Annotated in this window: 333 protein-coding genes, 2 tRNA genes and 1 other RNA gene; 104 read left to right on the top strand and 232 right to left on the bottom strand. The window is 66.0% G+C overall.

Annotated elements, in window-relative coordinates:
• Positions 1-30 precede the first annotated feature (30 nt).
• The 7 genes from QNN98_RS06520 to QNN98_RS06490 all read right to left on the bottom strand — a co-directional run bounded on the left by QNN98_RS06520 (position 31) and on the right by QNN98_RS06490 (position 8,706).
• Positions 31-1,824, bottom strand: a complete 1,794-nt coding sequence (locus QNN98_RS06520; RefSeq protein ID WP_283996565.1) for a DEAD/DEAH box helicase — start codon at positions 1,822-1,824, stop codon at positions 31-33.
• 184 nt (positions 1,825-2,008) lie between these two features.
• Positions 2,009-2,317, bottom strand: coding sequence for a DUF3039 domain-containing protein (locus tag QNN98_RS06515; protein WP_227918249.1), 309 nt, complete (start codon positions 2,315-2,317; stop codon positions 2,009-2,011).
• 24 nt (positions 2,318-2,341) lie between these two features.
• On the bottom strand, positions 2,342-3,919 hold the full coding sequence (locus QNN98_RS06510; RefSeq protein WP_283996564.1) for a transporter: 1,578 nt from the start codon (positions 3,917-3,919) through the stop codon (positions 2,342-2,344).
• Positions 3,901-4,674, bottom strand: coding sequence for an ABC transporter ATP-binding protein (locus QNN98_RS06505; protein WP_227913862.1), 774 nt, complete (start codon positions 4,672-4,674; stop codon positions 3,901-3,903). Before QNN98_RS06505 ends, QNN98_RS06510 begins: the two co-directional genes overlap by 19 nt.
• A 136-nt stretch (positions 4,675-4,810) precedes the next feature.
• Entirely contained in the window at positions 4,811-5,932 is a 1,122-nt protein-coding gene (locus tag QNN98_RS06500; RefSeq protein WP_283996563.1) for an NADH:flavin oxidoreductase/NADH oxidase, read from the bottom strand.
• A 16-nt stretch (positions 5,933-5,948) separates the two neighbouring features.
• Entirely contained in the window at positions 5,949-6,923 is a 975-nt protein-coding gene (locus tag QNN98_RS06495; RefSeq protein WP_283996562.1) for a co-chaperone YbbN, read from the bottom strand.
• Between the two features lie 106 nt (positions 6,924-7,029).
• On the bottom strand, positions 7,030-8,706 hold the full coding sequence (locus QNN98_RS06490; RefSeq protein ID WP_283996561.1) for a DUF8094 domain-containing protein: 1,677 nt from the start codon (positions 8,704-8,706) through the stop codon (positions 7,030-7,032).
• 299 nt (positions 8,707-9,005) lie between these two features.
• Here QNN98_RS06490 and QNN98_RS06485 point away from each other — a divergent pair, with 299 nt between their 5' ends.
• On the top strand, positions 9,006-10,364 hold the full coding sequence (locus QNN98_RS06485; RefSeq protein ID WP_502864610.1) for an AI-2E family transporter: 1,359 nt from the start codon (positions 9,006-9,008) through the stop codon (positions 10,362-10,364).
• Here the strand turns inward: QNN98_RS06485 and QNN98_RS06480 are convergent.
• Positions 10,361-10,705: an Rv1322 family protein gene (locus QNN98_RS06480; RefSeq protein WP_227913858.1), complete on the bottom strand. Its 345-nt coding sequence runs from the start codon at positions 10,703-10,705 to the stop codon at positions 10,361-10,363. The two genes, QNN98_RS06485 and QNN98_RS06480, sit on opposite strands and share 4 nt — an antisense overlap.
• Positions 10,706-10,745: 40 nt before the next feature.
• Here QNN98_RS06480 and nucS point away from each other — a divergent pair, with 40 nt between their 5' ends.
• The 3 genes from nucS to QNN98_RS06465 all read left to right on the top strand — a co-directional run bounded on the left by nucS (position 10,746) and on the right by QNN98_RS06465 (position 13,157).
• A complete protein-coding gene (gene nucS, locus QNN98_RS06475; protein ID WP_227924897.1) occupies positions 10,746-11,441 on the top strand; it encodes an endonuclease NucS in 696 nt (231 codons plus the stop codon).
• A 53-nt stretch (positions 11,442-11,494) separates the two neighbouring features.
• Positions 11,495-12,745, top strand: coding sequence for an N-acetylglucosamine-6-phosphate deacetylase (locus QNN98_RS06470; RefSeq protein ID WP_283996560.1), 1,251 nt, complete (start codon positions 11,495-11,497; stop codon positions 12,743-12,745).
• 208 nt (positions 12,746-12,953) lie between these two features.
• Positions 12,954-13,157: a cold-shock protein gene (locus QNN98_RS06465; RefSeq protein ID WP_146361532.1), complete on the top strand. Its 204-nt coding sequence runs from the start codon at positions 12,954-12,956 to the stop codon at positions 13,155-13,157.
• Positions 13,158-13,249: 92 nt separating this feature from the next.
• On the opposite strand, the gene murA is transcribed toward QNN98_RS06465, so the two are convergent.
• The 14 genes from murA to QNN98_RS06395 all read right to left on the bottom strand — a co-directional run bounded on the left by murA (position 13,250) and on the right by QNN98_RS06395 (position 26,065).
• Positions 13,250-14,515, bottom strand: coding sequence for a UDP-N-acetylglucosamine 1-carboxyvinyltransferase (murA, locus tag QNN98_RS06460; protein WP_227913855.1), 1,266 nt, complete (start codon positions 14,513-14,515; stop codon positions 13,250-13,252).
• A 115-nt stretch (positions 14,516-14,630) separates the two neighbouring features.
• Positions 14,631-15,059: a DUF2550 domain-containing protein gene (locus QNN98_RS06455; RefSeq protein ID WP_227913854.1), complete on the bottom strand. Its 429-nt coding sequence runs from the start codon at positions 15,057-15,059 to the stop codon at positions 14,631-14,633.
• A gap of 9 nt (positions 15,060-15,068) precedes the next feature.
• Positions 15,069-15,362, bottom strand: a complete 294-nt coding sequence (locus QNN98_RS06450; RefSeq protein ID WP_227913853.1) for a F0F1 ATP synthase subunit epsilon — start codon at positions 15,360-15,362, stop codon at positions 15,069-15,071.
• A 5-nt stretch (positions 15,363-15,367) separates the two neighbouring features.
• Positions 15,368-16,831 (bottom strand): F0F1 ATP synthase subunit beta, encoded by a 1,464-nt coding sequence (atpD, locus tag QNN98_RS06445; RefSeq protein WP_227913852.1) that lies wholly within the window; start codon positions 16,829-16,831, stop codon positions 15,368-15,370.
• Between the two features lie 80 nt (positions 16,832-16,911).
• Entirely contained in the window at positions 16,912-17,805 is an 894-nt protein-coding gene (locus QNN98_RS06440; protein WP_227913851.1) for a F0F1 ATP synthase subunit gamma, read from the bottom strand.
• Between the two features lie 98 nt (positions 17,806-17,903).
• Positions 17,904-19,541: a F0F1 ATP synthase subunit alpha gene (atpA, locus tag QNN98_RS06435; protein ID WP_227913850.1), complete on the bottom strand. Its 1,638-nt coding sequence runs from the start codon at positions 19,539-19,541 to the stop codon at positions 17,904-17,906.
• 99 nt (positions 19,542-19,640) lie between these two features.
• Entirely contained in the window at positions 19,641-20,456 is an 816-nt protein-coding gene (locus QNN98_RS06430; RefSeq protein WP_227913849.1) for a F0F1 ATP synthase subunit delta, read from the bottom strand.
• Complete coding sequence (locus tag QNN98_RS06425) at positions 20,456-21,004, bottom strand: F0F1 ATP synthase subunit B (protein ID WP_227913848.1); 549 nt, start codon at positions 21,002-21,004, stop codon at positions 20,456-20,458. The genes QNN98_RS06430 and QNN98_RS06425 overlap by 1 nt, the downstream gene beginning before the upstream one ends.
• A 44-nt stretch (positions 21,005-21,048) precedes the next feature.
• Positions 21,049-21,267 (bottom strand): ATP synthase F0 subunit C, encoded by a 219-nt coding sequence (atpE, locus tag QNN98_RS06420; RefSeq protein WP_227913847.1) that lies wholly within the window; start codon positions 21,265-21,267, stop codon positions 21,049-21,051.
• Positions 21,268-21,340: 73 nt separating this feature from the next.
• A complete protein-coding gene (gene atpB / locus QNN98_RS06415) occupies positions 21,341-22,144 on the bottom strand; it encodes a F0F1 ATP synthase subunit A (RefSeq protein WP_227913846.1) in 804 nt (267 codons plus the stop codon).
• An 85-nt stretch (positions 22,145-22,229) separates the two neighbouring features.
• The gene (locus tag QNN98_RS06410; RefSeq protein ID WP_227913845.1) at positions 22,230-22,505 is read right to left on the bottom strand and encodes an AtpZ/AtpI family protein; all 276 of its coding nucleotides are present in this window, start codon (positions 22,503-22,505) and stop codon (positions 22,230-22,232) included.
• Positions 22,498-22,980: a hypothetical protein gene (locus QNN98_RS06405; protein WP_227924900.1), complete on the bottom strand. Its 483-nt coding sequence runs from the start codon at positions 22,978-22,980 to the stop codon at positions 22,498-22,500. The genes QNN98_RS06410 and QNN98_RS06405 overlap by 8 nt, the downstream gene beginning before the upstream one ends.
• Positions 22,981-23,129: 149 nt before the next feature.
• On the bottom strand, positions 23,130-24,125 hold the full coding sequence (locus QNN98_RS06400) for an MraY family glycosyltransferase (protein ID WP_227924901.1): 996 nt from the start codon (positions 24,123-24,125) through the stop codon (positions 23,130-23,132).
• Positions 24,125-26,065: a polysaccharide biosynthesis protein gene (locus QNN98_RS06395; RefSeq protein ID WP_227924902.1), complete on the bottom strand. Its 1,941-nt coding sequence runs from the start codon at positions 26,063-26,065 to the stop codon at positions 24,125-24,127. The genes QNN98_RS06400 and QNN98_RS06395 overlap by 1 nt, the downstream gene beginning before the upstream one ends.
• Positions 26,066-26,236: 171 nt before the next feature.
• Between QNN98_RS06395 and QNN98_RS06390 the strand changes: the two genes are divergently transcribed.
• The 4 genes from QNN98_RS06390 (at position 26,237) to map (QNN98_RS06375) (ending at position 29,934) form a co-directional block, all read left to right on the top strand.
• The gene (locus QNN98_RS06390) at positions 26,237-27,136 is read left to right on the top strand and encodes a glycosyltransferase (protein WP_227913841.1); all 900 of its coding nucleotides are present in this window, start codon (positions 26,237-26,239) and stop codon (positions 27,134-27,136) included.
• Positions 27,137-27,138: 2 nt separating this feature from the next.
• Positions 27,139-28,110, top strand: a complete 972-nt coding sequence (locus QNN98_RS06385) for a glycosyltransferase (RefSeq protein ID WP_227924903.1) — start codon at positions 27,139-27,141, stop codon at positions 28,108-28,110.
• Positions 28,107-29,081, top strand: a complete 975-nt coding sequence (locus tag QNN98_RS06380) for an NAD-dependent epimerase/dehydratase family protein (RefSeq protein ID WP_283996559.1) — start codon at positions 28,107-28,109, stop codon at positions 29,079-29,081. Before QNN98_RS06385 ends, QNN98_RS06380 begins: the two co-directional genes overlap by 4 nt.
• 70 nt (positions 29,082-29,151) lie before the next feature.
• Positions 29,152-29,934 carry a type I methionyl aminopeptidase gene (map, locus tag QNN98_RS06375; RefSeq protein ID WP_283996582.1) on the top strand — a complete coding sequence of 261 codons (783 nt, stop codon included), beginning with the start codon at positions 29,152-29,154 and terminating at the stop codon, positions 29,932-29,934.
• Here the strand turns inward: map (QNN98_RS06375) and QNN98_RS06370 are convergent.
• The 9 genes from QNN98_RS06370 to argS all read right to left on the bottom strand — a co-directional run bounded on the left by QNN98_RS06370 (position 29,931) and on the right by argS (position 41,969).
• A complete protein-coding gene (locus QNN98_RS06370) occupies positions 29,931-30,644 on the bottom strand; it encodes an L-threonylcarbamoyladenylate synthase (RefSeq protein ID WP_227924905.1) in 714 nt (237 codons plus the stop codon). The two genes, map (QNN98_RS06375) and QNN98_RS06370, sit on opposite strands and share 4 nt — an antisense overlap.
• On the bottom strand, positions 30,641-31,555 hold the full coding sequence (prmC, locus tag QNN98_RS06365; RefSeq protein ID WP_283996558.1) for a peptide chain release factor N(5)-glutamine methyltransferase: 915 nt from the start codon (positions 31,553-31,555) through the stop codon (positions 30,641-30,643). The genes QNN98_RS06370 and prmC overlap by 4 nt, the downstream gene beginning before the upstream one ends.
• Before the next feature lie 13 nt (positions 31,556-31,568).
• On the bottom strand, positions 31,569-32,648 hold the full coding sequence (gene prfA, locus QNN98_RS06360; protein WP_227913836.1) for a peptide chain release factor 1: 1,080 nt from the start codon (positions 32,646-32,648) through the stop codon (positions 31,569-31,571).
• A gap of 157 nt (positions 32,649-32,805) precedes the next feature.
• Positions 32,806-35,007, bottom strand: coding sequence for a transcription termination factor Rho (rho, locus tag QNN98_RS06355; RefSeq protein WP_283996557.1), 2,202 nt, complete (start codon positions 35,005-35,007; stop codon positions 32,806-32,808).
• A 429-nt stretch (positions 35,008-35,436) separates the two neighbouring features.
• Positions 35,437-36,432, bottom strand: a complete 996-nt coding sequence (gene thrB, locus QNN98_RS06350) for a homoserine kinase (RefSeq protein ID WP_502864608.1) — start codon at positions 36,430-36,432, stop codon at positions 35,437-35,439.
• Positions 36,433-36,440: 8 nt separating this feature from the next.
• A complete protein-coding gene (thrC, locus tag QNN98_RS06345) occupies positions 36,441-37,568 on the bottom strand; it encodes a threonine synthase (RefSeq protein ID WP_227924908.1) in 1,128 nt (375 codons plus the stop codon).
• Between the two features lie 3 nt (positions 37,569-37,571).
• Positions 37,572-38,867, bottom strand: coding sequence for a homoserine dehydrogenase (locus QNN98_RS06340; RefSeq protein WP_227924909.1), 1,296 nt, complete (start codon positions 38,865-38,867; stop codon positions 37,572-37,574).
• A gap of 24 nt (positions 38,868-38,891) precedes the next feature.
• Positions 38,892-40,316: a diaminopimelate decarboxylase gene (gene lysA / locus QNN98_RS06335; RefSeq protein ID WP_283996556.1), complete on the bottom strand. Its 1,425-nt coding sequence runs from the start codon at positions 40,314-40,316 to the stop codon at positions 38,892-38,894.
• 3 nt (positions 40,317-40,319) lie between these two features.
• Complete coding sequence (gene argS / locus QNN98_RS06330; RefSeq protein WP_227913831.1) at positions 40,320-41,969, bottom strand: arginine--tRNA ligase; 1,650 nt, start codon at positions 41,967-41,969, stop codon at positions 40,320-40,322.
• A gap of 228 nt (positions 41,970-42,197) precedes the next feature.
• Here argS and QNN98_RS06325 point away from each other — a divergent pair, with 228 nt between their 5' ends.
• The 3 genes from QNN98_RS06325 to QNN98_RS06315 are packed head-to-tail and all read left to right on the top strand — an operon-like array spanning position 42,198 to position 45,157.
• On the top strand, positions 42,198-42,704 hold the full coding sequence (locus QNN98_RS06325; protein ID WP_283996555.1) for an FMN-binding protein: 507 nt from the start codon (positions 42,198-42,200) through the stop codon (positions 42,702-42,704).
• A gap of 9 nt (positions 42,705-42,713) precedes the next feature.
• Positions 42,714-43,610 carry an FAD:protein FMN transferase gene (locus QNN98_RS06320; protein ID WP_283996554.1) on the top strand — a complete coding sequence of 299 codons (897 nt, stop codon included), beginning with the start codon at positions 42,714-42,716 and terminating at the stop codon, positions 43,608-43,610.
• A complete protein-coding gene (locus QNN98_RS06315; RefSeq protein WP_283996553.1) occupies positions 43,607-45,157 on the top strand; it encodes an FAD-dependent oxidoreductase in 1,551 nt (516 codons plus the stop codon). The genes QNN98_RS06320 and QNN98_RS06315 overlap by 4 nt, the downstream gene beginning before the upstream one ends.
• A gap of 32 nt (positions 45,158-45,189) precedes the next feature.
• Here QNN98_RS06315 and QNN98_RS06310 read toward each other — a convergent pair whose 3' ends face one another.
• The gene (locus tag QNN98_RS06310) at positions 45,190-46,413 is read right to left on the bottom strand and encodes an HNH endonuclease signature motif containing protein (RefSeq protein ID WP_283996552.1); all 1,224 of its coding nucleotides are present in this window, start codon (positions 46,411-46,413) and stop codon (positions 45,190-45,192) included.
• A gap of 547 nt (positions 46,414-46,960) precedes the next feature.
• Here QNN98_RS06310 and QNN98_RS06305 point away from each other — a divergent pair.
• Positions 46,961-47,033 (top strand) — tRNA-Arg (locus QNN98_RS06305).
• A 97-nt stretch (positions 47,034-47,130) separates the two neighbouring features.
• On the opposite strand, the gene QNN98_RS06300 is transcribed toward QNN98_RS06305, so the two are convergent.
• Complete coding sequence (locus QNN98_RS06300; RefSeq protein ID WP_283996551.1) at positions 47,131-47,607, bottom strand: DUF6176 family protein; 477 nt, start codon at positions 47,605-47,607, stop codon at positions 47,131-47,133.
• A 200-nt stretch (positions 47,608-47,807) separates the two neighbouring features.
• Here QNN98_RS06300 and QNN98_RS06295 point away from each other — a divergent pair, with 200 nt between their 5' ends.
• The 6 genes from QNN98_RS06295 (at position 47,808) to QNN98_RS06270 (ending at position 53,296) form a co-directional block, all read left to right on the top strand.
• The gene (locus QNN98_RS06295) at positions 47,808-48,377 is read left to right on the top strand and encodes a TetR/AcrR family transcriptional regulator (RefSeq protein ID WP_227924916.1); all 570 of its coding nucleotides are present in this window, start codon (positions 47,808-47,810) and stop codon (positions 48,375-48,377) included.
• Positions 48,378-48,518: 141 nt separating this feature from the next.
• Positions 48,519-49,304 carry an ABC transporter ATP-binding protein gene (locus tag QNN98_RS06290; RefSeq protein WP_229957423.1) on the top strand — a complete coding sequence of 262 codons (786 nt, stop codon included), beginning with the start codon at positions 48,519-48,521 and terminating at the stop codon, positions 49,302-49,304.
• Positions 49,301-50,017, top strand: coding sequence for an ABC transporter ATP-binding protein (locus tag QNN98_RS06285; protein WP_227913823.1), 717 nt, complete (start codon positions 49,301-49,303; stop codon positions 50,015-50,017). The genes QNN98_RS06290 and QNN98_RS06285 overlap by 4 nt, the downstream gene beginning before the upstream one ends.
• Positions 50,017-50,895 (top strand): branched-chain amino acid ABC transporter permease, encoded by an 879-nt coding sequence (locus tag QNN98_RS06280; protein ID WP_283996550.1) that lies wholly within the window; start codon positions 50,017-50,019, stop codon positions 50,893-50,895. The genes QNN98_RS06285 and QNN98_RS06280 overlap by 1 nt, the downstream gene beginning before the upstream one ends.
• Positions 50,892-52,019 carry a branched-chain amino acid ABC transporter permease gene (locus QNN98_RS06275; RefSeq protein ID WP_283996549.1) on the top strand — a complete coding sequence of 376 codons (1,128 nt, stop codon included), beginning with the start codon at positions 50,892-50,894 and terminating at the stop codon, positions 52,017-52,019. Before QNN98_RS06280 ends, QNN98_RS06275 begins: the two co-directional genes overlap by 4 nt.
• On the top strand, positions 52,019-53,296 hold the full coding sequence (locus tag QNN98_RS06270; protein WP_229957429.1) for an ABC transporter substrate-binding protein: 1,278 nt from the start codon (positions 52,019-52,021) through the stop codon (positions 53,294-53,296). The genes QNN98_RS06275 and QNN98_RS06270 overlap by 1 nt, the downstream gene beginning before the upstream one ends.
• A 105-nt stretch (positions 53,297-53,401) precedes the next feature.
• On the opposite strand, the gene QNN98_RS06265 is transcribed toward QNN98_RS06270, so the two are convergent.
• The 3 genes from QNN98_RS06265 to QNN98_RS06255 all read right to left on the bottom strand — a co-directional run bounded on the left by QNN98_RS06265 (position 53,402) and on the right by QNN98_RS06255 (position 55,801).
• The gene (locus tag QNN98_RS06265; protein ID WP_227924920.1) at positions 53,402-53,854 is read right to left on the bottom strand and encodes a MaoC family dehydratase; all 453 of its coding nucleotides are present in this window, start codon (positions 53,852-53,854) and stop codon (positions 53,402-53,404) included.
• A gap of 2 nt (positions 53,855-53,856) precedes the next feature.
• Positions 53,857-54,630: a 3-oxoacyl-ACP reductase FabG gene (fabG, locus tag QNN98_RS06260; protein WP_283996548.1), complete on the bottom strand. Its 774-nt coding sequence runs from the start codon at positions 54,628-54,630 to the stop codon at positions 53,857-53,859.
• Between the two features lie 196 nt (positions 54,631-54,826).
• Positions 54,827-55,801 (bottom strand): GlxA family transcriptional regulator, encoded by a 975-nt coding sequence (locus QNN98_RS06255; protein WP_283996547.1) that lies wholly within the window; start codon positions 55,799-55,801, stop codon positions 54,827-54,829.
• An 81-nt stretch (positions 55,802-55,882) separates the two neighbouring features.
• On the opposite strand from QNN98_RS06255, the gene QNN98_RS06250 reads away from it, so the two are divergent.
• Positions 55,883-56,086 carry a hypothetical protein gene (locus QNN98_RS06250; RefSeq protein WP_283996546.1) on the top strand — a complete coding sequence of 68 codons (204 nt, stop codon included), beginning with the start codon at positions 55,883-55,885 and terminating at the stop codon, positions 56,084-56,086.
• A 69-nt stretch (positions 56,087-56,155) separates the two neighbouring features.
• Here the strand turns inward: QNN98_RS06250 and QNN98_RS06245 are convergent, their stop codons facing one another.
• A complete protein-coding gene (locus QNN98_RS06245) occupies positions 56,156-56,752 on the bottom strand; it encodes a DinB family protein (RefSeq protein ID WP_283996545.1) in 597 nt (198 codons plus the stop codon).
• 113 nt (positions 56,753-56,865) lie between these two features.
• On the opposite strand from QNN98_RS06245, the gene QNN98_RS06240 reads away from it, so the two are divergent.
• Positions 56,866-57,843, top strand: a complete 978-nt coding sequence (locus QNN98_RS06240; protein WP_227924924.1) for a helix-turn-helix transcriptional regulator — start codon at positions 56,866-56,868, stop codon at positions 57,841-57,843.
• A 34-nt stretch (positions 57,844-57,877) separates the two neighbouring features.
• The gene (gene hrpA / locus QNN98_RS06235; protein ID WP_283996544.1) at positions 57,878-61,816 is read left to right on the top strand and encodes an ATP-dependent RNA helicase HrpA; all 3,939 of its coding nucleotides are present in this window, start codon (positions 57,878-57,880) and stop codon (positions 61,814-61,816) included.
• Between the two features lie 1,706 nt (positions 61,817-63,522).
• On the opposite strand, the gene QNN98_RS06230 is transcribed toward hrpA, so the two are convergent.
• The 3 genes from QNN98_RS06230 to QNN98_RS06220 form a co-directional block, all read right to left on the bottom strand.
• On the bottom strand, positions 63,523-63,951 hold the full coding sequence (locus QNN98_RS06230) for an HIT family protein (protein ID WP_283996580.1): 429 nt from the start codon (positions 63,949-63,951) through the stop codon (positions 63,523-63,525).
• A 93-nt stretch (positions 63,952-64,044) separates the two neighbouring features.
• Positions 64,045-64,911: a sulfurtransferase gene (locus tag QNN98_RS06225; RefSeq protein ID WP_283996543.1), complete on the bottom strand. Its 867-nt coding sequence runs from the start codon at positions 64,909-64,911 to the stop codon at positions 64,045-64,047.
• Complete coding sequence (locus tag QNN98_RS06220; RefSeq protein WP_227913811.1) at positions 64,911-65,567, bottom strand: MBL fold metallo-hydrolase; 657 nt, start codon at positions 65,565-65,567, stop codon at positions 64,911-64,913. The genes QNN98_RS06225 and QNN98_RS06220 overlap by 1 nt, the downstream gene beginning before the upstream one ends.
• A gap of 101 nt (positions 65,568-65,668) precedes the next feature.
• Between QNN98_RS06220 and QNN98_RS06215 the strand changes: the two genes are divergently transcribed.
• Positions 65,669-66,112, top strand: a complete 444-nt coding sequence (locus QNN98_RS06215; protein WP_283996542.1) for a Fur family transcriptional regulator — start codon at positions 65,669-65,671, stop codon at positions 66,110-66,112.
• 33 nt (positions 66,113-66,145) lie between these two features.
• On the opposite strand, the gene QNN98_RS06210 is transcribed toward QNN98_RS06215, so the two are convergent.
• From QNN98_RS06210 to QNN98_RS06190, 5 genes are all read right to left on the bottom strand, one after another.
• Positions 66,146-67,030 carry a metal ABC transporter permease gene (locus QNN98_RS06210; RefSeq protein WP_283996541.1) on the bottom strand — a complete coding sequence of 295 codons (885 nt, stop codon included), beginning with the start codon at positions 67,028-67,030 and terminating at the stop codon, positions 66,146-66,148.
• The gene (locus QNN98_RS06205; protein ID WP_442860295.1) at positions 67,017-67,883 is read right to left on the bottom strand and encodes a metal ABC transporter ATP-binding protein; all 867 of its coding nucleotides are present in this window, start codon (positions 67,881-67,883) and stop codon (positions 67,017-67,019) included. Before QNN98_RS06205 ends, QNN98_RS06210 begins: the two co-directional genes overlap by 14 nt.
• Entirely contained in the window at positions 67,838-68,797 is a 960-nt protein-coding gene (locus tag QNN98_RS06200) for a metal ABC transporter solute-binding protein, Zn/Mn family (protein ID WP_283996540.1), read from the bottom strand. The genes QNN98_RS06205 and QNN98_RS06200 overlap by 46 nt, the downstream gene beginning before the upstream one ends.
• Before the next feature lie 121 nt (positions 68,798-68,918).
• On the bottom strand, positions 68,919-69,983 hold the full coding sequence (locus tag QNN98_RS06195; protein WP_227913806.1) for a hemolysin family protein: 1,065 nt from the start codon (positions 69,981-69,983) through the stop codon (positions 68,919-68,921).
• The gene (locus tag QNN98_RS06190; RefSeq protein ID WP_227913805.1) at positions 69,980-71,353 is read right to left on the bottom strand and encodes a hemolysin family protein; all 1,374 of its coding nucleotides are present in this window, start codon (positions 71,351-71,353) and stop codon (positions 69,980-69,982) included. The genes QNN98_RS06195 and QNN98_RS06190 overlap by 4 nt, the downstream gene beginning before the upstream one ends.
• 461 nt (positions 71,354-71,814) lie before the next feature.
• Between QNN98_RS06190 and QNN98_RS06185 the strand changes: the two genes are divergently transcribed.
• The 6 genes from QNN98_RS06185 to QNN98_RS06160 all read left to right on the top strand — a co-directional run bounded on the left by QNN98_RS06185 (position 71,815) and on the right by QNN98_RS06160 (position 82,790).
• Complete coding sequence (locus QNN98_RS06185) at positions 71,815-75,618, top strand: multifunctional oxoglutarate decarboxylase/oxoglutarate dehydrogenase thiamine pyrophosphate-binding subunit/dihydrolipoyllysine-residue succinyltransferase subunit (RefSeq protein WP_283996539.1); 3,804 nt, start codon at positions 71,815-71,817, stop codon at positions 75,616-75,618.
• Between the two features lie 62 nt (positions 75,619-75,680).
• The gene (locus QNN98_RS06180; RefSeq protein ID WP_227913803.1) at positions 75,681-76,280 is read left to right on the top strand and encodes a GDSL-type esterase/lipase family protein; all 600 of its coding nucleotides are present in this window, start codon (positions 75,681-75,683) and stop codon (positions 76,278-76,280) included.
• Positions 76,281-76,553: 273 nt separating this feature from the next.
• On the top strand, positions 76,554-78,311 hold the full coding sequence (locus QNN98_RS06175) for an ABC transporter family substrate-binding protein (protein ID WP_227924929.1): 1,758 nt from the start codon (positions 76,554-76,556) through the stop codon (positions 78,309-78,311).
• A gap of 110 nt (positions 78,312-78,421) precedes the next feature.
• Positions 78,422-79,954: an ABC transporter permease subunit gene (locus tag QNN98_RS06170; RefSeq protein ID WP_283996538.1), complete on the top strand. Its 1,533-nt coding sequence runs from the start codon at positions 78,422-78,424 to the stop codon at positions 79,952-79,954.
• 11 nt (positions 79,955-79,965) lie between these two features.
• On the top strand, positions 79,966-81,009 hold the full coding sequence (locus QNN98_RS06165; RefSeq protein ID WP_227913800.1) for an ABC transporter permease: 1,044 nt from the start codon (positions 79,966-79,968) through the stop codon (positions 81,007-81,009).
• A complete protein-coding gene (locus QNN98_RS06160; RefSeq protein WP_283996537.1) occupies positions 81,006-82,790 on the top strand; it encodes an ABC transporter ATP-binding protein in 1,785 nt (594 codons plus the stop codon). The genes QNN98_RS06165 and QNN98_RS06160 overlap by 4 nt, the downstream gene beginning before the upstream one ends.
• 66 nt (positions 82,791-82,856) lie before the next feature.
• Here the strand turns inward: QNN98_RS06160 and QNN98_RS06155 are convergent, their stop codons facing one another.
• Positions 82,857-83,822 (bottom strand): zinc-binding dehydrogenase, encoded by a 966-nt coding sequence (locus tag QNN98_RS06155; RefSeq protein WP_283996536.1) that lies wholly within the window; start codon positions 83,820-83,822, stop codon positions 82,857-82,859.
• A 140-nt stretch (positions 83,823-83,962) separates the two neighbouring features.
• Here QNN98_RS06155 and QNN98_RS16510 point away from each other — a divergent pair, with 140 nt between their 5' ends.
• Positions 83,963-84,037 (top strand): 50S ribosomal protein bL37, encoded by a 75-nt coding sequence (locus QNN98_RS16510; RefSeq protein WP_369299106.1) that lies wholly within the window; start codon positions 83,963-83,965, stop codon positions 84,035-84,037.
• Positions 84,038-84,130: 93 nt separating this feature from the next.
• On the opposite strand, the gene rsrA is transcribed toward QNN98_RS16510, so the two are convergent.
• Positions 84,131-84,391, bottom strand: a complete 261-nt coding sequence (gene rsrA / locus QNN98_RS06150; RefSeq protein WP_227913797.1) for a mycothiol system anti-sigma-R factor — start codon at positions 84,389-84,391, stop codon at positions 84,131-84,133.
• Positions 84,388-85,068 (bottom strand): sigma-70 family RNA polymerase sigma factor, encoded by a 681-nt coding sequence (locus QNN98_RS06145; RefSeq protein ID WP_227913796.1) that lies wholly within the window; start codon positions 85,066-85,068, stop codon positions 84,388-84,390. Before QNN98_RS06145 ends, rsrA begins: the two co-directional genes overlap by 4 nt.
• A gap of 267 nt (positions 85,069-85,335) precedes the next feature.
• On the opposite strand from QNN98_RS06145, the gene QNN98_RS06140 reads away from it, so the two are divergent.
• The 6 genes from QNN98_RS06140 to QNN98_RS06115 all read left to right on the top strand — a co-directional run bounded on the left by QNN98_RS06140 (position 85,336) and on the right by QNN98_RS06115 (position 91,258).
• Positions 85,336-85,884, top strand: coding sequence for a DoxX family protein (locus tag QNN98_RS06140; protein ID WP_227913795.1), 549 nt, complete (start codon positions 85,336-85,338; stop codon positions 85,882-85,884).
• A gap of 5 nt (positions 85,885-85,889) precedes the next feature.
• Positions 85,890-87,215, top strand: a complete 1,326-nt coding sequence (gene aroA, locus QNN98_RS06135) for a 3-phosphoshikimate 1-carboxyvinyltransferase (RefSeq protein ID WP_283996535.1) — start codon at positions 85,890-85,892, stop codon at positions 87,213-87,215.
• A 2-nt stretch (positions 87,216-87,217) separates the two neighbouring features.
• Positions 87,218-88,333 (top strand): ribosome small subunit-dependent GTPase A, encoded by a 1,116-nt coding sequence (rsgA, locus tag QNN98_RS06130; RefSeq protein ID WP_283996534.1) that lies wholly within the window; start codon positions 87,218-87,220, stop codon positions 88,331-88,333.
• 81 nt (positions 88,334-88,414) lie between these two features.
• The gene (hisN, locus tag QNN98_RS06125; RefSeq protein ID WP_227913792.1) at positions 88,415-89,224 is read left to right on the top strand and encodes a histidinol-phosphatase; all 810 of its coding nucleotides are present in this window, start codon (positions 88,415-88,417) and stop codon (positions 89,222-89,224) included.
• Positions 89,225-89,226: 2 nt separating this feature from the next.
• On the top strand, positions 89,227-90,000 hold the full coding sequence (locus QNN98_RS06120; RefSeq protein WP_283996533.1) for a class I SAM-dependent methyltransferase: 774 nt from the start codon (positions 89,227-89,229) through the stop codon (positions 89,998-90,000).
• Positions 90,001-90,166: 166 nt separating this feature from the next.
• The gene (locus QNN98_RS06115; RefSeq protein WP_283996532.1) at positions 90,167-91,258 is read left to right on the top strand and encodes a carboxylate-amine ligase; all 1,092 of its coding nucleotides are present in this window, start codon (positions 90,167-90,169) and stop codon (positions 91,256-91,258) included.
• A gap of 7 nt (positions 91,259-91,265) precedes the next feature.
• Here QNN98_RS06115 and QNN98_RS06110 read toward each other — a convergent pair whose 3' ends face one another.
• The gene (locus tag QNN98_RS06110; RefSeq protein WP_227913789.1) at positions 91,266-92,978 is read right to left on the bottom strand and encodes an alpha,alpha-phosphotrehalase; all 1,713 of its coding nucleotides are present in this window, start codon (positions 92,976-92,978) and stop codon (positions 91,266-91,268) included.
• A gap of 199 nt (positions 92,979-93,177) precedes the next feature.
• Here QNN98_RS06110 and QNN98_RS06105 point away from each other — a divergent pair, with 199 nt between their 5' ends.
• Positions 93,178-93,678, top strand: coding sequence for a DUF1269 domain-containing protein (locus tag QNN98_RS06105; RefSeq protein WP_227913788.1), 501 nt, complete (start codon positions 93,178-93,180; stop codon positions 93,676-93,678).
• Positions 93,679-93,750: 72 nt separating this feature from the next.
• Here QNN98_RS06105 and QNN98_RS06100 read toward each other — a convergent pair whose 3' ends face one another.
• Positions 93,751-94,200, bottom strand: coding sequence for a MarR family winged helix-turn-helix transcriptional regulator (locus QNN98_RS06100; RefSeq protein WP_227924938.1), 450 nt, complete (start codon positions 94,198-94,200; stop codon positions 93,751-93,753).
• Positions 94,201-94,342: 142 nt separating this feature from the next.
• Here QNN98_RS06100 and QNN98_RS06095 point away from each other — a divergent pair, with 142 nt between their 5' ends.
• Both QNN98_RS06095 and QNN98_RS06090 read left to right on the top strand, forming a co-directional pair.
• Entirely contained in the window at positions 94,343-95,551 is a 1,209-nt protein-coding gene (locus QNN98_RS06095; protein ID WP_227924939.1) for an ABC transporter permease, read from the top strand.
• A 90-nt stretch (positions 95,552-95,641) separates the two neighbouring features.
• Entirely contained in the window at positions 95,642-96,028 is a 387-nt protein-coding gene (locus QNN98_RS06090; RefSeq protein WP_227913785.1) for a hypothetical protein, read from the top strand.
• Here QNN98_RS06090 and QNN98_RS06085 read toward each other — a convergent pair.
• The 8 genes from QNN98_RS06085 to prfB all read right to left on the bottom strand — a co-directional run bounded on the left by QNN98_RS06085 (position 96,025) and on the right by prfB (position 102,635).
• The gene (locus QNN98_RS06085) at positions 96,025-96,657 is read right to left on the bottom strand and encodes a uracil-DNA glycosylase family protein (RefSeq protein ID WP_227913776.1); all 633 of its coding nucleotides are present in this window, start codon (positions 96,655-96,657) and stop codon (positions 96,025-96,027) included. The two genes, QNN98_RS06090 and QNN98_RS06085, sit on opposite strands and share 4 nt — an antisense overlap.
• Positions 96,658-96,925: 268 nt before the next feature.
• Positions 96,926-97,297, bottom strand: a transfer-messenger RNA (tmRNA) gene (gene ssrA / locus QNN98_RS06080).
• A gap of 65 nt (positions 97,298-97,362) precedes the next feature.
• A complete protein-coding gene (locus QNN98_RS06075) occupies positions 97,363-97,722 on the bottom strand; it encodes a hypothetical protein (protein WP_283996530.1) in 360 nt (119 codons plus the stop codon).
• Positions 97,719-98,192 carry an SsrA-binding protein SmpB gene (smpB, locus tag QNN98_RS06070; protein ID WP_227913773.1) on the bottom strand — a complete coding sequence of 158 codons (474 nt, stop codon included), beginning with the start codon at positions 98,190-98,192 and terminating at the stop codon, positions 97,719-97,721. The genes QNN98_RS06075 and smpB overlap by 4 nt, the downstream gene beginning before the upstream one ends.
• 44 nt (positions 98,193-98,236) lie before the next feature.
• Positions 98,237-99,637 (bottom strand): M23 family metallopeptidase, encoded by a 1,401-nt coding sequence (locus QNN98_RS06065; protein ID WP_227924942.1) that lies wholly within the window; start codon positions 99,635-99,637, stop codon positions 98,237-98,239.
• A 73-nt stretch (positions 99,638-99,710) separates the two neighbouring features.
• The gene (gene ftsX, locus QNN98_RS06060) at positions 99,711-100,613 is read right to left on the bottom strand and encodes a permease-like cell division protein FtsX (RefSeq protein ID WP_283996529.1); all 903 of its coding nucleotides are present in this window, start codon (positions 100,611-100,613) and stop codon (positions 99,711-99,713) included.
• On the bottom strand, positions 100,610-101,359 hold the full coding sequence (gene ftsE, locus QNN98_RS06055; protein ID WP_227913768.1) for a cell division ATP-binding protein FtsE: 750 nt from the start codon (positions 101,357-101,359) through the stop codon (positions 100,610-100,612). The genes ftsX and ftsE overlap by 4 nt, the downstream gene beginning before the upstream one ends.
• Before the next feature lie 157 nt (positions 101,360-101,516).
• A complete protein-coding gene (prfB, locus tag QNN98_RS06050; protein WP_283996528.1) occupies positions 101,517-102,635 on the bottom strand; it encodes a peptide chain release factor 2 in 1,119 nt (372 codons plus the stop codon).
• Between the two features lie 159 nt (positions 102,636-102,794).
• On the opposite strand from prfB, the gene QNN98_RS06045 reads away from it, so the two are divergent.
• The gene (locus QNN98_RS06045; RefSeq protein ID WP_283996527.1) at positions 102,795-103,100 is read left to right on the top strand and encodes a hypothetical protein; all 306 of its coding nucleotides are present in this window, start codon (positions 102,795-102,797) and stop codon (positions 103,098-103,100) included.
• Positions 103,101-103,130: 30 nt separating this feature from the next.
• Here the strand turns inward: QNN98_RS06045 and QNN98_RS06040 are convergent, their stop codons facing one another.
• The 8 genes from QNN98_RS06040 to QNN98_RS06005 form a co-directional block, all read right to left on the bottom strand.
• Entirely contained in the window at positions 103,131-103,586 is a 456-nt protein-coding gene (locus QNN98_RS06040) for a hypothetical protein (protein ID WP_283996526.1), read from the bottom strand.
• Positions 103,583-104,032, bottom strand: a complete 450-nt coding sequence (locus QNN98_RS06035; RefSeq protein ID WP_283996525.1) for a hypothetical protein — start codon at positions 104,030-104,032, stop codon at positions 103,583-103,585. The genes QNN98_RS06040 and QNN98_RS06035 overlap by 4 nt, the downstream gene beginning before the upstream one ends.
• Entirely contained in the window at positions 104,016-104,360 is a 345-nt protein-coding gene (locus QNN98_RS06030; RefSeq protein ID WP_227924946.1) for a TadE family protein, read from the bottom strand. Before QNN98_RS06030 ends, QNN98_RS06035 begins: the two co-directional genes overlap by 17 nt.
• A gap of 53 nt (positions 104,361-104,413) precedes the next feature.
• Entirely contained in the window at positions 104,414-104,683 is a 270-nt protein-coding gene (locus tag QNN98_RS06025) for a hypothetical protein (protein ID WP_227913758.1), read from the bottom strand.
• 53 nt (positions 104,684-104,736) lie between these two features.
• Positions 104,737-105,672 (bottom strand): type II secretion system F family protein, encoded by a 936-nt coding sequence (locus QNN98_RS06020; RefSeq protein ID WP_502864600.1) that lies wholly within the window; start codon positions 105,670-105,672, stop codon positions 104,737-104,739.
• On the bottom strand, positions 105,669-106,520 hold the full coding sequence (locus tag QNN98_RS06015) for a type II secretion system F family protein (protein WP_283996523.1): 852 nt from the start codon (positions 106,518-106,520) through the stop codon (positions 105,669-105,671). The genes QNN98_RS06020 and QNN98_RS06015 overlap by 4 nt, the downstream gene beginning before the upstream one ends.
• Positions 106,517-107,746: a TadA family conjugal transfer-associated ATPase gene (locus tag QNN98_RS06010; protein ID WP_283996522.1), complete on the bottom strand. Its 1,230-nt coding sequence runs from the start codon at positions 107,744-107,746 to the stop codon at positions 106,517-106,519. Before QNN98_RS06010 ends, QNN98_RS06015 begins: the two co-directional genes overlap by 4 nt.
• A gap of 512 nt (positions 107,747-108,258) precedes the next feature.
• Positions 108,259-109,059, bottom strand: a complete 801-nt coding sequence (locus QNN98_RS06005; protein ID WP_283996521.1) for a hypothetical protein — start codon at positions 109,057-109,059, stop codon at positions 108,259-108,261.
• A gap of 622 nt (positions 109,060-109,681) precedes the next feature.
• Here QNN98_RS06005 and QNN98_RS06000 point away from each other — a divergent pair.
• A complete protein-coding gene (locus tag QNN98_RS06000; protein WP_283996520.1) occupies positions 109,682-110,566 on the top strand; it encodes a glycosyltransferase family 2 protein in 885 nt (294 codons plus the stop codon).
• 6 nt (positions 110,567-110,572) lie between these two features.
• On the opposite strand, the gene QNN98_RS05995 is transcribed toward QNN98_RS06000, so the two are convergent.
• Positions 110,573-111,544 carry a D-alanyl-D-alanine carboxypeptidase family protein gene (locus tag QNN98_RS05995; RefSeq protein WP_283996519.1) on the bottom strand — a complete coding sequence of 324 codons (972 nt, stop codon included), beginning with the start codon at positions 111,542-111,544 and terminating at the stop codon, positions 110,573-110,575.
• 248 nt (positions 111,545-111,792) lie between these two features.
• Between QNN98_RS05995 and QNN98_RS05990 the strand changes: the two genes are divergently transcribed.
• Positions 111,793-113,700, top strand: coding sequence for a GH25 family lysozyme (locus QNN98_RS05990; protein ID WP_283996518.1), 1,908 nt, complete (start codon positions 111,793-111,795; stop codon positions 113,698-113,700).
• 71 nt (positions 113,701-113,771) lie between these two features.
• On the opposite strand, the gene QNN98_RS05985 is transcribed toward QNN98_RS05990, so the two are convergent.
• The 7 genes from QNN98_RS05985 to QNN98_RS05955 form a co-directional block, all read right to left on the bottom strand.
• Entirely contained in the window at positions 113,772-114,233 is a 462-nt protein-coding gene (locus QNN98_RS05985; RefSeq protein WP_283996517.1) for a DUF2304 domain-containing protein, read from the bottom strand.
• Complete coding sequence (locus QNN98_RS05980) at positions 114,230-114,937, bottom strand: glycosyltransferase family 2 protein (protein WP_502864615.1); 708 nt, start codon at positions 114,935-114,937, stop codon at positions 114,230-114,232. The genes QNN98_RS05985 and QNN98_RS05980 overlap by 4 nt, the downstream gene beginning before the upstream one ends.
• A gap of 309 nt (positions 114,938-115,246) precedes the next feature.
• Positions 115,247-116,149: a glycosyltransferase family 2 protein gene (locus QNN98_RS05975; RefSeq protein ID WP_283996515.1), complete on the bottom strand. Its 903-nt coding sequence runs from the start codon at positions 116,147-116,149 to the stop codon at positions 115,247-115,249.
• Complete coding sequence (locus tag QNN98_RS05970; RefSeq protein ID WP_283996514.1) at positions 116,136-117,560, bottom strand: sugar nucleotide-binding protein; 1,425 nt, start codon at positions 117,558-117,560, stop codon at positions 116,136-116,138. Before QNN98_RS05970 ends, QNN98_RS05975 begins: the two co-directional genes overlap by 14 nt.
• A gap of 2 nt (positions 117,561-117,562) precedes the next feature.
• On the bottom strand, positions 117,563-118,561 hold the full coding sequence (gene rfbB, locus QNN98_RS05965) for a dTDP-glucose 4,6-dehydratase (protein ID WP_283996513.1): 999 nt from the start codon (positions 118,559-118,561) through the stop codon (positions 117,563-117,565).
• Between the two features lie 52 nt (positions 118,562-118,613).
• Positions 118,614-119,345 carry a glycosyltransferase gene (locus QNN98_RS05960; protein WP_502864599.1) on the bottom strand — a complete coding sequence of 244 codons (732 nt, stop codon included), beginning with the start codon at positions 119,343-119,345 and terminating at the stop codon, positions 118,614-118,616.
• A 35-nt stretch (positions 119,346-119,380) separates the two neighbouring features.
• Entirely contained in the window at positions 119,381-120,673 is a 1,293-nt protein-coding gene (locus QNN98_RS05955; RefSeq protein WP_283996511.1) for a polysaccharide biosynthesis protein, read from the bottom strand.
• A gap of 201 nt (positions 120,674-120,874) precedes the next feature.
• On the opposite strand from QNN98_RS05955, the gene rfbA reads away from it, so the two are divergent.
• Together rfbA and QNN98_RS05945 are read left to right on the top strand one after the other, a co-directional pair.
• Positions 120,875-121,744 (top strand): glucose-1-phosphate thymidylyltransferase RfbA, encoded by an 870-nt coding sequence (gene rfbA, locus QNN98_RS05950; protein WP_283996510.1) that lies wholly within the window; start codon positions 120,875-120,877, stop codon positions 121,742-121,744.
• A gap of 156 nt (positions 121,745-121,900) precedes the next feature.
• Entirely contained in the window at positions 121,901-123,835 is a 1,935-nt protein-coding gene (locus QNN98_RS05945; protein ID WP_349643213.1) for a DUF6541 family protein, read from the top strand.
• A gap of 285 nt (positions 123,836-124,120) precedes the next feature.
• Here QNN98_RS05945 and QNN98_RS05940 read toward each other — a convergent pair whose 3' ends face one another.
• From QNN98_RS05940 to QNN98_RS05920, 5 genes are all read right to left on the bottom strand, one after another.
• Positions 124,121-124,849, bottom strand: coding sequence for an ABC transporter ATP-binding protein (locus QNN98_RS05940; protein WP_283996508.1), 729 nt, complete (start codon positions 124,847-124,849; stop codon positions 124,121-124,123).
• 3 nt (positions 124,850-124,852) lie between these two features.
• Positions 124,853-125,722 (bottom strand): ABC transporter permease, encoded by an 870-nt coding sequence (locus QNN98_RS05935; RefSeq protein ID WP_227924966.1) that lies wholly within the window; start codon positions 125,720-125,722, stop codon positions 124,853-124,855.
• A gap of 22 nt (positions 125,723-125,744) precedes the next feature.
• On the bottom strand, positions 125,745-127,748 hold the full coding sequence (locus QNN98_RS05930; RefSeq protein WP_502864598.1) for a glycosyltransferase: 2,004 nt from the start codon (positions 127,746-127,748) through the stop codon (positions 125,745-125,747).
• Positions 127,745-128,932 (bottom strand): UDP-galactopyranose mutase, encoded by a 1,188-nt coding sequence (glf, locus tag QNN98_RS05925; RefSeq protein WP_283996507.1) that lies wholly within the window; start codon positions 128,930-128,932, stop codon positions 127,745-127,747. Before glf ends, QNN98_RS05930 begins: the two co-directional genes overlap by 4 nt.
• Positions 128,933-129,030: 98 nt before the next feature.
• Positions 129,031-131,091: an acyltransferase family protein gene (locus QNN98_RS05920; protein ID WP_283996506.1), complete on the bottom strand. Its 2,061-nt coding sequence runs from the start codon at positions 131,089-131,091 to the stop codon at positions 129,031-129,033.
• Between the two features lie 454 nt (positions 131,092-131,545).
• Between QNN98_RS05920 and QNN98_RS05915 the strand changes: the two genes are divergently transcribed.
• Complete coding sequence (locus tag QNN98_RS05915; RefSeq protein WP_283996577.1) at positions 131,546-135,406, top strand: FtsK/SpoIIIE domain-containing protein; 3,861 nt, start codon at positions 131,546-131,548, stop codon at positions 135,404-135,406.
• A gap of 15 nt (positions 135,407-135,421) precedes the next feature.
• Here QNN98_RS05915 and QNN98_RS05910 read toward each other — a convergent pair whose 3' ends face one another.
• Positions 135,422-135,838, bottom strand: coding sequence for a hypothetical protein (locus QNN98_RS05910; protein WP_283996505.1), 417 nt, complete (start codon positions 135,836-135,838; stop codon positions 135,422-135,424).
• 330 nt (positions 135,839-136,168) lie between these two features.
• On the opposite strand from QNN98_RS05910, the gene QNN98_RS05905 reads away from it, so the two are divergent.
• Positions 136,169-136,417, top strand: coding sequence for a WhiB family transcriptional regulator (locus tag QNN98_RS05905; RefSeq protein WP_055239553.1), 249 nt, complete (start codon positions 136,169-136,171; stop codon positions 136,415-136,417).
• 102 nt (positions 136,418-136,519) lie between these two features.
• On the opposite strand, the gene QNN98_RS05900 is transcribed toward QNN98_RS05905, so the two are convergent.
• The 4 genes from QNN98_RS05900 to QNN98_RS05885 all read right to left on the bottom strand — a co-directional run bounded on the left by QNN98_RS05900 (position 136,520) and on the right by QNN98_RS05885 (position 144,971).
• Positions 136,520-138,001, bottom strand: coding sequence for a sensor histidine kinase (locus QNN98_RS05900; protein ID WP_227913712.1), 1,482 nt, complete (start codon positions 137,999-138,001; stop codon positions 136,520-136,522).
• 12 nt (positions 138,002-138,013) lie between these two features.
• A complete protein-coding gene (locus tag QNN98_RS05895; RefSeq protein ID WP_283996504.1) occupies positions 138,014-142,855 on the bottom strand; it encodes an NAD-glutamate dehydrogenase in 4,842 nt (1,613 codons plus the stop codon).
• 83 nt (positions 142,856-142,938) lie between these two features.
• The gene (locus QNN98_RS05890; RefSeq protein WP_283996503.1) at positions 142,939-144,249 is read right to left on the bottom strand and encodes a CpaE/TadZ family protein; all 1,311 of its coding nucleotides are present in this window, start codon (positions 144,247-144,249) and stop codon (positions 142,939-142,941) included.
• On the bottom strand, positions 144,246-144,971 hold the full coding sequence (locus QNN98_RS05885) for a hypothetical protein (protein WP_283996502.1): 726 nt from the start codon (positions 144,969-144,971) through the stop codon (positions 144,246-144,248). The genes QNN98_RS05890 and QNN98_RS05885 overlap by 4 nt, the downstream gene beginning before the upstream one ends.
• A 217-nt stretch (positions 144,972-145,188) precedes the next feature.
• Between QNN98_RS05885 and QNN98_RS05880 the strand changes: the two genes are divergently transcribed.
• Positions 145,189-145,428, top strand: coding sequence for a helix-turn-helix domain-containing protein (locus QNN98_RS05880; RefSeq protein WP_227924975.1), 240 nt, complete (start codon positions 145,189-145,191; stop codon positions 145,426-145,428).
• Between the two features lie 87 nt (positions 145,429-145,515).
• Here QNN98_RS05880 and QNN98_RS05875 read toward each other — a convergent pair whose 3' ends face one another.
• Entirely contained in the window at positions 145,516-146,082 is a 567-nt protein-coding gene (locus tag QNN98_RS05875; RefSeq protein ID WP_283996501.1) for a hypothetical protein, read from the bottom strand.
• A gap of 282 nt (positions 146,083-146,364) precedes the next feature.
• Between QNN98_RS05875 and QNN98_RS05870 the strand changes: the two genes are divergently transcribed.
• Positions 146,365-147,144, top strand: a complete 780-nt coding sequence (locus tag QNN98_RS05870) for a LysM peptidoglycan-binding domain-containing protein (RefSeq protein ID WP_283996500.1) — start codon at positions 146,365-146,367, stop codon at positions 147,142-147,144.
• 70 nt (positions 147,145-147,214) lie between these two features.
• Positions 147,215-147,835, top strand: a complete 621-nt coding sequence (locus QNN98_RS05865; protein ID WP_283996499.1) for an Rv3235 family protein — start codon at positions 147,215-147,217, stop codon at positions 147,833-147,835.
• 32 nt (positions 147,836-147,867) lie between these two features.
• Here QNN98_RS05865 and secA read toward each other — a convergent pair whose 3' ends face one another.
• From secA to mtrA, 7 genes are all read right to left on the bottom strand, one after another.
• The gene (secA, locus tag QNN98_RS05860; RefSeq protein ID WP_283996498.1) at positions 147,868-150,645 is read right to left on the bottom strand and encodes a preprotein translocase subunit SecA; all 2,778 of its coding nucleotides are present in this window, start codon (positions 150,643-150,645) and stop codon (positions 147,868-147,870) included.
• Between the two features lie 89 nt (positions 150,646-150,734).
• Entirely contained in the window at positions 150,735-151,949 is a 1,215-nt protein-coding gene (locus tag QNN98_RS05855; RefSeq protein WP_283996497.1) for a winged helix-turn-helix domain-containing protein, read from the bottom strand.
• Between the two features lie 26 nt (positions 151,950-151,975).
• Positions 151,976-152,707: a ribosome hibernation-promoting factor, HPF/YfiA family gene (hpf, locus tag QNN98_RS05850; protein ID WP_283996496.1), complete on the bottom strand. Its 732-nt coding sequence runs from the start codon at positions 152,705-152,707 to the stop codon at positions 151,976-151,978.
• Positions 152,708-152,832: 125 nt separating this feature from the next.
• Entirely contained in the window at positions 152,833-153,501 is a 669-nt protein-coding gene (locus tag QNN98_RS05845) for a ComF family protein (protein WP_283996495.1), read from the bottom strand.
• Positions 153,502-153,944: 443 nt separating this feature from the next.
• Positions 153,945-155,720, bottom strand: a complete 1,776-nt coding sequence (locus QNN98_RS05840; RefSeq protein ID WP_227924983.1) for an LpqB family beta-propeller domain-containing protein — start codon at positions 155,718-155,720, stop codon at positions 153,945-153,947.
• On the bottom strand, positions 155,710-157,422 hold the full coding sequence (gene mtrB / locus QNN98_RS05835; protein WP_229957505.1) for an MtrAB system histidine kinase MtrB: 1,713 nt from the start codon (positions 157,420-157,422) through the stop codon (positions 155,710-155,712). The genes QNN98_RS05840 and mtrB overlap by 11 nt, the downstream gene beginning before the upstream one ends.
• 1 nt (position 157,423) lies before the next feature.
• Entirely contained in the window at positions 157,424-158,101 is a 678-nt protein-coding gene (gene mtrA, locus QNN98_RS05830) for an MtrAB system response regulator MtrA (protein ID WP_227913687.1), read from the bottom strand.
• Positions 158,102-158,587: 486 nt separating this feature from the next.
• On the opposite strand from mtrA, the gene QNN98_RS05825 reads away from it, so the two are divergent.
• The 6 genes from QNN98_RS05825 to QNN98_RS05800 are packed head-to-tail and all read left to right on the top strand — an operon-like array spanning position 158,588 to position 164,584.
• Entirely contained in the window at positions 158,588-159,625 is a 1,038-nt protein-coding gene (locus QNN98_RS05825) for a hypothetical protein (RefSeq protein ID WP_283996494.1), read from the top strand.
• Positions 159,622-160,284 carry a DUF4129 domain-containing protein gene (locus QNN98_RS05820; protein WP_283996493.1) on the top strand — a complete coding sequence of 221 codons (663 nt, stop codon included), beginning with the start codon at positions 159,622-159,624 and terminating at the stop codon, positions 160,282-160,284. Before QNN98_RS05825 ends, QNN98_RS05820 begins: the two co-directional genes overlap by 4 nt.
• Positions 160,281-161,558, top strand: coding sequence for a DUF4350 domain-containing protein (locus tag QNN98_RS05815; protein WP_283996492.1), 1,278 nt, complete (start codon positions 160,281-160,283; stop codon positions 161,556-161,558). The genes QNN98_RS05820 and QNN98_RS05815 overlap by 4 nt, the downstream gene beginning before the upstream one ends.
• The gene (locus QNN98_RS05810) at positions 161,555-162,595 is read left to right on the top strand and encodes an AAA family ATPase (RefSeq protein ID WP_229957513.1); all 1,041 of its coding nucleotides are present in this window, start codon (positions 161,555-161,557) and stop codon (positions 162,593-162,595) included. The genes QNN98_RS05815 and QNN98_RS05810 overlap by 4 nt, the downstream gene beginning before the upstream one ends.
• Before the next feature lie 12 nt (positions 162,596-162,607).
• Positions 162,608-163,900, top strand: coding sequence for a DUF58 domain-containing protein (locus tag QNN98_RS05805; RefSeq protein ID WP_227924989.1), 1,293 nt, complete (start codon positions 162,608-162,610; stop codon positions 163,898-163,900).
• Positions 163,901-163,909: 9 nt separating this feature from the next.
• Complete coding sequence (locus tag QNN98_RS05800; protein WP_229957518.1) at positions 163,910-164,584, top strand: DUF4166 domain-containing protein; 675 nt, start codon at positions 163,910-163,912, stop codon at positions 164,582-164,584.
• A gap of 22 nt (positions 164,585-164,606) precedes the next feature.
• Here the strand turns inward: QNN98_RS05800 and QNN98_RS05795 are convergent, their stop codons facing one another.
• The 4 genes from QNN98_RS05795 to QNN98_RS05780 are packed head-to-tail and all read right to left on the bottom strand — an operon-like array spanning position 164,607 to position 168,570.
• Entirely contained in the window at positions 164,607-165,719 is a 1,113-nt protein-coding gene (locus QNN98_RS05795; RefSeq protein ID WP_229957520.1) for a uroporphyrinogen decarboxylase/cobalamine-independent methonine synthase family protein, read from the bottom strand.
• Positions 165,712-166,143 carry a chorismate mutase gene (locus QNN98_RS05790; protein WP_227913676.1) on the bottom strand — a complete coding sequence of 144 codons (432 nt, stop codon included), beginning with the start codon at positions 166,141-166,143 and terminating at the stop codon, positions 165,712-165,714. Before QNN98_RS05790 ends, QNN98_RS05795 begins: the two co-directional genes overlap by 8 nt.
• Positions 166,144-166,198: 55 nt before the next feature.
• Positions 166,199-167,350, bottom strand: a complete 1,152-nt coding sequence (gene mnmA, locus QNN98_RS05785) for a tRNA 2-thiouridine(34) synthase MnmA (RefSeq protein ID WP_227924992.1) — start codon at positions 167,348-167,350, stop codon at positions 166,199-166,201.
• Positions 167,347-168,570 (bottom strand): cysteine desulfurase family protein, encoded by a 1,224-nt coding sequence (locus tag QNN98_RS05780; protein WP_227924993.1) that lies wholly within the window; start codon positions 168,568-168,570, stop codon positions 167,347-167,349. Before QNN98_RS05780 ends, mnmA begins: the two co-directional genes overlap by 4 nt.
• A 113-nt stretch (positions 168,571-168,683) precedes the next feature.
• Between QNN98_RS05780 and QNN98_RS05775 the strand changes: the two genes are divergently transcribed.
• Genes QNN98_RS05775 through QNN98_RS05760 form a run of 4 tightly spaced genes read left to right on the top strand, consistent with a single transcriptional unit; the run spans position 168,684 to position 171,804 of the window.
• Positions 168,684-169,538, top strand: a complete 855-nt coding sequence (locus QNN98_RS05775; RefSeq protein WP_283996491.1) for a nucleoside/nucleotide kinase family protein — start codon at positions 168,684-168,686, stop codon at positions 169,536-169,538.
• A complete protein-coding gene (locus QNN98_RS05770; RefSeq protein WP_227913670.1) occupies positions 169,510-170,478 on the top strand; it encodes a J domain-containing protein in 969 nt (322 codons plus the stop codon). The genes QNN98_RS05775 and QNN98_RS05770 overlap by 29 nt, the downstream gene beginning before the upstream one ends.
• 42 nt (positions 170,479-170,520) lie before the next feature.
• Positions 170,521-170,988 (top strand): tRNA (cytidine(34)-2'-O)-methyltransferase, encoded by a 468-nt coding sequence (locus tag QNN98_RS05765; protein ID WP_227913669.1) that lies wholly within the window; start codon positions 170,521-170,523, stop codon positions 170,986-170,988.
• A gap of 15 nt (positions 170,989-171,003) precedes the next feature.
• The gene (locus QNN98_RS05760) at positions 171,004-171,804 is read left to right on the top strand and encodes a class I SAM-dependent methyltransferase (protein WP_227913667.1); all 801 of its coding nucleotides are present in this window, start codon (positions 171,004-171,006) and stop codon (positions 171,802-171,804) included.
• A 46-nt stretch (positions 171,805-171,850) separates the two neighbouring features.
• Here QNN98_RS05760 and QNN98_RS05755 read toward each other — a convergent pair whose 3' ends face one another.
• From QNN98_RS05755 to QNN98_RS05740, 4 genes are all read right to left on the bottom strand, one after another.
• A complete protein-coding gene (locus QNN98_RS05755) occupies positions 171,851-172,594 on the bottom strand; it encodes a PIG-L deacetylase family protein (protein ID WP_283996490.1) in 744 nt (247 codons plus the stop codon).
• 1 nt (position 172,595) lies between these two features.
• Positions 172,596-173,540, bottom strand: coding sequence for an electron transfer flavoprotein subunit alpha/FixB family protein (locus QNN98_RS05750; protein WP_283996489.1), 945 nt, complete (start codon positions 173,538-173,540; stop codon positions 172,596-172,598).
• A gap of 64 nt (positions 173,541-173,604) precedes the next feature.
• Positions 173,605-174,444, bottom strand: coding sequence for an electron transfer flavoprotein subunit beta/FixA family protein (locus tag QNN98_RS05745; protein ID WP_227913662.1), 840 nt, complete (start codon positions 174,442-174,444; stop codon positions 173,605-173,607).
• Positions 174,445-174,653: 209 nt separating this feature from the next.
• The gene (locus tag QNN98_RS05740; RefSeq protein ID WP_283996488.1) at positions 174,654-176,147 is read right to left on the bottom strand and encodes a S1C family serine protease; all 1,494 of its coding nucleotides are present in this window, start codon (positions 176,145-176,147) and stop codon (positions 174,654-174,656) included.
• Positions 176,148-176,544: 397 nt separating this feature from the next.
• On the opposite strand from QNN98_RS05740, the gene QNN98_RS05735 reads away from it, so the two are divergent.
• Together QNN98_RS05735 and QNN98_RS05730 are read left to right on the top strand one after the other, a co-directional pair.
• Positions 176,545-178,647 (top strand): TPM domain-containing protein, encoded by a 2,103-nt coding sequence (locus tag QNN98_RS05735; RefSeq protein ID WP_283996487.1) that lies wholly within the window; start codon positions 176,545-176,547, stop codon positions 178,645-178,647.
• A gap of 103 nt (positions 178,648-178,750) precedes the next feature.
• On the top strand, positions 178,751-179,491 hold the full coding sequence (locus QNN98_RS05730; protein ID WP_283996486.1) for a PspA/IM30 family protein: 741 nt from the start codon (positions 178,751-178,753) through the stop codon (positions 179,489-179,491).
• A 47-nt stretch (positions 179,492-179,538) separates the two neighbouring features.
• Here QNN98_RS05730 and QNN98_RS05725 read toward each other — a convergent pair whose 3' ends face one another.
• The 4 genes from QNN98_RS05725 to QNN98_RS05710 form a co-directional block, all read right to left on the bottom strand.
• Positions 179,539-180,054 (bottom strand): DUF6328 family protein, encoded by a 516-nt coding sequence (locus tag QNN98_RS05725; protein ID WP_229957533.1) that lies wholly within the window; start codon positions 180,052-180,054, stop codon positions 179,539-179,541.
• Positions 180,055-180,137: 83 nt separating this feature from the next.
• Positions 180,138-180,214, bottom strand: a tRNA-Met gene (locus tag QNN98_RS05720).
• 65 nt (positions 180,215-180,279) lie between these two features.
• Positions 180,280-183,282, bottom strand: coding sequence for a UPF0182 family membrane protein (locus QNN98_RS05715; RefSeq protein WP_283996485.1), 3,003 nt, complete (start codon positions 183,280-183,282; stop codon positions 180,280-180,282).
• Positions 183,283-183,503: 221 nt separating this feature from the next.
• Entirely contained in the window at positions 183,504-184,718 is a 1,215-nt protein-coding gene (locus QNN98_RS05710; RefSeq protein WP_283996484.1) for a YlbL family protein, read from the bottom strand.
• 281 nt (positions 184,719-184,999) lie between these two features.
• Here QNN98_RS05710 and QNN98_RS05705 point away from each other — a divergent pair, with 281 nt between their 5' ends.
• Positions 185,000-186,484, top strand: a complete 1,485-nt coding sequence (locus QNN98_RS05705; RefSeq protein WP_227925001.1) for a zinc-dependent metalloprotease — start codon at positions 185,000-185,002, stop codon at positions 186,482-186,484.
• Positions 186,485-186,571: 87 nt separating this feature from the next.
• Here the strand turns inward: QNN98_RS05705 and QNN98_RS05700 are convergent, their stop codons facing one another.
• A complete protein-coding gene (locus QNN98_RS05700) occupies positions 186,572-187,150 on the bottom strand; it encodes a M48 family metallopeptidase (protein WP_283996483.1) in 579 nt (192 codons plus the stop codon).
• 152 nt (positions 187,151-187,302) lie between these two features.
• Here QNN98_RS05700 and QNN98_RS05695 point away from each other — a divergent pair, with 152 nt between their 5' ends.
• Positions 187,303-188,397, top strand: coding sequence for a ThiF family adenylyltransferase (locus QNN98_RS05695; RefSeq protein WP_283996482.1), 1,095 nt, complete (start codon positions 187,303-187,305; stop codon positions 188,395-188,397).
• A gap of 30 nt (positions 188,398-188,427) precedes the next feature.
• Here the strand turns inward: QNN98_RS05695 and QNN98_RS05690 are convergent, their stop codons facing one another.
• Together QNN98_RS05690 and nudC are read right to left on the bottom strand one after the other, a co-directional pair.
• The gene (locus QNN98_RS05690; RefSeq protein WP_283996481.1) at positions 188,428-190,554 is read right to left on the bottom strand and encodes an ATP-dependent DNA helicase UvrD2; all 2,127 of its coding nucleotides are present in this window, start codon (positions 190,552-190,554) and stop codon (positions 188,428-188,430) included.
• Positions 190,551-191,513, bottom strand: coding sequence for an NAD(+) diphosphatase (gene nudC / locus QNN98_RS05685; protein WP_283996480.1), 963 nt, complete (start codon positions 191,511-191,513; stop codon positions 190,551-190,553). Before nudC ends, QNN98_RS05690 begins: the two co-directional genes overlap by 4 nt.
• A gap of 157 nt (positions 191,514-191,670) precedes the next feature.
• Here nudC and QNN98_RS16455 point away from each other — a divergent pair, with 157 nt between their 5' ends.
• Positions 191,671-193,167, top strand: a complete 1,497-nt coding sequence (locus tag QNN98_RS16455; protein WP_349643212.1) for a phosphotransferase — start codon at positions 191,671-191,673, stop codon at positions 193,165-193,167.
• A 58-nt stretch (positions 193,168-193,225) separates the two neighbouring features.
• On the opposite strand, the gene QNN98_RS05675 is transcribed toward QNN98_RS16455, so the two are convergent.
• The 3 genes from QNN98_RS05675 to QNN98_RS05665 form a co-directional block, all read right to left on the bottom strand.
• Complete coding sequence (locus QNN98_RS05675; protein ID WP_502864613.1) at positions 193,226-196,600, bottom strand: ATP-dependent helicase; 3,375 nt, start codon at positions 196,598-196,600, stop codon at positions 193,226-193,228.
• 92 nt (positions 196,601-196,692) lie between these two features.
• A complete protein-coding gene (locus QNN98_RS05670; RefSeq protein WP_283996478.1) occupies positions 196,693-200,013 on the bottom strand; it encodes an ATP-dependent helicase in 3,321 nt (1,106 codons plus the stop codon).
• A complete protein-coding gene (locus QNN98_RS05665) occupies positions 200,010-200,453 on the bottom strand; it encodes an MGMT family protein (protein WP_227913646.1) in 444 nt (147 codons plus the stop codon). Before QNN98_RS05665 ends, QNN98_RS05670 begins: the two co-directional genes overlap by 4 nt.
• 74 nt (positions 200,454-200,527) lie before the next feature.
• Here QNN98_RS05665 and QNN98_RS05660 point away from each other — a divergent pair, with 74 nt between their 5' ends.
• The 4 genes from QNN98_RS05660 (at position 200,528) to QNN98_RS05645 (ending at position 204,227) form a co-directional block, all read left to right on the top strand.
• Positions 200,528-201,250 (top strand): 3'-5' exonuclease, encoded by a 723-nt coding sequence (locus QNN98_RS05660; RefSeq protein WP_227913645.1) that lies wholly within the window; start codon positions 200,528-200,530, stop codon positions 201,248-201,250.
• A gap of 247 nt (positions 201,251-201,497) precedes the next feature.
• Positions 201,498-202,478 (top strand): methionine ABC transporter ATP-binding protein, encoded by a 981-nt coding sequence (locus QNN98_RS05655; protein WP_227925005.1) that lies wholly within the window; start codon positions 201,498-201,500, stop codon positions 202,476-202,478.
• Entirely contained in the window at positions 202,475-203,257 is a 783-nt protein-coding gene (locus tag QNN98_RS05650) for a methionine ABC transporter permease (RefSeq protein ID WP_283996477.1), read from the top strand. Before QNN98_RS05655 ends, QNN98_RS05650 begins: the two co-directional genes overlap by 4 nt.
• Before the next feature lie 130 nt (positions 203,258-203,387).
• Positions 203,388-204,227: a MetQ/NlpA family ABC transporter substrate-binding protein gene (locus QNN98_RS05645; protein ID WP_283996476.1), complete on the top strand. Its 840-nt coding sequence runs from the start codon at positions 203,388-203,390 to the stop codon at positions 204,225-204,227.
• Between the two features lie 78 nt (positions 204,228-204,305).
• Here QNN98_RS05645 and hemL read toward each other — a convergent pair whose 3' ends face one another.
• The 8 genes from hemL to hemE form a co-directional block, all read right to left on the bottom strand.
• Positions 204,306-205,646, bottom strand: coding sequence for a glutamate-1-semialdehyde 2,1-aminomutase (gene hemL / locus QNN98_RS05640; protein ID WP_283996475.1), 1,341 nt, complete (start codon positions 205,644-205,646; stop codon positions 204,306-204,308).
• Complete coding sequence (hemB, locus tag QNN98_RS05635) at positions 205,646-206,629, bottom strand: porphobilinogen synthase (RefSeq protein WP_283996474.1); 984 nt, start codon at positions 206,627-206,629, stop codon at positions 205,646-205,648. The genes hemL and hemB overlap by 1 nt, the downstream gene beginning before the upstream one ends.
• A 33-nt stretch (positions 206,630-206,662) precedes the next feature.
• Complete coding sequence (locus tag QNN98_RS05630; RefSeq protein WP_283996473.1) at positions 206,663-207,526, bottom strand: uroporphyrinogen-III synthase; 864 nt, start codon at positions 207,524-207,526, stop codon at positions 206,663-206,665.
• A 24-nt stretch (positions 207,527-207,550) separates the two neighbouring features.
• A complete protein-coding gene (gene hemC, locus QNN98_RS05625) occupies positions 207,551-208,507 on the bottom strand; it encodes a hydroxymethylbilane synthase (RefSeq protein WP_229957547.1) in 957 nt (318 codons plus the stop codon).
• Positions 208,507-209,703, bottom strand: a complete 1,197-nt coding sequence (locus QNN98_RS05620; protein ID WP_442860696.1) for a ferrochelatase — start codon at positions 209,701-209,703, stop codon at positions 208,507-208,509. The genes hemC and QNN98_RS05620 overlap by 1 nt, the downstream gene beginning before the upstream one ends.
• Positions 209,700-210,407, bottom strand: a complete 708-nt coding sequence (gene hemQ / locus QNN98_RS05615; protein ID WP_283996472.1) for a hydrogen peroxide-dependent heme synthase — start codon at positions 210,405-210,407, stop codon at positions 209,700-209,702. The genes QNN98_RS05620 and hemQ overlap by 4 nt, the downstream gene beginning before the upstream one ends.
• Before the next feature lie 74 nt (positions 210,408-210,481).
• Complete coding sequence (hemG, locus tag QNN98_RS05610) at positions 210,482-211,990, bottom strand: protoporphyrinogen oxidase (protein ID WP_283996471.1); 1,509 nt, start codon at positions 211,988-211,990, stop codon at positions 210,482-210,484.
• A gap of 2 nt (positions 211,991-211,992) precedes the next feature.
• Complete coding sequence (gene hemE / locus QNN98_RS05605; RefSeq protein ID WP_227913631.1) at positions 211,993-213,054, bottom strand: uroporphyrinogen decarboxylase; 1,062 nt, start codon at positions 213,052-213,054, stop codon at positions 211,993-211,995.
• 143 nt (positions 213,055-213,197) lie between these two features.
• Between hemE and QNN98_RS05600 the strand changes: the two genes are divergently transcribed.
• Positions 213,198-214,538, top strand: coding sequence for a glutamyl-tRNA reductase (locus QNN98_RS05600; protein WP_283996470.1), 1,341 nt, complete (start codon positions 213,198-213,200; stop codon positions 214,536-214,538).
• 28 nt (positions 214,539-214,566) lie between these two features.
• Here the strand turns inward: QNN98_RS05600 and moeB are convergent, their stop codons facing one another.
• On the bottom strand, positions 214,567-215,757 hold the full coding sequence (gene moeB / locus QNN98_RS05595) for a molybdopterin-synthase adenylyltransferase MoeB (protein WP_283996469.1): 1,191 nt from the start codon (positions 215,755-215,757) through the stop codon (positions 214,567-214,569).
• A gap of 119 nt (positions 215,758-215,876) precedes the next feature.
• Between moeB and QNN98_RS05590 the strand changes: the two genes are divergently transcribed.
• Genes QNN98_RS05590 through QNN98_RS05580 form a run of 3 tightly spaced genes read left to right on the top strand, consistent with a single transcriptional unit; the run spans position 215,877 to position 217,072 of the window.
• On the top strand, positions 215,877-216,491 hold the full coding sequence (locus QNN98_RS05590) for a TetR/AcrR family transcriptional regulator (protein ID WP_227913629.1): 615 nt from the start codon (positions 215,877-215,879) through the stop codon (positions 216,489-216,491).
• 45 nt (positions 216,492-216,536) lie between these two features.
• On the top strand, positions 216,537-216,761 hold the full coding sequence (locus QNN98_RS05585; protein WP_227903616.1) for a DUF3107 domain-containing protein: 225 nt from the start codon (positions 216,537-216,539) through the stop codon (positions 216,759-216,761).
• Positions 216,762-216,772: 11 nt separating this feature from the next.
• Positions 216,773-217,072 carry a hypothetical protein gene (locus QNN98_RS05580; protein WP_227913628.1) on the top strand — a complete coding sequence of 100 codons (300 nt, stop codon included), beginning with the start codon at positions 216,773-216,775 and terminating at the stop codon, positions 217,070-217,072.
• A gap of 93 nt (positions 217,073-217,165) precedes the next feature.
• Here the strand turns inward: QNN98_RS05580 and QNN98_RS05575 are convergent, their stop codons facing one another.
• Positions 217,166-217,876: a ferritin-like fold-containing protein gene (locus QNN98_RS05575; RefSeq protein ID WP_283996468.1), complete on the bottom strand. Its 711-nt coding sequence runs from the start codon at positions 217,874-217,876 to the stop codon at positions 217,166-217,168.
• Positions 217,877-218,215: 339 nt separating this feature from the next.
• On the opposite strand from QNN98_RS05575, the gene QNN98_RS05570 reads away from it, so the two are divergent.
• Both QNN98_RS05570 and QNN98_RS05565 read left to right on the top strand, forming a co-directional pair.
• The gene (locus QNN98_RS05570; RefSeq protein WP_283996467.1) at positions 218,216-219,949 is read left to right on the top strand and encodes a DEAD/DEAH box helicase; all 1,734 of its coding nucleotides are present in this window, start codon (positions 218,216-218,218) and stop codon (positions 219,947-219,949) included.
• 18 nt (positions 219,950-219,967) lie between these two features.
• Positions 219,968-220,864 (top strand): DNA-methyltransferase, encoded by an 897-nt coding sequence (locus QNN98_RS05565; RefSeq protein ID WP_227913625.1) that lies wholly within the window; start codon positions 219,968-219,970, stop codon positions 220,862-220,864.
• A gap of 17 nt (positions 220,865-220,881) precedes the next feature.
• Here QNN98_RS05565 and QNN98_RS05560 read toward each other — a convergent pair whose 3' ends face one another.
• Positions 220,882-221,739 carry a PHP domain-containing protein gene (locus tag QNN98_RS05560; protein ID WP_283996466.1) on the bottom strand — a complete coding sequence of 286 codons (858 nt, stop codon included), beginning with the start codon at positions 221,737-221,739 and terminating at the stop codon, positions 220,882-220,884.
• Between the two features lie 138 nt (positions 221,740-221,877).
• Between QNN98_RS05560 and QNN98_RS05555 the strand changes: the two genes are divergently transcribed.
• Positions 221,878-223,446, top strand: a complete 1,569-nt coding sequence (locus tag QNN98_RS05555; protein ID WP_283996576.1) for an aminopeptidase P family protein — start codon at positions 221,878-221,880, stop codon at positions 223,444-223,446.
• Between the two features lie 76 nt (positions 223,447-223,522).
• Here the strand turns inward: QNN98_RS05555 and QNN98_RS05550 are convergent, their stop codons facing one another.
• Positions 223,523-224,440, bottom strand: coding sequence for a general stress protein (locus QNN98_RS05550; protein ID WP_283996465.1), 918 nt, complete (start codon positions 224,438-224,440; stop codon positions 223,523-223,525).
• A gap of 118 nt (positions 224,441-224,558) precedes the next feature.
• On the opposite strand from QNN98_RS05550, the gene QNN98_RS05545 reads away from it, so the two are divergent.
• Genes QNN98_RS05545 through QNN98_RS05535 form a run of 3 tightly spaced genes read left to right on the top strand, consistent with a single transcriptional unit; the run spans position 224,559 to position 227,613 of the window.
• Positions 224,559-225,845 carry a magnesium transporter MgtE N-terminal domain-containing protein gene (locus QNN98_RS05545; RefSeq protein WP_227925018.1) on the top strand — a complete coding sequence of 429 codons (1,287 nt, stop codon included), beginning with the start codon at positions 224,559-224,561 and terminating at the stop codon, positions 225,843-225,845.
• Positions 225,838-226,425, top strand: coding sequence for a DUF1003 domain-containing protein (locus QNN98_RS05540; RefSeq protein ID WP_227925019.1), 588 nt, complete (start codon positions 225,838-225,840; stop codon positions 226,423-226,425). The genes QNN98_RS05545 and QNN98_RS05540 overlap by 8 nt, the downstream gene beginning before the upstream one ends.
• Before the next feature lie 3 nt (positions 226,426-226,428).
• Positions 226,429-227,613, top strand: coding sequence for an Mrp/NBP35 family ATP-binding protein (locus QNN98_RS05535; protein ID WP_283996464.1), 1,185 nt, complete (start codon positions 226,429-226,431; stop codon positions 227,611-227,613).
• An 18-nt stretch (positions 227,614-227,631) separates the two neighbouring features.
• On the opposite strand, the gene QNN98_RS05530 is transcribed toward QNN98_RS05535, so the two are convergent.
• From QNN98_RS05530 to sigE, 3 genes are read right to left on the bottom strand one after another with little or no spacing between them, the layout of a single operon-like run.
• Positions 227,632-228,087, bottom strand: a complete 456-nt coding sequence (locus tag QNN98_RS05530) for a twin-arginine translocase TatA/TatE family subunit (protein ID WP_227925021.1) — start codon at positions 228,085-228,087, stop codon at positions 227,632-227,634.
• Between the two features lie 48 nt (positions 228,088-228,135).
• Complete coding sequence (locus QNN98_RS05525; RefSeq protein WP_283996463.1) at positions 228,136-229,113, bottom strand: zf-HC2 domain-containing protein; 978 nt, start codon at positions 229,111-229,113, stop codon at positions 228,136-228,138.
• A 3-nt stretch (positions 229,114-229,116) separates the two neighbouring features.
• The gene (sigE, locus tag QNN98_RS05520; protein ID WP_227913617.1) at positions 229,117-229,725 is read right to left on the bottom strand and encodes an RNA polymerase sigma factor SigE; all 609 of its coding nucleotides are present in this window, start codon (positions 229,723-229,725) and stop codon (positions 229,117-229,119) included.
• Between the two features lie 281 nt (positions 229,726-230,006).
• On the opposite strand from sigE, the gene QNN98_RS05515 reads away from it, so the two are divergent.
• Positions 230,007-230,642: an O-methyltransferase gene (locus QNN98_RS05515; protein WP_227913616.1), complete on the top strand. Its 636-nt coding sequence runs from the start codon at positions 230,007-230,009 to the stop codon at positions 230,640-230,642.
• On the opposite strand, the gene QNN98_RS05510 is transcribed toward QNN98_RS05515, so the two are convergent.
• From QNN98_RS05510 to QNN98_RS05485, 6 genes are all read right to left on the bottom strand, one after another.
• Positions 230,639-232,285 carry a leucyl aminopeptidase family protein gene (locus QNN98_RS05510; protein ID WP_283996462.1) on the bottom strand — a complete coding sequence of 549 codons (1,647 nt, stop codon included), beginning with the start codon at positions 232,283-232,285 and terminating at the stop codon, positions 230,639-230,641. The genes QNN98_RS05515 and QNN98_RS05510 overlap by 4 nt on opposite strands.
• A 9-nt stretch (positions 232,286-232,294) precedes the next feature.
• Entirely contained in the window at positions 232,295-232,462 is a 168-nt protein-coding gene (locus QNN98_RS05505) for a DUF3117 domain-containing protein (RefSeq protein ID WP_227913614.1), read from the bottom strand.
• A gap of 147 nt (positions 232,463-232,609) precedes the next feature.
• Positions 232,610-233,887: a hypothetical protein gene (locus tag QNN98_RS05500; protein ID WP_283996461.1), complete on the bottom strand. Its 1,278-nt coding sequence runs from the start codon at positions 233,885-233,887 to the stop codon at positions 232,610-232,612.
• Positions 233,880-234,455, bottom strand: coding sequence for a DNA-3-methyladenine glycosylase I (locus QNN98_RS05495; protein ID WP_227913612.1), 576 nt, complete (start codon positions 234,453-234,455; stop codon positions 233,880-233,882). The genes QNN98_RS05500 and QNN98_RS05495 overlap by 8 nt, the downstream gene beginning before the upstream one ends.
• Positions 234,452-234,814 carry a DivIVA domain-containing protein gene (locus tag QNN98_RS05490; RefSeq protein WP_283996460.1) on the bottom strand — a complete coding sequence of 121 codons (363 nt, stop codon included), beginning with the start codon at positions 234,812-234,814 and terminating at the stop codon, positions 234,452-234,454. The genes QNN98_RS05495 and QNN98_RS05490 overlap by 4 nt, the downstream gene beginning before the upstream one ends.
• Before the next feature lie 31 nt (positions 234,815-234,845).
• On the bottom strand, positions 234,846-235,616 hold the full coding sequence (locus QNN98_RS05485; protein WP_227913610.1) for an LOG family protein: 771 nt from the start codon (positions 235,614-235,616) through the stop codon (positions 234,846-234,848).
• Between the two features lie 172 nt (positions 235,617-235,788).
• Here QNN98_RS05485 and QNN98_RS05480 point away from each other — a divergent pair, with 172 nt between their 5' ends.
• The 4 genes from QNN98_RS05480 to QNN98_RS05465 all read left to right on the top strand — a co-directional run bounded on the left by QNN98_RS05480 (position 235,789) and on the right by QNN98_RS05465 (position 239,165).
• Entirely contained in the window at positions 235,789-236,544 is a 756-nt protein-coding gene (locus QNN98_RS05480) for an amino acid ABC transporter ATP-binding protein (protein WP_227913875.1), read from the top strand.
• 113 nt (positions 236,545-236,657) lie between these two features.
• The gene (locus QNN98_RS05475; RefSeq protein ID WP_283996459.1) at positions 236,658-237,509 is read left to right on the top strand and encodes a glutamate ABC transporter substrate-binding protein; all 852 of its coding nucleotides are present in this window, start codon (positions 236,658-236,660) and stop codon (positions 237,507-237,509) included.
• Positions 237,510-237,609: 100 nt separating this feature from the next.
• Positions 237,610-238,287, top strand: a complete 678-nt coding sequence (locus QNN98_RS05470) for an amino acid ABC transporter permease (RefSeq protein WP_227913608.1) — start codon at positions 237,610-237,612, stop codon at positions 238,285-238,287.
• Positions 238,284-239,165, top strand: a complete 882-nt coding sequence (locus tag QNN98_RS05465; RefSeq protein ID WP_227913607.1) for an amino acid ABC transporter permease — start codon at positions 238,284-238,286, stop codon at positions 239,163-239,165. Before QNN98_RS05470 ends, QNN98_RS05465 begins: the two co-directional genes overlap by 4 nt.
• A 129-nt stretch (positions 239,166-239,294) precedes the next feature.
• Here the strand turns inward: QNN98_RS05465 and dapE are convergent, their stop codons facing one another.
• Positions 239,295-240,386, bottom strand: a complete 1,092-nt coding sequence (dapE, locus tag QNN98_RS05460) for a succinyl-diaminopimelate desuccinylase (protein ID WP_283996458.1) — start codon at positions 240,384-240,386, stop codon at positions 239,295-239,297.
• Positions 240,387-240,419: 33 nt separating this feature from the next.
• On the opposite strand from dapE, the gene dapD reads away from it, so the two are divergent.
• From dapD to galE, 3 genes are read left to right on the top strand one after another with little or no spacing between them, the layout of a single operon-like run.
• Complete coding sequence (gene dapD, locus QNN98_RS05455; protein ID WP_283996457.1) at positions 240,420-241,400, top strand: 2,3,4,5-tetrahydropyridine-2,6-dicarboxylate N-succinyltransferase; 981 nt, start codon at positions 240,420-240,422, stop codon at positions 241,398-241,400.
• Positions 241,401-241,411: 11 nt separating this feature from the next.
• Positions 241,412-242,281 carry a transglycosylase SLT domain-containing protein gene (locus QNN98_RS05450; RefSeq protein ID WP_229957578.1) on the top strand — a complete coding sequence of 290 codons (870 nt, stop codon included), beginning with the start codon at positions 241,412-241,414 and terminating at the stop codon, positions 242,279-242,281.
• Between the two features lie 55 nt (positions 242,282-242,336).
• Entirely contained in the window at positions 242,337-243,353 is a 1,017-nt protein-coding gene (gene galE, locus QNN98_RS05445; RefSeq protein ID WP_283996456.1) for a UDP-glucose 4-epimerase GalE, read from the top strand.
• A 99-nt stretch (positions 243,354-243,452) separates the two neighbouring features.
• On the opposite strand, the gene QNN98_RS05440 is transcribed toward galE, so the two are convergent.
• From QNN98_RS05440 to fdxA, 3 genes are all read right to left on the bottom strand, one after another.
• Positions 243,453-244,745, bottom strand: a complete 1,293-nt coding sequence (locus QNN98_RS05440; RefSeq protein WP_227913602.1) for a citrate synthase — start codon at positions 244,743-244,745, stop codon at positions 243,453-243,455.
• A 184-nt stretch (positions 244,746-244,929) separates the two neighbouring features.
• On the bottom strand, positions 244,930-246,111 hold the full coding sequence (dapC, locus tag QNN98_RS05435; RefSeq protein ID WP_227925032.1) for a succinyldiaminopimelate transaminase: 1,182 nt from the start codon (positions 246,109-246,111) through the stop codon (positions 244,930-244,932).
• On the bottom strand, positions 246,108-246,431 hold the full coding sequence (gene fdxA / locus QNN98_RS05430) for a ferredoxin (protein ID WP_283996455.1): 324 nt from the start codon (positions 246,429-246,431) through the stop codon (positions 246,108-246,110). Before fdxA ends, dapC begins: the two co-directional genes overlap by 4 nt.
• 156 nt (positions 246,432-246,587) lie before the next feature.
• Here fdxA and QNN98_RS05425 point away from each other — a divergent pair, with 156 nt between their 5' ends.
• A complete protein-coding gene (locus QNN98_RS05425; RefSeq protein WP_283996454.1) occupies positions 246,588-246,824 on the top strand; it encodes a putative acetyltransferase in 237 nt (78 codons plus the stop codon).
• A 73-nt stretch (positions 246,825-246,897) separates the two neighbouring features.
• Here QNN98_RS05425 and QNN98_RS05420 read toward each other — a convergent pair whose 3' ends face one another.
• From QNN98_RS05420 to QNN98_RS05395, 6 genes are all read right to left on the bottom strand, one after another.
• Complete coding sequence (locus QNN98_RS05420; protein ID WP_227913599.1) at positions 246,898-247,281, bottom strand: hypothetical protein; 384 nt, start codon at positions 247,279-247,281, stop codon at positions 246,898-246,900.
• 62 nt (positions 247,282-247,343) lie between these two features.
• Complete coding sequence (typA, locus tag QNN98_RS05415) at positions 247,344-249,266, bottom strand: translational GTPase TypA (RefSeq protein ID WP_227925033.1); 1,923 nt, start codon at positions 249,264-249,266, stop codon at positions 247,344-247,346.
• Positions 249,267-249,603: 337 nt separating this feature from the next.
• Positions 249,604-251,298 carry an ABC transporter ATP-binding protein gene (locus QNN98_RS05410; RefSeq protein WP_283996453.1) on the bottom strand — a complete coding sequence of 565 codons (1,695 nt, stop codon included), beginning with the start codon at positions 251,296-251,298 and terminating at the stop codon, positions 249,604-249,606.
• Entirely contained in the window at positions 251,295-252,248 is a 954-nt protein-coding gene (locus QNN98_RS05405) for an ABC transporter permease (RefSeq protein WP_227925034.1), read from the bottom strand. The genes QNN98_RS05410 and QNN98_RS05405 overlap by 4 nt, the downstream gene beginning before the upstream one ends.
• Positions 252,241-253,167, bottom strand: a complete 927-nt coding sequence (locus tag QNN98_RS05400) for an ABC transporter permease (RefSeq protein ID WP_227925035.1) — start codon at positions 253,165-253,167, stop codon at positions 252,241-252,243. Before QNN98_RS05400 ends, QNN98_RS05405 begins: the two co-directional genes overlap by 8 nt.
• A 136-nt stretch (positions 253,168-253,303) precedes the next feature.
• Entirely contained in the window at positions 253,304-254,953 is a 1,650-nt protein-coding gene (locus tag QNN98_RS05395; RefSeq protein ID WP_227925036.1) for a peptide ABC transporter substrate-binding protein, read from the bottom strand.
• Between the two features lie 348 nt (positions 254,954-255,301).
• On the opposite strand from QNN98_RS05395, the gene QNN98_RS16505 reads away from it, so the two are divergent.
• Positions 255,302-255,652, top strand: a complete 351-nt coding sequence (locus tag QNN98_RS16505; protein ID WP_502864587.1) for an NAD(P)H-binding protein — start codon at positions 255,302-255,304, stop codon at positions 255,650-255,652.
• Positions 255,553-255,912 (top strand): SDR family oxidoreductase, encoded by a 360-nt coding sequence (locus tag QNN98_RS05390; protein ID WP_283996575.1) that lies wholly within the window; start codon positions 255,553-255,555, stop codon positions 255,910-255,912. Before QNN98_RS16505 ends, QNN98_RS05390 begins: the two co-directional genes overlap by 100 nt.
• An 84-nt stretch (positions 255,913-255,996) precedes the next feature.
• Here QNN98_RS05390 and QNN98_RS05385 read toward each other — a convergent pair whose 3' ends face one another.
• Together QNN98_RS05385 and QNN98_RS05380 are read right to left on the bottom strand one after the other, a co-directional pair.
• The gene (locus tag QNN98_RS05385; protein ID WP_283996452.1) at positions 255,997-256,251 is read right to left on the bottom strand and encodes a type II toxin-antitoxin system Phd/YefM family antitoxin; all 255 of its coding nucleotides are present in this window, start codon (positions 256,249-256,251) and stop codon (positions 255,997-255,999) included.
• Positions 256,252-256,308: 57 nt separating this feature from the next.
• Positions 256,309-256,692, bottom strand: a complete 384-nt coding sequence (locus QNN98_RS05380; protein WP_283996451.1) for a VOC family protein — start codon at positions 256,690-256,692, stop codon at positions 256,309-256,311.
• 260 nt (positions 256,693-256,952) lie between these two features.
• Between QNN98_RS05380 and QNN98_RS05375 the strand changes: the two genes are divergently transcribed.
• Positions 256,953-257,510 carry a hypothetical protein gene (locus tag QNN98_RS05375; RefSeq protein WP_283996450.1) on the top strand — a complete coding sequence of 186 codons (558 nt, stop codon included), beginning with the start codon at positions 256,953-256,955 and terminating at the stop codon, positions 257,508-257,510.
• A 448-nt stretch (positions 257,511-257,958) separates the two neighbouring features.
• Here the strand turns inward: QNN98_RS05375 and QNN98_RS05370 are convergent, their stop codons facing one another.
• From QNN98_RS05370 to QNN98_RS05355, 4 genes are all read right to left on the bottom strand, one after another.
• On the bottom strand, positions 257,959-258,798 hold the full coding sequence (locus QNN98_RS05370) for a hypothetical protein (protein ID WP_283996449.1): 840 nt from the start codon (positions 258,796-258,798) through the stop codon (positions 257,959-257,961).
• A complete protein-coding gene (locus tag QNN98_RS05365) occupies positions 258,780-259,187 on the bottom strand; it encodes a hypothetical protein (RefSeq protein WP_227925041.1) in 408 nt (135 codons plus the stop codon). The genes QNN98_RS05370 and QNN98_RS05365 overlap by 19 nt, the downstream gene beginning before the upstream one ends.
• 402 nt (positions 259,188-259,589) lie before the next feature.
• Positions 259,590-260,594: a hypothetical protein gene (locus QNN98_RS05360; RefSeq protein WP_227925042.1), complete on the bottom strand. Its 1,005-nt coding sequence runs from the start codon at positions 260,592-260,594 to the stop codon at positions 259,590-259,592.
• Positions 260,591-261,034 carry a DUF6507 family protein gene (locus QNN98_RS05355; RefSeq protein WP_227925043.1) on the bottom strand — a complete coding sequence of 148 codons (444 nt, stop codon included), beginning with the start codon at positions 261,032-261,034 and terminating at the stop codon, positions 260,591-260,593. The genes QNN98_RS05360 and QNN98_RS05355 overlap by 4 nt, the downstream gene beginning before the upstream one ends.
• A 644-nt stretch (positions 261,035-261,678) precedes the next feature.
• Between QNN98_RS05355 and QNN98_RS05350 the strand changes: the two genes are divergently transcribed.
• Entirely contained in the window at positions 261,679-261,882 is a 204-nt protein-coding gene (locus tag QNN98_RS05350; RefSeq protein ID WP_227925044.1) for a hypothetical protein, read from the top strand.
• Between the two features lie 258 nt (positions 261,883-262,140).
• Here the strand turns inward: QNN98_RS05350 and QNN98_RS05345 are convergent, their stop codons facing one another.
• The 8 genes from QNN98_RS05345 to QNN98_RS05310 form a co-directional block, all read right to left on the bottom strand.
• Entirely contained in the window at positions 262,141-262,917 is a 777-nt protein-coding gene (locus QNN98_RS05345; RefSeq protein ID WP_227925045.1) for a hypothetical protein, read from the bottom strand.
• Positions 262,914-263,162, bottom strand: a complete 249-nt coding sequence (locus QNN98_RS05340; protein ID WP_283996448.1) for a hypothetical protein — start codon at positions 263,160-263,162, stop codon at positions 262,914-262,916. The genes QNN98_RS05345 and QNN98_RS05340 overlap by 4 nt, the downstream gene beginning before the upstream one ends.
• An 84-nt stretch (positions 263,163-263,246) precedes the next feature.
• On the bottom strand, positions 263,247-263,477 hold the full coding sequence (locus tag QNN98_RS05335; RefSeq protein ID WP_283996447.1) for a hypothetical protein: 231 nt from the start codon (positions 263,475-263,477) through the stop codon (positions 263,247-263,249).
• 59 nt (positions 263,478-263,536) lie between these two features.
• Positions 263,537-263,701 carry a hypothetical protein gene (locus tag QNN98_RS05330; RefSeq protein WP_227925048.1) on the bottom strand — a complete coding sequence of 55 codons (165 nt, stop codon included), beginning with the start codon at positions 263,699-263,701 and terminating at the stop codon, positions 263,537-263,539.
• 329 nt (positions 263,702-264,030) lie between these two features.
• Entirely contained in the window at positions 264,031-265,116 is a 1,086-nt protein-coding gene (gene ychF / locus QNN98_RS05325) for a redox-regulated ATPase YchF (RefSeq protein WP_227925049.1), read from the bottom strand.
• Position 265,117: 1 nt separating this feature from the next.
• Positions 265,118-266,572, bottom strand: a complete 1,455-nt coding sequence (locus QNN98_RS05320; protein WP_283996446.1) for an HNH endonuclease — start codon at positions 266,570-266,572, stop codon at positions 265,118-265,120.
• Between the two features lie 526 nt (positions 266,573-267,098).
• Positions 267,099-268,190 (bottom strand): 4-hydroxy-3-methylbut-2-enyl diphosphate reductase, encoded by a 1,092-nt coding sequence (locus tag QNN98_RS05315; protein ID WP_227925051.1) that lies wholly within the window; start codon positions 268,188-268,190, stop codon positions 267,099-267,101.
• A 68-nt stretch (positions 268,191-268,258) separates the two neighbouring features.
• Complete coding sequence (locus QNN98_RS05310) at positions 268,259-269,089, bottom strand: hypothetical protein (RefSeq protein WP_229957588.1); 831 nt, start codon at positions 269,087-269,089, stop codon at positions 268,259-268,261.
• 145 nt (positions 269,090-269,234) lie between these two features.
• On the opposite strand from QNN98_RS05310, the gene xseA reads away from it, so the two are divergent.
• Both xseA and QNN98_RS05300 read left to right on the top strand, forming a co-directional pair.
• Positions 269,235-270,503 carry an exodeoxyribonuclease VII large subunit gene (xseA, locus tag QNN98_RS05305; RefSeq protein ID WP_283996445.1) on the top strand — a complete coding sequence of 423 codons (1,269 nt, stop codon included), beginning with the start codon at positions 269,235-269,237 and terminating at the stop codon, positions 270,501-270,503.
• Positions 270,504-270,574: 71 nt separating this feature from the next.
• Positions 270,575-270,802: an exodeoxyribonuclease VII small subunit gene (locus tag QNN98_RS05300; protein ID WP_227912905.1), complete on the top strand. Its 228-nt coding sequence runs from the start codon at positions 270,575-270,577 to the stop codon at positions 270,800-270,802.
• A 3-nt stretch (positions 270,803-270,805) separates the two neighbouring features.
• Here the strand turns inward: QNN98_RS05300 and QNN98_RS05295 are convergent, their stop codons facing one another.
• From QNN98_RS05295 to QNN98_RS05260, 8 genes are all read right to left on the bottom strand, one after another.
• Positions 270,806-272,023, bottom strand: coding sequence for a pyridoxal phosphate-dependent aminotransferase (locus QNN98_RS05295; protein WP_227912903.1), 1,218 nt, complete (start codon positions 272,021-272,023; stop codon positions 270,806-270,808).
• A gap of 85 nt (positions 272,024-272,108) precedes the next feature.
• On the bottom strand, positions 272,109-273,062 hold the full coding sequence (locus QNN98_RS05290; protein WP_283996444.1) for an ABC transporter substrate-binding protein: 954 nt from the start codon (positions 273,060-273,062) through the stop codon (positions 272,109-272,111).
• On the bottom strand, positions 273,059-273,817 hold the full coding sequence (locus QNN98_RS05285) for an ABC transporter permease (RefSeq protein WP_283996574.1): 759 nt from the start codon (positions 273,815-273,817) through the stop codon (positions 273,059-273,061). The genes QNN98_RS05290 and QNN98_RS05285 overlap by 4 nt, the downstream gene beginning before the upstream one ends.
• A gap of 2 nt (positions 273,818-273,819) precedes the next feature.
• A complete protein-coding gene (locus tag QNN98_RS05280) occupies positions 273,820-274,566 on the bottom strand; it encodes an ABC transporter permease (RefSeq protein ID WP_283996443.1) in 747 nt (248 codons plus the stop codon).
• 1 nt (position 274,567) lies between these two features.
• A complete protein-coding gene (locus QNN98_RS05275; RefSeq protein WP_283996573.1) occupies positions 274,568-275,668 on the bottom strand; it encodes an ABC transporter ATP-binding protein in 1,101 nt (366 codons plus the stop codon).
• A gap of 210 nt (positions 275,669-275,878) precedes the next feature.
• The gene (locus QNN98_RS05270; protein WP_349643211.1) at positions 275,879-276,154 is read right to left on the bottom strand and encodes a hypothetical protein; all 276 of its coding nucleotides are present in this window, start codon (positions 276,152-276,154) and stop codon (positions 275,879-275,881) included.
• A gap of 1 nt (position 276,155) precedes the next feature.
• Complete coding sequence (locus QNN98_RS05265) at positions 276,156-277,085, bottom strand: N-acetylglucosamine kinase (protein ID WP_227925055.1); 930 nt, start codon at positions 277,083-277,085, stop codon at positions 276,156-276,158.
• A 47-nt stretch (positions 277,086-277,132) separates the two neighbouring features.
• Entirely contained in the window at positions 277,133-278,377 is a 1,245-nt protein-coding gene (locus QNN98_RS05260) for an MFS transporter (protein WP_227912894.1), read from the bottom strand.
• 133 nt (positions 278,378-278,510) lie between these two features.
• On the opposite strand from QNN98_RS05260, the gene QNN98_RS05255 reads away from it, so the two are divergent.
• Positions 278,511-278,987 carry an Lrp/AsnC family transcriptional regulator gene (locus QNN98_RS05255; protein WP_227912892.1) on the top strand — a complete coding sequence of 159 codons (477 nt, stop codon included), beginning with the start codon at positions 278,511-278,513 and terminating at the stop codon, positions 278,985-278,987.
• A 35-nt stretch (positions 278,988-279,022) separates the two neighbouring features.
• On the opposite strand, the gene QNN98_RS05250 is transcribed toward QNN98_RS05255, so the two are convergent.
• The 4 genes from QNN98_RS05250 to galU all read right to left on the bottom strand — a co-directional run bounded on the left by QNN98_RS05250 (position 279,023) and on the right by galU (position 282,943).
• Positions 279,023-280,282: a phosphotransferase gene (locus tag QNN98_RS05250; protein ID WP_283996442.1), complete on the bottom strand. Its 1,260-nt coding sequence runs from the start codon at positions 280,280-280,282 to the stop codon at positions 279,023-279,025.
• Between the two features lie 19 nt (positions 280,283-280,301).
• Positions 280,302-281,330 (bottom strand): hypothetical protein, encoded by a 1,029-nt coding sequence (locus QNN98_RS05245; RefSeq protein ID WP_283996441.1) that lies wholly within the window; start codon positions 281,328-281,330, stop codon positions 280,302-280,304.
• A gap of 81 nt (positions 281,331-281,411) precedes the next feature.
• On the bottom strand, positions 281,412-282,029 hold the full coding sequence (locus tag QNN98_RS05240; protein WP_283996440.1) for a GNAT family N-acetyltransferase: 618 nt from the start codon (positions 282,027-282,029) through the stop codon (positions 281,412-281,414).
• A gap of 8 nt (positions 282,030-282,037) precedes the next feature.
• Positions 282,038-282,943, bottom strand: a complete 906-nt coding sequence (gene galU / locus QNN98_RS05235) for a UTP--glucose-1-phosphate uridylyltransferase GalU (protein WP_227912886.1) — start codon at positions 282,941-282,943, stop codon at positions 282,038-282,040.
• A gap of 67 nt (positions 282,944-283,010) precedes the next feature.
• Between galU and QNN98_RS05230 the strand changes: the two genes are divergently transcribed.
• The 3 genes from QNN98_RS05230 to QNN98_RS05220 all read left to right on the top strand — a co-directional run bounded on the left by QNN98_RS05230 (position 283,011) and on the right by QNN98_RS05220 (position 284,845).
• On the top strand, positions 283,011-283,613 hold the full coding sequence (locus QNN98_RS05230; protein ID WP_227925060.1) for a 5-formyltetrahydrofolate cyclo-ligase: 603 nt from the start codon (positions 283,011-283,013) through the stop codon (positions 283,611-283,613).
• A gap of 51 nt (positions 283,614-283,664) precedes the next feature.
• Positions 283,665-283,952 (top strand): FmdB family zinc ribbon protein, encoded by a 288-nt coding sequence (locus tag QNN98_RS05225; RefSeq protein ID WP_227912884.1) that lies wholly within the window; start codon positions 283,665-283,667, stop codon positions 283,950-283,952.
• A gap of 107 nt (positions 283,953-284,059) precedes the next feature.
• Complete coding sequence (locus QNN98_RS05220; protein ID WP_283996439.1) at positions 284,060-284,845, top strand: SAF domain-containing protein; 786 nt, start codon at positions 284,060-284,062, stop codon at positions 284,843-284,845.
• Positions 284,846-284,866: 21 nt separating this feature from the next.
• On the opposite strand, the gene QNN98_RS05215 is transcribed toward QNN98_RS05220, so the two are convergent.
• The 12 genes from QNN98_RS05215 to groES all read right to left on the bottom strand — a co-directional run bounded on the left by QNN98_RS05215 (position 284,867) and on the right by groES (position 301,406).
• Positions 284,867-285,088 carry a hypothetical protein gene (locus QNN98_RS05215; RefSeq protein ID WP_283996438.1) on the bottom strand — a complete coding sequence of 74 codons (222 nt, stop codon included), beginning with the start codon at positions 285,086-285,088 and terminating at the stop codon, positions 284,867-284,869.
• A gap of 4 nt (positions 285,089-285,092) precedes the next feature.
• The gene (locus QNN98_RS05210) at positions 285,093-288,938 is read right to left on the bottom strand and encodes an AAA family ATPase (RefSeq protein WP_502864584.1); all 3,846 of its coding nucleotides are present in this window, start codon (positions 288,936-288,938) and stop codon (positions 285,093-285,095) included.
• 192 nt (positions 288,939-289,130) lie between these two features.
• The gene (guaA, locus tag QNN98_RS05205) at positions 289,131-290,720 is read right to left on the bottom strand and encodes a glutamine-hydrolyzing GMP synthase (protein ID WP_227912878.1); all 1,590 of its coding nucleotides are present in this window, start codon (positions 290,718-290,720) and stop codon (positions 289,131-289,133) included.
• Between the two features lie 82 nt (positions 290,721-290,802).
• Entirely contained in the window at positions 290,803-291,222 is a 420-nt protein-coding gene (locus QNN98_RS05200) for a DUF3817 domain-containing protein (RefSeq protein ID WP_227912877.1), read from the bottom strand.
• Entirely contained in the window at positions 291,219-292,028 is an 810-nt protein-coding gene (locus QNN98_RS05195; RefSeq protein ID WP_227912874.1) for an SURF1 family protein, read from the bottom strand. The genes QNN98_RS05200 and QNN98_RS05195 overlap by 4 nt, the downstream gene beginning before the upstream one ends.
• Before the next feature lie 54 nt (positions 292,029-292,082).
• On the bottom strand, positions 292,083-292,577 hold the full coding sequence (locus QNN98_RS05190; protein WP_227912873.1) for a PTS sugar transporter subunit IIA: 495 nt from the start codon (positions 292,575-292,577) through the stop codon (positions 292,083-292,085).
• 15 nt (positions 292,578-292,592) lie between these two features.
• Positions 292,593-294,317, bottom strand: a complete 1,725-nt coding sequence (locus tag QNN98_RS05185) for a glycerol-3-phosphate dehydrogenase/oxidase (RefSeq protein ID WP_283996436.1) — start codon at positions 294,315-294,317, stop codon at positions 292,593-292,595.
• 64 nt (positions 294,318-294,381) lie between these two features.
• The gene (locus QNN98_RS05180; protein WP_227912872.1) at positions 294,382-295,521 is read right to left on the bottom strand and encodes a GuaB3 family IMP dehydrogenase-related protein; all 1,140 of its coding nucleotides are present in this window, start codon (positions 295,519-295,521) and stop codon (positions 294,382-294,384) included.
• 93 nt (positions 295,522-295,614) lie between these two features.
• Positions 295,615-297,135 carry an IMP dehydrogenase gene (gene guaB, locus QNN98_RS05175; protein WP_227912871.1) on the bottom strand — a complete coding sequence of 507 codons (1,521 nt, stop codon included), beginning with the start codon at positions 297,133-297,135 and terminating at the stop codon, positions 295,615-295,617.
• Between the two features lie 83 nt (positions 297,136-297,218).
• Entirely contained in the window at positions 297,219-299,273 is a 2,055-nt protein-coding gene (locus tag QNN98_RS05170) for an acyltransferase family protein (RefSeq protein WP_283996435.1), read from the bottom strand.
• A gap of 143 nt (positions 299,274-299,416) precedes the next feature.
• Positions 299,417-301,027: a chaperonin GroEL gene (gene groL / locus QNN98_RS05165; RefSeq protein ID WP_227925068.1), complete on the bottom strand. Its 1,611-nt coding sequence runs from the start codon at positions 301,025-301,027 to the stop codon at positions 299,417-299,419.
• 82 nt (positions 301,028-301,109) lie between these two features.
• Positions 301,110-301,406, bottom strand: coding sequence for a co-chaperone GroES (gene groES / locus QNN98_RS05160; protein ID WP_146361179.1), 297 nt, complete (start codon positions 301,404-301,406; stop codon positions 301,110-301,112).
• Between the two features lie 334 nt (positions 301,407-301,740).
• Here groES and QNN98_RS05155 point away from each other — a divergent pair, with 334 nt between their 5' ends.
• The 4 genes from QNN98_RS05155 (at position 301,741) to QNN98_RS05140 (ending at position 305,576) form a co-directional block, all read left to right on the top strand.
• Positions 301,741-302,682, top strand: coding sequence for a siderophore ABC transporter substrate-binding protein (locus QNN98_RS05155; protein WP_283996434.1), 942 nt, complete (start codon positions 301,741-301,743; stop codon positions 302,680-302,682).
• A 63-nt stretch (positions 302,683-302,745) separates the two neighbouring features.
• The gene (locus tag QNN98_RS05150; RefSeq protein ID WP_283996433.1) at positions 302,746-303,771 is read left to right on the top strand and encodes an ABC transporter permease; all 1,026 of its coding nucleotides are present in this window, start codon (positions 302,746-302,748) and stop codon (positions 303,769-303,771) included.
• Positions 303,764-304,780 (top strand): iron chelate uptake ABC transporter family permease subunit, encoded by a 1,017-nt coding sequence (locus tag QNN98_RS05145; RefSeq protein ID WP_227912862.1) that lies wholly within the window; start codon positions 303,764-303,766, stop codon positions 304,778-304,780. The genes QNN98_RS05150 and QNN98_RS05145 overlap by 8 nt, the downstream gene beginning before the upstream one ends.
• A gap of 37 nt (positions 304,781-304,817) precedes the next feature.
• Positions 304,818-305,576, top strand: coding sequence for an iron ABC transporter ATP-binding protein (locus QNN98_RS05140; protein ID WP_283996432.1), 759 nt, complete (start codon positions 304,818-304,820; stop codon positions 305,574-305,576).
• 10 nt (positions 305,577-305,586) lie between these two features.
• On the opposite strand, the gene QNN98_RS05135 is transcribed toward QNN98_RS05140, so the two are convergent.
• Complete coding sequence (locus QNN98_RS05135) at positions 305,587-306,381, bottom strand: hypothetical protein (RefSeq protein ID WP_283996431.1); 795 nt, start codon at positions 306,379-306,381, stop codon at positions 305,587-305,589.
• 372 nt (positions 306,382-306,753) lie between these two features.
• Between QNN98_RS05135 and QNN98_RS05130 the strand changes: the two genes are divergently transcribed.
• Positions 306,754-307,056 carry a hypothetical protein gene (locus tag QNN98_RS05130; protein WP_227912854.1) on the top strand — a complete coding sequence of 101 codons (303 nt, stop codon included), beginning with the start codon at positions 306,754-306,756 and terminating at the stop codon, positions 307,054-307,056.
• A 32-nt stretch (positions 307,057-307,088) separates the two neighbouring features.
• On the opposite strand, the gene QNN98_RS05125 is transcribed toward QNN98_RS05130, so the two are convergent.
• From QNN98_RS05125 to QNN98_RS05105, 5 genes are all read right to left on the bottom strand, one after another.
• A complete protein-coding gene (locus QNN98_RS05125) occupies positions 307,089-308,459 on the bottom strand; it encodes a hypothetical protein (protein ID WP_283996430.1) in 1,371 nt (456 codons plus the stop codon).
• 101 nt (positions 308,460-308,560) lie between these two features.
• Entirely contained in the window at positions 308,561-308,965 is a 405-nt protein-coding gene (locus QNN98_RS05120; protein WP_283996429.1) for a hypothetical protein, read from the bottom strand.
• An 82-nt stretch (positions 308,966-309,047) separates the two neighbouring features.
• Complete coding sequence (locus QNN98_RS05115) at positions 309,048-310,268, bottom strand: hypothetical protein (protein WP_283996428.1); 1,221 nt, start codon at positions 310,266-310,268, stop codon at positions 309,048-309,050.
• A 1-nt stretch (position 310,269) separates the two neighbouring features.
• Positions 310,270-310,638, bottom strand: a complete 369-nt coding sequence (locus tag QNN98_RS05110) for a DUF6507 family protein (protein ID WP_283996427.1) — start codon at positions 310,636-310,638, stop codon at positions 310,270-310,272.
• A 135-nt stretch (positions 310,639-310,773) separates the two neighbouring features.
• Positions 310,774-311,928 (bottom strand): MalY/PatB family protein, encoded by a 1,155-nt coding sequence (locus QNN98_RS05105; protein WP_227925076.1) that lies wholly within the window; start codon positions 311,926-311,928, stop codon positions 310,774-310,776.
• A 54-nt stretch (positions 311,929-311,982) separates the two neighbouring features.
• Between QNN98_RS05105 and QNN98_RS05100 the strand changes: the two genes are divergently transcribed.
• A complete protein-coding gene (locus QNN98_RS05100) occupies positions 311,983-313,212 on the top strand; it encodes a class I SAM-dependent methyltransferase (protein WP_227925077.1) in 1,230 nt (409 codons plus the stop codon).
• Positions 313,213-313,254: 42 nt separating this feature from the next.
• Here QNN98_RS05100 and QNN98_RS05095 read toward each other — a convergent pair whose 3' ends face one another.
• Entirely contained in the window at positions 313,255-314,067 is an 813-nt protein-coding gene (locus tag QNN98_RS05095) for a shikimate 5-dehydrogenase (protein WP_227925078.1), read from the bottom strand.
• Positions 314,068-314,242: 175 nt separating this feature from the next.
• Between QNN98_RS05095 and QNN98_RS05090 the strand changes: the two genes are divergently transcribed.
• The gene (locus tag QNN98_RS05090) at positions 314,243-315,388 is read left to right on the top strand and encodes a glutamate--cysteine ligase (RefSeq protein ID WP_227912843.1); all 1,146 of its coding nucleotides are present in this window, start codon (positions 314,243-314,245) and stop codon (positions 315,386-315,388) included.
• Here the strand turns inward: QNN98_RS05090 and tsaD are convergent.
• The 13 genes from tsaD to glmS all read right to left on the bottom strand — a co-directional run bounded on the left by tsaD (position 315,385) and on the right by glmS (position 331,279).
• A complete protein-coding gene (gene tsaD / locus QNN98_RS05085) occupies positions 315,385-316,464 on the bottom strand; it encodes a tRNA (adenosine(37)-N6)-threonylcarbamoyltransferase complex transferase subunit TsaD (protein WP_227912842.1) in 1,080 nt (359 codons plus the stop codon). The genes QNN98_RS05090 and tsaD overlap by 4 nt on opposite strands.
• Entirely contained in the window at positions 316,461-316,925 is a 465-nt protein-coding gene (gene rimI / locus QNN98_RS05080; protein ID WP_227912960.1) for a ribosomal protein S18-alanine N-acetyltransferase, read from the bottom strand. Before rimI ends, tsaD begins: the two co-directional genes overlap by 4 nt.
• Before the next feature lie 26 nt (positions 316,926-316,951).
• Entirely contained in the window at positions 316,952-317,620 is a 669-nt protein-coding gene (gene tsaB, locus QNN98_RS05075) for a tRNA (adenosine(37)-N6)-threonylcarbamoyltransferase complex dimerization subunit type 1 TsaB (protein WP_229957646.1), read from the bottom strand.
• A gap of 36 nt (positions 317,621-317,656) precedes the next feature.
• Positions 317,657-318,190 carry a tRNA (adenosine(37)-N6)-threonylcarbamoyltransferase complex ATPase subunit type 1 TsaE gene (gene tsaE, locus QNN98_RS05070; RefSeq protein ID WP_283996426.1) on the bottom strand — a complete coding sequence of 178 codons (534 nt, stop codon included), beginning with the start codon at positions 318,188-318,190 and terminating at the stop codon, positions 317,657-317,659.
• Complete coding sequence (alr, locus tag QNN98_RS05065) at positions 318,187-319,437, bottom strand: alanine racemase (protein WP_283996425.1); 1,251 nt, start codon at positions 319,435-319,437, stop codon at positions 318,187-318,189. The genes tsaE and alr overlap by 4 nt, the downstream gene beginning before the upstream one ends.
• A gap of 4 nt (positions 319,438-319,441) precedes the next feature.
• A complete protein-coding gene (locus QNN98_RS05060) occupies positions 319,442-319,975 on the bottom strand; it encodes a GNAT family N-acetyltransferase (RefSeq protein WP_227925082.1) in 534 nt (177 codons plus the stop codon).
• Positions 319,976-321,022: an L-glyceraldehyde 3-phosphate reductase gene (gene mgrA, locus QNN98_RS05055; RefSeq protein ID WP_227925419.1), complete on the bottom strand. Its 1,047-nt coding sequence runs from the start codon at positions 321,020-321,022 to the stop codon at positions 319,976-319,978.
• Between the two features lie 143 nt (positions 321,023-321,165).
• Complete coding sequence (treZ, locus tag QNN98_RS05050) at positions 321,166-322,905, bottom strand: malto-oligosyltrehalose trehalohydrolase (RefSeq protein WP_227925083.1); 1,740 nt, start codon at positions 322,903-322,905, stop codon at positions 321,166-321,168.
• Positions 322,902-325,232, bottom strand: a complete 2,331-nt coding sequence (treY, locus tag QNN98_RS05045; protein WP_283996424.1) for a malto-oligosyltrehalose synthase — start codon at positions 325,230-325,232, stop codon at positions 322,902-322,904. The genes treZ and treY overlap by 4 nt, the downstream gene beginning before the upstream one ends.
• Entirely contained in the window at positions 325,229-327,418 is a 2,190-nt protein-coding gene (glgX, locus tag QNN98_RS05040) for a glycogen debranching protein GlgX (RefSeq protein WP_227912828.1), read from the bottom strand. The genes treY and glgX overlap by 4 nt, the downstream gene beginning before the upstream one ends.
• A gap of 75 nt (positions 327,419-327,493) precedes the next feature.
• Positions 327,494-329,020 (bottom strand): NAD(P)H-hydrate epimerase, encoded by a 1,527-nt coding sequence (locus tag QNN98_RS05035; protein WP_283996423.1) that lies wholly within the window; start codon positions 329,018-329,020, stop codon positions 327,494-327,496.
• Between the two features lie 10 nt (positions 329,021-329,030).
• Positions 329,031-329,381 carry a holo-ACP synthase gene (locus tag QNN98_RS05030; RefSeq protein ID WP_227912822.1) on the bottom strand — a complete coding sequence of 117 codons (351 nt, stop codon included), beginning with the start codon at positions 329,379-329,381 and terminating at the stop codon, positions 329,031-329,033.
• Positions 329,382-329,392: 11 nt separating this feature from the next.
• Positions 329,393-331,279 carry a glutamine--fructose-6-phosphate transaminase (isomerizing) gene (glmS, locus tag QNN98_RS05025; RefSeq protein WP_227925086.1) on the bottom strand — a complete coding sequence of 629 codons (1,887 nt, stop codon included), beginning with the start codon at positions 331,277-331,279 and terminating at the stop codon, positions 329,393-329,395.
• A 124-nt stretch (positions 331,280-331,403) separates the two neighbouring features.
• Here glmS and coaA point away from each other — a divergent pair, with 124 nt between their 5' ends.
• On the top strand, positions 331,404-332,384 hold the full coding sequence (gene coaA, locus QNN98_RS05020) for a type I pantothenate kinase (protein WP_502864578.1): 981 nt from the start codon (positions 331,404-331,406) through the stop codon (positions 332,382-332,384).
• An 18-nt stretch (positions 332,385-332,402) separates the two neighbouring features.
• Here coaA and glmM read toward each other — a convergent pair whose 3' ends face one another.
• From glmM to rpsJ, 33 genes are all read right to left on the bottom strand, one after another.
• Positions 332,403-333,767: a phosphoglucosamine mutase gene (gene glmM / locus QNN98_RS05015; RefSeq protein ID WP_227925088.1), complete on the bottom strand. Its 1,365-nt coding sequence runs from the start codon at positions 333,765-333,767 to the stop codon at positions 332,403-332,405.
• A 339-nt stretch (positions 333,768-334,106) separates the two neighbouring features.
• Positions 334,107-334,604, bottom strand: a complete 498-nt coding sequence (gene rpsI, locus QNN98_RS05010) for a 30S ribosomal protein S9 (protein ID WP_227912818.1) — start codon at positions 334,602-334,604, stop codon at positions 334,107-334,109.
• 39 nt (positions 334,605-334,643) lie between these two features.
• Entirely contained in the window at positions 334,644-335,087 is a 444-nt protein-coding gene (gene rplM, locus QNN98_RS05005) for a 50S ribosomal protein L13 (protein WP_146361130.1), read from the bottom strand.
• A 306-nt stretch (positions 335,088-335,393) separates the two neighbouring features.
• A complete protein-coding gene (locus tag QNN98_RS05000; protein WP_227912817.1) occupies positions 335,394-336,323 on the bottom strand; it encodes a tRNA pseudouridine synthase A in 930 nt (309 codons plus the stop codon).
• Between the two features lie 38 nt (positions 336,324-336,361).
• A complete protein-coding gene (gene rplQ, locus QNN98_RS04995; protein WP_283996421.1) occupies positions 336,362-336,919 on the bottom strand; it encodes a 50S ribosomal protein L17 in 558 nt (185 codons plus the stop codon).
• Between the two features lie 65 nt (positions 336,920-336,984).
• Positions 336,985-337,995 carry a DNA-directed RNA polymerase subunit alpha gene (locus QNN98_RS04990; RefSeq protein WP_227912815.1) on the bottom strand — a complete coding sequence of 337 codons (1,011 nt, stop codon included), beginning with the start codon at positions 337,993-337,995 and terminating at the stop codon, positions 336,985-336,987.
• A gap of 181 nt (positions 337,996-338,176) precedes the next feature.
• Positions 338,177-338,578: a 30S ribosomal protein S11 gene (gene rpsK / locus QNN98_RS04985; RefSeq protein ID WP_049829160.1), complete on the bottom strand. Its 402-nt coding sequence runs from the start codon at positions 338,576-338,578 to the stop codon at positions 338,177-338,179.
• Positions 338,579-338,643: 65 nt separating this feature from the next.
• Positions 338,644-339,021, bottom strand: a complete 378-nt coding sequence (gene rpsM / locus QNN98_RS04980; protein ID WP_146361124.1) for a 30S ribosomal protein S13 — start codon at positions 339,019-339,021, stop codon at positions 338,644-338,646.
• 200 nt (positions 339,022-339,221) lie between these two features.
• Complete coding sequence (gene rpmJ / locus QNN98_RS04975) at positions 339,222-339,335, bottom strand: 50S ribosomal protein L36 (RefSeq protein WP_012397712.1); 114 nt, start codon at positions 339,333-339,335, stop codon at positions 339,222-339,224.
• Positions 339,336-339,419: 84 nt separating this feature from the next.
• On the bottom strand, positions 339,420-339,641 hold the full coding sequence (infA, locus tag QNN98_RS04970) for a translation initiation factor IF-1 (RefSeq protein ID WP_055239372.1): 222 nt from the start codon (positions 339,639-339,641) through the stop codon (positions 339,420-339,422).
• Positions 339,642-339,924: 283 nt separating this feature from the next.
• Complete coding sequence (gene map, locus QNN98_RS04965) at positions 339,925-340,749, bottom strand: type I methionyl aminopeptidase (RefSeq protein ID WP_227912814.1); 825 nt, start codon at positions 340,747-340,749, stop codon at positions 339,925-339,927.
• 66 nt (positions 340,750-340,815) lie between these two features.
• Positions 340,816-341,388, bottom strand: coding sequence for an adenylate kinase (locus tag QNN98_RS04960; RefSeq protein WP_227912813.1), 573 nt, complete (start codon positions 341,386-341,388; stop codon positions 340,816-340,818).
• Positions 341,385-342,695: a preprotein translocase subunit SecY gene (secY, locus tag QNN98_RS04955; RefSeq protein WP_227925090.1), complete on the bottom strand. Its 1,311-nt coding sequence runs from the start codon at positions 342,693-342,695 to the stop codon at positions 341,385-341,387. Before secY ends, QNN98_RS04960 begins: the two co-directional genes overlap by 4 nt.
• A gap of 247 nt (positions 342,696-342,942) precedes the next feature.
• Positions 342,943-343,398: a 50S ribosomal protein L15 gene (gene rplO / locus QNN98_RS04950; RefSeq protein ID WP_227912811.1), complete on the bottom strand. Its 456-nt coding sequence runs from the start codon at positions 343,396-343,398 to the stop codon at positions 342,943-342,945.
• Position 343,399: 1 nt separating this feature from the next.
• Positions 343,400-343,612, bottom strand: coding sequence for a 50S ribosomal protein L30 (rpmD, locus tag QNN98_RS04945; RefSeq protein ID WP_227912959.1), 213 nt, complete (start codon positions 343,610-343,612; stop codon positions 343,400-343,402).
• Between the two features lie 2 nt (positions 343,613-343,614).
• Complete coding sequence (gene rpsE / locus QNN98_RS04940) at positions 343,615-344,298, bottom strand: 30S ribosomal protein S5 (protein ID WP_227912810.1); 684 nt, start codon at positions 344,296-344,298, stop codon at positions 343,615-343,617.
• A 29-nt stretch (positions 344,299-344,327) separates the two neighbouring features.
• A complete protein-coding gene (rplR, locus tag QNN98_RS04935) occupies positions 344,328-344,711 on the bottom strand; it encodes a 50S ribosomal protein L18 (RefSeq protein ID WP_227912809.1) in 384 nt (127 codons plus the stop codon).
• 2 nt (positions 344,712-344,713) lie between these two features.
• Positions 344,714-345,250, bottom strand: a complete 537-nt coding sequence (rplF, locus tag QNN98_RS04930) for a 50S ribosomal protein L6 (protein ID WP_227912808.1) — start codon at positions 345,248-345,250, stop codon at positions 344,714-344,716.
• Between the two features lie 18 nt (positions 345,251-345,268).
• On the bottom strand, positions 345,269-345,667 hold the full coding sequence (gene rpsH / locus QNN98_RS04925) for a 30S ribosomal protein S8 (RefSeq protein WP_146361106.1): 399 nt from the start codon (positions 345,665-345,667) through the stop codon (positions 345,269-345,271).
• A gap of 90 nt (positions 345,668-345,757) precedes the next feature.
• A complete protein-coding gene (gene rplE, locus QNN98_RS04920) occupies positions 345,758-346,327 on the bottom strand; it encodes a 50S ribosomal protein L5 (RefSeq protein ID WP_227912807.1) in 570 nt (189 codons plus the stop codon).
• The gene (gene rplX / locus QNN98_RS04915) at positions 346,327-346,686 is read right to left on the bottom strand and encodes a 50S ribosomal protein L24 (RefSeq protein ID WP_227912806.1); all 360 of its coding nucleotides are present in this window, start codon (positions 346,684-346,686) and stop codon (positions 346,327-346,329) included. Before rplX ends, rplE begins: the two co-directional genes overlap by 1 nt.
• 3 nt (positions 346,687-346,689) lie before the next feature.
• The gene (rplN, locus tag QNN98_RS04910) at positions 346,690-347,058 is read right to left on the bottom strand and encodes a 50S ribosomal protein L14 (RefSeq protein ID WP_055239356.1); all 369 of its coding nucleotides are present in this window, start codon (positions 347,056-347,058) and stop codon (positions 346,690-346,692) included.
• A gap of 390 nt (positions 347,059-347,448) precedes the next feature.
• On the bottom strand, positions 347,449-347,754 hold the full coding sequence (gene rpsQ / locus QNN98_RS04905; protein WP_146361100.1) for a 30S ribosomal protein S17: 306 nt from the start codon (positions 347,752-347,754) through the stop codon (positions 347,449-347,451).
• Positions 347,751-348,080 carry a 50S ribosomal protein L29 gene (rpmC, locus tag QNN98_RS04900; protein WP_283996419.1) on the bottom strand — a complete coding sequence of 110 codons (330 nt, stop codon included), beginning with the start codon at positions 348,078-348,080 and terminating at the stop codon, positions 347,751-347,753. The genes rpsQ and rpmC overlap by 4 nt, the downstream gene beginning before the upstream one ends.
• 2 nt (positions 348,081-348,082) lie before the next feature.
• A complete protein-coding gene (gene rplP, locus QNN98_RS04895) occupies positions 348,083-348,499 on the bottom strand; it encodes a 50S ribosomal protein L16 (RefSeq protein WP_146361096.1) in 417 nt (138 codons plus the stop codon).
• The gene (gene rpsC / locus QNN98_RS04890; RefSeq protein WP_227912805.1) at positions 348,500-349,342 is read right to left on the bottom strand and encodes a 30S ribosomal protein S3; all 843 of its coding nucleotides are present in this window, start codon (positions 349,340-349,342) and stop codon (positions 348,500-348,502) included.
• Positions 349,343-349,708, bottom strand: coding sequence for a 50S ribosomal protein L22 (rplV, locus tag QNN98_RS04885; RefSeq protein WP_227912804.1), 366 nt, complete (start codon positions 349,706-349,708; stop codon positions 349,343-349,345).
• Positions 349,709-349,746: 38 nt separating this feature from the next.
• Entirely contained in the window at positions 349,747-350,028 is a 282-nt protein-coding gene (gene rpsS / locus QNN98_RS04880) for a 30S ribosomal protein S19 (protein ID WP_104052734.1), read from the bottom strand.
• A gap of 12 nt (positions 350,029-350,040) precedes the next feature.
• Positions 350,041-350,880, bottom strand: coding sequence for a 50S ribosomal protein L2 (gene rplB / locus QNN98_RS04875; protein ID WP_146361090.1), 840 nt, complete (start codon positions 350,878-350,880; stop codon positions 350,041-350,043).
• Between the two features lie 30 nt (positions 350,881-350,910).
• Positions 350,911-351,216: a 50S ribosomal protein L23 gene (gene rplW / locus QNN98_RS04870; RefSeq protein WP_066295939.1), complete on the bottom strand. Its 306-nt coding sequence runs from the start codon at positions 351,214-351,216 to the stop codon at positions 350,911-350,913.
• Positions 351,213-351,827 carry a 50S ribosomal protein L4 gene (gene rplD / locus QNN98_RS04865; protein WP_227912803.1) on the bottom strand — a complete coding sequence of 205 codons (615 nt, stop codon included), beginning with the start codon at positions 351,825-351,827 and terminating at the stop codon, positions 351,213-351,215. Before rplD ends, rplW begins: the two co-directional genes overlap by 4 nt.
• Before the next feature lie 4 nt (positions 351,828-351,831).
• Positions 351,832-352,488, bottom strand: coding sequence for a 50S ribosomal protein L3 (rplC, locus tag QNN98_RS04860; protein WP_227912802.1), 657 nt, complete (start codon positions 352,486-352,488; stop codon positions 351,832-351,834).
• Positions 352,489-352,504: 16 nt separating this feature from the next.
• A complete protein-coding gene (gene rpsJ / locus QNN98_RS04855) occupies positions 352,505-352,813 on the bottom strand; it encodes a 30S ribosomal protein S10 (protein WP_146361073.1) in 309 nt (102 codons plus the stop codon).
• Positions 352,814-353,239 lie beyond the last annotated feature (426 nt).

The following is a 353,239-nucleotide window of genomic DNA, read 5'->3' as shown; positions in this document are numbered from 1 at the left end:
GGCGCCCGGCCCTTCCACGCGTACACGGCGCTACTTGCGCCCGATGAACCAGTCCTGCAGCTTCTTCAACCGCTTGTTCAGCTGCTCCTCGTTGGCCTGGGCCACGGACGGTCCGCCGCAGATCCGGCGCAGCTCGCTGTGCACCACCCCGTGGGGCATGCCGGAACGGGCGGACCAGGCGGAAACGTTCTTGGCCAGTTCTCCCCGCAGTTCGGTGAGCCGGCGGTGGTCCACCACCTCCGGGGCTTCCGCCGGCGGCGCCTCAGCCACCCCGGAACGGCGGCCCCTGCGCGAGAGCTGCTCATGCTGGCGCTGGCGCAGCAGCGTGCTCATCTGGTCTGCATCCAGCAATCCGGGAATCCCGAGGAAGTCCTGTTCCTCCTCACTGCCCAGCGCCCCGCCGGTGCCGAACTCGCCGCCGTCGAAAAGCACCCGGTCAAACGACGCCTGGGACTCCAGCGCCTCGAACTTCTGCTTGGTCAGCTCACCGGACGCCTTCTCCTCCCGGTTCGCGGCCTCCATCAGGCTGTCCTCCAGCCCGAAGCCTTCCTCTTCCAGATGGTTGTCCGGCCGGTCCAGGGCGTGGTCGCGTTCCACTTCCATCTGGTTGGCCAGCGCCATCAGGTTCGGCACCGAGGGCAGGAACACCGAGGCAGTCTCCCCGCGCTTGCGGGCACGCACAAAGCGGCCCACGGCCTGCGCAAAGAACAGCGGGGTGGCCGTGGAGGTGGCATACACCCCGACGGCGAGGCGCGGCACGTCCACGCCTTCGGACACCATCCGCACCGCCACCATCCACCGCTGCGTACCGGCGGAGAACTCTTCGATCTTCTCCGAGGCCTTGGCATCGTCGGAGAGGATGACCGTGGGAGACTCCCCCATGATCTTCTTCAACCAGCCGGCGTAGGCCCGCGCGTCGTCGTGGTCCGTGGCAATCACCAGGCCGCCGGCGTCGGGCACGGACCGGCGGACCTCGGTGAGGCGCCGGTCAGCCGCGGCGAGCACGGCCGGAATCCATTCTCCGGTGGGGTTCAGTGCCGTGCGCCAGGCCTGGGCCGTAATGTCCTTGGTGACGGCAGCCTCGCCCAGCGACGCCGCCATCTCGTCTCCGGCGCTGGTGCGCCAGCGCATCTGGCCGGAGTACGCCATGAACATCACCGGCCGGACCACATGGTCCTTGAGCGCCTGGCCGTAGCCGTAGGTGTAGTCCGCCTTGGACCGGCGGATCCCGTCCCGGTCTTCGACGTACTCCACGAACGGGATGGCGGCAGTGTCCGAACGGAACGGCGTACCGGTGAGGGACAGCCGCTTGGCTGCCGGTTCGAAGGCCTCGCGGATGCCGTCGCCCCAGGACAGTGCGTCGCCGCCGTGGTGGACCTCATCCAGGATCACCAGGGTGCGGGCCGCTTCCGTCTTGGCGCGGTGCAGCATGGGCTTGGACGCCACCTGGGCGTAGGTGACGGCCACACCGATGAACCCGTGGCCGTGCCGGCCGTCGGCGTTCTTGAAGTTCGGGTCGATGGCCAGGCCAACCTTGGCGGCGGCGTCGGCCCACTGCCGCTTCAGGTGATCGGTGGGCGCGACGACGGTAATCCGGTTAACGATGCCGCGTTCCACAAGTTCGTTGGCCACCCGCAGCGCGAAGGTGGTTTTACCGGCGCCGGGGGTGGCCACGGCCAGGAAATCGCTGGCATTGGAAGCAAAGTACTTCTCCAGCGCTTCGGCCTGCCACTGGCGCAGCTTCGGGGCGGTACCCCAGGCGGCACGTTCAGGATAGGCGGGCGGCAGGGAGGCGCCGGCGCCGAAAAGCGTTTCGGAACTCACGCTGGGAACGCAACCTTTCCAGTTTCTCGATTGGTTGTTGCCGTACGGGCGCCGGACGGGGACAGCTCAAAGCACCTGCCGGCAGGGGCAGGCGTCAACACATAGGTCATGCAGGCATCAGGACTAACTGCCTTCAGCAGAAGAAGGCTGGGAAACGGGCGGTCAAGACGGCCGGACGGACGTATTACTTTTTGCCCTTGGGGTTGTCGCCCTCGGGGCGCAGGCCCTCATAGATTTCCTTGCAGGTGGGGCACACCGGGAACTTCTGCGGATCCCGGCCCGGGGTCCAGACCTTGCCGCACAGGGCAATAACCGGCTCGCCGGACAGCGCGGACTCCATGATTTTTTCCTTGCGCACGTAGTGGGCAAAGCGTTCGCTGTCACCGGGCTCCAGCTCTTCACGCAGTTCTTCGCGCTCGATGGTGGCCGTGGAGGTCCCGTTGTCATCCAGGCGGCGGGGATCGTTCTCGAAAGGATCTGGGGGCAGGCTCATGGACACCATCTTAGTACCCGGCACCTACTTGTTGACGGAGACCTGCTGCAGCAGTTCCGGACCCCGCGCGTCCAGCCAGCGGCCACCTACACGGATCCCGGCAACCAGCAGCCCGCCGCCCAGCACCAGCCCTGCGGCCAGTGTCACAACACCCCAGAGCGTACTGCCGGTAACCACCGCGGCAACCGCTGGTGCCAGCACCGGCAGCAGCAGGGCGAACAGGACCATGCTGAAGACGCCCTGGACCAGCAGGGACCGGCCGGTGGACCCCGGCGGTGTCTTGAAGGCGTTTTCACCCGGCAGCGGCACGTTGTAGGTGTACCGCGCAGAAACGACGCTGGACACGCCCAAGCCCGCCAGCAGCGCGCCCAGCCCCACGCCCAGGGACGGCAGCACCATCTCCGGCCAGCCGGTCAGGAACCCGGGCAGCACCGCCGCCAGGAGAACCGCCGGCACGGCAAACACGGCGCAGGCAAGGGCGCGGCCTGCCCGGTCCGCCCGGCCGCTCACGCCGGTGGACAGGTGCAGGGCAAAGGCGGTGTTGTCGTACGCGACGTCGGCGTGGAGCGAAAAGCCCAGCAGGAACCCGATCAGCGGAGCAAGCAGCAAGGTCACCAGCCAGGTGCCGTTGCCCTCGTAGCTGTTGGATCCGAAGACCAGGACCACGGCGAGCAGCGGCACAACCAGCAGCGAGGCGCTGTACCGCGGGTCGCGCAGCCAGTAGATCATGGCCCGGGCGGCAACAGCGCCGGACGGCGTGCCCGGGAACCGCGCGAACAATCCCAGCCCGCCGGCTTTGCCCCGGGCCGCTGCGGCCTGCGGCGGGTTGACCAGGGCGCGCTGCAGCAGCAGCTTCCAGGCCACTACCAGCGCCGCCAGGAAGGCTATACCGATGAGGGCCTTGGCGGCCGCGGCGCCGTAGTTGCCCAGGGCCACGTCGCCGGGCACGGACCACACGGCTCCGAGCGGTGTCCAGGACAGGCCGGACGCCAGCCGGATAAGGAAGTCCCCGCTGGAGGCAATGCCCTCCCCTACGGCGGAAATGATGGGGCCCAGCAGGACCAGCGGGATGATCAGGAGCATCGTGCTCGCTTCGCGGAACCGACGCGAACCGGTCAGGGACACCGCTGCAGAAACCGTGACGCGCGCTGCAACCAGGCAGGTGAACAACGCCGCCGCGGCCATCACCAGTGCTGCGGCCAGGGCGGCCGGTGAACGGTACCAGCCCAATGCCTGGGCCAGTACGGCCAACGCCGTGGCGGCGCCGGGGATGCCGATGAGCCCGCCCACGGCCAGCCCCGCCAACAGCTGCCGCATGGGAATGGCGTACGTGGTAAAGCGGGCCGGATCCAGGGTCAGATCCAGCCCGGAAAAAACGACCGGAATGAGCGCCCAGCCAAGGATGGCGGCGGAACCGGCGAGCACGACGGCGGTGCGCGCCAGTGCCGGGTCCGCGCCGACCACGAACAGTGCGGCCAGCAGGAAGGCCAGCAGCCCCAGGGCGTAAAGGGCGCCGAGGATGATCCCCACCAGCTGCCACGGGCTGCGGCGCAGCGAGTTGCGCAGCAGCAGCAGCTTCAGCCTCAGAAGGTGCGCAACCATTCCAGCCCCTCCGAGTGTGTACGGCCTCCCACGAGGGAAACAAAACGTTCTTCCAGGCTGGTGCCGCCGCGTACTTCATCCACGGTGCCCGCCGCCAGCAGGTTTCCGTTGGCTACCACCGCAACGTGGTCGCACATCCGCTGGACCAGGTCCATCACATGGCTGGACACAATTACGGTTCCGCCGGAGGAAACGTAACCGGACAGGATGTCGCGGATGTTGGCGGCGGAGACCGGATCCACCGCCTCGAAAGGCTCGTCCAGGACCAACAGCCGCGGTGCGTGGATAAGCGCGGAAGCAAGCGCCACCTTTTTGGTCATGCCCGCGGAGTAGTCCACCACCAGCTTGCCTGCATCCGCGGTGAGGTCCATCGCGGCCAGCAGGTCCTTGGTGCGCGAAGCCACCGTGTCCCGGTCCATGCCGCGCAGCAGGCCGGCGTAGGCCACCAGCTGCTCGCCGGTCAGCCGGTCAAAGAGCCGCACGCCGTCCGGCAGGATGCCCATCAGCCGCTTGGCTTCCAGGGGGTGGGCCCATACATCGGTGCCGTGCACCGCCGCAGTGCCCTGGTCCGGGCGGAGGAGCCCGGTGGCCAGGGACAGCATGGTGGTTTTGCCGGCGCCGTTGGGGCCCACCAGTCCGTAGAACGAACCGGCGGGCACGTCCAGGCTGATCCCGTTCACGGCCACCTTGCCGCCGAATCTTTTCGCGAGGCCGCGCACCGCCAGGGCGGGGGCCGGTCCTGGTGTTTGGGTCATGGGACCAGATTAACGCCGGGACGGGCCGGAGTGCTCCGCACAAAGGACCAGATTCACGCCCGTGTCCCCGGGGGAGGCTCCCTCCCGGGGACTACCTGCGCCGGCTGATCTGGATGCACCGGGCGGGCGGCGTGCCCTAGAAGCCGGCGGGCCGGGCGGCCCGCTCATACTGGGGCACCCAGGGCAGCTTCGCGTCCAGCTCGGCCGCGGCTCGCATCCACCAATGCGGGTCGCGCAGGGCGGCCCGGGCAATCAGGACGGCATCCGCCGAGCCTGCCTGCAGCACCTGCTCGGCCTGCGCGCCGGTGTCAATAAGCCCGACGGCGGCCGTGGGAACGGACGCTCCGCGGCGGACAGCCTCCGCGTATTCCACCTGGTAGTTCGGTCCTACGGGAATAACGGCACCCGGAACCGCTCCGCCGGTGGACACGTCGATGAGGTCCACTCCGTGTTCCCGGGCCTGCCGGGACAGGACCACCGAAGATTCAGAGTCCACTCCCCCGGGCATCCAGTCCGTGGCAGAGATTCGCAGCAGCAGGGGCATGGACTCGGGGATGACCGCCCGCACCGCGTCAATGACCGCCAGGGTCAGCCGGTTGCGTCCGTCTTCACTGCCGCCCCATGCATCGGTGCGTGTGTTGACCAGCGGGCTGAGGAACTGGTGCAGGAGGTAGCCGTGTGCACCGTGGATTTCGATGGTGTCGAAGCCGGCGTCCACCGCGCGTACCGCTGCGTCGGCGAAATCGGAGATGACGCGGCGGATGCCGGCCTCGTCCAGTTCGACGGGCGCGGCGTAGGTGCCGAACGGGTCCGCTGTGGGACCCACCGCCTGCCAGCCGCCGTCCCCGAGGGGAACGCTGCCGTGCCCGGCCGCAAAGGGAGCATAGGTGGAGGCCTTCCGGCCGGCGTGGGCCAGTTGGATGCCGATGCGTGCGTCCACGGCACCGTGCCGGTGCACGAAGTCGGTGATGCGGCGCCAGCCTGCAGCCTGCTCGTCATTCCATATACCGGCATCCTGCGGACTGATCCGGCCCTCCGGACTGACGGCAGCAGCTTCGGTAATAATCAGGGCTGCACCGCCGGCGGCAAAGGAACCCAGGTGCATCAGGTGCCAGTCATTGGGCACACCCGGCGCGTTGGCGGGGTCCGCGGGATTCACGGCGTCAGCTGAGTACTGGCACATGGCGGCGACCCAGCCGCGGTGGGCCAGCTCCAAACCGCGCAGGGTGATCGGGTCAAAAAGCGATGGTGTATCCACGGAAAAAGCGCCCTTCCTAGAACAGTGCCCGGGCGAGGGCGGAACGGGCCTTAGTGACCCGCGGATCGGATACACCCACTACTTCGAAGAGGTCCAGCAGCCGCAGCCGGGCTGTCTCCCGGTCCTCGCCGCGCACCCGCCCGATTAGGCCGGTGATGCGCCGGAAGGCGTCCTCAACGTGCCCGCCGGCAATGTCCACGTCCGCCACGGCCAGCTGGGCCTGCACATTGTCGGGCTCCTCTGCACCTGCACGGCGGATCCCGTCGGCGTCGACCCCGCGCAGGCGGGCCATCAGCTCCACTTGTGCCAGGCCGGCCTTGGCTTCTGCGTCGGCAGGCTGCTCTGCCAGCGCCTTGCGGTAGGCGGCCGCGGCGGCGTCATAGTCCTCGGCATTGATGGCATCGAAGGCTTCCTGGTGCAGCGGAGGCAGCGGGGCCTCTTCGGCCGGCGTTTCAGGGGCAGCCCCGTCCAGGGCGCCGTTGACGCCGTTGGTAGCGGCAACCTGCATCAGTTCGGCAACGACGGCGCGGATCTGTTCTTCGGGCAGGGCCCGGTCGAACAGGGGCACCGGCTGGCCCTTGAGCACGGCTGCGACGGTGGGAACCGCAATAGCCTGGAAGGCCTGGGCAATCTGCGGATAGGCGTCAACGTCAACGCGGGCAAGCAGCATCCTGCCGTTCTGCTCGACGGCGACGGCGGCCAGGACCGCTGAAACATTCTGCGACTCGGCGCTGGTATGCGAATACAGGTCGATGACCACCGGCACATCAGCGGAAAGCTGCACCACCTGCGGGAAGGTCTGCTCCGAAACCTCCACAACAAAGGGTGAGGAAGCGGGCGCGGCTCCAGCTGCCGGGCCGGAGGCAGGGGCGGCGGCTGCCGCAGCGGGCGGGGCGGCGGAACGGGCCTTGAGGGCGGAGAGGTCGACTGCACCCCGCAGGTTCACAGGTGAGGGGGCCGCCGACGACGGGCGGTGGTTCGGTGTGCTCATTTCTTCACCTTATTACGCCGCGCCCCGTCACCGGCAAGCCCGTGCCCGCATCCCTGCCGGCGGCGCGGGGCTTGCCCCGGATCCTTGCGCTCCGCCGCCTTCGCAGCTACTTCAGGGTTGCGCCCAACAGCTGCTGGGCGGCACCCACCACCTGCGCCTGGCTGTTGCTCCCGGCGGCAGGAACGTAGACCATCACCGCTTCACCGTGGCGCACGTCAATGCCTGCACCGGTGTTGGCCTCGCCGGTGAGCGACTGGTACACGGTCCCTTCCAAGTTGATCGAGTCGCCGGCTTCCTTGGGGGTGCTGGAGAACGTGTTGGCGAGGTAGCCGAAAACGATGGCCCCGCCGTCGGCCGTGCGCAGCGCGTGCGTAGCCGAGGGCTCGGCAGTGTGCGTAAACGTGTTCGTGGCGAACTCGTTCTTGGGGTCGGTCTTGACCTGTTCCTGGAACTTCACCACGTCCTCGGTGAACCGGTTTCCGGCGAATGTTGCCTTGTTGTCGCCCTGGGGGTTGGTCAGCGAATCGGCGAGGGCGGCCACGGCCTGCTGCGGGCTCATCAGGAGACCGTTGGCGGAATCGGCCGGAATCTGGTCAGCGCCGGTTCCGGCGGCAGGGGGCTGCGGGAACGTGCTCGCCGGAAGCATCTGGACGGCTGATACAAGCTTGTAGTTCTCGCGTGCCGAGGCCTGGACCAGCAGGAGCGCCTGCGGCACAGGGTTGGCCTCGCCCTGGGTGACGGCGACGATGGTCCGGGGCCAGCTGTCGGTGGCGGCAACTGACTGGGTCCGCAGAGTCTGCGCAGCCACCGGAACCGGAGCTTCGTGATCGGCGGCCTTCGCAGCCACCGCATAGTTCGCCTCGCGCAGGGCATAGGCGGAGCCGCCGACGCGGGGTGCCAGTGCGTTCGCGTCCTTCGCCGCATCGCCGGCCTCAACGGTGCCGGCGACGTCGGCAAGGATGCGCTCCAGCTGCGAATCCAGCACAACCGGGCGGGAGCCTGCTGAACCCTCTTCCGCCAACGCGGGGGCGGGGGTGGCCACAAGTACCAGCGCCGCGGCGGCAGCTGCCGCCATGGCCGGACGACGGCGTGCGGGGGCATGGGCGGTGAAAGCAGAGGTGGAGCTGGGTGACTTTTCGGCGGGAACAGAACGGTTGTCCGGGCCGGCGCTGCGGCGGCCGCCGCGGCGCGGGGTGTCACCGCTGCGCAGGAAGCCCAGGGCAAGGCCGAGGACCGCCAGCAGTGCACCGAGCACAATCAGCGGAACGGCAAGCGGCCGGCTGGCGTCACTGTCCCAGGTCAGCGTCACGTCGCCGGGAGCAGCAGCGGTGCCGTCGGTGGCCAGCAGGATCTCCCAGTCGCCCTCAGTCGGCGCCTTCCAGTCATAGGACAGCTCGCCCTCCCCTGCTTCCTCTACTACCCAGAGGTCGGAACCGGCAGGATTCGGGGTCTTCGCCTCGCCCTGTTCGGAGGCTGCGGCCAGCTCGTCGCCGTCTGCGGCTTCCAGCCGATTGGCGGCGGCTTCGCCTACCCACGCTTCGACGTCGTTGGCCCGGCCAACCGCCAAGGTGAAGGGGGCATCCTGGCGGACCGTGATTTCCACGCCGTCCGGATAGCCGGCCAGCAGTTCCGCGTCGAGGACGGTCACCGGTGCTTTGGCGTCGCTGACGGCAGCGGACGCCGATTCGGTCTCCGGGGGCGCCCAAATGGTGCGCTGCCCAATGCCTACCAGCATCAGCAACACCCCAAGGACGATCAGCGGAACTGCAAATTTGTTTCGCACAACTTACCTATCTTCAGTCAACGACATCTCTGGGCGGCCGCATCCCTGCCCCGGGCAGGCGGGAGCGGGGCCTCATATGCGGCGGCCCCGGCGCGGCGGTTTATTAGTTGTCCTGGCACTTTATAACCCAATGGTAACGAAATCCCGTTCCACCTCCCATTCGCGCCGCCGGCGCCCGCTGCTGTCCGGGTGCGGGGATGCCGCCGAGGATGCGGGAGGAACGGACCGCAAAGGGCCACGGCTGATAGGGTTTCGCAACGTACCAAGAGGCAAAAACAGCAGAGGGAGAGCGTACGCAAATGAGCGAGAACGAGGACGTGCCTGTCCACGCACCGCTCCCCGGACCGGCTGCGAAGGGACCCCGCACGGCAAAGCCCGATTCAGCGGAGACCGGCGGTACCCGCGGGGCAGCGGGGCGGACGCGGATGCCCGGGTTCCTCTCCACGGCATCGGACCGGGTGCGGTACAGCCTGCGCCACGGAGTGCCGGGCGCCCGGCCCCGGCGGCGCTTCGAGTTTCCGCCGGAGGAAACGCCCGAAGTCGTAGTGGATCCAGAGGTCCGGCTGCCGGATGAACGCCTGAGCATCAGCGGTGCCGAGCATGCCGAACCCGACGTCCACAGCCTGCGTACCCATCCCATTTACTTCGGCTTTATGCTCACCGTGGGCGTGGGGCTGGCCCTGCTGCTGTACTTCGTCATCACCAACGTGGGCGAGTTGCTGGTGTGGATCGGGGCCGCGCTCTTCATTGCCCTGGGGCTGGACCCGGTGGTCCGCTGGCTCGCGGCCCGGCGCATCCCCCGTCCCGCAGGCATCGCCATCACGGTGCTGGTGCTGGCCGGCGTCGTCGCCGCCTTCTTCGCAACACTGATTCCCACAATCGTCAGCCAGACCTCGGAAATTATTTCCAAGGCGCCGGGCTACGTCGATAACTTCCTGGCCTCGGACTTCTTCATTAACATTGACCGGCAGTTCAAGGTACGTGACCGGATCGACGAGGAGGTCACGAAGTTCTTCTCGAACGGTGATGCCGTGGGCGGGGTGTTCGGCGGGGTCCTCAGCGTTGGCACCGTGATTGCCAACGGCCTGTTCGGCGCGTTGATCATCCTGGTCCTGACCCTGTATTTCCTGGCCTCCCTGCCCTCCATGAAGAAGTGGGCCTACCGGCTCGCCCCGCGCAGCCGCCGCCGGCGGGTGGAAGCCCTGTCCGAGGAAATCACCGGCAGCGTGGGCAACTACGTGATCGGCCAGGGATTCGTAGCCCTCCTCGACGCCACCTACGCGTTCATTGTGATGACGATTACCGGGGTGCCATTCTCGGTGCTGCTCGCGTTCCTGGTGGCGCTGTTGGCCTTCATCCCGCTGGTGGGTCCGCCCATCGCGCTGGTCCTGGTGTCACTGGTGGCACTGACCGTGGGGTGGCAGACGGCAGTCGTGTTCGCCATCCTGTACATGGCCTACCTGCAGTTCGAAGCGTATTTTGTTTCGCCGCGGGTGATGCAGCGCGCCGTGGCGGTGCCCGGGGCGGTGGCCGTCATCGCGGTGATCGCCGGCGGCACCCTGCTGGGCGTCCTCGGCGCACTCATCGCCATTCCCACTGCGGCGGCGATCCTGCTGCTGCTCAAGGAAGTCTTTATCGCCCGCCAGGACCACCACTAGTATCGGCGGCGGATCCGCCAGCAGTGGCTGTGCCAGTGCCGGCGGCCCTCCACTGCCGCCTGCCGGCCCAGCAGCGAGTCCTCCTGCCAGACCACCAGGTGCGGAGTTCCGGGCGGAATGACCTGCCCGCAGCCGGGGCACCGGTAGTCCTTGGCAGCGTTCTTGGCGGTGATCTGCCGCACGGACCATTCTCCGTCGGGGCCGCTCTCATGGTGCGGAATTCCGGCGCGGGTACGCTCCAGATCCATGTCCGGGGCCGCAGCGGCCCACTTGCGCCGGGCATTCCTTCCGGCGGGGCTGCCGGCGGCGGGCGCGCGGCGGGGACGGTTGGAACGGGGCATGTAAGTCATTTTGCCGCAGATGAGCCGGTAAAGTGCAACTGTGCGTTTAGTAATAGCCCGCTGCTCCGTTGACTACGTCGGCCGCCTCCGTGCCCATTTGCCCCTGGCCGTAAGGCTCCTGATGGTCAAGGCCGACGGTTCCGTCCTGATCCATTCCGACGGCGGCTCCTACAAGCCGCTGAACTGGATGAGCCCTCCGGCCACCATGCGCAGCGTGGAACCGGACGCTACGGATGCCGAAGCCGGTGTCACGGAAGTATGGAACGTCCAGAGCGCCAAGACCGACGACCGCCTGGTGATCAGCATCCATGAGCGGTTCTCCGACGTTTCCCATGACCTGGGCGTTGACCCCGGACTCATCAAGGACGGCGTGGAAGCGGACCTGCAGCGGCTGCTGGCCGAACAGATCAACCGCCTGGGCGAGGGCTACACCCTCATCCGCCGCGAGTACATGACGGCCATCGGTCCCGTGGACATCCTGGCCCGCGATTCCTCCGGTGCCACGGTGGCCGTGGAGCTCAAGCGCCGCGGCGACATCGACGGCGTCGAGCAGCTGACCCGCTACCTTGAACTGCTCAACCGGGATCCGCTGCTGGCTCCGGTCAAGGGGATCTTCGCCGCCCAGCAGATCAAGCCGCAGGCCCGGGTGCTGGCCGAAGACCGGGGCATCTCCTGCCTGACCCTGGACTACGATGCCATGCGCGGAGTGGATGACCGGGACTCCCGTCTTTTCTGAGCCTGCAGTTGCGCTGCTGCCCCGCCGGCTCAGGGCATGCCTAGAATCGGTGCATGACTCCTACTGCGCCTTCCGCAACCCGCGGCTATCTCCGGGGCACCGTCCTCACTCCCGACGAGCCGGTTTCCGACGGCGTGCTGGCCTTCGAGGGCGACCGGATTGTGTATGCCGGACCCGCGTCCGGATTTGATGACGCCGGGTGGCCGGACCCGGTGGCGGTCCCCCCTGGTGCGCTGATCATTCCCGGCCTGGTGGACCTGCACTGCCACGGCGCCCTGGGCTCCGACTTCGCCACCGCCGGCCCCGACGGGATCCGGCAGGCGGTATCCTTCCTGCACGCCTCGGGGACCACTTCCCTGCTGGCCAGCATGGTCACCGGATCCCGCCAGTCCCTCCTGGCGGCCGCGGAGCGGCTGGGCGCCCTGGCCCGCGAGGGGCTCATTGCGGGCATCCACGCCGAGGGGCCCTTCCTCTCGCCGGTGCGCCGGGGTGCGCAGGACCCCGAGTACCTGCTCGCTCCCGATCCGGATTTCGTGGATGCGCTGGTAGAGGCTTCCGACAGTGAGCTGGTGACCATGACCTACGCTCCGGAGCTTCCAGGGGCCGAGGACCTGGTGGACAGGCTCATCCTGCGGGGCGTCACCCCCTCCCTGGGCCACACCGACGCCGACGACGCCACCGCCGCGGCGTCGCTTGCGTGGGCCCGTGACGAGATGGACGAGGCCGGGTTTGACGGCTACGCACCCCGCCCCACCGTGACGCACCTGTTCAACGGAATGCCGCCGCTCCACCACCGCTCCCCCGGGCCTGCCGCTGCCTGCCTGCGGGCCGCACGGAAGGGCGACGCCGTGGTCGAGGTAATTGCCGACGGCGTGCACATGGACCCGGCCATGGTGCGGACCGTCTTCGAGCTGGCAGGCGCCGGCAACATAGCCCTGGTCAGTGATGCCATTGCAGCTACCGGTCTGCAGGACGGCAGCTACCGGCTGGGCAACCTGGCCGTGGAAGTCCGTGCCGGTACCGCCCGCCTGGCCGGGGGTGGATCAATTGCCGGCGGCACGGCCACCCTGCTGCAGTGCCTGCAGCGGACCGTGGCTGCGGGCGTGCCGCTGCACGACGCCGTGCGCGCCGCAGCCGAGGTGCCTGCCGACGTGCTCCGGCTGGCGGACGAAGTTGGCGCACTTCGCCGGGGACTGCGCGCCGACGCACTGGTGCTTACACCCGATCTTCAGCTGCACGCGGTGCTGCGGCTCGGCTCGTGGCTGGACGCCCCGGAAACTCTGAAAACTGGGAAAAATAGTTGAAAATATTTCGTTTCCGGCATTGACCCCGGAAATCGGTTATGCCACTCTATTACCAAGTCTTTGTGTAGGTGTATTTCATGCTCGCAAGACCGTTGCGAGCGAGAAGCTCCTCAAGGAACTGCTGAACGGCAAGAACTTGGGCTTTCTTGCTTCAGTAACATAACCCGGCACGAAGCGTGCAGGTAAGTTCCATTTATGAGGAGAAATAATGGCTCAGGGTACCGTCAAATGGTTTAACGCCGAAAAGGGCTTCGGCTTCATCACCCCGGACGACTCCGACGGCGACGTCTTCGTCCACTACTCCGAAATCCAGACCAACGGATTCAAGACCCTCGACGAGAACCAGCGCGTTTCCTTTGAAATCGGCCAGGGCGCCAAGGGCCCCCAGGCCACCGGCGTCACCGCCCTCTAAGGACCGCGTTCCCTTCGGGACAACAGTTTTACAGCAAACGTAAAAGCCCCCGGCAGCTGCCGGGGGCTTTTACGTTTTCGAGGGTTCGTCCTTTATCCGCGGCGGCGCACCACATTGGCGCCCAGGCCGCGAAGGTTTTCCATAAAGTTCTCATAGCCGCGGTCGATATGCTCCACACCGCGCACCTCGGTAGTTCCGTCTGCCGCAAGACCGGCAATAACCAGCGCAGCTCCGGCACGAATGTCATTGGCGACAACCGGCGCAGCGGAAAGCATCGGCACGCCTTGGATAAGGGCGTGGTGGCCGTCCAGCCGGACCACTGCCCCCAACCGGGCCAATTCCGACGTAAAGCCCCAGCGCGCTTCAAACACATTCTCCGTCACCATTCCCGAACCGGCTGACACCGCGTTCAGGGCCACCACAAACGGTTGCAGATCGGTGGGGAAACCCGGATAAGGCAGGGTCGATACATTGATCGGTTCCGGCGTGGCCGGACCCTTCACGGAGAACCAGTCCTCCCCCGTGCTGACCTCGCAGCCGGCCTGGACCAGTTTGTCCAGCACCACGGCCAGAGCCGATGCATCTGCGGACCGTACTTCGATTTCGCCCCCGGTGATCGCCGCCGCAAACGCCCACGTTCCGGCAACAATCCGGTCCGGCACGGTGCGGTGGACCACAGGATGCAGTGCGTCGACGCCCTCGATGACCAGCGTGTTGGTACCCACGCCGGTGATCCGGGCACCCATCGCATTGAGCATCTGCGCTATGTCACTGATCTCCGGTTCGCGTGCAGCGTTGTCGATCACCGTGCGTCCGCGGGCCAGGGTGGCTGCCATCATCAGGTTTTCCGTGGCACCCACGCTGGGGAAGTCCAGGATGTGAGCCGCGCCGTGCAGGCCTTCCGGCACCGACGCCACCAGGTAGCCGTGGTCTATCCCGATCGAGGCGCCCATCAGCTCCAGGCCGGAACGGTGCATGTCCAGTCCGCGGGAACCGATGGCGTCGCCGCCGGGCAACGCCACCTCGGCGCGCCGGCACCGGGCCACCAGCGGGCCAAGTACGGAAATGGAGGCCCGCATGGCACGGACCAGGTCATAGTCGGCCTGGTGGCCCAGCTCCCGGGGCACATCCACCGCCACGGACGCGGCGTCGACGTCGTAGTCCACTGTGCAGCCCAGCCGGCGCAGCAATTCGGCCATGATCCAGACGTCCTGGATGTTGGGCACGTTGGTGATGACCGACCGCCCCTGCGCGAGCAGGGTTGCGGCCATCAATTTCAGGACGCTGTTCTTCGCGCCGGGAACAGTGACGGCGCCGCGCAGGGTGGACGGACCGGTAACAACAATGACGTCTTCCATTACTCCATTCTAGGTGGAGCCGGCGCACCGTCCGGGCCGCCAACAGTGCCCGGACAGCACAAAAGGCACAGGGGAATCCCTGTGCCTTTGATGCTTGGGCTTTGGCCGGCCGGTGCTACCGCCAGGTGCCGATGCCAACTACGGGGCCGGCTTCGATCCAGGACGACAGTCCGGTGTAGGCCTCATAGTTCATGGCCACCAGGACAGCGCTGCCCTCGTAATTCAGCCGTACCACTACGGCGCCCGGCTGGATGCGTGCGCGCTCGGCCTCGGTGGGTTCGCGCCAGCCGCCCATTTCCAGCGAACTGCGCAGGAAACGGTAGGGCGGGCGCGGACTCAGTGATACGAGCCGCAGCCACTCCAAGTGGGTGTCCGTATAACGGCAAACCCCCATCCGCCACCCGCCGGGCGGGAAGCAGATGGAGGCATCAAGAGTCCCCAGGGTGCGCCGCAGCTGACTGCGGCGCACCCAGAAAAGCAGTACTGCGAGGACAAGCAGCCCGAACAGGGCAGCCAGCGCAATGAACACGTAAGAACCGTCCATTGGTGGGGGTCAGCGGATCCCGGCGGTTGCTTCGTTGGTCACCTTCGCATTGTCGGCCACAATGACCACGCGGTTGTTGTCCACGGAGAAGAAACCACCGTCGACGCTCACCTCAATGCGGGAGCCGGAAACCGGCTCAATGGCCAGTCCACCCTCAGCAAGGATGGCCAGCACCGGCGAGTGGCCGGGAAGGATCCCGATCTCGCCGTCGCTGGTGCGGGCCTTGACCATCTTCGCCGCACCGGACCACACGAAGTGGTCGGCTGCGACAATCTCAACCTGGAGTTCAGCAGTGTCCGCCATGGGGCTCACTTCCCGGTCTGCTCTTGGATCTTCGCCCACTGACGCTCGACATCATCCATGCCGCCGACGTTGAAGAAGGCCTGCTCGGCGATGTGGTCCACGTCGCCGTCGCAGATGGCCTTGAAGCCCTCGATGGTGTCCTTGACGGAAACCGTGGAGCCTTCGACGCCGGTGAACTGCTTGGCGGTGTAGGTGTTCTGCGAGAGGAACTGCTGGATACGGCGTGCACGCGACACGACGATCTTGTCCTCTTCGGAGAGTTCGTCGACACCGAGGATGGCGATGATGTCCTGCAGTTCCTTGTTCTTCTGGAGGATCTGCTTGACGCGGATAGCCGTGTCGTAGTGCGCCTGGCCGACGTACTGCGGGTCGAGGATGCGCGACGTCGAGGTCAGCGGATCCACGGCCGGGTACAGGCCGCGGGATGCGATTTCACGGGAAAGTTCCGTGGTCGCGTCCAGGTGGGCGAACGTGGTGGCCGGGGCCGGGTCGGTGTAGTCGTCAGCAGGGACATAAATGGCCTGCATGGACGTGATCGAGTGACCCTTGGTGGACGTGATGCGCTCCTGCAGCAGACCCATCTCGTCAGCCAGGTTCGGCTGGTAGCCCACGGCGGAAGGCATGCGGCCGAGAAGAGTGGAAACCTCGGAACCTGCCTGCGTGAAGCGGAAGATGTTGTCGATGAAGAGCAGCACGTCCTGGTTCTGCACATCGCGGAAGTATTCCGCCATGGTCAGGCCGGAGAGGGCCACGCGAAGGCGCGTTCCCGGCGGCTCATCCATCTGGCCGAATACAAGGGCCGTGTCCTTCAGGACGCCTGCCTCTTCCATTTCAACCCAGAGGTCGTTGCCTTCACGGGTACGCTCGCCAACACCGGCGAATACCGAGGTACCGCCGAAGTTGCGGGCAACACGGGTGATCATTTCCTGGATCAGAACGGTCTTGCCGACGCCGGCGCCGCCGAACAGGCCGATCTTGCCGCCCTTGATGTACGGGGTCAGGAGGTCGATCACCTTGATGCCGGTTTCCAGCATCTCGGTGGAGCCCTCGAGGTCCGCGAAGTTCGGTGCCTTGCGGTGGATCGGCCAGCGCTCGGAGATTTCAAGCTTGTCAGCCGGAACGTCCAGGGGCTCGCCCAGCACGTTGAAGATGTGGCCCTTGACGCCGTCGCCTACGGGCACGGAGATGGGGGCACCGGTGTCGACCACGGCTGCGCCGCGGACCAGGCCGTCAGTGGCCTGCAGGGAGATTGCACGGATGAGGTTGTCGCCCAGGTGCTGGGAGGTCTCAAAGGTGATGGTGCGGGTTTCGCCGTTGACCGTCAGTTCGGTGGTCAGGGCGTTGTAGATGGTGGGGATTGCGTCAGCCGGGAATTCGACGTCGACAACCGGGCCAATGACACGGGCGATACGGCCTGTGGCGCCCGGTGCTACGGAGGTTGCTCCGTGCTCGGCAGTTTGGGCAGTCATCTCTCTCACTTCACTCAGTTAGATGGCGTGTGGACTAAGTTTTGTTTTGCGTTGGAGCTTCTTGCGGCGGTTGCTGCTGGTTAGGACGCGCTGAGCGCGTCTGCTCCGGCGACAATCTCCGAAAGCTCCTGGGTGATTTCAGCCTGACGGGCGTTGTTGCGAAGTCGCGTGTACTTCTTGATCAGGTCCGTGGCGTTATCCCCTGCGGCCTTCATGGCGCGCTGGCGGGCGGCAAGCTCGGAAGCTGCGGCCTGGAGCATGGCTGCGAAGATGCGCGACTCGATGTAGCGCGGCAGCAGTGCGTCCAGGACCTTTTCCGGCTCGGGCTCGTATTCGTAGAGAGGCAGGAACTCAGCGGTTGACTGGGCTTCTTCCTCTACTACCTCCAGCGGCAGCAGTCGGATGACCGCAGGTTCCTGAATAACCATGGACTTGAAGCGCGTGTACACGATGTGGATTTCGTCCACGCCGCCGTCTTCGTAGGCCGTATTGAAGTCATCGAGGAGTGCCTTGCCGATTTCTCGGGCTGTTTCGAACTCGGGTGCGTCGGTACCGCCGGTCCAAACCCGTTCCACTGAACGGTTGCGGAAGTCGTAGTACGCCTGCGCCTTGCGTCCGACAAGGTAGGTCTTAACTTCCTTGCCCTCTTCACGGAGCAATTCATTAAGTGCTTCGCCCTGCTTGAGGACACCGGCGGAGTATGATCCGGCAAGACCGCGGTCGGAGGTCATGATGACCACGGCTGCGCGCCGGATCTGCTCCGGTTCGGTGGTCAGCGGATGATCGATCTCCGACTGGGATGCCACAGCAGAAACGGCACGGGTGATCGCATTGGAGTAAGGCAGTGACGCAGCCACACGGGTGCGCGCCTTTCCAATGCGAGAGGCAGCAATCAGCTCCATCGCCTTGAAGATCTTCTGCATCGACGTGGTCGACGCGATCTTCTGGCGGTAGACCCGAATTTGGGCTCCCATACTTTTCCTTTCAGTTCCTAGCGTTCGAACTAGGGGCTAAGGCAAGGGCCAAGGGTCCGCTGCCGGGCGGTGTGCCCGGCAGCGGAGGTCCAAAGCCGTTAGCGCTTCTGCTTGACGATCTTTTCCTGGTCTACGGCTTCCCCGTCCAAGGCGGAGGTTTCTTCGTGGCCGGCGGCAACCATGCGGTTGTCACCTTCGCCGAAGAAGCCCTGCTTGAAGTTGGTGATGAGGGTCTTCATCTCATCAACCGTGGAGTCCTCGAGCTTGTTCGTCTCGGCCAGGACGGTCATGACGGACGAGGAGTGGCGTACGTGCTCCAGGAACTCGGCCTCGAAGCGGCGGACGTCCTCAACGGGAACGTCGTCCAGGTAGCCGTTGGTGCCCATCCAGATCGATACGACCTGGTCTTCCACCGGGTACGGGGCGTACTGGCCCTGCTTGAGCAGTTCCATCAGGCGTGCGCCGCGGGTCAGCTGCTGGCGGGAAGCCGCATCCAGGTCCGAAGCGAACATGGCGAATGCCTGCATGTCGCGGTACTGGGCCAGTTCCAGCTTCAACGTACCGGAGACCTTCTTCATGGCCTTCTGCTGTGCGGCGCCACCAACACGCGACACGGAGATACCGACGTCGACGGCGGGGCGCTGGTTGGCGTTGAAGAGATCCGACTGGAGGAAGATCTGGCCGTCAGTGATGGAGATGACGTTGGTCGGGATGTAGGCCGAGACGTCATTTGCCTTGGTCTCGATGATCGGCAGGCCGGTCATCGAGCCTGCACCGAGCTCGTCGGAGAGCTTGGCACAACGCTCCAGCAGGCGGGAGTGCAAGTAGAAGACGTCGCCCGGGTAGGCTTCGCGTCCCGGCGGGCGGCGCAGCAGCAGCGACACGGCGCGGTAGGCTTCGGCCTGCTTGGAGAGATCATCAAAGATGATCAGGACGTGCTTGCCGCCGTACATCCAGTGCTGGCCGATGGCCGAACCGGCGTACGGTGCCAGGTACTTGAAGCCGGCCGGGTCGGATGCCGGGGAGGCCACAATGGTGGTGTACTCCATGGCGCCCTTGTCTTCCAGCGTGCGCTTGATTTCAGCGACGGTGGAAGCCTTCTGACCGATGGCGACGTAGATGCAGCGAACCTGCTTCTGCACGTCGCCGGAGTCCCAGTTGGCCTTCTGGTTCAGGATGGTGTCCACGGCAATGGCGGTCTTACCCGTCTTGCGGTCACCAATGATCAGCTGGCGCTGTCCGCGGCCGATCGGGATCATGGCGTCGATTGCCTTGAGGCCGGTCTGGAGCGGCTCATGGACCGACTTGCGCTGGGTAACGCCCGGTGCCTGGAGTTCCAGGGCACGGCGTGCCTCGGCCTGGATCGGGCCCAGGTCATCCATGGGCTCGCCCAGCGGGTCGACAACGCGGCCCAGGAAGGCATCGCCTACGGGTACGGACAGGACTTCACCGGTGCGGTGAACTTCCTGGCCTTCTTCGATACCGGCAAAGTCGCCAAGTACAACGACACCGATTTCACGGGTGTCAAGGTTCTGGGCCAGGCCCAGCGTGCCGTCCTCGAACCGAAGCAGCTCATTCGCCATAACGGAGGGCAGGCCCTCCACACGGGCAATGCCGTCGCTGGCGGTGGTTACGCGGCCAACTTCAACGCGCTCTGCGTTTCCGGGTTCGTAGGACGCCGCGAATTCATTCAACGCATTACGGACGTCGTCGGCGTTGATGGTCAATTCGGCCATCTGCAGTCCCTGCTCTCCTATGTTGTGATCATCGCTTGAAAGCCGATGACCGTGATTGGTACTCAATTGTTTCTCCGGCCGTTTCCGGCCGTGACGTGACTAGACAGCGAGCTTTCGGCGAAGTTCCGTCAGGCGTGTTGCAACGGTGGAATCAACTACTTCATCCCCCACTGTGACACGGATGCCGCCCAGAATCGCCGGGTCCACGTTGACGTTGATCTTCAGCTCGCGGCCATACAGTCCGTTGAGAGAGGACTGCAGACGCTTCTGCTGTTCCTGCGTCAGCGGACGGCTGGACTGCACTTCGGCAATCCACCGCTGCTGCCGGGCAGCTACCAGTTCCATGAAGCGGGTGACCAGTGCCGAGGGCCGCAGGCCGCGCGGGGCGGTCACTGCCTGCCTGATCAGCACCTTTGCTTCAGCGCCCGCGCCCGGTACCAGCTTCAGCGCCAGTTCGGAACGCGCTGCGGCCGAAGCCTGCGGTTCCTGCAGGGCACGCTGCACCTCATGGTTGGCTGCAACGGCCTGGTTGAAGCGGAACAGTTCGCTTTCCAGGGCCTCGAGCCCGGCCAGGCCGGGACCCTTGTTTTCCGCTACAGCGGAAACAACCGTTGCACCCAGGGTTTCCAGGGCATCGCCGAGGTCACGCGCAGTGCGCCACCGCGACTCCACCAGAGAAGCAACAAGCTGCTCGGCGCTGGTCGAAACCTTGCCGCCTACCAGCTTCGAGACCAGGGCTGCCTTGGCGGAGGCTTCACGAGCCGGATCCGTCAGTGCGCGGACCAGACCGGCGTCGCTGTCCAGCAGGCCAAGAATTCCAAAGAGTTCCTCGGCCAGGGACGCAGTGGCGCCGGGAAGCATGCCTTCCAGCTTCGTCTGTGCCGCGGCCAGGGACTCGCTCGATATACCTGCCATTACTGGACCGCACCTGCGTTCTGGGATTCCAGGTCGTCAAGGAAGCGGTCAACTACACGGGCAGCACGGGCATCGTCGGCGAGGGACTCGCCTACGATCTTGCCTGCCAGCTCCGTGGCGAGGGTGCCCACTTCGCTGCGGAGCGAAACGACAGCTGCCTGGCGCTCCGCCTCAATGGCGACGTGGGACTGTTCCATGATGCGGGCGGATTCGGCGCCTGCCTTGGCCTTGAGGTCAGCGAGGATCTGGGCGCCTTCGGCGCGTGCTTCCTCGCGGATCCGGTTGGCCTCGGTGCGGGCATCGATCAGCTGCTGCTTGTATTCATCCAGGGCCGCGCTGGCCTCGGCCTGTGCGGCTTCGGCCTTCTTGAGTCCGCCTTCGATGGCCTCGGTACGCTCTGCGTACGTCTTCTCGAACATCGGGACGACGAACTTGACCACGATGAACATCAGCACAGCGAAGCCAAGCAGTGTTACGAGGATCTCCCAGATGTTTGGGATCAGAGGATTCGCGCCTTCTTCAGCGGCGAGGATTAGTGCCTCGTTCATTTCAATCCGTCCTATCTACTTGGTTAGGAAAATACGCGCTGAAGTTAGCTGAGGACGAACGCGAAAACCAGACCAAGGATAGCCAGTGCTTCAGTCAGTGCCAGGCCCAGGAAGGCGATGGGCTGCAGGACGCGCTGGGCTTCCGGCTGACGGGCTACACCGTTGATGTAGGCAGCGAAGACCAGACCCACGCCGATGGCGCCGCCGATGGCGGACAGACCGTAGCCGACGAGGTTGATGTTGCCGTTGATTTCACCAATCATTTGGCTTGTTCCTTTCAAGATGCCCCGGAGGGCAGGTTGTGTGGTTCAGGGGTTTCCCCCGGAGAGGGGAGGTTTAGTGTTCCTCGGCGATTGAGCCTTGGATGTAGATCGCGGTCAGCAGGGTAAAGACGTAGGCCTGCAGGACCTGGATCAAGACTTCGAACAGGAACATAGCGACGCCGCCGATCAGGGTGAGAGCACCCAGCGGCTTCAGCAGTCCCTCAGCCTCGAGCAGCAGGAACGAGGTTCCGGCACCCGCCAGCATGATGATGAGGTGGCCCGACAGCATGGTTGCGAAGAGTCGCAGGCTGTGCGTGATCGGACGGACCAGGAAGGTGGAGATGATTTCGATCAGCACCACGAGGGGCAGGATGGCAATCGGCACGCCGGACGGAACCGTGGCGTACTTGAAGTAGGCAATGCCGTGCTTCTTGATGCCGAGGATGATCCAGGTGAAGTACACGATGCCGGCCAGGGCGTAAGCCGTGCCCACGTGGGACGTGGTCGGCAGCTGCGCCAGCGGGATGCTGCCCCAGAGGTTGTTGATCAGGATGAAGAAGAAGAGCGAGAACAGCAGCGGGGTGAAGGCCTTGAAGTCCTTTTCACCGATGATGTCCCGGCCGATCGAGTTGCGAACGAAGTTGTAGCTCCACTCGCCCAGGAACTGCAGCCGGCCCGGGACCATCTGGCCCTTTCGGGCAGCGGCTACGAAGAACCATCCGAGAATGAGGACGGAAAGGAGGATAAGCAGCATCTGCTTACCAAATCCTTCTCCACTTTCGGCGCCCCAGGGAAGGATCTCAGGGAGGTGCATGTCTTCGAGGGTGGGTGGAACGAATCCCTCGTCATTGGAGGCGGGAAGCGCAAGCGCGATCAACGCGTTTCCTCTCTGCTGTGTCCATCGTTGGGCATATCATTGGCGGGCACGCGCGAGGTGCGCCCTCTAAACAGGTTTTGTGAAATCAATTCGATTTATCCGTATCCGGCTGTTTTCCACCCTTGGCGGGTCGGTCCGCATCCGTGGCCTGCCTGTGCGCGGCGGCCACATAGTAGCCACTGACCGCGCCCAGAACGATACCGGCCGGTAAAATCCAGCGAGTTCCCAGGAGACTATCCAGGCTCCACCCTATCAAACCCAAGGCGATGATTCCCGCCAGCACATACTGCAGTGCTGCGCGGCGCCTGGACGCGGGAGCTTGGAAGGCTGCGGGGGTAACTGCGGGCTTTTTCTCAGGCATTCGAAGCTCCTTCGCTGGAAGGTTCCGCTGCTTCGGTAAAGATCAGGTGCCGGGTTGCTGCAAAGGCACGGATCTCCGTTGCCTGCCACAGAACCACGGCGCCGACAGCACTCAACGCAAACCATTCACGGTGCAGCCATTCCGGCGTACCCAATCCGAAAAGAATGACGGCGAAACCCACAACTTTTATGGCATAGGTAACTACGAACATTCCAATTGCGCCCGAAGGATTCCTCCGGCCGACAAAATGCCCAACCAAGAGGCTGATGCCGAAGAAGGCCGCAATGAGGAACCATCCGAGCACAGAACTTGCCGCAGCGTATCCGTCCGCAAACACTGCCGCCGAGGCCGCAGCCAGCACGGCTGCGCCCCCGGTGACGGCAAGGGCCCGACCGAGGATCCCCAGCCAGGGGGCCTTCGTTGGCCCGGAGGGGGTCAGGAACCCGCTGGTGCGGGAACCGTCTGTGGATCTCATGTGTGGGCAGTCTTCCTTGCCTGGATGGTTCGCCTGGATACTTCTGGAAAAGGCGCGGGGCTACCGCGACCCTTGAATTCTACAGTACATAGAAGAAGCCCCCGGCCCGGCCGCGGCGCAGGCAGCTCCCTACCGGACCGCCTGCGCGGCTACTGGGCGTAGCGCCGCGCGAAGAGTGCAGGCGAAGCGAGGTAGAACACCACCACGGCGACGGCGAAGAGGACTCCGGCCAACGTGGTGCCGGCCCCCGCGCCCGCTGTGAACAGGCCTGCCAGGCCCACCACCAGGGTGCAACCGGTCACCAGCAGGGACACCTGGACATGGCTCAGTCCGGCGTCGGTCAGCCGCTGGTACACATGCTGGCGGTGCGCCGTGTACCACCGCTCTCCCCTGCGCACCCGGCGCAGGAGCGTTGAAAACGTGTCCGCCAGGTACACCAGGAGCGGGAACAGCAGGTACTCCACATAAACGCCGGCAAGAAAAGCAGCCACAGCGGTACCCGCAACGGAAGCGCCCAGCAGATAGCTTCCGACGTCCCCCAGGAACACCTGTCCCCTGCCGAGGTTCCACGGCAGGAAAGCGGCAAACGCAGCGGCCGTGACGGCACCGGCAACAGTCAGCCAGACATGGTCCGACAGCACGCCGCTGATGGAATAAAGCACTCCCACCACCAGTCCGTGCAGGCCGGAAATGCCGTTGATGCCGTCCATGAAGTTGGCCACGTTGATGTAGGCCGCAATGGCCACTCCGCCCACCGGCACCCACCACCAGCTCTGCTCCATGGTCCAGGCCAATGCAGCCGTGCCTGCCAGCCCGATAACCAGCTGGCTGCCGGCACGCGTCCGGACGGATACACCGCGCCAGTCTTCAATCCAGCCAAGCAGCGAGGCCAGGCCGATGACCGCAATGAGGATGGCGATAATGGACCGGTCAACAGAGACGAGTCCGGTAGCCAGGGACAGTACCAGCCCCGCCAGGACACCGGCAGCGACCGTCAGGCCCACACCGCGGATCACCACGGTGGTGTGGGAGGACCGCTCGTTTGGAACATCCAAAACGCCCAGCCGGCGCAGCAGCGGGATAAAAACAAAGGGCAGCAGCAGGCTTATCAGGAACGCCGCCGCCGCGCATACGGCCAGCAGCATCACCCGGTCCGCCGTTCACGGTAGGCGTCGCCGCCGTTCAGTTCGCCGCCGTCCAGTTCGCGGCCGTCCACGGGGGAATCCGTTCCCTCGGGGCTGGCCCCGGAAAGCCGTACTACCCCGGCCCCACCCTCAACAGCGGGCGCGCCGGCAATCCCGCAGCGCCGCAGCCAGTCGGCCAGATCCAGGTCCTCGGGATTGAGGACTGCCACGGACGCGTGGGAGATCTTGGGGTGGAACGGCCGTGAATCCTCTTCACCGGACCCCACCAGGATTTCGTGCATTTTTTCACCCTGGCGCAGGCCGGTGAACACAATATCGATGTCCTTGCCGGACATGGCGATCATGCGGCGGGCAACGTCGAGGATCTTCACCGGTTCGCCCATGTCCAGGATCATGACCTCACCGCCGCGGCCGATTGCCCCGGCTTGGATCACCAACTGGCAAGCCTCGGGAATGGTCATAAAGAAGCGGGTGACCTCGGGGTCCGTAACGGTCAACGGACCGCCTTGGCGGATCTGCTCGCTGAAGAGGGGAAGCATGGACCCCCGGCTGCCAATGACGTTGCCGAACCGCACCGACACGTACTGCTCGCCGGTGGCCTGCGCCATCCAAGCGGTTAGCTTCTCGGCTACCCGCTTGGAATGCCCCAGTACGGTGGTGGGGTTGGCTGCCTTGTCAGTGGAGATGTTCACGAAGTGGCGCACGCCCGCCTTGCGGGCAGCGGCCAGCACGTTTGAGGTGCCCAGCACATTGGTTTTCCATGCTTCCTGCGGGTACTGCTCCAGCAGCGAAACGTGCTTGAGGGCGGCGGCATGGAAAACGACGTCGGGACGGCGCTCGGCAAAGATGCGCTCCAGTGCCTGCGGATCCCGGATATCGGCCAAAACCGTGTCCCTGCCGTCCAGCAGCCCGCGTCCGGTGATGGAAAGCTGGGTGAGCTGCAGCCCGGTCTCATCCCGGTCCACCATGATCAGCTCCCCCGGATTGAACGCGGTGATCTGGCGGCACAGTTCGGAGCCGATGGACCCGCCGGCACCGGTGACCAGCACCTTCTTGCCGGACAGGTAGCCGGCCACCTCCTCAACGCGGATGTCCACGGGCCGGCGGCCAATCAGGTCCTCCACCGCGACGTCGCGGAATTCCGTGAGACCGGCGCCCTCGCCTTTGGACAGCATGTCCTTGAGCGGAGGCAGGACAAGTACGCGCAGGTCCAGGCCCTCTGCACGGTCCGAAATCTCGCGCACCTGTTTGGCTTCGACGTCGGCAATGGCAACAATCAGCACGGTGGCGCGGGTGCGGTGCACCACCTCGGCAAGGTCGGTGAGTTTGCCCAGGACCGGGACAGTCGCCAGCCGCAGGTGCTTCTTGGCGGGGTCGTCGTCAATCAGGCCCACCGGGTAATACGGGGATCCGGGATCCTTCATCATCCGGGACACGAGGGAACCGCCCAGGAACCCGGCACCGTAGATCAGCGTGCGCTGGGCCTCTTCGCCCGGACGTGCCCGGCTCTCCACGTACATCCGCTTCACGTAGCGGATGGCCGCCATGAACAGGCAGGCGAACGGGAAGGCGATCATTCCGGTGCTTCGCGGGATGTCGATCACCAGGCCGAACAGGGCACTGGCAAGGACCAGGATGGCGGAGACTATGAGCGTCACCACGGCCAGCAGGCGCATCTCGTGGAAGCTGCCGAAGCTGTAGCGCCCGCGGTAGAGGGCGAAGGAATACCCGACGATCAGCTGGGTCAGGACTGCCACGCCGCAGAACACGGCCAGTCCCCCCGGATTGATCTGCTCAACCGTCAGCTCGTACCGCAGCACAAGCGCCAGGACGATGGATACGATCCAGGCCAGGGAATCCAGCATGTACTGCGACCACAGCCACAGGACAGGTTTTTCCTCCCTTGGAAGGCTGGCGGTCTCCGTAGGTTTTTGCCTCATGGTCCTCAACGGGTAGGTACCCGGCTCTCTTCTCGGTGGTGCGAAGAACAGGTGGAAGAATCCGGTGTAATAGACTGGAATCTATTCAGCATACTAACTGCACACCCTGTTCTGTTCCGGCCCTGCTGTTTAGACGGGGCCGTTCCTGCGGGTGGCTGCGAAAGGATCATCTTGCCGGACTCCGTTGCCGTAGCAGCAGTCACCTTCGACCGTCCCGATGACGTCAAGACACTCCTCGGTGCACTCGCTGCCCAGACTGCCAACATCACATCCGTGGCCCTGGTGGACTCCGGCAAGAGCCCGGTTGCCGAGATTGCCGAAAGCTCTGCGGCACCTGTGAACTACATCCGTTCGAACACCAACCTGGGCGGGGCCGGGGGCTTCTCCCTGGCCATTCTTTCAGCCATGGCCTCCGGTGCCGAGTGGATCTGGATCATGGACGACGACGCCCATCCCGAGGACCCTCAGTGCCTCGCCGTGCTCCTCGCCGCCGCACAGGAACGCGGGCTCGACGTCGTCCTGCCGCTGGTGGTGGCTCCCGGCGCCCCGGACACCCTCTCCTTCCACTTCCGACTGGACGGGAAACTGACCCACGACCGCGCCGCAGTCGCCGCCCGGGGGTTCCTGCCCAACGTGGGCCACTTCTTCAACGGCGCGCTGATCCGGGCCGATGTGTTCTACCGGGTGGGCCTGCCGGACCTGCGCCTGTTCATCCGCGGCGACGAGACGGACTTCATGATCAGGCTGCGCCGCGCCGGCGTCGCTTTCGGCACCGTCACCACAGCAGCCCTGACGCATCCCGCCGCATGGTCGGAGGTGCAGCCCGTGCTGGGAGACCGGATGCATGTCCTGGTCCCGGATACGCCGTTCAAACAGTTCTACTTCTACCGCAACCGGGGCCACCTCACCCGGCGTTACGGCCGGGTCAAGTCCTTCGTGGCCGACGCCGCCGGTTACCCGATCCACTTCGCCCGCACGAAAGACCCCAAGGGCTTCGTCCGCTGGCTGCGCGCCTACGCCGCCGGGATGAGCGGGCGCCGCTTCGGACCGCCGTCGGACTTCGGGTTCTAGCAATGGCGAAGCCTGCCGGTGAAGCCGAGCTGACAATTGTCATCACCACCTTCAACCGCGCCGGTTACCTTTCCGGGCTGTTGGAAAGCATCAAGGCGCTTGATCCCGCTCCGGCCGCCGTGGTGGTGGTGGACAATGCCAGCACCGACAATACGCCCGAGGTCCTCGAAGCGGCCCGCAGGGGCTTCCCGGTTCCGCTGACCGTCCTCCGGCTGGAGACCAACACCGGCGGCGCCGGCGGATTCGCGGCCGGAACGGAAGCCGCGCTGGCCGACGGCGCAGGCTGGCTGTGGCTGATGGACGACGACGTTGAGGTACTGCCCGGCGCCGTGGCTGCGCTGCGCAAATGGACCGGCAGCTACGACTGCATCCACGGCCGGCGGCTTGACGGCTCCGGTGCTCCGTTCTTCTGGCAGCACCGCTTTGTGCCCTTCCTCGGCGTGCATGTCCCCGTACGGGGCAACGTTTTCCGCGACTCGCCCGTGTTCGAAACCAATCTGGGCTGCTTCGAGGGAATGCTCATCAGCGCTGAGCAGGTGCGCCGCATCGGCCTGCCGGACGCCCGCTACTTCATCAACGGCGATGACCTGATCTACGGCTGGCTGGCCTCCCTCGACCGGCCGGTGGCGTACGTCAACGATTTCGTGATCCGCAAGGTGCGCGCCCAGAAGCAGATTGATCTGGGCATCCGGCACCTCAACGATTCCAGCGACCTGGGCCGGTTCACGTCCATGCGCAACCGAGGCCACACGGCCCGCTACCTGCAGGTCCACGGACGGTACAACCGTGCCGGCTTTGCCCTGGGCACCGTCCTGACCGCAGGCAAGGAAATACTGCGGCTGGTCGCCGTGGAGCGCACACTGCACGGCGCCGGCCGCCTATGGGCTGGCTGGCGCGAAGCCCGGCGCATCCTGCAGGACCGTTCCTGGTCCCCCATGCCTCCCCTGCCCGCCACCCGAAAGCAACAGGTTTGAGCTCCGCATCCACATCATCAGTTCCCGCACCGCACTCCCCCGTCTGGGCCGTTGTCGGCGCCACCGGATTCATCGGTTCAGCCATCCGCTCCGAGCTGGCCGCCCGTGGTATTGAGGCCCGCACTGTCCGGGCACCTCGACTGCACGCCGACGGCACGGACCTGCAGGCACTGAAGGACCGGTCTGCCGGCCTGGACACCGAACGGGCTTCGCTCACCGCCGGGCTGGCCGGCGCCGACGTCGTTATCAACGCTGCCGGGCTGGCGACTCCAGGTGCCGGGGATTCCCCCGAGCTGCGCGGCGCCAATGCGCTGCTGCCGCTGCTGATCGCCGACGCGGCCGACGCCGCCGGGGTCCGGCGGTTTGTGCACCTGAGCAGCGCCGCTGTGCAGGGTCACCGCCCGTTCCTGGATGAAAGCAGCCACGTCGAACCGTTCTCGGCCTATTCCCGGTCCAAGGCCCTGGGTGAACAGGCCCTCTCGGCGCGTACCGCCGGCAGTTGCAGCGTAACCACCGTCCGCGCCACTTCGGTGCAGGGCCCCGGCCGCGCCACCACCGCCAAGCTGGCCCGGCTGGCCGCCTCGCCGCTGGCCTCAGTGGCCTCACCGGGCACGGCTCCGAGTCCGGTGAGCTCCGTGGATTCCCTCGTCGACTTCGTCCTGAGGGTGGCCGGACACCGCGGACCCGTGCCGGCGGTAGTACTGCAGCCGTGGGAGCAGGCTTCCGTATCTTCGGTCCTGGAGGCGGCAGGCGGACGCCGGCCGGCCCGCCTGCCGGCCTGGTTCTGCCGGACTGTGCTGCGCCTGGGCTACTGGCTGTCCTCGCTGGCCGGTGAACGCCTGCACGGCCCGCTGCGCCGCGTGGAGATGATGTGGTTCGGGCAGCGGCAGGAGCCGGGCTGGGCCGAAGAAACCAACAACGTTCCCCGCCCCCGGGTGCAGGACGTGCTGCAGGAGGCATCCCGCGGGTGAATCGGCGGCCAAGCGCCCGGAACCGGCCCTAAGCCGGATAGGGTGGGTGGATGCTGATGAAAGCCACCCCATGATCGAGATCCTGAACCCGGACGAACTGGCCCGCGCCAGGGTCACCGGACGCCTGGTTGCGGACATCCTGCAGGCCCTGAAGGCGCGGACGAAAGTCGGCACGAACCTGCTGGACATTGACCGCTGGGCAGCGGAAATGATCGCCGCCGCGGGAGCACGCTCCTGCTATGTCGACTACGCGCCGTCATTCGGCCGCGGCCCGTTCGGCCACTACATCTGCACCGGGGTCAACGACGCAGTGCTGCACGGCCTCCCCTATGACTATTCGCTCGCCGACGGCGACCTGCTGAAACTGGACTTCGCCATCACCAAGGACGGGATGGCAGCCGACTCGGCCATCAGCTTCATCGTGGGCGAAACCCGCCCGCCCGAAAGCGTCGCACTGATCCGCGCCACGGAACAGGCACTGGACGCAGCCATTGCCGCTGCCGTGCCCGGTGCCCGGATCGGCGACATCTCCGCCGCCATCGCGTCGGTGCTTGGCGCCGCCGGGTATCCGGTCAATACCGAATTCGGTGGCCATGGCATCGGCACCACCATGCACCAGGACCCGCACGTTCCCAATGCCGGGCGTGCGGGCCGCGGGTACAAGCTGCGGCCGGGCCTGATGCTGGCCCTGGAACCGTGGGTCATGGCGGACACGGCGCAACTGGTGACCGACGCTGACGGATGGACGCTGCGCAGCGCCACCGGCTGCCGGACCGCGCACAGCGAGCACACTGTAGCCATTACCGACGGCGGCGCAGAGATCCTCACTCTGCCGTCAAGCGGGCCGGCTTAGCCCTGCTTGGCGGCCGCATCTTCGGCAGCAGCTTCTTCAGCAGGCGGCTCTTCGCCCAGACCCAGAATCCCGGGAACCACTTCCCGCAGGGCTTCCAGGCTGACGGCGCCCTGCCGCACAACACGCATGGGCTCGCTGGTGGCGTCCACAATGGTCGAGGGCACGCCGTCGCTCCCGGCAACCGGGCGGTGCCCCGCTTCCAGGTAGACCTCCACCGATTCAGCCAGCATTGCCTGCGCCTCGGCAGCGTTCTGCGCGGCGGGCGAGCCGGTCCGGTTAGCCGAGGACACAGCCAGGGGGCCGGTAACTCCCAGCAGCTCCAGGGCGATGCGGTCATCGGGCATCCGCAGGGCGACCGTGCCCATGGTGTCGCCCAGGTCCCAGGACAGGGAAGGCTGGGCGTGGCAGATCAAGGTCAACCCGCCGGGCCAGAAGGTACGCGCCAGGTTGCGGGCGTCTTCGGGGATGTCCGTGGCCAGTCCGTCCATGGTCTGCATCCGGGGAATCAGCACGGGCGGCGGCATGCTGCGGCCGCGGCCCTTGGCTGCAAGCAGCGTGGCTACGGCCTGGGGCGAGAACGCGTCGGCGCCGATCCCGTAGACCGTATCGGTGGGAAGGACCACGCAGGCCTTGGCAGCGATCGCCCGCTGCGCGGCAGCCAGGCCCTCGCTGAGTTCCTCTGGATTGGTGCAGTCATAACTGGTGCTCACGGCAACATTCTTTCGGTAGGGGATGCCATAGGTTCTGGTTCGGCGGCCGCACGCCGGATGGCCGACGTCGCCCGCGGGCGTCCATTGAGGTCGAGGTGGGAACGCACGTCCGTCCACGCGGGATCGGCCGCAAGCCGGCGGGCAATGTCCTGGGCCTGCACTTCGGCATGCTCCATGACGAAATAGCCGCCGGGAACGAGCAGCCGCGCCGCAGTACGGGCGGCCGCCATGGGCAGTTCCATCCCGTCCGCTCCCCCGCCGTACAGGGCCATGGCCGGATCATGCTCGGCGGCTTCCGGCTCGTTGGGTACGGCGTCGGCGGGAATGTACGGCGGGTTGGATACCACCACGTCAAAGGAGCCGTTGTGGCCCGGCAGCGCATCGCGCAGGTCGCCCTGGACCAGCCGAACACCCAGCGGTGCCAGGTTCCGCTCGGCCCAGGCAAACGCCAGCGGGCTGAGCTCGACGGCGTGGACCTCGGCGCCGGGCACCTCGGAGGCCACCGCCGCGGCGATGGCACCGGAGCCCGTGCCCAGGTCCACCACCTTGGCACCAGCGGCGCGGCGGGCGGCATCGATGGCCAACTGCGCCACGGTCTCCGTCTCGGGGCGGGGCACAAAGACCCCGGGCCCCACGGCCAGTTCCAGATAGCGGAAGTGGGCCTTTCCGGTGATGTGCTGCAATGGCACCCGTGCGGCACGCTCAGCCACGAGGTCGGCGTAGCCGGCCGGTGTGGGAGCATCCGTAAAGGCCAGGGCACGCACACGGCCGGCGGTCTCGCCCAGCAGGTGCGCGGCAAGCAGTTCAGCATCCACCCGGGGCGACGGGACCCCCGCGGCTGCCAGCACCGCCGCGGCGGCCCGCAGGGCTTCGGCCAGTAGGGGTTCGGCGCCGTCCCGGGTGTCCGGCACGGGCTGAGGCTGGTTAGCTTTCGTCACCGATGGCGTCCAGACGGGCCTGTTCATCCATTTCGATGGCGGCCTGCACCACGGCCTCCAGCTCACCGTTCAGCACGGTGTCCAGGTTGTAGGCCTTGTAGCCGGTGCGGTGATCCACAATCCGGTTTTCCGGATAGTTGTAGGTGCGGATGCGCTCGGAGCGGTCCATGGTGCGGATCTGCGACTTCCGGATGTCCGAGTTGGCGGCGTCGATCTTCTCCTGCTCGTGCGCCAGGATGCGGGAGCGGAGCACGCGCATGGCTGCTTCACGGTTCTGCAGCTGCGACTTCTCGTTCTGCATGGCCACCACAATGCCGGTGGGCAGGTGGGTGATGCGCACGGCGGAGTCGGTGGTGTTCACCGACTGGCCGCCCGGGCCGGAGGAGCGGTAGACGTCGATCTTCAGGTCGTTCTGGTTGATCTCGACCTCTTCGGGCTCATCCACTTCCGGCAGCACCAGCACGCCGGCGGCCGAGGTGTGGATCCGGCCCTGCGACTCGGTGACGGGAACGCGCTGGACGCGGTGGACACCGCCTTCATACTTCAGGCGGGCGTAGACACCCTCGGCCGGGTCGTTGGAGTTCCCCTTGATGGCCATGGATACATCCTTGTAGCCGCCGAGGTCCGACTCGGTGGCGGAGATGATCTCGGTGCGCCAGCCGCGGTGCTCGGCGTAGCGGGTGTACATGCGCAGCAGGTCGCCGGCGAAGAGAGCAGCTTCGTCGCCGCCCTCACCGCCCTTGACCTCGATGATGACGTCGCGGCCGTCATTGGGGTCACGCGGAATCAGCAGGCGGCGCAGCTTTTCCTGGGCATCGGCCAGCTGGTCCTTCAGGACGGGAACCTCGGCGGCGAACTCCGGATCCTCATCCGCCATCTCGGATGCTGCGGCGAGATCGTCCTCGAGTCCGTGCCACCGGTTGTAGGCATCCACGATCCGGCTCAGCTCGGCGTAGCGGCGGCCCAGCCGGCGGGCCAGGCCCTGGTCCGCGTGCACTGCCGGATCGGAGAGGCGCAGCTGGAGTTCTGCGTGCTCATCCAACAGACCCTGAATGGACTCAAACATGTTTTCGGTTCCTCTTTCGACTGTGTTTCCCACAGGCAGTTTATCGGCCTGCAGGGGATCCCGTGCTCCGGTGGCTGCACCGGGTTAACGGACAAGCCGCCCAGGCCCAGGCCCCGGCTGGTGCCGGGACCCGAGCATGAGCGGCTCGATAAGGCAGCTAGTCGTCCTTGCTGCCCAGGGTGGTTTTCTGGATCTGCATCAGGAATTCCACGTTGGACTGCGTTTCCTTGATCTTGCCGGTCAGCAGTTCCAGCGCCTGCTGGGTATCCAGGCCGGAGAGGACGCGGCGCAGCTTCCACATGATCTTGACTTCATCAGGAGACAGCAGGTTCTCTTCGCGGCGGGTACCCGAGGCGTTGACATCAACGGCCGGGAAGATGCGCTTGTCCGCAAGGTTGCGGGACAGACGCAGTTCCATATTGCCGGTTCCCTTGAACTCTTCGAAGATGACCTCGTCCATCTTGGAGCCGGTCTCCACCAGGGCCGTGGCCAGGATGGTCAATGACCCGCCGTTTTCGATGTTGCGGGCAGCACCGAAGAAACGCTTGGGCGGGTACAGGGCGGAGGAGTCCACGCCGCCGGAGAGGATACGGCCCGACGCCGGAGCGGCCAGGTTGTAGGCACGGCCCAGGCGGGTCATGGAGTCCAGCAGCACAACAACGTCGTTGCCCATTTCCACCAGGCGCTTGGCGCGCTCAATGGCGAGCTCTGCCACCGTGGTGTGGTCATCGGCGGGACGGTCGAAGGTGGAGGCGATGACCTCACCCTTCACCGTGCGCTGCATATCGGTGACTTCTTCGGGACGTTCGTCAACCAGGACCATCATCAGGTGGACTTCAGGGTTGTTGATGGTGATCGCGTTGGCGATGGACTGCAGGATGAGCGTCTTGCCGGCCTTCGGCGGCGAGACGATCAGGCCGCGCTGGCCCTTGCCGATCGGTGCCACGAGGTCGATGACGCGCGGGCCGATCACCTTGGCGGAAGTCTCGAGGCGCAGGCGCTCGGAGGGGTACAGCGGAACCAGCTTGGAGAAGTCCACGCGGTCCTTGTTGTCCTCGGCGGGCTTGCCGTTGACCGAGGTCAGGCGCACCAGTGCGTTGAACTTCTGACGCTGGTTGCCGCCCTGGTTTTCACCTTCGCGGGGAGCGCGGATGGCGCCAACCACGGCGTCGCCCTTGCGCAGGTTGTACTTCTTGACCTGGGCCAGGGAAACGTACACGTCGTTCGGGCCCGGGAGGTAGCCGGAGGTACGCACGAAGGCGTAGTTTTCCAGCACATCCAGGATGCCGGCGACGGGCAGCAGCACGTCGTCCTCAGTGACCTCGACGTCGTCAACCTCGGGGTTCTGGTTGCGGTTGCGGCGGCGTTCGTTGCGGTCGCGGAAACGGTCGTTGCGGTCGCCGCGGTCGTTGCGGTCATTCCGGTTGCGGTTGCGGCGGTTGCGGCCGCGTCCGTTCTCTTCGTTGTCATCGCGGTTGTTGTCGCGGTCGCGGTTGTTCTCGCGGTTGCCGTTGTTGTCACGGCTGCCGTTCTCGCGGTTGCCGTTCTCACGGTTGTTGTCGCGGTCCCGGCCGTTCTCGCGGTTGCCGTTCTCGCGGTTCTCGCGGTTGCCGTTTTCGCGGTTGTTGTCGCGGTCGCGGGTGCGGCGTTCGCGGCGCTCTCCGCGCTCGTCGTCGGAGCGGGTCTCAGCGTTATTGGAAGATCCGTTGCTGGAAGCTCCGTTGCCCTCGGCCCGCTTCTCGCCTGCATCCGGTGCCTCGGCACCGTTGGAGGAAGCACCGTTGGAGGAAGCACCGTTGGAGGAAGCACCGTTAGAGGAGGCGTTGGTCTCGCCGCTGTCGCTGCGGCGGTTGCGGGTGCGGCGGTTGCCGCGCTCACGCTGGTTCTCGTCGCGGGCCGGACGGCCGTTGTCGGCTGCTTCGGTGGTTTCAGCCTGCTGGGGTGCCTGCTGAGCCGGTGCCTCTGCCGGAGCTTCGGCCGGTACGGAGGTGACTACACCGTCACTGGCGGCACGCCGGTTGCGGTTCCGGGTACGTGCCGGACGCTCAGCGGCCTGCTCCTGTGCAGCGGGAGCCGAAGCTTCCGGTGCGGTCACGGCACCCTTGGCAGCGTCATCGCCGGCCCGGGATTCGCGCACGGGGCGGTCGGCCACTGCACCGCCGCGCTGGTGGTTGGAAATGGCCGTAACCAAGTCCCCCTTGCGCATCCGGGAGCCGCCGGTGATGCCGAGCTGGCCGGCAAGTGCCTGGAGCTGTGCGAGCTTAAGGCCTGCAAGGCCTGCACTCTTTGAAGTGTTCTCGCCGGCGGAGCCGGCGGATACGGATTCCACGCCTGCAGTCAGGCTGGTGGTGTCTGTCACGAAGGATCCTTCCCCCTCGTCGGGCGGTCCGGCGCATTGCCGGCCGCGGTGATTGGCCCTGGGCCCATGGTCAGACATTGGGCCAGGGTTCGCCTGCTTCCGGCAAGGGCCGGAGAAGGGCGAATCTGCTGGGTGCCTTTTAAGAAGAATCCACGCGGAGTTTGGCCAGCGTTGCTGCCTAACACGCGGCATTCAGTGGGACGCGCCGCTTCTTGGCGGTTCCGGATGAAGGCTACACCGAAGACTGTGCCTCCGCTGGTCAGGCAATTGAATCGACAACCAGCCGGTACGGGTGCAACTGCACCTGACGGCGGCAAGGTGTTTTCAACGAAAGCCCGGGGCGGCCCAACAAATCTGTTACCCAGGTCATATTTGAAACCCAGATCACAATCCAGATGGACGGCCGTGCCGGCGGGAGCACTAGAACGGTTAGTACCGCTGGTGCACTTCCACTCTAGCACCATCTCGCTGAACGCCAAGACTGAGAACACGCCACTTTTCGCGGCTTCCTGCGGCAAGCAGATGTTCCGTGATGAGTCCCTCCGCTTCGCGCGCCTCCGCAACCCCGGCGGCCAGGCACACCACCGTGGGGCCGGCCCCGGAGATCACAGCTGCGAAGCCAGCTGCGCGCAGGGACGCCATCAATTCCGCGCTGGGGAGCATGGCCGGGGCCCGGAACGACTGGTGCAGTTCGTCGCGGGTTCCCTCCAGCAGCAGCGACGGGTCATGGGTCAGGGCGTGGACCAGCAGGGCAGCCCGCCCTGAGTTTGCTGCAGCTGTGCGGTGCGGAACGCTGGCGGGCAGCAGCCCGCGGGCGCTTGCGGTGGACAGTTCAGTGGCCGGAATGGCTGCCACCGGCACAACGCCCGGGTGCACCGACGCACGGGCGGAACGGAAGCGTCCGCCCGTTTCCCAGGAGATCGCGAGGTCGCCGGCCAGGGCCGGCGCCACATTGTCCGGATGGCCTTCCAGCGCCGAGCAGGCGTGCAGCAGGCCCGCGGCATCCAACCGCGCCTCCGCGGGAAGCAGGGTGTTGGCAGCCAGCACGCCGGACACGATCGCCGACGCCGAGGAGCCCAGGCCGCGTCCGTGCGGAATGGCGTTAGCTGCGCTCAGGTGCAGCCCCGGAGCCGTGTATCCGGCGGCGGCCAGGGTGGTGAGCAGGGCCCGGACCACCAAGTGGGAGGAATCCAGCGGCACGTTTCCTGCGCCCTCCCCCGCCACTTCGACGAGGATGCCCTCCTCCTCGACCGTGCGGACCCGTACGGTGTCGTGGAGGTCCAGGGCCAGGCCCAGGGAGTCGAACCCCGGACCGAGGTTGGCGCTGGTCGCCGGCACCCTGACGCTGATGTCCTGGCCCGGAGTCACCGGCCGGGACGGCGTCCGGGCACCGGCGAGACCGGCACCGGGCAGCTCCACCTGCACGCGCGTACCTACTTTCCGGAGGCTGCCGGGGCAGCCGCTTCCAGGCCCAGCGCGGCGGCCACGCTGACGACGTCGAAATCCACCTTGGTGGGCTCGACGTCGGAACCGTCTGCGGTGCGCAGGGCCCACTGCGGGTCCTTCAGGCCGTGCCCGGTAACCGTAATGACGATGGTTTTGCCGGCGGGAACTTCGCCAGCGGCGTGCTTCTTGAGCAGCCCTGCCACACCCGCAGCAGAGGCCGGTTCCACAAACACGCCTTCGCGTGCGGAAAGCCAGCGGTGCGCTTCCAGGATTTCGGTGTCGGTGACGGCCTCGATTAGCCCGCCGGATTCATCGCGTGCGGCAATGGCTGCATCCCAGGACGCCGGGTTGCCGATCCGGATGGCGGTGGCAATGGTGTCGGGATCGCTGACCGGGTGCCCCTTCACCAGGGGCGAAGCGCCCTCGGCCTGGAATCCCCACATGTGCGGCGTCTTGCTGGCCACCGGCGCGAGTTCCTCGCCGGCAACGTTCGTGTAAGGCGCGGCGTACTCGGAGTAACCCTTCCAATACGCGGTGATGTTCCCGGCGTTGCCCACCGGCAGCAGATGGTAGTCCGGGGCGTCCCCAAGCGCGTCCACCACTTCGAAGGACGCGGTTTTCTGGCCTTCGATGCGTGCCGGGTTTACCGAGTTCACCAGGAACACCGGGTAGGCCTCGGCGAGCTTGCGCGCCACTTCCAAGCAGTTGTCGAAGTTGCCGCGCACCTGCAGCAGCTGCGCGCCGTGGGCAATGGCCTGGCTGAGCTTGCCCATGGAAATCTTGCCGTCCGGGACCAGCACGGCACAGGTGATGCCGGCCTGCGTGGCGTAGGCGGCGGCCGAGGCGCTGGTGTTGCCCGTGGAGGCGCACACCACGGCCTTGGCACCGGATTCAACGGCGGCGGTCATGGCCATGGTCATCCCGCGGTCCTTGAACGAGCCGGTGGGATTCATCCCTTCAACCTTGAGGTAGACCGTGGATCCGGTCAGCTCCGAGAGGGCCTTGGCATGAACCAGCGGCGTGCCGCCTTCACCCAGGGTGATGACTTCGGTGCTGTCGGTGACCGGCAGCCGGTCGGCGTATTCGCGGATAACGCCGCTCCATTGGTGAGCCACGGCTCAAACTCCTTCTACCCGCAGGACGGATTTAACGTTCGTGATGACGTCAAGGTCCTTGATGGCCTCAACGGTGGCCGCCAGGGCGGCCTCGGAAGCACGGTGCGTGACGAAGCGCAGTTCGGCGCTGGCCCCTTCACCGTGGATGGTCTGGCGCATGGTCTCAATGGAGACGCCGTGTTCGGAGAAAACCCGGGCGACGGCGGCCAGCACGCCCGGCTGGTCCGCCACCTCCAGGCCAATGGAGTAGCTGGTGGTGACTTTCTGGAGCGGCAGTGCCGGCAGGTGTCCGGAAGGCCGGCCGGCGGGAACCGGTCCGCCCAGGACCAGCCGCCGTGCCGCCGTCACCACATCGCCCATCACGGCCGATGCAGTGGGTGCGCCGCCGGCGCCCTGGCCGTAGAACATCAGTTCCCCGGCGTTCTCGGCCTCGACGAACACGGCGTTGAAGGCTCCGTGCACGGCGGCCAGCGGATGACGGCGCGGCAGCAGGGTGGGATGCACCCGTACGCTCACGCCCTCGGTGCCGTCGTCGTCGGCGAACCTTTCGGCGATGGCCAGCAGCTTGATGACGAACCCGGCGTCCTGCGCCGCACTGATGTCTTCGGCGGTCACGGAGCTGATGCCCTCGCAGGACACGGCGGAAAGGTCAAAGCCGGTGTGGAAGGCCAGGGAGGCGAGGATGGCGCCCTTGGCGGCGGCGTCATGCCCCTCCACATCGGCGGTGGGATCCGCCTCCGCGTACCCGAGCCGCTGGGCGTCGGCCAGCGCGTCGGCGAACTGCGCGCCGGTGGAATCCATGGCGTCCAGGATGTAGTTGGTGGTGCCGTTGACAATTCCCATCACCTTGGTGATCCGGTCCCCGGCCAAGCTGTCCCGGATGGGGCGCAGGATCGGGATGGCTCCGGCCACTGCCGCTTCATAGGAGAGCTGGACGCCGGCGGCGTCGGCCTTCTCGTACAGCGCAGCACCGTCCGCGGCGAGCAGGGCCTTGTTGCCGGTGACCACGGCGGCGCCGTTGCCCAGGGCGTGCATAATCAGGGTGCGGGCCGGCTCGATCCCGCCCATCAACTCGATCACGATGTCCGCGCCAGCCACCAGTGCCTCGGCGTCGGTGGTGAACAGGTCCGCGGGCAGCTCCACGTCGCGGGGCGCGTCCGGGTTGCGGACGGCAATGCCGGCCAGCTCCAGCCGTGCGCCGAGGCGGGCGGTGAGGTCGGCGGCGTCATCGATGAGGATCCGGGCGACCTGCGATCCCACGTTTCCGCATCCCAGCAGGGCCACTTTCAGGGTCTTCATGGTGCGTGCCAACTCCTCTAACGGTTAGGAAACGTCGCGTGCCAACAGGTCGTCCTCGGTTTCGCCGCGGACAATCAGGCGGGCGGTGCCGTTCCGCACGGCGACTACGGGCGGACGGGCAATGTAGTTGTAGTTGCTCGAAAGCACCCAGCAGTAGGCGCCGGTGCCGGGAACGGCCAGCAGGTCCCCTGCCGTGACGTCCCCGGGCAGGTAGGCATCCCGCACCACTATGTCCCCGCTCTCGCAGTGTTTACCAACCACGCGCGACATAACCGCGTCATCTTCGGAGGCCCGCGAGGCCAGCACGGCGGAGTAGTCGGCGCCGTACAGCACCGGGCGGGCGTTGTCGCTCATCCCGCCGTCCACGCTGACATAGCGACGCGGCGAGGTGCCGCCGTCGTTCGTGTCCACCCGGACGGTCTTGGTGGTGCCGGTGCGGTACAACGTGAACGTGCTCGGACCCACGATGGCGCGGCCGGGCTCAATCGAGATCCGCGGCACGGCCAGGCCCAGTTCGGCGCAGGTACTGCCGACGACGGCGGCCATGGCGTTGGCGATCTCGGCCGGCGGCCGCGGGGCGTCGGCCTCGGTGTAGGCGATGCCGTAGCCGCCGCCCAGGTCCAGCTCCGCCAGTTCGACGCCGTACCCCTCCTTCACCTCGGCCAGGAAGCCGAGCAGCCGGCGGGCAGCCAGCTCGAAGCCGGCGGATTCGAAGATCTGCGAGCCAATGTGGCAGTGCACGCCCACCAGGTTCACGCCGTCGTGCTTCAGCGCGTTTTCCACGGCGGCCATAGCCGGGGAGCGCCCGTCCAAGTCCGGATCCGCGACCATCGACAGGCCGAACTTCTGGTCCTCGTGGGCGGTGGCAATGAACTCGTGGGTGGACGCGTGCACTCCCGGGGTCAGGCGCAGCATCACGTTGGCGCGCTCGCCCCGGGAGGCTGCGAGGTTCCCCAGCAGCTCCAGTTCGCCCAGGCTGTCCACCACGATGCGTCCCAGCTCCATGTCCAGGGCGCGGGTCATTTCAGCCACGGACTTGTTGTTGCCGTGCAGGCCCAGCTGGCTGCCGTACAGTCCGGCGCGGCGGGCCACCGCCAGCTCGCCGCCGGAGCAGGTGTCCAGGCGCAGGCCTTCCGAGGAGACCCAGCGGGCCACCTCGGTGCACAGGAAGGACTTGCCAGCGTAGTAGACGTCCACTCCCCCGCACAGGCCGGCGAACGCGGCGTCGAAGGAGTCCTTGAAGTCCCGGGCGCGCGCACGGAAGTCATCCTCGGACATCACGAACACCGGGGTGCCGAACTCCCCGGCGATCCGACTGACCGGGATTCCGGAAATTTCCAGCTCGCCGCTATCCCCCCGGACGACGTCGCGTGCCCACATCTGCGGACGCAGGGCATTAGGGTCCTCCGGGTGGCTGAGCCAGGCGGGGGCCAGGGGTGAAGCAGTCATGAGTTACATCCGTTCGGGTGCGGATACTCCCAGCAGGCCCAGGCCGTTGGCCAGGACCTGGCGTGCGGCGAGGTTCAGCCACAGGCGGGTGCGGTTGGTATCGGTGATTTCCTCGTCGCCCTGCGGCGCAATGCGGCAGGCGTCGTACCAGCGGTGGTACGTGCCGGCGATGACCTCGAGGTGGCGGGCCACGCGGTGCGGCTCGCGGAAGGCGCTGGCCTGGGCGACGACGCCGGGGTACTGGCCCAGCGCGGCGAGCAGGGCGCTTTCGGTGGGGTGGTTCAGCAGCGAGGCGTCGAAAGCGGAATCGTCGACGCCGGCGGCCTCGGCGTTGCGGGCCAGGGCATGTGTGCGGGCGTGGGCGTACTGGACGTAGAACACGGGGTTCTCGTTGCTGCGCTTGGTCAGCAGGTCCAGGTCCACGTCAATGTTGGAGTCGGCGGAGAAGCGGGCCAGGGTGTAGCGGGCAGCGTCCACGCCCACGGCCTCCACCAGGTCCTCGAGCGTGACTACCGTGCCTGCGCGCTTGGACATGCGCACCGGCTTTCCGTCCTTGACCAGGTTCACCATCTGGCCGATCAGGACCTCCACGCACTCCGGGTCGTGGCCCAGGGCTGCGGCAGCGGCCTTCAGGCGTGCCACGTAGCCGTGGTGGTCCGCGCCGAGCATGTAGACGTTCAGGTCGAAGCCGCGCTCGCGCTTGTTGTGGATGTAGGCGATGTCGCCGGCAATGTAGGCGGCGTTGCCGTCCGACTTGATGACCACGCGGTCCTTGTCATCACCGAACTCGCTGGAGTTCAGCCACCAGGCGCCGTCCTTTTCGTACAGGTTTCCCGAGCCCTTCAGCTGTTCCAGAAGCTTGTCCACCTGTCCGTTTTCGTGCAGGGAATCCTCGTGGAAGTAGACGTCGAAGTCGACGCCGAAGTTGTGCAGTGACTCCTTGATGTCACCGAACATGAAGTCCACGCCCACTGCACGGAAACGCTCCTGCGCCTCGGCGTCGGGCAGTTCCATGATGCCGGGCTCGGCGGCGAGCACGCGGTTGGCGATGTCCTCGATGTAGGCGCCGGCGTACCCGTCTTCGGGGGCCGGTTCACCCTTGGCGGAAGCCAGCAGGGACCGGGCGAAGCGGTCAATCTGTGCGCCGTGGTCATTGAAGTAGTACTCGCGGGTCACGTCTGCGCCCTGGGATTCGAAGACCCGGGCCAGGGCGTCGCCCACGGCGGCCCAGCGGGTGCCGCCCAGGTGGATGGGGCCCGTGGGGTTGGCGGAGACGAACTCGAGGTTGATCCGCGTGCCCTTGAGGATTTCGGACGTGCCGTAGGCGGGGCCGGCGTCGACAATGGCCTTGGCCAGTTCACCGGCGGCGCCGGCGTCGAGGGTGATGTTCAGGAAGCCGGGGCCGGCAATGTCCACCTTGGCCACGCCGGTGATCTTCTCCAGCCGGCCCTTCAGGATTTCCGCGAACTGACGGGGATTCATGCCGGCCTGCTTGGACAGCTGCAGGGCAATGTTGGTGGCCCAGTCACCGTGGTCCCGGTTCTTCGGGCGCTCCACCCGGACCTCCCCGGGCAGCTCGACGCTGAAGTCACCGGCATCGATGGCGTCTTGGAGGCAGGCAGTTACGGCGGAGGAAAGTTCTTCAGGAGTCACCGGTTAAGCATAGCCGGGTGCGGCACTGGCCTCGTTGTGTATGACAGGCCTTACCCAGCGAACGCCCAGCCCCGGGGGTAATGATGCGGTGTAATAAAGGGGAAAGTGGATGCGATGTAATGAAGGGGAAGGCGTTTGCCGGCTCCTTGTGCAGCCGTGGCCTGGCAGTCTTCCCCTAATCCCCGGAACCCCAATCTGATCCCCGGAACCCCAAAAACGAGGAGAACCGTGAACCGAGCGAGCAAGTCCCTGTTGTGCGCCGCCGCCGGCCTGTCCCTGCTCTCTGCCGCCGGATGCGCAGCGGGCGAAGACAGTGAAAGCGCGGACGCTGCCGAAGCACCGGCCAGCCCGTCCGCCAGCCAGTCCGCTGGCCAGTCCGCTGGCCAGTCCCCCGCCCCGTCGCCCGCCGCCACGGCGGATGCGCCCGCTTCCGGCGCTTACGCGGACGGCGAGTATTCCGGCACCGGAAGCTACATCCCGCCGTCGGGCACCTCCGAAGACGTGGATGTGACGCTGCGGCTGGAAAACAATGTGGTGACCGAACTGGAAGTGAAGACTTCACAGAAGAATCCCACCTCCAAGCAGTACCAGCGCGAATTCACCTCCAACGTACAGGAGCAGGTGGTGGGTAAGAACATTGATGAGCTCGACGTGCACAAGGTGGCCGGATCCTCGCTGACCAGTGAAGGCTTCAACCGCGCACTGGATGCGATCCGCTCCGTGGCGGGATCCTAGGTACCGCCGATGCATACCGTGGGCTTCCAGGCGATCGGCACGGCGTGGACGCTGTCCACGCCGGACCCCCTGGAAGCCTCCGTGCAGGCTGCCGTTGCGGAGCTGGTCCAGGACTATGACCGGACCTGGTCCCGCTTCCGCAGCGACTCCACGGTGGCGCGGATGGCCGACGGTGCCGGCAGTTTTGAGCTGCCCGGGTCCGCTGCCGGGCTGCTGCGTCTTTTCGACGCCCTGAACCGGCTCACCGACGGCGCAGTGAATCCCCTCGTCGGGCGTTCCCTGGAGGTTTTGGGGTACGACGCCGCGTACAGCTTCCGTGTCTGGGGACCGTCCCTGCCGGCAGCGGCGTGGGCGGAAACCGTGTCCTGGACCGAGGCTCCTGGCGGTTCCGGGGCGGGCGGTTCCGGGGCGGGCGTGACGGTGCGCACTTCCGCTCCGGTGACATTCGATATTGGTGCCGCCGGAAAGGGGCAGCTGGTGGACCTGGTCTGCGGCGTACTGGAGTCCGCCGGCGTCCGCCGTTATGTGGTGGACGCAGGCTCGGACCTGCGCCATGCCGGTGCCGAGCCCCTGCGGGTGGCCCTGGAACATCCGTATGACCCGGCGCGGGCCATCGGCGTGCTGACCCTGGCCGACCGGGCGCTGTGCGCATCCGCAGTCAACCGCCGCCGATGGGGCGAAGGCCTGCACCATGTCCTGGACGCGAGGACCGGCGCTCCCGTGGACGCAGTGGCAGCCACCTGGGCCTTAGCCGCAGACGCCATGACCGCCGACGGGCTGGCCACGGCCCTGTTTTTCGCCGATCCGCAGACCCTCGCGGCCGGGTTCGACTTTGACTATGTCCGGATGTTTACCGACGGCCGGGCCGACTATTCCCCTGCAATGGCTGGAGTCCTGTTCCCATGAGCGTCAACGCACCTGCTGCCCCGCGCACCCTGAACACCTTTCTGGGCCGCTGGACCATGTACCGGCTCACCGTTTGGTTGCTGCTGGCCTGTGTTGCCTGGTCTTTTGTGCTCTCCTTTGCCGGGGTGCTCTTTTATACTCCGGCTGAGCTGGGGGCCACGCTGCTGACCGCCGTAGCGTCCACCCTGGTCACCAGCAGGGTGGCCGGGCTGCTGTTGCGCACCCGTCCGCTGACGGATTCCTCGCTGATCACCGGACTGCTGCTGTACTTCCTGTTCTGGCCGGGCACCGGGGGCGCGGAGTTGGGCACAGTGGCCCTTGCCGGTGCTGCAGCGACTGCGTCCAAATACGTGCTGGCCGTCCGGCGCCGGCACATCTTCAACCCGGCAGCGGCCGGCGCGTTTGTGGTTGCCCTGACCGGATTGGGAGGTGCGGCCTGGTGGGTGGCCACCCCGTGGATGCTGGTAGCCGTGCTGCCTGCCTCCCTGCTGGTCCTGTACCGGAACCGTCTGCTGCCGATGGCCGGAGTGTTTGCGCTGACCGCCGTGGTGGTCCTTGTGTTCCGGCTTATGGCAAACGGAGAATCTGCCGCCGATGCCCTGGTCACGGTCGCCGGCTCTTATCCGCTGGTCTTCCTGGCCGGTTTTATGCTTACCGAACCGCTGACCCTGCCCCCGCTGCGCGCTCAGCGGCTGGCGGAGGGCGTCGTCGTCGGCGTCCTTTTTGCCGTGCCGCTGTCCTTGGGCCCCGTCGCCATGTCCCCCGAACTGGCCCTGCTGGTGGGCAACGCGCTCGCCTTTGTGCTGGGACAGCGCGGCGCCGTGCGGCTGCGCCTGCAGGCCACGCGGGAGCTGACCCCGACCGCCCGTGAAGTCGTGTTCGTCCCGTCCCGTCCGGTCCGGTTCCGTGCCGGCCAATACCTGGAGCTCGCGGTCCCGCACTTCGAGCCCGATTCCCGCGGGTCGCGGCGGATCTTCAGCATCACCACGGCACCGGACGAACCAGGCACGGTGGCTGTGGGGCTGCGGGTGGCGGCAGAGGCCGGCAGCAGCTTCAAGACTGCGCTGATGAAAATGCGTCCCGGCGCAGAAGTGACGGCGACAGCCGTGGCCGGAGACTTCCTGCTGCCCCGGGATCCGGCCAAGCCCGTACTGATGATTGCTTTCGGTATCGGCATTACGCCGTTTATCAGCCAGTTGCGCGCGGTACGCGGCGAAGGACATGGCGGAACGGCACGGGCGCAGACGGCAAGGGACATTGTCCTGGTTTATGCCGCGTCCGATGCTGCCGAGCTGGCCTACGCTGACGAGCTGCGGGAATTCGGGATCCGGGTGCTGGTGTGCACCCCGGCTGATCCCGAAATCCCGGAGTGGACATGGCTTGGTGCCGGCCTTCCGGACGCCGCAGTGCTGCGGCAGGAAGTTCCCGATATCGCCTCCCGGGCGGTGTACGTTTCGGGTTCGCCCCGGGCCGTGGCGGCCGCCCGCAAGGCGGTCCGCAGCGCGGGAGGGCGGCGGATCCGGACCGATCCGTTCCTGGGGTACTAGTCCCGGGCGTTCCCCCGGTGGCCATTCCCTGGTTAAAAAGGTGGCGGTGTCACCAGGGTGGACGCCTGTCCCGGCTCGGGTCGGACACGAGCCAGTTCCAGGAAGGGTTCGGTTCGGTAGACCCGTCCCGTGGGTGAGGTCCATTCCATCACTCCCGGTTCCGGTTGCCGGGCCTTCCAGAATCCCAGGGTTTTGAACCGGTGATGCCGCCGGCATAAATGGGCGAGGTTGCCGTGGTCCGTAGGGCCTCCGTCCGCCCAGTCGGTGGTGTGGTCGATTTCCGTGACCGCGGTGCTGACCCGGCAGCCGGGGAACCGGCAGGTTCCGTCCCTGGCACGTAGCCATCGGGCCAGTCCGGCGGGGACTTTCCGGCGCCTGCCCACGCCGAGGATTTCCCCGGTGTCCGGGTCCTGGACGAGTCCGGTCCAGCGGGTGGCGTGGCGGGACAGCCTGCGGGCTGCTTCGGCGCTGATCGGGCCGTAGCCATGCAGCTCGGCCGGGTCTTCATTGGCTTCACACAGTGTTTCGGCGTTGATCAGGACCATGATTTCCGCCCGGGGGAGGATGCCAAAAGACTCGGCGTCATAGTCATCAGAGTCGGCACCTTCAGGTGCACTGCCAGCCCCGCGAGATTCACGGCTCGGGCCAATGTCGGCGGCTTTCCCACCGCCGCCCGCACGGTCAGACCGCACTGGGGTGCGCTCTGGGGCAGCACCAGTACGCGGTGAACCGGGGCCACCCATAAGCAGCTGGGCCAGGATGTCGGCACGAAGTTGGTCCGCGGTCCGTGTATCCCCATCACTCTGCTCACCCCGGGCTGCAGTGCTCAGCGCGGTGTAGATCTGCTGCGCTTCCGCCGCACGAAGATACGCCGACAGGCAGGACATCCCGTCTTCTTCCCGATCCAGGGAGACCCGGCGCTTCTCGAACGCAGTGAGGTGCCGGACCTCAATGGTTTGCGGGTACTTCGTCTCGCGCAGCCGGCGGGCCTTGGCGGAGAACTGGGACCGGGTCTGACCTTCTGCGGCCTTCAGCAGAGCAGCTTCGAACTCTGGCAACTCGGCGGCAGGAACGCTTTCGCACTGGTCCAGCACCACCTGGGCATGCCCGTAGCTGAGGCTCCCGTCCTGCAGTGCCTCCAGCGTGGCCGTATGGGCGCCAGATAGGAGGCCGGCTTCGAACATCAGCCGCTGCGCGGTGCCGTGCGGTATCTGCAGGAGGGCGGCACACTCGGCTGCCGCCAGTGTGAACGCCATCCCGGGTTCCACCCGGTGGCTTGGTCGTCAAAGGATTCGAGGTTCTGCAGAGCCAGGGTTCCGCTGAAACCATCCGGAAAATCAGTGCCGGTTCCGCAGGAACGCCCACCCGCGCCGCCGTCGTCAGTGCCGGCGCCCGAGGCCGCTCGAAACACCGCTAGTGAGCACTTCTGACCGGGACCGTCCCCGGTATCAGCCCCGTCTTCAGCGGCCCGGTGTCCAGTTCCTGTTTGTTCAGTTTTCTGTCCGGTTACCGGCCCGGCATTCCCGATCTGGTCCATGCTTAAGGCTTTCATCCGGCACTGACATTTCCGGGCAAAAACCGGCCGAAACGGACACCTTGAAGCACTTCAAATACCCGTCTTTACAGCGCCACTACGTACGTCCGGGAAACCGCCGATATGCATCTGCGCTCCCAACCAACAGCGTCCAATTCCCGAGCATGGGATCCCGCGAATCCGTGCGGATCCGGCAGGGTTTTCCAGCACCGGCCGAAACCTGCTAAGCTTCTTGAGTCCCACAGGACGTCCGGTTTACCGGTGTCCTTGCCCTCGTAGCTCAGGGGATAGAGCGGTTGCCTCCGGAGCAACAGGCCGTAGGTTCGAATCCTATCGAGGGCACTTTGAGACACACGGAAGAACCCCGCAGCTCCATGCTGCGGGGTTCTTTTGCTTTGCACCCCTCTTGCGCCACGTCCCGATCGCACGCCCCGATGCGCTAATCGATGCTTTCTCCCGGCTGCGCATCGGACAGCGGGGTACCCGCCTGCTCGACGGCGGCCCGCACCGCAGGCGGAGCCAGGAAAAAACGCGGCTGCAGCTCTTCCCAGCCCTGATGCTTGGTTTTCTTCCCGAACTCGAGATGCGCCTGGTCCAGTGGGTTGTCTGGAACAAGTCCGGGGCTTGCCTCCCCCATCATTTGGAAGTGGTACATCCACCACGACCCGTCAGCCTCCTGGTTGAGGAACGTCGCCTCAACAGCCATGAGTTCCCGGTCCAAGGTGGCGAGACACTCCTCGTACCGCTCGTGGAGCATGGCCATCCAGTCATCGAAGGACGATTCCCGTCCGTCCAGCAGTTTCGCGCGGCTCAGTTCCATCCGCATTCCCGGCGGGACCGACGCCGGCACGGGCCAACCCGGAAAGTCCGGACCGGCAGGCTGAAACGGGATAGGAGCGTAGTTCTGTTCCTGCATGCCGCCACTCTAAGGCCGGCACCAGCGTTTTCCCGAAACCGGAATCATGCGGGCCGCGCAAAACAATTCCGCCAAAAACCTTGCGCTCTGCAGACCTTCCCGGGTTATGGTGTTCGCACATACCAACCGGTCGGTTCTGAGCTCTCCGCCGCCGGACCCCGAATACCCGCGAGAAACCCGGACCTGCCGCAATGAAAACCATGAACATCAAAGAAGAGTTGGCACGGACCTCCGTGGAGCTCTTCGCGCGGCAGGGCTACGCCAAAACCAGCGTCCAGCAGATTGTGGACGCTGCAGGAGTAACCAAGGGGGCGCTGTATCACTACTTCAATTCCAAAGATGACCTGCTCTTCGACATTTACGACCGCATCCTGACCCTGCAGCACGAGCACCTGACCGAGATCATCGGGCGGGGGTTGCCCGCCGCGGAAACCCTGCGGCTGGTGTGCGAGGACCTGATTCGGACCTCCATTGACTGGATCCGGGAGGGGACAGTCTTCTTCCGTTCGCAGCACATGCTGAGCGAAGACCGATTGGAAGAGGTGCAGCGGCGGCGGCGCGAGTTCAACAAGGCCTTCACCCGCATCCTGGTCCGAGGCCAGGAGGATGGAGTGTTCCGCACCGACATCCCCATTCCGGTACTCGCAGCAAACTTTTTCTCAGATCCGCACTACCTCTCCTACTGGTACTCCCCCGGCGGGGCCATCAGCCGCGAAACGGTAGCAGCCCAACTGACCGACCTTTACCTGGCGGGCCTGCAGGCAAAGTAGCCGAAGCCAGCACCACTGCACCACCAGCACCACTGCACCTCCAGCACCTCCAGCACCTCCAGCACCACCGCACCTCCCTCCCTACCGCAACACACGCGCCACCACAGCACGCAAGGTAAGAGCAGAGACGATGGAGTACTCATGCAGGAGCAACATACCGACCGGTCGGAACCGCCGCGTCTGCAGCTCAACGGGATCACCGTCCGGTTCGGCGGCCTGTCCGCCCTGGACTCGGTGTCCCTGGATATTCCGGCCGGCGCGGTCGTGGGGGTGATGGGACCCAACGGTGCCGGCAAAACCACCCTCTTCAATGTCATCTGCGGAGTTTTCCCGCCAACCGGGGGCAGCCTGGCTCTGGACGGCCGGGATTTCCACCCCCGTCCGCACCGGCTTACCCGCCACGGCGTGGCACGCACCCTGCAGGGTTTGGGCCTGTTCCCGGGGCTGACCGTGCTGCAGAACGTGATGGCGGGACTCGCTGCTGAATCCCGCCGCGGAGCGGACCTGCTGGCCCTGCCCGGCGCCGTCCGGCAGGAGGATCAATTCAGGGACCGTGCGCTGGCCGCGCTCGCTGCCCTCGACGTCGCCGGCTATTCCGCAGCACTGCCGGACACCCTGCCCTACGGCATCCGGAAGAAGGTGGCCCTGGCCCGGGCACTGGTGAGCGAACCGCGGCTGCTGCTGCTGGATGAACCCGCCGGCGGGCTGGCCCACGAAGACATCGAGGAACTCGCGTCGCTGATCCGCACCATGCCCGGCAACGGCTGCTCGGTGGTGCTCGTGGAACACCACGTTGACCTGGTGATGGACGTCTGCGACCGGATCGCGGTGCTGGACTTCGGCAGGCTGATCGCAGAAGGAACGCCGGCAGAAATCGGTGCGGACCCTGCTGTCGCCGATGCCTATCTGGGGGTCGACGTCGCATGAGCGGCGGACTGGTCCTGGAGGGCGTGAATGCCGGCTACGGCGCCGTCCGGGTCCTGCACGACGTCGGGCTCACGGTGGAAGAGGGTTCCATCACCGCGGTGGTGGGAGCCAATGGCGCAGGAAAAACCACGCTGCTGCGGACCGTCACCGGCCAGCTGCGGCCGTGGGCCGGCAGCATCCGGCTGGGCGGCAAAGACCTCACCCGCGTCCCGGTGGAGGCCATGGTGCGGCAGGGAGTAGCGCTCGTTCCCGAAGGCCGCGGCGTAATTACCGAACTCACGGTGGATGAGAACCTGCGCCTGGGCGGGCTGTGGCGGCGCGACCGCAAGGCGGCAGCCGCTGTCCTGGCGGAGATGTACACACTGTTCGAGCCCCTGGCCCGCCGCCGGAAAGCCCCCGGGCACCAGCTCTCCGGCGGCGAGCGCCAGATGCTTGCCCTCGGCCGGGCACTGATGGCCGCACCATCGCTGCTGCTGCTGGATGAACCGTCCCTCGGGTTGGCGCCGAAGGTAACCGCCCAGATCCTGGGCATGCTCCGCAGCCTCCGGGACGACACCGGGCTGACCGTACTCCTGATTGAACAGAACGTCCGCAGCGCCCTGGCCGTCGCGGACCACGGCATCATCCTCAACCTGGGCCGAATCGTCGCAGCACGGCCCGCAGCCGAGCTGGCCGCCGACACCGGCCTCCGCCACACCTATCTGGGGTTCTAATGGACAGATTCCTTTTCCTCACCTTCGACGGACTGGCACGGGGTGCTGTCCTGGCGGCCTTTGCCCTCTCCCTGGTCCTCATCTGGCGAGCGGCGCGGATCGTGAACTTTGCCCAGGGCGCCATGGCAGTGGCCGCCACATACATCGCCTTCACCGTCACCGCGCTGACCGGCAACTACTGGGCCGGCCTGGCGGCGGCGCTCGCTGCCGGTTTCCTCATCGGAGCCCTGGTGGAACGCGGCGTCATGCGCTTCGTGGGTAACTACTCGCCCTTGAACCCGGTCATCGCCGGGCTGGGACTGCTGCTGGTGATCCAAGCGGTCCTGGGCATGGTCTTCGGCAACAGCTACCGGACCATGACAACGCCGTTCAGTTCCAACCCCGTGGAAATCTTCGGCATCACCGCGGTCTCCTCCTACGACCTGTTCGTGTTCGCCTGCATTGCCCTGCTGGTGGGAGCCCTGGTGCTGCTCTTCACCAAAACACCTCTGGGGCTGCGGCTGCGTGCTTCAGCCTTTGCGCCGGACCTCGCCCGGCTGCTGGGGGTGCGGACATCCCGGATGCTCACCCTCGGGTGGGCTCTGTCCTCGGCCCTGGGTGCGCTCGCCGCACTGCTGGTAATCCCGACCGAACTGGGATTGAACCCGCACGCGGCCGACACGGTTTTTGTGTACGCCTTCACCGTGGCCGTCATCGGCGGACTGGATTCGCCCGCCGGCGCCGTCATCGGCGGACTGGCCGTGGGTGTCCTGCTCAGCTGGGTAAGCGGCTACCTGGGCGCCACCCTGGCCCCCGTCGCCGTCCTGGTCCTGCTGCTGGCCGTACTGCTTGTCCGGCCCGGCGGCATTTTCGCAATGACCAAGGAGCGAACCGTATGAGCGTCCTTCTGCGTTACTTCGTTGCCGCCGCCGCGGCCGTCTTCCTGATCGGCCTGACGTTCATCATCCCGTCCTTCACCTCCTACCAGCTGGCGACGGCGTGCGCCTACCTGTGCGGGATCGCCGGGCTGACCCTGCTGACCGGAGCCGGCGGGCAGCTCTCCCTCGGCCAGGCGGCCCTGATGGCCGCCGGTGCCTACACTTACGCGCTGACCGCCAATGCGCTGGACGACGCCGGGGTGGAGGGTCCGCTGCTGCTCGTCGTGCCGCTGGTCGCGGCCGTGGCCGGTGCAGGTGTCCTGGGCCTGGTGATCGGCTTGGCCGCCGGGCGGCTGCACGGGCCCTATCTGGCCGGTTTCACCATGGCCCTGGTGGTCGCGCTGCCCGCAGTAACCAGCACGTTTTCCTCCGTGCTGGGCGGAGACCAGGGACTGTGGGTCACGGTTCAGAAGCGTCCGGCGGCCCTGCGCGGGACCGTGTCCACGGAGGCCTGGCAGGCCTGGCTCGCCGTCGTCTGCGCCGTGGCGGTCATGGCGGTGCTGGCCAACCTGCTCCGCGGGCGCTTCGGCCGTGAACTGCGTGCCGTGCGGGACAACCCCGTGGCAGCTGCGCTGGCCGGGATCAACCCGGCCCGCACCAAGGTGGCTGCCTTTGTGATCAGCTCGGCTGCGGCGGGCATGGGCGGCGGCCTGCTGGCCTACACCACGCAAAGCGCCAGCCCCGGAGCCTACTCGCTGGTGTTCTCACTGTTCCTGTTGATGGCCGCCGTGGTCGGCGGCATCGGCTCGCTCACCGGAGCGGTCTGGGGTGCGGTGCTCCTGGTGGCCCTGCCCCACCTGATCGGCACGGCCACCTCCCGGTTGGCACTGCCCACGGACCTGGCGCAGCGCCTGGACGGCAATCTCTCCGTAGCCATCTTCGGGCTCGTCCTGGTCCTGGTGGTGCTGCTCGCTCCGCAGGGCATCCAGGGCCTGCTTGTGAAGCTTTGGCACCGGACCGGTTTCAAACGTTCCGCATCCCCCGCCCGGTCCGCGGCGCCTGCGTCCGCCCCGCGTCCGGCCTCCCCGACTCTTCCGATCCGGCACCAGCCGGCGGAGCAACCCGCAACCCAGAAAGGTCAATGATGACTCGTTCCCCGCTCCGCATAGGTGCCGCCGTCCTGGCAGCAGCAGCCCTTGGTCTATCCTCATGCGCTTCGCCTGAGGAAGGCTCCGACCCGGCTGCCGAAGACGTTCCCGGCATCACGGACACCACCGTCACGGTGGGCACCCATCAGCCGCTGACCGGCCCCGCGGCTGCCGGCTATTCCACCATCTCCCCGGCCACCCAGGCCTACTTCGACTATGTGAACGACAACGGCGGCGTCAACGGCCGGACCATCGAATACATCGTGAAAGATGACGGCTACAACCCGGCCAACACGCAGTCCGCGGTGCGGGAAATGGTGCTCCAGGACGAGGTGTTTGCCCTGGTGGGCGGACTGGGCACGCCGCCGCACAGCGCCGTCCTGGACTTCGTCAACGACAACGAGGTGCCGGACCTCTTTGTCGCTTCCGGTTCCCCCACCTGGGACCAGCCCGACGAGTACCCCTACACCTACGGCTTCATGGTGGACTACCCCACCGAGTCCCGGATCCTGGCCACCTATGCCCAGGAGGAGTTCCCGGACAAGACCTATTGCTTCTTCGGCCAGGACGATGACTTCGGCGACGAGTTCAAAGCCGGCCTGGAAGCGGTGCTGGGTTCCGACGGGCTGGCCGATGCCCAGGTCTATTCCACGGCCAATACCGACATTGCCGCCCAGATCAGCGCCATGAAGGAAGCAGGCTGCGAGGTGAATTTCATGGCCACGATCAACGGCTTCAGCGCCCAGGCCGTGGGAACTGCTGCCAAGCTGGGCTACTTCCCGCAGTGGATGGCCTCCTCTGCCGGAGGAGACTACAACACCCTGTCCGGCTATCTGGGTGAAAACACGAACAAGCTGCTGCAGGGGTTCGTCAGCGCCAACTACCTTCCCGCCTATTCGGAAACCGAGGATGACTGGATCAAGAAGTTCCGGGAAATCAACGAGGAGTACAACGCCGGCGCCGCCTTCGACGGGAACACCGTCTTCGGAATGTCCATCGGTTACCTGTTCGTGGAAGCCCTGAAGGAGGCCGGAGAGAATCCCACCCGCGAATCCCTGCTTGAGGCACTGGAATCCGGCAATGTCACCGGCAACGGCCTGGTGCCCCTGGGCTTCAGCGGAGACAGCCACCGCGGCTACACCGGAGCCATGCTGACCCGGGTGGATAACGGGGTGCAGTCCTACTTCGGCACCGCGTACACGGTCGACGGCGACGACGTCCAGGAATACACCGGGGAACGCAGCGCTATGCCCGCCAACGGGCTGCCGGACTAGGCCCGCCGGGCATCCCGCCTAAACCCGAAACAAAGGAGGGCCCGTTCGCAAACGGGCCCTCCTTTGTGGTTACTCCAGCACGCTTTCTTACTCCAGCACGCTTTCTTACTCGAGCACGTAGAGCGAGATCGACTCGGCCACTGCGGCCGGCTTGTCCACGCCCTCAATCTCCACGGTCACCAGCAGTTTCACCCGCACGCCACGGTCCACCTGCTCCACCGAGGCAATTTCGGAGCGTGCCCGCACCCGGCTGCCCACCGGCACCGGATGCGGGAAACGGACCCTGTCCAGGCCGTAGTTCACGCCCATCACCATGCCGTCCACCCGGAACCGGCCGGAGGCGAGCGCCGGCAGCAGGGCCAGGCTGAGGTAGCCGTGGGCAATGGTGCTGCCGAAGGGGCCATCGGCGGCTCGCTCGGGATCCACATGGATCCACTGGTGGTCATCCGTGGCATCGGCAAACATATTGATGCGTTCCTGGTCGATGGTGATCCAGTCGCTGGTTTCCACGTGTCCCTCTGCAGCGGACAGCTCCGCAACGGATCCGAAGTGTGCCACCGCTAGTCCTTGGGTCCGCCGGCGACGTACAGCACCTGGCCGGAGACGAAGGATGCTTCCGCACGGGCGAAGAACGACGCGGCAGCAGCTATGTCCTCCGGGGTACCTGCCCGGCCCACCGGTATCTCCTTGGCGGCGTGCGCCATGAAGTCCTCGAACGGCACCCCCACGCGCTCCGCCGTCGCCCTGGTCATGTCGGTTTCGATGAATCCGGGGGCAATTGCGTTCACGGTGACGCCGTAGCGGCCGAGCTCGATGGCCAGCGTCTTGGTGAAGCCCTGGATGCCGGCTTTGGCGGCGGCATAGTTGGCCTGGCCCCGGTTGCCGAGGGCGGAGGTGGAGGAGAGGTTGATGATCCGTCCCCACTCCTCCGTCACCTGGTGGGCCTGCACCGCCCGGCTCATCAGGAATGCGCCGCGCAGGTGCACCCCCATAACGGCGTCCCAGTCCGTCTCGCTCATCTTGAACAGCAGGTTGTCGCGCAGGATGCCGGCGTTGTTCACCAGGATGGTGGGAGGGCCCAGTTCCGCGGCGATCCGGGCCACGGCCTGTTCGACGGCGGCGGCATCGGACACGTCCGCGCCGATGCCGAGGGCTTCTCCCCCGGCGTGGCGGATGGCTTCGACGGTCCGCGCGGTGTCTTCCTCCCGGAGGTCGATGACCGCTACGGCATGGCCGTCCGCGGCCAGCCGGGCGGCAACGGCTGCGCCGATTCCCCGGCCGGCACCGGTAACTACGGCTACACGTCGGGTGGAGCTTACTGGTGTTTCAGACATGGCTCTCCTTGGTTGCCGTCCGTGCCTCAGTGCGCGGACCGGCGTGGCGGGTATGGCAATGTGCGGGTGTGGCAATGTGCGGGTGTGGCAATGTGGGGCCGACAATACCGACCAGCCGGTATGCAACGCAATGGTGGTCCGCAGCCTGGCGGCGCCGCGCCGCGGCGGATAGAGCTGCGCTGCGCAATGGCAGGCCTTACCCGGCCGCCGCAGCACTCCGGCCCCGGAAGGTCCGGCGGTAGGCTGCGGGGCTGACGCCCAGTCCGCGGCGGAAATGGTGGCGCAGCAGCTCGGCCTGTCCAAAACCGGTGGCCCTGGCCACTTCATCAATGCCCAGGTCTGTATCCTCCAGCAGTTCCTGGGCCCGCAGCACCCGCTGGCGGGTGAGCCAGGCGGCCGGCGTGGAACCGGTCTCGGCCTTGAACCGGCGTGCGAAAGTCCGCTCGGACATGCTGGCCCGGGCTGCCAGGTCCTTCACTGTGTGCTCCTGGCCCAGGTTTTCTCCCATCCAGACCAGCATCTCTTCGAGTGTCTCGCAGGCCGAGGCCGGAACCTGCCGGGCGATGAACTGGACCTGGCCGCCGTCGCGGTGCGGCGGGACCACCATGTCACGCGCGATGGCGGCGGCGACACCTGCCCCCAGCTCTCCCCGCACCAGGTGCAGGGCGGCGTCGATGGCCGCCGCGGTCCCGGCACTGGTGAGGATGTTTCCGTCCTGGACGTAGAGCACGTCCTCATCCACCTCACACTGCGGAAACCGTTCCGCGAGTTCACGCGAGTACATCCAGTGCGTGGTGGCCCTGCGGCCGTCCAGGAGCCCGGCTTCGGCCAGCACGAAGGCGGCGGAGCAAACGCTCATCACCCATGCACCGCGCTCATGGGCAGCCCGGAGCGCCGCCGTCACGGATTCCGGCACACGGTTTCCGGTCCCCTCGGAGGGTGCCATCACCACCAGGTCCGCCCGGTCCGCGGCGTCCAAGCCGTGCTCAACGTTCATGCTGAATCCGGCCTTGGTGCGGACCGGTCCCGGCACCGGCGTGCACACGCTGAAGTCAAAGGCGGGCACACCTCCGGGCCGCTCCGTCCGGTCGATGCCGAAGACCTCGGCCAGCACCCCGAGCTCGAACACCGCCAGTCCGTCCAGCACGATCACCGCCACCGTTTTCAGCATGCGGCCAGTATGGCAGTTTCTTCACGCTAATGGTCCTTTCTGCCACTTATTTTTCCGGGAGGACCGCCGCAGGCTGGGGGTATGGAATTTTTGTCAGCATTGGTCCTTGTGTTCTTCCTGGCGGCGGGGTTTGCCGCGCTCCTCACTGCGACAGTCCGTGCCGTGCGCACCGACGGAACCGGGCACCTTCCCCCATTCACCACGGAGGGCAGCGATGATGTGCCGCCGGCGTCCGGCTTCGATGCCGTGCGCGGCTACCAGCAGCTGTACGGTCATCGGCACTAGGGTGCCGCAGCAGCGGCGCCGGGTAGCCGCCGTCGCCGCGGCATGTCCGGGAGCAGCCGATTCGGTTGGTCAGCGCAGGCCGTTGGCGTACAGGTCCCGCAGCAGCGCAATTTCGGCCAGGTGGTGGATCATCTCCCGGTTGATGTGCAGCACCAGCGCGGACATTGGCTGCTGCGCCCAGCGGCCCTCCGCCTCACCGGCCGGAGCGGCCAGCTCCCCGGGGCTGAGCGCCGACACCGCGGTAATCCAGGCGGCGTAGTACCCGTCCAGCAGTTCGAGGGCCTCCTGAGCGGTACCGGGATAGTCGAAGTCCTCATAGCTCACCGGCCGGCCGCCGAAATGGGCGGCGTTCCGCATGCCCAGGACAGCGACGAGCAGATGCGCCACCCGCCAGGCGATCGTGGTGACCGGCGCCGGCTCCGGCTCGGGAAAGGCAAAGTCGATGGTGAAGTCTCCGCTCCCGCCCTGCACCGGAGCCATGCTGGTACCGCGCGGGCGCACGTTCCAGCATCCGGGCACCGGTTCCCAGAAGTACTCGGCGTCAGTGAGGCCGGCAAGCCGGGGGCGGGCCTGGTTCTCCCAGTGCCACGCGAGCTGCTCGGCCAGCTCGGCCGCCGGCACGCGTTGCTGTTCCACTCGGTTCTCCTGCTGCTGGTCCTGCGTCATGGCTGCGCCTTTCCTTGAGGATTCGTGTGATTGGGGAATTCGTACGGAAGTTTTCCCAGCCTAGAAACAGATCAGGACAGCTTTTGACCTGAATCCGGCGTAGCTTGATGTCCATGTTGGAAACCTCAGCACGGCTGCTGCAACTGCTGTCCCTGCTGCAGCTGCGCCGCGAATGGACCGGGTCCGCCCTGGCGGAGAGGCTGTCCATCACCGAACGCACCGTGCGCAGGGACATCGGCAAGCTGCGCACGCTGGGCTATCCCATTTCGGCATCCCCGGGTATCGCCGGCGGCTACCAGTTGGGAGCCGGCGCGCAGCTGCCCCCGCTGCTGCTCGACGACGACGAAGCGCTCGCCGTCGCCCTCGGGCTGACGGCGGTGGCCACCGGACCCGTGACCGGCATCGGCGAAGCCTCCGTTCGGGCACTGGCGAAGCTGGAGCACGTGCTGCCCGGCCGCCTGCGGCCCAAGTTCTCCGCGCTGCGCCAATCGGTCTCCACCCTGTCCGGGCCGCCCGGCGGGGTGGACCCCGGCATCCTTACCGCTTTTTCCGCCGGGATCACCGAGCACCGGGTTGTTTCCTTCCGGTACACCGGCGCCGACGGCGGATCCGCCCGCCGCATGGTGGAGCCCTACCGGCTGGTCAGCACCGGGCGGCGCTGGTATGCCGTGGCCTGGGACCTGGAGCGCTGCGACTGGCGGACCTTCCGGGTGGACCGCTGCGACAGCACGCCGGCCCAGCGGGAACGCTTTACGCCCCGTCCACTGCCGGCCCGGGACCTTGCCGCCTACGTGCAGGAATCCATTACCCGCAACCCGTACCGCTACACCGTGGTGGTGCGCCTTGCCGCACCGCTGGCCATGGTCGCCGAACGCGTGCCGCCGGATGTCGCCAACCTCAGCGCGGACGGGCCGGGGCACACCATCCTGCGCGGCGGCTGGGATTCGCTGGACCTGCCGTTGATTAACCTCACGGCCTGGGGTGTGCCTTTCGAGATCCTCGAGCCGCCCGAGATGCGCGAGCGTGCCCGCCGCGCCGTCACCCTGCTGCAGCACGCCGTCGAAATCCCGCCCACGGCGGAATCTCCCTAAGCGGCCCGAGCCAAGCCACTAGACTGGTGGCAACATGGCACTGACAATTTCCTATCCCGCCCAGCTGCCCGTTTCGGAGCGCCGCGAAGACATCATGGCTGCCATTGCGGCCAACCAAGTCACCGTTATTGCCGGTGAAACCGGGTCCGGTAAAACCACCCAGATCCCCAAGATGTGCCTGGAACTGGGGCTGGCGGAAAAGGGCCTGATCGGCCACACCCAGCCGCGCCGCCTTGCCGCGCGAACCGTGGCCGAGCGCATCGCGTCCGAGCTCGACGTCGAAATCGGCGACGAAGTGGGCTTCCAGGTCCGGTTTACCGGCGAGACCAGCCGCAAGACCAAGGTCAAGCTGATGACCGACGGTATCCTGCTGGCCGAAATCCAGCACGATCCGAAGCTGAAGAAGTACAGCACCATCATCATTGACGAGGCGCACGAGCGCAGCCTCAACATCGACTTCATCCTCGGCTACCTGCGCCGGCTGCTGCCCGAACGCCCGGACCTGAAGCTGATCATCACCTCGGCCACCATTGATCCGCAGCGCTTCGCGGAGCACTTCGCCCTGGACGGCAAGCCGGCGCCCATCATCGAAGTGTCGGGCCGCACCTTCCCGGTGGAAATCCGCTACCGTCCGCTGAACCAGCCCGCGGACGGCGGCAGCGACGACGACGGCCCCGAAGACGAACTCGAAGAGGACCGCGACCCGGTGGACGCCGTGTGCGACGCAGTGGACGAACTTTCCCGCGAAGCGCCCGGCGACGTCCTCGTATTCTTCTCCGGCGAGCGCGAAATCCGCGACGCCGCCGACGCCCTGCGTTCCTCGGTGGCACGCAACCCCCGGCTGGCGAACACCGAGATCCTGCCGCTGTACGCCCGCCTCTCCCTGGCCGAGCAGCACAAGGTCTTCTCCCCCGGCCGCAACCGCCGGATCGTGCTGGCCACCAACGTCGCCGAGACGTCCCTGACCGTGCCGGGCATCAAATACGTGGTGGACACCGGCACCGCCCGCATTTCGCGCTACTCGCACCGCACCAAGGTCCAGCGGCTGCCCATCGAACGCATCTCCCAGGCCTCGGCGAACCAGCGCTCCGGGCGCTGCGGCCGTGTTTCGGACGGCATCGCCATCCGCCTGTACTCGCAGGAGGACTTCGAGTCCCGGCCCGAGTTCACCGACCCGGAAATCCTGCGCACCAACCTCGCCGCCGTCATCCTGCAGATGGCCGCCATGGGCGTGGCCAAGGGCCCCAAGGATGTATCCGACTTCCCGTTCGTCCAGCCGCCGGATTCCAAGGCGGTCAACGACGGCGCGGTGCTGCTGCGCGAACTCGGTGCCCTGCATCCCAAGGGCGGCATCACCCCGGTGGGCCGCAAGCTCTCCCAGCTGCCGGTGGATCCGCGGCTGGGCCGGATGATCGTTGAAGCGGGCCAGCGCGGCTGCGCCAAGGAACTCATGGTCCTGACCGCCGCCCTGACCATCCAGGATCCGCGCGAGCGGCCCTCCAAGGACGATCCGGCCCGCGCCCAGAAGGCCGCGGAAATGCACAAGCGGTTCGTAGACGAGAAATCGGACTTCACCGGCTACCTGAACCTGTGGCGCTACGTCCAGGAAAAGCAGAAGGAGCTGTCCTCCTCCGCCTTCCGGCGGCTGTGCAAGAACGAGTTCCTGAACTTCCTGCGCATCCGCGAATGGCAGGACCTGTTTGCGCAGTTGCGCCAGCTGGCCAAGCCGCTGGGCATCACCCTGTCCCCGGACCCGGTGGACCCGGTGGGCCGGCATAAGGAAATCCATATGTCGCTGCTGGCCGGGCTGCTCAGCCACATCGGCCTCTATGACCAGCGCAAGCGCGAATACGCCGGCGCCCGGGGTACCCGCTTTGCGGTGTTCCCCGGTTCGGCCCTGTTCAAGAAGTCCCCGGACTGGGTGATGGCGGCCGAACTGGTGGAGACCTCCCGGCTGTGGGCGCGGGTGGCGGCGTCGTTTGATCCGCTCTGGGCCGAGGAAGTGGCGCCGCACCTGGTCAAGCGCACCTACAGCGAGCCGCACTGGTCCAAGAGCCGCGGCGCGGTAATGGCCTATGAGAAGGTCACCCTGTACGGCGTTCCCGTGGTGCCCCAGCGAAGCATCAACTACGGCCGGATCGATCCGGTGCTCTCCCGCGAGATGTTCATCCGCCACGCCCTGGTGGAGGGCGACTGGCGCACGCACCACAAGTTCTTCCACCGCAACCAGGCCTTGCTGGCCGAAGTGGAGGAACTGGAGAACCGGGTCCGCCGCCGCGGCCTGCGCGTGGATGACGAGACCCTCTTCGAGTTCTACGACGAGCGCGTGGGCGCCGACGTCGTCTCCGAGCGGCACTTCGACAAGTGGTGGAAGTCCGCCCGGCACGAGAACCCCGCCCTGCTGGACTTTGACCCGGACGCCCTGCGCACCGACAACGCCGAGGGGCTGGACGAGAACGACTTCCCCAAGTCCTTCTTCTACGGTTCCTTCGAGCTGCCGCTGACCTACGAGTTCACGCCCGGCGTGCCCGGCGCCAACGACGGTGTCACGGTGGAAGTGCCGGTCCTGTTCCTGAACCAGCTCACGCCCGGACCCTTCGCGTGGCAGATCCCGGGGCTGCGCGCCGAACTCATTACCGCCCTGATCAAGTCCCTGCCCAAGGCGGTGCGGAAGAACTTCGTTCCGGCGCCCGACGTCGCCCGCTCGGCTGCCGCTGCGCTGGCCGCGGACTTCGACCCTGCCTCCGATGAGCTGGAGCCGTCCCTGGAACTGGTGCTGCGCCGGCTCAAGGGCTCCATCATTCCGCCCGGTTCCTGGAACTGGGACGCGGTGCCGGCGCATCTGCGGATGACCTTCACCGTGGTGGATTCCGCCGGTCGGGTGCTGGACGAAGGCAAGGACCTTGCGGCACTGCAGGAGGCCCTGGCCCCGGCCACCCGGCGCGCCATTGCCGAGTCACTGGGCGCCACGCCGTCGACCGTTCAGCCGCGCGGACCCAAGGGCGCCAAGGGTTCCAAGGGTTCCAACGGGTCCAACGGGTCCAACGGGTCCAACGGCAAGGCCCCAGCTACTGCGAACGGCAGCGGTTCCTCCTCCTCCGTGGCGGAGCGGACCGGACTGACCGAGTGGAGCATCGGCACCCTGGAGAAGCAGGTCCAGCGGCTGGTGGCCGGCCACACCGTGACCGGTTATCCGGCGCTGGTGGATGAAGGCAGCACGGCCGGCGTGCGGATCTTCCAGAGCCCGGGTGAACAGCGCACAGCAATGCGCGCCGGAGTCATCCGGCTGCTGGTGCTGCGGGTACCCAGCCCGGCTAAATACGTACTGGAGCACCTGAGCAACACCGAGAAGCTGACCTTCAGCCAAAATCCGCACGGCAGTGTGGCTGCGCTGATCGAGGACTGCACGCTGGCCGCAGTGGACAAGCTCACCCCGGAGGTGCTGCCCTGGACCCGCGCAGAATTCGATGCACTTTATGAAACCGTTCGGGCTGAACTGATCGACACCGTCTTTACCGTCACCGCCATTGTGGAGAAGATCCTCGCCAGCACCAGGCGGATCACGAAGGCGCTCAAGGGCACCACTTCGCTGTCCCTGATCAGCGCCCTGAACGACATCCGGGCACAGCTGGACGCCCTGGTGTATCCGGGGTTCGTGGCCCGAACGGGCTACGCCCAGCTGATGCACCTGCCCCGCTACCTGGCCGGCATTGAGCGGCGCCTGGAGAAGCTGCCCGGCAACGTGCAGCGCGACGGGCTGTCCATGGCAGTGGTCCAGCGTCTGGAGGATGAGTACGACGACGCCGTGGCGGCGCTGGCGCCCGGCCGCGGCACTCCCCCGGAACTTGCCGAGGTGCGCTGGATGATCGAGGAACTGCGGATCAGCTTCTTTGCCCAGGAACTGGGCACGGCCCGGACCGTTTCGGAGAAACGGATCCGGACCGCACTGAACTCGGCGCTGGCTCCGGCCTGAGGCACCCGCCCGGCCGATTCACCGGCCGGGTGCCCCAACGGAGCCAGTTGCGTCGTGCTAGCTCTCCCTGCGTCGTGCTGACAGCAGCAACACCGACCCGGCGGCTAGGACGAGTAACGCGGTTCCCGTGACCCACATGCCTTCTGCACCGGTAGAGGCAAGTCCGGATTCAGGAACGCGCTGGGCAGGATTTGCCTGGATACGCACCCCTGAACCGGGAGTCGCAGCACCCCGGCCTGTGGTGGTGGGCGTGACTCTTGGCGGTATGCCATTGCCGGCGCCGGCGGGCGGAGCCGGAGGTGCAGTGACCGGCAACTCCGGCAGCGTGGTGTTGCCAGGCAGACCGGGTGTACCCGCTGACGGGCTACCGGAAGGCTGATCCGATGCCGGACCCGACGGGGCATCCGACGGAGTGCCGGTCGGCGAGGCCGACGGAGTGCCGGTCGGCGAGGCCGTCGGAGTGCCGGTCGGCGAGGCCGTCGGATGGGCCGTGGGAGTACCCGTCGGCGAGGCCGTCGGGTGCGACGTGGGAGTACCCGTCGGCGAGGCCGTCGGGTGCGACGTGGGAGTACCCGTCGGCGAGGCCGTCGGTTCATCCGGGGTATCTGACGGCGGCAGCGCCGGGCAAACCTGGGGCGGGTCTGTGGGCTCTCCCGTAGGCGGATCAGTAGGACTGTCCGTCGGCGGAACCGTCGGCTCATCGGTAGGCGGCCCAGTCGGACCATCCGTCGGCGGAACCGTCGGACCATCCGTCGGCGGAACCGTCGGACCATCCGTCGGCGGCCCAGTCGGACCATCCGTCGGCGGCCCAGTCGGACCATCCGTCGGCGGCCCAGTCGGACCATCCGTCGGCGGCCCAGTCGGCTCATCCGTCGGCGGAACCGTCGGACCATCCGTCGGCGGAACCGTCGGTTCAACCGTAGGCGGAACCGTCGGACCATCCGTCGGCGGAACCGTCGGTTCAACCGTAGGCTCACAGTCCGGGATTACCCATATGTTATTGAGGCTTTCGTTCCAGACATCCAGGAGGTCAACGGCCGGGAAATTCGGGTAAGTGATTGTCTGCGGCCAGGTAAAGGGGGCGACATGCTGAATGTTGTACTCCGCAAGCGCCCAATCCTGCCCGCAGATCCCAGGGGGCAGTAAGTCCCATACGCCCGAAAACGTCCCATAGCCCGGTTGCGAGTCCAAGAGGGTTTGCGGGCCTGAATTACCCCAGTCCGCAACACCGTCCGGATCGACTTTCCGATAGATGTAAAGCCCGCGCTCAATAGTCTGGTCATAATCTGGGTCAACCAGCTGTAGTTCAGGGACCACCACGGTTTCGCCGGGGTCTGCGACGGCCGGTCCACCCATCGCAACAAACCAGCCGGCCATGACGGCAATACCGGTCACCAAGGCTGTTCTGTATCCCCGGCGCCGCTTGTTGCGCATTCCGTTCGTTGTCCTGAGTTCTTCGTTTTCGAGGTTCCGCATTGTCCTTCTCACTCATCCGATAAACGCCAGCAGGCGCCATCTTTGATGAGTGATTACAGACTGACCACAGTAATTAAATACCTGAATTCAATACCTGTTCCGGTAAAACAGTGATTCCGTTAATTGTGATACAGGGACCGGATTTAGGAGTCTGAAACCGAAAAAGGTCCGGTTCGTTTCGGGGAAACGAACCGGACCGTGCCGGATGCTGCATTTGAACCGGTGCCCGGTTAGGCCTCGGGAACGAACTCCCCGTAGCCTGCGTCCCGGAGTCCCTGGCGCAGCTTCTGGGCGTTGGCCTCCATTCGCTCCGGATCCGGGTTGGACTCGGCCCGGCTGAAGTCAAAGTCCTCCATCGAGTTGGCTGGCCAGACGTGCAGGTGCAGGTGGTCCACCTCGAACCCGGCAACGGTCAGGCCGGCCCGCTCCGAACCGAACACCTCCACCTGCGCAGCGCCGATGGCCCGGGCCACGGTGATGAGCTTCTGCATCAGCTCCGCCGGTGCGTCCGTCCACTTATTGATCTCCTGCCGCGGAACCACCAGCACGTGGCCGTCGCTGAGCGGACCGATGCTCAGGAACGCCACCACCTCGTCGTCCTTCCAGACGAAACGGCCGGGAATCTCCCCATTGATGATTCGCGTGAACAGGGTGGGCATGGGTTCTCCTTCAGGGTGCTCCGTGCGGTCGACGGCGGGCAGGGGTGCCCGGAACGGCGGCGGGACGGGTCGGCCGGTAAACATGATTCGACGCTACCCCTTTTCGTGCGGCTCTTCAGCACGGTCGGGTTCGGATCCGGTAGCCACCGGCGCGCCGGGAGTGTTGGACCACTGCGACCAGGATCCGGGATACAGCGCCGCGGGGATCCCTGCCTGTGCCAGGGCGGCGACTTCGTGGGAGGCGAAGATGCCGGAGCCGCAGTAAGCCGTCACCGGCGCCTCGGGACGTACGCCCAGTGCCTCGAACGCGCTGCGCAGTTCAACCGGGCTGCGGAAGGTGCCGTCCGGTGCCAGGTTGTCGGTGGAAGGACGGTTCACAGCGCCGGGAATGTGCCCGGCGCGGGGATCCACCGGTTCGGTATCGCCCCGGTAGCGTTCCGGCGCCCGCGCATCGATCAGGGTCCCGGCCGCGGCCAGGCCTTCCACGTCCTCCAGGCCGGCCACGGGCATGTTCCCCCAGGACAACTCCGCAGTTCCCTTCTGCACGGTGACCGGACCGGTCTCCAGCGGCAGGCCGGCGGCCCGCCAGGCCCCCAGCCCGCCGTCGAGCAGGCGTACGTCCTCCCACCCCGCGTGCCGCAGCAGCCACCAGGCGCGGGCGGCCGCCGTGCCGGCGGCGTCGTCATAGGCCACCACCGTGTCGCCGGGATTCAGACCCCAGCTGCGCGCGGCGTCGGCGAACGACGCCGCATCCGGCAGCGGGTGCCGGCCCTCTGCAGGGACCGCGGGTGCGGACAGTTCGGTATCCATGTCCACATAGACCGCTCCCGGCAGGTGTTCCTGCAGGTACTTTTCCCGCCCGTCGCTGGCGCCCAGCACCCACCGCACGTCCAGCAGCACCGGCGGGCGGTCCGATTCCAGTGCCTGTGCCAGATCCGGTACGGAAATCAGGACATCCACTACAGCTCCACGCTTTCACCGGCGGACAGGTGCCGGTACTCGGTCCCGTAGGTCTTGCCGAACCGGGTGACGTGGCCTTCAACCATGCCCAGGCCGGTCTCATTCAGCAGTGCGTCGTGAATGGGATACGCCCGCTCGGCACCGGTGGCGATGACGAAATCGAGTACCTCACCCAGCTTGGACCAGGGCGCGTGGACGGGCACCAGCACGGTGCGGGGGCGCAGGCCGTTCGGGACCACTAAGGAGTCTCCGGGGTGGTAGACCCTGCCTTCGACGAGGTAGCCGATGTTGGCCACCATGGGGATCAGCGGATGGATCAGGGCATGCTGGCCGCCAAAGGTCTGGATGCCGAAACCGGCAATGGTGAACGCCGTGTTGGGCTGCACCTCATGGATCCGGGCGGCGAGGTCAGGTGCGTCGGCACGCAGCAGGTCGGCCAGGGACTGGGGGGCGAAAAGCTCCAAGCCGGGCTGCTGCTGCATTTGCGCGAACACCCGAGTGCGGTCCAGATGGTCCGCGTGCTCATGGGTAACCAGGATGGCGTGGGCGCCGTCCAGCGCCTCGTCAACCTCGGAAAACGTGCCGGGGTCCAGCACCAGGACGTTGCCGCCTTGTTCGAAACGGACACAGGAGTGCGTGTACTTCGTCATTTTCATAGCGCCACCCTACTCCGGCGGGATGCGGGCGGGCAGGACGCTGCCGCAGGCCGGCTGATAATCTAGGGGTTCGCCCGACCAATACGCCTGGAGGAACCGCCGTGTCACCAGAGACATCCCGGACGTCCAAGCGGGCACCGGAAACGCGTGTGACCCGCCAGCGCCTGGCAGTGGGCCGCACCTTGGACGAACTGGACGACTTTGTCAGCACCCAGGAACTTTTCCGGTTGCTGCAGGACCGGGGCGAACGGATTTCGCTGGCCACCGCCTACCGGATCCTGCAGTCCATGGCTGACGAGAACCTGGTGGATGTCCTGCGCACGGGCGACGGCGAGGCGCTGTACCGGCGCTGCGCCGTCGGACACCATCATCACCATTTGGTTTGCCGCGAGTGCGGCAAGGCGGTGGAGGTGGAAGCACCGGCCGTCGAAAGCTGGGCGGCAGGGCTGGGCGCCAGGCACGGGTTCACCGAGGTGGCCCACACCGTTGAAGTCTTCGGGCTGTGCCCCGAATGCAGCGCCGCCAAGGCAACCCCGTCACCCTAGGTTCCGGCAGCCGGCCCAGGTTCGGGGTAACCCTTAGGCCCCGGCGGTGGCCGTGTTCCGGCTCAGTTCGCGCCGGGAACCGCTGCGGACGCGCCGGATAATCCGGCACAACAGGTAGATCACGAAGGACACCGTGGTGACGTACGGGCTGATCGGAATCCGGCCGCCCAGGGCCAGCAGGATGCCGCCCACAGACGAGACCAGCGCAAAGGCCACGCTGAGGAACACCACCAGCCGCGGCGAGGAAGTCACCAGCAGTGCCGCAGCCGCAGGGGTGATCAGCAGCGAAAGCACCAGCAGCGCCCCCACCACCTGGATGGACAGGGCTACGGCCAGGCCCAGCAGGAACATAAAGACAATCGACAGCACCCGGACCGGCACGCCGCGTGCCTCAGCCAGGTCCGGATCGGCGCTGGCGAAGGTCAACGGCCGCCAGATGAAGAGCAGGGCTGCCACCACCACGGCAGCCACGCCGGCCAGCAGGTTCAGCTGGACGGCGTCCACCGCGACTATCTGCCCGGTCAGCAGACCGAACTTGTTGGCGGAGCGCCCTTCATAAAGGCCCAGGAATAGGATGCCCAGGCCCAGTCCGAAAGGCATGATCACCCCGATGATCGAATTCCGGTCCCGGGCCCGCAAGCCCATCACGGCAAGCAGGACGGCGGCGGCAACGGACCCGGCCAGGGAGCCGACCACCACATTGGCCCCGATCAGCAGGGCGAAGGACGCGCCGGCGAAGGAGAGTTCGGCAATGCCGTGCACCGCAAAGGCGAGGTCGCGCATCAGCACGAAGGTGCCGATCAATCCGCCGACCAGCCCCAGAATGGCTGCGGCCCAGATGGAGTTCTGCACCAAGGGCAACAGCTCGCCGTAGTCGCTGAAGTCAAAAACGGCGTCGAAGAAGCTACGCAGGTCCAAGGTCCCCCTCGCTTTCTCCGTGGTGGTGGGTGGTGGCGTCCGGAATGCCCAGGACCACAATGCGGCCATGGCTGCGCAGCACTTCAACCCGGCTGCCGTACATTTCGGACAGGACGTCGCTGCGCAGCACCTCGGCAGGCGTGCCGGTGCGGAACTGGCCGCCCGCGAGGTACAGCACCCGGTCCACGTATTCGATCACCGGGTTGATCTCATGGGTCACAAACACAACGGCGGAACCGTCGTCGTGGCAGCGCTGCTCAATCAGCGAGCTGATCGCCTGCTGGTGATGCAGGTCCAGGGACAGCAGCGGCTCGTCGCAGAGCAGCAGGTCCGGGTTGGTAGCCAGCGCCTGGGCGGCACGCAGCCGCTGCAGCTCACCCCCGGACAGCTGTCCCACGGGTTCATCGGCGTAGGAGGTGGCCCCCACCTGCTCGAGCAGCCGGTCCACCCGGCGCCGCACCGGTGCCCGGCGCAGGCGCAGGCCCCAGCGGTCGCCGTCGACGCCGAGCCCCACCAGGTCCCGGCCGCGCAGCGGCGTGCCGGGGCTGAAGGACTTCTGCTGCGGTATGTAGCCGATGTCCTTGCTGCCGCGGTGCACGTTGCGGCCGTTGATGGTCACGGTGCCGCCGGTGAGGGGCTGCAGCCCCAGCAGGACCTTCAGGAAACTGGTCTTTCCGGAGCCGTTGGGCCCCAGCACGGCCAGGAACTCCCCCGCGTTGATGTCCAGGTCCAGGTTCTTCCACAACGTGCGGCCGCCGAAGGAGAGGCCGGCATCGCGCAGCCTGACCACCGGCTCTGCGGGAGGCTTCACTGCAGCACCCTTTCCATGGCGGCCGTGTTGGCGGTCATCCATTGCAGGTAGTCCTGCCCTTCGGGCAGGGTTTCAGTGAAGTCCAGCACCGGCACGTCCGCATCCTGCGCGGCTTCACGGACCGCTTCGGTCTGGGATGTGGAGGTCTGTTCGTTGTAGCCCAGGAAAGCGATTCCGCCGCCGGTTACCAGATCCTGCATTTGACTCAGTATCCGCGGCGGTACATCGGAGCCTTCCTCGACGGCTTCGGTGAAGTCCGACGGCGTCACGTTGTGCAATCCGGCTTCCTCCACCAGATAGTCCGGCACCGGCTCGGTCAAGGCGACGTCGCGTCCCCCGGCGGTTTCCCGAAGGGCAGCCAGGGAGGCGTTGATCTTCTCGATGCCAGCATTGAAGTCCGCGGCGTTGCTGCGGAAGGTTTCGGCGGCACCGGCGTCCAGGCCGGCCAGGCGTTCCGCGGCGGCCTCGGCCAGCAGGCCCATGGCTTCGGGGCTGTACCAGACGTGCTCGTTGAACGAACCGTGGTTGTGCCCGGCGTGGTCTTCGGCGTGATCTTCCCCGGCATGTCCATCCCCACCGGAGTCCTCAAGGCCGGAGATTTCCACAGCGTTGAGGATGTCCTCCGCGGGGATTCCCTCATCCTCCGCGAGTTTTTCCATAAAGCTGTCATAGCCGCCGCCGTTCAGCACCACCAGATCGGCCTTGGACACGGCCAGGCGGTCCCGTGCAGTGGCTTCGTAGGAATGCGGGTCCTGGCTCGGCCGGTCAATCAGCGCTGTCACTTCCACGTTTTCGCCGCCCACCAGGCTCAGGATGTTGCCGTATACGTCCGTGGACGCCACCACGTTCACTACGTCGTCGTTAGCATCTTCCGGTTCCCCGCTGCCGGAGCAGCCGGCCAACGCCAGAGCGCCGGCCATGAGGGTTGCGGCCAGACGGGCGGGGATGCGGGGCATAAGGGGGTGTGCTCCTGATAGGCGGTGGGTAAGGAAGCGCGCCCGGCCGGCGCCGGAGCCTTCCCAGCATAACCTAAACGCGAATCGTTCGCATCTAGCTCATGCCGGCCGGAACATTCAGTTACAGGCTTTCACCCGTCCGCCGGAACCCCTGCGCCTGGGTGGCATCCCGGATCTCTCCGATGAGCTGTTCGATGATGTCCTCCAGGAACAGCACGCCCCGGGTGGTTCCCTCCCGGTCCAGCACGCGGGCCAGGTGGGAGCCGGTGCGCTGCATCACGGCCAGCGCATCTTCGATTTCGTCATCCAGGCGCAGGTTGGCCAGGGTGCGGACCTTGTTCTCCGTGATCGGCCGTTCATAGGCTTCCAAAGGAATCGACATGATGTCCTTCAAGTGCATGTAGCCGGTCAGGTTTCCCGCTTCGTCCACCAGGACAAAGCGCGAGAACCCGGTCCGGCCCACCGCCCGCTCGAATTCGGCAGGAGTGGAATCGGTCCGCAGCGTCACCAGTTCCTCCAGCGGCACCATGACCGTGCCGGCGGTCTGCCCGGAGAATTCCAGTGCCCCGGAAATGATGCCGGAATTATCGGCAACCGTCCCCAGTTTGGTGGACTCTTCGACGATGGACTGCATTTCCTCCAGCGTGAACGCCGAGGCCACTTCGTCCTTGGGCGTGATGCCCATCAGCCGCAGGGCATGGTTGGCCAGCCAGTTCAGCGTGCCGATGACGGGCCGCACCAGCTTCGAGATGAACACCAGCGGCGGTGCCAGCAGGAGCACGGCCCGGTCCGCCACGGACACCGAGATGTTCTTGGGGACCATCTCACCGATGGTTACGTGCAGGAAGGTGACCGCCAGCAGCGCCACCAGGAAACCTGCGCCGTCGGCCGCCTCTACCGGCAGTCCCACCGCTTCCAGCGGCACGGACAGCAGGTGGTGGATGGCCGGCTCGGCCACGGACAGGATCAGCAGCGAGCAGACGGTGATGCCAAGCTGGGCGCAGGCAAGCATCAGCGAGACGTGCTCCATGGCCCACAGCGTGGTTTTGGCCCGCTTGCTGCCAGCCTCGGCATACGGCTCGATCTGGCTGCGGCGCGCGGACATCACGGCAAACTCGCCGCCAACAAAGAAGGCGTTGCCCAGCAGCAGGACCACGAGCCAGAAAATTCCTGCCAGGTCACTCATCGGATGCCTTCCCTGCGTGCCGGCCGTTCTGCAGCGGCAGCGTCCTCGTCCTCCACATGGGATTCATCCTGTTCTTCGTCCTGCGGAATGAAGCTCACCCGGTCAATGCGCCGGCCGTCCATCCGTTCCACTTCCAACAGGCCGCCGGGTACCGGAACGCGGTCCCCGGCCCGGGCAATGCGGCCCAGTTCAGCCATGATGTAGCCGCCCACAGTTTCATAGCCGGCTTCGTCGGGCATCCGCAGCAGCGGCACCAGTGCCGATACTTCGTCGGGACGCATGATTCCGGGGAAGTACCAGGCGCCGGAAGCGCTCTGCAGTACGCCGGGCTTGGCCTTGTCATGCTCGTCGGACACCTCGCCGACAATTTCCTCGACCAGGTCCTCGAGCGTGGCAACGCCGGCGGTTCCGCCGTATTCATCAAGGACGACGGCGAGCTGCAGGTTCGCGTTGCGCAGTTCCGAGAGCAGGGAATCCAGGTGCACCGTTTCCGGCACCCGCAGGACCTCGCTCATGATCGCCGCCGCAGGGAGCGTGGCCCGCCGGCTCCGGGGTACGGCCACAGCCTTCTTTACATGTACGACGCCGCGGATATCGTCCGGCGAGTCCCCCAGCACCGGGAACCGCGAGTAGCCGGTCCGGCGCGCAGCTTCGATGACATCGGCCACCGGCTGTTCGGCGTCGATCGTCTCCAGCCTGATGCGCGGGGTCATCACGTCGGCCGCTGTGCGGCCGGCAAAGGAGAACGTGCGGGAAAGGAACGCTGCGGTGTCCTTGTCCAGGGTGCCCATTTCCGCCGACCGCCGCGCCATGGACGAAAGTTCGGACGGGGTCCGGGCGCCGGAGACCTCTTCCTTGGCCTCAAGGCCGAAGAGGTGCAGGATGCGGTTGGCAAAACCGTTCAGCAGCAGGACGGCAGGCTTGAACACCACGGTGAAGGCCAACTGCGGCCGGGCCAGCGCCTTGCCGATGCGGAAGGGCATGGCAATAGACATGTTCTTGGGGATCAGTTCACCCAGCAGCATGGAGAGGAACGTTGCCAGGATCATGGCAACGGTGACCGAGACGGAGGCCACGGCCACGGGCGGCAGGCCCACGGCCGTCAACGGTGTTTCCAGCAGCCGGCCCACCGAGGGCTCCATGACGAAACCCGTCAGGAGGGTGGTCATGGTGATGCCCAGTTGGCAGCTTGAAAGCTGGGTGGAAAGCGTGGTCAGGCAGCGCAGCAGCGGTTCGGCTGCCTTGTCACCGTTTTCCACTGCGCGGCGGACGGAGGGCTGGTCCAAAGCCACCAGGGCGAATTCCACTGCGACGAAGAAGCCCGTGCCAAGAATAAGCAGCAGGCCGAACAGCAAATAGAGCCATTCCATGTCAGGCCACCGCCATTAAAGAAAGGGGTGAGTGCGGTGCAGCGAAACGTTCAGACGGAGGGTGGTCGACTGCAGCCGAACTGGAAGGCTCCGAAGAAGCGGCAGGCGAATGCTGGGGTGAACGTGTGCGGGCTTTGCCGGCTCGGGGCGCACCGGCTGCGGCAACCGCAGTCCGGGACGCAGGCCGGCGCCTAGAGAAACTGTCCATAGGAAAGCCAGTTTACAGGTTTGCGCCGCCCCCGCCACAGCCGCTTCCGGAGGCTGCGCCATACCCTTCCCGGGCTGATCGGCAGGCAAGGCGTTCATGGAACAGTGCGGGATTGGCCACATCTTCGAATATGTCACTAGACTGGCATGAAGTCTCGGTCACTGCGCACCGGGCCGCACCAGCAAGTCTTGAGGCGGAACCGCTCATGGTGCCATCAGGGCAAACGGCAACTCATGGAAGAGGCGTATATCTAGTGCCAGACCAATCCAACCACCGCCTGCCGGAGGAATTCGGGGGCAACGAGTGGCTTGTCGATGAACTGTACGAACAGTATTTGTCGAACAAGGATTCCGTTGACAAGAAGTGGTGGAGCATTTTCGAATCCTTCAAAGCTGAAGACGCCAAGTCAGGCAATGGTTCAAATGGCTCCAACGGCTCCGGTGCACCGTCAGAGCTCGGTGCCCACCCGGTAACCCGGCAGCTGCCGGCCGTACGGGCAGAGTCGACCGCCCCCAACGCACCCAAGGCATCCGGCGAGTCCCCCGCTGCAACGCAGCAGTCGGGCAAGCCGCCGGTGGCAAAGGAACCCGCCAAGGCCGCTACCCCGGCTGAAGCTCCCAAGGCTGCCCCCATCCCCGCACAGCTGCCCAAGACCCAGCCCAGCGATGCCGCCACCGAAGAGGACAAAGTCACCGTCCTGCGCGGACCGGCCAAGGCCATTGCGACCAACATGGACCTGAGCCTGACCGTTCCCACGGCAACCACGGTGCGGGCCATTCCCGCCAAGCTGCTGATCGACAACCGGATCGTTATCAACAGCCACCTGGAGCGTGCCCGCGGCGGCAAGGTTTCCTTCACTCATCTGCTCGGCTACGCCATTATCCGTGCCGCTGCCCAGTTCCCGTCCATGAACGTGCACTACGACGAAGTGGACGGCAAGCCCGTTGCCGTCCAGCCGGCACACGTGAACTTCGGCCTGGCCATCGACATGCCCAAGCCGGACGGCACCCGCCTGCTGGTGGTACCGAACATCAAGAAGGCCGAAACCCTGAACTTCTCGGAGTTCTGGCACGCCTATGAGGACCTGGTCAAGCGGGCCCGCGCAGGCAAGCTCGGCGCCGACGACTACCGCGGCACCACCATATCGCTGACCAACCCGGGCGGCATCGGCACCGTGCATTCTGTGCCCCGCCTCTCCAAGGGCCAGGCCGCCATCATCGGCGCCGGCGCCCTCGAGTACCCGGCGGAGTTCCAGGGCGCAAACGAGAAGATCCTCGCCCGCAACGCCATCAGCAAGGTCATCACCCTGACCTCCACCTATGACCACCGCGTCATCCAGGGTGCCGGCAGCGGCGAGTTCCTGCGCATCATTCACCAGCTGCTGCTGGGCGAGCAGGGTTTCTACGATGAGATCTTCGAATCCCTGCGCATCCCGTACGAACCGGTCCGCTGGAGCCCCGACATCCAGGTCAACCCTGACGAGCAGATCAACAAGGTTGCCCGGATCCAGCAGCTGATTCACGCCTACCGGGTCCGCGGCCACCTGATGGCCGACACCAACCCGCTGGAATACGTGCAGCGCCGCCATGCGGACCTGGACGTCCTCAACCACGGCCTGACGCTCTGGGACCTGGACCGCGAGTGGCCCACGGGCGGCTTCGGCGGCAAGCCGATGCTGAAACTGCGCAAGATCCTCGGCGTCCTGCGCGATGCGTACTGCCGCACCGCGGGCATCGAGTACATGCACATCCAGGACCCCGAAGAGCGCCAGTGGTTCCAGGACCGCCTGGAAACCAAGTACACCAAGCCCACCCGCGAAGAGCAGCTGCGTATCCTGAGCAAGCTCAACGCTGCGGAAGCCTTCGAAACCTTCCTGCAGACCAAGTTCGTGGGCCAGAAGCGCTTCTCGCTGGAAGGTGGCGAATCCCTGATTCCGCTGCTCGATGCGGTGATTTCCGGTGCCGCCGACGACGGCCTCGAAGAGGTTGGCATCGGCATGGCCCACCGCGGGCGCCTCAACGTGCTGACCAACATTGCGGGCAAGACCTACGCCCAGGTCTTCCGTGAATTCGAAGGCACACAGGATCCGCGCAGCGTCCAGGGTTCCGGCGACGTGAAGTACCACCTCGGCACCGAGGGCACCTTCACCTCCGACAACGGAAACCAGACCAAGGTCTACCTCGCAGCCAACCCCTCCCACCTCGAAGCCGGCGACTCGGTGCTCGAAGGCATTGTCCGCGCCAAGCAGGACCGCCTGGATAAGGGCGACGAATTCCCCGTCCTGCCGATCCTCGTGCACGGCGATGCGGCCTTCGCAGGGCAGGGCGTGGTGGCGGAAACGCTGAACCTCTCCCAGCTGCGCGGCTACCGCACCGGCGGCACCATCCACGTGGTGGTCAACAACCAGGTGGGCTTCACCACCTCCCCCACCTCCTCCCGCTCCTCGGTCTACTCCACCGACGTCGCGAAGATGGTCCAGGCGCCCATCTTCCACGTCAACGGAGACGACCCCGAAGCAGTGGTCCGCGTGGGCCAGCTGGCGTATGAATACCGCCAGCGCTTCCACAAGGACGTTGTCATCGACATGGTCTGCTACCGCCGGCGCGGACACAACGAAGGCGACGACCCTTCGATGACCCAGCCGATGATGTACAGCCTGATCGAGGCCAAGCGTTCGGTACGCAAGCTCTACACCGAGTCCCTGATCGGCCGCGGCGACATCAGCCAGGACGAGGCCGAGCAGGCCCTGCGCGACTACCAGGGCCGCCTTGAGCGGGTCTTCGCGGAAACGCATGCCGCCCAGACCTCGCCCATCCCGGTGATCACCAAGGACACGGAAGCCATTTCCGATCTGGAGCGTCCTGCCGCACAGCAGGAAGGCACCACGATCATCAAGCCGGCCAGCACCGCGGTTTCCCCCGAGGTCCTGGCGCACATCGGCAAGGCCCACGTGGCTGTGCCGGAAGGCTTCACCGTCCACCCGAAGCTGAAGTCCCTGCTGGAGAAGCGCGAGCAGATGTCCCGCGAAGGCAACATCGACTGGGGCTTCGCAGAGATTGCGGCCTTCGGCTCGCTGCTGATGGAAGGCGTCCCGGTACGCCTTGCCGGCCAGGACTCCCGCCGCGGCACCTTCACCCAGCGCCACGCCGTCTTCCACGACCGGGCCACCGGCGAGGAATGGATGCCGCTGGCGGAGCTGGACCCGAACCAGGCGAAGCTGTGGATCTATGACTCCCTGCTTTCCGAATTCGCGGCCATGGGCTTCGAATACGGCTACTCGGTGGAACGCCCGGACGCCCTGGTGCTCTGGGAGGCGCAGTTCGGCGACTTCGTCAACGGTGCCCAGACCATCATCGATGAGTTCATCTCCTCCGCCGAGCAGAAGTGGGGCCAGCGTTCCTCGCTGGTGCTGATGCTCCCGCACGGTTACGAGGGCCAGGGTCCGGACCACTCGTCCGCCCGCATTGAGCGTTTCCTGCAGATGTGCGCGGAGGACAACATGATTGTTGCCAACCCGACTACGGGTGCCTCGCACTTCCACCTGCTGCGCCGTCAGGCGTACAGCCGGCCGCGGAAGCCCCTGGTCGTCTTTACGCCCAAGCAGCTGCTGCGCCTCAAGGCAGCGGCAACGTCGGTGGAGGACTTCACGCACGGCGAGTTCCAGCCGGTTATCCCCGAGCATGCCGAGCTGGATGCCAATGCCGTGGACCGGGTACTGCTGGTCTCCGGACGGCTGTACTACGATCTGCTGGCCAACCGCCAGAAGACCGGGGATGAGAAGACGGCCATTGTCCGGGTGGAGCAGCTTTACCCGATCCCGGTCGACGAGATCCGTGCCGCCGTGGGCAAGTACCCGAATGCGGAGATTGTCTGGGCACAGGATGAGCCGGCCAACCAGGGCCCGTGGCCGTTTATGGGCCTGAACCTGCCGCAGCACCTGGATTCCCGCCTGCGCCTGGTCTCCCGGCCGGCGTCGGCGTCCACCGCTACCGGCTCGGCCAAGCGCCATGCCGTGGAGCAGGACATCCTCGTGAAGAAGGCCTTCGAACGTCAGTAGGCTAGGTTTGGGGTGGGGCGCTTCGGCGTCCCACCCTGTTTTTTGACTTGAGAAGGTGACTAGTGGAACAACGCAGAATTCGGCTTGCTGCGGTGGGTGATGAGCTGCTGGCCGGACACGGGGATCCGCGGGCACTCGGCTGGCTGGGGCGTGTCCTGGCCCGCACCTCGCCTGACAACGTGAACCTTCAGGCCTACAGCCTTGCCGCGCCCCATGAGGGTACGGAGGCCCTTGCCAACCGGTGGCTCCCGGAAGCGGGACGCCGGTTCGAGGACGGCTGCGACAACCGCCTGGTCATCGGACTGTCGGACCGTGACCTGGATCTGGAGCTCACCACTGCGCGGAGCCGGCTGAACCTGGCGAACATCCTCGACGGTGCGGCCCAGATGAGCATTAAGGTCTTTGTCGTCGGGCCTCCCCCGGGGCTGAACCCGGAGCGGAACCGGAAGCTCGCGGACCTGTCTGCAGCCTTCGGCGATGTCACCACGCGGCGTAAGCACATGTACGTGGACACCCTCAATCCGCTGTTGAACCATGAGCAGTGGCGCACGGATCTGGCTGCCAACGGCGGAACGCCAGGCCAGGCAGGTTACGGCCTCATGGCATGGCTGGTACTGCACCGCGGCTGGTACCAGTGGCTCGACCTGCCAGATATGAACTAACTGCACGCTGCTGGCCTGCACAGCCTTCAAAAGGCCCTTCCGGATTGCTCCGGGAGGGCCTTTCTGCATGCATTTTCATCTTGTTTTCATGCAGCTCCCCATTTGTTCCCCCATGAGGCCACGATCAGGTAACGATCAGTTAACAACCCGTAACTTGTCTCACACCGGAAACATTTAGTGGTTAGTGTTTCTCCACATGTGGCGGCAATCACTCGCTGCGTGGGGGGCCATCTTTGGTGGTTCCTGACTCCTCATCACCAGTTAGGACTACAGATGCGTACTAAGCGCACGGCAGCTCTTGCCGCACTCTCCGTAGGTGCCCTGTTCCTGGGCGCCTGTGGATCCGCCGGGGGCGGAACCGAAAGCGAAGGCGGTGCCGACGAGACCGAAAACCTTGCCTCGACCATCACCGTCGCCATCAGCCAGGCTCCGGACGCGTACAACTCCGGTACGGCCAACACCAACAGCACGTACAACACGTACGTTGACAACCTGGTGCACAGCAACTTCGTGGAGTACAGCCCCAACGGCGTTATTCACAACGAAGAATTCGGCACCATGGAGAAGACCAGCGACGATCCGCTGACGGTGAAGTACTCCATCAACGAAGACGCCAAGTGGTCCGACGGTACGCCCATCGACTTCGACGACGTCCTGCTGAACTGGGCCGCCTACTCGGGCAAGACTGTGGGCGCCGACGGCGAGAACATCTTCCAGCCCTCCTCCACCAACGGTTTCTCGCAGACGAAGATGATCGAAGGCGAAGCAGGCGACAAGGAATTCGAGATGGTCTTCGAAACTCCTTACGCCGACTGGGAAGCCCTGATGATCGGCCCGCTCATGCCTGCGCACATCGCTGCGGAGCAGGGCGGTATGAGCACGGAGAACAACGGCGAGGCACTGATCAAGGCCATCCAGGCGAACGACGTTGCCGGGCTGACCCCCATGGCCGATTTCTGGAACACCGGCTGGAACTATGAGGCAGACCTTGCCAAGCTTCCGGATGCCAAGCTGATCCCGTCCTCCGGTCCGTACATGCTGGACAACGCCACTGACGGCACCCTGACCCTGAAGCGCAACGAGAACTACTGGGGCGACGAGCGCAAGGGCAAGACCGAGAACATTGTCTTCAAGGCAATCGAAGACACCGAGGCCGTTCAGGCCCTGCAGAACGGCGACGTCGACATCATCGAGCCGTCCGGCGCAACGGTTGACACGAAGACCGCCATCGAAAACATCGGTGACAGCGTTGAAATGCTGACCGGTCCGGAACTGACCTTCAGCCACATCGACCTGGACCAGTCCGAGAACGGTGTGTTCAAGGATCTGGCCGTACGCCAGGCCTTCGCCAAGTGCGTACCGCGTGAGGACATTGTCGAGAAGTTCGCGAAGCCGGTCGACGAAAACGCCACCGTGGACAACCTGCGCGAGTACCAGCCGGGCCAGGAAGATTACGAAGACGTCCTGGAAGGCGCGCCGTCGGCCAGCGACTACGACGAAGTGGACCTTGAGGGCGCCAAGAAGCTGCTCGCCGACGCCGGCAAGACCACCCCGGTCTCCGTGCGCCTGATGTTCTCCTCTACCAGCCAGCTGCGTGCGGACATCGTCACCTTGATCAAGAACTCCTGTGACCAGGCCGGCTTCGACATCGTTCCGACCCCGGACCCGAAGTGGAGCGCCAAGCTCTCCGAGCCCGGAGCATGGGATGCCATCCTGTTCGGTTGGGCCGGTTCCGGCCTGGCCGCCAGCGCGCAGTCCATCTACGTCTCCGACGGTGAGCAGAACTACGGCAAGTTCACCAACACGGAACTGGACAAGCTCTGGGACCAGATCGCCAGCTCCACTGACGCAGAAGAAGTCAAGGAACTGAAGACCAAGGCCGAGGAAATCCTGGCCGCAGAGGTCTACAACGTGGTCCTTTACGCGAACTCCGGAGTTGTTGCGCACACCTCCAAGATGGAGAACGTGGAATTGAACCCGAGCCAGAACGGCATCACTTGGAATGCCTACAAGTGGACCAAGCAGGCCTAGCCATACCACGCTAGCCGCAGCATAAGCGGGGATGGGCAGACCTCAGTGTCTGTCCATCCCCCTGCTTATGCCCGCAGTGTTCTTTAGCCCCACCCTCCAAGGAGCCCTCGGTGTTCTACTTCATTCTTAAAAGAGCGGTTTCCTCGTTCTTCATCCTCCTCGCCGCGACAGCCCTCATGTTTGTCCTGGCCATCAATTCCGGCGATCCTTACCACGACCTCGCAGAGCTGCGCGGTCCGGACAAAGAGTCCCGCATCGCAGCCCGCACCGAAGCCATGCACCTCGACCAGCCGGTCCATATCCGGTACATACTCTGGCTGCAGGAAATCGGCCGCTGCATCGTTCCGGGCGGGGCACAGTGCACCCTCGGCCTGGACCGCGTAGGCAACCCGGTTGTGGAGCAACTGCAGTCCGCTGTCGGCTCGACCTTCCGGCTGGTGATCGTAGCAACGGTGCTGGCGATCATCCTCGGTGTCCTGGTCGGCGTCGTCACGGCCCTTCGCCAGTACAGCGTGTTCGACTACTCGATCACCTTCGTAGCCTTCCTGCTCTTCTCCATGCCGCTGTTCTGGCTGTCCACGCTGCTCAAGCAGTACCTGGCCATTGGACTGAACACGTGGCTCGCGAATCCGGCCATGTCCTATCTGGGCATAGCGGTGCTGGGACTCGTGGCCGGTTTGATCTGGATGATCGTCATCGGCGGCGACACCCGCCGGCGGGTACGGGTCTTCGGCATCGCCGCAGTGGCAACCTCCCTGACTTTCCTGCTCCTGCTGATCTCCGGATGGTTCAAGACTCCGGGCTTCGGTCCCTTCGGTGTCCTCGTCAGTGCCTTCGCCATCGCGGTGGGTGCCACGGCCCTGTTCGCCGGGTTCCGGCGACGCCGCGTGGTCTACGCGACCCTTGCAACGGCAGCCGCAGGATTCGTCGGTTACTTGGTCACCATGCCCCTCATGGAAGATCCCAACTGGCTCACCATCGCAGCGCTGGCGGTCGTGACTGTGGCCGTGTCTGCGGCCATCGGCCACTTTGTCGGCGGACCCTACGCCAAACAGGCGCGCCAGCTGACCGCCGTCGTCGGGCTGCTGATCGGTTTCATCGTCTTCCTGGACGCCCTCCTGCACGCCTACCCGTCGCTCTCACGCAAGAACGGCGGCCGGCCGATCCCCACCACCGGTTCCTCCACTCCCAACCTGGAGGGCACGTTCTGGGAGGTGAACCTGGATTACGCGCTGTACCTGATTCTGCCGACCATTGCCATCATGCTCATCTCCTTCGCCATGTACACCCGCTACACCCGGGCCAGCCAGCTGGACGTCATGACCCAGGACTACATCCGCACCGCCCGGGCGAAGGGCCTGAGCGAGCGGACCGTGGTTGTGAAGCACGCCTTCCGCAACGCGATGATCCCCATCACCACCCTGATGGCCTTCGACTTCGCCGGTGTCCTCGGCGGCGCCGTGGTCACGGAGTCGGTATTCGGCTGGAACGGCATGGGCAAGATGTTCACCGACGGGCTCACCAACGTGGACCCGAACGTCATCATGGCGTTTTTCCTCGTCACGGGCGTGGCCGCGGTGACCTTCAACATGCTGGCTGATATCGCGTACGCCTTCCTCGACCCGCGCATCAGCCTGAACTGATTGGCAGACCAATGACAGATAACAAGATTTCCCCTGACGGGTCGAAGGAGTCCAGCCCGGAGCTGGCAGCCATGACGCTGGCGAGCCAGCGGACCGTCACGGCAGACTCCCCCGCTACGCAGGGCGTCGTCGCCGAACCGAAAATCACTGAAGCCAAGAGCCAGTCCAAGCTGGTCCGCGAACGCTTCTTCCGGCACAAGGGTGCCATGGGCGGCATGATCGGCCTGCTCTTCATCGTGGTGCTGGCCTTCACCTCCATCGGCCTGAGTGTTGGCCCCGTGCAGATTCCGGGCTGGTGGAAGCACACCTTCTCGGAAGTGATGGAAACATCCAACGGCGGCAGGCCCACCCTGTCCTGGACCGGGCTGGGTGAACACCCCTTCGGCCAGGATGCACTGGGCCGGGACTACTTCGCCATGACCATGCGCGGGGCCCAGATCTCCCTGACCATCGCCTTCATTGTCGGTATTGTCGGCACCGTCATCGGCACCGTGGTCGGTGCCCTGGCCGGCTACTACCGCGGCAAGGTCGAAGCCGTCCTGATGCGCTTCACCGACGTCATCATCACCATCCCGCTGCTCGTGGTTGCCGCAGTCCTGTCCACCATCGTTGCCAAGGCCGGCATCGTGGTCTTCGCTGTCTTCCTTGGCATGCTCACCTGGACCGGGCTGGCCCGCATTGTGCGCGGCGAGTTCCTGTCCCTGCGGGAAAAGGAGTTCGTGGAAGCGGCCAAATCAGTGGGCGCCACCTCGAGCAGGATCATCTTCAAGCACATCCTGCCCAACACCGTGGGCGTCATCATCGTTTCCGCCACGCTGGCCATCTCCGGAGCCATCCTGCTGGAAACCGCCCTGGGCTTCCTGGGCCTGGGCGTGCAGGAACCGGACACCTCACTGGGCAAGCTGATCAACGAGAACCGGTCCGCGATGACCGTCCGCCCCTGGGTCTTCCTGTGGCCGGGCATCTTCATTGTGGCCATCGCCCTTGCCGTGAACTTCATCGGTGACGGACTCCGGGATGCGTTTGATCCCCGACAGACAAGGAACAAGCAATGACCTCCACACCGGTATACAGCGACACCCCGGCGGCGGAAACAGCATCCGCCATCCTTGAGGTCAGCGGACTCGGCGTCGACTTCAACGTGGACAACGAGTGGGTCATGGCCGCCGAAGACGTGAACTACAACGTGTACCCGGGCGAAATCCTGGCCATCGTGGGCGAGTCCGGATCGGGTAAGAGCATGTCCTCCATGGCGTTGCTCGGCCTGCTCCCGGGCAACGGGCGCTCCACCGGCAGTGCCAAGCTGCAGGGCAAGGAATTGATCGGTGCGCCGCAGTCGGCGCTGCGGAAGATCCGCGGCAATGACATCGCCATGATCTTCCAGGAACCCATGACCGCACTGAACCCGGTGCTGACCGTGGGTGAGCAGATCAAGGAAATCATCGAGCAGCACACCGACGCCTCGCCGGCACAGGCGCGCGAGCGAGCCATTGAGCTGCTGCGCATGGTGGAAATCCCGGATCCGGAAACCCGCTACGGGAACTACCCGCACCAGTTCTCCGGCGGACAGCGCCAGCGCGCAATGATTGCCATCGCCATCGCCAATGATCCGATCCTCCTCATTGCCGACGAGCCCACCACCGCATTGGACGTCACCGTCCAGGCAGAGGTTCTGGAACTGCTGCGCAAGCTCAACAAACGCCTGAACAGTGCCATCCTGTTGATCACCCACGACATGGGCGTGGTGGCCGACCTGGCGGACAACGTGGTGGTGATGCAGAACGGCCGGATCGTGGAAGCGGCCTCTGTCGCGGACCTCTTCGGTGCCCCGCAGCAGGACTACACCAGGTCCCTGCTCGACGCCGTGCCGCACCTGGGCTCAAAGGTCGGCGGCGTGCTCGCCGCGGTGGAGGTGGAGGACGACGGTTCCCTGCAAATCACCGAGGCACCCCGCCAGGTGATGGTTGAATCCAACGAGGTGACCGACCCGACATCGTCGCAGACCCCGGCGCTGCAGTTGGAGAACGTCGCCATCGAATACCCGGGCCGGTTCCGCCAGCCGGCGTTCCGTGCCGTGTCCGATGTATCGTTCACCATCATGCCCGGCGAGGTCATGGGCCTGGTAGGCGAGTCCGGATCCGGCAAGTCCACCATTGGACGCGCCGTGACCGGGCTGCTGCCCGTGGCCGAAGGCAGCGTGCGGATCAACGGGACCGATATTGCCGGGCTTTCGCCCAAGAAGATGCGTCCGCTGCGGCGGAAGTTCGCCATCGTTTTCCAGGACCCGGCGGCGTCGCTGAACCCGCGCATGTCCATCGGCGAAAGCATCGGCGAGCCGCTGTTCCTGCATGAGAAGCTGTCCAAGGCAGACCTGGACAAGCGCGTGGAGAACCTGCTGGATGACGTGCAGCTGCCCAAGAGCTTCCGGAACCGCTACCCGCACGAGCTTTCCGGCGGCCAGCGCCAGCGCGTGGGTATTGCCCGGGCACTGTCGCTGCGGCCGTCGCTGCTGGTGGCGGATGAACCGACGTCGGCGCTGGACGTCTCCGTCCAGGCCCGGGTGCTGGCGCTGCTGCAGGACCTGCAGCGCGAGTACGGCTTTGCGTGCCTGTTTGTCAGCCACGACCTGGCCGTGGTGGAAATCCTGGCCAGCCACATTGCCGTGCTGAACAAGGGCCGGATGGTGGAACAGGGCTCCACGGAGCAGGTGCTGAAGTACCCGCAGGATCCCTACACCCGGCGGCTGCTGGCAGCTGCCCCGGTCCCGGATCCGGCAGAACAGGCCTACCGGCGGGAGCAGCGCAACGCCCTGCTCTCCGCCGGCGGCACCGAGTAGGAACAGCACCAGGCGGCAGCTCCCGGACAGGAGCTGCCCCGGGTACGGCCCGGACCGGCGGCGGCGTCAGTGGCGGAAGACGATCTTCCCCACGACGTCGCCGTCCTGCATTTTCCGGAAGCCCTTTTCCGCTTCCTCCAGCGGCAGCACGGAGTCGATCTCCGGGCGCACTCCGGTGGCCAGCAGGAACGCCACCAGGCGCTGCAGCTCGGCACGGGTCCCCATAGTGGATCCGAGGACCTTCAGCTGCAGGAAAAACACGCGGTTCAGGTCCGCCGGCGGGTTGGGTCCGCTGGTGGCCCCGCAGGTCACCAGGGCACCGCCGGGCTTCAACGACTTCAGCGAATGGGCCCAGGTGGCCTCGCCCACCGAATCGAAAACCGTGTCCACCCGCTCCGGCAGCCGGGCACCGGCGTCGAACACCTGTTCCGCGCCCAACCGCAGGGCGTGCTCCCGCTTGGCTTCGCTCCGGCTGACGGCCCATACCCGGTACCCCGCAGCGGAAGCCATGCTGATCAGGGCCGTCGCCACTCCCCCGCCGGCGCCCTGGACCAGGACAGTGGATCCCGGCGCCGCAGGGTTGACCGCGAAGAGCATCCGGTATGCCGTCAGCCAGGCGGTGGGTAGGCAGGCCGCCTCCTCGAAGCTCAGCCCGGCCGGCTTCGGCACCAGGTTGCGTTCGGGAACCCACACTTCATCGGCCATGGCGCCGGGGTGTTTCTCCGAAAGCAGGCTCCGCCGCGGATCCAGGGTTTCATCCCCTTCCCAGCCCGGGGAGGACACAACGGCGTGGACAATAACCTCGTTGCCGTCGTCGTCGATGCCGGCGGCGTCACAGCCCAGGACCATGGGCAGGCGCTCGTCCGGCAGGCCCACCCCCTGCAGGGACCAGAGGTCGTGGTGGTTCAGCGCAGAGGCCTTGACCCGTACGCGCCGGAAACCTTCCGGCGGCTGCGGCGGCTCGAGCTCCCCCACCCGCAGGCCGCTGATCGGATCGCCGGCGGATTGGGTTTGTGCGTATACGGCTCGCATCTGGAAACTCCCTTGTTCGTTTTGCGGCTCTTCGTGACCCCAATCCTAGGGGTGGTGCCGGGCACAGGACCGTTTAGGCGTGCACGCGGGGCATGTGGGACACTGGAGGGCAGAACTTTTCGGAATCAAAGGAGGCAGCTATGAGCAAGCGTGCACGCAAGCGTCGTGACCGTAAGCGCGGCGGCGCTAACCACGGTAAGCGTCCCAACACCTAAGCAAGAATGGTGAGCCGCGTGGCCATTTTTGGCCAGGCACAGAAAACCCCCGGTACCAGCAGGTACCGGGGGTTTTCCATGCCTGCGGCGGTCTTAGTGGTCCGCTGTCTGGATCTGGCTGATGCGGCTGAGGATGCTTGCCTTCAGCGTCTCGGGAGCCGCTTCGGTGCATGAACGCTTCACCACGGAGCGGATGACGCATTCCAGGTCGTGTTCCTGCGCGCACTCGGGACAGCCGTCAAGGTGTTCCTTGATTTCCACGAGGTCCTTGTGGGACAGCGCGCCGTCCAAGTACTCGTACAGCCGTTCGATGCGGGCGTCTTCGCAATCGCCCAGGCTCTGGCAATCGCTCATAGCTCATTCCCCTGTTTCTTGGTTGATGCGCCGGTTTCGGCTGCGGGCACTTTGCCCTTGATGCCGCGGTCGCGGGCATACTCCGCCAGGAGTTCGCGAAGCATCTTGCGCCCGCGGTGCAGGCGGGACATCACGGTGCCGATCGGCGTGTTCATGATTTCTGAGATTTCCTTGTACGCGAAACCCTCCACATCGGAGAAGTACACGGCAAGCCGGAACTCCTCCGGAATGGACTGCAGGGCATCCTTGACGTCGGAGTCGGGCAGATGGTCCAGCGCCACGGCTTCTGCGGAGCGCAACCCCGTGGAGCTGTGCTCAGCTGCGCGGGCCAGCTGCCAGTCCTCAACGCCCTCGGAATTGGCCTGCAGGGGTTCCCGCTGCCGCTTCCGGTAGAGATTGATGTAGGTGTTGGTCAGGATGCGGTACAGCCAGGCCTTGAGGTTGGTTCCCGGCCGGTACTGGTGAAAGGCGGAGAACGCCTTTGTGTAGGCCTCCTGCACCAGGTCTTCCGCGTCAGAGGGGTTCCGTGCCATCCGCATGGCTGCTGAATAGAGCTGGTCCACGTACTGCATGGCATCCTGCTCAAAGCGCAGCTTGCGTGCCTCGTCCGATTCGGTGGCAACGTCAAGTTCGAAGTTTTCCACGTGGGGGCTGCCTTCCGGCGCATCAGTTCTCATCACCTCCCAGTCTACGGTGCGGGCGGGCACCCGTACGCGTAGCTTCGGCTCCGGCGCAGTCTGCACTGCGGTCAGCGTGGCAGCTGGCACTATGGCGTCTCCTCAACAGTTGAAAGCACATCCTGATACTGGTCCCAACGACGGCGCCGGTCCCCCTATTCCCGCCGGAGGCCCGGATTGTGCCAAAGCCGCACGGAGCCGGACTAAGGTGGAGGCAGCACCAAATGTTGTTTTTCGCGTAACTTGTGGATTCGCCAGGAGGCACTTATGTCGTTAGTCCGTTTGATTGCACGCCCGCTGCTCGCCACCGGTTTTGTTGCCGTGGGCGTGGAGCGCCTTCGCAATGTTGACCAGACCGCCGAACAGCTCACCCCCACCCTTAACCTCATCGGCAAAACCGTACCGGCTGCTGCGGGGGCCGCTTCCAACCCCGTGCTGGTGGCCCGGGTTGCCGGGTACACCCAGGTAGCTGCTGCCTCCCTGCTGGGCATGGGCAAGTTTGCCCGCCTGGCGTCCCTGCTGCTCGCCGGCACCACCGCTCTGAACTCGGTGGTGGAGTACCGCAACGCAGAGGCTTCCACCGCTGCCGAGCGCAAGGAGCGGCGCAACCAGCTGCTCAAGAACCTCTCCCTGATCGGCGGCGTCCTGCTCTCCGCTGTGGACACGAACGGCCGTCCGGGACTGGCTTGGCGTGCCAACCACCTGGCCGCCGACACGGGCCGCAAGGGCCGTGCCGCTGCGAAGGCGGTCAAGAAGACCACCGGCAAGCAGCTCAAGGCCGTGTCCAACGCTGCGTCGGACATCGTGGGTTCCTAGCACCAATGACTGCTCCGAACGCCGGGTTGCCGGCACCCTGGCCCGCGCCCTTCACTGCCTCGCCCGTGGAGGCAACTGTCTCCGTTCCGGGGTCGAAGTCGCTGACCAACCGCTACCTGGTCCTTGCCGCCCTCGCGGACGGCAGGTCCAGGCTACGGGCGCCCCTGCATTCCCGGGATTCGGAGCTGATGGTTTCCGCCCTCAGGGCGCTTGGCGCCGTTGTCACTGAAGTCGAGGGCAGCGGCGCGTTCGGGCCCGATCTGCTGGTTGATCCCCTGCCCGCTGTCCTCCCCGCCGCGGCCGGTCCGCGGCGGGTGGACTGCGGGCTGGCCGGCACCGTGATGCGTTTTGTCCCGCCGCTGGCTGCCCTCGTGCCCGGCAGCACCGTATTCGACGGCGATCCGCACGCGCGGGTACGCCCCATGTCCGCTGTTATCGATGCGCTGCGCGGACTTGGGCTGCAGGTGGACGACGGCGGCCGCGGGACCCTCCCTTTTACGCTCACCGGGTCCGGTGCCCCCTCCGGCGGCCGGCTGGTGATCGACGCAAGCGCATCCTCACAGTTCGTATCCGCCCTGCTGCTGGCCGCCCCCCGCTTCGAGAACGGCCTGCACCTGGTCCACCGCGGTCCGGCCCTGCCCAGCCCGGACCACGTCGCCATGACCGTGCATGTGCTGCGCAGCGTGGGCGTACAGGTGGACGATTCCGTTCCCAATGAGTGGCAGGTAGCGCCGGGCCCCATCGCCGCGTTCGACACAGCCATTGAACCGGACCTTTCCAACGCCGGCCCATTCCTCGGCGCTGCCCTCGTCACCAGCGGCACCGTCCGCATTACCGGTTGGCCCGCCGAAACCACCCAGGTGGGCGACAAATGGCGCAGCATCCTGCCCGCACTCGGCGCTGAGGTCCACCTCGCGGACGGCACCCTGACCGTCACTGGCAGCGGCCGGATCTCCGGCGCGGAGCTGGCCGGCACCAGCGAACTTGCCCCCACTGTCGCGGCGCTGTGTGCGCTTGCCGACTCTCCGTCCGTCCTTACCGGGATCGCGCACCTGCGCGGCCATGAAACCGACCGGCTGGCCGCCCTGGTCACGGAAATCAACCGGCTCGGCGGCGACGCCGAAGAAACACCAGACGGGCTGCTGATCCGCCCGGCCGCGCTGCACGGCGGCACCTGGAACACGTATGCGGACCACCGGATGGCCACGGCCGGGGCACTGATCGGCCTGGCCGTCCGCGGCGTCGAGGTGCAGGACATCGGCACCACCGCCAAAACCCTCCCCCAATTTCCCGAGCTGTGGCAGCAGCTGACCCAAACGGCGGTGGCATAACCATGGCGCGAAGCACCAGCGGCTGGGACGAATCCGACGTACGCGTCCGGCCCAACAAAAAGGGTTCACGCCCGCGCACCAAGGACCGTCCCGCCCATGACGACGCCGTCATCGGCCGGATCATCACCGTGGACCGCGGACGGTACACGGCCGTCATGAACGAAGACACAGCAGATGAACGAACGGTCATTGCCGCCCGCGCCCGCGAACTGAGACGCACTCCCGTGGTCGCCGGAGACCGGGTGGCACTGGTGGGCGATGTGTCCGGTGCCCCGGATACCCTGGCGCGGCTGGTCCGGGTGGAGGAACGCGCCACCGTCCTGCGGCGCAGCGCCGACGACACCGACCCGGTGGAACGCGTAGTGGTGGCCAATGCCGACCAGCTGGTGATCGTGGTGGCGGCCGCGAACCCGGAACCGCGCACCGGGTTCATTGACCGTGCCCTGGTGGCGGCGTACGACGCCGGCATCTCCCCGGTCCTGTGCATCACCAAGGCCGATATCAAGGACCCGGCGGAACTGCTGGCCAACTACGAGCACCTGGACCTGGAAGTCATCATCAGCCGCACCGCCGCCGCTGATGCCTCCGGCATCGACGCGCGTTCCGACGACGGCCTCTCCGCCAGGCTCCAGGGCACGGCCGTCGAAGCGCTGCACGGGGTCCTGGAAGGCAACGTGAGCGTGCTGGTGGGTCCCTCCGGTGTCGGCAAGTCCACACTGGTCAACGCCCTGACCGGCTCAGCACGGGCCACCGGCGGCGTCAACGCGGTGACCGGCCGCGGGCGGCACACCTCGTCGTCAGCGCTGGCGCTGCGGCTGAGCAACTCCCCCGCGGGCAGCTGGATCATCGACACCCCCGGAATCCGCTCCTTCGGCCTGGCGCACGTTGACCCGGACCGGATCCTGCAGGCCTTCCCCGACCTCGAGCCGGGAACCGCGGCTTGCGAACGCGGCTGCCGGCACGATTCGGCCGCCGTCGGCTGCGGACTGGATCCGTACGTTGAGCAGGGCCAGGCCGGTCCGGCCGGACCGGCCCGCCTGGCGTCGCTGCGCCGGCTGCTGGGTACCGGAACGCGTACCGAAAACAAGTCCTCCGCCAAGGAGCTGGGTGAGCAGTAGCCCGGCCGGTTGCCGGGACACCGCCTGCTTTACGGGCGTAATGCCGGGCAGCGGCCGCCGAATAAGGATAAGTTGAACAGTATGCCGTTCGTTCAAAACTACAACGATGACCTGCGCCTGGCCCATGTGATGGCCGATTCCGTGGATGACCAGACCATGTCGCGCTTCCGGGCCCTGGACTTGAAAATCGAGACCAAGCCCGACTTCACGCCGGTCACCGACGCCGACAAGGCTGCAGAAGATGCCATCCGCGGGCAGCTTTCGCGTGCCCGTCCCCGGGACGCGGTGCTGGGCGAGGAGTTCGGCTCCAGCGGCTCCGGTCCGCGCCGGTGGATCATCGACCCGATCGACGGCACCAAGAACTTCATCCGCGGCGTCCCCGTATGGGCCACCCTCATTTCCCTGGTGGACGACGGCGTGCCCGTCCTCGGCGTCGTCAGCGCTCCGGCGCTGGGCAAGCGCTGGTGGGCCGCCACCGGCACGGGCGCCTACATGGGCCGTTCGCTGGCCTCTGCCACCCGGTTGCAGGTCTCCAACGTTTCCCGGCTCTCCGACGCCTCACTGTCCTACTCCAGCCTGGGCGGCTGGAAGGACCGCGGCAACCTGGAAGAATTCCTGGACCTGACTGAATCCGTCTGGCGCACCCGTGCATACGGCGACTTCTGGTCCTACTGCATGGTCGCCGAAGGCGCCGTCGACATCGCCTGCGAGCCGGAACTGAACCTCTACGACATGGCGGCACTGGTACCTATCGTCACCGAGGCCGGCGGCCGGTTCTCCTCGCTGGAGGGCGAGGACGGCCCGTTCGGCGGCAATGCGCTGGCCACCAACGGGACGCTGCACAGCGAAGTGCTGCAGCGACTGAACCCCGACTTGGACGATCTGCTCTAACAGTGGGTACTTCCGGGCCCCGGCTGGAAGCGCTCCGGCGCCGCCAGCTGGCTGACAGCTATCAGGCCGGCGGGGAGCACTATGACCGCATCCGGCCCGGATACCCCGCCGAGGCCGTGGACTGGGTGGTTTCCCGCCCCGGCTTCCCGCCGGTCCGGGACGTGGCGGACGTCGGCGCGGGCACCGGGAAATACACCCGCGTCCTGCAGGCTGCCGGCCTGTCCGTGCACGCCGTGGACCCGTCCGCGGACATGCTGGCACAGCTCTCCCGCTCACTCCCGCAGGTTCCGGTCAGCGTCGGCACCGCGGAAGACACGGGCCTGCCCGACCGGTCTGCGGATGCGGTCACGGTCGCCCAGGCCTGGCACTGGTGCGATCCGGGAGCGGCCAGCCGCGAGTTCTCCCGGGTGCTGCGCCCGCACGGGATCCTGGGCTTGGTCTGGAACCAGTTGGACGTCAGTGTGCCGTGGGTGCACCGCTATTCGCGCATCATCCACGCCGGAGATGTACTGCGCCCTGGATTCCGCCCGGAGCTGGGCCCGGAATTCATCCTGGAATCCTCCTCGACCGTTCCGTGGGCGCAGCAGATGACGCCCGAAGACCTGTTTGAGCTGGCCAAGTCCCGCGCCTTCTACCTCTCCGCAGATACCGCTGCACGCGAAAAGCTGCATGCCAACCTCACCTGGTACCTGTACGAACACCTCGGCCACCATCCCGGGGAAGTCCTGGACCTGCCCTATCTCACTCTCACCTGGCGGGCGGTCCGGGCAGCCTGAACAGTCCGGCGTCCGGCGGCGCCGGGCCGCCCGCTTCGGCCCGGCCAACGGCCTCCTGCGTGAACCGTGTGCTTCCGTGCGCCGCCGTCCCTAGAATTGGGAAACCCCGGCGAATTGGCAAACACCGGCGCATCCGAAAACCCCGGCGTATCAGGGAGATGAGCACATGGCCCTAACCTTCGGGATCGAGGAAGAATTCCTCCTCACCGATCCCCGCACGGGACTGCCCACCCAGGTCCCGGGACTGGCCCAGGCGCTGGCCTCCGGCGCTGCGGACAACTTCACCAGCTCCGCCGAGCTCCTGGACGCACAGGTGGAGAGCTCCACCCGGGTCTGCACGGACCGGCACGAGGCAATGGAGGCACTGCTTGGCTTCCGTACGGGGCTGGCGGCGGCGGCCGCTGCCGCAGGAGCCGCGGTTGCCGCCACCGGTACAGCTCCCCTGATGCCCTCAACTGCCGCCGTCTTTAATGACTCCGAACGGTACCAGAGCATGGGAATCCTGGCCGGGGCGGTAGCCAATGAGCAATACGTGAACGGCACCCATGTCCACGTCGGCATCGACTCGCGCGAGAGCGGGGTGCGGGTCCTGAACGGGCTGCGTCCGTGGCTGGCCCTGCTGGGCGCCCTGAGTGCCAATTCGCCGTACTGGCGCGGCGGGGACACCAGCTTCGCCAGCTGGCGGATGGTCCACTACCGCCGCTGGTCCGTACAGGGCTGCCCGCCGCTCTTCAAGGACGCCGAAGACTACGCCCGACGCCTCGCCGGGCTCCTGGCCACCGACGTCGTACCCGACGCCGGCCACGTGGGCTGGGCAGCCCGGCTCTCGGAGCACTTTCCCACCGTGGAGGTCCGGATTGCCGACGCACAACTGCAGGCACGGGACTCCGTGCTGCTGGCAGTGCTGGTCCGGGCGCTGGTGGCAACCCTTGCCTCAGCCGCAAACGAGGGGGACGCTGCCGCTGTTCCCGATCCCGAGCTGCTCGACGTGGGCCTGTGGCAGGCTGCACGGTTCGGCCTGGGCGGAAACCTGTTGGCCAATCACGGCGGCAGCATCCCGGCCGCCGACCATCTGGCCGCGCTGCTGGACTACGTGTCACCGGCCTTGGACGCGAGCGGAGACCGGGACTTTGCACTGGCAGGAATTGCCAGGCTCCTTGCCGCCGGCACCGGCGCGGAGCGGCAGCGGGCCGCCGTGCACTCAGGCGGCTTTACCGCCCTTGCGGACCTCTACGCCGAAACGCTGACGGCCGAGTAGGCACTCCTCAGCCGCCCGGGTACGTTGAAATATCCAGCACCCGCGCCTCCCATGGGCGCAGCAGGTGGTGATCACCGACGTCGCCGTAATTACCCAGCACCAGTGTTCCGGTTTCGGCGTTGGACGGTATGCCGAGCTCATCGCCGGATACATTTCCCAGGACCAGCAGGGCCTGGTCCCCCCGCGTACGCTTATACGCGAACAGTGTCGGGTGCTCGGGGTCCAGCATGCGGAAATCACCCAGCGACACCAGGGCCGACTCATGCCGGAGCTGAATCAGCCGCTGGTAATACCGGAAAACCGACTTCTCCGCCGCCCGGTCCGCTTCCACGCTGACCGCGGGATAGCTGGCGCCCAGCGGAATCCACGGCGTGGTTGCGCCGAACCCCGCATTCGGTCCACCGGTCCACTGCATGGGGGTCCGAGCGTTGTCCCGGCTCATCCGCCGCAGGGCTTCCAGCGCCGCCTGCCGGTCCATGCCCTGCTCCAGCGCCTCGGCATAGTAGTTCAGCGATTCCACGTCCCGGTACTGATCTATCGAGGTGAACCCGGCACTGGTCATGCCGATCTCTTCGCCCTGGAAGACGTAGGGCGTACCCCGCTGCAAATGCAGCAGGGTGGCCCACATGGTGGCCGATTCATACCGGTACCGGGCTTCGTCGCCGAAGCGGGAGACGACGCGCGGCTGGTCGTGGTTGCTCAGGTAGAGGCTGTTCCAGCCCGTTTCCGCCAGGCCTCGCTGCCACCGGTTCCAACTGGTTTTCAGGTCCGCCAGGGACAGGGGGCGGTAGTCGAACTTCCCGCCCGGGCCCTGGTCCAGGCTCACGTGTTCGAACTGGAAAACCATGTCCAGTTCGTGCCGGCGGCGGTCCGTGTACAGCCGGGCCTGGTCCACCGTGGCCCCGGGGGTCTCCCCCACCGTCAGGTACTCCCCGTCACGCTCGCTAAAGACCCGCCGGTGCATCTCCTGCAGGTACTCGTGGATGCGCGGCCCGTTGACGTAGTAGGGGCTGCCGTCGCCCCACACCCCGGAGGGTTCCGTCACTACCCCGTCCGGCAGCGCGGGGTCCTTGGAAATGAAGTTGATGACGTCCATGCGGAAGCCGTCCACCCCTTTGTCCAGCCACCAGTTCATCATTTCGTAGACCTTCTCCCGTACCCGGGAATGTTCCCAGTTCAGGTCCGGCTGCTGGGGCGCGAACAAGTGCAGGTAGTACTGGCGGGTGAGCTGGTCGTAGGTCCAGGCGGACCCGCCGAAGAGGGACCGCCAGTTGTTCGGTTCTGCGCCGGGCTCCCCGGGCTCGAAGCCCGGCCGCGCATCCCGCCACCAGTACCGGTCCCGTTTCCGGGAGCTGCGGGAAGACCGGGAGTCCACGAATCCGGGATACTCGCTGGAGGTGTGGTTGACCACGAGATCCATGACCAGTTTTATCCCCCGGTCGTGCAGCCCGCCGAGCAGTTCCTCAAACTGTTCATTGGTGCCGAAGAGCTCGTCGATCCGGCGGTAGTCGCTGATGTCGTACCCGTTGTCGTACTGCGGGGACTGGTGGACCGGTGACAGCCAGACCACGTCGATACCAAGGTCTACGAGGTGGTCAAGGTGCTCGATGATGCCGCCGATGTCACCGACCCCATCCCCGGTGGAGTCGGCAAAGCTGCGTGGATAGATCTGGTAGACGACGGCGTTTGCCCACCAGGCAGGACGGTTGGGATTCTCCATGGACGTCCGTCCTTTCACAGTGTCCCAGCATTTTACGTCCCGGTATCCGGCCAGCACAGGGCTGCCGGACGTTACGGGGCCGGCTGGGCGGGGGACGGCCTTTTCGCTTGAACGGGCACCGGCACGACACTAACGTTGGCGCTGCAGAGGGGTCCCGCGCGGGCGCTTCCTCACAACTCAAACGTTTGGAGTAACTGCCATGGCAACACTTACCGTTTGGAAATTCTCCGATTCCGGGGCCGCGGAACGCGCCACGGACACCCTTGCAAGCCTGCAGTCCCAGGGGCTGATCAACGTGCAGGATGAAGCAATCGTCACGTGGCCCCGGGACAAAAAGAAGCCGAAGACCATCCAGGAACACAACTTGGTCGGAGCCGGCGCCCTGGGTGGAGGGTTCTGGGGACTGCTGTTCGGCCTGATTTTCTTTGTGCCGCTGATCGGCGCCGCGGTGGGCGCGGCCGTGGGCGCACTGTCCGCGTCCATGGTGGACGTGGGCATCAGTGATGACTTTATTGCCCGGATCCGCCAGGAAGTTACTCCCGGAACGTCGGCGCTGTTCGTTCTTTCCTCCGACGCCGTTGAAGACCGCGTAGCGGACGCCTTCAAGGGCTATGAGGGCATGAAGCTGATCTACACGAATCTCTCGAAGGACGAGGAAGAAAACCTCCGGGCGGCATTCTCCGAGGCAACCCCCGCATAGCGGGCAAGGCAGCGCGCGCCTACCGCGCGGCCGGAACGGGACGGCAGCCACGGCTGCCGTCCCGTTCCCCTGTCATGAGTTTCCGGGTTCCTCGTTAAACCTCTTGAGGGCCGCCAGGAAATCCTGCAGTTCCGCCTGGCTCCAGCCCCGGAGCCGGGACTTCACTGCGCTGCGCTGGACGGAGAGGGACGTCTCCAGGCGCCGGAGCCCTTCATCAGTCACGTACAGCATCCGGCCGCGGCGCCCCTGCCCCTGTTCTTCCTCCCCGGCAGTGACGAGCGACAGGTCCGCCAGCGCGTGGAGCTGCCGGGAGACCGTGGAACGGTTCAGGGAAAACGCGGACGCGATGTCAGTGGCCCGGCAGCCGGGGTGGGCACCAATGAAGGACAGCAGCGAATGTTCCACCTGGGTTAGGGGCGCATTGATCCGCCGTGAGCGGGCCAGCGCCCGGCGGTAGATCGCTTCGATCTCGTCGTAGACGCTGTCGACTGGATCATCTTGGGTTTCCTGCTTTTTCACCACGTATCCAACCTACCCTCCCGGCACCTAATCCTCCCGGCGGGCGCTGGTTGTTGCATTATGCAACAATGGTGTGTTCACCAAAGTTGCATAACGCAACACTGCGGCGGTGCTCCGCTGCGCTTCTTCTGCTTCGAGAGGTTCCATGTCCGACCCCCATTCCGGCCCCGATCTATCCGACGGCTCCCCCCGCTCCACCGAACTCGTGCTGGCAGAAACGGTGCCGGCAACAGGCCCCGGCGCCGCTGCATCACCCGCACCCGCACCCGATGCACACGTCGCACCACCCGCGGCCCGCCATACGGAGCGCCGGGCCCAGTATGGACGCCGCGGGTCGGTCCCCGACGCCGGTTTCTGGCGCTCACTGGGAGCCCACATCCTGATCCCGTTCTTCCTTGCGGCGGGAATGGGGCTGGCCTACCTCGGCGCCTTCCACGAACCGGAGCCCCGCCATCTCGCCGTCGCCGTGGTGGGAACCGGCGCGCAGGCAGAGGTCTTCGCCCAGCGGTTGAACGACTCGGCACCCGACAAGCTGGACGTACGCACGGTTCCCGATGCCGGGGAAGCGCGGCGCCTGATTACCGACCGCGATATCTCCGTGGCCTACGAAACCGGATCGGACGACGCCACTCTGTACGTCTCCACGGCCGGTTCCGCCACCACGGCAGAAGTAGCCAAGAAGATCTTCCTTCCCCTTGCCTACGAGTCGGAAAAACCGCTTCAGGTGGTGGATGTCGTACCCACCAACGAACACGATCCCACCTCGCAGGGACTGTTCTTCCTGCTCGTGGCCATGAGCGTGGGCGGCTACTCCAGCGCCGTGGCGATCTCCGCCGTCGCAGGCCGCATCAGCGTCCTGTGGCGGGCTGCGGTTGCCCTGGCGTCCTCCGCAGTGATCGCCGCGATGGGCGTCATCATTGCCGGACCCGTTTACGGCGTCATCGAGCACAGCCACTGGGGGATCTGGCTGTTGACCTGGCTTTACGTGGCCACAATCACCCTTCTCGGCGTCGCAATGTACCCGATGCTGCGGAAGTGGACCACCCCCACGCTGACCCTGTTGTTCGTGATGCTCAACTTCACCAGTTCCGGGGGCATCTTCACCTTTGAGACGGTCCCCCCGTTCTTCGCTGCCCTCGGGTCATTCTGGAACGGGGCGGCCTGGCTGCATGCGGCGCAGGGCCTCGTGTACTTCCCCGGGCAGGCCTTTGGCACCGACCTGCTGAAACTGGCCATCTGGCTCGCCGCCGGCGCCGGCCTGCTGGCGCTGACCCACCTGTGGAGCGTCCGCCGCACGCGGCTTGCCGATGAGCTTGCCCGCGCACGGGAGGACGAAGAGGGCCTGGCCGCGTAGCACCTCATTACAGCGAAGCGGGGCCGTTTCCGGGGACTGACAGCATCCCCGGGACGGCCCCGCACGTTTTTTCCGCGTATCGTTTAACCGATGACTACACGACGCCAGGCCGCACAGATCCTCGATATTCCACTGGAAATGGCGACGCGCCACGGCATTCCGGCACGTCTCAGCGACTCCGAACTGGCGCAGCTGCAGGCCAACCCGCCGGGATGGCTGGTGCAGTCCCGCGCCAACCGCACGGGAAAACGGCCGGTCTGGGTAACGCTGACGTGCACGGTCTGCGGGTACACGGAAACGGCACGGCCCAAGAAATGGTGGCCGGAATTTACGTTCCTGGCCTGCTTCGACCACAGCGTCCGGGAACTGCCTGAACTGGCCCCGGGCGCCGTACGCAGCGAATACGAGGGCGTGGGCTCCCGGTTCATCGGCGTCGTCGACTCGCCCGTGGAGCAGCCCCGGGGCGAAGGGGCCTAGCGGGAAGCGCTCAGGCCCGTTCTGGCCATCGCATCGGTGTACGCTGCCCGCATGTCATCCAGGGCCTCCTGCTGCCGCTCAGCCGTGGCGCCGAACGAGCGTCCGGAAAGTGAACGGGCCTTGTAAACCTTGATGCTGCGGCGGTAGATCATGCGGTTTTCGGTTTTGAGGAACGTTGCCGCCAGCCGCTGGGCTTCGGTACCGTGCGCTACGATCACCGATGCCCGCGGTACCAGGGCCAGGAAGCGCAGAAGCGGCCGCAACCCTTCCTGCACCTGTTCCTTGGTCAGCTTGCCGTTAGGCTCACCGGGCACGTGCCAGGGGTAGGTATTCCACGGCATCACGAACTCGGGACGCAGCCCGGCCTGCCAGTGGACGCCCAGCAGCCTGGCCATGGCCTCATTATCGCCGGCCGTAATGAAACCGGACTCATGGGCTTCGCCGATGTTGGAGAAGAGGCTGACGATGCGGCACTCGCCGATATCGTGCATGGGGTCGATGTACGGGACCTGGCTGCCGGGCTTCATCTCGGCCAGCGAGTCGCAAAGCTGGTTCACGTCCGCAACATTGGGGTCGTACCGTCGGTTCCAAAGGTCATCATGCTGGGATTCAACTGCCGGGCTTTGCATAAGGTGGTGCGTCTCCTACAAGGTCTTCCGACCGGTTATATCGCCCGCCCCGGGTCCTGCCGGCGCGGGTAGTGCGTTAGTGCAAGTTTACCAATGCAGCCCCGCTTGCCCGGCTGGAAAAAGCCCGTCGGCAGGCTAAACCCCTCGGGTGTGAGAAATGACTCCCCAAGGCAGCGCGTAAACCCTTAAACACAGAGCGGGAAGCGTCCGGAGACGCTTCCCGCTCTGAGGCAACTCCCAGTGCAGCATTTCTGCCCATTGGGACCTTCAGTGGAGATGGGGGGAATCGAACCCCCGTCCGATGTCGCTTTGTCAGGGCTTCTCCGGGCGCAGCCTGCAGCGGATTTTCTCGGTCCCAGCCATCACGCAGACAAGTGGCTGATCCGGACCCAGCCGTCTAAAAGTCCCGAACACCCCAACGGCGAAGGTGTTCAGCAGTGGCCCTCTAAATGACGCCAGGCACCGGGGCGAGAGCATCCCCGGGCTGACGGACTATGCCTTACTGCTTAGGCAGCAAGAGCGAAGTCAGTGCGCTTTGATTCGGCACTTATTGGTTTACAGAGATCGTTAACGAGATAACCCTGTATCCTCGGCCCGCTTCCCCTGTCTCAACAAAACATCGTCGAAACCGGTCATCCCCTTATTGAGTTGCCAATCCGGCCGAAGCCGGAACACCTATTGTAGCGCATGCGGCACCGGCGGCGCTCAGAAGGTGATGCCGAAGACCACCACGGGCGCCCGCCAGACGATCAGCAGGACCCAGGAGAGCGCCACGAAAAACACGGACAGGATGCTCAGCGCCGTCATGCCTGCAGCCTTGCGGCGGAAGGCCCAGAGGAACAGCGCCACGTTGGCCAGGACCAGCGCCGGCGCCGCCCATACCAGAAGGTGCGCCAGATAGAGGTAATAGACCGCGAAGAACGGCACCACTACCAGGATGACCACCGGCACAATGGCCAGCACGATCAGAAGGTCAATGACGGCAACCGCCCAGGCCCAAACCGGCTTGCGGGCCGATGCTTCCTCAGCGGTTTCTTCCTGTGCTTCCCAGAACGTGCCGCTCATGCGCCGCGGTTCTTGTCCCGCATGGCGCGCAGGGCCTCGCGGTTGTCCTGCTTTTCCCGCAGGGTCTGGCGCTTGTCGTACTCGCGCTTGCCGCGGGCGACGGCGATTTCGACTTTTGCCCGTCCGTCCAGGAAATACAGCTGCAGCGGCACAATGGTGAAACCCGATTCGCTGGTCTTGCGCATGATCTTTTCCAGCTGCTCCCGGTGCAGCAGGAGCTTACGGCGGCGGCGCGCTGAATGGTTCGTCCAGCTGCCGTTGAGGTACTCCGGAATGTAGGCGGCTTCGAGCCACAGTTCGCCGTTGTAGAAGGTGGCAAATCCGTCCACCAGCGAGGCCCTGCCCTCGCGCAGCGACTTGACCTCGGTGCCCATCAATACCATTCCGGCCTCGTAGGTATCGAGGATTTCGTAGTCATGCCTGGCCTTGCGATTGGTGGCCACTACCTTCCGGCCACTTTCCTTAGGCACGGGGCAACTCCTTAGTAGGTTGAAACGAAAGTTCCATTGTAGGCCTACAGCAGGGTCATGGGGTCAACGGGGTTACCGTTCAGGATGGTCTCGAAGTGCAGGTGGCAACCCTGGGCGTTTCCGGTCTGGCCGATGTAGCCGATCAGCTGGCCGGCGTTGACCCACTGGCCCTGGGCAACAACGTACTGGGTCATGTGGTAGTAATTCGTGGCCAGGACGTGGCCGCCCACCACGCCGTGGTTCAGCACCACGTAGTTACCGGCGCCGATCATTTCCGACTGATTGGTTGACGGAACGGCCCGCCACACCTCTCCTGCCGCGGCAGCATAGATGGGGGCTCCGCACCCGCCGGCAAAGTCGGTGCCCGCATGCAGGTAGCCGCCCTTGCCGTAGAAGTCGATGGTTCCGGCTGGGGTCGCCCGCCAACCGAAGCCCGAAGAGATGGGTGCATTCATCACCGGGTACCGCAGCCCGAAAGCTGCTGAGGGGGCGCTGGGCGCCGGCATCTGCTGCGGGGCACCGCCGCCTCCCCCGGCAGCGGCCGCGCGGTTGGCGGCGTCAATCCGTGCCTGTTCGCGCTGCCGGTATTCCTCCAGCAGGACCCGCTGCCGCTCGGCAATGTCGGCGTTGATCTGCGCGCTTTCCTGCTCCAGGTTGGCCATCTGCGCCTGGAGCTTCGGCTTCTGGGCCTCCAGTTCCTCGTTCATGGCCGCGGTTTGAGCGATGAGGCCGTCGACCTTTTCCTTTTCGACGGCCGCAGCGTCCCGGGCCGACTGCTCGGCCTTCAGCGCTTCTTCTGCCTGTGCCTTGAGCTTGCTGATTTCTTCGGCCACGGCTGCGAGCCGGGCCTCTGAATTGACGTTGTTCGCATTCTGCTGGGAGAGCTTCTCCACTGCAGCGTTCTGTCCCTTGAGCGCCTGCTCGGCCATCCCCAGGGAGTCCGACAGGCTGTCGGCACCCTTGGCGCCGAACATCAGGGAAAGTGTGGAGGGAACTCCACCGTTCTTGTAGGCCTGGGAAGCGATCTGTCCAATGGCCTTTTCGGTGGCCGCGATGTCTTCGCGGTCCTTCTCGATCTGGGCGGTAATGGTTTTGTGTGTCTCTTGGGCAAGGGCGACGCGGTCATTCAGTGCGCTGACCTTGCCGGCAGCGCTGTCCACGCGTCCCTCGGCGTCGGCCAGGGACTGCTGGGCGGCAGGCAGCTGGCCCTGGTAGATGTTCAGCTTGGCCACGGTTTCGGCAATGTCTTCGCCAAGGTACTCGTAGGTCTGCTGGACCTTCTGTTTTTCGGCCTCCACACCTGCCAGCCGGTTATCCAAGTCATCTGCGTTGGCAGCGGGCCCGGTGACGGCCACCGAAAACGTCAGGGTCAGGAGAACGGCGGCGGCCGCCGCCGCGCGCGCTGCGGGAGCACGCCTGGGACGCTTTGGGACAGCATTATCCATTGACGAGACTCTCCATGTTCCTGCGGCTTCCGATCCTGCACCTTCGGCGCCGGCACTTGCTTGCTTCATGACTCTAGACCTTCAGATACCGGCGGAGCGTCAACAGCGAGGATACCCCTGCCAGCAACGCACCGAGAACAAGTAGGACGGGTGTCAGGTACAGCACCTGTTCCGAGGAGATGAAAGCGGTGGTGGGGTACTGCCGCGCCAGCGCACCGATGAAGTAGTGGGCGGTGCTCCACAGCGCCACGGAGGCCAGGATTGCCCCGATGACGGCGGCGATCACGCCTTCGAGCACGAAGGGCAGCTGGATGACGGCCTTGGACGCGCCGACCAGGCGCATGATGCCGGTTTCCCGCCGGCGGCTGAAAGCCGATAGCCGGATGGTGGTGGCTATCAGGAGGATGGCGCAGATCAGCATGACTGCGGCCACACCCAGGGCAGCCACGGAGGCGAGGTTCAGGTAGGTGAACATCTTCTCGAAGAGCTCGCGCTGGTCACTGATGGACTCAACCCCCGGTTTCGAGGAGAAAGCCTCGTTGATGACCTCGTACTTTTCGGGATCCACCAGGGACACCCGGAAGGATTCGGGCAGCATATCGGCCGTTATGCTGTCCACGATCGGCGAATTGGCGAACTGCTCACGGAAATGCGACAGCGCCGTTTCCTGGTCTTCGTACTCCACCGATTCGACGTACTTGTCGGCCCGCAGATCCGCTTCAATCGCGTCGCGCTGCTCGTCCGTGACGGCACCGGAAGCGCAGGAGGCAGAGACATCGTTGTCGGTGCACAGGTAGACAGCCACCTGCACGCGGTCGTACCAGTAGCCCTTCATCTGCCCGATCTGCAGCTGCAGCAGCCCGGCCGCACCCACGAAGGTCAGCGATACAAAGGTCACCAGGACAACCGAGATGACCATGGACAGGTTGCGGCGCAGCCCGGAACCGATTTCCCCCAGGACAAATGCGAGCCTCATTCGGCAACCCCGCTCTCGCGCCGCGCCGGCACATCGGGCGCCGTGCGCGTTTCCGCCGCCGGCTCGCCCAGGTAGATACCCTCGTGCTCGTCACGGATGATGTTGCCGTTGCGCAGTTCCACCACGCGCTTGCGCATGGCATTAACAATGTCGTCGTCGTGGGTGGCCATCACCACGGTGGTGCCGTTCTGGTTCACCCGGTCCAGCACCTTCATGATGCCCAGGGACGTTGCGGGGTCCAGGTTTCCGGTGGGCTCATCCGCCAGCAGGATGCCGGGCTTGTTGACGATGGCCCGGGCAATGGCGACGCGCTGCTGCTCGCCGCCGGAAAGTTCATGCGGCATGCGGTCTTCCTTGCCCTCCAGACCCACGGTCTTGAGCACTTCCGGGACTGAATCGCGGATAACGGCCCGGCTCCGGCCGATCACCTGCATGGCGAAGGCCACGTTGGCGAAAACGGTCTTATTGGGCAGCAGGCGGAAGTCCTGGAAAACGACGCCGATCCCGCGGCGCAGCCGCGGTACGCGCCAGCTGGGGATCTTGGCGACGTTGGCACCTGCCACGTACACCGTTCCCCGCGTGGCGTGCTCTTCCTTCATGATCAGCCGGATGAAGGTGGACTTGCCCGATCCGGACGCACCGACCAAAAAGACGAACTCGCCGCGGTCCACGTCAAGGCTGACCGAGTTGAGCGCTGGCCGGGAGTTCCGGTCATAGAGCTTGGTGACATTGTCGAAGGTAATCATGACTACTTAGTGCCCATGGAGCAGCCGGAGACACGGGCCTTGGTTCGGGATATGGGCACCGGCCCCTCGACTATAGCCAGCTTGGAAGGCGTTCAGCCATAACCGGGCACCGCGTGTCGAATACGCGTTCAGTTCTGCGCCTGCGCCCCGGCCGGTCCTACTTCGTGGCCGGGATGCTGCCGGTGGCGCGCCAGCGGATGCCGGCGTCGATGAAGTCGTCGATCTCGCCGTCGAACACTGCGGAGGTGTTGCCCACCTCGTGTTCGGTCCGCAGGTCCTTGACCATCTGGTACGGGTTGAGCACGTAGGAACGCATCTGGTCTCCCCAGGAGGCCTTCACGTCACCGGCGAACGCCTTCTTCTCGGCGTCCTCCTGCTCCTTCTTCAGCAGCAGCAGCCGGGACTGGAGCACGCGCATGGCGGCGGCACGGTTCTGCAGCTGCGACTTTTCATTCTGCATGGACACCACGGTGCCGGTAGGGATGTGGGTCAGGCGCACCGCGGAGTCGGTGGTATTCACGGACTGGCCGCCGGGGCCGGAGGAACGGAAAACGTCCACGCGGATCTCGTTGTCCGGGATGTCGATGTGGTCTGTCGCCTCGATGAGCGGAATAACCTCGACGGCGGCAAAGGAGGTCTGCCGGCGGCCCTGGTTATCGAACGGGCTGATGCGGACCAGCCGGTGCGTACCGGCCTCCACCACCAGGGTGCCGAAGGCGTAGGGGGCCTTCACTTCGAAGGTGGCAGATTTCAGTCCTGCTTCTTCGGCATAGGAAGTGTCCAGCACCTGTGTGGGGTAACCGTGGCGTTCGGCCCAGCGCAGGTACATGCGCAGCAGCATTTCGGCGAAGTCGGCGGCGTCCACTCCCCCGGCTCCTGAGCGGATGGTCACCACGGCCTCGCGGGCGTCGTATTCGCCGGAGAGCAGCGTGACGACTTCCAGCTGGGACAGGGATTTGCGCAGGGATTCGAGTTCCGCCGCGGCCTCGGCCTTCGAATCCGCGTCGGACTCATCCTGTGCCAGTTCCACGAGGACCTCAAGGTCGTCGATGCGGGACTGGATGGTCTTCAGCCGTTCCAGTTCGGACTGGCGGTGGGAGAGCTTGGACGTGATTTTCTGCCCTTCGGCAGGGTCATCCCAGAGGTCCGGAACGCCGGCCATCTCGCTGAGCTCTTCGATGTCCTCTTTGATCTTTGCCACGTCCGAGACCTCTTCAATGGAGGCGAAGGTGGAGCGGAGGGCGCGGATTTCTGCGGGAAAATCTATTTCTGCCATGGTGCTTACAGACTACGCCATGTACCTGCGGCGCTGCTGATCCGCCGTCGTACTTCCGCTGCAGCCGATCCGTGACGCGCCGGGCCGCCCGCCGGGCTGTCCCGGCAGCCCGCGCTAGATTAAAGAAACGGACAATTTGCCTTCCGGAAGGAGCCTGTTTTGGCCGATCAGCAGGGACACCCGCAGCGCGGACGCATGTACACCCTCGATGAGCTCAACGACCTGGCGGAGGAGGGCGACCCCTGGGCCATGGGCAAGGTGGATGAGTGGGAACAGCACTTTGCCAACGAGTACCTGGGCAACATGAAAGACAGGTGCCCTGACGAGGACTGCGACCAGTTCGGCGAGCCCGTGACCATCTGTTACGGCGAGGACGGCCAGATCCTGGACATCGACCACGGGGGCTGGGGCCACGGGCCGGCCCGGGACAAAGCTGCGGCAGAGAGCGAACGCCGGGCGTCCTGATTCGAAGGACAGCCCGCCGGCTGCCTTTCCTCATTGCAGCAGGCGGGCCCGCGCCTCACTGACCGCTGTGACGGTAATTCCTTCCGGCACCAGGAAATTCACGACCGGCGGATGCACCCGTGCGGTCAGCACCACGTGTGCGGTCCGGCCGTCCGCAGTGCCGGTTTCCTCCTCTACGGCCAGGCCGGGGAGCCGTTCGTGCGCCCGTGTGTCGGTCAGGTAGCTGCGGGCCGCGGCGCGTACGGCATCCGGATCCAGCACCGTTGCAGGCCCTGCTCCGGCCGAAGGTTCCCCCAGCGAGAAGGTGTCCGCTGCCGCTACAGCTGCTCCGTCGGCGGCGGAGAGCAGCTTCTTCTGTCCGATATACACGGAGGACGCTGCCATCACCACTGTGACGGTCAGCAGGGTGAGCAGGGCATACCCGATGATCAGTACTCCCACCTGTCCCAGCTCGTCTCCGCTCCCCCGGCGGGCGGCATGCCTCATCCGAAGCGCTCCACGACCTGGGTGGATTCGGAGTCCACGGTCACTGCCGAGGCGCCGGGCCAGGGCAGCCCGGGCAGCGGAACATCCACATGCACGCGGACGGTGACTGTCGAGCCGGGCTGCAGGCACTGGGCCGGGCAGCTGATCTGAATCCGCATCGCTTCCGCCGGCAGGCCGAAGTCGCCGAGTGCCAGTTCGGCAGCATCCCCGGCACGCTGCTCCGCCGCCGCGGTCCCGGGAGCTGAGGCATAAACCTTCGCGGCGGCGTCCGCAGCGCCGACGGCGGCAAAGGAAGCGGCTTGGACCTGCCCCGCGGCCATCACCAAGTAGACCACCGGAACCATCAGGAGCAGGCCAAGGAAGATGAATTCAACGACGGCGCTGCCGGCTTCGGTGTCCGCCGGCGTTGGCGCAGGCGCCGGCCCGCGGTCAGCGTGAAGGCGCATGGCCGGTGACCTCTATCCCGTCCTGCGGACCGATCAACCCGATCACCGGCAGGGGTGCCCGCACCGTGATTTCCAGCATCCGAACACCGTCCACCACCGTCTCGCTGCTTCTCACGTCAGCGGCATACTCCCCGCCCAAGGCACCTTCAATCAGCCCGGATGTCCGTTCTGCCCCATCGGCCGTGGAACGGTCCGCGAGGGCGCCGTAGCGCGCCCCGCTGGCAGCTGCGTCGATAAGGGTGTTGCGCACGTGCAGTACCAGTGCCAGCTGGATGACCGCCATGAACATGAGGCTTACCAGCGCCCCCACCATCACGAAGTCCACCACTGCAGAACCCTGCTCCCGCGCTCCGGACGTCTCTTCCCGGGCTGCCTGCCGGGCTATGGCTGCACCTGTTCCATGGCGGAGTCGAAGAGCCGTTCCAGGGCAGGCTGGACTACCACGAGGAGTCCGGCGACCAGGATGGCGGACATCAATGTGATCATCACCCAGCCCGGTACGTCTCCGCGCTCCCGGTCGGCGGGAGCAGCGGCCGCCTTGAACTGCTGCACCAACCGGTACCACCATCCCGCCGCAACGGCTACTACCGTCTTCCACGCTTCCACCGGTTCGCGCGTGCTGTCCCGGTGCCTGCTCTGGCGTTGTGCCATGTTGAGTCCTTTGCTCGAATCCGTCTGCCTCTTGTACTTCCCTCACCAGCTGCCTATAGCCCCAGGCGCAGCAGCGCGAGCCCGGGGAACACGGCAAACAGGACGGTCAGGGGAAGAATGCCGAAAATCACCGGCGCCATCATGCCGATCTCTTTCTTGCCGGCCGTTTCCATCAGTTCGCGCTTGGCTGCGTCCCGCACATCCTGGGCCTGGGCACGCATAACGTCGGCTAGCGGGGTGCCCCGGTCCACCGCCACGCTCACGCCGTCCGCGAACCGGCTCAGCGGCGCCAGCCGGATCCGGTTCGAAAAGTCCTGCAGCGCTTCGGTGAGGGGGATCCCCGACCTGGTTTGGGCGAGGACTTTGCGGAACTCCCCGGCCAGTTCGCCCCGGGCCGCAGCAGAGACCCGTTCAAGTGCACCAACCGCACTCTCCCCCGCGCCCACTGCGAGCGCCATCATTTCGGCGAGGCTCGGAAACTCCGCCAGGATCCGGGCATTGCGGAGCTTGATCCGCTGAGTCAGCACGTAATCACGCAGCAGGAAACCGGCAGCGGCACACGCTGCCGTGCCCGCCACCACGGAAAACGCTCCGATACGCCCGCTCCCCGCCAGCAGCACACCGGCCGTCGCTCCGGCCAGCAACCCTGCCCCGGCCCACAGAACCTGTTCCGCCCGGAAGTCCAGGACCGACTTTTGGCCGCCGGCCTGTTCCAGGCGCACGGCCAGGGGGCCGTTGGCCGGGGAAAGCCTGTTCAGGCGCCGGACCGTGTCCCGCAGCACCGGCCGCAGAATACGTTCCAGGGTGCCGAAAGGGGTGATGTCCCCCTGCGACAGCAAGCGGGAGGCCGGCGTGACTGAGCGCAGGTGCGGTTCCACCCGCTCGGCAAAGGAGGTGCCCCGCGCCGCCGGCAGCCTGGCGGCCAGCAGCAGGAGTCCGAACCCCAGGAGGACACCGGCCAGTACGGCCAAGGGGCCGGCGGGCATCACCGCAGCACCCTTACATCTTCAGGCAGGGCGCCGATCCGCAGCATCAGCCGGTAGCAAAGGATCGAGACCGCCATACCCGCCGCCAACACCGCAGCCCCGGCACCGGTGTTGTAGGCGGCCGCTGTTTCCGGCCGGGCGGCCAGCAGCAGCAGCACGGCCCACGGCGCCGCCACTGCCAGACGGGCCGCGTTGACCGTCCACGACTGCCGCGCCAGCAGCTCGCTCCGCGTGCGGGCGTCCTCCCGCAGGAAACCGGCCAGGGTACCGAGCAACCGTCCCAGATCCGTGCCGCCCACCTGACGGGTGATCCGCAGGGCCTCGACAATACGGTCTGCGACCGGATCAGCCAGCGCGTCCTTCAGCCGGTTCAGCGCATCCTCGAAATCCCCTGCGGAGCGGTAATCGGCCGCGAAGGCACGGAAGTAGCCGCGCAATTCGCCGGGCCCGTTGTCCGCCAACTGGATGAGTGCCTCCGGAAGCGGCAACCCGGCCCGGATCGCCGAGCGGAGGTGGTCAACGACGTCGGGCCATAACTCGGCCAGCGAAGCCCGCCTCCGCCGGGCCTGCATCCGTACCAGCGTGTAAGGCAGCCCGGCCCCGAAGAGACCGAAACAGGCGCCAATCGGCAGGGACAGGGTAACGACGAAGAACCCGGCCAGCACCAGTGCTCCGGTGCCCGCACAGGTGGCCAGCAGCCCTCCGGCACTGACCCGTTCAATACCTGCCTGGCGCAGGAGTTCCTCCACGCGCGCGGTTCGCCGCCGCACGGGAACCTGTCCACGGTTCCAGCAGGACTGCCACAAAAGCAGCAGCCCCAGCCCGAGGCACAGCCCGGCAGCAGCGCTCATGCCCGGGCCTCCAGTAACGCGGCCACATCGATCCCTGCCTGGGCGAACTTCTCCGCAGCCGGCATGGACGACGCGGTTACGGCCAGTTGCCCGCCGCCGGTTCGCGAGAACACCGACGAGGTCTCGATGACCCCGCTTTCCACCCGGCGGCCCAGCGCAACCACTTCCGTGACTTCCCGCCGCCCCGACGGTGTCCGTGCGCAGTGGACCACCAGGTCAATGCAGGAGGCAACCGTGGGAACCACAAAGGCACTGGAAATATTGCTGCCGGCCAGAAGGGGAAGCGTGCACAGCTTGGTAACGGCGTCCCGGGCACTGTTGGCGTGGATGGTGCACATGCCGGGCAGCCCGGCATTCAGCGCAATCAGCATGTCCAGGCTCTCCGCTTCCCGGACTTCCCCCACGATGAGGCGGTCCGGGCGCATACGCAGGGCCTCTTTCACCAGCCGGCGCAGCGGAATCTCACCCTCGCCTTCCAGGTTTGCCTGCCGGCATTGCAGGCCCACTACGTCGCGCAGCGGCAGCTGCAGCTCGAAGATCTCCTCCACCGTCACTACCCGTTCCCTTGGCCCGATGGAGGCACCGAGACAGTTGAGCATGGTGGTCTTGCCGGCCTGCGTGGCCCCGGAGACCAGGATGTTCAGCCCTGCGCCGACCGCGGCACCGAGGAACCGGGCAGCCGGCGAGGACAATGTGCCCAGCTCCACCAGATGTTCCAGACGCCGCGCCCGGGCCACGAATTTGCGGATGTTCACTGCCCAGTGGCGCCTGGTGACATCCGGAATGGCCACGTGCAGGCGGGAGCCGTCCGGCAGGGCGGCGTCCACGAATGGCGAGGAAAGGTCCAGGCGGCGCCCGGAGGACTTCAGCATGCGCTCCACCAGCAGCCGCACCTGCTCGGGTGTAAGCGACAGCGAGGTCAGTTCGGACCGACCGTCCCGGGCCAGGTAGATTTCCGCGGGCGAGTTGATCCAGATTTCTTCCACGCCCGGGTCATCGAGCAGCGGTTGCAGCACGCCGAAGCCGGCCACCGAATCAAACACCTGCTGCCGGACACTGTCCAGCCGGCCCAGCGGGGGCAGCGATCCCAGCAGGGAACGTTCGTCGTAGTCCGAAACAGCCGCGTCCACCAAACGCCGTACTTCATTGACCTGTTCCTGCGGATCCAGCCCGCGCATGCGGATGAGCTCGCGCACCTCGTCCTCGACGATCCGCATGGCGTCCATGCTTCTCCCCCCGTGTTGTGTCGGCAACACTGACCCCTGCCGAGACGATCCCCTGCCCAGACGGCACCGCTTGACGTTTCAGGGCAGAGAGTATGGCCGTTTCCCGTTACTGGCGAGGGTGCTCGCACCGCTGTGGATAAACAGCCGCACACGTTCCCGTCTGCGGCGGCGGAGGCGCCGGGACTGCCTATTGTCCGGGCCCCAGCCTGGAGGAACCCGTACCGATGGAGACCATCGATGTTCTGCTTCCCTACTACGGGAACGTGGACTTAATGAAGACGGCCGTACGGAGCGTCGTCGCACAGGACTCGACTGCAGTCCAGGCGGATTTACGACGCCGCACTTCATCAACTGCTGGAAGTGCCGCCCACAGTACCCACGGGTCATCCGCTGGGCAGAATCGCAATCAATGACCACACATGAACGACTCTGATCCAGTAAGCGCTCAGAACTCATCCCTGGATTCGAGCCGGGACCGTCCTGTTTGTACTCTGGGTCATTCCCGGGTGGTTTCAGTATCCAGAGCTAGCTCCCCATACGATGCCGCTGTCCAACTGATCCAATTCCAACGGATACCCGTCCGGCAGATAGGGCGGATCCTGAACTTCCGGAGCACCAGTCCTGCCCGGATCTAGCTCCTCGTGGAGGGCCACGATCGCAGGGATAGTCCATGTTCGGGCCACATAGAGCAGACCTTCCCCGAACGGGATTACCAATTCCCCTTCTGCTTGAGATTCCGAGGAGTGCGCATTGGCTGATGTCCATGACAAGTAAGCGGCGTGCGAGACGTATCCCCTGCCCATGGTTGCGCGTGCCGCTGATGCGGTAATGAACTTGGCCGAGTCCGGCTGCCAAATGCGCACCAGGTCCAGGAACAAGCGGGCGGCATCTGACGGGGAACCCAATGGAAAGTCTTCCGGAAGGTCCACAGTGACCCGATTTGAGTTCAAGTTCCCAGATCCAGCAGCCACGGTGACAGCTGAGGGCACATCCATCAGGTGCGTAGGACTTTCCAAGAGGAACAACGACAGAGAGGACTGGGAGAAGTAGCTTCCCATTGTCAGGTCGAAGGAGTCGGCTACCATACCTGCCAGCTCTCCAGCGGTATTGGGTACCGCCGTCGGCGCCTCCCCTACATCAGCCGGCCCCCTGAACCACCGATAACCGCTCTCCGGGAACCGGGAGGACACGAGCACCAAGGTCTTCATGATTCGGGCTGAAAGCTCAAACGCAGACTCATTCCGCCCCTCCCAGATTAAGGAAACAAAGGGCTTGCGACAATCGGGCCCCAACACGTCGCGTACAGTCTGCATGGCGTTCAATCTATCGGACCTCACTGTTATTTCATCGGGGTGCACTTGATGACGATCCTTCCCTGCTCTATGAGGCCACCCAACCTGTCATCACCTGCGACGAGGTCGAAGAAATCGACAACCTCCTGCCCGGGCGCCGAGTACATTCCCTCGCCTTGAAGCCGACCCCACACCTGCGCTGCTGATTCCGCACGGGCTGCGCCGGATCCTTGAACAGGAATAGGTAGGTGCTGGACCGGGAGAAATTGTCATCGGACACGTCCCTGAATGTCACTTCTACGAGATTTTCCAAGGCCGCCGGATCCGCCGGCACGGGGAGGGATCCTCCGCCGTTTTCGTCGGTCGGCGGATACCACTCAACGGTCCGTGCAGGGAAGCGGGCAGAGATCAGACGCATAGATGAGGCAAGCCGGCGTGCAACTTCCGGCGCAGACTCGCCCCTGCCTTCCCAGATGAGTGAAATGAACGCATTGGCGGGCGAGGGTGCTCGCACCGCTGTGGATAAACAGCCGCACGCGATCCTGCCCGCGGCCGCGGAGGCGCCGGGACTACCTATTGCCTGTGCCCGGTCTTCCGCTTACCGTGGTGCGCGCCGTGCCCCTGTCTGGAGGAACCCGTACCAATGGAGACCATCGATGTCCTGCTTCCCTACTACGGGAACGTGGACTTAATGAAGACGGCCGTACGGAGCGTCGTCGCACAGGACTACCCCCATTGGCGTCTCCTCGTATTGGATGACGCCTATCCCGACGACGAGCCGGCACGGTGGTTCTCCACGCTCACCGATCCTCGGATCACCTACATCCGCAACCAGGCCAACCTGGGGGCCAGGGGGAACTTCAAGAAGGCGCTGGACCTGGCCGACGCACCCGTTTTTGTGATGATGGGCGCCGACGACATTATGCTTCCCGGCTACCTGCGCACGGTTTCGGCCGTCCTGGCTGCCCATCCCGAAGTCTCCGTGGTGCAGCCCGGCGTCGAGGTCATCGACGAACACGGCCGCAGCGTGCGGACCATGGCCGACACCATCAAGGCGCTCACCTCACCAAAGCCTCGGCCTGAGCTGGTGGTGGGAGGCGAGCAGCTGGCCGCAAGCCTTCTTCACGCAGGCTGGCATTATTTTCCGTCCTTGGCGTGGCGCACCGCGGCCGTCCGGAAGTACGGTTTCAGTCCCGACTACGACGTCGTACAGGACCTCGCGCTGTTGCTGGACATCGCGGCAGACGGCGGATCCATGGCGTTGGTGCGGGACCCGGTGTTCCAGTACCGGCGGCATGCGCAGTCGGATTCGTCGGTGCGTGCCGTTGACGGCCGGCGCTTCGCTGAAGAGAAAGCGTTCTTCCGCCGCGAGGCGGACAGGTTCCGCGGCCAGGGCTGGAAAGGCGCCGCACGTGCCGCCGACCTGCACTGGACCTCCCGCCTGCATGCCCTGTCGGTGCTTCTGCGCACCATTCGCCATCCCAGCCGGGAAACCGCTGGGCTCCTCGGGCGGCACGTACTGTTGTAAGCAGCTTTATTGCCTGCCCGCGATGCCCGCGAACTCCTCGTACGTGGCATAACCGCTTTCCACCATGGCCGTGGCCGTTGCCACCCCCACATAGCGCAGGTGCCACGGCTCGTAGGCATAGCCCGTGGTGGCCGTTTGACCGTCCTGGTAGCGGACAATGAAGCCGAACCGGTGGGCGTTTGCTGCCGCCCAGCTGCCGGCGGCCGTGTCCCTGAAGCACTCCTGCAGTGCACAGGACCCGTCAGGGTTACCGATGTCGGCGGCCAGGCCCGTCTGGTGCTCGCTGTGTCCGGGGCGGGCCGAGATGCGGTCAGCCTCGCCGGCACCGTACATGGCGGTGTAGCGCTCGTAGAGCACGGACTGCTCTGCATAGGACCGGTAGCCGCTGATGGCCATAACCCCCACCCCTTCAGCAGCGGCCGCGTCTTGAAGCTGCTGCAAAGCAACGGCAGCGTCTTCACGCAACGGCTGGCCGTCCACTGCGACGAGCGGGCCCGGAACGTAATCGGCGGGCAAGGCCCGGTCCTTGTTCACCAGGACCGGCACGCCGGCAGGGTCATCAATGTCCAGCTGCAGCCGGGGACCGGAGGAGGCGGACCAGAACACGGTTCCCCGCTGGAAGTGCTGGACGCACTCTCCGTCCAGGCACGCCTCGGCGTCGGCAGGGTAACCAAGGGGGCCGTTCTGGGCGCCGGAAGCATTCCAAGCCGCGCGCATACCGCCCACAATCGGCTGGGCGCCCGTTCGCGGGGACCACACGATGGCGCCGTGCGCATATTGCCTGGAGCACCCGTCGTCCCGCAGACCGCAGACTTCGGAACCGGTGTCCCGCCCAAGGGACGTGTGCGCCTTACGCGTTTCCTGAAAGAGCCGGTCCTTGCCAGATTCGCTGCCCGACGCCTGAACAGCAGCGGTACCGGATAAAAGGACAAAGACGCCCGCAGCGATAGCGGCGATCCGGGCTGTGTGCCGGGCCATGGGCCTCCCGTCGAGGTAGCAGGGCGGGCCGCTGCCTGCGGCCGCTCGTAAGTCATTCCTCATCACACTATCGGCAGCTGTACCCGTCCGGGTTAGAGAGCCGCAATGAGGCTATCGCCACACCCGTTTAATTCCGCTTTCGGACACCCCGGGCAGCCCTCAATAGCCGTTGCTGTGACGTACGGCCGATAGAATCCGTAGGCAATCTGTCGTTTCCGACACCTTTTTCCCCTTGCTCTGGAGCTCCTGTGATTAAACAAAGCTGGCCCCTGCCGGCACTCATTATCGCCACTGTCCTCGCGGTAGCGGCCCCGGCAGGGGCGGCCGTCCTCCCGCCCGAGCCAACCTCTCCGCCGGCCTATTCCGAACCCGCCGCGCCGGAGCAGGCGCCGTCCCCGGGACCCACCGTCGCGGACCGTCTCCCGGTCCCCGGGCAGAGCGAGCCGTCGACGGACACCGCTGAACCCTCCCCGAACACTCCCCTTCCGGAGCCGTCCGCAACCGCCACGCCGGAGCCAACGCCGACAGCTGACCCGGAGGAGAAGAAGGACCTCGAGTCGCTGATCGGCATACTCGGGGCGAAAATGGGCCAGGGATTGGAGCGCATCGAAGACACGCGCGATCCCCAGGTGCCGGGCGCCGAGGAGATCGCCGAACGGATCGATGCCGAGCAGGTGCTGATCGACGACGACCTTGCTGACCCCAGCCTGGCCACCTCCCCGGATTCGGCATCCGGCGCCGCGTCCCCTTCACCGGCGGGCTCAAAGGCAGCGCCGGCGTCCTTCACCCGGGTCTCGGGCCAGGGACCGGCTATCAGCCTGGCCGCCGATTGGACGGGGGGCATCCAGGGCATGGATGTCAGCAGCCACCAACCCTCGGTCAACTGGGGCAACGCCTGGAACCAGGGGGCCCGCTACGCCTACGTAAAGGCTACCGAGGCAACCTCTTACACGAACCCGCTGTTCAGCCGCCAGACCTCAGGTGCTGCGGGCGCCGGGATGCTGCACGGCGCCTACCACTTCGCTATTCCCAGCGAATCCAGCGGCGCCACCCAGGCCAACTACTTCATCGACAACGGCGGCCGCTGGACCGCTGACGGGAACACCCTGCCTCCGCTGCTCGACATCGAGTACAACCCCTACCCCCAGCTCGGCAACACCTGTTACAACATGTCCGCGGACCAGATGATCGCCTGGGTCCGGGACTTCTCGGCTACCGTTGCTGCCCGCACCGGCCGGGTACCGATGATCTACACAACCACCGACTGGTGGCGCACCTGCACCGGAAATTCGAGTGCCTTTGCCAACCATCCCCTGCACATCGCCAGCTATGCGGATTCCGTCGGGACACTGCCCAACGGCTGGGGCAACTACACCCTCTGGCAGTACAGCAGCACCGGTCCGTTCGAAGGGGACTCAAACGTCTACAAAGGCACACTCACGCAACTGCGCGATTTCGCCCGCGGATCGCGGATCTCCGGACCTGCAAAGATCTATTACCGCGGCAATCCGGTAGCCAGCCTCGACTACGGACACACCACGGACGAATTCGTCACCTGCGACTGGGACGGTGACGGAATCTCAAGTCCGGCTGCTTTCCGGGACGGTGTGTGGTACATCCGCAACGGGTTGACCGGCAACTCGCCGGTCACAGAATTGAAGTACGGCGAACCGGGCGACCGGCCCATCTGCGGTGACTGGAACGGTGACGGCTTCGACACCCTGGGCGTGTTCCGGAACGGCATGGCATACCTGCGGAACTCGAATACCACGGGCCGGGCCGACGGTTCCTTTGCCTTTGGTGCGGCCTACGATGTACCGCTGGTGGGTGACTGGAACCGCGACGGTTTCGACACTCTTGGCGTTGCCCGTATGGAGGGGTCGGACAAGCGCTTCTACCTCACCGACAGCAATATCCGCCCGGGCGTGAGCCAGTCCTTCATCTATGGCAGCGCCATGGACACCCCGGTGGCCGGGGACTGGAACAATGACGGCTTCAGCACCGTAGGCGTACAGCGGGGCAATATCTGGTACCTCGCCGACAACCACGCCAACCTGGGCGCCAACACCGCGTTCATGTTCGGTGACCCCGACGACCGTCCGCTCACCGGACGCTGGAGCCCCGGCACCGGTACCTCGGTGGGAGTCACCCGCTAGGACCGTTAACGACAGCAGGGGCCGCCGTTATGGCGGTCCCTGCTGTGGTTAAAGATGCGTTCAAATTCGCGCTAGTCCTTCACGCCCCGGCCTGTCGGGCGGACATCTGCCGCTCCCGGACCGGCAACGGTGCCGTTCTCCGCACCGGATGCCCGCGGCGGGGCTGCCTGGCCCGCAGCCATGCCGTCAACAGTGGCCTGGAGCGAATCCAGCTGGGCCCGGAGGATGGCTGCTTCCTCAGCCAGAGCCCGGGTTTCGTCCTCAACCACGGAAATCTCAAGGGACAGGTGCAGGCACACACCGATGGGCAGGAGGATAGCCAGGAGGAAGAGGAGGTTGGACGGCAGTGCAAACCCGGTCACCTCCGCGGCAATGCTGAGCAGCTGTGGGAAACCGGCCAGGACAAGGGTGGCCAGTCCAACCAGAATCCATAGGACGGCGTATTTCTCCCGCAACTTGCGCTGGCGGAGCAGCCAGACCACGGACCCGACCACGAGAAGCGCCATGATGAATGGCAGCACTGTATTTGTCATTTTGCTGCTCCGATGTGCTCGGGGATCCGGGTTTTCTTACGCGTCATGGCAATGACGAAGGCAAAGCCGCTTCGGGCCAGGTAAAGAGCTGCCTTGGCCGGGTTGTGACTGGGTTGTCCGCCCTGCCTGGGCCGCATCTCGACGGGCACCTGCGTGACCGTCAGTCCGGACCGGACCGCCACTACCAGTGAGTCAATCGTGTCGCCGAGGTACTCGGCCGGGTAGTGCTCGCAGTACTGGGCGATGGCGCGGGCGTTGGCCGCACGGAAACCGGAAGTTACGTCCGTGAGACGGGTCTTGGCGACGCGGGAGATGGACCAGCCGAGGAACGACATGGCCCATTTGCGGGGTCCGCGCACCTCGTAGTTCCCCTTTTCCGCGAAACGCGCGCCAATGGAAATGTCAGCCTTGTCCAAGCCCTTCACCACGTTGATGAGGTCCTTGGGATCATGCTGCCCGTCGGCGTCCACCTGAATGGCCTGGGTGTAGTCGAAGCGCTTGGCGTACTTGTAGCCGGCCCGCATGGCTCCGCCGACGCCGAGGTTGAACGGCAGGCGCAGGACTGTTGCCCCTGCGGCGGCTGCAAGGTCTGCGGTATTGTCGGTTGATCCGTCGTCCACCACCAGAACGTCGCAGTGCCGCACTGTCCGGAGCACTTCGGCGACGGTGTTTCCCACCGACTCGGACTCGTTCCAAGCCGGCATGATGACCAGCAGCCGGTCCTGCGACCGTACCTCAGCTTTATCCACGAGAGTCCTAAACCATTCTGCAGTCGTTCAAAATTGGGCCGAGGGCACTAAAAGCCCTCCGGGTGCGGTTCGCAGCGCGGCGCCGCGTCTCCGATGGAATTTATCGGGAAGCCGGCCTACTTCCACCCCGTTCCGGCGTTATCCCAGCGGGAGAAGACAGTCCTCCACTCTGGATACAAGCAGTTACAGGCTATAGAAATAGTTCCAAACCCGCCAATTCCTACGGCGACGTGCCGCGCGCCGTCGTCGGGTCAAAGCTGCGTGTCAGCTTCCAAAACCGTGCCGCAGGATCACCTTTGCGGTACGCATATCCCTGCGCGCCAAGACGCCGGGGAGGAGGACCAAAGCGTGCAGCCGGGAGGTGATGTGCAGCCGTGCCGCTGACGATGTTCTGGACCAGCCTTTGGCTGAGGCCAGCCTCCGCGCATGCTCGAAGAATCTCCGTTCACCCGCGAAACGGGAGCCGTCGCGCAGCTCAAGCGACGACGCGCTGGAACTGTGCCTGCGGTAGGCGAAGACGGCGTCGGGAACCATCAGCAGCCGCCCGCCGTCCAGCAGGACGTCCAGGATCAGTGCAAGGTCCTGGATGACGGGGAAGCCGTCACGGAAGTCATGGGACTGGATCGCCTCGCGCCGGAACGCAAGAGAAGGCCAGTACAGCCAGTTTCCGTGCATCAGGTTGGCGGCAAGGTTGTCTCCACCCAACAGCAGCGGAGAATCGCTGCGCGGACGCAGCATCTTCTGCTTCACCCGGTCCACGAGAGGTTTGACGGCGGTGCCGTTTTCGTCAACCACCACGACGCCGGGCTGGATCAGGTCAGCTTCCGGATGCTCGGCATGCGCTTTGCAGATTACGTCGACATACCCTTCCAGCAGGAAGTCGTCGCATCCCATGACCACAACGCGCGGTTCCACGGCCATCTGCACGCATCGCCTGAAGTTTTCCGTAATACCGCAATTGGACTCGTTGCGGATGTACTGGATCCGCGGATCCTGCAGCGTCTCGAAATAGGCGTCCACGGAATAGTCGGGATGCGCGTCGTTCACCACCGTCAGTGCCCAGTCCGGATTGGTCTGGGCCAGGACGCTTTCAACCGCCGTTTGAAGGTAGTCCAGCTCGCCCCAAAACGGAATGTAGATCCCTACTGTGGCATCAGGCCTGGGCATCGGCCACTCCGGTCACGTAGGCCTCGAGGCGGTCCTTTTGATCTGCAGGAGTGAACCCCGTTGCCTGGATCTTGCTCAGATCCAAGGGACTGTTCAGCGGACGGGGGGCAGTGCCGGCCTTGTCCTTGAAATATTCCGCGGTACTGATCCCCGTGACGTCGGCACGGCTGCGGCCGGCCAGCTCGTAGACACCGGCCGCCACCTCCGCCCAGCTGGACGGTTCCCCGTCGTTGCTGAGGTTGTAGGTTCCGTAGGGTGCCCGGGCATCGAGCAGGTGCTTGATGCCGGCCGCCAGGTCGGCGGTGAAGGTAAGCCGGCCCACCTGGTCATCTACGACGGAGGGTGTGATCCCCCGTCCGGCCAGCCCGGCCATGGTGGTGACGAAGTTGCGGCCTTCGCCGATCACCCAGCTGGTGCGCACGATGTAATGCCGCGGGACCACCGACACCACGGCGTCGCCGGCGGCCTTGGTCTGTCCATAGACCCCAAGCGGTGAAAACGCCTCATCCTCCGTATGGCTCTGGACGGTTCCATCGAAAACGTAATCACTGGAAACGTGCACCAGCGTCAGCCGGTTCTCGACCGCCACCCGGGCAAGGTGCGCCACGGCTGACACGTTGATCTGCCATGCGGCCCGCCGGCCCTCGGCGGTTTCGGCCGTGTCAACGGCCGTGTATGCCGCGGCGTTGATGATCGCGGAGTAGTTCTTCCAGTTGCGTTCGTAGGACGCCGCATCACACAGGTCGAACTCATTCCGCCCTGCGAACTCCACCGATGCATCACCGGCGTATGCCTCCCGCAGTGCCCGGCCCAACTGTCCGTCGGCCCCCAGCACAAGCGTCTTTTTCGGCGCCATGGGAACCACGTCGGCAAGGCGGGGGTGTGCACGGTCCTTATCGGACAGCTCGGCATCCTCCAGCGGGATCGGCCACTGGATGCCCGCTGTCTCGTCCGCGAGGTTCAGGAAGGTGTACTGGCCCTGGGCGTCAGCGCTCCAGTGGTCATTGACCAGGTAGGTGTAGGCGGTGTTGTCTTCCAGCGTCTGGAAGGCGTTACCCACCCCGCGCGGAATGAAGATTGCCTGGCTCGGATCCAGTTCGGCAGTGAAAACCGCTCCGAAGCTCGGCCCCTCGCGCAGGTCCACCCACGCACCGAAGATCCGTCCCGTGGCTACGGAAACGTACTTGTCCCACGGCTCCGCGTGGATGCCGCGGGTGGTACCGGCGGATTCGTTGAAGGAGATGTTGTTCTGGACGGGACCGAAATCCGGCAGGCCCAGCGCCAGCATCTTTTCGCGCTGCCAGTTTTCCTTGAACCAGCCCCGGTTGTCCCCGTGCACCGGCAAATCGAAAAGGACAACTCCGGGAATGGACGTTTCGTGCGTGGCCAGAACCTTTGAAAACTCGACCATGCCTACTGCCCCTGCACCTTGTACTTGGCTTCCGTTTCCGCCTTCTGCGGCCGCCACCATGCCTCGTTCTCGCGGTACCAGCGGATGGTGTCCTCAATCCCCTGCTCAAAGTTGGAGAACTGCGGCTCCCAGCCCAGCTCCGTGCGCAGGCGGGTGGAGTCAATGGCGTAGCGCATGTCGTGGCCGGGACGGTCAATAACCTGGTCGTACGCGTCGGCAGGCTGGCCCATGTGCTTGAGGATCAGCTCCACGACATCTTTGTTGTTCTTCTCGCCGTCGGCCCCGATCAGGTAGGTCTGGCCGATCTCGCCCTTCTCGATGATCCGCAGCACGGCCGAGGAGTGGTCATTGGCATGGATCCAGTCACGGACGTTTTCGCCGGCGCCGTAGAGCTTCGGGCGGATTCCGTCGATCACGTTGGTGATCTGGCGCGGAATGAATTTCTCCACGTGCTGGTACGGGCCGTAGTTGTTCGAGCAGTTGCTGATGGTGGCCTGCAGCCCGAAGGAGCGGACCCAGGCACGCACCAGCAGGTCCGAGCCGGCCTTCGTGGAGGAATACGGGCTCGACGGGTTGTACGGGGTCTTTTCGGTAAACCGCTGGGGATCGTCCAGTTCCAGGTCACCGTAGACCTCGTCGGTCGAGATGTGGTGGAACCGGGTGCCGTGCCTGCGGGCCGCCTCGATCAACGTGTAAGTGCCGATGATGTTGGTGTCCAGGAACGGCCGCGGATCGTGGAGCGAGTTGTCGTTGTGGGATTCCGCCGCATAGTGGACCACGACGTCGGCCGCGCCCACCAGCGTGTTCACCAGGTCCGCGTCGCAGATGTCGCCTTCGACAAATGTGAACCGGTCTTCGGGCAGCCCCTGCAGCGAGGCCTTGTTCCCGGCGTACGTGAGCTTGTCCAGAACAGTAATGGAAGCGTCAGTATTGGCCAGTGCATAGTGCACGAAGTTCGAACCGATGAAGCCGGCACCGCCGGTGACAAGGAGATTTTGCATGCCACTAGCCTACCTGTTAACGATTGGTCACTGCCTCGGACCGCCCGTTCCGTCAGAAATGGACGGGACGCGCCAGTTCCGGGTTTGCCCGCCGGCGTCGGATGGCTTCGGCCAGCATCCGGAAGGCCAGCACCCGGGCCCTGAGTATCTTGTACAGGGGACGGCGCGTAGACGGCGTGACGTTGTTATCGTGCAGCCTGCGGTACAGACCCGGCTCGTCAAGGTGCGTCATCTGGCCGGACGCATTGGCGGTTATGGCCAGCCAGAGGTCGTGGGATTCAAAAACGTAGCCCGGGATCGGCGCAAAAAGGGCCAGCGCGTCTGCCCGTATCGCCATGCCGCAGCCGTAGTAGGGCCGGTAGCCAATGATGACGGCGAAAATGTTGCGGATGTTCCGCCGGCTGTCGCGGCTTCGCAGGAGGATGCGTTTGCCCGGGTCCTCCTCCCCCAGAATCGAGAAGTTGGTGGCAACAACGGCGGATTCCTGAAGGGCGTCCAGCATGCGCTGCAGCCGTCCGGGCATCCATACGTCGTCCTGGTCGGAGAGGAAAATGTACTCGCCCCTGGCCAGCCCCACGGCCCGATCAAAGGTTCGTACATATCCCATGTTCCGTTCATTACGGACCAGGCGAACCCGGCTGTCCCCGGAAAATGCCTCCACGGACGCCACCGTGCCGTCCCCTGATGCGTCATCCACAACGATGAGCTCGTCGTTTTGCCCCAGTTCGGACAGGATCGAATCGATCTGTTCCTTAATGTAGGCCTCTCCACGGTAAGCAGCCATGCAAACGCTTACTCGGATGTTTTCAGGGGCGTGCATTAGTTGTCCTCCGATACCGTGAGGCCGTTGGCCTCCTTGTTGTGCCCGACTGACCGGGCAATGAACAGTGAATGAAGCAGTACGCCTACCAGCGGCCCGGCGGCCAGGCTCACAACAGTTTTCGTCTGGATATCAAGGGGAAGCCAGAGCAGTCCGAGGGAAATGGCGGTCGCAGCCACCCACCCGGCGGAAAACGCCTTGTGCCGTCCCGAAGCAATCGCCAGCGCCCCGGTTATGGTCAGCAGGCCCAGGAGCCCGGCGTCGAAAGTCAGTGCCGCGAGGACCATCCCGTTCATCTCATAGGAAGGTCCGAGCAACGCGGTCATCAGGAAGGGACCGATCAGCCAGGCAAGGGCGGCACCCAGCACTGACACCCCGAGGACCGCGCCAAGGATGGGGAATATCGCACGGATTCCGCGGGTGCGGCGGGAAACAAAGTGGGTGATAGCAACACCCTGGTAGGCATTGAGCGGGATGAGCAGCGGCGCACGGGTCAGCGAAAGCGCCATCAGCAATGCCGCCGAGGCCAAGTACTCTTCATTCGGTGTGGAAACCCGAAGCAGGATCGGGTACCCAACCACCAACGCCGCATTGGCAGCACCGGCGAGGCACGCATAGCCAACGGTCTTGTAGTAGGCACCAGTGCCGATGTCCGCCCGGCGGAGGAACGACTGCCTCGAGGATTTCGAGAGCAGCACGAAGAAAAGCCACGCTGCGGCACCGACGGCCGCTCCCCAGGCGAGTCCCGCCACCGAAGCGCCCACCAGGACCACCAGGCCCACGCCCGCCAGCCTGAGGACCGATTCGGAAAGAATGAGCTTCGAGTAGGTCCCCCAACGCTGCTGACCGGCCAGCGACCCCATCAGGGCCACATGTCCCGAGTAGACAGCCGCCGCTATGCAGACAACAACGACCAGTCCCGAATAGTTGCCGAATATAAGCGGACCCCACCACGGCGAGGAAAGCCCGAGAATGACGGCGGCACCTGTGCCGATTGATAAAGCGACATATCCCATGCGGGGATTCCGCGGATTAGGTGCAGCTGTTCTGCCCTGATTCGCCGCCCTGGTGGTTTCCGTCTGAATCCCGCCCAGAATGCCGAATAGGAGGAAGAGGAATGACCAAAATGTCAGGAAGACGGCATTGGATTCCTGGTCCAGGATGCGGGCGGCAAGCAGGAGCACAACGTAGCCGACAACTGCGGAGACCAATGAGGCGGACCCCACTCCGACGGCTGACGACGCACCGATGGTTGCTGCTTCGCCTTTCGGTGCTGCACGTTCTTTATGCAAAACAGACCTAACTTCATTTCTCGGTGAGGGCGACGATGCCGCCTTGCGTGGCTGCTCATTTTGGCCGCCGCCGGCACGGGAAAACCCGGGAGACTCCACGACCAGAATACCGGACCGGGTGCACGGACCGCCCAAACCGGGGGACCCGCCGCAGGGGCAGCCGATTTTGCCGTCCCCCGGACGCTGGGGGATGATTGCGCTATGCGTGGAATAATTCTGGCCGGCGGAACTGGATCGCGGCTGCACCCGATCACCCTCGGTATCAGCAAACAACTGGTCCCGGTGTACGACAAGCCGATGATCTACTATCCCTTGTCCACCCTGATCCTTGCCGGTATCAAGGACATCCTGATTATCACCACTCCCCATGACGCGGACCAGTTCCAGCGACTCCTTGGAGACGGCTCCCAGTTTGGCGTCAACCTGAGCTACGTCCAGCAGCCCTCCCCGGACGGACTGGCCCAGGCATTCGTGCTGGGCGCCGAACATATCGGCAACGAGCCCGTTGCACTGGTACTTGGTGACAACATCTTCTACGGTCACGGCATGGGCAGCCAACTGCGCCGTTTCGGGAACATCGACGGCGCCGCAGTGTTCGGATACTGGGTTGCCGACCCCAAGGCGTACGGTGTCGTGGAATTCGACTCCGAAGGACGGGCTCTCTCCCTCGAGGAAAAGCCTGCCGTCCCCAAGAGCAACTACGCCGTACCGGGGCTGTACTTCTACGACAACGATGTCGTGCAGATCGCCCGGGACCTCAAGCCCTCCGCCCGCGGAGAGCTCGAAATCACCGACCTCAACCGGGTCTACTTGGAGCGCGGAAAACTGCAGGTCGAAATTCTTCCCCGCGGCACTGCCTGGCTGGATACCGGAACCTTCGACTCGCTCAATGAGGCCTCGAACTTTATCCGTACGGTTGAAAACCGTCAGGGGCTGAAGATCGGTTCCCCGGAAGAGGTCGCGTGGCGCATGGGCTTCCTGAGCGACGACGAGCTTCGGGCGCGGTCTGAAAAGCTCGCTAAGAGCGGCTACGGAGACTACCTGGCCGGCGTCTTGGAGCACGGGCGCTGACACCGGCGTCAAAACGCCTGCCTCCGGGAACACTGGCAGTAACTGCGTCCCGGAAAAAATCTAAATGGCCGTTGCCGGCTTTCGCGTAATACCTTTCGAGGAGACCACTTGTCCTGGATACCCGTTCTGCCTGTCCTTCTGGCGACCGCAGGCCTGGTGTTATTACCCGGTTTCCTCGTCGCTTTGGCGCTCAGGTTCCGTGGATTCTCGGCATTTGCGCTTGCACCCGCATTCTCCGCGGCCGTTGTAGGCGTTTTCGGCATCCTCGCAGACATCGTTGGAATTGCGTGGTCGGTATGGGTCTATGCCGGAGGCACGGTCCTGACGTGCGTTGCGGGCTGGATTGCCACTGCCATCGGGGCCAAGGCAGTGCCCCGTAAGCGAACCCCCGAGGGCGGTGCCCCGAATGCGTGGCGCGGCATAGTGGCGCCTCTGGCGGCAGTTGCGGTAGCGGCAGCCATGGTGTCCAGGCGGCTTATGCAGCTGATCGCCCAGCCCGAGAACTTCGCACAGAACTTCGACAACGTGTTCCACCTCAACGCCATCCGGTACGTGGTGGAAAGCGGAAACGCTTCCTCGCTCACCATGGGTGGCCTGGGCAACGAAGACATGGGAGGCGTGTATCCCGCGGTATGGCACTCCTTTGCCGCGCTGACCGTGGAAGTGACCGGCTCCAGCGTCCCGCTGGCGGAAAACTCGATCAACATTGTTGCCGCCAGCCTTGTGTGGACCCTCTCCTGCGTATTTTTTGCACGCAGCGTCTTTGGCAACAACGCCCTTATCTCCTTGGCTGCGGGCGTGCTCTCCGCCTCACAGATCGCGTTTCCGTTCCTCCTGCTCGTCTGGGGCCCGCTGTTCCCCAACACCCTGGCTACCAGCATGCTGCCGCTCCTGCTGGGCATAGTTGTACGTCTCTTCCGGGGGGCCGGCCTCGACGAGGACCAGCACCTGCAGCGGTCCTGGTGGATTGCATTCCTGCTTGCCCTGGCCGGAGCTTCAACCGCCCACATGAGTGTCGTCAACGCCCTGCTGGTGTTCGCCCTGCCGCTTATCCTGCAGAATTGGTGGGGTGCGTTCAGGCAGCGCCTCGCCCGGCCGCGCGTCACATCCAAAGTGGCCGTTTTCGGCGTGCTGTCGGTCCTCGGCGCTGTCGCCGTGACACTCCTATGGCTCTTCCTCCGGCCCGCCTTCTACGACTCCTGGGCTCCCTACACCACCACCGGCGGCGCTATCGGGGAGGCACTGACCAACAGCCCCATGGGCACCCCCGCCAACTGGTTCGTGACCGTCCTGACGATCTCGGGCGTCGTTTACCTGTTCCAGGTCCGGAAGCACCGCTGGCTGATCGTGAGTTACGCATTGGCCATCTGGTTCTACGTCGTGGATGCCTCCCAGGAACGCGGTTTCCTGCGCAACTTCCTGACGGGCAACTGGTACCAGGACACGAACCGCCTGGCGGCTTTCCTTCCGGTATTCGCTACCGTGCTGGGGGCTGTAGGAGCTTGGGCGATCATTCAGTGGATCCGCGCCGCCCTGCCTGAACGTACGGCCCACAGGCTGGAGGAGCGCTGGACCGCCGCGCGTCCCCTACGCTTCCTGTCCCTTGTTGTCCTGACAGTGGGCATGGCGCTGCTGGGGTACTTCGGTCCCGTGAAGGAGTACATCAAGTTCACAATGCCCGTGTATGCCTTCAACGAATCCTCCCCGTTGCTTTCGCCGGCCGAGCGTGACCTGGTCGAGGACATTGACGGGTACGTGCCTGACGGAGCCGTTATTGCGGACAATCCCGCCAACGGGAGTTCCCTGGCGTATGCCCTCGGCGGCCGGGACGTCTTGACCCCGCACATGTTCGCCAGCAATGATCCCGAACGGATCCTCATCTCCGAAGACCTGGCCGAATTCAGTCCTGAGGTGTGCATGGCGCTTGAGGACGAGAACGTCGAATATGTACTCGACTTCGGGACGCGTGGACTGTCCGAAACAGGTGACGAATACGCCGGCGTCATGGACCTGGCCGGACAATCCGGCTTCGAACTGGTCAAGTCCACCGGTCCCGAGGCGAATCTCTACAAGATCACCGGCTGCGACTAACACCCGCACCACCCCTGCGCCTGGCCTGCCGCTGATGATGACAGCGGTCAGGCCAGGCGCGTTTAACCGCGCCAGCCGTCGTCGGGCCCATGCAGGCTCGTACCGCCCTGCACACGGCTAGGCAAACGACCGGCCGCAACCCCCGCGCATAACCCCGGCCCGCCCGAACGCTGCCCCAAAAGACAGAAGAGCCCGCCGGGATCCGGCAGGCTCTTCCTTCTCTGGCTTGTCTCTGCCCTGTAGAACGGCTTACCCGTCGGACAGCGGACAGACCGTCCCCATGCGTCAGTTGCCGCGCATACGGTCAACGACGTCGCGTACCGGCCCGTCCATGACCACTTCACCGTGTTCCAGGAGCACTCCCCGCTCACAGATACGCGAAACCAGGTCAAGATCGTGGCTGACAACTACCAGCGTCTTCCCCTCCCCCGCGAGCTCCTTGATCTTGTCGATGCACTTGCGCTGGAAGGGCTCATCGCCGACGGCGAGGATCTCGTCCACGAGGAAGACCTCAGGATCGGTATGCACCGCCACCGAGAACGCCAGGCGGAGGTACATGCCGGAGGAGTAGAACTTCACCTCGGTATCGATGAACTGGCCGATTTCGGAGAATTCAACGATTGAGTCGAACTTCTCGTTGATCTCATCCTCGGTCATACCGAGAATCGCCCCGTTCAGGTACACGTTGTCCCGGCCGCTGAGGTCGTGGTGGAACCCGGCGCCCACTTCAATAAGGCCGGCGACGCGGCCGCGGGTTCCCACGGTCCCGCTGTCGGGGCGCATCACGCCGGAAATATGTTTCAGCAGCGTGGACTTCCCGGAGCCGTTCAGGCCCAGCAGGGCTACGGTCTCACCCTGTTCAACGTTGAGCGAGACCCCCTTGAGGGCATGGAACTTCTCGGAAAGGTCGCCCTTGCGCCCCTTGACGAGCCATACAAAGGCTTCCTTCATGGAGCGGGTATGCCGCAGGACGAACTGTTTGTTGATGTTATGGATTTCAATGGCACTAGCCACGGTTCACAGCTCCTGCGCGAAACGGCCCTCAAGGCGACGGAAAACGAGCTGGCCAAGCAGCAGTACTGCTGCTGAAACGACCAGCGCGACAGGGATCCACAGGGACAGCAGATGCGGCGGGATGGCCCCGGGACTATCCGTCGTGGGAAGCCAGAAGGCGTAATGGAACGTTTCCACGCCGACGGTGATGGGATTCAGCTGGTAGATGTGGAAGACGGTCTCTCCCAGCTTGGACTGCACCATGTTCCAGGAATAAAGAACCGGGGAAGCCCAGGTGGCAACCATCAACAGCATGTCCACAAGGTTCTCCGCATCGCGGAAGTAGACGTTGATGGCGCCGAACAGCAGGCCCAGCCCGGTGGCGAGCATGGCCACGATGATGAAGCCGGCCGCTGCCGCGGCAAGCTGCAGCAGGGACGGCCGCCAGCCGTTGAAGAGGCACGCGCCGATCAGGATTACGATCTGCGGTACGAAGTGCACACCGGAAACCCACACCGAGGCAACCGGGAAAAGTTGCCGCGGCAGGTAGATCTTCTTGATCAGCCCCCCGTTCCCCACAATGGACCGCGAGGCATTACCTAAGGCTTCCGTGAAGAAGTTGATCAGCACAATCCCGGAGAACAGATAGATCGCATAGTTCGGCAGCCCGTCCCGGTTCGCCGGGCTCTGCTCCAGCCCCAGGAACACACCCAGGGCGATGTAGAAGACCAGGAACTGGATGCCCGGCTTGACGTAGGACCAGAGCAAGCCAAGAACGGAGCCGCGGTAGCGGACCTTGAGCTCCTTCGAGACCAGAAGCTTCAGGAGGAACCGGTGCCGCAGTACGTCCTTCAGGCTGCCGGGCTGGCCCGGAACAATGAGTTCTTCCTGCATGCGCATTCCCGCCGTGGCTGTCTTACTTTCCAGGATTCTCATCAAATGTCCGCTGCCAGGATTCCATGGACGTGATGTCGGGCAGCGCCTCGCGGTAACGGGCGCTGAGCTGCTCCCACTCTGCGAACAACTGCGCCTTGAGGCCCGCTGCTTCGGCCAGCATGCTCCGGACCTTCTTCGGGTCCCGCTGGTACCACGAAGCACCGGTACCGTCGGCGTTGGACACCACGGCACTGTCCAGCTTGGACAGGACCCACCACTTGCTGTCCTGGTTTGCTACCACTAGCTGCGGGTTTTCCCGCGACTCCGGGGCAACCGGAAGGAGGGTCTGCTTCAAAATGGTCTTGGCCGCCCAGGGAACCAGGGAGACCAGGGACGGTGACTTAGTGCTGATGGGCTTCTTCGGGGGCTTGCGCATGTGCGGATCCGGGAAAGCACCGGGATCCTGCTTGACCACGGAGTCGGTGAATTCCGAGCGCAGTGCCCGGAGCTTCGGCATCATGGCCGGAAGCGATTCGTGCAGCTTCTCGGGTCCCTGAAGGACATCGCGCAGGGCCATCAGGCGGGCCTTTTGCGGGTAGTACTGCATCGAGAACAAGTGTTTGACATCCGTGTTCATGCTCTCGCGCAGGATACGTCCACCCTTGGCATACGGGGAGTGCAGCAACGTGGCGATAAGCCGGTTGCGCTCGTGGAAGTAGGCCTGCCAGTCCACGGAGTCGTCCTTATCGGCCCAGGAAACGTGCCAGACTGCCGCTCCGGGGAGCGAAACTGTGGCGTATCCCATGGATCGGGCACGCAGGGAATACTCGGCGTCGTCCCACTTGATGAAAACGGGCAAGGACAGGCCGATCTCGCGGATGATCCGAGTCGGGATCAGGCACATCCACCAGCCGTTGTAATCGGCATCCCAGCGGCGGTGCAGGATGGACGAGGAACGCAGGCCTTCCAGCGCAAAGTCGTGGTTGGCCAGGCCCTCCACCGGTCCCCAGCGGAACTTGTACTGGTTGACTACCTCGGCATAGGCGTTGAGCACGGACTTGTTGTACATGTCGAACATGTGCCCGCCCACAATCGTGGGTTTGCGGCACATATCCGCGAACGCCACGGCCCGGAGGATGCCTTCCGTTTCGACGATGATGTCGTCGTCGAGCAGCATCACATAGTCGGAACGTCCCTCCTTGACCGCTTCGCTCATGTTGCGGGCGAAGCCGCCGGATCCGCCCAGGTTGCCCTGGATGATGATCCGCAGCTGGCTGCCCATAGCCTTGGCCACGTCGTCGAAACCGGCCTCGTCGGCAACCTTCTGGTTGCCCTGGTCCACAATGATCAGTTCGTCAAGGATCTCGAGGACGCCGGCGTCGGACTGGATGGCCTTGATGGTGTTCAGGCAGTAATCGGGACGGTTGAAGGTTGTGACGCCCAGCGTGACGCTTCCGGCCGGCTTGTCGGATGCGGCGCTCCAGTCGGCCGATTCCAGCCGCATGCCGTCCGAGTCCGCAATGAGGTCGAACCAGTACCAGCCGCCGTCGCCGAACGGAGCCAGCGTGAGGTTGAAGACGGAGCTTTCGGTGCCGGTGACCTGGCGTGACTCCACGCGCTGGGCAGCACCACGGGCATTGGACTTGTAAACCACGACCGTGCCTTCGCCAACGGTGCCCACCCGGAGGATGACGCTCTCCACGGTGGTCCAGCGGCGCCAGTAGCTGGCAGGGAATGCGTTGAAGTACGAGCCAAAGGAAAGACGCTCGCCCGAGCGGACACGGACCGAAGACCGGCTGAGGATGTCCTCGGGGTGCAGCTTGCGGACGGCAGCAGCGATCGGTGCCCGCTGGCGCCTGCTCTCCGGGTCCAGTCCGCCCTTGCCGGTATCGCTGTCGATATAGAGGGGAAGGGTGTCGAGGTCCTTGTCTTTGGGCAGGACAACGCGCTGCAGCACGCGCAGCGCCGCCGGGCTGGCGTCCTCCGCACGTGCCGTCGTTATACCGGGCAGGTAGCCTGCCTCGTCCACTATGTCGTTGCTCACGCGTCGACTCCTCCGCTTTCCAGCTTTGCGCCCCCGGTGAAGTGGGGCTTGATCTTGTTGTCGAACATCGACAACGCCGATCCGATGGCCATATGCATGTCCAGGTATTTGTAGGTGCCCAGGCGACCGCCGAACAGCACCGAGTTTTCGCCCTTGGCCAGGTCCCGGTAGGCCAGCAGCTTCGAGCGGTCTTCGGCGGTGTTCACGGGGTAGTACGGTTCGTCGCCCTTTTCCGCAAACCGGGAGAACTCACGCATGATCACCGTGGCGTCCTTGGTGTAATCCCGTTCGGGGTGGAAGTGCCGGAACTCGTGGATCCGGGTGTAGGGGACGTCCTCGTCCGGGTAGTTCATGACCGACGTGCCCTGGAAGTCCTCGATCGGCAGGACTTCTTCTTCAAGGTCAATGGTGCGCCAGGACAGGTCTCCTTCGGCGTAGTCAAAGTACCGGTCAACAGCGCCCGTATAGATGACCGGGACCTGGCCCACTGTGTTGTTGCGGGAGAACTCGTGTCCGTCGTCGAAGAAGTCCGTCTTCAGGTGCACCTGGATGTTGGGGTGGTCGGCCATCCGCTCGATCCATGCGGTGTAGCCGTCAACCGGCAGGCCTTCATACTTGTCGTTGAAGTACCGGTTGTCGTAGTTGTAGCGCACGGGCAGCCGGCTGATGATCTCGGCCGGCAGGTCCTTGGGATCGGTCTGCCACTGCTTGCCGGTGTAGTACTTGATGAATGCCTCGTACAGCGGGCGGCCGATAAGGGAGATGCCCTTGTCGTTGAGGTTCGCCGGGTCCGTGCCGGCCAGCTCGCCGGCCTGTTCCTGGATCAGTGCCTTCGCTTCGGCCGGCCCCATGGAAGCGCGGAAGAACTGGTTGATGGTGCCCAGGTTGATGGGCATGGAGTACACCTCGCCCTTGTGGCTGGTGTAGACCTTGTGCACGTAGTTGGTGAAGCCGGTGAAGCGGTTGACGTATTCCCAGACCCGCTCGTTGGAGGTATGGAACAGGTGCGCACCGTAACGGTGCACTTCAATGCCCGTCTGCGCTTCGTTCTCGCTATAGGCGTTGCCGCCAATGTGGTGGCGCCGGTCCAAAACAGCGACCTTCAGTCCCAGTTCCTTGGCGGCACGCTCGGCTACGGTCAGGCCGAAAAAGCCCGACCCTACGACGACGAGGTCAACGTTCACATTTACTCCTGTATATTTCCGGTACGCCCCAACCGGGCAGGCACCCGACGGTCAAGGTTATCCGAGATTTCGGCTTCAGGCATTTTCGACAGGCTCAGTCACCACCCGGCGGCGTCCAGGAACCTCGGCGCAAACTGCTGCGCCATCGTTTGGACATAGGTCTTGGACAGGTGGTTGTTGTCCAGATAGACGCGCACGTTTCCAATGACCGCAGGGCACACGCCCCGTGGGCAAGTCAGGTCGTCCAGGTCGATCAGGCCCATCCCGGGTACAGCATCGCCGGCGGTCCGCAGAACGTGCTCTTCCACATTCCGGACGCTCTCATACGGTGGATTGCATCGCTCGTCGTCGACACCGTACATCTCCGGACATTGGGCCATGTCCAAGCTGTGCCGTGGCTTGTCACGGATCCCTATCATCTTGATCCCGCGCTCGGAGATGGTGCGGGCAACCTCGGGGAAACCGCCCGGGAGGATTTCATACGGCGGCACATCGATACCGTAGGTGGCGGTCGTAACTACCGCATCCGGATGCAGCTCGGATATGTACTTCACTGCCTCTTCATTGCGGGTGTTGCACTCCGGACCGTACGTATCGCGGTACGACTCAAACTGGCAACCGCCCTGAAGCAGGGCGATCAGCGCCCAGTTCCGTTCCTCCGATATCGGCGCCAGGGCAGCAAGCCACTGCTGTACATGGCTGTTGCCCACGGCCACTACGACTTTCTCCGGATTTTCCGGGACAACGACTTCCGAGCAGTTGCTGCCCGCAAGTTCACCTGCTGCGGGAGCATAACGCCCTGAGCATTCGTTCTTGACCGGGGTGAAGTCCGACCCGGCCCGTTCCGGTGTCGGCAGGATAGCCGCGTCAGCGTCGCCTTCATAGGTGAAATACGGGTCCAGCGCGATTGCGCCCGGGTTGTTCCGGTCGGCCTGGGCCAGCAGCTTTTCGGACTGCAGCCGCAGCGAGGTCTGCCACGACGCCACGGGCACGGCCACGAGTGCAGCGCAGACCGCCATAACGACGACGCCGTGAAGCGGGCGCCGCTGGGCCCAGTCCATCCTGCGAAGCGGACGCTCCACGAACCGGGTCGTCAGATATGCCAGGAGCAACGAGACCGCGATGATCGCCGTCCCGGAGAACGGTCCGGCACTCGTCCGCCCCCGATACACCAGGCAGATCACCAGGATCGGCCAATGCCACAGGTACAGGGCATAGGACATGTCACCCATCCGGACCAGCGGCGCCCATGAAAGGAGCCGGTTTGCGCCGAAGCGGGTGGTTCCCTGACCAGCAACGATCACCAGGGCCGCGGCCACCAAGGGCCATAGCGCGACGAATCCGGGGAACTGCCCCTGTACGTCCAGAATGAACCCGCCGGTCAGGATTGCGGCCAGTCCCAACCACCCGGCGGCGACGCTGAGGGTCTTGCCCGGCTTCAGGTACGGCAGCGCCAACGCGAGCAGGGTACCGAAGGCGAACTCCCACAGGCGTGTCCGGGTATCGAAGTAGGCGTGCGTCTGATTGGTGTAGGTTTCGCTGACCGAAAAGGCCAGGGACAGGACGAAAACCAGTCCGAAAACGGCCAATACCGCCGTCCGGAACCGCAGTTTGGTTACCCGTGCGATCACCGCACACAGCGCGAAAAGCAGCGGCCAGAGAATAAAGACCTGTCCCTGGACCGAGAGGGACCAGAAGTGCTGGAACGGACTGGCGAGGCTGCGGTCGGCCGCGTAGTAGTCCACCGCTCCGGCGGCCAGTGTCCAGTTCTGGACGTATAGAAGGGAGGACCATGCCTGTTCGAGCAGATCTGCCCACCTGCTGCGGGGCACGAACAACGCCGTCGCAAGCAGCGTACCCAAAATCACAAGGGCGGCCGCAGGCAGCAGCCGCTTGAAAACGTGGACCCAATACGAGCGCAGCTGCATGCCGCGGCCGTCTTCGGCTTTCCGGATGAATGACAGCGAGAGCAGGAACGCGGAAATCAGCAAAAAAACGTCCACACCGCCGGACACCCGGTCAAACCACACGTGGTAGCACACGACCATGAGTACCGCCAACGCGCGCAGGCCTTGGATATCGGGCCGGTAGGCGCGTTTTTCCGGTCCGCTGGCCGCATCAGCGGGAGCGGAACCGAGAGCAGTATGTAAGCGAGTCAATCTTGCCTTTCAGGATGGCCTTCCTCAGCAGTTTACTGCGGGCCGGAACCCGTCCTCCCCAGGCCGCATACCTGCTGCGCCTTTCCCCGCCCCTTTTTGCCCGTAGTGCCGCGCGGAACAAACGCCTGCAATCCTGCTGGCAGATTGCAGGAAAGGAGGAGCCTTGCTGCTTCATGTCACACTAGCCGCCGTTCCGGGGGCGGAGATAAACCTCCAACCGGACCGCTGCATTTCCAGGGAAATAGTAATAGAGGTCACGGATGGACTAGGCGGCTGCGCTGTTGCCGCTGTGCTGGTGAAACGGTATGGGCCCGGAACCTTCAGGATTGCCGGTGTCCTCCTCCAGGATCTGGTGCCGGGCCGCTCCCCTTTCGCTAACGGCGCCGTCGTCATCTGGTCCCCGCCTCTGCCCAGCGGGGCAGTGTCTCCGGGCAAAGCGCACCCGCCGCAAGTGATGGACGCTCCCCTCTTGCTGGTTGTCTGCAGCGGTCCGGATTCAGGTTCCGTTACGGCGCTGCACCGGGGTTCCTATGAGGTCGGCCGGCGGTCCCGATCCGGAACGGGCACCGCCGTTAACACGGCGCCTCGGATCGCCATCGCGGATCCGGCGCTTTCGCGCAAGCACGCCCTTCTCGTTGTCGGAACGGACTCGGTGGAGGTCCGCGACCAAGGCTCAGCCAACGGCACTTGGGTAGACGGCAGGCCGGTGAATGCGGCCGTGGTGGACACCGGTTCCACCCTGCGGTTCGGTTACAGTTCATGCCGGCTGGCGGTGCCCTCTGCCGCTCCGGACCCGGAGTCAGCACGCACTGATCCTTTCGAGCCGCAAACCGTGCACCTGTCCGAGCAGGGGCAGAAAGGCGGCCTACTGCTCGTCGGAGCACTGCTGCCGCTCATTCTGGGAGTGGTCCTGGCCCTGGCCACCGGGATGTGGATGTTCCTGGCGTTCAGCGGACTCTCGGCCGTAACCGCACTGCTTGGTGCAGCTGGCGCGCGCCGGCGGCGCAGGGAACAGACCAGGGCCATAGACGAGGCTGCCGGAGAGGACGCCCGGGGACGCCGCTTGGCGGCCCCGGACCCGGGAACCACCGCACTGGCCGCCGTACTTGGGACTGTTGAGGGTTCCTTCGGCAGACCTTCAGCTCCGGTTACGTCTGCTGCGCCGCCCGGCCTGGCGCTCCACCAGGCGGACGATGCCGGGCCCTGCTACCCGGTCCGCATTGGAACGGCTCCTCAGCCCGCCAACCTGGTGCCGGTCCCGCCCAGCTCCCGCTTTGTTGCTCCGGTACTCCCCGACGCGCCCGTAATCCTCCGGCTCGGCAGGGACCGGGATATCTGCCTGCGGGGACCGGATGCCGGGGCACTATGCCGGACGATACTGCTGCAGGCCGCTTCTGCCGAGGCGTCCGGATCCACCCTGCACATCGTGTGTGCAGGCAGCAGTGCGGATTTGGAACCGGCCGCGCGCTTCCTCCCCGGCGTCACGTTCGCGGCACTGCCGGAAGCCTCGGCTGCCCGGGCTGCCTCTGCCGGCGCCAGGATAGCCGCCTTGCATAAGGATGCCGGGTTTGGGGCCGGAACGGTGCTTGCCCTCTGCCTGACTGGCGGCTGGTCGCAGCACGCCGGGGATCTGTTGGCCGCCCTGCCGGATACCCTCCGCGAACATACAAGTGTCGTCCGGCTCGGCGGAGGTCCGGCAGCGGTCACCGTCTCCATGTCTTCCCTCCGCGGCATCTTTGCCGACGGCACCAACACCCTGGAATTCATACCGGACCTGGTCCGCCCGGAAACCTTCGAACGGCTCAGCCGGGCGCTGGCCGCGTCCCGGGCTGCCGGTTGCGGCGCCGGTCCGGCTCCTTCCGCCGCTATCGCCCGGGTGCCGGAGCTGGCGGCTTTTGGTATGCACCACCCCTCCGAACCCGACGACATCCTGCGCAGTTGGAAGCTCGGGACAGCCGGCTCCGCGGCAGTTGTCGGTATGGCTGCGGACGGCCCCGTCACTTTGGATCTGCAGAAGGACGGCCCCCATTTCCTGGTGGGGGGCACCACAGGCTCGGGCAAATCAGAGTTCCTGCGCAGCTTCATTGCGGCGCTGGCGGCCGGACACCCGCCAGACGCCGTCACCTTCCTGCTGATCGATTTCAAGGGCGGCTCGGGCCTGGAACCGCTGGGCGGCCTGCCGCACACTGTGGGCCTGCTGACGGATTTGTCCGCCGGGGATGTGGCCAGGGCGCTTATGTCTTTGCGGGCGGAAGTACGGCGCCGCGAAGCCCTTTTTGCCGGAGCCGGAGCCGACAGCATGGCCGCCTACAATCTCCGTCCGGGGGCTGCCGGGCCTCTTCCCCGCCTGCTGGTGGTGGTTGACGAGTTCCGGATGCTGGCTGACGAGGTACCGGCAGCCCTGCCGGAGTTGATGCGCATTGCAGCCATCGGGCGGTCCCTCGGCCTGCACCTGCTGCTGGCAACCCAGCGGCCGCAGGGAGCACTGACCAGCGACATCCGGGCAAACATTGCCACCACCATTGCCTTGCGGGTCTCGTCCGCCGCAGAATCCCGGGACATTCTCGGTTCCGACTGTGCTGCCGCCATCCCGGCTGCCCTGCCCGGCCGGGCGTTTGTCGCCAAGGGCGGCGGACAACCGCTGGCCTTCCAGTCCCTTTCCACCGCCCAGCGCCCCGGCACCGGCAGCGTTGCCGTGACGGATCTGGCGGCGTATCTCCTCGCCCAGCAGGAGGGGGCACGGGAGCAGGCCGCTCCGTCGCCGAATGCACTGCGAAGATACTGCGCCGCGGTTTGCCAAGCCGCGGAGCGGGGAGCATACCCGTCGCCGTTCCGCCCGGTGCTGCAGCCGCTCCCCCGTGCCCTCTCCCGGGAACGGCTCAATGCGCACACAGCCGCGGCATCGGCTGTGACCGGTTTAGTTGGCATCGGCGCGGCTGAACCGGCGGTGCCCGGCAATTCCCCCGCCGGGACAGTCCTGCTCGGGCTGCTGGACGACCCTGAAAACCAGAATCAACGGGAACTGTCCTGGCATCCGGGCACCGACTCCCATCTGGCGGTACTCGGTTCGCCGCGGGCCGGAACATCCGACTGCCTGCAACTGGTCACCTCCGGACTGGTGGCGGCCCAACCAGGCCGGCACCTGTATATCCTCGACGCTGACGGCAGCCTCGCCTGGTTGGCAGGTGCCGGGCAGACAGGCGCTTATGTGGGCCCGCAGGACACGAAACGCGCAGCACGCGTGCTCGCCTTTTTGGCCGGTGAAGCAGTGGCGCGGATGGCTTCGGCCGGAGGCGCCACCGCCGGCGGAAGCCACACTTCCCGGGCAGCCGAGATTACCCTCGTAGTTTCCGGATGGGCACGCTGGTGCACAGCCTTCCGTTCGGGGCGGGGCCTGGCGGGCGAAGATGACCTGGCGGACCTCGTCCGGGACGGAGAACGGGCGGGTATATGCGTAGTCATCGCCGGTGAGCGGGAACTGCTCAATTCCCGGTTTTTCCCGCTCATCCCCAACCGGTTGTTTTTTCCCGCAGATGCAAGCGCAGAGACGCTGCTGCTGTGGCCGCGGCTTCCGGCCATGGACCGCATCACCGGCCGCGCCCTGGTCCAGGGACGGATCGGAACGGCGGAAGGCCTTGCCGCGCAGCTCCTCGGACAGGAGCCGCACTCCGGGCTGCCCGGGTTGCCTGACGGGGTCCCTCCCCCGCACCGGATAGAGCCCCTGCCCGCGATCGTTGCGCCGGATCGCCTGACAGCGGAGCCCGGCACCGATTCCGTGGCAGTGGGTCTATGCGGAGATGAGCTGGGCACGGCCGCGGCGCAGGTCCCCCGGGGGTCGGTTTTCCTAGTGGCCGGCCCGCCCGGGTCCGGGCGCACATCTTTCCTGCGCCAGATGCAGCGGGCGGCACATCCGTCACTGGATGTTTTTTCCGGAAACAGTGCCGCGGACTTCCAGGAAAATCTCGACGCGTTCCTGGCGGCGCCCGGAACCGGCCTGGTCCACCGCCTGCTGCTGCTGGTCGATGACGCTGATCTGCTGCCGGCTCCGGTCCACCGCAGGCTTGCCGAGCTGCAGTCACAGGGCGCGCGGGTCGTGCTGGCAGCCGCATCCGGACCGCAGCTGACGGCCCGGGTTCCACTGGCCCTGCAGGTCCGTTCGGCACCGCGGGGAGCACTCCTGTGTCCCGCGTCGCCCGTGGACGGGGATATCTTCGGCATCCGGATTGATACCGCGCTTAGGCGCCCTCCGGGCAGATGCTTCCTAGTGGAAGGAACACAGTCCGTGGAAGCCCAGACGGCCTATCGGGACGAATGAGGACCTTGACAGGGTTCAGAAGGTTTTGGCGCCGTCGGTCAGCCGGCTTGTGTGGGCAAGCACGGGCTTGGTGAAAAGCAGCACCAGCACGGCCGCGGCCGGCAGGAGCATCGCCAGGCCGGCGAGGACCAGTCCCGCCTGAAGCGTGGGAACGGCGATGATGACCACAAAGAGCTGCCAGACCACCGCTGCCGAACGGGTCCACCTGTATCCGCGAAAAAAGAAATGGCCCACGGCGAGCAGCCACACCGCAAGTGCTACAGCGAAGACCAGGGTGAAGACAGCCCCACCCATGGACAGCGGCGTTGAAGTCGCGAGCTCATAGCCGTACCAACCGGCGAAGGCGAGGAGGCAAAGCGCTTCCAGTACGAGAACGGCAGAGATCACCAGGACGGCCGGGGTGCGTTTTGGTGCGTTTGGGGGTGTTGACACATAGGCAGAATACCGGAGACAGGCGCCGCCGGCGCTCCCCCCGCCGGTTAGTGGCGGACCGTGCAGCCCGCAGGACGCCGCAGCACCGTGGCCGCCGGAGGGACCGCGCTGTCCCGGCAGTGCCCCGGTACAAAACACTCGTACTGTGATGCATCCCTCAGCACTGTGGCCATAATTTACGCTGCTTACCCCTTGTTTGCTTTGGCCTGACGTGCCACGCTAGATACAGGGAAAATCAGGGGCCGAGACCGGCCCCTTTAGTTTGTAGTTGCTCGTGAATGTTTTCACAAACACGTAGGAGTCAACTCTTCAGAGGAGATAGTGATCAACATGGATTGGCGGAGCCGCGCAGCTTGCCTGGATAAAGATCCGGAGCTTTTCTTTCCCGTGGGCAACACAGGCCCGGCTCTTCTTCAAATCGAAGAAGCCAAGAGTGTATGCCGGCGGTGCCCGGTCATCGATACCTGCCTGCAGTGGGCCATCGAAACAGGCCAGGACGCAGGTGTCTGGGGCGGCATGAGCGAAGACGAGCGCCGCGCACTGAAGCGCCGCGCCGCCCGTGCACGCCGGGCCTCATAACAGGACTTTCCGGAACGCCGGGTACGTCAAAGGGCCGTTGCTTCGCAGCAACGGCCCTTTTGCGTATCCGGTGTTTTTGCCGCCGGGCCCGGCTGGAACTGCTCAGGTGCGCCGGTACTCGGTATCCAGCCCCATTTCGATGGTGACCTGGGTGCCGCTGTTTTCGCCGGCGGACCACTCGATGGTCCCGTCGAGTTCGCTCTGGACCAGGGTCCGGACAATCTGCAGCCCCAGACCCTCCCTCCGCGGTCCCGGCGGCAGGCCCACGCCGTCGTCGGACACAGTGACGGTGAGCCTTTCCTCGCGCCCCGCCGGGCCGTGGCGACGGGCAGACAGGCCCACGGTTCCGCGGCGGCCTGCCAGTCCGTGCTCGACGGCGTTGGTCACCAGTTCGTTAATCACCAGGGCCAGCGGCGTAGCGAGATCGCTGGGCAGTTCACCGAATGATCCTTCCCGGCGGGTGCGCACTTCCTGCGTAGGGGAAGCCACCTCGGCGGACATCCGGAACTGGCGGTCGATCAGCTCGTCAAAGTCCACGTTTTGCGTCAGTCCCTGGGACAGGGTCTCGTGCACCAGGGCGATGGTGGAGACGCGGCGCATGGCCTGGGCCAGCCCCTGCTTGCCTTCCTCACTCTCCATCCGGCGGGACTGCATCCGCAGCAAGGCGGCCACGGTCTGCAGGTTGTTCTTCACCCGGTGGTGAATTTCGCGGATGGTGGCGTCCTTGGAAACCAGTTCCATCTCCCGCCGGCGCAGCTCCGAAACATCCCGGCACAGCACCAGGGCACCGAAGCGTTCCTTTTCGTCCCGCAGCGGAATGGCCCGCAGGGACAGGCTGACGCCCCGGGACTCGATCTCGGTGCGCCACGGCATCCGGCCCGTGACTACCAGCGGCAGCGTTTCGTCCACCATGCGCCGGTCCTTGAGCAGGGCCGTAGTGATTTCGGCCAGGGAACGGCCTTCCAGCGTTTCCATGTCCCCCAACCGGCGGAACGCGGACACACCGTTGGGGCTGGCATACTGCACAATCCCCTCGGCATCCAGCCGGATCAGGCCGTCACCTACCCGCGGAGCTCCCCGGCGCGATCCGGTGGGCGTGGCGAAGTCCGGCCACAGCCCCAGGGTTCCCATCCGCAGCAGGTCATAGGCACACTGCCGGTACGTCAGCTCCAGCCGGGAGGGCATCCGCGAGCTGGACAGATCCATGTGTGAGGTCACCACTGCCAGGGTCCGTCCGTTCCGTACAAACGGGATGGCTTCCACACGCATGGCTGTCTCGGCGGTCCAGCTCGTTTCACTGGACCGCTCGATGTGCTGGCTGCGCCATGCTGTGTCCACCAGCGGCTGCAGGTCGGCCCGGATGCGCTCCCCCACGAAGTCGCTGTGGAACACGGTGTGCGACGTCGAGGGGCGGGCATGGGCCAGGGCCACGTACCCGCCCTCGGGCACCGGGAACCACAGCGCCAGGTCGGCGAAGGCGAGGTCTGCCACCATCTGCCAGTCCCCCACCAGCAGGTGGAGCCATTCGGCGTCCCCCGGACCGAAGTCGGCGTGGTCCTTGATCGGGTCGGTAAAGATTGCCACGTGTACTCCGGACTAGCGGCGGACGATGGAACGCAGCAGGCGCAGCGCCACGGACAGTGAGGCCATGTCGTCCTGCTCCAGGCGGTTCACCTCGTTGAACATCTTCGTGGCACGCTGCAGGTGGTCTGCGTTTTCCTCTTCCCAGGTTTCCATGCGCTGTACCGGATCGGCCGCGTCGAGCTCAGGCGTTGCTTCCAGGGCAGCCGTGGTCATGTCCGCGACAGTCGAGTAGAGGTCGTCACGCAGGGCAGCGCGGGCCAGGGCCTGCCACCGGTCATCCCGGGGCAGCTTGGTGATCCGCTCGAGCAGGTCATCGATGCCGTAGCGGTCATAGACCGCGTAATACACGGCTGCCACGTCTGCCGCGGGTTCCCCGGCAGCCCGGCTGACGCGGGCGACGTCAAGGAGCCCGAAGGATTCGAACTGCTCGGCCCAGTAGCTGCCCAAGGCAGCGGGAACGTCCAGCTCCCGGGCCTTGTCCTCCAGCTCCTGCACCCGCGCTGCGTCGCCGCCGCGCAGATAGCGGGTCAGATCCGACAGCAGCGGCCGCACCACCGGCTTGTACGCCTCGATGTCCTCGGCAATGGTGGTGCCCCGGCTCACATGGTTCACGAACCAGCGCACCGCGCGGTCCAGGAGCCGGCGCAGGTCCAGGTGCATCATGGACCAGGTCTGGGTGGAGAACCCGGCCGGCAGGGCACCGAGTTCCGCAAGGACGCTGTCCACGCCGTAAATCTCCCGCAGCGCGGTGAAGGCGCGTGCTGCTTCGGCTTCGGTCGCGGACGTTTCCTCGATGATCCGGAAGGCGAAGGTGATGCCGCCTATGTTGATCATGTCATTGGCGACCATGGTGGAGATGATCTCGCGGCGCAGCGGGTGGGTGTCCAGCTGGTCCCCGAAACGCTCCACGATCTGCTTCGGGAAGTACCGGCGCAGGGTGCCCGCAAAGTAGGGGTCGTCGGCCAGGTTGGAGCGTGTGAGTGCCTTGGTCAGTTCGATCTTGGCGTAGGCAGCCAGCACAGCCAGTTCCGGCGAGGTCAGTCCCTCGCCGGCGGCGATGCGCGTATGCAGTTCCTCGTTGGTGGGCAGTGCCTCCAGTTGCCGGTCGAGGTCTGCGTGCTCTTCGAGCCAGTCCATCAGCCGCTCAAAGCTCGGGCTCCATTCCAGGACCCGCTGCCGGTCATTGAGCAGCAGCATGTTCTGGTCGATGTTGTCCTGCAGGACCAGCTGTCCCACCTCATCGGTCATGGAGTGCAGGAACGCAGCGCGTTCCGCCGGGTCCAGCCGTCCGGCTGCGACCATCCGGTCGACGAAGATCTTGATGTTCACTTCGTGGTCGGAGCAGTCGACGCCGGCGGAGTTGTCGATGGCGTCGGTGTTAAGGATGACGCCGGCGCGGGCGGCTTCTATGCGGCCGCGCTGGGTCATGCCCAGGTTGCCGCCTTCGCCCACCACCTTGACCCGCAGGTCCCGTCCGTCCACGCGGATCGGATCATTGGCTTTGTCGCCGACGTCGGCCGAGGTTTCGCCGGAGGCCTTCACATAGGTACCGATACCGCCGTTGTAGAGCAGGTCTACGGGTGCCTTCAGGATGGCCTTCAGGAGTTCCGGCGGGCTCATCTTGGTTACCGAATCGGCGAGCCCAAGCACCGCGCGGACCTCGGGCGAGAGCGGGATGCTCTTGGACTGCCGCGGGAAGATCCCGCCGCCGGCACTGATCAGCGTCTCGTCGTAGTCCGCCCAGGAGGAACGGGGCAGTTCGAAGAGCCGGCGGCGTTCGGCGTGCGATGCGGCCGGGTCCGGGTTGGGGTCCAGGAAAATGTGCCGGTGGTCGAACGCGGCCACGAGCTTGATGTGTTCGGACAGCAGCATGCCGTTGCCGAACACGTCACCGCTCATGTCGCCCACGCCCACCACCGTGAAGTCCTCGGTTTGGGTGTCGATGTCCAGTTCGCTGAAGTGCCGCTTGACCGATTCCCAGGCCCCGCGGGCGGTGATGCCCATGGCCTTGTGGTCGTATCCGACCGAACCGCCGGAGGCGAAGGCGTCGCCCAGCCAGAAACCGTACTCCGCCGAGATGGAGTTGGCGATGTCGGAGAACGACGCCGTGCCCTTGTCGGCAGCGACCACAAGGTAGCTGTCGTCCCCGTCGTGGCGGACCACGCGGGACGGCGGAACCACTTCCTCACCGGTTTCCGTGACCACGAGGTTGTCGGTCAGGTCCAGCAGGCCGCGGATGAAGGTACGGTAGCTGTTTTTGCCTTCTTCCATCCATGCTCCGCGGTCCACGGCGGGATCGGGCAGCTTCTTGGCGTAAAAACCGCCCTTGGCGCCGGTGGGCACGATCACGGCATTCTTGACGGTCTGCGCCTTCACCAGGCCAAGGATTTCAGTGCGGAAGTCCTCGCGCCGGTCAGACCAGCGCAGTCCGCCGCGGGCCACTTCACCGAAGCGCAGGTGCACGCCTTCAACCCGCGGGGAGTAAACCCAGATTTCATACTTCGGGCGCGGGAACGGCGCACCGTCAATGGCGCCGGTGTTCAGCTTGAAACTGACGTATGCCTTGTCCTGGTAGAAGTTCGTGCGCAGGGTGGCGTTGATCAGGGTGGCGAAGGTCCGAAGCACCCGGTCGGCGTCGAGCGTGGGAACCTGCTCAAGGCCGGCCTCCAGTGCAGCGCCTGCCTGCTCGACGGCGGCACGGCGCTCTTCTTCGGTCAGGTCCGGGTTGAAGCGGCCTTCGAACAGCGCGATCAGGGTGTGTGCGACGTCGGGATTCGCCAGGAGCGTGCCGGCAACGAAACCGTAGGAGTTGGCGGTGCCGACCTGGCGCATGTACTTGGCGTACGCACGCAGGATCACCACCTGGCGCCAGTGCATGCCCTGCTGCAGGATCAGCCGGTCAAAGGCGTCGGACTCGGCGGTGCCCGACATACCGGCACGGAAGGCTTCGGCCAGCAGCGTACCGGTCTTCAGCGGGTCGATGCCCGCCGGGTACACCAGGCCCAGGTCATACAGGTAGAAGGTGGTCCCGTCGCCGCGCCGGATCTCGAACGGCCGCTCGTCCAAGACTTCGAGGCCGAGATTGTGCAGGAACGGCAGGATCTGGGTCAGCGACTTCGGCTCGGTGAGGTACAGCTTCAGCCGGGCGTCCGCCTGTCCCTCGCCGTCCCTGTCCTCGGGAACATAGACGAAGAGCTCCGGGGCCGTATCGGGCCGGGCAACGCGTGCCTCGAACCGGGCAATGTCCTCCATGGCGTCTTCGACTTCGTACGCCACCCGGTAGGCGGCAGGGAAGGCATCTGCCCACAGGGCGGAAAGCTTTTCCGCCTCGGGCCGCGCGAATTTGGTGCGGACCACTTCTTCGATGCCCTCGGACCAGGACCGGGTGGCCGTGACCAGCCGTGCCTCAAGTGCCGCGGTATCGACGTCGGTGATCTCCCCGCCGCGCGGGAGCCGGATGCGGAAGAACAGCCGGGCCAGCGCGGACTCGGTCATCCGAGCCTCGTAGTCGATGGACTCGGCGTTGAAGGTGGCACGCAGCTCGTCCTGGATGCGGAGCCGGACCGGCGTCGTGTACCGGTCGCGCGGCAGGAACACCAGTGCGGACATAAACCGGCCGTAGATGTCCGGGCGCAGGAACAGCCGCGTGCGGCGCCGTTCCTGCAGCCGCAGGATGGCCAGGGAGGTATCCAGCAGCGTGGCCGGATCGATCTGGAACAATTCGTCGCGCGGGTAGGTCTCCAGGATGGAGAGCAGGTCCTTGCCCGAGTGGGAGTCTGCGGGGAATCCGCAGCTGCGCATCACGTCGCGGACCTTGTCACGGACAATGGGGATGCTGCGGACGGAACCAGTGTAGGCACCGGTGGCGAACAAACCGATGAAGCGGCGCTCACCGTTGACGTTGCCCTGCTCGTCAAAGCGCTTCACGCCCAAGTAGTCCAGGTAAGCCGGGCGGTGCACGGTGGAGCGCGAATTGGCCTTGGTGATCACCAGGGCACGTTTCTCGCGGGCTTTGGCCCGGCCCGCCCCGGTCAGCCGGTGGATCCGGCGGGAGGAGGACTGCCGGCCCAGCAGGCCCAGGCCGCTGCCCTCGGTGGGCCGGAGTGCGTCTTCGCCGTCTTCGGTGATCAGGTCATATTCCCGGTAACCCAGGAAGGTGAAGTTGCCGTTGTCCAGCCAGGTCAGCAGTTCCCGGGCCTGCTGCAGGTCGGGAATATCGCGGGCGCCCGGAATGGTCTCCAGTGAGCGGGCAATCTCGTGCACCTTGGTCCGCATGGCGGGCCAGTCGGACACCGCTACGCGGACGTCGTCCAGGACCTTCCGAAGGCCCTCAACCAGCTGGGTCCGCTTTTCTTCATCGGCAATCCGGGCCACCTCGACGGCGATCCAGGACTCCACCCGGGTGGTGCCGCCGTCCCCGCCCAGCAGGTCGGCCAGGTTGGGGAGGGCTGCGGTGTCCCCGCTGGACACGCCGGCGGCAGCAGGTACGCGCCGCACCTGCTGCAGTCCGCCGGTGACCGCATCGCGGGTGGCCAGGAAAATGGGGTGGACCACCAGCCGGATGGCGGCGTTGCGGCGGACCACTTCCGCCGTGACGGAGTCAACGAGGAAGGGCATGTCGTCCGTGACGATGAGGATGACGCTGGTATCCCCCTGGTCCACGACGTCCACTGCAGCGGTTCCCTCCGCCCGGGTCAGGGCCAGCTCCATGTGCTTTTGGGCCCGCTCCCGCAGTACCGACGGCGGGTACGCCTGGGCATCTTCACGCGCCAGATGCTCGTAGTAGTTCCCGATGAACTCATCCAGGGAAGTGTCCGAACTTAAAAGATCCGCCATGCTGGATCCTGACGACATGTAATACGCCTCCGATAGTACTTACGTCCGGCTGCCCCGTTGCAGCCTCCTCGTATTGAGCCTAGCTCTGAATGGGTGAAAGGTCACTTTGCGCTCCTGCCGCGCCGCCGGGGCCGCCGCCGGGAAGCCTGCACACCCGCCAGCTCTGCAACAGCAGCCCGCAGCGCCGATGCCGGAGCGGTTTCCAGCAGGGCTGTCCCGGACAGCAGGGCGGCGTCGGCGGCGTCGTAATCCGCCGGCAGGAACGCAATGATCTCCTGCCCGGGGCCGAATCGTTCCCAGGCCCCCTGAAGCTGGTTTTCCGGGTTCCTGCCCACGGCGGAGGCGCGGACTTTGTTGAGCACAATCTGCGGCCGGGCAGCGGGAACGGCGGCGGCCAAGTCCGACAGCGCCCGGACCAGGCGGGGCACGCCCACCGAATCGGCCGCGCCGACCGCGTAGAGGGTGTCCGCCGCTTCGAGCACCAGCAGCGTTGCGGCGTTGCGCCGCGGCGCCATGGTGTCGAAGCTCAGTTCCTCATCACTTTCCAGTGAGAATCCACAGTCGATAATGATCTCGTCCACCATCCTGCGTGCGGCGGCCAGGACACCTGCGAGCGCTGCCGGGCGCAGCTCAATCCAGCGGTCGGCCCGGGTAACGCCGGTCAGCACCGGCAAGCGGTGCCCCCGCAGGGAGACGTCCGCGCAGATCCGGGCAAGGGCAGCAGCATCCAGCATGCCCTGGTCCGCGAGCCGGCAGGCCTGCGCAAGGCCGGCAGACTCATCCAAAAGCCCCAGGCTAACCGCCACGCTGGACCCGTAGGTGTCGGCGTCGACCAGCAGCACGCTCCGTCCCGCCGCTGCGGCTTCCGCGGCCAGGTTCACTGCCAGCGTGGTGCGTCCCGGTGCGCCCGTGGGGCCCCAGACAGCGGTGACGGTGCCGGAACGGACGTCCGGCTCCTCTCCTGCCGGTGCACCGCCGTCGGGTGCCTCAATCCCGGTGCCGAAGGAGGCCGCCGGGTCGGCAAGGGCAATGCCGGCCGCCAGGCCGCGCCCCGCACCGGAGTGTTCCAGCGCCTGCACCGCCGTCGAGATCAGTCCGGCCAGCGTTTCGGCCTGCACAGTGCCGGGCGCGTTGGTGATGCCCATGGCCTCCAGCCGCTGGCGGAGGAGGAAATCGTCAGCGAGCGCGACCAGGGCCACGCCCGCTGCCCCCAGCCGTTCCGCGAGGGCAGCAGTCAGTTCTGCGGTGTCGCCCGCGACGACGGCAGCACGGACGATACCGGTCTGCGAGAGGGCTACCAGTTCAGTCAGTTCCGCGCACCGGCGCACCACCGTCACCGGTCCCTGCAGGCGTTCCAGCCCGTCCAGGACACCGGCGGTGGCGGCCCCGACGGTGGCTACGGGGATGTTCACTTGCCCGCGGCAGGATTGGACACCACGGTGACCTTTGCCTGGTTGGAGAGCGCGCTGAGCAGCAGGGGCAGGTCCGAGTCATCCACCAGCACCAGCAGTTCAGTACTGCGGTTGGCCCCCAGCGCTGACTCGGTAACCGTCAGCTCCGATATTTCCGCCGCTTCAATCAACCGCTCCGGTTCATCAAAGCCGTTCTGCGCGTTGGGCATGGCAGCCCAGATATCCACCCGCGAACCGGTTTCCGTACTGGCCGGCAACGGGTCCTCCACGCGCAGGCCAACCGGTTTGCGGTCCAGCGTGGCCGGTTCAGCCAGAGCCGACAGGGCCACCAGCTCACCTTCGCGGAGGACTGTTCCCGCCACCACGTCAGGGGGTACTCCTTCGGAAACGGTCAGGTATCGCTTTTCCGCTCCGCCCAGCCGGACCGGTACGGCCACGAGGTCCTCGCCGCGGACCGGGCTGCCGGGGGCTATGTCGTGCCGGACGGCGTACACCTGCGTGGTCCTGTCCGCGCTGTCGACCAGGGCGACCACGCCGGCCACGGATCCCAGCACCAGGAGCACGCCCAGCAAGAGCCTGGGGTCGCGCCAAGAGGGTTTCCGCAGCCGGGCTGCGGCCGGCGCGGGACGGATGGTGCGGCCGGCGGCGGGACGGTACGCCGTTCTCAGGCCAGTCTCCGTGCCCGCACTGCTGCCGCCGCCCTCGCCCAACCTCTGGCTCATGCTCCCCCGATTCCCCTTGCCCTTCCGGGCATGCTCTTTACTCGCCCGGGCCCTGCTGGAGCCATTGTGGGGTACCTGCACCCGGATTGAAACGGTGGTCCCGGCGGGAAGCGGTATCTGTGGATAACCACGGAGCCGGTTTTCGCTGATGCCAGACTGGTGCTGCTGATGTACAACGGGTGGAAGCCGCAGTGGTGCGGTGTGAAAGGTGAGTGCCGTGGGCGAGAAGAGATTCCTGACGCTGGCCGATGTCGCCGAGGTACTGAACATTTCCTCCTCGCAGACCTACGCCCTTGTACGCAGCGGGGAGCTGCCGGCCATCCAGATCGGCGGCCGTGGCCAGTGGAGGGTGGAAGCCCAGCAGTTGGAGGAGTACATCTCCCGGGCCTACCGCAAGTCGGCGGCAGCGGTCCGCCAGGGCATACCCGTGGAGGAGAACAGCGCCCCCGGGGCCTAGCCGCCAGCGTCCCTTGGGGCCACCTGCCGCCTTCGCGTCTTTCCAGCACGCATCATTCCAACACCGGCGTTATTCCAAACACCGGAGCTATTCCCACCCGGAGTCCCGGGACAGGACCGCGGCAACAGACGCCGTTGGCAGGACGTACATGCCCGTGACGTTGCTGCTGCGCCTGGCGCCGCCGCCCGGAACCGCTGCCAGTTCCAGGAAATCGCCGCCGACCCGGTCGATGGTGCCGTGCAATGCTGTTTCGGCGGCTGTTCCCGCGCAGCGGACAGTGACGGTACTGCGGTCCCGTGCTATCCCGCGCAGCGCCGAACCCAGACCTAGGTGCACGGCCCCCTCCTGCAGAGCGGCATAGCGGTCCATGCCCCGAATCCAGGCCACGTGTGACAGGACCACCAGCACCTGGCCGCCGCGCTGCTGTTCCAGCACCGCCCATCCGGTCCCCGTCTGCCGCAGGGTTCCCTCCACCCTGCCGGCCGGTCCCAGATCAAAAACCAGGTGTTTTCCGGCCTGGCTGCGGAGCCTGTCCTGAAGACTCACGCCCTGCACTTCGATGCGGACGCGCTCGGCGATCTCGTCCTCGGCTTCAAGCGCGGCAGACGCGGCCATCTGTGCCTCCATGTCCCTGAAGAGGGCATCCCATCGCATCGGCCAAGGCTAGCCTCCAGCGGCCCATGGTGACCACTCTGGACACTGATGGAAGCGAAGTGTAGACACGACCATCACACGGGCCAGACGACAACAAGAGCGTCTATTCCCGGCGTAGATGCACCATCACTGGTCAACGGCAACAACATGCAACACATGAACAAGATCGACCCAAACGGCAACAAATCACCCAAACAGCAGCAAAGGACCAACAAGGACCAAAGCGGCCTTAACCGGGACTCGTTGCAGGGCAAAGCAAAACGAACATTTACGGAGGGTGCAATGGCAGCATCAATTGTCCGTTCCGGCCCGGGGCCGGACGCATTCATTGCCGGCGGTGTTGCTCTGCTGGGCGCGTTCCTCCTGTGGTGCGGGGCCGTGCTGCTGCCCTCCGCAGCGGCGGCCGGTCACGCCTTGTTTTCACGCGCAGCCGCGCCATCCTCCGTTTTGGCCTTCCTCGCGGGTTTCGGTGCCGCAGCCGCAGGCATCCTGCTGACGTTGTGGTGGGTGCTCGGATGGCTTTGTGCGCTGGTCGGCTGCCTGCTGCATCGGGCAGGCTTTCCTGCCGCCGGCACCCGCGCACTGTTCCTGGCCCCGGGGCCGCTGCGCCGCCTGGCCGCTGCCCTGCTGGGGTTCTCCCTCGCCGCCGGGTCCGTGCCGGCCGCGGCCCTAGCGGTTCCGGAGGCCGCCGCCCCGGCCGCCCCGGCCGTCCCCTCCGCAGGGGCTGCTGCTGACCCAGCCGGCGCGGCTGGGCCTGCTGCCGGCACGGAGCCGGGAGCGGGCGGTACTGCAGACGCGGTGTCCCCCCTCTGGCGGCCGCTTCCCCCGCAGCCTCCGGGTGGCGGCCTCCTAACCGGGACACCCCGGCAAGAAACGGGTCAGGTGGTTGTAGCGGCTGGAGATACCCTCTGGTCTTTGGCCGGGCAGCAACTCGGTCCGGGCGCCGGCGATGCCGAGATAGCAGCGCTCTGGCCGCGGTGGTACGAGCTGAACCGGGAAACCATCGGACTTGATCCGGGCCTGATCCACCCCGGTCAGATACTCACGGCACCACCGCTTTAGTGACCGCTTCCCCTGCAGCCATCCTTCATCCCCGCACTTTGGTGTTCCATCTCCCGCTAAGGACCACACCATGACCAGCGTGATTTATCTTCCGGCCCCCGAAGCTCCGGTTGCATCCGAGGCCGGAAACAGCGCCCCACCCATAGCCGTTTACCGTGCTCCCCTGCAGGACCTGCTCCCGGCGCCCGTACCTGCCTCGCCCAGGGAAACCGCAGTACCGCCGGCACCTGCCGCCGGGGAACCCCCGGCCGGTCCCGGCAGCATGGCCGGGCCGGGCACGGAAGGTGCGCAGGGAACCGCCGCCCATTGGCAGTCCGATCCGGCCGACGATGCCCGGGTGAAGGCTATCTGCCAGTCCGTGGCACTGGCTGCCCTGGAGGTGCTGGGCGGGGTTCGTCCACTGCAGCAAATGTCCCGCTGGCTGGATCCCGAAAACTACGAGCGGATGCAGCTGCGCGCCAACCTGGTGCGCGGACTGCGGCAAAACCCTGCGGGGCGGTCCCGAACGGCTCCGGATCCGCAGCAGCTGCACCGCAGCGTCCGTATCAGGTCCTGCCGGATCTGCCCCGTAGCGGAAGGAATCTACGAGGGCGCAGTAGTGGCGCTGGAAAACGACAGAGCCCGCGCCGTTGCGCTGAGGGTTCAGCTGCGGCGCGGGCTCTGGCGGGTTACCGCGTTGGAAATCGGCTAGGCCGGCCTGTTCTTAGCAGGCCTGCCTCGTGCTTACTTGCGGCGTTTGCCCTTCTTGGCTCCGGCCTTGCCGGCGGGCTGTGCTGCCTTCCCCGCTGCCGGTGCTGCCTGCTTGGCCGCCTTGGCGCTGTCGCCTGCCGTGGTGCGTTCCACCCTGGTCTCCACGCCGCCCTGGCTGTCGGGGGCTGTGAACTGCAGGCTGGCGGGCTGCCGGGGCGCATCCAGGCCGGCAGCCTTGATCACCGGAGCGCCGACGACGCCGCGTGCATCCTTGACGCCTGACAGGGCGCTGGGTGCCGTGGCGGCCGGCTCGCTGACCTGCACGTCGGCGTTGAAGAGGTAGCCGATGCTCTCCTCGCGGATGGCTTCCATCATGGTCTGGAACATCACGAAGCCCTCGCGCTGGTACTCAACCAGCGGGTCGCGCTGCGCCATGGCGCGCAGGCCGATGCCTTCCTTCAGATAGTCCATCTCGTACAGGTGTTCCTGCCACTTGCGGCCGATTACCGAGAGCACCACGCGGCGCTCCAGTTCGCGCATGGTGGCCGAGCCCAGGGCTTCCTCGCGGGCCTGGTAGGCCAATTTGGCATCGGAGAGGATCTCGTTGTGGAGGAACTCGCGGGTCAGCCTGGACCGGCCGCCGGCTTCCTCCACCACTTCGTCGATGGTGAGACCGATCGGGTACAGGGTCTTGAGGTTCGTCCACAGCTGCTCGAGGTCCCAGTCGTCACCGTGGCCCTCGGCAGTAGCTTCGTTCACCACCGCGGTCACAACGTCTTCCAGGAAGAAACCGATCTTCTCCTGCAGGTCACCGCCCTCAAGGATGCGGCGGCGGTCGCCGTAGATGGCCTCGCGCTGGCGGTTCAGGACGTCGTCGTACTTCAGGACGTTCTTGCGCTGTTCGGCGTTGCGTCCCTCCACCTGTCCCTGGGCGTTCTGGATGGCCTTGGATACCAGCTTGGATTCCAGCGCGACGTCGTCGGGCATGGAGGAGCTGTTCATGATCCGCTCGGCGGCACCGGAGTTGAACAGGCGCATCAGGTCATCGGTCAGCGACAGGTAGAAGCGGGATTCACCCGGATCGCCCTGCCGGCCGGAGCGGCCGCGCAGCTGGTTGTCGATGCGGCGGGATTCGTGGCGCTCCGTACCCAGGACGTACAGCCCGCCGAGGTCAATGACTTCCTGCTGCTCGGCGGCTACGGCGTGGCGTGCCTTCTCCAGCGCTTCGGGCCAGGCCGCTTCGTAGTCCTCGGGGCTTTCGTTCGGGTCCAGCCCTCGGCGTTCCAGCTCCGCGACGGCGTTGAACTCGGCGTTGCCGCCGAGCATGATGTCGGTACCGCGGCCGGCCATGTTGGTTGCCACGGTGACGGCGCCCTTGCGCCCGGCCTGGGCCACGATGGCGGCTTCACGCGCGTGGTTCTTGGCATTGAGGACCTCGTGCCGGATACCGGCCTTGGCCAGCTGTTTCGAGAGGTATTCGCTCTTCTCGACGCTGGTGGTGCCCACGAGGACGGGCTGGCCCGAAGCATGCCGTTCGGCTATGTCCTTGACGACGGCGTCGAACTTCGCCACTTCGTTCTTGTAGATCAGGTCCGACTGGTCAATGCGGGCCATCGGCTTGTTGGTGGGGATGGGGACCACACCGAGTTTGTAGGTGCTCATGAACTCGGCGGCCTCGGTTTCGGCCGTACCGGTCATGCCGGCGAGCTTTTCGTAGAGGCGGAAGTAGTTCTGCAGGGTGACCGTGGCCAGCGTCTGGTTTTCGGCCTTGATGGTCACCCCTTCCTTGGCCTCGATCGCCTGGTGCATGCCTTCGTTGTAACGGCGCCCGGCCAGGATGCGTCCGGTGTGCTCGTCGACAATCATGACTTCGCCGTTGAGGACCACGTAGTCCTTGTCCCGCTTGAAGAGTTCCTTGGCCTTGATCGCGTTGTTCAGGAAACCGATCAGCGGGGTGTTGGCCGCTTCGTACAGGTTAGAGATGCCGAGGTAATCCTCGACCTTTTCGATACCCGGCTCCAGGATGCCGACCGTGCGCTTCTTCTCGTCTACCTCGTAATCGGTTTCCAGCGTCAGCCGCTGGACCACCTTGGAGAACTCGGTGTACCAGCGGTTCACATCGCCGCTGGCGGCGCCGGAAATGATCAGCGGCGTACGGGCCTCATCGATCAGGATGGAGTCCACTTCATCAACGATGGCGAAGTGGTGCCCGCGCTGGACCAGTTCGGCTGCACTCCACGCCATGTTGTCGCGCAGGTAGTCGAAGCCGAACTCGTTGTTGGTGCCGTATGTGATGTCGGCGGCGTACTGCTCGCGCCGGGTCGCGGGATCCTGGTTGGACAGGATGCAGCCGCTGGTCATGCCGAGGAAGCGGAAAACCCGCCCCATCAGGTCCGACTGGTACTCGGCCAGGTAGTCATTGACGGTCACAATGTGCACGCCGCGGCCGGTCAGCGCGTTCAGGTAGGCCGGGGCGGTGGCAACGAGGGTTTTGCCTTCACCGGTTTTCATTTCGGCGATGTTGCCCAGGTGCAGGGCGGCGCCGCCCATCAGCTGGACATCGAAGTGCCGCATGCCAAGGGTCCGGCCGGCAGCTTCGCGGACCGCCGCGAAGGCTTCGGGCAGGAGGTCGTCGAGGGACTCGCCGTCGGCGTAGCGTGCCTTGAGGCGGTCCGTTTCACCCCTGAGTTCGGCATCGGTCATGCCCTTGAACTCATCCTCGAGCACGTTGATCGCGTCGGCGTAGTTACGCAGTGTCTTCAGCGTTTTCTTATCGCCGGTACGAAGAACTCGTTCGAGTAGTGATGCCACTGATTTGCTCCCAATCTAGTTGCCGAAATCTGGCGTCCCCAGTCTACGTGAGAGACGTGCGGCGGACGGCCGCGGTTCCCGGTTGACGGTTATTCCCTGCATACTGCCAGCTTCAGGGCCGCAGCAAGGTCCCCCGCCGGACGTACCTCAATCTCCCCAAGCCCAAGCCACTGTGCCATGAGCGCAAGCTCGGCAGCCAGTTGACGCGCCGTGTGGCCCGGGGCATCCGGTTCCGCATAGGCGCCTTGAACCAGCAGCTTACCGCCGGCACGGTCTGCTTTGAGGTCCACCCGGGCAACCAGGTCCTCTCCCAGAAGGAACGGCAGGACGTAGTAGCCGTATCTGCGGGCGGGAGCAGGAGTGTAAATTTCAATCCGGTAGTGGAAGCCGAACAGCTCCTCGAGCCGGCGCCGTTCAAAGACCAGCGAATCGAACGGGCTGAGCAGGGCCTGTCCGGCCGCTGCCCGGGGAACCACGGCCTCCGCGTGCAGGAACGCCGGCTGCTTCCACCCGGCCACCTCCACCTGTTCGAGGATTCCCTTGCGGACCAGTTCCGCCGCGGCGCCGGCGGTTTCCCGCACCGGCAGCCGGAAGTAGTCGGCAAGTCCGCGGACGGTGGCGACGCCGTGTGCCCGGGCAGCGGCCTCGGCCAGCCTCAGTACGGCCTGCTGCGGGTCAGACGGTTCCAAGGCTGCAGCCCCGGCCGGGTGGATCCGGGCGGTGGGCGCGTAGAGACGTTCGAACTGGGGCGTCCGTCCTGCAGAGCTGACCAAGCCCGCGGCAAACAGGTCTTCCAGCACCCGCTTGCCGGCATTCCAGTTCCATCCCCAGTTTGCGGTGGCCCGTTCCGTGCTGTGGCCCAACAGTTCCGCGGTCTGGCGGGACGTGAGGGGCCGGGCTGCCGACTCCAGGATTTCCAGGATGCGCCGGCGCAGGTCCTCGGCCAGCGCCGCCGGCATGGAATGGGCTGTCATCCAGGTCCGCCGCTGAACGGCCCGGAGGTCGGCGAAAAGATCGGGCCGCACATAGCTTGCTTCGTGCGCCCAGTACTCCACCATCCGGCGCGGACGGCGGTTGGCCATCCGGTCCAGATCCGGCTGCCCGTAGGGCCCAAGCCGGGAAAACAGCGGCAGATAGTGGCTGCGGGTCAGAACGTTTACGGAATCGATCTGCAGCAGCGCCAGCCGCTCAAAGGTGCGGCCCACCTGCCTTGAACCAACAAGGCCGGTGGGCCGCGCACGGGCCAATCCCTGCGCCGACAGTGCCGTGCGGCGGGCCTGGCGGAGCGAGAGCTTGGGTTTCATCCACTCATCTTAGGGCGGGGAAACCCTCACGCGGTGGCCCGTTCATCGACGGGCGTTTCAGTGACCCGGTAACCCCGTGTTTCCTCCCGCGGCTCCTCGGAGCCTTCAGCACACTTGGAGTCCAGGGTAATCACACCGTAGGTCCAGCCCCGGCGGCGGTAGACCACCGAGGGGGCTCCCGTGGCTGAATCGACGAACAGGTAGAAATCGTGGCCTACCAGTTCCATGTTGTCCACGGCGTCGTCAAGGCTCATGGGGGCACCCGGGAAAACCTTGCGACGGATCAAAACGGGGCATTCACCGTTGGCCTCTTCCGCTGCGGCATCATTGCCGGTCGGCTCAGCGGACTCTCCCTCAGCGGCTGAACCCATCTGGGCGTAAAGCGGTTCGGAGGTGCTCACGGGACCCAGATCAGCGGTGGCTACCCGGACCGGCACCGGTGCGTGGCGTCCGTGGTGCACCTTGCGCCTGTCGCTCGCCCTGCGGAGGCGTTCCAGCAGCTTTCCGTACGCGATGTCGAAGGCAGCGAACTTGTCTCCGGACGTTGCTTCGGCGCGAACCACCGGTCCCCGCCCGGTCACCGTGATTTCCACGGTCAGGGCGCTGTCTGCGTCCCGGACGTTCCCTTGCTTCGTGACCCTGGCTTCCACCCGCTGGACTTTGTCGCCGAGCGCTTCGACCTTGCCGATCTTCTCTTCGGCGTACTCGCGGAACCGGTCAGATACTGCAACGTTGCGTCCGCTGATCATGAATTCCATGGTGCCCTCCAATATATTTCGGTGACACAACAACGGCCGCTGCCAGTTTCCTTCACGGCCGTTGCCGCAGGATAACCCCGCTTCTTGAAGCTATCCATACCAACACGTTAGAACACTGCCGACCTTTATTCACGTCCCCCTATTCCGTTTCCATACTCTTGCGGATGCGCCCCCGCAGCGGCACCGGATCCGGGAGAAGTGTTACGTCCCGGGGCTGGTGTGGCAGCCATAACCGCCGCGCAGAAGACCCCCGCACCTTCGGCGCGCAGCGCCCGGACGGTTTCGCCGATGGTGGCCCCGGTGGTGAGAACATCATCAACCACCACACAGCTGACCCCCACGAGGCTGCCCTCCCCGGCACCTCCGGTTCCGCGGTTGCTGCGGGACGGCGCCGCGGTCATGGTGTTGCGGACGTTACGGCGCCGGTTCCCGCTGCCCAGCCCCTTTTGTGCCAGGCGCCGGCCGTCCGCGGCCCGGCTGCCCGCCCTGCCGGGGAGGAACGGCACGGCGCTCCCGTACCCGCGCACGTAGGACACCAGGGGTGCGGCGGAACACCCGGGCGGCAACAGCCCTGCGCGCTCTAGCCGCCTGATCAGCAGCGCCAGCGGGGCGTAGCCGCGCCGGCGCATGGAACGGGCGGATCCAGGGACCGGGACCAGCACCAGTGTGCGGGCGCCGGACAACCGGAACGTCTCCTGCGCTGCCTCCTGCAGCACCCCGGCCAGCACCGGGACAAGGAAACCGGCCAGGTCCGTGTGTCCGCGGTTCTTGAAAGCGAGCAAGACTCGGGCCAAGTCCCCGCGGTAAGTTCCGGCGGCCAGGACCGGCAGCGGTGCAAACGCTGCAGATTCGGCAGCTTGGGCGGCCGGGAGCGCGGCGGCGCCTTCCTGGACGAAACATGGCCGTATGGTCCCGCGGCGCGCCTTCGCCGCGCAGCTGCTGCACAAGGAACGGTCCGGAGCACCGCAGGCTGCACACGTGACAGGAACGAGCCCTGCGGCAAGTCCGGACAGAGCCGCAGCTGCCGCCTGCCCTGCCGGTGAGAAGACCAACCGGTCAAGTGCCCGGCTCGGTGCCGGGAAAGAAAATGCCGGGAAGGAAAGTGCCGGGAAGGAAATACGCATGCTGCCATGCTGACCCCGCCCGGGCGGCGCCGTCCGCACCGTGGACGGCAAGGTGCACCGCTACGGCCCGCGGGAGCACCGACCGCCGGCTGTGGAGGAGCGGTGCGGAAGCGTCAGCCCGGGAAGGCCGGGTCCCGCACCCCTTCGGACCGAAGCGCCCAGCTGCTGCCGACCTTGTTGAAGATGCCGGCGTCGGTCTGGATAAAGACGTCCTCGGTACCGTTGCCGGCGCTGAGCCCCAGGATCCCTTCCTTCGGCGCGAGCAGCTGTGCTTCCCGCCCGGGACCAAGGATCACCGGGACGGACTCCTGCGCCCCGGTCCGGACAGCGACAACCGTATCCTCGCTTGCCCACTTCACCCGGTCCACTGCACCCGCTTCGGCCGGCACCTGCAGCGTTGCCGGCGTCGTCAGCGATACCGGAACGCCTTCTGCCGAACGGACGATCCCGGCAATCATCACACTGCTGTTCCCGCCCTGGGCGGCCGCAACCAGTACCCGCGTGCCGTCACGGGAAACCCTGAGCTCGGTGACGCCCAGCCCTTCGAGCCAAGGCGCTGACAGAACTGCTGCCGAGTCACGGTTGCCGCCGGGGGGAATGGCCAGGACCGCGGTGCCGGAACCGGAGGGCTGAGTGGTCCAGACCCACTGTTTCGGATCCACGCTGGGCGCGGTGAACCGGGCGCCCTCGGCCGCTACCCGGACCTCCTGACCCTTTCCGGTAACCAGGAGGGTGTCTTCCTGGCTGTCCAGGAAGGCGATGGTGGCCCCGTCGGCAGACATCGCGGGGCTCCTGGGTCCGTATCCGGCCACCGACGGCACACCCTCGACGGCGGTTGGACCGTCGCCGTAAAAGGCGAGTTCGCCCTGATAGACCACAATCTGGGTGGCGCCGGCTGACGGATCGGCAATGGCGGACCGTACTTCGCCGTTGCCCTTGCCGAGGTCCACGGAATGCCCGCCTTCGGTCATGGCAACCGAAGTGATGTTGTTCAGGCTCCGGAGATTCTGTTGCAGCTGTGCGGTCATCTGCTGCCGGTTCAGGTCGGTGGCGTCGCTCAGCGAATCTGCGGCCAAATCCACGGTGGCTTCTCCGGAGGCCACGGGCACGGCGTCGCGGGCAAGTTCGGTACCGGACGGGAAAGCGCTGACGACGGCGCCCTGCAGGTGGGGTGCCGGCCCCACCAGGACCGCGTTGACGATGTTCGCGGCTATGCCTGCGCGCCGGATGAACCACCGGGTGTCCGGCACCCAGTACTCGTAGTCGCTTGAGTAGAAGTACAGGTTGTGGGCCATAAAGACGGCCGGGAAGCTGGCCAGGGACAGCATGATGCCGTCCGGAACGGCGGTGAGCCGCCACTCGCCGTCTACCTTTTCCGCCTGCACCGGAATGCTCTCGGTGCTTCCCGCCGGTGCTTCGATCCGGATCCCCTGGATGTCAACGGTGCTCTGTACCTCCAGTTGGATCTGGAACAGGTTCGGATCCGGAGTAGCGACAACCCGTGAAGAGCGGTAAACAGTGGCCCGCTGGGCCGGAGACCACGTTTCGGCCATCCCCGGGGACAAGAACTGGCGGGCCACGCTGTAGTCGTCGGCGGCCCCCTTGCCTGCCTCCATGAAGCCGCGGATGGTTTCCTGTGCCGTAGCGCCGGCAGCCGGGCCTTCGGGCGAAAAGACCGCTTCCTCCTGCTGCTCGTCTCCGCGCTGGGCGGAGGCGGTGCCCACCGGGCCGACGGTGGGTATGGAGGAGCATCCTGCCAGCGCCAAGGCAGCACCGAGCACCAGGGCCAGCAGGCGGGCGAACTGCCCGGGTCCCCGGACAGCGGTTAGCCCAATGGAAGCGTGTGGGGACGGGGCCGGCTCGGCGGACGGCATTGGGCTAAAGGACATCGGTCTCCTCCGAGGAAACTGCCGCGGTCAGTGCCAACGGTCCGGCAGCCGCCTTGCGGGGTGACAGCGGCACTGGCGAGGCTTCGAAGTCCCCTCCGTGGCGCCGCGGAAGCGTAAGCCGGAAGCAGGAACCGTTGCCGGGCTCGCCCCACGCCTCGAGCCATCCGCCGTGCAGCCTGGTGTCTTCGGCCGCAATGGACAGGCCCAGGCCGCTGCCGCCCGTAGTGCGTGCCCGGGCCGGATCCGCCCGCCAGAAGCGGTCGAACACGTGCCCGGCATCTTCCTCGGTCATGCCGATCCCGTGGTCGCGCACGGCAATGCCGACGGCGTCGGCATTTGCGGCCACCGCTATCTCGATGGGCTCGCCCTCCCCGTGTTCCAGTGCGTTGACCAGGAGGTTGCGCAGGATGCGTTCGATGCGCCGCGGATCGGCGTCCACCACGCAACTGGACTCCTTGGAAACAACCGTGACTTCCGAGCCGGAGTTATTCGCCAGCGGTTCGGTGGCGTCCATGACGTCGCGCACAATGTGGAAGACATCGGTGGGTTCAAGGTCCAAAGCTGCGGCGCCGGCGTCGAACCGGGAGATCTCCAGCAGGTCGGCCAGCAGCGCCTGGAAGCGTTCCACCTGGTGGTAGAGCAGTTCCGTGGAGCGCCGGTACATGGGGTCGAAGCTTTCGCGGGCATCGTAGAGGACCTCGGCAGCCATGCGTACGGTGGTGAGCGGGGTCCGCAGTTCGTGCGAAACATCCGAGACGAAAACCTGCTGCATACGGGAGAGTGTAGCGAGCTGGGTGATCTGGTCCTGCAGGGTTCCGGCCATGTGGTTGAACGACGCCGCGAGGCGCGCCACTTCGTCCTCTCCCTTGACTTCCATGCGCTCCTGCAGCTCGCCGGCGGCCAGCTTCTCCGACACTGCCGCCGCGTCGCTGACTGCGCCCAGGCCGGCCTTGGCCACAATCCAGGCAATAGTGCCGCTGATGGCCAGCAGCAGGAACCCGGCGATCCAGAGGATGCGGTGGATTTTGTTGAGCGTCTCCTGCATGGAGGACAGGTCATAGATCAGGTAGAGCGCGTACTCCGCATTGTTCGGCGGCAGCGTGACCTTGGTGCCAAAGGCGATACCGGGTTCGCCGTGGGCCAGCTCAAGCGGGGACCAGTAGACGTTGCCGGCGTCGGCGTCGCCGGCTTTGCCCGCGGCGACGGCGTCGCTCAGGGCCACCGGGATTCCGCCGGCAGTAATGTTGCCGCTGTTAATGGAGTAGTTCACAAACAGCGGGTCGTTGGTGGGCAGCGGGGTCAGGAGATAGGTCCGCTGGGCGTCCGCCCCCTGCCCCTGCAGCAGTGGAAGCGTGTCCATGACCAGCCGGTCGGTGCTCTCCCGGTCGCTGGCCGTGGTGTCCCGGAAGTTGTTCTTCACGTTGGACAGGCCGGTGGTGGCTTCGGTCTGGAACTGGGCCAGGCGTTCCTCGTAGAGGGAACCGGCTATCTGGTGCGAGAGGAAGGCGCCGATGCCCGCACCGGCGAGTGCCACCAGCAGCAGGGTGGACACGACGGTCTTGAACTGCAGGGACCGCCGCCACTGCCGCGCGATCCGGTGCAGCGTCGCTCGGCGGACGGTTTCGCGCAGGCGCCGGGCGGCCTGCAGTGACTTGTTGAGGATCGGGGATTTCCCGGCCGCCCCGGCCAGGAATCCCGGCAACTTAGCTCTGGCCCGCTTTGTATCCGACACCGCGCACCGTCAGTACAATCTCGGGTGCTTCGGGGTCGCGTTCAATCTTGGAGCGGAGCCTCTGCACATGCACATTCACCAACCGCGTGTCCGCAGCGTGGCGGTATCCCCAAACCTGTTCCAGGAGCATTTCCCGGGTGAAAACCTGCCACGGCTTGCGTGCCAGCGCCACGAGCAGGTCGAACTCAAGCGGAGTCAGCGAAATGCTGTCTCCGCCACGGGAGACGGAGTGGCCCGCCACGTCGATGGACACTTCGCCTATACGCAGCGTTTCCGGGGACTTCTGGTCGCCCGGGCGCAGCCGCGCCCGGACCCGGGCCACCAGCTCGGCGGGCTTGAACGGCTTGGGCACGTAGTCGTCGGCTCCCGATTCCAAGCCGCGTACGACGTCGGCCGTGTCGGATTTCGCGGTGAGCATCACGATGGGGGTATCGGCTTCGCTGCGGATCTGCCGGCATACTTCGATACCGTCGATACCGGGCAGCATCAGGTCCAGCAGCACGAGGTCGGGCTTGCTGTTCCGGAAGATTTCCAGTGCCGAGGAGCCGTCTGCGCAGAACACCGGTTCGAACCCGTCGTTGCGCAGCACAATGCCGATCATTTCGGCCAATGCCTCGTCGTCGTCTACGACCAGTATGCGTGACTTCATAGCTCCCTGTTTCGCTGCTTGCGTCCGTCCGCGCGCAGTTGCGCGCCGGGGCCAGCAGTCCTGGCGGCTGCCGCTCCCCCAAGGCGTGCGTTGCCGCCCAAGTTAATCCCTATCATCCTAGAGGACACAAATACGGCCGCGGCTCGCCTCCTGTGCCGATTCGGGGCCGGATAACTATAGTCGAGGTTATTATCACGACTGGCTGCGGGGGAAACGGGTCAAATGAGCGAGCAGGAACACACTGGGCCGGGCAACGGACCGGACACCGGTCCGGGTACACCGGGTCCGCCGGCTGCTCCAGGGGCAGCAGATGGTACCCCCGGTGCGTGGCAGCAGCCTGCCCCTAACCAGTGGGGCCAGCAGCCCAACCCGTGGGGCCAGCCCAACCCGTGGGGACAGCCCAACCCGTGGGGACAGCCCAACCCGTGGGGCCAACCCAACCCGTGGGGACAGCCGAACCCGTGGGGACAGCCCGCAGGCGGGCCCATGCCTCCTGGTGCGTACATGCCCCCGCCCAAGCCGGGCATCGTCCCGCTGCGCCGGCTGGGCGTGGGCGAAATCCTGGACGGCGCCTTCCGTGCCTGCCGTCGCAGTGCCGCGGCGACGTTCGGCAGCGCGCTGCTGATCCAGGCTTTCATAGCGCTCGTCACGGTTATCCTCGGTTTCATTTTCGGTGACCAGATCGTCATCGACCCCGTGACGGGTGACTTGTCAGATGCCGGCATGTCCGACGACGAGGTGCTTGGGTCCACGCTCAGCATCCTGTCCCTGTTCGGCTGGGTGGCGTTGGGAAACACGGCCGGAGCCCTGCTGATCCAGGGCCTTATGGTGATCCCGGTGGCCCGCGCCGTGCTCAACCTCAAGACCGGTTTCGGCCAAACGTGGCGGATCCTGGGTCCGGTACTGCTCCGCCTGGCCGGACTCATACTGTTGCTGATGGCCGCGTTCCTTGCCGTCTTCACCCTGCTGGTCCTGCTTTTCAGCCTGGTCATCTACATGCTGGGCGACGCGGGAATCGTCGTCACGGTCCTCGGTTCGCTGGCTTCGATAGCCCTCCTCGCGTGGGTATCGGTAAAACTCATGGTGGCCCCTGCGGTACTGGTCCTGGAAGGAACCGGCGTGTTTCGTTCCCTGGCCCGGGCCTGGCAGGTGACACGGACAAACTGGTGGCGCGTCTTCGGGGTGCTGTTGCTGACCGGACTGATCACTTCGGTGCTGATGCAGGTCCTGAGTGTCCCGCTCGGCCTCATCACGTCCCTGTCACTCGGCGCGGACCCGGCAAACAGCGGCACGTTCGCGCTGCTCATGACAGCGCTTTCGCTGCTGGTTGCCGGCATCGCCTATACCTTCCAGGGTGCCGTGACTGCCCTGCTTTACGTGGACCTGCGGATGCGGCGTGAAGGGTTCGATATCGCCCTGATGAGGGAGCAGGAGAATCCCCGCATCCAGGACCCCGATTTCCTGCCGGGCAGGGCCGCGCCGGCCGCGCCGGGCGGCACCTACCCCGGCCCGGGAATGCCATGATTCCCACCCGGGTTCCCGGTGACGTGCCGGTGGATCCCGAGTCGGACCAGGCACGGGAATGGCTAAGCGATGAACTGTCCCGGGACGTCTATGCAGACGCCGAACCAGGGCTGCTTCAGCGTGCGTGGAAGGCCGTGACCGAGTGGCTGGGCGATTTGCTTGACGGACTGGAGGGCCTCGACGCCGGGCCGGGGACGCTGGTCCTGGCGCTGGCCGCCGCGGCGGTTGCCGTCATTGTTGTCCTCATATTCCGCCCCCGCTTCTCCTCCGCCGCGAAAAAACCCGGGAAAGTCTTCGCGCAAGACCTGATCGAAGCGGCGCAGCAGCACCGTGCACGCGCCGAACAGGCCGAGGCTGCGCAGCGCTGGGACGAGGCACTCGCGGAACGGTTCCGCGCCATGGTCCGGTCCGCCGAGGAGCGGGTCGTCTTCGAGGCGCGCCCTTCGCGGACCGCTGCCGAAGCAGGCGCCGGCCTGGCATCGGCGTTCCCCGAAGCCCGTACGGAACTCCTGTGGCTTGGCCGGCGCTTTGATGAGGTCATGTACGGTACAGAGCACGCTTCCTCCGATGACTGCCGGCGGGCCGCCGCACTGGACGGGGCATTGGAATCCGCCCGCCCTGCCTTGTCCCCCGAACCTGCCATGGCGGCACCCCGGTGACTGGTACGCGCACCCCATCTCCCCCGGTCCCCGCCGGCCTGCCCGGCCTGCCCGGCCTGCCCGGCCTGCCCGCAACGGATACCGGTGGGAGCCCCGGGGGATCACCCGCAGTCCGTGCTGCCGGCCCGGGCCGGGTGCTTGGCTGGTTCCGCCGGCACCGGGTCCTGCTGGCACTGGTCCTGGTCCTGGCCGTTGTGGCGGCCCTCTCGGTCTTTGCCCGCCCCCGGCAGGACAGTGAGCCCCTGTCGCCGGACAACGCGGCTCCGGACGGTGCCATGGCAGTCGCGGAGGTCCTGGCCGGCCAAGGCGTAAAAGTGCAGCATCCGCAGGACCTGGCCGAGGCCAATGCCGCCCTGGACGCGAACCCCGGTGCCACGCTGCTGTTCCTGGACCCCCGGGAGTTCCTCAACAGCGAGCAGCGCGAAGAACTTGCTGACGAGGCGGGGCGGGTGGTCCTGGTGGCGCCGTCCTTTGCGCAACTGTCGGATTTCGCACCCGACATCCGTCCCGCCGGTGTCGTACCCGACGACGCCGCCGGGCAAAGTGCCGAAGCGCGCTGCTCCGACGAAGACGCCCAGGCTGCCGGCACAGTCAGCGCCGGAGGCCAAAGCTACCGCGGCCCGGTGACCTGTTTCCCCTCGCCGGGCGCGGAGGGAACCGACCCGGCGGGGTCCTACGCCGCTACCAGGGGCGGGAGCGCCGTCGTCCTGGGCAGCCCGGACCTGATTGCCAACGCCACTGTGACGGACGAGGGCAACGCTGCCCTTGCCCTGCGCTCGCTGGGCGCGGACGAAACCCTGGTGTGGTATCAGGCCGGGCCGCAGGACATCGCTGCCGCAGAGCAGCCCGCGGACCCCTTCGACTATCTGCCTCCCTGGGTTTATCCGCTGGGGGCCTGGCTGGTGCTGGTTGCCGGATTGGCCGCCTTCTGGCGCGGGCGCAGGCTCGGGCCGCTGGCCGAGGAACCGCTGCCCGTGGTGGTGCCCGCTGCGGAGACGGTTGAGGGCCGTGCCCGCCTCTATAGGGGCAGCAACGCCGTGAGCCATGCAGCGGCAAACCTGCGGGCAGCAGCCATGACGCGGATGGCAGCGCATCGGCGGCTGGGACCGGGGGCCGACGCCGACGCAGTAACAATGGCCGCAGCCTCCGCCACCGGCCGCAGTTATACCGCGGTCGACCACCTGCTCAACCAATCGATGCCGGGGACAAGCGCCGAACTGGTGCGCTGGACCTGGGACCTGCAAGACCTAGAGGAAGAAGCAACGTCATTATGAGCCAGCAGTACGAGCCCTACCCGGCGGCGCCCGCACCATCCCGGTCCTCAAACGGAGCCGCAGCCGCGCCGCCCCTGCCTCCGGGCGGCGACCCCGTCCGGGCCGCCCTGGCCCAGGTCCGCCGTGAAGTGGGCAAGGCGGTGGTGGGGCAGGACGCTGCCGTGACCGGCCTGATCATTGCCCTGCTGGCTCGGGGCCACGTGCTGCTGGAGGGCGTGCCCGGCGTGGCCAAGACACTCCTGGTCCGGGCCCTGTCCGAAGCGTTGAGCCTGGACACGAAACGGGTGCAGTTCACTCCTGACCTGATGCCCGGCGATGTCACCGGCTCGCTGATCTATGACAACCGCTCCTCCGGGTTCTCCTTCCGGGAAGGACCCGTTTTCACCAATATCCTGCTGGCAGACGAAATCAACCGCACGCCGCCAAAAACGCAGGCTTCCCTGCTGGAAGCCATGGAGGAGCGGCAAGTAACGGTGGACGGAACAACCCGTGCCCTGCCCGAACCGTTCATTGTCGCGGCTACGCAGAACCCCGTGGAGTACGAGGGGACCTACCCGCTCCCCGAGGCGCAACTGGACCGTTTCCTGCTGAAAATGACGTTGGACCTGCCCGGGCGGGAGGATGAGATCGAAGTGATCCGCCGGCACAGCAGCGGCTTCGATCCGCGCAACCTTGCGGCCGCTGGTGTACGGCCCGTCGCGTCGGCGCGGGACTTGGAACTGGCCCGCGAAGCCGTAGCCCGGGTGGCCGTGGCCCCGGAAGTCCTGGCCTACATAGTGGACGTGGTGCGTGCCACCCGGTCCGCGCCGTCCTTCCAGCTCGGCGTCTCCCCGCGCGGGGCAACAGCGCTGCTGAACACGGCACGTGCCTGGGCCTGGCTTTCGGAGCGTACATTCGTCACCCCTGACGATGTGAAGGCCCTGACCCTTCCGGCCCTGCGGCACCGGGTGGCGCTTCGGCCCGAAGCCCAAATGGACGGCGTCAGCGTTGACCAGGTGCTGGGAAGCATCCTGGCGACCGTCCCGGTACCCCGGTAACCGGGACTTCGGATGGCTGTTTCCGGACGGTTGGTCCTGCTGGCGTTTCTTGGCGCCGGTGCCGTAATCCTTTATCCCGGGACTGCGTCCATTCTCCTGTGGCTGCTCTTCCTTGCTGCCGCGGCAACCCTGGACCTGCTCCTGGCTGCCCCGGTGAAGTCCCTGCGGATAGACCGGCGGCTGCCGGACAGTGTGCGCCTGACCGAGGCGACGGTCGGCACCCTGGTGGTGCGCAACACCGCAGGACGGTCGCTGCGGGCGGTGATCCGGGATGCCTGGCAGCCCTCCGCCGGGGCGCGGGACCCCGAGCAGCGGCTGGCGGTCCCCGCGGGTGAGGCCCGCCGGATGGACGTGCATCTTCAGCCGGCTCGGCGGGGCGTGCTGACCAGCAGTTCCGTGGCAGTGCGCAGTTTCGGCCCGCTGGGACTGGCTGCCCGGCAGCGCACGCTTCCGGTGGCCGCGCAGTTGAGGGTGCTGCCGCCGTTCCGGTCCAAACGGCACCTGCCCTCCAAGCTGCGGCGGCTGCGCGAACTGGACGGTAACACCTCCGTCCAGCTGCGCGGGGCCGGCACGGAATTCGATTCCCTGCGCGAATACGTGCGCGGCGACGATGTCCGTTCCATCGACTGGCGCGCCACCGCCCGCAGGCGGGAAACCGTGGTGCGGACCTGGCGGCCGGAACGGGACCGCCGGGTGGTCATAGCCCTGGATACCTCCCGGACTTCGGCGGCCCGGATCGAGGACGAACCGCGGCTGGACACCGGCATCGAGGCATCGCTCCTGCTCGGCGTGCTGGCCGGCAGCAGCGGTGACCGCGTGGATTTCCTGGCCTTCGACCGCCGCATCCGGGCCAGGGTGGATTCGGGCGGCAAGGGAAATATGCTGAGCCGGCTGGCCACGGCCACCGCCCCGTTGACCCCCGAGCTCATCGAAGCGGACTTTTCCCTGCTCCCCGCTGCAGTGCAGCAGATCTCGGGCCGCCGCTCCCTGGTGGTGCTGATTACCGCCCTTGACTCGGGCGCATTGGAAGAGGGCCTGCTTCCGGTACTGCCCCGGCTGCTGGAGAAGCACGTGGTGGTGGTTGCCTCGGTCCGGGATCCCGGCCTGGACGAGCTGCGCAGGGCCGGCGGCACGACGTCGTCGGTGTTCCGCGCCGCTGCCGCCGAACGCGCGCTGCTGGACCGGGCTGCCATGGGGGAACAGCTGCGTTCAATGGGCGCCGAAGTGGTGGACGAACCGCCGCACGAGCTGCCGCCGAAACTCGCGGATATGTACATTCGGCTCAAGGCCGCCGGGAGGCTGTAAGAATTAAGCATGGTGTCCGTCTACCGCACCGTCCTGGGCTCCTCCTTCGAGCGGCTGCAACCCGAACTCCGGGAATATTTCGGCCTGCACGCAGGCTCCGGGTGGTTCGGTGAGGGCACCGGCGTGTTCAGCCGGGCGGGCTGCCCGCGGCGCTGGCTGCGGCCCCTGCTGCCGCTGGTCCCGGTGGCCAACGCCTTTTTCCCCGACTACGGGGAGGACATCCCCTTCACCATCCGCAACTACCCGCATCTGGACCCCTGGGGCCGGCCGGCACTGACCGCGGTGCGGACCTTCGGGTTTCCGGGCGTGCAGCGCATCTTTGAGGACACCACGGTGCTGACGGCGCCGGGGGTGCTGACGGACTATCTGGGCCGGCGCCGCAATATGGCTACGGACCTGCTGCTTCGGGTATCCGCAGACGGACACCTGCACATGGATTCACCGGGCAGCCGCCTGTTCCTCGGCCGGCTGCGCCTGCCCCTGCCGCACTTTGCCGGAGCGGATGCCCGGGTGGAGCAGTGGTGGGACCCCGCACAGCAGCACTTCCGGATCAGCGCCCGGGTGGTGCAGCGGCAGGTGGGTACGGTGTTCGAGTATGACGGCGCCTTCACCTACGCCTACCGGGAGTTCGACGGCGTGCTGCCGGCCGGCGCGGAACCGGACCGCTGGGAGCGCCGCACCTAGGGTTGCGCAATCCGGTATCCGGTTAGCCCTCTGCTGCCACCTGGTCAAGGGCTGAGGCTGTCTGCGTCAGCCGGGCCAGGACCTTGCGGGCAGCGTCCGGTGACAGGCCGGCCAGGTCCGCAGCCGGCAGCAGCCCCAGTGACGGCAGGTCCTTCACGGAGAGTCCGAGCTTGCGCCAGGGGCGCAGCACCTTTTCCGCCAGGGCCGTGACCTGGGGAAGCGGCGCTCCGGCAGGCGGGAGGGACAGCACGCCGAGCCATACCCGCTCTCCGTTTTCCACCGCCTCGGCGATGCCCTCCCAGTCCCGGGCGTCGAGCCCGTCGGTGACCAGGGCCGTACCCTGCACTCCGGCGCTGCGGGCCAGCTCGAACGGGGACTGGACACCGGAACGCAGCGGGCCCAACTCCCCGGCACGCGGCAGCGCCAGCACGGTGTCCGCCCCGGCAGCACCAATCGCCTCGCGCAGCTGCTGCCAGGCGGCGGCAACCTCCCCCGACGCCACGGAGCGCAGCGTACGGTAGCCGCTGGCTGTGGGGATACCTCCGGCGAGGATGGCGGCGATCTCCGGTTCGTCCACCTGCACCGTGATGCGGGCGCCGGGCACGGACGAGGCGGCCCGGGAAATGTAGCTCCCGACTCCGGCCGCAAGTGACTGCGCCAGTTCCCGCCGCGCACCGGCGTCGGCAAGGGCCCGTTCGCCGTTATGCAGGTGCAGGTTCGCGGCCAGGGACAGCGGCCCCCGCAGGGAAATTTTCAGTGCGTGCCCCGGGGACTCCTCGGCACCGGCTACGTCGGCCAGCGCATTCAGGTCCTGGCCGAGCAGTGAGACCGCACGCCGGTGCTCCTTGCCCGGGCGTTCCACGAGGCGCCAGCCGTGCGGCTGGATGTCCGCAAAGAGGTCAACCAGCAGGGAGGCGGAACGCCCCACGGCCTCCGCTTCCGGGCCCCGCTGGGGCAGTTCCATCAGGAACGGGAGATGCGGATCCCCCAGCTCACCGCGGATAACCCGGCTGGATTCCACCGGATCGGTTCCCGGCCAGCCGCCGGCCGCGCTTGCGGTGACGGTGCCGTTGCGGGTTGGAGCTTGCTGCGCCGGCTGAATCTGCCCCTGCGGGGTCCTGTCCTGCTCAGGCATCGGTGGCACCCGCGGACGCAGAGCCGGACTCAGGGCCGGCCGCGGGCCCGGCGGGTCCGCCGTTGCGCGTCTGGGAGATGGCCTGATGGTGGCGGATGACCTCACGGATGATGAAGTTCAGGAACTTCTCCGCGAACGCCGGATCCAGGTGCGCATCTGCCGCCAGCCGGCGCAGCCGGGCAATCTGCGCCACTTCGCGTCCCGGGTCCGCCGGCGGCAGGTGGTGCTCGGCCTTGAGGTGGCCCACCCGCTGGGTGGCCTTGAACCGCTCGGCCAGCAGATACACCAAGGTGGCATCGATGTTGTCGATGCTGCTGCGCATGGCGAGGAGTTCGTCCATAACGTCCTGGGCGACTTTCCCGGAGAGGGAGCTTGCCCGCGGATCGAATTCTTCGTCCGGTGATTCAGGTCCTGTATGGCTCATTGGACCAGTTTAGGCGGCAACGCTTAACCCCCGCGGCACGTTACGTACGGCCGTGCTAGGAAACCGCGGCCGGATCCCACTCGAGGGACCGGGCCGAGTCGATGGTTGCCTGGCCCAGCACCCGCGTGCCCTGGTACAGAACCATGGACTGGCCGGGGGCCACCCCGCGCATCGGTTCGGTGAGCCGGACCACCAGTTCCCCGCGTACCGCGCCGGTCGCCTCATCGGCCACGTCTTCCATCCAGCCGGTGGCCGCGACGGGGTCGCCGTGGGCGCGGACCTGTACCGTGCAGTCGAACCGGGTGCGGGCGGCGATCTCGGGGATCGGCACACCGGCCCAGGAAATCTTGGTCCCGCGCATCTGGTCGATGTTCAGCAGCTGCTCCGGTCCGACAACAACCTTGTTTTCCTTGGGCCGGATCTCCAGCACGAAGCGCGGTTTGCCGTCCGCCGCCGGAGTGCCGAGCTTCAGGCCGCGGCGCTGGCCCACGGTGTAGGCGTTTGCGCCGGGGTGGGTGCCGAGCTTCTGGCCCGTTTCATCGACGATGTCGCCTTCGGACATGTCGATGCGCTCTTCGAGCCAGCCGCGGGTGTCGCCGTCGGGAATGAAGCAGATGTCGTGGCTGTCCGGCTTGTTGGCCACGGACAGGCCGCGGCGTTCGGCTTCGGCCCGCACTTCGGCCTTGGACGGGGTTTCCGCCAGGGGGAACATGCAGTGCCGCAGCTGCTCTTCGGTCAGCACGCCGAGCACATAGGACTGGTCCTTCGCCCAGTCCGCGGCGCGGTGCAGTTCCGGGTTGCCCTCCGGGTTGGTGATGACCTTGGCGTAGTGGCCGGTGCAGACGGCGTCGAAGCCCAGGGCCAGTGCCTTCTCCAGCAGCGCGGCGAACTTGATCCGTTCGTTGCAGCGCATGCAGGGATTGGGTGTGCGGCCGGCGGCGTATTCGGCCACGAAGTCGTCCACCACATCTTCCTTGAACCGCTCCGAGAAGTCCCACACGTAGTAGGGGATGCCCAGGATGTCGCAGGCCCGCCACGCGTCCCGGGAGTCCTCGATGGTGCAGCAGCCGCGGCTGCCGGTACGCAGGGTGCCCGGCATCCGGGACAGCGCCAGGTGGACACCGACGACGTCGTGCCCTGCCTCCACTGCCCGTGCCGCTGCCACAGCGGAGTCCACTCCGCCGCTCATTGCTGCCAAAACCTTCATGAAGTCAAACCTGTTCCTGCTGTCTGGATGCTGCTTACGTGTCCGGCCATCCCGGCCTTCTTGGCCCGCTCATATGCTTCGGGCAGTACCTGCAATAACGTGTCAACGTCTTCGGCCGTGGTTGTATGCCCGAGGCTGAACCGCTGCGCTCCGCGGGCCTCGGTTTCGCTCAGCCCCATGGCGAGCAACACATGCGAAGGCCGCGGCACCCCGGCAGTGCAGGCCGAGCCGGTGGAGGATTCCACGCCGGCCAGGTCCAGGAGGAAAAGCAGCGAGTCCCCCTCGCATCCGGGGAAGGTGAAGTGAGCGTTGCCCGGCAGCCGGCGCCCGCCGTCGTCGTCGCGAACACCGCGCAGCACGGCGTCCGGGATGGCCCGCTCGACGCCGGTGATGAGGTAGTTCCGCAGGGTGCGCAGGCGTTCAGTCTCGTCCCCCAGATGCTCGACGGCGTCTTGGGCTGCCGCCGCGAACGCCGCAACGCCGGCCGTGTCCAGGGTGCCCGAGCGAATGTCGCGCTCCTGTCCTCCCCCGTGCAGGACCGGTGTGAGCTTGACCGACCGGCCCACCACCAGTGCCCCGGTGCCTACCGGTCCGCCAATCTTGTGGGCGCTCAGCGCCATGGTGTCCAGCCCGGAGGCACGGAAATCCACGGGCACGGCGCCGAAGGCCTGGACCGCGTCGGAATGCACCGGCACACCGTATTCGTGCGCCAGGGCGGCAACGGTCCGCACATCCTGCACGGTGCCGACCTCGTTGTTGGCCCACATAAGCGTGAGCAGGGCGATGCTGTCGGCGTTGGCTTCGAGCTCCCGGCGGACTGCGTCAAGGGAAATAACGCCGTCACCGTCCACCGGGATCCATACCGGGACGGCACCTTCGTGCTTTTCCAGCCATTCCACGGTGTCGAGCACGGCGTGGTGTTCGATGCCGGAGACCAGGATCCGGGTGCGGGCCGGATCGGCGTCGCGGCGGGCCCAGAACAGGCCCTTCACGGCCAGGTTGTCCGCTTCGGTGCCGCCGGACGTAAAGATGATTTCGGAGGAGTGGCAGCCTGCGGCGGCAGCAAGGATCTCCCGCGATTCCTCCACCACCATCCGGGCGCGCCGGCCCGAACCGTGCAGGGACGAGGGATTGCCGCTGCGGCTGAGTTCTGAAGTGAGTGCGGCGAGGGCCGAAGCCGAAATCGGCGTGGTCGCCGCGTGATCTAGATACACGGGCACCAGCTAATTCTAGCCGCCATAGCGGTCAGCACCCATTCGGCGGGCTGGGATTTTCCTGAGGGTTGGCCCACAGGTGCCGCCGCGCGCGGCGGGCTTCGGGATATCATCCTGCCGTGCGGCCAACCCCAACACCCCCGCTGACTGTTCCCCCGGGCCCGCCCGCGGACCGGAACACGGTCCTTGCTCACCTGGCCCGGGTGCTCCTGGCGCTGCAGCCCTCCTCCCGGTTGCTGATGGCCGTTGACGGCGTTGACGGCGCCGGGAAGACCACTTTCGCCGACGAACTCGCTTCTGCCCTCCGCGCGTCCGGCGCAGCCGAACCCCGCCAGGTCCTGCGGGTGGGCCTTGATGATTTCCACAACGTGCGCGGGGTCCGCTACCGGCTCGGCCGCAGCTCACCGGACGGCTTCTGGCTCGATTCCTACAATCTGGGCCAGTTCAAGGAGTACGTGCTGGACCCCTTGACCAAGGGGGCGCCGGCATTCCGGGACCGCGGCCATGACCTCGAGACTGATGCGGTGCTGGACCCGGCTCCGGTGCCGGCAGCACCCAACGCCGTCGTCCTGGTTGACGGGATGTTCCTGCACCGGGACGAACTGCGGAACTTCTGGGACTGCTCCGTGTTCCTGGACGTACCGTTCACGGTGACCGCTGCCCGGCTGGCTGTACGCGACGGTTCACCCTCAGTGCACCCGCACCGCCCGGGCCGGGACCGGTACGTGGGCGGGCAGCAAAGGTACTTCGCCGCAGCGGATCCGGCCGCCCGGGCGTTTCTGGTGCTGGAGAACTCCTGCGAAAGGACGCTGCAGGTGATTGATCCGGCAAACGCGACGTACCGGGCGGGGAAACAGCCGGGCGGGGAAACAGCCGGGGAAAGTGAACAGCAGCGGTCGGTAGAATTGCCGCACTGGACCCCGAACCGTGCCGAAAGGAACCGCCGTGAGCCCGTCAGGCCGGACACTCTATGAGGTCTTGGGCCTGCTGCCCGGGGCGTCAGCTGCTGAAATCAAGTCCGCCTACCGGAAGGCTGCCCGCCAGACGCACCCCGACCACGGCGGCGACAGCGAGCGCTTCGACCGGGTTGCCGGTGCATACCGGGTGCTTTCCGATCCGGTTCGGAAAGCCGCCTATGACCGGCAGCTGGGCAGTGCCGGCAGTGCCCCGGCACGCAGCAGCGCGGCCCGAACGGGCCGGGCTGCCGGAGAGGCCGCTGCCCCCGGCGCCGCAGCCGGCAGGACGGCAGCAGCGGATCTGGACCTTCCTCCGGTGTTTGTCCCGGACTTCTCCCCGCAGAATCCGCCGCTCATCCCCTTGACCATGGCCGGGCAGCAGATCCACGGCGCTCCCCGCCGTCCCGGCTTCTTCTCCCGGCTCGGCTCCACCGGCAGCCGGTTCGACGCCGAGAACCTCACCATTGCGCTGCTGGACCGGGAGCTGCTGGACGAGTACCCCGCCGCGCGGCTGGTCAACGGGCTGCACATTCCCGACGCCGGGCCGCGGGGCGGGAACCTCGACGTCGGCCATGTGCTGCTGGGCGGCTACCGGATGGCGGTCCTGGGCTCGCTTATGGCCGCTCCCGGGAACTACCGGTGGGACGGACGGCATCTGCTGCACCGCGGACGGGAAGTGTCCACGCTGCGGCTCGCCGATGCGGTGCGGACCATGCAGGCCCGCTTTCCCACCTGCAATGTCGCCGGCTGGCTGGTCCTCCACAGCCCCAACGGCAACCCGTTCGAGCCCATCATCGATTACCCGCCCACTTTGAGCAGGTCCGCGCCCGCCACCCTGCACACAGCCAACCCGGGCGGCCTGGTCCGGGAGCTCCGCCGGTTCTTCGCCGAAGGGCCGACGCCGAACACGGTCCAGCTGCCCGTGCTGGGCCCGCTCATTGACGCTTCGGCACGCTGAGCCGTGCGTCTGCCCGGCCGATGCCGGGCTTAGGATGGAGCTGTGTTCCGCATCCTTTTCCACTCCCCTGAAATCCCGGGCAACACGGGAAACGCCATCCGCCTTGCCGCCATTACCGGCGCCGAACTCCACCTGGTGGAGCCGCTGGGCTTCAGCCTGGAGGACTCCAAGCTGCGCCGCGCCGGCCTGGACTACCACGACCTCGCCGTCCTCCACGTGCACAAAAGCCTCGAGGACGCCTGGGAAGCCCTCGCACCGGAGCGGGTCTATGCCTTCACTTCCGACGGCGATACGTCCTACACCGATATCGAGTATCGTGCCGGTGACGTGCTGATGTTCGGCCGCGAGTCGGTGGGACTATCAGATGAGGTAAAGAAGGACCCGCATGTCACCGCACGGGTACGGTTGCCCATGCTGCCGACGCTGCGGTCCCTGAACCTGGCAAATTCCGCATCCATTGCCGTTTACGAAGCCTGGCGCCAGCATGGCTTCGCCGGTGCCCAGCTCTAGCTAAGGACATATCCCATGCCTGCACGCCACATCGGCACTGCCTACGACGACGGCGCCGCGGACTTTGAGCGCCTCGCACCATCGCTGTGGAATCCCATGGGCAATGCGCTTGCGGCGGCTGCGGACATCAGCCTGGGCGACCGCGTCCTGGATGCGTGCTGCGGCAGCGGTGCCACCACCATCCCTGCCGCCCAGTTCGCCGGACCCGATGCGACCGTTGACGGTGTCGACCTCAGCGGAGAGCTGCTGGCCCTGAACCAGGCGAAGGCGGACACCCTGTCCCTGAACGGCGTGCGGCTTTTCAAGGCCGATGCCGCTGGATGGCAGTCCGGGGATCCCTACGACGCCGTCCTCTGCGCCTACGGGCTTTTCCTCCTGCCCCAGATGGACGCCGCTGCGGCCCACCTGGTTTCGCAGCTGCGCTCCGGCGGACGGTTTGCCCTCAGCGTGTGGCAGGAAGGCGCCGGGTCCCCCTTCAGCGAACTGCTGTGGAAGGCCTGCCTGCAGGAACGTCCGGAACTGGCCGATGCCCCGCAGCCGAAGACGGACAACCTCCGGCGGATCAACACGCCGGAGAAACTTTCGGCCTGGCTCGAGTCCCTCGGCCTCACCGACGTGGCGGTAACCCCCACGCAGGGACGGGTCCAGCTCAGCGGTTCGCTGGCGTGGTCCCTGGTCATGGGCAGCACCTTCCGCGAACTCCTGCCTTCCGCGCCGGACGCGGTGGAACGGGTGCGTACAAACTTCCTGGCCGAACTCGGTGAGGACTTCGAGCTGAACGCCGACACCCTGATCGCCACCGGCGTCCGCCCCTAAGAGGGGCTGGCCGGCCCGGAGGGGGCTGGCCGGCGCGGCAGCCGGTTTAGAACCCGGCGATCGTCTCGGGCGTATTGACGCCCACCACGTGGAAGACCTCGGCACTGGAGCCCTCGGACATACCGTGGCGGCGTGCGTTGTCCTGCAGGAACCGGCGCACCGAGGTGTCCATGCCCTCAATGTCCGGGTGCTGGCTGGCATGCACCCGGATGGCGGCGAGCTTGGTGTCCACGGTGGCGCTGACCTCCACGGCCCGGTTCTCCCGCTCACGCGGCGCACCGTAGAACCACAGCCACGGCACCTTGTACGCCTGAAGTCCCCGCTCGGCCAGTTCGGGATAGGCGAAGGGGTTCTCCGCCGCGGGATACACCGCCCGGGTCACTATTTCGCCGCAGGCGAGGTGGTCCGGATGGCTGGCCTGCAGGCGGTCCCAGTTCCGTTCCGGGTGCATTGCCAGCACTACGTCCGGCCGTACCCGGCGGATCTGCTCCACTGCCCGGGCGATCACCGAATGGTTCACCTCCAGGTAGCCGTCCCGCTCCCCCAGGAACACCACGTCCTGGGCCCCCACTGCGCGGGCTGCGGCGCGCTGTTCCTCGCTGCGCAGCTCACTGACCCCGGTGCGGTCCGCGGGGTCGAATCCCCCGGCGTCCCCGGAGGTCATGATGCAGTACGTGATCCGGGCGCCGTCGGACGCCCAGCGGGCCAGCGTGCCGGCGGCACCGAAATCAATGTCATCCGGGTGGGCGGCGAAGGCCAGGACCCGGCCGGGCGTTGGGAACTGGTCCACGCTAGGCCCTGCGCTTCCGGATTTCCGCGGCCGCCTGCGGCAGGACCGAGAACACGTCGCCCACCACGCCGAAGTCGGCAATTTCGAAGACCGGCGCATCGGCGTCCTTGTTTACCGCCACAATTACCTGCGCTGTCTGCATGCCCGCCTTTTGCTGGATCGCCCCGGAAATGCCGGCGGAAATGTACAGCTGCGGAGACACGGTCTTGCCGGTCTGGCCCACCTGCGCGGAGTGCTCTATCCAGCCGGCATCCGTGGCAGCGCGGGACGCTCCCACGGCCCCGCCCAGCAAATCCGCAAGCTCTTCGACGGGACCGAAGTTCCCGTCCATGCCGCGGCCGCCTGCCACAATCACCCGCGCTTCGGCCAGTTCGGGCCGCCCGCTGACACGTTTGCCGGTACGCCCGGTCACCCGTGCCGCGGGGCCGGCCTCGGGAACCGACAGCTCGATCCGGGCCGGTGCACCGGCTTCGACGGCGTCGGCGGGCTCAACGCTGTTGGCCTTCACCGTGATGATCGGCGTTCCGGCCTGCACCCGGCACGTGGAGGTCCAGGACCCGGCCAGCACCGACTTGGTGACGGCGAGATCGGGGGCAACGGCAACGGCGTCGGTAATCACGCCGGAGCCCAGTTTGATCCCGGTGCGAGCGGCAATTTCGCGGTCTTCGAAGGAATTGCCCAGCAGGATCGCGGCCGGCTGCTCCGCGGTGGCCGCTTCGGCAAGGAAGGCCGCCTTGGCGGCAACCAGGACGGTATCCAGGTCTCCGGCAGGCTCGTAAACCTTCCGTGCGCCGTGCGCAGCCAGCGCTTCCGCCAGTTCCGTCTCCAGCGGTCGGGCGGAGGCAACCACCGGTTCACCCACGCTGCCCGCAAGGGTCAGCAATTCGCGGGCGGCCCGCGGCAGGGGCAGGGCAGGGACATCTAGGAAAACGAGGACGGACGCCATGGGATGCGCTCCTTCGGGACGTGGGCGGCGGCGCGCGGGAAGCGCCGGTGCAAGGGTCGGGGGTCTAGATCAGTTTCTGCGCGGCAAGGTAGTCCACCAGCTGCACGCCGGCCGATCCGTCGTCGGTAATGATGGTTCCCTGTGAACGGGGCGGCCGGGGTGCCGACGCGGCGACGGTGGTCCAGGCCCCGTCGCGGCCGACCTGGCCGGCCTCAATGCCCAAGTCTGCGAGGCTGAGCACCCGTACGGTCTTTTTCTTCGCGGCCATGATGCCCTTGAAGTTGGGGTAGCGCGGATCGTTGGCCTGGTCCGTCACCGAGACCAGCGCCGGCAGCGGCGCCTCGACCGTCTCAGTAAAGGAGTCGCCGTCGCGGCGGGCCTTGACGAGCGGGCCGTCAGCGCTGTCGGCTACCTCCAGCTCGGACGCGAAGGTTACCTGCGCCAGCTGAAGCCGTTCGGCCAGCTGCGCCGGCACCAGGGAAGTCTCACCGTCGGTGGATGCCATCCCGCTGATGACCAGGTCCACCGGCCCGTCTGCGTCGGCGATGGCGCGCACGGCCGCGGCGAGCGCGAGCGACGTCCCGGCGGCGTCGGAGCCGGCCAGGGCTTCGTCGGAGAGGTGGACGCCGGAGTAGGCACCGATCTGCAGGGATTTCTTGACGGCGTTGACGGCTGCCGCCGGTCCCATCGAGAGGGCAGTGACGCGGTTTCCTGCCGCTTCGCCGCCTCGTGCCTCGGCCAGCTGCAGGGCCGCTTCCAGCGCGTATTCGTCCAGCTCGGAAAGGATGCTCTCGGAGCGGTCCAGGGTGTGTCCCGGGCCGGTGAGGTGCCGGTCAAACTGTGCGTCGGGGACATGCTTTACCAAAACAACAATGTTCAGCGGACGGTTGGCTGCTTCCTGCATTCCGCGCCTTTCCGGTAGGAAATCGGTTCCCGGCGGCCGGGAATGCTCCCGCCGACGCGCGCCTTCCGGTGGGACGGCGCGATTAAAGCTAATCACACCATGCTCCCCGGATGCCCCCGGTACGGAGGAAGGACCGCCTCCGGGGATTTCCGGAAGCGGCCCTTCGCCCGCTGGAACGGTTAGCCGTCCCTGGAATTACTCGTGACGGGTTACTGCTCGGCGGAGTCGCCGAGCGTAACGTCGGTGCTGGCGGCCTTTCCGTCGCGGGTGTAGTCAATGGTGACCTTGCCGCCCGCGGGCTGCATGCGGATGGCTGCAGTCAGTGACTGTGCATCCGTGACCGGCATACCGTTCACCGAGGTGACCACGTCGCCCTTCTTCAGGCCTGCCTTGGCGCCCGGGGACCCGGAGACAACGTCGGCCACATCTGCGCCTACCGTGAAGGTAGAGGAGGAGTTCGACGCCGTGGCCGGCTTCACGGACACACCGAGATAGCCGTGGGAGGCCGATCCGTTGTCGATGATTTCATCCGCGATGCGCTGGGCGTAGGTGATCGGAATCGCGAAGCCGACACCGATGCTGCCGCTCTCCTCCCCTGCGCTGCCCGAGGCCGCCGAGGCGATGGCGACGTTGACGCCGATCACCTCGCCGCTGGTGTTCACCAGTGCGCCTCCCGAGTTGCCGTGGTTAATAGCCGCATCCGTCTGGAGCACGTTCAGGAAGATCGAGCTTTCACCGGAGCTCTGGTCCTGCGAGGAACCATCCGGCGGAGCGAAACGGAAACCGTTGCCGTCATCTTCGGGCACCTGAGAAGAGTCCGAGTCCGACTCCGGAGCCGCGGAGGACTGGACGCTGATGGTGCGGTTGAGCGTGGAGACGATGCCGTCGGTGACGGTTCCGGCCAGGCCGAGCGGCGCACCGATGGCGATCACGGTGTCCCCGACGTTCAGTTTCTCCGAGTCCCCCAGTGCTGCCGGCGTCAGGTCCGTGGCGTCGACCTTGATGACTGCCAGGTCCGACACCGGGTCGGTTCCGACGACGGTCGCCTGCAGGACCCGGCCGTCCGAGGTCTGCACTTCCACCGTCGGGTCGGCGGCGGTACCGCCGAGGGTCACCACGTGGGTGTTGGTCAGGATGTGTCCCTCATTGTCCAGGATGATCCCGGAGCCCGTACCCGTGCTGCCTGATGCGGCAACCTCGATGGTCACCACGCTGGGTGAGGCCTTGACCGCTGCGGCGGTCACGGCGTTGACGCTGTCCTTGTTGTTGACGACAACGGTTTCGGACTGGCCGGTCTGCCCGGCGCCGTTCGAGTCGCCATCCATAAGGCTGTTGGCACCTACGGCGACGCCGCCGCCCAGGAGGCCCGCCAGCACCATGCCGGTCACCAGCGCTCCGGCGCCGAACTTCTTTGCCCGTCCCGGGTGTTCCTGCCCCGTTCCGGCCGGCGCCTGGAATGCCGTGCCTTCTGACCCGTCGGCAGGCGGTCCGTACGGGGAAGAGCCGTACGTTGCCCCGTGCGTCGGTCCGGTACCCGGTTCGGCGGACGGCTGCCCGGTCCCCGGTTGTGCAGCCCCTGGCTGTGCAGGTCCCGGCTGCGCAGATCCTGGCTGCGCAGATCCTGAGTATGACGACGGCGGCGCCGGCGGCCGGGGAGGCAGGTGGCGCTCAGGGCCGTCGGTTCCCCCGTGTTGCTCAGTCATGTGGGTTTCCTTTCCAAATTCGGTGTACCCATGGTGTAGCCACAACGTTTACGTATCCACTATGACAGCGGATTCTGGGACCTGCGCGCATGATTGCTGGACATCTGCTGTGAAGATCCCGAATGCCGGATCCGATATGCCGCGGCATCCCGCACCGGCACAACTCCACTGCAGCACCGACGAACCGGCAGGTCAGAGGGGGTGCGCAGCCACGGCAGCCGGGCGGAGCGCGGTGGACGGGGGTTAGGGCTGCCCCTAGAATCGGTACCAACGTCGAATCGGCAACAGGCAGTCGCAACAGCAGTCACAACACAGTCTGCGGTCGGCCTGCGCGACCCGCAACCAGCGGGCAATAACCAAAGGATGTTTTATGCGGTCACGGAACAGGTTGGGGGCCGTGTTCGGCCTGAGTGCGGTTGCGATCCTGTCCCCCGCGGCGGCGTCGGCGGCGTCCTCTGCCCTTGACCCGGCGTCGTCGTCGGTATCCTCCGTGGTTGCGCCTGCCGCAATGGTGCAGTCCGAATCCCCCGTCCGCATCCCGCCGGGAGAGGTTGTTGTGGACCCGGCCAATGTGCTGGGCGGCGAGGCGTCCAAGGTTGAACAGGCCATCAACGATGTGCAGCGCAGCACCGGCTACACGCTGTACGTGGTGTATGTGGACTCCTTCACCAGCCCCTCTGATCCCACGGCCTGGGCGCAGCAGGTAGTGGACGCCAAGGGGATGGGCAGCAAGGAAGCGCTCCTGAGCATCGCCACAGAGGACCGCAAGATCGAGGTCTCCACCGGAGACCAGAGTGTCCTGACCGAAGCCCGGCGCAACGCGATCCTGGCCGCAGCCACCGATCCCCTGCTCGGCTCCCGGGACATTTCCTCCTCCCAGTGGGCCACTGCCGCCCTCAACGCCACCGATTCCCTGGCAGACATAGCCCGCGGCGGCGACGGAGAAGTTGCTTCGTCCTCCGAATCCGGCGGCACCAGCGTGGCCCCCCTGGTAGTGGGCGGCGTCGTAGTGGCCGGCGGCGTGGGGACCGCACTGCTGCTGCGCAGCCGTCGGCGGAAATCCCCGGCGTCCGTTCCCGCTCAGCAGCAGGGACCGGCGGCTCCCGTGGATCCACTGGACACCATGAGCGTGCCTGACCTGCGCAAGCGGGCCGGCAGCCTGCTGGTCGCGGCCGACGACGCGATTAAGTCCAGTGAGCAGGAACTGGCCTTTGCGATGGCCGCGTACGGCGAAGACGCCGTCACCACCTTCTCCGAAGACCTGGCGGCCGCACGGAACCACATGGGTGAATCCTTCAAGCTGCAGCAGCAGCTGGATGACCACATCCCCGACACCGAGCAGCAGCAGCGGACCTGGCTCAAGGACATCATCCGCCGGTGCGAGGCCGTCAACGATTCACTCCAGGCGCACAAAGCGGAGTTCGACGAGCTGCGTGAACTGGAGAAGAACGCGCCCGCAGCGCTGGCCGCAGCACAGGCCGCGGCAGACCAGACCGCTTCCCGCCTCAGCACCTCTGCGGCAGCTTTGGACTCGCTGCGTGCCCGCTACGCGGCCTCCGCGGTGAACCAGGTCAGCGACAACATCGACCAGGCGAACGAGCGGCTCGCCTTCGTCTCCAGTGCTGCAGCCACGGCCAACGAAAAGCTCGGCGAGGGCGACACCTCCTCCGCGGTGGTTTCCGTGCGGGCCGCCGAAGAAGCCGTTCACCAGGCCAATGTGCTGCTCGACGCCATCGACAAGCGCGGACAGGAACTGGACGCCGCGCACCAGGAACTGCAGCGAGCGATTGCCGACGCCAACCAGGACCTCGCCCAGGCGGAAGCTTTTGCCGCCGGCGGCGGAAACCCGGGGCTTGCCGGACCTGTCGCAGGCGTGCGCGCCGCAGTGGATGCAGCCCGTCAGGCCATGGCAGCCGGCCCGGTTGATCCCGTGGATCTGCTCCGCCGGCTCGAAGCAGCCAACAGCCAGCTGGACGCCGCACTCGAGGGCATCCGGGACCGCCAGGAGCAGGAGCGCCGTGCACGGGATTCCCTGCAGCACGCCCTCATGGCCGCGCAGGCCCAGATTTCCGGAACGTCGGACTACATCCGTGCCCGCCGCGGCGGCGTGGGCAGCGAAGCGCGGACCCGGCTCGCCGAGGCCGAACGAAACCTGCAGCAGGCGGTAGCCCTGCAGGCGTCAGATCCAGTCAGCGCCCTCGCCTATGCCCAGCAGGCCAATGCGCTGGCAGCCCAGGCCGCAGATATGGCCCAGCAGGACGTTGACGGGTTTGACGGCGGGTTCGGCGGGGGCGGTTTAGGCGGCGGACGCGGCGGACGCGGGGGCAGCGGCCTGGGCGGCGCGGTCCTCGGCGGCATCCTGATCGACTCCATCCTGCGCGGCGGCTCCCACGGGGGCGGCTGGGGCGGCGGCGGATTCGGCGGCTTCGGCGGCGGAGGATTCGGCGGCGGCGGTTTTGGCGGCGGCGGAGGCTTCGGTTCCTCCGGAGGAAACTTCTAGCACTGCAGGGGCCAAAGCCCCGAAAGTACACCAAGATGTACCCGTAACGGTTTCATGGCGAACGCGGGCAATTCCGAACACAGCATATTGAAAGGCAGACACCGTGGTTAAGCAGTCAATTTTCGGACGTATCACCCAGTTGGCCAAGGCCAACATCAACGCGATCCTCGACCAGGCCGAGGACCCGCAGAAAATGCTCGACCAGATGGTGCGGGACTACAGCAACAACATCGCCGAAGCTGAAAGCGCCGTCGCCCAGACCATCGGCAACCTGCGGATGCTTCAGGACGATTACAACGAAGACATCCAGAACGCGCAGAACTGGGGCAACAAGGCCCTGGCCGCCTCCCGCAAGGCGGACGAATTCCGCGGTGCGGGAAACACCGTGGACGCCGAAAAGTTCGACAACCTTGCCAAGGTGGCCCTCCAGCGCCAGATCGCTTCCGAGAACGAGGCCAAGGGCGCCCAGCCGACCATCGCTTCCCAGGAAGAGATCGTCGAGCGGCTCAAGACCGGACTGAACCAGATGAAGGGCAAGCTGGACCAGCTCACCAGCAAGCGGGACGAGCTCATCGCCCGCGCCCGGAACGCCGCCGCGCAGACGCAGATGCACGACGCCATGAAGAGCATCGACGTTATGGACTCCACCTCCGAGGTGGGACGCTTCGAAGAGAAGATCCGCCGAGAAGAAGCCCGGGTCCGCGGTGCCAACGAACTGACCGCCTCCAGTCTGGACGCCCAGTTTGAAAGCCTGGAAGACCTCGGCGAGCAGACGGAGGTCGAGGCTCGCCTGGCCGCCCTGAAGTCCTCCGCGGGCACCAAGCAGTCCGCAATCGAGGAATAGCCCCACACGCACCTGCCGCCGCGGCAGCGGGCAGAAAGGGCGGACGCCTACCGGCGTCCGCCCTTTGCCGTCCGGGCACGCAGGGCCCGGCGCCGCAGCACCTGAGGCAGCACCAGCCACAGCAGGGCCACCACCATCCCCACTGCCAGCGCCGCCACGGCACCGGCGGCTCCCGACAGCACGATGTCGAAGATCAAACCGATGGTCCCGACCAGGATCAGTCCCACCAGCACCAGCGTCCAGCGCAGCAGCATGTCCGAATTGTTGACCAGGGCGCGCTTGATCCGCTGCTGGAAAAAGGTCCGGTGCATAACCACCGTTGACATCAGCAGCGCCGTCACGAGCACGGAAAGCACAACCAGCGCAAGGTAGAGGCCGATCTGGATCCGGTTGAGGCCGGCGAAGCGCTGCTGGAACGGCAGCGTCAGCAGGAATCCGGTGAGGATCTGGATACCCGTCTGGAGCACCCGGAGTTCCTGCAGCAAATCGGTCCAGTTGCGGTCCAGTTTCTGCAGCATGGTCTCACCGCGGTCCGGATCACGCTCCACGGGTCGCTGTCCCATAGGTGGAAGTCTAGAACGCGGCGGGAGCGGATATAAGGAAAGTCCCCCGAGGTTCCTTGCGGATCCTCGAGGGACTTTCCTTTTGGTTGCGGGGGCAAGATTTGAACTTGCGACCTCTGGGTTATGAGCCCAGCGAGCTACCGAACTGCTCCACCCCGCGGCGTGATATCTAACTCTACCCGCCGCGGGGTCCGGGTGCAAACCGGCCGGATTATGGCTGCCCGCCTAGTCGCCGCTGCCGCCGTCTGCAGCCGGTGCGCTGGCACCGTCGGTGGGAGCAGCGGGTGCTCCGCCGGCTTCGCCGCCGCTCTCCATCTGCTCCTGCGCCGCGGTGGCCCGGGTAATTGCGTCCTTCAGCCTTGCCTGCGCCTCGCCGTAGGCCGCGAAATCTCCGCGGCCCAGGGCGGACTGGCCGTCTTGGATGGCCTTGCCTGCATCAGACAGGGCGGTTGAGAGCTCCGACTGTGCCGTCACGTCGGTACCGGGTGTTTCCGGGGTGGCGCCCACGTTGCCGGAGTCGCCGGTGTCCGCACCGGAGTCTCCCCCGAAGATCTGGTTCAGCGCTTCGTCCAGGGTGGGAGCGAACCCGACCTTCTCACCGAAGTTGACCAGCACCCGCTGCAGTGTCGGATAGGACGACGCACCGGAGGACTGCACATAGACCGGCTGGACGTACAGGATGCCGTCACCGACCGGCAGGGTGAGCAGGTTGCCGTTGATGACTTCCGAAGCACCCTGGCGGAGCAGGTTCAGTGCATTGGACACGGTGGGATCGGAGTTGAAGGTGTTCTGCGCCTGGCCCGGTCCGGGCACGGCTGTGTCCGTAGGCAGCGACAGCAGGCGGAGCTTTCCGTAGTTCTCGCTCTTCACGCCGGCTTCGCCTGTTCCCGCGTCCGCATCCGCGGAGAGGAAACCGTAGAGCACGTTCCGGGCCTCCCCGCTTTCGGTCACGAACGGAATGAACGGGGTCGTCAGCGAGAACGTGGCCTCATCCTGGCCCGGCATCTGCAGGGACAGGTAGTACGGCGGCTGCTTGACACTGGAGTTGCCGCCGGTGGGGTCGGAGGGCACGCTCCACGCGTCGTCGTTCTTGTAGAACGAGTCCGGGTCGGTCACGTGGTATTTGCCCAGCAGTTCACGCTGGACCTTGAACTGGTCCTCCGGGTAGCGGACGTGGGCCAGCAGATCAGCCGACATCTCGCTGTAGGGCTTCAGCGTGGACGGGAAAACGCTCTGCCAGGACTGCAGCAGGGGGTCCTGGTCATCCCATGCGTACAGGGTGACCGAGCCGTCGTAGGCGTCCACGGTGGCCTTGACGGCGTTGCGGATGTAGTTCACCTGCTCCTGCGGCAGCGCAGCTGCACCGGGGGTCAGCGAGTCGGTGGTGGCATCCTGCAGTTCCTGCTGCGTGGAGTACGGGAAGTACTTGCTGGTGGTGTAGCCGTCCACGATCCACTTCACGCGGCCGTCGATGACCGCCGGGTAGGCATTGCCGTCCACGGTCAGGTACGGAGCGACCTTTTCCACCCGCTCGCGGGGGTCGCGGTCGTAAAGGATCTGTGATTCGTCGTTGATGGCGTCGGACAGCAGCAGCTCGGTGGACTGGAACTTGATCGCGTAGACCAGCTGGTTGAAAAGGTTTCCGACGCTCGGGCCGCCCTCTCCGCTGAACGTGGTCTGCGATTCCTCTTCCGAGTTGCCGGTCTGCGGCCGGTCGATCTCCACCGGGTCGCTGCCCTCGGGGGCACCCACCACGGAGTACTGCGGAGAGTTCTCACCGAAGTAGATCCGCGGTTCGTAGGATCCGTCTTCCGTCAGCACACCGGTGGACGGTATGCCCGATTCCATGAAGCTGGGCTTGCCGTCGGCCTCGACGGTGGAGCCCCTGGCGGCCACCACGCCGTAACCGTGCGTGTAAAGGATGTGTTCATTGACCCAGCCGGTGGGCACACCGCCCACGTTGAGCTCACGGACCGCGATGACCGTGTCCTGGACTTCGCCGTCGATCTCGTAGCGGTCCACATTCAGGGTCTGCGGGAACTGGTAGTACTGGCGGAACTGCTGCAGCTGGCTGAACGCATCGGATACAACGTTCGGATCGAGCAGCCGGATGTTGGAGGTGGTGCCGGCATCCTGGGCCAGGGCACCGGCATTGGCATTGACCGTGGCGTCATAGGGAATGACCTCGGTGTCGGTCAATCCGTACGCTTCGCGGGTGAGGTCGATGTTGCGCTGGATGTACTCGCGTTCCAGGTTCAGCTCCGAGGGCTGGACCTGGTAGCGCTGGACAATCCAGGGGTAGATGCCGCCGGCCACGATGGCGGTGATGATCAGCATGGCGGTGCCGATGATCGGCAGCCGCCACCGGCCGATCACGGCGGAGAGGATGAACAGCACGGCAACGATGACCGAGGCGACGGCCAGGATGGCCTTGGTGGGGATAACGGCTTCGACGTCGGTGTAGAGCGCGCCGGTCCAGGTTCCGGAGGTGCTCAGCAGGGTGTCGTAGCGGTCCAGCCAGAAGTTCACGGCCTGCAGGATCAGGAACGCTGCGGCAATGATCGCCAGGTGCAGGCGCGCCGGGCGGCTCACGAAGACGCCCTTTTCCTCCAGCCGGATGCCCCCGTACAGGTAATGGGTCAACAGCCCGGCGATGCCGGCAATCACCACCACGCTGATCAGGAAACCGACGAGGAACCCGATGAAGGGCAGGGTGTTCAGGTAGAAGCTGTAGTCCATGTTGAACTGCGGGTCGGTTTCCCCGAAGTCCTTGCGGTTGAAGAAGAGCAGTGCCTGCTGCCACATGGACATGGCCGCCGTGCCGGCGAACCCGCCCACCACAATGGGGATGCCGATCATCAGGAGCTTGCGGACCGGTTCAAGCTGGGCCTGGTACCGGTTCAGGTTGTCCTGCAGGGCGCTGTCCGGGGCATAGATGGGCCGCGATACATAGGCCACCCGGATACTGGTGAACACCCCGGCGGCCATTACGAGGAAAGCGGCGAGGAACATGCAGATCCGGGTCAGGTTCTCCTTGACGAAGACTTCCAGGTAACCCAACTGGTTGAACCACAGGACATTGGCATACACCTGGGAGAAGTACACGAAGCCAATGACGAGCACGGCCACAACAATCAGCGTGGCGATCAGCGGGCTGCGCCGCCGTCGCCTGCCGGTGGCTGTTGCTGCGCCGGGTCGGGAGAATGGGCCGTTTGGTCCGGAAGTCACAGTTACCTCATCGTTCGGTGCGTCGGCTCGCGGCCTCGCCGGGTTGCACCGGTGGGAGTGGTTCCGGGGGCATTTTCAACCCCTTTTCCCCGCCGGAAGGCCCTGAAGCCGTCCCTACTCATTCTGCCTTGGATTGTTCCCCGGCTGCCACTTCCTGCGGACTCCGATTCCAAGCTTGTCCCGATCGTAACGAGGCCGGGCCGGTCAGCTACCCGTTTACGCTACAAGCTGCACTGCGGCAGATCGGCCGGGTTAGTACCGGCCGCGAGTTTTTCGACGGCGTCCCTCGCCTCGTCCAGCGTGGACACCTTGACCACTGCCAGTCCTTCGGGGATGTGGTCCACCACCTCGGCGCAGTTCGCCTCCGGGGCCAGGAAGAATTCCGCACCCGCGTCCGAGGCGCCGATGAGCTTCTGGCGGATTCCGCCGATGGGCCCGACGTTGCCCGCAGCATCGATGGTTCCCGTACCGGCAAAGTGCCTGCCGCCGGTGAGCTGCTCCGGGGTGAGCCGGTCCACGATCCCCAAGGCGAACATCATGCCGGCGGACGGGCCGCCCACCCGGTCCATTCCCTCACCGATCCGCACCTCGAACGGAAAATCGAAGGTCGTCGCCAACTCGATTCCGAGCTGGTAGACGCCGGAGTCCGACTTTCGGGGCGTCAGCGTCTCCGTGACCTCGGAGCCGCTGCGCCGGACCGTGACATCCACCGGTGACCCGCCGGCGTCGTTCAGCGCGGACCGGAGGGTGTCGATGCCGTCGACAGGCGTGTCCCCCACTGCCAGCACAGTGTCGCCGGCCTGCAGCACGCCCTCGGCGGGGGCACCCTCGACGACGGACCCCACGGAGAGCTCCTGGGTATACGGGATCTCCAACAGCGTCAGTGCTGCTGCCACGGCGGACTCCTGGGACGAGGTCATGGCAGCGGCGTTCTCTTCATCCACCTGCTCGCCGGTAGTTCCCGGCGCGTAGAGGAAATCGGCGGGGTACACGACGTCGTTGGTGTTCACCCAGCCCCCCAGGGCCTGGAAAATGCTGATGTTGGTGCTGGGACCGCCGGCCACGTAAACCGTGGTCAGGTCCAGCTCACCGTCAGTCGGGTAGCTGCGCTCCCCTTCGATTTGGATGATGTCCTTGCCGCCGGCGGTTCCGAGCGTGTTGAACGTGGGTCCCGGGGACTCCACCACGTACTGGGCCGGCAGGAGCAGCCCCGCCCCGCCGAGGACAAACGCGAGAACGCCCGAAACGAGGATGCCGCGGGACCGGGGCGAGCGCTTGGCCGGCACCGGCTTTCCGTCGCCCAGACCCTGGTAGGGGTAGACGGAGTAGCTGCCGTCAGGCTGCGGTGCCGGGGCGCCCGGTCCCTGCGGGCGGGAGTTACCCGTTCCGCCTCCCCCGTACCCCGCGCCGCTGCCGTCTTCATGTGTGGGGCGCAACTGTCCAACCTTTTCCTGCGTTTGTGCCGTGCATATAGCCGGACATGTGTGTGTGCCGTACGTGTCTGCGTACCCGCCTTGTGTTGCCGGGCACCACCCTGCAAGCCTACGCCCGCACCGCAAGCCGGGCGTGCAGCCGGGCTTTGCCTACAGCGAACGAAATACGGCCGTGCGGGACAGGCCTCGGGCACTGCCGGTAACGTAAAGGCAATATGGTCGGCTGCTGCCGGGCATCGTAAGCGTTATCCTCTTATCTCCTTCCACAGGACCGGTGGTATCCCATGAGTTCCAATCCTTCCGACCGCGGGGACAACCCCCAGGATCCGCTGTCCGAAATGCTTGCGCGCCTGTTCGGCGGCGGCGGTGCCGGCGGCATGGACCCCTCCGAGCTGGCCAAGGCAGCGGGACTTCCCTCTGATCCGAATGCCATGGCGATGATTTTCCAGCAGGTGCAGGCCATGTTCAGCACCCCCTCCGACGGTCCGGTGAACTGGCAGCTGGCCAAGGACAATGCACGCCGGGTGGCCGCGACCGGCAGTGATCCCTCCACCGGCCCCGCCGCGGCCCGCGAGGTCGACGAAGCCCTGCACCTGGCCGAGCTCTGGCTGGACCCGGCCACGGACTTCGCATCAACTGCCGCCCTCGGCCGGGCCTGGTCCCGCGCCGAATGGGTCGAGGCCACCATGGACTCATGGCGCCGCCTGACGGAACCGGTGGCCGTCAGCATTTCCGAAGCGCTATCCAACGCGATCACCACCCAGATGCCCGAGGAAATGAAGTCCATGATGGGCGGAGCGTCCTCCATGCTCGCGAACATGGGCGGGGCGATGTTCGGCATCCAGCTCGGCCAGGCCGTGGGTGCCCTGTCCAAGGAAGTGGTCAGCTCCACCGACATCGGCCTGCCGCTCGCCGCCGGGACCATGGCACTGCTGCCGGCCAACGTTGCCGCTTTCGGCGAGGGCCTGGACGTCCCCGACACGGAAATCCGGCTTTACCTCGCAGTCCGGGAAGCAGCCCACGCCCGGCTGTTTGCCCATGCTCCGTGGCTTGCCTCGCACCTCTTCGGTGCCATTGAAAGCTACGCCCGCGGCATCCACATCGACATTTCCAAGATCGAAGAAGCCGCCCGCGACATTGATCCCGCGAATCCCGAATCCATCCAGTCCGCCCTTTCCGGCGGGGTCTTCCAGCCGCAGCGCACACCCGCCCAGGACGCCGCCCTGGAACGGCTGGAGACGGCGCTGGCCCTGGTGGAAGGGTGGGTGGACGAAGTCACCGCCGCAGCCACCGCCAACCTGCCGTCCGCAGGAGCACTGCGGGAAATGATCCGCCGGCGCCGGGCCAGCGGCGGCCCGGCCGAGCACACCTTCGCTTCGCTGGTGGGCCTGGAGCTGCGTCCGCGGCGGCTGCGCGACGCAGCCGCCCTGTGGGCGCACCTCACCGAGGAACGCGGCATTGAAGGGCGCGACGCCGTTTGGCAGCATCCGGACCTGCTTCCCACCTCGGAGGACCTGGACGATCCCAAGGGCTTCAGCAAGCGGCGGGAACTGCTCGAAGCGGCAGACTCCGACGTCGATGCGGCGTTGAAGCGCCTGCTGGAAGGCGGCTTCGATGAGCCCGCCGAAGATGCTGCTCCCGAAAACCCCGAAGAGAACGCTGCCGAAGACACCGGCGCCGACGGGAACGCTGCCGACGCGGGCCCTGCTGACGGCGGTCCGGAAGAAGGCACCGAGGAGGATGGCAACCCGAAGCCGGGCTCCAACTAAAAACCGGGTCCCACTAAAAACCGGGTTCCAACGGATCCCGGCTGGACCGGCAAGAGGACTGGTTCCGGCGGGCACAGCCCGCGGGAGCTAGTCCTCTTCCATTTCCCCCTTCAGCCCGCGGGCGCTGGCAAAGGCTGCTCCAGAAAGGAACGCCTTGGCGGTTTCCGTTTGCGGGTACGTCTCCAGCAGCCGCCAGAACGCGGCTCCGTGCGAGGGCACAATCAGGTGTGCGAGTTCGTGCAGCAGCACATAGTCCACCACCCAGTCCGGCATTCCCTGCAGCTTGTCCGACAGCCGGATGCTGCCCCGCGCCGGGGTCGCAGAACCCCAGCGGGAGTTCTGGTTGCTGACCCAGCGGACGGACTCGGGCCGGGCCTTCCCGGCCAGGTAGGTGCGGGACAGTTCCCCCGCCCGCGCCATCAGCCGGCTGTCGCTGGTCTGGGGAGTCGATTCCCGGGCCACGCGCTGTTCCAGCCGGGCAACCATGCGCTGAACCCATTCGGCTTCCTGCTCGCGGCTGAAGTGGGCCGGGATGGACACCAGCGCCACCCCGTCCCGGAAGACGGCGTTCACGGTCCGCTTGCGCCGCGCGGAACGCCGCACCTGGATGGGGATTCCCGAGCTGGTGGTAGCAGGGACGGACGCGCCGGCGGAAGGATGAGGCATATTTCCAGCCTAGACGGCGCCGGTGACGGTCCTGCACCTTGTGGATAACCGCCGGCGGCAAGCCGTCCCGTGCCAGCATGGTCAGCACCCCGCCCGCGGCGGGCCATGGACTGGACACACCAGGCCACACCGGGACACAAGGGAGCACAGCCATGCGGATCAATCCGGGAGTGCACGTATTGGAAGTATCGCCCGGTGCCAGGCAGCTGGGCATCGGCGCCGGGTCGCTGCTGCTGCGCAACCTCCAAGACGCCGACGTCGCGTTCCTGGCCGCCCTGCGCAGCGGAGTCCCGGACGGCACGGAGCAGGATGCTGCGGCGGGTGTGTTCCTTTCCGCGGAGCGGGCTGCGTCGCTGCTGGAGGTTTTGGAGCCGCTGCTCATTCCGCAGGAAACCACGGCCTCTCCCGTCCCTTCCCTGCGTTCGGAACGCCTGCAGCCGGATGCCCAGCGGCTGGCAGCGGCTTACGCCGCCAACGGGGAGGAATCGGTCCGCCGCCGTGCGGCGGCCACCGTGCTGGTCGAGGGCCTGGGACGGACCGGGGCCCTCCTCGCCCGCACACTGGCTTCCGCCGGCGTCGGAACCCTGCTGTTGGCCGACCCGGCTGCCGTGGCCCCGACGGATGTGGGTGCGTCCTATGCGATGACGGATATCGGCATGAACCGCGCGGCAGCGGTCAAGCGCCACGTGTTCCGGATCGACCCCACCCTGCAGGTGCTGGTGCACTCCGGTATCCGGGTCCGCTCCGAGCCTGTGCCGGTGGATCTGGCGGTGACGGTCCAGGCGGCAGGCTTCGGTGCGGCAGGCGGCCGTCCGGCCGAGCCGACGGCGGCTGCCGACGGCATTCCCCGCTTGGTGGTCTCCGCGCAGGAGGACGGGTGGGATGTGGGTCCGCTGGTGGTTCCGGGGGCCACTGCATGCCTGGAATGCCTGGACCTGCACCGCGCGGACACCGACCCCGGCTGGTTCGCGGCCGCGGATGCCCTGGCCCGCCGCGCCGGGGGCCCGGCTGCCGGCACCGTCTTGGACTGCTCGGGTCCGGACGGCGAGGAGACCGCCGGATCCGTGCTGGCGGCAGGGACCGCGGCCACGGCGGCCCTGGTGTTCCTTGACGGGATTAACCGTCCGGCGCTGTATTCCGCCCTCCTGCAGGTGCGGGCCTCGGACGGCTACTCCCGGCTGCAGCAGCTGGATTACCACCCGGCCTGCGGATGCCGGCTACAGCACCGCCTGAACCGGGTGGCCTGACGGCCAGGAAGGGTTTCCGTCCAGCGGCGCCTATGATCCAGCGCTGGCCTCGAGTACCTTCAGCACCTCTTCGCCGTACTTTTCGAGTTTGGACGGGCCGACGCCGGGCAGCGTGGCCAGCCGGTTCAACGACGGCGGCCTGTCCTCGGCGATGGCAACCAGTGTCGCGTCGGTGAAAACGACGAACGCCGGGATGCCTGCTTCCGAGGCTGCCTCCCGCCGCCATTCGCGCAGCGCCTCGAATGTTGCTTCCTCATAGGTCACCGGGCAATCCGCACAGCGGCCCACCTTGCGTTCGGCACCGGTGTTCAGCAGGGCACCGCAGCTGCGGCACTTCGCCGGGCCGGTGACCTTGCGCCGGGCCTGCCGGGCCGGGCCGGCCGTCCGGCCTGCGTCGCGTTCGGTGCGCGGACGCAGCCCGTCCAGGAACCGGGACGGCTTCCGGTTGGCCCGTCCGCCCGGTGTACGGGCGGTAGACCAGGACAGGGCAAGGTGGACACGGGCACGGGTGATGCCGACGTACAGCAGACGCCGTTCCTCGTCCACGGCTTCGGGCGTATCAGCGAAGGAAATGGGCATCAGGCCCTCGCTCAGTCCGACCAGGAACACCGCGTCCCATTCCAGGCCCTTGGCCGAGTGCAGGGAAGCCAAGGTGACGCCCTGGACCCGAGGCGCGTGCTGCGCAGCTGCTCGTTCCTCAAGTTCGGCCACGAAGTCCTGGAGCGTGAAAATGGCCTCGGGGTCCCGGGTCCGGGTCACCTGCAGTTCTTCGGACAATGCCACCAGGGCGGCGAGTGATTCCCACCGCTCGCGCGTGGCCCCGCCGCCGGCCGGCGCCTCGGGGGTGTAGCCCAGCGACGCAAGGATGTCCTTCACCAGCTGCGGCACCGGTTCATGGCCGACGGAGCGTGACGCCGCGCGCAGCTGAAGCACGGCATCGCGGACCTCGCGGCGGGCAAAGAACCGCTCGCCGCCGCGCAGCTGGTAGCCGATGCCGGCCGAAGCCAGTGCCTGCTCGTAGGCCTGCGACTGCCCGTTGGTCCGGAACAGGACGGCGATCTCACTGGCCTGGACGCCCTCCTCCAGGAGAGCCTTGATGGACGACGCTACGTGCGCCGCTTCGGCTTCGTCGTCGGCGCATTCGGTGAACGTCGGTTCCGGTCCCGCCGGCCGCTGCGCCACCAGTTCCAGGGGCGTTGGCCACGGCGGCGCCGTGCGGTTGCGCTCCCCCTCGGCCGTCCGGGCCGCGAGGATCCGGTTGGCGAGGCCCACCACCTGCGGGGTGGAGCGGTAGTCACGGACGAGCTTGACGACGTCGGCGTCCGGGAACCGCTTGGTGAAGTCCAGCAGGTGCCGGGGTGTGGCGCCGGTGAAGGAGTAAATGGTCTGGCTTGAATCGCCCACCACGCACAGCTCGTCCCGGGCACCGAGCCACAGGTCCAGGAGGCGCTGCTGCAGCGGGGAAACGTCCTGGTATTCGTCCACCACGAAGTGGCGGTACTGGTCCCGCACCATGGCCGCTACCCGCTCATCCTCCTGCAGGATTCCCACCATGATGAGCAGGACATCCTCGAAGTCGATGATGTTGCGGTCCACCTTGACGTCTTCATAGGACTGGAAGATGCGCGAGATAGCGGTCAGGTCGAAGCCCGCCGGCGGCTCCCGGTCCGCTGCCGCCCGGACGTAGCTGTCCGGGGTGAGCATGGACACCTTGGCCCATTCGATTTCGGCAGCGACGTCGCGGATGGCCGCGCGGTCCGTGGATAGCCGGAGGCGGCGGGCTGCCTCCGCGATGATCTGTGCCTTGTGGTCCAGCAGCCCGGGCATGGCACCGCCAACGGTGTGCGGCCAGAAGTACTGCAGCTGCTTCAGGGCCGCGGCGTGGAAGGTGCGGGCCTGGACACCGTTGGCGCCCAGGTCCCGCAGCCGGGTCCGCATTTCCGCCGCGGCGCGGGCAGTAAAGGTCACGGCCAGCACCTGCTGGGGTTTGTACACACCGGTGGCCACGCCGTACGCCATGCGGTGGGTGATGGCACGGGTCTTACCCGTGCCGGCGCCGGCCAAGACACACAGCGGGCCCGTCAGGGTGGTGGCGACTGCCCGCTGCTCGTCGTCGAGCCCGGACAGGATGAGTGCTTCGGGTGATTCGCTGCTCATGGGCGGGCGCCGGCCTCCGGTTCGGTTATGGTCCCGCCGTACCAGCGCTCGATCAGGTTCCGGGCAATGGAAATGGGGCCTGCAATGGTGATTTCTCCGCTGGACACTGCGGCTGCGAGTTCGGACCGGCTGAACCAGCGGACGTCGGACATTTCCACACCGTCCGCCCGGGCAGCCGGGTTGGCGGTGCGGGCCGTGAAGCCCAGCATCAGTGAACAGGGGAACGGCCACGGCTGGGAACCCAGGTACTGCGGGGAGTGGACAACCACCCCGGACTCCTCCTCCACCTCCCGGATCACGGCTGCTTCCAGCGACTCCCCCGGCTCCACGAATCCGGCCAGGGTGGAGTACCGGTTACCCGGCCACGCCGCAGCGGAGCCCAGCAGGATGCGGTCCTGCTCATCGGTGACCGCCACGATGATGGCCGGATCGGTGCGCGGAAAGTGCGAGCTTCCGTCTTCGGGGCAGCGCCGGACCCAGCCGCCCTGCTCGGGCACGGTGGGCGCACCGCAGCGCGGGCAGTGGGTGTGCGCTGCATGCCAGTTGGCAACTGCTGCAGCTTCAACGAACAGTCCCGCGTCCAGGGCCCCGAGTTCGGTGGCGGATTCGCGCAGGCTGGCCCAGGCTGCGCCGTCGACGGCGAGCGCCGGATCGGGTTCCGGCAGCGTGACCAGCACGATGTCCGATCCCAGCGGCACCTGGGCGTCTTCCAAGGTGCGTCCCAGGTAGACGGGTGCGTCGCCGAAGCCGTCCGCCGGCGGGTCCAGCAGCACGAGGGCGGAGTCCCGGACCAGGGCACGGCCCTTCGCAAAGTACATAACGCGGGTGGCGGCATCCGCCCGGATGGTCTCGAAAAGGTCGGGAGCGATCCGGCGCTCGGATCCGCGGTCCACCGCCGTCCGGGCCAGCGGTAACAGTCCAAGGGGGGAAACAAATGCTGCCGGTGCCGGAATACTCATACCACCTACCGTACTGACTCCCTCCCCCCAAACTGTAGTTGGCCCCCGGCCCCGGGGGCTGCTTGAGGTTTTCCTCACGGTTTGGACGACTCGCCGCCGCACTGCGGTTATTCAGGACACATCTGCCCATACGGTTGAAGATGTGAAACGGACCCCCATGGAATTGGCTGCAATGGCCAGCGCTGCCGTCCCAGGGCTGACCCCAACCGGCGTTGCCGGTTCCCCCGACGATGCCGCGGATTTTGACGCCGCGCTGCTCGTGGACGACGCCGGACGCAGGTGGCGGGTCCGCTCACCCAAGCACCTTGAAGCGAGCATGCGGCTGGAGACCGAGCTGCTGGTCCTGCGCACCTTCGTCCCTGCGGTCCGGGCCGAGCTGCCGTTTGTGCTGCCCTACGTGGCCGGAACCGTCCGCCAGGGTGAACTATGCACGTTCGTCTACTCCCACCTGCCCGGGGCCACCCGCAGCATCGATGCCCTGATGACCTCCGGGCGTGCCGTGGCGGCGGAGATCGGCCGCGCCATGGCCGCCGTCCACGCTTTGCCCCGGGAACTGGTCACCCGCGCCGACCTGCCCAGCTACACCGCCAACGAATTCCGGCAGCGCCGCCTGAACGAACTCGACCAGGCCGCCACCACCGGGCTGATCCCCTCGGTCCTGCTGCGGCGCTGGGAACACGCCCTGGAAGACGTGTCGCTGTGGCGGTTCAAGCCCACAGTGGTTCACGGGGACCTGCATGAAGACAACATCCTGCTGACCGGCGAGCGGGTCAGCGCCGTCACGGGCTGGACCGACCTCCGCGTGGGCGACCCGGCCGACGACTTTGCCTGGCTGATTGCCGCCAACGATCCGCGGTTCACCGAGACGGTCCACAGCGCGTACCTGGAGGCAAGCACCGATCCGGAGGATCCGCACCTGATCCGCCGCGCCGCGCTCTCTGCCGAATTCGCGCTGGCCCAATGGCTGGTCCGCGGTGTCGCGGCGGAAAACTCCACCATGGTGGATGAGGCCGTGGAAATGCTCGCCACCCTCGAGGAGGATGTGCTGGAGCAGGAAGCGGCTGACCAGCGGGCTGGCCAGTACCGTGCGGCAGCGGACGCCGTCCCCCGGACCGTCAACGTGCCCGTCGATGCTGATGCTCCGGCTGATGCTTCCGCCGATGCTCGCGCGGCCGCCAAGCCTGACTCCGCCAAGGTTACTGTGGCTCCCATCGAGCCCGCCGGGGAGCAGGCCGATGGCACCGACGACGGAACCGACGAGGGCACCGAGGCCGGAATTGAGGCTGCCGATACCGACGGTGACCGCGTTGCTGCAGACGACGACGAGACCGGGGCCTCCGGCCGTGTCCAAGGTCCGGGCCTGGCCGAAGTCATTGCGCTGCCGGCACGCGGCGCCGCAGTCCCGGCCGGGGACACGAACGCCGAAGCCGACGCCGACGCGGGAAGCGAAGACTCCGAGGCCGCAACTGCGGAAGCGGAAGCGGAAGGAGGACCCGAGGCAGCAGATTCCGCCGCAGAGACGGCCCCCGATGCAGAGACGGAGGACGATGCAGGGGCCGCCGTCGATACTGCTCCGACCGGCGCCGACGGTGCAGGAACCGGGAGCGACACCGCCACCACCGCACTGCCTCTGATTCCGGTTCGGAAGCAGTAGCCCGCCTTCAGCCCGCAACCCGAAGTGCCCCGCCGATTTCCGGCGGGGCACTTTCTGATTAGAACCCGGCTGACGGGCGTTCGGCTGCCCCGCCGATGATCTGCTCCAGTTCGGCCTCGTCCGCCAGGTTGTAGGGCCGGATGACCTTGTCCGCCGCCACGTAGTAGAACGCGGCACGGACCTTTTCCAGGGGCACGCCCTTCAGCCGGGACCAGGCCAGCCGGTACACGGCAAGCTGCACCGCCCGTACATCGAGCTTGGCCGACGACGGCGGAGCGCCGGTCTTCCAGTCGATCAGGTCCCACGTGCCGTCGGCATCCTGGAAGACGGCGTCGATGCGGCCGCGCACGACGACGGCGTCGACCTTGGTCTCCACCGGCACCTCAATGTAGGCCGGGGTCCGCTGCGCCCACTCCGAGGACTCGAACGTGGCGATCATGTCCTCGAGCTGGTAGGCCTCGTCCACGTACGCATCCGCGGCCCCGGGATACTCATCGATGTCCAGCATGCCGCTGGTGCCGAAGAACTCTTCCACCCAGGCATGGAATGCCGTTCCCTTGCGCGCGGCCATGCCGGGCTGGCGGGGAACCGGGCGGCGCAGCTGCCGGGTCACCTCAGCCGGGTCGTCCTTCAGGTCCACCAGCATGGACGCCGAGATGTGGGCGGGCAGTTCCACCTGCACCACCTCATTTGGCGGGCGGTGCCGGGCAAGCAGCAGCTGCGTCTCCCGGCTCCAGCGTCCGGGCGCCTGTCCAGCCGGATCGTTCCCTGCGCCCTGTTGCTGTTGCTGTTGCGCGGCGCCTATAACGGCCTGCGCTGCCGCTTCCATCCGCTGCCGGCGGGAGCCCAGCGGATCCACCGGCCATACTGCGCGTTCAGCCTCGGCAAGGGCGGGATTCTCCGTGCCCTCTTCCTCTGGTGTGACCCAGCGTTCCAGGTGGTAGCCCGGCGCCCCCGCCTGTTCCAGTTCGTACAGGTCCTGGAGGTAGCGCGAGGGGCCCAGCGGCTTGGAGCGTCCGCCGCCCCAGGCGGAGGAGGTGCAGATCAGCACCGACTTGGCCCGGGTAAAGGCGACGTAGGCCAGCCGGCGCTCCTCCCGCTCGGCGTGGCCCTTGGCGTCTTCGCTGAAGAGCTTCTCGCTCTCCAGCCAGGACTTCTGGTCAACCTGTTCCCAGTCCCACTGCGGCAGGTCCAGGCTGTCGCCGCGCAGGGTCCACGGCACCGAGGAGTCGCCGCTGCTCCAGCGTGAATCCTTGTCGCTGGGGAAGGATGCTTCGTTCAGGCCCGGAACGGCCACAATGTCCCATTCCAGCCCCTTGGAGGCATGCACGGTCAGCAGCTGCACCGCTTCCCGGCTGGGTTCGAGCGGGGTCACGGGCAGGCCGTTTTCTTCGGTGTTCGCTGCTTCCAGCCAGGCCAGGAACGCGGCCAAATCCACCCGTTCCGAGGACGAGCTGAAGGTTGCTGCGGCGTCGATGAAGGCGTCCAGGTTGCGGCGGGATTCGTGCAGGGTGACACCGGGCTTGGCTGCCACCTCGATGTCCAGCAGGATCCGGCGCTCCACTTCCCCGATCAGGGTGGTGAGATCCTCCCCCACAAAACCGCGCAGGTCCCGCAGCTCGTTGCGCAGCAGCGTCAGCCGGCGCAGTCCTTCCTCGGAGAGGGACCGGCCGGCATTGGACACCCAGCCCGGGCGCGGCAGGGAATCCACCGCTTCAACCAGGCTGCCGGCTTCCACCAGGTCCGCCTCGACCACCAGATCCGGCCCTTCGTCAGGTCCGTGGATGTCTGCTGCGTCCGCCACCCGGACTGCGCGTTCGCGGACCCGCACCAGGTGCCGGGACCAGTCGGCCAGGGCCATCAGGTCCGCCGGGCCCAGGCGCCAGCGGGCTCCGGCAAGGATGCGCAGCATGGAGTCCGAGCGTCCCGGGTCCCCCAGTACCCGCAGGACGGCCAAAAGATCCACCACTTCCGGTGTGGACAGCAGCCCGCCCAGGCCCACAATCTGGACCGGAATGCCACGCAGTTCCAGTTCCTTGCGGATGGGTTCGAACTGCTTCCGGCCCCGGCAGAGGACCGCGACGGTGGGCCACAGGACGTTGCGGCGGTCGTCGTACTCCGCCTTTTGCTGCCGGTGCTTGGCCACCAGTTCGGCTACGGCTTCGGCTTCGCCCAGGATCCGTTCCTGGCCGTGCCGGCCCGGTTCCACGGAAACGTCGCTGAGGTAGCGTCCGAGGTACACCTCGCCGAGGGGCGCGCTGGGCCGGGCCTGCAGCTCGGGAACATACGGCAGCCGCTGATGCTTGAGCCACGGGGCCACGCCGTTCAGCGGGGAGGACACGGTGTTGGCGGCTTCCAGCACGGAGGTGGCGTTGCGCCAGGCCACGGACAGGTTCGCCAGCGGCGCCAGCGCCCTCCCCTCCGCGGTGGTCAGCGGGAACTTCTCCCGGAAGGTGCCCAGCTGCCCGGCGGACGCACCGCGGAATCCGTAAATGGACTGGTGCGGGTCTCCCACCGCCGTGACCGAACGCCCGTCGCCGAACAGCTTGGAAAACAGGACCATCTGCGCATGCGACGTGTCCTGGAATTCGTCCAGCAGCACCACTTTGTATTTGGCGCGTTCCATCTCCACGGCTTCCGGGATGGTGGACGCAATGCGGGCGGCCAGTTCCACCAGGTCGCCGAAGTCCAGCTGCCGGCGCTCGGCCTTGGCCTGCCGGTAGGCCTCCACCAGTTCGGTGACGGAAATGCGGGTACGCAGCCGGTTGAGCAGCTTCCGGGCCGCCTGGGTGGGTTCCTTGGGCTTGCCGAACTGGTACGGCAGCACGGAAACAGCGTCCACATGTGCCTGCAGTTCCGCCCGCACCTCGGCCGGGGTGCGCAGGTGTTCGGAGCATTCCCCGGCCATCTGCAGCACGGCCGAGACCAGGGTCGATTTGGCTGCGGTGAAGTGTTCGTAGTCCCCCGAGTACGCCTCCACCACTTCGTTGGCCAGCTGCCAGGACTGCGCGCCGCCAAGCATCACGGAATCACGTTCCACGCCTATCCGCAGGCCGTAGTCATTCACGATTCCGTTGGCGTAGGAGTGATAGGTGGAAACAGTGGGTTCCATCCGCTCCTCGCCGCTCTCGTCCGGCTCGCCTGTCCCGCCCGCGCCGTCGAGCTGGCGGTACAGCATGTTCAGGCGCCCGCGGATCCGGGTGGCCAGCTCACCGGCGGCCTTGCGGGTGAAGGTCACCCCGAGGATCTGCTCGGGCCGGACCAGTCCGTTGGCAACGAGCCAGACGACCCGGTCCGCCATGGTTTTGGTTTTGCCCGACCCGGCACCGGCAATCACCAGCAGCGGTTCCAGCGGGCCCTCGATAATGCCGATCTGGTCTTCGGTGGGGTACTGCACCGGCGCGTGGGGTTCGGTATGCAGCAGCTCCGCCAAATCCCGGGCGGAGTAGCGGGGAGCCCCTCCCTCCGGCAGGGCGCCGTCCGGGCGCTCATTGGTTCCCGATACCTCGTCGGTTACGGAGGCACTCACTCGGTGACCTGCTTTCCTTCAGCGCAAAGTGGACAGATTTCGGGCAGCCGGCAGCCGTTGCCGCCAAAGCCGCTCCGGCCAGGATCATGGACAGTTTCGAAGAACGCGGCCGACATCAGCCGCGCTGCCTCGGCCACCATGTCCCGCGCCGTGGTGTCGTTCGGGTCCAGTGCCGGCTGCTCCTGCACGGATACTCCCTTGTTGGAGGTTCCCAGCTGCACGAGGGCCGCTCCTCCCGGTACCCGCGGGGCATCGGGCAACGCCCCCTCGCGCACGGCTTCCTGGTAGGCCGCCAGCTGCGGGTGGCCCTGCAGGTCGTCCTTCTTGGGCGCCGATTTCCCCGTCTTCAGGTCGACAATGAACAGCCGTCCTTCAGCGTCGACTTCCAGGCGGTCGATCTGGCCGCGGAGCAGGGCAGTACGCACCGCGCCGTCGATTTCCACCGGCAGCTCCATCTGGAAGTCCTGCTCGACGGCAGCCAGCGAGCGGCCGCTCCGGCGCATGGTGATGACGTATTCGGCCAGTTTGCGGACCATGGATTCGGCCCGCTGGAGGTCCATCCGGCCTTCCCAGTTGTCCTTCATGCCCAGCGACGGCCAGCGCTTCTCCAATTCCGCCACATACTCGTTTCCCGTAGCGTCCGGCATGTCCTGGGCGATGGCATGCACCAGGGTTCCCAGCGAGCGGGCGAAATCCGTCGCCTGCTCGCCGCCGGCCGCGGAAACGAACCAGCTGAGGGGCGACTTCAGTACGGCGTCCACCTTGGAGGGCGAAACGGGGATGGAAGCTTCCGGAGGAAGGATGGGCGCTTCGGTGGACAAGGGCGCCAGCCCCCACCACTGGCGCGGATCCGCCGCGGGGACAGGCACCTCGTGGTTGAGCATGGTTCCCAGGTGATGCGCTGCTTCGGCAGCGCCGTCGGGGTCGATGTCCGGCTGCTGGACAAACCGGCGCAGCTCCGAGACCAGGGAACGCAGCGTGCTGGGGCGCAGCACCTCGGTGCGTTCGCGTTTCTCGGCCCCGGGTTCCAGCGGCGCCACCAGGTCCAGGAACTGCGAGGGCTGCTCATCCTCGGAGGAGACGGCGGTGCAGATCAGGACTTCACGGGCACGCGAAACGGCGGTGGAGAAGCTGCGCAGCTCGTCGAAGCGGATGGACTGCATCAGGGTCAGCGGGCTGCGGTGGGCACGGAAATTATCCCCGTGCTCCACTGCCGCGACCAGTTCGCCGCTGCCCAGCAGTTCTCCGCGCAGCCGCAGGTTGGGCCACACATCCTGCTGGATGCCGGCAACAATCACTACGGGCCACTCCCGGCCCGCCGCACTGGCCGGTGTCAGCAGCTCCACGGCCTCGCGCCGCTGGGCGCGTGCGGCCAGGGTGTCCATGGGCAGTTCCGAACTGGTGAGGTAGTCCAGGAACTGCGCAGGGGTGGAACCGGGCAGCTGGTCCACATAGCGTTCGGCGGTCTGGAACAGAGCCATGATGGCGTCCAGGTCCCGGTCTGCCCGGGAGGCCGTGGGCCCGCCGGCCAGGGCGGCCTCGGCCCACTTCTTGGACCACCCGGAGGCGGACCACAGGGCCCACAACACGGTTTCGGCAGTGGCGCCGGGTTCGACGGCGGCACTGCGTCCGGCCGTGATCATGCCGGCAATGCGCTGGGCGGCCAGCCGCGCATCCCAGGTGAGCCCTGCCAGCGCGCGGCCCGACGCGGATTCCGGCTCCAGCAGCGATTCCACCAGCAGGGCGTCGCTGGTGCGTCCGCCGCCGGCACCAAGTTCTTCCCGGCGAAGTGCCTGCCGCAGGCGGCGGAGTTCCAGTGTGCTGGCACCGCCGATGCGCGAGGTCAGCAGGGACACAGCGAGTTCGGGGGTGAGCAGGTCCGGGTCGAGGACGACGGCGTACGCGTCCAGCAGGGGCCGGACCGCGGCTTCGTCCCGCACGGCTTTTTCAGCCACCGGCACCTTGACCTCAATGCCCTGCCCGGTGAGGTACCGCTGCAGGGCGGCCAGCTGGCCGCCGGTCCGGACAATAACGGCGATGTCCTCCAGCGAGCGCCCGTGCAGCAGTTGCGCTTCCAGGATCCGCTGGGCCACATAGCGCTGCTCGTGCATGGGCGAGTCCACCACGTGTGCCTCGGCGGCCGGAACTTCCGGGGCTGTCCCGCCCGTTTCAACTGCGCCCGTAACGGTGTCATCAGTAACCTCGCCACCCGGGTGGGCAGGGCCGGCAGGGTCAGCGGAGGCAGCAGTCCCCGGGTGCCGGGCATCGGCAACGGCGCTGCGGTAGGACGGCAGCCCGCCCACAACGGAGATGCGCGATGCAGTGCGCGTCCAAGCCCCGGCAAGCGGACCGGTCAGCCGGTGCGAGGTGGTCAGGACCCGGGTCTGCAGCCGGCCGCCGAACCGTTCGCCCAGCCGGCCGACCAGATCCGGCCGGGCCCCGCGGAAGCCCTGGACCACGGTGTCCGGGCAGGCTGCGGCGATGGAATCCCCGGTGCCGGCAAGCACGGCGTAGAGGCTGTGGATGGCCGGGTTGGCTTCCTGCAGGTCATCCACCAGCACCAGCTGCTGGCGTTCTTGTTCCGCGGCCAGGAACTCCGGGTCGGAGCGCAGGATGTTCAGGGCGGAGGTGATGATGCCGGCGGGGTCGAAGGACTCGGGCATCCGCAGGTCCAGAACGTCACGGTACTCGGCGTAGAGCGCAGCGGAGGCCACCCAGTCCGGCCGGCTGTGCCGCTCCCCCAGCTCCCGCAGCTCCCCGGCGGAGATCCCGTACTCGATGACCCGGTCGAACAGCTGCCGGATCTCCTGCCGGAAGCCCCGCGTGCCCAGGGCCAGGTCCAGGCCCTCGGGCCAGGGCAGCTGCGGGACGCCCTGCTCGCCGTGGCCGGCCAGCAGTTCCTTGATGATTACATCCTGTTCGGCACCGGAGAGCAGCTTGGGTGCACGGGTGATCCAGGGCAGCCGGCCCTCGGTCTTGGCCCGCCGGATAAGGTCGAAGGCATAGGACGCCCAGGTCCGGGCCGGCGCGGTACTCAGCGTGCCCTGCAGCCGGGCCGAGAGCGCGTCCCGCAGGGAGGCTGCGGCCAGCCGGGAGGGTGCCAGCAGCAGCATGCGGGAGGGATCCAGCCCGTCCCGTTCAATCCGGGCGACGGCGGCTTCCACGAGCACGGTGGACTTTCCGGTGCCGGGGGCGCCGAGGACCAGTACGGTCCCGCTGCCGGTCTGCAGGTCCACCACGGCCTGCTGGTCGGCGCTGAGCTGCGGCGCCTCTGCTGCCGCTGCCGCCGGTCCGACTAGTTGGAGTTCAACGCTCATGGTTCCACTTCATCATGTCCCGCTGACATTCCTGATATTGCGGTCCCGTCCGGTCCCGACGCGCCGCCGGCGTGCGGCGAGGGGTGCAGCGACATGTGCAGGGCTTGCACTGCCGCCCATTCCGCATCGTTGGGCTGCCAGCGGGCGGCACCGATCAACACGCGGTAACCGGCGCCGTCGTCGTCGGCAGTTCCGCGCACGGGCGTGCCCTCGCGCCGATAGTGTTCCCATGCCCGGGCCTCGTGGCACCGCGGCGGCTGCCCGGATGCGCGCAGCACCCGCCACCAGCACACTTCCGAGCCGCGGGCCGACAGTACGGCGCCCACCTGGCGCGGCCCTCCTGCGCCGAGCAGTTCGGCAATGTCACCGTAGGAGAGCACCTTTCCGGGCGGAATGAGATCCGCCACACCCAGCACGGCATCGGCATAGTCCCTGCGCATATCCGTAGCGTACCGAGGCACCCGCACGCCCCGCGAATTCCGGGAATGTCACTGCCCGCCGGTAGGTTTGTTGCATGAACAGCTGGCATGAACTTCCCCGGGCGGCATTCGACCTGGAGACCACCGGACGGGACCCGCAGACCGCACGGATTGTTACCGCATCCATCATCCTGGTCAACGGCAGGGGCGAAACCCTGCAGCACCACGAGTGGCTGGCCTGCCCGGAAATCCCCATCCCCGAGGAAGCTGCCGCCATCCACGGCATCAGCAATGAACGGGCCCGCGCAGAAGGCGGAGACCCTGCGGCCGTCACGGCCGAGGTTGCCGATGTGCTGGCCGGCATGTTCGCCGCCGGCATTCCGGTGCTGGCGTTTAACGCCTGCTACGACTTCACCGTGCTGGCCCGCGAGTGTGAGCGGTTCGGGCTGGCCGTTCCGAATCCGGTACCGGTCATTGACCCGTACATCCTGGACAAGCAGGTGGACCGGTTCCGCCGCGGCAAGCGCACGCTCACGGCCATGGCCGAGCACTACGGCGTGGGTTTCGAGAACGCGCACACGTCCGCTGCCGACGTTGCCGCCACCTTGTCCGTCGCCGCGGTGATGGCGCAGAAGTACCCGGAGCTGCAGTGCGACGCCGTCACGCTCCACCAGGCGCAGGTCGGCTGGGCGGCCGGCCAGGCTGCCAGCTTCCAGGAATTCCTGCGGCGGCGGGAACCGGAAGCCGTGATCGACGGCAGCTGGCCGTTCCGTCCGGCCCCCGCATCCGCACCCCTGTCGGTCCTTGACCCGGCCTAGCGGGCGCCGTCACGGTTCTTCACAGGCGCCCGCCGTGGCGGGGCGCCGGTTGCCTACATGCCATACTGGATGTTGTGTTTGGCGCTGATGGCGCCCCAGGCGGACCGCGCTTCTGCGCGCACCTACCGTCTCGCGCCACGTGATTGGCAGACACCCTCCGCACGGCCGGCGTTTAGGCACGGCACGATTATGTGCCTTCCTCCACCATGCCCCCCGGTCCGGCCGTTTACGCACATGACGAGGACCAATGATTACAGTTTCCGACCTCCGCAAGGTTTACCGGCAGGGAGAGCGCACCGTCACGGCCCTGGACGGAGTAAGCCTGCGCGTGCCGAAGGGCTCCATCCACGGCATCATCGGCCATTCCGGCGCCGGCAAGTCCACCCTGGTGCGGTGCCTGACGCTGCTTGACCGGCCGACGTCGGGCTCGGTCACCATTGACGGCCGCGAGCTCACCGCCGTGAAGGACTCCGAGATCCGCGCCGCCCGCCGCCGGATCGGCATGGTGTTCCAGCACGCAAACCTGATGGATTCCCGGACCGCGGCAGCGAACATCGCGCATCCACTGGAACTGGTCGGAACTAAAAAAGCCGCCATCGAGGTGCGCGTCCAGGAGTTGCTGAAGCTCGTTGGGCTGGAGGGTTTTGCCGGCGCCTATCCCGCGCAGCTCTCCGGCGGCCAGAAACAGCGCGTTGGCATTGCCCGTGCCCTGGCCGCGGACCCGGATGTCCTGCTCTGCGACGAGCCGACGTCCGCCCTGGACCCGGCCACCACCGATGACATCCTGGACCTGATTTCCGACCTCACCCGCCGGCTGGACCTGACCGTCCTGATCATTACGCACGAGATGAACGTGGTGAAGCGGATCTGCGACTCGGTGTCACTGCTGGAAGCCGGACGAGTCGTGGAACACGGCCCGCTGCGCGAGGTCGCCTCCGACCTGCGCGGCCGCCTGGCCAAGCAGCTTATTCCGCTGCCGTCCACTCCCCCGAGCCCGGGCGGTCCCGTGCTGGAACTGCTCTTCACCGGGCAAACCACTTCGGACCCCGTCCTTTCGGCCCTCACCCGCCGGTTCGACACCGACGTCAATGTCCTGGCCGGCAGCGTGGAACTCCTGGCCGGCACCCGTTTCGGCCGCCTGCGCATCCAGCTGGATACCCACACCGATATGACCGCCGTCCATGAATACCTTGCCCTGCAGGGCGTCGCCGTGGAGGTGGCCGCATGAACTTTCTGACTGAACTGTTCGACAATCCCGGGATCACCAAAGCCCTTCCCGAAGCAGTGGTCGAAACCCTGCAGATGGTCGGCATCTCCGGCTTCTTTACGCTCCTGATCGGCCTGCCGCTCGGCGTTTTCCTGCACACCAGTGCGCCGGGCGGGCTGCTGCCCCTGCGCGTCATCAACCGCATTGTCAGCGATGTCATCGTGAACATCACCCGGTCGGTTCCGTTCGCCATCCTGATGGTCACCCTGATTCCGCTGGCCCGGCTCGTCACCGGCACCTCCATCGGCCCGGTGGCCGCCTCGGTGTCGCTGAGCATCGCCACCATCCCGTTCTTCGCGCGGCTGGTGGAAAACGCGTTGCGCGATGTGTCCGGCGGCAAGATCGATGCAGCCCTGGTGATGGGATCGACCAAAATGCAGGTCATCTCCAAAGTGCTGCTGCGTGAAGCCCTCCCGGGCCTCGTGGCTGCCCTGACCACCACGCTGGTGACCCTGGTGGGCTACTCCGCGATGGCCGGCATCATCGGCGGCGGCGGACTGGGCCGGCTGGCCTACAACTACGGCGTGCAGCGCTTCGATACCCAGGTCATGGTGGTCACCATCGTCATCATCGTGGCCCTGGTGCAGGTCATCCAGCTCGGCGGTGACTGGTTCTCCCGCCGGGTAGATCACCGGTCCGCTTCAGGCTCCGCACGACGGCGCCGCCCGGCTGCCGCGGTAACCGGCCTCGGTCCCGCCGCCACGCGCGCCGGCGGCGACCGCGAACAGACCAAGGTCTAGCCCCCAGTTTTCGGAAACGGTCTGACGGCCTGCCGAAGGACCGTTTCCGATTCTGCAGCCAGTAGCCGCTAGCTGCACAGCACCCGAACAGCGGAGTTCCGCCTCGGGTTACCCGAAAGGAACGCATTCGATGCGTAAAGCACTTACCCTCGTTGCCACCGGTGTGGCCACGGCTCTGGCGTTGACGGCTTGCGGTGGATCCGATTCCACCCCCAGCGCCGTGGAGAGCCTGGACCCCGCCAACCCGGTAACCCTCACCGTGGGTGCCAGCCCGGCACCGCACGCGCGGATCCTGGAATTTGTCCGTGACAACCTGGCCGCAGAAGCCGGGCTGGAGCTGGAAATCCAGGAGTTTGACGACTACATCACGCCGAACATCTCACTGAACGACGGCGACAGCGACGTCAACTACTACCAGCACCTTCCGTATCTCGAGTCCCAGATGGAAAGCCAGGGCTACGAGTTCGAGCACGGTGCCGGCGTCCATGTGGAGCCGTACGCTGCGTTCTCCGAAAAGCACAAGGACGTCGCCTCCATCGAAGACGGTGCCCGCGTGATGGTCACCAACGATCCGTCCAACCAGGCCCGTGCCCTGAAGATGCTTGAAGAGGCCGGGCTGGTCGAGAACATCGCCGATGATTCCTCGGTGCTGACCCTGACCGATGAGCAGAACCCGAAGAAGCTGGATTTCCAGGAGAACCAGCCCGAACTGCTGGTCAATGACCTGGGCGATCCCACCGTGGACCTCGCGATCATCAACGGCAACTACATCCTGGAAGCCGGTCTGAGCACCGATGACGCGCTGGTGGTTGAATCCGTGGAGGAGAACCCCTACGCCAACTTCCTGGTCTGGAAGGCCGGCGCTAAGGATGCCCGGATCGACAAGCTGGAAGAACTGCTGCACTCCCCCGAGGTGAAGGCCTTCATCGAAGAGACCTGGCCCAACGGCGACGTGACGCCCGCGTTCTAGCAGCAACGCGAAATATGCCCCGCACCGCTTTGGCGGTGCGGGGCATATTTTGTTTACTGCTATTCCGGCTTCGCCCTGTTATTCCGGCTTTGCCTGCGCTGCAGCCTTCGCAGCGGCCGGCAGCGCCTCGTAGATCCGGTTCATCGCGGCGTCGTCGTGCGCGCCGGAGAGGAACCAGGCCTCGAACACGGACGGCGGCAGGTACACGCCGGCGTCGAGCATCGAGTGGAAGAACGGCCGGTAGCGGAAGGCTTCCTGCGCCTGGGCCTGCTCGTAGTTGTGCACGCCGGTGGCGGAGGTGCCGAAGGCGACGCTGAACAGGCTGCCGGCCCGCTGGATGCTGTGGTCCACGCCGGCCTTCTCCAGCTCGGCGGACACGGCGGCGGAGAGCTCGGCGGAGCGGGCGTCCACGGTGGCGTAGACCTCTGCGGTGGCGGCCTTCAGCGTGGCCACGCCGGCTGCCATGGCGATCGGGTTACCCGAGAGGGTGCCGGCCTGGTAGACCGGGCCCAGCGGCGCCAGGTAATCCATGACGTCGGCACGGCCGCCCAGGGCGGCCACAGGCATGCCGCCGCCGATGACCTTGCCGAAGGTGAACAGGTCCGGTGTCCAGCGCTCCGTTGTGCCGGCTGCGCCGCCGGTCAGACCCCAGTAACCCGCCGGCCCCGTGCGGAAGCCGGTGAGGACCTCATCCAGGATCAGCAGGGCGCCGTTTGCGGCGGTGATCCGGGACAGGGCGGCGTTGAAGCCCTCGTCCGGAGTGACCACGCCCATGTTGGCGGGAGCGGCTTCGGTGATGACCGCGGCAATATCCGTGCCGTGCTCGGCGAATGCCTTTTCGACGGCGGCAACGTCGTTGTACGGCAGCACCAGCGTTTCGGCGGCTGTGGCTTCGGTGACGCCGGCAGAGCCGGGCAGTGCCAGCGTGGCCAGGCCGGATCCGGCGGAGGCCAGCAGCCCGTCCAGGTGGCCGTGGTAGCAGCCGGCGAACTTGATAACCAGGTTCCGGCCGGTGTAGCCGCGGGCCAGCCGGATGGCGGTCATGGTGGCCTCGGTACCCGTGGAAACCATCCGCAGGCGCTTGACGGCCGGCACCCGGTCCATGACCAGCTGGGCCAGCTCGGCTTCGGCCGGGGTAGAGGCACCGAAGGACAGGCCCCGGTCCACCGCGGCGTGTACGGCGGCCATCACGTCCGGGTGGGAGTGGCCCACGAGTGCCGGACCCCAGGAGCAGACCAGGTCCACGTACTCGCGGCCTTCGGAGTCCGTGATGTACGGGCCCTTGGCCGAAACCATGAACTTCGGCGTACCGCCTACGGAGCCGAACGCCCGGACCGGGGAGTTCACGCCGCCGGGCATCAGGGCCCGGGCACGGTCAAAGAGTGCTTCGTTGGACGAGGGTGATACAGGTGAGGACATTACTTGCTTTCCTTCAGCCAGGCCGCCAGCTCGGTGGCCCAGTAGGTGAGAATCATGTTCGCGCCGGCCCGCTTGATGCCCAGCACGGACTCTTCGATGGCCCGGCGGCGGTCAATCCAGCCGTTGGCGGCGGCAGCTTCAATCATCGCGTACTCACCCGAAATCTGGTAAGCGCCCACCGGGACCGGCGACATGGCGGCGACGTCGGCCAGTACGTCCAAGTAGCTCATGGCCGGCTTCACCATCACCATGTCGGCACCTTCTTCAAGGTCCAGCTCCACCTCGAGGATTGCTTCGCGGCGGTTCGAGGCGTCCATCTGGTAGGTGCGGCGGTCGCCCTGCAGCTGGGAGTCCACGGCCTCGCGGAACGGGCCGTAGAACGCCGAGGCGTACTTCGCAGCGTAGGCGAACAGGGACACATCCTGGTGCCCTGCTTCGTCCAGTGCCTGGCGGATGACGGCAATCTGGCCGTCCATCATGCCGGACGGGCCGAGCACGTGGGCACCGGCGCGGGCCTGCTCCACGGCCATCCGCCCGTAGATTTCCAGGGTGGTGTCATTGTCCACCACACCGTTTTCATCCAGCACGCCGCAGTGTCCGTGGTCGGTGAATTCGTCCAGGCATACATCGCTCATGATCACGAGCTCGTCGCCGACTTCCTCGCGCACGGCTGCGATGCCGCGGTTGAGGATGCCGTTGGGATCGGTGCCGGCGCTGCCGACGGCGTCGCGCTCGGCCGGGATGCCGAAGAGCATAATGCCGCCCACGCCCAGCTCCACGGCTTCGGCGGCGGCCTTCTTCAGGGAATCCATGGTGTGCTGGACGACGCCGGGCATGGAGGTCAGCGGGTTGGGTTCAGTGATGCCCTCGCGGACGAAGGCGGGAAGGATCAGCTCGGCCGGATTCAGCCGGTATTCGGCGGTGAGGCGCCGCATGGCGGGGGTGGTGCGGAGCCGGCGGGGACGGTGCTGGGGGAAGCTCATAGAGGTAATCTGCCTTCCGGTAAAGAGAGGGAACTAGGTGGTAGGGCCCGTAGACATAGCAACGGAGAGTGCCTGCGCTATTCCCGCCGGGGTCGGCTGCTTCGCCACAGCGTGCGGGCCGGCGCCCAGCTCACGCATCCGGGCGGCAGTGCTCTCGCCGATGGCCACCAGCAGTGTTCCGGACGGGAGAGGGGAACAGCGGCGGACAAAGCGGCGGGCGATGCTCGGGGAGGTCAGGACGACGGCGCGCTTCCCTGCCGGTGCGGACGCGGCGAACGCGTCGGGGTCCAGCAGGGCCGCTCCCTCGGCGGCGGGGGTGAAGCGGACGCCGGGGGCCGGGTAGTCCACGGTGCAGTAAGCGGTCACCGCTCGCACGTCCCAGCCGAGCGAGGTCAGCGCCTCGTTCAGGGACGGGTCCGCGATGTCTGCCTGGGGCAGCAGCACCCGCAGGTCTCCGCCCTCCGGATCGGAACCGGACGGGTCCGGCCAGGACGCCGCCAGGCCGCGGGCGGACTGGTCCGCTTCCGGCATGAAGTCGATGTCGAAGCCGATCTCCTCCAGTGCCTGCCGGGTGCCGGCGCCCACCGCCGCAATCCGGGTGTCCGCGGGTACGACGGCGGCCGGGCTGATGCCCAGCGCGGCGCAGCGCCGGGTGACGGCCCGGACGGTGGTGACGGACGTGAACACCACCCACGCGAACCGCCCGGCCCGCAACGAGTTCAGCGCCCGGTCCAGCGCGGCGGTGTCCGCCGGGAACTGGAAGTCGATCAGCGGCATCAGGGCCACCTTTGCCCCGCAGTCCTGCAGCTCCCGGACCATGGCCGAAGCCCGGTCCGGGGTGCGGGGAAGGACAACATTCAGTCCGGCGAGGTCCGGGCCGTGGTGTTTGGCTGCCATGTCAGCAGGTCCGGGTGCGTTGCATCAGCTGGCAGGCAGGTCGGTGAGCGAGGCAGCTCCCGCCGCCAGCAGCTCCTCGGCCACCTGCACGCCCAGCGCACGGGCAGCATCTTCGGTCAGCTCTCCGGCGACGGCCGTCCGGCGCAGCAGCCGGGTGCCGTCGTCGCTGCAGACCACGGCCTCCAGCGTGATGCTTTCGCCGGCCACGCGGGCCAGCGCTCCCACGGGGGCCGTGCAGCCCGCTTCCAGGCGGCCGAGCATGGCTCGTTCGGCGGCCACGGTAAGGCGGCTGTCGCGGTGGTCGTAGGCTTCGAGGGCCTTCGCCAGCGCCCCGCCGTCGGCGTCCTCGTCCCGGCATTCCACGGCGAGTGCGCCCTGCCCGGGGGCGGGCAGCATGACGGCGGGATCGATGAATTCGGAGACCATGTTCAACCGGCCCAAGCGGGCCAGGCCGGCCGCGGCCAGGACGACGGCGTCAAGGTCGCCGGGGGCGCCTTCCACCAGGCCGGCTACCCGTCCCAGGCGGGTATCAACGTTTCCGCGGATATCCACAATCTCCAGGTCGGGGCGGGCTGCGCGCAGCTGGGCGGCGCGGCGCGGGGAGCCTGTGCCGACCTTCGACCCGGCCGGCAGCCCGGCCAGGGTCAGGCCGTCACGGGCACACAGGACGTCGCGGACATCCACGCGTTCGGGGATGGCAGCCAGGGCCAGTCCGGGGGCCGCCGCGGTCGGCAGGTCCTTGAGCGAGTGCACGGCGACGTCGCAGTCCCCGCGCAGCAACGACTCGCGCAACGCAGCAACGAACACGCCGGTGCCGCCGATCTGCGACAGTGCCGCACGGTTGACGTCGCCTTCGGTGCGGACCCGCACCAGTTCGACGCCGAAACCGCCCAGCGCTGCCAGGGATTCGGCCACGGTGGTGGTCTGCGTGACCGCCAGGGCGCTGCCGCGGGTACCGACCAGGACGGGCGAGTGTGCCACTACTGGATGCCCACGGTGGAATCGGCGCCGGCAATCGTCGGCTTCTCGCCGCGCAGGTTCGCGCAGCAGCCGGGACGGCAGACGTCGTACCAGGGACCGAGCTTGGTCATTGCGGGCCGCTCGGAGATGTTGTTCTCCACGGTGCGTTCCTCCACGAGGTCCACGAGGCCCGACACAAAGGTGTCGTGGATGCCGGGGGTCGGTGTGCGGTCAGCGGCCAGGCCCAGTTCCCGGCACGTGTCCATTGCTTCGGTGTCCAGGTCCCAGAGCACTTCCATGTGGTCGCTGACGAAACCGAGCGGAACAATGACGACTCCGTTGACGCCCTTGGCCGGAAGCTCGGCAATGGCGTCGTTGATGTCCGGTTCCAGCCAGGGAATGTGCGGGGCACCGGAGCGGGACTGGTAAACCAGCTGCCAGTCCATGCCGGCTGCTTCCGGAATCCGGTCGATGATGGCCCGGGCGTTGGCCAGGTGCTGGGCGACGTAGGCGCTGCCCTCTTCGAATTCACGGTCGCGCGGGCCGGAAGCCTCGGCGTCCGCCGTGGGGATGGAGTGGGTGGAGAAAAGGATTTCGATTTTCCCGTCCGTGATGCCCCGGGAGTCAAGCTCCGCACGGACCTTGGCCACGGATTCACGCACGCCTTCCACAAACGGCTCCACGAAACCGGGGTGGTCGAAGTACTGGCGGACCTTGTCCACCTGCAGCTTCTTGTCCAGCCCGGTCTTGAGCAGGTTCATGCCCAGGTCCTCGCGGTACTGGCGGCAGCTGGAGTAGGAGGAGTACACGCTGGTGGTGACCATCAGCAGGCGGCGGTAGCCGGCGGCGTAGGCGTCCTTGAGTACGTCTTCAATGTAGGGATCCCAGTTGCGGTTGCCCCACAGGACCGGAAGCTCGACGCCGCGGCGGGCAAGTTCGCCCTCCAGCGCAGCCTTGAGGGCGCGGTTCTGTTCGTTGATGGGGCTGATGCCGCCGTTGGCCCGGTAGTGGGTGGCCACTTCCTCGAGCCGTTCGTCGGGGATGCCGCGGCCGCGGGTGACGTTGCGCAGGAAGGGAATGACGTCTTCCTGGCCTTCCGGGCCGCCGAAGGAGGCGAGCAGGATGGCGTCATAGTGCTTCGGGGCCATGCGGCCGTTTTCGTCCACGCCCTCCAGCGGGTTGAACTCGGCGGGCTCGTTGGAAACGGCGGATGTCATTTGAGTACCTCGGCAACTTCGGCGGCCGGAATACGCCGGCCGGTATAGAACGGGACTTCTTCACGGACGTGGTTGCGCGCCTCGGTGGCGCGCAGGTGGCGCATCATGTCGACCAGGTCAACCAGGTTGGGAGCTTCGAGGCCCAGGATCCATTCCCAGTCGCCCAGCGCAAAGGAAGCGACGGTGTTGGCCAGGACCTGGGGGAAGTCGCGGCCCAGCATGCCGTGGTCGCGCAGCATCTTGCCGCGTTCCTCGGCGGGCAGCTGGTACCACTCGTAGGAGCGTACAAACGGGTAGACGCAGATCCAGGCCTCCGGATCGATGCCGCGGGCAAAGGACGGCCAGTGGTTCTTGGAGAACTCGGCGTCGCGGTGCACGCCCATGGCGGACCAGGCGATCTCGGTGCCGGCGAACAGCTCGCTGCGGCGGACCTCGCGCAGCGCCGCCTGCAGTGCTTCCGGTGCACTGCCGTGCAGCCAGACCATCACATCGGCGTCCACGCGCATGGCGGAAACGTCGTAGAGGCCGCGCAGCGTGACGTTGCCCGCACCCAGGCTCTCGGCGAGGGTTTCGAAGGCTTCAACGGCGCCGTCGGAAACGGGTGCTTTCGGGGTGGAGGACCGCTTGAAAACGGTCCAAAGGGTAAAGAACTGTTCTTCGTTGCCGGCGGCTTCGGCGGCGCTCGTTTCCATCGTCTCACTCATGATTAACAGTCTGCCCTTTGCAAATGGGTAAGTCGAAACAATGCACTTCTACAAAGCGTAGAAAGTGCTGAACATCACACCCGCAGCAGTGCCTGCGACAGGCCTGCCATCCGGCTGCGGGTGTCGGCCGTCACGGCGGCCAGTCCGGTGCCGGCCAGCCAGGCGCCGACGGCCTCCAATCCGGGGACCTCGGCTACGGCGGCCCGGACCCCTGCCACCCGGTCCTTGTGTCCCACGGCTGCCGAGGGCAGGGCGCCGACCCAGCGGACCACGTCCCAGCCCACCACGTCGTCGGTTCCGATGGTCACCTGCAGCAGGGCCGAGGCGTCCGCCACGGCTTGGCGGAACAGGTCTTCGTCGGCACGATCCACCTGCGAGGGGCCGGCTGCGGCATCGTCCGCGGACAGTGCCCGGCCGTAGGACAGGCGCATCACGTGCGTGCCCGGACCGGTGGATTCGGCCAGCCACTGCCACTTGGCGGTGGCGTGGGTCAACGCCTTGGCGTCCACGCCCTGGACTTCGCGCGCCACCAGGACGCCGGTGCCGCGGGGCATGGCGTCCAGTTCCGGCAGGTCCACCACAAGGGTCACCAGCGCGACGCCGGGACCCGGGGAGGGGCGGTAGGACGACACTTCCGGCAGTGCCTGGGACATCAAGTCCACTGCGGCGGGGCCGTCGGAAGCCACAACCACGGCGTCGGCGTCGAGCTCCTGCGTCCCTGATCCGTCAGTGACGCGCACCTGCCAGCCGGCGTCACCGCGGACCAGCGCCTCGGCGCGGGTTCCGGTGAGCAGGCGCACACCTGTTTTTTCCAGGTCCCGGACCAGGGCGTCGGTGAGCGTGCCCATGCCGCCTCGGAGTCCGGCCACGGCCGAACCGGCGGGAGCGGCGGCGCGCAGGGCACCGGCTGCTGCGGCAAGGGAACCGTGGCGGGCCACGGCGGCACGCAGTCCCGGCGCCACCGAATCAACGTCCAGCGCATCCGGATCGGAGGAATAAACGCCGCCCACCACGGGGGCAACCAGCCGGCGGAGCACTGCCTCCCCCATGCGGGTGCGGACCAGTTCGCCCAGGCTCATTGACTCCCGCCGGTTCAGGGAGCCAACCGGCAAAACCTTGTCCAGGGCGGCACGGGCCGCACCCACGCGTCCCAGGGCGCGGACAATGTCCGGGTCCCGCGGATCGGCGGGGATGCCCAGGATGCCGCTGGCAGGCATCCGCTGCGCTCCCGAGGGGAGGTCCTCCGCGGGCAGCTGCAGCCAGGAACCGCCGGGATTGGGCAGGACCACGGCGTCCGCCAGGCCCAGTTCATTGATCAGCTCCGGGACGGCGGTGGACCGGGTGGCGAAGGATTCGGCGCCGCTGTCCAGGCGGATGCCGGCTACTTCGTGCCCGCCGACGCAGCCGCCAAACCGGTCCGCTGCTTCGAGAACCGTGACGCTGATCCCGGCACCGGCCAGGTCACGCGCCGCGATCAGGCCCGAGATGCCGCCGCCTACGACAACGGCCGAGCGACCGGCGGTGCCGGGCCGGGCAGCGGCTTTGCCGGACTTGTCCGGTTTGGCAAGGAAACGGTTGGGCATGGTTACGGCTCCACCGAATGAATCAGTTCAACCACCCGCGTCAGTACGGCGGCATCGGTTTCCGGCGGCACGCCGTGGCCCAGGTTGACCACGTGCCCCGGGGCGGAGGCACCGGCGGCGAGGACGTCGCGCACGTGCGCTTCGAGGATGGGCCAGGGGGCGCTGAGCAGTGCCGGATCAATGTTGCCCTGCAGCGGCGTCGTGCCCCCGAGCCGGCGGTTGGCTTCGTCCAGCGGCAGCCGGTAGTCCACGCCTACCACGTCCACGCCGACGTCGCGCATGGCTACCAGCAGTTCCGAGGTGCCGGTACCGAAGTGCACCAGGGGTGCGCCGAGGCCGCGCACATGGTCCAGGGCGCGCGCCGAGGCGGGCGCCACATGTTTGACGTAGTCAGCCAGGCCCAGGGAACCGGCCCAGGAGTCGAAGAGCTGCCCGGCACTGGCACCGGCTTCAAGCTGCGCGCGCAGGAACATGCCCGAGGCGTCAGCCGCCCAGTTGGTCAGCGCCTGCCATGCATCAGGGTCGGCGTGCATCATGGTGCGCGGGCCCAGGTGGTCCCGTGAGGGCTTGCCTTCCACCATGTAGGCGGCAAGGGTGAACGGGGCGCCGGCGAATCCGATCAGCGGCTTGCTGCCCAGTTCCGCGACGGTCAGCCGAACCGCTTCGCGGATGGGTTCCAGCGCCTCTTCGGTCAGTTTCGGCAGGGCGGCGACGTCGGCCGCAGTGCGCACGGGCGACCCGAGGACGGGTCCGACGCCGGGGACAATGTCCACGTCCACGCCGGCCAGCTTCAGCGGAATCACAATGTCGGAGAAGAAAATGCCGGCATCCACGTCGTGGCGGCGAACCGGCTGCAGGGTGATCTCCGCTGCCAGCTCCGGCCGCAGGCAGGATTCCAGCATGCCGATCCCCTGCCGGGCCTGCAGGTATTCAGGCAGGGACCGTCCGGCCTGACGCATGAACCATACCGGGCGGCGGCTCGGCTTGCCGCCGCGGTAGGCAGTGATCAGGGGGGAATCGGCCGTGCGGCCATCCTGCAGGGGATGAGTGGCGCTAAGAGTCATACCTTGATTCTCTCCAAAATCCGGGCCAATCGATAACCGGCACCTCCGAAGGACCGCCGGTGTCCCTTCTCACACCCTTAAAGCCCGGTTTCGGACCGGGCCGGTTAAGGGATCCTGCCGGGGGTGGCTACTATTGACCTACTGTGGTTCTACTTTCCCTCATTGCTACGCACACCGACGTAGACCTGGAAACTGTCGCCCGCCTTAGCGCCGGCGCATCCGAGGTCCCGTCTTCGCTGGTCGATTCCGGAACCGCCGTTACCGGCTCCGTTGTCCTCGCTACCTGCAACAGGTTGGAGGTGTATTGCGAGGCACCCTCGGAAGCCGACGTTGAAGCAGCCCGCTCCGCCGTCGTTGCGGAAATCAGCCGGCAGTCCGGCATGAGCGAGGACAAGGTGTCCCGCTCCTTCGCCACCAACACCGGCGAATCCGTGGCCCAGCACCTTTTCGCCGTAGGCGCCGGACTGGACTCTGCCGTGGTTGGGGAACGCGAAATCGCCGGACAGGTGCGCCGGGCCCTCATCGAGGCGCAGGAAAAAGGCACCGTCTCCGGCGGCCTGAGCAGGCTGTTCCAGACCGCTTCCCGCACCGCCAAGGACGTTGGCGCACTAACCGCCCTCGGCAAACGGGGGCTTTCCATTGTTTCCGTTGCCCTGGGCCTGGCCACGGACCTCTCCGAGGACACCGACTGGTCACGGAAGTCTGTGGTGGTCTTCGGCACCGGAGCCTACGCCGGAGCCACCATGGCCCTGCTCAAAGAGCGCGGCTGCACCGACATCAGCGTCTACTCCTCCTCCAACCGGGCCGAGTCCTTCGCAGCATCCCGCGGCGGCCGGCCGCTGACCCGCAAGTCGCTGCCCGCAGCGCTGGCGGGCGCCGACGTCGTCATCGGCTGCAGCGGCAGCGACAGCCAGGTCAGCGCCGAGGACGTACGCAAGGTCCGGGAAGCAGCCGGCAAGCCGCTGATCATCATCGACCTGGCCCTCACGCATGACTTCGATCCCGAGGTCCGCGAGATCGACGGCGTCGAACTCATCACCTTGGAGTCCGTGCGCCTGGCTGCTCCCGCGGAGCAGGTCGAGTCCCTCAAGCAGGCCTCCGCCATTGTGGCCGACGCCGCTCAGAACTTCTCCAAGCAGCAGCTCAGCCGTGAAATGGACTCGGCCATTGTGGCCCTGCGCCGGCATACCCTGGACGTACTGGATTCGGAGCTTGAAAAGGTCCGCGCCCAGCACGGCTGCACCGGTGCTGCCGAGGAAGTGGAGTTCGCCATGCGCCGCATGGTCAAGCAGCTGCTCCATGTCCCCACGGTCCGGGCACGGGAGCTGGCTGCCAGCGGCCAGCAGGAGGACTACATCCGGGGCCTCGAAGCCCTGTACGGCATCACTGTGGGCCGCGCCGACGCAGGGACCGGCAAGACCGACCCCAAGGCTGCAGAGCCTGAGGCCGCCGGCGACGACACCGTGGAGCCCAAGTCCGCCTAGCACCATTTGGCCAGATGCCGGCTGCGCCTCAGTAGACCGGTTTTTCCGGCTCCACCCTGCGCACCCATTCCAGGATCCCGCCGCTGACGTTGTAGACCTCCGGGTAGCCCTCGCTGCGCAGGTAGGCGGCCACCTCCGCGGACCGTCCGCCGGACTTGCAGTGGATGTACAGCGGCCGCCCGTGCTCAGGCCGGATCTCCCCCGCCAGCACCGAGGCCCGCGGCGCCAGCCGGGCGCCGTCGATGCGTACAATCTCGTACTCCCCCGGTTCGCGCACGTCCAGCAGCTCGAAGTCCCGGAGCCCGGCGTTCCGCTCCGCCAGCAGCTCATGCAGCTCCGCCACATCCACCTCGGCGGCAGGGTCCGCCGGCTCCGGCGGCGCGATCCCGCAGAACGCCTGGTAATCGCCCAGCTCAGTGACCGGCGTTGCCGCCGGGTCCCGGCGCACCTTCAGCTCCCGCCAGCTCATGTCCAGGGCGTCGAAAACCAGGACCCGGCCCAGCAGGGTGCGGCCGGTGCCGGTGATCAGTTTGATGGCCTCGTTGGCCATGACCGACCCGATCTGCGCGCAGAGCACTCCCAGCACTCCCCCTTCCGCGCAGGAGGGTACCGAACCGGGCGGCGGAGCCTGCGGGAAGAGGTCCCGGTAGGTGGGACCTTGCGCGCCCCAGAACACGCTGACCTGCCCGTCGAAGCGCAGGATGGAGCCCCATACATAGGGTTTGCCCAGGATCTCGGCGGCGTCATTGACCAGGTAGCGGGTGGCGAAGTTGTCCGTACCGTCCACCACCAGGTCATAGCCGGCGAAAATGTCCAGCGCGTTGGAATTATCCAGGTGCTCCCGGTGCAGGATGACGCGCACCAGCGGGTTCAGCTCGGCAATGGCTGCCGCGGCGGATTCTGCCTTCGGCGTTCCGACGTCGGATACCCCGTGGATCACCTGGCGCTGCAGATTGGAAACGTCCACGACGTCGTCGTCCACGATGCCCAGGGTCCCCACGCCCGCGGCGGCCAGGTACAGCAGCACCGGCGAGCCCAGCCCGCCGGCCCCGACCACGAGCACCTTCGCGTTCTTCAGCCGCCGCTGCGCGGGTGCCCCGAACCCGGGGATGATCAGGTGCCGGGAGTAGCGTTCGGTTTCTTCCCGGGTCAGTTCCCCGCCCGGCGCCGCCAGGGCCGGCAGCCGGCCCGCGGAGTGGGGCGTGCTTGCTATGGTCATGAAGTCCAATCTAAGCCACGGGTATGGCCGTTGGCCCTGTCGCCGCCAAGACCCGTGGGTAAACTAATGGTCATTGTCCGTGCAGCTTCAGTGCTCCGGAACTGTTGAGAGGTCCACCAGTGAGTAACCAAGCAGCCGGCAAACCGGTCCGTCTCCCCAGGGAGGAACGCCGCCGGCAGCTGCTGAACGCAGCCCAGGAGGTGTTCGTCAGCAACGGCTTCCATGGTGCCGCCATGGACGAGATCGCCGAAGCGGCGCATGTGAGCAAACCCGTACTGTACCAGCACTTTCCCGGCAAGCGCGAGCTGTACATGGCTCTGCTGGACAACCATTTGAACACCCTGACCGAGTTCCTGGACACCGCCTTGAAATCCACGACGGACAACAAGCTGCGCGTCCGGGAAACCATGCGTGCCTATTTCCGCTTCGTGGCCCAGGACAGCCAGGGGCACCGGATGGTTTTCGAGTCCGACCTGACCTCGGACGCAGAGGTCAGCGCCCGGATCGAGGAATTCAATGCGCGCTTCGCCAGCAGCATTGCCGGGGTGATTGCCGAAGACACCAAGCTTTCGCAGGTGGAGGCCACCCTGCTCGGCCGTGCCCTGGCCGGCATGGCGCAGGTGAGCGCCAGGTACTGGCTGGAAACCGACGGCGACTTGGACATCGATGCCGCGTCCGAGCTGGTTTACCGTTTAGCTTGGCGCGGAATCAGCCGGTTCCCCAAAGAGATCTAGAGTAGATTTCGAATTAGTTCTTAATCGTTAACAGGAGGCACCACGGTGGAAGTAAAAATCGGCATTCAGAACGTAGCCCGCGAAATTGTCTTCGAGTCCGGCCAGAGCGCCGATGAAGTTGCCGACGCCGTGGAGCAGTCCCTGGCCAGCGGCGCACTGCTGCGGCTCAAGGACGTCAAGGGCCGGCTCATCGTCGTTCCCGGCGCCTCCATCGGCTACGTGGAAATCGGTGCCGAGGAAGTACGCCGCGTCGGTTTCGGCGCCCTCTAACCCGCGTCCCCATGCTGAGCCTGATCCTCGTTACGCTGGTGGCCCTGGCCGCGGGCTTCGCTGTATGGGCTGCCGACCGGCACCGCGACCGGTACGGTGCCCTCCTGCTCCCCGGCATCTCCGTAGTTGCGTCCCTGCTGACGTGGCTGGGGCTGCAGGCTGCCGGCGCGGCGTCTTTCGAAGCTGACTGGTTGGGCTGGGCCGTTCCGGCGGCCGTAGCCGTCCTGGCTCCCATGGTTGCCGCCGTTCCCATCGGCCGCAGCCGCGGGGCTGCGGATGCATCGGAGACCGAACGCATCCTGCGGCTCTGACGCACGGCAGAACGCTTCAGCAAACCTTCAGCGGGAGGCGGCGCGATGCGCCGCCTCCCGCTGTGCTTGGTTCTCCGGGTTTTGGGTTGCGCCTCAGGCGGTCAGGCCGAGCAGGCTCATGCGCTTTGAGTGGTTGCGGGTCAGCTGGGCGGTAAGGCGCTTGATCTCGGCGTCGAGGACGTCCTGTCCCCCGCCGTCGACCAGTCCGGCCAGGAAGGCCCGCTCGATCGCCACGCGCTGTGCCTGGGTGAGTGCTTCGCCCACCAGGCGCCGCCCCCACAACGCCAGCCTCGAGGCCAGCCGGGGGTCATCCGCCAGCGCTTCCCGCAGCCGGGACAGGAGGATTTCGCCGGGCTGCTCGGTGGCCTTCAGGCCCTGGATCAGGCTGTTGGTCTCGGCGTCCAGGCGCGAGGCGACGGAAGCGTAGAAATCGTCGGAGATGGCGTCGGTAACGTAGAACTTCATCAGCGACTCGTACCAGTCGGCGGGCCTGGTCCGGTCGTGGAAGGCATCCACGGAGGGCTGGAAAGGCCGCATGGCTGCTTCCGGGTCCACTCCCATGGCGCTCAGCCGCTCGCAGATCAGTTCGAAGTGTGCGTACTCGTGGACGGCCAGGCGTCCCAGCGTTGCCCTGTCATGCAGGGTGGGCGAGAACCGGGCGTCGGAGGACATGCGCTCAAAGGCCGAAAGCTGCCCGTAGGCGATGGCCCCGAACAGATCGGTCAGGAAGCGCTGATAGGTCTCGCCGGCGGCTGCCGGGCCGGAGGCAACCTCCGGCAGGTCCGAATGGTGCCCGTTAGTCATACCCGCCAGCGTACCTTCCCGCAGGTATCCCGGGCGCAGCGGCGGCACCTGCACCGGCGCGGCATGCGCTGACGGTCAGGGGGTGTGGGTAGACTGGGAGTGTAGTTATTGGATGCCCGGTCGTTTTTGAATCTTTGACCAGACCCGCAAACCCTACGCGATCTTGAATTTTCGGCCGCCGCCGTGGCCAACGGAGCACTAGGCGGCCCGCAGTTGTTAGCCCGCGATCGGCTTCCGCTGGACGCACCGCGTGCGTGCCATCCGCTCCGGGATGGGCTGTATCTGTCAGCCACTCGTCGAGCCTGGTGCCCCGCGCTGCCTAAACTGAACGGTATTTAATTGAACACTGAACTTTCCCAGGCTGACGATCGTCACCTCACAGCTGATGACAGCACCGAAGAACTGAAGGTTGCCGACACTCTGGCCACCAAGGCCGAGGCGGCGGAAATCCCCGAACTGACCTTCGCCGACTTCGGCGTCCGCGCGGACATTGTGGAGTCCCTCACGGATGCCGGCATCACCCACCCCTTCCCCATCCAGTCCATGACGCTGCCGGTTGCCCTCGGCGGCCACGACATCATCGGCCAGGCCAAAACCGGTACCGGCAAGACACTCGGCTTCGGCATCCCGGCGCTGCAGCGCGTGGTGGCCCCCGGAGACGAGGGCTACGCAGACCTCGCCGTTCCCGGCGCCCCGCAGGCCCTGATTGTGGTTCCCACCCGCGAACTCGCGGTCCAGGTGGCCGGAGACCTGACCACTGCGGCCCGCCGCCGCGGCGCCCGCGTGGTCACCATCTACGGCGGCCGCGCCTACGAACCGCAGATCGAGGCCCTGGCAGCCGGCGTCGAAATCGTGGTCGGCACTCCCGGCCGCCTGATCGACCTCTACAACAAGAAGCAGCTCTCCTTGAAGAACGTGCGCATTGTTGTCCTGGACGAGGCCGACGAAATGCTGGACCTCGGCTTCCTGCCGGACGTGGAGACCCTGATGGCCGCCACCCCCGCAGTGCGCCAGACCCTGCTCTTCTCCGCCACCATGCCCGGCGCCGTCGTCTCCATGGCCCGCCGCTACATGACCAAGCCCACCCACATCCGTGCCGCTGATCCGGATGACGAAGGCCTGACGAAGAAGGACATCCGCCAGGTGGTCTACCGGGCCCACAACCTGGACAAGAGCGAAGTGGTGTCCCGCATCCTGCAGGCCCGCGGCCGCGGCCGGACCATCATCTTCACCAAGACCAAGCGCACCGCCGCCAAGCTTTCCGAAGAGCTCGTGGACCGCGGCTTCGCCGTGGCCGCCATGCACGGCGACCTGGGCCAGGGTGCCCGCGAGCAGGCCATGCGCGCCTTCCGCAACGAAAAGGTGGACGTGCTGGTGGCCACCGACGTCGCCGCCCGCGGCATCGACGTCGACGACGTCACCCACGTGATCAACTACCAGTGCCCCGAAGACGAGAAGACCTATCTGCACCGCGTGGGCCGCACCGGCCGCGCCGGCAACAAGGGCACGGCCGTCACGTTCGTGGACTGGGACGATGTCCCGCGCTGGGGCCTGATCAACAAGGCCCTGGGCATGGACCAGGCGGAGCCGGTGGAAACCTACTCCTCCTCGCCTCACCTGTACACGGACCTGGACATTCCCGAAGGCACCAAGGGACGCCTGCCGCGCAACAAGCGCACCCACGCCGGCATCGATGCCGAGAAGATCGAGGACCTCGGCGAAACCGGCAAGTCCGGCGGACGCGGTACCTCCCGCGAGGGTGGCCGCAGCGGATCCGACCGCAACGGTTCCGGACGCAGCGGTTCCGGTTCAGGCCGCAGCTCTGACCGTGCACGCAGCGGCGGCCAGCGTGAAGGATCCCAGCGCGAAGGATCCCGGCGCGGCGAGTCCCGCTCCGGCGAGTCACGCAGCACCGAGTCCCGCAGCACCGACCGCGCCGCCGAGACGCGGACAGCCGAAGCACGCACCGCAGCACCGGCTGCCGAAGGCACCGCCGCGGACCGTCCGCGCCGCAGCCGGACGCGCCGCCGCAACGGCGAGGTAGTCGGCAACTCCAGCCCGGCCGCTGAATAGCCGAGCCGCAGCACGGCTATGAGCATCCCTTTGTGGACCCCGGACGGCGGGTCGCTGGTGGTTCACGCGGATAACGCGGAATTCCTGCCGACCCTGCCGGACGGCTCCTTCACGATGATTTACGTGGACCCGCCCTTCAACACGGGGCGGGCCCAGCGCCGGCAGCAGACCACCATGGTCCGCAGCATTGACGGCAGCGGGGACCGGGTCGGGTTCAAGGGCCGCAGCTACAGCACGGTCAAAGGGCTGCTTTCCAGCTACGACGACGCCTTCGAGGACTATTGGGCGTTCCTGGAGCCCCGGCTGGCGCAGGCGTGGCGGCTGCTGGCCGACGACGGCACGCTCTACGTGCACCTGGACTACCGCGAAGTGCATTACGCGAAGGTCATGCTGGACGCCTTGTTTGGCCGGGACTGCTTCCTCAACGAAATCATCTGGGCCTACGACTACGGCGGACGGGCGAAGAACCGCTGGCCGGCGAAGCACGACAACATCCTGGTCTACGTCAAGAACCCGGATAAGTACCATTTCGACAATGCCGAAGTGGACCGGGAACCGTACATGGCCCCGGGGCTGGTGACACCGGAAAAGGTGGCACTGGGCAAACTGCCCACCGACGTCTGGTGGCACACCATTGTGTCCCCCACCGGCCGGGAAAAAACCGGCTATCCCACGCAGAAACCGGAGGGCCTGCTGCGCCGCGCAGTAGCGGCCAGCAGCCGCGAAGGCGACTGGGTGCTGGATTTCTTTGCGGGGTCGGGCACCCTGGGCGCGGTGGCGGCCAAGCTGGGCCGCAGGTTCGTCTGCGTGGATGCCAACCCGCAGGCCATCGAGGTCATGGCCCGGCGCCTGGGCACCGCGGCCACGGTGGTTTCCGCCGAAACGGGCGAACCGCTGCCGGCCGCAGGGAACTAGCGCTTCCGCCGGGGCCGTCAGCCGGGCAGATCCCCGACCAGGGCGCTGCCGGTTCCGAGTCCGGCGATCTGTGCCAGGACCGCGGGGTCGGTGGTGTTTTCCGCCAGCCGGTTCGGTTTGCCCGTGCCGTGGTAATCGCTGGATCCGGTGACGAGCAGGTTGTGGTCCTTCGCCAGCCGGCGCAGCCAGTCCCGCCCGGCCTCCGGATTGTCCCGGTGGTTGACCTCCACCCCCAGCAGGCCGGCGTCGATCATCTCGTGGAACGTTCCCTCCCCCACCACCCGGCCGCGGGAGGAAGCCACGGGATGCGCGAACACCGGCACACCGCCGGCCTGCCGCACCAGTTCCACGGCGCGCGCTGGATCCGGGGCGTAGTGCGCCACGAAGTACGGGGACCGGGCAGTCAGGATGCCGCTGAACGCCGCCGAGCGGTTGGGCACCACCCCGGCTGCCACCAGGGCGTCGGCAATGTGCGGACGCCCGATGGTCGCTCCCGGCGCCACCTGCTCCTGCACCGCATCCCAGTCGATGGGGAAATCCTCCGCCAGGCGCTTCACCATCAATTCGGCCCGGGACACCCGGGCCGCCCGTGAGCGGGCAATTTCCTCCAGCAGGCCGGGGTGGGCCGGATCATGCAGGTAGGACAGCACATGGACACTGATTCCCTCGCTGCTGCGGCAGGACACCTCCATGCCCGGCACCATGGTGACCCCCAGCCTCCGGGCCGCCGCCGCCGCCGGCTCCCAGCCCGCCGTCGTGTCGTGGTCGGTCAGCGCAATGGCGTCCAGTCCCTCCCGCGCGGCCGCGGCCAGCACATCGGCCGGAGGTTCGGTGCCGTCGGACACGCTGGAGTGGGTGTGCAGGTCGATTCTCACGCTTACAATCTACGCCCTGCTCGCCTGGCTTCCGTCCGCGCGGACGGGGCACGTACGTGCGGGGTGTTTTGCCGCCCCGCGGGGCGGTGAGACCATGGAAGGGTGACTACAGACGCTAACGCCTTCCCCGAGAAGACAATGACAGAGAACACCCTGCCCGAGCCCTCCGAAGGCCAGCCGCTGGAGGACCGGGTCAACAACCGTTCCCAGCGGCCCTCCTCGGAGGCCTTCAAGAAGTTCATGTCCTCCGGCTGGGCCCCCGAATCCGGCGCCCTTCCCGAGCGCGACGCCGTCGCCGCGTTCGCTGCCCGCCGCCGCCGTGCGCTGTCCGAACGTTTCCCGGGCGAACGCCTGGTGATTCCGGCCGGCCCGCTGAAGGTCCGCTCCAATGACACGGACTACCGTTTCCGCGCGCACTCTGGCTTCGCGCACATGACCGGCCTGGGGCTGGACCGCGAGCCCGACGCCGTCCTGGTGATGGAACCGGTGGAAACCGGCACGGGCGACGACGGCGGCAACCACACTGCCGTCCTGTACTTCCGTCCGCTGGCCGGCACTGACAGTGACGAGTTCTACTCGAACGCCCGCTACGGTTCCTTCTGGATCGGGGACCGCCTTGGTCTGGAAGCGGTCAGCACCATGCTGGAGGTGCCTACCCGGCACCTGGACGAGGCTGAAACCGCTATCACCCGCAACGTGGGCGACCCGCAGTTCGGCGGCATCTCCGTCCGCCTGCTGCGCGGCGTGGACGAAATGGTGGACGCGCTGGTGGACACCGTCCGCTACAACACCGCCCTGGACCCGGAGAACGCCGACCTCAGCGCCCTGGACGCACTGGACGGCGAGCTCACCGAGGCCCTCTCCGAACTGCGCCTGGTCAAGGACGAGTGGGAAATCGAGCAGATGAAGGCCGCCGTGGCGGCCACGGTCAACGGCTTCACCGAAGTGGTCAAGGCACTGCCCCGGGCCATCTCGCATCCGCGCGGGGAACGCGTGGTTGAAGGCGCCTTCTTTGCCCGCGCACGCGAAGAGGGTAACGACCTCGGGTATGACACCATTGCCGCGGCCGGCAACAACGCCACGGTCCTGCACTGGATCCGCAATAACGGCGCCGTGAACGCCGGTGACATGCTGCTGCTCGACGGCGGCGTGGAAGCCGATAGCCTGTACACCGCCGATGTCACCCGCACCCTGCCGGTCAACGGCACGTACAGCGAGGTCCAGCGCAAGGTCTACCAGGCCGTCCTGGACGCCGCCGACGCCGGTTTCGCCGCCGCCAAGCCCGGCGCCAAGTTCCGCGACGTGCACGCTGCCTCCGTGAAGGTGCTGGCCGAGCGCCTGGATGCCTGGGGGCTGCTGCCCGTGCCGCTGGAGGAAGCACTGTCCCCCGAAGGCCAGCAGCACCGCCGGTGGATGCCGCACGGCGTTAGCCACCACCTGGGCATGGACGTTCACGACTGCGCGCAGGCCCGCGCCGAGCTCTACCTGGACGGCACCATCACCGAGGGCATGGTCTTCACCATTGAACCGGGCCTCTACTTCAAGGACACCGACCTTTCGGTTCCGGAGGAGTACCGCGGCATCGGCGTGCGGATCGAAGACGACATCCTCATCACCGCAGACGGTCCCGTGAACCTCAGTGACGCCCTGCCGCGCAACCCCGACGACGTCGAGGACTGGATGGCCGGCATCTACGCCGCGGAGTAGTTCATCCCGGAATAGTTTCGCCAACAGATAAGGCCCGCATCCGAAAGGATGCGGGCCTTATCTGTTGGCGGTGAGGTTACTGGCGCGGCTGGCCGCTGTCGCCGTTGCCCGGCTGCAGGGCGTGGCTGCCGGCCGGATCCGGAGCCGTTCCGGGGTTCTCCTGCCCGTTTGAACTTTGCCCGTTTGACCCTTGGTCGTTTGAAACCGGCCCGTTCGGGCGGCGGACGCCGTACTGCGGACGGCCGTCCGGAAGGTCGGGGAACTGGCCGCGCCGGGTGCTTCCACTGACCGGTTCCCGTTCACCCGCCGGCGCCTGGCCCGCAGGCCCTGCCTGCCCTGGCCTGTTCGGATCCGCCGGGGCGGCGTCTGAGGCAGGGCGCCCGTACGGGTTGGTCCAGCCGGAGGGGCGTTCCGGCGCCTGTCCGGTACCGCCTGCCGGCGGCCCGAACGGCGGCACGCCGGGCTGCTGCTGGTTGCGGGGTGCCTGCGGGTGGCCGGCCTGGCCCACCATGGGCAGCTGGTGCAGCAGGCGCCGGGCGTCGTTGGCCGCCTCCGGCGCCACAATCACGTCGTAGCTGGTGGCAATGACCTGGCTGGTGGACGTGAAGTCACGGCGTCCGCGCTGCAGGGCATAGGCCAACACCCCAAAGAGCAGCCAGAAAACGGCGCCCAGGGCCATGGAGGGAATCAGGGAGATGGCGGCGGCGCTGCCGCCGAAGAGCATCAGCGCCAGGCCAACAAACAGGCCGAACCAAGCGCCGGTGGCGGCGCTGGACAGGGCCACGCGCGGATAGCTCAGGCGGCCGGTGACGCGCTCCACGGATTTGAGCTCGTTTCCCACAATTGAAACCAGCTGCACCGGGAACTTGCTGTCCGCCAGGTAGTCAACCGCCTTTTGCGCGTCCAGGTAGGCCGTGTAGCGTCCCACCGTTTCGCCCTTGGGCAAGCTGCGGGCCGCTTCACGCGGAGGTGTGGCACCAAATAGGTTCGACATTGCTCCATTCTCGCGCATTCCGGCGCGGGACGGGGGAGGTATCGCTTGCAGTGAACGGGGCGCCGTCGTCGTACCTCTTAATACGCCGTTAGCTCCGGCTACAAAGTAGCCTTATATGGTGAGCACAAATCCTACCCGCGTCTTTATCGCGCGCCTGCTTGGCCTTGACGTTTTCGACCCCCTCGGAGACAGGCTCGGCCGGCTGCGCGATGCGGTCGTGCTCGACCGGGGTCCCGGCCGCCCGCCGCAGGCCGTGGGCATTGTGGTGGAAGTGCCGGGCAAAAAGCGTGTGTTCGTGCCCCTGACCCGCATTACCTCCATGGACCCCGGACAGATCATCTGCACCGGCCTGGTCAACCTCCGCCGCTTCGAGCAGCGCGGCGCGGAGATGCTGGTGGTCGGCGAGCTCTTCGACCGCCGCGTGGAACTGCGCGACGGCAGCGGAGAAGCCACCATCGAGGACATCGCCATTGAGCAGAACCGGGCCGGCGACTGGCACGTTTCCAACCTCTTTGTCCGCCGCGGCGGATCCGAATCGCGCCTGCGGCCCCTGCGCCGCCGCGGCGAGCAGATGATTGTGGACTGGAAGGACATCATCCACTGGGATACCTCCGGTCCGCAGGCTGCCACCTCCTTCGTCGCGCAGAACGATGACCTCAAGGCTGCCGACTTCGCCGACGCCCTGCATGAAATGAGCGGCAAGCGCCGCATCGAGGTCGCGAGCGAGCTCCAGGACGAACGCCTGGCGGACGTCCTGCAGGAGCTGCCCGACGACGACCAGGTCCAGATCCTGCAATCCCTGGACGTGGAGCGCGCGGCGGATGTGCTCGAGGAGATGGACCCCGACGACGCCGCGGACCTGCTCAACGAGCTGCCCGAGGAGCAGAAGGAAGAGCTCCTGCAGTTGATGGAGCCCGAGGACGCCCGCGACGTGCGCCGGCTGCTGAACTATGAAGAGGACACAGCAGGCTCGCTGATGACTCCGGTCCCGGTCATCCTGCCGCCGGAGGCAACGGTGGCGGAAGCACTGGCGCACGTGCGCAGGGAGGAACTCACCCCTGCCCTCGCCTCCTCCATCTACGTTTGCCGGCCGCCGCTGGAAACGCCCACCGGCAAGTATCTGGGCGTTGTGCATATCCAGGCACTGCTGCGGTCGGCGCCGCCGGAGGCCCTGGGCAACATCCTGGACACGGACCTGGAACCGGTCCGGGACTACGCGAGCATCAGCGAGGTTTCGCGCATGCTGGCCACTTACAACTTGAACTCTCTGCCGGTCATCAATGACACCGGGCGCCTGGTCGGGGCGGTGACGGTGGACGACGTGCTCGACCACCTGCTGCCGGACGACTGGCGTATTTCCGATGAGACCGGCCCGATAACGCAGCAGGGAAGGACAAATGGCTGAAAAGATCAAGTCGACAACCCGCGGCCTCGACACTCCCCGCACTGCACGCACCCGGTGGCTGCCGCGGCTGTCCCCGAACCCCGACGCGTTCGGCCATGCCACGGAGAACTTCGCCCGGTTTATGGGTACCCCGCAGTTCCTGGTCTACATGACGGTCTTTTGCCTGGTGTGGCTGGCTTGGAACACCTGGGGTCCGGAAGCTGCCCGCTTCGACAGCGCCGCGCTGGGCTTTACCGTGCTGACCCTGATGCTGTCCCTGCAGGCCTCCTACGCCGCACCGCTGCTGCTGCTGGCGCAGAACCGGCAGGATGACCGCGACCGTGTTTCGGTGCGCCAGGACCGGGAACGCGCCGAGCGCAACCTGATGGACACCGAGTACCTCACCCGGGAAATCGCGGAGCTTCGCATTGCACTGCGCGAGGTGGCCACCCGTGACTACGTCCGGTCCGAGATCCGCGGGCTGCTGGAAGAACTGCTGGAGGCCAATGACGACGACGGCGGAACCAACCGCCGCCGGCGCCGGCCCCCGGAGACGGCCGATGCCATGCCCAAACTGAATCCCGGCGGAAGGGAACACTAGCCCGTGCCCGTATCCGAACCGGCTTCCACCCTGGAAGCGCAGGTGCTCCGTGCCCTGGATACCGTCCAGGACCCGGAACTGCGCCGGCCCATCACCGAACTAGGCATGCTCAAGGGCGTCACAGTGGACCCGTCGGGCGCGGTCCGCGTCGAAGTGCTGTTGACCATCGCCGGCTGCCCGCTGCGCGGCACGATCACCACCGACGTCGAAAATGCGCTGGCGGCCGTGCCCGGTGTCAGCAGCGTGGCCGTCGGCCTGGACGTGATGACCCCTGAGCAGCGCAATGCGCTGAAGGACCGGCTGCGCGGAGGGGATCCGGTGCGGACCATTCCGTTCAACCGTCCCGGTTCGCTGACCCGCGTCTACGCCGTGGCCAGCGGCAAGGGCGGTGTCGGGAAGTCCAGCGTCACCGTGAACCTTGCCGCAGCCATGGCAGCCGCCGGACTGCGGGTGGGGGTTGTCGACGCCGACGTGCACGGCTTCTCCGTGCCCGGCCTGCTGGGCATTACCCGTCCGCCCACCCGCGTGGATGAAATGATCCTGCCCCCGGTGGCCTACGGCATCAAGACCATTTCCATCGGTATGTTCGTCGAAGGCAACCAGCCCGTGGCCTGGCGCGGGCCCATGCTGCACCGGGCGCTGGAGCAGTTCCTTACCGACGTGTACTTCGGTGACCTGGACGTGCTTTTCCTCGATCTTCCGCCGGGCACCGGCGACATTGCAATCTCCGTTGGCCAGCTGCTCCCGGGCTCTGAGATCCTGCTGGTGACCACACCGCAGAGCGCCGCCGCCGACGTAGCCGAGCGTGCCGGCAGTGTGGCGAAGCAGACCGGGCAGAAGGTTGCCGGAGTGATTGAAAATATGTCCTGGCTGGCCCTGCCGGGCGGGGAACGCCTTGAGGTCTTCGGCTCCGGTGGGGGCGCCGCCGTCTCCGGACGGCTCACAGGCACCCTCGGCTACCCGGTACCGCTGCTGGGAAGCATCCCGCTCGACGTCGCCCTGCGGGAAGGCGGCGACGGCGGACGCCCGGTGGCCCTGGACGGGCTGGAAAGCCTGGCCGGTGATGACGCAGCGTCGGGCGGAACTGCTGCCGGCACCGCTGCGGCGGAACTGCGCCGGATTGCGCGGAACCTGGCGCACCGGCCGCGCGGACTGGCCGGACGGAACCTCGGGGTCAGCCCCGCGTAGGGGCGATCGCCGCAGGACTCAGGTTGCCTCGATGTCGAAGGGCGCCGGTTCTCCCGGCGCCAGGCGTTCGAGGGGTTTGACGGCCGGCGGGCGGGCAGCCGCCGGAACGGGTGCGGCACCGGACGCAGAGGCCGGTGTCGGCGGCTGCGGTGCGGGGGCAGGCGCAGAACCCGCCCGGGCCGCCGGAGGCCGGCCCTTCGCGGCCTGCGCGGCGTCTTCGAAGTCATCCAGCAGCGCTTCCTTGATGATGCGCCGCGGGTCGTATTGCCGGGGATCCAGCTTCCGCCAGTCCACCTCGTCTATTTCCGGGCCAACCTCTTCGCGCAGCTGCTCGCGGGCACCGCTGGCCATCCGCCGGACTTCCCGGACCAGCCTGGCCAGCTGGGAGGCATATTCGGGCAGGCGTTCGGGGCCCAGTATCACTACGGCGAGTATCGCCAGGATAATGAACTCGTAACCGTTGATTCCTACCACTCTTGAAGACTACCTTTTCCCGGGATCAGCAAGCCACTTTCGGGCATCCTAGATGCTCCAGCCCGCGCGGGCGAACACGGCAAGCCCGCGGGCAATGCGTTCCATCGGTTCCGCGCCTGCACCGGGCCGGGCCAGCCGGGAGGACTCCAGCAGGGACAGTTCTTCCACTGCCCGGGGCAGTGACTTCACCGGCATGGTGGATTCGAAGGTATAGGTAACGCTCCCGGCGGCGACGACGGTCTGCCCGGGGTGCTCGTCGGAGCTGAACACCGCGGGGCCTTTGTCCGATCCAAGCGCCGTGAAACCGTCGGCGGCCACGGAATGGCCGGTAAAGGCGTTGACGACCGGCTGCCGGTCCTCCCCCGGCAGCGGGTGCTGCTCCACCAGCCGAATCCGCTCACCGGTGCCCGCGAAGACCATTTCGACGGCGGGGTGGCCCTGCACCTGCAGCGAACGCGCCGCTTCAAGTTCCAGCCCCAGGTCCGCCAGTTCAGGGCAGGACCATCCGTGGCCCCGCAGCGACTGCAGCTGGTCCGGGCTGAGGGCAGCGGATCCGGAACCGGTCACTTCCTCCCAACCGGCCGCCATGGCCGTGCGCGTGCCCGTCTCCGGCGGAACTTCCAGCACAGTGCCAGCCGCGTAGGCCCCGCCCAAAAGCATTGCCGCTGCTGCAGCAACGGCCACACCCGCAGCAACAGCATGGCTGCGGCGGTCCAGCGGCGCCCCTTGCAGTTGGCTTCCGGTGACGGCGCCGCCCGCGGTATTGGATCCGTTCCCGGGTTCCCCACCGGCCTCCTGGTCCGCGCGTTCGGCGGTGGCTGCCGCAGTACCGGCTATCCGGGCAGCAAGGTCCGGCCCCGCGGCGGGAACACGCAGGGCCCGCAGCCGGCTGCGCAGCCGGCGCTCTTCGGCTACTGCCGCGCGGCAGGACGCACAGCGGGCGAGATGGGCTTCCACGGCATGCTGCCGCTCCGGCGTCATTTCGGCATCAACGTAGTCCCGCAGATACCTGGTGGGGTGTCGCACGGGTCAGTTAGCTCCCGCAACGCGAGGCAGTTTCAGCCGTGGCCGGGACAGCGGACGCTGCCGCGGGTCCCGGTGTGAAAGCTTCTCCTTGAGCATGGCCCGTCCGCGGTGGATCCGGGAACGCACCGTGCCGAGCTTGACGTCCAGCACCTGCGCCACCTCGTCATAGGAGAGCCCTTCGAGGTCGCACAGCACTACGGCCGCCCGGAAGTCCGGCGGCAGTTCCTCCAGGGCGCGGGCAATGTCCACATCCAGGTTGTTGAATTCGAAGCTGCGCTCTGGGCCGGGACCGTTGCTGGGCAGCCGGCTCTGGGTTTCCTCGGTCATCCCGTCAAAGCGGATACGGCTGCGGCGCCGGGCCTGGTCCAGGAAAAGGTTGGTGGTGATGCGGTGCAGCCAGCCGTCCAGCGTGCCCGGCTGGAAGTTTGCCAGGGAACGGAAAACGCGGACGAAGACTTCCTGCGTCAGATCCTCGGCATCATGCTTGTTGCCGGTCAGCCGGTAGGCCAGCCGGTATACCTTGGCGGAGTGTGCCTCCACCACTTCCTCCCATGAGGGGCGCACCCAGTCCGCAGCCATGTCTGCGGCTGCCGCATCCGGCGTCGTTGCCATAGTCTTCCTCCTTCCTTCCAGCCTGCTCGGACCTGCTCGTTACTGTGCACGGTCACTGTGCATCGTGACTGCGTCTATTGTGCTTGCGTCTATCGTGCTTGGCCCCAAATACCACGCGGAGCACCGATTAACAATGTTTACGCACCAATCTGGGAGTTGGCTGTTAGCACGCATGAACTTCCCGCACAAGACGCTCCGGCAGCGTGTACGGGGTTCGGCTGCGCTTGGCCTTAAGCTTGTGGAAGCAGCACCCCCTCCGCACCAGTACCGAAAGTGAAAACATGCGCGCCGACAAGCAGACCAGTTGGTCCTACACGGAGGCCCTGCCTACCGAGGATGAGGTCCTGCTCCGCGCGCGTGAACGGTCCTATGAGCTCGGCGTCAGCGCGGTGTCCAGTGGCGTGGGAGCCGCGCTGACCGTATTGGCCGCCGCAAGCAAGGCGGCCACCGTAGTGGAAGTAGGTACAGGCGCCGGGGTGTCCGGGGTGTGCCTGCTGCGCGGCCTGGGCTCAAACGCTGTGCTCACCACCATTGATTCGGACGTGGACCACCTCCGCGCAGCGCGGGAAGCCTACGCCGAAGCGGGGATTCCGGGCAACCGGACCCGGACCATCTCGGGGCGGGCCGCGGAGGTCCTCCCCCGGCTCACGGACGCTGCGTATGACATGGTGTTTATCGACGCCGACAAGCCGTCCTTCCCGCTCTATGTGACCCAGGCCGTGCGCCTGCTCAAGCGCGGCGGGCTGCTGGTGGTCAATGACGCCCTGGACCACGGCAAGGTTGCCGACCCGGCGGTCCGCGAAGCAACCACCAACACCATGCGCAAGGTCGGCAAGGCCATCCGGGAAAACGAGGAGCTTGCCTCGGCGCTGCTGCCCACCGGCGACGGCCTGCTGCTGGCCGTCAAAACCGCCTAGGCGGCGCCGCCGGAACGGTATCCGGCCAGGTACGCCAGCAGCAGGCGGACGCCAAACCCGGTGGCACCCTTGGTCTGCTCCCGGCTGTCCTTCGGGGCACGGGAGGGACCCGCAATGTCAACGTGCGCCCACGGGACTCCGGCGGTGAATTTCTCCAGGAACAGTGCGGCCACAATGGCGCCTGCACCGAACTTGGCCTTCACAGGCGCAATGTGGGACAGATCGGCGACGTCGGAATCCAGGATGCCGGCGTACTCCCGGACCATCGGCAGCTGCCACACGGCGTCGCCGGAAGTCTTACCCGCCGCTTCCAGCGCCGCCACCAAGGCCGGGGCGTTGCCGAACAGTGCGGCGTGGTTCAGGCCCAGCCCCAGGGCAGCCGCACCGGTGAGCGTGGCGACGTCGACCAGCACGTCGGGGGCCAGCTCGGCCGCTGCATAGGCCAGGGCATCTGCGAGCACCATCCGGCCCTCGGCGTCGGTGTTGCCCACTTCCACGGTAGTGCCGTCATAGGTCCGGACCACATCGGCCGGACGGTAGGCGGCGCCGCCAATGGCATTTTCCGCGAGGGCCAGCACGGCGGTGACCCGGACGGGCAGTTCAAGTTCGGCTGCTGCTTCTGCCACGGCCAGCACGGCGGCAGCACCGGCCATGTCCGTTTTCATGGTCATCATCGCGTCCCGCGGCTTGAGCGATATGCCGCCGGAGTCGAAGGTGATGCCCTTGCCCACCAGGACCACGTGCGGTGCGGCCTTCTCCACTTTGGGGACGTAGGCAACCTCCACCAGCCGCGGCGGGTGCTCGGATCCGGAGCCCACGGCGAGCAGGCCGCCGAAGCCCTCGGCCCGCAGTTCATCCTCGGTGCGGACCCGGACCTGCAGGCCGCTGCGGACCGCGGCGGCCCTGGCCTGTGCTGCCATCCATTCCGGCGTGGCAGTATCGGCGGGGGTGTTCGTCAGGTCGCGGGCGTGCCACACGGCCCGGGCGGTGGCCAGAGCCCGGGCAGCGGCACCGGCTTCGAGTCCGGTCAGTTCCAGGTGCTCGGCGATCGGGGCCGGCGCCTGGGTAACTCCGGCCCGCGGCGGCCGGTAGCCCCCGAGCAGGAACCCCTCAAGGAAAGCTGCCTGTGCGTCCGGACCGAGCCCGTCCACCACGGAACTGCGGATCCTTGCGCAGCCCATGGTGGCACGGGCGAGGGCAGCCCCGGCACGCCTCAGCGCTGCCGGGGATTCGTCACCGGTGCCCACAAAAAGCAGTTTGCCGGGCAGGGCTGCTGAATCCCGGGGCGGTTCGATCACGAGGATCTCCCCGGCCCGGCCGGTCACTTTGGCGCTGCGCGCCCGGGCGGCAATGTCGGCGCCGTAGCGGACAGCTGCTTCCACCGCGCCGCGCCGCGGCTCCGGGACCGGATACGCCGCCTCTTCCGCATCGTCCTGTCCTGCCTCCACGGGAGCCGGGGCGATGGCCACGGCCAGCACGTCCACGCGCTCCTCCGCAGCCGGCTGCAGTCCGCTGCCGTTACCGGCCCTGCCTGTGCGTGCGTCCAGTCCGGCCAGGGCAGTGACTCCCGGCAGCGGTGCGGACACAAAGGGCGAAGCCGGAACGGAGCCGGTCTTGGACGAAGGCTTGGGAGGCAACTGCATGGGTTAAGGCTAGCCCGTCACACCCAAGAGGCAGTCTTTCAGCTTGCCCGCCTCTTCTGCGTTGAGCTCGACCACCAGGCGCCCGCCGCCGTCGATCGGCACCCGCAAGATGAGGCTGCGCCCCTCCTTTGTAACCTCCATGGGCCCGTCGCCCGTGCGTGGTTTCATCGCAGCCATTTCAGATTTCCCCTTTCACAGTGCGCCGGTTATCCCGGATCACCTGTAATCCGCTGCCGACGAAAGTAAAATATCCCTTCGGCAATTGCTGTCATTATTCCGTACAAGTACCGGGCAAACGAAATTTCGTGTGTTGCGCGCCACAACTCAGGGTGGATAGTCCCCTCCGCCGGGTAATTCCGTCCACCTCCATAGCCAAACAACCCACACAATCTGCAGGACGGCGAAGGCTGCGGCGACCGCTCCGCGGTAGGCCCTGGAGCGGCTGAGCCAAGCGGTGGAAAGGGCCAGCGGGAACAGGGGCAGCAGCAGTCGGAACGTGCTGGTTTGCGGATTCAGGAATACCAGCAGGTAAAGCACGTAGCTGGCGCACCAAAGCTGAAGTTCCAGTCCCAGGCGGCGCACGGACGCTGACGAAAGGTAAACCGCGGCGGCCAGCACCAGAACCGCCAGCAGCACCGGTCCGAAGACTGAACCAAACAGGTGCTGCGACATGGTCAGCCACGGCTTAAACGGGATCAGGTCTCCGTACCGCCAGGCACTCTCGGTGTCCGTGTACGCCCGCAGGTCCCCGGTAAAGGCCCAGGCGATCGCCGGCCAGGCCAGTGCCGATACTCCGGACACGGCTGTCAGGGCAACCAGCCGCCAGGCCTGCCAGGGTGCCGGTTCCGTGTGCCGGCGGCGCGCCAAGCGCACCACGAACACCAGCCCGACGGCGAGCGCAAAGGGCACCCCCACCGGCCGCGACAGGCACATCAGGACCACCACCGGAATGGCGGTGAGGTAACGGCGGGAAACCAGCAGGTACAGGGCTGCGGCCAGCAGCAGCAAATTCAGGGATTCGGCATAGGGAACCTGCAGGATGGGCGACACGGGAAACACGGCCACAAACGCCAGGCCCCACATTGCGGTCCCGTGTTGTGCCCGCAGCCGGAACAGCCGGTAGACCACCAGCGCGGCGGCGAAGCCCGCCAAGGTGGCGGCAACCGGTGCCAGCACGTTCCACCCCAGCCCGGTGAGGGCGTCGAGGCCACGGACCAGCACGGGGAACAACGCGTAGAACGCCCACTCGTTTTCCTGCGCTTTTCCGGTAGGGTCCCGGGGCACAGCAGCGGGGTATCCGTCTTCGTAGATCCTCGAATACCACTGGGCGTCCCAGATGTTGATGAACTCCCCGTACGACGGCGACGCCTCGCCCCAGGGCCCGGCCGGCTGGAAGCGGGCCGCGGCAACCAGCACAGCGGTCGAGAACAGGCGGGCCGCGGCCCACAGGGCCAGGACCTGCGCGTACCAGGGCCACCGGGCCAGGGTGCCGGCCGCCCGACCCGCCAGGCCGGCGAGCTGCCCGGCCGGCGAGGGTGCACTGCCGCCGGGGCCCTCCGTGCGCCCATCAACAGCGCTGTGGTCTCCGGATTCCTCAGCCATTGCGCACCCAGCATCCGGCCAGATGGTCATTGACGTATCCGGTGGCCTGGAGCATTGCATAGGCGGTTGTTGGTCCGACAAACCGGAACCCGCGTTTTTTCAGGTCCTTGGCCAGTGCCGTGGATTCAGGGGTGATGGCCGGGATATCGGCGGCCGTCTGCGGTGCGGGCCGCCCGTCCGGGGCACGGTATCCGGCCAGGAGGCCGGAGAGGCTCTCCCCCTCCGGCAGTGCCAGCAGTGCCCGGGCGTTGCCGATCACCGCGTCGATCTTGGCCGCGTTGCGCACAATGCCGGTGTCGGCCATCAGGCGGGCCCGGTCGCCGTCGTCGAACGCCGCCACGCGCACGGGATCAAACCCGGCGAAGGCGGCCCGGAAAGCTTCGCGCTTGCGCAGGATGGTGATCCAGCTCAGTCCGGACTGGAAGGCCTCCAGGCTCAGCCGTTCAAAGAGCGCCGCCTCGCCCACCACCGGGCGGCCCCATTCAGTGTCGTGGTAGTGCATGTAGTCCTCGGTGGCCAGCGCCCAGCCGCAGCGCGCCAGTCCGTCCGGGCCCGGCACCGCGCTCATTCCCTGTCCCCGTCCGGGGCGGTGCCTGTTTCCCGCGCGCCTGCTTCCCGCGCGCCTGCTTCCAACGCGCTGATCTTCGCATCGCGTGCCGCCAGGGCTTCCGCCAGCCGGTCCAGGACCGCGTCCACCTGGTCCATCCGGTAGCCGCGCAGGGCAACGGAGAACCGGAGCCCGCCCACGTCACCGGCGTCGGGGTGTTCGGGCAGCAGGACCGGCGGCAGGCGGGGATCCGGCTCCGGCAGGCCCTGTACAGCGTCCGCTGCGGCTTCGGCAGGACTGCCGGCCCGCAATCTGCCCGCACCGAGTACGGCCGCCAGGCCCAGGACGGCAATGGCTAGGAAAACCAGGAGGAGTGTCACACGACCATGGTGCCAGATGCCCCCGATGCCCCTAGGGCGCGACGTGCCCGGCGCTGTCGTTGATCATCAGCCGGACCGCTTCGGAGGGATCGTCCACCACGTGCAGGAGCCTGAGGTCAGTCTCGGACACCATGCCCTCCGCGAGCAGGCTGTCCCGGACCCAGTCCAGCAGCGGATTCCAGAAGTCGGAGCCGACCAGCACAATCGGGAAGGACGTGACTTTTTGTGTCTGGACCAGGGTCATTGCCTCAAACAGTTCATCCAACGTGCCAAACCCGCCCGGCAGCACAATAAAGCCCTGCGCGTACTTCACGAACATGGTCTTGCGCACAAAGAAGTACCGGAAGTTGACGCCCAGGTCCACCCACTCGTTCAGGCCGGTTTCAAAGGGCAGTTCGATGCCCAGGCCTACGGACAGCCCGTCTGCTCCCACGGCACCCTTGTTGGCCGCTTCCATCGATCCGGGTCCGCCGCCGGTAATCACGGCCAGCCCGGCTTCAGCGAGCAGCCTGCCCACTTCTTCACCGAGCTTGTAGTACCGCGAGCCGGGCACGCTCCGGGCGGAACCGAAAACGCTGACGGCAGGCCCAAGCTCGGACAGGGTGCCGAATCCCTCCACGAACTCGCTCTGGATCCGCAGCACCCGCCAGGGGTCGGTGTGGGTGAAATGCGTCGCGTCGGCGGAGTCCAGCAGGAAACGGTCCGACTGCGGCGTCAGGGCCGCACCCCGGCGCAGTTCCACCATCCCCCGCTTGCGCGGGCGGTCCGGGGACGTGGAACGGGGGTCTTCGCTGATAGGCATGCCTCTAGGCTAACCGCCATCCCGCTGCTGGCAACGAGCTTGGCCGCATCGGATCTCAAGGTCCGGGTTTGATTGCTCTTACGTCACAATTTCCCGTCGACGTGGCACGTGACACATACTGGCAACAATGTCTGGTTAGATTTTCCTTATGACCAGTGACACATCCGCAGGCATGTCCGCGCCTGAATCCGCTGCACCGCTTGTTTCGCTGAAGAACGTAAACAAGCATTTCGGGGACCTCCACGTCCTGCAGAACATCAATCTCGACATTGCCCGCGGCGAGGTCGTCGTCGTGATCGGCCCCTCGGGATCCGGCAAGTCGACGCTGTGCCGCGCCATCAACCGCCTGGAGACCATCGACGACGGCGAAATCACCGTTGACGGCGCCGTCCTGCCGGCCGAAGGCCGCGCACTGGCGAAGCTCCGCGCCGACGTCGGAATGGTCTTCCAGTCCTTCAACCTGTTCGCCCACAAGTCGATCGTGGACAACGTGGCACTGGGACCGGTGAAGGTCCGCAAATCCAAGCCGGCTGAAGCCAAGAAACTGGCCATGTCCCTGCTCGAACGCGTGGGCGTAGCCAACCAGGCCAACAAACTGCCGGCGCAGCTTTCCGGCGGCCAGCAGCAGCGCGTGGCCATTGCCCGCGCGCTGGCCATGAAACCCAAGGTGATGCTCTTCGACGAGCCCACCTCGGCCCTGGACCCGGAAATGATCAACGAGGTCCTCGACACCATGGTGGAACTGGCCAAGGACGGCATGACCATGGTGGTGGTCACCCATGAGATGGGCTTCGCCCGCAAGGCAGCGGACCGCGTGATCTTCATGGCCGACGGCCAGATCATCGAAGAAGCCACCCCGGAGGAGTTCTTCACCAATCCCAAGAGCGACCGGGCCAAGGACTTCCTCGGCAAGATCCTCTCGCACTAGAGAGTTCACCGCACCACCGGCAGTACCGCAGTACCGGGGTTTCACCAGTTGGGGGAAATCCTTATGAGGCTAGGTGCCCCGTTCACCGGGACACCGCAATGCAAGGAGAAATCATGCGCAAGACCCGTTACGCGGCGGCAGCCATTGCTGCCGTTGCAGCCCTTACCCTGTCCGCCTGCGGCAGCGATTCCGGTTCCGAGTCCGGGTCCGGCAGCTCCGAATCCGCCGGCGAGAAAATCCGCATCGGTATCAAGTTCGACCAGCCGGGCCTGGGCTTCAAGGACGGCAACGAGTACACCGGGTTCGACGTGGACGTCGCCAAGTACGTGGCCAACGAACTGGGCTACCCCGAAGACCAGATCGAGTTCATTTCCAGCCCCTCCGCGCAGCGCGAGAACATGCTCGAGAACGACCAGCTGGACATGATCTTCGCGACCTACTCCATCACGGACACCCGCAAGGAAAAGGTGGCCTTCGCCGGTCCGTACTTCGTGGCCGGCCAGGACCTCCTGGTCCCCTCCGACAGTGACATCTCCGGCCCCGAGGACCTGGAAGGCAAGAACCTGTGCTCGGTCACCGGTTCCACCTCCGCGCAGAAGATCAAGGACAACTACGCCGCGGGCGTGAACCTGCTGGAGCAGCCGAGCTACGCCGAGTGCGTGACTGCCATGCAGGGCGGCCAGATCGACGCCGTGACCACTGACGACATCATCCTCGCCGGCCTGGCCTCCACGGACGCCAACAAGGGCAAGTTCAAGGTTGTCGGCAACACGTTCTCCGAGGAGAAGTACGGCGTGGGCCTGCCGAAGGAAGGCGGGATCGTCAAGTGTGAGGACATCAACGCCGCGATCACCAAGATGATCGACGACGGTGCCTGGGAAGAAGCCATCAAGAAGAACACCGAGGGTGCCGACTACACCTTCAACGCAGAGCTGAACCCGCCGAAGATGGACGCCTGCGCCTAACCAGTTCCACAGGTGCTGCGGCACCTTCCGTTCCACCCCGCGGCCGGGAAAGCCACCCGCTTTCCCGGCCCGGGCTTCGTCCACCATAAAGAGGTGAAACATGGAGGGTTTTACTGCCCTCTTCGAGCAGTACGACGTCGTCGGCGCTTTCTGGGTCAACATCCAGCTCACGTTCTGGGCGGCTCTCTGGTCGCTGATACTCGGCACCGTTCTGGCACTGATGCGGATCTCGCCGATCCCCAGCCTGCGGTGGTTCGGTGCCGCCTACGTGAATATCTTCCGGAACACACCGCTGACCATCATCATGGTTTTCGGTTCGCTTGCGCTCTGGTCGCAGCTGAATATCAGCTTGTCCACGGACTTCACCACCAACTTCTTCCGGCTGGCGGTACTCTCGCTGACCATCTATCACGCGGCTTTCTTCTGCGAAGCCATCCGCAGCGGCGTGAACACCGTCCCGATGGGGCAGGCTGAAGCCGCCCGGGCCATCGGTTTGGGCTTCCTGCCTGCGGCACGGATCATCATCATGCCGCAGGCCTTCCGGGGAGCCATTGCCCCCATGGGCAACGTGCTGATCGCCCTGGTCAAGAACACCACCGTGGCCGCCACGGCGGGCGTAGCCGTGGAGACCTCCAGCACCATGAAAACCATGATCGAGTTCTACCCCAACCTCATGACGCAGATCTTCCTGACCTTCGCCATCGGGTACGTCATCATCGTTATCCCCATTGGCCTGCTCACCACCTGGGCCTCGAAGAAACTGGCGGTGGCACGATGAGCACACAGAACGTCCTGTTTGATGCCCCGGGGCCCCGCGCCCGGCGGACCATCATGTTCGCAAACATCCTTGGTGTACTGCTGGTCCTCGGACTGCTGTGGCTGGTGGTTTCGGCGCTGGCGGACAAGGGCCAGTTCGAAGCAGCCAAGTGGACGCCGTTCCTTGAGTGGAGCACTTGGCAGTTCTACCTGCTGCCCGGCCTGCTCTCCACGCTGAAGGCCGCAGCCGTTGCCGTAGTGGCATCCATTGTTTTCGGCCTGCTCTTCGGCATCGGCAGGCTCTCCCCCTTCAAGCCGCTGAACTGGGCCTGCAGCATTGTGGTGGAATTCTTCCGGGCCGTGCCAGTGCTGCTGATGATGGTGTTCTTCTACCAGTTCCTCTCCAAGTCCACGTCCGTGGACCCGGCTCAGGTTCCCTTCTGGGCAGTAGTCATTGCGCTGACCCTGTACAACGGTTCGGTGATTGCCGAACTGGTCCGCTCCGGTGTCTTCGGCCTGCCCAAGGGCCAGCGCGAAGCCGGCCTGGCCATCGGCCTCACGCCGGGCCAGTCGCTGCGGAGCATCGAGATTCCGCAGGCGCTGGTTGCGATGCTGCCGGCTCTGTTGAGCCAGTTCGTGGTGATCCTCAAGGATTCCGCACTGGGTACCTTCATCGGCTACACCGAACTGCTCGAAAATGCCCGCCGCCTCGCTTCCGGCGAGGGCAACATCCTGCCGGCCCTGCTGGTCACCGCGGCCATCTTCATCCTCCTGAACTTCCTGCTGACGTTCGCCGCCCAGCGCCTCTCCCGGCGTTTGGGGGCACGTGCCGGCAAGCTCCTCAAGATTGAAGACACCATAGAACCCGAGGGCGTCGAAGCCCCGGCCGGTGCCCGGTAGCCCAGCCCGGTAGCCCAGCCCGGTAGCCCAGCACGCACAAGAAAAAGGGGAGGACAGGCATCGCCTGTCCTCCCCTTTTGTGTTCCCGGACCCTTCTGTGTTCCTCCGGTGTCAGGGCGGCGCTGCCGCTTAGCCCAGCCAGGACCGCAGCGCGGCCAGGCAGTCCCGGATCGCGCCGGCATGCACATGCTCGTTGTCCGTGTGGGCCAACAGTGCATCGCCGGGCCCGAAGTTCACCGCCGGGATGCCCAGTTCACTGAACCGGGCGACGTCGGTCCAGCCGTACTTGGGCTTGGGCTCGGCCCCGACGGCGGCCACAAAGCTGGCGGCGGCGGGCATGGTCAGTCCCGGGCGGGCGCCGGCGGCAGCGTCGGTGCGGACCAGGTCGAAACCGGCCAGCAGGTCCCGCACGTAGGCTTCGGCCTCATCCACGCTTTTGTCCGGGGCGAAGCGGTAGTTGATCTCCACCGTGGCGGCGTCGGGAATAACGTTGCCCGCCGTACCGCCCCAAATCCGTACGGCGTTCAGGGATTCGCGGTAGTCCAGGCCTTCCACGGACACGGTGGCCGGTGTGTGGTCCCGCAGCCGCACCAGGATTTCGGCCGCGCCGTGGATGGCGTTCTCTCCCATCCAGGCCCGCGCCGAATGCGCAGCCCGCCCGGCGGTGGTGGCATGGAACCGCATGGTGCCGTTGCAGCCGCCTTCCACAGTGCCGTTGGTGGGCTCCAATAGGATGGCGAAATCGGCCTTCAGCCAGTCCGCATGGCTGACGGCCAACCGGCCCAGCCCGCTGAGGGAGGCCTCGACTTCTTCATGGTCGTAGAAAACGTAGGTGATGTCCCGGGTGGGTTCGGTGAGTGCAGCGGCCAGCGCCAACTGCACCGCCACCCCGCCCTTCATGTCCGTGGCACCGCGGCCGTACAGGACGTCGCCGTCCCGGGAGGACGGCACGGTTCCCCGTGATCCGGGCACTGTCGGCAGGGGCACGGTATCCAGGTGGCCGGCGAGGATGACCCGCTCTGTCCGGCCAAGGTTGGTCCGGGCCACCACGGAATCCCCGTCCCGTGACACCTCAAGGTGCGGGTAGGCGCGCAATGCCGTTTCGACGGCGTCGGCGAGGGCCTTTTCATTGCCCGAGACGCTCTCGAAATCCATCAGGACTGCCGTCAGCCGGGCTACGTCGTCGGTCAGGTCCAGGGAAGTTGTGTCAGTATCGGTCACCTTCCCACAGTACCGCTCGGTAGACTGGGGCCCATGACTTCAAGCCCTGCCCCAGCCCCCACTGAAGCAAGCACGGACTCCCGCACTGCCTCCGGCCTCGGCCTCGCCACGGTTGCCGCCGACGGCGCGGTGCTCGATGTATGGTTCCCCCGCCCGGTTCTCGGAGAGTCCGCCACGGACTCCGCCCTGCACAGTGAACTGGAGGCCGCCGCCGAGGCGATGGCCGACGGGATCCGCGGCACGCACGGCGAAGTGCTGGACACCCGGATTGACCTCGATGCCGCACCTGCCGGCACCGCCGACGCCTACCTGCGCCTGCACCTGCTCTCCAGCCGCCTGGTCCGCCCCAACACCATCAACCTGGACGGGATCTTCGGCTCGCTGCCCAACGTGGTCTGGACCAATTACGGGCCCTGCGCCGTCGCGGACTTTGACGCCGTGCGGCTGCGGCTGCGCAGCCGCGGGCCGGTGACGGTCTTCGGCGTGGACAAGTTCCCCCGCATGACCGACTACGTGCTCCCCTCGGGTGTGCGCATAGCTGACGCCGGGCGGGTACGCCTCGGCGCGCACCTGGCTGAAGGCACCACCGTGATGCACGAGGGCTTCGTGAACTTCAACGCCGGAACGCTGGGCACCTCCATGGTGGAAGGACGGATTTCGGCCGGCGTGGTGGTCGGCGACGGCACCGACGTCGGCGGCGGCGCCTCGATCATGGGCACGCTGTCCGGCGGCGGCAAGGAAAAAATCACCCTCGGTGAGCGCGTCCTGCTGGGCGCGAACTCCGGCGTGGGCATCAGCATCGGCGACGACAGCGTGGTGGAGGCAGGCCTGTACGTCACGGCCGGTACCCGCGTCACGGTGCTCGGCGGCGGGGAGCCCCGCCAGGTGAAGGCCGCGGAGCTGTCCGGCGTGCCCAACCTGCTGTTCCGCCGCGACTCGGTGACCGGTGCCGTCCAGGCCCTGCCCCGCAACGGACGCACCGTGGAGCTGAATTCCGCGCTGCACGCGAACTAAGCGGCACCGGCATGCAACGGCTCCAGCAGCATGAGACCCGCAGCTTCCGGCTCCTGGTCCTGCTGCTGGGGCTGTGCCTGGCCGCGTTCGTCTCGCTCTTCGCGGTGGCGGCCCTGAACGGCAAAAAACAAACCCCCGTCATTACCGAACGCTGCATCGCGTCGGTGGGCGGAGCGGAATACTCGCTGACCCTGGAACAGGCACGCAATGCCTCGATCATTTCCGGTGTGGCGGTGACCCGCGGCCTGCCGCCGCGCGCCGTGTCCATTGCACTGGCCACCGCCATGCAGGAATCCGGGCTGCGCAACTTGGATTACGGGGACGACGCCGGCCCGGACTCCCGCGGCCTGTTCCAGCAGCGCCCCAGCCAGGGCTGGGGCAGTGAAGAGCAGGTCATGGACCCCGTGTATGCCGCCAATGCCTTCTACAACGGGTTGGAGAAGGTGCCGGGATACCTGGACCTGACGATTACCGACGCCGCCCAGGCCGTCCAGCGCAGCGCCTTCCCCGAGGCATACGCCAAACACGAAGGACCTGCCCGGGCGTTCGCCTCCGCCCTTACCGGCCAGACTCCTGCCGCGTTGTCCTGCACCCTGCGCCCGCCGTCGGTTTCCGCCGATGCCGGCGCCAGCGCGTCCGCCGTCGAGGAAATCTACGGTCCGCTGAACGGCTCGGTGCTCGGCCCGCTGTACCTGGCCGACGTCGAGGGAACCTACGGCTGGTCCGTTGCGCAGTGGTTCGTGGCAAATGCCCAACTGCTCGGCATCGAGTCGGTGGCCTACGACGGACGCACCTGGCAGCTGGGCAGTTCCGTGTGGGAGCAGTCTTCTGCGGACGCCGGCCAGGTTGCCGTCACCGCCTACAGCGTCCCCGAGGAATAGGGCACGCCGGACCGCCGGATGGGGAACCCGGCGACCGACCGATTAGGCTAAGGGCATGCGTATTCTAGTCACCGGTGGCACCGGCTATATCGGATCCCACTCCACGCTTGCCCTGCTGGAAGCAGGCCATGACGTGGTGGTCCTGGACAACCTGATGAACTCCAGCGAGGAGTCGCTTCGCAGGGTCCAGGAGCTGAGCGGCCGCAAGGCCGAGTTCGTGAAGGCGGATCTGCTGGACGAAGCAGCGCTGGAAACGGTCTTCAACGGCGCCGCCATTGACGCGGTTATCCACTTCGCCGGGCTCAAGGCCGTGGGCGAATCCGTAGCCAAGCCCCTGTACTACTACCACAACAACGTGGTGGGCACCATCAACCTGCTGCGGGCCATGGACCGGCACAACGTCCGCACCCTGGTCTTCAGCTCCTCCGCCACCGTGTACGGTGCCTCTGAGGAGGTCCCGCTGACCGAGGACTCCCCCATGGACGCCGTCAATCCCTACGGCCGCACCAAGGAACAGATCGAAGACATCCTCAGTGATCTGGGCGCCGCCGACGGCCGGTGGAACATTGCGCTGCTGCGTTACTTCAACCCTGCCGGTGCGCACGAATCGGGCCGGATCGGTGAAGATCCCACCGGCATCCCCAACAACCTGCTGCCGTTCGTGGCGCAGGTGGCCGTGGGCCGCCGGGAGAAGGTCATGGTCTTCGGCAATGACTACCCCACCCCGGACGGCACGGGTGTCCGCGACTACATCCATGTGGTGGACCTGGCAGCGGGCCACCTCGCCGCCCTGAACTTCCTGGCCGGCAACGGCGGAGTGCACCGCTGGAACCTGGGCACCGGCAACGGGTCCTCCGTCCTCGAGGTCCTCACCGCGTTCTCCGCTGCCGCGGGCCGGGATGTCCCCTATGAGTTCGCGGCCCGCCGTCCAGGCGACGCCGCCGTCAGCTACGCCGATCCCTCCGCAGCGCACGCGGACCTGGGCTGGCGTGCCGAGCGCAGCCTGGCCACCATGTGCGAGGACCACTGGCGCTGGCAGAAGAACAACCCCGAGGGTTACGCCGCGTCCTAGCGGTTCAGCTGGACGGACCGAATCCGCCGAAACACCAAAAGAGAAGGTCCCCGGAAACATCCGGGGACCTTCTCTTTTGGCGTTTTACGGCCGGAACAATCAGCGCTGCGGGTAGTTCCGCTCGGGGGCGCCCGTGTACAGCTGGCGCGGGCGGCCGATCTTCGTCTGGGGATCCTGCATCATTTCGCGCCACTGGGCAATCCAGCCCGGCAGGCGGCCGATGGCGAAGAGGACGGTGAACATCTTCTCCGGGAAGCCCATGGCCTTGTAAATGAGGCCGGTGTAGAAGTCCACGTTCGGGTACAGCTTGCGCTCGATGAAGTAATCATCGGCCAGGGCCTTCTCTTCCAGGCGCATGGCGATATCCAGCAGCTCGTCGTTGCCGCCGAGCTTGGACAGGATTTCGTGGGCGGTGGCCTTGACGATCTTCGCCCGCGGATCGTAGTTCTTGTAGACGCGGTGCCCGAAGCCCATGAGCTTCACGCCGTCTTCCTTGTTCTTGACCTTCTCCATGAAGGTTTCCGGCTGCATGCCCGTGGCCTGGATGTCGCGGAGCATGTTCAGCACTGCTTCATTCGCGCCGCCGTGCAGCGGGCCGAAGAGTGCACTGATGCCGGCGGAGACGGACGCGAACATGTTCGCGTTGGAGCTGCCGACCAGGCGCACAGTGGAGGTGGAGCAGTTCTGCTCGTGGTCCGCGTGCAGGATCAGCAGCAGATCCAGGGCCTTCACCAGGTCCGGATCGATTTCATACGGCTCGGCCGGCAGGCCGAAGGAGAGCCGCATGAAGTTCTCCACCAGGTTCATGGAGTTGTCCGGGTAGAGCATCGGCTGGCCGATGGACTTCTTGTGCGCGTACGCAGCAATGACCGGCAGCTTGGCCATCAGCCGGACGGTGGACAGTTCCACCTGTTCTTCGTCGAACGGGTCCAGCGAGTCCTGGTAGAACGTGGACAGCGCGCTCACGGCCGAGGACAGCACCGGCATCGGGTGGGCGTCGCGGGGGAAGCCGCCGAAGAAGCCCTTGAGGTCTTCGTGCAGCAGGGTGTGGCGGCGGATCCGCTGGTCAAAGTTCTCCAGCTCGGCGGGCGTCGGCAGTTCCCCGTAGATCAGCAGGTAGGACGTCTCGAGGAAGCTCGAGTGCTTGGCCAGCTGCTCAATCGGGTAGCCGCGGTAGCGAAGGATCCCCTGGTCGCCGTCGATGTACGTGATGGCGGATGTGGTGGCCGCGGTGTTCATGAACCCGGGGTCGAACGTAACGGTGCCGGTCTGCTTCAGCAGCTTGGAAACGTCGAGTCCGTCGTTTCCCTCCGCTGCGGCAACGCGGGGCAGCACAAGCTCGTCTTCCGGGTTTGCCCCGTACTGAAGCTTGGCACTGGGTTGCTCAGTCATTAAGTCTCCTTTAGGAGTTTTCGAAACCGCCGCTATGTAGCCGCTTCCGACGGGACATAGTGCATTCCGCTAAACTATTTCGCTAAAACGCTACCGGTATCAGTGCCCTTACCACTAATCGGTGCGGGCACCGTTGTACAAGCGCAACATAGGCACGGACGGTATTCCGGTGCAGTGCCTAATACTATTCCTGCCGGGGCCGCCCGCGGTCCAATTCCGCCGCGGCCAAGAGCCGGTCCGCCGCGGCACGGATATCGGCATCCGAACCGGTCAACGCAATGCGGACATATCCTGCACCGGCATCACCGTAGAAAACACCGGGACCAACAACAATTCCCAGGTCCGCGAAACGGGAGACCGTTGTCCAAGTGTCTTCACCGGCGGTTGCCCACAGGTACAGGCCGGCCTCGGAATGCTCGATCTTCAACCCGAAGCCCTCCAGCGCCGGGACCAGCTGTTCGCGCCGGGCCCGGTAGCGGTCCTTCTGCTGCGCCACATGCTCGTCGTCGCGCAGTGCTGCCGCCATGGCAGCCTGCACCGGGGCGGGGACAATCATTCCGGCGTGCTTGCGGCTGTTGACCATATTGGCGATGATCGCCGGATCGCCGGCGGTGAACGCCGCCCGGTAGCCGGCCACGTTGGACTGCTTGCTCAGCGAGTACACGGCGAGCAGGGAATTGCTGCTGCCGCCGCTGACGCGGGGGTCAAGGATGCTGGGCACCGGTTCACCGCCGCGTGCGGGGTCCCAGGGGCCCCAGCCCAGTTCGGCATAACACTCATCGGAGGCCACCACGGCGCCGATTTCCCGGGCCTGCTCCACCAGGGTGCGCAGCGAGGACGCAGTCCGCACAATGCCGGTGGGGTTGCCCGGGGAGTTCACCCAGACCAGCCGCACGCGGGAACGGGTTTCCCCGTCCAGTTCGTCAAGGTTGTCGGCGGCCACCGCCGTCGCCCCGGCAAAGACCGCCCCCATGTCGTAGGTGGGATAGGCAACCACGGGGCGGACCACAACGTCCCCCTCCCCCAGCCCCAGCAGCAACGGCAGCCAGGCCACCAGTTCCTTGGAGCCGATGGTGGGCAGCACGTCCGCCGGGTCCAGGCCCGGCACCCCGCGCCGCCGGGCGAACCACTCGACCACTGCGTTCCGCAGGTCTGCGGTGCCGTGGGTGGTGGGGTAACCCGGCGCGTCAGCGGCGGCGCTGAGGGCTTCGCGGACGACGGCGGGGGTCGGGTCAACGGGCGTGCCGATGGAGAGGTTCACGGCACCCTCAGGGTGCTCTGCGGCCCGTCGCTGGTACGGGGCCATGGCGTCCCAGGGGTATTCCGGCAGGTCGAGCCCGAAGGCCCTTGATCCTGCCGGGCTCATGCCTGGTTCTGCGGAGGCAGGGCAGCGATGACGGGGTGGTCCTTATGGGTGTTGCCCACCTTGGCCGCACCGCCCGGGGATCCCAGGTCATCAAAGAACTCGACGTTGGCCTTGTAGTAGTCGGCCCATTCCTCCGGGGTGTCATCCTCGTAGTAAATGGCCTCTACCGGGCATACAGGTTCACAGGCGCCACAGTCCACGCATTCGTCCGGGTGGATGTAGAGGGAGCGTTCACCTTCGTAGATGCAGTCCACGGGGCATTCTTCGATACATGCCTTGTCTTTCACATCTACGCACGGCTGCGCAATTACGTACGTCACGTCCCTTGCCTTCCTGATCTGCGTCCCGCCTGCCGGAGGCCGGCGGTTCCGCTGGGTGTTGGTTCCACGTTAGTAGCCGAAGCCATTATCTCCCAGCCGGGACGGCCCGGCGCACGGCCCGGGTCCGGTCTGGGACCCGCCGCATAGGATGGTTCAATGAACTTTTCCGAACCGGCAGCCCTGCTGCGCAGCCTGCAGCCGGGGGTCCGCGTGGTGGTGCGCTACCGGATCGACGGCGGTTTCACCGACGCCCTGGGCACACTGGGGGCCGTGGGCGATACCGAATGCACAGTAGCGACCCGGCGCGGCGACGTCGTTATTGCCTACCCGCTGGTCACGGCCGCCAAAACCGTGCCGCCGCCTCCCCCGCGCCGCACTCCCCGCAGGTCCTGAGAAAAAACGGCAAAGGCCGCCGGAACAGTTGTTCCGGCGGCCTTTGCCGCTCTTACACGCTTTTCCGGCTGCGCTAGGCAGCCTTGGCGGCGGCCCGGTCCCGGGCGAGCACCCGGGTGCAGGCCAGGACAGCGCCAACCGTGGCTACCGCCTGGCCGAACAGCCACACCAGTCCCGCTGTAACAACGGGCGGCTGCTCCTCGGCAGCAGCGCCGGTCACGATCAGCGGGGCCTCGTTGAGCAGGTCCAGGGAGAACAGCCCCAGCAGCAGATACGTGATGACGCCGGCGGCGGCACTGACCGCTGCGCTGCGCTGCCAAAGGCCGGCCAGCAGCGCCACAGCGCAGCTGAACACCACCGCCAGCACTGCGCCGACCGGAAGCCCGGTGTCGCCGGCATACACCACTTGGTTATGCAGCGAGGTGCCGAGGACAGCCGCCGTGATTCCGCCCAGCACGGCGACCAGAGGCCCCCGCCAGCGCGGGGGCCTCTTGCCGGTGTCGGCCGTTGCGGTGATGACTAGGCCTTGGCGCGTGCGCGGTTGGCCTTCGCACGGTCGTTGGCGTTCAGGACCAGCTTGCGGATGCGGATCGATTCCGGTGTGACCTCGACGCATTCGTCCTCACGGGCGAATTCGAGCGACTCTTCCAGGGTGAGCTTCCGCGGCGGTGTCAGGTTCTCGAAGGTGTCCGAGGACGCAGCACGCATGTTGGTGAGCTGCTTTTCCTTCGTGATGTTCACGTCCATGTCATCGGCGCGGGAGTTCTCGCCGACGATCATGCCTTCGTAAACCTCGGAAGTGGGCTCCACGAAGAAGGAACCGCGTTCCTGCAGCTTGATCATGGCGAACGGGGTAACGACGCCGGAGCGGTCGGAGATCAGCGAACCGTTGGTGCGGTATTCGATCGGACCGGCCCACGGCTCGTAGCCCTCGGCGATGGACGAGGAGATGCCTGCGCCGTGGGTTTCCGTCAGGAACTTGGTGCGGAAACCGATCAGGCCGCGGGCGGGGACGATGAATTCCATGCGGACCCAGCCGGTGCCGTGGTTCGACATGTTGACCATGCGGCCCTTGCGGACTGCCATCAGCTGCGTGACGGCTCCGAGGTATTCCTCGGGTACGTCGATGGTCATGTGTTCCATCGGCTCATTGACCTTGCCGTCAATGAGCTTGGTGACGACCTGCGGCTTGCCGACAGTCAGTTCGAAGCCTTCGCGGCGCATCTGCTCCACCAGGATGGCCAGGGCGAGCTCGCCGCGGCCCTGTACTTCCCAGGCGTCCGGACGCTCGGTCGGAAGGACCTTCAGCGACACGTTGCCGATCAGTTCCTTGTCGAGGCGGTCCTTGACCTGGCGGGCCGTGACCTTGGCACCCTTGACCCGGCCGGCGAGCGGCGAGGTGTTGATACCGATGGTCATGGAGATGGCGGGGTCATCCACGGTGATCAGCGGCAGCGGCTTCGGGTTGTCCACGTCGGTGAGGGTTTCACCAATGGTGATGTCCTCGATACCGGCGACGGCGACAATTTCACCGGGGCCGGCGGATTCGGTGGGAACACGGTCCAGTGCCTTGGTGGCCAGCAGTTCGGTGATCTTGACCGTCTTCATGGTTCCGTCGTGGCGGGCCCATGCAACCATCTGGCCCTTGCGCAGGGTGCCGTTGAAGATACGCAGCAGGGCCAGGCGGCCCAGGAACGGCGAGGCGTCCAGGTTGGTAACGTGCGCCTGGAGGACGCCTTCGGGATCGTACGTGGGAGCGGGGATGTGCTCCAGGATGGTCTGGAACAGCGGCTCCAGGTTGTCGTTCGCGGGTGCTTCGCCGTCGGCCGGCTGCTCCAGGGAAGCAGCACCGACGCGGGCTGCGGCGTAGACAACGGGAACGTTCAGGATCAGGTCAAGGTCCAGGTCCGGAACTTCGTCCGCGAGGTCGGAGGCCAGGCCGAGCAGCAGGTCCATGGACTCGCTGACGACTTCGTCGATCCGGGCATCGGGACGGTCGGTCTTGTTGACCAGCAGGACTACCGGCAGCTTCGCGGCAAGTGCCTTGCGCAGCACGAAGCGGGTCTGGGGCAGCGGGCCTTCAGAGGCGTCCACCAGCAGCACAACGCCGTCGACCATGGACAGGCCGCGCTCGACCTCGCCGCCGAAGTCGGCGTGGCCGGGGGTGTCGATGACGTTGATGGTGATGGTTTCGCCGTTGGCAGCCGGGCCGTTGTAGAACACCGTGGTGTTCTTGGCCAGGATGGTGATGCCCTTTTCGCGCTCCAGGTCACCGGAGTCCATCACGCGGTCTTCCACGTCTCCGTGGGCAGCAAACGAGTTCGTCTGCTTCAGCATGGCGTCGACGAGGGTCGTCTTACCGTGGTCAACGTGGGCCACAATAGCAACGTTGCGGAGGTCGCTTCGCACTGCGCTGTTTACAGCCGTGTTGGTTTCTGACATGCGTGAGGACTCAATTCATAGGAGATCAGTTCGGGGTGTTTCTTTTCCACCGGAGGGGCTCCGGCGTATCCGGCTGTTCTGTACGAATGCTGATTCAATCTCTTGCTCAATCACCAGTCAGAATCCACCGAAGGCCCCGCCGTCAGCGGGCACGCTAACATTCTAGTCGCAATACCATGTCTGCCCTAATGCGGCTTCACCGAGGGCGCAAATCCGGGGCAGGGCGGGGGTCTCACAGCGGGGTCTCACAGCTGGGTCGCACAGCCGGACGCACAGACGCAGAAGGCAGGGAACCCGTTGGGGCTCCCCGCCTTCCGTGCAGTTCTGCAGTGCGCTGTTAGGCGACTGCCGGCGGCAGTTCCAGGCGTGAGCCCGGGATGGCTGCCAGCAGGGCCTGGGTGTAGGCCTGCTGGGGCGCGTCGAAGACGGCGTCCGTGGAACCGGTTTCCACGAGCTTGCCCTTTTCCATCACGCAGACGTAGTCGGCAATCTGGCGCACTACGGCCAGGTCATGGGTGATGAACAGGTAGCTCAGCCCCAATTCCGACTGCAGGTCAGCGAGCAGGTTCAGGATCTGGGCCTGCACCAGCACGTCCAGTGCCGAGACGGCTTCGTCGCAGATAACCACTTCGGGATCCAGTGCCAGCGCGCGGGCAATCGCAACGCGCTGGCGCTGTCCGCCGGAGAGCTCGTTCGGGAAGCGGCGCATCACCGAGGACGGCAGGGCCACCTGGTCAAGCAGTTCGCGGACCTTGGCCTCGCGGCTCTTGGCGTCGCCGATCTTGTGTACCCGCAGCGGTTCTTCGATGGTGCGGAAGATGTTGTACATCGGGTCCAGGGACCCGTACGGGTCCTGGAAGATCGGCTGCACCCGGCGGCGGAACTCGAACAGGCGCTTGCTGTTCAGCGTGGTCATGTCCACCCCGTTGAACAGGATGGAACCGCTGGTAGGCGTCTCCAGGTTCAGCACCATGCGGGCCACCGTTGACTTGCCCGAACCGGACTCGCCCACCACGGCCGTGGTGGTGCCGCGCTTGATGTTGAAGGACACGTTGTCCACGGCGGTGAAATCCGTGGACCGGCCAATGCCGCTGCGCAGCTTGAAGACCTTGGTCAGGTCCTTGACCTCAATAACGTTGTCCGCGGCCTTCAGCTTGTCCTCGTCTTCGGAGGTCAGCAGGTCCGCGCTTTGCAGGCCCAGGCTCTTGGCGGAGTCAATCCGCTTGGAGGCCAGCGACGGGGCCGACTCCACCAGCTTGCGCGTGTAGGGGTGGCGCGGGTTGGTGAGGATTTCGAGGGCCGGCCCGGCTTCCACCACGCGGCCCTTGTACATCACCACTACCTTCTGTGCACGCTCTGCGGCCAGGCCGAGGTCGTGCGTAATCAGCAGTACTGCTGTTCCCAGTTCATCGGTCAGGGTGCCCAGGTGGTCCAGGATCTGCCGCTGCACGGTAACGTCCAGGGCCGACGTCGGCTCATCGGCAATGAGCAGGCGCGGCCGGCAGGAAAGGCCAATGGCGATCAGCGCGCGCTGGCGCATGCCGCCGGAGAACTCGTGCGGGTACTGCTTGGCCCGGCGCGCGGCGTCGGGCAGTCCGGCCTGCTCCAGCACCTTGGCGATATCCGCCGGAGCGTGCGGCAGGCCGTTGGCCCGCAGTGTTTCCTTGACCTGGAAACCGATCTTCCATACCGGGTTCAGGTTGGACATGGGGTCCTGGGGAACCATGCCGATGGAGTTGCCGCGCAGTTCCTGGATCCGCTTGGCACTGGCGTTGGAAACATCCTCGCCGTCAAACAGGATCTGTCCGGAGCTGACGCGTCCGTTGCCTGGAAGCAGGCCGATGGCCGCGAGGGCCGTCGTCGACTTGCCCGAACCGGACTCCCCCACAATGGCCACGGTTTCGCCGGGCATGATGGTCAGGTGAGCATCGCGGACGGCCTCGACGTCGCCGTTTGCCGTGGCAAACGTGATGGCAAGGTCGCGGATTTCAAGCAGCGGCTGAACAGCCGTTTCTTCAGTATTGGTGGTCATCGTTTGCGCGCCTTCGGATCAAGAGCATCACGGACCGCGTCACCGAGCATGATGAAGCTCAGCACGGTAATGGACAGGGCGGCAGCAGGCCAGAGCAGCGTTGACGGATTGGACCGCAGCGAGGTCTGGGCAGCCGAAATGTCATTGCCCCAGGACATGATGCTGGGCGGCAGGCCAATGCCCAGGAAGGACAGGGTGGCCTCGGCAACAATGAAGGTGCCCAGCGAGATGGTGGCGATAACGATTACCGGTGCCATCGAGTTCGGGATGACGTGCTTCATCAGCGCCGAGAACTTCGAGACGCCCAGTGAGCGGGAGGCCACCACGAAGTCGGCATTGCGGACCGAGATCACAGCGCCGCGGGTAATGCGGGCAACCTGGGGCCAGCCGAAGATCAACAGCGTGAAGACCACCGTCAGGGTGGTCCGGTTCTCGCGGAACGCGGGCAGCTGCATGATGATGATGGCGCCGAGGATCAGCGGGAGCGCGAAGAAGATGTCGCCGAGGCGGGCCAGGACAGCGTCCAGCCAGCCGCCGTAGTACCCTGCCAGCGCACCCAGGATTCCGCCGATGATAACGACGGCGATGGTGGTCAGCAGGCCGACCAGCACGGAGGCACGTGCGCCGTAGATAACGCGGGCGTACACGTCGCAGCCCTGGAAGGTGTAGCCGAGCGGATGCCCGGCCGTTGGTCCGCCGTCGGAATTATCCAACAGGCACCCTTCATCCGGGGACGCACTGGTGAACAGGCCCGGGAAGGCTGCCACGGTGAGGATCAGCAGGATCAGCAGCGCCGAGATGATGAAGAGCGGCTGCCGGCGCAGGTTCCGCCAGGCCTCCCCCCAAAGGCTCAGCGGCTGCACGTCATCCTTGACGCTGTCAGTTGCGGCCAGAGGGGTTTCCTCCAGCGGAGCAACATAGTGCTCGATGCTTGTGGTGTCTTTATTCATAACGGATCCTCGGATCAAGCCAGGCGTACAGGAGGTCTACAAGGAGGTTGGCGATCACGTAGACGAAAACGAGAACGCTGACGATCGAGACGATCGTGGGACCCTCTCCCCTGACGACGGACTGGTAAAGTCGCTGTCCCACTCCGGGGACGTTGAAGATGCCTTCGGTGACAATGGCGCCGCCCATCAGCGCACCCAGGTCTGCTCCGAGGAAGGTCACCACGGGGATCAGCGAGTTGCGCAGGATGTGCACCGTGACAACGCGCGGGCGGGAAAGGCCCTTGGCGGTGGCGGTGCGCACGTAGTCGGCGTTCATGTTTTCAATCACCGAGGTACGGGTTAGGCGCAGCACATAGGCGAAGGACGCCAGGCCGAGCACAAGCGCCGGCAGTATCAGGTCCGTAAACCCGGCGTCGCCGCCCACCGTTGGGGACGTCCACTGGAGTTTCACACCCACCAGGAACTGCAGCAGGAAGCCGAGCACGAAGACCGGAATGGCGATCACGATCAGGGATACAACCAGGACCGTGCTGTCGAAGATCTTGCCCTTCTTCAGGCCGGCAATCAGGCCGAAGGCAATGCCGAAGACCGCTTCGAAGATCAGGGCCAGGATGGCGAGGCGGATCGTGACCGGGAAGGCCTGGGCCAGGACGTCGGTCACCTGGCGGCCGGAGAAGTCAACGCCCAGATCGAAGGTGACCAGGTTCTTCAGGTACAGGAGGTACTGGACGATGAAGGGCTGGTCCAGGTTGTACTGGCTGCGCAGCTGTGCGGCAACGGCTTCGTTGACCGGCTTGTCTCCGAAGAGTGCTGCAATCGGGTCGCCCGGAAGGGAAAACACCAGGAAGTAAACAAGGAAAGTGGCCCCGAAGAAAACGGGGATCATTTGAAGGAACCGTCGAATGACGTAGCCGGCCATCAGGGGTGGCCTCCGGCCAGCTTGTGGGGATTGTGGTCTCGCATTTTTTGTATGCCTGTTCTTGGGGGTAAGAACCCGAATACAAACCGGGACCCGGCCTTTTGGCCGGGTCCCGGTTGGGTCGGTCTAGATTCTGCTACTTGGCGGTGACGTTGTAGTAAACCGGAACGCCGTTCCAGCCGGTCTCAACGTTATCCACGTTCTCGCTCCAGCCGGACTGTGCCACCTGGTACCACAGCGGGATGACGGGGAGATCCTTGAGCAGGACTTCCTGTGCCTGGTTGAAGATCTTTGCGCCGTCTTCCGGAGTGGAAGCGGCAAGGCCTTCGCCCAGCAGCTTGTCGAACTCTTCGCTCGAGTAGTCGCCGTCGTTGGAACCTGCACCGGTGCCGTACAGCGGGCCGAGGAAGTTGTTCAGCGACGGGTAGTCAGCCTGCCAGCCGGTGCGGATGGCACCGCTCAGGGTCTTGGCGGTAGCGTCTGCGCGCAGTTCCTTGAAGGTTGCGTAGGGCTTGCCTTCAGCCTTGATGCCGAGGTTGTTCTTCAGGCCGTTGGCGACGGCGTCGACCCATTCCTTGTGGTTTGCGTCGGCGTTGTAGCCAATGGTGAAGGTTTCATCTGCGGGCCACGGCGAGATCTTGTCTGCCTTCTGCCACAGTTCCTTGGCCTTCTCCACGTTGAATTCGAGCACCTCGTTGCCGGGGATGCTGTCGCTGTAGCCCTCGATCACCGGAGCGGTGAAGTCCTTGGCCGGCTCACGCGAACCGGAGAAGACAACATCGGTGATCTGGTCGCGGTTGATGGCCATGGAGATGGCCTGGCGGCGCAGCTCGCCGGCTTCGCCGGAGAACGCCGGCAGGTAACCGGGGATGGTGATGGTCTGGTTGCCGGCGTACGCCTTTTCGGAGTAGCGGCCTTCACCCAGGTCAGTCTTGAACGTCTTCAGGGCAGCATTGGGCATGGTGTCCAGGATGTCCAGGTTGTTGGACTGCAGGTCAGCGTAAGCTGCGTCGAACGAGGAGTAGAACTTGAAGGTCACTCCGCCGTTCTGCGGAACGCGGCTTCCGGTGTAGTCCGGGTTCGTGACCAGTTCGATCTGGACCTCGTGCTGCCAGGCGTCGTCGCCGGCGAGCATGTACGGGCCGTTGCCGACCGGAGTCTCGCCGAACTTGGCCGGATCCGTGACGGCTTCAGCCGGCAGCGGGAAGAAGGCCGTGTAGCCAAGGCGCTGCGGGAAGTCGGACTCGGGCTGGCTGAGCTTCACAGTGAACGTGTTGTCGTCAACAACGGTCAGGCCGCTCATGGTGTCGGCCTCAGCGCCTTCTGCGCTGACCTCGTCGTAGCCTTCGATGCTCTCGAAGAAGTACGAGTTCAGCTGGGCGTTCTTGGCGGCTGCGCCAAAGTTCCAGGCGTCCACGAAGGACTTGGCCGTGATGGCCTCGCCGTTGGTGAACTTCTGGTCAGCCTTCACCTTGATGGTGTACGTCTGGGAATCTTCGGTGTCGATGGACTCAGCGAGTTCATTAACAGTGTTGCCGTCGGCGTCGTAGCTGACGAGGCCTTCGAAGAGCAGGTCCATGATGCGTCCGCCGCCAACTTCGTTGGTGTTGACCGGCATCAGCGGGTTCTGCGGTTCGGTGCCGTTGGCCGTGATGATCGCGGTGCTGTTGCCCTCGGTCTCACCTGAGCCTTCGGCCGATTCGTCGGATCCTCCACCGCAGGCGCTCAGCGCAAGTGCGGCAACGGCCGCTACGCTCAGCATTTTGGAAGTGCGTGTGACGCGCATTCCGCCTCCTAGTTCTGTTCGGTTCCGGCGTGAATGACGCCGGTGTTGCGGCTCCGCCAAATGGTGAACCGACTCACAAAGCCAAAAGCATAAGCCCAACTTGTTTCCGGACGGTAACAAAGAGGGGGTGCTTTGCGGGGGCGGGGCCGCCAAGTGCCGCCCGAGGGCCGCGAAAGGCGCTCCCCACTTGGGTTTAGGTGCGGCAAAACCTCCCGGTAACGATTTGGCATACAGGCGGCGTAATACATGCGTTGGCATGTCACATTGGGCTGTTCAGTGCGAGACTCTCGCGATGTTTGCCCGATGATGGGAAGCACCCCCGCCCGCTGAATCCCGAACTGAGGACCTATGGAAATCACCATTGTGGGCGGATCCCATGGCACCGGCGCCCATTTGGCTTCCCTGGCGCAGGAGGCCGGCCACGAGGTTACTGTCCTCTCGCGAAGCGGCGGCGCGCCTGCGGGCGTCCGTGCAGTCGCCGGTGACGCAACAGACCCTGCCGTAGTTGCCGGCGCCGTGACCGGAGCCGACGCCGTCGTCGTAACTGTGGGCGGCGCAAGGGGCGTGAAGCATCAGCGTGCCGCAGTGACCGGACTGTCATCAAGGCCATGCAGGACGCCGGCGTGCGGCGGCTCGTGGTCCAGTCCTCGTTGGGGGCGGGGAATTCGTCATCCCAGCTGCCCGGTCCACTGGGACTGATCACCCGGGTGGCGCTTGCCGCTCCGCTGGCTGACCACAATGAGCAGGAGTCCCTGGTGACGGGCTCAGGGTTGGACTGGACCATCCTGAGGCCAACCGGCCTCACCAACAGGGAACCCGCCGGTACCTGGCGGGCGCTCGAGGTGGGGAACCCGGACAAGCTGCGGGGGTCTGTGCCTCGAAAGGACCTGGCGGCCTGCATGCTCAAAATTCTCGAAGACGATTCCGCAGTAGGGAAGGCGTTCGGGGTGAGCGGCTAGGGATTGGGGCCTCCGCGCGCTCAACGACACGGCAGCGGCGCCGGACTCCCCTTCGGTACCCCGCTGCGGGAACAATAAAGACTTTCAGTCCTCTTGGTTGAGCGGGTGCTCCTCGGTCTGACCTGTGCGTGCCCGTTCGTAGGAGTCGAGCAGACGGCGGGCGTTGGCGGGCGAGCGGAACAGATACGCGGTTTCCTGCCAAGCGGCATACTCGTCGGCTGGCATCAGGACAGCGTTACCCTTTGGGGAAACAATCTCAACAGCTTCACGATCGTCATTGATGCGCTCGATGAGCGGGAACAGCGTCTTTCGCGCCTCACCGGCACTGATCGCTCGCATGACTCTCCTTCCGGAACCATTGAGTACGGCGTCACGGTACCACTGCGTACGTACCCGTCATGCTCGCACCGGATTCGCTGTCCACATGCCGAAGGAAACGCCTGTGGGATCGCAGTAGATACCGAACCAGCGATCGTCACCACCCAGCTCCACGCGCGAACGCTCCACCGATCCGCCCAGGGCAACGACCCGATCAAGCGCTGACTCAAGATCCTCAACCGCTACGTACAGGCGCGGACCCGCAGCCGGAGGAGTCGCAGGCGTAGAGGCTCGCTGGAGGCCTCCGATTTCAGATCCGTCAGCGTGGATCACCCAGTAGTCTGCGCCGAGCTCCGTCCCAGCGAAGGCAGGCTCGAACGACCATCCCGACAGTTCCGAGTGGAACCGCATGAACTCCTCTGGATCGGACGTTTCGATTTCCCACCACACGATTCTGCTCATACGCCGATGGTATGCATCCAGGCACGAATCCGCAGCCGCATATCTAGGTCGGAGGCGCGCCATAATCGGCCAACTCCTGCTTTGCATATATGGTTCGAGGGGACTTGACGCGGCGATCTGTTGTGACCATTCAACACCGCGGAATTCCGAAGGCGTTTCGACGTCGAACGAAACTGGAGAGTGAATCGTAAGGCACTTTCTTAAAAAAACGGGTTCTGCTTTGGCCTTTCCTGCTGATCAACTTCTTGGTTCTCGCGGGAATGGGCGCCGCTTTCGTATTCGGTGGACTCAACGCTCTCGCTCTCAAGTCGCTGTTCACCAGCAGTTCGAACGAACGCGATTCGCAGGTGGTTCAGTCCGTCACGAGCATTCAAGAGGTCGCCTTGCTGAGCCTTCACATCGAGGGTCTCGCGAGAGACGAAAGAAATCGCGAGATACTCGGCGTGGCCATACCCGCGAGTGAGAAAACGACGCTGATCCAGTACAAGTTCGACGCGAAACTAGGCATCGATGGGTCACAGGTGAAGATCGAACCCACCGGCCCAGGGTCATTTCGCGTGACTATCCCTGAATTCATCGGCATCGGCTTTGACGATCCCGTGTTCGAGGACGCCCTCGAGAGCAACAACGCGCTTAGCTGGCTGGCACCGCCAGCCGTTCAAACTCGCATGATCAACAACATTCTCAGTGACGAGAACAAGCAGAAGTACATCAGCGAAAATGAAGCAGAATTGAAAGACCAGGCCAAGTCCTTCTACTCCGGAATCATCACAAGCATCGACCCCGAGATCACCGTCGCCTTTGATTTCGCAGGGTAGATGCCCGCAGCACCGCGTCCTTGTTTAAACTAGGTTTTTCGGGTGCCAGCGGGGCGAGAAATACTGGTGGGTGGTCTAAGCATCGACGGCAAGCAGTCGAAGGTAACCGACTGGCGCCTGCCGGAATAGACACTTATCAAAGCTTGCCCCCGATATAGAAATGCCGCCCTCTAACGTTTTCACGGAGGGCGGCATTTCTATTGATTCAGGTGAAGAATCTAGACGTTGAAACAAAATTGCACCACGTTCCGTAACCAAGTGCAAAACGGTTGACGGCCGTAGTTGGCAACCCCGTGCGAGGCAGCCAAGCCCCTCCAGCATCCCGACGGACCGAACCTACGACGGGGATGCCTTTGGATGGAACGCCGAGCGGGCGGCTCGTTCGATTGAGCACCAGGCACTGCGTTTATCTTGTCTCTCAAGGCATCGTTGAGCTCACGCCCCTACCTCATCCGTTGGGTTCGCTACCCCACAGAATCGCGCTATCTAGCCCGTCCAGTTGTACCGGGTAACCGTCGGGAAAGTTGGGTGTGTCCTGAATCTTAGGTGCGTCGGTCCTACCCGGATTTAGTTCCTGGTGTAGCGCCACGATCGCTGGGACAGTCCATTTTTTGGCAACATAAAGCCACCCATCCCCGAACGGGATCACCAGCTCTCCCTCCGCTGCTGGGGCCGGAGGCTGCGCCTTCGCCGAGGCCCAAGCCAAGTAGGCCGCGTGCGACGCATAGCCCTTGCCCATGCTTGCGCGGACAGCTGAGATAGTTGAAAACTCAGCTGAGTCTGGCTGCCAGATCCGCATCAGGTCGAGGAACAAGCGTGCGGCAGCCGACGGCGGACCCAACGGAAAACTTTCCGGAAGTTCGACTGTGACCCTGTTTTGTGTTCTAAACCCCGCAACGACGTTGATACTCGCGGCCGGGTTCAATCGCTGCGCTGGATCCTCGAACAGGAAAAGGTAGGTACTAGATCGGAAGAAATTGTCTTCGAACACGTGGTTGAACGTAGGTTCTATAAGATTCTCAAGGGCCCCCGGATCCTCTTCGACGGGAATCTCTCCGCCGCCATTATCGTCCGTGGGCGGATACCACTTGTTGGTCTCTGCAGGGAAGTGGCCGGAGATCAGACGCATAGAGGAGGCAAGCCTGCGTGCAACTTCCAGCGCAGACTCATCCCTGCCTTCCCAGATGAGTGAAATAAACGGCTTACGGCACTCAGACCCTAGGACCTCACGGATAGTTTTCATGGACTTCAATGTACTCGAATCCTGTTTTACGGCATCGGTGTCCACTGGATGACAATCCTTCCCTGGTCGACGAGCGATCGAAATCGTGGGTCCAGAGCTATAAGGTCGAAGAAATCGTCGGCTACTTTTTGCTCCTGAAAATGCCATTCCAGGCGCGTATTGCCTCCGGACTGGATCAGCATGTCGACCTGGTTCTTGAACTGGCCCTCAGCCATGTTTGTCAGTGTGGATCGATAGACAGTGGCGTCCTTGAAGCTAGTCTCCATCCACTCGTAGCGGCCTTTGCCTTCTTGATAAACCTGAGTGGGCGGTGGTCCCTTCTCCCAGTAGTAACCGTCTAGCTTGACCGGTCTACGTGAAACTAGTCCTGTTTTCCCGTCGGTGTGGTTATATTCCACGACGTATTCCAGTGCTCTGCCGTCGACGTGGTCCACTCCAGTTATGTGTTTTTGATAATCGCGACCCCGCGAGGACGAGTACTCATCCACCCAAATCCCCGGACCGTTTTCGCTGTCACCCAACCTTGGCTGCATGGCAGGGTCGCGGCCTGGACCGTTCGGGTTGCTCTGGTCAGAGATCCGCACACCGTACTGTCGTGGTCCCTCCGGGGCGCTGTTTCCGCCGCCCGGCCCTGGCTTCCCGTCAGGTGCTTCGTTGTGGACCAACTCGAACTGACGGGGGCCCGGAACCGTCCCGCCGAATAGGCGGGCTCAGGCCTGACAATATGGTGGTCCACCCATTGGTTCAGTCGGTCCAACAGTCCGGGGCGTGCTTCCGTGACGGCCCGTATCCCCGGCGCCGGCGGTACGGTCACTTCCAAACGCGGCGCAGGCAGCTCAACATGCCCTGCCTTCGCCGGCAGCCGGCCGGCGGAGCCGGCCTTCGCAACGGCGCCACTGGGTATGAGCAGGGAACCGAGATCGAAAGTCAGGCGTCCGGCAGCCCGCATGGGATCCGTCTTCAACAGGTCCACCTGGGCCATCTGAAGAAGCATCTGCTTCCTGTTCTCCGCCGCGGCCGTGTTCCGGCCGGTTAGGGAGCCCAACGTAAAGAAAAGCCCTTGGGTAGCGGTGATCATGGCCATCGGGCCCCCGCTTGCCAGTGAACGTTTGGTAGGTTTCCACCGGCGCCAAAGCCTGGTCGAGGACGCCTTTAGCGAACGGGTGGATGCCGTAGTCGCGTTCAACGAATCGCCCCCACGGCAGCCCGTCAGGGGTTTCGGCGGCTGAATCCAGTTGTGCAGGTGTCATCGGGCCGGCGCCGGCCGGAACAACGCCCGCACCCTTGCCGTAGGCCAAACCGAAACCCAAAGGATCCCCGTTCGGTTCGGCCGGTTCGCACTTATTGCCGGACCTGACTCTGCCCAGTGCCCTTGCACAAGCGCGTTGGGCGGCGTCAAGCTCACCTACGAACCTGTTGATCTGCGAGATGATGGCGTTGTGACGGTCGACCAGGTCGCCGTCGTCGTCCCAGTCCGTAACGTGCTCCCCCGCCGTATCGGCCGCGAGAGCGTCTGCTGCCGGACGGACTTCTGCCTCGAAACGCCGGCGGATATCGTCCACCTCGTCGGCATAGGACTTTATGGCCAGGAAGAGCTCACTCGCGGCAGTTGAGACGTCACCTGCCCTGGTAAGGATCGGAGCGAACGCCGAGAAGACTGTTTCCTGACCCGGCGCGGAGTACACGCCCCCGCCCTGCAGCCGTCCCCAGGCCTGCCCCGCGGAACCGGCAACGGATTCCACTTCCGCCCCAGCCGTCTTGACGGATTCCGAGTGGGTTCTCAGCACCGCCGTGTCGGGAAGCATCTGAAGGAAAGCATCAACGTCCAGAACGGCGCTCATCGCACGGCCACCGGTGCGCCGTCGACCATCTGGTCGGTCTCACCTGCGGCATAGGGATCATCGTCCGCTTTTGCCTGTGCAGCGGAGGCCGCTGCCTGCCGTGCCGTATCGCTCATCTGGGCATCTGTGGAATGGAGGATCGTCAGTACCTCGGCGACGGCGTTCAAGGCGTTGCCGGTCCGTCCCTGGATATCGGCTAATCCGTGCTGGAACTGCTCCTCAGCTAAGGCGAGCAGTTGCTCGGCGATCACATCGGATTTACACGCGTCGGCCAAAGCGACGGTGTCCTCCACAAGTGTGGACCTGAGAGGCGAGAATTCAGCCCCCTGGGCATCGATGTCCAGAAGAATATGGGTGACAGCGGCAGGATCCGTATCGAAGTTTCCATCCGCGGATGCCGACCCTGACGGGGCGCTCTCTGTATGTACTTGGAATTTCACGGCTTCCCCCATCGCTTCCGCTGACGGCCCTATCAAAACGGGAAAGGAGCCAAGGGTCAAGGGTTAGCGATGGGCAGAACTACCCATGGCGAGCAGACAACGGCGTTACTGCGCCTCGGCGCCACAAATCATCAGTTGCGCTTCAACGGACAACACCAATGCAATTTACGAAAGCGGACTTAGGACAGGTATTTTCTGACGGCCCACTACACCGCGCACATGAAAAGGCCCGGAATGCCAAAGCATTCCGGGCCTTTCTCGCAAGCTAGACCAAGCCAGCCTTATACATTAAATCTAAATTCAACCACGTTCCGTCACGGAATAACCTTACGATCATGTGGAGTGAGGGCCCTGCCTCAAGGCATCGTCGAGCTCGCCCCTGACTCATCCGTTGGGTCCGCTGCCCCAAACAATCTCACTATCCAGCCCATCCAGTTCCGCGGGGTAACCATTCGGAAAGCTCGGAGGGTCCTGCACCGCCGGGCCTTCGACTTCCTCGGGACCCAGTTCATAACCAAAGGAAGACGAGATCGGTTCGAGCGCCCGGACCGGCAACCATATGGCAGAAGAAACGCGGCAAAGTTACTCTTGGCCAGCACGTGGAGGACTTTCACCCCCTAGGTATATCCCTGAGGAGGATCATCATGGTCAGTGACAAGCAGGCACGAATCGTGAATGCGCTGCGCCGGCAGATCTTGGCCGCTCAGCACAAGGTCACTTTGGACAACCAGCTCGGGCGCACGACGCCGGTCAAGGTGCAGCTCTTGGCGTACATCACTGCCGCCGATAATGAGGACCAGCGACGGGACTGCCACCTCGGCTTCCGCGGCCCAGCACCGGAACGCTGAAAGCGAGGAGGCGGTCGCACAGACCCGCGCCGCCCACTAGAGCCAAGAAAAAGAAAGCCCTTCCCGGGGATACCCGGGAAGGGCTTTCTTCGAGTTGCGGCGAAACTTAGAGCGGAACCTGGAACCATCCCGCAGGTGGCAGCACTCTTTCGGCAGAGTAGGTTGATCCTCGGCCCTATGGAAGGCCCTCATGAAGTGGGCTAGGCGGTTTCGGGCCAACGGCAGGTGCCGAGGTCCGCGCACCGATACGGGTCCGAATCATCTGGCCCAGATGACCTCGCGATCCAACACTTCAAGGCCTGCCGGGTAGCCGTCAGGGAACTCAGGCGGGTCCTGAACGGGCGGCCGCTCATCGTACTCGGGGGCGCCGGCATCCTTCAGCTCATTGTCGAGAGCGCCAATGCCCTCAACGGTCCATGCCCGAGCTACACGGAGGCTACCATCCCCAAACTCAATATGAATCTCTGCATTGCTATTCGGTTCTTCGTACGCTTTAGAAGATGTCCAGGAGAGGTAAGCACTGCGTCTAAGCCCAGTAACCATCTGGGTCGCGGAGTTGTTAAGCACAGCCCGGTCCGGCTGCCAGATTCGCACCAGATCAAGGAACCAGACGGCGGCCTCGGAAGGGGACCCCATCGGAAAGTCCTCCCCCAAACGGAACTTCACATTATTTTCCTGGTCATTTCGTAAGCCCACGGAGCCGCTCAAGGTGGCGACCGAGGGGGTGGCCGGGTCGCGGAACAGGCTCATGAAAAAGGAAGCGGCCTCTTCGTTGCGCTCATCGCCGGGCACAAGCAAGCCGCTGAGGCTTTTGCTGTCGGCAGGTACGAGCTCAAAGTGCGATTTGCGGCTCTGCAAGTCTTCCGTGTCGCGGTACCACGAAAAACCGGTCCCCTTCGAGATCATCGCCATGGTGGCTGATAACCGGTCCGCTGTGTCGGACACCGGTTCGGCTCGTCCCGCCCAATTGAGATTCACATGGGTGCGGCGGCTCTCGGACCCGAATACTTCGAATACGGTTTTCACGATGCTCAACCTATACCTTTTCCGGGGGCTGGCGTCCATTTGATCACAAGTTTCCCCATCTCCAACATCTTCTTAGCCCGCGGGTTCTCTCTCGCTTCTTCCAGAAAGCGTCTTGCTACGATTTCGTCATCGAAAGTCCACTCTAGACGAGCATTAGGAATATCCTCGATGGCTTTAGCCTGCCGAGTGAACTGACCATTCTCGGCGAACCAAGTGTCGAGCTGTTGATCCATACGTTCTGGAACGTTTGCCATTCATGAGTAATATCCCTTTGTCTCGGGAAAGACGTGCATGGGCGGCGGTCCTGGATCAACGTTGTTATCGCCGCACTGGCCGGATCACTGGACTGCCCCGGGCCCGGGGCCGACTCGGACGGGGGCGTTCCGGTCGGCCAGCGGGTCATCACCAATCCCGTCCTGGGCGGCTTGGGCAGCACTGTTCTTGGCTGTGTCGCTCATTTGCTGGTCCGCCGCGACGAGGATGTTGACGACGTCGGTTACCGCACCAATATTCTGTCCTGTCCTGGCACCGATGATCCGCACATAGCGCTGCAGCACGAAAGTATTCACGCTGTCCATCTCCGCTGCCACCGGCCAGGCATTGGCCGCCTCACAAATGTCTTGCGCCGCTACCGCCAGCGTCCGGCGAAGGAGTTATATGCCTGAGCTTCCGCATCAATAGTGGAAAGGATGGAAGCGATAACCGGTGGGTCGACGTCGAAGTTGCCGTCTCCACCACCTGTGCCCGGCCGGGCCGGAACAGGATCTATCGGCGTTTGCATATCGAATTTCATGAATCCCCCCCCCCCCCGATGAGCCGATACGGTCGTACGCTCGGTGCTTATCAAAACGGGATTCATGGGTGGCGTCAATAGGCGGGGATGGGGAGAACTACCCATGTGACTGCCGCGATCCGACGAAGACAATGTCTCCCCCGATAGGATCAAATGAATCGTCGCCTTTGGATACGACGTTATCCCTTCCCGGCGCTCCTCGCGGGTTTGATCTCAGGCGTGGGTAAGTCCGCCCTGTTATTCGATAGGGGCGCTAGACCCACATTTCCCAATAAAAATGCCGCCCACATTCTTGATGGACGGCATTTCTATTGATTCAGAAGAAAAATCTATACATTAAACCTAAACTCCACCACGTCGCCGTCGGCCATAACGTATTCCTTGCCTTCGATGCGGACCTTGCCGCGGGACTTGGCCTCAGCCATCGAGCCGGCGTCAACGAGGTCTTCGAAGGACACGATTTCTGCCTTGATGAAGCCGCGCTGGAAGTCGGAGTGGATGACGCCGGCAGCTTGAGGCGCGGTGTCACCCTTGCGGATGGTCCAGGCACGGGTTTCCTTAGGGCCTGCCGTCAGGTAGGTCTGCAGGCCGAGAGTGTGGAAACCGACGCGTGCAAGCTTGTCCAGGCCGGATTCCTCCTGGCCGCTCATTTCGAGCATCTCGCGGGCTTCTTCTTCGTCCAGCTCCACCAGATCTGCTTCAAGCTTGGCGTCGAGGAAGATGGCGTCCGCCGGTGCCACCAGTTCACGCAGCTCGGCCTGGCGCTCCGGGTTGCCCAGGACGGCGTCATCCACGTTGAAGACGTAGATGAACGGCTTGGCCGTGAGCAGGCTCAGCTCGCGCAGGTGCTCCATGTCCAGCTTGTCGCTGGCCACGGAGGAGAAGATCGTGTCGCCGCGCTCCAGCACAGCCTGCGCAGCCTGCATGGCAGCCAGCTGCGCGGCATCGCGCTTCTTGATCTTCACTTCCTTCTCCACCCGCGGAATCGCCTTTTCCAGCGTCTGCAGGTCCGCGAGGATCAGTTCGGTGTTGATGGTTTCCATGTCCGAGCGCGGGTCCACCTTGCCGTCCACGTGGATGACGTCGGGGTCATCGAACACGCGGATAACCTGGGCAATGGCTTCTGCCTCACGGATGTTGGCGAGGAACTGGTTGCCCAGGCCTTCACCTTCGGAGGCACCCTTCACGATCCCGGCGATGTCGACGAAGGACACGGTGGCCGGGAGGATGCGTGCGGAACCGTGGATTTCAGCCAGCTTGGCCAGACGAGGGTCCGGCAGGGACACGACGCCGACGTTCGGTTCGATGGTGGCGAACGGATAGTTCGCCGCCAGCACGTTGTTGCGGGTCAGCGCATTGAACAGGGTTGATTTGCCGACATTGGGCAGGCCGACGATGCCAATAGTAAGAGCCACGTTAGTAAATGATACCGGGAGTGGCGCTGGAACTCTCACGGGCCGCAGTGCCCGGCAGCGGCGGCGCCGTCGATCGGTAGCGGTGACCGGTGGGAGTGGTGGTGTCGACCGCGTGGCTGGCAGAAGCCACATGGGTGGTTGATGGCGATGGCGGCGGAGCTTTCCTGTGCCCCCGGCGCCGGTCCGGATGGACAACGGTCGCCTTCCAACCGGGCGCTTCCTTGGCGTGGTTGCATGCCTCGCACAGCCCCTGGATATTGTTCGCCTCCGTGGGCCCGTCGTCACGGTGCGGCCTAATGTGGTCCTGGTGCCGGATCGCGGCATCACACCACGGGGTCCGGCACGTCTGGTCCCGGGCCGTGATGAGGCGTGCCAGGGACGCCGGCACGAACCGCGCCCTCGAGTCCATGGCCAGCAGCTCCCCGGAACTCGGGGCAGTGTAGAGGCGGCGCAGCCCGAATCCGGGAGAGGACTCCCCCGGCTTCCCCGTTTCCCGAGCCCTCCGACGGACGCCCTTACGCACCAAATCCCGGGCCCACGGTGCCGGAACCACCCCGTATCCGGCCAGGTATGCCGGCTCCCGATCCCCGGCCAGCAAGGTCCGGTCCGTCATCACCAACTGCACCTCCACCGGAACATGCTCAGCCTTTGCCTGGCCCGTGATGCGTTCGACCATGGTGTCGGCCATGATCTGGCCCCGGCCGCGGGAATCACCCCGGGCCCGCAACGAATCAGCAACCCGGCTCAGCGCCGCATACACCGCAACCCCCTGAGCCACCGGCAGCAAACCCGTCAGATAGGTCATGGTGTCCGGAGCCGGACGGCAGGACACAAACCGGTCCGCCTCCGCCTTCGCCGCCCGCCGCACCAACGCGGCCTGATCAATCCGGTACGTGATCTTCCGGATCCTCGCAATCAGGCGGGCATCCCCCAACCCATCCAACCCGGCAGGATCCCCGGCAATCTCCTGATCCACCAGCCGCCGGTCCGCCACGGACAGGCAGGCAGTCTCGCGAACCAGCAGGGTCGCCCGCCACTCACTAATCTGGCCATCTGACAACGCTTTGAGCGTGCACGGCATCTCCTTCGTCAAGGCCTTGGCGAAGCCCAGAATCCGGCCGCCGCGGGCCGGAGACTCCCGCCGCGCCAACGCCACCTGCGCCCCAACACCCATCCCCTGCTTCTCCGCCGGCAGCCCCGCCCGGGCATGCGCAGCACGAACCGACGCATCCAACGCTGCCGCCACCCGGGCCTGCGCCGCACACGCAGCAGCCTTCAACTCCTCCAAGACCCGGAGCCGGTCGATCAGCCCCGCATCGGAATCAACAGCAATACTGCCAAGGGATTCCCCGGAGGCGAGCGCCCGGCACCAGGACGCCACCTCGACAGCGGACGCTGCCTCAGCCGCGCGGGCCGCGTGCGGGCCTGACGCAGCTTCGCCTACGCGGTCCGACACGTCCTCCAACCGTCCGGACGTTGGCGACGAACCGGGCGACGTTGTTGGGATCGTCCGCTTTGCCCTTGCCGGTGCCGGTGCCGATCCCTTTGCCGGAGCCGGAGCAAAGGCCAAAGGTGTCGCCGCAAGCCTGGAAACAGGCACTATTTGAGGACTGACTGCGTCAGCCTGAAGGGAGTTGGCCAGCTCCAATGATTCGAACATGTGTTCGACAGTAACGGCGGCCCAAGGCCGTAACAACGGGTGTTTTCGAGCCTGTGGAAAAGTACTTGGACGAACGGGTACTGGCCTTCCGGCGCGTCGCGGAGCGTCCGGCGGACCTTACGATCCGCGGAAACCTGCGGCATTCTAGGCTGCTGTCCAAGACGCTGGGAGCAAACCTTGGGACCAGGACCCCGGCGTCTGACTCCCTGGCATCTGGCATGGCGGCCGGCCCGGCGCCCGCACTCCGGCGTCTGGACCCGCCCCTGGCCCACGCGCTGGCCCTAACCCCCGTCCCCAGCCCCGCGGAACCGCGGAACCGAACCTACCCCTGGACGTCGTCCCCGCGGCGTCGTCCGCCCAGTCCGCGGGAGGAGTCGCCCATGGCCTTCAGCGTGGCGCGGATTTCCTTGGGCAGGGAGAACATGATGTCCTCTTCGGCCGTCACTACTTCTTCGACGTCGCCGTAGCCGTACTGCGCCAGCAGGTGGAGCACATCCTGCACCAGGTTCTCGGGAACGGAAGCACCTGAGGTCACACCTACGGTGGCCACGCCCTCGAACCAGCTTTCGTCCACCTCGTTGGCGAAGTCCACTCGGTAGGAGGCCTTGGCGCCGTACTCCAGCGCCACCTCGACCAGCCGTACGGAGTTGGAGGAATTGGCCGAGCCGACCACCAGCACCAGGTCCGCCTCGGGGGCGATCTTCTTGATGGCCGCCTGGCGGTTGGAGGTGGCGTAGCAAATGTCGTCGCTGGGCGGGTCCTGCAGGGACGGGAAACGCTCGCGCAGGAGGTTCACGGTGTGCATGGCTTCGTCCACGCTCAGCGTGGTCTGCGACAGCCAGATGACCTTCTCGGGGTCCCGTACGGTGACCTTGTCCACGTCTTCGGGACCGTTGACAATCTGCATGTGTTCCGGCGCTTCGCCGTACGTGCCTTCGACCTCTTCGTGGCCGGCATGTCCGATCAGCAGGATGTCGAAATCGTCGCGGGCAAAGCGCACGGCCTCGCGGTGCACCTTGGTGACAAGCGGGCAGGTGGCGTCAATGGTCTGCAGGTTCCGGTCCTTGGCGGACTGCACGACGGCGGGCGACACACCGTGGGCGGAGAAAATCAGGCGGGCGCCTTCGGGCACCTCGTCGGTCTCGTCCACGAAAATGGCACCCTTTTCCTCCAGGGTCTGGACCACGTGGAGGTTGTGCACAATCTGCTTGCGGACGTAAACGGGCGGCCCGTAGGCTTCCAGCGCCTTCTCGACGGCGATGACCGCGCGGTCCACTCCGGCGCAGTAGCCGCGCGGTGCCGCCAGCATCACGCGCCGGGGCCCGTAGACGGGAGCGGCTGCAGCCACTTCATCGGGGGTGCGGCGCCGCCGGGGCACGGTGGGCATAGGCACGGAGATTACAGTGCTGGTCATGCACCCATGCTATCGGGTATAGCTGTCCTTCCCGGGCCTTCACACCGTGCGTACGCTCACAGCGTGACCTACCGCCGCGAGCCGCGGACCACCCGTGCCAGCAGTCCCACCACCAGCGCGGCAGCCCCTGCGAGCATCAGCCCGATGGTCCAGGTGCGCATGCTGTCTGTCACCTGGCCGGCGAAGGCCTCGGCAAAGGAAGATGCCACGGCGCTGCCGAACTGCTGAGCGGCAACCCGGTCCGGGAACATCCCGGCAGCCAGCCACAGCACCGCCCCGGCGAGCGCCACGCCCAGGCCGATCAGCGCAAAGGTGGTGGAGCGGCGCCGGGCAATCAGCAGGGCCAGGATCCCCGCCACGCCTGCAGCCAGGGCAAGGACCGGCCAGGCCTCCCCGGCACGCTGGACATTGGCCAACAGCTGCGCCCGCCCCGCGGCACTGACCTCCACCGGCACCTGCTCGGGCGCCGGAACGTCCACATTCAGTTCCCCGCCCACGCTTCCGGTGACTAATGACACCAGGGGTGCGACGTCGAGGGTCAGCGTGCCTGCCGCGGCCGACCCGCCGTCCTCGGCGAAGGTCAGCGCATGCGAGCGGCGCAGGGTCTCGTTCCAGGCCTGCGGATATTCCGGCAGCGCCTGGACGCCTTCGACGGCGGAGGTGACCAAGGGCTCCACCATTCCCGCCAGCGGGCCGGGAAGGTCCACGGATTCCGCGGCCCGCGCGGAAATCGCCGCAGCGAGTTCCTGCTGGAGCTGCGCGTCTTCGGCCAGCGGCTCCCCCAGGGCGGCAAAGCCGTCCTCGGACGCCACGTTGGTGTTCAGCCATGCTCCCGTGAAGGCAGCTGCGGTGAGCAGGACCGCCAGCAGTCCGAATACCGCTGAGGCGAATGTGCGCATAAATTGCTTCCTTGTCCGTTGCCGCCGGCCCGCCTGCGATCAGGGCCGGAACCGGACCGGGGGATGCACCTGATAGACATTAAGCCTGTGCCGGTTTTCCATCCCGGCCCGAGAGCCAGTTCCAATCCACCGCGGGAGCATCCAGATGCAAGACGACAGCGGACCTTTGAGTCCCGAGAATACCCCGGAGAAGACAACCCTGCCCGCAACGGCCGCGCAGACGACCCCCGAGAACCCCTGGCCGCTGGCGCTGCTCTCCAAGAACCTCAAAAGCTACATTGACCGCGCGCCCGCCACCTGGGTGGAGGGCCAGGTCATTGAGCTCAACCGCCGCGCCAACGCCTCCTACATCACCCTGCGCGACGTCGACGCCGAGGTCTCGCTCTCGCTGACGGTGTGGAGCACGGTGATGAACAGGCTGGAACTGCCGCTCGAGCGCGGGGCCCGGGTGGTGGCGCAGGTGAAGCCCGACTTCTGGGTCAAGACCGGCCGGCTTTCCATGCAGACCCGGGACATCCGCCCCGTGGGGCTGGGCGACCTGCTGGCGCGGATTGAACGGCTGCGGCATGCCCTGGCGGCCGAAGGCCTGTTCAGCGAGGACCGCAAGCTGCCGCTGCCGCTGCTGCCGGGCAGGATCGGGCTGATCACCGGCCGGAACTCCGATGCCATGAAGGACGTCATGCGCAACGCCGCGCTGCGCTGGCCCGCCGTCGCCTTCGAGGTGCGCGAGGTCGCGGTCCAGGGCGTGAACGCCGTGGCCGAAGTGACCCGGGCGCTGGCCGAGCTGGACGCCATGGCGGAAGTGGACGTGATTGTGATTGCCCGCGGCGGCGGTTCCCTGGAGGACCTGCTGCCGTTCAGCCATGAGGACCTGGTCCGGGCTGTCTCCGCGGCGCAGACCCCGGTGGTGAGCGCCATCGGCCACGAAGCGGACCGGCCCCTGCTGGACGAGGTCGCCGACCTGCGCGCGTCCACGCCCACCGACGCCGCCAAACGCATAGTGCCCGACGTCGGCGAGGAACTGGCCCGTGCGCGGCAGTCCCGGGCGCAGCTGCGACGGATACTGACCATGCTGGTGAGCCGGGAAACCGACCGGCTGAACCACATCCGCTCCCGCCCCGTCCTGGCCGCACCGCAGTCCATGGTGGAGCGCCGGGAGGAAGAGATTTCCCGGCTGCGTTCCCGGGCACTGGCATCCGTTACCGCCGAGGTGCGCCGGGATGCCGACCGGATCGGGCACCTGCGCGCGCAGGTGCGGGCCCTGTCGCCGCAGAACACGTTGGACCGCGGCTACGCCGTCGTCCAGCTCCAGGCAGACGGCAGCGTGGTCCGCGACGCCGCCGCGGTCCCGCCGGCGGCACGCCTGCGGATCCGGGTGGCCGTGGGCGAACTGGCCGCCACCGAGGGCGCCTGACGGGACAAGCCGTCCGCGCGCCAGCCCAGCCAGCTTTCAAACCAGCACCGAGAAACAGCAGAGGACAAGACATGAGTGAAACACCCGCAGTACCGGCCGACATCGAAGCCATGAGCTATGAGCAGGCCCGCGACGAACTGGTGGCCGTGGTTGGCCGGCTGGAAACCGGCGGGGCCAGCCTGGAGGAGTCGCTGGCCCTCTGGGAGCGCGGCGAGCTGCTGGCCACCCGCTGCGAGTCCTGGCTCGAGGGTGCCCGCAAGCGCCTCGACGCCGCCCGGGAGCATGCTGCCGGCGAGTAGGCCTTAGGGCTTGTAGCTGCCCAGGAACTCGGCCAGCCGGGTCATGGCGTCCTCGATGTCTTCCACGCTGGGCAGGAACACCATCCGGAAGTGGTCCGGACGGACCCAGTTGAAGGCCGTCCCCACGGAGATCAGGATTTTCTGCTGCTTGAGCAGGTCCAGGGCAAACTGCTCGTCATCCTTGATGGGATAAACGTCCGGATCCAGGCGCGGGAAGAGGTACAGCGCGCCCTGCGCCGGTTCGCAGCTGACCCCGGGGATGTCATTGAGCATTTGGTAGGCCTTGTCCCGCTGGGCGCGCAGCCGCCCGCCGGGCAGGATCAGGTCGTTGATGCTCTGGTAGCCGCCCAGGGCGGTCTGGATGGCATGCTGGGCCGGCACATTTGCGCACAGGCGCATGTTGGCCAGGAGATTAATGCCTTCGATGTAGTCCGCAGCGTCGCGCTTCGGGCCGGAAATTGCCATCCAGCCGCTGCGGTACCCGGCTATCCGGTAGGCCTTGGAGAGCCCGCTGAAGGTCAGGCAGAGGACATCGTCGCCGGTGAGGGCGGCGGAGTTCACGTGCACGGCGTCGTCGTACACGATCTTTTCGTAAATTTCGTCCGAGAAGATGATCAGGCCGTGCTTGCGAGCCAGTTCCACGATCGACTTCACCACGTGCTCCGGGTACACCGCGCCGGTGGGGTTGTTCGGGTTGATCAGGACAATGCCTTTGGTCCGGTCCGTGATCTTGGCGGCGATGTCGTCGACGTCGGGCCACCAGTTCCCGGCCTCGTCGCACATGTAATGCACCGCGGTGCCGCCGGCCAGGGAGACGGACGCCGTCCACAGCGGGTAGTCCGGAGCGGGCACCAGGATCTCGTCACCGTTGTTCAGCAGCGCCTGCAGCGACAAGGTAATCAATTCGCTGACCCCGTTGCCGAGGTATACGTCGTCAACGTCGATGTTGTTGATGCCGCGGCCCTGGTAGTACTGCACTACGGCCGTACGGGCGGAAAAGATGCCGCGGGAATCGCTGTAGCCCTGGGCTGTGGGCAGATGGCGCATCATGTCCACCAGGATCGCCTCGGGGGCTTCGAAGCCGAAGGGCGCGGGGTTTCCGATGTTCAGTTTCAGGATCCGGTGGCCTGCGGCCTCCATCTGCTGCGCGTGCTGCAGCAAGGGTCCCCGGATGTCATAGAGGACGTTGTGGAGTTTGTGCGACTGCTTGAATTCGGCCATTTCCTTAGGATGCCATAAGCCGGCGCCCCCGCAGCGGATGTTTCGCTGCCGGGGCGCCGGGGTGGAACAAACAGGGGCGGGCGGATCAGGCCAGGCCCTTTTCCTCCAGCCAGTCCTTCGCGGCTTCGCTCGGATCCAGCTTCTGGTCGCCGCTGACAGCCTGGTTCAGGGCGATCAGGTCCTCAGTGGTCAGCTGGGCCGACACCTTGTCCAACACCTCGCGGGCCTGGTCATTGACCTGGTCATCGGCAACGAGCGGAATGACCTGCTGGGCCGGCCAGTTCTGCTTCGGGTCCTCCAGCACCACCAGGCTGTTTTCCTCGATGGCCGGGGTGGTGGTGAAGATGTCCGCCACCTGGATGTCGCCCTTGAGCAGTGCATCGACGGTCAGCGGCCCGCCGGCGTCACCGATGGCGGTGAACTCCTTGAACTCGCAGCCGTACTTGTCCTTCAGGCCGGGCAGGCCCTGCGTGCGCTCGGCGAACTCAGCGGGGGCCCCGAGGGTGAGTTCCCCGCAGACCTTGGCCAGGTCCTCGATGCTTTCCAGCTGGTATTTTTCCGCGGTGGCGGCAGTGACCACCATGGCGTCCTTGTCTTCGGCGTCGGAGGGTTCGAGGACCACCAGGTTCTCCGGCAGCTTCTCCCCCAGCGCGTCGACGATCTCGCCGGGATCCACCAGGTCCGTTTCCGGGTCCACGTTCACCAGCAGTGCCCCGGTGTATTCGGGGATGAGGTCAATCGAGCCGTCTTCCAGGGCCGGAATGTAGACCTCGCGCGAGCCGATGTTCAACTTGGTTTCGGCAGGGATGCCTGCGGCGTTCAAGGCACCGGCGTAGATTTCGGCGATGGTGCTGCTCTCGGGGAAGTCGGCGGAACCGACTATCAGCGTTTCGGCGGAAGCGCTGCCGGAGGCGGCTGCCGTGCTTTCCTCCTGCAGCGGGTCCCCTCCCCCGCTGCAGCCGGCCAGGGCCAGGGCCAGTCCGCCGGCCAGGACAGTCAGGGCCTTACGCCGGGATGCCCGGGTCGCGTGCTGCTTCATGGTTTTCCTCCTTGTGCGCCGGCAGCGGGTCCTCCGCTGCCGGTCGATGTGCCGGCCGCCTGGCGGCGGCCGAGTCCAGTGGGGATCAGAAAGCGTGATCCCAAGGCAATCACGGCATCAACGGCGAGCGCCAGCAGGGCGATGACCACAGCACCGCCGAACACCCTTCCGTAATCAGCCAGGGCCAGTCCGTCGATCAGGTAGCGGCCCAGCCCGCCCAGGTTGATGGTGGCGACGACGGCGGCGGTGGCGACCACCTGCAGGGCCGCACCGCGCAGCCCGCCGAGGATCACCCGCATGCCGTTGGGAACCTCCACCCGGAACAGGACCTGCGCTTCGGTCATGCCCAGGCTGCGGGCGGCGTCGACGACGCTGCGGTCCACGGAGGCGACGCCGGCGTAGGCCCCGGCCAGCAGCGGCGGGACAGCCAGCAGCACCAGGGCCCAGATGGGCGGCATCAGCCCCAGCCCGGCCAGCAGCACGAACAGGGTGAGCATGCCCAGGGTGGGCAGGGCACGCAGCAGCCCGGAAACGGCCACCACCCCTACCTGTCCCCTGCCGGTGTGCCCGATGACCAGGCCGATAGGCACGGCAATGACGGCGGCGATCAGCAGCGCCAGGCCGGTGTACTGAAGGTGCTCCAGGACCCGTACCGGGATGCCGGCGGCTCCGTTCCAGTTGGCCGGGTCGGTCAGCCACTCCCAGCCCTGTCCCAGCGCATTGGTGCTGGTGTAATCGGTGTGCGGAACGGCCATGGTCATGCTCCCTTCAAAGCGGCTTCAGGAGCCGCTGCCAGGGGTGCCGGGCGCGGGGCCTGCCCCGGTCCGCTGCGGCCGTGCGGGCCGCCGCCAGAGCGGGTGCCTTTGCCCTTGCCGGCACGCAGCCACGGGGTCAGGGACCGCTGCAGCAGGACAAAAACCATGTCCATCACGAGGGCCAGGACCAGGGTGGCGAGGATGCCCACCACAATTTCCGTCACGAAGTAGCGGCGCAGCCCGTCGCTGAAGAAGAAACCGAGATTCTCGACGCCAATCAGCGCGCCCACGCTGACGATGGAAATGTTGCTCACCGAGACCACCCGCAGCCCGGCGATCAGCACCGGAACGGACAGCGGCAGGTCAACGGTCAGGAAGCGGCGCAGCGGGCGGTACCCCATGGCCACGGCGGCCTGCCGGACGCCGTCGTCCACCGAATCGAAGGCATCAATGCCCACCCGCAGCATCAGTGCCACGGCATAGATGGTTAGGGCGATGATGATGTTGGCCATGTCGAGGATGCGGGTCCCCAGGATGGCCGGCAGCGTGACGAACAGTGCGAGCGAGGGAATCGTGTAGAGCAGGGAACCTGCCGAGAGGACAAAGCCGCGGATTTTCGGCCGCCCCCGGACCAGCTGGGCCACCGGCAGGGCGATCAGCACCCCGATCAGCAGGGGCAGCACGGCCTGGTACAGGTGCAGGGCGCTGAGCCGCAGCACGTCGTCGAGGTGGGCCTGGAACCACTCCATGTCAGCTGCCGCTCCGCGCGAGCCTGGCCGCTTCGATCAGGGCCAGGACTTCGGCCGCCTTCACCACGCCAACGGCCCGGCCGGCACCGTCGACTGCCACACCCAGGCCCGAGGGCGAGGACAGGGCAGCGTCCAGCGCGCGGCGCAGGCTTTCACCTTCGGGATACAGCGAACCCCCGGGCACCAGGTCCCCGGCACCGGTGACGGCGCTGCGACCGGCTACCGGCACCCAGCCCAACGGTGCGCCGCCGGCATCTACGCACAGTGCCCAGCCGTCCCGGACCTGGAGGGCCGGGTCCTGCAGTTGTGCGACGTCGACCAGCTGCACCGGGTGCACCGGCACCGCGTCCCCGTTCTGGAAGGACAGGTGCCGGAAGCCGCGGTCGCGGCCCACAAAACCGGCCACGAAATCATCCACCGGCGCGCGGAGGATCTCCTCGGGAGCGGCGTACTGGGCCAGCCTGCCGCCGATGCCGAAAACGGCCACCTTGTCCCCCAGGATGGTGGCCTCGTCAATGTCGTGCGTGACGAACACGATGGTCTTGGACAGGTCTTGCTGCAGGCGCAGCAGTTCCTCCTGCAGTTCGGCGCGCACCACCGGGTCCACCGCGCTGAAGGGCTCGTCCATCAACAGCACGGGCGGATCCGCGGCAAGGGCACGGGCCACGCCCACGCGCTGCTGCTGGCCGCCGGACAGCTGCCCCGGATACCGGTCCCCCAGGGTACGGGCCAGTCCGACGACGTCGAGCAGTTCCGCGGCCCGGCGGCGGGCCGCTGTGCGTGAGGTCCCGTTCAACCGCGGCACGGTGGCCACGTTGTCCAGCACGGTGCGGTGCGGCAGCAGCCCCGAGGACTGCATCACGTAGCCCATGGAGCGGCGCAGCTGCGCGGCCGGCACATCCGATACGTCCCGGCCGTCCACCTCAACGGTGCCCGAAGTGGGTTCCACCATCCGGTTGATCATGCGCAGCGACGTGGTTTTGCCGCAGCCCGAGGGGCCGACAAAAACGGTGATCGAGCCCCGCTCGATGTCCAGGTCCAGGTTGTTGACGGCGGGCGCGGCGTCCCCGTAGGTCTTGGTCACCGCGCGGAAGCGGATCATGGGGGTTCCGGCAGGGCTGCCCGATGCATGCTGGCCGGTAACAGCGGGGTCTGGCGGCGGGGTCATGGTGCGTGCCTTCCGTGGGGTGCCATGGCGTGGGAATGCCGGATTCAGGAATGCCGGGTTCAGGGATGCCGGGCCCAGGTATACCAGGCCCAGGGATGCCGGTGCGTTGGCAGCTCGCGGCGTGCCGTGAAGCATCACGGTATTTCACAGGTGCGGCGTGCGTCCAGCAGGGCGGGCATACCGTGTGATGGGCGGAGTGAGGGGCGGTGCGGCGGCGAGCAGGCGCAATCCGGCATCCACCAGCCCGGTTCGCTCCAGCGTACTGATGCCCTCCAGCGGAAACCATGCGGCTTGGTCAGTGCTTCCGCCCGTTTCATTGCGCAGTTCTCCGCCTTCGGGGCTGGCCCGGTAAATGATCCGCAGTGCGTGCAGCAGCCTGCCGTACGCGCCCACCCGGACGTCGAATTCGGCGGCGGCCATTTCAGCTCTCCGCGCCGGTACTGCGGGCCTGGTTCGCCAGCAGATACGCCACACCGAACACAGGGTCCCCGGAAAGGAAGCGGATATCGGTCAACCCGGCTGCGGACAACCGGTCCCGCAGCAGGTCCTGCAGCAGCGGCTGGTGCGTCCCGAGCCCGCCGCCGATCACCACAGGCCCGGCGGTCTTCAGGAGGCGGGCGACGTCAAGGATGGTTCCGGCGAGGTATTCGGCTGCAGCGTGCACAATGTCGGCTGCGGCCGGATCTCCCGCCCGCGCCGCCTCGAAGACCAGCCCCGCTTTGCCCGCCCAGTAGCGGCGGTCAGTGGAGCCGTGGAACTTTCCGATGAGTTCGGCCGGCTCGGCCACTCCGCAGGCCGGCAGCAGCGCGTTGGTCAGCGCGTCCGGTGTCCGTTCGAGGTCGCTGTGCCGCAGCACGTGGCGGACAGCTTCGCGCCCCACCCAGTAGCCGCTTCCTTCATCCCCCAGGAGGTAACCCCAGCCGCCGGAACGGGCCTGACGGCCCGATGCGTTTATCCCCCAGGCTACGGAGCCGGTGCCGGCGATGACGGCAATCCCTTCAGCGGCTTCCCCCGCAGCGAGGATCAGGCGGGTGTCGTGGATAACCCGGACGACGGCGTCGGGCACGTGTTCGGCGATCAGCGCCCGCAGCGCGGCCTCGTCTCCGGGAGTGTCCACTCCGCCGGAACCGGCCACTACGGTTCCCACGCCGTCGGTGCCGAGCTGCGCGAAGATCTCCGCGAGGGCCGCCCGGGCCGCGTCCACGGAAACGTTCTGCACGTTGGCGCTTCCCGTCCGGGCCTCGGCCGTGACGGTGCCGCCCTGCAGCCGGATGCCGTGTGTTTTGGTGCCGCCGATGTCGAGGCCGATGGCAATGCCGTCGGCGGGGTTGGTGCTGGGGAGAACATGCATTCGTCCAGCCTACTTTCCCGCCGGGATCCGGCGAACCGGCACAGGTGTCAGCGGGCGTGCGTGCGCCGTGCCCGCCGCAGGCTCAGGACGGCCAGCGTGAGGCAGGCGGCGGTGATGATGCCGGAGAACCAGGCCACGGACGGCTCCAGTCCCCAGATGCCGCCGGCCGCTCCGAGGCCGAGCACCGGCAAAGCGCTGCCCAGGTAGGTGATGACGTAGACGGTGCTGATGATGCGGGCATGTTCGGCAGCTTCCACGGCGGCGGCGACTTCATTGAAGACCACGCGGAAGGCCATGCCCTGGCCGAATCCGGCGGCCAGGCAGGCAACGGTCAGGAGGACCAGGCTGCCGGTGGCCCCGGCCACCGGAATCAGCGCAATGCCCAGCCCCATCATGGTGAGGCCCACCGGTGCGGTAAACCTTCCGCGGATGCCGGTGAGCTGGCTGACGGCCGACGCGCCCAGGGCCAGCGCAGCCAGCAGGCCGATGGCCGGGCGCCAGGTGGTGCCGGCAATCGAGGAGAAATAGGTGGGGGCCAGCGAAAGGCAGAACCCGAAGGCGGCGAAGCTGAGGAACCCCGTGATGGAGGCAATCCAGAACTGTGTCCGCGCCCGGTGCGACACGGCGGGCTTGCGCGGCCGCAGCATGGCCAGCGGCCGGCCCTCGCTCAGCGAAATGGCGGGGCGGGCCTTGAGCAGGCACAGCGGAACCAGCAGGGCGGCGAGGACGGCGGAGTGGATCAGGAACGGCGTCATGGTGGGTGCCGGCAGCAGCGACAGCACGCCGCCGATCACCGGGCCCGCCGCCACCCCGCCGGCCGACACCAGCAGCGTAAAGCGGGTGGCCCATTCGGGCTTATGCGGCAGCAGTTCCCGCAGCGCCGCGGAGCTGGCTCCGGTGGCCAAGGCCACGGAAGCACCCTGCAGGGCGCGGCCCGCCATCAGGGCGCCGACGCCGGTGGCAGTGCCGAAGACCAGTCCCCCGGCGAGGGAAACGACGCCGGCCACCACCAGCGCGGCGCGGCGGCCAATGTAATCGGACCAGTGGCCCACCAGCAGCAGGCCGGCCACCAGGACCAGCACGTAGGAGGCAAAGGCGAGCGTAACGCCGAAGTAGGACAGCCCAAGGGAGTCCCCCAGCAGCGGATACAGCGGGGTGGCCAGGTTGGCGCCGATCAGCAGGGTGCTCATCACCGCCAGCGTCAGGATAAGCCGGGGACGTATGGCGGCGTCCCACTCCTTCCGGGTGGTCCGGGCGGCGGGCTGCATGCGCAGCTCACTGAGCACTGTCACTGGGTACTTCCGTCCTATTTGTAGCTAATGCTCCTACAGGATGAAGTGTCAGCGACCAGTCAGTAGAGACTAGAGTGAACATTTGATTGATCTGCTCAATATGACCGCCCCACACTGACCGGAGATGCGCTAAATGGCCAATCTGGACGCACTGGACCGCCGCCTGCTGCTGGAACTGGTAAGGGACCCCCGGGTCCAGATCAGCGACCTGAGCGAAAAGCTCGGCGTAGCCCGCAACACTGCGCAGAGCCATGTGCGGCACCTGATGCGGGCCGGCGTCATCCGCCCGGCCGGGCGCGACGTGGACCTGTCCCAGCTCGGCTACGACGTCCAGGCCTTCGTGACCATTGAGGTCACCCACCGCGAACTGGACGGCGTCATTGCCGGGCTGCGGACCCTGCCGCAGGTGTTGGAGGTACACGAAATATCCGGCCGCGGAGACGTGTGGTGCCGGCTCACCGCCACCGACACCCAGCAGCTGCAGCAGGCCCTGCGGTCGGTGCTGCGGATCAAGGGAGTCATTCGGACCGAAACCGTGCTGGCCCTGCATGAGCACATTCCCTACCGCACCGAGCCGCTGCTGGAAAAGCTGGTTCCGCCCCGCGAATGATCCCTTCCCGGCCCGCCGGCGCGCGTTGCCTCCGGTCAGCCTTGCGCCGTCCGCAGCAGCTGCCGGGCGGTCTCCAGCCTGAGCCGAGCCTGCTGGACGCGGCTCGTTCCGCGCACCGGGCGGGAGCCGGCCACCAGGGTCAGCACCACTCCGGCGGTCCGGGCGGCCAGGGATGCCGGATCAACCAATTCTTCGAAGACCAGCCGGTAGCGCAGCAATGTTTCGCCCAGGTGCGGCAGGTGCGGATGGGCAGCCGCAAGGACGGACAGGTGCCCCATGATGCAGGCCAGGTCATCGGCGCGTTTGCCCGGACCCAGCCCGTCCACGTCCAGCAAACCCGTCACCTCGGAACCGGTGACCAGCAGGTTTCCTTCGTGGAAATCCCCGTGGACGGGCACGGTTGGACCGGCCGGGGCGGACACCAGGACCTCCTGGATGCCAGCTGCCAGTTCCCGGATCCGGCCTTCCTCGGCGGGCAGCACCGCGGCCGCGGTGCAGGCGTAGTCGCCCGCCCGCTCCGCCCAGGCATGCCGGTGCGGAAGCTCCAGCGCGGCAGCGGGAAGCTCATCCAACAACTGCAGAAGGGTCTCCGGTGCCGGGATAGCGGTCCCCGCCGGGAGCGCAGTACTGGAGGCCAGAAGGCGGAAGAGCGAGATGCCGGCCAGCCCGCCCAGGGCCACCGCATCACCGGCGTGCGCAGGGGGCACCGGAAGGAGCGGCGGCACGGGAAGGCCCGCCGCAGCGAGCAGCTGGTGCCGCTGCCTCAGTCCCGGCAGCAGCGGCTTCGGCAGGAGCTTCAGGTAGGCCGTACTGCCGGCATGCTCAGCCCGCACCACGGCCCGGCGCAACGGCCGGTAAGCCACCAGGGACAACCGGGCCGGGCTGCCGGTTCCGAAGACGTCCTGACCCACGGCCCCGGCGTCCACGGCCCAAGGCAGTGACGCCAGCACCGGGTCATGCGGATGCAGCCACATGCGCAGGTCCAGCCCGGCGATCCGTGCCCGGGTAAGGCCCGGGGCGGTATCCATGGCTGTGACAGCGGCAGTGGTAACCCCGATATGGAGGGTCAAGTCATCCGGCCCGGTTTTGCTGCCGGCGTTCCCGGTGCCGCACCGTACGCGGTAGAGGGCCGAAACGGCTCCTCCGGGACGGTGGTGGCTGCGCAGGTGGGCCCATTCCCGCAGCCGCAGTCCGCGGTCTGCCAGCATCTGCTGAAGAGGCCCGCGCATGGCCGCACCGGCAAAAACTGCCACGGCGTCGGACGCCCGGCCGGGACCGGAACTCCCGGATGCCATCGCTGGGCCGCGTGCGGCGCTAGGCCCGCCGGCGCTGCAGAACGTCGTCGAGGTTGATTTTGCCGGTTTCCGGCCGTTCCTGGGCGGCCGGAGCCGGGACAGCGCCCGGGCGCAGCGGAGTCTTCGTGAGGGGACGCGGGGGCTCGGGCAGGGCAATGGGTTCGGGCGCGCGGCGTTCAGCCTTGGGCGCGTCCACGTAGATCGGCTTGGGAACCTCCACCGGCTGCCACGGGCTGGTGCCGGGCTTGACCGGCTGAGCCGCAGCGGCCACCTTCAGGGCCTCCGCGCGCAGTTCCTCCGCAGTGAACGGGGCAGGAGCTGTCGGTGCTGCGGCGGCGGGAGCTGCTTCGGCGCCCGGGGCGGTGTCCATTTCGGTCGAAACGCCCGTTTCCGTGGAAGCACCGGTGTGAGGGGAAGCGGCGGATTCACGGTCGAAGAGGACGGTTTCTTTCTGTGGTTCGGCTGGTACTGCCCGGGCGGCGGTACCAACTGCTGCACCGTCGGCGCTGCTGTCCTGAACGGCTGCACGGTTCTGCGGCAACGGACCCATGGCGGCACGGAAGGCGTTCTCCATCCGGCGGCGGCGGTCCCGCAGCGCGAGCGAACGCAGGGCGGACACCACCACTGCCGTTACGGCAAGCCCGGCCACCGGCAGCAGCCAGGAAACCGAGGTGACGGCTGCGAGGACCGCACCCAAGGGAATGGCCAGCAGCGCAATGAACCCGACAGCCGCCAGGACGGTCCTGCCGGTCCGGATCCGCAGGGGCGCCGCCGACGTCGGACGCGCCGTCGTTCCCGGCTCCCGGCCGTGTGGGAACCCGCCCCCGCTGGGTGTGTGGCTGCTGGTATTCATGATGTTCCCCTGGAACCCTGTGCCCGGCGAGGCGGGCGGTCGGACGGTGGTGACGGCGGCGGCGGAGAATCCAGCCGCCAGCGATTCGGCGGCTGGTCGCCGGAAGAAATAGGGACCCACCCAGAACAGCCACAGCGCCACGGCAAGTGCCAGCGCCAAAGAGCTGTTCAGGGAGCTGTTAAGAGGGAAGTCCACATCTACGACGGTAGAAGCTCCCGGGCACCGGCCCCCGCATTCAGTGCGGTGTGTCGGCGTGTCCGGTGTGAAAAAAGTTGCCTAACTGTGCCGGCGGGCATTCCACCGGTTCAAGAGCCCCTCCGGCACTTCCTCCGCGGTCAGGGCAAAACTGCGGTGGTCGGTCCATTCTCCGTCGATGTGCAGGTAGCGCAGGCGCATTCCCTCATCACGGAAACCGAGTTTTTCCACCACCCGCAGGCTGGGCCGGTTCTCGGGCCGGATATTGATTTCCATCCGGTGCAGGCCCAGTGCGGAGAAGCAGTAATCAGTGGCCAGGGCGACGGCGGTGGGGACAATGCCGCGGCCGGCACGCGCCTGGTCCACCCAGTAGCCCAGCGTAGCCATCCGCGCGGATCCCCACACAATGCTGGAGACCGTCAACTGCCCCACGATAGCCGGAGCGCGGGCAGGATCCTGCCGCTCGGTAATCACGAACGGCAGCGCGGAGTCCTGCCGCGCCTGCCTATTGAGGCTGCGCACCATCTCCCCATAGGTGGGCGGTTCGCCGCCCGGTACGGGATTGGTCGCTTCCCAGGGACCGACCCACGCTGAATTGCGTGCACGGACGTCAGTCCATTCACGCCGGTCGCGGTGCCGGATCGGCCGGAGCACAACGTCGTCGCTCTCCAGCCTCACCGGCCACGCAGGACCCTGCATCGCGGGTTCTAGGCTTCGAACGTACCGGTGAAGTCCTTGAGCCACTCGCGGAGTCCGGGGCCCAGGTCCTCACGCTCGGAGGCCAGGGTCACCACGGCCTTGAGGTAGCTCATCTTGTCGCCGGTGTCGTAGCGGCGTCCACGGAAGACCACACCGTATACACCCGCGCCTTCTCCCTCGGCGGAGGCAAGGGTCTGCAGTGCGTCGGTCAACTGGATCTCCCCGCCGCGGCCCGGGCCGGTCTGCTCCAGGACCTCGAAGACGGAGGGGTGCAGCACATACCGGCCGATCACGGCCAGGTTGGACGGGGCGTCAGCGGCGTCTGGCTTTTCGACAAGCTCGTTGACGCGGACGTAGTCCTCGCCTTCCACTACGGTGATGTCGGCGCAGCCGTAGGCACTGATCTGCTCGGGGTCGACCTCGATCAGGGCAATCACCGACCCGCCGGTCTTGGCCTGGACGGCCACCATCTGTTCGAGCAGCTCGTCCCGGGCGTCAATGAGGTCATCGCCCAGCAGGACCGCGAAGGGCTCGTCGCCCACGTGCAGCTTTGCGCGCAGCACGGCGTGGCCCAGTCCCTTCGGGTCGCCCTGGCGGAGGTAGTGGATCTCGCCGAGCTCCGACGCTGCACGCACCATTGCGAGCTTGTCGAAGTCGCCCTTGTCTTCCAGGGTCTTCTCGATGAACGGCACGCGGTCGAAGTGGTCCTCGAGCGAGCGCTTGTTCCGTCCGGTGATCATCAGGATGTCCGACATGCCCGCGTTAACGGCTTCTTCAACCACGTACTGGATGGCGGGCTTGTCCACCACCGGGAGCATTTCCTTCGGCATTGCCTTGGTGGCGGGCAGGAAGCGGGTACCGAGACCAGCGGCGGGGATTACGGCTTTGGTTATGGTGGGGCGCGACGTCGTCATAGTCGTAAGACTACCCAAGTGTGCTCAGGTTGCACCAAATAAGCGTGCTATTGGGACAATAGGCCTTATGCGCCAACTGACAAAGGACCAGGCACGGCAGGAATTCCTGCAGAACCGCCGTGGGCTGACGGATGCCGAGCGGACCGCAGCGGCCCGTGGCCTCGCCGTCCGGGGCTTGGACGGCGTCTGCGAGCTGCTGCCCGCCGGCGCTACGGTCGCCTGCTACCTCTCCGTTGGCACCGAACCGGGAACCGGCCTGCTGCTGCCGTCCCTGCACGGGGCCGGCTTCCACGTGGTGGCGCCGGTCTGCGAACCCGGCCGCCAGTTGTCGTGGTGCTCTTGGACACCCGGTATCGACATGGTGCCCGGGATCTATCCGAACCTGATGGAACCGGCCGGACCCCGCTACGCGGCCGCCGATCTGCCCGGCCTCGACCTGGTGTTTGTTCCCGCACTTGCCGCCGATGAGGCCGGGGGCCGGATGGGAAAGGGCGGCGGCTATTACGACCGGTTCCTGGCGCAGCTGCGGGCCGACGGCAACGCAGCACCCGCGGTGGCCGTGGTCTTCGAGCAGGAATTCGTCCCTGCCGGTACCTTTGAAACAACCCCCCTGGATGCGGCCGTGGACGCTGTGCTGACCCCTGCTGCTTGGCGGAAAGTACCGGTTTAACGCATGTATACTTAGCACTCAAGGCCATAGAGTGCCAAGGAGGATTACAGAGTGCCCACGTACGCCTACGCCTGCAAGGACTGCTCCCATTCGTTCGATATCCAGCAGTCCTTCAGCGAAGATTCCCTGACGGTCTGCCCCGAATGCGGCGGCCGTCTTCGCAAGAAATTCAACAGCGTTGGAGTTGTTTTTAAGGGATCCGGTTTCTACCGCACCGATTCCCGCGACGCAGCTTCCTCCGTCCCGGCTGCACCTGCCAAGGCCGACGCCGGCCCGGCGCCGGCCGCCAAGGCCGAAAGCGGCACTTCTTCCGCCGCGGCAACCTCCTCCCCCGCCTAGGCCGACCCCGCCTCCACAGCAGGCCTTCCCTCCGCGGGCGGGCATCGCCGCCACCCCGCCGCTCCCCCGGCGCCTTTGGAGGGCCGCACCGCGCCTAGCGTGGCGGCATGCCTTTTCGACGCCGGATTGTTCCCGGCCCCCCAGGTTCCGCCCCGTCTCTTTTCACCGGCGACCGCGCCTTGGGCGTGCATCCACACAGCCGACGACGACGCCTGCGCCGCTTCGTCGCGCGCCGCCGCAGGCTGTTGGCTGCCCTGGCCTGCTGCGCTGCTGCCGGCATTGCGATCCAGGCACTGATTCCGCCGGACGCGGAGCGGACCGTGGTGGTCCGTGCCGCCCGGGACCTGCCGGCCGGCGCGGTGCTGGAGGCCGGATCACTGGCAACTGCCAGCATCCCCTCCGAAACTGTTCCGCCCGGCGCCCATGACACTCTCGAACCGCTGGTGGGGCGGCGCCTGGCCACGCCGCTGTTACGGGGCAGTCCCGTTACTGAAATCTCGCTCGCCGGTTCGGGACTGCTGGCAGGGGCACCACCCGGCACGGTTGCCGTCCCCCTTCGCCCGGCTGATCCTTCGGTGCTCGGCCTGCTGGGGCCGGGTCAACTGGTCACCGTGGTGGCGGCGTCCGGCGAGGCGGACTACAGCGCGGGCGCGGCAGCGCAGGACAGTGCCGCGCAGGACGGCGCTGTGGTTCTTGCTACGGCGGTTCCGGTGCTGTGGGTCTCCGGCGCCTCCCCCGGGGCAGGTTTCCCCGGTGCCGGCTCCGCATCCGGCGACTGGACGGCAAGCGCCGGCGAAGGCCTGGTGGTGGTTGCCGCCAACCATGAGGACGCGGCCCGGCTTACTGCGGCATCCGGAACCCGCGGGATATACCTGGTCCTCACGGGAGGGTAGCCCCCCGCGGGCGGAAGGGAGTCAGCCCCAGTGCGGCGGCCGCTGCTCCAGCAGCCAGGAGTCACGGTCCTCCGGACCGTCGCCCCACACCCTGGGATCGTCCTCCTTGGCCTTGACCGGAACCAGCCCTGTTGGCCCGATCGATCCTGCACGGCGGTTGCCGCGCCGGCGCGGTGCCGCATGCTCCGGCGACGGCTGCTCGTTGCCGTCACCGGAACCGTGCGGCTCCTGGTGCTTCATCACTGCTTCATTCTCCTTGCGTGCTCTCCGGAAGGGATCCGGCCCTCCGATCGCGCATCCGGCTGCTGCCGTGCGGGGTCACCGTGACGGTGGCGCTGCCGCCCGGCTGCGTGCCGGTGCTGCCGGCCGCCGCTCCGCGGTTCACCGGCTGCGGTGCCGCATGGTCCGTTTCGGGCAGCCCCAGGTAGCGGCCGACCAAGTCGGCGCAGGCCGACGGATCGCTGAAGACCTCAATGGTCCACAACGGCATGTACCGCCAACCGCGGCGCTCCAGCAGCTGCGGACGCAGGCGGCTGCGTTCCCGGACGGACATGGCCCGGTACCGGTCCGTGCCGTCGGACTCAATAGCCAGCGGAACCGACATGCTGGCCGAGTCTCCGGTCAGGGGCGCGGCCGCGACAATGTCGATGGCGCCGTCGTAGTGGTCCCACACCTTGGCGCCCCGTCCGCGCAGGCGCTCGACCAGGTCCGCGACCAGCGGGTCCTCTTCCATGATGCCACCGGTTGCCGGTCCTTCCACGGCCTTGGCCGTTTCCGGCTCCAGTTCGCGTTTGATCAGTTCGTAGAAGTCCAGCGCTCCGTATCCCAGCCGGGTCCGGTCCAGGTCCGCCGGCTGGAAGCAGGTGAGTACATGCTGCTTGTAGCGGGCGCGGGTCATGGCCGTGACGAATTTCTTGCGTCCGTCCGGTGCCGAGAGGGGGCCGAAGTTGTGCAGCGCACGGCCGTGCGGGGTGCGGCCGAAGCCCAGGGAGAAGATCACGCAGTCGCGCACCATTCCCACGGCCCGGTCCACCGGAACCACCCGGAAGGACTCGGTTTTGGCGGTGAAGAAGTCAGCTGCCCAGGGGAAGTTGGCCATTTGTACACGGATGGCCTCGGCTACCCGGACGGCATGGCGCGGGCTGGCCGTGATAACACCCAGGGAGTGGTGCGGGCGGCGGCGGATGTGTTCAAAGACCAGGTCGACCACGCGGTTGACCTCGGCCGCCACGCTTTCCACACCCTCATGGTCGGCACTGGGCATGCCGGTACCGTCGGCCAGGTATTCCACGGACAGGGAACGGTGGCCGCTGGTGACCTCTTCAGCGCTCGGCACCATGGAGAGCCGGCCGTCATAGAAGGAGTCGCTGAGCTGGCGCAGCAGCGCCTTGTCAGTCCCCCGGTACACAGTGGACAGGGTTCGGGTGGGCAGCACACGCTCCAGTGCGTCAAACGCACTGAGCAGTTCAACGTGCTGCAGCGGCGCCCCGGCCGGTTCCACACCAATGGTGAACGGCCGCGGTCCGCCCAGCCAGCTGTCGCCGAAGGCAATGACCTGGGAGGCGCGGGCCAGGGCGGGCACCGCGGACTGCAGGCTGGTGGACTCGGCATCCAGCAGGACCACCGTGTCGAAGCGCCGGTCCTCGGGCAGGACCATCGGCAGCACCAGGGGGCTGGCAGCCCACACGGGCAGCAGGGCCGAGACGAGTTCCTCGGACTGCTCGCAGAGGCTGTCCAGGGACAGCTCGCCGTCCTTGATCAGCTCGCGCAGCTGGTTGGCAGCTCCCGCGGAGCGGTCGACGCCGGAACGCCAGCGTGAGGCCAGGCTCCAGCGCAGGCGGGCACTGCCAGAGGCGATGTGGGCGTTGTCCGCGAGCCGGTATTCCGCTTCCAGGCGGCGCAGGCTGTTGCCGTCGGACATGGCCAGGTAATCATCACCGCTGATCATGGCTTCCAGCGCGGACTGCCACCAGGCCAGTTCCAGTTCATAACCCACGTGCTTGGGCTGGACCTGCCGTTCGGCCAGGTCATCCAGCAGTTCGCCCAGGCCCTGGGCCCGCATTTCATCCAGCAGCAGGGTGCGCTCGGGCAGCGTTTCCAGTGTTTGGCGGTCCCCTGCCAGCTCGCTGAGCTGTTTCTCCAGCTCATCCAGCTGCAGGGAAGCCAGGTCAGGGTGCAGCGGCGTCTCGGCCAGGATCCCGGTCAGGGTGTCCAGCTGGTTCTTGACCAACACGTAGGACCGGTTGATCTCCGCCAGGCCGGTGGGTACCGAGGGGTGGCGCTGGGTGGTGGCGTACCGGGTCCAGGTGGCCCGCTGCTGCTGCACTTCGGTCAGGGACGCGTGCAGGTCCGAGATGTGGACGCCGGGACGCACATATTCCTTGGCCACCCGGCGCAGGCGGGAACGGGTCATCGAGCTCATGTCGATTCCGCGCTCGCGCCGCCAGGAAGAAGAGGCGGTGGCGGAAATCAGGTCGGTGACCGGGCGGTCGAAAATATCCGGCGTGAACTTGTCCAGGCTTTCGCGCACGGCGACCAGCAGTTCCAGCTGTTCGCCCCACTGTGCGAAGGTTTCGCCCAAACGGATTTCGGAGTGCTCGGCTACGTCTTGGACCTTCGCGCGCAGGGCGGGCAGGTCCGTGGCAAGGGTTTGGGTCAGCGCGTAGGCTTCTTCGGTTTCCTTGCGGTTGAGCAGCTTGGCACCGTACCAGGGGCTGGTGGTGGCCGCGCGGCTGAAACTGCCCAGTTCGGCGGACCGGCGCAGGCGTCCGGTCAGCTCAGTGCGGTCCGTGATGCTGTCCAGCACGCTCCGCTTGAGCCGGACGGTGGTGGCCGGCGCGGGGCTCATGCTGGTCAGCTCCGCCAGGGACTGCATGGCCTGGTACGGCGAGCAGCCCCAGCGGCGGCGCACGTTGTGCAGGGACTTGACGTGGTCCCGCAATTGGTGCCGGTTTTCGAGCAGGACCTTGTGCAGGCCCGCTACTTCCGGGGCCTGGGCTTTCTCGTTGCGCACGATGGCCCGGATCAGCTGGTCCTTGAGCTGCTGCTGGGTGAGGCCTGCGTTGACCTGCAGGACCAGGGAGCCCAGCTGCAGGGCATCGAGTTCGGACACGAACTGGTTCAGGGTGCCGCGGCGTTCGGCAACCACGAGCACTGACTTGCCCGCGTTGGCCAGGGCCGCGACGGCGTTCAGGGCCGTTTGGGTCTGCCCGGTGCCGGCCGGAGCCGAGACCACCAGGGACTGCCCGGCATTGACCAGGTCCAGGACTTCCTGCTGCTGCCGGTCCGCGTCGAGGATCAGCAGTTCGTCTGCGGGGTCGCGGTCGTCCAGCGGCGGCAGGTCCAGCGGCCGGGCGGAGGCCGGCGCGGCAGAACCGTCGCGGGCGGCGTCGATCAGCGCGCGGAGGATCGGGTGCGCGGGGTCCAGCGCCGGGTCCTCGGCGAGGTCCGCCAGGTCGGCGAAGGTGGATACCAGCAGCCGGTGCTCGATGTTGATGCCGCGGACGCTGCCGGTGACGGCACGGAGCCGTTCCAGCACCGGGTGCGGATCGAAGCGGGCGGTGCCGTAGGCCAGGCGGGTCAGGGCGTCGACGTCGATGTCCAGGCCCTGTTCCTGCTGCAGGTGGCGTACCAGCGCGGGGTTCAGTGCTGCCTTTTCGGTCAGCTGGAGTTCGTAGTCATCCTGGGAGGCATGGATGGTCAGGGCCACGGGGGTCAGCAGCACCGGCGCGGTGAGCGACTCGGGGCGCAGTGCCTCGTCCGAGGCGTACCGCCAGGAGGCGGTACCGGCGGCCATGTACCCAACGTCGATGCCGCGGTCGGTGCCCAGCTCGTAAATCTTGGCGCGAAGCAGGCGCCCGGCCTTCATGGCGGCACCGTACTGATCCGGGTCCCGCAGCAGCGTGGACAGGCGGGTGCGGCGGCCGGCCAGCAGCTGGGCCAGGCCGGAGGGATGCGCGTGCGTCAGGTCGATGCTGTTCGCGGCTGAGGGGGTGAAATGCAGCAAAGTGTCCGTTCCGGCGTGCTGTCCCAATTGTCCCAGCCACGGCAGCAGGAAGTCCGAGGGATTCTCCCCGGTATTCTGCTCAGACACTAGTGCCCTCTTTTCTGCACTTCCGCGCGTTTTCGACCAAATTGGCATACGTTCAAAACTATCGCGTCGGGCACGGTTTCCCGAACATAGCAACGCGGGGGACAAACAGAGGGGCCAACACCGGGAACGGTACCGGGCAGCACCGGATACGAAGCTGGGGACGGCCAAAATGGCCGTCCCCAGCTTTTTACGCTATTCCCACTCGATTGTTCCCGGTGGCTTGGACGTGACATCCAGCACTACGCGGTTGATTCCGTCCACCTCGTTGGTGATGCGGTTGGAAATACGTGCCAGCAGGTCGTACGGCAGGCGTGACCAGTCGGCTGTCATTGCGTCTTCGCTCGAGACCGGGCGCAGGACGATGGGGTGGCCGTAGGTCCGGCCGTCGCCCTGCACGCCCACGCTGCGTACGTCGGCGAGCAGGACCACCGGCATCTGCCACACCTCGTTGTCCAGGCCGGCAGCGGTCAGCTCGGCGCGGGCAATGGCGTCGGCACGGCGGAGCAGGTCCAGGCGTTCCTTGGTGACCTCGCCGACAATGCGGATACCCAGGCCGGGGCCGGGGAACGGCTGGCGTCCCACGATTTCGGCGGGCAGGCCGAGCTCGGCACCCACGGCGCGGACTTCGTCCTTGAACAGCGCCCGCAGGGGCTCCACGAGTTCGAACTTCATGTCCTCGGGCAGCCCGCCCACGTTGTGGTGGCTCTTGATGTTGGCTGCGCCTTCACCGCCGCCGGACTCGACGACGTCGGGGTACAGGGTGCCCTGGACCAGGAAGCGGATGGGCTCGCCCTCGGCTTCGGCCTTGGCCATGATGGCCCGCTCGGCTTCTTCGAAGGCCCGGATGAACTCGCGGCCGATGATCTTGCGCTTCGTCTCCGGATCCGACACCCCGGCAAGTGCGCTCAGGAAGCGCTCCTGCTCGTTGGCCACATACAGGTTGACGCCGGTGGCGGCCACGAAATCGCGTTCCACCTGCTCGGCTTCGCCTTCACGCAGCAGCCCGTGGTCCACGAAGACACAGGTCAGCTGGTCGCCGACGGCGCGCTGGACCAGGGCGGCGGCTACAGCGGAGTCGACGCCGCCGGAGAGTCCGCAGATAACCCGGGAAGTGCCGACCTGGGCGCGGATGCGGGCAACCTGCTCTTCCACGATGTTGCCCGTGGTCCAGCTGCGGTCCAGCTTGGCGCCCTTGAAGAGGAAGTTCTCCAGCACGGTCTGGCCGTGGGCGGAGTGCTTGACCTCGGGGTGCCACTGCACGCCGTAGAGGCCCTTTTCCTCATTCGCGAAGGCCGCCACCGGTGCTCCGGCAGTGCTGGCTAGAACGTCGAAGCCTTCCGGGGCTTCCTGGACGCTGTCGCCGTGGCTCATCCACGTGTTCTGCTCCTCGGGGGTCCCCTCGAGGATGGACCGGGCACCGCCGACGGCGCGGGCATCGGTGGAGCCGTACTCGCGCAGGCCGGTCTTGGCCACCTTGCCGCCCAGGGCGGCAGCCATGGCCTGGAAACCGTAGCAGATGCCGAATACGGGCACGCCGGCTTCGAACAGGTCGGTGTGCACGGTCGGGGCGCCTTCGGCGTAAACGCTGGAGGGGCCGCCGGAAAGGATGATGGCAGCCGGGTTCTTCGCCAGCAGCTGCTCGGTGGTGTAGGTGTGGGGAACCACCTCGGAGTAGACGTCGGCTTCGCGCACCCGGCGGGCAATCAACTGGGCGTACTGTGCTCCGTAGTCCACAACAAGGACGGGCCGCTCTTCAATGGGGTCAGTCGCGGGATTAGTCACGTTTCAAGGATAGTCGGCCCGCCGCCGGGCATGCACACCGGCCGGCGGACGCTTTGCTGCATCCGCTGGCCGGCAGGTCCGCTTAGTACCGCTTGGCCGCTTCAGGATGGGCGTCGAGCTCGGCCAGGACCTGCTTGTGGACGCGTCCCTCGACAATAAAGGAGAGGAACGGCACAACGCCGCCGAGGGCGATGAGGATGAACTTGGAGAACGGCCAGCGCATCAGCTGCCACAGCCGGAAGTCCGAAAGCAGGTAAACCACGTACATCCAGCCGTGCAGGATCAGCACGCCGATGGACAGGTTGACCCCGCCCACAATGATTTCGGTATTGAAGCCGTACTTGGCAACCATCTCTACCACCAGGGCCAGCAGCAGCACGCCGGTGACGTAGGCAAAGACCTTGTAGAACCCCAGGGCGGAGCGGATCTGGGCGTGCGTACCCCCGAACCGGCGCTTCTTTTTCTTCGGGGTTGCTTTGGCGGTGCCTGCGGATTCGCTCACTTGGTTACCTCACTGCTGGGGTGGTCGGCTTCGGGTTCTGCATCGTCGTCGTCATACTCGTCTTCGTATTCGTCGTCCTCAAGGCTGCGCCGGTAGTCGTCGGCCACCAGCCGCCACCACAGGAACACGGAGAAACCGGCGAAAACAATCCATTCCAGGGCGTAGAAAATATTCAGCCAGTTGACCGGGGTTTCCTCCGGCTGGGCTTGAACCTGCACGGGCTGCATGCTGCCCGTCTCCGGTGCCACGCCGTCGACCGTGAGCTCATGCGCGGTCACGAACGCCGAATACGACGGGGTGTCCCACAGGTTGATCAGCTCGGCGGTGGACAGCGATGGAACACGGCCCTCTGCGGGGGTCTTGGCCACCGGGGCCTCGGTGGGCAGCAGGCGGCCGACGACGGCGGCGTCACCGGCCGGGGCCGGCTCGGCGTCGTCGGGGTCCTGTACCCAGCCGCGGACCACGGGGATCACTTCGCCGGCCGGAGCACCGTCGACCTTGAAGGCGGTGACCACCCAGTAGCCCTCCTGTCCGTCCTGGAGCCGCTGCTCCACGAGGACGGATTTTTCCGGTTCAAAATGCCCGGTGAAGGAGACCATCTGGTCGGCTTCGGATTCGAAGATCGGTTTGCCGGGGGTGAAGGCTTCGGTCAGCGGGCGGACGTCTTCGGTGGCCCGGGGGCCGGTGGACTCCTCCGGTTCGGCGCTGGAGAACTGCCATTGGCTCAACAGCACAAAGACCGTCGAGATTGCTAGGGCAAAGAGCAGGCCGGCTATCCAGCGCGGCTGCAGGGCAGTTTTGAGCACGCGTTAACGGTACTTCGTCCGGCTGTAGAAAACCCAATGGCGTTTGGCTGGTGCCTAGTGGTCGAAGAACACCAGGGAGGAATTGATCAGTTCCGCAATAACCTCGGCATCGTTGGCCCGGCGCAGGGAATCCCTGAAGGCGGGCCGGAACAGGGACCGCGCAATGGTGGCCAGCACTTCCAGGTGCTGGGAGAAGGACGCAGAAGGTGTGGCGATGAGCAAGATCACAGTTGCCGGGCCGTCGGCGGCACCGAAATCCACGCTGTGCCCGTACCGGGCTATGCCCACGGCGATGGATGTCTCGCGGACGTACTCGCTGCGGGCGTGGGGCAGCCCGATCCCGCCGGGCAGCCCGGTGGCCATCTGGTGTTCCCGGGCACGCACCTGCTCCAGGAAGCCCTCCAGGTTACTGATCCGCCCGGTGTCGTAGAGCCGCGCCGCCAGCTGCGCCGCGGCGTCGTACCGGTCCGCTGCCTCCATTTCCAGGATCACCAGCGCAGGTTCGGTGAGCACCGCCCCCGCTTCGTTCAGTGAAAGTTCTTCAGCCAAGGTTTCCGATTCCGCCTAGATCCTGGGGGCAATGTCTTCAGCGGCCAGGCGGGCGGCGTCGGCACTCTTGTCGTCGGGCTGTTCCTGGCTGAGCCGTTCAGCCTCCACCCGGGCCGCGTAATGCGCCACTTCGCTTTCGGCCCGGGCCACGTCCCAGCCCAGCAGCGGAGCCATCAGCTCGGCGGCCACCGGCGCAGCGGACACCCCGCGGTCCCAGGTCTCAATGGAGATGCGTGTGCGGCGGGCCAGGACGTCCTCCACATGCCGGGCGCCCTCATGCGTGGTGGCGTAGACGACCTCGGCGCGCAGGTAGTCGTCGGCGCCGGGCAGCGGTTCGGCCAGGGCCGGATCCTCGCGGATCAGGTCCAGCACGTCGTAGGCCATGGAGCCGTACCGGTTGAGCAGGTGTTCAACCCGGGCTACGTGCACCCCGTACTCGTCGGCGGTGCGGTGCCGCCGGTTCCAGGCCGCCGCGTAGCCCACCGCTCCCAGCAGCGGGATGGTCTGGGTGCAGCTTTCGGGCACCTTTTCGTCCAGCGCCCGGGCGGCCTCGTCAACGGCGTCCTTGGCCATCACGCGGTAGGTGGTCCATTTTCCGCCGGCCACCACCACCAGGCCGGGCACGGGGTGGGCCACCACGTGCTCGCGGGACAGCTTGGCCGTGGAGTCATTCTCGCCGGCCAGCAGCGGCCGGAGCCCGGCATAGACCCCCTCCACATCCGCGCGCCCCAGCGGCGTCTTCAGCACCAGGTTCACATGCTCAAGGATGTAGTCGATGTCCGCCGAGGTAGCCGCGGGATGGGCCTTGTCCAGGTTCCAGTCAGTGTCGGTGGTGCCGATGATCCAGTGCCGTCCCCACGGGATGACGAACAGCACCGACTTCTCGGTCCGCAGGATCATGCCCACGGTGGACTGGATGCGGTCCTTGGGGACCACCAGGTGCACCCCCTTGGAGGCCCGGACCTTCAGCTGGCCGCGGTCGGTGACCAGGGCCTGGGTTTCGTCCGTCCATACACCGGTGGCGTTGACCACCTGGCTGGCGGCAATATCGAACTCGGCACCGGTCTCCTGGTCGCGGACGCGGGCGCCAACCACCCGCTCCCCCTCGCGCAGGAACTCGACCACGGCCAGGCGGTTGACCACGGCTGCCCCGTAATGCGCCGCGGTCCGGACCATGTTGGCCACGTACCGGGCATCGTCCACCTGCCCGTCGTAGTAGCGGATGGCACCCACCATCGCGTCATCCTTCAGGCTCGGGGCCATGCGCAGGGTCTGCTTGCGGGTCAGGTGCTTCTGCATGGGCACGCCCCGGGAATTGCCGGAGGTCATGCCCATGGTGTCGTAGAGGAAGATGCCTGCACCCACGTAGGGCCGCTCGATGACCCGCTTGGTGAGCGGATACAGGAACGCCACGGGCTTCACCAGGTGCGGGGCGATCCGCTGGAGCAGCAGGCCGCGCTCCTTCAGTGCCTCCTGCACGAGGGCGAAGTCCAGCATTTCCAGGTAGCGCAGGCCGCCGTGGATGAGTTTGGAGGACCGTGACGATGTTCCCGACGCCCAGTCACGGGCCTCCACCATGCCCACCTTCAAGCCCCGCGTTACGGCGTCTAGGGCTGCTCCGGCGCCCACGACGCCGCCGCCCACAATCAGGATGTCCAGTTCATTTCCGGGTTGCGCGGTGGACCGCAGCCGGTCCATCGCATCAATCCGGTACTCGGGGCTCAGGGCGTCTGCAGACATGGTCAAGGTTCCTCTCTAGGGTCCTGCCGTAGCTGCGTCCACTCTAGGCAATGAGCGGCGGTTATTACAGGTTGTACTGGTACGGCGAAACCAACACCTCAATACGCTGGAACGCCTTGAGGTCCGAATACCCGGTGGTCGCCATGGCCCGGCGCAGCGCGCCCATCAGGTTCGAGGTGCCGTTGGTGTGGTGGGAGGGGCCCCACAGGACTTCCCGAAGCGGTCCCACGGTGTCCAGCCGGACCCTGTCGCCGCGCGGCAGCTCGCTGTGGTGGGCTTCCTGGCCCCAGTGCCAGCCCTGCCCCGGCGCCTCTTCGGCGCGGGCCAGCGCGGAACCGAGCATTACCGCGTCGGCGCCCATGGCGAAGGCCTTGATGATGTCGCCGCTGGTGCCCATGCCGCCGTCGGCAATGACGTGCACGTACCGGCCGCCGGACTCATCCATGTAGTCCCGGCGCGCTTCGGCAATGTCGGAGATGGCCGTAGCCATGGGGGCGTGGATGCCCAGGGCGCGGCGGGTGGTGGTGGTGGCTCCGCCGCCGAAGCCGACCAGCACGCCGGCGGCGCCGGTGCGCATCAGGTGCAGGGCCGGGGTGTAGCCGGCAGCGCCGCCGACAATTACGGGGACATCGAGTTCGTAGATGAACTGCTTCAGGTTCAGCGGTTCCACGTTCTTGGACACGTGCTCGGCCGAAACGGTGGTGCCGCGGATGACGAAAACGTCGACGCCGGCAGCCAGGACCGTCTTGTAGAACTCCTGGGTGCGCTGCGGGGTGAGCGAACCGGCAACCGTCACGCCGGCGTCGCGCATCTCGGCCAGCCGGGAACTGATCAGCTCGGCGCGGATGGGAGCGTCGTAGATTTCCTGCAGGCGGGCGGTGGCGGCGGGATTGAAGTTGTCGCGGCTGAGCTCGGCAATTTCGTCCAGCAGCGGCTGCGGATCTTCGTACCGGGTCCACAGGCCTTCGAGGTTCAGCACACCCAGGCCGCCCAGCTTGCCCAGCGCAATGGCGGAGGCCGGGGACATGACCGAGTCCATGGGCGCGCCGATGACCGGCATCTCGAACTGGTAGGCGTCTATCTGCCAGTTGATCGAGACGTCCTGCGGATCACGGGTACGCCGCGAGGGCACAATTGCCACGTCATCCAGGGAGTAGGCTCTGCGCCCTTGCTTGCCACGGCCAATTTCAATCTCGTTACTCACACTCCCTAGGTTATCCCAGTGTGTGACGGGAGGCTTAAACACCAAGGGCAGCCGCCGCGCAGTGCGCAGGAGCTGCCCTTGGCCGGAAACCGGTTAGCGGCGTGAACCGTAGTTCGGTGCCTCGACAGTCATCATGATGTCGTGCGGGTGGGATTCCTTCAGGCCGGCCGGGGTGATCCGGACGAACTTGCCCTTGGCCTTCAGTTCGGGGATGGTGCGTGCGCCGGTGTAGAACATGGTCTGGCGCAGGCCGCCCACCAGCTGGTGGGCCACGGCCGAGAGCGGCCCGCGGTAGGGCACCTGGCCCTCGATGCCTTCCGGGATCAGCTTTTCGTCGCTGGGGACGTCGGCCTGGAAGTAGCGGTCCTTGGAGTAGGAGGTGTTCTTGCCCCGGGACTGCATGGCACCCAGGGAGCCCATGCCGCGGTAGGACTTGAACTGCTTGCCGTTGACGAACACCAGGTCACCCGGGCTTTCGGCAGAACCGGCGAGCAGGCCGCCGAGCATAACGGTGTCGGCGCCGGCCACAATGGCCTTGCCGATGTCGCCGGAGTACTGCAGGCCGCCGTCGGCGATCAGCGGCACGCCGGCGGGAATGGCCGCCTTGGACGCTTCGTAGATGGCGGTGATCTGGGGTACCCCGACGCCGGCCACCACGCGGGTGGTGCAGATGGAGCCGGGGCCCACACCCACCTTGATGGCGTCGGCACCGGCGTCAATCAGTGCCTGGGCGCCTTCGCGGGTGGCCGCCTGGCCGCCGATGATGTCCACGTGTGCCGCGGCCGGATCCTTCTTCAGGCGGGCGATCATTTCCAGCACACCGGCGCTGTGGCCGTTGGCGGTGTCCACCACGAGGATGTCGACGCCGGCCTCCACCATGGACATGGCACGCTCGTACCCGTCGCCGAAGAACCCGATGGCGGCGCCCACGCGCAGCCGTCCTTCATCGTCCTTGGTGGCCAGCGGGTACTGCTCCGCCTTGTCGAAGTCCTTGACGGTGATCAGGCCCTGCAGCTTGCCGTCGTCGTCCACCAGCGGCAGCTTCTCGATGCGGTTCTTGCCGAGCAGCTCCACGGTTTCCTCGGCGCTGATCCCCACCCGGCCGGTGATGAGCGGCATCCGCGTCATTACTTCTTCGACCTTGCGGTTGGGGTACTCGGAGACCGGAATGAACCGGGTGTCGCGGTTGGTCACAATGCCCAGCAGCGTGTTTTCCTCGTCGACAACCGGCAGGCCGGAAACGCGGAAGTGTGCGCACAGGTCATCGAGGTCGCGCAGGGTGGCGCCGGGGGAAATGGTGACCGGGTTGGTGATCATGCCCGATTCGCTGCGCTTGACGCGGTCCACGTGCTCGGCCTGGTCAGCGATGGAAAGGTTGCGGTGGATGACGCCGAGGCCGCCCTGGCGGGCCATTGCGATGGCCATGCGGGACTCGGTCACCGTGTCCATGGCGGCCGAAAGCAGCGGGGTCTGCACGGTGATGCGCTTGGACAGCCGCGAGCTGGTGTCTGCTTCGGAGGGGATAACATCCGTCGGGCCGGGCAGCAGGAGGACGTCGTCGTACGTCAGGCCGACGAAGCCGAACGGATCATGTTCTGGGTACTGCTGACTCAAAGCTGCGCCTCTTTCGGGGAATGAGAGGAAGGAAAAGGCCCGATGTAGCCTGTACCTATCCTAAAACGAAAGCGCCCGTGCCCCTATTCCACGGGTTGGTAACCTTCGGCCGGAACGGGTTCACCATCCCAGCCGGTGGTCGCCAGTATCCGCTGGGAAAGGACCCGCGCGGTGGTCTCCAGGTAGGTCTTGCCCAGATGGTCGTGGTCCATGTACACGAGCATGTTGCCCACGATGCCCGGGCACTCCCCCTCCGTGCACAGCCGGTCGCTCATATCCACCACAGCTGTCCCCGGAATCCGCTCGGATAAGCCCTCAAGCGGGGAAACCGGGGCCAGGACCCGGCTGCGCGGCATGCTGCAGCTCGCCGGATCCAGCTCGTTGCTTTCCAGGCACTGGACCATGTCGTAGTCGAAACGGGGGTTGTCGCGCAGGGCGATAACGCCGATCCCCGCCTCGGCGAAAGGCCGCACGCCGTCGTCGTAACCCGGGACCAGGACCTCCTCCGGCGAGCTTTCGCGTGTGAGCGATGCCACCGTAAACACGGCGTCGGGAGTTCTTTCCAGCACGTACCGTGCGGCGGCGGCATTAAAGGAATTGCATTCGGCACTGCGCTCCGGCACGTCGCCGCCGTAGCGGCAGCCGGGCTTGAGCACGGCGATCAGGTGCCACGAGTTCGTCCGGGCCACAGGACCCATCGCGGCCATCCACTGCTGGGCATGCGAGTCCCCGAGGACCACGATGGTGCGCTCGGCGCCCTCCGGCGACCCGATTTCCAGGCACTTGCCCAACAGCGGATCGGCAGGCGCGTACTCCGGCGCGCAGGCGCCGTCGAAGTCCGCCCATTCACTGCCGATGCTGCTCACGGCCGGTTTGAGCACGGCTTCAGCCGGCACGGACTCCACGAAGGCCGGATCCAGGGCCAGGGCACCCGGGTTTTCCGCCACGCCCTGGCTCATGACCTTGATCTGAGTCCCGTGCACCTGCCGCTGCCAGCCGGCCAGGGGTGCAGCCACCACGGCCAGCAGGGCGGCAATTACGACGGCGGAACGCCATCGTCCGGCTCCGCTCCAGGACAAGGACCGCACGGGCGCTTCCACGAACCGGGTACTGAGCACGGCCAGGACCAGGGACGCTGCGATGACCAGTGCACCGTCTACCGGCCCGGCGGAATCCTGCCCGGAATACACCAGCCAGAACACCAGGACCGGCCAATGCCACAGGTACAGGCCGTAGGAGCTGTTGCCCAGCTTCACCAGGGGCGGTGCGGCAAGGAAACGGTCCACCCCCGCCCTGCTGCCGGTCTGCCCCGCCACAATGATCATGGCGGCGGCCAGCAGGGGCCAGAGGGCAATATATCCGGGGAACTGCTGCTGGACCTGGAGCAGCACGCCGCAGCTGAGCATGGCAGCCAGGCCGACCCAGCCCATAATAATCCGGAGCAGGCGCGGCAGGTTGAGGTACGGCAGTGCCAGGGCCAGCAGCGAACCCAGTGCGAACTCCCACAGGCGGGTGCGGGTGTCGAAGTAGGCGTAGGCCTGGTTCACGGCAGTTTCGCGGACGGAAAAGGCCAGGGAGAGGGTAAAGACCGTGCCGAACACTGCCAGCAGTACCGGGCGGAAGCGCCATCCGAAGGCCGCCGCGGCCCCGGCAGCCAGGGCAAAGAGCAGGGGCCAGAGGATGAACACCTGGCCTTGGACCGACAGTGACCAGAAGTGCTGGAGCGGGCTGGCGCTGCTGTGGTCGCGGGCGTAGTAATCCACCGAGCCGTGGGCAAGGGTCCAGTTCTGCACATAAAACAGTGAGGACCAGGCCTGCCGGAACACGCCCGTCCAGTCGCTGGCCGGCAGCAGGACGCGGGCCGCAGCCAGCACGGCCAGCAGCACTGCCGCGGCGGAGGGCAGCAGCCGGGGAAACAGGTGCAGCCAATACCGGCCCAGCGCCAGCGGCCGGCCGGCTTCCATCTTCCGTACAAAGGACCCGGTGAGCAGGAACGCGGACAGGAGCAGGAAAATATCCACGCCGCCGGAAACCCGGTCCAGCCACACGTGGTAAACCATCACCAGCACCACGGCGAGGGCGCGCAGGCCCTGCACTTCGGGCCGGTAGCGCCGCTCCTGCTGGTGTGTGTCCGGCACCCGCTGCCCTTCTGTTCTGGAACATATAACCGGAAGAGTTTACCCGCTGCGTAAGCCCGGCCCCGCAGCCCGGACAGCGCAAGGCCCCGCCGCGGAAGGGTTTCCGGGGCGGGGCCAGGTGCCTGGTGAGGGCGGCTGTTCAGCTAGTGCTGGTGGCCGTGGTCCTCGTCTTCCTCGGCAGGCTTCTCCACCACGAGGGCTTCGGTGGTGAGCACCAGCGAAGCGATCGAAGCGGCGTTGCGCAGGGCCGAGCGGGTGACCTTGACGGGGTCGATGATGCCGGCGGCAATCAGGTCCTCGTACTCGCCGGTGGCGGCGTTGAAGCCGTTGTTGACCTTCAGCTCACCGACCTTGGCGACTACGACCATGCCTTCGGCGCCGGCGTTTTCAGCGATCCAGCGCAGCGGCTGGGCCAGTGCGCGGCGCACCAGCGAAACCGCGGTGGCGGCGTCGCCTTCGAGCTTCAGGACCTCCGGGTCGGTGTCCAGGACCTGCGAGGCGTGGACCAGCGCGGAACCGCCGCCGGCCACAATGCCTTCTTCCAGGGCTGCACGGGTGGAGGAAACAGCATCTTCGATGCGGTGCTTCTTTTCCTTCAGCTCCACCTCGGTGGCTGCGCCGACGCGGATGACGCCGATGCCGCCGGAGAGCTTGGCCAGGCGTTCCTGCAGCTTCTCGCGGTCCCAGTCGGAATCCGTGCGCTCAATCTCCGCACGGATCTGTGCCACGCGGTCGGCAACGTCGGCTTCGGAACCGGCGCCGTCAACAATGGTGGTGTTGTCCTTGGTGACGGTGATCCGGCGGGCCGAACCCAGGACCTCCAGGCCAACCTGGTCCAGCTTCAGGCCCAGATCGGGGCTGACCACCTGTGCGCCGGTGAGGGTCGCGATGTCCTGCATCATGGCCTTGCGGCGGTCGCCGAAGCCCGGAGCCTTGACGGCAACCACGTTCAGGGTGCCGCGGATCTTGTTGACCACCAGGGTGGACAGGGCTTCGCCGTCGACGTCTTCGGCAATGATGAACAGCGGCTTGGAGGTCTGCAGCGCCTTTTCCAGCAGCGGCAGGAACTCGGCAACCGAGGAGATCTTGCCGGAGTTGATCAGGATCAGCGCGTCTTCGAGGACGGCTTCCTGGCGCTCCGGATCGGTGACGAAGTACGGCGAGAGGTAGCCCTTGTCGAACTGCATGCCTTCGGTGATGGCCAGTTCGGTCTGCGTGGAGGAGGACTCCTCGATGGTGATCACGCCGTCCTTGCCGACGGTGTCGAAGGCCTGCGCCAGCAGTTCGCCGATCTCGGTGCTCTGCGCGGAGATGGCGGCCACGTGGGCCACCTGGTTGCCTTCAACTTCCTTGGCATTCTCCAGAAGGCGCTTGGCAACGGCGTCCACGGACACCTCGATGCCGCGCTTGAGCTGCCCGGGAGCAGCACCGGCGGCAACGTTGCGCAGGCCTTCCTTGACCAGGGCCTGCGCCAGGACGGTGGCCGTGGTGGTGCCGTCGCCGGCAACATCGTTGGTCTTGGTGGCTACTTCCTTGGCCAGCTGTGCGCCAAGGTTCTCGTACGGGTCATCGAGCTCGACTTCGCGGGCAATCGTGACGCCGTCGTTGGTGATGGTGGGAGCGCCCCAGGACTTAGCCAGGACGACGTTGCGGCCGCGCGGGCCGAGGGTCACCTTGACTGCGTTGGCGAGCTTATCAACGCCGGCTTCCAGCGAGCGACGGGCGGAGTCATTGAACTCCAACTGCTTTGCCATGTGTGTGTCCTTTCCGACAACTACATCTGCACCTGCATCAGAAAACCCCGGCCAGGATGTGGCCGGGGTTTTCCGGGGGGAACTACTTTACGACGACGGCCAGCACGTCGCGGGCGGACAGCACCAGGTACTCCTGGCCACCGTGCTTGACTTCGGTTCCGCCGTACTTGGAGTAGATGACTACGTCGCCTTCGGCAACGTCAACCGGGATGCGGTTGCCGTTGTCGTCAACGCGGCCGGGTCCAACTGCAACTACTTCGCCCTCCTGGGGCTTTTCCTTGGCAGTGTCCGGGATAACGAGACCGGAAGCAGTGGTCTGCTCGGCCTCGAGGGGGCGGACAACAATACGATCTTCAAGGGGCTTAATAGAGACCGACACTCGGGCTCTCCTTTGCGTAGTTTCTAACAGAATGGGGCCGTTGGTTGGCGCTGGCCGTCGTCGCGGTGCCGGTTCGCGCTGTCCCTTCGGGAGTTAGCACCCTCACGTTCGGAGTGCTAAGTGAGACTTTATGCAACGGTTAGCACTCGGTCAAGGTGAGTGCCAGCGCAGGCCGATTCCCGCCGTCTCCGGCGGTCCATTGCGCGGCTAATGCCGGGAAAGCTGATTTGCTTAGGCTTACCTAAGCGGGATAGTTTTCATCTGCGCGCATCATTAGAAAACATTTCTGTGCCCTATTTCCGAAACAGGCACCACGACTCTTACCGGAGCCCCCATGATCACCACGTCCCGCCTGCTGGCCGGAACCGCCCTTGTGTCCCTCCTGGCCCTCAGCGCCTGCTCCACCGAAGCCGCAGAAGCCGACGCCGAGTCCACGCAGGCCTCCACCGTGACGGTCGAGCACGCGCAGGGCAGCACCGAAGTACCGGTGAACCCCGAGACCGTCTACACCTTCGACCTCGGTGCGCTGGACACCATGGATGCACTCGACATTGACGTCGACGGCGTCCCGGCAGCCAACTTCCCCGAGAGCCTGTCCAAGTACGCGGCGGATGACATCACCAAGATCGGCAGCATGAAGGAGCCGGACTTCGAAGCCATTAGCGCCGAGGCCCCGGATTTGATCATCATTTCCGGCCGCGTTGCGGATTCCTATGCGGAACTGAACAAGATCGCCCCGACCATCGACCTGAGTGTCGACAACACCGATGCGTGGAACTCCTTCGAGGAAAACACCCGGACCATCGGAAAGATCTTCGGCAAGGACGACATGGTCGAGGACAAGCTCTCGGCGCTGGAGTCCAAGGTCGGGGACACCAAGAAGCTGGCAGCCGACGCCGGCAACGGCCTGATCGTGATGACCAGCGGCGGCGAAATGACCGCCTACGGCGCCGGCTCGCGTTTCGGCATCATCCATGACGTCCTCGGCGTCGAGCCCGCTGCCGAAGTGAAGACCGAAGGCGCCCACGGCGAGTCCGTGTCCTTCAACTACATTGCCGACACCAACCCCGACCACTTGTTCGTGATTGACCGGGACGTTGCCGTCGGCGAATCCGGCGAAGCCGCGTCCGCCGTGCTGGACAACGAACTGGTCAAGAGCACCAAGGCTGCTCAGAACAACAACATCACCATGCTGGACTCCGCCAGCTGGTACCTGGTCGGATACGGCCTGACCAACGTCGACTCGATGGTTTCCACCATCCACGACGCCCTCTAGCCGCACCTCCCCCGCTCCGCGGCCCGGCACCTGTGCCGGGCCGCGGAGGAACTGGACATCACTATGACCGCTACCGCCGCGCCGCCGGCACCAGCCCCCGCCGCCGTTGAACGGCGGCGCTTTGTGCGTTCGGCCTCCGGACTCGCCGCGGGTGTATGCATTGTTATCCTCCTGGCAGCCCTCAGCCTCTTTGTGGGCGTGGGCGACCTGTCCCTGTCCTCGCTGCTTGCCGGGGATCCCACCACGCAGATGCTCTTCTGGGCCAGCCAATTCCCCCGCACCCTGAGCATCGTCCTGGCAGGCATGGCCCTGAGCGTGGCCGGCCTGATCATGCAGCTGATGGCCCGCAACAAGTTCGTGGAGCCCTCCACTGTGGGAACGGTGGAATCGGCGCAGCTGGGCATCCTCGCCGTCACGGTGCTGCTGCCGGGTGCGTCCATGTTCCTGAAGATGTCCGCGGCCTCGGTCTTCGCCGCTGCCGGGACCGCACTGTTCCTGCTGGTCCTGCGCCGGATTCCGTTGCGCAACACCCTGATTGTCCCCCTGGTGGGAATCATGCTCGGCGGCGTCATTTCCGCCGTCACCACGTTCTTCGCCTACCGCACCGACCTGCTGCAGACCCTCAACAGCTGGATGATCGGCGACTTCTCAGGTGTCCTGCGCGGACGCTACGAGCTGCTGTGGATTGTGGGCGCCCTGACCCTGATCGGCTACCTTGCCGCAGACCGCTTCACCGTGGCCGGCATGGGGGCGGATTTCACCACCAACCTCGGCCTGGACTACAACCGGGTCATGGCACTGGGCCTGGTCATCGTGTCCCTGATCAGTGCCGTGGTTGTGGTCAGCGTCGGCTCCATACCCTTCCTGGGACTGATCGTGCCGAACCTGGTCTCGCTGCTGATCGGTGACAACGTGCGCCGGGCTGTTCCCTGGGTTGCCGTGTTCGGTGCCGGTTTCGTGCTGCTGTGCGACATCATCGGCCGCACCATCCGCTACCCGTATGAAATTCCCGTAGGCGTTATTGTGTCCGCCGTCGGCAGTGTCATCTTCCTGTACCTTCTGCTGCGCAAACGGGGTTCCCGTGCCTGAGTCCTCCCCCAGCGTGCTGCCCGCAGCCCTCACGGAGCACCGGCGCCGGCCGGTCCGGACGGTGCCGGCGAAATTCTGGATCATCACCCTGGGCGTGGTGGCTGCGGCCCTCGTCGCCGTGTTCATGACCATCGAGCTCCGCGGCAACCTGGGCTACATCCTGCCCCGGCGTGCCGTGAAGGTGGGTTCCATGATCCTGGTGGCCTACGCCGTCGGCGTCTCCACGGTGCTGTTCCAGACCGTGACTGCCAACCGCATCCTCACCCCCTCCATCATGGGCTTCGACGCCCTGTACGTCCTGATCCAGACCGTGCTCGTTTTCGCCCTGGGCGGCGGGGCGCTGCTGTCCCTGGGCGCCCCCGCCCGGTTCGGCATCGAAGTGCTGCTGATGGTGGGCTTCTCCTTCCTGCTGTACCGCTGGCTGTTCACCGGCGGGGGCAAGTCGCTGCACCTGATGCTGCTGGTCGGCATTGTCTTCGGCACCATGTTCCGCGGCTTCTCCTCGCTGCTGCAGCGGCTGATCGACCCGAGCGAATTCATCATCCTGCAGGACCTGTTCTTCGCCAGTTTCAACAACGTGGACGCCGGGCTGCTCGGCTATTCGGCCGTTGCCGTCGCCGTCGTCAGTGCCATGGCCTGGCGCATGCGGCACTCCTTCGACGTGCTGGCGCTGGGCCGGGAAACCGCAGTGAACCTTGGCGTGGACCACAAGCGCGCGGTGACCGCCACGCTGGTCATCTGCTCCGTGCTGGTGGCGGTGTCCACCGCCCTGGTGGGCCCGGTGACCTTCTTCGGCCTGCTCGTCGCGTCCCTGGCCTACCAGCTGTGCGCCCAGTTCCGCCACGCAGCTGTCCTGCCCATTGCCGTGCTCCTGGGCATCATTGCCCTGGTGGGCGGGCAGCTGGTGCTGGAGCGGATCTTCGACTTCGATACCGCCCTGAGCATCGTCATTGAATTCGTGGGCGGCATTGTCTTCCTCATCCTGCTCCTGCGGGGATCGGTGAAATGATCCCGTCCCCGCTGCACCGCCAGAAAGGCCCCGCATCATGATTTCCGTTTCCGGCGTGACCAAACGCTACTCCTCCGCCGTCGTGGTGGACGGTGTCAGCTGCGAAATCAAGGAAGGCGGCATCACCTCGATCATTGGACCCAACGGCGCCGGCAAATCCACGCTGCTTTCCATGATCAGCCGGCTGCTGGGGATGGACTCGGGGACGGTCACCGTGGACGGGCTCGACGTCGTCACCACGCCGGGGCGCGACCTTGCGAAGAAGATGGCCATCCTGCGCCAGGACAACCAGCTCACTGTCCGCCTGACTGTGCGGGACCTGGTCGGGTTTGGCCGCTACCCGCACAACGGCGGACGTCCCGGGCCTGCGGACAAGGCCCACATCGATACCGCCATGGAGTACCTGGACCTGACTGCCCTGGCGGACAAGTTCGTGGACGAGCTGTCCGGCGGCCAGCGCCAGCGCGCGTTCATTGCCATGGTGCTGGCCCAGGACACGGACTACCTGCTGCTGGATGAGCCGCTGAACAACCTGGACATGAAGCACTCCGTGGAAATGATGCGGCTGCTGCGCCGGCTTACCGACGACTTCGGCAAGACCGTGGTGCTGGTCATCCACGACATTAACTTCGCGTCCTGCTATTCGGACGACATCATCGCCATGTGTGACGGCCGGCTGATTCATCAGGGGCCGCCGTCGGACATCATGCGCCCGGAAGTCCTGAAGGACATTTACGACATCGATATCCGGATCGAGGAAATTGAAGGCAACCGGATAGGCGTGTACTTCGCCTGACCGGCCCCGATCAGCGGCCCTGCCCGCGTTGCTGCTGCTTCCGCCCGCCACGGCCGCGGCTCGCCGGCAGCGCAGAGCCGAGCTGCTCGGGGAGAGCATAAACGAGGCACATGAGGATGTCCTGGAGCGTGGAAGATGCAATCGCCTCAAGCGCCGTGCCGGCGCCGGGCAGTGACTGTGCGGCCCAAATGCCGGCCCCGGCAGCGCTGATCCAGGTGAATCCCTGCCCCGAGGACTGGTCGGCCAGGGTCCATTCCGTCCAGTCCGTTTCCAGCATGTCCCGGATCTCTGCGCCGGCTCCCTCCGGGTACGGCAACCGGAAACCGTTCAGCCGGTCCTCATACTCCCGCGCGTCAAGAACCAGGACCTGATGCCCTCCCGGTGCGGCGGCGGATCCGGGCCCTGCGTGCGGTGACGCGGCCCGGCGGGCCAGTACAGGTGTCAGGCTGCCCAACGGCAGCAGGGACAGCTGCTCGTTTCCGCTGGACGCGCGGGGCCCGGAGAGCAAATCCGGTCCCGTGAGCACGTCGGTTCCCGTAAGCAGCAGTGCCTCGCGTTCTCCGGTCCAGATGTCCAGCCTGGTGCTGCTGCCATAATTGCGGCTGCACAGTGCCAGCCTTCTATCGGCCCGTCGCCAGGGCCCGGCCAGGCGGTGTCCCCGGGCGGTGAGGAAAGCATCTGCAGTCAGCAGGTCCGCGTCCTGCAGTTCGGCCACCGCAGCCGGCTGCAGCCTCCGACGACGCCGTTCCACGGCCGCGCGCGAAACCATGGCCGCCAGTAACTCCAGCGCCGATGCTGAAAGCATGAAACTGTCCAGCGCTTCCGGGAGTGTCCCCTGAGCGGGAGCGGGTGCGGGAAAGGGCCCAGCCGGCTGTGTGCGGGCGGTACTGTGCCGGGCGGTACTGTGCCGGGCACTAATTTCCCCGGTGGTGCGGCCGTATACCGGCATTGTTGCTGCCCCCTGATTGACGTGTGGTTCCAACGTACGGGCGGAGGCAAAAACCGTCGATGGGTAGAACTACCCATCGACTACCTGCCCCGCACCGTGCACCATGAAGCCCATCGGCAAATACGCAGGCCCGGCGGCCGGTTAACCGCCCCTTGTATTGCGCCGCCCCAGACCGTTCTCCTAGGTTGGGACCCCAAGCTTCCGCCGCCCGCAAGGAAAGGACCTGCCGTGGACCCCAAACTCCGTGTGGCCATCCGGCTCGACCTCGATCTCCAGCAGGCACGGCTGGTGGTGCACGGGCGGGTCACTGACCAGAACTGCAGGGTGCTGTACGTGCTGGCGCGCCGAGCCAACGCCACCCTTCCGGGCCTCAACGTAGTCCTGGACCTGCGCCGGGCCGTTGTCACCGAGAGCGCCATGGCCGGCCTGACCCGCAGCTCCGAAACGGGCGAACTGCCGGTGCTGACGGGGCGGCCGGAGACGGAGGCACTTGCACCTCGGCAGCTGAGCATCCTGGCTCCGGCGGCTTAGCCCTCCGGACGCCTCCAGCCTTCCGCCACTGCTCAGCGGGTGGGCGCCCCGTTCCCCGGGCGGTGGACAATGTCCTCGAGGGATCGGGCGTGTAGCCATGCGGAAGGGACATCCGCACCGAGATCCAGCGGTGCTCCCGTTGCTGCAGTATGAACCGTTCTGGTGATGGCATCCCAGACCAGGGAGGACGGCTGCGCATCCAGCCGGATACCGCCGTCGGCCGGGATCACCGAGTAGTGGCCTGCCTCGCCGGCATGAAGCCAGCGGAAGCCGGCATTGGCCTCGATATGGGTAATGTCCCAGCTCGTCCACTGGGCGGCCCACAATCGGTGCTCCGCTTCCCCGGCGCTGGGGGCAGGGACAGACGAGGAAGCTACCCTCGCGTGGAACACTCCTTCGCTCACGACAAGCGGATCATGCCGCATGGCCCATGCCGGAGCCACGCCGGCCCATGATGCCAGGACCAACGGCAGAAGGGCGGGGGGAAGTATACGGACTTCGCGTTCCCTGGGCCCATAAGCCGGCTCGGAGGACGGACCGAAGAACGACGGACCGGCGACCAACAAAGCCAGCCCTTCACCGATCCACACGTCCGCCGCTGTTTCCTCGTTACCGCGCCTGGCTGTAAGGGACAGCCTGGCGACGGGATCAGTGAGAGGATAGAGGCAAGCGGCACCCTTCTCAGTGACATGCCCCTCGGCGGTCAGCAGCCCGGCCTCCACCAGTTCCGCCGCTGCAGACCGGTTGCCGGCAAGATCAAACCGGCCCAGTTTCTTCCGTCCTTGAAGGTTCTGCAGGAGGTCGGCGGCAGCAGCGGTCAACAGCCACCCCTCCGGTTGGTAAGGCTGTTCAGCGCTGACCCGGGTGAGGTCCTCGAGATAGGTTCCACGCTGCTCCGAGGCGAAAACGTCGGGACGGGGATCCATGTTCCCGTCCAGGTCCGCTCCGTCCGGAATCCGGTTACTGCCGTGGCCGGTGATTGTCAGTTGGTCAACCAGGTATTCGATGAGGGTCTTTTGCCCGGTGTGGTCCTCCAAGGCATAGCTGCCGGTCGCTTCAACTACCCCTGCACCGAGCACCCAGATCCACCGGTCCACGCATACGGTTTGGCCGTCTCCCTGATAGACGAAACGCTGCCTTCGTCCGGGGACGGCCCGCCCCAGCGACGGGTCAAAAACCTTGGGCCATTCGTCCACGGACAGAACGTGGAGTGCGGCGAACTGAGCCATGGTGGCGGCAAGCCCCGTGGACGCCACCCATTCCAGCGGATGGCCATCGTTCCGCCCGATGCGAATCACAAGGTTGGGGCGGAAATGGCCCTCCGGTACCGGTGGGTGCGCCAGTACCCAGGTGTCATCGGGGCCTTCCTCCTGCACCCATCCCGGAGGAAGGGCAGCGTTCACCCCGCGAAAGCTGACCGGAGAAAAACCTGAAAACAGATCCAATGGGTGCCCCTATAGTTGTCGACGAATAAAGCCGGCGCGCCGGTAAGCGGATCAGGCGTTCACTCAGCGCTTACGGATCCGGCTTGGATTTCCTTCCGCCGCTTCCGATCGGCCTGCCGCGCCCGCTTTCGCTCGGCATTTTCTTCCCGGATAAACCGGGGCTTGAGGAAATTCGGCATCCAGAAACCACCAATCACCCCTATAAAACCGCTCAGCAGAGTAACACAGGCAATCACCATTATGGCGAATTCATTGATATCGGCGGCTAAGGCCATCTGCGAGAGGGGAATGAGGATGAAAAAAAGTCCAATGTAGGTGGACGCCAGGGCAGGTTCACCACTCCGAAAGCTGTTCAGCACCGCTCGGAACGCCAGGAAACGACCGTTATAGACCAAGAGCCCAACCACCATCAGAAACCCGCCGAAGGGCAGGGAAAAAATCGCAAGGAAAAGGTCCTCTTTCAAGGGGATCACCTGTCTCTGTCTGTAGGCACCTGCGGGTCACGCTGGAATGCGGCGCAGAATTGGAAGATACCCCAGGTCCGGGTCATCGTCCGAATACGCTCTTGAACATAGCTGCGCCGGCCTTGCCAATGGCACCTTCTACAGCTTCCTTGGCATCGCTGACAAGTTCTTTGGCCTTGGCGGCGGCTTTCTCTACCTTTTCGTTCTCGGTAACAGCATTCCAAAGATTTTGCACTCCGTCACCTGCCGCCTGTGTCAAGCTACGGCCACCAAAGATATCCAACTCGGTGTCCACCGCCCATGAAATGGCCATGCCGACGCCAAAGCCCACTACGGTCCCCACCGGGCCGCCGATCATCGTACCGACTGCGGCACCCGCATAGCCTGCACCCAGACCCGCGGCCACACTCGTCCCGGCACGGAAAATGGCTTTCTCATTCGCCTGGCCTTCAATGTCCGCCTCCGACATCCCGGGATTTGCTTCCCGCAGCCGGTTAATCTCATCCTGGCGTTCATTACCGAAAGTTAGCAGGCCCCCGCCGACCACCATCACGGGACCGGCTGCACGTGCCGCCTTGCCGATCTTCGTGGCATCACGGAATTCATCTGGGACAACGGCCCACTTGTCCGGGTTCGCATCCACGTATCTTGCGTAGCGCTGAGAGGCGTTATACAGCTTTTCGTTGACCTCGGGCCGGAGATCGTAGTAGTTGCGGGGGCCTGCAGCCGAGTGTGCACCCCGGGATTTCGCGCCGCCGCGCAACGTATCAACCGTATTAAGGATGAATCCACCGGTTTCAGTCGATGCGAAGGAGAAGAGCGGATTGGTTTCCCCCGTGGCCTCGGAAAGGGCCTGAACGCATTCCTGTTCCAGTTGGAGGATTTCGGCGGCAAGGGTGTTAACCCGGCCCTGGAGCAAATCACCCGCGGCACGCATCTGCGGTGCGTCTTCCTCGGTGCAGGCTGCGCTGTTGACGAAAGCATTATGGCCGGCGATATCGGCCAACAGGACAGCCCGCGCTCCTTCCAACACGGCAATGCCGTCGGCAAACGTCTCCAAGGCCCTTGCGGCCTGCACCGAAACAGCACTGACAAAGTTTCCATGCGGCGTGATGTCGGAGAACACGCCGTACACCTGGTCGGCCTCAGGGGCCATATAGGCAGTCTGCAAACCGTTCCATGCCGCCGAGACATCCAGGATGGCGTTTTCAAGCTGCGGGCCGGCATTCGAGAGTTCCCTGGCCCCGGCTTGCAGGTGCGCCGGCGAGGGCCAGCCGGACAAGCCTGTTGTGTCGATGGCCATGTCAAGACACCGCCGAAACGCTGCGGGCACCCGACGCTGCCGGGTCGTGATCCAGTTGCGGTACCTGGTTCACGCTCCGCCGGCCCGATTCGGCCATGTCCATGTCGCCCTGGATGTATGCGCTGACCGCTTGCCCCACACCGTCCACGGCATTTTCCACACGGGCAGCCGCGAATTGTCCCTGCTGGGAAAGCATTTCGCCCACTTCGATAAGCGCTGCTGCCACGGCAGCGCTCCCACAACTGTTAGCGGCGTCATCGTAGGCGACGTCGACCGCTCTGATTGCATTCCAAACGCCTTCGTCATCACGCGCCCTCGCCAATATCCCCGAGCACGTAGCAACATCTATGCTGTAACCGTTCAGACCCATGATTTACTGATCCCCCGATAGTTCATTTACAGGCCGCAAAACAATGTGCATTGTCCGGAACGGAACATTACCGGCGACCACCGCCTTTTACCATGGACAGAACTACCCATGGAAATGCTGCATATACCGGCCCGGCTACCGCAGGGCGGCCGAGGCGGCCAGCCGTGACACGGCCTCGGTAAGCACCTCGGGTGAACAGGCGAAATTCAGGCGGGCGAATCCGGCACCCTGCCGGCCGAACCGCAGTCCCGGTTCCAACGCCACCCGCGCATGGTCCAAGGCGAACGCAGCCGGATCATCTCCCCAGTCCGCCGCACCGAAGTCCAGCCAGGCAAGGTAGCCGGCCGACGGCGCACGGTAGCCGACCCCGGGCAAATGCTCCGCCAGCAGCTCCCCCAGCAGTATCCGGTTTTCCGCCAGTGATTCCATCACCCCGGCCAGCCAAGGGCCGCCGTCGTTGTACGCCGCTGTTGTGGCATGCAGGCCCAGGATGCTGGTGCGGGCGGACACTTCCGCCGGCATGGAGTCCAGCTGCAGCCGGGTCCGTTCACTTGCCGCCGCCATCACGGCGCACTTGGTGCCGGCAATGTTCCAGGCCTTGCTGGCGGCGGTGACGCAGATGCCGAACTCCCGCGCGTTGTCGGACACCGTGAGGTACGGGGTGAAGGAGTCTGGCGAATACGTCAGCGGAGCATGGATTTCGTCGCTGATCACGGCCACGCCGTACTTCGCGGACAGGTCGGCGAGCGCACGCAGGGTGCCGGCGGAGTGGACCAGTCCCAGCGGGTTGTGCGGATTGCACAGCAGCAGGGCATCAGCACCGCGGGCAAAGGCGCGCTCGATGTTGGCCAGGTCCAGCGTCCAGCCTTCTGCGCTGGGCAGCAGCGGCACTTCCACCACGGAGGCATCAGCTTCCACTGGCAGTTCGAAGAACGGCGGATACACCGGCGGGGTGATCACCACGCTGCCGTCCACCGGCACCGTCTGCCGCAGGCATTCCACAATCGCCACGCTCACGTCCGTAGTGCACCGGACATCCCCCGCCTCCACCGTCCAGCCCCAGGTCCGGGCAGCGAACCCGGCAAAGGCCTGCGCCACCATACCGGGCCCGGCGATGTAACCCGTGTCCGATGCCAGCACCCGGTCGATGACGGCCTGCTGCACGGGTTCGGCCAGCGGATAATCCATTTCGGCCACGAACAGGGGCAGCACGTCCTGCGGATACGTCTGCCATTTCCAGCTGGTCCGCTCCCGCAGTGCGGCCAGCGGCTCGGCGGAGATCTTCGTCATGCCGCCCAACCTACAGCTAACGCGGCTGCACGCAGAAGAACTAGGCTGGTGGGCATGCCTGATACTTCCCTTGCACACGTTCTGACCCCCGAGGGATGGCAGCTGCTGAACTCCCTGCCCCCGTATCTCGAATCCGAGTCCCTGAAGCTGAACACGGAGCTGCGCAAGGCCGGGCATTCCCCCGAGCTGGTGGCCGCCGTGCTGACCCAGGCGAAGCTGCGGATGAAGGCCCGGGCAAAGTTCGGCCCGTTCGCGGAGCACATGGTCTTCACCGCCCCGGGATTGGAGCAGGCCACCAGGCTCAATGTTGCGGCCCTGCATGCCCAGCGCTACCAGGCGGCCGGCCTGGCCAAGGTGGCCGACCTCGGCTGCGGAATCGGCGCCGATTCCCTGGCCCTGGCCACCCTGGACCGGCAGGTAACCTCCGTGGAGCTTGATGAGGTCACTGCCGCCGCGGCCACCATCAACCTGATGCCCTGGCCCGAGGCCACCGTGGTGCAGGGACGGGCGGAGGAGTTCGACCTGACCGGATTCGACGGCGTGTGGCTGGATCCCGCGCGCCGCACCACCTCGACGTCGGGAACCACCCGCATCTTTGATCCGGAGGCGTTCTCCCCTCCCCTGTCCTTTGTGGAGTCCCTGGCCGATTCCGGGCTGCCGGTAGGCGTGAAGATGGGCCCGGGCATTCCGCACGAGGCGCTGCCGGCGAACTGCGAAGCGCAGTGGGTCTCCGTGGACGGCGACGTCACGGAAGCCACGCTGTGGTTCAACGCGCTCCGCCGCGACGGCGTCCGCCGGGCGGCGCTGGTTATCGGCGCCGCCGGTGCCGCTGAACTGACCTCACCGGTGGATTACGACGCCGGCGCCCAGGACGTGCAGGTGGGTCCGGCCGAGGGCTACCTCTACGAACCCGACGGCGCCGTGATCCGTGCCGGGCTGGTGGCCGATGTCGCCCGCACATTGGAGGGGCATCTGCTGGATGAGCACATTGCCTACATCTGCGCACCTGAGCTGCGCGAGACGCCGTTCGCCCGGGCCTACCGCATCCTCGAGGTGCGCCCCTACAACGTCAAGGCGCTGAAGGCCTGGGTGAAGGAAAACCGCATCGGCGTGCTGGATATCAAAAAGCGCGGCATGTCCGTGACGCCCGAGGAAGTACGCAAGGCCCTGCTCGCCGGTTCCGGAAGGGGACCGGGCAAAGCGGACAACAAGGCCACACTGGTCCTCACCCGGATTGGGGAAGACCGTGTGGCCCTGGTGGTGGAGCCGGTCCCCGCCGCCTGAGCCGCATACCGGGAGCCGCCGGCGGCCGGCGGGGACGCTCCCTCAGGCGCGGGAGAACTCGCTGGCCGCCCGGACCTGCTCAGGCGTGGGCCGCACACCCGTGTAGAGCACAAACTGCTCCTCGGCCTGGATGGCAATGACCTCCGCGCCGGTGATGACCGGTTTGCCGGCAGCCCGCACGGCCGTGATCAGCGGGGTCTCGGCAGGCAGCGCGACGACGTCGAACACCACCTTCGCGGCAGCCACGGCGTCGTCAGTGAAGGACTGCACGTCCTCGTCCCGGCCCGCCATGCCCAGCGGTGTCACGTTGATGAGCAGGTCCGCCGTCGAGGTTCCCGGGTCCGGCTGCCACGCGAAGTCATACAGGTCCGCCAGCGTCCGCCCGGCGGCCTCGTTGCGGGCCGCCACGGTGACGTCGGAGAAGCCCGCATCCCGCAGGGCCGCGGCGACAGCCTTGGCCATGCCGCCGGACCCGCGCAGCAGCACTGAGTGCGAGGCCGGGACGCTGTGGTCCCGCAGCAGCCGGGCGATGGCGAGGTAGTCCGTGTTGTAAGCGGTGAGCACGCCGTCGTCGTTGACGATGGTGTTCACGGAGTCGATGGCCTTGGCAGAAGGGTCCATCCGGTCCACCAGTGCAATCACCTCCTCCTTGTACGGCATGGACACCGCCGCGCCCCGGATCGGCAGCCCGCGCACCCCGGCAATGGCCTGCGCCAAGTCTGCAGGGGCGAAGGCCTTGTAGACGTAGTTCAGGCCCAGCTCGTCATACAGGTAGTTGTGGAAACGGGTTCCGATGTTGCTCGGCCTGGCGGCCAGGGAGATGCACAGGGTCATGTCTTTGTTCAGGATCGGCATCTGTCCATTATGGCTGCCGGCACGGCTGCAGCTCGCGCCGGTCCCGCGGCGCAGGACCGGTTCGGCGTAACAGGTCTGCCGGTGCTGTCCGCGGCGATAGGATTGGGAAGGTTCTCAAGCGCAAAGATGCGGGTCCGGGCGCTGTTAGTTGGTAATGCATGAAGCAGGAGACAGTTTGGAAATCGAGTTCGCCAAGTCCGCGCAGTCAACCCTTGGAGTCGAGTGGGAACTCGCCCTCGTGGACGGCCGTACGGGCGACCTGGTCTCAGTAGCGGACCAGGTGCTGTCCGGTGTCAACGCCAATGATCCTGCACTGCGGGCCGATGAAGAGCATCCGCACATCAAGCAGGAACTGCTGGAAAACACCGTGGAGCTGGTGACCGGCGTATGCACCACCGTGGCCGAAGCCAAGGCCGACCTCACCCGTTCACTGGAGGCGGTCCGCCGGGTCACCGACCCGATGGGCGTGGAACTGTTCTGCTCCGGTTCGCACCCGTTCAGCACGCCGCGCTCCCAGCCGGTCACGGACAAGGAACGCTACGCCAAACTCATTGACCGCACGCAGTGGTGGGGCCAGCAGATGCTGATCTACGGCGTGCACGTGCATGTGGGCCTGGACAGCCGGGACAAGGTGCTGCCCGTCCTCGACGGCCTGGTCAACTACTTCCCGCATTTCCAGGCCCTTTCCGCTTCCTCGCCGTTCTGGTCCGGGGATGACACGGGCTACGCCTCCCAGCGGGCCCTGATGTTCCAGCAGCTGCCCACCGCCGGACTGCCGTTCCAGTTCGGTTCCTGGACCGAATACGAGGCTTACGTCGCGGACATGTTCACCACCGGGGTCATCGACTCCATCAGTGAAATCCGCTGGGATATCCGGCCCGTCCCCGGCCTGGGCACCATTGAAATGCGGGTATGCGACGGACTGGCGAACCTGCAGGACGTGGGTGCCATAGCCGCCCTGACCCAGTGCCTGGTCCACGAATTCTCCTCGATCATCGACGCCGGCGGCACCATTGCCACCATGCCCCCGTGGCATGTGCAGGAAAACAAATGGCGGGCGGCCCGCTACGGCCTGGAAGCCATCGTGATCCTGGACGCGGAGGGCAACGAAAAGCTGGTCACCGAGCACCTGCTCGAAGACGTGCTGCCCCGGCTGGAACCGGTTGCGGAGCAGCTGGGATGCAGCGCGGAACTGGCCGACGTGCGGACCATCATCGAGCGCGGTGCCGGCTACCAGCGGCAGCGGCGGGTGGCTGCGGAGAACGACGGCGACCTGCGCGCCGTCGTCCTCGACGGGATCGCCCAGCTCCGCGGCGCCTAGGCGCCGGCCGGCAGGTGGACTGTGGTCACCGGCAGGGACGGGTCCGTGCCGAAGCCGATGCCGGAGGGTTCGCCGCCGGCCATGACCACCTGGGCTCCCAGCGCCGCCACCATGGCCCCGTTGTCGGTGCACAGCGAAATGGGCGGTACCCGCAGGGTGATTCCGGCAGCGGCGCACCGTTCACCGGTCAGTGCCCGGAGCCGCGAATTGGCGGCCACTCCCCCTCCCAGCAGCAGGTTCGTGATGCCGTGCTCGGTGCAGGCCAGCACTGCCTTGGCGGTGATGACGTCCACCACGGCTTCCTGGAAGGACGCTGCAATATCAGCCACCGGCGGTTCCTGCCCCGCGGCCTCGTACTGCTCCACGCAGCGGGCCACGGCCGTCTTCAGCCCGGAGAAGGACCAGTCGTAACGGTGCGGCCCGGGCGCATCCGGCGTCCCCATGTACTTGGGCTGGGTGAGTCCGCGCGGGAAGCGGATGGCCAACGGATCACCCTCGCGGGCCAGCCGGTCGATGGCCGGTCCGCCGGGGTACCCCAGGCCGAGGATGCGGGCCACCTTGTCGTAGGCCTCGCCCGCGGCGTCGTCGATGGTGGAGCCGAGCAGTTCCACGTTGTCGGTCAGGGAAGCCACCTTCAGGATTTCGGTGTGCCCGCCGGAAACCAGCAGCGCCCCGAGGTTCTCCGGCAGCGCCCCGCCGTCGAGCACACCCACACCCACGTGCGCCACCAGGTGGTTGATGGCGTACAGCGGTTTGCCGGTGGCCAGGGCCAGGGCCTTGGCGGCGCTGACGCCCACCATCAACGCACCGGACAGGCCGGGGCCGGAGGTCACCGCAATGGCGTCGAGCTCGGCAAGGCTGACGCCTGCTTCGGCCAGGGCGGCCTGCAGGGCCGGCACCACGGCGTCCAGGTGCGCCCGGGACGCGATCTCCGGAATGACCCCGCCGAAGCGGACGTGTTCGTCCATGGAGGAGGACACCGTGTTGGTCAGCAGCGCCGTGCCGCGGACAATCCCGATGCCGGTCTCGTCGCAGGAGGATTCGATGCCAAGCACCAGGGGTTCGGTGCGGTTCATTTGCTGTCCTTCTTATCTGGTGCACCGGACCACGCGGCCAGCGGCAGGCGCATGATCAGGGCGCTGGCGCCGTCGCGGTAGTAGCGGGGGCGGATGTGGATCTGTTCGAAGCCGAACCAGCGGTAGAGGCGCTGGGCGCGGGGGTTGTCATCGCGTACTTCCAGCAGCACGTCTTCGGCGCCGCGCTGCTGGGCCTCGTCCACGAGCATGGCCAGCAACCGTGAGCCAATGCCGGCGCCTTCCTTCTCGGGTACCACGGCAATGGTCTGGACGTCCGCGATCGGCAGCACGCACATCAGCCCGGCGTAGCCGATCACCGTGCCGTCCGCGTCTTCGGCCACGTAGTAGGAGCGCGTCTCGGTCTGCGCCAGTTCGTCGTGGAACATCTGCAGCGGCCACGCGTCGACCGGGAACAGCCGGCGTTCCAGGGCGTCCACGGCGGGAATGTCCTCGGCGGTCATGGGCCGCAGCCGTACGCCGGGGGCGCTCACAGGGCGCGCTTCCGCGGGCCGGGAACCTTGGCATCGGATTCGCGCAGGTACAGCGGGGTGCTCGCCAGCAGGGGCAGGCCCCGGGCCAGCCGGACGACGGCGGTTCGGCCCAACGCTTCGGCGGTGGGCTGGGCGGCGGCAAAGTCCTCCACGGCATGCAGGATTTCGGGATAGAGCCCGGCACCGGCACCGTAGACGGGCAGCGCCGGTACTACGGCCGGGTCCCCGACGTGCGGCCCCTCGAGCAGTTCGGGTGTTCCGCCGGTGCTTCGGTAGCTGGCCCAGTAGACCTCTTTGCGGCGCGCATCGGTGGCGACGGCGAACTCGTCGATGCCCAGGCGCCACGCGTCCAGGGCGGCGTCCACGGCGATCGCGTCCAGGCTCATCACCCCGTGCAGCGGTTTATCCCAGGCGAAGGCGAGGGTGCGGGCCGTTGCGATCCCGGCGCGCAGCCCGGTGAACGGTCCCGGGCCGACGCCCACCACCACGGCGTCGAGGTCCGCTCCGGCGACACCGGCCTCAGCCAGCAGGGCGGCGATGCCGGGAGCCAGGACTTCGGCGTGGGAGCGGGTGTCGGCGGTGGCAAAGGATCCCAGGACCTCCCCTTCCCCGTTGAGCAGAGCCGCACTGGCTATGGCGGAGGTATCGATGGAGAGAATCAGCACGGGTACCATTCTACCGGCGCGTGCCGGACGCACCCTTCAGCCCAGGTCCGGGGCCGTGGCCCACCGCGGACCGTAGCCGGCCAGCCGGATCAGCCGCTCTTCGTCCGTGTCCTCTGCGGAGAAGTCGGTGCCCGGCCCGTCCGGCCCGGAGGAGGCCCTGCCGACGGCGCGGACCAGGGTGATTTCCAGCCGGCTGTCGGAGAGGTGCTCCACCAGTCCGGCACCCCACTCGACCACGGTGACCGAGCGGTCCATGGAGGCCTCCAGGTCGATGTCGTCGACCTCCCCTTCGGAGCCCAGCCGGTAGGCGTCCACGTGGACGAGGTCCGGACCGCCGGCCATGTTGGGGTGCTCGCGGACCAGCACGAAGGTGGGCGAAATGATGCCCGGGCGTACGCCCATGCCTTCGCCCAGGCCCTGCGTGAACGTGGTTTTGCCGGCGCCGAGTTCCCCTGTCAGCAGCAGCAGGTCACCGCGTTGCAGCAGGGCGCCAAGGCGTGCGGCGAGTGCCTTCGTTTCACCGGCACCAGTGGTGGTGTACTCCGCTTCCCAGGCGGCTGCCTGCGTCACTGGGCCTGTACCTTCTGCGCAGCCGGACCGCCCGCAATCTGCTCAGCCGCTTCCAAGGCGATGGGTGGGGCGTCGGCCGGAGCCGGCTCGCCCGCAGCACTGTCCACATACCGGCGGGGCACCCGGCCGCTGATCCTAGTGATGATCTCGTAGTTGATGCTGCCGGCGGCCGACGCCCATTCGTCCACGCCGGGCGCGCCTTCCCCGCCGAAGAGGACCGCTTCGTGGCCCACAAGCGACTCGGGGGTCCCGGCGATTCCCGTCCGGTGCAGGTCAATGACCATCTGGTCCATGGCGATGCGGCCCACCACCGGGTAAACCTGCCCGTCCACCTGTACCGGACCGCCGGTGGCCACCCGCGGCACGCCGTCGGCGTAGCCCAGGGGCACCAGCGCCAGGGTGGTGGGTTCCTTCGTCCGGTAGTGCAGCCCGTAGGACACACCCTGCCCGGCGGGGACCTCCTTGCAGGCCGCAATGGTGGTTTTCAGCGTCATTGCCGGGCGCAGGCCAAGCTCGGCCGGTGTCTGCCCCGCGAACGGGGACAGCCCGTACATGCCCAGGCCAATGCGGACCAGGTCGAAGTGGGCGTCGGGCCGGGACAGGGCTCCGGGAGTGTTGGCGATGTGCCGCACTTCGCGGTCCACACCGGCGTCTTCGGCCACGGCGACGGCGATGCGGAACTTCTGCAGCTGCTCGTCGGTTTCCGGGCGGTGCGGCTCATCGGCCACGGCAAAGTGCGAAAAGATGCCCACTACGCGCAGCAGGCCCTCCTCCTGGTAGGCCAGGGCGCGCCCAACGAAGGCCTCCCAAAGGTCCTCCGGGCAGCCGTTGCGGCCCAGCCCGGTGTCGATTTTCAGGTGCACGCGGGCGGGTATCTGGAGTTCCCGCGCGGCTGCGACGACGGCGTCCAGGTCCCAGCCGGACACCCCGACATCCACATTGGCCCGGATCGCTTCGCCGAAGTCCGTGTCCCGGGTATGCAGCCAGGCCAGGACCGGTTCGGTAATACCCGCGGCCCGCAGCTCCAGCGCTTCGCTGATGTGCGCAACCCCCAGCCATGCCGCGCCTGCCTCGACCGCTGCCCGGGCGGTCTGCACTGCACCGTGCCCATAGCCGTCCGCCTTCACTACCGCCATCACCCGTGCAGGGCTGACAACGTGGGACAGGTGGCGGACATTGTGGCGGATCGCAGCGAGGTCGATGACGGCCGACCGTTCTGCGTGGGACTGGGATTCTGCATAGTTCACGTACCTATTCTTCCACCCCTGTACCGGTCCGTCCGCCGGGGTGCTGCAGGGAGCGGTACATGATGTGCAGTCCGGTAAGCCCTGCGACGGGATGGTCGAAGGCTTCGGGCACGGTGGCAAGGATGCGGAAGCCCAGCGACTCCCAGAGGCGTACGGCCCGGGTGTTGGTTTGCACCACGGCGTTGAACTGCATGGACCGGTAGCCGCGCCGGGAGGCCTCCGCGAGGACGTGTTCCGCGAGGGCGCGGGCAATGCCGCGGCCGCTGAACTGTGCCCCGGTCATAAAGGACGCGTTCGCCACGTGGCTGCCGTTTCCGGACCGGTTCGGGTGCAGCTGGGCGGTGCCGGCCACCGTCCCTTCCAGCTCCGCCACGAACACCGCCGTGGGGGCCGGCTCCAGCCACAGCTCCCGGGCCTGCTGTTCGTCGGTGCCGGTGTCCCAGCAGTACGTCTCGCCGGCACGCACAATGGGCTCCATCAGGTTCCAGATGCCCGGCCAGTCGCCCGGCCGGGCCGTCCGGATGGTAACTTCCGCCATTTACGCTTCGAGGGCCGCTGCCCAGAGGTTGATCTTGGAGTCGACGGCGTATTCGTCAATGCGGTGCAGTTCGTCCGCGCTGAACTCCAGGTTGTTAACCGCAGCCAGCGAGTCCTCCAACTGCTTGACGCTTGAGGCGCCGATGAGCGCGGAGGTGATGGACGCGCCGTCGGCCCGGGTGCGCAGGACCCAGGCGATGGCCATCTGCGCCAGGCTCTGGCCGCGGGATTCGGCAATGCTGTTCAGCCCGCGGACCCGTTCCAGGTTTTCTTCCGAGAGCTGGGACTTGTCCAGGGACTTCCCCGCGGCGGCACGGGAATCTTCCGGAACGCCGCCCAGGTACTTGTTGGTGAGCAGCCCCTGGGCCAGCGGCGAGAAGGCGATGGAGCCGGCGCCGACTTCATCCAGTGCGGCGAACAGGTCGGGCTCGCCGTCCTCCACCCAGCGGTTGAGCATCGAGTAGGAGGGCTGGTGGATGAGCAGCGGGGTGCCCATTTCCCGCAGGATGCGTGCCGCCTCAATGGTCCGTTCCGGCGAATAGGAGGAGATGCCCGCGTAAAGCGCCCGGCCGGAGCGCACTGCCGTGTCCAGGGCACCCATGGTTTCCTCCAGCGGGGTTTCCGGGTCGGGGCGGTGGCTGTAGAAAATATCCACGTAATCCAGGCCCATGCGCTCCAGGGACTGGTCCAGGGAAGAGAGCAGGTACTTGCGGGATCCCCAGTTTCCGTAGGGGCCGGGCCACATGTCGTAACCGGCCTTGCTGGAAATCACCAGCTCGTCGCGGTACGGACGGAAATCGTCGCGCATGTGCCGGCCGAAGTTGGTCTCTGCGGAACCGTAGGGCGGGCCATAGTTGTTGGCCAGGTCAAAGTGGGTGACTCCCAGGTCGAACGCACGGCGCAGGATGGCCCGCTGCGTTTCGAAGGGCTTGTCATCACCGAAGTTGTGCCACAGCCCGAGCGAGACGGCCGGGAGCTGGAGTCCGCTCTGTCCGACGCGGCGGTAGGGCATGGATTCATATCGGTTCTCTGCAGCAACATAAGTCATGGGCACCATACTGCCACTGTTGCCTCGCTCACGGTGCCCCCCGGCCCGGCCCGTCTCCGGGACGGCTTAATCCGCTGCAGCCGGCGCCCGGCAGGAGAATAACCTGCGGGACACCGGCTGCAGTGGACGCTGCGGTGCTGCTATCAGGCCAGGATGGCTGCGCCGTACGCGGGCAGCTGCACGCCGTCGCCGGAAACCTCTGACGGGCCGGTTTCCAGCAGGATATCGACCTGCTTCCCGAACGGAACCGGCACCTCGCGGGGGGTGTCCGCGAAGTTCAGGACCACCGTGGTGGACCCGCGCTGCATTACCAGCCAGCGTCCCGCTTCGTCATAGTCCACCCTGACGTTGCGCAGGTCCGGGTCCATCAGGTCGGGGGTTTCCCGGCGCAGCGTCAGGAGCCGGCGGTACAGGTCCAGAAGCCGTCCGTGGTTCCCTTGCTCCACCTCGGACCAGTCCAGCTTCGAGTTGGTGAAGGTTGCCGGATCCTGGGGATTGGGAACCGTGTCCGGATCCCATCCCATCCGCTCGAATTCCTTCAGACGGCCCTCCGCCGTGGCTTTCCCCAGCTCCGGTTCCGGATGGGAGGTGAAGAACTGCCACGGGGTAGACGCACCGAACTCCTCCCCCATGAACAGCATGGGGGTGAACGGGGAGGCCAGGCTCAGCACCGCGCCAAGGGCGAGCTGCTCGTACCCCAGGGTCGCGCTGAGCCTGTCGCCTGCCGCCCGGTTGCCGATTTGGTCATGGTTCTGGATGGCGGTGACCAGCTGGCGCGCGGTCACCACGTCCTTGTCCAGCGGACGGCCGTGCCCGCGTTCCCTGAAGGAAGAGAATGTGCCGTTGTGGAAGAACCCCTCCTGCAGGACCTTCGCCAGCGCCCCGACCGAGTCGAAGTCCGCGTAGTAGCCGCCGTTTTCACCGGTGAGGTTGGTGTGGGCTGCATGATGGAAGTCATCGGACCACTGGCCGGTGAGGCCGTAGCCGTTGACGCTGCGCGGGGTGATGAGACGGGGGTTGTTCAGGTCCGACTCCGCGATAAGGAACAGCGGCTTGCCCAGGGTCTCTGCGCAGTTCTCCGTCGCTGCTGCCATTTCCTCGAGGATGTGCACGGCCCGTTCGTCGTGCAGGGCGTGCACCGCATCCAGGCGCAGCCCGTCCACGTGATAGTCGCGGAACCACATCAGCACGTTGTCCACGATGTACTGGCGGACGGCGTCGGACAGCGGCCCGTCCAGGTTCACCGAGTCGCCCCAGGTGTTCGACTTCCCCTCCGTGAGGTAGGGGCCGAACATCGGCAGGTAGTTGCCGCTGGGTCCGAGGTGGTTGTACACCACGTCCTGGATGACGCCCAGGCCCTTGCGGTGGGCTGCGTCGACAAAGCGCTGGTAAGCCTCGGGCCCGCCGTAGGTTTCCTGCACGGCGTACCAGAGCACGCCGTCGTAACCCCAGTTGTGCGTACCGTTGAAGGCGTTGACCGGCAGCAGTTCCACAAAGCGGACGCCCAGGTCCACCAGGTAGTCCAGTTTGCCGATTGCCGCGTCCAGCGTGCCTTCGGGGGTGAAGGTGCCCACGTGCATTTCATAGATTGCGCCGCCGTCGAGCCCCGGGGACACCCAGCCGGAGTCCTGCCACTGGAACAGATCGGGGTCGAAGGTGCGCGAGAGGGCGTGGACTCCTTCGGGCTGCCGGCGGGAGCGGGGATCGGGAACCGGAGTTTCCGCATCGTCGATGAGGTAGCCGTAGTCGACGTCTTCGGTGAGCTCGGCGTGCTGGGCGTGCCACCAGCCGTTCTCGCCGCGGCTCATCGACAGGCGCCGGCCGTCGGCCAGCAGCGTCATGGTGTTGGCCTTGGGCGCCCACACCTCGAAAGTGGTCCTCATTCCCCGTCCTCCCGAACAAGCAGTGCCACCGGATAGGTGCCAAACAGTTCCGCTGCGGCCAGCCGGCCGCTGCTGTGGTGCGTACTGCCCGTGATGACATCCCGGTACGTGCCCGGAGCCAGCACGACGGCGGTATCCTGCCAGCCGCCCGCCTGTTCAAGTCCCAGCGGCAGCCTGGTCAGCAGGGCAACCGCGCCGCCGCGGTCAAATCCGAACAGGTGTTCCGCAGCCGGTCCGTGCACGGCCACCGGCACATAGCCGGTGAACAGTTCGGGGCGGCCGCGCTTGAGCTGCAGGGCCCGGGAGGTGACCAGCAGCTTGGCCGCGGCTTCCTCGTCCACGGCCGGAACGCCGGCGTCGGCAAATGATGCCGCCGTCCGGCGCCGCCGGGCGTAGTCCACCGCACGGCGGTTGTCCGGGTCCACCAGGGAGCGGTCCCAGAATTCGGTGCCCTGGTACACGTCGGGCACTCCCGGCATGGCCAGCTGCAGGAGCTTGGCCGAAAGCGAATTGCTGTAACCGGCTTCCCTTACCCGCTCCACGAAACCGGTGATCAGCGCGTTTACCTCCGCGTTGTCGAACGCGGCGTCCACGGCCGCATGCATCCGGTCCTCGAATTCAGCGTTGGGCGCGGTCCAGGTGGTGCTGGCTGATGCTTCCCGCGATGCCTTCTCGGCATATGCATGGGCCCGTTCCCGGCTCAGCGGCCAGGCGCCGGCGATGGCCTGCCAGAGCAGGTTGGCCATCGGCCCGTCGCCCATGGGCACCAGGGCGTCAAGACGGGTGAAGGTTTCGCTCCACTCGTCCGGGACCTCGGCCAGGACCGAGATCCGGGCCCGGGTGTCCTCGCTGCGTTTGGTGTCATGGGTGGTCAGTGCCGTCATGGCTGCCGGCTGTTCCAGCTGCCGGCGAAGCAGCCGGGCATGCAGCTGCGAAGGGGCCACGGCAAAGTGCGCCGGGTCCGCGCCCACCTCGTTGAGCGAGGTCAGCCGGGAATAGCGGTAGAACGCGGTGTCCTCCACGCCCTTGGCCATGACCATGCCGGAGGTCTGCTGGAAACGCACTGCCAGCTCGCCCAGGTCCTGCAGGGACACCGGAGCGGAGGCGCCGGGCAGCGGGTCCAGTAAGCCGTGCAGGGTCTGCAGGGCCGCGGCAAGATCCGGCCTGTGGACCGTGGCGGCAATAACGGCGTCGGTCAGGTAACCGGCGCCTTCAGGCAGGTAGCTCCGGTAGACCGGGAAGCACGTCAGCAGTTCCGCCAGCGCATCGGCGGCCGTTGCGGAATCCAGTCCGGAACCGGCCGGCAGCAGCCGCACCAGCCGCTGCACCTCGGAGTGGAGCAACCCGTCGGCGATGGCCCGCTTGGTGCCGTGGATCATGTCGGCGTACGGCTCCAGGGGAACCATGGCGGTGAGGGTGTCCTCGCCGGTCGGATCCACGAACAGCCGGTCGACGTCGGCGAGCGCGTCATAACCGGTGGTGCCTTCGGTCTCCCAGTCCGCGGGAAGCTTCTCCCCCGGCTCCAGGATCTTTTCGACCAAGATGTAGGCACCTCCGGTCAGTTCCCGCAGCCGGGCGAGGTACCCCTTGGGATCGGCGAGACCGTCCGGGTGGTCGATCCGCAGGCCGTCCACCAGGCCCTCGTCGAACCAGCGCTTCACTTCGGCGTGGGCCTCGTCGAAGACCCACTGCTCCTCCACGCGGATGCCGGCCAGGGTGTTGACCCCGAAGAACCGGCGGTAGTTCAGTTCGTTGTCGGCGCGGCGCCAGTTCACCAGTTCGTAGTGCTGGCGGGCATGAACATCCACGGCCGAGTCGCCAACGGACGCCGTGCCGTGTGCCACCGGGTAGCGGTTGTCGTAGTAGTGCAGCTCGCCGTCTACCAGCTTCAGCTGCTCCAGTTCATTTTCGCCGTCGCCCAGGACGGGGAGGCGCAGCTTTCCGCCTGCCGCATCCCAGTCAATGTCGAACGCTTCGGCGTAGCGGGAGGCGCGGCCTTCGGCCAGCACGGACCACCACCACTTGTTCGCCGCCGGGGTGGCAACACCCATGTGGTTGGGCACAATGTCCACCAGCACGCCCATGCCCGCTGCGTGGGCGGCGTCGGACAGGGCCCGGAGTCCGTCCGCACCGCCGCGGGCGGGATCCACTGCGGAGGGGTCAACCACGTCGTAGCCGTGGTCGGACCCCTCTTCAGCGGTCAGGATGGGCGAGAGGTAAACCCAGTCCGCGCCGAGGTCCGCGAGGTACGGCACCAGTTCAGCGGCGTCGTACAGGGTGAAGGAAGGGCGGATCTGCAGCCGGTAGGTGGACAGCGGGGTCCTCATACCGCACCCTCGGACATGTGCGCCTTGGATCCGGCCAGCGCTGCCAGGGAGGCGGCGACCGAATGGTCGTGCTCCTCTTCCTCCGCGTGGGCCCGCAGGACCACCATGGATTTGGCAGCCACGGTCAGCTGGCCGTCAGCGGCCACCGGTTCCGAGTCGGCGTATTCTCCGGCAGTGTCGATCACCAGGTCCCACATGGGGGCGTATTCCTTGGACGGAAGGGTGATCTTCACGGCCTCGTCGTGGGCGTTGAAGTACAGCAGGAAGTTCAGGTCGGTGATGCGCTGTCCGCGTGTATCCTTCCCGGAAATGCCCTGTCCGTTGAGGAAGACACCCAGGGACCGGGCCACCGGAGTGTCCCAGTCATCCGGGGACATGGTGGAACCGTCCTCGTTCAGCCAGACGATGTCCGGCAGCGCCTCGCCCTCGCCGCGCCGTACGGGACGGCCGTCGAAGAACCGGCGCCGGCGGAACGTGGGGTGCTCGGCGCGCAGCGTGTTCACCGCTGCCGTGAATTCCATCAGCGGAGCATCCATGGTCTCCCAGTTGATCCAGCTGAGCTCGGAGTCCTGCGCGTAGGTGTTGTTGTTGCCCTGCTGGGTGCGGCCCAGCTCGTCGCCGTGGGCGATCATGGGCACGCCCTGGGACAGGAGCAGGGTGGCAAGGAAGTTGCGCTGCTGGCGGGCCCGCAGGGACAGGACCGCGGGATCATCCGTGGGCCCCTCCACGCCGCAGTTCCAGGAGCGGTTGTGGGACTCGCCGTCGTTGTTGTCCTCACCGTTGGCCTCGTTGTGCTTCTCGTTGTAGGACACGAGGTCCTGCAGCGTGAAGCCGTCGTGGGCGGTGACGAAGTTGATGGACGCCACCGGGCGGCGGGCGGAGGACTCGTACAGGTCCGCCGAGCCGGTGATGCGGGAGGCGAACTCGCCCAGGGTGGAGGGCTCTCCGCGCCAGAAATCGCGGACCGTGTCGCGGTACTTGCCGTTCCATTCGGTCCACTGCGGAGGGAAGTTGCCTACCTGGTAGCCGCCGGGGCCAACGTCCCACGGCTCGGCGATCAGCTTGACCTGTGACACTACCGGGTCCTGCTGCACCAATTCGAAGAAGGCGGACAGGCGGTCCACGTCGTAGAACTCTCGGGCCAGCGTCGAGGCCAGGTCAAAGCGGAAACCGTCCACATGCATTTCCGTGACCCAGTAACGCAGCGAGTCCATCAGCAGCTGCAGCGAGTGCGGATTGCCCACGTTCAGCGAATTGCCCGTGCCCGTGTAGTCCATGTAGTACTGCTTGTCGTCCTCCACCAGCCGGTAGTAGGAGGCGTTGTCGATGCCGCGGAAGGACAGCGTGGGGCCCATGTGGTTGCCCTCGGCCGTGTGGTTGTAGACCACGTCCAGAATCACTTCGATGCCGGCCAGGTGCAGTGCACGCACCATGGCCTTGAATTCCTGTACCTGCTGGCCCTGATCGCCGGTGGCGCTGTAGGTGTTGTGCGGGGCGAAGAAACCGATGGTGTTGTAGCCCCAGTAGTTCGACAGTCCCTTTTCCTGCAGGGTCGAGTCGTTGACGAACTGGTGAACCGGCATCAGTTCGATGGCGGTGATGCCCAGCTTCTGCAGGTGGGCGATCACCGAAGGATGCGCAACGCCGGCGTACGTGCCGCGCTGTTCTTCGGGCACATCGGGGTGCAGCTCGGTCAGGCCCTTGACGTGCGCTTCGTAGATGACCGACTGGTGGTAGGGAACCTTCGGCCTGCGGTCGCCGTCCCAGTCGAAGAACGGGTTGATCACGACGCCCATCATCATGTGCGCGGCGGAGTCCTCGTCGTTGCGGGAATGCTCGTCACCGAAGTTGTAGCCGAAGAGCGACTGGTCCCAGTCGATTTCACCGGCCACGGCCTTGGCGTAAGGATCCAGCAACAGCTTGTTGGGGTTGCACCGGTTGCCGTTCTCCGGGTCATTCGGCCCGTCTACGCGGTAACCGTACTTCTGGCCGGGCAGCACCTGCGGCAGGTAGCAGTGCCAGACATACCCGTCGACCTCGGTCAGCCGGACCTGGTGCTCGGTGCCGTCCTCATCAAACAGACACAACGTGACAGAGTCCGCGACTTCGCTGTACAGCGCAAAGTTAGTGCCGTTTCCGTCGTAGGTCGCGCCCAGCGGGTAGGCATCTCCCGGCCAAACTTCCATGTAGTGCTCCTGAACTAGTTCCTGACAACACCAAAATTAATATGTCTGCTTACTTTTGTACCCCAGACGCGGTGTTTACTTGAATTTTGGGTTTCGCCGTGGGGTGAATTCCGCGACCAGCGACCGGATCAGCGGGCCAAGCTGCGAGGGTTCCACGGGTCCGGCGGCGGACGCCAGGACACCTGCCCGGCCGTGCAGGCTTGCGGCCGCTGCGGCCAGCCGTGCGTAGTGGCCCGGCTCCCGTTCGGCGCCAGGCGTGCGGTCGGTGGCCAGCAGGGCGCCGAGGATTCCCGAAAGTGTGTCGCCGCTTCCCGCCGTCGCCAGCCACGGGGTGGCTTCCGCCTGGCTGTACAACTCGCCGGTGGGCGCCGCGACCAGCGTGGCCCAGCCTTTGAGCAGCACCGTGGCACCGGTGAGTTCCGCGGCCCGGCGGACCCAGCGGACGGGATCCGCTTCGATGCCCGTCCGGTCCGCCTCTTCGCCGAGGGAGCGCAGCAGCGCGGTGAGCTCGCCGGCGTGCGGAGTCAGGACGACGCCGGCATGCAGTCCGGGACGCACGCCGCCGATCGCATCGGCATCGATCACTGCCGGAAGCCCCGAAGACATGGCGTCGGCCGCGCGCCGGTGCTGGGCTTCGTCCTCCCCGGCTCCGGGGCCGGCCAGCCAGGCCTGGACGTGCGTGAGCGAGACCGTGCCGGTACTGCATACCGCTTCAGGATGCGTGAGGTTGACCAGCCGGGCCACGGAGTCGGGGCCGAGGTAGCGGACCATCCCCGCCCCGGTAGCCAGGGCTGCTCCCGTGGCCATCAGCGCGGCGCCCGGGTAGGTGGCTGAGCCTGCGGCGATGCCCAGCACACCCCTGCTGTATTTGTGGTCCCGGGGACCCGGTACGGGCAGCAGCCCGGGGAGGTCTTCGTCCTGCAGCCGGAAGGCCTCGGGGGCGCCCAGGTACGGGCCCAGCCCAATATCGATGCAGCGGATCCGGCCGGCCGCCGCCGCGCCTGGTCCGGCCAGCAACCCGGTTTTGACCGCACCGAAGGTAACGGTCAGGTCGGCGTGCAGGCAGGTACCGGGTGCCTGCCCGGAATCGGCGTCCACGCCGCTGGGCAGGTCGCAGGCCACCACTAAGGGGCCGGAGCCCGGCGGGCGATGGTTCAACGCCTCCGCCAGTACCTGTACCGGGCCGCGGAGACCGCCTCTGCCGCCGGTACCCAGGACCCCGTCAATGACGGCGTCCGCTGCCTGCACGGCCCGAACCAGGGCGGGAGCGTTGTGGTCGTCCAGGGTTGCCACCCGTCCGCCCTCGGCACGGACGGCCGCCAGGGCCTCGGGGTGGGCTGCCTGAGAGGTCAGCAATGCCGTCACGGCGGCGCCGCGGGCGGCCAGGCGGGACGCGGCATACAGTGCGTCTGCGCCATTGTTGCCGCTCCCGGCCAGCACGACGACGCGCGAACCGTAGATCCGGCGTCGGGCAGCCAGCTCGGCGGCCGTGGCAGCGTACAGCCCGTAGGCTGCACGCTGCATCAGTTCGGCACCCTGCCCGGCGGCCAGCAAGGGCTGCTCGGCACGGCGGACGGACGTCCCGGTGTACGCACTGATCATGCGCTAAAGCCTAGCCCTCGGCGATGACCATTGCTGTAGCTACGTCACCGTCATGGCTGAGCGAGAGGTGCCAGGTGCGCACGCCCTTGCCCGCTGCCACGGCGGCCACGGTTCCGTCGATCTGCAGCTGCGGAGCACCGGCCGGATCCAGCCGGACCTGGCAGTCCTGCCAGTTCATGCCGGCCGGAGCGCCCAGCGCCTTTGCTACGGCTTCCTTGGCGGCGAAACGGGCCGCCAGGGAGCGGAGGTTCAGTTCCCGCTCCGCCGGCGCAAACAGCCGTGCCCGGAGCCCGGGCGTGCGTTCAAGCTGCCGCCCGAAACGCGGCACGTCCACAACGTCGACGCCGATTCCAATAATCACGCAGCAGCTCCCTATTCCACGGTGACGGACTTGGCAAGGTTGCGCGGCTGGTCCACGTCGAAGCCCTTGGCCGTGGCCAGTTCGCAGGCGAAGATCTGCAGCGGCACGGTGGTCAGCAGCGGAGCCAGCAGCGTGGGCGTTTCCGGCACGTAGAAGATGTGCTCGGCGTAGGCCTTGACCGCGTCGTCGCCCTCTTCGGCGATGACGATGGTCTTGGCGCCGCGGGCGCGGATTTCCTGGATGTTGGAGACCACCTTCGCGTGCAGGGAGTCCCGTCCGCGGGGTGAGGGGACCACCACGAAAACGGGCTGGCCTTCCTCGATCAGGGCGATCGGACCGTGCTTGAGCTCACCGGCAGCGAACCCCTCGGCGTGGATGTACGCCAGTTCCTTCAGCTTCAGGGCGCCTTCCATGGCGACCGGGAAACCGACGTGCCGGCCGAGGAAGAGCACCGAACCGGTATCTGCCATCAGATGCGCGAGGTCCTTGATCTGGCCGGAGTTGTCCAGCACCTGCTGGATCTTGTCCGGGATCTTGGCCAGGTCGGCCAGGATGTCCTTGATCTCGCCCTGGAACTTATTGCCGCGGATCTGGGCCAGGTACAGGCCCAGCAGGTACGCCGCGGTGATCTGGGCCAGGAACGCCTTGGTCGATGCGACGGCGATTTCCGGTCCGGCGTGGGTGTAGAGCACGGCGTCGGATTCACGCGGAATGGTGGAGCCGTTGGTATTGCAGATGGCCAGGACCTTGGCGCCCTGTTCCTTCGCGTAGCGCACGGCCATGAGGGTATCCATGGTCTCGCCGGACTGGGAGATGGCCACGATCAGCGTGTTGGAGTCGACGATGGGGTCGCGGTAACGGAACTCGTGGCTGAGTTCCACCTCCACGGGGATCCTGCACCAGTGCTCGATGGCGTACTTGGCGACCTGCCCGGCGTAGGCGGAGGTGCCGCAGGCCAGGACCATGATCTTGTTGACGGCCTTCAGGTCCTCGGGGCTGACGCGCAGCTCGTCCAGGGTCAGGCGCCCGTCGGCGTCGGAACGTCCCAGCAGGGTGTCGCCGACTGCCTGCGGCTGGTCGTTGATTTCCTTCTCCATGAAGGAGTCGTAACCGCCCTTTTCGGCGGCTGCAGCGTCCCAGTTCACGTGGAACTCGGTGCCTTCGGCGGGCTTCCCGAAGAAATCGCTGATATCCACGGAGTCCGGCGTGATGGTCACCACCTGGTCCTGGCCCAGTTCAACGGCCCGGCGGGTGAAGTCAATGAAGCCGGACACATCCGAGCCCAGGAAGTTCTCGCCCTCACCCAGCCCGACGACGAGCGGGGAGTTACGGCGGGCTGCCACCACGGTGCCGGGGGAATCGTTGTGCACTGCCAGCAGGGTGAAAGCGCCTTCCAGGCGCTGGCAGGCAAGCTGCATGGAACGGGTCAGGTCCCCGCCGCCCTCGCCGCGGTAGATCGAAGCGAGCAGTGCCGCCGCTACCTCGGTATCCGTTTCGGACACGAACACGGCGCCGGCGGCCAGCATCTCGGACTTGAGCTCGGCGAAGTTCTCGATGATCCCGTTGTGGATCACGGCCAGGCGGCCGTTGTCCGCCAGGTGGGGGTGCGCGTTTTCATCGCTCGGGCCGCCGTGGGTGGCCCAGCGGGTGTGGCCGATTCCGGTGGTGGCGGCCGGCAGCGGAGCAGCCTCGAGTTCGGCCACCAGGTTCGCCAGCTTGCCGGACTTCTTGCGGTACTCAATACCCAGGGGTGTCAGGACAGCTACGCCCGCGGAGTCGTAGCCGCGGTATTCAAGCCGCCGCAGGCCTTCCATCACAACGTCGAGGGCCCCGTGGCCGGCAGTTTCAGTACCGCTTACGGCACCCGGGCGGCCTGCATATCCAATAATTCCACACATACCCATAAGACTACCGGCAGGTGGTCGCAGTGCTGAAAACCCGGACGGGCTGCCCGCGCTGCGCGGCGGGACCCGCCGCCGCGGCCGTTTGGGAATGCAGGCGCTTCAGGGCAGAATTCCTAGGGTGACAGAACGCCATGCGAAGCCCTCTCCCGACCACTCCTCCGAGGGCAGTGTCACTCCCTTTGTTGAGCTGGACCGCAAAACCTGGTCACGGCTCTCACATGAGATCCGGTCCCCGCTGAACCAGGATGACATCCTGCGCCTGCGCGGGCTGGGCGACCAGCTGAACCTCGAGGAGATCCGCGAGGTCTACCTGCCCCTGTCCCGGCTGTTGAACCTTTACGTCGCGGCCGCCGGGCGCCTGCACAGCGCCACCACCACGTTCCTGGGTGAAAAGACCACGCGCACTCCCTTCGTGATCGGTGTCGCCGGGTCCGTGGCGGTGGGAAAGTCCACCACGGCGCGCGTGCTGCGCGAGATGCTGCGGCGGTGGCCGGAAACGCCGAACGTGGAACTGATCACCACCGACGGTTTCCTCTATCCCAATGCGGAGTTGGAGCGCCGGGGGCTGATGCAGCGCAAGGGCTTCCCGGAGTCCTACGACCGCCGCCGGCTGCTGCGCTTTGTCAGTGCGGTAAAGAGCGGTGCCGAGGAAGTGCGGGCGCCGAGGTACTCGCACCTGACGTACGACATCGTGCCGGACGAGGAAGTGGTGGTTCGCCGCCCGGATGTGCTGATTGTCGAGGGCCTGAATGTCCTGGCACCGGCACGCACCCGGGCGGACGGCCGGGCGGGCCTGGCCCTGAGCGACTTCTTCGACTTTTCCATCTACGTGGACGCCCGCACGTCCTACATCGAGGAGTGGTACGTCCAGCGGTTCCAGTCGCTGCGCAGCGGTGCCTTCGCGGACCCGGCGTCGTACTTCCACCGGTACGCCGGGCTCACGGACGAGCAAGCCCGTGCCACCGCCCTGGACATCTGGAAGCGGATCAACGAACCGAACCTGGTGACAAACGTCCTGCCCACGAGGGGCCGTGCCCAGTTGGTACTGACCAAGGACGCGGACCACTCGGTGACGCGGATGCTGCTGCGTAAGACGTAGGTCCGGCGGGCCGGAAAGCTAGACGGCGGCACCGGCGTTCAGCGCCAGGTTGGCTTCCACGGCATCGGCCAGGCGGCGGGCCGTTGCGGAGGCAGTGCCCGTGTCGGCCGCTTCCACCATGACCCGAACCACCGGCTCGGTGCCGGAGGGACGCAGCAGCACGCGGCCAGTCTCCCCCAGCTCTGCCTGCGCCCGGGCCACGGCCTGCCGGACGGGTTCATTGCTTTCGACGGCGGACTTGTCCACGCCCTTGACGTTGATCAGAACCTGCGGGAGCTTCTCCATGACGCCGGCCAGCTGCTTCAGGGTGCGGCCCGTGCGTGCCACCTGGGCGGCCAGCTGCAGCCCGGTGAGCACGCCGTCGCCTGTGGTGGCGTATTCAGAGAAGATCACGTGTCCGGACTGCTCGCCGCCGAGGCTGTAACCGCCGCTGCGCATGCCTTCGAGCACGTAACGGTCGCCGACGCCGGTCTCGATAAGCGCGATGCCGGCTTCCCGCAACGCCAGCTTCAAGCCCAGGTTGCTCATGACGGTGGCCACAAGGGCGTTGTCCTTGAGCTTGCCGGCGTCCTTCATGGCCACGGCCATGATGGCCATGATCTGGTCCCCGTCCACCACGTTTCCTTCGTGGTCAACTGCCAGGCAGCGGTCGGCGTCGCCGTCGTGGGCAATGCCCAGGTCCGCACCGTGCTCCACAACTGCGGCCTGCAGCTGCTCCAGGTGGGTGGAGCCGTAGCCGTCGTTGATGTTGAGGCCGTCCGGCTCTGCTCCGATAACCACTACCTCGGCCCCGGCGTCGGCGAAGACCTGCGGGGAGCAGCCGCTGGCGGCACCGTGCGCGCAGTCGAGGACAACTTTGAGGCCTTCAATCCGGTTGGGCAGGGTCTGCAGCAGGTGGACCACGTAGCGGTCCTCGGCGTCGGCGAAGCGGTGGATGCGTCCCACTTCGCTGCCGGTGGGGCGCAGGCTGGGGCGGGACATTTCCGCCTCGATCTCGTCCTCGACGGCGTCATCCAGCTTCTGCCCGCCGCGGGCCAGGAACTTGATGCCGTTGTCGGGGGCGGCATTGTGGGATGCGGAAATAACGACGCCGAAGTCGGCGCCGAGGTCCGCCACCAGGTACGCGGCGGCCGGGGTCGGCAGCACGCCTGCATCAAAGACGTCTACGCCCGAGCTGGCCAGCCCTGCCTCCATGGCAGCGGAAATGAAGTCACCGCTGATCCGCGGGTCGCGTGCGACTACTGCCACCGGACGCCGACCCTCGCCCACGCGGCGGTGGCCGAGTACGACGGCGGCGGCCTGGGCGAGCCCCATGGCCACTTCGGCGGTAATCAGCCCATTGGCCAGTCCACGGACACCGTCCGTTCCAAACAATCTAGTCATTGCGTATCCTCAAGCAGGTTGTAGCCACAGCGGGTAGCCGCACACGGGCAACTTACTGCCCCATTCTGCCACCGGTGCGGTCCCGACTCCGAAACGGGCACCCCGATAGGGCCCCCGGCGCGGCGAAAAACACGCGTGGGGGTAATCCGCCCCACCTCTGCCGCGGGCTCCCGTGACGCACAAAAGGCAGCCGCCGCAGCGACTGCCTTTTGTGCAATAGAACCCTGACCGGCGCTTCTGTAACGAAGTGTTCCGGGCGCTTGTGGAGCCAAGCCCCAAAAAGCGCCGAGGGCCCCAAACTGCATTCGCTCCAGCGAATGCAGTTTGGGTAGGCGCTTTTTAGCGCTTGGAGTACTGCGGGGCCTTGCGGGCCTTCTTGAGACCGGCCTTCTTGCGCTCGATGACGCGGGCGTCACGAGTCAGGAAGCCTGCCTTCTTCAGGGCCGGGCGGTTGTTCTCGCGGTCGATCTCGTTCAGCGACCGGGCAACGCCGAGGCGCAGCGCACCGGCCTGGCCGGAGGGGCCACCGCCGTGGATACGGGCGATGACGTCGTAGGCGCCTTCGAGGTCAAGAAGCTTGAACGGCTCGTTGACTTCCTGCTGGTGCAGCTTGTTCGGGAAGTAGTCTTCGAGCTCGCGGTCGTTGACGATCCACTTGCCGGTACCCGGGACAACGCGCACGCGGGCAATGGCCTGCTTGCGGCGTCCGACGGCGGAGCCGGGGACGGTCAGGGCGGGACGTTCCTTGACAGCGGTCTGGACCGAGTCAGAGGATTCCGAGGTGTAGCTGGTGAGCTCCTCGGTGTTTTCATTCAGCTCTTCAGTGTTCTGAGCCACGATTCTCCTTGAATTAATTCTTTAGTTGGCGGGCCAGAACTACTGGGCGACCTGGGTGATTTCGAAGGTCTTGGGCTGCTGAGCGGCGTGCGGGTGCTCGGCACCGCGGTAGACCTTCAGCTTGCTGATCTGGTCAGCAGCCAGGGAGTTCTTGGGCAGCATGCCGCGGATGGCCTTCTCAACTGCGCGCACCGGGTTCTTTTCCAGCAGTTCGGCGTAGTTGACGGAGGACAGGCCGCCCGGGTAACCCGAGTGGCGGTAGGCACGCTTCTGTTCGAGCTTGGCGCCGGTGAGGGCAACCTTCTCAGCGTTGATGATGATGACGAAATCGCCCATGTCCATGTGGGGAGCAAAGGTCGGCTTGTGCTTTCCGCGCAGCAGTGTTGCGGTCTGGCTGGCAAGACGGCCTAGGACAACGTCGGTGGCGTCAATGACGTGCCACTGGCGGTTGATGTCGCCGGGCTTCGGGGTGTACGTACGCACGGTGTTTGCCTTCGTTTCTTCTTCTTAGGTGGCGCGCTGGCCATGGTGCCATGGACAGTGCAGCTTCTCTATGCGTTACCGGATGGTCAGGTGAGGACTGAAGTAACCAGTGGTCCTGATATCTCGGCTATTTCCCCGGGGCCAGGTGGCTCTGCAACTGAGCCGCTCCCGTGGGCATAGGCCTATCGAGGTAGGACACGCACAACGACTATAAACAATAGCCTGCTTACGTAGGTTGGTCAAAAGCTGCCGCAGCGCCGGGATATGGGATTTGCCCTCATTTTACGACGGCTGCCCGCCGCGGCGCTATTCGCGGTGTGCCCGGGTCAGTTCCGCCCGGCCGGCGAGTTCCGCATCTGCCGGGTAGCGGACCTCTTCCAGGACCAGCGGATGGGGCGGCGCGAGGAGCGATTTCGAGTCCCGGATCCTGGCGGCGAGGCGGTCGGCGAGCCACTGCGGACGCCGCTCCCCCGATCCGACGAGCAGGGAGCCGCCTACCAGCGAGCGGACCATGTTGTGGCAGAACGCGTCCGCCTGTATGTGGGTGGTGATCACCCCGTCGGCGCCGCGGCTGAAACTGAACTCCTGCAGTTCACGGATGGTGGTGGAACCGGTGCGCGGCTTGCAGAAGGAAAGGAAGTCCCGGATCCCCAGTACCCCGTCCGCTGCTTGGTTCATCAACCCGATGTCCAGGGGTGCCTTGAACCAGAGGGTGGTGTGCCGTGACAGCGGGTCCCGGTTCTCGGGAAGGTCACATATCCGGTAGCTGTACCGCCGCCAGAGGGCCGAGAAACGGGCGTCGAAGCCTGCCGGGGCCGGGACTGCCGACAGTACCTCCACGGCGCCGCCATGGGCATCTATTGCGCGCCGCTGCTGGCCGGCCTCCCGCGCCGCCATTGTCAGCTCCTTGTTCAGCACTCCGTGCAGCCTGCGCCGCAGGGAGACGCCCGGATCCAGGTCCCTTCCGCGGGCCAGTCCGTACCATTCCGCGGCAGTGAGATCGAAGTGCACCACCTGCCCGCGGGCATGCACGCCGGCGTCGGTCCGCCCCGCTACGGTAATACGGACCGGCCGGCGCAGCAGTACTGCCAGGGCATCCTCCACGAGGCCCTGAACGGTCCACAGGCCTGGCTGGGCGGCCCACCCGGAGAAGGGCGCCCCGTCATAGGCAAGGTCCATCCGGACGCGGAAAGGCCCGCCGTCCGGTTCAGGGAGGGCGGGCCTTTCAAGAGTCATAGCACCCATATTAAGGGCACCGGGACGTCAGCGAAGAATTACTTCTTCTCTTCGGTCTCCACGACTGCTTCGGGTGCTTCTTCGGAAACAACGACTGCCTCGTCAGCAGAATCGGCAGACTCTGCTGATTCAGCAGACTCAGCGGACTCAGCCGAATCGGCGGACTCTTCGACCGGAGCCGGAGCGGCTACGGCAGCTGCGGTGTTGGCCTCGGCCACAACCGACTGCTTGGCCGAAAGCGGTTCCAGGACCAGTTCGATGACAGCCATGGGAGCGTTGTCGCCCTTGCGGTTGCCGATCTTGGTGATGCGGGTGTAACCGCCGTCGCGCTTCTCCACTGCCGGAGCAATATCGGTGAAGAGCTCGTGGACGATGCCCTTGTCGGAGATCAGGGCCAGGACGCGGCGGCGTGAGGACAGGTCCCCGCGCTTAGCGAACGTGATCAGGCGTTCTGCGTAGGGACGCAGACGCTTGGCCTTGGTCACCGTGGTGGTGATCTGCTTGTGCTCGAACAGCTGCGCGGCAAGGTTGGCCAGCATCAGGCGCTGGTGTGCCGGGCTGCCTCCGAGGCGCTTACCCTTGGTGGGTGTAGGCATTACATTTTCTCCTCAAACGGTGCCGTACGGTGCTTTCAAAGCCCGCCGGCAAGAATTTGCTTCAGTTAGAGCTCGTCGTCCGAGTATTCGGACTCGTCCTCTTCAATAGCTGCGGCACGGGCGGCCAGGTCGAACCCGGGAGGGGAATCCTTCAGGGACAGACCCAGTTCAACCAGCTTTGCCTTCACCTCATCGATGGACTTCGCGCCAAAGTTGCGGATGTCCATCAGGTCAGCCTCGGAGCGGGCAACGAGTTCACCCACCGTGTGGATGCCTTCGCGCTTGAGGCAGTTGTAAGAACGCACGGTCAGCTCGAGGTCTTCGATCGGCAGGGCCATGTCGGCTGCCAGTGCGGCATCCGTGGGGCTCGGGCCGATTTCGATACCTTCAGCGGCGGTGTTGAGTTCACGTGCCAGGCCGAACAGTTCAACCAGGGTGGTGCCGGCAGAGGCGACGGCGTCGCGCGGTGCAATGGCATCCTTGGTCTCAACGTCAACGATCAGGCGATCGAAGTCGGTGCGCTGTTCAACACGGGTGGCCTCCACGCGGAAGGTCACCTTCAGGACCGGCGAGTAGATGGAGTCGACCGGGATGCGGCCGATCTCCTGGTCACCGGACTTGTTCTGGCTGGCCGACACGTAGCCGCGGCCGCGCTCGATGGTCAGTTCGAGTTCGAACTTGCCCTTCGAGTTCAGCGTGGCGATGTGCAGGTCGGGGTTGTGGAACTCCACGCCGGCCGGCGGAGCGATGTCCGCAGCCGTCACCACGCCGGGGCCCTGCTTGCGCAGGTACGCCACAACGGGCTCGTCGTGCTCGGAGGAAACCGAGAGGTTCTTGACGTTCAGGATGATCTCAGTGACATCTTCCTTGACGCCGGGAACCGTCGTGAACTCGTGCAGCACGCCGTCAATCCGGATGCTGGTTACAGCGGCACCGGGGATGGAGGAGAGCAGGGTACGACGGAGGGAGTTACCGAGGGTGTAACCGAAACCGGGCTCCAGGGGTTCGATGATGAACCGTGAGCGGTTATCGGCTACGACTTCTTCAGTGAGGGTAGGGCGCTGTGCAATGAGCACTTGCATTTCCTTTCAGCGAGCATCCGCTATATGACGCAACACAAATGGTGGAAACGACGACGACGGGTCTTCCGCGGGCGTCTTGGACGGCTAACAGCCACGTGCCCGGGACCGGCGGGCCTCCGGCGGGCCGGCCACCGAAGTGGCCTGCCCGCCGGGGGAACCGGAACCGAATGACTGATTAGACGCGGCGGCGCTTCGGGGGACGGCAGCCGTTGTGCGCGCTCGGGGTGACGTCCTGAATGGAGCCAACCTCCAGGCCGGTGGCCTGCAGCGAACGGATGGCGGTCTCGCGACCGGAGCCCGGGCCCTTCACAAAGACGTCGACCTTGCGGACGCCGTGCTCCTGTGCGCGCTTTGCAGCGGCTTCAGCAGCCATCTGAGCAGCGAACGGGGTGGACTTACGGGAGCCCTTGAAGCCAACCTCACCGGCAGAAGCCCATGAGATAACAGCACCGGACGGGTCCGTGATGGACACGATGGTGTTGTTGAAGGTGCTCTTGATATGCGCCTGGCCGAGCGCGATATTCTTCTTATCCTTGCGACGCGGCTTGCGGACCGCTCCACGAGTCTTGGGGGGCATTACTTCTCCTACAAAGAGTTTGGTTTAGGTGGCCCGGATTCGGGCCGTGGCCGTAAGACCGCTGTTTAGCGGCCGGCCTTCTTCTTACCGGCAACGGTGCGCTTCGGGCCCTTGCGGGTACGAGCGTTGGTCTTCGTGCGCTGACCGTGGACGGGCATGCCACGACGGTGGCGGATACCCTGGTAGCTGCCGATCTCGACCTTGCGGCGGATGTCGGCGGCCACCTCACGGCGGAGGTCACCCTCAACCTTGAAGTTGCCCTCGATGTAGTCACGCAGCTGAACGAGTTCAGCGTCGGTGAGGTCCTTGACGCGAGTTTCCGGGCTGATGCCGGTCTCTGCAAGGGTCTGCTCTGCACGGGTCTTGCCCACGCCGTAGATGTAGGTAAGCGCAATCACTACCCGCTTTTCGCGGGGAATGTCAACGCCAGCGAGACGTGCCATATCGGCGGTTCTCCTTTGGTTATTACCGGAGGTCTGAAGCAGTGCGTCCCTGTTGCCAGGTCCCCGGCCTCCGTACCGGGGGTATGCGTCACGCGTATTGACGCTGCACTGCCATATTCAATTAACTACGCGTGGGCTGATCCCTGTGTAAGGGGCCCTCTTGCCGCTGCCCTTGCAGGCCTCGGCGGAAGAGCGGCTGATTAGCCCTGGCGCTGCTTGTGGCGCGGGTTCTCGCAGATCACCATGACTCGACCGTTACGGCGAATCACCTTGCACTTATCGCAGATCTGCTTGACGCTCGGCTGTACCTTCATGGTGTTCCTTTGCGTGGTTGCAGGGTTGAGCTTCAACGTGGGGCAGGCCGGCTGGGCCGGTCCGCCGTCCGTCTTTGCAGCGGTTTATTTGTAGCGGTAGACGATCCGACCCCGGGTGAGGTCGTACGGGCTAAGTTCCACTACAACGCGGTCTCCTGGGAGGATGCGAATGTAGTGTTGACGCATCTTTCCCGAGATGTGTGCGAGCACAATGTGGCCGTTGGCCAGCTCAACGCGGAACATCGCGTTGGGCAGGGCTTCGTTGACCGAGCCCTCGATCTCAATGACGCCGTCTTTCTTGGCCATATCCTCCGCTAACGTCTGTGCCCCCGGCCTGAGCCGGGAACGGTTTTCGATTGTGGTTCCCCTACCTGTTCCGCAGACCGCTCCCGCTGCACAGGGCATCGACGGCGGGTATTCCGGGCACGAATGTAGAGACAACCAACAGATAACTCTACGGGAAGAGGACCCATAAGTTAAATCGCTCCACCTGTCCAGTCCGAATCCTGCCTGGACAGCCGATGCTCCCCTACGAGAGCAGGCCCCGTTCCAAACCGGAACGGGGCCTGCATGGGCAATGGATCGCCCGCTACGGGATGGGAACCGGTGTGACGCCGAGCGGCTCAAGCCTGGAGGCACCGCCGTCGGGCGCGGTCAGCACCCAAATACCCTTTTCGTGAATTGCCACGGAATGCTCCCACTGGCTGGACCGGCTGCCGTCTTCGGTGATTACGGTCCAGTCATCATCCAAGGTGCGGGTGGTGATCTTCCCGCGCACCAGCATCGGTTCGATGGCCAGGCACATTCCCGGGCGCAGTTTCGGACCGTTGTGGCCGGTGCGGTAGTTCAGCACATCCGGGGCCTGGTGCATTTCGGTGCCGATGCCGTGGCCGACATAGTCCTCCAGGATCCCCAGCCGCTTGCCGGGTACCCCGCTGACGTAGTCATCCACGGCTGCTCCGATATCCCCCACGAACCTGCCCTTGGCGGCTGCGGCGATGCCGTGCCACATGGCTTCCTCGGTGACGTCGGAGAGCCGCTGGTCCTCGGGGTCTGCGGTACCCACAATCACGGTGCGTGCCGAGTCCGAGTGCCACCCGCGGACCACGGCGCCGCCGTCGATGGAAATGATGTCGCCGTCCTGCAGCACCCGGTCCCCCGGGATGCCGTGGACAACTTCTTCGTTCACCGACGTGCAGACCGTGGCCGGGTAGTCGTGGTAGCCCAGGAAATTGGAGGTGGCTCCCTTTTCCCGCAGGACCCCCGCGAATACTGCATCGATCTCGCGGGTACTCACGCCCACATCGGCGGCCTTGACGGCGGCGTCAAGCGCGGAGATCAGCACGAGGCCGGCTTCGCGCATGATGCGCATCTGTTCATTTGTCTTGTACTGGATCCGGGGCTGGCCGAACATGTGTCTTCTAACTTCCTAGCGGATAACTCTTTGGCGCTGCCTGGCATTCGCCACGTGGCGGATGTGTCAGCGCAGGTCCTTCAGCGCGTCCATGACCCGCTCCGTGACCTCGTCTATGGCGCCGAGGCCGTCCACGCGGGTGACGATCCCCCGGTCTTCGTAGCGGGCAACGACGTCGGCCGTCTGCTGCTTGTAGAGGTCCAGCCGGTGGCGGATGACGTCTTCGGTGTCATCGCTGCGGCCTTCAAGCTCTGCCCGCTTGAGCAGCCGCGCCACCAGTTCGTCGTCGTCGGCGGTCAGCAGCAGCACGGCGTCGAGCTTCTGGCCGTTGCCGGCCAGGATGTCGTCCAATTCCTCGACCTGCGCCACAGTGCGCGGGTAACCGTCCAGCAGGAAACCGCGCTCGACGTCGTCCTCCTGCAGGCGGGTGCGGACCATGCCGTTGGTGACGCTGTCCGGGACGAAGTTTCCGGCGTCGATGAACTTCTTGGCTTCTACGCCCAGGGGCGTGAGCTCCTTGACGTGGGAGCGGAAGATGTCTCCGGTCGATATTGCCGTGACACCGAGGCGATCCGATATCCGGGCGGCCTGAGTTCCTTTACCGGCCCCGGGAGGCCCGATAATGAGCATTCTTGTCATCGCAATAACCCTTCGTAGTGACGTTGCTGGAGCTGCGCGTCAATTTGCTTAACCGTTTCCAGTCCCACACCAACCATGATGAGGATTGACGTTCCGCCGAACGGGAAGTTCTGGTTGGCTCCAACAACGACCAGAGCAATCAGCGGGATCAGGGCGACAAAGCCCAGGTACAGGGCGCCGGGCAGCGTGATCCGGGAGAGCACGTACTGCAGGTACTCGGCGGTGGGGCGGCCGGCCCGGATGCCGGGGATGAAGCCGCCGTATTTCTTCATGTTCTCCGAAACCTCGTCCGGGTTGAACGTGATGGAGACGTAGAAGTACGTGAAGAAGACGATCAGGAGGAAGTAGACCGCCATGTAGAGCGGGTGCTCGCCGCTGACCAGGTGGTTGTTGATCCACACGACCCAGCCGGCAGGCGAGCCGGTGCTGGGGGTGTTGAACTGCGCGATCAGCGTGGGCAGGTACAGCATGGAGGACGCGAAGATCACGGGGATCACGCCGGCCATGTTGACCTTGATCGGAATGTAGGTGTTGGTGCCGCCCACGGTGCGCCGCCCGACCATGCGCTTGGCGTACTGCACCGGAATACGGCGCTGGGACTGCTCGACCAGGACCACCAGGGCCACTACGAGGATGCCGATGCCAAGCACGCCGAGGAACACGGTCCAGCCCTTGGACGTGATGATGGCGCCGAGGGCGCTGGGGAAGGACGCTGCGATGGAGGTGAAGATCAGCAGCGACATGCCGTTGCCCACGCCCTTCTCCGTGACCATTTCGCCCATCCACATGATGACGCCGGTTCCGGCGGTCAGGGTGATGATCAGCAGGAGGATCGTGACGATGCCCTGGTCAGGAATGATGTCGTACGGGCACTGGTTGCCGAACAGGGCACCCGTGCGCGCCAGGGAAACCACCGTGGTTGCGTTCAGCAACCCAAGGGCGATGGTCAGGTAGCGGGTGTACTGCGTCAGCTTCGACTGGCCCTGGGCGCCTTCGTCATGCAGCGCCTGGAAGTGCGGAATGACCACGCGCAGCAGCTGCACGATGATGCTCGCCGTAATGTACGGCATGATCCCGAGCGCAAAGATGGAAACCTGCAGCAGGGCGCCGCCGCTAAAGAGGTTGACGAATTCATATATGCCACCCGAGGTGGCACCCAGATCCAAGCACTGCTGCACATTGCCGTAGTCAACACCCGGGGCCGGGATAAAAGCACCCATGCGGAAGATAGTGATGATACCCAGCGTAAACAACAGCTTGCGTCGCAGGTCTGGCGTCCGGAAAGCCCGGCCAATAGCGCTAAGCAAGCGTCCTCCTGAAGTTTGGAAAGTCCCATGCGGACTTGTGACAGAAACAGAGTCTAGCCGCTCCGACCCCGTACTGCGTTAACGGCGTACGGGGCGCGGTAGTTGCGTTAAACAGAACTGAACTCCCGGCGGACCGTTCGCCGGCCCGCCAGGAGTTCAGGGGTGAAACATGGGATCGTGCACCCCTCCCCTGCCGGCACGCTCGGTGCGTCCGGCCGGGGAGGGAAACAGGCCCGCCACGGAAGTCTTAGACCTCGGTGGTGGATCCGCCTGCTGCGGCGATCTTTTCTGCAGCGCTGGCGGAGAAGGCGTTGGCGGAGATATCAACCTTGACGGTGATATCGCCGGAGCCGAGAACCTTCACGGGCTGGTTCTTGCGAACCGCACCCTTGGCAACCAGTGCTTCGATGGTCACGGCGCCGCCTTCGGGGAACAGCTCCGAGATCTTGTCCAGGTTTACGACCTGGAACTCGACCCGGAACGGGTTCTTGAAGCCGCGCAGCTTCGGCAGGCGCATGTGCAGCGGAAGCTGCCCGCCTGCGAAACCGGCCTTGACCTGGTAGCGGGCAGCCGTACCCTTGGTACCGCGGCCTGCCGTCTTACCCTTGGAACCTTCACCGCGGCCGACGCGGGTCTTGGCCGTCTTGGCACCGGGTGCCGGACGCAGGTGGTGGACCTTCAGAGTCTTGATTTCTTCGGGCATGTTACTTCGCCTCCTCAACCTTCACGAGGTGCGGAACCGTGTTGATCATGCCAACGGTCACGGCGTCTGCAGTACGGACGACGGAGTCGCCGATGTGCTTCAGGCCCAGTGAACGCAGCGTGTCGCGCTGATTCTGCTTACCACCGATGGTGGACTTAATCTGAGTGATTTCGAGCCGCGCCGAGCTAACGGCGACGTTCTTCGGAGTCGTCATCATCAGGCACCTGCCTTCTGCATGTTGCGGAGCATTGCGGCCGGAACAACCTGGTCCAGCGGCAGGCCGCGGCGGGCTGCCACTGCCTGGGGCTCTTCGAGGCGCTTCAGCGCATCAACCGTGGCGTGCACGATGTTGATGGCGTTGGAGGATCCGAGCGACTTGGACAGAACGTCGTGGATTCCGGCGCATTCGAGGATGGCGCGGACCGGACCACCGGCGATAACGCCGGTACCCGGGGAAGCCGGACGCAGCAGGACTACGCCTGCAGCAGCTTCACCCTGGACGAGGTGCGGGACGGTTCCACCGATGCGCGGGACGCGGAAGAAGGACTTCTTGGCTTCTTCGACAGCCTTTGCGATAGCGGAGGGAACTTCCTTTGCCTTGCCGTAGCCAACGCCGACCATGCCGTTGCCGTCACCGACAACAACGAGGGCGGTGAAGCTGAAGCGACGGCCACCCTTGACCACCTTGGCAACGCGGTTGATGGTAACGACGCGTTCAATGAACTTGTCCTTATCATCGTTGCGTCCGCCGTCGCGGCCACCGCGGCCACCGCGTTCGCCGCGGCCTCCACGGTCGGAGCCGGAGCGCTGCTCGCCGCGACGTCCGCCGCGGCGGTCGTCGGTACCGGTTGCTGCGGCGTCCTTGGTCTCAGTTGCCTCAGCAGCTGTAGCTTCAGTCACCTGATTTTCCTTTTCCTTGTTTACCTCGGTCACAGTGCCAGCCCACCTTCACGTGCGCCGTCTGCAACTGCAGCAATGCGGCCGTGGTAGCGGTTACCACCGCGGTCAAAGACAACGGCTTCAACGCCGGCGGCCTTGGACCGCTCAGCGACGAGTTCGCCAACGCGCTTGGCCTTGGCGGTCTTATCGCCTTCCAGTGCACGCAGATCCGCTTCCATGGTGGAGGCGGAAGCCACGGTTACGCCACGGGTGTCATCGACAACCTGGACGAAGATGTGGCGGGCAGAGCGGTTAACCACCAGGCGGGGACGGGCCCCGGTGCCGGAAATCCGCTTGCGGATACGCAGCTGGCGACGGCTGCGCAGGGCAGACTTGCTCTTGCTGTTTCGCTTCTTATTGATGCTGATGGCCATGGTTACTTACCAGCCTTTCCGACCTTGCGGCGGACAATCTCGCCGGCGTAACGAATACCCTTGCCCTTGTAGGGGTCGGGCTTACGCAGCTTGCGGATGTTGGCGGAAACCTCGCCCACCTGCTGCTTGTCGATACCGGACACGGTGACCTTCGTGGGGCCTACCACGGTAAGCGTGATGCCTTCCGGGGCCGTGACGGGAACCGGGTGGCTGTAGCCCAGGGCGAACTCGAGGTCCGCACCCTTTGCTACAACGCGGTAACCGGTACCAACGATTTCCAGGTCCTTCTTGTAGCCCTCGGTCACGCCGGTGATCATGTTGCTGATCAGCGTGCGGGTCAGGCCGTGGAGGGAGCGGGATTCACGCTCGTCGTTCGGTCGGACAACGGTGATGATGCCGTCTTCCAGGGAAGCCGTGATCGGGCTGGGCACAGTGTGGCTCAGCTCGCCCTTGGCGCCCTTGACGGACACAACGTTGCCGTTGATGGCGATATCTACTCCGGCAGGAACCGGGATGGGCAGACGTCCAATACGTGACATTTTTCTTTCCCTTCCCTGCTACCAGACGTAGGCGAGGACTTCCCCACCTACGCCCTTCTTGGCGGCCTGGCGGTCGGTCAGGAGACCTGACGACGTCGACAGGATTGCGATACCCAGGCCACCCAGCACGTGCGGCAGGTTGGTGGACTTCGCGTAAACGCGCAGACCGGGCTTGGAGATGCGGCGTACACCGGCGATGGAACGCTCGCGGTTCGGACCGAACTTGAGGTCCAGGGTCAGCTTCTTGCCGACCTCGGCTTCTTCTTCCTTCCAGCCGGCAATGTAGCCCTCGGCCTTCAGGATGTCAGCAACGCGCGCCTTGAGCTTGCTGTAGGGCATGGACACGGAATCGTGGTATGCCGAGTTTGCATTGCGCAGACGCGTGAGCATATCTGCGACAGGATCTGTCATTGTCATTTGGGCTCTTGCCCTCCCTCGTAACGGTTTCCTGCAGGAGTTCCGTGCGGCGTCGCCTCACGGGTGTCCGTCGGACCTGTTACGTAGTAATTAATCTTCGGATTTGAACGGGAAGCCGAGCGCCTTCAGCAGCGCGCGTCCCTCGTCATCGGTCTTTGCGGTGGTAACCACGGTGATGTCCATGCCGCGTACGCGGTCGATCTTGTCCTGATCGATTTCGTGGAACATCGACTGCTCGGTCAGACCGAACGTGTAGTTGCCGTTGCCGTCGAACTGCTTGCCGTTCAGGCCGCGGAAGTCACGGATACGGGGCAGGGCCAGGGTGACCAAGCGGTCTACGAATTCCCACATGCGGTCGCCGCGCAGGGTAACGTGCGCGCCGATCGGCATGCCTTCGCGCAGCTTGAACTGTGCGATGGACTTGCGTGCCTTGGTGACCTGGGGCTTCTGGCCCGTGATCTGGGTGAGGTCCCGGACCGCACCGTCAATGAGCTTGGAGTCCTTGGCGGCATCTCCAACACCCATGTTCACGACCACCTTGACGAGGCGGGGAACCTGGTTGACGTTTGAGTAGTTGAATTCGTCCTGCAGGGTCTGCTTGATCTCCGCCGCGTAGCGGGTCTTCAGACGGGGAACGATCTTGGTGACAGTCTCAGTCATTAGAGGTCCTTCCCAGAGCCCTTGGCCACGCGGATACGCACAGTGCGCTCACGGCCATTCTTTTCGACGGTTTCAGTGCGGAAGCCAACGCGGGTCGGCTTCTTGGTCTCCGGGTCGACGACTGCGACGTTGGAAACGTGGATCGGGGCTTCGACAACCTCGATGCCGCCGGTCTTGGAACCGCGGGAGGACTGGCCAACCTTGGTGTGCTTGGTGACGCGGTTGATGCCTTCAACGAGAACGCGGTTGCTCTCGGGGAAGACCTTCAGAACCTTGCCCTGCTTACCGCGGTCTCCGCCGCGCTCAGCCTTTGCACCGGTGATGACCTGAACGAGGTCACCCTTCTTGATCTTTGCCATGGACTACAGCACCTCCGGAGCCAGCGAAATGATCTTCATGAACTTCTTGTCGCGAAGTTCGCGGCCGACCGGGCCGAAGATACGGGTACCGCGGGGGTCGCCGTCGTTCTTCAAGATCACTGCAGCGTTCTCATCGAACTTGATGTAGGAACCGTCCTGGCGGCGGCGTTCCTTCTTGGTACGGACGATGACGGCCTTGACCACGTCGCCCTTTTTGACGTTGCCGCCGGGAATTGCATCCTTGACGGTGGCAACAATGGTGTCGCCAATGCCTGCGTAGCGACGGCCGGATCCACCGAGAACGCGGATGGTCAAGATTTCCTTGGCACCCGTGTTGTCGGCGACCTTCAGTCGCGACTCCTGCTGAATCACTTATTACTCCTGTCGTCGCGCCGGTTCTCAGTACTGAGCCTTGCGGAACGGATATGGGTGGACCCCGTAATACTGGTACTCAACGCCTGGCCGGCAGGCCGCACGCCAGTGCGGGCTGCCTTTACGGCGTCGAACAAGATTATCGGGCTTTTGTCTCATTCGGCGGTGAGGAAGCCGGGCCGGATCAGGCCCCAGATTCGGGCCGCACTCCGGACACACTTCCGCACCGCACAGACAAGATTTCAAGTTTATCGCGAAAAGGCCCCGGAAGCGAAATCGAAGACGATAACGCGGCCGGGGCCCCTCACGCTTGGACGGGGCCGGCGTGCCCTTGGTCCGCTGGGACCGAAGGACACACCGGCTGGCCGGCCGGTACTTCTTACTACTAGGTTACTTGGCCTTCTCGAGGATCTCGACCAGGCGCCACCGCTTGGTCGCAGACAGCGGCCGGGTCTCGGCGATCAGAACGAGGTCGCCGATGCCGGCGTCGTTCTGCTCGTCGTGGGCCTTGCGCTTGGAAGTCCGGCGAATAACCTTGCCGTAAAGGGCGTGCTTCACGCGGTCTTCAACCTCGACAACGATGGTCTTATCCATCTTGTCCGAGACCACGTAGCCGCGTGCGGTCTTCCGGTACCCGCGGGCATCGGCTCCGTTTGCGTCAGTTGTCACTGCTGCCTCATTCTTGTTTTCGCTCATTTGGCATCATCCTCAGCGACCTTGGCTTCAGATTCAGACTCAGTAGCCTTCTTCTTGGACTTCTTCGGTGCCTCGGGTGCTGCTTCCTCAACGGGAGCGGCAACCTCGGGACGAATGCCCAGCTCGCGCTCACGCAGCACCGTGTAGATGCGGGCGATATCGCGCTTGACTGCACGCAGACGACCGTGGTTTTCCAGCTGGCCGGTGGCCGACTGGAAGCGGAGGTTGAACAGCTCCTCCTTGGACTTGCGCAGTTCCTCGACGAGACGGTCCTTATTGAAGCCGTCCAGCTGCTCAGTTGTCAGCTCTTTTGATCCAACTGCCATTTCTATTCACCACCCTCGCGACGCACAATGCGTGCCTTCAACGGCAGCTTATGGATCGCCAGGCGCAGTGCCTCACGAGCTACCTCTTCAGAAACACCGGAGAGTTCGAACAGAACCCGTCCCGGCTTGACGTTTGCAACCCACCACTCCGGAGAACCCTTACCGGAACCCATGCGGGTTTCGGCCGGCTTCTTCGTCAGCGGACGGTCCGGATAAATGTTGATCCAGACCTTTCCGCCACGCTTGATGTGGCGTGTCATGGCAATACGTGCAGCTTCAATCTGGCGGTTGGTGACGTATGCAGGCGTCAGAGCCTGGATACCCCACTCGCCGAAGCTGACGGCAGTGCCGCCGGTTGCAGCGCCGGAGCGACCCGGGTGGTGCTGCTTACGGAACTTGACTCGACGTGGGATAAGCATTTAAGCCTGTCCTCCTTCTGCTGCGGGGGCAGCTGCCTCAGCGGCCGGAGCCTCTGCAGCAGGCGCGGCGGCCTTGTCGCCGCGGTCGTTGCGACGACGGCGGTCGCCGCCGCGGTCGCCACGGTCGGCTGCCGGGCCGCGGCCCGGACGGTCGTTGGAGCGTCCGCGGGACGGTGCAGCAGCCTGCTGTGCAGCCAGTTCCTTAGCGGTGACGTCGCCCTTGTAGATCCAAACCTTCACACCAATGCGGCCGAAGGTGGTCTTGGCCTCGAAGAAGCCGTAGTCGATCTGCGCGCGGAGGGTGTGCAGGGGCACACGGCCTTCGCGGTAGAACTCCGAACGGCTCATTTCGGCGCCGCCCAGACGGCCGGAGCACTGGATACGGATACCCTTTGCACCTGCACGCTGTGCGGACTGGATGGCCTTCTTCATCGCACGGCGGAAAGCCACGCGGGAAGAGAGCTGCTCAGCAACACCCTGGGCAACAAGCTGGGCTTCCATCTCGGGGTTCTTGACCTCGAGGATGTTCAGCTGAACCTGCTTGCCGGTGAGCTTTTCCAGCTCGCCGCGGATACGGTCTGCTTCGGCGCCGCGGCGGCCGATCACGATGCCCGGACGTGCAGTGTGGATATCCACACGGACACGGTCACGGGTGCGCTCGATCTCAACCTTGGCGATGCCGGCGCGGTCCATGCCAGTGGACATCAGCTGACGGATCTTGATGTCCTCGCGGACGAAGTCCTTGTAACGCTGGCCCGGCTTGTTGCTGTCAGCAAACCAGTGCGATACGTGGTCAGTGGTGATGCCGAGTCGGAACCCGTGCGGGTTTACCTTCTGTCCCACTTAGCGTTCCTCCTCGTTCGTAGGGGTTGCGACTACCACGGTGACGTGGCTGGTCCGCTTGTTGATGCGGTAGGCGCGGCCCTGGGCCCGCGGCTGGAACCGCTTCATGGTGGGTCCTTCATCAACGAATGCTTCGCTGATGTAGAGGTCACCTTCGTCGAAGGCCACGCCGTCACGGTCCGCGAGGACTCGTGCATTGGCCATAGCCGACTGAACTACCTTGAATACCGGCTCCGAAGCTGCCTGGGGGGCAAACTTCAGAATTGCCAGAGCCTCATTCGCTTGCTTGCCACGAACAAGGTTGACGACGCGCCGGGCCTTCATAGGCGTTACGCGGATATGACGCGCAATTGCCTTGGCTTCCATTGCTTTCCTTCTCTCGTCTTCTGCCGAAAGAGCAGCGCCTAGCGGCGCTTGCCCTTGCGGTCGTCCTTCACATGGCCGCGGAATGTCCGCGTCAGAGCGAATTCGCCGAGCTTGTGCCCGACCATCGACTCGGTGACAAACACCGGAATGTGCTTACGTCCATCGTGTACGGCGATCGTGTGCCCGAGCATGTCGGGGATGATCATCGAACGGCGGGACCACGTCTTGATGACGTTCTTGGTGCCCTTTTCGTTTTCGGCCGCTACCTTAAGGAACAGGTGCTGGTCGACGAAGGGGCCTTTCTTCAGGCTGCGTGGCATGTTTCCAGGCTCCTATCGCTTGTTCTTGCCGGAACGACGGCGACGCACAATGAGGTTGTCGCTCTCTTTATTGGGGCGGCGGGTACGGCCTTCGCGCTTACCATTCGGGTTGACCGGGTGGCGTCCACCGGAGGTCTTACCTTCACCACCACCGTGCGGGTGGTCAACCGGGTTCATGGCGACACCGCGGACGGTCGGGCGAACGCCCTTCCAGCGCATACGGCCGGCCTTGCCCCAGTTGATGTTGGACTGCTCGGCGTTGCCGACCTCGCCAATCGTGGCGCGGCAGCGGACGTCAACGTTGCGGATTTCACCGGAGGGCAGACGCAGCTGGGCGAAGCGGCCTTCCTTGGCAACGAGCTGAACAGAAGCACCGGCGGAGCGGGCCATCTTGGCACCGCCGCCCGGACGCAGTTCAACAGCGTGGATGGTGGTACCCACGGGGATGTTGCGCAGCGGCAGGTTGTTGCCGGGCTTGATGTCAGCCCCGGCGCCGGCCTCTACGAAGTCGCCCTGCTTGAGCTTGTTCGGAGCAATGATGTAACGCTTGGTGCCATCAACGTAGTGCAGCAGCGCAATGCGGGCGGTACGGTTCGGATCGTATTCGATCTCGGCAACGCGAGCGTTGACGCCGTCCTTGTCGTGGCGACGGAAGTCAATCAGACGGTACTGACGCTTGTGTCCACCACCCTTGTGCCTGGTCGTGATCTTACCGGTGTTGTTACGGCCGCCCTTCTTGGGCAGCGGACGTACCAACGACTTTTCCGGCGTTGACCGCGTGATTTCGGTGAAGTCGGCTACGCTCGAGCCGCGACGGCCCGGGGTAGTCGGCTTGTATTTACGGATTCCCATTATTTATTCCTCGTTAAAGTGGTCTCCGCCCTAGCTGAGCGGACCGCCGAAGATGTCGATTGTGCCGTCCTTGAGGGTGACAATTGCGCGCTTGGTGCTCTTGCGCTGTCCCCATCCGAACTTGGTGCGCTTACGCTTACCGGCACGGTTGATGGTGTTGATCGAGTCGACCTTGACGGAGAAAATCTTCTCCACGGCCAGCTTGATCTCGGTCTTGTTCGAGCGGGGGTCGACCAGGAAGGTGTACTTACCTTCGTCGATCAGGCCGTAGCTCTTTTCCGAAACGACGGGTGCAAGCACTACGTCGCGCGGGTCCTTAGCGGTGGTCGCGCTCACTTGGCGTCCTCCTTGACAGTGTTCTTGCCGACGAACTCGTCGTAGGCAGCCTTGGTGAAGACCACGTCGTCGGAAACCAGCACGTCGTAGGTGTTCAGCTGATCTACGTAGATCACGTGAACTTCCGGGACGTTGCGCACGGACAGTGCAGCAACATCGTTGGCGCGCTCGATAACAACGAGCAGGTTCTTGCGGTCGGAAACCGAACGCAGGGCGCTCAGTGCGTCCTTGGTGGAAGGCTTGGTGCCTTCAACCAGGGATTCGAGGACGTGGATACGGCCGTTGCGTGCCCGGTCAGACAGGGCGCCGCGCAGTGCAGCAGCCTTCATCTTCTTGGGGGTGCGCTGGCTGTAGTCGCGGGGCGTCGGTCCGTGGACAACGCCGCCACCGGTCATGTGAGGCGCACGGATCGAGCCCTGGCGAGCCCGGCCGGTGCCCTTCTGCTTGAAGGGCTTGCGGCCTGCACCGCTAACCTCGGCGCGGGTCTTCGTCTTGTGCGTACCCTGGCGGGCGGCTGCAAGCTGAGCAACTACCACCTGGTGGAGCAGCGGTACGTTCGTCTGAACGTCGAAGATCTCTGCGGGGAATTCAACAGTGGTTTCGTTAGCCATGAGACTAAGCTCCCTTCACGGCGGTGCGTACGAGGACGACCTGGCCGCGGGCGCCGGGAACGGCACCCTTGATCAGCAGGAGCGACTTCTCGGCGTCCACACCGTGAACCGTGAGGTTCATGGTGGTGTGCTTGACAGCGCCCATGCGGCCTGCCATCCGAACGCCCTTGAAGACGCGTCCCGGGGTGGATGCGCCACCGATGGAACCCGGCTTACGGTGGTTCTTGTGTGCACCGTGGGAGGCACCGACGCCGTGGAAGCCGTGACGCTTCATGACACCGGCAAAGCCCTTGCCCTTGGAGGTTCCGGTGACGTCGACCTTCTGGCCGGCTTCGAAAATCTCAACGGAGAGTTCCTGGCCCAGCTCGTAGGTGTCGGCATCTGCGGTACGCAGTTCAACTACGTGGCGGCGCGGCGTGACGCCGGCCTTTTCAAAGTGGCCGGCCAGCGGCTTGGTCACCTTGCGCGGATCGATCTGGCCGTAGCCGATCTGAACGGCGGTGTAGCCGTCCTTTTCCGCGCTGCGCAGCTGCGTTATGACGTTGGAGTCAGCCTGGACGACGGTAACGGGGATGAGCTTGTTGTTCTCGTCCCAGACCTGGGTCATGCCGAGCTTGGTGCCCAGCAGTCCCTTTACCTGGCGTGTAAGTGAAGTAGACATATTATCCGCTCCCCCCCTACAGCTTGATTTCGATGTTCACGTCTGCAGGCAGGTCAAGACGCATAAGCGAGTCAACGGCCTTAGGCGTGGGGTCAATGATGTCGATCAGGCGCTTGTGCGTGCGCATTTCAAAGTGCTCGCGGCTGTCCTTGTACTTGTGCGGCGAACGGATAACAACGTAAACGTTCTTTTCCGTGGGCAGCGGCACGGGGCCTACTACCGTTGCGCCTGCACGCGTGACCGTCTCAACGATCTTCCGTGCTGATACGTCGATGACCTCGTGGTCGTACGACTTCAGCCGGATGCGGATTTTTTGTCCCGCCATGGCGTCGTGCCTCTTTCTTCGAGTAATGCTCTCTGTACAGTTTTTGCGCCGAACTGCCTTACGGCCTGGCACCCCTCCAACAGACTGAATCCGGATGAATCCGGGTTCCTCACCCTGTCGAGGCTCCGACCCCCGCGCTCGGGCGTGTCGCGGTGTTGAGACCGACGACCCCGAGAAAGAATAGGGGCGGGTTATATATGGGCTCTTCCCCTGAAGGATCCGACCCTGCACCAGGCATTATCCTGGCCGGGACGCAATCTCACCACTGCCTGTTTCCTGCAGTTCAGCAGGAGCAAGGGCGCGTGTGGGCACAAAAGCGCTTGAACAACTTCTCTAGTCTGCCAGACTTGGGCACGGATGGCCAATCAGGCACCGCACCTCCGACAAGGCAATGCCGGTGTAGCGGCATGCCTTGCATTATCTGGC

It is taken from the genome of Arthrobacter sp. zg-Y1143 (genome assembly GCF_030125565.1).
In the GTDB taxonomy this organism is placed as follows: domain Bacteria; phylum Actinomycetota; class Actinomycetes; order Actinomycetales; family Micrococcaceae; genus Arthrobacter_B.
Note: the sequence above shows the minus strand (reverse complement) of the source record. Positions and strands in the feature narration are given on the sequence as shown.

What these genes read in the sequence shown, in the direction of transcription:
- QNN98_RS06200 (WP_283996540.1), bottom strand. Translation starts at nt 68,797, where the DNA reads ATGCCCCGCATCCCCGCCCGTCTGGCCGCAACCCTCATGGCCGGCGCT.
- QNN98_RS05315 (WP_227925051.1), bottom strand. Translation starts at nt 268,190, where the DNA reads ATGACCAGCACTGTAATCTCCGTGCCTATGCCCACCGTGCCCCGGCGG.
- QNN98_RS06005 (WP_283996521.1), bottom strand. Translation starts at nt 109,059, where the DNA reads ATGCAGACTGTACGCGACGTGTTGGGGCCCGATTGTCGCAAGCCCTTT.
- hrpA (WP_283996544.1), top strand. Translation starts at nt 57,878, where the DNA reads ATGGCACTGACAATTTCCTATCCCGCCCAGCTGCCCGTTTCGGAGCGC.
- QNN98_RS05155 (WP_283996434.1), top strand. Translation starts at nt 301,741, where the DNA reads ATGATCACCACGTCCCGCCTGCTGGCCGGAACCGCCCTTGTGTCCCTC.
- QNN98_RS05440 (WP_227913602.1), bottom strand. Translation starts at nt 244,745, where the DNA reads ATGACTGAGCAACCCAGTGCCAAGCTTCAGTACGGGGCAAACCCGGAA.
- QNN98_RS06270 (WP_229957429.1), top strand. Translation starts at nt 52,019, where the DNA reads ATGACTCGTTCCCCGCTCCGCATAGGTGCCGCCGTCCTGGCAGCAGCA.
- QNN98_RS05750 (WP_283996489.1), bottom strand. Translation starts at nt 173,540, where the DNA reads ATGGCGTCCGTCCTCGTTTTCCTAGATGTCCCTGCCCTGCCCCTGCCG.
- QNN98_RS05995 (WP_283996519.1), bottom strand. Translation starts at nt 111,544, where the DNA reads ATGGCCCGGCACACAGCCCGGATCGCCGCTATCGCTGCGGGCGTCTTT.
- QNN98_RS06280 (WP_283996550.1), top strand. Translation starts at nt 50,017, where the DNA reads ATGGACAGATTCCTTTTCCTCACCTTCGACGGACTGGCACGGGGTGCT.
- rpmJ (WP_012397712.1), bottom strand. Translation starts at nt 339,335, where the DNA reads ATGAAGGTACAGCCGAGCGTCAAGCAGATCTGCGATAAGTGCAAGGTG.
- fabG (WP_283996548.1), bottom strand. Translation starts at nt 54,630, where the DNA reads ATGTCTGAAACACCAGTAAGCTCCACCCGACGTGTAGCCGTAGTTACC.
- mtrA (WP_227913687.1), bottom strand. Translation starts at nt 158,101, where the DNA reads ATGAAGTCACGCATACTGGTCGTAGACGACGACGAGGCATTGGCCGAA.
- QNN98_RS05465 (WP_227913607.1), top strand. Translation starts at nt 238,284, where the DNA reads ATGAGCACACAGAACGTCCTGTTTGATGCCCCGGGGCCCCGCGCCCGG.
- mgrA (WP_227925419.1), bottom strand. Translation starts at nt 321,022, where the DNA reads ATGACTTATGTTGCTGCAGAGAACCGATATGAATCCATGCCCTACCGC.
- QNN98_RS05690 (WP_283996481.1), bottom strand. Translation starts at nt 190,554, where the DNA reads ATGAGCAGCGAATCACCCGAAGCACTCATCCTGTCCGGGCTCGACGAC.
- QNN98_RS05960 (WP_502864599.1), bottom strand. Translation starts at nt 119,345, where the DNA reads ATGGCTGCTTACCGTGGAGAGGCCTACATTAAGGAACAGATCGATTCG.
- map (WP_283996582.1), top strand. Translation starts at nt 29,152, where the DNA reads ATGATCGAGATCCTGAACCCGGACGAACTGGCCCGCGCCAGGGTCACC.
- rpsQ (WP_146361100.1), bottom strand. Translation starts at nt 347,754, where the DNA reads ATGAGCGAAAACAAGAATGAGGCAGCAGTGACAACTGACGCAAACGGA.
- QNN98_RS05400 (WP_227925035.1), bottom strand. Translation starts at nt 253,167, where the DNA reads ATGGCCGGCTACGTCATTCGACGGTTCCTTCAAATGATCCCCGTTTTC.
- aroA (WP_283996535.1), top strand. Translation starts at nt 85,890, where the DNA reads ATGACTGCTCCGAACGCCGGGTTGCCGGCACCCTGGCCCGCGCCCTTC.
- moeB (WP_283996469.1), bottom strand. Translation starts at nt 215,757, where the DNA reads ATGACCATAGCAAGCACGCCCCACTCCGCGGGCCGGCTGCCGGCCCTG.
- QNN98_RS05280 (WP_283996443.1), bottom strand. Translation starts at nt 274,566, where the DNA reads ATGGAGTGGTTCCAGGCCCACCTCGACGACGTGCTGCGGCTCAGCGCC.
- QNN98_RS05795 (WP_229957520.1), bottom strand. Translation starts at nt 165,719, where the DNA reads ATGCCTGAGCAGGACAGGACCCCGCAGGGGCAGATTCAGCCGGCGCAG.
- rpsM (WP_146361124.1), bottom strand. Translation starts at nt 339,021, where the DNA reads ATGGCACGTCTCGCTGGCGTTGACATTCCCCGCGAAAAGCGGGTAGTG.
- QNN98_RS06485 (WP_502864610.1), top strand. Translation starts at nt 9,006, where the DNA reads ATGAGCGAGAACGAGGACGTGCCTGTCCACGCACCGCTCCCCGGACCG.
- rplV (WP_227912804.1), bottom strand. Translation starts at nt 349,708, where the DNA reads ATGGAAGCCAAGGCAATTGCGCGTCATATCCGCGTAACGCCTATGAAG.
- QNN98_RS05250 (WP_283996442.1), bottom strand. Translation starts at nt 280,282, where the DNA reads ATGGCATCCGGGAGTTCCGGTCCCGGCCGGGCGTCCGACGCCGTGGCA.
- QNN98_RS06495 (WP_283996562.1), bottom strand. Translation starts at nt 6,923, where the DNA reads ATGAGCACACCGAACCACCGCCCGTCGTCGGCGGCCCCCTCACCTGTG.
- QNN98_RS05150 (WP_283996433.1), top strand. Translation starts at nt 302,746, where the DNA reads ATGACCGCTACCGCCGCGCCGCCGGCACCAGCCCCCGCCGCCGTTGAA.
- rplB (WP_146361090.1), bottom strand. Translation starts at nt 350,880, where the DNA reads ATGGGAATCCGTAAATACAAGCCGACTACCCCGGGCCGTCGCGGCTCG.
- rplR (WP_227912809.1), bottom strand. Translation starts at nt 344,711, where the DNA reads ATGGCCATCAGCATCAATAAGAAGCGAAACAGCAAGAGCAAGTCTGCC.
- rpmD (WP_227912959.1), bottom strand. Translation starts at nt 343,612, where the DNA reads ATGACGACTCCGAAGAACGTCGCCGTTAGCTCGGCGCGGCTCGAAATC.
- QNN98_RS06410 (WP_227913845.1), bottom strand. Translation starts at nt 22,505, where the DNA reads ATGCCTGAGAAAAAGCCCGCAGTTACCCCCGCAGCCTTCCAAGCTCCC.
- QNN98_RS05110 (WP_283996427.1), bottom strand. Translation starts at nt 310,638, where the DNA reads ATGGGTCTGAACGGTTACAGCATAGATGTTGCTACGTGCTCGGGGATA.
- QNN98_RS05820 (WP_283996493.1), top strand. Translation starts at nt 159,622, where the DNA reads ATGATTCCCACCCGGGTTCCCGGTGACGTGCCGGTGGATCCCGAGTCG.
- hpf (WP_283996496.1), bottom strand. Translation starts at nt 152,707, where the DNA reads ATGGAATTCATGATCAGCGGACGCAACGTTGCAGTATCTGACCGGTTC.
- rpsS (WP_104052734.1), bottom strand. Translation starts at nt 350,028, where the DNA reads ATGCCACGCAGCCTGAAGAAAGGCCCCTTCGTCGACCAGCACCTGTTC.
- QNN98_RS05185 (WP_283996436.1), bottom strand. Translation starts at nt 294,317, where the DNA reads ATGTCTGCAGACGCCCTGAGCCCCGAGTACCGGATTGATGCGATGGAC.
- QNN98_RS06085 (WP_227913776.1), bottom strand. Translation starts at nt 96,657, where the DNA reads ATGCAAAGCCCGGCAGTTGAATCCCAGCATGATGACCTTTGGAACCGA.
- QNN98_RS06480 (WP_227913858.1), bottom strand. Translation starts at nt 10,705, where the DNA reads ATGCCCCGTTCCAACCGTCCCCGCCGCGCGCCCGCCGCCGGCAGCCCC.
- sigE (WP_227913617.1), bottom strand. Translation starts at nt 229,725, where the DNA reads ATGGCAACGACGCCGGATGCGGCAGCCGCAGACATGGCTGCGGACTGG.
- QNN98_RS06140 (WP_227913795.1), top strand. Translation starts at nt 85,336, where the DNA reads ATGTCGTTAGTCCGTTTGATTGCACGCCCGCTGCTCGCCACCGGTTTT.
- QNN98_RS05285 (WP_283996574.1), bottom strand. Translation starts at nt 273,817, where the DNA reads ATGGCCGTTCCGCACACCGATTACACCAGCACCAATGCGCTGGGACAG.
- QNN98_RS05300 (WP_227912905.1), top strand. Translation starts at nt 270,575, where the DNA reads ATGAGTGAAACACCCGCAGTACCGGCCGACATCGAAGCCATGAGCTAT.
- rplP (WP_146361096.1), bottom strand. Translation starts at nt 348,499, where the DNA reads ATGCTTATCCCACGTCGAGTCAAGTTCCGTAAGCAGCACCACCCGGGT.
- QNN98_RS05505 (WP_227913614.1), bottom strand. Translation starts at nt 232,462, where the DNA reads ATGGCTGCGATGAAACCACGCACGGGCGACGGGCCCATGGAGGTTACA.
- QNN98_RS05670 (WP_283996478.1), bottom strand. Translation starts at nt 200,013, where the DNA reads ATGAGCGTTGAACTCCAACTAGTCGGACCGGCGGCAGCGGCAGCAGAG.
- QNN98_RS05375 (WP_283996450.1), top strand. Translation starts at nt 256,953, where the DNA reads ATGGGCGCCGCTTTCGTATTCGGTGGACTCAACGCTCTCGCTCTCAAG.
- dapC (WP_227925032.1), bottom strand. Translation starts at nt 246,111, where the DNA reads ATGAGCCCGGCAGGATCAAGGGCCTTCGGGCTCGACCTGCCGGAATAC.
- galE (WP_283996456.1), top strand. Translation starts at nt 242,337, where the DNA reads ATGCGTATTCTAGTCACCGGTGGCACCGGCTATATCGGATCCCACTCC.
- rpmC (WP_283996419.1), bottom strand. Translation starts at nt 348,080, where the DNA reads ATGGCAGTTGGATCAAAAGAGCTGACAACTGAGCAGCTGGACGGCTTC.
- QNN98_RS06040 (WP_283996526.1), bottom strand. Translation starts at nt 103,586, where the DNA reads ATGAGGCATGCCGCCCGCCGGGGGAGCGGAGACGAGCTGGGACAGGTG.
- QNN98_RS05970 (WP_283996514.1), bottom strand. Translation starts at nt 117,560, where the DNA reads ATGGTCGAGTTTTCAAAGGTTCTGGCCACGCACGAAACGTCCATTCCC.
- QNN98_RS05425 (WP_283996454.1), top strand. Translation starts at nt 246,588, where the DNA reads ATGAACTTTTCCGAACCGGCAGCCCTGCTGCGCAGCCTGCAGCCGGGG.
- QNN98_RS06470 (WP_283996560.1), top strand. Translation starts at nt 11,495, where the DNA reads ATGACTCCTACTGCGCCTTCCGCAACCCGCGGCTATCTCCGGGGCACC.
- QNN98_RS06405 (WP_227924900.1), bottom strand. Translation starts at nt 22,980, where the DNA reads ATGAGATCCACAGACGGTTCCCGCACCAGCGGGTTCCTGACCCCCTCC.
- rplF (WP_227912808.1), bottom strand. Translation starts at nt 345,250, where the DNA reads ATGTCACGTATTGGACGTCTGCCCATCCCGGTTCCTGCCGGAGTAGAT.
- QNN98_RS06450 (WP_227913853.1), bottom strand. Translation starts at nt 15,362, where the DNA reads ATGGCGGACACTGCTGAACTCCAGGTTGAGATTGTCGCAGCCGACCAC.
- hisN (WP_227913792.1), top strand. Translation starts at nt 88,415, where the DNA reads ATGCCGTTCGTTCAAAACTACAACGATGACCTGCGCCTGGCCCATGTG.
- QNN98_RS06430 (WP_227913849.1), bottom strand. Translation starts at nt 20,456, where the DNA reads ATGGCAGGTATATCGAGCGAGTCCCTGGCCGCGGCACAGACGAAGCTG.
- QNN98_RS06220 (WP_227913811.1), bottom strand. Translation starts at nt 65,567, where the DNA reads ATGAAAATGACGAAGTACACGCACTCCTGTGTCCGTTTCGAACAAGGC.
- rfbB (WP_283996513.1), bottom strand. Translation starts at nt 118,561, where the DNA reads ATGCAAAATCTCCTTGTCACCGGCGGTGCCGGCTTCATCGGTTCGAAC.
- QNN98_RS05330 (WP_227925048.1), bottom strand. Translation starts at nt 263,701, where the DNA reads ATGAAATTCGATATGCAAACGCCGATAGATCCTGTTCCGGCCCGGCCG.
- lysA (WP_283996556.1), bottom strand. Translation starts at nt 40,316, where the DNA reads ATGACTGCTTCACCCCTGGCCCCCGCCTGGCTCAGCCACCCGGAGGAC.
- rplC (WP_227912802.1), bottom strand. Translation starts at nt 352,488, where the DNA reads ATGTCTACTTCACTTACACGCCAGGTAAAGGGACTGCTGGGCACCAAG.
- rpsK (WP_049829160.1), bottom strand. Translation starts at nt 338,578, where the DNA reads ATGCCCCCCAAGACTCGTGGAGCGGTCCGCAAGCCGCGTCGCAAGGAT.
- QNN98_RS05540 (WP_227925019.1), top strand. Translation starts at nt 225,838, where the DNA reads ATGGCTGAAAAGATCAAGTCGACAACCCGCGGCCTCGACACTCCCCGC.
- QNN98_RS06105 (WP_227913788.1), top strand. Translation starts at nt 93,178, where the DNA reads ATGGCAACACTTACCGTTTGGAAATTCTCCGATTCCGGGGCCGCGGAA.
- QNN98_RS05265 (WP_227925055.1), bottom strand. Translation starts at nt 277,085, where the DNA reads ATGCATGTTCTCCCCAGCACCAACCCCGCCGACGGCATTGCCATCGGC.
- rplQ (WP_283996421.1), bottom strand. Translation starts at nt 336,919, where the DNA reads ATGCCTACACCCACCAAGGGTAAGCGCCTCGGAGGCAGCCCGGCACAC.
- mnmA (WP_227924992.1), bottom strand. Translation starts at nt 167,350, where the DNA reads ATGAAGGTTTTGGCAGCAATGAGCGGCGGAGTGGACTCCGCTGTGGCA.
- QNN98_RS05230 (WP_227925060.1), top strand. Translation starts at nt 283,011, where the DNA reads ATGCGCCAACTGACAAAGGACCAGGCACGGCAGGAATTCCTGCAGAAC.
- QNN98_RS05645 (WP_283996476.1), top strand. Translation starts at nt 203,388, where the DNA reads ATGCGTAAAGCACTTACCCTCGTTGCCACCGGTGTGGCCACGGCTCTG.
- rpsJ (WP_146361073.1), bottom strand. Translation starts at nt 352,813, where the DNA reads ATGGCGGGACAAAAAATCCGCATCCGGCTGAAGTCGTACGACCACGAG.
- galU (WP_227912886.1), bottom strand. Translation starts at nt 282,943, where the DNA reads ATGACGACGTCGCGCCCCACCATAACCAAAGCCGTAATCCCCGCCGCT.
- QNN98_RS06195 (WP_227913806.1), bottom strand. Translation starts at nt 69,983, where the DNA reads ATGAGTGACCTGGCAGGAATTTTCTGGCTCGTGGTCCTGCTGCTGGGC.
- QNN98_RS05620 (WP_442860696.1), bottom strand. Translation starts at nt 209,703, where the DNA reads ATGACATCCGCCGTTTCCAACGAGCCCGCCGAGTTCAACCCGCTGGAG.
- tsaD (WP_227912842.1), bottom strand. Translation starts at nt 316,464, where the DNA reads ATGAACCGCACCGAACCCCTGGTGCTTGGCATCGAATCCTCCTGCGAC.
- QNN98_RS05105 (WP_227925076.1), bottom strand. Translation starts at nt 311,928, where the DNA reads ATGACGAAGATCTCCGCCGAGCCGCTGGCCGCACTGCGGGAGCGGACC.
- QNN98_RS05255 (WP_227912892.1), top strand. Translation starts at nt 278,511, where the DNA reads ATGGCCAATCTGGACGCACTGGACCGCCGCCTGCTGCTGGAACTGGTA.
- QNN98_RS05565 (WP_227913625.1), top strand. Translation starts at nt 219,968, where the DNA reads ATGAGCATCCCTTTGTGGACCCCGGACGGCGGGTCGCTGGTGGTTCAC.
- QNN98_RS05500 (WP_283996461.1), bottom strand. Translation starts at nt 233,887, where the DNA reads ATGGCTGAGGAATCCGGAGACCACAGCGCTGTTGATGGGCGCACGGAG.
- QNN98_RS06400 (WP_227924901.1), bottom strand. Translation starts at nt 24,125, where the DNA reads ATGCTGCTGGCCGTATGCGCGGCGGCGGCGTTCCTGATAAGCCTGCTG.
- QNN98_RS05975 (WP_283996515.1), bottom strand. Translation starts at nt 116,149, where the DNA reads ATGCCCAGGCCTGATGCCACAGTAGGGATCTACATTCCGTTTTGGGGC.
- dapD (WP_283996457.1), top strand. Translation starts at nt 240,420, where the DNA reads ATGACTTCAAGCCCTGCCCCAGCCCCCACTGAAGCAAGCACGGACTCC.
- QNN98_RS05840 (WP_227924983.1), bottom strand. Translation starts at nt 155,720, where the DNA reads ATGTCCTTTAGCCCAATGCCGTCCGCCGAGCCGGCCCCGTCCCCACAC.
- QNN98_RS06165 (WP_227913800.1), top strand. Translation starts at nt 79,966, where the DNA reads ATGACAGATAACAAGATTTCCCCTGACGGGTCGAAGGAGTCCAGCCCG.
- QNN98_RS05475 (WP_283996459.1), top strand. Translation starts at nt 236,658, where the DNA reads ATGCGCAAGACCCGTTACGCGGCGGCAGCCATTGCTGCCGTTGCAGCC.
- QNN98_RS05495 (WP_227913612.1), bottom strand. Translation starts at nt 234,455, where the DNA reads ATGAGCGCGGTGCCGGGCCCGGACGGACTGGCGCGCTGCGGCTGGGCG.
- QNN98_RS05905 (WP_055239553.1), top strand. Translation starts at nt 136,169, where the DNA reads ATGGATTGGCGGAGCCGCGCAGCTTGCCTGGATAAAGATCCGGAGCTT.
- QNN98_RS05240 (WP_283996440.1), bottom strand. Translation starts at nt 282,029, where the DNA reads ATGCAGGGTCCTGCGTGGCCGGTGAGGCTGGAGAGCGACGACGTTGTG.
- QNN98_RS06230 (WP_283996580.1), bottom strand. Translation starts at nt 63,951, where the DNA reads ATGCCCACCCTGTTCACGCGAATCATCAATGGGGAGATTCCCGGCCGT.
- QNN98_RS05665 (WP_227913646.1), bottom strand. Translation starts at nt 200,453, where the DNA reads ATGCGCAGGGACTATGCCGATGCCGTGCTGGGTGTGGCGGATCTCATT.
- QNN98_RS05135 (WP_283996431.1), bottom strand. Translation starts at nt 306,381, where the DNA reads ATGCTTTCAGCATCGGCGCTGGAGTTACTGGCGGCCATGGTTTCGCGC.
- hemQ (WP_283996472.1), bottom strand. Translation starts at nt 210,407, where the DNA reads ATGAGTGAGACGATGGAAACGAGCGCCGCCGAAGCCGCCGGCAACGAA.
- QNN98_RS05510 (WP_283996462.1), bottom strand. Translation starts at nt 232,285, where the DNA reads ATGCAGTTGCCTCCCAAGCCTTCGTCCAAGACCGGCTCCGTTCCGGCT.
- QNN98_RS06310 (WP_283996552.1), bottom strand. Translation starts at nt 46,413, where the DNA reads ATGGCGTTCACACTGGCGGCAGCCGAGTGTGCCGCCCTCCTGCAGATA.
- QNN98_RS05310 (WP_229957588.1), bottom strand. Translation starts at nt 269,089, where the DNA reads ATGCGCACATTCGCCTCAGCGGTATTCGGACTGCTGGCGGTCCTGCTC.
- glgX (WP_227912828.1), bottom strand. Translation starts at nt 327,418, where the DNA reads ATGGAAGTTTGGCCGGGAGATGCCTACCCGCTGGGCGCGACCTACGAC.
- QNN98_RS06090 (WP_227913785.1), top strand. Translation starts at nt 95,642, where the DNA reads ATGACTACACGACGCCAGGCCGCACAGATCCTCGATATTCCACTGGAA.
- hemG (WP_283996471.1), bottom strand. Translation starts at nt 211,990, where the DNA reads ATGCCCAACCGTTTCCTTGCCAAACCGGACAAGTCCGGCAAAGCCGCT.
- rplO (WP_227912811.1), bottom strand. Translation starts at nt 343,398, where the DNA reads ATGCCCGAAGAAATCAAGACTCTGAAGGTCCACCACCTGCGTCCGGCA.
- QNN98_RS05725 (WP_229957533.1), bottom strand. Translation starts at nt 180,054, where the DNA reads ATGGGACAGCGACCCGTGGAGCGTGATCCGGACCGCGGTGAGACCATG.
- QNN98_RS05980 (WP_502864615.1), bottom strand. Translation starts at nt 114,937, where the DNA reads ATGCCGGCTTGGAACGAGTCCGAGTCGGTGGGAAACACCGTCGCCGAA.
- QNN98_RS05350 (WP_227925044.1), top strand. Translation starts at nt 261,679, where the DNA reads ATGGTCAGTGACAAGCAGGCACGAATCGTGAATGCGCTGCGCCGGCAG.
- QNN98_RS05515 (WP_227913616.1), top strand. Translation starts at nt 230,007, where the DNA reads ATGCGCGCCGACAAGCAGACCAGTTGGTCCTACACGGAGGCCCTGCCT.
- QNN98_RS05035 (WP_283996423.1), bottom strand. Translation starts at nt 329,020, where the DNA reads ATGATCAGTGCGTACACCGGGACGTCCGTCCGCCGTGCCGAGCAGCCC.
- QNN98_RS06285 (WP_227913823.1), top strand. Translation starts at nt 49,301, where the DNA reads ATGAGCGGCGGACTGGTCCTGGAGGGCGTGAATGCCGGCTACGGCGCC.
- QNN98_RS05450 (WP_229957578.1), top strand. Translation starts at nt 241,412, where the DNA reads ATGCAACGGCTCCAGCAGCATGAGACCCGCAGCTTCCGGCTCCTGGTC.
- QNN98_RS05745 (WP_227913662.1), bottom strand. Translation starts at nt 174,444, where the DNA reads ATGCAGGAAGCAGCCAACCGTCCGCTGAACATTGTTGTTTTGGTAAAG.
- QNN98_RS06190 (WP_227913805.1), bottom strand. Translation starts at nt 71,353, where the DNA reads ATGGAATGGCTCTATTTGCTGTTCGGCCTGCTGCTTATTCTTGGCACG.
- QNN98_RS05410 (WP_283996453.1), bottom strand. Translation starts at nt 251,298, where the DNA reads ATGACCACCAATACTGAAGAAACGGCTGTTCAGCCGCTGCTTGAAATC.
- rpsH (WP_146361106.1), bottom strand. Translation starts at nt 345,667, where the DNA reads ATGACAATGACAGATCCTGTCGCAGATATGCTCACGCGTCTGCGCAAT.
- rfbA (WP_283996510.1), top strand. Translation starts at nt 120,875, where the DNA reads ATGCGTGGAATAATTCTGGCCGGCGGAACTGGATCGCGGCTGCACCCG.
- QNN98_RS06250 (WP_283996546.1), top strand. Translation starts at nt 55,883, where the DNA reads ATGGAATTTTTGTCAGCATTGGTCCTTGTGTTCTTCCTGGCGGCGGGG.
- QNN98_RS05895 (WP_283996504.1), bottom strand. Translation starts at nt 142,855, where the DNA reads ATGTCGTCAGGATCCAGCATGGCGGATCTTTTAAGTTCGGACACTTCC.
- QNN98_RS06295 (WP_227924916.1), top strand. Translation starts at nt 47,808, where the DNA reads ATGAACATCAAAGAAGAGTTGGCACGGACCTCCGTGGAGCTCTTCGCG.
- QNN98_RS06275 (WP_283996549.1), top strand. Translation starts at nt 50,892, where the DNA reads ATGAGCGTCCTTCTGCGTTACTTCGTTGCCGCCGCCGCGGCCGTCTTC.
- QNN98_RS05805 (WP_227924989.1), top strand. Translation starts at nt 162,608, where the DNA reads ATGGCTGTTTCCGGACGGTTGGTCCTGCTGGCGTTTCTTGGCGCCGGT.
- QNN98_RS06385 (WP_227924903.1), top strand. Translation starts at nt 27,139, where the DNA reads ATGGCGAAGCCTGCCGGTGAAGCCGAGCTGACAATTGTCATCACCACC.
- QNN98_RS05360 (WP_227925042.1), bottom strand. Translation starts at nt 260,594, where the DNA reads ATGAGCGCCGTTCTGGACGTTGATGCTTTCCTTCAGATGCTTCCCGAC.
- QNN98_RS06000 (WP_283996520.1), top strand. Translation starts at nt 109,682, where the DNA reads ATGGAGACCATCGATGTCCTGCTTCCCTACTACGGGAACGTGGACTTA.
- QNN98_RS05760 (WP_227913667.1), top strand. Translation starts at nt 171,004, where the DNA reads ATGCCTGCACGCCACATCGGCACTGCCTACGACGACGGCGCCGCGGAC.
- rplD (WP_227912803.1), bottom strand. Translation starts at nt 351,827, where the DNA reads ATGGCTAACGAAACCACTGTTGAATTCCCCGCAGAGATCTTCGACGTT.
- hemL (WP_283996475.1), bottom strand. Translation starts at nt 205,646, where the DNA reads ATGTCCTCACCTGTATCACCCTCGTCCAACGAAGCACTCTTTGACCGT.
- QNN98_RS06160 (WP_283996537.1), top strand. Translation starts at nt 81,006, where the DNA reads ATGACCTCCACACCGGTATACAGCGACACCCCGGCGGCGGAAACAGCA.
- QNN98_RS06010 (WP_283996522.1), bottom strand. Translation starts at nt 107,746, where the DNA reads ATGGACGCCATGCGGATCGTCGAGGACGAGGTGCGCGAGCTCATCCGC.
- QNN98_RS05115 (WP_283996428.1), bottom strand. Translation starts at nt 310,268, where the DNA reads ATGGCCATCGACACAACAGGCTTGTCCGGCTGGCCCTCGCCGGCGCAC.
- QNN98_RS05555 (WP_283996576.1), top strand. Translation starts at nt 221,878, where the DNA reads ATGACAGAGAACACCCTGCCCGAGCCCTCCGAAGGCCAGCCGCTGGAG.
- QNN98_RS04960 (WP_227912813.1), bottom strand. Translation starts at nt 341,388, where the DNA reads ATGACAAGAATGCTCATTATCGGGCCTCCCGGGGCCGGTAAAGGAACT.
- QNN98_RS05060 (WP_227925082.1), bottom strand. Translation starts at nt 319,975, where the DNA reads ATGGCGGAAGTTACCATCCGGACGGCCCGGCCGGGCGACTGGCCGGGC.
- QNN98_RS05295 (WP_227912903.1), bottom strand. Translation starts at nt 272,023, where the DNA reads ATGGCCGAATTCAAGCAGTCGCACAAACTCCACAACGTCCTCTATGAC.
- QNN98_RS06015 (WP_283996523.1), bottom strand. Translation starts at nt 106,520, where the DNA reads ATGAGCGCTGCTGCCGGGCTGTGCCTCGGGCTGGGGCTGCTGCTTTTG.
- QNN98_RS06315 (WP_283996553.1), top strand. Translation starts at nt 43,607, where the DNA reads ATGAGCGTCAACGCACCTGCTGCCCCGCGCACCCTGAACACCTTTCTG.
- QNN98_RS16455 (WP_349643212.1), top strand. Translation starts at nt 191,671, where the DNA reads ATGGAATTGGCTGCAATGGCCAGCGCTGCCGTCCCAGGGCTGACCCCA.
- QNN98_RS06455 (WP_227913854.1), bottom strand. Translation starts at nt 15,059, where the DNA reads ATGGACGGTTCTTACGTGTTCATTGCGCTGGCTGCCCTGTTCGGGCTG.
- QNN98_RS05480 (WP_227913875.1), top strand. Translation starts at nt 235,789, where the DNA reads ATGTCCGCGCCTGAATCCGCTGCACCGCTTGTTTCGCTGAAGAACGTA.
- QNN98_RS05340 (WP_283996448.1), bottom strand. Translation starts at nt 263,162, where the DNA reads ATGGCAAACGTTCCAGAACGTATGGATCAACAGCTCGACACTTGGTTC.
- QNN98_RS05865 (WP_283996499.1), top strand. Translation starts at nt 147,215, where the DNA reads ATGACCAGCGTGATTTATCTTCCGGCCCCCGAAGCTCCGGTTGCATCC.
- QNN98_RS05810 (WP_229957513.1), top strand. Translation starts at nt 161,555, where the DNA reads ATGAGCCAGCAGTACGAGCCCTACCCGGCGGCGCCCGCACCATCCCGG.
- QNN98_RS06115 (WP_283996532.1), top strand. Translation starts at nt 90,167, where the DNA reads ATGGCCCTAACCTTCGGGATCGAGGAAGAATTCCTCCTCACCGATCCC.
- xseA (WP_283996445.1), top strand. Translation starts at nt 269,235, where the DNA reads ATGCAAGACGACAGCGGACCTTTGAGTCCCGAGAATACCCCGGAGAAG.
- QNN98_RS05870 (WP_283996500.1), top strand. Translation starts at nt 146,365, where the DNA reads ATGGCAGCATCAATTGTCCGTTCCGGCCCGGGGCCGGACGCATTCATT.
- QNN98_RS05405 (WP_227925034.1), bottom strand. Translation starts at nt 252,248, where the DNA reads ATGAATAAAGACACCACAAGCATCGAGCACTATGTTGCTCCGCTGGAG.
- rsgA (WP_283996534.1), top strand. Translation starts at nt 87,218, where the DNA reads ATGGCGCGAAGCACCAGCGGCTGGGACGAATCCGACGTACGCGTCCGG.
- QNN98_RS05790 (WP_227913676.1), bottom strand. Translation starts at nt 166,143, where the DNA reads ATGAGCCATACAGGACCTGAATCACCGGACGAAGAATTCGATCCGCGG.
- treY (WP_283996424.1), bottom strand. Translation starts at nt 325,232, where the DNA reads ATGAGGACCCCGCTGTCCACCTACCGGCTGCAGATCCGCCCTTCCTTC.
- QNN98_RS06395 (WP_227924902.1), bottom strand. Translation starts at nt 26,065, where the DNA reads ATGAGGCAAAAACCTACGGAGACCGCCAGCCTTCCAAGGGAGGAAAAA.
- QNN98_RS06510 (WP_283996564.1), bottom strand. Translation starts at nt 3,919, where the DNA reads ATGGTTGCGCACCTTCTGAGGCTGAAGCTGCTGCTGCTGCGCAACTCG.
- QNN98_RS06065 (WP_227924942.1), bottom strand. Translation starts at nt 99,637, where the DNA reads ATGGATAATGCTGTCCCAAAGCGTCCCAGGCGTGCTCCCGCAGCGCGC.
- QNN98_RS05485 (WP_227913610.1), bottom strand. Translation starts at nt 235,616, where the DNA reads ATGCCTATCAGCGAAGACCCCCGTTCCACGTCCCCGGACCGCCCGCGC.
- QNN98_RS05825 (WP_283996494.1), top strand. Translation starts at nt 158,588, where the DNA reads ATGCCTCCTGGTGCGTACATGCCCCCGCCCAAGCCGGGCATCGTCCCG.
- glmM (WP_227925088.1), bottom strand. Translation starts at nt 333,767, where the DNA reads ATGACTAGATTGTTTGGAACGGACGGTGTCCGTGGACTGGCCAATGGG.
- QNN98_RS05470 (WP_227913608.1), top strand. Translation starts at nt 237,610, where the DNA reads ATGGAGGGTTTTACTGCCCTCTTCGAGCAGTACGACGTCGTCGGCGCT.
- QNN98_RS05000 (WP_227912817.1), bottom strand. Translation starts at nt 336,323, where the DNA reads ATGACTCTTGAAAGGCCCGCCCTCCCTGAACCGGACGGCGGGCCTTTC.
- QNN98_RS05380 (WP_283996451.1), bottom strand. Translation starts at nt 256,692, where the DNA reads ATGAGCAGAATCGTGTGGTGGGAAATCGAAACGTCCGATCCAGAGGAG.
- QNN98_RS05855 (WP_283996497.1), bottom strand. Translation starts at nt 151,949, where the DNA reads ATGAAACCCAAGCTCTCGCTCCGCCAGGCCCGCCGCACGGCACTGTCG.
- QNN98_RS05275 (WP_283996573.1), bottom strand. Translation starts at nt 275,668, where the DNA reads ATGATCCGCTTCCGCGCGGTGACCAAGACCTACGGGGACGCCGCGCCC.
- QNN98_RS05580 (WP_227913628.1), top strand. Translation starts at nt 216,773, where the DNA reads ATGCTGAGCCTGATCCTCGTTACGCTGGTGGCCCTGGCCGCGGGCTTC.
- QNN98_RS05985 (WP_283996517.1), bottom strand. Translation starts at nt 114,233, where the DNA reads ATGACAAATACAGTGCTGCCATTCATCATGGCGCTTCTCGTGGTCGGG.
- nudC (WP_283996480.1), bottom strand. Translation starts at nt 191,513, where the DNA reads ATGAGTATTCCGGCACCGGCAGCATTTGTTTCCCCCCTTGGACTGTTA.
- QNN98_RS06025 (WP_227913758.1), bottom strand. Translation starts at nt 104,683, where the DNA reads ATGGCACAACGCCAGAGCAGGCACCGGGACAGCACGCGCGAACCGGTG.
- QNN98_RS16505 (WP_502864587.1), top strand. Translation starts at nt 255,302, where the DNA reads ATGGAAATCACCATTGTGGGCGGATCCCATGGCACCGGCGCCCATTTG.
- QNN98_RS06095 (WP_227924939.1), top strand. Translation starts at nt 94,343, where the DNA reads ATGTCCGACCCCCATTCCGGCCCCGATCTATCCGACGGCTCCCCCCGC.
- QNN98_RS05875 (WP_283996501.1), bottom strand. Translation starts at nt 146,082, where the DNA reads ATGCGATGGGATGCCCTCTTCAGGGACATGGAGGCACAGATGGCCGCG.
- atpA (WP_227913850.1), bottom strand. Translation starts at nt 19,541, where the DNA reads ATGGCCGAATTGACCATCAACGCCGACGACGTCCGTAATGCGTTGAAT.
- glmS (WP_227925086.1), bottom strand. Translation starts at nt 331,279, where the DNA reads ATGTGTGGAATTATTGGATATGCAGGCCGCCCGGGTGCCGTAAGCGGT.
- ftsX (WP_283996529.1), bottom strand. Translation starts at nt 100,613, where the DNA reads ATGAGGCTCGCATTTGTCCTGGGGGAAATCGGTTCCGGGCTGCGCCGC.
- rplE (WP_227912807.1), bottom strand. Translation starts at nt 346,327, where the DNA reads ATGACTGAGACTGTCACCAAGATCGTTCCCCGTCTGAAGACCCGCTAC.
- QNN98_RS06145 (WP_227913796.1), bottom strand. Translation starts at nt 85,068, where the DNA reads ATGAGAACTGATGCGCCGGAAGGCAGCCCCCACGTGGAAAACTTCGAA.
- QNN98_RS06320 (WP_283996554.1), top strand. Translation starts at nt 42,714, where the DNA reads ATGCATACCGTGGGCTTCCAGGCGATCGGCACGGCGTGGACGCTGTCC.
- QNN98_RS05885 (WP_283996502.1), bottom strand. Translation starts at nt 144,971, where the DNA reads ATGAGCCAGAGGTTGGGCGAGGGCGGCGGCAGCAGTGCGGGCACGGAG.
- QNN98_RS05915 (WP_283996577.1), top strand. Translation starts at nt 131,546, where the DNA reads ATGGACGCTCCCCTCTTGCTGGTTGTCTGCAGCGGTCCGGATTCAGGT.
- QNN98_RS05575 (WP_283996468.1), bottom strand. Translation starts at nt 217,876, where the DNA reads ATGACTAACGGGCACCATTCGGACCTGCCGGAGGTTGCCTCCGGCCCG.
- QNN98_RS06425 (WP_227913848.1), bottom strand. Translation starts at nt 21,004, where the DNA reads ATGAACGAGGCACTAATCCTCGCCGCTGAAGAAGGCGCGAATCCTCTG.
- QNN98_RS05270 (WP_349643211.1), bottom strand. Translation starts at nt 276,154, where the DNA reads ATGGCCGCCGCCGAATTCGACGTCCGGGTGGGCGCGTACGGCAGGCTG.
- QNN98_RS05655 (WP_227925005.1), top strand. Translation starts at nt 201,498, where the DNA reads ATGATTACAGTTTCCGACCTCCGCAAGGTTTACCGGCAGGGAGAGCGC.
- atpE (WP_227913847.1), bottom strand. Translation starts at nt 21,267, where the DNA reads ATGATTGGTGAAATCAACGGCAACATCAACCTCGTCGGCTACGGTCTG.
- QNN98_RS05290 (WP_283996444.1), bottom strand. Translation starts at nt 273,062, where the DNA reads ATGAAGCAGCACGCGACCCGGGCATCCCGGCGTAAGGCCCTGACTGTC.
- QNN98_RS05935 (WP_227924966.1), bottom strand. Translation starts at nt 125,722, where the DNA reads ATGCAGGAAGAACTCATTGTTCCGGGCCAGCCCGGCAGCCTGAAGGAC.
- hemB (WP_283996474.1), bottom strand. Translation starts at nt 206,629, where the DNA reads ATGAGCTTCCCCCAGCACCGTCCCCGCCGGCTCCGCACCACCCCCGCC.
- QNN98_RS06075 (WP_283996530.1), bottom strand. Translation starts at nt 97,722, where the DNA reads ATGAGCGGCACGTTCTGGGAAGCACAGGAAGAAACCGCTGAGGAAGCA.
- infA (WP_055239372.1), bottom strand. Translation starts at nt 339,641, where the DNA reads ATGGCCAAGAAAGACGGCGTCATTGAGATCGAGGGCTCGGTCAACGAA.
- hemE (WP_227913631.1), bottom strand. Translation starts at nt 213,054, where the DNA reads ATGACTCTTAGCGCCACTCATCCCCTGCAGGATGGCCGCACGGCCGAT.
- typA (WP_227925033.1), bottom strand. Translation starts at nt 249,266, where the DNA reads ATGTCAGAAACCAACACGGCTGTAAACAGCGCAGTGCGAAGCGACCTC.
- QNN98_RS05650 (WP_283996477.1), top strand. Translation starts at nt 202,475, where the DNA reads ATGAACTTTCTGACTGAACTGTTCGACAATCCCGGGATCACCAAAGCC.
- QNN98_RS06245 (WP_283996545.1), bottom strand. Translation starts at nt 56,752, where the DNA reads ATGACGCAGGACCAGCAGCAGGAGAACCGAGTGGAACAGCAACGCGTG.
- QNN98_RS06300 (WP_283996551.1), bottom strand. Translation starts at nt 47,607, where the DNA reads ATGCAGGAACAGAACTACGCTCCTATCCCGTTTCAGCCTGCCGGTCCG.
- groL (WP_227925068.1), bottom strand. Translation starts at nt 301,027, where the DNA reads ATGGCAAAGCAGTTGGAGTTCAATGACTCCGCCCGTCGCTCGCTGGAA.
- murA (WP_227913855.1), bottom strand. Translation starts at nt 14,515, where the DNA reads ATGGAAGACGTCATTGTTGTTACCGGTCCGTCCACCCTGCGCGGCGCC.
- QNN98_RS06155 (WP_283996536.1), bottom strand. Translation starts at nt 83,822, where the DNA reads ATGCGAGCCGTATACGCACAAACCCAATCCGCCGGCGATCCGATCAGC.
- QNN98_RS05630 (WP_283996473.1), bottom strand. Translation starts at nt 207,526, where the DNA reads ATGGCAGCCAAACACCACGGCCCGGACCTCGCCGGACTGAATGTTGTC.
- QNN98_RS06110 (WP_227913789.1), bottom strand. Translation starts at nt 92,978, where the DNA reads ATGGAGAATCCCAACCGTCCTGCCTGGTGGGCAAACGCCGTCGTCTAC.
- QNN98_RS05140 (WP_283996432.1), top strand. Translation starts at nt 304,818, where the DNA reads ATGATTTCCGTTTCCGGCGTGACCAAACGCTACTCCTCCGCCGTCGTG.
- QNN98_RS06505 (WP_227913862.1), bottom strand. Translation starts at nt 4,674, where the DNA reads ATGACCCAAACACCAGGACCGGCCCCCGCCCTGGCGGTGCGCGGCCTC.
- QNN98_RS05700 (WP_283996483.1), bottom strand. Translation starts at nt 187,150, where the DNA reads ATGCCTCATCCTTCCGCCGGCGCGTCCGTCCCTGCTACCACCAGCTCG.
- QNN98_RS05100 (WP_227925077.1), top strand. Translation starts at nt 311,983, where the DNA reads ATGCCTGATACTTCCCTTGCACACGTTCTGACCCCCGAGGGATGGCAG.
- QNN98_RS06255 (WP_283996547.1), bottom strand. Translation starts at nt 55,801, where the DNA reads ATGCTGAAAACGGTGGCGGTGATCGTGCTGGACGGACTGGCGGTGTTC.
- QNN98_RS06340 (WP_227924909.1), bottom strand. Translation starts at nt 38,867, where the DNA reads ATGAAGACCCTGAAAGTGGCCCTGCTGGGATGCGGAAACGTGGGATCG.
- QNN98_RS06205 (WP_442860295.1), bottom strand. Translation starts at nt 67,883, where the DNA reads ATGGATGACCGCCAACACGGCCGCCATGGAAAGGGTGCTGCAGTGAAG.
- rimI (WP_227912960.1), bottom strand. Translation starts at nt 316,925, where the DNA reads ATGACCGCCGAGGACATTCCCGCCGTGGACGCCCTGGAACGCCGGCTG.
- QNN98_RS05695 (WP_283996482.1), top strand. Translation starts at nt 187,303, where the DNA reads ATGCGGATCAATCCGGGAGTGCACGTATTGGAAGTATCGCCCGGTGCC.
- QNN98_RS05550 (WP_283996465.1), bottom strand. Translation starts at nt 224,440, where the DNA reads ATGTCGAACCTATTTGGTGCCACACCTCCGCGTGAAGCGGCCCGCAGC.
- QNN98_RS06240 (WP_227924924.1), top strand. Translation starts at nt 56,866, where the DNA reads ATGTTGGAAACCTCAGCACGGCTGCTGCAACTGCTGTCCCTGCTGCAG.
- QNN98_RS05740 (WP_283996488.1), bottom strand. Translation starts at nt 176,147, where the DNA reads ATGACTGAGCAACACGGGGGAACCGACGGCCCTGAGCGCCACCTGCCT.
- treZ (WP_227925083.1), bottom strand. Translation starts at nt 322,905, where the DNA reads ATGAGGACCACTTTCGAGGTGTGGGCGCCCAAGGCCAACACCATGACG.
- QNN98_RS05385 (WP_283996452.1), bottom strand. Translation starts at nt 256,251, where the DNA reads ATGCGAGCGATCAGTGCCGGTGAGGCGCGAAAGACGCTGTTCCCGCTC.
- atpD (WP_227913852.1), bottom strand. Translation starts at nt 16,831, where the DNA reads ATGACTGCCCAAACTGCCGAGCACGGAGCAACCTCCGTAGCACCGGGC.
- prfA (WP_227913836.1), bottom strand. Translation starts at nt 32,648, where the DNA reads ATGTTTGAGTCCATTCAGGGTCTGTTGGATGAGCACGCAGAACTCCAG.
- QNN98_RS05800 (WP_229957518.1), top strand. Translation starts at nt 163,910, where the DNA reads ATGGTGTCCGTCTACCGCACCGTCCTGGGCTCCTCCTTCGAGCGGCTG.
- rplX (WP_227912806.1), bottom strand. Translation starts at nt 346,686, where the DNA reads ATGGCAAAGATCAAGAAGGGTGACCTCGTTCAGGTCATCACCGGTGCA.
- QNN98_RS05705 (WP_227925001.1), top strand. Translation starts at nt 185,000, where the DNA reads ATGAGTTCCAATCCTTCCGACCGCGGGGACAACCCCCAGGATCCGCTG.
- map (WP_227912814.1), bottom strand. Translation starts at nt 340,749, where the DNA reads ATGTTCGGCCAGCCCCGGATCCAGTACAAGACAAATGAACAGATGCGC.
- QNN98_RS05220 (WP_283996439.1), top strand. Translation starts at nt 284,060, where the DNA reads ATGCCTTTTCGACGCCGGATTGTTCCCGGCCCCCCAGGTTCCGCCCCG.
- QNN98_RS06465 (WP_146361532.1), top strand. Translation starts at nt 12,954, where the DNA reads ATGGCTCAGGGTACCGTCAAATGGTTTAACGCCGAAAAGGGCTTCGGC.
- QNN98_RS05395 (WP_227925036.1), bottom strand. Translation starts at nt 254,953, where the DNA reads ATGCGCGTCACACGCACTTCCAAAATGCTGAGCGTAGCGGCCGTTGCC.
- QNN98_RS05660 (WP_227913645.1), top strand. Translation starts at nt 200,528, where the DNA reads ATGAACAGCTGGCATGAACTTCCCCGGGCGGCATTCGACCTGGAGACC.
- QNN98_RS06290 (WP_229957423.1), top strand. Translation starts at nt 48,519, where the DNA reads ATGCAGGAGCAACATACCGACCGGTCGGAACCGCCGCGTCTGCAGCTC.
- ftsE (WP_227913768.1), bottom strand. Translation starts at nt 101,359, where the DNA reads ATGATTACCTTCGACAATGTCACCAAGCTCTATGACCGGAACTCCCGG.
- QNN98_RS06515 (WP_227918249.1), bottom strand. Translation starts at nt 2,317, where the DNA reads ATGAGCCTGCCCCCAGATCCTTTCGAGAACGATCCCCGCCGCCTGGAT.
- QNN98_RS06175 (WP_227924929.1), top strand. Translation starts at nt 76,554, where the DNA reads ATGCGTACTAAGCGCACGGCAGCTCTTGCCGCACTCTCCGTAGGTGCC.
- QNN98_RS06440 (WP_227913851.1), bottom strand. Translation starts at nt 17,805, where the DNA reads ATGGGAGCCCAAATTCGGGTCTACCGCCAGAAGATCGCGTCGACCACG.
- QNN98_RS05095 (WP_227925078.1), bottom strand. Translation starts at nt 314,067, where the DNA reads ATGCCGATCCTGAACAAAGACATGACCCTGTGCATCTCCCTGGCCGCC.
- QNN98_RS06035 (WP_283996525.1), bottom strand. Translation starts at nt 104,032, where the DNA reads ATGCGCCTTCACGCTGACCGCGGGCCGGCGCCTGCGCCAACGCCGGCG.
- prfB (WP_283996528.1), bottom strand. Translation starts at nt 102,635, where the DNA reads ATGGCAGAAATAGATTTTCCCGCAGAAATCCGCGCCCTCCGCTCCACC.
- rsrA (WP_227913797.1), bottom strand. Translation starts at nt 84,391, where the DNA reads ATGAGCGATTGCCAGAGCCTGGGCGATTGCGAAGACGCCCGCATCGAA.